The organism is Yoonia sp. 72 (assembly GCF_034652275.1).
In the GTDB taxonomy this organism is placed as follows: domain Bacteria; phylum Pseudomonadota; class Alphaproteobacteria; order Rhodobacterales; family Rhodobacteraceae; genus Yoonia.
Map to the genome: position 1 here is coordinate 55,417 of NZ_JAXIWG010000001.1, position 448,940 is coordinate 504,356.

A 448,940-nucleotide genomic window follows, 5' to 3' on the forward strand; every position below is an offset into this window, starting at 1 on the left:
AAGGTCGGCAGGCACATGTTCGGCCAGTTTGGGGTCATCCAGACCATTGATCTCGATACTGTCGGCGACCCTGTTGCGGTCGGCGCGGTCCATCAGTTCCAGCCTGTCACGCAGGATATCGTAACAGCCGATGAAATCGCGCCCGACCCCGATGGGCCATGACGCAGGTGTTACGTCGATCGCCAGATTTTCCTGAATTTCGTCAATGATGTCGAATGTGTCGCGGCTTTCGCGGTCCATCTTGTTGCAAAAGGTCAAGATCGGTAGGTCGCGCAAGCGGCAGACCTCGAACAGTTTGCGGGTCTGGCTTTCCACACCTTTGGCTCCGTCGATGACCATGATCGCGGCATCCACGGCGGTCAGCGTGCGATAGGTATCTTCCGAAAAGTCCGAGTGGCCGGGAGTGTCGACAAGGTTGAAACGATACTTGCCAAAATCGAACGACATGGCAGAGGCGGACACCGAAATCCCGCGATCCTTTTCCATCTGCATGAAATCGGACCGTGTACGCCGCGCCTCGCCCTTGGCGCGGACTTGCCCCGCCATCTGGATCGCGCCGCCGAACAGCAGGAACTTTTCGGTCAGCGTTGTCTTGCCCGCATCGGGGTGCGAGATGATCGCAAAGGTGCGACGGCGGGCGATTTCGGGCGGCAAGGCGGGGCGATTTGTCATGGCGACAGGCTTTAGGTGTTTCGCGCTGAAAGGGCAATGTGTCCGCCTGTCTTGACGCAAGATTCATACCTGTGTGCCACAAGGGTGCCGAAAGGCGGTGGCATGGTTTTCTGGGTTCGGTTGCTGGCGGTCATTGTAATGCTGTCAGGTTGCGGCGGGGGTGGCGGTGACAGCCCCGGCAGCGGGATCGACCCGCGCATCGCGCGGCTGGACATCTATGATGCGCAACGCATCAGGGTGCTGGGCGATCCGGGGGCCGGTGTGATGGGCATGGCACCCACGACCAGCAATTTGCCCGTGGATGGCAGCGCGCAATTCGCGGGTTTCGCCACGCTGCGTGTGGAAGGGGCGCAGCCTTTGGTGCTGTTCGGCGATGCGCGGCTTGATATCGATTTTGGCGCAAGTGCTGTCAGTGGTGCGATGACAGGTTTTTTCGGCACGGTGCCGGGCGCGGGTGTGCAGGACTTTGCGGGCGAGGTGACGGTCACGCAGGGGCATGTCGCGCGCGATCTGCGGCTGACCTATGGCGGCGCGCTGTCAGGCGGGGGCCAGCAACTGGCACTGTCGGGTAGCATGACAGGCGCATTTCTTGGCGATCCGGCCACTGCGCTGTCAGCGGCCGATCTTGATCCGGTTGTGGTGCTGAACGGTGTCTTGCGCAACGGGACGCTGGTTCTGGTGACGGAAATAGTGGCCCCGTGACGCAGACCCGCCGCATCGTAACGGATTGTTAACCAAGCTGCGCGACAAGACGGGATGATCCGAATCTTGCCTCTTGTCTGTTGTCTGGCTGCCTGCTCTGGCGGGGGTGCGGGCAATCCGGTGCCGGGCGATGCCTTTGCCACCTTGCAGGACGGCGTGACGGTGCATGGGATCACGCCTTTCGCAACCCTGCCCGAAACGGGAGATGTGGCCTATGAAGGCCGCGTGCGGCTGAACCTGCCATTGGGCGGGGCAACGCCTGCCGTCTTTGAAGGCGACCTGGACCTGCGCGTCAGCTTTGGGATCACGCCCGATCCGGTGACGGGCCGCATTGGCAATCTGCACGGGGCGGGCGGGGCTGTGACAGGCAGTTTGCAGATCGGGGAAGGTGTGCTTTATCCCGCAGCGCGGGAGCGGGATTACCAATTCACTGCCGGACTGTCCGGCACCCTGACGCAGAACGCGCTGCCCCATAGCATCACGGCCGAAATGTCCGGCGATTTCTATGGCCCCGCCGGTGCTGGCGTTGCAGGTGTGATCGCGCGGGGTGCGGTGCGGCAAGGCGACGAGATCGACATTTTCGACGGCAGCTTCGCCGCCGCACGCGCGCCCTCAGGACGTTGAGGCGCGCCGCAGCAGGGACGCCGCTGTCGCGGGGTCGATCAGGCTGTCGCGCACTTCGTAATCCATATGCGGGCGGTGGCGGTGCAGGGCGGCCCCTGCCGGCATGGCGTGCTGTGTCGTGGCATCGACCAGATGCGATTCCGCCGCGATCCCTTCGGCATAGATGATGTGGTGGTCGTCGAACACCAGCTGGAAATAATCCACATAGCCGCCGCGCCGCCGCAGAACAGTGGTGTCATCGACCAGCTGGCGTGCGCGGATCAGCACCTCGGCCTGACCCGTGCCCAACAGATCGCTGCGCTGATAGACAAAGATCCGGTGGTCAGGGCGCAGCACCAGATCGGCGTCGTTGTGCAGGGCGCCTTGCGTGATGACGACCGGTGCAAAGCGGCCCGTCGCGCGAATCGTGGCCTGTGCGACATGGCGCAAGGCCTGTTTGCCCGCATCCCGCGTCAGCACCAGATCACCGGGGGCCAGCGTTTCGACCGGCTGCATCCGGCCATCGCCCATCGTGATCCGCGTGCCGCGCGCAAACGACCCTGCTGCCGCTTCGGCAAAGCGGCGCGTCGCGGTTTCGCGCGCGATCCCGACAAGGCGGTACCGCCTGTCCGGTACGATATCGCCCAAGGCCATCAGGTAGATCGCAACGGCAAGACCGCCGCTTTCCTCGACCAGCACCAACGCCTCATGCGTGGTGCCGTCCGGGGCCATCAGCGTCAGGCAGCAATCCAGATGCACCGCGTTCTGCGCGCCGGTTCTGCGGCGCAGGCCCTTGTCCTCGGTCAGCAGGTCCAGCGGCACGGGCTGGCATTTGGGCGACAGTGCATAGGTATCATCCAGCACCAGTTCATCGGCAAAACCCAGCGGTTCGCCGATCAGGACGCCGTCGGTGACGGTCACATCCACGGCGCGGAAAACGTCGATCGTGATCTGGTTGCTGGCCATGCCCAAGATCTACACCGCAGGCCGCGCAGGGGTAAGATCAAATTGCCCGCAGTCATCGGGAATGCTAGGTCAGGGGCGCAAAATAGGGGAAAAGACAATGGATCTGGGAATTTCAGGGAAAACCGCGCTGGTCTGCGCATCGTCCAAAGGGCTGGGGCGCGGCTGTGCCGAGGCTTTGGCCGAGGCAGGCGTGAACCTCGTGCTGAACGCGCGCGGCGCTGATGCGCTGGAGGCGACCGCCGCCGAGATCCGCGCCCGTTTCGGCGTGCAGGTCACCACCGTCGCTGCCGATGTGGCAACCGAGGAAGGCCGCGCGCGGTTGCTGGCGGCTGCAGGCGATGTGGATATTCTGGTGAACAATGCAGGCGGGCCGCCGCCGGGCCTGTGGTCGGACTGGGAACGGGACGATTTTATCAAGGCGCTTGACGCCAATATGCTGGCCCCCATCGCGCTGATGAAGGCGCTGTTGCCCGGCATGATCGACCGTGGCTGGGGTAGGGTGGTCAATATCACCTCCGGCTCGGTCAAGGCCCCGATCCCGCAGCTTGGCCTGTCCAATGCCGCGCGCGCGGGGCTGACGGGCTATGTCGCGGGCACCTCGCGGCAGGTGGCGCAGCATGGCGTGACGATCAACAACCTGCTGCCCGGCATCCATGCGACCGACCGCGCGGTCAGCCTTGATCAAGGCGTCAGCAAGGCGCAGGGCATCGACATGGCCACCGCCAAGGCGCAGCGCGAGGCGACGATCCCCGCCCGCCGCTATGGGACGGCGGCCGAATTCGGCGCAACTTGTGCGTTTTTGTGCAGCCAGCATGCGGGGTTCATCGTGGGGCAGAACATCGTCCTTGATGGCGGCGCGATCAACGCGACGATCTGATGGCGGAACGGTTCAGCCTGAAAGATCACCTGTTCAACGCCGACACGGTCGCCCTGCTGGGCGGCCAGTTCGCGGCGGCGGGGGTGTTTCGGGCTGACCCTTTCGTGCGCGACGTCATGGCGCGGATGCCGCCCTTGGAGCTGATGGCGCGGATCCAGATGATCGCGGATGTGCTGGCCGACCATCTGCCGCGCGATTTTCCCGCCGCCGCCGATGCAATCAGCGCGGCCTTGCCGCCGCCGCTGGACCCGGGCCTGTCGGATGATGATTTCGGGCATTTCATCCATGCGCCCTTGGGCGTTTTCGTCGAAAACCACGGGTTGGAGGATCACCGCGACCGCAGCCTCGATCTGCTGGAAGAAATCACGCAGCGGTTTTCGATGGAGTTTTCGATCCGCGCCTTTCTGAACCGTTGGCCCGACGCCACGCTGGCGCGGATGCAGGACTGGGCGGGGCATGACCATTACCACGTCCGCCGTCTGGTCAGCGAAGGCACGCGGCCGCGTCTGCCGTGGGGGCGTGCCATCAAGCTTGATCCCGCGCAGACGCTGCCGCTGCTTGACCGTCTGCACGGCGACAGGGCGCGGTTCGTGACACGGTCAGTGGCCAACCACCTCAACGATCTGACGCGCAAAACACCCGATCTGGTGATCGCGCGGTTGCAAACGTGGCAGGACACAGGCGCGCAAGGAGAGGATGAACTGGCATGGATGCGCAAACATGCGCTGCGCACGCTGGTCAAGGCGGGGCATCGCGGTGCTATGCAGCATCTGGGCTATGGCGTGGATGTACCGGTCACAGTGTCGCAGTTTGCCATCACGCCAGTGGTCGCGCGAGGGCAGGCGGCCGAGATTGCCCTGACGCTGACCGTGCCGCAGGGTGCGCCTCTGGTCGTGGATTACATCATTGATTTCGTCAAGGCTGACGGGGCGACGGCGCCCAAGGTGTTCAAGCTCAAGACCCTTGCGGCGAAGGCGGACAAGCCCGTGACCTTGACAAAGCGGCATCTGTTCAAGGAGGGGGCGACGACCTTCACGCTTTATCCCGGGCTGCACCGCGTGCAGCTGCAGGTGAACGGGCAGATCGTGGGCGCACAGAACTTTACCCTGACCTGACTTGCCCTTGGCGGCAGGGGTTGTTACCTGCGCTATACCTAATTGTTTTAATCAGGGATTTTTTGCATGACCGTGCCCCGCCTTGCCGTGGACCATCTGGTCAAGACCTTTGCCGGACGGCGCGTCGTCGATGACGTCAGCCTGACGGTGATGCCGGGGCAGGTGACCTGCCTGCTGGGGCCGTCCGGCTGCGGTAAATCCACGACTTTGCGGATCATCGCGGGCGTCGATATGCAGGACAGCGGCACGATCCATGTGGATGGCCAGCTGATCTGCGACACGGTCAACCGCGTGCCCCCCGAAGGGCGGTCCATCGGGTTGATGTTTCAGGATTTTGCGCTGTTTCCGCATCTGACCGTGGCGCAGAACGTGGGTTTCGGTCTGCGCGGGCGGCAGGATCAGGGACGGGTCGAGGCTTTGCTGCAAAAGGTGGGCATGCTGCGCTATCTGCATGACTACCCGCACCAGTTGTCCGGCGGCGAACAGCAGCGTGTGGCGCTGGCGCGTGCGCTTGCGCCCAAGCCGCGTATCATGTTGATGGACGAGCCGTTTTCCGGCCTTGATGACCGCCTGCGCGACGATATCCGCGACGAGACGCTGGAGATTCTGAAAAGCGAAGGCACCGCCGTGCTGCTGGTCACGCATGAACCGAACGAGGCTTTGCGCATGGCTGACGAGATCGCGCTGATGCGCGATGGCCGGATCGTGCAGCGCGGGTCGCCCTATAACATCTACAACGCGCCCAAGGATTTGCAGGCGGCGGGTTTCTTCAGCGATATCAACGTGATCCGTGGCAAGGTGCAGGGTGCTTTGACCGATACGCCCTTTGGCCAGTTCCTTGCCCCCGGCGTGCCGGACGGGACCGAGGTCGATATCGTGATCCGCCCCCAGCATCTGAAGATCGACTTCGACCGCGCCGGTCGCGGCCCCAACCCGACGCCGCAAGACGGCACCCCCGCCCGCGGCGTGGTGCAGCGCGCGCGGTTCATCGGGGCATCGTCACTGGTGGAATTCCGCATGGATTTCGACGGGTCCATCCTGCGCGCAGCAGTGCCTTCGGTGTTCCTGCCCAAACCCGGCACGCCGCTTTGGATCATGATCCGGCGGGATCGGTGTTTTGTGTTTCCGCGGGGGTAGGGGTTGCACGAGCCTAATTGGTTGCTTTGAGCCCAAAATGATGGATGCTGTAGCACGCATTAAGGTCGGCTTGTCGGATAAACAAATTTCTTTTATACTTGCGTCTACGTTGATAGCTAAGGGCTAAAAATATTGCGGTATGAAGTGCTCCGATCAAACAAGGCGACTATGCTATCTGTCGCAGCATCCGTTTGCGGTATCGTAGCAGCTTTGTGGACGTTCGGCAGCAGTAGCACGGCGCAAGCTATCAATTTGAACGACATCCAAGGCGGAAATAACCAACTCGGAAACAACAACACACAGAACATAACTGTCTTGCCGCCGAACGAGAGCTCGAACATAAGATACAACGAACGCGGCGTAGAACTGGATGCTGAAGGAAAGCCGATTTGCGTCCAGTCAAGTCGAGAAGTTGTGCGGGAGACCAGCACAGGTGGAACACTTTTCCTCACTGATACGTTTTACCAATGTAAAACTTGGGCTGGTCCAACGGAATTTGAGCAGTTACCGGTAGACAATGTTTGGGGCGGAAGTTGGAACAATGACGACTAACTTACAAAACCGACTGCTTCGCGAGCTTTAAACCATACATCAGTGGTCGACTTTAAGGTTAGGACCATTTCCAGTCGTTGTGATGTGCGTTGCGAATGTTTCGAATGTCCCGCAAAGTTGCCGTGGGCAGTTAAAGCCCAGCCCCGTCACGTCACCCGCCCCGCACGCCCACCGCGCCGCTTGGCAACCAGCCCTTTGCGCGCGGGCAGCTCTGCCATCACCTGCGTGCGTGCTTCGGGGGTCATCCGCGACCATGCGCTGATCTCGTCTATCGTGCGCAGGCAGCCCGTGCACAGCCGCGTTTCGGGCTGGATCACGCAGATCTTGATGCAGGGGCTGTCGATTTCGGCCCGTTTCCAGATGTGGTCGGTCGGTTCGGGGATGGTCACGCGCGCGCCTCCAGATGTCGCAGCCGGTCCAGCATGCCTTGCAGAATATAGCTTGCCGCGACGTTGTCGATCCGCTCTGCGCGACGCTTTCGGGACATATCCGCCTCCAGCATGGCGCGTTCGGCGGCGACGGTGGACAGCCGCTCGTCCCAGAAGGTGATCGGCAGGGGCGTCAGTTTTTCAAGATTGCGGGCAAAGGCGCGGGTCGCCTGACAGCGCGGGCCTTCGGACCCGTCCATGTTGCGCGGCAGGCCCAGCACCAGCCCCGCGATCATGCGGTGGGTTGTGATCTCGAACAGGCGCGCGGCGTCGAGCGTAAATTTCTTGCGCTTGATCGTCTCGAGCGGGGTCGCCACGCTGCGCATCAGGTCCGACACCGCCACCCCGATGGTCACGGTGCCAAGGTCGAGCCCCGCAATCGCGCCATGCGGGGGCAGGGCCGCGGCGAAATCCTCGGGCGCGTCAACGATCATTCGATCACGCCCGCGTCGCGCGCAGCTTGCGTTAGAATCGCCATCGCATCGGCATTGGCACCGAACACATCCGCCGCCTCGACCCAGATCGCGCGGGCGTTGTCGGTATCGCCCAGCACGCCGTAGGCCGCGATCAGCCGCGCCCAGTCCGCCGCCGTGCCGCCGTCATTGGCCAGCCTGTCGGCCAGCCCTTCGACCATGCTGCCGATCATCGCCTGCCGGTCCTCAGGCGACATGTCCTGTGCCGCGGCGATATCCTCGGCGGACGGGCCGCGCACGGCAGGCAGGGTGTAATCGACACCGGCGCGGAAGGCCGCATCCTCGATCATCTGGCGGGCAGAGGCGACGTGGAAGGTCTGCGGATCACCGTTTTCGGCGATGTCCCGCCAGAGGCGATAGGCCAGATCGGGCCGGTCGGTCTGGTCATAAAGCAGCCCGAGGTAATAGCGCGCGGCGATGTTGTTTTCTTCCAGCGCCAGTATATCGCGGATCACCTGTTCGGCCTCGGGCGAGACCAGCCCGCCCGCTGCCACAACGCGCAAATCCAGCAGACGTGTCAGATCGGCGGCGCGCACATCATCGCCCATGATCGCGATCACGCGTTCCTGTGCCACGGCGGCCCCCGAATAATTGCGCAATTCGACTTCGTGAAACGCGAGCCGCGACCAGGCTTCCAGATCATCGGGGCGGGTGGGGGCGATTTCACGCAGCCGGTCGATGGCTGCGCGGTAATCCTCTGGGACCTCGACAGGCGGGGGCGGTGGGGCGACCTGTTCCAGAAACGCCTGCGCGGGACGGTTGGCGCGCATTTCCTCGGACGCCGCCAGACGCGCTTGCAGCGGCACATCGCCATAGCCGGGCGCGCCAAGCTGGCGGTAGGTCACAAAGGTCACTGCCGCGATCACGACGAGCACCGCCGCCGCCACCACGCCTTGCCGCTTGTCGCTGCGCAGCGTGCCCCTGTCCATCTGGTTGGCGGCCAGCAGGCGGCGGGCGATCTCGGTGCGCGAGCGTTCGGCCTCTGCGGGGTCAAGCAGGCCCCGTTCCAGATCGCGGTCGATCTCGGCCAGTTGCGCGCGGTAGATCGCGACATCGGGGTTGTCGTCCTGCACATCGGGGGTGCGCAGCAACGGCACCGCCATCAGGCCCGCCACGGCCAATGTCATCACGACGACCAAAATCCAGAATATCATATGCCCTCACGCGGTTGCTGGCCCCGACATAACCGCCACGGCCCATAGTGAAAAGGGCCTGCGACGCCGTGGCCGTTCACTGTCGCGCGGGCATGTCGTAAATCGCGGTCCAGACGCCGCTGGCAGTATCCTTTCGCAGGCGCGAAAGGTCCAGACAGGGGCAGATATCAGACAGGGAATCGCGCGCCGATGAAACGATATTCCGCCTTTGCCATCGCGAAAGAAGCGTTCCGCCAACATACCGGCTGGACCCGCGCCTGGGCCAATCCTGCGCCGCGCGCGAAATACGACGTGATCATCGTCGGCGCAGGCGGGCACGGGCTGGCCACGGCCTATTATCTGGGCAAGAATTTCGGGATCACCAATGTCGCGATCCTTGAAAAAGGCTGGCTCGGCGGCGGCAACACAGGCCGCAACACAACGATCATCCGCTCGAATTACCTGCAGGACCCCTCGGCCGCGATCTACGAGAAATCGCGCAGCTTGTATGAAACCATGTCGCAGGACCTGAACTATAACGTCATGTTCAGCCCGCGCGGCGTCATCATGCTGGCGCAAACGCAGCACGAAATCCGCGGCTACAAGCGCACGGCGCATGCCAATGCGCTGCAAGGCGTGAAAACCGAATGGATCGGCCCCGAGAAGGTCAAGGAACTCTGTCCCATCATCAACCTTGACGGGCCGCGCTATCCGGTGCTGGGCGGCTTGTGGCAGGCGCGCGGCGGCACGGCGCGGCATGATGCGGTGGCTTGGGGCTATGCGCGGGCCTGTTCGGATATGGGCATGCATGTGATCCAGCAATGCGAGGTCACAGCGATCCGCCGCGACGGCGGCCGCGTTGTCGGCGTCGATACCACCAAGGGGGCGATTGATTGCGACAAGCTGGGGCTGGTCGTGGCGGGCCATTCTGGCGTGCTGGCGCAGATGGCGGGGTTCCGCTTGCCGATTGAATCGGTGGCGTTGCAGGCGCTGGTGTCCGAACCGATCAAGCCTTGCATGGACGTGGTCGTCATGGCCAACACCGTGCATGGCTATATGTCGCAATCCGACAAGGGCGAAATGGTGATCGGCGGCGGCACTGACGGCTATAACAACTACACCCAGCGGGGCAGTTTCCACCATATCGAGGAAACCGTCCGCGCCCTGATCGAAACCTTCCCGATGGTCGCGCGGCTGAAGATGTTGCGCCAATGGGGCGGGATCGTGGATGTGACGGGCGACCGTTCGCCCATCCTGTCGAAAACGCCTGTCGATGGCGTGTTCGTCAACTGCGGCTGGGGCACCGGCGGGTTCAAGGCGATCCCGGGATCGGGCTGGGCCATGGCCGAGCTGATGGCCAATGGTGCGTCGCCGCTGACCGAGGAATTCAGCATGTTCCGTTTCCGCGAAGGCAAGTTCATCGACGAAAGCGTCGCGGCGGGGGTGGCGCATTGATGGGCGGTTTCACGGCAAACACGCGCAAGGTAGCGGCAAACCGCCGACCCTGCGCCCCTGATGCAACCAATCCTGCTGTTCCTGCGTTTTCCGGTCTGATGACATCGGAGACAAAGGAGTTCTCATCATGGCTACCCCTCCAAACGGACGTTCCGGCTCGCGCATGTGGATGGCCGTCGCGCTTGGCATTCTCGTGCTGGTCATTCTTCTGGCGCTCTTTTCGGGCGGCAGCACGACCGATCCTGCCACCAACACCGGCCTTGATCCTGCGATGGACAGCGGCACTGTCGTTGATCCTGTCACCGGCACGGGGACTGGCACAGGCATGGGCACCGGCACCGGCATGGACAACACAGTTGACCCTGCCGCACCGTCAGAGCCGGTTCTTGACCCTGCGATCACCGATCCGCAGCCGGTTCCGGCAGACCCGAACCAATAACCCCGTTTCCATTTTTACCGCTTCAGGCGGGCGCAGCGATGCGCCCGCCTTTTTGCCGTGCAGACCAGAGGTTGCCCCATGCTGACCCTTCAATGCCCCTATTGCGGCGTTCAGGCCGATGAAACCGATCTGCATGCAGGCGGGCAGGCGCATCTGAAACGCTTTGGCCCCGGATCATCCGACGACCAGTTCGAGGATTACATGTTCATGCGCGAAAACCCCAAGGGTGTGCATTTCGAACGCTGGCGGCATGCCTATGGCTGCGGCAAATGGTTTTTGGCTGCGCGCTGCACTGCGACGCTCGAGGTGTTCGGCACCTATCCGGCGCAAACAACAGAACCGCCGCCCGATCTGCGCGCCAAGATTTCCGCCAAACGCCCCGGCTGGACATGGGGAGATTTCGCATGAGCACGCGTCTGAGCGGCAAGGGTCGCCTGATCGACCGCACCAAGCCCGTCAGTTTTACCTTCAACGGCAAGCGCCTGCGCGGCTTTGCGGGGGATACGCTGGCCTCCGCGCTGTTGGCCAATGACCAGATGCTGGTGGGGCGGTCGTTCAAATACCACCGCCCGCGTGGTGTTGTGGCGGCAGGGGCAGAAGAGCCCAACGGTCTGGTCAATCTGGGCGAGGGGGCGGCGTTCGAGCCCAACCAGCGCATCACCACGACCGAACTGTTCGACGGGCTGACGGCGACGAGCCAGAACCATTGGCCAAGTTTGGAATTCGACGTGGGTGCGATCAACACGCATCTGTCGCGGTTCCTGCCTGCGGGCTTTTACTACAAGATGTTCATGTTCCCGCGCCCGTTCTGGAAACATGTCTACGAGCCGTTCATCCGGCAATCTGCCGGTCTTGGCCGCGCGCCCAAGGATCGCGACGAGGATACCTACGAGCATTTCAACTGCCACGTCGATGTGCTGGTCGTGGGGGGCGGTATCGCAGGGCTGGCCGCGGCGCTGGCGGCGGGACAGGCCGGCGCGCGGGTGCTGCTGATCGAACAGACTGCCGACTGGGGTGGACGCGCTGTCGTGGACGGGGCGCAGATCGACGGGATGGATGCAGCGAATTGGGTGAAGTCCACGCTGCAAGCGCTTGAAGAGATGCCGAATGTCACGGTCCGTGCGCGGTGTATGGGGGCAGGCGTTTACGACCACGGCTATACGCTGGCCTATGAACGGCTGACCGATCACGCGCCTGAACAGGACGGCCCGCGCCACCGTCTGTGGCGCATCCGCGCGGCGCGGATTGTCACCGCAACAGGCGCGATCGAGCGGCCTTTGTCCTTCGCGGGCAACGATCTGCCGGGCGTGCTGTTGGCGGGTGCGGTGCGCGATTATGCGGTGAATTTCGGCGTCTCCATCGGGGATCGCACCGTGGTTGTCACCAACAACGACGACGCCTATCGCACCGCCATCGCCTTGAAGGAGGCGGGGCTGGAGGTGCCGGTGATCGTCGATGCGCGCACGGCGCCCGAAGGGCCGCTGATCGACCAAGCCCGCGCTTTGGGCATCCGTGTGGCCGATGGCAAGGGCATCGCCAAGGTGAAAGGCGGCAAGCGTGTGACGGGCATCGCCCTATGTGCGCAGGCGGGCGAAGGCGCCGTGCTCGAGGAAATCGCCTGCGATTGCGTGGCGATGTCGGGCGGCTGGTCGCCGGTCGTGCATCTGTGGTCGCATTGCGGCGGCAAGCTGGTCTGGGACGATGCGCAAGCGATGTTCCGCCCTGACTCGACGCGCCCGCCGACGGGCGCTGACGGGCAGGGCTTCGTGATCGCGGCAGGGGTGGCAAATGGTCATCTGCGCAGTGCGGATGTGCTGGCTGACGGGATCGCGGCAGGCAAGGCCGCTGCGCATGACGCGGGGCATAAAAAGCGCATCACCGTCGCACCCGCCGCGACCGATGCTGACCAAGGGCCGCTGGCTCCCGTCTGGATGATGCCGCAAGGGGCCAGCTATGCGTTGCGGTCCAAGGCGTGGCTTGATTTCCAGAACGATGTGAAGGTCACCGATGTGCAACTGGCCGCACAGGAAGGGTTCGAGTCCGTCGAACATGCCAAACGCTACACCACGCTGGGCATGGCAACGGATCAGGGGAAGCTGAGCAATATCAACGGGCTGGCGGTGCTTTCGAATGCACTGAATACGGCTATCCCGCATGTCGGGACCACCACGTTCCGCCCGCCTTATACGCCGATCTCGATGGCGGCGATTGCGGGTGCGGCACGCGACGACGTGTTCCAGCCCTTGCGCAAGACTCCGATGTCGGACTGGCACAACACGAATGGCGCGGATAACGAACCCGTCGGCCAGTGGCGCAGGCCCTTTGCCTATGTCCGCAGCGGAGAGAGCGTGCATGACGCCGTGAACCGCGAAGTCACCAATGCCCGCACCAATATCGGGCTGCTTGATGCCTCGACCCTTGGCAAGCTAATCGTCAAAGGGCCGGATGCGGGTAAGTTTCTGGACATGCTATACACCAATATGATGTCCAATCTGGGTGTCGGCAAATGCCGTTATGGGCTGATGTGTTCGGAAAACGGGTTCCTGATGGATGACGGTGTCGTCGCGCGCCTGTCCGAGGATACCTGGCTGTGCCACACCACCACCGGCGGTGCGGACCGGATCCACGCCTGGATGGAGGATTGGCTGCAATGCGAATGGTGGGACTGGAAAGTCTATGTCGCCAATGTCACCGAGCAATGGGCGCAGGTCGCCGTGGTCGGGCCGAAGGCCAAGCTGCTTTTGGACAAACTCGGCGGGATGGATCTGTCCGCGCTGCCCTTCATGCAGTGGCAGGCGGGCCAGATCGGCGGATTCGATGCGCGAGTGTTCCGGATCAGTTTCTCAGGCGAGCTGTCCTATGAAATCGCCGTGCCTGCGGGGCAGGGTCGTGCCTTCTGGGATACGCTGATCGCGGCGGGTGAAGAGTTCGGGGTCATGCCTTACGGGACCGAGGCGCTGCATATCATGCGCGCCGAAAAGGGCTTCATCATGATCGGCGATGAAACCGACGGCACGGTCATTCCGCAGGATCTGAACCTGCACTGGGCCTTGTCCAAGAAGAAAGACGACTATCTGGGCAAGCGCGCCCATGCCCGCAGTTTCATGGACAACCCCGACCGCTGGCGGCTGGTGGGTCTGGAAACCCTGGACGGATCGGTCCTGCCCGACGGGGCCTATGCGATTGCCGACGGCACCAACGCCAACGGCCAGCGCAACACGCAAGGGCGCGTGACCTCGACCTATCATTCGCCGACGCTCGGGCGCGGGATCGCGATGGGGCTGGTGCATCGCGGGCCGGACCGGTTGGGCGAGGTGATCACCTTCAACACGGTTGAAGAGGGCAAGACGATCCTCGCCCGCATCGTTGATCCGGTGTTTTATGACAAGGAAGGGGCAAAGCAGAATGTCTGACGCCATCAGCGCCTTGCAAGGCCGCACAACACTCGGCGAAGTCACGATCCGCGAGGGTGGCCTGCGCGGCATGATCACCCTGCGTGGTGATCTGTCGGATGCCGCACTACGCGCAGTTTGCAAGAAGATCACGGGGCAAGCGTTTCCTGATAAAGGTAAAATTACCGTTGATAGAGAGGCGGGCATCGCATGGATGTCGCCCGATGAAGTGCTGGTCATGGTGCCTTATGCGCAGGTGACGGATGCGGTTGCGCAGATTGATGCGGCGCTGGCGGGGCAGCATTATCTGGCCGAAAACGTCTCGGACGCGCGCGCGCTGATCCATGTGGAAGGCGCTTTCGCGCGCGAGGTCATGGCCAAGCTGACCCCTGCCGATCTGCACCCCGAAAGCTTTGGCGCAGGCGATTTCCGCCGCAGCCATCTGGGGCAGGTTGCTGCCGCCTTCTGGATGGTGGAGGCGGATACATTTGCGGTCATCTGTTTCCGGTCCGTTGCGGATTATGTCCATGACCTGCTGGTGGCCTCGGCCAAGGCAGGCCCTGTGGGCATGTTCTGACCGCCAGATCCCGCGCGCTGCGCGGGCCTCCGGCGGGGATATTTGGGCTCGGAAGATGGGGGAAAAGGGTGTGCGCCCTTGACCTTTGTGCAGGTGGAGGCCACCTAAAGGGCAACGCAATGCTGAACAACACAGAGGACTGACCATGTCATTCACCCTTCCCGATCTGCCCTATGCCCATGATGCGCTGGCCGCAAAGGGGATGTCCGCCGAAACGCTGGAATTCCACCACGATATCCACCACAACGCCTATGTGACCAATGGCAACAAGGCGATTGAAGGCACCGAATGGGCCGGCAAATCGCTGGAAGAGATCATTGTCGGCACCTATGACAAGACCGCCGTCGCCCAGAACGGGATTTTCAACAACATCAGCCAGCTGTGGAACCACAACCAGTTCTGGGAAATGATGACGCCTGCTGACAGCAAGATGCCGTCGGAAGTGGAAAAGGCGCTGGTCGAGAGCTTTGGCTCGGTCGATGAATTCAAATCGCAGTTCAGCGCCGCTGGTGCAGGCCAGTTCGGGTCCGGCTGGGCGTGGCTGGTGAAAAAGGCCGACGGGTCGCTGGCGATCACCAAGACCGAAAACGGCGTGAACCCGTTGTGCTTTGGCCAGACAGCACTGTTGGGCTGCGACGTGTGGGAACATTCCTATTACATCGATTTCCGCAACAAGCGCCCTGCCTACCTGACCAACTTCCTCGACAATCTGGTCAACTGGGAAAACGTCGCCAGCCGGATGTAACCTCCCGCTATCGATGGACAATGCCAAAGGCCCGTGGGAGATGTCCTGCGGGTCTTTTCTTTTGGGGGTATGCGATGGGTCCGGAACTGGCGGCGATCAAGGCGGCGGCGCAAACCTTGCGCGATGTGGTGATTGAAACACCTGTCCTGCCGCTGGCATCGGCGCGCTGGGACGGGGTTTTGCCCGAGTGCGCAGGCGTGACGCTGAAACTGGAGCTGTTCCAGCAGGCCGGATCGTTCAAGGCGCGTGGGGCCTATCTGGGGATCGCTGGGCTGGATGCAGACCAGCGCGCGGCAGGGGTCGTGGCGGCCAGTGGCGGCAATCACGCACTGGCGGTGGCTTGGGCGGCGCAGGCGGCGGGGGTGGATGCGCTGATCTGCATGCCGCGCGCCACCGATCCCGCGCGGATCAAGGGCTGCGAGGCTTTGGGGGCGCAGGTGTCCTTGCACGACGATATGGCGGCGGCTTTTGCGGCGATGAATGCGGCAGCGGCACAGGGCCGCGCGCTGATGCATCCGTTCGAGGCCGCGCATATGGTGCTGGGGTCCGCCACCTGCGGGCTGGAATATGTGACACAGGCCCCTGATCTGGACACATTCGTCGTGCCGGTTGGCGGCGGCGGGCTGATTTCAGGCATGGCCTGTGCGATCAAACAGTTGCGCCCCGATGCGCAGGTGATCGGCGTCGAGCCATATGGAGCCGACAGCATGTTCCGTTCGTTGGAAGAGGGGGCGTCTGTGACGTTGGACAAGGTGGCGACGGTTGCCGACAGTCTGGGCGCACCGATGGCGCTGCCTTACACATTCGGGGTGACGCAGGCCTATGTTGACCGGATCGTGCGGATCGCGGATGCCGAGATGCTGCGCGCGATGGCGATTTACCAGTCCACCCTGCGGATCACGGCGGAACCGGCCTGTGCCGCGTCGCTGGCCGCGATCATAGGGCCGCTGCGCGATGATCTGGCGGGGCGGCGCGTGGGGATCATCGCCTGTGGATCGAATATCTCGCTTGACCGTTATGCCACGCTGATGGCGGCGCTATAGCGCGTCTTGCAAGGCTTTTTCCAGCGTGGCCACATCCGGCGCGCTGGTCACAAACGACAGGATGTCATCGCCCGCGAACCCTTGGGCTACGACATGCCGCATCAGCGCCAGAAGCGGGTCCCAGAAGCCCGCGACGTTCAGCAGGATGATCGGCTTTTGGTGCAGGCCCAACTGGCGCCACGTCAGTACCTCGAAGAATTCGTCAAGGCTGCCCGCGCCACCCGGCAGGACCACCACGGCATCGGCGTTCATGAACATGACTTTCTTGCGTTCATGCATCGTCTCGGTCACGACGAAACTGTCCAGATCGCGTTTGCCGACCTCCAGCGCCATCAGATGGGTGGGGATCACGCCGAAAGTGCGCCCGCCTGCCTGTTGCACGGCCTTGGCTGTCCGACCCATCAGGCCCACATCGCCTGCACCATAGACCAGCCGCCAGTTGTTGCGCGCCAGCATCTGCCCCGTCTGCGTCGCGGCTTGTGCATGGGCGGGGTTGGTCCCGTCGCGAGAGCCGCAATAAACACACACTGATCTTGGAAAATCGGACATCGCTACCCCTTTGATGCAGCTTGGCTTTGACCGCTTCTAGCGGGGTTGCTAGACTTGCTCAACGCTTTGGGCGGCTTTTCGCCACAAAGACCGGAACGGGATGACACGCGTGGACGAACGGAACACTTCGCAGGTGGGCGCTTGGGTGCTGGGCGCTTTGGCGGCTGTCGTGCTGGGGGTGGTGCTGGTGTATTTCATCCCCTCGCCAACCGTGCCCGAAGTCGAGGTCGCTGTTGCGCCAGCTGTGCCGCAAACACCTGCCCCTGTTGCGGCAGCGCCGGAACCGGCTTCCGCATCTGCACCCGCGCCCGAGGTGGCGGACCCTATCGCGCCGCGTTTCGATACGTTCCGGCTTGATCCGGACGGGTCGGTTATCGTGGCGGGACGTGCCGCACCGGGGCAGGTCGTCGATCTGATCCTTGCTGGCGAAGCCATTGCGCAGGTCACGGCGGATGAAACGGGCAGTTTCGTGATCCTGTCCCTTGTTGATCCCGACGAACAGCCGCGCCGCTTGTCCCTGCTGGCCGACCCCGACGGCGCGGCGCTCGCCTCGCTGACAAGCTTCATGGTCGCACCTGTTGCCCCGCCTGTGGCGGCTGTGGTTGCGCCCGGTGCGGAACTGGCCGAAGCACCGCCGCCTGTCGCCTCCGCCCCACCCGCTGCGCCACTTGTGCTGGAAAGCGACGCCGAAGGTGTCCGCGTCGCCCAAGGAAGCGTGACCTTGCCTGCCCCCAATGTCGCACTGGACGCGATCACCTATGACCCCGCGGGCGAGGTCCAGCTGGCGGGTCGCGCCATCGGCGCTGGCGAAGTGCAGGTCTATCTGGACAACCGGCCCGTCACGACCTCACCGGTGACGCCGGGCGGCGACTGGCGTATCGACCTGCCGGATGTGGACACAGGCGTCTATACCTTGCGGATCGACGAGGTGGACAGCGCGGGCGCAGTCGTCTCGCGGCTGGAAACACCGTTCAAACGCGAGGAACCTGCCAGCGTCGCTGCCGTCATGGCCGAAGACACCGCGCGCGACGGGTTCGAGGTGGCGGTGCGCACCGTGCAGCCCGGATCAACGCTTTGGGCCATTGCCGAGGAAACATTGGGAAGCGGCATTCTTTACGTGCAGGTGTTCGAGGCCAACAGCGACCTGATCCGCGACCCTGACCTGATCTATCCGGGCCAGATTTTCCGCATCCCCGAGATGTCGCAATAAATCCCTGCCTCTGGTCAACGGGCGGGCATCGGCCTAGTAACGGCTGATATTGCGGAGAACACCATGCGCCCGACCACCCATTCCGACGCCAATCTTGGCAATGCCCGCGTGCAGGGCTGGTCCGTCATCAAGCGTGTGATGCCCTATCTGTGGCCCCAAGGGCAGGGGTGGGTCAAACGCCGCGTCGTGGCGGCGATGCTGGTCCTGCTGCTGGCCAAGGTGATCGCGGTGGGCACGCCGATCCTGTACAAGCAGGCGGTCGATGCGCTGGCCCCCGATGGCGCGACGGCGGCCACCGTACTGGGGCTGGGGGCGGTGGGGCTGACGCTGGCCTACGGCTTTGCGCGGCTGATGAACGTCGGTTTCCAGCAGTTGCGCGACGTGATCTTCACCCGCGTGGGCCAGCGCGCGCTGCGGCAACTGGCGCTGGAAACCTTCACCCATATCCACCGCCTGTCGCTGCGCTATCACATTACGCGCAAGACGGGCGGGCTGTCCCGCGTGATCGAGCGCGGCGTCAAGGGCGTGGATTTCCTGCTGCGGTTCCTGCTGTTTTCCATGGGGCCTTTGGTGCTGGAACTCGCGATGATTTCCATCGTGCTGTTTTTCCTTTTCGACGTCTGGTATCTTGCCGTCGTTGTGGGGACCATCGCACTTTATGTCTGGTTCACCTTCACCGTCACCGAATGGCGCGTGAAAATCCGCAAGATCATGAACGATCAGGACACGGATGCGAACCAGAAGGCCATCGATTCCTTGCTGAACTTCGAGACGGTCAAGTATTTCGGCGCCGAAAAGTGGGAGGCCGACCGTTACGACCGTGCCATGGCGCAATACGAAGGGGCGGCGATCCGCACCAACTATTCGCTGGCGTTCCTGAATTTCGGACAGTCGGTGCTGATCACCGGCGGGCTGGTGATTGTGATGGTTATGGCGGCCATTGGTGTGGAGCGGGGAGATCTGACCGTGGGCGATTTCGTCATGGTCAACGCCTACATGATCCAGATTACCATGCCGCTGAACTTTCTGGGCACCGTCTATCGCGAAATCCGTCAGGCCCTGATCGACATGGGCGACATGTTCGACCTGCTGGGCCAACCGGCCGAGGTGAATGACGCGCCGGACGCCAAGCCGCTGGTCGTCACCGGCGGGCGCGTGACCTTGCGCGATGTGACCTTCGGCTATGACGCCGCGCGGGGGATATTAAAGGGGATCAATCTGGAGGCCGCCCCCGGCCAGACGGTCGCCATTGTCGGCTCGTCGGGGTCGGGCAAATCGACCATCGGGCGGCTGTTGTTCCGGTTCTATGACGTGACGGGCGGCGCGCTGCTGATCGACGGGCAGGATGTGCGTGACGTGACGCAGGACAGCCTGCACGCGCAGATCGGCGTGGTGCCGCAGGACACGGTGCTGTTCAACGACACGGTGCATTACAACATCGCCTATGGCCGCCCCGACGCGGGTGAGGACGACATCATCGCCGCCGCCAAAGCCGCCAAGATCCATGATTTCATCACCAGCCTGCCTGACGGGTATCAGACGACCGTGGGCGAGCGTGGGTTGAAACTGTCAGGCGGCGAAAAGCAGCGTGTGGGCATCGCGCGGACCTTGCTGAAGAACCCGCCGATCCTGCTGCTGGACGAGGCGACGAGTGCCCTTGATACCGAGACCGAGATGGAAATCCAGGCCGAGCTGAAGGCCATGGGCCAAGGCCGCACTGTCATTACCATCGCGCACCGGCTGTCCACGATTGCGGATGCCGACCTGATCGTCGTGCTGGAAAACGGCGTGATCGTCGAACAAGGCCGCCACGACGCGCTGCTGGCACAGGACGGACGCTACGCGCATCTGTGGAACAGGCAGGTAGAGGAAGAGGTGGTTTGAGGGGGGCTACAGCTTTGGAACTGAAACTATCCAGCCTCTTATAAATATATCACCATCTGCGTCGATCTCACAAACCGCGTCCAACCGGCCACCTGGTCCCATGTCCACATTTCGCTCGAACTCCGATATCTCATTATTGTCGGGCGCGGTGCAAACTGACCAAGTTTCTTTGTACCATTCCGGTACTCCGCTAGCTTGATAAGATATGTAGCGACGCGTTTCATCTCTGGCACCAATCCCGCGGACTACGCCGCGCAAGGCACCCTCTCCACGAAATGCAAGAAGAAAGTCGTCACCGTGAGTAGCTGGCGCATTTACGAAAGGGCTGCTCGAATAGTCGTAATAGACGTATCCAAGAACTGCGAGAACTGCCGCGCCAAGGACTCGCTTTTTCATAATGTCTCACGTTCTTGCGACTTATTCACGCGATTATCGTGGGTTTTGAGCGCTATATCAACCCGCTTACGCACTAACCCGAATAACGTAGCGCCATGAATACATGAAAAACTTTTCGTGCCCTCACTCCGCCGCCTGCAACGGCGGCCTCACCGCGACAGGTGCCAGCTCATCCTCGACCCAGATGAACTCCGGTGCCTTGATGCGGGCCGCCTGCCGTGACAGGGCCCAGTCGCGGGCCGCACGGCTGCTGCGGCCCATCGACAGTTTCGCAAGCAACTGCGCGGCCCATTGCACATAGGTCACGAACCAGACCCGTGCCGCCAGCATCGACGGCGTGAACACCAGCGTCAGCATCGTCGCGATGCCGAGGCCAAAGACCACGGCAGTCGCCAGTTGCTTCCACCAAAGTGCTGTCGGGCTGTCGATGGAATAACCGCCGTTCATGAAATCGAGCGACAGGCCGAACATCATCGGCGCAAGCCCCGCCATCGTCGTGATCGTGGTCAGCAGGACGGGGCGGATGCGGTCTTCGGCGGTGCGGGTGATCGCCTCGGTCTTGGGCATGTATTTGCTGTATTCCTGATAGGTGTCGATCAGGATGATGTTGTTGTTCACCACGATCCCCGCCAATGCGACGATCCCCGTGCCGGTCATGATGATCGAGAACGGCTGCCCCATGACCAGCATCCCCACCAGCGACCCTGCGGTGGACATGACTACGGCCAGCAGCACCAGCACCGAATTGTAGATGCTGTTGAACTGCGCGAGCAGGATGATGAACATCAGCCCCAGCGCACCGGCAAAGGCGGTCATCAGGAACGCACCGGATTCGGCCTGTTCTTCCTGATCGCCGGTCCATTCCCATGACACGCCAGCAGGCAGGGGGTTGTCGGCCAGCCAGTTGGTCAGCAGCGCGATCCGTTCATTGGGGTTGAGCGGGGTTTCCGTGATCGCACCGTCCGCCACCAGTTGTTCAAAGGCGGCAGTGGTTGTCCCGTCCAGCAGGCTCAGGTCTGTATAGCGGGCCGGACCTGTCACACCGCGATCAGTGATCCGCGCCACGGCCACAGGTGTACCATTCGCAACAAGACTGGTCAGCCCGCTGGTCACACCCGCCTTGACGTCGAAAAAGCGTTGCTGGTTGATCCGGTCGATTTGCGCCAGTTTCTGTACCGGCGTGCGGGTGATGAAGTTGGACAACGGCACCAGCCCGTCGTTCGTGCGCACCCGCAGGGTATCGAGCGTGGACAGCACGCGGTCCTCTTCGGGCAGGCGGACGCGGATTTCGATTTCTTCGTCGGATGAATCCACGCGCATCGTGTCAAGCAGGATGCCGCGCGTCACCAGTTGCACCATCGCACCGACGCTGGCCACATCGGCACCGAAACGGCCAGCGGTCGCGACATCGACGTCGATCTGCCAGTCGATGCCGGGTAGGGGGAGCGAATCCTCGATCGTGATAAGGCCGGGGGTCTGCTCGAACTGCGCGCGTGCAATATGGGTCGCGGCGACCAGATCATCCCGGTTGTCGCCTTTCAGCCGCAGATGCACGGGCTTGCCCGAAGCAGGGCCGCGCGCCTGAGCGAGAATCTCTGTCTGGATACCGGGTATTGTGTTCAGCTGTTCCTGCAACTGCGCCAGCACCAGATCGCCGTCGAGTTCGGCGATACCGGCGCGATCCTCCCACGGGATCGTTTCAAGCTGGACCTGCCCGATCGTGTCGCGCGGGGTGCTGGCGCCGCTTGCGTCCGTGTTCAGCCCGCCGTCACCGGCAAAGGAAAAGGCGGTGATCACACCGGGATGTGCAAGAACGATCTGCTCGGCCTGCCGGACCAGCGCGTCCTTTTCCTGCAAGGACAGGTTGCCGCGCGCGCGCACATAGACGATGGCCTGTTCGGGTTCGGATTCCACGAAGAATTCGACCCCGTTATTGTTGGCCCCGTAGTAACCGAAGATCGAAATCACGGTAAAGATCACCGCGCCGATGGTCACCAGCGGCATGACCGGATTGCCCACGATGAAATGCATGAACCGGCCGAAAAGCGTGCGCTGATAGCCCGCCCTGACCCGCTTGGCGCGCCGTTCGATCCGTGCTGCACCCAGCGTGATCGACAAAAGGACAGCCCCGCCCAGAAACAGGATGATGCCGGGCAGGGAGGCGACAAACCCCGTGGTCTGCACGGCATTGCCGGAGAGGTAGTTCGGGTTCAGCACCAGCATCGCGCCGGTAAAGACCACCATGATCGCAGGCACGACCAGCGCCGCGCAGACGACCCACGGCAGGCGCGCGCGGAGCGCGTCCGATGACTTGCCGAAAGCGCGGCTCATCCGGCCAGTCACGCCGCCCATGACGGGCAGGTAGATCAGCGCCACGACCAGCGAGGCGCAGAGCACGAAGATCAGCGTCACAGGCAGCATCCCCATGAACTGCCCCGGCACGCCCGGCCAGAACAGCATCGGCAGGAACGCACAAAGCGTCGTCGCGGTAGAGGAAATGATCGGCCAGAACATGCGTTTGGCGGCTTCGGTATAGGCCGTCATCGGGCCGGTGCCTTCTTGAATGCGCTTGTCGGCATATTCGACAACGACGATGGCCCCATCGACCAGCATCCCTACGGCAAGGATCAGGCCGAACATCACGATATTGGAAATCGTGATGTCCATGATGGCAAGCAGCGCAAAGCATAAGAGAAACGATGTCGGGATCGCGAAACCGACGAGCAGGGCGGATCGTGTACCAAGCGCCGCAAGCACCACGATCATCACCAGCGCGATGGCGGTCAGGACCGACCCTTCCAGCTGGCTGACCATGCTGGCCACATTACGCGACTGGTCGTTTGACGTGCCGACATTGATCGCCGCCTGCAATTCGGGTGACCAAGTGGCGCGTTCGGCCTCGACCGCATCGCGCACAAGGGCGGCGGTGTCGATCAGGTTGAACCCTTTGCGTTTGACCACCTGCAGAGCCACGGTATTGACCCCGTTGAAGCGCGCAGTGCCGACGCGATCCTCGAACGTCAGGCGGATCGTGGCCAGATCACCAAGGGTGACGACACTGTCGCCATTGGTCTTGACGGGCAAGTTGTAGACATCCTGCGGGCTGCTGAAGGACGACGGGATCTTGACCGCAAATGTGCCTTGCGGTGTGTCCACCTCGCCTGCCGCGATCAGCAGGTTGTTGTTGGTGACAACGCCGATCAACTCGCTTGCCGTGACGTTGTAGGTCTCGAGCCGCAGCGGATCGATCAGCACTTCGAGCATTTCGTCGCGCTGGCCTGCAAGTCCGGCCTCCAGCACGGCATCGATGCCTTCGATGCGGTCCTGCAGGCTTTTGGCGACGCGCAGCAGCGTGCGTTCAGGCACATCACCGGTCAGGTTGACGATGATGATGGGGAATTCGGAAAAGTTGATCTCGGTGATGGAATACTGGTCGGCACCTGACGGAAAACTGGCCTGCGCGTTGTTCATGGCAGAACGGATATCGGCGATGATCTTGGTTTTGTCCCAGCCGAATTCGAATTCCAGCGCCATGCCTGCGAACCCTTCGGCGGCGGTGGCGGTCATGGTTTTCAGACCGTCCAGATCGGACAGTTCGGTTTCCATCGGCCGGACCAGCAGCGTTTCGCTGTCGGCGGCGGAAATGCCGGGGAAGGGGACAGAGACGAAAATCGCGGGGATTTCGATGTCAGGTTCGCCTTCTTTGGGCAGGCTGACATAGGCCGCCCCCCCCGCGATCAACGACAGCGCGATGAAGGCCAGCACCATGCGGGCGCGCGAGGCCGCCCAATCGACGATTCCGGTCATGGGCGGGCCTCCTGATAGGTCGGCACGATCGGCACGCCATCGACCACGAATTCCTGCCCCACAGTGATGATGTCAACCGTGTCGGGAAGTCCCGCGACCCAGACCCCTTGCGCGGTATCGCGCAGCAGGGTGACGGGCATGAACTGCGCCGTCATGTCGGGGGCGACCGTGCGCACACCCAGCACACCTTCATCGTTCAGCGTCAGCGCGGATTGCGCGATCAGATGTGCGGATTGTCCGTCGGATGCGACGATGATTTCGGCGGTCAATCCGTCGCTGATGGCCAGATCAGGGTTTGGCACGGTGACTTCGACGCGGAAGGTGCGTGTCACCGGATCGGCGCTGCGCGACAAAAAGGTGACTTCGCCCGCCACCTCTTGCCAGCCGGACAAACGCCCGCCCGCCAGGGCCCCGACGGTGACACGGCCCACGTCTGCCTCGGGGACGAAACCGACCAGACGGATCGGGTCAAGCTGGATGATCGTGGCGCAGGGCGCGCCGGGCTGCATCAACGACCCGATTTCGGCGGTATCGGTTTCCAGCAACCCTTCAAACGGGGCGGTGATGACAAGGCGCGAGATTTCACGTTCGGCGCTGGCAACGGCGGCCTGCGCCGATTCGATGCCCGCTAGCGCCGATGACACCGCCGTGCGCGCGCGCTGGACCCCTGCACTGGCCGATTCCATCGCGGCCTGTGCGCTGACGACGCGGGTTTCGGATGCGAACCCGTCCTGCGACAGGGCGCGCGCGGCATTGAGGTTGATTTCCGCCTCGCGCACCCGCGCTTCGGCTTCGATCACGCCGGCCTCGGCCTCTGGCACGCGGCCTTGCGCCTCGGACAGGCGCGCGCGGGCTTCGGCCAGTGTCGCAGCCCGCGTGCCTGGGTCCAGCGTGCACAGCGTATCGCCTGCGTTCACAAAGCTGCCTTTGGGCAAGGGTTCGGAAATCACGAGGCCCGATGTTTCCGCCGCGACGGTGACTTCGCGCGCGGCAGCGGTCTGGCCGCGCAACAGCACAGCACTGTCGATGGACTGCGCCTCTGACCGGATTGCGACGACGCCGACACCTTGCAAGGCAGGGGCCGGACCATCCGTCACGGTGTCTGCGACAGTCGCGGGCGCATCGGGCGTGACCCCCGCAAAGGCCAACAGCCGATCACGTTCGAACACGATCGCGTAGAGAGAAACAGAGACGACCAAAGCCGCAAGCAGGGGAATCAATCGCATTTCCGGGCCTTTGTTCACGCAATCGCGGTTATCGCATCACGATTTGTTTAAGATACGCACCAAAAACGTGGCTGGATCATGTTTTAAACTAAACCATTCAGTTCAGATTAGGCCGCGGTTGACCTTTGGGCAAGCAGGATTTTGGCGGCCTGCCGCGGCAATCTGCGCTCTGCTCTTGTCCACTGGCCAGCCTTCACGATATGAACCCCGCAATGAACATGCCGCTTGCGGCGCGAAACGGGGGTCCGGGGTGAGCAATCCAGACAGCTTTATCGACGAAGTCACCGAGGAAATGCGCCGCGAAAAGCTGTTCGGCTACTTGCGCCGCTATGGCTGGATCGCGGTTGTGATCGTGCTGGGGATCGTCGGTGGCACTGCCTGGAACGAATACCGTCAGGCCCAGGACCGCGCGGCGGCAGAGGCCGCGGGCGATGCTTTGCTGGCCGCTTTGGCCGAGAATGACGAAAGCGCGCGTGCCGCGGCGATGGCGGGGGTTGATGCGACCGGCAATGCTGCCGTGATCACTGCTTTGCTGACGGCGTCGACACAGGAAGAGGCAGGCGACATCGACGCCGCCGCTGCCACGCTGGGTGCCGTGGCCACCGATAGCACAGCGCCCGCGATCTACCGCGATCTGGCGGCGATCAAATCGGCGATGCTGCCCGTGGGCGCCCCCGAGGCACGTCTTGCCGCGCTCGAGGCGCTGGCCCAGCCTGGCCAGCCGTTCCGGCTGCTAGCGCTGGAACAGATGGCCTATCTGACGCTGGAATCCGGTGATCAGCCCGGCGCGGTTGCGATCCTGCGCCGGATTGCCGAAGATGCCGCCGTGACCCGTGGCTTGTCGGAAAGGGTGCAGACCCTGCTGATCGCCTTGGGTGAAGATGCGACCGACGCCGAACAAACGCAGTAACCGGATTGGACCGACCATGACCTTGAGACCCTTCATCGGTGCCGCCCTTGTCCTGTCGGTTCTGGCGGCCTGTGGAGACGAGCAGATCATCCTGCCGGGCGAACGGTTCGACATCCGCGCCGAGGCGGTGAGCGTCAATCAGAGCCTGCCCATCGCTTTGCCGCAGGCGCAGGCCAATGCCGACTGGACCCACCGCACGGCGCGCCCCGCGCATCCGGCCCTTGGCGCGGCCTTGCAGCCTGCCTTTGTCGCAAATATAGGTGAAGGCGACAGCCGCCGCGCGCGCATTACCAGCGAACCTGTGGTCGCAGGCGGCGTGGTCTATACTGTCGATGCCCGCGCTACGGTATCGGCGACCTCGACCTCCGGCGCGCCGATCTGGTCGCGCAACCTGACACCCGAACGGTTCAACCCCGGTGCGGCCTCGGGTGGCGCGGTGTCGTTCGGCGGCGGTCGGGTCTATGTGACCACCGGCTTTGGCGAGATCACGGCGCTGAACGCCGCCACGGGCGAGGTGATCTGGGACAAGAACCTGAACGCCCCCGTCAATGCGCCCGCGACCTTCAGTGGCGATCTGGTCTATGTGGTGGCGCGCGACAGCACCGCCTGGGCGCTGGATGCCGCAACCGGCCTCACGCGCTGGCAGCAGATCGGCACACCGTCGCTGACTGCCTTTTCAGGCAGCGCGCCGGTGGCCGTCAGCGGTGAAACGGTGGTGATCCCGTTCCCGTCGGGTGAACTGCTGGCGACTTTCCCGCAAGGCGGCTTGACCCGCTGGAGCAATGTCGTCTCGGGCGACCGTCTGGGCCGGCCATCAAGCCTTGTCAGCGATATTGCCGGCGCGCCGGTGATCGACGCAGGCCGCGTCTATGCGGCAAGTTTCGGCGGACGCAGCGTCGCCTTTGATGTCCGTGACGGCAGCCGCATCTGGACCGCAGGCGAAGGTGCTGTCGGTACGCTCTGGCTGGCTGGCGGGTCGCTGTTCATGGTCAACGACATCAGTGAACTGGTCCGGCTGGACGCAGCGACAGGCGCGCCCGTCTGGCGCGTGGAACTGCCCGATTTCGAAGGCGAGAATACCCGCCGCCAGCGTAGTGTGATCGCGCATTTCGGCCCCGTTCTGGCCGGTGGGCGGTTGATCGTGGCCTCCTCTGACGGGTTGATCCGGCAGTTCGATCCGGCCTCTGGCGCGCTGATCGGCACGGTGGACTTGCCCGGTGGGGCGGCTTCTGCGCCGGTCGTGGCGGGCCAGACCCTTTACGTCATCAGCAAAACAGGGCAACTGCACGCTTTCCGTTAGGCCCTGAATGGTGTAGCGGACGCATCTAGCGCGTCAGGAGCCGAAGACATGACATTTACCCTTGCCATCGTGGGCCGTCCCAATGTGGGCAAATCCACCTTGTTCAACCGACTTGTCGGCAAGAAACTGGCGCTGGTCGATGACCAGCCCGGTGTGACCCGTGATTTGCGCGAAGGCGAAGGGCGGCTGGCCGACCTGCGGTTTACCGTGATCGACAGCGCCGGTCTGGAAGAGGCGACCGACGACAGCCTGCAAGGCCGGATGCGCCGCCTGACCGAACGCGCGGTGGAAATGGCCGATGTCTGCCTGTTCATGATCGATGCGCGGGCGGGGGTTCTGCCCGCCGATCAGGTCTTTGCCGATATCCTGCGCAAGAAGAACGCGAATGTCATTCTTGCTGCCAACAAGGGCGAAGGCCGCGCGGCTGACGCCACCATCCTCGAGGCTTACGCGCTGGGTCTGGGCGAGCCGATCCGCATTTCCGCCGAGCATGGCGAAGGTATGGGCGAGCTGATGGACGTGCTGCGCCCCATCGCCGAAGCTTTCGAGGAACGCGCTGCCCTTGATGCGCCCGAGACCGATGTGGACGTGGGCGAGGATGACGAAGATGCGCCGCGCGTGCCCACAATCGCCAAGCCCTTGCAGATCGCTGTTGTGGGCCGCCCCAATGCGGGCAAATCCACGCTGATCAACAAGATCATCGGCGAAGAACGCCTGCTGACCGGACCCGAGGCGGGGATCACCCGCGATGCCATTTCCGTCAAGCAGGTCTGGGACGGCGTGCCCATGCGGATATTCGATACCGCGGGGATGCGCCGCAAGGCAAAGATCCACGAGAAGCTTGAAAAACTATCCGTCTCGGACGGGCTGCGCGCCGTGAAATTCGCCGAGGTCGTGGTGGTGCTGCTCGACGTCGAAATCCCGTTCGAACAGCAGGACCTGCGCATCGCCGATCTGGCCGAGCGCGAAGGCCGCGCTGTCGTCATCGCCGTCAATAAATGGGACACCGAGGACGACAAGCAGGACAAGCTGCGCGAATTGCGCGAGAGTTTCGAACGCCTGCTGCCGCAGCTGCGCGGCGCGCCATTGGTCACTGTCTCGGCCAAGACGGGCAAGGGCCTCGATAAACTGCAACAGGCCATCATGCGCGCGCATGACGTCTGGAACCGGCGTGTAACGACCGCGCAATTGAACCGTTGGCTGACGGGGATGCTGGAACAGCACCCGCCGCCCGCACCCGGCGGCAAGCGGATCAAGATGCGCTATGCCACGCAGGTCAAGACGCGCCCGCCTGCCTTTGTTGTGATGACATCGCATCCAGACCTGATGCCCGAAAGCTATAAACGCTATCTCGTCAACGGGTTGCGGGCCGATTTTGACATGCCGGGTACACCGATCCGGCTTTACCTGCGCGATCAGGGCGACAAGAACCCCTACAAGGACAAGAAATCCTCGCAGCCGTCGCGCCTGTCAAAACACCTCAAGAAATAGGGCGGCCCGTGGTGGTGATGGTCAGGATCGTCATCACCGCGATGCCCGCACCTGCCAACAGGCTGACGCCCAACTGGTCGGTGCCGTTGGCGATGATGATCGCGAACAAGGCCCAGATCAACGTCAGGCCATAGCCCGGCGCGCCGCTGCGCAACTGGGTGAAGGCCGCAACGGCAAGGGCCGCGATGATGCCGACATAGGCCCAGCCCAGCGCACCCATCAGCACGCCATAGCCCGCCATCGTGCTGCCCAGCGACACAAATGCCGCCGCCGTCAACCAGCCTGCATAGATCGACACCGGCGCACGCAGCCAGTAACGGTCGGCCTTGGGGGCCACCAGCACGGCGGCGATTGCGGGAATGGCCATTGCGAAAATCAGCACCGTCGCCCAGATCGCGCTGGCGTTGGCGACTGCCAGCCACGGCGTGCCAAGCGCAAGGCTGATCAGCAATGGCAGTCGGACGCGGTTCCATGCCGTGGCTCCGGGGCGTTTCCACAGACCGTAGAGCGCCGAGACGACCAGCCAGCCATAGATCAGCCCCCAGATCGCAAAGGCATAGCCCGCAGGCTGGATCGGCGGGTCAATCTGCGGGATCGGGAGCTGATCCTCGCTGAACCCGCTGAACGGGCTGGTGAACAAAGGCGACGCGACGAAGGTCACGGTGAACAGGAGGGTCAGATAAGCGCGGATGTGTTTCATGGTGCCAGTCTAGCAGGTCGGGGTGGAATGGACAGCGCCTTGCGGGGCGCAGGGGCTTGCCGCGTTGCGATTTCCCGCGCAAGGTAAATCAACCGCAGGCGGAGCACCAGATGAAGCGGATCGCGATCTTTTGTGACGGAACGTGGAACCGGCATGATGCCGTCTATCCCACCAATGTTGTGCGGTTGGCACAGGCGGTCAAGCTCACAGCCGCCGACGGGATCAAGCAGCAGGTGTTCTATGTGCTGGGCGTCGGGGCGGGGCGCGGGTCGAACCGCTTTGTGCGCGCGCTGGACCGTGTGGCGGGTGGCGCGATGGGCTGGGGCCTGATCGAGAATATCGAGGATGCCTATCGCGCGCTGATCTTCTGCTATGAACCGGGCGACGAGATCCATATTTTCGGCTTTTCGCGCGGGGCCTATACCGCGCGGTCGCTGGCCGGATTGTTGCGGTCCTGCGGGATACCGCCGCGCGAAAACGTGGCGCGCATCGGCGAAGCGGTCGCGCGCTACCGGTCGCGCAAGCCCGATACCCACCCTGATGATCCAGAAAGTTTCCTGTTCCGGTCCGAATTCGCACCTTTCACGGCCACCAGTGACGCAGACTGGCAATGGCGGCTCAAGACCCGCCCGCAATTATGCGTCAAACTGGCGGTCAGCTATCTGGGGGTCTGGGATACGGTCGGTGCGCTGGGGGTGCCGGGCTATTGGACCGCCGCACCCTTGTTGAACAAACGCCATCAGTTCCATGATGCCGACCTGTCGCGCATGGTCGCCTCTGCCCGCCATGCGGTGGCGATTGACGAACGCCGCCGGACTTTTCCGCCCGCCATGTGGTCGGACAAACTCGATGCGATGAACCGCGACGCGTTGGGGCTTGGCGCTGATGATCCGCTTGATCCGGCGGGGCGGGACGACTGGCCTTACCGGCAGGAATGGTTTCCGGGCGATCATGGATCAGTCGGCGGTGGCGGCGACCGGCAGGGATTGTCGGCCATTGCCTGCGCCTGGATTGCGCAAGGGGCCGTGCGGGCGGGGCTTGATCTGGACGCCCGCAATCTCGACAGCCTGCGCACGGGCGAAAATATCCGCGAGGCGCTGGTGAACCAGTCGCAGATGGGGCTGTTGGCGCAATTAATGCGCAAACGCGCGCTGGACCGTGACGGGCCGGACAGGCTGGCCGATCTGAGCGACGCAGCGCGCGACCGGATTGCTTGTGATCCGACCTATCAGCCGCCGCCCTTGCGCAAAGTTTTGGATCAGGCACAGAGGGCCATCACCCGCCACACCTGGTGAACAAGCGCGGCGCAACGAAGGTCACGGTGAACAGCAAGGTCAGGTAGGCGCGGATGTGTTTCATTGCGGCAGTTTAGCAGGTCGGGATGGAATGGACAGTTGGCTTGACGCTTGGATCGTTGTGGCTTTGCACATTACCAACCAAGGTAAGACAACCAAATAAGGGCAACGATGGATGCGGCGGGTGATTACGCGACTTGCGCCAATTATCTTAAATTACGAGAAGATTTGAGGAATGCCAAAGCATCTCACATAAACCACTGATCAACCTCTAAAGCTATTATCGTTCGGGATCAACAACATGCATTCTAGTCCACAAAAGGATGAAAAGGCTACCAGATGGTAGTTTCTGCTTCCGCTGATGTCTGAAAAAATATGCTCACCGCAGGCGCGTGTCCACTTGGTCGCTAGATCTTGCGCGTAATGAGATGACAGATGTTAGATCAGAGGACAGGGCCATGTTCGTTTTTCGACCACGCAACGCAATAGCTGTGATGCTGGCTTTGGCTGGTTGTGGATCAGATTCTACGCCGCCTGCCACATATAATGATATTAGTCTTGAAGGCGATGCTTTGAGAGCAGAGTTTGCTGGCGCTCCGCTGACCAGCTTGGCAAACTTACCAGACACCGGATCCTTTAACTACAGCGGTGTTTTCCAAGTCAGTGAGATTGATATCGAGCCAGACGTTGAAGGTGAAGATCTTGCAGGGCAACTTCGGCTGACAGCCGACTTTGCGAGCAATTCAATTAGCGGTAACATTCTAAATGTCGTAAACAGCAGGAACGAGATCTACGAAGGCTCTGTCAGTATTACCGGGGACATCTTGAGAGAGGAATTCCCAAGGATCAGCTCTACTTCGGTCGGTATACTGATAAGGGATGGCGTAACCCTTGATGTGAGTGCTCTATTCGACGGACGTTTTGTAGGTGAAGCTTACGAAGGCATCACGGGAGATGCCGGCATCAGCATACGCGAAAATGGTTCTTTTCCACGAAATTTTGACGGCACTTTCGTTGTACAGCGTTGAGGCAGCATCCGTAAGATGGGTGCTAGCACCCATGCCTGTTAATCACCCCAGCACCCCCTCCGCCGTGATCCGTGTCTTGCCGCCCAGATAGGGGTGCAGTGCGGCGGGCAGATCGACCGATCCGTCCTCTTGCTGGCCGTTTTCCACCACCGCGATCAGGGTGCGGCCCACGGCCAACCCCGATCCGTTCAGCGTGTGGACGAATTCGGGCTTGCCGCCGCCTGCGGGGCGGAAACGCGCATTCATGCGCCGCGCCTGATAATCGCCGCAGACCGAGACAGAGCTGATCTCGCGGTAGGTGTTCTGGCCGGGCAGCCAGACCTCGATATCGTGGGTCTTGGTCGCTCCGGCCCCCATGTCGCCCGCGCAGAGCACGACGGTGCGGTAGGGCAGGCCCAGCCGTTCAAGCACGGTTTGCGCACAGCGCGTCATGCGGTCGTGTTCGGCGGCGCTCTGGTCAGGGGTCGTGATGCTGACCATCTCGACCTTTTCGAACTGGTGCTGGCGCAGCATCCCCGATGTGTCGCGGCCTGCCGATCCGGCCTCTGACCGGAAACACAGTGTATGGGCGACATGGCGGCGGGGCAGGGTGGATTCGTCCACCGTCTCGCCGTTGACGATATTGGTCAGCGTTACCTCGGCGGTGGGGATCAGCCACCAGCCGTTGGTGGTCTGATAGCTGTCCTCGCCGAATTTGGGCAGCTGGCCTGTCCCATACATCATGTCCTCGCGGACCATGACGGGGGTGATCGTCTCCAGCAGCCCATGTTCGTCGACATGCAGGTCCAGCATGAATTGCGCAAGCGCACGGTGCAGGCGGGCGACAGCGCCCGAGAGCAGCACAAAGCGGCTGCCGGACAGTTTGGCCGCAGTCTCGAAATCCATGCCCGTCTTGATGCCCGCGATCTCGTAGTGCTCGACGGGGGCAAAGCTGAAGTTGCGCGGCGCGCCATGGCGGTGAATTTCGACATTGTCGGCTTCGTCCTTGCCATCAGGGACGGATGGGTCGGGCAGGTTGGGCAGGGTGGCCAGCAGATCGGCCAGCGCCTGATCTTTCGCTTTCGCCTCGTCGTTCATGGCGGCGATGCGGGCCTTGCTGTCGGCGATCAGGCCACGCAGACGGTCGAACTCCGCGTCATCGCCGCGCGCCTTGGCCGCGCCTACGTCCTTGGAGGCCTTGTTCGCCTCGGCCTGTGCTGTCTCGGCGGCGAGGATCAGCTTGCGCCGCGCCTCGTCCAGCGCGAGGATATCCGCCGCGACAGGGGCCAGCCCGCGCCGGGACAAGGCCGCATCGAACGCATCGGGGGTGTCGCGGATGAGACGGATATCATGCATGGCTCTGGTCCTCGGGTTGGTCGCTGGGACGCTCTATGCCGCAGAATGTGGCCGGGGGAAAGTGGGCGGGTTATTCTGGGGAGAGGGTGGCAATGAAAAAGAGCCACAAGAAGGCCCGCCCTTTGCAGTCAATTGCGCGGTGGAACTGTTGCTGGGCGATAGACCCGGTGGCGGCTTGGAGCCCATCAGCGACATTCATGCAGGCCTCAGCATGGGAGGCCCTTTCGCAGATGCAGCATCGTGCCCGGCCCTTTGCTGACGGTCGGTGCCAGCGGTGCGCCATGCTGCATGACCAACGAAGCGGCCATTCGCATCAGGGTTCGTCACCAGCCTCACTGCAATCGCCGCGTGAAGGTAAAATAAAAGTTCCGTTCATGTCGAAATCTGCAAAACTCAATCGTCATTGGTATATCGAAACCTCAAACTGTGAAGGAGTAAGCATGGTTTTCGAAGTTACCCCCCTTTATGCGCTGCCGGTGGCGGCGATCTATTTGATCTTGTGGTTCCGGGTTTCCTCGGTGCGCTCGGAGACGAAAGTGTCCTTTGGCGACGGGGGCAACCCGGTTCTGTTGCAGCGCATCCGCCAGCACGGCAACTGTGCCGAATGGTCGGCTTTCGTGCTGATCCTGATGATGCTGGCAGAAGGTATGGGCACGCCCGCCATCTGGCTGCACATCTCGGGCGCTCTGCTGCTTGTGGGGCGGATCGCGCACCCCTTCGGTCTGGTTGACGGCAACGCGGGTCATCCGCTGCGCTATGTCGGCAACGGCACGAACCTGCTGGCCGCGATCAACGCGATGGTCTGCATCGGTATCCACATCCTCGGCCTGTGATGGCCCGAGCCCAGGGAACAAATCAATGAAATACATGATCTTGCTATATGCGGAACCTGACAGAAATCCTGCGCCCGGAACCGATGAATTCGACTCGATGATGGCCGATTTCTTTGACCTGGACGAGCAGATGAAGGACCGCGCGTCCGTGCTGGCCGGCGAAGCGCTTCTCGGCGCTGAGACCGCCACGACGGTGAAAAAGCGTGACGGGCACGTCGAAACGATGGACGGGCCATTTGCCGAGACCCGTGAACATCTGGGCGGCTTCTATCTGATCGAGGCCGCAACTATTGAAGACGCACATGCCTTTGCCGCAGCGGTGCCTGTGGCGCGCTATGGTCTGGTCGAAGTGCGTCCCGTCGAAGTCTTTGAATAGGATACACCCCATGCAATACATGCTTCTGATCTACAACGACCCCGCCCTGGAGCCGGCCTATGGCACGCCCGAGTTCAACGACATGATGGGCGGCTTCTTCGCTGCGAACGAACGGATGAAGGCTGATGGCGTCCTGCGCTCTGGCGAGGGTCTGCAGGGGGTGGAAACCGCGACTTCGCTGCGGATCAAGTCGGGCAAGGTGGAAACCATGGACGGCCCCTTTGCGGAAACGCGCGAACATCTGGGCGGTTACTACGTCATCGACGTGCCGGACCTTGACGCCGCCTTGACCTATGCGGCGCTCATCCCTTCGGTCCATTTCGGCACGATCGAGGTGCGGCCGCTCATGGACTACAACCCGGCCAGTTGATGCGATGACCGCCCCCGGACCCACCAGCGCCATCGCGGTTACCAGGGAACTGGACCGCGTGATGCGCGCCGACCGGGGGCGGCTCTTGTCCTTGCTGGCGGCGGGTCTGCGCGATCTGTCACTGGCCGAGGAGGTTCTGCAGGAGGCCGTTGTTTCGGCCCTTGCCCATTGGGGCCGTACGGGTCTGCCCAGATCGCCCGCAGGCTGGCTGTTGCAGGTGGCGCGGCGCAAGGCCATCGACCGGCTGCGCGGTGCGACAAGCGACAGCCGCAAGGCGCAGGCGCTGGCGGTGCTGGCCCGAGACGAGGCCGCGCCGGAACCTGAAACCATCCCCGACGAACGGCTGCGCCTGATCTTCGCGTGCTGCCACCCGGCGTTGGAGCCGAAATCGCGCGTCGCTTTGACGCTGCGAACGGTTTGCGGACTGACGACGCCCGAGATCGCCCGCGCTTTTCTGGACGCGGAAACGACGATGGGCCAGCGTATCAGCCGCGCCAAGGCCAAAATCGCTGCAGCCGGAATCCCGTTTGCAGTGCCCGAAACCGAACAATGGGCCGAGCGCCTTGAGACGGTGTTGACCACCATGTACCTAATCTTCACGACCGGTTATGTCGCAGGGCCCGGCGAGCCACGCGACCTGTGCCTTGAAGCCGAATACCTGATGCGCCTGTTGGACAGGTTGCGTCCCGAAGACGCGGAAATCGAAGGGGCGCTTGCGATGATGCTGCTGACCTCTGCCCGACGCGCCGCGCGGATCGGCACAGACGGGGCCAGCCTGCCGACCTGCGAACAGGACCGCCAGCTTTGGGATCAAACACGTATCGCCGAGGGGCGCGACATCCTTGCCCGTGCCGTTGCGCGCCGCCACCCCGGCCCGTTCCAGATCAAGGCCGCTATTGCCGATTGCCAGATGGCCGCCCCCGCCCCCGACTGGCCCCAGATCACGGCGCTCTACGGAGCACTGCTTCGGTATGAGCCAACCCCGGTGATCAAGCTCAATGCCGCAGTCGCGATCGCAGAAGCGGGGGATCCAGAGCAAGGGCTGACAATCGTTGAACGGCTGAGGGGGGCGCTTTCCGACTATCAGCCCTGGCATGCGGCCTATGCCGCACTCCTTGCAACGAATGGCCGACACGATGAGGCCATATGCGCCTACCGAGACGCGATCGCCCGCACGTCAACCGGTCCAGAGGCGCAATTCCTGGAGAAGCAACTCGTAAAACTCGTTGGCATAAAAGCCGGGCAATAGACTGCTCTGCCGCGAACGGGGTGCAACGTCTGCATCCCTGACGGAAGGGGTGATCCCGGGTGGTGGGGCGAACCGCCGCTCTCCGCCCTCCACGTCGGTCTTGCTGCAATAGCGAAGGGTTATGTGTGGAAGGCTCGAGCGGCAGAAAGGTCCGTAAAGCGGACATCCGACTTTGCGCGACATGCTCACTCAAAAGCAGAGTGCCAACAGACGCACAACATTTCCCGCAAAGCACTGGCCGCGAGAGGCGTATGGATTGCATCCTCGCGCCCCTTGCCCCATATGGCACTCAACACCGGACCTGTGTTGCAAATCACCCTTGCAGCTTTTAGGTTCTGGCGACCGTCGGGCAGCCTGGCCCGCACCAACACAAGGGATGGAAAATGAGAGCTGCCGATCTGATTATGTTGCTGTTGATCTTCGGAATCATGTATTTCCTGCTGATCCGGCCTCAGCAAAAGCGGCTCAAGGAACATACCGCGATGCTGGCGGCGCTGCGCCGGGGCGATCAGGTCGTCACGCAGGGCGGTGTCGTGGGCAAGATCGTCAAGGTCAAGGACGAGGTGGGCGAGATCGAGGTCGAGATCGCATCCGGTGTCATCGTCCGTGTCATGAAGCCGACCATCGTGTCGGTGCTCAACAAGACAGAGCCGACCAAAACCTAACGTCGCCGAAAAGGCCGGAACATGCTGTCCATCTCCTATCCCAAGCAGATCATGATCTGGCTGACCGTTGTGGTCGGCCTGATGCTTGCGCTGCCCAACGGGTTCTACAACCGCGTCGAGACATCGAACGACGCGCGCGCCTTGATCGACGCGGGCCAGACAAGTGCGGCACTGGAAGAGGACGCAGCCCTGTGGCCGTCGTTCCTGCCGTCCAATCTGGTCAATCTGGGGCTGGACTTGCGCGGCGGCGCGCATCTGCTGGTCGAGGTCGCAGTGCAGGATGTGCATGCGTCCTTCCTTGAAGGGTTCTGGCCGCAGGTGCGTGACGTGCTGGCGGCGGAACGCAATGTGGTCGGTTTTGTCACGCGCGAAGAGGGCCCTGCCAACGAATTGCGCGTGCGCATTTCTGAAGCTGCGGGCGCAAACCGCGCTTTTGAGCTTGCGCGCGGACTGGGCCGTCCGGTCACGTCTTTCACCGGCGCTGCGGCGTCCAATATCGACGTGCGTATCAACGGCACCTTGCTGACCATCACGATCAGCGAGGCGGAAATGTCCGCCATGAACGAACGCACGATGCTGCAGACGCTGGAAATCATCCGCCGCCGCATCGACGAGGTCGGCACCCGCGAACCCACCATCCAGCGGCAAGGGGCCGAACGCGTGCTGGTGCAGGTCCCCGGCGTAGGATCGGCGCAGGAGATCAAGGATCTGCTCGGCACGACCGCGCAGCTGACCTTCAACCCTGTGGTCGCGCGCACGACCAATGAAAACGAATCCCCCGGCACCGGCAATTTCCTTGTGCCTTCGGTGGATGAACCCGGGCTTTTCTATATCCTCGAACGCCGCCCTGTCGTGACGGGCGAGCAGTTGGAGAATGCGCAGCTCGATTTCGACCAGAACAACCGCCCTGCGGTGGGGTTTCGCTTCAACACGTCTGCGGCGCGGATTTTCGGCGATTACACTTTGGCCAATGTGGGATCGCCCTTTGCCATCGTGCTGGATAACGAAGTGATTTCCGCCCCCACGATCCAAAGCCATATTCCCGGCGGGTCGGGTATCATCACCGGCAATTTCACCGTGGAAGAGGCGACCAATCTGGCCGTCCTGCTGCGTGCGGGGGCCTTGCCTGCGGAACTGACTTTTCTTGAAGAACGCACCATCGGCCCCGAACTGGGACAGGATTCCATCGACGCTGGCCGTCTGGCCGCGATGGTTGGCGGTGTGCTTGTGATCCTGTTCATGGGGCTGAGCTATGGGTTGTTCGGCTGGTTCGCCAATATCGCGCTGGCGATCAACCTTGGCCTGATCTTTGGCGTGCTGTCGCTGGTTGGTGCCACACTGACATTGCCCGGCATCGCGGGGATCGTGCTGACCGTCGGCATGGCCGTGGACGCCAATGTGCTTGTGTTCGAGCGCATCCGCGAAGAGTTGAAAACCGCCAAAGGCCCCGCACGCGCCATCGAGCTTGGCTATGAACGCGCTTTGTCTGCGATCACCGACAGTAACTTTACCACCTTTATGGTGGCAACGATCCTGTTCACGCTGGGGTCCGGCCCTGTGCGCGGTTTTGCGATCACGTTGGGGCTGGGGATCATCACATCGGTCTTTACCGCAATTTTCGTCACCCGGTCGCTGATTTCCATCTGGTTCGCATACCGCCGACCCAAGACAATCGAGGTTTGACCCAATGCGTTTGCGGCTGGTTCCTGAACAGACGAATATCAACTTTTTCCGCTATGCCTGGGTGACGTTCGGGGCCTCTGCCCTCATGGTGGTCATGTCCGTGATCGTGTTCTTCGTCTACGGGCTGAACTTTGGCATCGACTTCCGCGGGGGCACGTCGATCCGCACCGAGTCGACGCAATCGGTCGATGTCGCGGCTTACCGCGAGGCGTTGACCCCGCTGGAATTGGGCGATGTCAGCATCACACAAGTATTCGACCCGACATTTGACGATGATCAGAATGTCGCGATGATCCGTATTCAGGCGCAGGACGGCGACGAGAGCATCTCGCCCCAGACGATTCTGCAAATTCAGGATGCCCTGCGCGGTGTCGCGCCTGATATCACCTTTCCATCTGTTGAAAGTGTCGGACCAAAAGTATCGGGCGAATTGATCCGCACGGCGGTTTTGGCCGTGTTGGGTGCGCTGACGGCCATCGTGATCTACATCTGGCTACGGTTCGAATGGCAATTTGCGGTGGGGGCTGTGGCCGCGCTGGTCCATGACGTGGTGCTGACCATCGGAATTTTCGCGTTGTTCCAGATCAGGTTCGATCTGGCGATTATCGCCGCGCTGCTGACCATTGTGGGCTATTCGATCAACGACACGGTGGTTGTGTTCGACCGCGCGCGCGAAAACCTGCGCAAATACAAGGCAAAGCCTTTGGTCGAGGTGCTGAACCTGTCGGCCAATGAAACCCTAAGCCGCACGATCATGACATCGGGCACCACGCTGATCGCGCTGATCGCCCTGCTGGTGCTGGGTGGCGATGTGATCCGCGGCTTTGTCTTTGCGATTGCCTGGGGCATCATTGTCGGGACCTATTCATCGCTCTATGTCGCCAAGAACATCGTGCTGATGCTGGGCGTCAAACGCGACTGGTCCAAGAAAGACCCCGCCGCGGGCACCAAATACGGCCATATCGACACCTGAGGTGGACAATAGATGCGCCTGAACGAGATCAGATATACCGATTCCGTCCCGATTGACGGCTATGGCCCCGGCTTTTTCCGCATCGGCGGCAAGGTGGTGCAGGGGCCGGTGCTGGTTTTCCCGACGGGTGTGGCACCTTGGGACGGGTTCAGTGATACGGGCGCGATCATCGACCGGATGGCCGATGTCGATGTGGTTTTTGTCGGCACGGGTGCCGAGATCGCGCATTTGCCCGCCGAATTCCGCACAACCTTGGAACAGGCAGGGATCGGCGTCGAAAGCATGGCATCGCCTGCCGCCTGCCGGACTTATAACGTGCTGCTCTCCGAAGGGCGCCGCGTTGCGGTTGCCCTGATCCCCGTCTGAATGTTGCATGTCGCCGACTTGGGCTGCGCGCGCGGCGGTGTCGCGGTCCTGAGCGGTGTCAGTTTCGATCTGGCTCCAGGGCAGGCGCTGGTCCTGCGCGGGCCCAATGGCATTGGCAAGACGACCTTGCTGCGCACGTTGGCGGGGTTGCAACCCGCGATCACTGGCGATGTCGCGATGCCGGAGGAGGCGGCGGCCTATGCCAGCCACGCCGACGGCATCAAGACCGCGCTGACCGTGACCGAAAACCTTGCTTTCTGGGCCGAGGTATATGGTCTGCCGCTGGACACGGGCGTCCTGGACCGCTTTGACCTTGCGCCGTTCCGCAACCGTCAGGGCGGCACGCTGTCGGCGGGTCAAAAGCGGCGGCTGGGGCTCGCGCGGCTCGCGGTGGTCGGGCGCAAGATTCTGTTTCTGGATGAACCGACGGTGTCGCTGGATACCGGATCGGTGGCGATGTTCGCCCGCTGGCTGCAGGACGACCATCTGGCGCAGGGCGGGATCGCGGTGATCGCGACGCATATCGACCTTGGCATCGACGCGCCCGTGCTGGACCTGACCCCGTTCAAACCCGTCCCCGGCACTGGCGGCGGCACGGACGAGGCGTTTTTATGATCGCGCTGCTCAAACGCGACCTGCGGCTGGCGCTGCGGGCGGGCGGCGGGTTCGGCCTTGGCCTTGCGTTTTTCCTGATCGTTGTGGTGCTGGTGCCTTTCGGCGTGGGGCCCGAGCGCGAGGTTTTGCGCCCCATTGCGCCCGGTATCCTGTGGATCGGGGCGCTGCTGGCGGCACTCCTGTCGCTGGACCGGATATTCGCGCTGGATTTCGAGGATGGATCGCTGGCGCTTCTGGCCACCTCGCCTTTGCCGCTGGAGGCAGCAGGGCTGGTCAAGGCCACCGCCCATTGGATCACGACCGGCCTGCCGCTGACGCTTGCCGCGCCGTTTTTCGGCTTTCTGTTGCTGATGCAACCCGAGGCTTATGGTTATCTGCTGGTGTCCTTGCTGATCGGTACGCCGGCCCTGTCGATGATCGGCACTTTTGGCGCGGCGCTGACGGTCGGTTTGCGCCGCGGCGGGCTGCTCTTGTCGCTGCTGGTGCTGCCGCTTTACGTGCCGACCCTGATCTTCGGGGCCGAGGCCGTGCGGCGCGGGGCGGCGGGATTGGACGCCAGCGGCGCGCTGATATTGCAAGCGGGCATCACAGCGGGTTGTTTCGCGATCCTGCCGTTTGCGACTGCGGCCGTGTTACGCATCAATCTGCGGTGATCGGGGATTGAGACAGATGTTTCAGAAGGATAGATAACCGCCATGTCGATGTGGGAATATGCCAATCCAAGGCTCTTCATGAGCTGGACAAGACCCGTGCTGCCTTGGACCTTTGGTCTGGCTGGGGTCTGTCTGGTCGTGGGTCTGGTTTGGGGGTTCTTTTTCACCCCCGACGATTTCCGGCAAGGATCGACGGTCAAAATCATCTATCTGCATGTGCCATCCGCGCTGATGGCGATCAACGCGTGGATCATGATGCTGGTGGCCAGCCTGATCTGGGTCGTGCGGCGGCATCACGTCAGCGCTCTTGCCGCGCGGGCTGCGGCCCCTGTGGGCGTGGTGATGACGCTGATCGCGCTTTGGACGGGGGCTGTCTGGGGGCAGCCGATGTGGGGGACATGGTGGGCGTGGGATCCGCGCCTGACGTCCTTTCTGATCCTGTTTTTGTTCTATCTGGGCTATATCGCGCTTTGGGAGGCGATCGAGGACCCAGACACCGCCGCCGACCTCACCTCGATTCTGTGCATCGTGGGGTCGATCTTTGCGATCCTGTCGCGCTATGCGGTGTTTTTCTGGAATCAGGGGCTGCATCAGGGGGCGTCACTGTCGCTCGATGCAGAAAAGAACGTGGCGGATGTGTTCTATTACCCGCTGCTGGTTTGCATCGCGGGGTTCGTGCTGTTGTTTTTCGCGCTCGTGCTGATGCGCACCCGCACCGAAATTCGCGCGCGCCGGATCAAGGCGCTGCAGGCAAGGGGGCAACATGCCTGATCTGGGAAGCTACGCAACCGAGGTGATGGCGGCCTATATCGGCAGCATCGTGCTGCTGGTGGCTATCGTGGGGCTTAGCTGGCGGCGCTATGCGCGCGTGCGCGCCGCCTTGGAAGAGGTCGAGAAGAATGGCTAAAGTATCGCCCCTGATGATCCTGCCGCCGGTGGTTTTTGCCGCCTTTGCGGGGTTGTTCCTTGCGGGCATCCTGCGCGACAACCCCGACGAATTGCCATCGACCTTCGTGGGTCGCCAAGCCCCGCCTGTGCCTGTAGAGGCGGTTGATGGCACCGTGCAGCTGACCGATGCCGACCTGCGCACCGGCGAGGTGACAATCGTCAATTTCTGGGCCAGCTGGTGCCCGCCCTGCCGTGCCGAACATCCCAATCTGCTGGCGCTGGAAGAACAGGGCTACCGCATTGCGGGCATCAATTTCCGCGACCAGCAACCGCAAGCCTCCAGCTATCTGGTGGATTACGACGACCCGTTCTTTGCCACTGGCTTTGACTTGCGGGGGCGGTCCGCGATTGACTGGGGCGTGACGGCACCGCCTGAAACCTTCATTGTAGATGGCGACGGGACGGTTCTGTTCCGGTTTATCGGCCCGCTGGTGGGGTCTGATTACGAACAAAGGTTCCTGCCGGAACTGGCGAAGGCCACAGGCGGGTAAGGGTTGCGGGATGAACGCTGCTGGCGCAAAGCCCACAGGCGTTCGGTTGACATTGGAGCGATAGATGCGGATCGGGATTGCGGGTTCGGGTATCGCGGGTCTGGCGGCGGCGGCGCTCTTGGGGCGCGCCGGATATGACGTCACACTGATTGACCAATTCGATGCGCCGCGCGCGGTCGGGTCTGGTCTGGTGATCCAGCCTGTGGGGCTTGGGGTGCTTGACCTGATCGCGGGTGGCGCGTCCCCCGCACGCCTGCTGGGCGCGCCCTTGACCCGCATGATCGGGCACGAGGTGTCAGGGCGCAAGGTTCTTGATGTGAGCTATGGTGCATCACCCGGTCTTGCGATCCATCGGGCGAGCCTGTTCGACGTGCTGTGGCAAGCCGCCATGGCCGAAAAGCCCAATGTCGTGTCCGCAGCACGGGTCACGGGCCGGCAGGGTCAGACCCTGACGACAACCGCAGGCGACATCGGTCCATTCGATCTGGTTGTCGATGCGCTTGGGGCGGGATCGGTATTGTCGCCGATGCAGGCGCGCGCTTTGCCCTATGGCGCGATCTGGGGCACTGTGGATTGGCCCGAAGAGACACCCCTGCCGCGCGATCAGCTGCGCCAGTGCTATCGGCGCGCGGACCGGATGGTCGGTGTGCTGCCCTTGGGGCGGATGCCGGACGGGACACGCAACAAGGCGGCGGTGTTCTGGTCACTGCCGCGCGACGCGCATGACCTGTGGCGCGAGGCAGGTTTGGATGCATGGCGCCACGAGGCGGTCGCCCTTTGGCCGGATGTGGCGCCTTTTGTCGCGCAGATCACGGACCCTGACCAGATGACGATGGCGCGCTACGCGCATGGCACGCTGCGGCGGCCCGCAGGCGCGGGGATCGTGCATCTGGGCGATGCCGCGCATCGTGCATCGCCGCAATTGGGGCAGGGCGCGAATATGGGTCTGCTTGATGCGGTGGCCCTGCTGCGCGCGCTGCAATGGGCCGACGGGCAGGACATCGGCACGGCTTATGCGGTGGCGAGGCGCTGGCATGTGCGCAGCTATCAGGCCCTGTCTGCGGCATTCACCCCGCAATACCAGTCCGATAGCCGCAGCCTGCCCGTGATCCGCGACAGGGTGCTGGCACCGCTGTCACAAATCTGGCCGGTCACGGCGATCCTGACGCGGTTGGTTCGTGGGGACCTTGTGCCACCGCTGGGGTCGCTGGACCGCAGGTAGGTGGGCATCAAAAAAAGCCCCGGTGTTTCCACCGGGGCTTTGTGTTTTACGCCGCTTTGGCGAGGTTGCGCAGCACGTAGTGCAGCACGCCGCCATGCTCGATGTATTCGATCTCGATCGCTGTATCGATCCGGCATTTCACGGTGATCTCTTTCACCGACCCGTCCGCCATAGTGATCTTGGCGGTCATGTCCTGCAAAGGTTTCACCGCATCCAGACCTTCGATGGTCACGGTTTCCTCGCCGGTCAGGCCCAGCGTCTTGCGGGTGTCGCCGCCGGTGAATTCGAACGGCACCACGCCCATCCCGACGAGGTTGGAGCGGTGGATACGTTCGAAATTCTCGGCGATGACCGCCTTGACACCCAAAAGTGCCGTGCCTTTCGCCGCCCAGTCACGGCTGGAGCCTGCGCCATATTGTTCACCCGCGAAGATGACCAATGGCGTGCCGTTCTCCTGATGCGCCATCGCCGCGTCAAAGATCGAGGTTTGCGCGCCATCGGGGCCTTTGGTGTAACCGCCTTCGACGCCGTCCAGCATCTCGTTCTTGATGCGGATATTGGCGAAGGTGCCGCGCATCATGACTTCGTGGTTGCCGCGGCGCGACCCGTAGGAGTTGAATTCGCGCACCGGCACCTGACGGTCGATCAGGTATTTGCCCGCGGGCGTTGTGTCCTTGAACGAACCGGCAGGGCTGATGTGGTCGGTCGTGACCATGTCGCCCAGAACCGCCAGAACCTTGGCGTTGACGACGTTCTGGATCGTGCCTGCGTCCTTGGACATGCCTTTGAAATAAGGCGGGTTCTGGACATAGGTGGACGATGCGGGCCAGTCGTAGGTCTCAGAATCGGTGGTTTCCACCGCCTGCCATTTCTCGTCGCCCTTGAACACATCGGCGTATTTCTTGATGAACGCCTCGCGTGTCACGGTGCGTTCGACCAGCGCGTTGATTTCCGCAGATGTTGGCCAGATGTCGCGCAGATAGACGTCGTTGCCGTCCTTGTCCTGCCCGATCACGTCGGTGGCGATATTGACGTTCATGTCACCGACCAGCGCATAGGCCACCACCAGAGGCGGCGAGGCGAGATAGTTCGCGCGGACGTCCGGCGAAATGCGGCCTTCGAAGTTGCGGTTACCCGACAGCACAGAGGTAGCGATCAGATCGTAATCGTTGATCGCCTTGCTGATCGCAGGGTCAAGCGGACCCGAGTTGCCGATACAGGTCGTGCAGCCATAGCCCACAAGGTTGAACCCGATAGCGTCCAGATCTTCCTGCAGACCCGCAGCCTCCAGATATTCGGACACGACCTGTGATCCGGGGGCGAGCGATGTTTTCACCCAAGGTTTGCGGTTCAGACCCAGTGCACGCGCTTTGCGTGCGACAAGGCCGGCGCCGATCATCACATAGGGGTTCGACGTGTTGGTGCAGGATGTGATCGAGGCGATCACGATGGACCCGTCGTGCAGCTGATAGCTGCCTTCGTCGGTTTTCACATAGCCGCGGCTGTGGAACCCTTCGTCGCCGGGGATTGTCGCAGGTTCGGGCTGGCCGCCTTCACCTTCCCAGCGCATTTCTTCCTTGACGGTGGCGTCAATGCCGCCGCGCACGCCTTTGACGTAATCGCCAAACGCCTTGCCTGCGATATCAAGGTTGATGTGGTCCTGCGGCCGTTTCGGGCCAGAGATCGCAGGGACAACCGTGCTCATGTCAAGCGACAGGGTTTCAGTATAGACAGGGGCGTAATCCGCGCCGCGCCAGAAACCGTTTTCCTTGGCATAGGCTTCGACCAGCGCGATGCGGTCCTCGTCACGGCCCGTGTTGCGCAGGTAGCGCAGGGTTTCGTTGTCGATCGGGAAGAAGCCGCAGGTCGCGCCATATTCGGGCGCCATGTTCGCGATGGTCGCACGGTCGGCCAAGGGCAGATTGTCCAGACCGGAGCCGTAGAATTCCACGAATTTGCCGACCACGCCCAGCTTGCGCAGCATTTCCACGACTTTCAGCACCAGATCGGTGCCGGTCGTGCCTTCGGTCATCTCGCCCGTCAGCTCGAAGCCCACGACTTCGGGGATCAGCATGGAAACGGGCTGGCCCAGCATCGCGGCCTCGGCCTCGATCCCGCCGACGCCCCAGCCGAGGACGGCCAGACCGTTCACCATCGTGGTGTGGCTGTCGGTGCCGACCAGCGTGTCAGGGTAGGCGACCAGTTCGCCGTTCTGGTCGGTATCGGTCCAGACGGTTTGCGCCAGATATTCAAGGTTCACCTGATGGCAGATACCGGTGCCCGGCGGGACAACGCGGAAGTTCTTAAACGCCTTCTGGCCCCATTTCAGGAACTGGTAGCGTTCCATGTTCCGTTCATATTCGCGGTCCACGTTCATCTGGAACGCACGGGGATTGCCGAATTCGTCGATCATCACCGAATGGTCGATGACCAGATCGACGGGGTTCAGCGGGTTGATCTGCTGGGCGTCGCCACCCAGCGCCTTGATCCCGTCGCGCATCGCGGCAAGGTCGACCACGGCGGGCACGCCGGTGAAATCCTGCATCAACACGCGGGCAGGGCGATAGGCGATCTCGCGGGGGTTCTTGCCACCCATCGTGGCCCAGTCCGAAAACGCCTTGATGTCATCGACGCTGACCGAAAAACCGCCATCCTCGAAACGCAGCAGGTTTTCCAGCACCACCTTGAGGGCGGCGGGCAGTTTGGAGAAATCGCCAAGACCGGCCGCTTCGGCTGCGGGGATCGAATAGTAGGCGACCGACTGGTCCCCGACTTTCAGCGTTTTGCGGGTTTTGGCGGTGTCTTTGCCGACGGTGACGGTCATGGCTATCCCTTTCATGGCTTATGCAAAGCAAGGCTATTGCCGCGCTTTTGCCCCATGCGCGAACGCCGATCAAGGGGGTCAGGCGAAAATTTGTATACCATTGCACACAATCGACAGAATTTTGCCGGAATCGCAGTGAAACATTGCGACCAAGACAGTCGCAATTGGTTGATTGGCATTTCGGCTCGATTTTGCCTAAACCGCTGGGACAGCCGTAGTCGGGATGGAACATGCGCCTTTTACTAGCAACGATCGGGTTGGTCGGTCTTTTTCACGCCGGACAAGTCGCGGCACAGGATAACACGGTCGTGGTCGAGCTTTACACCTCGCAGGGCTGTTCGTCTTGCCCGCCCGCCGATGATATCCTGCGCGAACTTGCGCTGCGCGATGACGTGATCGCGCTCGCGCTGCATGTCGATTACTGGGATTATCTGGGCTGGGTCGATATCTTTGGCAAGCCCGAACACACCGCCCGCCAGCAGGCCTATGCCCATGCGGCACAGGCGACGATGATTTACACGCCGCAGATGATTGTGGGCGGGGTCGATCATATCGTCGGATCACGTCCCATGCAGGTGATGGACGCGGTGCAGGCCCATGCCGGTCAGCCGAACCTGTTTGACGTGCGGTTGGCGCGCTCCGGTGACATGGTAACGGTCACGGCTGGCCCCGGCTTGCCGGGCGACTACGATGTGCAATTGGTGCGCTATGTCCCGCTCGAGACGGTCGAGATCAGAAAGGGCGAAAACGCGGGCAGCCAGATCGACTATGCCAATGTCGTGACATCATGGATCGTGTTGGGCCAATGGGATGGCACCGCACCGCTGGATATGAGCATGTCTGCCGAAGGCTCTGACCCTGTGGTCGCGATCATCCAGCAGGCCGGACATGGTGCAATCGTCGGATCGGCACGGCTGCGTTAGGTCTTTTTGCGCGGCTTCCAGCGGCGATGCACCCAGAACCATTGGGCAGGGTTGGCCGCGATCTGGCGTTCCAGCGATGCATTCAGTGCGAGCATCATCGCAACAGGGGCCGCGGGCGCGATGGGCGCGTCCAGCATGATCTGGAACGACAGCCCGTCGGGCTGGCGTATGCCGAAATAGGGAATGACCAACGCATCCGTCCGCAGGGCGATATCCGCAATCGACGTGGCCGTATGCGCGGGCTTGCCCAGAAACGGGAGCGCGGGGCCCTTGGCCGCAACATCGAACAGCAAGGTCCCCATGCCCCCGCCGCGCAGGTGCCGGACGAAACCCATCGTGCCTTGGCGGCCTTGTTCGAAAACCGGCCCACCCCAGGATGTCATCGTGCGCGCGTAATGGCTGTTGAAAAACGCGTTCTGCATCGGCCGGTACAAGCCACCGATCGTATAGCCAAGCCGCGTCAGCACCTGCCGTGGCGCTTCGTGATTGCCGAAATGGCCAGTGGCAAAGATCACCGGGCGCTTGTCGGCTGCGGCCTGTTGCAAAGCGGCAAAGCCCGGGCCTGTGGGCATGGTCCCCGCCAGATGGGCCGCGAAATCGTGCCACGAGTAATTCTCGATCAGGGTGCGGCCGAAATTGTCGCAACAGGCGTGGGCAAGGTCGCGGCGGCGGGCGGCGGGCATGTCGGGATAGATCAGGGCCAGATGCTGTTCTGCCCGTTTGCGATAGCCCGCAAGCGGAGCGATCCCACCCGCGATGGTCTGTCCCATCAACCGGACGCGGGTGGCATAGGGCAGCCGCTTGACGCCGCCGATCAGGCCGCGCAGCACAAAATCGGCGGCGCGGTCGCCGAAGCTGCCGTTGATCTTGGACTTGGCTGTCACGGGGCCGACGGCGCCGTGGCCAAGGCGGTCCCGATCATGCTGTCGCGGGTGACGAGCGACGCCAGCGCCTCGGCGGGCCAGCCTTCGGTTCCGGCGGGGCGTGCGGGGATGACGATATAGCGCATGTCGGCGGTGCTGTCGTGGACGCGGACCTGTACATCCTCAGGCAAGTGCAGGCCGAATTCGGACAGAACCTTGCGCGGTTCGCGCACGGTGCGCGACCGGTAGGCGCGGGACTTGTACCAGTCGGGCGGCAGGCCCAAGAGGTTGCGCGGATAGCATGAACACAGCGTGCAGACGATGACGTTATGCACCGCTGTCGTGTTCTCGACCGCGATCAGGCGCAAAGGGCCGATGTCAAAGCCCATCGCACGGCTGGCGGCGGCGGCATCTGCCAGCAAGGCTGCGCGAAAATCGGGGTCGGTCCAAGCGCGGGCAACAACGGCGGCCCCGTTGGCGGGGCTGCGCGCATCCATCGTGGCGATCTGGGCGCTGATGTCGGCAGCGGTGGTCACGCCTTTGGCGATCAGCAATTCGCGCACGGCGATTTCCATCTGCTGGGCATAGGTCAGCGGATGGTCGTCGTCGGGGCGGTGGGGGTGGTGGTCATGGGGCATGGGGCGCCTCTGCCGGTTCAAGCCAATGGGCATAGATTTCCGCGTCGATTGTGTCGCTGGCGCGTTCGGCGGCGCTGCCCCAGACCTCGGCCATGGTGAAACGGACGCGCAACAGCGGGATCATGCGGCCCTGATGGCGATAGGCAAGGTCTTCGGGGTTGGGAAAGGCGCCAAGGTCGCGTTCGACCCAGCCTGTCTTGCCGCGCAGATAGGCGGGGGTGCGCACATGGCCGGGGGGCATGTCGGCGCGCACGCGCAGATAGGTCCGGTCAGTCATGGCAGGCATCGCCATAGGTCGGTCCGCGGGCGGCGACCTCTGTCATCTTGCGGGCCAGTTCGTCGGTGGTATAGACACCGGCCTCGATCAGGTTCTGGTTGATCGCGGCGATCCAGCGTTCGTAATAACTCATCGTCTCGAACGCCTCGGCGCCCATATCCTCGAGCACGCGGCGCAGACCGTCGACCGTGAAATGCCCCTTGCTGCTGCCGATCACCATCAGCGCGTCCACACGTTTTTCCCACAGCGCGAAATCGTGCTGGTCATGGGGGACAGGTCCGGCGGGCAAGCCGCCCATGTCGTGCCAGCGGCGGCCGGAGGGGGTTGTTTGGTCTGTCATGCCCAAGGATTAAGCGGATCGCAGGGTGCTGTCCACGCGATAAAGCAATCCCGTCAGGGCAAGTGTCACCCTACACAGGCCGTCATTCCGTATCGTCGGGGTCGCGCAGCACGATCAGCCCGCCATCGGCTAGTTCGCGCACGGCTGTCGTGACGGCGGCCATCGCGGCTTCGGCGTCTGCTTTCTTGATTGGGCCCCGTTCGGCCGCGTCTTCGCGCATCTGGGCCGCCATGCGTTGCGAGACGCTGGCAAGGATGTATTCCGCCGATGCCACCAGTGCGGCATCGCCTGCCAGCCCTGCCGCGATGGCTGTTGTCAGTACAGGAGCATCCACCGACCGGATGCAGGCTGGAATGTCCGTTTCCTTGACGCGCGGGGCGATGTCCTTGAAGGTGAAGATCGCCTTGCGCACATCGCTTGCAAAGACGGGATCCTTGGCGCCCAATCCTTCAAGCATGTCTTCCCGCGTGTCGGTCGTGGCGGAATTGAGGATCGCACCAAGGCGCTGCACCGGTGCTTTTTCGAAGGCTGTGGCTGGCGGGCGCCCGTAATCCTGCGCCAGCGCCCGCCCGATGCGCCGCACGACGTCAGGCGTCACATCGGCCGTCAGCGACATGGCATAGGTGATCCGCCGCGCGCGGTCGCCGGGGGTTTTTGCCAGCACCTCTGCCGCTTTGGCCACGGGGAGTTTGGACAGGGTGACAGCGCAGATTTCAATGCTTTCCGATTGCATGATCCGTGCCAGAACCGGCACCGGCAGGTCCGCGACGACAGGCCAGTGGTCGCCGTTGCGCACGCTGGCCAGTTGCGATTGCAGACGGCTGGCCAGCGCGGGGCTGAGATGGTCTGCCAGCGCCGTGATCGCATTGTCGCGGCTGCCGGGGGCGGCCATGCCCATCGCGTCGAGTTCGGCTGCGAATTCTTCGGCCACGGCATCCATCGTGACCCGGTCGAGCCGGCGCAAGGTCGCGAGTTCGCCGGTCAGGATTTCCTGCAATGGTTCGGGTAAGTCCGCCAAGGGCATGCTGCCGCCATCGGCGATCAGCATCTGCACGACGATCGCCGCCTTGCGGCGGCGGGTCAGCGCGGCGGTGCTGTGGATGTCGGACATGAAGGTCATGCCCGCACTCTAGCGGTCAAGACGTAAATAAATTGCTTACCGGACCCGTCAGGCCCCCGGATGCGTGACCATGATCGACATTTTCTTGAGCTGGTCGACCGTCGCGGGTTCAAGTTGCGACACATCTGCTGTCAGATGATGCAGCGCACTGACATTTTCAGCCAGCTCCGCAATCTCGGCATCGGTGAATTCCGCCTTGCCGTTGGCGAATCCGCAGATGCTGCGGTCGTCTTCGGACACTTCAACGATCACGACACCATGCTTCAGCCCGTAGTCTGCGGCCTGTTGCATCACACCTGCCGGGTCATCAAGAGAGGACCAGCGCGCGCTGCCCTTATGTTCAAAGCCCCACGCGACCATCGGGTCCGTCATCAGCAGGCCATTGCGCGAATAATGGTCAAGCCAGGCTTTGGGGTAGGTCTGGAACATGAAACGCGGGGTCGTATATGCGATATTCAGGCCCAAGGCGTATCCATCGGGTGCCAGCCCATTGAAACGCTCCAGAATACTGGTAATCTGCATCTGTTTATAAGGCACTCGGTTACTCGCTTTATGGTTGCCATTCCAGAGGTTATCAACCTATCGTCCGCCGGAAACGGTTCCACCACTGTAGTGTAAACCAAGGCGCAGCAACAAGAGCTTTCTGGCCCGTGAGGCTCGTGAAGGGTAGTGAATGTCTGAACTAATCGGTCCGGAGGAGATCGGGCAGCTTGCGCCCTCGGGATATTACATCGCGTTGCGCATCGGGTTTGCTTTTCCGATGGAAGAAACCAACGAACTGCCCGTCGAATGGGTAAACCACTATACAAAACAACGGTTTATGTTGTATGATCCGGCCATCAGATGGGCCTATAGCAACGTCGGCAGCATCCGTTGGAGCGAGATCACGCTTGACGACCCCAAGCGTGTTTTTGTGCAGGCGCAGACCTTCGGGATGCGCTATGGCCTGACGGTTTCGGTGTTTGACAGCAGCAAGGACGTGCAGCGGTCGCTGGCGTCGTTCACGCGGCCAGACCGCGAATTCACCGCGATCGAGGCCAAACTGCTGCAGGTCTACCTTGCCCGGCGCCACAACGAGACCGCGCCGCCGACGAATCTGACCAAGGCCGAACTGGAGGCGTTGGGCATGGTCAAGGATGGCAAGCGGCTCAAGGAAATCGCTTATGAGTTGAGCGTGAGCGAAGGGGCCGTCAAGCAGCGGCTCAAAAATGCCAAGCTCAAGCTTGGGGCCAAGACCGGCACACAGGCAGCGGCGCTTGCCAGCCAGTACGGGTTGATCTGAACGGTTTCCGTTCTTTTTTAATTTAGTAATTACAATTAGATCTTAATTTTAGATGTCATCATGACATCTTTAACGGTCGTTGGCCTGCGATCGTTGTTTTACTTTAAGGGGAAGCACATGGAAAATATTACTTTCAATCTTTTGGATCTGCACCGCCACGGGACCGCTTTTTTCGAGTTTTTGGCGCTGCGCAAGCAGTTTTTCGTTGATCAGCTGGGGTGGGACATCCCGCATGACGACCAGGTCGAGATGGACCAATACGACAACCCCAACGCGTATTACTCGTTGGTGCTGCGGGACGGCAAGGTGATCGGCGGCATGCGCGCGATGGCGACGACGGCGCAGTGGGGCGGGCATACCTATATGCTGCGCGATGCTGTCGACGGCAAACTGATCGGCATTCCTGCCGATATCATCCCCCATGCCGAGGTCACGCCGAATGTCTGGGAAGCGACCCGTGTCGTGATTTCCGACGAGGTGACGACGCAAGCAGAGCGTGCGGAATGCCTGTCGCTGGTGCTGGACGGTGTTGTCATGCAAGCCCGCCAGCACGGTGCGACCGAGATCATCGCGCTGTGTCCGCCCGTTTTTGCGCGCACTCTGCGCCAGCTTGGTTTTCCAGCGCGGATCATTGGCGACTCTTACGTCAACCTGCACGATTCGCGGCGCTATGTGGCGATGAGCATGCCTGCGGTGATGCGCAAATCCGCACCGCAGCCGACAGTCGCGCCGGCTCCGCAGGCAGGTAACCTGATGCAGCGCGTCGCGGTGCACGGGCCCGCGACAGCCTGATCCCGACGGGTAGGCCGCGCGCTGACCTGATGCTTCCCGTGCCGCGTCAGCGCGTGCCGAACACACGTGCGAAGATCGTATCCACGTGTTTGAGGTGATAGCCGAGATCGAATTTCTCTTCGATCTCGGCGGGTGACAGGGCGGCCAGCACGTCGGCATCGGCCAGCAGTTCGGTCTTGAAATCGGCCCCCTGTTCCCAGACCCGCATCGCATTGCGCTGCACAAGGCGATAGGCATCTTCGCGGTTCACACCCGCCTGCGTCAGCGCCAGCAGGACCCGCTGCGACATGACCAGACCGCGGAACTTGTTCATGTTTGCCATCATATTGGCCGGATAGATCACCAGCTTTTCGATCACCCCCGCCAGACGGTGCAGCGCAAAATCGAGCGTGATCGTCGTATCCGGCCCGATGGCGCGTTCCACCGATGAATGGCTGATGTCGCGTTCATGCCAAAGCGCCACGTTCTCCATTGCGGGGATCACCGACATGCGCACCAGACGCGCAAGGCCGGTCAGGTTTTCGGTCAGCACGGGGTTGCGTTTATGCGGCATGGCGGAACTGCCTTTTTGACCGGCGGAAAAGAATTCCTCGGCCTCCAGCACTTCGGTGCGCTGCATGTGGCGGATCTCAATGGCGATGTTTTCGATGCTGGAGGCGATCACACCCAATGTCGCAAAGAACATCGCGTGCCGGTCGCGGGGGATGACCTGTGTGCTGATCGGTTCGGGTGTCAGGCCAAGCTGGGCGCAAACATGTTCCTCGACGCTCGGGTCGATATTGGCGAAAGTGCCGACTGCGCCGGAAATGGCACCCGTGGCGATTTCAGCGCGGGCATTGACCAGACGCGCGCGGTTGCGGTCCATTTCGGCATAAAAACGGGCAAAGGTCAGGCCCATCGTGGTGGGTTCGGCATGGATGCCGTGGCTGCGCCCTATGCGCACGGTATCCTTATGTTCCAGCGCGCGGGTTTTCAGCGCGGCCAGCACACGGTCCATGCCCGCGAGCAATAGGTCAGAGGCGCGGACCAGCTGGATGTTGAACGTCGTGTCCAGCACATCGGAACTGGTCATCCCCTGATGCACGAAACGCGCGGTGTCCTGCCCGATGATTTCCGCCAGATGCGTCAGAAAGGCGATGACGTCGTGTTTGGTCACGGCCTCGATCTCGTCGATGCGGGCGACGTCAAAGGCCACGTCCTTGGCCTTCCAGACAGCGGCGGCATTCTCGGCGGGGATCACGCCGATGGCGGCTTGGGCGTCGCAGGCGTGGGCCTCGATCTCGTACCAGATGCGGAACTTGGTGGCGGGGTCCCAGATGGCGGTCATTTCAGGGCGGGAATAACGTGGGATCATCGGGGCACCTTTTCGTTGGTCTGGGCAGCGGATTGCCTTTGCGTCATAAGAGGGACGGGGCCAAGCCTCAAGCCAAGAACGGGAAGAAGCGGTGCTGGGACGGGATGATTTTGCGGGGCGCTGGCAGGTGGTGCGGCGGATCGACGACCGGCATGGACGGATGCAGGGCGAGTTTACGGGTGTGGCTGAAATGCAGCCGGTGGGCGACGCAGGGCTGATCTATACCGAAAGCGGGCAGATGCGGATTGGGACGGCGCCGGTAATGCAGGCGGTGCGGCGGTATCTGTGGGATTTTGGTGAGGGGCTGGTCACCGTCCGGTTCGAGGACGGGCGCGATTTTCATACCTTCGTGCCTGCGGGTCAGGCAGCGGGGACGGATCACCCGTGCGGGGCGGATCATTACCGCGTGGTGTACGACTTTACCCGCTGGCCCCTTTGGCGCGCGACTTGGGATGTGACGGGGCCGCGCAAGGATTATACGTCCGTCACGGATTACTCGAGGGTGGTGCGCTGAAGCGCACCCTACAGGCTTTGCTTGCGCTGCGACGCGGCATCGGCAATAAAACACGCAGGTAATCACAAACAGGGGAGAGCGGCAGATGGCCCTCGCACTCAACAAATCCGTCATGACCGAGGTTTTCGGCCCAAGCGAAGGCACAGCCCTGCGCGTCAAGCAGGCGCTGATGGTCGTTCTTGGCATCGTGCTGCTGGCGGTCATGGCCAAGATCAAGGTGCCGGTCCCCGGCAGCCCCGTCGCAATCAGCATGGGCACCTTCGCGGTGCTGACGATCGGCGCGGCCTACGGTCCCCGTCTGGGTCTGGCGACGATCATGGGCTGGATGATCGTGGGGATGCTGGGCTTTGACGTGTTCCAAAGCTCGACGGCTGACCTGAACGGCATCAGCTATATGATGGGCAGCACTGGCGGCTATCTGGTCGGCTATGTGCTGGCGACGCTGGCACTGGGCTATGCGGCGCGCGCAGGCTGGGACCGGTCGGTCGTGCTGATGGCGCTGGCGATGTTCATTGGCAACGTGCTGATCTACGTGCCGGGCGTGGCATGGCTGGGTGTGCTGTACGGCTTTGACCAGCCGATCTTTGCATGGGGCCTGACACCGTTCCTGCTGGGCGACGCGCTGAAACTGGGTCTGGCCGCACTGCTGGTGCCGGGTCTGTGGAAGCTGATCGGCGATGCGCGCAAGTAAGCGCGGGGGATGCTGAGAGATGAGGGGCGCGGGCTGAAAGGTCCGCGCTTTTTTGTTGGGTGGTGTGACGCCATAGGGCGGCTGTGCGGGACTTTTCAGACCTTCGCTGCAAGTGCGTCAATGTCCGGTCTGACGAACCGTTAAACAAACGGTGGTTTTTGAGAGCGGGCAACCTGCTGTTTAGAGGCAAGGTAAGATCAGATCTTTACCGTCTGCATGATCCTCCGGAAACGGATCAATGTAATAGATCTGTTTTAGCCTGAACCCACCTAAAAGGTTTGGTTCAAGTTCTGCATAGTATTCATCTTTGCCAGATAGGTGTGCCGGTCGTGTGATGAAAAATGGCTGTTTGAGCAGTCTGCCTTCATTTACGGCATCGCCAAACGAGAGCCTATTTGGGTCGAAATTTGAGTCTGAACCGAATGCAACAAGCTGTAGCTTTACGCCGTTGGTAATGAAGGGCGATAAAAAAAGCTCGTAGAGCTGAGAACACTCGCTAAACGGGGTTTTCCTCGCGGATGCTTTGGCATCGTCTGCCAAGTGGCTGCAATAATTGTTCCACAATGTGTAATCGGCACAGTAACTTCGTATGAAGGCTTCTGGACTACTCTGGTCGGGGCCAGCAAAATCTGGTGGCCCAGATTTTCGGAAAAATGATTTCCAAAGTGACATGGCGGTCTCTCCCGTCCGTTACGCTACTCTGAGACAGTAGGGCGTTCAACAAACTCATTTTTGGTGCATAATTAAAACACCCCGATTGAAGCAACCACAAACCCCGTTCAACACCCAAGCAGGAATTGAAGGTTTTTGGATCGACCGCGATAGCGGACGTCCCTGCATCACGCAGCACCCGTCACTCTGGGCTCGAAGCGGACATACACTTTAAATCGCCTGATGCGTCGCGCGTGTTTTTAACCGCCCAGCCTCCCCAACAAAAAACCCCGCCTGATCTCTCAGACGGGGCTTCTTTGCAATCAGCCTACGATCAGCAGCTGTAGTACATTTTGAACTCGATCGGGTGCGGGGTGTGTTCGTAGGCGTAGACCTCTTCCCACTTCAGCGCCATGTAGCCTTCAAGCTGGGATTTGGTGAACACGTCACCGGCCAGCAGGAATTCGTGATCGGCTTCGAGCTCGGTCAGGGCTTCGCGCAGCGAGCCACAGACGGTCGGGATCGATGCCAGTTCTTCGGGCGGCAGATCGTAGAGATCCTTGTCCGAGGATGGACCCGGGTCGATCTTGTTCTTGATCCCGTCGATGCCGGCCATCAGCAGAGCAGCAAAGGCCAGATAGGGGTTGGCGGCCGGATCGGGGAAACGGGCCTCGACGCGCTTGGCTTTTGGCGATTCGGCCCATGGGATACGCACGCAGCCCGACCGGTTACGGGCGGAATAGGCGCGCAGCACGGGGGCCTCGAAGCCGGGGATCAGACGCTTGTAGCTGTTGGTCGTCGGGTTGGTGATCGCGTTCAGCGCCTTGGCGTGCTTCAGGATGCCGCCGATGAAGTACAGCGCTTCCTGAGACAGGTCGGCGTATTTGTCACCCGCGAACAGTGGCTTGCCGTCTTTCCAGATCGACATGTTCACGTGCATGCCGGTGCCGTTATCGCCTGCGATGGGCTTTGGCATGAATGTCGCCGATTTGCCGTAGGCTTGGGCCACGTTGTGGATGACGTATTTGTATTTCTGGATCTCGTCAGCCTGCTTGGTCAGCGTGCCGAAAATCAGGCCCAGCTCGTGCTGGCAAGACGCCACTTCGTGGTGGTGCTTGTCGACCTTCATGCCCATCCGCTTCATCGTGGACAGCATTTCGGAACGCATTTCCTGCGCGTCGTCGATCGGGTTCACAGGGAAATAGCCGCCCTTGATGCCGGGACGGTGGCCGGTGTTGCCCATTTCATATTCGGTATCGGTGTTCCATGCGCCATCGAGCGCGTCGACCTGATAGGACACCTTGTTCATCGTGACGCTGAAACGCACGTCGTCGAAAACGAAGAATTCGGCTTCCGGTCCGAAATAGGCGGTGTCGCCGACGCCGGAGGCTTTCAGATATTCCTCGGCCTTGACAGCAGTGCCGCGCGGGTCGCGGTCATAGGGTTCCATCGTGTCTGGCTCGACCACGTTGCAATGGATGCAGACAGTCTTTTCCGCATAGAACGGATCGACATAGGCGGAGGAGGCGTCGGGCATCAGTTTCATGTCGGACTGGTCGATGGATTTCCAACCGGCAATGGACGAGCCGTCGAACATGAAGCCTTCGTCAAGGAAGTCTTCGTCGACGAGATCGGCAACCACGGTGACGTGTTGCAGCTTGCCGCGCGGGTCGGTGAAGCGGATATCGACGTAATCGACCTCTTCATCCTTGATCAGTTTGAGAACAGCTTTCTTGTCCATTCTTGGGCACCTTTCTGTAGTATCTCTGGTTTTGCTTGGCGTACGCCCGACCGGGCGGCGGCAAGCGGTGTTAAAGGGCTTCGTCGCCGGATTCGCCAGTCCTGATGCGGATGGCCTGTTCGACGGAGGAAACAAAAATCTTGCCGTCGCCGATCTTGTCGGTCTTGGCGGCGGAAATGATCGCCTCGATCGCGCCATCGACCTGATCGTCGGGCAGCACAACCTCAATCTTCACTTTGGGCAGGAAGTCGACGACATATTCGGCGCCACGGTAAAGCTCGGTATGGCCTTTCTGGCGCCCGAAGCCTTTGACTTCGACCACAGACAGACCCTGCACGCCCATGTCCTGCAGCGCTTCTTTCACCTCGTCCAGCTTGAACGGCTTGATGATCGCCTCGATCTTTTTCATGGCACGCGACTCCTTGGATTTCAGTCACAGCGGTGAGACCATTTCTGTTGCACCGGGACAATTCGTGGCAAAGTGCAGACAGGGGCCGTTCGCCGGAAACAGCGGGTGATGATTAAAATTTGTGCAACTTGCCTGCTAGATGCGCTGAATAAAAACTTAAGGGATCGCGCCATGACCAATTTGCTGACAGCCGCCCAAATGGTCGCCATTGAAACCGCTGCGATCAGGGGCGGGGCTGCGACCGGGGCTGAACTGATGGAACGGGCCGGACAGGGTGTGCTGGAGGCTATCCTTGCAACCTGGCCGGACCTGGCCGGTGCCGGGGGCCAGCCCCCGGACCCCCGGGATATTTCTACTCCAACGATAAAGGCACGGGTCACCGTTTTATGTGGTCCGGGCAATAATGGCGGTGACGGGTATGTTGTGGCGCGCCTGCTGCACGTGGCGGGGTGGCAAGTGGATGTGCTGGCGCTGGCGGGGGCAGGCGCGCCTGATGCGCGTGCGAACGAGGCGTTGTGGCGCGCGCTGGGGCCCGTGCATTCGCTGACGGTCGATTCCTTGCGCGCGATGCGGGATGCAGATCTGCATGTCGATGCGCTGTTCGGGACGGGGCTGTCGCGGCCTTTGACAGGGGCTGCGGGTGATGTTGTTGCCAGTCTGGCAGCACTGGACCTGCCGCGTCTGGTGGCGGTCGATCTGCCGTCGGGCTTGCCTGCGGACAGCGGTCTGCCGCTGGGGCCTGTGCCGCGCGCGGCGCTGACAGTGACCTTCGATAGCCCCAAGCTGGGGCATTATCTGGCGCAGGGGCCGGAGTATTGCGGGCGGTTGGTTGTCGTCGATATCGGGATAGGGACATTTCGCGAGACCCTTGGGCAGGGTGCTGCGGTGACGCTGGTCGATGGCTTGTCGAAGGATGTGGTGGCGCGGTTGGGCAAGGGGCAAGGCCACAAATACAGCCATGGTCACGCGCTGGTGCTGGCGGGTGGCGCGGGTCAAGGCGGGGCGGGGCGGTTGGCCGCCCGCGCGGCACTGCGGATCGGGGCGGGGGCGGTGACGCTGGGCTGTCCTGCCGAAGCTGTGCCTGAGAATGCTGCTCAGTTGAATGCGGTCATGTTGCAGGCGGTGCCGGATGCGGCGGCACTTGCGACGCTGGTGGCGGAGCGGCGGATCGCAGCGCTGTGTCTGGGACCGGGGCTGGGGCTTGGGCCGCGCGAAGGGGGGCTTCTGGCTGCGGCCTTGGCTATCGAAGGACTGGCGCTGGTGCTGGATGCAGATGCCCTGACGCTGCTTGCGCGCGACGGTGATCTGTTCGCAGCCCTGCACGGCCGCTGCGTGCTGACACCACATGACGGTGAATTCGCGCGGCTCTTTCCTGATCTGACACAGATGGCGCGGGTCGATGCCGTGCGCGCTGCGGCCGCGCGGGCGGGCTGCACCGTCTTGCGCAAGGGGCCGGATACGGTGATCGCCGCACCTGACGGGCGCTGCTTTGTTCATGGCGCAGTCTACGACCGCCATGCGCCTTGGCTTGCGACGGCGGGGTCGGGGGATGTGCTGGCGGGGATCATCACCGGCCTTTTGGCGCGGGGTTTTGCCCCGCTGGAGGCTGCGACGACCGGAGCGTTCCTGCATACATCCTGCGCGCTGGCCTTTGGTCCGGGGCTGATCGCAGAGGACTTGCCCGAGATGCTGCCGCAGGTGCTTCGTGACCTCGGCGTCTGAGCCTTTGAGCCCCGTGGAACAAAGGCGATTTTTCCTCTCGCATCCCGCCGCGCGCTTTGCTAGACAGCGCCCAACATGGGGCAGGCCTGAAAACCTGCCCCTTTTGATCATGCGGGTGTGGCGAAATTGGTAGACGCACCAGATTTAGGTTCTGGCGCCGCAAGGCGTGGGGGTTCAAGTCCCTCCACCCGCACCAAAGTAGGTAAAAAAGGACAGCACATGCAGGTCACCGAGACCCTGAACGAAGGCCTCAAGCGCGGCTATGCCATCACCGTCACGGCGGCGGAACTGGACGCGAAGGTTGAAGAAAAGCTCAAAGAAGCCCAGCCAACCATCGAGATGAAAGGCTTTCGCAAGGGCAAGGTCCCGATGGCATTGTTGCGCAAGCAGTATGGCGACCGCCTGATGGGTGAAGCGATGCAGGACAGCATCGATTCTGCTGTGCGCGAGCATCTGGATGCGACAGGCGACCGCCCCGCAGGCCAGCCCGAGATGAAGATGTCGAACCCCGACTGGAAGCCCGGCGATGACGTGCAGGTCGATGTGTCCTATGAAAAGCTGCCCGAGATTCCGGCAGTGGATTTCGCCGCAATCACGCTGGAGCGGATGGTCGTGAAGGCCGATGACGCCGCTGTTCAGGAAGCGCTGGACAATCTGGCCGCATCGCCGCAGGCCGTGTCTTACGAGGCCAAGAAAACCCAAGCGAAAAAGGACGATCAGGTCGTTCTGGATTTCGTGGGCAAGGTCGATGGTGAAGCCTTTGAAGGCGGCACTGCCGAGGATTACCCGCTGGTGTTGGGGTCCAACTCGTTCATCCCCGGGTTCGAGGACGGTCTGCTGAAGGTCAAGGCCGGCGACGTCAAGGATGTCGAAGTCACCTTCCCCGAAGCCTATCAGGCCGAGCATCTGGCGGGCAAGAAAGCCGTGTTCACCTGCACGATCAAAGAAGTCCGTGCGCCCAAAGCGCCCGAGATCAACGACGATCTGGCCAAGAAATTCGGTGCCGAGGATCTGGCCTCGCTCAAGACCCAGATCGCCGACCGTCTGGAGGCCGAGTACAAAGGTGCGTCCCGTGCGCTGGCCAAGCGCGCGCTTCTGGATGCGCTGGACGGTGTCGTCAGCTTTGATCTGCCAAAAGCGCTGGTCGAGGCCGAGGCAGGCCAGATTGCACACCAGCTGTGGCACGAGGAAAACCCCGATGTCCACGGCCATGACCACCCCGAGATCACGCCAACGGACGAGCATAAATCGCTGGCAGAACGCCGCGTGAAGCTGGGCCTGTTGCTGGCTGATATCGGCCAGAAGGCCGAGGTGAAGGTCACCGATCAGGAAATGACACAGGCGATCATGAATCAGGCACGGCAGTATCCGGGGCAGGAACGCCAGTTCTTTGAATTCGTGCAGCAGAATGCGCAGTTCCGTCAGCAGTTGCAGGCGCCGATGTTCGAGGACAAAGTCGTCGACCATATCTTCGCCGCGGCTACCGTGACGGAAAAGGAAGTCAGCAAGGAAGAGCTGCAAAAAGCAGTCGAGAAGCTGGAAGAAGAATAATCTCCGCAGAATGCGGCGACGGAAAAGGGCACCTTCGGGTGCCCTTTTTTGTTTTGGAGGCACGTGCGTTTTGTTTGTCAGCGATGAAGGACGGAGTTGCCGTTCACTTCATCAAATGTAAAACGCGCTTCGCAACGCGTCTATCATGGTGCCTCAAGTTAATACGCACCTCACTAAAGAAGATTTGACTTAGTCATTCCCAAGACACTACTGCTCTAAAAATGTCGCAAGACTATCACAAGAGTATTCGTTACCTTGCTCGCAGTCTGTTTGCAATATTTCGACCGTCTTTTCTGGACAGAGCAATGCAAAATTTGTTCCCAGGCCATTCCACAATGAAACTGGTAATTGCCCAGCGTCAATCTCATAACCCGAAATCGTACCGGCAATGCAATCGGCCCCAACCGAAACATTGGAGTCATGGGAAAGCTGTTCCCAGCGTGGATCACCTTCTACGATCTCATCACCAAAGATACAATCTGGCCAAATTCCATCGTCAATTCGAAAGTCCGTCTGGTTGGCGGGCATGGTTCCCCGCACATAAAATTCATCTTCTTCTTGGGTCGAAAACGCCCGGTACATATCTGATATACTGTAGCCAAAGATACACTGTCTCATATTTGGCTTGGTATCTGCTGCCACTGCGTATGCATTTGCTGTATCAACGCCTTCAATACGCGCAATGGGCAGGGGATACGTGTTCCTCTCGAAAGAAATATAAATATAACCGAGTGCATTGGGCGCAGTCATAAGGTCCCACTCGTCGGGTGATATGAAGTTAATGTGTTTTGCTGATACGTAGGCTATCTGCCTCTGCTCTTCACCCCAAGTTTCATTGCTTGGACCGTAGAAAATATCTTTACCTGCATCTATTGGCCACCAAAGCAAATTTGAAGCGATCGCGGCCTCTAGTCGATCTAACAGCACACCACTAACATCACCTCCATCAATCTGACTGCAAAGTTCGGCAACTTCCAAATCCGTGGTCGTCATGTAGTCTTGTACTAGGAAAACTCGTGTACCGTCTTCCAAGAATGTCTGAATATAATCGCTCTCGGATGATGGACTTGTTCGCGCCAAATAGATGTCCCTGGGTGCAAGATTTGAAGCAATAGCAACCATACCGATCGGAGCTGAACACGAGAGTGAAGTTGCGACCTCTTCTACGGTCGGTGTCAGGAACTTGTTTTGAGCTAGTGCGCCAGAACCCATAGATATTGATGAAATGCTGATATAAAATAAAAATGTATTGTGGTGCATCTTTTTTCCTACCGAAGGTTGTCTTGAAATCCGATATTCGATTATTGGGTCAAGAATTTGGCGAAAAAATGCCATCAATCGCACCCAGCGACAAGGGTTCAATGTAGACCGAAATCATATGTCTTGCGGCAGCCGCTTAGATGCTTTGCAATAAAATGCAGCGTCACCTTGCATCGGGCGGTTGATGCTGAAGCCAAACCGTCTTTCGTTAAACAAAAAGGGCCGCTGGCATCCGCCGCGGCCCTTTTTCATTCCGTGATCGCCTGACTTATTCGCGGTCGTCTTCGCCGTCGGCAGCACCGCCGATGTCGTCGAAGAGTTCCTGGATTTCGAAGTCGGCTGCTGCCTCTTCTTCGGCGGCCAGTTCAGCGATGGATTTGCCGGCGGCCTGCAGTTCGGCCTCGTCCTTGGAGCGTGCCACGTTCAGCGTGATCGTGACCGTCACTTCGGGGTGCAGGACGACATCAACGTCATGCATGCCAAGGTCCTTGATCGCGCCTTTGAGCACGACCTGACGCTTGTCCACGCTGAAACCGTCGGCTGTGGCGGCTTCGGCGGCGTCGCGCGTCGTGACCGACCCGTAAAGCGCACCACCGTCAGAGGCGGAACGGATCACGATGAAGGTCTGACCATCGAGCTTTTCGCCCAAGGCTTCGGCTTCTTTTTTGGATTCGAGGTTGCGGGCTTCCATCTGGGCCTTTTCAGCCTCGAAACGGGCCATGTTGGCCGCGTTCACGCGCAGGGCTTTGCCCTGTGGCAGCAGATAGTTGCGGGCATAGCCGTCCTTGACGGACACGACTTCGCCCATTTGACCCAGCTTGGCCACGCGTTCGAGAAGAATGATATCCATGATATGTCCTTACTTTACAGCGTATGGCAGCAGGGCAAGGAACCGGGCACGCTTGATCGCACGGGCGAGCGCGCGCTGGTTCTTGGCACCGACGGCGGTGATGCGGGCGGGGACGATCTTGCCACGCTCAGAGATGTAGCGCTGCAGGGTGCGGGTGTCCTTGTAGTCGATCTTGGGCGCGTCATTGCCTTCGAACGGGTCGGACTTGCGGCGGCGGAAGAATGGTTTGGTTGCCATGATTGCTATCCTTTACTGATCAACGACGTTCGCGGCGTTCGCCGCCACGGTCACCGCGGTCAGGGCGGTCGCCCCGGTCGCCACGCTCTTCGCGCTTTTGCATCTGCACGGAGGGGCCATCTTCGTGGGCGTCGACCTTGATGGTCAGCACACGCATGACGTCTTCGTGCAGGCGCATCAGGCGTTCCATTTCCTGGATCGCAGGTGCGGGCGCATCGGTACGCAGCAGGGCATAGTGGCCCTTGCGGTTCTTGTTGATCTTGTAGGCCATCGTCTTGACGCCCCAATATTCGTTTTCCAAAAGCTTGCCGCCGTTGTCGGCAAGAATGGTCCCGAAATGTTCGATCAGGGCTTCGGCTTGCGTGTTGGACAAGTCCTGACGCGCAATCATCACATGCTCATACAGCGGCATGCATACTCCAGTTCTTTTCTCGGCGCATTTCAAAGGCGGGGCGGTGACCTTCTGCACCCCATCCACGAGAGTCTGCGCGGTTCATAATAATCGCAGAAGGATGCGGCCTTATACGCAGGCTGGCCCGCGATGCAAGCCTTGGCGGCTTGTTTTGCTGCGTTTTCGGCGCGATGTGCAGAATTTCGCGGACTGGCCTTGCTGTCGCCCAACTCTCGTCGTCTTTTGCCGCCACGACTGCAGCGCAAACAGGGACGACAACCGATGGCTGACCGCACGATCACCGGCTTTTTCAAGCCGAAACCCCCGTTAAGCGTCGAAGATGCCTATTGGGGCTATATCATCCGCAGCGACAAGGGAGAATCCCTTGGCTTTGTGATGCTGCAATCGGCCAGCTTTCTGCTGGGCGTTGGTTTGCTGATCGGGGCCGTCGGCATGATCGCGCTGTCGCCGCTGGTCTTTGGCGCGGAACTGACGCCGTTCCGGATGGCGGCGGCGGTCCTGTTCGGGGCAGGGGCTGCGTATCTGTTATGGTTCGCAAGCCGCGGCACGCAGACCGAGATCCAGATCGACACAAGCGCGCGTGAAATCCGCGAGGTCATCCGCAACCGCGCCGGTCGCCCAAGCACTGTCGGCACGCATGATTTTGACGCCATGACCGATGTGTTCGTGCAGGATGACGATGAAAGCGACGGTGCCATGCTGGTCGTGCAGGACGGTGACAGCGGTCTGTCGATCTGTGTCGCCAAGGCGCCGTTTGCCCGACTCACTGCACTCGAGGACCGCATCGCGCGGGATGTGCTGGGCGATCCGCAGGCGCGGCTGGGGTGATGGCGCACGTGGTCGAACAGGTCATGTTCGGATTTGCGGAATTGAGGGCAGGGCGACAAACCGGCTTATAGGGGGCATCTTGAACCATTGGAGTGTCCCATGAAAAACGTCCTTGCCACCGCAGCCTTTGCTGCGCTTCTTGCCGCCCCCGCCATCGCCGAAAACTATGTCCTCGATGCCAGCCACAGCCAGATCGTGTTCAGCTACGATCACCTCGGGTTCTCGACCACCTATGGCATGTTCTCTGGTTTTGAAGGCGAAGTCGTCTTTGATCAGGCCGACCCTGCCGCATCCTCGGTGAATGTGTCTTTCCCCGTGCGCACCATGCTGACCGGCTGGGAAGGCCGTTTCGAGCATTTCATGAGCGCCGATTTCTTTGACGCCGCCGATGACGAGATGGTCACCTTCACCTCGACCGCGATCGAAGTCACGGGCGAAAACACCGCCCTTATCACCGGCGATCTGACGCTGAACGGTGTGACGCAAAGCGTCGTTCTGGACACCACGCTGAACCAGGCGGGCATGCACCCGATGGAGAACAAGCCCTGGGCCGGTTTTGACGCGACCACCACGCTGCTGCGCTCGGACTTCAACGTCGGCGCCTTTGCACCATTCGTCAGCGACGAAGTGCAGGTGATGATCTCAATCGAGGCGATGCAGGCTGAATAAGCGCTGCCTGTTGCGATAGTCAAAGCCGCGCCGGAGCGATCCGGCGCGGCTTTTTGTTGGCGGGTGTCAGGGTGAACCCCGACCTCCAACATGGCTGTCAGAGCGTGCGGTACATGGTGATCCGGGGCAGGGGTTCAAAACCCATCCGCGCATAAAAGCGCGTCAGCGATTGATCCTGCTCGGCTTCCGGCGTGATCACGAGGATGACTCCCGCTGCGCCTTCAGCCGTTGCCCATCCGACAACAGCCCCGATTAGCTGTGCGGCGAGTCCCTGTCCACGGGCCTCCGGCACGACGTAGAGATCTTCAAGTTCCACCGTGCAGCCGAATTCCACACCATTGGTCAGGGACCCCGAAGCAAGGCCGATTGCCGTGCCGTTCCTTTCTGCAATAAACAGGCAGGCGCGGTCGGCGGCCAGCATACGTGCAAGGTTCGTGCGAACTGCCGCTGCCGGTGTGGTGATGCTGTCTTCGGCAAAGAAGGCCAAGAAAAGCGGCAGGAGATGATCGATATCATCAGGGAATGCACGTCTGACTGTCATGGCCTACGCTTCTCGTGGGTTTCGCGACCACAGTCTGACGCGGGACGCGTCGAAAGCAAGGGCGGCGGGGTGACCCCCGCCCTACCGTGTCGCGGTCACCGCCAGTGTGACATCCACCGCAAAGCCAAGGCTGCTTTCGTCGGCCATCGACGCGCCGACGCCGAAATCGCGGCGGTCCAGTGTCAGAGTGGCTGACATCCGGGCGGTATCGCCTTCGACTGTCAGATCGAAAGGGAAGCTGACCGGCACGGAGGCGCCTTTGATCGTCAGGGTGCCGTCGGCCGTGTAGCTGCCCGCGTTGGCGAGAATCACGCCCGTGAAGGTCGCGGTGGGGTGGGCTGTACTGTCAAAGAAATCGGCCCCCATCGCTTGCGATGTCACCGACCCCAACGTCAGCGAGGTGATGGAAATGGTCGTTGTGACCTCGCCCGCCTCGCCTGTCGCGGCGGGGTCGAAGCTGATCGCGGCGGTCCAGTCGGCGAAACTGCCAGTAACGGGGCTGCCTAATTGGGTGACGGTGATGCCGATCTGCCCTTCGGTGACGGTCCATTCGGAGGTGACTGCGGCCAGGGCCTCGGTCGGAACGGTTTCATGGTCACGGAACAGACCCGCCGCTGCGGCACCACCTGTGGCCAGTGCAAAGACGATCACGGCCCCCATCGGTGCGGCAAAGCTGCCTTTGTGTGCGGGTGTCGCGGGGGCGTCGGCCTTGCCGAACCACATCCGCCGCAGGGTGGCGTCCTTGTCGATGAAGTGGTGTTTCAGCGCGCCTGCGATATGCAGCAGGATCGAGGCGATCATGATCTTGCTGAACAGCCAGTGCAGCGCGGCGGCGGTTTCCGCCACGGGTTCGGACACCGGCACAAAAGGCAGGCTCTGCCCGATGGGCAGCCAGATTGGCGCAAAACCGCTGGTGGCGGCGTGATGCACCCAGCCTGTCAGCGGTACGGCGACAAGGCTGATGTAGAGCGTCCAGTGAACGATGGCGGCAACCGTCGACAGCGCCTTTTTATCGGCGTTGATGTCGCCGGGCTTGGGCTGTGTCACCGCCCAGAGGATTCGCGCCAGCGCCACGGCGAACACGATCACGCCCAGTGTTTTATGAACCGAGAAAAGCTGCGCCTTCAGCGCCAGTTCCGCATCGGTCGCATAGGGCAACTGGTTCGCGATCACTCCCAAAGGGGCGATCAGCAGGATCAGCAGGGCGGTCAGCCAGTGAAAGGTCTTGGTGACGGTGCCATAGCTTTGGGCGGTGTTGGATGCGGACATTGGAAACCCTTTCTGCAATGGATCGCAGATAGCACTGCCCTCGCAGCCCGCATAGTCGCTGCAGTGCAGAGACAATGTGCAAATCTGCGCGGTGCCCAGTTTGCTTGCCGTGTCCGGTTGCGCAGGGTAAACCCGCCAGAACCGACAATAGATAGGAGCAAGGCCAGATGCGGGCATTCGTTTTTCCCGGCCAAGGGGCGCAGACAATCGGGATGGGGCAGGCGCTGGCCGCCGCTTATCCCGCGGCAAAGGCCGTGTTCGACGAGGTCGATGACGCCTTGGGCGAAAAACTGTCCGCGCTGATCTGGGAGGGCGATATCGAGACGCTGACCCTGACGCAGAACGCGCAGCCTGCGCTGATGGCCACATCTCTTGCCGCGATCCGCGCGCTAGAGGCCGAAGGCGTGGATGTCACGGCGGCGAGTTTCGTGGCTGGTCACAGCCTTGGCGAGTATTCCGCACTCGCCGCCGCCCGCGCGCTGACCGTCGCTGATACCGCGCGGCTGTTGCGCATCCGTGGCCGCGCGATGCAAGAGGCCGTGCCGGTGGGTCTGGGGGCGATGGCGGCGCTCTTGGGGCTGGACTTTGACCAAGCCCGCGCCGTGGCCGAAGAGGCCTCCCAAGGCGAGGTCTGCGAGGCCGCGAACGATAATGATCCGGGGCAGGTGGTTGTGTCCGGCCATAAGGCTGCCGTGGAACGCGCGCTGGACATCGCCAAGGCCAAGGGCGCCAAACGCGCGATCCTGTTGCCGGTCAGCGCACCGTTTCATTGCAGCCTGATGGCCCCTGCGGCGGATGTGATGGCCGAAGCGCTGGATGGTGTGTCGATCACCGCGCCTGTCGTTGGGCTGGTCGCGAATGTGCTGGCCGATGTGGTCAGCGACCCTGCCGAGATTCGCAAACTGCTGGTGGCTCAGGTCACGGGATCGGTACGCTGGCGCGAAAGCGTGGCCTTCATGGCAGCGCAGGGTGTGACGGATGTTTACGAGATCGGGGCAGGCAAGGCCCTGTCCGGCATGGTCAAGCGTATCAACCGCGATCTGGCGGCCACGGCTGTCGGGTCGCCCGAAGATGTGGTGGCCATGGCTGCTGCGCTGCATGAATAAAGGAAAACAGATGTTTGATTTGAATGGAAAAAATGCGCTGATCACGGGTGCATCCGGTGGCATTGGCGGGGCCATCGCCAAGGCGCTTTACGAGGCAGGCGCGACTGTCGCTTTGTCCGGCACACGGGTGGAGCCGCTGCAGGCGCTCGCCGCCTCCTTGGGTGACCGCGCGCATGTGCTGCCTTGCAATCTGTCGGATGCCGACGCGGTCAACGCGCTGCCCAAACAGGCGGCCGAGCTGATGGGGTCCGTCGATATTTTGGTGAATAACGCGGGTATCACGCGCGATAACCTGTTTATGCGCATGTCGGACGAGGAATGGTCGTCGGTGCTGGAGGTGAACCTCACATCCACCATGCGCCTGTGCAAAGGTGTCATCCGTGGCATGATGAAGGCGCGCTGGGGGCGGATCGTGAATATCTCTTCCGTCGTGGGCGCGACCGGCAACCCGGGGCAGGCGAATTATGCAGCCTCCAAGGCAGGCATGGTCGGCATGTCGAAATCCATCGCCTACGAGGTCGCTAGCCGTGGCATCACCGTCAATTGCGTGGCACCGGGTTTCATCACCACGGCCATGACCGACAAGCTGACGGACGACCAGAAATCCGCGATCCTGACGCAAGTCCCCGCAGGGCGTATGGGCGAGGCCGAAGAGATTGCGGCGGCGGTTTTGTATCTGGCGAGCAATGAGGCCGCCTATGTCACAGGCAGCACCTTGCATGTGAATGGCGGGATGGCCATGCTGTAGAACGGGCTGGCGGGGAAACCGTTTGCCAAGGCGGAATTCTCTGCTATTAGCCTCGCAGCTTGAATATGCGGTGAACTCCCGCTTTGCTACATCCCGCAAGGGAATCTGAAAACGGGCGCTTGCCCAGAAAGACATGAGGAATTGACATGAGCGATGTCGCAGACCGCGTACGCAAGATCGTTGTAGAGCATCTTGGTGTTGAAGAAGACAAAGTGACGGAGACTGCGTCCTTCATCGATGATCTGGGTGCCGACAGCCTTGATACCGTCGAATTGGTCATGGCTTTCGAAGAGGAATTCGGGATCGAGATCCCCGATGATGCCGCCGAAACCATCCAGACTTTTGGCGACGCCGTGAAATTCATTTCCAGCGCGCAATAAGCTTCAACCCTGCGGGGTTGCTGGCGGCGTCCTTCGGGGCGCCGTTTTGCTTTCAGGCGCGGGTTTGCGCCACAGCGCTGAACCCCGCCCTTGCCCCTTGCGGGCGGGCTGGGCTATCAAGTCGAAAACACACCAAGAGGTGAGGGCATCAAATGCGTCGTGTCGTTGTAACTGGGCTGGGGCTGGTGACGCCGCTGGCCGACGGGGTCGAGAAAACTTGGGAACGCCTGCTGGCCGGGCAATCCGGCGCTGGCAAGATCACGGGGTTCGATCCCAGTCGCCTGACCACGCAATATGCCTGTGAAGTGCCTTTGGGCGATGGCACGGACGGCACCTTCAACGCCGATGCCTATATGGAGCCCAAGGAACAGCGCAAGGTCGATACCTTTATCCTTTTCGGCATGGCCGCCGCCCAGCAGGCGATCGAGGATTCGGGCTGGCAGCCGACCGAGCGTGCCGATCAGGAACGCACGGGCGTGATGATCGGGTCGGGGATCGGGGGGCTGAATTCCATCGCCGACACGGCCGTGATGATGGCCGAAAAGGGCCCACGCCGCGTGTCGCCGTTCTTTGTGCCCGGTGCGCTGATCAACCTGATCTCGGGGCAGGTGTCGATCCGCTACGGGTTCCGTGGCCCGAACCATGCGCCAGTGACCGCTTGTTCCACAGGGGCGCATGCGATTGGCGATGCGTCGCGGCTGATCATGTTCGGGGATGCCGATGTAATGATCGCAGGCGGGGCCGAGGCCGCGATCTGCGAACTGGGCATCGCCGGTTTTAACGCCTGCAAGGCGCTGTCGACCGCCCATAACGACGATCCGACCAAAGCCAGCCGTCCATGGGACCGCGACCGTGACGGGTTTGTCATGGGCGAGGGGGCGGGCATCGTCGTGCTGGAAGAATATGAACATGCCAAGGCGCGTGGTGCCAAGATTTATGCCGAGGTGCTGGGCTACGGTCTGTCGGGCGATGCCCACCACATCACCGCCCCGCCGCCCGACCATGAAGGCGCCGAACGCGCGATGCGTGGGGCCTGTCGCAACGCAGGCATCGACCCTGCGCAGATCGACTATGTCAACGCGCATGGCACATCGACCATGGCCGACACGATCGAACTGGGGGCAGTTGAACGCCTTGTCGGGCCAGAGGCTGCGGCGAAACTGACCATGTCCTCGACAAAATCGGCGACGGGGCACCTTTTGGGCGCTGCGGGCGCAATCGAGGCTGTGTTTTCCATCCTCGCGATCCGTGATCAGGTGGCACCACCGACGATCAATCTTGACAACCCCGATGTGGAAACCGTCGTGGACCTCTGCGCCAATGCCAAGCGCGAACGCCGGATCGACGTGGCCCTGTCCAACTCGTTCGGCTTCGGGGGCACCAATGCCAGCGTGATCTTCGGGAAAATCGCCTGATGTGGCGGCATATCGCGGCGAATTTCCTGACGTTCTTCACGGTGGCCCTGTTCCTGCTGGCGGGGGCCATCGGCTGGGGGACGAAACAATACCGTGACCCCGGCCCGCTCGCGCAGGCGATCTGCTTTCAGGTGCCAAGCGGCGCGTCGATGTCCTTGGTCACCGATGCGCTGGTCGCGCAGGGGGCTGTCAGCAACGGCACGATCCTGCGGATCGGTGCCGATTACAGCGACAAGTCGGGCCTGTTGAAGGCGGGCAGCTTTCTGGTGCCCGAAGCCGCGTCGATGGAACAGGTGATGGATATCATCACGCGCGGCGGCGCCAATACCTGCGGCACCGAAGTTATCTACCGGATCGGTGTGAACCAGGTGCAGGGCGTTGTGCGCGAACTTGACCCCGCTACCAACCGTTTCGAGGAACGCGCGAGTTTCGATCCGCTGACCGAGGAAGAACCCCCTGTGTATGCAGAGGTGCGCGCGCAAGCTGACACACGTTTCCGCGTTGTGCTGGCCGAAGGTGTCACCAGCTGGCAGGTGCTGAACGCGATGCGCGGGATCGGCTCGCTTGAGGCGGATGTGACCGAAACGCCGCCCGAAGGCTCGCTTGCGCCCGCAAGCTATGAATTCACCCCCGGCACGCCGGTGTCCGCGATCCTTGCGCAGATGACCGCGCGGCAGGACGCCATCATCGCCACTGCCTGGGCCAACCGGCAGGACGGCCTGCCCATCACCACCCCTGAAGAGATGCTGGTCCTTGCCAGCATCATCGAAAAGGAAACCAGCGAAGTCGACGAACGTCGGCAGGTCGCCAGCGTCTTTGTCAACCGGCTGAATCAGGGGATGCGGCTGCAAACCGATCCCACGGTGATTTATGGTGTCACCCGTGGCGAAGGCGTGCTGGGCCGCGGCATCCGGCAAAGCGAATTGCGCGACGACAATCCGTGGAACACCTATGTCATCACGGGTCTGCCGCCGACCCCCATCGCCAACCCCGGCCGCGCTAGCATCGAAGCAGCTGTGGATCCTGACGAGACCGCCTATATTTTCTTCGTGGCCAATGGCACCGGCGGGCATACGTTCACCACCAATCTGGACGATCACAACAGGGCTGTCGCGGTCTGGCGGCGGATCGAGGCCGAACGCGAAGCCAACCAATGATCCTCTGAATTGATGAACAAACGGACAAAGGGTCGCCCGCTGGTCGGGCGGCCCTTTGTTGTATTTGGGGCCGGTTTGGGGTAGTGTGGCATGGCTAGATGGTGTGACGTGGCGGTCACCCACTCGACCTGCGGAAGGCTCCCAACAGGTCACCCCATCATGACTGAACGACACGACACCGACACCACCCCGTTGGCTGCGGCGCAGGCGCGGGTGATCGAAATCAACACCTTGTTCGCCCGCATCCGCAAGTTGCTGGATTACAGCCTGCGGATCACCGACGATCTCAGCGTCGATACCCCCCGCGCAATCATCACCCGTATGGATCAACTGATCGCGGCGCATCTGAAGGTGCTGACCGCCGAGGAGGCTTTCAATGCTGCCCAAAACGCAAACCCCGGCGACATCGCCGACCTTGACAGCATCCGGGACGATCTTGGGCGCCGACTTGATCGCCTCCGCGCCAGCCTTGGCGCAAATGGCGTTTCTGAACAGCCTCAGTGAGGCGGAATTGCTGGCCTTGCCTTATCTCTTTTCGTTCTGGGCGATGCCGCATCAGTTGCCGCCGCCCGGCGACTGGCGGACATGGGTGATCCTTGGCGGGCGGGGTGCGGGCAAGACCCGCGCGGGTGCGGAATGGGTGCGCAGCATGGTGGCGGGGGCGGCGCGCCGGATCGCACTGATCGGGGAAACCTTTGATCAGGCGCGCGAGGTGATGGTGTTTGGCGACAGCGGCATCATGGCCGTCTGCCCGCCCGATGCGCGGCCCAAATGGATCGCAAGCCGGCATATGCTGGTCTGGCCCAACGGCGCGCAGGCGACGCTGTTTTCGGCCCACGAACCAGAAGCCTTGCGTGGCCCGCAGTTCGATGCCGCTTGGGTGGATGAACTGGCCAAATGGCGCAAGGCCGCAGCGACATGGGATATGCTGCAATTCGGGCTGCGGCTGGGGGATCAGCCGCGCGTCTGCGTGACGACGACACCGCGCCGGCAGGCGCTGTTGCGCAAATTGCTGGACCGGCCCAGCACGGTCGTCACGCACGCGCCCACCAGCGCCAATCGCGCGAACCTCGCCGACAGCTTTCTGGCGGAAATGGCGGCGGAATATGCCGGCACGGCGCTGGGGCGGCAGGAACTGGAAGGCGTGATGCTCGAGGATGTCGATGGCGCGCTGTGGCAGACAGGTACACTCGCTGCCTGTCAGGTGGCCACAGCGCCGCCACTGACGCGGATCGTCGTCGCGGTCGATCCGCCCACGACGGCGCATGCCGGATCGGACGCCTGCGGGATCATCGTCGCAGGCGTGGTGATGGAAGGCCCCGTGCAGGACTGGCGCGCCTATGTGCTGGAGGATGCAAGCCTGCAAGGCGCCAGCCCCGATAGTTGGGCGCGCGCAGCCATTGCCGCCGTCGCGCGCCACGGCGCCGACAGGCTGGTGGCCGAGGTGAACCAGGGCGGTGACATGGTCGCCGCCGTGATCCGCCAGATCGACCCCCTGGTCCCGTTCCGCGCGGTCCATGCCAGCCGTGGCAAGGTGGCTCGCGCCGAACCTGTCGCCGCACTTTATGAACAAGGCCGCGTACATCACCTGCGGGGCCTTGGCGATCTGGAAGACCAGATGTGCCAGATGACACATGCGGGCTATCAGGGCAAAGGGTCCCCCGACCGCGTCGATGCTTTGGTCTGGGCGATCCACGACCTGATGATCGGACCCGCGCAAAGCTGGCGCAATCCCCAGATCAGAGGGCTCTGACCGTCGCAGCCCTGCGGGCTGCTCGGGCGCGCCGCGCGGGAGTATTTTTGGAAAAAAGAAGATGCGGGACTTCCCGGCACCTTTCGCATCGTTCGAGCCCAAATATCCCCGCCGGAGGCCAAAAAGTTTTTAGGCACAGGACGTGCAACACCCACCGCGCGGCGCTGTAACCGCATCCTCAACCCCTTTGGCTACATTCCTCTCAACGCCGCAAGAGACCGCTTCGAGGAGAAGACATGTTTGATTTCCTGAACCGCAAGCCAGCCCCCGCGCCCGAAAGCAAAGCCTCGGCCACGGGGCGCGTCGTGGCACTTCAGGGGGCGGGCCGTGTCGCATGGTCACCGCGCGATGTGGTGTCGCTGACGCGGACGGGGTTTCTGGGCAATCCGGTGGGCTTTCGCGCCGTGCGCCTGATTTCCGAGGCCGCCGCCGCGATCCCGCTGGTCGTGCAGGATGACGCGCACCGCTATGACCGCCACCCCGTGCAGGCGCTGTTGGCGCGGCCCAATGCGGCGCAGGGGCGGGCGGAGCTGCTCGAGGCTTTGTTCGGGCAGGTGCTGTTGACCGGCAACGGCTATCTGGAGGCGGTGGCGGTCGATAGCTTGCCTGCCGAGATCCATGTGCTGCGGTCCGACCGCATGGCGGTGATCCCCGGCCCTGACGGCTGGCCTGCGGGTTATGAATACAATGTCGATGGCCGCAAGCACCGCTTTGCCGTCTGTGAAGATCAAAGCCCGATCTGCCATGTGAAAAGCTTTCATCCGCAGGACGACCATTACGGGTTTTCCGCGTTGCAAGCCTGTGCTGCCGCCATCGACGTGCATAACGCGGCCTCGCGCTGGTCCAAAGCGCTGCTCGACAATGCGGCACGGCCTTCGGGCGCGATTGTCTATCGCGGGGCGGACGGGCAATCCGCGTTAACCACCGACCAATATGACCGGCTGGTCAGCGAGATGGAAAGCCAGCATCAGGGTGCGCGCAATGCGGGCCGGCCGATGCTGCTGGAAGGCGGGCTCGACTGGAAACCGATGGGGTTTTCGCCTTCTGACATGGAGTTCCAGAAAACCAAGGAAGCCGCCGCGCGCGAGATCGCCATCGCCTTTGGCGTGCCGCCGATGCTGCTGGGTATCCCCGGTGATGCGACCTATGCCAATTACCAGGAGGCCAACCGCGCCTTTTACCGCCTGACCGTGTTGCCTTTGGCGACGCGTGTGGCTTCGGTGATCGCGGATTGGCTCTCGGATTTCTCAGGGCAGCGTATCGAAATCCGCCCTGATATCGACCAGATCGCCGCCCTGTCGCATGAACGCGACAGTCTCTGGGCGCGGGTGGGGGCGGCGACATTCCTGAGCGATGCGGAAAAGCGCAGCCTTTTGGGCCTGCCCGCACAGGAGGTCGGCCAGCATGGATGACAAGGTCATTGCCCTGCGTGGCCAGCCGCGCCCGCCGCCACCGCCGCCTGCGTCGGATTTCTGGTTCGCCCATGTCGATCTGCGGCTGGGCCGGATCGAATTCATCATCGCGCGGCTCGAATGGCAAATCTGGATCGTGGTCTGCGGCTGCGCGGGTCTGCTGGTCTTCGAGATCGTCAATGCACTCAGCGGAGGGACACCATGACCTTGGAACATAAATTCTGCACCGGACCCCAGGATGTGACCGTCACCGACGGGCAGGTCATCAGCGGCTATGCCTCTTTGTTCGGCAAATCCGATCAGGGCGGTGATATTGTCGATGCTGGTGCCTACCGGATCAGCCTGTCCAAGGGGCGGCGGATCAAGATGCTTTGGCAGCACGATCCGTCCCAGCCCATCGGCGTCTGGGACGAGGTCGTCGAGGATGCCCGCGGCCTGTGGGTCAAGGGCCGTCTTTTGACCGATATCGCCCGCGCACGGGAGGCGGCCAGCCTGATCGCGGCAGGTGCCATCGACGGGCTGTCCATCGGCTATCGCACGGTGCGCGCCCACAAGGACGATGCCGGCGCGCGCCGCCTGTCGGAACTGGACCTGTGGGAAGTGTCGCTGGTCACCTTTCCGATGCTGCCCGATGCGCGTGTCACCGCCAAGGCGGAGGCCCGCGACGCAGGCGATCTGCACCGCCTTGCGCGCGCGTTTCAAGAGGCGCGCTGCCTGCTGCACCCGCTTTCACCACGACCCTGAAGGACCACCCCATGACCAACCCCGTGCCCAAGGCCCGGATCGCAGATGATCTGTCCGCGCCTGACCTGACCGAAGCCATCGCCGGATTTCTGGCCGATTTCACCATTTTTACCAACGGCCTGCAGGCCAAACTTCAAAAACAGGATGACCGCATGAACAAGCTGGATCGCAAGACGATGATGACCGCCCGCAGCGCGCTGGCGACAGGTGCCGCACCCGAGGCGCCGCATCAGAAAGCCTTTGCCGCCTATCTGCGGTCGGGCGATGACGACGCCCTGCGCGGGCTGGAGTTGGAGGGCAAGGCGATGTCCTCGGCCATGGCCGCTGATGGTGGCTATCTGGTGGACCCGCAAACCGCCGATACGATCAAGGGGACCTTGTCCTCGACCGCGTCCTTGCGCGCGGTGGCCAGTGTCGTGACGGTGGATGCCACGTCTTACGATGTGCTGGTCGATCATACCGAAATGGGTGCTGGCTGGGCGACCGAGACCGGCAGCATGGCGGAAACCATCACGCCGCAGATCGACCGGATCAGCATTCCGCTGCACGAGTTGTCGGCCCTGCCCAAGGCGTCGCAGCGACTGCTCGATGACAGTGCCTTTGACATCGAAGGTTGGCTGGCAGGGCGCATTGCGGATAAATTCGCCCGTTCCGAGGCGGGGGCCTTCATCAACGGGGACGGTCTGGACAAGCCCAAGGGGATGCTGACCTATCCTCAGGTCGAAAATGAGCTGTGGGAATGGGGCAGCATCGGGTATGTGCCGACGGGCGTCGCAGGCGGTATCCAGTCGGGTGATCCGATCGTCGATCTGGTCTATGCGCTGGGGGCGGTTTACCGCGCCAACGGGACCTTTGTCATGAACTCCAAGACCGCAGGCACGATCCGCAAGCTGAAAGACAACGACGGCCGGTTCCTGTGGTCCGACGGTCTGGCCGCGGGCGAGCCTGCGCGGCTGATGGGCTATCCGGTGCTGGTGGCCGAGGACATGCCCGACATCGCGGCAGGGGCGACGGCCATCGCCTTCGGTGATTTCGGCGCGGGCTATACCGTGGCCGAACGCCCCGATCTGCGCGTGCTGCGCGATCCGTTCTCGGCCAAGCCGCATGTGCTGTTCTACGCCACCAAGCGCGTGGGGGGTGCGGTCAGCGATTTCGCCGCGATCAAGCTTCTGAAATTCGCGGTCAGCTGACCCTGACCCGATAGGGCGCGCGCGTCACGATGCGCGTTGCCCGGCCCCCGGATGCAGGCTTGCCTGCCATGTCTAGCAGCCCCCCTTCCGTCCGAGCATGGCAGGCGGGTCTGTGTCCGGGACAGCTGTGCCAAATGAATTTCGGAGCAAATCCATGATGTTAGTCGAAGAAAACCCGGTATCCGATGCGGTCCTGCCGGTGGCGCAGCTGAAAGAACATCTGCGCCTTGCCACGGGCTTTGCCGATGATGCCGATCAGGACGGGCTGTTGTTGCGCCACCTGCGCGCCGCCATGGCCGCGATCGAGGCGCGCACGGGCAAGATCCTGATCGAGCGTGATTTCACATGGACGCTGCACGCCTGGCGCGATCCTGTCCGGCAGGTGCTGCCCGTGGCGCCGGTCAATGCCATCGTGCATGTGACGCGCGTGGCGCAGGACGGCACCACGACTGTCACCGACCCCGCAGGATGGTATCTGGTGGCGGACGGGGCGCGGCCTGCGCTGGTGGCCAAGGGTGGCCTTTTGCCGGGCGTCCCGCCGCATGGGGCGCTGCGCATCGGGCTGATGGCGGGGTTCGGGCCGGAATGGTCAGACCTGCCGGCCGATCTGGCACAGGCGAGCCTGATGCTGGCTGCGCATCATTTCGATTGCCGCCATGACATGGGCGCGGCGCACAGCACGGTGCCTGCCGCGATCATGGCGCTGCTTGATCCGTACCGCGTGGTGCGGCTGGGGGCGCGCGCATGAGCATCCCCCAGATGACCCGCGCGCTGGTGCTGGAACACCGCGTGCAGACCCCCGATGGTGCAGGCGGGTTTACCAGCGACTGGCAGCCTTTGGGCCGAGTCTGGGCCGCGATCAAGCCCGGCACGGGGCGCGAGGCTGTGGCGCTTTCGGCAAGCCTGTCGCGCGTGCCTTACCAGATCATCCTGCGCGCCGCCCCCGTGGGTGCGCCGTCACGCCCGCAGCCGGGGCAAAGGTTCCGGCAGGGCGCGCGGCTTTTCGGGATCAGTGCCGTGACCGAAGCCGATGACAAGGGCCTTTACCTGACCTGCACCGCAACCGAGGAGGTGGCCACATGACCTATGCTGTCGCTGCCGCCCTGCAAACAGCGGTTTATACGCGGCTTACGGCCGACCCCGCGCTTGCCGCCCTTGTGGGGGCTGCGATCTATGACGCGGTGCCTGCGGGCACCCTGCCGCCGCTTTATGTCGTCATCGGCAACGAGGATGTGCGCGATGCCTCTGACAAGACCGGCAGTGGCGCCGATCACGCGCTGGCCATCAACGTGCTGAGCGAGGCGGCAGGTTTCGCCGGTGCCAAGGTCGCCGCTGGCGCTGTTTGCGATGCGCTTTTGGGTGCGCCGATGACGCTGGTGCGCGGCACGCTTGTCAGCCTCAATTTCACCAAGGCCAAGGCCCTGCGCACGACCACCGGCAACATGCGCCAGATCACGCTGATCTTTCGCGCCCGCGTGGCCGACGACGTTTAACCCCCGATAAAGGAGAGCCCCGATGGTGGCCCAGAACGGAAAAGACCTGCTTATCAAGATCGACATGACCGGCGACGGCCAGTTCGAAACGCTGGCAGGCCTGCGCGCGACGCGGATCAGCCTGAATGCCGAAACGGTGGATGTGACCAGCCTCGACAGCAGCGGCGGCTGGCGGCAGTTGCTGGGGGGGGCGGGGGTGAAAACCGCCGCGATTTCCGGCTCTGGCGTGTTCAAGGATGATGCGACGGACGAACGCGCGCGCCAGATCTTTTTCGGCGGGTTGATGCCCGATTTTCAGGTCATCATCCCCGGTTTCGGCACGCTGCAAGGCGCGTTCCAGATCACCGGCATCGACTATGCGGGCAGCCATAACGGGGAAGCGACCTACGAAGTCTCGCTCGCCTCTGCGGGGGCCTTGCAATTCGTGGCGCTGCTTTGATGGCCAATCCTTTCACGGGCGAGGTCGCGGTGACCATCGGTGACACCGTGATTGATGCCAAATTGACGCTGGGCGCGCTGGCGGAGCTGGAATCAAACCTGCAAACCGGATCGCTGGTCGATCTGGTGGCGCGGTTCGAGGGTGGCGTTTTTTCCAGCCGCGACGTGATGGCCGTGATCGTGGCAGGGCTGCGCGGCGGTGGCTGGCGCGGGCAGGCGGGGGATCTTTTGGCGGTGGATTTCCCCGGCGGGCCGCTGGGTGCTGCGAAACTGGCCGCGACCCTGCTTGCGCGGGCCTTCACGGTGCCGGAATGACGCCACTCGACTGGGCAGGGCTGATGCGTGCGGGGCTGTGTAGCTTGCGCCTGCCGCCCGCGACCTTCTGGGCGCTGACGCCTGCGGAACTGCAACTGATGCTGGGCGCGCAGGCGGGGCCTGCCCCCATGACGCGCGCGGGCCTTGATGCTTTGGCGCGCGCCTTTCCCGATGATCCGAAAGGGGATGATGATGAGCGATCTTGACCGGCTTGACGCCTTTGACAGCGATATTTCCGCGCTGGAACGCAGCCTTGGCGATGTGTCCGCCGTCACGGCCGCCTTTGATGCGCAGTTGCGCGGTACGCAGACAGCGCTGACCGATACGACCCGCGATCTGGGCAATCTCGAACGGGGGTTCTCGAACGGATTGCGCCGCGCGCTGGACGGGCTGGTGCTGGATGGCAAAAGCCTATCGGATGTGTTCGCCGGACTTGGGCGGTCGATGTCGGGCACGGTCTATAACGCCGCGCTGAAACCTGTGACCGACCATTTCGGCGGGCTGCTGGCGGGCGGGCTGAACAGTCTTGTGTCCGGCCTGATGCCCTTTGCGGATGGTGCGCCGTTCTCGCAAGGCCGCGTGATGCCCTTCGCCAAGGGCGGCGTTGTATCCAGCCCCACGGCGTTCCCGATGCGCGGCGGCACCGGATTGATGGGCGAGGCGGGGCCAGAGGCGATCATGCCGCTTGCACGCGGGGCGGACGGGCGGCTGGGTGTGCGCGGCGGTGGCGGGGCGGTGAATGTCACCATGCATATCACCACGCCCGATGTGCAGGGCTTCCAGCGCAGCCAGTCGCAGATCGCGCAGCAACTGGCGCGTGCGATGCAACGCGGCCAGCGCAACAGCTAAGGAATAAGCGATGTTTCACGAGATCAGATTTCCTGCCAACCTGTCGTTTGGCGCCACGGGCGGGCCGGAAAGGCGCACCGAGGTGGTCACACTCGCCAACGGATACGAGGAACGCAACACGCCCTGGGCCCATTCGCGCAGGCGCTACGACGCGGGGCTTGGGCTCAGCGCGCTGGACGATCTGGCAACACTCATCGCGTTTTTCGAGGCGCGTCAGGGCCAGTTGATCGGTTTCCGCTGGAAGGACTGGTCGGATTACAAATCCTGCCTGCCATCGCAGGATACCGCAGGGCCGGACCAGCTGATCGGCGTGGGTGACGAGGTGAGGCGCGATTTCCAGCTTTCAAAAACCTACCGGTCGGGCGAGACGGTCTATGTCCGCCCCATCACCAAACCCGTCGCAGGCTCGATCCGCGTCAGCCGTGGCGGTGATCCGATGGTCGCGGGGGTGGATTACACCGTGGATGCGGCCACAGGCGTCGTCAGCTTTGCCGACGCGCCCGACATCGGCGCGGAAATCAGGGCAGGGTTCGAATTCGACGTGCCGGTGCGTTTTGCCACGGACACGATCCGCACATCCATGTCGCGCTTTCAGGCGGGCGAGGCCCCCGACGTGCCGGTGATCGAGGTGCGGATATGACCGCCCTTGCCGCACATCTGGCGGGCGGAGCGACGCAAACCTGCCATTGCTGGGCCGTGACGCGCCGTGATGGCGTGACCTTGGGGTTCACCGACCACGATCTGCCGCTGGCCTTCGACGGGATCCATTTTGCGCCGGAATCGGGCCTTTCAGCGCGGGCCTTGTCCAGCACCACGGGGCTGTCGGTGAACAACACCGACGCGCTGGGCGCTTTGTCGTCAGATGCGATCACGGAAAGCGACATCACCGCTGGCCGCTATGACGGGGCCGAAGTGCGCATCTGGCTGGTGCGCTGGGACGCAGTGGCCGACCGCGCGCTGAAATTCGCAGGGACCTTGGGCGAGATCACCCGCGCCAAGGGTGGCTTTCAGGCCGAACTCCGCGGGCTGACCGAGATGCTGAACCAGCCGCAGGGGCGCAGTTATCTGACGCAATGTTCCGCCGTGCTGGGGGATGCGCGCTGCCGGTTCGCGCTGGATGATCCTGGTTACCAGTTCAGCGCGCAGCCCGTGGCAGTGCAGGATAACCGCGTTTTCTGGTTCGCGGGGCAGGCCACGTTCAACGATGGCTGGTTCGAGGCGGGGCAGTTGCTGGTCACAACGGGCCCTGCCGCTGGCCTGTCGGCGGTGGTGCAATCCGACCGGCTGATGGACGGGCTGCGCGAAATCACGCTGTGGGACCCGATCCGCGCGGGCGTGGGTGTGGCGGATGTGCTGACCCTGACCGCGGGCTGCGACAAGGCGGCTGTGACCTGCCGCGTGAAATTCGCCAATCTGCTAAACTTTCAGGGCTTTCCCGATATTCCGGGTGATGACTGGCTGGTCGCCGTGCCACGCAGCGACAGCAACCTGACCGGCCAGAGCAGGCGCAACCCATGACGCCGCCTGTCGTGGCCGCCGCGCGGGACTGGATCGGAACGCCCTACATGCATCAAGCCGCGACCAAAGGCGTCGGCTGCGATTGTCTGGGGCTGTTGCGCGGGCTTTGGCGCGAACTCCACGGGGCAGAGCCGGAACAGGTGCCAGCCTATACCCCCGACTGGTCTGAACCGCAGGGGCAGGAGCGGCTGTGGCAGGCGGCGCTGCGCCATATGCCGCCTGCGACGGGCGCGCTGGCCGCGGGCGATGTGCTGCTGTTTCGGATGCGTGCGGGCGGGGTGGCCAAACACCTCGGGCTAGTCTCGGCCACAGGCGACGCCCCCGCGTTCATCCACGCCTATAGCGGACACGGCGTTGTCGAAAGCCCGCTCAGCGCCCCTTGGGCGCGCCGGATCGCGGCGCGTTTTCATTTCACGCAAAGGATCATCTGATATGGCAACGATCGTTTTGTCAGCCGCAGGCATGGCGCTGGGCGGGTCCATCGGCGGCACCGTGATGGGGCTGTCGATGGCGGTCGCGGGCCGTGCTGCAGGGGCCATGATCGGCGCGCGGATCGACCAGCGCCTGATGGGGTCGGGCAGCGATGCAGTGGAAACGGGCCGGGTGGACCGGTTCCGCCTGACGGGGGCCGCCGAAGGCAGCGACATCGGGCAGGTTTATGGCCGCATGCGCGTCGGCGGCCAAGTCATCTGGGCCAGCCATTTCACCCAATCGAGCACGACGACCGGCGGTGGCAAAGGCGCGCCTGCCGCCCCAAAGACCACGACCTACAGCTACCGTGTCAGCTTTGCCGTGGCCTTGTGCGAGGGACCGATCAGCCGCGTGGGCCGGATCTGGGCGGATGGCGTGGAAATCGCGCCCGACGATCTGAACATGCGCGTCTATACCGGCAGCGCCGACCAGTTCCCCGACCCCAAGATGGTCGCCGTCGAAGGCGCAGGCAACGTCCCCGCCTATCGCGGCACCGCCTATGTGGTGATCGAGGATCTGGATCTGGGCACGTTCGGCAACCGCGTCCCGCAACTGACATTCGAGGTGATCCGTGCAAGGCTGGACGGCGGGCTTGGCGCAGCCGTGCAAGGCGTCGCCCTGATCCCCGGCACCGGCGAATACGGGTTGGCCACGCGGCCGGTGTACCTCTCGCCGCGCTATGGCGAACAGGTAGCGGTGAATATGAACGCACCCTCTGGCCAGACCGATTACAGCCATGCGATGGACGCGCTGGAAGGCGATCTGCCCGCCTGCAAATCGCTGGTGCTGGTGGTGTCGTGGTTTGGCGATGACCTGCGCTGTGGCAATTGCGCCGTGCTGCCAAAGGTCGAACAGACCGACGTCGACGCGCAGGCGATGCCGTGGCGCGTCTCGGGGCTTTCGCGCGCGACGGCGCAGCCTGTGGCCTTTGACGCAGGCGCGCCTGTCTATGGTGGCACGCCTGCGGATGCCGCTGTGGTCGAGGCGATCATCGACCAGCGCGCGCGCGGCATTGCCACGGTGTTTTATCCGTTCATCCTGATGGAACAGCTGGCGGGCAACACGCTGCCCGATCCGTGGACAGGCACCATTGGCCAGCCCGCCTTGCCATGGCGCGGGCGGATCACGGCGGCGGGGAACGGCACAGCGACAGCGGCGGCCGAGGTAGCGGCGTTCATGGGCACGGCCCAGCCTGCGCAGTTCAGCGTGCACGGCACACGGGTCGATTACACCGGCCCCGCGACGGGCGGGTATCGGCGGTTCATCCTGCACTATGCGCATCTGTGTGCTGCGGCGGGCGGCGTGGATGCCTTTTGCATCGGCTCTGAGATGCGCGGGCTGACGCAGGTGCGCGGGGCGGACGGCAGCTTTCCTGCCGTGGCAGCCTTGCGCGCGCTTGCCGCCGATGTGCGCGCGATCCTTGGGCCTGCGTGCAAGATCAGCTATGCCGCCGACTGGTCGGAATATCACGGGTATCAGCCCGCAGGGACGGGCGACAAGATTTTCCACCTCGACCCGCTTTGGGCCGACCAGAACATCGATTTCATCGGGATCGACAATTACATGCCGCTCGCCGATTGGCGTGATGGCGATACCCATGCCGATGCAGGCGCAGGCACGATCCATGATCTGGCCTATCTGCGCGGCAATATCGCAGGCGGCGAAGGCTATGACTGGTACTATCCCACGCCCGAAGCCCGCGATGCCCAACGCCGTGAACCGATTACCGATGGTCTGGGTGAATAGCCCCTAGATTTGTAGAGGCCTTGCTTGGTAATTTTGGAAGCAAGGAGGACGAGATGTCCGCAAACAAATTCACAGACGAGTTCAAGCGCGATGCAGTGGCCCAAGTCGAGGATCGGGGTTACCCGGTGCGCGAGGTGGCCGAGCGATTGGGCGTCAGCACGAAGTCGATCTATACTTGGCAGAAGCTGTTTTCGCGCCCAGCGAAGGTGATCAAAGAAGTGGATGCGCAGGCCGACGAGATCCGCAGGCTCAAGCGTGATCTTGCCAGAGTGACGGAGGAACGGGACATCTTAAAAAAGGCGACCGCATACTTCGCCAGGGAATCCCGGTGAGGTATGCGTTCATTGCGGAGAACCGGCTGATCTTTGCGGTCCGGGCGATGTGCCGGATGCTGCTTGTTCATCCCAGCGGCTTCTATGCGTGGCTGCGCGAACCCCTTTCCCAACGGGCGCTGGAGGATCAGCGTCAAACCGTGCTGCTGAAGCAGGCCTGGGATGACAGCGGCGAGGTGTATGGATACCGCAAGCTGCATGATGATCTGTGCGACCTCGGCGAAGACATCAGCCCCAACCGGGCGTGGCGGTTGGCCCGTCTGGCGGGCATAAGGGCCCAGATTGGTTACAAAAAGAAGCCGGGCTCTTACGGTGGCAGCCCTGCTGTCGTGGCGGCCAATACCCTAAACCGGGAGTTCGATGTCGATGCCCCTGACCAGTTCTGGGTCACGGACATTACCTATATTCGCACCCATGAGGGGTTCCTGTATCTGGCCGTCGTGATCGATTTGTTTTCCCGGCGGGTGATCGGTTGGTCGATGCAGGGCCGCACCTATGCCGACCTGCCGCTGCAAGCCCTGCTCATGGCCGTCTGGCGGCGCAAACCAAAGACCAAGGTCCACGTGCATTCTGACCAAGGTTCCCAGTTCACCAGCTATGAGTGGCAGGAGTTCCTCGAACAGCACAATCTGCTCCCCAGCATGAGCCGCCGTGGCAACTGCTGGGACAATGCTGTCGTCGAGAGCTTCTTCAACTTGCTGAAACGCGAACGCATCCGGCGCAGAAAGTATAAAACCCGCGAAGAAGCCCGCCGCGACGTGTTCGACTACATCGAGTTTTTCTACAACCCGCAGCGCAAACACGTTAGGAACGGAATGCTGTCACCGATCGCCTTCGAACAGCAGCAGAAACTGAAACTGCAAGGCGTCTAGCAAACTAGGGGCTATTCAGGGCGAGCCGTGGATCTGGCGCTACAAGGATATCGCCAACTGGTGGGGCCAGCCGCATCATGACCGCGTGGGCGGGGCGCGCGCGGCGCAGCCCACCGCTTGGGTGCCGCGCTCCAAACCCGTCTGGTTCACCGAATACGGCTGTGCCGCTATCGACAAGGGCGCGAACCAGCCCAACAAGTTCCTCGATGTGAAGTCATCGGAATCCGGCCTGCCGCATTATTCCAACGGCCAGCGCGATGACCTGATGCAGATGCAATACCTGCGCGCGATGACGCAGCATTATGCCGACCCTGCCAATAACCCCGTCTCGCCGATTTACGGTGGCCCGATGGTGGACACGGGCCGGATGCATGTCTGGGCATGGGATGCGCGGCCTTATCCGTTCTTTCCCGCCAATCGCGGCCTTTGGGCCGATGCGGGCAATTACGCGCGCGGGCATTGGCTGAACGGGCGGGCGACGAACCTGCCGCTGGCCTCTGTCGTCGCGGCGATCTGCGAGACGGCGGGGATTGTGGCTTATGACGTGTCGCAGCTTTTTGGGGTGGTGCGCGGCTATCTGCTGGACCGTGCGACCAGCGGGCGGGCGGCCTTGCAGCCTTTGATGCTGGCTTACGGGTTCGATGCGGTCGAGGAAGGTGGCGTACTGATCTTTCGCAACCGCAGGGCGCGGATCAGCGCGGATGTGGGCTTTGACGATCTCGCCCTTGATCCCGAACAGGATCAGGCCTGGGCGCTGACCCGCGCGCCCGCGTCAGAAACCGCGCAGCGCGTGCAGATCCTGCATCTGGATGCCGATGGCGATTATGAACCTGCCGCCGCCGATGCCGCCCATGCCGATACCACCAGCATCAGTGTGGCGCGGCACGAATTGCCACTCGCGCTGACCCGCGCCGAAGGGCGTGCCATCGCCGCCCGCTGGCTGCAAGAGGCGCGTGTGGCGCGCGACAGTATCCGTTTCGCGCTGCCGCCCTCGCGCGCGGTGGGGGCGGGCGCTGTGGTCGCCATCGCGCTGCCCGATCACGCGGGCGACTACCGCATCGACCGGATCGAGGATGCGGGCCTGCAACTGGTCGAGGCAACGCGCATCAGCGCCAGCACCTACCAGCCTGTCAGGTCCGAGGATCAGGCCGCCGTGCTGAAACCCTTTGCCGCCCCCGTGCCGGTGGAATTGCTGTTTCTGGACCTGCCGCTGTTGCGCGGCGACGAAATCCCCCATGCGCCGCATCTCGCCGTGGCGGGCGCACCTTGGCCGGGGTCGGTTGCCGTCTATGGGGCGCCGCAGGACAGTGATTATGCTTTGCAGGACATCATCCGCGACCCTGCGGGCATGGGCGAGACGCTGACGCCTTTGCCGCGCGGGCGGGCAGGGCTGTGGGACCGGCAGGCGGGGTTTGATCTACGGCTTATGCAAGGCGCGCTGGGCAGTGCCACGGCACAGGCGGTGCTGTCGGGGGCAAACTTGCTGGCTATCGGTGACGGGTCGCCTGACGCTTGGGAACTGCTGCAATTCCGCGAGTCTACGCCCTTGGGTACGGGTGCATTCCGGCTGCACGGGTTGCTGCGCGGGCAGGCGGGCAGTCGCGGGATTATGCCTGATCTCTGGCCTGTGGGATCACGCGTTGTCGTGCTCGACGCCCGTGTTGACCAGTTGGTGCTGCCATCCTCCGCACGCGGGCAGGACCGTCATTTCCGCTATGGTCCGGCCAAGCGGCCTTTGGGCGATCCCAGTTTCCGCTACACCGTCGCCGCGTTCCAGGGCAACGGGCTGCGGCCCTATCCGGTCGCACATCTGCGCGCGCGGCAGGCGGCGGACGGGCTGCATCTGGCGTGGATCCGCTGCAGCCGGATCGACGGCGATCTTTGGGCCGATGGCGAAGTGCCTTTGGGCGAAGCGACCGAAGGCTACCAGATCCGCGTGATCCGCGACGGGATCATCCGGCGCAGCGTGACGGTGAACGCACCAGTGTGGCACTATCCCGCCAGCCTGATCGCCGCCGATCACGGCGGCGCGGCTTATCGCATCGAGGTAGCGCAACTGTCTGACCGTTTCGGCCCCGGCCCCTTTACCGCGCGGATCGTGGCGTGAGGGGGCTGCAACTGGCCGATCTGGAACTTGCGACGCGGGCGCTTTTGCTGCTGCCCGCGTCCGACCGTGCGCCTGCGCTGGACCGGATGCTGCAGGCCGCAAGGCTGGGGGCTGCCCATCACGCCATTAACGGCACAGCACATCCCGCGCATGGCACCGGCACGCTCATGTCCGCACTCTCCCGCCTGCCCATCGCGCCGCGTCCGCCTGTGCTGACGCGCGATTACCTGCACTGTCTGGCCTTTGTCGCCATCACGATCCGTGATCTGACAGATGACACCTTTGATATTGGCGAGCGCACCCTATTTGCGTTACAAAGGACACCTTGAACAAAGGACCGATGCCATGCGCCAGCCGAAACCCGCCCTGACCGAACTTGATCCCGTCTGGCACCGCATCCGGCAAGAGGCCGAGGATGCCATCGTCTCTGAGCCGCTGATCGGCGGCATGGTCCATGCGGGCGTGCTGCATCACGCGACGTTTGAAGCGGCCCTTGGCTACCGGATTTCGCTGAAACTCGCCTCGACCGAGATGTCCGAACAGATCCTGCGCGAAACCGCCAATGCCGCCTATGCCGCCAATCCCGAACTGGCCGTGGCCGCGCGCGCCGATCTCGTTGCGATCTACGACCGCGATCCGGCCTGCCACCGGCTGATCCAGCCTTTGTTGTTCTTCAAAGGGTTTCAGGCGGTGCAGGCGTATCGGTTGGGCCATTACCTCTGGACCCAAGGGCGGCGCGACATGGCCTATTTCATCCAGATGCGGGTGAGCGAGGTCTTCGGCGTCGACATCCACCCCGCAGCGCGGATGGGCAAAGGCATCATGATCGACCACGCGCATTCGGTGGTGATCGGGGAAACCGCCGTTGTCGGCGACAATGTGTCGATGCTGCATTCGGTCACTTTGGGCGGCACCGGCAAGGAAGACGACGACCGCCACCCCAAGATCGGCAACGGCGTGCTGATCGGGGCTGGCGCGAAAGTGCTGGGCAATATCAAGATCGGCCATTGCAGCCGCATCGCCGCGGGGTCCGTGGTGCTCGACGATGTGCCCCCGATGAAGACCGTGGCCGGCGTGCCTGCGCGGATCGTGGGCGAGGCCGGATGCGCGCAGCCGTCAGTGACGATGGATCAGTTGTTTGATCACGAGGGGTGAGGGGTGAGTTAGACGGCGGCTATGCGGGACAAAGCTGTCGTTGCCTATATCCATCCTTGGAGCTAGATCCCCAGAATGACTGAGCCAGCGGAAAACAATAATGCCACTGACGACTTGCTGGAGCAATTCTTACACTTTGATGCTCTCGGGCTGAAAAAAGAATCTAAGCAAGCTGTCTTGGCGATTATTGACATCGTCCACAGCTTGGATGCCAAGGTGGCTTGGACACAGAACAATCTGGACCGATTGCAATGGAACCGCAGAAGTCGGATAAGGCATGAATTTTACGAAGCTATCATTTTTCTGGCCCTGAAAGCCGACTTTGATCGCGGCGACCCCGAAGCCAGCTATCTTCTTGGAAAGTATGCGCAAAATCTCTATTCATCGCCGTCTCTTCATGCGCAAATTGGCCAGCGATCAGCGATGGATTTCTTTCGGATAGCATTTCAATCTGCCCCAAGTTGTGTCCGGTATCGCCGCGCCTATCTCTGTTCGCTGTTGAATGGATTGCAATATGCCTTTCATGAGTGGCCTAGTGGAATTCTGATTGACCACACTAATTGGCATTCAGAATTACGGGAACTCAGAGAGCAGCTTTCTGTCGCGTCGTCACTCGATAGCGATGACGAATTTGCGGCCACGTTGGCTGAGTGGTTTGAAAATACTGAGCAATATGAAAGAAGGCTAGCTACGCAGCCGACTGTCCGCTAAGGGCTCAAACCGGACATTCCAGTGCAAAAAGCCCCACCATCCGGCGGGGCTTTTTTGTTTTGACCAGCCCTACGCCAGCATGGTCATCGGATTTTCCAGATTATCCTTGATCGCCTGCAGCAGGTTCGCGCCCAAGGCCCCGTCGATCACGCGGTGATCGACCGACAGGGTGACGCTCATGATCGTCGCGACTGTCAGTTCGCCATCCTTGCCCACGACGGGTTTTTTGACGCCCGCGCCGACCGCGAGAATTGCGGCATGGGGCGGGTTGATGATCGCGTCGAAATTGTCGATCCCGAACATGCCCAGATTGGAAATCGCGAAACTGCCGCCTTGGTATTCCTGCGGGGCGAGCTTGCGGTCGCGGGCGCGCGTGGCGAGGTCTTTCATCTCGGCCGACAGCGCAGACAGCGATTTCATCTCGGCATCGCGCAAGACGGGGGTGAACAGCCCGCCTTCGATGGCGACAGCAACAGCCACGTCGGATTTGCTGAACTTCAGCGTGCGGTCGCCCGCCCAGACGGCATTCGCATCGGGCACCTGTTGCAGCGCCAAGGCGCAGGCCTTGATGATGAAATCATTGACCGACAGCTTCACGCCGCGCCCTTCAAGCTGCGCGTTAAGCTGACCACGGAATTTCATCAGCGCGTCTAGGTTGATATCGCGGCGCAGATAGAAATGCGGGACCGATTGCTTGGCTTCGGTCAGGCGGGCGGCGATGGTCTTGCGCATCCCGTCGAGCTTGACCTCCTCGTAGGGGCGACCGTCGTACATCTTGATGACGGCATCCGTGCTGGGACCGCTGGCCATTGCTGGAACTGGTTTCGGAGCGTCGGCTTTGGGTGTCTCTGTCTTGGCGGGGGCGGGTTTGGCACCTGCCTTGGCGGCTTCGACATCGGCCTTGACGATCCGGCCATGCGGACCGGAGCCGGTCACACCCGACAGATCGAGACCCTTGTCCGCCGCGATCCGGCGGGCAAGAGGGGAGGCGAAGACGCGGTTGCCGTCTTTCACAGGGGCAGCGGGGGCGGGTGTTGCTGCCTGAGGCCCCGGCGCGGGGGCCGGGGCGTCGGCTTTCTTCGCCGACGCGTCCCGGGCCTGACCCGGGACCTCGCCGATATCATCGGCAGACTCGCCATCCTCCAGCAACACGGCGATCACGTCATTGACCTTCACGCCTTCGGTGCCTTCGGGGATCATGATCTTGCCCATGATCCCTTCGTCCACGGCCTCGAATTCCATCGTGGCCTTGTCGGTTTCGATTTCGGCCAGAATGTCACCCGACGACACTTTGTCGCCTTCCTTGACGTGCCATTTGGCCAGCGTGCCTTCCTCCATCGTGGGCGACAGGGCGGGCATCAGAATTTCTGTGGGCATCGCATTGTCTCCTTAGCGGTAGGTCACTTGTTTGCAGGCGGCGACGACTTCATCGGTCGTGACCAGCGCGTGTTTTTCGAGGTTCGCGGCATAGGGCATCGGCACGTCCTTGCCGGTGCAGTTGATCACCGGCGCATCCAGATAATCGAAGGCCTGCTGCATGATGACGCTGCTGATATACCCGCCGACGCTGCCCTGCGGCCAGCCTTCTTCGACAGTCACACAGCGGTTGGTCTTGCGCACGGAGGCGAGGATCGTTTCGGTATCCATCGGGCGCAGGGTGCGCAGGTTGATCACCTCGGCGCTGATGCCTTCTTCGGCCAGTTTCTCGGCCGCAGCCAGCGCATAGGTCATGCCGATGCCAAAGCTGACGATGGTCACATCATCACCGGCGCGTTCGATCTTGGCCTTGCCGAAGGGAATGGTGAAATCATCCATGACCGGCACGTCGAAGGACTTGCCATAGAGGATCTCGTTTTCCAGAAAGATCACCGGGTTGGGGTCGCGGATCGCGGTTTTCATGAGGCCCTTCGCATCAGCGGCGGAATAGGGCATCACGACCTTGAGGCCGGGGATCTGCATATACCAAGCCGCATAGTCCTGGCTGTGCTGCGCACCCACGCGGGCGGCGGCACCGTTGGGACCACGGAACACCATCGGCGCACCCATCTGGCCGCCCGACATGTAAAGCGTCTTGGCGGCAGAGTTGATGATATGGTCGATGGCCTGCATCGCGAAGTTGAAGGTCATGAATTCGACAATGGGCTTCAGCCCGCCAAAGGCCGCACCGGTCGCGATCCCTGCAAAACCATGTTCGGTGATCGGCGTGTCGATCACGCGTTTCGCGCCGAATTCATCCAGCAGACCTTGGCTAATCTTGTAGGCGCCCTGATATTCGGCGACTTCCTCGCCCATCAGGAACACGTCGGGGTCGCGGCGCATTTCCTCGGCCATGGCGTCGCGGAGTGCTTCGCGGACGGTGGTCGGTTTCACCGCGACATCATCGGCCCAATCGGGGCTGACATCGGCGACGGGGGCGGCGGGTTTTGCGACTGCGGGGGCTTTTGCGGGCGGTTCCTTGTCGGCGCGAGGCCCCGGCTCAGAGGCCGGGGCGTGATCTGCCGCGTCCCGGGCCTGACCCGGGACCTCATCCGCATTTTCACCTTCCTCGACCAGCACGGCAATAGCGGTATTCACCTTCACGCCTTCGGTGCCTTCGACGATCAGGATCTTGCCGATGATCCCTTCGTCCACGGCTTCGAATTCCATCGTGGCCTTGTCGGTTTCGATCTCGGCAAGGATGTCACCGGACGACACCTTATCGCCTTCCTTGACCAGCCACTTGGCCAGCGTGCCTTCTTCCATGGTGGGGGACAGGGCGGGCATCAGAATTTCGGTTGCCATGTCTCAAGCCTCCTGCGGGATTTCTGTGGCGTAGATATCGGTCCAAAGCTCGTCGAGATGCGGCTCGGGGCTTTCCTTGGAAAACTCGGCAGCCTCGTTCACGATGGCCTTGATTTCCTTGTCGATGGCCTTGAGGTCATCGTCGGTCGCGTGTTTGCCGGTCAGCAACATATCGCGGACCTGTTCGATCGGGTCGCGTTCGTCGCGCATTTTCTGCACCTCGTCGCGGGTGCGGTATTTGGCGGGGTCCGACATCGAATGGCCGCGATAGCGGTAGGTCTTGACCTCAAGAATATATGGTCCCTTGCCCGCGCGGCAGTGTGCGACGGCACGTTCGCCCGCTTCCTTGACGGCAAGCACGTTCATGCCGTCGACTTCCTCGCCCTTGATGCCGTAAGCGGCACCGCGTTCCCACAGGCTTGGCGATTTGGTCGACCGCACGACGGAGGTGCCCATCGCATAGCCGTTGTTTTCGATCACGAAGATCACGGGCAGATCCCACAGCTGCGCCATGTTGTAGGTCTCGTAAACCTGACCCTGGTTGGCCGCACCGTCACCGAAATAGGCGAAAGTCACGCGGTCGTTGCCGCGGTATTTGTCGGCAAAGGCCAGACCCGCGCCCAGCGGCACCTGCGCGCCGACGATACCGTGGCCGCCGTAGAAATGTTTCTCTTTCGAGAACATATGCATGGAGCCGCCCTTGCCCTTGGAAAAGCCGCCCTCGCGCCCTGTCAGTTCGGCCATGATCCCCTTGGGGTCCATGCCGCAGGCCAGCATGTGGCCGTGATCACGGTAGGAGGTGACGCGCTTGTCGCCTTCTTCAGCGGCGGCCTCCAGCCCGACGACAACCGCTTCCTGCCCGATGTAGAGGTGGCAGAAACCGCCGATCAGGCCCATGCCGTATAGCTGGCCCGCCTTTTCCTCGAACCGCCGGATCAGCAGCATTTCACGGTAATGTCCCAGCAATTCCTCTGCCGAGACGTTGGATTTCGCGGCGGCCTGTTTTGGCGGCATGAGCATTCCTCCAGCGTTTTGGTATATAGTTTAGTATTAAACTATCTTTTAGTGCATTTGGAACTGGATTGCCACCGACATTATGACGCCACGGCAGGATGGCAGGTTTGCGCGGGATGCAAGGCTGGCAGACAGGTCGCGCCCGACCTTTGGCGGTGATTGCGTCACCGCGCGGGGGATGGAATCAGCGGATCACGATCTCGTCGACGCGGATCATGCCCAGCACATCGCGGGCCTGTTCATCGAGCAGATCGAGATCAAGAAAACTGTCCGACAGCCGCGTGGTCAGGTTTTCCATCCGCGCGACCTCGGCTTGGAGTGCGGCCAACTCCACTCGCAGGGTGGCGGCTTCGGCACGCACCTCGACCCGTTTGAACAGACCGTTGTGCCCCTGCACGGCGGCAAAGGTGAAATACAATCCAAGGACGATCATCCCCAGAAAGTACAAGGTCGCCCCGATTGCGGGCCGGTTGCGTTTCAACATCTGCTGTCCTCTGGTGTCGCCTCTGGCGGGCGACTGCCAGTAAAATTGCATATTCGAATCGCAAATGGAATGCCCAAAATGCGTGGGCCCTAGTCGCGTCCGCGATAGATTTCGACCAGTTTGGCCAGCATCGCCAGCGCATCCGCGCGGTCGCGCTGGAAGGAATTGCGCCCGATGATCGACCCGTTGCCGCCACCGTCGCGGATCGCGCGGGCATCGTCATAAACGGCATCGGCCCCTTTGGCAGCACCGCCCGAAAACACCGTGATCCGGCGCCCGTTGAAAGCGGATTGCATGCAATGGCGCACGCGCGCGGCCTGTGTTGCGATGTCGATGCCCTTGTCCTGATAGACCTTTTTCGCCTCGGGCAGGGACAGATGGTCGGTGGACAGTTTGATCTTGATAATATGCGCCCCCAGCAGCGCCGCGATCTGGGCGGCATAGGCCGCGATGTCGATCGCGGTCTCTCCGTCCTTGTCCAGCGCCTCGCCGCGTGGATAGGACCAGATGACAGTGGCGATGCCTTTGGCCGCCGCCTCGCGCCGCATCTCGGCAATGTCACCGAACATATCAAGCGCCGCAGACGACCCCGGATAGATCGTGAACCCGATGGCCGAACAGCCAAGACGCAATGCGTCGTCAACCGATGCCGTGATCGCCTGCGTCTTGGGGGCGGCGTCGGGGATCAGCGAATTGGCGGAGTTCACTTTCAGGATTGTGGGAATCTGGCCAGCGAATGTATCCGCCCCCGCCTCGATCATTCCCAGAGGGGCGGCATAGGCGTTGAGCCCTGCATCAATCGCCAGCTGGTAATGGTAATGCGGGTCATAGGCGGCGGGGTTGGCGGCAAAAGTGCGTGCGGGGCCATGCTCGAACCCCTGATCGACGGGCAGAATAATCATTTTGCCGGTGCCGCCCAGTTTGCCGGTCATCAGCATACGGGCCAGATTAGCCTTTACGCCGGGCGTTTCGCCTTCGTAATGGCCAAGGATTTTCTGGACGGTGCGGGTGGTTTTCATAGTGGGCCCCTGTGCAAGCGGTGTTCTTACGCAGCGATAGAAGCGCCAGCGCCCGGTTGCAAATGTGTTAGCGCAACCGGGCGCAATGTTATCGCAAACGGCGGGTTCAGGGTTGCGTCAGATAGCGTTGCGGCAGGTCTGCCTCGAACCAGTCACCAATGGCCAGCTCTTCCATGCGGGTCGCCGTGGCCTGCCATGCGGCGGCGACATCAGCGCCGCGCGCAGCGAACCGGCCGTCGATCTCGGCGCGCAGCGACGCTGCCGCGACATCGCCTACGGCTTCGGCCAGCACTGCATAGTAATAGGCCCGCGCATAGGACCGCGCGGCCCCCTGGCCTGCGTGATGCGCCAGCGCCAGCGCCCGCAGATCGCGCGGATCATTCCCGCTGATCGCGGTGACGGGGGCAGGGGCCGAGACCAGATGTGCCTCTTGCGCTGTCAGAACCGCTTGTGTGGTCATCTGCGATTCCAGCCGGTCAAGCTGGCCTACGGCACCGACCGTGCCATGTTCGCTCGCCAGCAGCGCATAGCCATAGGCGGTGGCGATGTCGCGCGCCTCTGTCGCCTTGGACAGCAGCAGTGCGACCTCGCCTGCGACATCCGGATCGTCCAGCAATGGCGTCAGCAGGCCGGGCACAAGCACCGTGCTGCGGGGCACGCCGTCACCGTTGAGCAGCGCCGTGGCGATACGCAAGCGGTCTGCCTGCGACAGATCATCCAGTCGTTCAACCGCCGCCAGTTCTTCCAGCGTCAGGATGCGTGTGCGCGCCAGCGGCGTGCTGCGCGCCTGCAGTCCCATCGCCACGATCAGCGAGGGGATGCTGCCATACATCTGCGGTTCGACGACAACGCCACCGGCGGGCAGGTCGGCCTCGATCGTGATTTCACCCGGATCGGTGACGAAGGTTTCGACTTCGGCCATCAGATCGTCGATGAAATTCCGCTCGACCGCACCAAGGGGGCGAAATCCGCCTTCGGTCACTAATTGCGTCAGCGCCTCGGTGCCCAGTTCGCGCACGGCGACCGGATCGCGCAGGTTGGGTGGCAACACCTGCGACACGGCCGCCCAGCCGCCCGTATCCTTCAGCGTGGCCACCGCCCGCGACAGCCGGATCGCAGGGTCGCCGGGATAGCCGAATTCGCCCATGCGCGGCAGGATCGTCCCGCTGGCCGAGACATCGAGGATGCCAAAGCCGTTGACCGCGATGGTCGTGTCCAGCGCAGTTTCGCCGGTGGTATAGGCATAGGTCGCGCTGACCTTGAACTGGTCAAGCGGGACATCGCGATAGCCCGCCGTGCGCAGCGCCACCGCGATATCGCGTTCGAAACAGGCAAGGCTGGCACGCGCGCCGATCAGGTTCAGGGTCAGCGCAGCACTGGTCTGGAACGGGGCGATGAAATCGGAGGACAGGGTCGCGCGGTCGATGGTGACCTCGCACTGGCCCGCTTGATCGTAGGGCAGGACAGGGCGCGCCACGATCCCCGACATCGCGACAGTGCCGCGCATCGGATCAGCCGACAGATGGTCATATCGCAGCTCCATCCGCGTGCGCAGCGCGGAAATGCCGGTATTGGCCAGCGCCGTGGCAATCCGGTCAGGGCTGAAGAATTCGCCCAGCGTGATCTGGGGGTCCTGCGCGCTGGCCGACAGGGGCAACAGCACGGCAAGGGCGGTGGCGGGAAGACGGGTGAGGGTGGTCATGGCTCTCTCCTTGTTGATGGAAAGAGTATTTATGAACAATGTTCACAAAGCAAGCGCAAAATGCGCGCAGGGCAGGGATCACGCTGCTGTCTGTTGCTTGGCGATCTAGGACTGACCCGTTCCGACGACTGCGCAGAACGGATCAGGCGATTGCCGCAGAACAAGCGTATCACCCGTCGCGGGATAGCTGACCCCCAAGGTCGTCGCGACATGCCGCTTTACTTCGATGGGGTCGGGCCACGCCTCTGCGTGGGTTTCTGCGAAACTGGCCTGCGGGGTCAGGGTCAGCGTGTGGCGGTCTTCGATGCTGAAATAACCCATGGTGATCAGCATGATGAAGTCTGTGACATTGTCGGTGATCGTGAATGTCTCGCCTTCGGAACCGAGGAAAACGTAGGTGTCCCGCCCTACGTTTTTCCAGACTGCCAGATAACTGCCGTCGCCGCCGCAGCGCACCAAAGGCAGAATCGTTCTTTCCAGCCCTTCGGTGCCGAACCAGTGGCGCACCAGATCGGGTTCGATCACAAAGGCTAGATGCGACCACAGATCGTCCATGCTGGCGACGGGCATCGTCGGCATGAACAGCGCGTCGGTGCGTCTGTAGCGAAAGGTCTGGTTCTGGGCGGCAAGCCAGCCAATCAGGTCCCAGATCGCGCCGTCGAGGGCGAACCCGTCGGGCAGCGATGCCCGCAAGGCGGTCTCGAATCTGCGGTCGGGTTGCATGCTGCGTCCTTGTCGTGACTTACCCCAGTGCTGCGACCCCCGGCAGGGTCTTGCCTTCCATCCATTCCAGAAACGCCCCCCCCGCGCCCGAGATATAGGTGAAATCATCGGCAACGCCAGCTTGGTTCAACGCGGATACCGTGTCACCACCACCCGCGACGGAAATCAGCTTGCCTGCCTTTGATAACTCGGCGGCCTTGGCGGCGGCAGCGTTGGTGGCCGCATCGAAGGGGGCGATCTCGAAGGCACCCAGCGGGCCGTTCCAGACCAGCGTCTTGGCGCGCTCCAGCACCTCGGCGATATAGGCGACGGTCGCGGGGCCTGCATCAAGGATCATCGCATCATCGGGGCAGGCGTCGGGGGCGAGCGTCTCGCTTGCGGCACCCGCCTTGAATTCACGCGCCACGACGATGTCGCGCGGCAGGATGATCTCGCAGCCTGCGGCCTGCGCCTTGGCCAGAATTTCGCGCGCCGTATCGGCCAGATCATGTTCGCAGAGCGATTTGCCCACGTTGAACCCTTGCGCGGCCAAAAAGGTATTCGCCATGCCGCCGCCGATCACCAGATGATCGACCTTGCCCACCAGATTGCCCAGAAGGTCCAGCTTGGTCGATACTTTCGCCCCACCGACAACGGCCACGACAGGGCGGGCAGGATTGCCAAGGGCGGCGTCCAGTGCGCCCAGTTCTTCTTCCATCAACCGCCCCGCGCAGGCAGGCAGCAGGTGCGCGATGGCTTCGGTGCTGGCGTGCGCGCGGTGGGCGGCGGAAAAGGCGTCGTTGACATAGATGTCGCCAAGGCTGGCCAATCGGGCGGCAAAGGCCGCGTCATTGCTTTCCTCGCCCGGATGAAAGCGCAGGTTTTCCAAAAGCAGGACCTCTTCATCCTCCATCTCGTCCACGGCCTCGGCATAGTTGGAACTGACGAAAGTCACCGTCAGCCCCAGCACATCGGCCACCGTGCCTGCGATATGTTCCAGCGACATTTCGGGCACGACCTTGCCCTTGGGCCGGTCGAAATGCGCGAGCAGGATGACCTTGCCGCCTTTGGCGTGGATGTCATCGACGGTCGGGATGATCCGTTCGATCCGGCTGGTATCGGTCACGACACCATTATCCACCGGCACGTTGATATCCACGCGCACCAGCGCGCGCTTGCCTGCGAAATCCATGTCGTCGAGTGTCTTGTAAGCCATATCCGGTCTCCCTTTGCGGCTATGTGGCGCAAAAGGCAGGGTCCGGTCAATGGGCGGTCCGCGCGCGGCAGGGACACCGCGCGCGGACCGTTCACGCGGCGCGGTTGCGGGTGCCGGTCAAGGCAAAGTAAAGTCCGCCCGCCAGCAGCAGCAGATGGAACTGGTTGAACATCAACAGCTCCAGCGGCGGCGCCCAGTATGCGACATAGATCACGCCCGCGATGATCGCAGCCAGACCCGCGCCTGCGATACGCGTGATCAGATCACCTGTCGCACCGCGCAGAAATCCGCCCACAAGCAACAAGATGCCGACGCCCACTTCGCCGATCGCGGCCAGCGCCCAGAGCACGAAAGGCACGCCGAACCCTGCGGCCATATCCGCGCTCAGCGGGAATTTGTCATATCCTTGCTGCAACAACACCAGCGCCAGCGGCAGGCGCAGCAGCCAGTGCGCATAAGTCCCGCGCGGCAAGGCACGGGACGTGCGTTCGATCATGTCGGTCGTATAGGCCATCTCCATAGTCCTTTCCCAGTCGTTGTGATTGTTGGATTTACGGCAGATGGGACGGGCCGGATCAGGCCGAAAGACCGCGTGGACACCATGTCGCAGCGGGCGCGGGGGCTTTCCCTTGCAAGCGCTGCACAGTAGTGTGCGCCCGAATTGACCCAAAAGGAGCCCGCAATGGCCGAGATCAAAGACCCCGAGAACACCATCATCATGACCCTCAAGGGCGGTGACGTCATCATCCAGTTGCTGCCCGATGTGGCCCCCGGCCATTGCGCACGGATGAAGGAACTCGCCCGCGCCGGTGCCTATGACAATGTCGCCTTCCACCGCGTGATCGACGGGTTCATGGCGCAGACGGGCGATGTGGCCAATGGCAATATGGAAAAGGATTTCAACATCCGCCGCGCGGGCACAGGCGGGTCGGACCTCCCCGACCTCAAGGCTGAGTTCTCGCGCATCCCTCATGCCCGCGGGTCGATCGGTGCGGCGCGGTCTTCCAGCCCCGACAGCGCCAACAGCCAGTTCTTCATCAACTTCAAGGACAATGATTTCCTGAACGGCCAGTACACCGTTTACGGGCAGGTCATTTCCGGCATGGACCATGTCGATGCGATCACCCGTGGTGAACCCCCGATGAACCCCGACCGCATGATCAGCGTCAAGGTGGCCGCCGATGTATAAGCACCTTCTTGCACTGGCCTTGCTGGCCAGCCCCGCCTATAGCGCCGGACTGGAAATCGACATCGTTGGCGAAGCCAACGGCACCATCACCATCGACCTGTTCGAGGATGTGGCACCCTTGCACGTCGCGCAAATCACCGCGATTGCGGCCGAGGGCGCTTATGACAACGTGGTGTTCCACCGCGTGATCGACGGTTTCATGGCGCAGACGGGCGATGTGGAAAACGGCGTGATGGGCAGCGACTTGTCGCGCGCTGGGACGGGTGGGTCGTCCTTGGGCGACATTCCCGCCGAATTCTCGGACCTGCCGTTCGAGCGTGGCGTTGTCGGCATGGCCCGTTCGCAGAACCCCAATTCCGCGAACAGCCAGTTCTTCATCATGTTCGAACCGGGCTATTTCCTGAACGGCCAGTACACTGTGGTCGGACAGGTGACAGAAGGCATGGAGATCGTCGATGCGATCAAGCGCGGCACCGGCGCCAATGGCGCGGTGATCGGCCAGCCTGATATGATGGCCGCCGTGCGCGTCATCGACTGACATTCCTACAGCCCCCTCACCTTTGCGCGAGGGGGCTGTGCGGCTTCGCCGCGATCCGGCATCCTGACCCTGCCTTCAGGGAGGATGCGATGCGATTGACCCTCACTTTTGCGATGCTGGCCTTGCTGGCCACGCAGGCCACAGCGACCCCTGACCGCTGGCGCGGCGAATGGCCTGAGACCGATTTCACCACCACAGTGCTTGACGACTGGTCCGAGGTCATCTCGGGCGGTCCACCCAAGGACGGGATCCCCGCGCTGGATGATCCCACCTTCATCGCTGTCGCAGGCGAAAACCGGCTGGACCCGCGCGAACCCGTCATCACGCTGGAAATCGAAGGGCAGGTGCCGCGCGCCTATCCAATCCGGTATCTGACATGGCATGAGATCGTGAACGATGTTGTCGGTGACATGCACGTCGCGGTGACGTTCTGTCCTTTGTGCAATTCGGGCATCAGTTTCGACAGGCGGACGGACGCGGGCCTGCTCAGCTTTGGCGTGTCGGGCAAGCTGCGCCATTCCGACATGATCATGTATGACCGCGAAACCCAAAGCTGGTGGCAGCAGGCGACAGGTGACGCCATCGTCGGCACCCTGACCGGCACCGAACTGCAGACCCTGCCAAGCTGGATGGAAAGCTGGGACATGTTCCGCACCCGCAACCCCGAGGGGCTGGTGATGGATGAACCGGCGTTCAACCGCACCTATGGCGCCAACCCTTATGTGCGCTACGATTCGTCCCAGCGCCCGTTCCTGTTTTCGGGCGAGATGCCACCCCATGACATTCCCGCCCTTGCGCGTGTCGTCCGTGTGGGCGACCGCGCATGGCCGCTGTCGCGGTTGTCCGAACTGGGCGAGGTGACAGAGCAAGGCGTCACCCTGACTTGGGTCGCGGGGCAGGCCTCGGCGCTGGACACGGCGCAAATCGGGGCGGGGCGCGATGTGGGCAATGTGCGGGTGCGTGATGCGGCAGGGGCCGATATTGCCCACGACGTGATGTTCGCCTTCGCCTTTCATGCTTTCTGGCCCGAGGGCGACTGGATGCTCGGCAACTGATCCGGCCTTGACTTGATCCCATCGCCGCCCTTTGGTGCGGCGATGGAACGTAAATCCCAAGTTGATCTTTTCGGTGCCACCGCCCTGACGGGTTTTGCGCTGCTTCTGGCCTTCAATCAGGTGGTAATCAAGGTCACCAATGACGGGTTGCAACCTGTGTTTTTCGCGGGTTTGCGGTCTGCTGGCGCTGTTTTTTGTATCCTGCTTTGGCTTTACTGGCGCAAGATCCCTTTGCAGATCATGCCCGGCACTGCATGGTCGGGCATCATTGTGGGGCTGGTGTTCGCGGTCGAGTTCCTGTGCCTTTTCATCGCCCTCGACCTGACAGCCGTCAGCCGCGCCAGCGTGATCTTCTATTCCATGCCGGTCTGGTTGGCGCTGATCGCGCATGTTGTGCTGCCCGACGACAAGATCACCCCGCGCAAGGCGCTGGGGCTGGGTCTTGCCCTTGGCGGTGTGGCCTTGGCAATCCTGACGCGCGATGACGGGGCGGGCAGTCTCTGGGGTGATCTGGCGGCGCTGGGGGCCGCCATCGGCTGGGCGGTGACCGCGATGATGGCCAAGGCGTCCCCGCTGCGGCAGGTCAAACCCGAGCTGCAATTGCTGTGGCAGGTGGTTATCTCCGCACCGGTCCTGCTCATTGCGGCCTTGTTCTTTGGCCCGCTGGTGCGCGAGTTCGCCCCTATCCACGCGGCGGGTCTGGCGTTCCAGATCGTCGTCGTGGTCAGCGCGGGCTTTATCTTCTGGCTGTGGCTGTTGTCGGTCTATCCGGCGTCCAGCGTTGCTTCGTTCAGCTTTCTGTCGCCCGTGCTCAGCGTGGCGCTCGGCTGGTTGCTCTTGGGCGAAGAGATCGGGCCAAACCTGATAGGCGCACTGGTGCTTGTCGCCATCGGCATCCTGCTCATCAACCGCCCCGTCAGGTCCCGCAAAACGTCCGGGTCACGCGCTCCGATTGGATAGGGGGCTTGGCGTAAGCGGCTGTCGCAGCGGTCAAGGGCGCATAGGGCTGCGTGACAGCCCCCAGCAGCGCGTCAAACGGCGCGAAATCACCCGCGACACCGGCCCCGATCGCTTCCTCGACGCGGTGGTTGCGCGGAATGATCTGCGGATTGGCCTGCGCCATGATCGCGGCGGCATCGTCCGCCTGACGCGGCCGCCAGCGGGCCGCCCAAGCATCGAAGGCCTCGCGGTCCAGAAACTGGTCGCGCGCCTGACCTGTCGCCAGCGCGGTAAAGGTCGCGGTGAAATCCGCGCCATCCTTGGCCATCAGGTTCAGAAGGTCCGTGACCAGTGCCGCATCCTCGGGCGTGGGGTCGGCAATCCCTAGCTTGGCCGCAAAGACCTGCAACCACGCCTGCGCATAGATCGGGGCAAAGCCGTGCACGGCGGCGGTGAAATCCTGCACGGCCTTGTCACGGTCCGGCATCAGCGGGATGAGCGCGGTTGCAAATTGCGCCATGTTCCACGCCCCGATCTGCGGCTGGTTGCCATAGGCGTATCGCCCTTGGCTGTCGATCGCACTGAACACCGCGCCATGCTCGAAATCATCGACAAAGGCGCAGGGGCCATAATCGATCGTCTCGCCCGCGATGCTGACATTGTCGGTATTCATCACGCCATGGATGAACCCCAACCCCATCCAGCGCGCGATCAGCCGCGCGTACCGCGCGATCACGGCATCAAGCAGGGCTGCGTGCCCATCCGCCTGCGGGTAATGCCGCGCGATCACGTGATCCGTCAGCGCCTGCAACGCATCCAGATCCTTGCGCGCCGCGAAAAACTGGAAGGTGCCGACACGAATATGGCTTTGCGCCACGCGGGTGATGACAGCCCCCGGCAGGCGGGTTTCGCGGTACACATCCTCGCCCGTGGTCACGGCCGCCAGCGCGCGGGTGGTCGGCACGCCAAGGGCCGCCATCGCCTCTGACACCAGATATTCGCGCATCACGGGACCAAGCCATGCACGGCCATCGCCCGACCGCGAGTAGGGCGTCGGGCCGGCGCCTTTCAGCTGGATATCGCGGCGAATGCCGTCGCTGCCCACAACCTCGCCCAGCAGGATCGCGCGGCCATCGCCCAGTTGCGGGTTCCAGTGCCCGAACTGATGACCGGCATAGACGGTCGCAATCGGGCTTGCCCCTGCAGGGATATGGTTGCCCGCAAACACCTGTGCGGCATCCGGCGCATGCAGGTCGATCTCGAGCACCGCCGCCAGCGCGTCGTTGCGCGCAAAGATGGCGGGCGCCGCCACGGGCGTTGGCAGTTGCGGCGTGAACATCTGCGCGGGCAGGGCGGCATAGCTATTGTCAAAAGCGATCTTCATAGGCGGGCAAGTCTTTCGGCCAGCAGGGCATAGAACCCTTCTGCATCGATATCGCCGATGAACAGCGCATTCTTGGGACGGTCGGTGATGCCCCACCAATCGGCAACCGTCATACCAAGCGTAAGTTCCGATCCCGTCTCGATCTCGACATTGATAAGGCGGCCGGTAAAGAGGCTCGGGTCGATCAGATAGGCGACGGTGCAGGGATCATGCAAAGGCGCGCCTTCCGATCCGTATTTCTCCATATCGAAACGCTCGAAGAAATCGGTCCAGGCCGCGACCATATCGCCCACCTTGGTGCCCATCGCGCGGAAGGCGTCGATGCGGGCCTTGGTGGTCAGCGCCTTGTGGGTCACATCGAGCGGCATCACGACCAAAGGCACACCCGCGTCGAACACGATCTTGGCGGCTTCGGGATCGACGTAAATGTTGAATTCGGCGGCGGGGGTGATGTTGCCCACCTCGAAATAGGCGCCCCCCATCAGCACGATTTCCTGTACGCGGGCGATGATATCGGGCGCGCGCTGAAACGCTGTCGCGATATTGGTCAAGGGGCCGACAGGGATCAGCGTGACGGAGCCTGCAGGCTCAGCACGCAAGGTCTCGATGATGAAATCGACGGCATGCTGGTCCTGCAACGGCATGACAGGGTCCGCCATCTGCGGCCCGTCAAGACCGGTCTTGCCATGCACATGTTCGGCCGTCACCAGCGGGCGCGCCAAGGGGGCGTCACAGCCTGCAAAAACCTTCACATCCGGTCGCCCCGCCAGTTCGCAGACGATCCGTGCGTTTTTCTCGGTCAACGGCAAAGGCACGTTGCCCGCAACGGCGGTGATCCCCAGAACGTCGATCTCGGGCGAGGCGAGGGCGAGCAGAATGGCCACGGCATCGTCTTGTCCGGGGTCTGTATCGATGATGATCTTACGCGGTGTCATGGTCTGGTCCTTGATGCTATCCGCGCACATTGTCCCTTGCGTGCAGCGGGGGCAAGAGGCGGCGGTTTTGTGATCGATCCGCACTGGTATTCGGCGCGCAAACTCCCCAGATACATATCACCCTTACCAAGGCCGGAGACGACAATGACCACCAGCAAAACCCTGTTCACCCTTGTGACCCTTGTGGCCGCGCTGCCTGCGTTCGCGCAATCCTCGGCGATCGACGTCAATGGCGACGGGCGGTACAGCTTTCCCGAAGTGCAGGCCGCAGCCCCCGAAGTGTCCGAAGACGACTTTGCCGCCCTCGATACCAACGGCGACGGCTTGCTCGATGCCGAGGAAATCGCGGCGGGCGAAGCGGCTGGCATTCTGCCACGCTGAAGTCCGTCACATCCCCAAGGGGATGTTCGGTGCGCTCCGCGCGGGGAGTATTTTTGGAAAAAAGAAGTCGCAAGACGCGCTGATCCACAGCTTCTTTTTTCTATAAATACTCCCGCCGGAGGCCTCCGTCGCGCGGCGCGCGGCGGATCAGACAGCGCCCCGCGACAAGGCGGCAACACCGGTGCGGGCCACCTCTTGCAGGCCGAGCGGACGCATCAGATCAGCAAACGCGTCGATCTTCTCGGGTGTGCCGGTGATCTCGAACACGAATGATTCCAGCGTGCTGTCCACGACATTGGCGCGGAAGATATCGGCAAGGCGCAGGGCCTCGACGCGGTGTTCGCCTTTGCCGGCGACCTTGAACAGGCCCAGTTCACGTTCCACGCTTGGCCCTTCGACGGTCAGGTCGTTGACCTTGTGCACGTCGATGATGCGACCCAGCTGCGCCTTGATCTGGATGATGATCTGCGGCGTGCCGGTGGTGACGATGGTGATGCGCGACCGGTGGCCCTGATGGTCCACCTCGGCCACGGTCAGGCTTTCGATGTTATAGCCGCGCCCCGCAAAGAGCCCGATCACGCGCGCCAGCACGCCGGGTTCGTTTTCGACCAGCACAGCCAATGTGTGCCGTTCCACCGTATCGGAATAGCTGGGCCGCAGGTCATAGGCGGAATGGCTGGTCGAGCCTTTTTTGATTTTCAGCGGTGACATGATCTGTCCCTTATCCTTGAATTGAGAGGCTTACACCAGCACCGCGCCGCCGGCCTGAATGGCATCCTTGGTCGAGGCATCGCCCAAGAGCATTTCGTTATGCGGCTTGCCCGAGGGGATCATCGGGAAGCAGTTTTCATGCTTTTCCACCAGACAATCGAACAGCACCGGCCCTTTGTGGGTCAGCATTTCCATGATCGCATCGTCCAATGTGTCAGGGTCGCTGCACAGGATGCCCTTGGCGCCGAACGCCTCGGCCAGTTTCACGAAATCGGGCAGGCTCTCGGACCAGCTGGACGAATAGCGTTCGCCATGCAGCAATTCCTGCCACTGGCGCACCATGCCCAGCCGTTCGTTGTTGAGGATGAATTGCTTGACCGGCAGACGGTATTGCATCGCCGTACCCAGTTCCTGCATGTTCATCAGCCACGATGCCTCGCCCGCCACGTTGATGACCAGCGCATCGGGATGCGCCATCTGCACGCCGATTGAGGCGGGGAAACCGTAGCCCATCGTGCCAAGGCCACCCGATGTCATCCAGCGGTTGGGGTCCTCGAACCCCAGATATTGCGCGGCCCACATCTGGTGCTGGCCCACTTCGGTGCAGATATAGCGGTCGTGCTTCTTGGTCAGCGCCTCAAGCCGTTGCAGCGCATATTGTGGTTTGATGACTTTGCCTTGCTGTTTGAACTTCAGGCAATCGACAGCGCGCCATTCGTTGATCTGGCCCCACCATTTGGCCAGACCTTCGGTGTTGGTCTTGCGCCCGCGGGCTTTCCAGACGTTGAGCAAATCTTCCAGCACATGGGCGACATCGCCAAGGATCGGGAAATCGGCATGCACCACCTTGTTGATGGACGATGCGTCGATGTCGATATGCGCCTTGCGCGACCGCGGGCTGAAGGCGTCGATCCGGCCGGTGATCCGGTCGTCGAACCGCGCGCCGATGTTGATCATCAGGTCGCAATCATGCATCGCCATATTGGCCTCGTAGAGGCCATGCATCCCCAGCATCCCCAGCCAGTTGTCACCCGATGCCGGATATGCGCCGAGACCCATCAGGGTCGAGGTGATCGGGAAACCCGTTGCCGCCACCAGTTCGCGCAACAATTGCGACGCAGCAGGGCCGGAGTTGATAACGCCGCCGCCTGTGTAAAAGATCGGGCGCTTGGCGGTTTCCATCGCCTTGGCCAGTTCGGTGATCATCGCCAGATCGCCTTTGACCTGGGGATTGTAATGGGTTTCGACCTGCCGCGCCTCGGTATAGGTGCCGGTTGCGAATTGCACGTCCTTGGGGATGTCGATCAGCACCGGACCGGGGCGGCCCGACAGCGCGATATGGAACGCCTCGTGCAGGGTCGCGGACAGTTTCTCGGTGTCCTTGACCAGCCAGTTGTGTTTCGTGCAGGGGCGCGTGATGCCGACGGTATCAGCCTCCTGAAATGCATCCGACCCGATCATGAAGGTCGGCACTTGCCCCGTCAGCACGATGATCGGGATGCTGTCCATCAGCGCGTCGGTCAGGCCGGTGACGGCATTGGTCGCACCGGGACCCGAAGTCACCAGCGCCACACCCGGTTTGCCGGTGGATCGCGCATAGCCTTCGGCGGCATGGACGGCGGCCTGTTCATGGCGGACCAGCACATGCTTGATGTGATTCTGTTGGAACAATTCGTCATAGATCGGCAGGACGGCCCCACCGGGATAGCCAAAGACGACTTCCACACCCTGATCGATCAGGGCCTGGACCACCATTTTTGCGCCCGTCATGGTCTTGCTCATCTCACTCGCCTCATATCCGGTTGTTGCGTTCTCGGCATAAAAAAACCCCCGAGTGTGTCGGGGGCGCATGGGATCGTTATGGATTTACCGTCACCGGCCCATGCGCATGTATTCCACAATTAGTACGACGACGTTCATCGGGTTTCCTTTTGCTGTAACGGGTTCTAGTGCGCCAGCGCGGAGGGGTCAACCACCGCGCTGGAGAAAATTACGCCTGACTGCGCTTTTTCGCAACTTTCTTTCAGAGACCGGCAGTCAGTGCGATATACGCGACATAGGCCACCAACATGCCGCCACCAACCAGCCGGTTCATCCGCCCGACAAAATAGACAAGTGCCAGCAACAAGAGCGTGATTCCGATCACAACCGGTGTGTCGACGCTCAGGAACCGCGGATCGACCGGAATTGGCGTCACGACAGCCGTGATTCCGAGGATGGCGAGGATGTTGAAGATGTTGGACCCCACGATATTGCCCAATGCGATGTCACGTTCGCCCCGGATCGCGGCCATGACCGTGGTGGCCAGTTCCGGCAGCGATGTGCCGATGGCCACGATGCTCAGGCCGATCATCGCCTCGGATATCCCGAATTCGCGCGCGATGATGCTGGCGCTTTGCACAAGGTAATGTGCGCCTGCCAACACGGCGGCAAGACCCAGCAAGGTCAGGCCGATGTTCAGCCACAGGCTGGTGGGGGCGTCAATCTCCTCGACCTCGCCACGCGACCCCTTGAGGCTGATGTACAGATAAACCGCCAGCGCGCTGACCAGCACCAGCCCTTCGGTCAGGCTGACCTCGCCAGACCAGAAGGCATAGGGCAGGATCAGCACCGCGCCGGTCATCCACAGCAGGTCTTTGCGGACATCCTCGAATCTCAGCACCAGCGGACCGATGACCGCTGCAATGCCCAGCACCAGCAGGATGTTGGCGATATTCGATCCGATGACATTTCCGATGGCGATGCCGGGTTGCCCGCCAAGCGCGGCATTGAGAGAGACAAGCAATTCAGGCGTCGATGTGCCGAACCCCACGACGGTTGCACCCACGATCATCGGTGCGACACCAAAGCGCAATGCCAGCCCGCTTGCCCCTTTGACCAACCAGTCGCCACCCAGAAAAAGACCCAGAAGGCCGCCGATCAGAATAAGATAGGTAATCATGCTGTCTCCACCGCTTGCCGTGGGACATGGGGCAGCCGCGCGCCATGCGCAAGGGCGGGGAGGCGAAATTTCCGTCCGCCCCGCATGTTCTAAAATGCCCGCTTAGCTGTTGAAATCGCTTGCGGCGTGCCGTTCGGGCAGTTGTTCGTGCGCCTCGCCCCATGTGCGGTTGACCATCTGCCCGCGCGCATAGGCAGGCCGCGCAAAGATCGCATCCGCCCAACGGTTCACGTTTTTATAGGACGCCGCATCAAGGAATGTCGCGGCATCGCCGTAAGCGCCGCCCTTAACCAGACGCCCGTACCACGGCGCGATGGCCATATCCGCGATGGAATAGGCTTCCCCCGCGATATACGCGCGGTCGGCCAGCTGCCGATCAAGCACGTCAAGCTGGCGCTTGGTTTCCATCGCGAAACGGTTGATCGGATATTCGAATTTTTCCGGCGCATAGGCGTAAAAGTGTCCAAAGCCGCCACCAAGGTAGGGGGCCGATCCTTGCAGCCAGAACAGCCAGTTCAGCGTTTCGGTCCGGCCTGCGATGTCCTTTGGCAGAAAAGCGTCGAATTTTTCCGCCAGATACAGCAGGATCGCGCCGCTTTCGAATACGCGCAGGCCGGTGTCGCGGTCGAACAGGGCAGGGATCTTGGAATTGGGGTTCACGCCGACAAAGCCGCTGCCGAACTGGTCGCCTTTGTTGATGTCGATCAGCCAGGCGTCGTATTCGGCGCCCGCGTGGCCTGCGGCCAGCAATTCCTCGAACATCAGCGTGACCTTCACGCCGTTCGGTGTCGCCAGCGAATAAAGCTGGTGGGGATGCGCGCCTTGCGGCAGGTCCTTGTCATGGGTGGCACCTGCGATGGGCCGGTTGATGCTGGCGAACTGGCCACCGTTTTCGGCGTCCCATGTCCAGACCTTGGGCGGGGTATAGGGCTTTTGATCGGTCATCGCTTGCTCCTGCGGATTGGGTTTGCTGCCTTAAACCAGCCTTGCGCCATGGAAAACAAGCCCGCTTGCGGCACTAAACCGTGACCTGCTGAAACCATCCGGTGGCGGTGATTTTGGCTGACACGACCACAAAGGCGGTGCGTGCGCGTATCTGAACCTGCATTTGCACCGTTTTGGTCAACATTTCGCCTTTTTGTGCGGGATAGTCGTGCGAAAGGAAACCGACAACAGGAAGGAATGCCCATGTCCACATTTGCAGGCCACAGCCGGACGGACCGAACGACACGCATGAAATTCACGACAACCTCGGCCTTGGCCAGCGTTCTTGCGACCTCTGCTGGGTTGCTGATCGGCGGCAGCCAGAGCGTTGCGGCGCAGGAGCTTTGCACAAGCTATACGGTCGTGCGCGGCGATACGCTCAGCCAGATCGCCAGCACCGCAGGCGTGCAGGGCGGCTTTCAGGCGCTGTTCAACGCCAATACCAATATCCTGCGCTCGCCCAACCTGCTGGAAGTGGGGCAGGTGCTTGCCATTCCTTGCGCGGACGGATCATTGCCCGGTGCGACCGCTGTCGCCGCTGCACCCGCAGCGCCGGTTGAAGAACCCGTCGCCGTGGCCGAGCCCGAAGTGGTCGAGGCTGAACCCGCCCCCGCCGCCGCGCCAACCCGCGCCTTGCGCGTTGTGACCGCCAGTGGCTATGCGCCTTTCACCGACAAGGACCTGCCCGGTGGCGGGCTGTTCACCCAGCTTGTGCTGCGGGCGTTCGAACTGGGCAATCCCGATCAGGAGGTCAACTTTTTCTTCGTGAACGACTGGAACGCGCAGCTGGACAACCTGCTGCCGTCGGGGGCTGTCGATATGGCTTTCCCGTGGTTCAAACCCGATTGCGATGCGGTCGAGCTTTTGTCGGCACCCAACGCCTATCGCTGCACGGATTTCAACCATTCCGATCCGTTCTATGACGCGCTTGTGGGCTATTACACGCTGGCTGGCAGCCCGTATGAAGGAGCAACGGAATATTCCGACCTGCTGGGTGCGCGGCTCTGCCGTCCTGATGCATGGTTCACCTTCGACATGGAAGCCGAAGGGCTGGTTGCACCTGCCATTACGCTGACGCAGGTCACACAGCTTGAATGCTGGGACCTGCTGGATGCGGGCGAAGTCGATGTGGTCACCTATGACGCGCTGCCCGCCGAGGATGACGCGCGCACCAAAGGCATGACCGACCGTGTTGTCTCTCTTGACGCGCTGACGACGACGGCGACGCTGCATGTCTTCGTGGCCAAGGACAATGCCGAGGCGAACGCCGCCTTGCCCTTTATCAACGCGGGTCTGGAAGAACTGCGCCTGACGGGCGAATGGTTCACCATCGTGCGCGAAGGCATTCAGGCAACCATCGAAAACTGATCCCACCCTCCCGGGGATCACATCTCCGCCCCTTTCACGGGGGGCGGCTTTTTCATTTTCCGGTGCCCTGCAAGACGCCGTTTTCCAGCGCATAGCGCGTCAGCCCCGCGGTCGAGCTGATGCCAAGCTTGCGTTTGATGTTGTTGCGGTGGGTTTCCACCGTGCGCACCGAAATATCCAGCGCCAGCGCCACGTCCTTGTTCGATTTGCCTTGTGCCAAGGCCAGCAGGATCGTCTGTTCGCGCCCTGTCAGCGGTTCGCGCCCGTCGCGGGTGCGCGGCTCCAGCGAACCTTTGGCACCGGTGCACAGGTATTGATCGCCGCGCATGACCACGTCGATGGCGGTGCGGATTTCCTCGGTCGGCACGTCCTTGAGGATATAGCCCCGCGCCCCGTGGCTGAGCGCGGCACGGATATATTCGGGGCTGTCATGCATCGACAGGATCACGACCCGCGTCTGCGGACGCAGGTCAAGGATCATTTCGGCGGCATGCAATCCCGACAGGCCGGGCATATTCACATCGAGCAGGATCACATCGGGTTGCAGCCGCAGCACGCTGTCCACCGCTGCCTGTCCGTCGTTCAGCGTGGCAACGACACTGATGTCGGGATAGCTTTCAAGGATGGACTGGATGCCTTCGGCCACCATCGGATGGTCATCGACGATCACGACCTTGATCATGCCGGTTTTTCCTTTGTGTTTGCTCTGTCGGGGCTGAGCATATGGCTCAACGGGACGCGGGCTTCAATGGTTGTGCCCTTGCCGGGGGCGGACCGGACCGACAAGGCCCCGCCCAGCTGCTGGGCGCGTTCTTGCATATTGCGCAGCCCCAGCCCGGCACCGCTGCGCGCGGGTGGCGGCCAGACCATGCCGCGGCCGTTATCGGTGATGCGCAATTCCGCGCCTTGGCGCGTGCCGCGCAAAACGATCTCGACCTTGTCGGCCATGGCGTGCCGTTCGATATTGTTCAGCGCTTCCTGCGCGATCCGGTACAGCGCGATGCGTGCGTCGTCGTCCAGACGGTTGCGGAACACCACGGTCTCGAGCGTCACAGTTACCCCCGTGCGGGCGCTGAATTCATCCGTGAGCGAGCGCAGCGCCGCCCCCAGCCCCAGATCGTCAAGGATGCCGGGGCGCAGGTCGCGGCTGATCCGGCGTACCTCCTGAATGGCCGAGCCAAGCTGGTCGATCCCCTTGTTCAGGCTGTCGCCCGTATCCGGCCCCAGCTTGCGGCGCGTCAGTTCCAGCGCATAACGCACACCGACCAGCATCTGGCTGATCCCGTCGTGCAGTTCGCGCGCGACGCGCCCGCGTTCTTCTTCTTGCGTGTCGATAATCCGCTGGGTCAGTTGTTGCAGCCTGCCATCGGCCAGCCGCCTTTGGCGCACGGTCAGGAAAATCCCGCTCAGAAACACCCCCAGCACGGCCAGAATGGCGATGCCTGCGACATAAAAGGACGTGCGCCTGATCCGGCTTTCCACCTCGCCGCGGGCTGCAGCGGCGGTATCAAGAATGTCGTCGATGAACACGCCTGTGCCGATTGCCCACCGCCAGCTTTGATAGCCGCGCACATAGACTTCCATCCGTCCGTAAGCCCCCGTAGACGGCTTGGGCCAGTCAAAGCTGTGAAACCCGCCGCCGGACCGCGCAAGACGGATCAATTCATCGGTGATCGGCACGCCGTTCGGGTCGGTCATGCCGGCCCAGTTGCGGTTGATCAGAAAGGTCTGGCGCGGGGCGACCAGATTGTTGCCGTCATAGTCAAAGACGAAGAAATACCCTTCCTGCCCGTAAAGCATCGCGGCCAGCACGCGGCTGACGGCCAGTTTCGCCTCTTCGTCATCGGGAGCGGCACTGCCGGTCGTGCCCGACACCGCCGCCATCGCGATCGAGACGTAATTGGTCAATTCCTCGCGCTTGGTTGCAATCAGGCGCTGTTCAAGTGCGCGCAATTCGCTTTCTGCCAGCTGGTTGAACTGGGCCGAGACGACCAGCCAGATCAGGAACACTGCCACGACAAGGGGCAGGGTGGCCAGCAACAGCAGTTTTTGGCCATAGCTCAGCGGTCTGCCCGTGGGCCCTAGGGAAATCGGCGAGGTCATGGCCCAGCGTTACGGGCAAAGCCGCAGCGTGGCAAATGCGTTTCGTTGCGCAAAGGCGCGCAGGAAGAAATTACACGCCTACGTAGTTCTGCGGATAGTCGATTCTTTTCTTGCGCGATACCAATCATCTTGCCAAACATTGCCGTTATTCATGCGACGTGCATGACCAACAAAAACATCTGGGAGGAAATTCATGGACCGTCGGTCTTTTCTGAAGAATTCAGCGCTTGGTGGCTCTGCCGCTGCCGCAACAGCGCTTGCCGCACCTGCCTATGCGCAGGGCAACCGGACGCTGACCTTTGTCACGACATGGGGCCGCGGCCTTGCCGGTGTGCATGACAGCGCACAGTATTGCGCAGACATGATCACCGCGATGTCCGATGGTCAGCTGACTGTCGATCTCAAGGCTGCAGGCGAACTGGTCGGCGCGTTTGAAGTGTTCGACGCTGTCGCTGCCGGTCAGGCCGACATGTATCACGGCGTGGACTACTATTTCCTTGGCCAGCATCCTGCGTTCTCGTTCTTCTCGCAGATCCCCTTCGGCATGACCTTCATGGAATATGCCAACTGGATCGACCATGACGGCGGCCGCGAACTGGCGGACGAGCTTTATTCGATCTTTGGCCTCAAGTCCTTCTCGGCAGGCAACACCGGCCCACAGTCGGGCGGTTGGTTTGCCAAGGAAATGAACGGCCCCGAAGATTTCCAGGGTCTGCGCTTCCGTATGCCCGGTCAGGGTGGTCAGGTGCTGGGCAAGCTCGGCGCATCGGTGCAGAACCTTCCGGGTGCCGAAGTGTACCAGGCGCTGGCCTCGGGTGCGATCGACGGGACCGAATGGATCGGGCCATGGGCGGACGAGACTGCAGGCTTCCAGGAAATCACCAAGTTCTATTACACCGCCGGTTTCCACGAGCCTGGGCCGAACCTGAACCTGGTCATGAACCTCGACGTTTACGAAAGCCTGACACCGGCGCAGCAGTCGATCGTCGAAAACGCAAGCCGCGCCAGCAGCATCTGGACGATGTCGCTGTTCATGGCCCGCAACTCGGCCGCGCTGTCGCGTTTGCAGGCCGGTGGCGTGCAGGTTCTGGAATTCGCAGACAGCATCTGGGATGCGTTCAGCGCGGCCTCGGACGAAGTCGTTGCCGAAGGCATGAGCGATCCGATCTATGCGCGTTGCCACGAAAGCTACATGGCCTCGATGAGAAGCTCGGCCCAGTGGTCGAGCATTTCGGAAGGCGCGTACCTGGCACAGCGCAACCGCCTGAAAGGCTAAGGCCGATGCCGACACTGTCGGTATGAATCGGCGCAGGAAGGCCCGCGGGTGCTGCGGGCCTTCTTTGCATGGCGTCATGGACGAACGGGGATAGATCATGGGACTGGTGGACGCATGGGGCGGCAACGCCTTTGGCTGGGTCGCGGCGCATCTGATCGAAGCATTCTACAACATCGGTTTCGCGCTGCTGAACCCCGGCCTGTGGCTGGCGTGGGTGCCACATATCAACGGCCCGATGGAACCCGCCGCCAAAGAAGCGCTGGCGCGGTTCATTTATTACGGCGCCTCGGTCGAATTGTTCTTTGCCGTGCTGGTGATCTTTCTGGTGGTCACGATTGCGGGGATGATCTTCAACCGGTTCATGTGGGGCTGTGTGCGCACGCTCGAAGGGTTTGCCAACGGCGTTGGGCGTATCGCGGCCTGGGCGGGGCTGTTGATGGTCCTGCAACAGATAGTCATCATCTTCCTGCAAGGCATCTTTGCCGTTTCGAACATCAGCATAGGGTTTGGCGTCACTTTTGAACGCCCCGTGAGCTGGTGGTCGGACGAGCTGAAACTTTACAACGCCATCGTGATCACCATGTGCGCGACCTACACTTTCGTGCAGGGCGGCCATGTGCGGGTGGACCTTGTCTATTCGGCAATCAGCTATCGCGCCAAACGCGTCGTGGATATGTTCGGGTCGCTGTTTTTCATGGTGCCCGCATCCATCGTGATCTGGCTTTACGGCTGGTTTTTCATGTGGCGGCATCTGGTGCTGCCCAACGCCTCTGCCTCGGACACGCTCGACCGGTTGATGACACGTTCGCAGGCGTTCCAGTGGAACATCGAGACGATCAGCACATCCGCCAACGGGTTCGACGCCTATTTCCTGTTCAAGATCCTGCTTTTGGTCTTCACCTTCATGGTGCTGGTGCAGGCGGTCGCGTTCTTCTACCGGTCGTTCCTTGAATGGAAAGAAGGCGAAGCCAGCGAAGGCAAATACCTCGATAAAGACAAGCTGGGCGACGAGACCGCCGAACTTGTTGCCAAAATTCATTAACAGAACGGATTTATCATGCTTTTCGGCTTAGATGGCATCGAGATCGGCATCATCATCCTTTTCCTGACGCTGTTCGCGGGCATCCTGTCGGGCTTTCCTGTGGCTTTTGCGATCAGCGGTGCGGCGGTCATATCGTTCGCGATTATCGCCGCGCTCGACAGCTCGGGCCTGCTGATCCATGCCGCCGTTGACGTCAGGTCCGATGAATACCGCGCGCTGATCGCCGAAGGGGTCCGGCCTGACGCGATTTCCGTGTTCCGCTACCCCGATCTGCCCCGTTTTGAGGCGCCTTTGTTCCCGCAGGGCTGGGAAACCGCGCTCGACCGGAACATCGGCTTCATGGTCAACCGGATCAACGAAAAGGTGCTGGCGGGCAATTCCATCGAGATCCTGCTGGCCGTGCTGATGTTCGTCATGATGGGCATCGTGCTGGAACGCTCGCGCATTGCCGATGAACTGCTGACCACGATGGCACGGGTGTTCGGCCCGCTGCCGGGGGGCCTTGCCGTGTCCATCGTGATCGTGGGCGCGTTTCTGGCGGCCTCAACGGGCATCGTTGGGGCGACTGTCGTGACGATGGGTCTACTGGCGCTGCCGACCATGCTGAAAAACGGCTATTCGCCGCAACTGGCCACGGGGGTCATCGCGGCATCTGGTACTTTGGGGCAGATTATTCCGCCGTCCATCGTGATCGTGCTTTTGGGCACGCTGGCGGGTGATCTTTATGCCACGGCCCAAGAACAACGCGCCCAACTGGCTGGCTGCAACGATGCGCTGACCTTCCTCGGAGAACCCGCCGTCGTGTCGGTGGGCGCGCTGTTTCAGGCGGCCTTGTTGCCCGGCATCATGCTGGCCGTGCTTTACGCGCTTTATTCGTTTGTCTTTGCTGTCCTGAACCCGACCAAGGCGCCTGCGGTGACATTCACCGAAGGCACCGGCACCAAAACTGGCAGCCGCAATGACAAGCTGACATGGCTGCTGGCCGTGCCGGTGGGGATCATCGGGCTGGCGGTCGGCCTGAACACGGTCGGTGTCGTCGGTAGCCAGTCGGTGCTGGTGGGCAGCTTCACCGACGCCGGACAATCGGCATCACTGCGCACCCGCGTCAGCCCTGCTTGCGCGGAAAGCATGATCGCCCTGCATGGCCAGGAAGCGTGGGACACTGCCGTTGCACAACAGGCCGAAATCGACGCCTCGGGCGGTGTGGTGCAAGCGCGCCAGCTATCCCCCGAAGAACGCGCCGAACGTGTGGCGCAGCGTGTGGCCGAGGCTCCGCCCATCGGCACCGGCATTGCTGTGGCGGCTGTCATCCTCGGGCTGGTGCTGGCACTGGCGCGGGGCGTTGCGCCGCTGGCCAATCACCGGCCCTTGATGATCGGGGCGGCGGGCATCGGGCTTTTGCTGCTGGTTGATGTGCTGCTGATCTCACCGCTGACCAGTCCCGGTGTCACGACACTGCTGATCGCGATCCCGCTGTATATCGCCTATCGCGGCTTGCGGGTCGCGGCGGGCTATCTGGCGCAGAACGATATCCTGCGGGTGATCTTTCCGCCGCTGGTGCTCATCGTGGCGGTGCTGGGGTCGATCCTTGGCGGGATCACCAACCCGACACCCGCCGCCGCCCTGGGCGCGGGCGGCGCGATCCTGCTGGCGGCCTATCGCAAACGCAAGGATCAGGGCCTGTCAGGGCGCATCGTGCTGCTGACGGCGGGGGCGATCCTGTTGATGCTGATCGTGGGCTACAATTTCGACATGCGCATGGGCCGCGAGGTTGTCCCGCTCGAGGACCGGATCGCCTTCTTCGTGGCTTTCGGTGCCTTCCTTTATGCGATGTTCGGCCTGTTGTGGTCGTGCTGGGTGCTGCTGACGGGGGGCGTGCTGTCGCCGGTCGTGCGCGAAACCGCCAAGGTCACGGCGATGGTTTTCGCCATCCTGATCGGGTCGCAGTTGCTGAACCTCGTGCTGATCTCGTTCGGGGGTGAACATTACATCCAGCAATTCCTGCGGTCCTTCGACAACGAATGGCAGGTATTCCTGCTGGTGATGCTGGTGCTGTTCATCCTGGGCTTCGTGCTCGATTTCCTCGAGATCATCTACATCGTGATCCCGATTGTCGGGCCGGTCATCTATGGCGGCACGTTCGATCCGAAATGGGTGACGATCATGATCGCGGTGAACCTGCAGACCTCGTTCCTGACGCCGCCTTTCGGGTTTGCGCTGTTCTACCTGCGCGGCGTGGCGCCCAAGTCGATCACCACGGGGCAGATCTACAAAGGCGTGCTGCCCTTCATCGGCATCCAGATTGGCGCGCTTCTGATCCTTGCGTTCTTCCCGTGGGTGGTCACGATCCTGCCCAACCTCTTGGGCTGACACAAAAAGGGCGGTGCCTGCGCACCGCCCCTTTTGCGTTCAACTGCGCCCGTCGGGCAGGGTGATCCGTGCTACCTGTTCGGCGATGGGTTCGGTCGACAGCGGATGCACCGCCGTATCGAAACTGTCGGGCGAGGTCAGGCGCGACCAGACACCGTCGCGGAACACCTCCAGCCCTGCGAATTTCGCCTTGTAGCCCATCTTGGGGCTGCCGGGGACCCAATAGCCCAGATAGACGTAGGGCAGTTCCAGTTCCTGTGCGATGCGGATGTGGTCGAGGATGATATAGGTTCCCAGCGATAACCGCTCCAGCGCGGGGTCAAAGAAGGAATAGACCATCGACAGCCCGTCATCGAGAATATCGGTCAGGCAGACCGCCCGCAGCACGCCCTCGTCGGTATACTCGATCAGCCGCGACCGGATCGGCGTTTCCTCGACCATGGCGGCGAATTCGAACATGTCCATATCGGCCATCCCGCCGCTGGCGTGGCGGCTGTCCAGATAGTCGCGGAAAAGGTCGTACTGTTCTTCGGTCGCCCAGGGCGATGTCGCGCGGCGGTGCAGGTGGCGGGCACGTGTGGCCACACGCCGCTGGCTGCGCGAGGGCGTGAAGGCCGCGACATTGATCCGCGCCGACATGCAGGCCGAACATTCCGCGCAAGACGGGCGGTAAAGCACGTTTTGCGACCGGCGAAACCCTTGTTTCGACAGGGAATCGTTCAGCTTTGCCGCGTTATCCCCTTGCAGAGCTGTGAACAGCTTCCGCTCCATCCGGCCCGCAAGATACGGGCAGGGTTGCGGCGCCGTCACATAGAACTGCGGGGCGATGGGAAGAGTATGACGCATGAACGGACCCGTATGGTTTCGCGAAGCTTAACAACCCGCAACCCTTGCGCCAAGCCCTCTGTGACTGGCTGCGTTAATCCGCGCCGATACAGCAAAACGGCCCGCGCTGGCGGGCCGTTGCAAGCAGAAGGGCCGGTTCAGACCTGTGGTGCGTCAGGGGTCAGGTCGGTCTTGGCAGCGGCCTTGCTTTCGCGGTCGTTCATGAATGCGTCGAACTCTGCCTTGTCTTTGGCGTCGCGCAGACGCTTGAGGAAGGCTTCGAACTTGTGTTGTTCGTCTTCCAGACGGCGGATCGTTTCGTCGCGATAGGCGTCAAAGGCCGCATTGCCGCTCGATTTGGTCATCGGCATGGACCAGTCGGATTTTTTGCACGAGGTCCGCGCAAACATGCCCTTGCCCCAAAGCATATAGGCCAGAATGGCAAGGCCGATAGGCCAAAAGACGATAAAGCCCAGCACCATCGCGGCGATCCAGGCACCTTTGCCGCGTGCATCAAGCCACGCCTCGGTACGGGCAAAAAAACCGGGGCGGGTGTCGTAATTCAGGGCCGTGTTCGTGGTCATCATGCTCTCCTTCAAGGCAGCAGGGTTGATGTGAATGTGTTTCACATCACGGATATCGGAAGCACGCCCGCCTATTGCAAGAGGTGATGTAAAGGTTTTTTACATTACCGCAAATCAGGCAATGAAATCAGCGACCTGTGCGCCGGAAATCTGCAACAATTCCTGCGGGGCGATGGGGAAGATATGCCGAGGCGTGCCCGCGGCGGCCCAGATTTGCGCGAAATCCAAGAGGCGCGCATCGAAAAAGGCGCGCGGCGGCGACAGATTCCCGATCGGGGCGACGCCGCCGATGGCAAAGCCTGTCTGCGCGCGGATCAGGTCGGCATCGGCCTTGGCCAAAGGTTCGCCCGCGACATGGCTGGCCTTGTCTGCATCCACCTGATTGCCGCCCGCCGTGATGAAAAGGATCGCGCGGCCACTGTCCTGCCCTGCAAAGATTACCGATTTCGCGATCTGGTCGAGCGCACAGCCTGCCGCTTCGGCAGCCTGCTGTGCTGTGCGGGTCTGGTCGCCCATTTCCAGAGGGGTGATCCGCACCCCGTGATCTTCCAGCGCGCGGATGACGCGGGTCAGGCTTTTGCTCATGCGTGGCTCTCCTTTTGAGTGCAGATTAACGAGGCGTTGGCGATTGACCAGTCCCTTGCAACGACCCAATGTGCAGCCATGAGCATCGCCCGTCGCATCACCCGCTGCCCCCGCCCGTATGACGCTGCCCTTGGCGCGGATATCCTGACCCAATTGCCGGGCTTTGCGCCCGAAATTGGCGATTTGCTGGCGGGGACCGCCGGATGCAGCCCCTATCTGGCGGGGCTGATGACGCGCGAACGCGACTGGCTGCCTGATGCAGTAGAAGATCCCGAAGGGGCCGTGGACAGCCTGTTGACCGAGCTGGACACAGTCACGCTCGACGCGTTGCCTGTCCATCTGCGGCAGATGAAACGGCGCATCGCGTTGGTCGCGGCACTGGCCGATCTGGGCGGTGTCTGGCCGCTGGAAACCGTGACCGGCACGCTGACGCGCTTTGCCGATGCCGCTGTTGCGGCCTGCATCACGCGGCTGGTCGCGGCCGAGGTTGCGCGCGGCAAACTGCCCGCAGGCGCGCCGCAGGACGCCGCAGGCATGGTCGTGCTGGCTATGGGCAAGATGGGCGCGCATGAGCTCAACTATTCCTCCGACATCGACCTCATTTGCCTGTTCGACGACAGCCGCTTCGCCCCTGAGGATGTGTACGAGGCGCGCACGGCCTTCATCCGTGTCACGCGCCGGATGACCGCGATCCTGTCCGAGGCAAAAGACGGCGGCTATGTGTTCCGCACCGACCTGCGGCTGCGCCCCGATGCCTCGGTTATGCCGGTGTGTTTGTCGATGGAAGCGGCTGAACGCTATTACGAAAGCGTGGGGCGCACATGGGAACGCGCGGCCTATATCAAGGCGCGCGTCTGCGCGGGTGATGCAGCCGCCGGCGCACGGTTCCTGCAAACCCTGCGCCCCTTTGTCTGGCGCAAGCATCTGGATTTCGCGGCCATTCAAGACGCCCACGACATGCGCCTGAAAATCCGCGACCATAAGGGGCTGGGCGGGCCGGTCACGCTCGAAGGGCATGACATGAAACTGGGGCGCGGCGGTATCCGCGAGATCGAGTTTTTCACCCAGACCCGTCAGCTGATCGCAGGCGGGCGCGATCCGGCGCTGCGCCTGCGCGGCACGGGTGAAGGGCTGCATGCGCTGGCGGGGGCGGGCTGGATCGGGGCGGATGTGGCCGACACGCTGCTTGATCACTACCGCCACCACCGCGAGGTCGAACACCGCGTCCAGATGTTCGCCGATGCGCAGACCCATCACCTGCCGCAGGATCGGGCGGGCTTTGACCGGCTTGCCGCCTTCATGGGCCGCGATGTCGCGGAATTGCGCCAGGACCTGACCCGCCGTCTGGCCGAAGTGCATGACCTGACCGAAGGCTTCTTCGCCCCCGACGCCAAACCCAAACCCCAGATCACATGGGGGCAGGATGTTGTGGCGCGCTGGCAAGGTTATCCCGCGCTGCGGTCGGCCCGCGCGACCGAGATTTTCGACCGCCTGATCCCCCAGATCATGGCCAGCCTGCAAGAGGCCGCGCGCCCTGACGAAGCGCTCGCGCAATTCGACGGCTTTCTGGCGGGCCTGCCTGCGGGGGTGCAGCTGTTTTCGCTGTTCGAGGCCAATCCGCAACTGACCCAGCTGATCGTCGATATCGCGGCGACGGCCCCCGCGCTGGCGCAATATCTGTCGCGCAATGCGGCCGTGCTCGATGCGGTGATCGGGGGGGCGTTCTTTAATCCCTGGCCGGGGATGGCCGCGCTGCGCGACCAGTTGGGCGCGGTGCTTGCCACCCATCCCGATTACGAAAGCCAGCTGATCGCGGCGCGCACATGGGCGCGCGAATGGCATTTCCGGATCGGCGTGCATCACCTGCGCGGGCTGATCGACGCGGCCACAAGCGGTGCGCAATATGCCGATCTGGCCGAGGCGGTGATCGCAGCACTCTGGCCTGTGATTGTTGCGGAGTTTGCGCGCAAACACGGGGCACCCCCGGGGCGGGGCGGGGCCGTTGTCGCGATGGGCTCGCTGGGGGCGGCGCGGCTGAACGCGGGGTCCGACCTTGACCTGATCGTCATCTATGACCCCGACGGCGTTGATACTTCGGACGGGCCGCGTCCCTTGCCAACGCGAGCCTATTTCGCGCGGCTGACGCAGGCGCTGATCACGGCGCTTGCCGCCAATATGTCCGCAGGGCGGCTTTATGAGGTGGACATGCGCCTGCGCCCCTCGGGGCGGCAGGGGCCGGTCGCCACATCCTTGGACGCCTTCATGGATTACCAGAATACCGAGGCCTGGACCTGGGAACATCTGGCGCTGACCCGCGCGCGCCCGATCACCGGCGACGCAGGGCTGTGCGATGCTATCGAGGCGTTTCGCCGCGATCTTTTGGTGCGCAAGGGGCAGGGGGCCAGTGTGGTCGCCGATGTGGCCGATATGCGCGCGCGGCTGGCCGAGGCCAAGGGGCAAGGCGATGACTGGGATGCCAAGACAGGGCCGGGGCGGTTGCAGGATATCGAGCTTTGCGCGCAGACCGCAGGCCTGCTCGCAGGCAGCCCCGCGCGGGATGTGGATGCGCAACTGCACGCGGGGGTTGCGGCAGGCTGGCTGGACGATGCGGATGCGCGCGTCCTGTGCGATGCCGCGCGGCTGTTCTGGAAACTGCAGGCGGCGGTCAGGCTCTTGACAGGGGGGGTGCTTGACCCGGATGCTCTGGGCGAAGGGGCGCGCCGGATGATCCTGCGCGAAACCGAAACCCCGGGTCTGGACGCGCTATTGGCGCGGATGACGCAGTTGCACAAGGCCGCGGATGAGGTCATCAGCCGCCGATTGGGAGAGACCGGATGAAGGGTGATCTGCATGACACCAAGGCCTTGATCCGTGAAGCCTACCGGATCGACGGCATCACCGAGGCCGAATGCCGCACGATCTTTCTGGATTGGGTGCTGGGGCTGCCGGATGGTCAGGATGTCGGTGCTGCGGTGCAGGCTGTTATGGCACGCCATCATGACGCACCTGCGGGCCATCCGATGACGCGGGTCTTGCAGCAATCCTTGCAAGCCACGGCCGCGCCGCGGCGGCGCGGTGGTCGCGATGCGCGCTTGCGCGTAGCGGATTAACCAGATCATTTAGAAATCGGTCCAGTTGCCGGGCTCTGCATGGGCCGGTTTTTCGCGCTTTGATGTGCGAAAGGCCGGGTAGGCGACCGTGGCAGAGGTGCGCCCGATCGCGGCTTCGAGAGGTTTGATCGCTGTTTCCGACAGCACCGGCGCTTCGATCTGGCCCGTCGCGAAACGGCCGATCAGGTCGGTCAGGGTGGCGGCCGCCTGATCCAGCGTTGTTCCACGCGCCAGCGTGTCCTGCACCATGGCGGCGTTGCGTTGCGTCACCTGATCCAGCTGGTTCACGCCAAGGTTGATTTCGGACAGGGCGGTTGCCTGTTCCTGCGCGCTGGTGGCGATCCGCGCGGTCTTGCTGGCGATACCGCTGACCTGCGCGATGATATCCTCAAGCGCTGTGCCGGCCGTGCCAACCAGTGTCGATCCGCGTGCCACATGCTTGCCGCTGCTTTCGATCAGTCCGGTGATCTGCTTTGCGGCCTCTGCCGACCTTTGGGCCAGCGCGCGCACCTCTGCCGCGACCACGGCAAAGCCGCGTCCTTCGACGCCCGCGCGTGCTGCCTCCACGCCTGCATTCAACGCCAGCAGATTGGTCTGGAACGCGATGTCGTCGATCATGCCGATCACCTGCGAGATCTGGCGCGAAGAGGTGGCGATTTCGGCCATTGCGGCCACAGCTTGTGCGACAACCTCGCCGTTGCTGCGGGCCTGCGCGCGCGCGGCCTCTACGGTGGTGTCGACGGCGCGGGCATCATCGGCGGCAGAGCGCACGCTTGCGGTCAGTTGATCCAGTGCCGCGGCAGTTTGTTCCAGCGTCGCGGCCTGATTTTCGGTGCGTTGCGACAATTCGCCGGTGGCTGCCGTTGTCTGTCGTGCGGTCGCGGCGATCAGCGTGGCGGTGCCCGCGACCTGACCGATCACCGCGCGCAACGCTTCGGTCGCCATGTTGAAATTATGGCGCAGGTCTTCGTATTCGGGGGCAAAGACCTGATCCACATGCGCTGACAGATCGCCTGCGGCAAGCCGCGAAAGCTGTGCTTGCAAGGCATCGACAACCTCTTGTTGGGCCTGCTGCATGCGGCGGCGTTCGGCATCGGCATCGGTCCGCGCGATCTGCGCATCGCGGAACACGCCCAAGGCGCGCGCCAGCCTGCCCAGTTCATGGTGATATGCGTCGCCTGTGATGATCACAGTTGTGTCGCCCGCTGCGAGCCTGTCGGTGGTATCCGCCAGATCAGCGATGGCGCGGGTGATGGACCGCCCCACCAGGAACGCCGCCGCAACAGCGATGGACAGCGCAGCAAGCCCCACGACCAAGATGACAAGGCGCATGTTGTCCAGCACCGCCGTGCCGGCCGCACGGTTGGCGGCTTCGATGCCGGTGATCTGGCGGAACAAGGCGTCAAACCGGTCCAGAACCGTTTGGCCCAAAGGGATGAGCACGCTGTTTTCAAACCTGTTGGCAGCCGTGACACTTTCGGCATGGTGTGTGAACTCCGCAAGCAGGACCGGCACGGTTGCGGCGATTTCCCCGATCCGTTGCTGGATAAACGCGCCACCGCCCGCCTGTGTCAGCGCGGTCATTGCCGTGGCAAAACTGTCCAAAGCTGCGCGTGCTGCGACCGCGTCATCGGTGCTCCGGGTGGCGAAATAGGCCTCCATGCGGATTGTCGCAGCATCGAAAGCCTGCGCTGCTTCCTCCGCCGCAAGCACAAGCCGCGGAAGGCCCGATGTGCTGACGCTGTTGGTGGTCGTTCCAAGCGAAGTGCGCAGGCTGACCGCCTTGTCGAGCAGGTTGCGGCGTGTGGCATCCGCCGTCTTGCGCAGGTCCACGATCTGGCTGAAGGTCGCACGATAGTCCTGCGCCAGCACCAGCGCCGCGTCAATGTCTGCGCGAGCAGCACTGCCCGGCGCAAACGCCGCCTGCAAGGCGACATCACCCAGCACCGCGTCGATACTGGCGGTCACGGCCTGCGCCATGATGTCCGACGGATCGGTGCCATAGGCGCGGGCGGCCACGGTCGCGGCATGCATCTGCCGGATGACCTGGCCTGTCGCCGTGTTCTGGGCGGCCAAGCGCGCGTTGTCGGTCAAGCCGCCGCGCAACCGGTCCAGCGCCAGCATCGAAAAGACCGAAAGGCTGACAATCAGCAAGGTCAGGACCAGAAAGCTGCCGTTGATGCGCCGCGCGACTGACCATCGATCAAGCATGTATCGTCCCCGTTGCCGTTCAGCACGGACATAGAGGACAATTCCTAATGCATGGTGAAGCCGCGTCGCCTAGCTGCGTGAAAGTGCCGCCGCTTCAGCCGCGAGAGCCGTAATTGCGGCCCAGTCCCGCGCCTTGACCCGATCTGCAGGCGCGACCCAAGATCCGCCGACGCAAAGCGTGTTCGAAAGCGCCAGATAGGCGGGCGCGTTCTGCAACGTCACGCCGCCTGTCGGGCAGAATTTGACCTGCGGGATCGGCGCGCCGATCGCCTTGAGTGCAGCCGCCCCGCCATTGGCCTCGGCGGGAAAGAATTTCTGCACCGTGTAACCGCGTTCCAGCAGGCGCATCGCCTCGGATGCGGTGGCGGCACCGGGCAAAAGCGGCAAATCGTTGGCTTCGCAAGCGTCCAGCAGGCGGTCGGTTGCACCGGGGGCCACGCCAAAGGTGGCACCTGCAGCCTTGGCGTTTTCGACATCTTTCGGTGTCAGCAGTGTGCCAGCCCCCACATGTCCGCCTGCCACGGTGGCCATTTCGCGGATCACGTCAAGGGCGGCAGGCGTGCGCAGGGTCACTTCCAGCGCGGGCAGGCCGCCTGCGACGAGCGCGCGCGCAAGATCCGCGGCGGTGCTGGCATCCTCGATCACCAGAACGGGGATCACGGGGGCGAGAAGGCAGATTTTCATCGCGGCGGCGGAAGCATCCTGAGGGGTCATGTCCAGTCTTTCTGCAAGTATGGCCGGGAGAACTGCGCTGCCTCCGGCGGGAGTATTTTTGGAAAAAAGAAGTGGGGGGCGTCAGACGACGACGCCCGCCCCATCGGCGGAAGGTCCTACGCTGCGGCGGAAGATCTCGAACAATTCGCGCCCGACGCCGGTGCCGTTGCCGGTCAGATCGGCGGGTGCGGGGGTGCGGGTCGCAAGATCGACGCCCAGCACCTCTATCGTGCCTTGGGTGGCGTCCAGACGGATGACGTCGCCGTCGCGGATCAGGCTGATCGGGCCGCCGTCCGCCGCCTCGGGCGAGACATGGATGGCCGAAGGCACCTTGCCCGAGGCGCCCGACATGCGCCCGTCGGTGACCAGCGCGACCTTGAAGCCACGGTCCTGCAGCACTGCCAAGATCGGGGTCAGGCTGTGCAATTCGGGCATGCCGTTCGATTTCGGGCCCTGAAACCGCACGACGACCACGGTGTCGGCGGTGAATTCACCGGCCTTGAACGCATCCTTCACCGCCTCCTGCGTGTGGAAGATGCGGGCGGGGGCTTGGATGATGTGACGTTCCTCGGCGACCGCAGAGGTCTTGATCACGCCGCGCCCGAGGTTGCCGGTGAGCTGGATCAGCCCGCCCGATTTCTGGAACGGGTCGGAGGCCGGGCGCAGGATACGGTCGTTGGCGGATGTTTTCGGCCCGTCGGCATAGGTCACGCCATTGGCTGCCAGTTTGGGTTCGCGGGTGTAATGTTCCAGCCCCTTGCCCGCGATCGTCGTTGTGTCGTCGTGCAACAGGCCTGCATCCAGCAATTGCCCGATCATATAGGCAAGGCCACCCGCGGCATGGAAATGGTTCACGTCGGCCAGCCCGTTGGGATAGACCTTGGCCATCAGCGGGGTCACGGCCGAAATATCGCTGAAATCCTGCAGATCAAGGATCACGCCTGCGGCGCGCGCCATGGCGGGCAGGTGGATGACAAGGTTGGTGGACCCGCCTGTCGCCATCAGCCCCACGAGCCCGTTCACAAAGGCGCGTTCGTCCAGCACATCGCACACAGGGGTATAGGCATTGCTCAAGGCGCTGATCGCGAGCGCGCGTTCGGTTGCGGCGACGGTCAGCGCCTCGCGCAAAGGTGTGCCGGGGTTCACGAAAGACGCGCCCGGCATGTGCAGGCCCATGAATTCCATCAGCATCTGATTGGTATTGGCGGTACCGTAAAACGTGCAGGTGCCCGGCCCGTGATAGCTGGCCATTTCGGCCGCCATCAGCGCGTCGCGCCCGACCTCGCCGGCGGCGAATTGCTGGCGGACCTTGGCCTTTTCGTCGTTGGGCAGGCCCGAGACCATCGGCCCCGCAGGCACAAAGACGCCGGGGATATAGCCGAAAGTGGCGGCGGCGATCACCAGACCGGGGACGATCTTGTCGCATACCCCCAGATAGATCGCGGAATCGAACACGTTGTGCGACAGGCCCACACCTGCGGCCAGCGCAATCACGTCGCGCGAAAACAGCGACAGTTCCATGCCGGTCTGGCCTTGTGTCACACCGTCGCACATGGCGGGCACGCCACCTGCGACCTGTGCTGTGCCACCGGCCGCACGGGCGGCGGCGCGGATCTTGTCGGGATAGGTCTCGAACGGCTGATGCGCGGACAGCATGTCGTTATAGGCGGTAATGATCCCGATATTGCCTGTCGTCGTGGCGGTCAGTGCGTCCTTGTCGGCGCCCATCGCGGCATAGGCATGGGCCTGATTCCCGCAGGTCAGATGCGCGCGGCGCGGTCCTTCGGCTGCGGCACGCGCCATCGTGTCCATATAGCGGCGGCGCGGCCCTTCGGAGCGGGCGCGGATACGGTCGGTCACGGCGGCGATGGTCGGATGAAGCGGCATCTTGGTCCTCGACTTTTTCTGTTGTCGTGATGCTAGCAGAATGTGTTAGCGCTAACAAGTGTGGGAACGCCCAACCGGTTTCATCGACCCGCCTTAACTGCGCCACATCTGTGTGGTATCGCCTCTCTATATCTAGACGGCTGAGAGGGTGCTTCATGTTTCGCAGGATTTTTGGTTTGGTGGTGTTGTTGGGCGCTTTGGCAGCCTGTGCGCCCGGGGCAATGGTCATACAGGGCGATCCGCGTCCCGATCTGGTCCGCGATTACAAGCTTGTGGGACTGAATTTTGCGACCTTGCCGGATTTGCAAGTGTCCGAGGCAAACAGCTATTACCCGCAGGCCGATATCGTCTGGCGCGGTGATCCGGCGGGTGACCGGCTTGCACAGATCGAGGCGCTGTTCACCGAGGCGGCGCGCCGCAATATGGCCACCGACATGAAGAACGCTGACCGCCGCGTCGTACTCGACGTGACGCTTGTGCGGTTCCACGGGCTGTCAAACCGTACGCAGTTTTCGACAGGGGGCGTCTATAACGTCATCTTCGATCTGGCGGTGCGCGACGCGCAAACTGGTGCGGTGATCGAACCCACGCGCCGTGTCGTGGCCAACCTTGATGCCTGGGGTGGCAATGCCAATGCGCAGCTTGAAGCGCAGGGGATCACCCAGAAGATGCGGGTCACCGATTTCCTGACCTCCGTGCTGGCCGACCAATTGCGCTGACGCAGCGATCGGGGCTTTTCAGCGACAGCCCCGTTCGCTAGTGACAGCGGATGACACAGCAAGATGCATCCGACCGCGCCATCGTGCGCCTCATCCCCAAGGCCGAAGCGCGGGCGATCCGCCACGGCTTTCCTTGGGTTTACGCCAATGAACTGGTGACCGACCGGCGCACGCGCGGTCTGCCTGCGGGCAGCATCGCACTGCTGGAGGATGCCAACCGTGTCCCTATGGGCGTGGTCGCGGTCAACCCCGCGTCCAAGATCATCTGCCGGATGCTCGACCAGAACCCCGAGGCCGTGATCGACCAGACGTGGTTCGCGGCCAAGATCGCCCGCGCGCTGGCGCATCGCGCGCGGCTATATCCCGACCCGTTCTACCGGTTGATCCATGCCGAGGCTGACGGCCTGCCCGGCGTCATCATCGACCGGTTCGGCGATATCGCCGTGGTCCAGCCCAATGCGGCCTGGGCCGATGTGCTGATCGCGCCCTTGGTCGCCGCCTTGCAAGAGGTGACGGGCGTCACCACCGTTGTGATGAACGGCACGGGGCGGACCCGCGCGCTCGAAGGTCTGGAAGAGCGGATGGATGTGCTGGCAGGCCAAGCCCCGACAGCCGCCGTTCCGGTGCCGATGAACGGGGCCACCTACCTGGCCGATATCATGGGCGGGCAGAAAACCGGCCTGTTCTTTGACCAGCGGCCCAACCATGCTTTTGCCGCAGGTCTTTCGCAGGGCGCGCGCGTGCTGGATGTCTTCGCCCATGTCGGCGGCTTCGGGCTGGCGGCACTGGCGCAAGGTGCGGCATCGGTGCTGGCGGTGGATGGCTCTGCCCCCGCGCTGGAGCTGGCCGAACAGGGGGCCGCCGCCATGGGCGTGGCCGACCGTTTCACCACCCGTAAAGGCGATGCTTTCGACGTGCTGACAGCGCTGGCCGAGGAAGGCGCGCAATTCGATGTCGTCATCTGCGACCCGCCCGCCTTTGCGCCGGGCAAGGCCGCACTCGAGGCGGGGTTGCGCGCTTACGAACGCGTCGCACGGCTGGCCGCACCGCTGGTGGCACCCGACGGCTATCTGGGCCTGTGTTCCTGTTCGCATGCTGTGGATCTGACAAAATTCCGCAACGCATCCGCGCGTGGGATCGGGCGGGCAGGGCGGCGCGGGCAGATCATCCACACTGGATTTGCCGGACCCGACCATCCCTTGATGCCGCATCTGGCCGAAAGCGGCTATCTGAAGGCCGTGTTCTTCCGCCTATGAAGGTGCTGATCGACGCCTGCGTGCTTTATCCCACCGTGATGCGGGAAATGGTGCTGGGCGTTGCGGGGCAGGGGCTGTTCGCGCCGCGCTGGTCGCCGCGTGTGCTGGAAGAATGGGCGCGCGCGGCAGGCAAACTTGGCCCTGCCGAAGAGGTCTGGGCGCGGGGCGAGATCGCGGCCCTTGCCGCGACCTTCCCCGACGCGCTGATCCGCTATGACGCGGGCATCGAACGGCGGTTCTGGCTGCCTGATACCGGCGACATCCATGTGCTGGCGGCAGCTGTCGCAGGGTCCTGCGATGCGATCCTGACGATGAACGCCAAGGATTTCCCGCGCAACATTCTGGAAGAAGAAGGGCTGCAGCGCCTCGACCCTGACAATTTCCTGCTGGATTTGTGGCGCGATGCGCCGCAAGCTGTCGGCACCGTCGCGGGTGTCGTGCTGGCCGAAGCGCGGCGGTTGTCGGGGCAGGACTGGACCCTGCGCGCCTTGCTGAAAAAGGCGCGCCTGCCGCGATTGGGTAAGGCATTGACCGCGGATTGACCGATGATGATCACGCAGATCGCGGATTATTTCGACAAAGGCTGCGGGCGCTGCGCGCGGTTCGATACCGACGATTGCGCCGCACGGCTCTGGCAGCCGGGGCTGCGTGCCTTGCGCGATCTCTGCCTTGCAGCCGGGCTGCAAGAGGTCGTGAAATGGGGCCATCCCTGCTATATGCACAAAGGCCGCAACATCGCGATCATCGGGGCGACCCGCGCGGGGATCAGGCTGAGTTTCTTCAATGCAGCGCTGATGCGCGACCCTCATGGTGTGCTGGAACGGCAAGGGCCGAACACGCAACATGCCGATATGATTGCCCTGAATACCGCTGACGACGCAGCACGCCTTGCGCCTGTCATCACGGCCTATCTGGCCGAGGCGGCGGGCTATGCCGAGGCAGGGATCAAACCCGCCAAGAACACATCAACGCCCGATCTGCCCACCGCACTGGTGACAGCACTGGACGACGACCCCGCACTGGCCGAAGCTTTTGCCGCCCTCACGCCCGGGCGACAGAAAAGCTATGTGCTGATGGTGAACGGCGCCAAGGCGCAAGAAACGAAAATGTCACGCATCGCCAAGGCCCGTGATAAAATCCTGTCGGGCAAAGGCGCGCAGGAGCGTTAAAGCGCCCGCCACTTCGCTTCATTCGCCTCGATTGCGGCGATGCGCTGCGGGGTCTTGGGATGGCTCAGCATCCATGCGGGCGTTGCCGCGCCATGCGCGCCGGTCAGCGTTTCCAGCTTGGCAAACAGCGATTTCTGCGGCGCGGTGCCGATCCCCGCCTTGACCAGCAGCGCCGAGGCATAGGCATCCGCCTCGAATTCGTCATCACGCGACAGCCGTGCCGCGACAAGGCTGATAAGCGCCGTTGCGATCCACGGCCCGATGCCGGGCAGAAAGCGGTTGAAGATCATCGCCAGCGCCGTGCGCATCGCGTTCTGGCTCGAAAAATCGATCATCCGGCGGCGCGAATGCCCCAGCGCCACATGCCCCAACTCATGCGCGATCACGCTGGCCATCTCGTCGGCACTGACCTGCCCCGCGCGGTATTTGTTGAAAAACCCGCGCGTGATGAAGATGCGCCCGTCAGGGGCGGCCAGCCCGTTCACTTGCGGAATCTCGTAGATATGCACGCGGATGCGGTCGATCCCGACGGCGGTGGCCATCCGGTCCATCAGCACTTTCAGGATCGGGTCGGCCAGTTCGGTCGATTTCTCGTCCAGCTCGCGCGAGGTGCGCCAGACGGAGAAACGGAACATCGCATAGCCATAGACCAGCGCAAGAAAGATGGGCAGAAATTTCATCATGTCTCAGATATGGGGCGCCGGCCCGCCATTGCCAATGGCCCGCTTTGTCGCGCCCCCACTTCTTTTTTCCAAAAATACTCCCGCGCGGCGCGCCAAAAGTTTTTTACCGCACCAGCGCCTTCATACCTTGGTTGATTCCGTCAAGCGTCATCGGCACCATGCGGTCGGCACCAAAAATGTCGCGGATCATCCCGATAGATTGCGTATAGGGCCAATAGCGTTCCTCGACCGGATTGATCCAGAGCACATCGCGCCACTGGTCACGCGCGCGCGCCAGCCAGACGGCCCCCGCTTCGGCGTTCATATGCTCGTTTGCCCCGCCCGGATAGGCGATCTCGTAAGGCGACATGCTGGCATCACCCACGAAGATGCATTTATAATCAGGCCCGTAAGTATGCAGCACGTCCCATGTCGGCGTCTGCGCGTCCCAGCGGCGGCGGTTGTCTTTCCAGACACCTTCGTAAAGGCAGTTGTGGAAATAGAAATGCTGGAAATGCTTGAATTCCGATTTCGCGGCGCTGAACAATTCCTCGACCACCTTCACATGCGGGTCCATCGACCCGCCGATGTCGAGAAACAGCAGCACCTTGACCGCATTGCGTCGTTCGGGGCGCGTTTTCACGTCCAGATAGCCATGTTCCGCCGTTGCGCGGATCGTGCCGCCCAGATCCAGCTCTTCGGCGGCCCCATCGCGCGCCCAGCGGCGCAGGCGTTTGAGCGCAACCTTGATGTTGCGCGTTCCCAATGCGACGCTGTCGTCGAGATTGCGGAATTCGCGCTTGTCCCAGACCTTGACCGCGCGCTGGTGGCGGCTTTGATCCTGCCCGATGCGCACACCTTCGGGATTGTAGCCATAAGCGCCAAAAGGCGAGGTGCCTGCGGTGCCGATCCATTTGGACCCTCCCTGATGGCGGCCTTTCTGTTCGGCCAGCCGCTCTTTGAGCGTCTCCATCAGTTTGTCGAACCCGCCAAGGGCTGCGATCTCGGCTTTCTCGGCCTCGGTCAGGTGTTTCTCTGCCAGCTTTTCCAGCCAGCCAGCGGGCAGGTCGATGGCGTTCAGCACCGCCTCGGCAGGGATCGCCTCCAACCCTTCGAAACTCGCGGCAAAGGCGCGGTCAAACCGGTCCAGATGCCGTTCGTCCTTGACCATTACGGTGCGGGCCAGAAAATAGAACGCCTCGACGTCATAGGTCGCAAGGCCGGCCTTCATCCCTTCCAGGAACGACAGGAATTCGCGCAAGCTGACCGGCACCCCGGATTTGCGCAGATTGTCGAAGAAGGGCAGGAACATCGCGTCAGAGCATGCTGCGTTCAAGGAAGATCAGCACGAACAGACCGACCAGTCCGAAGGCAATGCCAAAACCCGCACCCCACTGGGCCATATCAAGGCCGCGGCCACCGTTCGCCTTGGCGCGCCATGCTCCGACAATGGCCCCGATCAGCAGCCCGGCAAGTGGATAGATCATCGTGATACCTTTCTAGCTTGGCGGGCGCGGCAGGCTGGCAATCTCGTTGAGCCGCGCGATCACCTCGTCCCGATTGCCGAACCCGTATAACCCCCATCCCAGACTGTCCAGCCGCAGCGCCATCGCGGCTTCGGACTGGCCTTGCAGGTCAAGCGCCTCGGCGCGGAACATCATCAGGATCGCCATGAGGGCTGCATTTTCATGCTGGCGGGCGACGTCGATGGCAGGGCCGGTCAGGTCAAGGATCGCCTCTGCATCGCGCGCGATCAAGGCAAAGGCCGCCTGTTGCGCCGCCACATGGGCCGCATGGATGCGCAGGTCGGGATCACCCGCATAGGCCCGCGCGGCCGTGTTGAACGCGGCCAGCGCAAGTGATGGATCAGCGCCGATCTGCAACCGCCCGAAGGCATATTGCGCAAAGCCCTGCCGCGGGCCGGTCCAGCCGCGCGCCTGCCCGATGGCGACAGCACGGGCGGCGGCCTCGCGGCGGACGGCGGGTGACGATCCCCCGCCAAGGGCCACCATGATCGCGCCACTCCAGTCGCGGGTCGTGGGCGATGTCAGCCGCCCCTCGCCGCGCGCGCCCTCCGGATTGAGCCGTGCAAGGATGCCGGGCACCAGCGCCATCACTTCGGGCGGGGACATGCCGCTGCGCAATTCAGGCGCATAGGTGACGCGCAGGATGAGCATGTCAAACCCGGTCAGCACGGCATGCATATTGTCGTCGTTGAACACCGAATCCGGCAGGTGATAAAGGTCGTTGAGCGGCCCGAGCGCCTGTGCCAGTTCCTCGTGCAGACAATCGCGCATTTCCTGCGGTGTGGCGTCGTCGGGCATGAACACCGCTGCCCTTTCGCGGACCTCCAGCGTGGTCCAGTCGATCAGCGGGCTTTGCCGGTTGCGGCGCAATTCGCTCCAGTCGCGCACGCGTGGCACCACGAAACAGGCAGCCCCTGGGGCGGTCTGCTGCAACTGCCGCGGCGAGACCAGCTCGATCCGGATCGCCGCATCCCCGCCTTGCGTGCGGCGGATGTCGATGCCGGCCTCACTGCGCAGCCGCGCCAGCAGACCGTCCAGATCAGCGACCAGCTGTGCGGGGGCAGCGCCGTTGATTGCGACGGTCACAGGCCCTTCAAAGCGGGTGAAACGTGGCAAGGCACGTCCGCTTTCAAGCTGAAAACTCAACTCGAAGAAATCGCGCGCGATCTCGGCATTGGGGCGGCGCGCGGGGGCAGGGTTGCTGGCCGCAAAGGCGCGCATGGCCGGAAACTCCAGCCGGACAGGCTCGGGCAGGTCCCGCATCGGGCCGGTCGGCGGTTGTGGTGCACAGGCCGCCAAGGCCACAAGGGCAAGCAGGATCAGGTATTTCATGAAAAATCCGGTGGTTGACGCACGCGCCACATTAAAGCGCGCGGGCAGGGCATGACCAGTCACGTCAGCGTGCGGGCGCATCACCTTTTGCCGCGCGCCATGAAGGCAAGCCTTTCGAACAGATGCACATCCTGTTCATTCTTGAGAAGCGCCCCATGCAGGCGCGGCAGCGCATCCGCCCCGTCGCGGCGCAGATCCTCGGGCGTCAGATCCTCGGCCAGAAGCAGTTTCAGCCAGTCCAGCACCTCGGAGGTCGAAGGTTTCTTTTTCAGCCCCGGCGTCTCGCGGATCTCGTAGAATTGCGTCAGCGCCGTGGTTAGCAAGGCTTCCTTGATGCCGGGGTGATGCACGGCCACGATCCGGCGCAACGTGTCGAGATCGGGAAACCGGATATAGTGGAAGAAACAGCGCCGCAAAAAGGCGTCTGGCAGTTCCTTTTCGTTGTTGGACGTGATGATGACGATGGGGCGGTGGACCGCGCGCACGGTCTCGCCCGTCTCGTAGACGTGGAATTCCATCCGGTCGAGTTCCTGCAACAGATCGTTGGGAAATTCGATATCGGCCTTGTCCACCTCGTCGATCAGCAGCACGACACGGCCGGGTGCCGCAAAGGCCTGCCACAGCTTGCCGCGCTTGATGTAATTGGCGACATCATTGACCCGTGCATCGCCCAGCTGGCTGTCGCGCAACCGGCTGACGGCGTCGTATTCATAAAGCCCCTGCTGCGCCTTGGTCGTCGATTTGATGTGCCATTCGATCATGGGCAGACCAAGGGCCGCACTGACCTGCCGCGCGAGTTCCGTCTTGCCGGTGCCGGGCTCGCCCTTGACCAGCAGCGGGCGTTCCAATGTCACGGCGGCATTGACCGCCATCTTCAGATCGTCGGTCGCGATATAGCTGTCGGTGCCTGTAAACTGCATGATTTTTGCCCTTTGATTGCCCGACAAGCTAGCAGGTCTGCCGCGATCATCAACACCCGGTGGTTCGCACATTTGGGGGGGTGACACGGCAGGGCCAAAGGGGTAAACGGCGCATGAATTGGGACCGCGACGGGATCGCCACCGACCGCATCACCCAATCGCCAGACAAGGGAAAAGCGATGAAAGCCGAAGTGTTTCTTTCGAACGATTATCGTCCGGCCGATGACGAACCTTTCATGAACGAGCGGCAGACCGAATACTTCCGCCGCAAACTGCTCGACTGGAAAGCGGAAATTCTCGAAGACAGCCGTGACACCGTGGCGGGCATGAAAGACCAGACCCGCAACATCCCCGATGTGGCCGACCGCGCGTCCGAAGAAACCGACCGTTCCATCGAATTGCGCACCCGCGACCGCCAGCGCAAGCTGGTCAGCAAGATCGACGCCGCCCTGCGCCGGATCGACGATGGCGAATACGGCTATTGCGAAATCACAGGCGAGCCGATCTCTCTGAAACGGCTGGATGCGCGCCCCATCGCGACGATGAGCCTCGAGGCGCAGGAACGCCACGAGCGGCGCGAAAAAGTCCACCGCGACGATTAAGGTGGGGGCGAACGCCGGGCGCACGATTGCCATCATCGGCGGCGGCATCGGCGGGCTGACCGCAGCGCTGGCCTTTGCGCGCCAAGGCGCGCAGGTCAGCGTCCACGAACAGGCCCCCGCGATCGCTGAGGTCGGCGCAGGCCTGCAAATCACGCCCAATGGTGCCCGCGCCCTCCACGCGCTCGGGCTTGCGGATGCGCTGGATCATGTGGGCCTGCGCGCCGATGCCGTCCAGCCGATGGATGCGCTGACAGCACGCCCCATCGCGCGGTTCGACCTGACCCGCCAGACCCCGCCTTATCGTTTCCTGCACCGCGCCGACCTGATCGGTCTGTTGGCGCAGGCCTGTGCGGATGCAGGCGTGCGGATCGTGCTGAATGCGCGGATCGCAGATGTCACAGCGGCGGGCATGCCAGACGCGGACCTGACGATTGGAGCAGATGGCCTGCATTCTGTGTTCCGCCCGTTGTTGAACCACACAGCCGCCCCGTTTTTCACCGGCCAGGTCGCATGGCGCGCGATCTTTCCCGCTCAGGCCGACCCCATCGCGCAAATCTGGATGGCCCCTGGCCGCCATATCGTGACCTATCCACTGCCCGGCAACCGTCTGAACATCGTCGCCGTGCAGGAACGCGGGACATGGGCCGCCGAAGGCTGGCACCACGCCGATGATCCCGCCAACCTGCGCGCGGCTTTCGCCGATTGCGCGCCTGCGCTGCGGGACCTGCTGGCACGGGTTGAGGCGACACATCTCTGGGGCCTGTTCCGGCATCCGGTGGCAGAGCATTGGCACAATGACCGGATCGCGCTTCTCGGTGATGCCGCTCATCCGACGCTCCCGTTTCTGGCGCAAGGCGCCAACCTCGCCATCGAGGATGCCTTTGTCCTCGCCCGCATCACCGATAAGCAGAGCGATCTGGCGAGCGCATCAAAGGCCTATCAAGCCGCCCGCCGCCCGCGTGTGACCCGCGCCATCGCCGCCGCCAATGCCAATGCGCGCAATTACCACTTGTCGGGGCTACAGCGGCGCGTCGCGCATCTGGGGTTGAAAACGCTCGGGAAAATCGCGCCGGACGCCTTCATCAACCGCCTTGGCTGGCTTTACAATTTCGACCCCGCATCTTCCGAGTAAAAATATCCTCGCCGAAGGCCACCAGCCCCGTCAGGGGCGCAGTTCAACCCAGACCGGCACGTGGTCCGACGGTTTGTCGCGCGCGCGCAGGTCCTTTTCGATCCACGCCCCCGCCAACAGGTCCGCGCATTGCGGGGTGAGCAGAAAGTGGTCGATGCGGATGCCGTTGTTTTTCTCCCACGCGCCCGCCTGATAATCCCAGAACGAATAATGTCCGGCCCCCGGTTCACGGGTGCGGAAGGCCTCAGTAAATCCAAGGTTCAGCACACGGCGATAGGCGGCACGGCTTTCAGGCCGGAACAAAGCATCATCGCGCCAGACCTCTGGCCTTGCGGCATCCACCTTTTGCGGGATGATGTTGTAATCGCCCGCCATCAGCGCGGGCATCTCGTCGGCCAGCAGGTCGCGCGCGCGCGCCAGCAAACGATCCATCCACGCCAGCTTATAGTCGAACTTCGGCCCCGGCGCGGGGTTGCCGTTGGGCAGATATAGCCCGCAAATGCGCACAGCTACATCGCCCAGCACTGTCGCCTCGATCCAGCGGGCCTGTTCGTCGGCATCGTCACCGGGCAGACCGCGGGTCACATCCTCCAGCGGCAATTTCGACAGGATCGCGACCCCGTTGAACCCCTTTTGCCCGTGGGTTTCGAGCGTATAACCGCGGTCCTCGATCATCTCACGGGGGAAGGCCTCATCCACCGATTTGATCTCTTGCAGGATCGCCACGTCAGGCGCGCTGTCGTCCAGCCAGTCGCAGAGCGTTTCGATCCGCGCCTTGACGCCGTTGATATTGAAAGTCGCGATTTTCATCACATCGAAAACGATGTGCCGCAGCCGCAGGACGAGGATGCATTGGGGTTCTGGATCACAAACCGCGCGCCGATCAGTTCCTCGGAGAAATCGATCACCGCATCGGTCAGGAAGGGCAGGGATATGGAATCGATCACCACCTTTTCGCCCTTGTCCGACAGGATCAGGTCGTCGTCCTTGGGCTCGTCAAGGTCGATCTCATATTGAAATCCCGAACAGCCGCCGCCTTCGACCGCGATGCGCAGCGCCTTGCCTTGCGCGGCAGCGCCGATTTCCGCCAGCCGTTCAAAAGCGCGCGGCGTGACTTTGGGAGGAAGCGTAAGCATTGCATCGCCTTTCGGATTGTTCATCTTTGACATATAGGCAAGTCAGGCAAACCCGACAACAGGCAAACAAATGACAGCGCCCTATGCGACCGATCCGGCCAATCCGCGCGGCAGGCTTTATGCGGAGGAAGAAAGTACCTTCCGCTCGCCCTTTCAGCGCGACCGCGACCGGATCATCCATGCTTCGGCCTTCCGGCGGCTCAAACACAAGACCCAAGTGTTCATCGAACATGAAGGCGACTATTTCCGCACCCGCCTGACCCATTCGATCGAAGTCGCGCAAGTCGCCCGCACCATCGCCGCCACCTTGGGCCTGAACGTGGAGCTGACCGAGGCGGTCGCCTTGGCGCATGACCTTGGCCACACACCCTTCGGCCATACAGGCGAAGAGGCGCTGGATGCGCTGATGCAGCCTTACGGCGGGTTCGACCATAATGCGCAGGCGCTGCGGATCGTCACCGATCTGGAACGGCATTACGCCGAATGGGACGGGCTGAACCTGACTTGGGAGACGCTCGAAGGCATCGCCAAACACAACGGGCCGGTGACGGGGGCCATTCCCTATGCGCTGGCCGCCTATAATGCGCGCCACGATCTGGAACTGCACACCCATGCCAGTGCAGAGGCGCAGGTTGCCGCACTCTCCGACGATATCGCCTATAATAACCATGACTTGCACGACGGACTTCGTGCAGAGCTGTTCAGCACCGACGACCTTGCCGCCCTGCCGATCCTGCGCGATTGCTTCGCGCGGGTCGATGCGAAATACCCCGGCCTCAACTACTACCGCCGCCGGCACGAGGCGTTACGCCGGTTCTTTGGCGTGCTGGTCGAGGATGTGATCGCCGTCAGCCGCCGCAATCTGGCCGATCTGAACCCCACGACGGTGCATGATATCCGCCACGCGGGGCGCATGGTGATCCAATTTTCGCCCGCACTGTGGACCGATCTGAAAGTGATCCGGCAATTCCTGTTCGAACGCATGTACCGCGCGCCTGCCGTGGTCGAAATGCGGGTGGTGGTCACCAAGATGGTGAACGAGCTGTTCCCCTTCTTCATGGACAACCCCGGCGAATTGCCCAAACAATGGCGCAAGGACGTGGCCGATGCCCCCGACCAGACCGCCTTGGCGCGGATCGTGGCGGATTACATCGCGGGTATGACCGACCGTTTCGCCATTCAGGAACACAAGCGCCTGATCGGCGGCGAAACCATCCCGCCCGGCGTGATCGACGGGAATTGACGCGGGCGGCGGGGGTGATACACCTGCCGGATCAAAAATGGACTGATAAAATGAACCTTTTCGCTGATGTGCGGGGCCGTGTACTGGCCTGTCTTGACCAGATGGTCGCCGATGGCGCCTTGCCACAGGGGCTGGCGATGGATGCCGTCGCGGTCGAACCTCCGCGTGATGCCGCACATGGCGATATGGCGACGAATGCCGCGATGGTGCTGGCCAAACCTGCAGGCCTGAACCCGCGCGCGATTGCGGACGCGCTGGCGCTGAAACTCGCCGCCGATCCGATCATCGCCAGCGCCGATGTCGCAGGCCCCGGATTTTTGAACATGCGTCTGGTGCCCGCCGCATGGCAGGGGATCGTCAAGGCGGCCTTGTCGGATGCCGCTTTCGGGCGGTCCAGCTTGGGGCAGGGCAAGCGGATGTTGGTCGAATATGTCTCCGCCAACCCCACAGGTCCGCTGCATGTCGGCCACACACGCGGTGCGGTGTTCGGTGACGCGCTGGCCAGCCTTTTGGCCTATGCGGGCTATGATGTGACCCGCGAATACTACATCAACGACGGTGGCGCGCAGGTCGATGTCCTCGCGCGGTCGGTTTACATGCGCTACCTCGAAGCGCATGACCTCAGCGTGGACTGGCCCGAAGGCACCTATCCCGGCGATTACCTGATCCCCGTGGGCGAGGCGCTGAAAGCCAAGGTCGGCGATGCCTTTATCGACAAGGGCGAACAGTTCTGGCTTGAAGAAGTGCGCACCTTTGCAACCGATGCGATGATGGAACTGATCCGCACCGATCTGGCGCAGCTCAACATCAGCATGGACAGTTTCTATTCCGAAAAGTCGTTGTATGGCAGTGGCTTGATCGAGAAAGCGATTGCAGAACTTGATGCCAAGGGCCTGATCTATCGCGGCACGCTGGAACCCCCCAAGGGCAAGACGCCCGAGGATTGGGAACCGCGCGAACAGACTTTGTTCAAATCAACCGCGCACGGCGATGACGTGGACCGGCCTGTGCAGAAATCGGACGGGTCGTGGACCTATTTTGCGCCGGATATCGCGTACCACTATGACAAGGTGCAGCGCGGCTATGACGCGCTGATCGACGTGTTCGGCGCCGATCATGGCGGCTATGTCAAACGGATGAAGGCGGCGGTCTCGGCCCTGTCGGACGGCAAGGTGCCGCTGGATATCAAGCTGACGCAGCTGGTGAAGCTCTATAAAAACGGCGAACCGTTCAAGATGTCGAAACGGGCAGGGACATTCATCACCCTGCGCGATGTGGTGGACGAGGTCGGGCCTGACGTGACCCGTTTCCACATGCTAACGCGCAAGAACGACGCGCCTCTGGATTTCGATTTCGGGAAGATGCTGGAACAATCCAAGGATAATCCTGTCTTCTACGTGCAATTTGCCCATGCGCGGGTTAATTCCGTGCTGCGCAAGGCCGTCGAGGCAGGAATCGTGGTGGATGACGCAACCCTTGCGGCGGCAAACCTGTCCGGCTTGACCCATGAGTCGGAACTTGCTGTCGCGCGCAAGGTTGCCGAATGGCCGCGTCAGGTTGAAATCGCCGCCAAGGCCGGCGAGCCACACAGGATCGCTTTCTATCTCTATGATCTGGCGTCGGATTTCCACTCTTTGTGGAACCGTGGCAATGACGATACATCCCTGCGGTTCCTGCAAGAGGGTGATTCTGATACAACACAAGCGAAAATTGCGCTGATCCGGGCCGTTGCGATTGTTATTTCGCACGGTTTGGGTATTCTTGGCGTCACACCGGCAGAGGAAATGCGCTAACGCACTCCGCTGGACAAGGCAGAGCAGACGACCCGACAAGCCGCAAACGGCGCGGGCAGTGAGGCAGTGATGGCGACATACGAGCAGGGGCTGGCCCCGCAATCGGGCAGTGGGCGCGGGCAGTCCTGGATGAATGTCATTGGCGCGCTGGTGTCTTTGTCGATGATTATCGGCATTGGCTATTGGGGCTACAAACTTATCATGCGCGATGTGTCTGGCATCCCTGTCGTGCGCGCTATGGAAGGCGATATGCGTGTGCTGCCCGCCGATCCGGGGGGTGACATCGCGCGCCATGTCGGATTGTCGGTGAATGACCTTGTCGCCAGAGGCGAGGCGGCAGGCCCAGAGGACCGGCTGGTGCTGGCGCCCCGCACCCCCGGCCTTGCCTCCGAGGATCTGGCAGCACCGCCCATGGCCGCGGTCGATGACGTGGGCGAGGAAACAATGCAGCCCGTGGCTCTGTTGCCCGACGCCGCCACAATCGAAGTGCCCGCCCAAAACATGGGCGCCACGGTTGAGGATGTTCTCGCCATGGTCGCCGAAATCACCGAGGCCGATCAGGCAAGCGAGGTCGCCGCGATGGACCGCGTGCCCGCTTCTGTGCCGGGTGTTGCCGTGTCGCTGCGCCCGATCGTGCGCCCCGCGTCCCTGCGCGCGACGCCTGCGCCTGCGCCTGCGCCTGCTGCACCTGCGACAGCCGCAGCCACTCCTGCGAATACCTCCGAGGTCGCCGTCACCACTGCCAGTTTCGCCACCGGCACCGACCTTGTGCAGTTGGGCGCGTTCTCCACGCCTGCCTTGGCGGCGGAAGAATGGGCGCGGCTTGAATCCCGCTTTGGCGCGCTGATGAACGGGCGCGAACGCGTCGTGCAGGTCAGCACCCAAACCAGCGGCACATGGTACCGTTTGCGCGCGAGCGGCTTTGCCGACCGCGACGATGCCCGCCGGTTCTGCGCCGCCTTGCAGGCCGAAGGCGCCGAATGCATCGCGGTTGTGGTCAATTAAGTGACGCAGACTGCGGCGATTTTTGGCCCAGCCGCGCTGGAGGTCACAGCTTGGGAACGCGGGTTTTTTCGTGACGCGGACCCTTGGGGTTTCATCCTGTTTGCCCGCAACATCGACACGCCAGACCAACTGCGCCGCCTGACGGGCGATCTGCGCGATGTGTTGGGCCGCGATGCGCCGATCCTGATCGACCAAGAGGGCGGGCGCGTCCAGAGGATGCGCAGTCCGCATTGGCGCGAATATCTGCCTGCGCTGGATCAGATGGCCCGCGCCGCTGACCCGCTGCGCGCACAATGGCTGCGGTACCGGCTGATCGCGCATGACCTGCTCAGCGTCGGGATCGACGTGAACTGCGCGCCTCTGGCCGATGTAGCCGAAGATGCGACCCATCCGTTCCTGCAAAACCGCCTCTACGGGCGCGATGTCCCCACGGTCGTCGCCGCCGCGCGCGCCTGTGCGGACGGTTTGCTGGCAGGCGGCGTTCTGCCCGTGCTCAAACACATCCCCGGTCACGGGCGCGCGCAGGCCGACAGCCATCTGGCCTTGCCGCGGGTGACCGCCAGCGTGGACGACCTGACCGCCCATGATTTTGCGCCTTTCACGGCCTTGCGCGATCTGCCCTTGGGCATGACCGCGCATATCGTCTTTGACGCGCTCGACCCTGACCGGCCTGCGACCACCTCGCCCGTGATGATGCAGGTGATCCGCGACCAGATCGGGTTTGACGGCCTCTTGATGACCGACGATCTGTCGATGCAGGCGCTCGCGGGCACCGTCACCGACCGCAGCCGCGCTGCCATCGCCGCTGGTTGCGACCTGATCTTGCATTGCAACGGCGACGCAGATGAAATGACCGAGGTCGCAAAGGCCGCCGGTGCCATGTCCGCCAAGGCGCACACCCGCGCCAATCGCGCCCTTGCCCTGCGCAAGACCCCCGAAAAGATTGACATCACCGCATTAGAGGCCGAATTTGAAGCGCTGATGGCGTGAGGTCCGATGCAACAGGGTGAGTTTCAGGAAGATACCGACCGTATTAGCGCCCGCGTTGCCGCCGAGGCGCTGATTGTCGATGTCGGCGCGTTCGAAGGGCCGCTCGATCTGCTGCTGACGCTGTCGCGGACCCAAAAGGTCGATCTGCGCAAGATTTCCATTCTGGCCCTCGCACAGCAATATCTGGCCTTCGTCGAACAGGCCAAGGCGCTGCGGCTGGAACTTGCCGCCGATTATCTGGTGATGGCCGCCTGGCTCGCCTTCCTCAAATCCCGCCTGCTGCTGCCGCCCGACCCGCGCGAGGCGGGACCATCGGGCGAGGAGCTCGCCGCACATCTGGCCTTCCAGCTGGAACGTCTGGCCGCCATGCGCGAAGCGGCCGCGCAACTGATGGCGCGCGACCAGCTGGGCCGCGATTTTTTCGCGCGCGGTATCACCGAGGATGTGCAGCGCGTGCGCCGCGTGCAATATACCGCGACCCTGCTTGATCTGATGCAGGGCTATGCCCGCATCCGCACGCGCGATGATTTCCGCCCCTTCGTGCTGGACCGGCAGCATGTGATGACAATGGAACAGGCGCTGGAACGGATGCGGCACCTCATTGGCTTTGCCGGTGACTGGACCGATATTTCCAGCTATCTGCCCGATGGCTGGGACGCCGACCCGCAACGCAGGCGGTCCACCACAGCGGCGACATTTGCCGCGTCACTGGAACTGGCCAAGGAAGGCAAGATCGAAATCCGCCAAAGCGACAGCTTTGCGCCGATCCAGATTCGCAAGAAAGAACCGCGCAATGGCTAAACCGCAAAACGACAGCCTGTTCGACGCGCCGCCCATGGGCGAACAGGAACGCATGGTCGAGGCGATCCTTTTCGCCACCGCCGACCCCGTCACCGTGCAGGACCTGATCGGGCGGATGCCGCATGGCTGCGACCCTGCCGAGGCGCTGGCCTATTTGCGCAAACGCTACGAAGGGCGTGGCGTGAACGTGGTGCGTATCGGTGATGCTTGGGCGATCCGCACGGCGCCGGACCTTGGCTTTCTGATGCAAAAGGAAATCGTCGAAACCCGCAAATTGTCGCGCGCGGCGATCGAGACGCTGGCCATCGTTGCCTATCACCAGCCTGTCACCCGCGCCGAAATCGAGGAAATCCGTGGCGTCAGCGTCAGCCGCGGCACCATCGACCAGCTGATCGAGATGGAATGGATCAGGTTCGGGCGGCGCAAGATGACACCGGGCCGGCCCGTGACCTTTGTGGTGACCCAAAGTTTCCTTGATCATTTCGGCTTGGAAAACGCCCGCGATCTGCCCGGGCTCAAGGAATTGCGCGCGGCAGGTCTGCTCGAAAACCGCCCGCCACCCGGCACCGTGCCACTGGGCGAGACCGAGGAAGACAGCGCCGATGCCGGCCAGTCCGAGCTCTTTGAAGATTGATCAGGCTGCCCTATATGCGGGCGCACGGCGTGTGAAAGGATGCGACAATGAACATGAACCGCGTGATCAACATGGTCGTCCGGCAGGTGATGAACCGCGGGATCGGTAAAGGCATGCAGATGCTGTCCAAAAGGGACGGCCAGACGGGCAAACAGGCCCCGGGTGCCGGTCAGTCCAAGCAGTTGCAGCAAGGCATGCGCCTGCTGCGCCGCTTCATGCGCTAGGCTTGAAATGCTTGGACAGCTTCAGCCCCTGTCCTTGATAATTCGACTTGATCGCCTGCCCGTACAAAGCCTCGGGCAGGGCGGACATATGCTCGTAAACCAGTCTGCCAACCACTTGCCCGTGTTCCAGCACAAACGGCGCCTCGTGGCAGCGCACCTCCAGCACTCCGCGTGATCCGGCCCCGCCCGCAGCGGCATAGCCGAAACCGGGGTCGAAAAAGCCCGCGTAATGCACGCGGAATTCGCCCACCATCGCCAGATAGGGTGCCATTTCGGCGGCCTGCATCGGCGGGATGACAATCGCCTCGCGGCTGACAAGGATATAGAACGCGCCAGGATCAAGGATGATCCAGCCGGTATCTGTATGCACCGGTTCCCAGAATTCGGCAGGATCGTAATGATTGAGCTTGGCCAGATCGATCACGCCGGTATGCGGCTTGGCGCGATAGCCGACCAGATTGCCTGCCTCGGGGCGCAGATCGACGGAAAAGCCCAAACCGTCCGAAATTACCGGATCGCCCGACACGATGGGCGTGGTGCCATGCAGCGCGCGCAGATCGTCATCGGACATGATGGTCTTGCCCTGGCGAAAGATGATCTGGTTCAGCATCTGGCCGGGCTGGGCCACGACCGAAAACGACCGCGGACAAATCTCGACATAAAGCGGCCCGTCATAGCCCGCGGGCACGCGGTCGAATTCGACGCCGTGATCGGTGATGATCCGCGTCAGAAGGTCCAACCGCCCGATGGACGACTTCGCCGAGGCAGCCCCCGTCATACCCTGCGGCAAGGACAGGCTTTCCATCAAGGGCACGACATAGACGCAGCCTTTTTCCAGCACGGCCCCGCCGGTCAGGTCGATGGCATGCATCTGGAAATCCGCCAGCCGTTCGGCCACCGTCCGCTGGCGGCCCGCCAGAAACGACGCGCGCACCCGGTAGGCTACAGCGCCGAGACGCAGATCAAGCGAGGCAGGCTGGATCTGGCCTGCATCAATGGGCGCATCAGCACGGATCGCGCCTGTGCCGATCATCGCACGGATCTGATGGTCTGCCAGAACGCCGTTTTGCATGAAATCGCCCCTTTGCAGATATCAAAACGCCCGCTGCGCGCAAACGCAAGCGGGCGATGATGATTGGTCGGGCTAGCAGGACTCGAACCTGCGACCTTCCGTCCCCCAGACGGACGCGCTACCAGGCTGCGCTATAGCCCGACTAGGCGTGTTCATACTGGAATCTGGGGCGGGAACAAGCCCGAAAAGCATCATCGTTGGAGGCTAAATATCCCCGCCGGAGGCCAGAAAACGTTTTGGGGCAACCGCCGTTCAGGCGTGGCGCATGCGGTCACGCACCGCTTCCAGACGGGCCAGCATCGGCGCGATGCGCGCCGCCTGTGCCTGCAAGGCCGCAGCCTGCACAGGTGCGCGGCCGATCAGGCGGGCCGGCACATCGGGCAGATCGCGGGGCGGTTCGGGAAAGACCGGATGGCGGCGCGGCGCGACAGGTGCGTCATCGAACGGCAGGGCCGTCTGCGCAGGGCGCGGCACAGGTGCGGGGTCTGCCGCTTGCGGCGCGGGGGCGGGCGAGGCCACAGGTGCAGGGGGTGCCGCTTGCGGCACGACCGGCGGTGCTGCGGTGATATCCTCGACGCTCTCCAGCGTCACACTTGGCCCCAAGGAGGCCACGTATTTGACGCCTTTTTCGCGCAGCAGTTTCTGGGTGCCTTTAATGGTCAGCCCGTCTTCGTGCAGCAATTGCTTGATGCCGCCCAGCAGGTCCATGTCGCTGGGGCGGTAATAGCGCCGCCCGCCCGCGCCTTTGACAGGGCGGATCTGGCTGAACTTGGTTTCCCAGAATCGCAGCACATGGGTCGGCGTATCAAGCCATTCCGCCACTTCGGAAATCGTGCGAAAGGCTTCGCGGGCTTTGGCCATGGCTTAGGACTTGTTTCCGGCCGCGACGCGATCCTTCATCAGATGCGATGGCCGGAAGGTCAGCACGCGGCGCGGATGGATCGGCACTTCCTCGCCGGTCTTTGGGTTACGACCGACACGGGCAGCCTTTTCGCGGACCGAAAATGTCCCGAAGGACGAAATCTTGACCGTATCCCCCGCCACCAACGAATCGGAGATATGCGTCAGCACGCTTTCCACCAGATCGGCGCTGTCGTTGCGCGACAGCCCCACTTCACTATGGACGGCATCCGCCAGGTCCATGCGTGTCAAAGTCTTGTCCGCCATAGATCACTTCCTCGCGATTTCGCCCCAACATTGGCGCGGGGCAATTTCAGAGTCAATAACAAGGACTTGGCAAAGCCACTTCAGTGCGCGGTTTCACCCTACCAACGCAGGACAACCGAGCCCCAGGCCAGACCGCCGCCGATGGCCTCGGTCACGACCAGATCGCCGCGCTTGATCTGGCCGTTGGCGACACCCACCGACAGCGCCAGCGGGATCGAGGCGGCCGATGTATTGCCATGGTCCTGCACAGTGACGACGACGCGGTCCATGCCCACGCCCAGTTTCTTGGCGGTGGCCTGAATGATGCGGATATTGGCCTGATGCGGCACGACCCAATCGACGTCATCGGCGCTCAGCCCGACCTTGTGCAGGGCGGCATCGGCAGTCTGGGCAAGCTTTTCGACAGCATGGCGGAACAGCTCGCGGCCTTCCATGCGCACGACGCCCGTTGTCTGGGTCGAAACGCCGCCGTCCACATAAAGCATGTCCTTGTAGCGCCCGTCCGAATTGAGATCGACCGACAGGATGCCACGGTCGTTTGTGCTACCATCGCCGTCCTCGGCCGACAGGATCAGCGCACCCGCGCCGTCACCGAACAAGACGCAGGTGGCCCTGTCGGTCCAGTCGAGGATCTTGCTGAAGGTTTCCGCACCGATCACCATGACAGTACTGGCCTGGCCCGATGTGATCAGCGCGTTGGCGGTTGACAGCGCATAGACAAAGCCTGCGCAAACCGCTTGGATATCAAAGGCATAGCCTCTGGTGTTGCCGATGGCATGCTGCACCATCGTCGCCGTCGAGGGAAAGGTCAGATCGGATGTCGATGTCGCCAGAACGATCGCGTCGATGTCATTGGCGTCGATCTTGGCCATGGCCAGCGCGGCTTTGGCGGCATGGATCGCAAGGTCGGATGTGGTCTGACCCTCTGCTGCGAAATGCCGCCGCTCGATACCGGAACGGGTCTTGATCCATTCGTCCGATGTGTCCAGCGTCTTTTCGAATTCGCTGTTGGGCACGACCCGTTCGGGAAGGTAATGCCCGATGCCCCTGACCACTGCGCGCCGTGTCATCGTGTTATTTGCCTGTGTTGTTGCTGCCCGCTTCGGCAGCACTTTCTTGGCTATGATCTTGGGCAAGTGCGGCGGCGGATGCAACCCGTGCCGCCAGCTTGTCGGAAAATCCGCTTTGCGCCAGCCGGTAGGCCAGATCGAGCGCGGCCGCCACACCTGTCGCATCAGCCGAGCCGTGGCTTTTGATCACCGTCTGGTTCAGGCCCAGAAACACGCCGCCATTCACGCGGCGCGGGTCTATCCGCTTGCGCAGGCGGCGCAAAGATCCACGCGCCAGCAGGGCACCCAGCATCGATAGCGGATTGCCCATCAGCGATCCGCGCAAAAGTTCGCTGATCAGCGTGGCTGTGCCTTCGCCGGTTTTCAGCGCGACATTGCCGGTGAATCCGTCGGTGACGATCACATCGACCTTGTTGGACGGCAGATCGCCACCTTCGACGAATCCGACGTAATCGAATTCACCTTTCTCGGCGGCGCGCGCGATCAGCTCATGCGCGACCTTGAGTTCGGCGCGACCCTTGTGTTCCTCGGTCCCGACATTGAGCAGTCCGACGCGCGGGCGTGCGATGTCCAGCCCGTTGCGCGCATAGGACGCGCCCATCAACGCATAGGTCAGAAGGTCGTCCTGATCGGCGCGGATATCGGCACCGGCATCCAGCATGACGTTGAACCCCGCCGGATTGCGTGACGGCCAGAGACAGGCGATGGCGGGGCGGTTCACGCCTTCGGCTTTGCGTAGGCGCAGCATCGACAGCGCCATCAGCCCGCCGGTATTGCCGCAGGACACGCAGACTGCGGCCTGACCGTCGCGCACCGCGTCGATGGCCGACCACATCGAGGTTTTCTTGCCATGCCGCAGCACATGGCTGGGCTTGTCCGACATCTTCACCACATCGGCGGCATCATGCACGGTCACGCGGTCGGTGATGTTGTGCGATGCGACCAGCGGGTCAAGCTCGGCCTTGGGACCATGCAGCAGGGCATGGGCACCGGGCGTGCCTTTCAGAAACGTCGCAAGGCCCGCAACCACGGTTGCAGGCCCTTTGTCGCCACCCATGGCATCAACAGAAAGCACATTGGCCGATGTCGAGACTGATCCCGTCTGGCGCTGTATCATGCTGTTGTGCCTGCGTTACAGCTTATGCTGCGTCTTCGTCCAGATCGACCTCGGTCGTGTTGGCGACGACTTCACGTGTCGCATAGTGGCCGCAGGACGGGCACACGTGGTGCGGACGCTTCATTTCTCCGCAGTTGTCGCATTCGTTGGGGTTTGCAGCGACAAGAGAGTCGTGCGCGCGCCGGTTGTTGCGGCGGGATTTGGAAACTTTATTCTGCTGGACGGCCATGACGGAACCCTATGATAAACGGGCACGCGGCCCTGATTTGTGCATCTGTCGGGGGTCCTACGCCAATCTGGCAGCCCTGTCGAGACGCTGTATGAAAGAGGCCGCGAACATACTGCGATTCCCGCGCGGCGCAACCCCTTTTCGGGGTGGTAGAAAAGCGGTCAATCGTCCTTGTTTTTCAGGCTGTCGCGCAAGGCGCCAAGCCCTGCAAAGGGACGTGCTTCTTCGTCCGTCAAAGGGGTGACACCTTTGCGGGTATAGACGGTTTGCCCCAGTTCGGCCCCTTGCGCGCGCGGATATAGCGGCAGCGCTAGCGCCAGTGCTTCGGTCAGCACGGCGTAAAGGTCGATGGCGTCGGGCAGGGGTTCGAGCGTGTCATCCTCGGGCATCTCGACCTCGGTGCCGGTCGTCTCGGGCAGGTCGGCCAGATACTGGCGCGTCACATCCTCGTCGATCCGCGTCGTGACGGGATCAAGCGTGACGACGCAATCCTGCACCACCGTCGCCCCCAGCTTTGCGGTCAACGCCCAGTCCTTGCGGCCTTGTGGGGTCAGTTCGCCTTCGAACCGGAGCTTCTTGATGCCCACGATTCCCAAGGTGTCCGCGATGGCCGCGCGGTCGCCCGCATCCGGCGTCAGCACAAAGGTCGTGCCGCGCGATGCGGCAAGGTCGGCCAAACGCAAGAGTGATTGTGGCATCTGGGGCAAGGCTGCTTCCATTCTTGAACAGGGGCGGGTGGTGATGTATCGGGGATAAAAGGCATCAGATGCCAAAGCAAGGGGCCTCACATGAACATGACCAAACTGCGCGCCAGCCTGCGGGCCTCGGGTTTTGTGGTGGCGGTCGTGGCGGTTGCGGCTTGCACGCCAATGACGCGTTTCCACGGCTTTGCGCCTGATGCGCGCGAACTGGCACAGGTGCAGGTCGGCCAATCGACGCGGGCCGATGTCGTGGCCCTGTTCGGCCCGCCCACTTCCGACGGCGGGGTGCGTAACGATACCATCTATTACGTCGCCAGCCAGTTCGACCGCATCGGCCCCTTTGCCCCGCGAGAGGTTGACCGCACCGTCATCGCCGTCAGCTTTGACGCCAGCGACCGCGTGCGCAACGTGACCCGCTATACGCTGGAGGACGGGCGCGTCGTGCAACTCGACCGTCGCGTCACCGACGACGGGATCGCGGATGTGGGCGTGCTGGAACAGCTCTTGGGCTCGTTCGGCCGGATCGATGCGGGCACCTTCCTTGGGGCGGACAACGGCGGCGGCGATCTTTAGCGCAGCGGCTGTTTTACAGGGCGTGTATCGCAAAAGTTGATTCGAGCGCATCCGCACTCTATCAAAAGCGGCAGCCCTTGCTGGAGTGTTGATGTGAGCCGCCTTTTTCTCATGACTTGCGCAGCAATGCTGTCGCTGTCGGCATCTGTCGTTATGGCGCAGACGCAGGCGACGGACGAGATCAACAGCTACCTTGTGCCTGTCACCATTCTGGACCACCCGCAGTGCAACGGCACGGGCCAGACCGCCTTTTCCCTTGCGATGCAGGCCGAGGATCTGCGGTTTCGAGTCAGCGCGGACACATGGACCTCAAGCATTGATATGGGCGGTGGCCATTGGGCTGAGAGTGACTCCGTTCACAGCTGCTTTATCTTTCAGGAACGTGGTGAGGGCCGCAGGCAAATCGAGGTGCCGTGTGATGCCCAAGTGGCGGCACTGCCGCGCATGTGTACCATCGAAGAGAGACGCGGCACCGATCGGGTTCAGGTTCAGATGCCCTGTCCGGCCGCAGCAGCGGAGGCGGCCGAGGTCGACACCCCAGAGGCCCAGATCCTGCGTCTTGACCTCTCGCTGCAAGTGAACCTGTGCCAGTCATTGATGCAATTGGACATCATCGACGGGCAGTGGACAGCAGACCTGACAGCAGGCGTAACAGTCACGCGCCAGCAAGGCGTTTTTAGCATGCTGGCGCCCTCCTTTCGATCCGTGTCGCGAAACGAACCGGACGCCACGATTTCCTTTACGACGGGGAATGGCCGGCGACATTGGCAGGGGGGCGAGCAACCATCCTATTTCCGAATTGAACTGACCAAGATACCGGTCAACCTGCCTGAGGGTGGAGCGCAAACCGCCCGACTTCAAACCGATGTCATCGTCTTTCCCACGCTTGAAGGAACGCCGATATGCAGGACGGGTGACTGTAATTTAGCCTATACGTGGAATATCTTCCGTGAGTAAACGAACGGCTTTGACCCATTCGGTCCCCCGCCTCACTCCTCCGGTTCAAACGTCAGCGCCACCCCGTTCATGCAATACCGCAGCCCCGTAGGTGCAGGCCCATCGGGAAACACATGCCCCAGATGCGCGTCGCAGCGGGCGCAATGTACCTCTGTCCGCGTCATAAAGAATCCGCGATCCACCGATTCCCCGACCTGTTCGGGCGAGAGCGGCTCATAGAACGACGGCCAGCCGGTGCCGCTTTCGAACTTGGCACGCTGGTCGAACAAGGGCGCGCCGCAGCACACGCACAGATATGTGCCGGGGTCTTTGGGGAAATTGTCATGGGTGCCCGCGCGTTCGGTGCCATGCTTGCGCGTGACCTTGAACGCCAGATCGGACAGCTGTTCGCGCCATTCGGCATCCGATTTGATGATTTTATCCATGTCATATTCCTTTTTCGTCTGTTGCGCATAAGGTAGGGCGCAAGCACCCTATCGCCAAGGCAGGCCATGACAATCGCATTCGAAATCGGCCGGTATCGCGCCCGTCTGGCGGCAACGCCCGACGATCTGGCCGCCTGCCAGCGCCTGCGGCATACCTGCTTTTTCGGCCAAGCCGGTCTGGACAGCGATGCCTTCGATGCGCGCTGCCAGCATCTGATGATCGAGGACGGGGCGGGCCGGCTGGTCGCTGCTGCACGCCTGTTACTGATCGCGCAAGGCGCGGAGCTTGCACAAAGCTATTCCGCGCAATTCTACGACCTTTCCGGCCTGACCGCCCAGCCCGGCCCCCTGATGGAGCTGGGGCGGTTCTGCATCGCCGCCGATGTGCTTGATGCCGATGTGGTGCGTGTGGCTTGGGGGGCGCTGGCGGGCATTGTAGACGCGGCGGGCGTGCAGACCCTGTTCGGCTGCACCAGTTTCACAGGCACCGATCCCGCGCGCTATGGGGCGGCCTTTGCGCGTCTGGCGGCCCAGCATCAGGGGCCTGCGCATCTGCGCCCCGGCATCAAGGCGCCCGACGTCGTGGCGCTGGACGGGCAGGGGCATGGCACAGCCCCTTTGCCGTCGCTTCTGCGGTCTTATCTGGCGATGGGTGGCTGGGTCGGCGATCATGCGGTGGTGGACCGGCAGATGAACACGCTGCATGTGTTTACCTGCCTTGATATCGCCGCCGTCCCACCCGCGCGCGCGCGCGCCTTGCGCGCCGTGATGGGCGCGCGCTGAAACCCCTTGCGCTGGCGCAAGCCACGCAATAGCAGGCGGACATGGCACGCGCACCCCTTCTCCAGATTTCCGACATCGCCCTGACTTTCGGCGGCGATCCTGTTTTTGCCGACCTGTCGCTGGTGATCCAGCCGGGCGACCGGGTGGCCCTCGTCGGGCGCAACGGATCGGGCAAATCCACCTTGATGAAGGTGATGGCGGGCCTTGTGCTGCCCGACAGCGGCACGCGCGTGGCCTCGCCAGGCGTGCAGGTCGGCTATATGGAGCAGGACCCCGAGATGAAGGGGTTCGCCACCTTGGGCGATTATGCCGCGAGCGGTCTGCCGCCCGAGGAATCCTACAAGGTCGACATGGTCGCCGAAGGGCTGAAATTCGATCCCGCCGGTGCTGTGTCCACCGCATCGGGCGGGGAACGCCGCCGCGCGGCGCTGGCCAAGCTGATGGCCGAAGCCCCCGAACTGATGCTGCTCGACGAGCCGACCAACCATCTGGATATCGAGGCCATCGCCTGGCTGGAAAACGAACTCAAACAGACCCGCGCCGCTTTCGTGCTGATCAGCCACGACCGCGCGTTCTTGCGCGCGCTGACCCGCGCGACGCTCTGGGTCGACCGCGGTGCCGTGCGCCGCGCCGAACAGGGATTCGACGCCTTCGAGGAATGGCGCGACAAGATCTGGGAAGAAGAAGACCAGCAGCGCCATAAACTCAACCGCAAGATCAAGGCCGAGGCCCGCTGGGCTGTCGAAGGCATCTCTGCCCGCCGCACCCGCAACCAAGGGCGTTTGCGGGCATTGCAGGACCTGCGCGCCGAAAAGGCCGGCCAGATCCGGCGTCAGGGCACGGCGGCAATGGCCTTTGACGGCGGGTCCACCTCGGGCAAAAAGGTCGTGGAATGCTTCGGGCTGACCAAATCCTTTGACGGCAAAAGCATCGTGCAGGGGCTGGACCTGACCGTGCAGCGCGGCGACCGGATCGCCTTTGTCGGGCCGAACGGCGTGGGCAAGACCACGCTGATCAAGATGCTGCTGGGTCAGGTCGAACCGGATGCAGGGCAGGTCAAACTCGGCACCAAGCTTGATATCGCGGTGTTCGACCAGACCCGCGCGGCGCTGAACCCCGATATGACACTGTGGGAAAACCTGGCGTCGGACCCCGAACTGGGGGTCAGCGGCAAATCCGACCAGATTATGGTGCGCGGCACGCCCAAACATGTGGTGGGATACCTCAAGGAATTTCTGTTCGACGAGGCGCAGGCGCGCGCCCCTGTCCGCTCGCTCTCGGGCGGTGAAAAGGCGCGGCTGTTGCTCGCACGGCTGATGGCGCGGGAAAGCAACCTGTTGGTGCTGGACGAACCAACCAACGATCTGGATATTGAAACGCTGGATCTGTTGCAGGACATCCTGGGCGATTACGACGGCACCGTGCTGCTGGTGAGCCACGACCGCGATTTCCTTGACCGCGTCGCCACAACGACCATCGCGATGGAAGGCAACGGGCAGGCCGTCGTCTATCCGGGTGGCTGGTCGGACTATCGCGACCAGCGCGGCGGCGATTTCACTGAATCAGCAACGGCGACCAAGCCACTGGCGAAAAAGGATAAACCCGCTGAGAAAAAACCCAGTGGCGGGCTGTCCTTTACGGAAAAGCACCGGCTTGACGCGCTACCAGGACTGATCGCGACCCTGACGGCGGAAATCGGCAAGCTGGAAGAACTGCTCGCCGATCCGGCGCTGTTCACCGAAAATCCCGTCAAATTCGCCAAAGCCACCGACGCGCTGATCGCCCGCCAGATGCAGCTGTCCGATGCCGAGGATGAATGGCTGGCGCTGGAAGAAAAAGCCGCCGGCTGATCACGGCATCCGCAACGCGCCGTCCAACCGGATCGTGGTGCCGTTGAGATAATCGCATTCCACGATGAACCGCGCGAGGGCCGCAAATTCCGCCGGATCACCAAGGCGCGCAGGATAGATCACATCGCGCGCCAGCCCCGCCATCACCTCCTCGCCCAGCGATTCGAGCATCGGCGTGCGGAAAATCCCCGGTGCGATGGCCATCACGCGGATGCCGTTGCGCCCCAGATCGCGCGCCATGGGCAAGGACAGACCGGCGATGCCCGCCTTGGACGCGGCATAGGCCGCCTGTCCCTTTTGCCCGTCAAACGCCGCGACAGAAGCGGTGTTGATGATCACGCCGCCTTGCGTCATGCGCGCGGCGGCTAGGCGCGCCACGTTGAACGTGCCGCAAAGATTGATGTCGATGGTGCGCGCAAAGCTGTCCTGCCGGTGTGGGCCATCGCGGCCCAGCGTCTTTTCCGCCGTGGCGATGCCTGCGCAATTGACTGCGACATTCAGGCCCGTGACCTGATCCAGACCCGCGGCAACGCTGGCCTCATCGGTCACGTCGACCTGCGCGAAGCCCGCGCCAATCTGTGCTGCAAAATCCGCACCCGCCGGATCGCGGTCGAATATGGTGACCTGCGCCCCCGCCGCGGCAAAGGCCCGCGCCGTCGCCGCACCCAGACCGGATGCGCCCCCCGTCACAATCGCCACCACTGTTGATATATCCATGCAGTCCTCCCGTTGCGGTCAGACTGCCCAAGCAATCAAAGAATGCCAACCCCATCGTTCGAGCCCAAATATCCTCGGGGGGGTCTGGGGGGCCGACAGCCCCCCAGCTTTCTTGACTCAGCCGTCGAAGTTCACTTCTTCCATGATCCGCACCGATGCGGGCCGGTTGTTGGCCAGTTCGTTCAGATCGACCGTATCAGGCGTGAAGGTCCCCCAGCTTGCGACCAGTTCGGACATCGCCGCGCCTTCCAGCACGGGGTATTCGTGGTTGGTTTCGGCATAGATCGCCTGTGCGGCCGGCGAGACGAGGAATTCCATCAACTGCACCGCTTCGTCACGGTTCGGCGCGGATTGCGTCATCGCGATGCCCGACACGTTCAGATGGGTGCCGCCATCCTCGAACGTCGGGAAGATGATACGCACGGCATTGGCCCATTCCTGCTGCTCGGGATCGGCCAGCATCGCGCCCATGTAATAGGTGTTGGTCAGCGAAATATCGCATTCCCCGGCCCAGATCGCACGCACCTGCGCGCGGTCATTGCCTTCGGGCTTGCGCGCAAGGTTTGCCCGCAGGCCAGCGGCCCAGTCGCGCGCCGCATCTTCGCCCTTGTGCGCGATCACGGCGGACAGCAGTGCGAGGCTGTAGTTGTTCAGACCCGAGCGCGAACAGATGCGTCCGGCCCATTTCTCGCTGGTCAGGTCTTCGTAGGTGGTGACTTCGCCATCGGCCACACGCTCGTTAGAGGCATAGATCACGCGGGCGCGGGTTGTCAGAGCGAACCAGAGATTCTCGTCGCTGCGCAACTCGGCAGGGATGGCCGCGTTCAGCACATCGCTTTCGACAGCCTGCACAACACCGGCATCCACGATCTGCTTGAGGTTCGCGATATCGACGGTCATCACCAGATCGGCGGGCGAACGTGCCCCTTCGGCGGTCAGGCGTTCGACCAGACCATCCTCGATGAAGGACAGGTTGACGGCGATGCCCGTCTCGGCAGTGAAGGCATCCATGACGGGCTGGATCAGGCCGGGTTCACGGGTGGTGTAGATATTGACATCGGCAATGGCAGGGCCGGCGATGGCGGCACAGGTGCTGGCCAAAAGGATGTTGCGCAGGTTCATGGGAAGGCTCCTTGGTTGAACTGGCGCCTTTAAGCCTGAGTCTTTTACTCGGGTCAATACCTGAATGTTTTAGTCGGGCTATTTTTGGCCTTTCTCCAGCGCCTTCTGCGCGTCCCACAGCGCGTCCATTTCTGCCAGATCACTGTCGGCAGGTGTCTTGCCCTGCGCCGCAAGTGTCGCCTCTATCCCCTTGAACCGACGTGTGAATTTTCCGTTTGTGCCGCGCAGTGCGGCCTCTGGATCAACGCCCAGATGTCGCGCCAGATTGGCCAGCACGAACAAGAGATCCCCCATCTCATCGGCAATCTCGGCCTGTGTCAGGCTGTCGCGGGCGGCGACCAGCTCGCCTGCCTCCTCGATGAGCTTGTCCAGAACATGCGACGTATCGGGCCAGTCGAACCCGACGCGGGCCGCGCGTTTTTGCAGTTTGACCGCGCGCATCAGCGCAGGCAGGCCAAGGGCCACACCGTCGAGCACACCGCCTTGTGCCTTGCCTGCGCGTTCGGCGGCCTTGATCTTTTCCCAGTCGGCCACTTGCTGGTCGGCGGTTTTGTCGCGGTTCTCGTCGCCAAAGACATGCGGATGCCGTGCCACCATCTTGTCGGCGATATTGCGGACCACGGACTCGAAGGTGAAATGCCCTGCCTCGGCTCCCATCTGCGCGTGATAGACGGTTTGCAGCAGCAGATCGCCCAGTTCACCCTCAAGCTCGGGCCAGTCGGCGCGGGCGATGGCATCGGCGACCTCATAGGCTTCCTCGATCGTATAGGGGGCGATGGTGCCGAAATCCTGCGCGATGTCCCAAGGGCAGCCCGTTTCGGGATCCCGCAGACGGCGCATGATTTCGAGCAGGCGTGGCATGCCGCCATCGGGGTCGTGGATCAGCGCATCGTCTGCCATTGCAGCCACCTTCATCTTGGGATCAACTGAGCCTATTGCGACAAAACAGAAAGTGCCAGTCATGCCCGTGATCAACCGTATTGCCGATTATGCCGAAGAGATGACGGGCTGGCGCAAACATCTGCACGCACATCCAGAATTGCGATTCGATTGCCACAAGACGGCAGCTTTTGTCGCCGAGAAACTGCGCGCCTTCGGTGTCGATGAAATCCACGAAGGGATCGCCACCAGCGGGATCGTCGCCATCATCAACGGGCAGGGCGCGGGCCGCACCATCGGGCTGCGCGCGGATATGGATGCGCTGCCGATGGAGGAGGTGACGGGGTTGGACTACGCCTCGACCGTGAAGGGCGCGATGCATGCCTGCGGCCATGACGGGCATACGACGATGCTGCTGGGGGCGGCGAAATATCTGGCCGAGACTCGCAATTTCACCGGACGCGTCGCGCTAATTTTCCAGCCTGCCGAGGAATCAGGCGGCGGGGCCGAGGTGATGGTGAACGAAGGCATCCTGGATATGTTCGACGTGGCAGAGGTTTACGCCCTGCACAATGCCCCCGGCACGGCTGTGGGGGCGTTCTATACCACCCCCGGCCCGATCATGGCGGCGGTGGATACGTTCCATATCCATGTGCAGGGGCGCGGAGGGCACGGGGCCATGCCGCATGAAACCGCCGATCCGGTGGTGGCTTGCGTCGGCATCGTCAGCGCGATCCAGACCATCGTCAGCCGCAACCATTTCACCTTTGACCAGCTGGTCGTGTCGGTCACGCAGATCCACACCGGCACGGTGGACAACGTCATCCCCGACACGGGCTATATCAACGGCACGGTGCGCACCTTCGATCCGGCGGTGCAGGCGATGGTGAAAACCCGTTTGGCCGAGATTGTGGCGGGACAGGCCGCGTCCTACGGCGTGACGGCGACGCTCGATTACGAGATCGGCTATCCCGCGACGGTCAACGATGCGGACAAGACCGCCTTTGCCGCCGCTGTCGCGCGCGAAGTGTCGGCCGATGTGGTCGATGATGCCGCCCCCGAGATGGGGGCCGAGGATTTTGCCTATATGCTGAACCAGCGCCCCGGAGCCTATCTGTTCGTCGGCAATGGCGACACGGCAGGGCTGCACCATCCGGCCTATGATTTCGACGATTCCCTGTCGCCTGTGGGTGCCTCGTTCTTTGCCCGCATCGTCGAGCGGGCCTTGCCGGTGGCGCCATAACTTTTGGGCCTCCGGCGGGAGTATTTTTGGAAAAAAGAAGGTGTGAAGAATGGCTTTGGAAGATGCGAGAGGGCAGGTCGATCTGGCCTTTACACGCGAAGATCGGCGCGGGCTGGCGTTCGAGAATGCCTTTGGCGGCGCGGTGTCGTTTTTGCGACGGGCCTATTCCAAGGATCTGACCGGCGTTGATCTGGCGGTGACGGGCATTCCGTTCGATCAGGCGGTGACACACCGCCCTGGTGCGCGGTTCGGGCCGCGCGCGATCCGCGAGGCATCGTGCCTGCAGCCCTATGACCCGCCCTACGGCTGGGACGGGTTCGATCCTTTGTCGGAATTCGCCATCGTGGATTATGGCGATATGCCGTTCGATTACGCCAATGTTGCCGGCGTGCCCGCGCTGGTCGAGGCGCATATCGCGCGCATTCTGGCAGCGGGGGCGGCGAGCGTCACGTTGGGGGGCGACCATTTCATCACCCTGCCGATCCTGCGCGCCTATGCGGCGAAATACGGACCCCTGTCGGTGATCCAGTTCGATGCGCATTCCGACCTGTGGGCTGACGATGATATGGCGCGGATCGATCACGGCACCTTCATGTACAAGGCGGTCAAGCTGGGGCTGGTGGACCCTGCGCGATCCGTGCAGATCGGCATCCGCACCGAATGTGACGACTATCTGGGGATGCGGTACATCGATGCGCGGTCCTGCCATGAACGAGGGGCTGCCGATGTCGTGGCCGAGGTGCGCGGGATCGTGGGCGATCATCCGACCTATGTGACGTTTGATATCGACGCGCTGGACCCTGCCTTTGCGCCCGGCACCGGCACGCCGGTCTGGGGGGGCCTTGCCAGCTGGCAGGCGGCGGCGATGCTGCGGGACCTCGCGGGCATCAATATGGTGGGCGGCGATATCGTCGAAGTCTCGCCCCCCTATGACACCACGGGGGCCACGGCTGTGGCAGGCGCGCATGTTGCGATGGAGCTTTGCTGTCTGGCGCTCTGGAACAAAAGGATAAAATGATGAAAAATCAACCGATCAGCGGCAATGATCTGGCGCGGTTTTCAGGGCCGCAGACCTTCATGCGCCTGCCGCAGGTAGAGAGTGCGGCGGGCCTTGATGTGGGGTTCATCGGCATCCCGATGGATATCGGGACAAGCTGGCGGTCGGGCACGCGGATGGGGCCGAAACAATTGCGCGAACAATCCGCGATGATCCGGCCTTACAATATCCAGACCGGGGCGGCGCCATTCGATGCGCTCCAATGCGCCGATCTGGGGGATGTGCCGATCAATACCTTCAGCCTGAGCGATACGATCCGTATTATTACAGAGACTTACGCCGCACATCTTGCGCATGACTTCATCCCGATGACCCTGGGTGGCGATCACACGCTGACTTTGCCTGTGTTGCGGGCTGTCGCGGCCAAGCATGGCCCTGTCGCACTGGTGCATGTCGATGCCCATGCCGATGTGAACGACGAGATGTTCGGCGAGCGTGAGACCCATGGCACGGTGTTCCGCCGCGCCTATGAGGAGGGGATCATCACCGCCGACAAGGTGTTCCAGATTGGCTTGCGTGGCACGGGTTACACGGCGGATGATTTCACCGAAGCCGCAGGCTGGGGGTTCAACCAGTATCTGGCCCCGCAGCTTTGGCACAAATCGCTGACGCCGCTGGCCGCCGAGATCAAGGCGCAGATCGGGGACCAGCCCTGCTATATCACCTATGATATCGACAGTCTGGATCCGGCCTATGCCCCCGGTACCGGCACGCCGGAAATCGGCGGGCTGACCACGCCGCAGGCGATGGAACTGATCCGGGGTCTGCGCGGGCTCAAGATCGTGGGCTGCGATCTGGTCGAGGTGTCGCCGCCTTATGATCCGTCGGGGAATACCGCGCTGACGGGTGCGAACCTGATGTTCGAGATGCTGTCTATCCTGCCGGGAGTGCCTTACCGATGATCGATATCATGATCCGGGTCATTGTTGTCGTTCTGGCGCTGATGGTGGGTGCGATGACTTATGTCCGCCTTGCGCCGACCGATGTCGCGCGCTGGCACCAGCTGGACCAGATCGCTACGCCGGGTGATCAACTGGCCCCCGGCGGGTTTACTGCCGCCCGTCAGATCACCGCCGACCCCGCGCAGGTGCTGACCGCACTGGACGCTATCGCGCTGGCCACCCCGCGCACGCGGGTCATTGCGGGCAGCGTGGAGGAGGGGATGGTGACCTATCAGACACGGTCGCTGCTGTGGGGCTTTCCCGACCATACGACCGTCGCGGTGCAGGGCGATCTGTTGGTGATCCATGGCCGTCTGACCTTTGGCGGATCGGACATGGGGGTCAACCGCGTCCGTGTGGTAGATTGGCTGGACCAGCTTGGCCCCTTGACCGCGGCACCCTGATCGGCCAATCGGGGCGCCATGATAGCCGCTGACAAAATCGAACAGATCATCGACCGTTTCCGCTTTCTGGAAGCCAAGATGTCGGATGCCGCCCATGGCGGCGATATCGCGGCCTTGGGGCGCGAATATGCCGAACTGCGCCCCGTGGTCGAGACGGTCACGGCCTACAAGGACCTTCTGGCCCAGATCAGCGACACACAGGCGCTGCTCAAAGACCCCGAAATGCGCGCGCTGGCCGAAGAAGAATTGCCAGAGCTCAAAGCGGCCCTTGCCGCCAGCGAGCGTGATGTGCAACTGGCGCTGCTGCCTAAAGATGCCGCTGATGCGCGGCCCGCTTTGCTGGAAATCCGCCCCGGAACAGGGGGCGATGAGGCATCGTTGTTCGCCGCCGATCTGTTGCGGATGTACCAGCGCTATGCCGAAAACATGGGCTGGCGGTTCGAGATCCTTGAACAAAGCCTGACCGAACTGGGCGGGATCAAGGAAGTTGTGGCGCGGGTTGCCGGCGAAGGCGTCTTCGCGCGGCTGAAATACGAAAGCGGCGTGCACCGCGTCCAGCGCGTGCCTGAAACCGAAAGCGGCGGGCGTATTCATACATCGGCGGCCACCGTCGCCGTGCTGCCCGAGGCGCAGGATGTCGATATCCAGATCAACCCGAATGATCTGCGCATCGACACGATGCGCGCCAGCGGATCGGGCGGCCAGCATGTCAACACCACCGATTCGGCGGTGCGCATCCTGCATATCCCGACGGGGATCATCGTCGTCAGCGCCGAGAAATCGCAGCACCGCAACCGCGAGATCGCGATGCAGGTGCTCAAAACGCGGCTCTTTGATCTGGAACGCCAGCGGATCGACGGCGAACGCTCTGCCGATCGCAAGGCGCAGGTGGGCTCGGGCGACCGGTCGGAACGCATCCGCACCTATAACTTCCCGCAAGGGCGGCTGACCGATCACCGGATCAACCTCACGCTTTATTCACTGGGGCAGGTGATGGCGGGCGATCTGGACGCGATCATCGACGCCCTGCAATCCGAAGCGCAGGCCGCCCTGCTGGCCGAGATGGGCGCGTGAGCGGCTTTTTCGCAGGCGGGCGGTTCTGGGACATGACGGCGGCGCAAGAGGCGGCGCTGGCCACGGCTGCCGCCACACTGAGCAACGTTGGTATCAGCGACGCTGTGAAAGAGGCGCGGATGCTCTGGGTCCATGCTGCGGCGGACGAGGGTGTCTTTGCCAGTTTGATCGCCCGCCGTGCCGCGCGCGCGCCGCTGTCGCATCTGCTGGGCTACCGCGATTTCTATGACCACCGGTTCATCGTGACGCCCGATGTGCTGGACCCGCGCCCTGACACCGAATCCGTCGTTGCGGCGGCGCTGGACCAGCCGTTCAGCCGCGTTCTGGACCTTGGGACAGGATCGGGCTGCATCCTGCTGTCGCTTCTTGCCGCACACGCGCAGGCGACGGGGCTGGGCGTCGATATCTCGGACGCGGCACTTGCCGTGGCGGCGCAGAACCGTACCACCCTTGGGCTTGACGACCGCGCCACGCTGGCACGGTCGGACTGGTTCGGCGCTGTCACCGGCACTTTCGACCTGATCGTTTCCAACCCGCCCTATATCGCGGCGGATGAAATGGCCGGCCTGCAACCCGAGGTGCGCCTGTTCGAGCCGCATCTGGCCCTGACCGACGACGCTGACGGGCTGTCCTGCTACCGCATCATCGCGGCGGGCGCGGCTGCGCATCTGGTGCCGGGCGGTCGGCTGATCGTGGAAATCGGGCCGACACAGGCAGCGGCGGTCAAGGCGCTTTTCGCAAGCGCAGGATTGACCGACCTGCGCGTCATCCCCGACCTTGACGGGCGCGACCGCGGGATCGCGGGGCGCTGGCCGGGTCCTGCGGCCTGATCGCGGCGGTTCCCCGCAAATCTGGCCGAGCTGGGCAATTTTGACTTGTCTTGGCCCGCCTGCCGTGCTTATTGCCATGTATCGGATGGGCAAGAGAACACGATCTCTCTCCGGTCAGTCGCCAAAACATTGCAAGGCCACCACATCAAAGACGCGCCGCTGCGCGATACAGCGCCAGCGCAAGGTCAGCCAAAGGCTCGAAAGCATATCAATGAGATCATCCAAGTCACGGTCGCGGAACAAGAACCGCACGCCACGTCCTTCGGGCGGAAACATCATCAACCGGGTTTTCGAAAGCTCGGGTCCTGATGGCAAAGTGCGCGGCACGCCGCAGCAGATCATCGAGAAATACAACCAGCTGCACCGCGACGCGCAATTGTCCAACGACCGGGTGAATGCCGAAAACTTCGCCCAGCACGCCGAACACTACACCCGCCTTCTGGCCGAGGCCCAACGCGAGGTTGACCAGCGCCGCGAGGAACTCGAAGCGCAGAACCGCGAACGGCAGGCCGAACGCGACAAGGAACGCAACGACCGCGTGCAGGCGCAGGAACAGGCCAGCACCGACCAGCCTGCCATCGACCGCCCCGACCCGCGCCCGAGCGATGACGACGGCGATCAAGGCACCGATTCCGGTCTGGTCGAAACGCCCGAGGAAAAGCCGCAACAGCGCGCACGCAAACCCCGCGCCCCGCGCAAACCGCGCCCCGACAACCGCGACAACAACGCGACACCCGAAGCGGCCGAATAAAGACCTAGCGCGCGGCTTTCAGGCTGCGCGCCAAGGCACAGAACGCTTCCAGCCCGACCTGTTCGGCGCGTTCGGTCGGCTTGATGCCGACCTCTTGCAAATGATCCTCGATGGCAGGGCTGACGGATTTCAAGGCGGACCGCAGCATCTTGCGCCGCTGGTTGAAGGCCGCGGCGACCACCATGTTCAGTACGGCAGGGTCAGCCGGATAGCGCGGCACGGGCAGGGCGGTCAGATGGACCACCGCCGAATGCACTTTGGGCGGCGGGCTGAACACCTCGGGCGGCAGGTTCATCACGATCTTCGCATCCGCGCGCCATTGCGCCAGCAGCGCGAGCCGCCCATAAGCCTTGCCGCCGGGCTGCGCCACGATCCTTTCGGCCACCTCGCGCTGGAACATCAAGGTCAGACTGTCCCAGAACGGCGGCCAGATCTGCGGCGTCAACCAGCGCACCAGCAGTTCGGTCCCGACATTATAGGGCAGGTTCGCCGCTACCTTGATCGGGGCTTGCAAATATTCCAGCGGATCAATCGCCAGCGCATCGCCTTCGATCACCTGCAAACGGCCCGGATAGGCGGCGGCGATTTCGGCCAAGGCCGGCAGGCAACGGGGGTCCTTTTCAATCGCCAGTACGCGGCGCGCGCCCGAGGCCAGCAACCCGCGCGTCAACCCGCCGGGGCCGGGGCCGATCTCCAACACATCCGCGCCGGAGAGGTCCCCCGCCAGCCGCGCAATGCGGGCTGTCAGGTTCAGATCCAGCAGGAAATTCTGCCCCAAAGACTTTTTCGCCGCCAGATCATGCCGCGCAATCACATCGCGCAGCGGCGGCAGATCATCAATCCCGTTCATGCCATCTTCCGAGCCCAAATATCCCCGCCGGAGGCATCAAAGTTTTTCGCCATGCGCGCAGCCTGCTGCAAGGCCGCGATCATCGACGCAGGGTCTGCGACATCGCGCCCTGCAATGTCGAAAGCCGTCCCATGATCGGGCGAGGTGCGGATGAAGGGCAGGCCCAATGTGATGTTCACGCCGCCCGCAAAATCAATCGTCTTGATCGGGATCAAGGCTTGGTCGTGATACATGCAGACCGCCACGTCGTATCGCGCGCGGGCGGCGGCATGAAACAGCGTATCGGCCGAATGCGGCCCCGAAATATCCAGCCCTTCAGCGCGCAAGGCGTCCAAGACGGGGGTGATCGTCGCGATCTCCTCGCAACCCATCTTGCCATCCTCGCCCGCATGCGGGTTCAGCCCTGCAACGGCGATGCGCGGCGCGCTAATCCCGAACTGACGGCGCAGGGCGGCATGGGTGATCAGGATCGTGTCGGTGAGGAGCGAGGCAGTCAGCGCTGCGGGAACATCCGCCAGCGGAATATGGATCGTCGTGGGCACAACGCGGAGCCCCTCGCAGGCCAGCATCATGACCACGCGGTCCACCCCTGCCAAGGCAGCAAGGTATTCGGTATGTCCCGGATAGGCGAAACCCGCACCTGCGATCAGCGCGGCCTTGTGGATGGGGGCGGTACACAGCGCGCTGGCCTGACCGGACCGGACAAGATCGACCCCCGTGGCAATCGCGTCGATCACCCCTTGCGCATGCGCGGGGTCAGGCTGCCCCGCGACAGCAGGGCCGCCGAAATCTCGCGCCAGCACGGTCAAGGCATCTGGCGTGATGCTGGTCAGGTCATTCACGATCTGTACGGGCGTGCCTGCGGGCAGATGCGCGGGATCGCCGATCCAGACCATCGGCAGATCATGGCGCAGCACAGCCCAAGCCTTGGCCGCGACTTCCGGCCCGATGCCCGCCGGTTCGCCGCAGCTGATGGCGACAGGTTTCATCGCGCGACGATCACCGCCTGCGCGCGCAGATCCTCGACCAGCGCATCGGCCAGTGTTGCAAGGCGCTGCCCGCGGATCTGGTTGCGCACGCTTTCAGGGTTGGCATCCACCGCACCCGCCGATTTCCGCTGGCACAACATCAGGAACACCAGTGTCTGGCCGTTGTCGCGTGTCAGGTTTGTGGACACTTCATTGGGATCAAGACGGGCAAGTTCCAGCGCGATATCTTCGGGGATCTGGCCGGGGGCCACGTCGCGGCGGTCCAGCACTTCGGCGGGCTGGTTGCGCGCGATGCCGTAAAGATCGTCACAGGTATCGACATTGTTGGCCACGTCGCGCGCTGTCCGCAGCGCTGCTTCGCTGCGGCCACCAGGGATATAATAGGCTGCGTAATCGATGCTGGCGGGCGGCGGCGCGGGGCGCACCGCTTCACGACGGCCGCGCATCTGGAACAGGGCGATGCCATTGGGAATCATGATCGGTTCGGTCACTTGCCCGTTTGCAAGATCAAGGATCACGCTTTGCAACTGCGGCGGATAATTCGAGATCGGCAACCAATCAAGCCGCCCGCCCTGTTCGCGCGATGGTAATGCCGAGACCTGCCGTGCCGCAGCCTCGAAATCTGCAAAGGACCGCATCTGCGAAATCTGGGTCGCTGCTTGCCCTGCGCGTTGCGCCATTTCCGGCGGGGCGGCGATGATGATCTCGTTCAGCAACACCTCGATCTCGCTGGTGGCGCGGCCTTGCTGGCCCAGCACGCGGTCGACATCGGCATCGGTCACGGTGACCTCGCGGTTGAAGCGCGCGCGCACATATTCGCGCCATGTGACGCCGATGCTGACGAAATCGCGCAAAGTGACGGCATCGACCCCGTTCTGCGCCAGCATGCGTTCAAACTGCGCAAGGGACATGTCGGCACGCCCTGCGAATTCCTCCAGCGCGGCGGCGATCGCCTCTTCGGGCACCGTCAGCCCGACGCGGTCGATTTCCTGCTGCTTCAGCCGGTCCTCGATCAGCGCGTCGCGGGCGGCCTGCCGGACATCACCGGGGGTGCGGAACACTTCAAGCAGGCGGGTGCGCTGGTTCAGTTCGTATTGGGTGATGACCCGTTCATTCACGGTGATCGCAGGCGCGAACTGGTTTTGCGCGTTCACCGCGTCTACCGGGCCAAAGGTCAGGGCCAGTGCCAGAAGGGCGGTCAGGGTCGAAAATGCACGCATGCGGTCCTCATTTTTTGTCACTGCCGGCATTGCGCGGCGGGGCCTCCACCGGAGCGGCCAGCAGAAAACCCTGCCAGCGTGCCGGTTAACCCGAAAGTGGTCGTCGGATCAACACTACTGGAAGACGTATAGCGGCGCGAGGCGGAAACCGCGATGGTCACACATTCGTTTTGCCACTGAAAACCCACCCCCGCCTGAACGGGCAAGTCGGCGGCGACGTTGTAGCGCGCATCCACCGACATCTCCAATGCCTCCGTCAGTTGGAAACCGGCATCGAGCGTCCATTCCGAGATCGTGTCGAACCGGTTTTCCGCCGGATCGCGCGCCTGCCAGATATAGGTGGCGCCGACATCGATCCAGTCATTGCGCCAGCGCACACGGCCGTCCGTGCGGGTGGTCTCGATGGCGTCATCGAAGAGCCCGCGCAATTCGATCAGAAAGCCGGCGGGCGTCGTATATTGCCCCGAAACCAGCCAGTCCGACCGCGTCCCGTCCAGTCCCGACGAGGGTGTCAGATCCGGTTGGGCGCGGTCACGAAACACCCGCCCGAAGGTCAGTGAGGATGCGTTGCCCGCCTGTCCCAGCCGTGTCCATGTCAGCCCCGCCGCGAGCTGGGTGCCAGTCTCTACGGCGTCCTGTCCGGCAAAACGGGTGCGGTCGAACAGGTTCGCGGGGTCGAATTCGCTGCGGGTGCTGTCCTCGTTCGGGGGCGTGCCGCCATAGGCCTCGGCCCAGCTAAGCGTGACGGTCGGTTCAATCAGGTGCCGGGCTGCCCCCGCGCTATGCTGCGCCAGCGGCCAGCGCAGTGTTGCCATCCCGCTGGGCACGACGCGCAGATCGGTGCCGGGAAAACTGCTGTCGTCGCGCACGCTGTAGATATCGCCGCGCAGGCCGGTCTGTGCGGTTGCCACAACCCCGCCCGGCAGGATCCAGTCGCGCCGCCAGTCCGCACGCGCACCCGCACGCGTCACATCGCGCCCTGCGAGGCCGTCTGTGTCGTCGGTGCGGTAGGCGGTGTCGATACTGGCGGCATAACCGAGTGTCCCGCCAAAGGACGGTTGCATGCGCGCCTCATAGCGCGCCTCACCGATGATGGGCGGCAATGAGGCATTGGTTTCTACATCCCGCAAGGTCTGAAAATAGGAAAAGCGCAATTCGTTGAGGGTGTTGTCGGTCACACGCACGATGCTCAGCCCGCTTTCCAGCCGGTCTTTGTCGTCATAATCGTAGTCCAGCAGATAGGCCTTGTCGGACACGGTTTCGATATTGAAAGCAAGGCGGAAATCAGCGGGCAATCTGAAATTGCCATTGGCGAACAGATAGGACCGCAGATCGTCCTGCAACGTGTCGTCGCTGACGGCACCCCGCACCGACACCGAACCGGTGACAAAGGCGCGGCGGAATTCCATCTCCAATGTCCGCGTCTGGGCAGAGACATAGGGCGTCAGGGTGACATCGGCGTGATCGCCCAATGTGATGAAATAGGGTAGCTTGATCCCTGTGCCCAACCGGCTGGTGTTGCGCTGACGCGGGATCAGAAAGCCTGTCGCGCGCTCCAGCGTCGGATCGGGCAGGCGCATCACAGGCAGCCAGAACAGCGGCAGGCCGCGCACAAGAAAGGTCGCATTCTCGAAGTAGAGCTGTTGTTCGAACGTGTCATGCACGACCCGTTCGGCGCGGATTTCCCATAGCGGCGCGCGGGTGCCGCAAACCCGACAGGATGATGCGGTGCTGCGGTAAAGCTGCAGATAGCGCCCGTCCTGCCGGTTGATCTGGTTGGCGGCCAGTTGCAGTTCCTGATCCAGCACCAGCCGCGCGCCCAAAAGAATGCCATTTTCGAGCCGGGGGTCCAGATCGCCGCTTTGAGCGGTCAGGACAGCGCCGGTCGCATCCTGCACCACGATAGGTCCGGTGATGATCAGCCGGTCGGCGGCGCGGTCATAGATGATCTGGTGGGCGCTCATGCGTGTGCCTTCGAAAAAGGCAACGACATTGCCGGTCGCAGTCAGCCTGTCATCGGCTGTCAGCGTCACGGTATCGGCCACCAGCGTGGCGACATTTTGCGCCTGCGCAAGCTGCGGCAGCAGCATCAGGATCAGGGCAAGCCAGCGCATCAGCCATCCTCGTTGTGCAAAAGGATACCCAGCGACAGCGCCATCGCCGCAAGCGGTGGCGCCCATGCGGCCAAGGCGGCGGGCAGTTGCCCGTTCTCGCCCAGAACTTGCGCGAAATTGCGGATGAAATAGATCACGAAGGCAAGGATGATCGCGGTCATCACCGCAAGTCCCGTGCGCCCGCCGCGCTGGTGGCGGATCGTGAAACTGGCCCCGATCAACACCATCGCCATCAGAAACACAGGCTGGGCGATTTCGCTGTGCAGCCAGACCAGATGCCGCTGCGCGGAAAACCCTGCCGCTTGCAGCCGGTCGATGAAGGCGGGCAATTGCCAGATCGGGATCGACGAGGGTGTGCCGAAACTGTCGCGGATCTGGTCCGGCGTCAGCGTAGACGGAATCCGCATAGCGGCCTGCCGGATCGCGCCTGCCTCGGGGGTGACAGCGTCGCCGAAGGTCCAGATCTTGGCGTTGGTCAGCACCCATGCCCCGTCCGTCAGCACCGCAGAGGCCGCGTTGACGCGCCGTGCAGGCCCTGCGTCTGGTGCGAAGGTCAGGAATGTCACATCCGTCAGGATGGTGCCGTCCAGATTGGCGCCCGCTGCGCGGATCACTGTCTGCCCGTCGCTCGCGCCTTGCCGCAGCCAAAGGCCTGACGACCCGATCGACAGAACTGACGCATTGCCGCGCAGGGCACCGCCGCGGGCCTCGTATTCCTTGGACGTGGCCGCCACGATCGGGTTCAGGATCGCGACCGCCAGAATGCCGATCAGCAGACCTACCGCCAGCGGGGCCAGCAGCGCGCGCAACGCCGACCGGCCCGCGGCACGGGTCACCACCAGCTCGGACGACCGCGCCAGCCCCAGAAACAGCGCGATAGCTGCAAGGATCATGATCAGCGGCAGGATCTCATAGATCGCGCGCGGGGTGTTCAGCAGCGTCAGTTCCAGAAGGTCGCGCAGCCCTGCCTCGGCGGTGGCATAGCGGCGTGACTGTTCGACCAGATCAAGAAAGACCATGATCAGCATGAAGACCGCCAGCACCCCCAGAAAGGTCAGCAGGAACCGGCGCGCGAAGTAGCGGTGCAGGATCATGCGGGCACCCCTGTCGCGGGGCGGCGCTTGAACAGATAGGGCCGGCCTGCCCAGAACAGCAGGAACCAGACGATCGCCATCCCGCCGATTCCCGGCAGGTAGGTCAGAAACCACAGCTGCGCATTGCTGCGTGCCGCATTAAGCCCGGCGGTTTCCAAAGCCTTGACGACGACAATCAGCCCGATCGCCGCCACGATCTGCCGCCAGACCCCGAACCGGCTGTGCCCGCCGACCATCAGCGTGGCAAAGCCAAGCAGTGCCGCGACCGTCCCCAGCAACGACTGGCTGAACCTGTCATGCCCGTCCGCGATCATCCGCGCCTCGGATGCATTGGTTTCGGCGGCCAGTTCCGGCGTGGGGTTCAAAAGTTCCCATGTGGACAGATGCGCCGTCCGGCGGCCGGGTGCGGTGGCGGGGGTCAGCAAGGCCCCGACGTTGTAGGAAAAATCCGCAAAGCGCGTCGTGAACAGCCGCTGGTCGGCCAGACGCAGGGTCTGCACCATGCCGTCGATCATCACCAGCTGGGTTTCATCGCCCTCGCGTACCAGAAAGGCGCGCGATGCGGTATAGGTCACATGGTCTGCGATGTCGCGGTTGTCCGACAGGAACACATCGTAGAGCTCGCCTTCCGCACTGATGTCGCGGATATAGAAGGTGACGCCTGCAATGGGCTCGGTAAAGGTGCCGGGGGTCAGCAGGCGCGCAGTCATGTTGCGCGCGATCTCGGCCTGACGCTGGGCCAGTTGCGCCGCACTGAGCGGCACCAGAAAATGCATCAGCAACGACATGAGCAAGGCCACGATCAGCCCGAAATAAAGCACCGGGCGGGCCATGCGGAACATTGAATAGCCGGTCGCCTGCACCACGACCAGTTCGCTGTCATTGGTCATCCGGTTGGTGACATAAATGGCCGCCGCAAAAGCCGCCAAAGGCAGCGCCAGCCGGATCACCGAAGGCAGCGTCAGCGCGGTGAATTCGAAAAACACGCCCGCCGACTGGCCATCGGCAATCAACTGGTCGAACAAAAGGACCGCGCGGTTGATCGAGTAGACCAGCACCAGCACCAGCCCGAAGAATCCGCAAAGCGTGATCAGCTGGGACAGCATATACCTGTCAAATCGTGCCAAACCCTGCATCCCTTTGCGCCAATCTTGCGGCAAACTAGCCTAAGCTGCGGCGGTGTTGAACAGCTAACTGGCCATTGCCGGACCCGCGGGCTAGGTATCGCTGATGACATCAGCCTGGACAGGAGACGCCATGCCCACCCCCGCAGAGATCCGCTTTGCCGACACCGACCTTGACCAGATCGCTGCTGCCACCGGCAAGATCGCCGTTTTCGTGGATATGGACGGGCGGATGGATGCCGCCGGACGCAAGGTGAACAGCCTTGCGCGCAAGGCGCTGGAGCGGTTCACAGCCTCTGATGCCTTTGAAAAGATGGCGGCCGGTGACGTGAAAACCATCGGCTATCCGGCGGGGTTGGCAGCAGATGCGGTCTGCGTGGTCAAGCTGGCGCGCCGTCCTTCGGTGGCCGAGGCGCGCAAGGCGGGCGCGCAACTGGCCAAGGCCCAGAACGGGCAGGACCTGACCGTATTGGCGGGCACGTCGCCACGCGCCGCCGATATCGCGCTTGGGCTGGCTTTGCGCGGCTATCACTTCGACACCCACAAGACCGGCGATAAACCCGCCCCCGGCAAGGTGTGTTTCATGGTGGCCGATCCCGAGGCCGTGGCCAAGGCCGCGGCCCCGATGGCCGCGGTGGCCGAAGGCGTTTTCTTTACCCGCGATCTGACCAATGAACCTGCCAACGTGCTGACGACCGATGACTTCGCCGCACGGCTGGCCGCGATGCAGGAACTGGGGCTCGATGTCGAGATCCTCGAGGAGCCGGATCTGGTCCGGCTCGGGATGCGCACGCTCTTGGCCGTGGGGCAGGGGTCGGACAGCCCGTCCAAGGTCGTGGTCATGTCGTGGAACGGCGGCAAGGCGGGGGATGCTCCCTTTGCGCTGGTGGGCAAGGGTGTGGTGTTCGACACCGGCGGGATCAGCATCAAACCCGCCGCCGGCATGGAAGAGATGACGATGGACATGGGCGGCGCAGGCGTTGTGGCTGGTGTCATGCGCACGCTGGCTTTGCGCAAGGCCCGCGCGAATGTCGTGGGCGTCGTGGGGCTGGTGGAAAACATGCCCTCGGGGTCGGCCACGCGGCCGGGCGATGTGGTGCGCTCGATGAAAGGCGACACGGTCGAGATCATCAACACCGATGCCGAAGGGCGCCTCGTGCTGGCTGATGTGCTTTGGTACACGCAGGACCGTTTCAAACCCTGCGGGATGATCGACCTTGCGACGCTGACGGGGGCGATCCTGGTCGCCTTGGGGCATGAAAACGCAGGGCTGTTTTCCAATAACGACGCGCTCTGTGGCCAGTTCCTGAAGGCGGCCGAGGCTGAAGGCGAAGGCGCGTGGCGGATGCCACTGGCCAAGCCCTATGACGCGCTGATCAAATCCCAGATCGCCGATATCAAGAACGTGGGCGGGCGCTATGCCGGGTCGATCACGGCGGCGCAATTCCTGCAACGCTTTGTCAAGGACGACGTGCCGTGGTGCCATCTGGACATCGCGGGTGTTGCGCATGTGAAATCCGAAACCGCCCTTGCGCCCGCGGGCGCCACAGGCTGGGGCGTCATGGCGCTGAACCGGTTGATCGCAGATAACTACGAGGGCTAGATGGGCGCGGTCTTTTTCTACGAATTGCAAGGCGCGCCCTTGGAAGCGACCCTGCCGATGCTGCTGGACAAGGCGCGCGGGCAGGGCTGGCGGGTGCTGGTGCGCAGCACCGACCCTGCGCTGCTGGCGCATCTGGACGCAGCGCTATGGCAGGGCCCCGTCGAAAGCTTTCTGCCGCACGGGATGGCGGGCGGGCCACATGATGCCGATCAGCCGATCCTCTTGGGCGATGTGCCTGCGGACGGCTTCGCCTGCGTGATGGCCGTGGGCGGGGCGGCAGTGACGGCGGATGAGGCTAACCGCCTTGCGCGCGCCTGCATCCTGTTTGACAGCGCCGAAAGCGCCAAAGCACAAGCACGCGTGCAGTGGAAGAGCCTGACAGATGCCGGTATCGCCGCGCAATATTGGGCGCAGGAGGACGGGCGCTGGGTCAAAAAGGCGGAACGTGACGCGCGCAGCGCAGGCTGAAAAGGGGCGCTGCCCCTCGCCCCTGACCGGGGCTCACCCCCCGGATCACGTCCGGTGCAGGCTCCGTACTTTTGGAAAAAAGAAGACGTGGCTTTACCACATCGTTCGAGCCCAAATATCCCCGCCGGAGGCCAGAAAGTCGCTAGAACGCAAAGCTCGAATCAAAATCTTCGGGCAGTTGTGGCGCAGGGGCGCAGGCGGCCAGCAGCAGGATAAGGGTCAGCGCGCGGATCATCTTGTCAGCACCATCGTATCGTTGGAAATCTCGATCCGGTCATAAAGGCCAAGGTAGGACATGCCAAGCAGGCTTTCCTCCATCTCGCCACCGTTGACGACGGCCTTTACCGGACCGTCGGTGATCCCGCCAAGGGTCATGCTGTCCAGCGTTACGGGGGCTGTGCGCACCATGCCGTTCGCCGTCGCGGCCATGCCAGAATAGGTCAATGTCGCGGGATCAATGCCCGCGCGCCGTGCATCCCTCTCGGACAGGACGACAAGGCTGGCGCCGGTATCGACGATGAACCGCACGGGTGTATCGTTGACCGCGATATCGACGAAATAATGCCCGCCCGCGCCACGCGGCAGGGTAATGCGGCCATCCGCCATCGCCGTCTGGCGCGGATTGACGGTCTGGGTGATGTCGCCCCACAGCCCGTAGGCCCCGATCACGCCCACAAAGATCAGCGCCCAGATCGCCGCTTGCTGCGCCATCTTGCCAAGGTTGTTGCGTCCCGCAACAATCATCGAGCCGCCGATGGCGGCCGCGAGCAAGACAAGGTAGGTCAGTTGCATGATCTGGTCAGTGGTCATGCCGCACCATATAGCGCTTATCCGCCGATTCCAAAGCCCCGCAACCCGTCGAGCACGAATTGCACCGCCAATGCGGCCAGCAACATGCCCAGCACGCGGGTCACGATGTTCAATCCGGTCTTGCCCAAGGCGCGTTCGATCGTGGGCGCGATGAGGAAGGACAGAAAGGTGATCAGCAGCACCGCCATCAGCACGCCTGCAATCGCGCCGAAATCGGCGGCGGATGTGGCATTGCCTGCCAGCAGGATGATCGTGGTGATGGCCCCCGGCCCCACGATCAGCGGCAAGGCCAGCGGAAAGACCGAAGGGTCGTCCTGATGTTCGGCCTGGCCTTCGGCGGCATTGTCCGCACGCCGTGCCTGCCGGCGCTGGAACAGCATGTCGAGGGCTGTCAGGAACAACAGGATCCCGCCCGCGATGCGAAACGCATCCATCGAGATGCCGATAAAGCCCAGCACCGCCTCGCCCACGAAGAGGAACAGGATCATCAGCACACCCGCGACGATGCAGGCGCGCACAGCGATGGCGCGGCGTTGCTCGGCGGTCATGCCTTGGGTCAGCGCGATGAACACCGGCACCAGACCGGGGGGGTCCAGAATGATGAACATCGTCGTGAAGGCGGCGATGATGGCGGGCAGTTCGGTCAAGCTTTTTCCGCCTTTTCGAGCTTTTCAAGCGCCGCCATCCACATCGCCTCGGCGCGGTTCAGCCCGTCCATGACTTCGGCGTATTTCTTGTTCCAGGTCGCAAGTTCACCGGCCTTGGTATCCTCATACAGTGTCGGATCGGCGAGTTTTTTGGCCAGCTTGTCGCGCATCTCGTTGATCTTGGACACACGTTCTTCGTTCTTGCGTACATCCGCACGCAGGGCCATGATTTGATCGCGCGTGGGTTTGGGCGCGGCTTTGGCCTTGGGCTTGTCCTTTTCGGCGGGCTTGTCAGGCGTCAGCAGCAGGCGGCGGTACGCCTCCAGATCGTCGTCATAGGAGGTGACATGGCCGTCTTTCACGAGCCAGAGCCGGTCGGCGACCATCGACAAAAGATGCATGTCGTGGCTGACGAGGATCACAGCACCGGAATAGGCGGTCAGCGCCTCGACCAGCGCCTCGCGGCTCTCGATATCAAGGTGGTTGGTCGGCTCATCAAGGATCAGCAGATGCGGGGCGGGCAGGGTGGCCAGCAGCAACGACAACCGCGCCTTTTGACCGCCCGACAGGCGGCCCACCTCGGTTTCGGCCTGATCGGCACCAAGTCCGAACCCTGCAAGCCGCGCACGCAGGCGGGCCTGCCCTTCGCTGGCGCGTTCGCGCATCAGGTGCTGCAGGGGCGTTTCATCGACGTAGAGTTCATCGACCTGATGCTGGGCGAAAAACCCGATGCGCAGCTTGTTCGAGGTTACCATCTTGCCGCGCGCGACATCCAGCCGCCCCGACAGCATCTTCGACAGCGTCGATTTACCTTCGCCGTTGCGGCCCAGCAAGGCGATCCGGTCGTCCTGATCGATGCGCAGGTTCAGGTCATGCAGCACGATTGTGTTGCCATAGCCCACGGCAGCGCCTTCGGTCGCGATGATGGGGGGCGACAGTTCTTCGGGCTCGGGAAAGGTAAACACGGTGCGCGCGGCATCTTCGGGCGCGCGGATGGTTTCCATCTTTTCCAGCATCTTGACGCGGGATTGTGCCTGTTTCGCCTTGGATGCCTTGGCCTTGAAGCGGTCGACAAAGGCCTGCAGATGCGCGCGCTTGGCGTCCTGTTTCTTGGCGGCCGAGGCCATCAGCGCACGTTTTTCGGCGCGCTGCTTGGCGAACATGTCATAGGTGCCGGTGTAATAGATCAGCCCCTTGTCTTCCAGATGCAGGATGCCGCCGACCGACCGGTTCAACAGTTCGCGGTCGTGGCTGACGATCAGCACGGTATGGGGGTATTTGACGAGATAAGCTTCGAGCCAGAGCGCGCCTTCAAGGTCGAGATAGTTTGTCGGTTCGTCCAGCAGCAACAGGTCAGGCTCAGAAAACAGCACGGCGGCAAGGGCCACCCGCATCCGCCAGCCGCCGGAAAAGGCCGAACAGGGCATCTGCTGTTCTTCATGCGTGAACCCCAGACCTTTCAGGATCGTCGCGGCACGGGCTTCGGCGGACCATGCGTCGATATCGGCCAAACGCGTCTGCACCTCGGCGATGCGGGCGGGGTCGGTGGCGGTTTCCGCCTCAGCCAAAAGCGCCTCGCGTTCCTGATCGGCGCGCAGCACGGTGTCGATCAAGGACACCTCGTTGCCCGGCACCTCTTGGGACACGCCGCCGATCTTCCAGCCTTTGGGAATGCTGACGCTGCCGGTGTCGAGCACCATTTCGCCGCGGATGATGCGGAACAAAGTGGTCTTGCCAGACCCGTTGCGGCCCACAAGGCCGACCTTGTGGCCGGTGGGAATTGTCACAGTCGCGTTTTCGACCAGCGTGCGGCCTTCGACGGAATAGGTCAGATCGGAGATTTTCAACATGAGGCTGCCTTGCCCGATCCCAAGGGCCGGGTCAATCGGGGGAAATGATCTATCGCTGCGGATGCAGCCCTTTTCATGCCAATGCGTGCATGCTAGGGGGCAGGCAGTTCAACCCAAACCATGAAAGACCCTGAAAAATGGCGATCCAGCGCACATTCTCGATTATCAAACCCGATGCGACCAAGCGCAACCTGACCGGCGCGATTGTCGCCAAGTTCGAAGAGGCTGGCCTGCGCGTTGTCGCGTCCAAGCGTATCCACCTGACGCTGGCACAGGCGCAGCAGTTCTATGGCGTGCACAAGGACCGTCCGTTCTTTGGCGAGCTGTGCGAATTCATGGTGTCCGAACCCATCGTCGTGCAGGTGCTGGAAGGCGAAGACGCCATCGCGAAAAACCGCGAAGTGATGGGTGCCACCAACCCCGCAGACGCCGCCCCCGGCACGATCCGCAAGGAATTCGCGCTGTCGATCGGCGAAAACTCGGTCCACGGGTCGGATGCGCCAGAAACAGCTGCCGAAGAAATCGCTTTCTTCTTCTCGGGTCTCGAACTCGTCGGGTAAGATGGATTGAGATCCAGCCTATGGGGCCGTCCGCATTACGCGGGCGGCCTTTTTCGTTCCAAATAGACATGATGCGCGCTGGCTGTCAGCGCAGATCAACGGACGGCGGGTTTGCTGGGCCCGCTACGTCACATAAGCCGCAAGGTCAGAAGCGGTATCCGACAACCAGTGCGCTGGTGTTGTATTCGATTGTCTCGCCCACGATCTCGACCGTGTCAAAGGCGGTCTGATACTTGAATTCGACAAAGCCTTGCCCCGTCCCGAGGCCAAAGCGCGTGCCAAGGCTGATTTGGCCACCTGCCGTGATCTCGTCCCCAGTGAATGCAGGCGCAAAGTCCGCGCCGTCGTATTCAACGCGTATCGCGCCAAGACCCGCCCCGACATACGCATCGCCTGTTGCAAAACGCGCAACAGGGTAGCGGCCCATAGCCATCAGAGACACGCTTTTCAGTCCGCTTTCGAAATCGGTATAGCGGCGATCGGTGACCATGAGGTCGAGCCCGAGCTCCACACCGCCGAACTGATCTGTATATGCGCCAAGGCCAAATGCAGAGCCATTGTCGAGCGGGTAATCCACGTCAGTATATTCGAGGCCGTCCGCGGTCAGGTCAATCGCAGCTCCTAGGTAGAACTCGTACGAAAAGCTCTGCGACCACGCAGCTTGCGTTGACAACGTCAAAAGACAGGCCGCCGAAAAAGCGAGATGTTTCATGTTTATTCTCTTCAAAAAAACTAACACGAACTATCTATAACACAAATGTGAACAGGCATGAACAGTGTTTTTTCCCGTCTCAGCGGCTATGCCTGACGCCGATCCGGTCGAGAAACTGCTCGAGTTCGACGAATGGTCCCGCGACAGACCGCGCTTTCAGCGCGTCGAACTGGGCGCGCAGGGCGTCCTTCTCGGCGCCCTTGCAATCGTTCCACGGCCTGCCTTGCAGCGCCATGTGCAGCACGTAATAGCCGATGAAATGCGGGCGTTCGCCATTGGCGAGCAAGCGCGCATAAGCCGCATCTGCGCCAAGCGCATAGAGCGCTTCGGCGTCCATGATCCCTGCCGCACGCAGCGAGGCCGCGACAGCGGGACCGATATTGCGGATGGTTTCAAGGGCGGCCATGATCAGACATTACCGCGCCTTGCGGTAAAATCCAGCCGGATCTCAGATGCTGGCGAAATCCGTAAAGACGGGTTTCTGAGGCGCCGCTGGCATTTGCGCGGTCATCTGTGACGGGGTCTGCGACGTCTGGCCCATCTGTGCGGGCTGCGGCGTCTGGGCGGGTTGGGAACTGGCCATCTTCATGGTCCTTATCTGCTGCTCAGACCTTCATTTACAGGCGGAATGGTGGTTTGCACCAGCCCGCCTGACCTTGCGTCACGAAGACGTGACAATTTTGTGACGTCAGGGCTTGCCGCGTTTGGGCGCGCCTGCACCGCCTTTACCTGCAGGTTTGCGCGGCTTGGCGGCACCACCCGGGGGTGTGAACCGCTTGGATGTGTCGGTCGCGGATGGGCGCGGCTTGTCACCGGGCTTGGCAAAGGACGGCTTGCCGGGGCGGGCGAAGCCTCCGGGTTTCTTGTCGTCCGACTTGCCTTTCCACGCGGGCTTGCCGTCAGGCTTGGCGTCGGATTTGCCTTTCCAGGCCGGTTTGTCGTCCGATTTCCCCTTGTAGGCGGGTTTGCCGTCCGTCTTTCCCTTATATGCGGGCTTGTCGTCCGACTTGGCCTTGTAGGGAGGCTTGCTGTCGGACTTGCCTTTCCACGCGGGTTTGTCGTCGGATTTGCCTTTGTAGGGCGGTTTGTCGGACTTGCCTTTGTAGGCAGGCTTGTCGGATTTGGGTTTGTAGGCAGGCTTGGTCCCGTAAGGCACCAGCGCATCACCGTGATCGCGGCGCTCTGGTTTCTGGCCGGGCTTGTGGCGCGGTTTGCGGGCCTGATCGTCGTCGGCTGCACCGGGGATCGGTTGGATGGGCGCGATATCGGCTTGTGCAGATGGCGGCGGCGCATCCTGATCACGCGGCGCGTGCCGTTTCGGTTTGGGCGTGTCGTAATCGCGCTTGGTCGCGCGGGGACCGCGTTCGCCGATCTGCGGCGCACCGTCCAAAGCCGACAGTTTCGCCTGATTTTCCAGCACCATATCGGGGCCGATGGCGGCAAGGAAACCGGCCACGGCAGGTTCGGAGATTTCGACGAAAGTTTCATTCGGCTGGATGCGGATTGCGCCGATTTCGGTCTTGGTGATGCCACCGGCCTTGCAGATCATCGGCAAAAGCCAGCGGGCCTCGGCCTTGCCTTCGCGGCCCACATCGACGCGGAACCAGCGGGACGGGCCAAAGGATTTGTGATCGCGCACGGGACGGTCCGCATCGCCTTTGCGGTCGGGGGCGGCGGGGCCGTCCTTGTAGTCGCTCAGTTCTTCGGGCGCGGATTGCTTGCCTGCGTAAAGCCGCAGATAGGCCGCGGCGATCTTTTCGGGCGCGTGCTGGGCAAGAAGGCGTGCCGCAAATTCCTGTTCACTCTCGGTAAAGCTTTCCGACCAGACCGGATCGGTCAGCAGGCGTTCTTCATCCTTGGCGGTGACTTCATCGGCGGTGGGCGGCAGCGCCCATGTCGCCTGCAGCTTGCCCCATGTCAGCAGGTTCTGCGCGCGGCGTTTCATTTTCGCAGGCACGATCATCGCGGAAATGCCCTTGCGGCCAGCGCGCCCTGTGCGGCCGGAACGATGCAGGAGGGTTTCGGCATTGGTCGGCAATTCGGCGTGGATCACCAGCTCAAGGTTCGGCAGGTCGATGCCGCGTGCGGCCACATCGGTCGCCACACAGACGCGTGCCCGCCCGTCGCGCATCGCTTGCAGGGCGTGGGTGCGTTCGGTCTGGCTCAACTCGCCCGACAAGGCGACGGTCGCGAAACCGCGGTTGGCCAGACGCGTGGTCAGGCGGGTCACCATCGCGCGGGTGTTGGCGAAAACGATCGCGTTGGGGGCGTCGTAGAACCGCAGCACGTTGATGATGGCCGCGTCGATATCGTGGTTCGCGACGGTCAGCGCACGGTATTCGATGTCGCTGTGCTGGCTTTCCTTGGAGGTGGAGGCCACGCGCACGGCGTCTTTTTGATAGGATTGCGCGAGTTTCGCGATGGCCGCAGGGACCGTGGCCGAGAACATCAGCGTGCGGCGGCTGGGTGGCGCCTGATCGAGGATGAATTCGAGGTCTTCGCGGAACCCCAGATCGAGCATCTCGTCGGCTTCATCAAGAATTACGGCCTTGATGTCGGACAGATCAATCGTGTTGCGCATGATGTGGTCGCGCAAACGGCCCGGCGTGGCGACGACGATCTGCGCGCCGCGTTCAAGGCTGCGCTTTTCGTCGCGGAAGTCCATGCCGCCGACGCAGGAGGCGAGTGTCGCGCCGGTCCCTGCATAAAGCCACTGCAATTCGCGTTTGACCTGCAACGCGAGTTCGCGCGTCGGTGCGATGACAAGCGCGAGGGGCCGGCCTGCAGAGCCGAACATCCCGTCTTCGGGCAGGATCGTCGGGCCGATGGCCAGGCCGAAGCCCACCGTCTTGCCCGATCCGGTCTGCGCCGAAACCAGCAGATCCTGCTCGGCCAAGGCTGCATCCGTCACGGCCACCTGCACGGGTGTGAGGTCGGTATAGCCTTGGGCGGACAGTGCGGCAGCAAGGGTCGGGATCATCGTCGTCATCAATCGGGTGCTTTCTCGGGCTTCTCTAAACCACGCGCCCTACGCCTGCTGGCCCTGTTTGTATAGAGGCAATGGCGATTTGTTGCGCGCAGCAGACCGGGGCCAGCCCGGGACCCCGGGATATTTCTACTCGAACGATGAAGGGCGGGCTGCGAACCACGCATCGATCCGGTGTCTGAGCGCCGACCAGAGAGCGGGCGCGCCACGCGCGACTTTTGCGCCGACGCGGGTTTCAAGCTGCGCGGCGGTGACGTTATAGGCAGGCCACGTGCCGCCGCCGGTTTCGAGATTGGCGATGACGGGCTGCACGCGGTCGATGGATTTGGCAAAGATCGCGTCGGGGGTCTCTGCCGCCTCAAATTCGTCCCAGAGCGCGCGGAAGGCCTGCGCCTGATCGGGCGGTAGCAGGCCAAAAAGGCGGGTGGCTGCGGCCTGTTCGATTTCGACTTGGGCCTTTGTGTTCTGCGCACCGTGGATGGGGGCATCGCCTGCGTCGATTTCTACCAGATCATGGATCAGCAGCATCCGTATCACGCGATCGATGTTGACGTCGTCTTGCGCCTGTTCACCCAGCACCAGCGCGTAAAGCGCGATATGCCAGCTGTGTTCGCCGCTGTTCTCGCGGCGCGACCCGTCGCAGAGCGTGGTCGCGCGCAGGATGGATTTCAGCTTGCACGCCTCTGTCAGAAAGGCGAGCTGCGCTGCGATCCGGTCAGTCATTCAGCGGGTGACGCGGCGGGGCGCATTGCCCGAGGCCGGATCAGCCGCAGGGGCCGGATCGGCCACGGGGGGCTGCATGACAGGATCGGCGGCGCTGATGTCCTCGACAGGTGCGGCGGAGGCGGTGGACGAGCTACCGCGCGCGGCACGTGCCGCCAGCAGGGCGCGCGCGCGCGCTTCGGCGCGCCGGACGCGCACGGCGGTTAGATATGTTTCCTGCAGGATCTGTGAGGAAGCCCCCAGAAGCTCGCCGATCTGGTCCACGATCGCGATATCACCTGTGGCGGCCTGATCGGCCAGCGCCAGATCGGCCAGTTCGTTGGCCACCTTGTCGACATAGGCGTCGGCCATATCCTACCTCGTGTTTTCAGTGAGCCGCCGGCGGACATAGGTTTTCACCGTGTCGATCATCGGGTCCATATGCGGATCTTCGAAGAAATGGCCCGCACCTGCGACTTCGTCATGGGTGATGGTGATGCCTTTTTGTTCGTGCAGCTTGTTGACAAGGTTGACCGTGTCCTGCGGTGGTGCCACGCGGTCGCTGCTGCCGTTGATCACAAGACCCGAGGCCGGGCAGGGCGCCAGAAAGCTGAAGTCGTACATATTGGCAGGCGGGCTGACCGAGATGAAACCCGTGATCTCGGGGCGCCGCATCAGCAGTTGCATGCCGATCCACGCGCCGAAGGAAAAGCCCGCGACCCAGCAATGTTTGGCGTTGTTATTCATCGACTGCAGGTAATCCAGCGCCGAGGCTGCATCGGACAATTCGCCCACGCCCTGGTCGTATTCGCCCTGGCTGCGCCCAACGCCGCGGAAATTGAACCGCAGCACGGTAAAGCCCAGATTGTAGAAGGCGTAATGCAGGTTATAGACCACGCGGTTATTCATCGTGCCGCCGAATTGCGGATGCGGATGCAGGACGATGGCGATGGGGGCGTCACGGTCCTTTTGCGGATGATAGCGCCCTTCGAGGCGCCCTTCGGGTCCGGGGAAAATGACTTCGGGCATGATGGTGTTCCGTCGCTGGTTGGGTGGCGACAGCAATCTTGACGAAAACTATCGGGCACCTTAGAAGGATTCTAAACTATGGGAATTCCCCAAGTCTGGCTCACGGTGAAGTAATGACGCAGCCGTGCGCCGTCAATGTATTTGCTGGATTGGACGGGGCGCGCCGCATGAAGTTAAGCACGAAGGGCCGTTACGCGATGGTGGCGCTGGCCGATCTTGCCCTGCAGCCGCCCGATGCGCTGGTCAATCTGACCGAGATTTCCAAGCGGCAGGATATCTCTTTGCCCTATCTGGAGCAGTTGTTTGTCAAGCTGCGCCGGTCCGGTCTGGTCGATTCCGTGCGGGGGCCGGGGGGTGGTTACCGGTTGTCGCGGCCTGCGTCCGAAATACGTGTTGTCGAGATTTTGGGGGCGGTGGATGAAACCGTCTCGGCCATGCACAAAGGTGCTGGAGCCTCTGGCGGGGCGTCGGGTAGCCGCGCGCAATCGCTGACCAACCGGCTTTGGGAGGGGTTGAGCGCGCATGTCTATGTGTTTTTGCATCAGGCGCGCCTGTCGGATGTGGTAAGCAATTCGCTCGCCCCATGCCCTGCCGTGCCTGCCTTGTTCGAGATCGTCGATGAGGATTGAGCGGCGCAGGGGGGCCAGCCCCCGCCCCGGATATGATCCGGGGCCCCCCCGGGATATTTGGGCTCGGAAGATGGGATGAGAGTCTATCTGGATCATAACGCCACAACGCCCCTGCGGGCCGAGGCGCGCGCCGCGATGATGGCCGCGATGGATGCCACCGGCAATCCGTCGAGCGTGCATGCCGAAGGCCGCGCCGCCAAGGCCGTGGTGGAGCGTGCGCGCGCCCAGATCGCCGAGGCCGTAGGGGCAGGCGAGGCCGATGTCGTCTTTACGTCCGGCGCGACAGAGGCCGCGGCCCTGGCGCTGGCGGGGCGCGGGTTGCAGGCGGGCATGATCGAACATGACGCGGTGCATGCCTGGGTCGATCCGGTGCTGCCCGTGGTGGCGGGCCGTGTGCAGGTGGATGATCCGGCGCGCAGCACGGTGCAGCTGGCCAATTCGGAGACGGGGATCGTGCAGGACCTGCCTGGGGGCCTCGCTGTCTCGGACATTACCCAAGGGTTCGGGCGGGTCCCGTTTTCCTATTCTTGGTCGGGTGTGGAGATGGTGTTCCTGTCGGCGCATAAATTGGGTGGACCCAAGGGGGTTGGTGCCTTGATTATACCGCGTGGCCATAACCTGACAGCCCAGATCAAAGGCGGCGGGCAAGAGATGGGCCGCCGGTCGGGAACCGAGAACGTGATCGGCATTGCGGGCATGGGTGCGGCTGCGGCTGCAGCACAGGCCGATCTGGCGGCGGGGCGCTGGGAACAAATCGCTCAGTTTAGAAATATTCTAGAAGAGGCCATTGAGGCTGCGGATAAGAGCACTATTTTTGTCGGGAAAGACTTGCCACGTCTTCCCAACACCAGCTGTTTCGTGACACGGGGGTGGAAAGGCGAAACGCAGGTCATGGCGATGGATTTGGCGGGTTTCGCCGTTTCGGCGGGATCGGCCTGTTCGTCGGGCAAGGTAAAACAAAGCCGCGTCTTGCGCGCGCTGGGTCTGGATGACGACGCCGCCGCCTCTGCGTTGCGGGTGTCATTGGGGCTGGAAACAACAGAAGATCAGGTTCTGCGCTTCGTGCAGGCCTGGACAGAAAAACGGGCGCGGTTGCGCGCGGCATGAGGGGAAGAACATGACAGCTCTGGACAAGATCGAAGTGAAAGAAGGCGTCGATCAGGAAACGGTCGATGCGGTCACAGCCCTGTCGGGGAACTACAAATACGGCTGGGAAACCGAGATCGAGATGGATTACGCCCCCAAAGGCGTGAACCCCGATATCGTGCGTCTGATCTCGTCCAAGAACGAAGAGCCCGAATGGATGACCGAATGGCGCCTGCAGGCTTTCACCCGCTGGGAAAAGATGACCGAGCCGAAATGGGCGATGGTGAATTATCCTGAAATCGATTTTCAGGATATCTATTACTATGCCCGCCCCAAAAGCATGGCGGTCAAGCCCAAGTCGCTGGACGATGTCGATCCCAAGCTGCTTGCGACCTACGCCAAGCTCGGGATTCCGCTGAAGGAACAGGCGATTTTGGCCGGTGTCGAGGGGGCCGAAAACATGCCCGCCGAAGGCCGCAAGGTCGCGGTGGATGCTGTGTTCGATTCTGTCTCTGTCGGCACCACCTTTCAGGCGGAATTGAAAAAGGCCGGCGTGATCTTTTGCTCGATTTCCGAGGCGATCCGCGACCATCCGGAACTGGTGAAGAAATACCTCGGCTCGGTCGTGCCGCAGTCGGACAATTACTATGCGACGCTGAATTCGGCCGTGTTTTCGGACGGGTCGTTCGTCTATATCCCGCCGGGCGTGCGCTGCCCGATGGAATTGTCGACCTATTTCCGGATCAATGCCGAAAACACCGGCCAGTTCGAGCGCACGCTGATCATCGCCGACAAGGGGTCCTATGTCTCCTATCTTGAAGGCTGTACCGCGCCCAAGCGTGACGTCGCGCAGCTTCATGCTGCCGTGGTCGAGATCATCGTCGAGGAAGATGCAGAGGTGAAGTATTCGACCGTGCAGAACTGGTATCCCGGTGACGAGAACGGCAAGGGCGGGATCTACAACTTTGTCACCAAACGCGCCGATTGCCGTGGCGACCGCGCCAAGGTGATGTGGACCCAAGTCGAAACCGGCTCTGCCGTGACGTGGAAATACCCCAGCTGCATCCTGCGCGGTGACGACAGCCAAGGCGAATTCTATTCCATCGCCATCGCCAACAACATGCAGCAGGCCGATACCGGCACCAAAATGGTCCATCTGGGCAAGAATACTAAAAGCCGGATCGTGTCCAAGGGGATCAGCGCGGGACGTGCGCAGAACACCTATCGTGGCCTTGTGTCGATGCACCCCAAGGCCAAGAACAGCCGCAATTATACGCAATGCGACAGCCTGTTGATCGGTGACAAATGCGGCGCGCATACGGTGCCTTACATCGAGGTGAAGAACAATTCATCGCGGGTCGAGCACGAGGCGACGACATCCAAGGTGGACGACGATCAGCTGTTCTATTGCCGCAGCCGTGGCATGGACGAGGAAGAGGCCGTCGCACTGGTCGTGAACGGGTTCTGCAAGGAAGTGTTGCAGGCGCTGCCGATGGAATTTGCGATGGAAGCGCAGGCGCTGGTCGCAATCTCGCTCGAAGGGTCGGTCGGGTGACAGCTATCGCTGCACATCCTGCCCTTACGGCAAGTGGCGGTGCGCCGCGCAATTGTCGCGCAAGCGTCATTGCGTCGCCCGCATTTTGCCGCAGTTGGCGTGCATTCAGGCCCCATTCGGCGGATGGGGTGCTTTGCGATGGGAACGGCGAAATACGACCAACGGGATTTCAACGCGCGGATCAAGCGGATCCGCAACCCGCGCAACGATTCCTATTACGACCCCGAATTGCGGATGCATATCCCCAAGCACATCTCTCGGGAGAAGATCCGCAAGGCGTCCAAAGCGGAAGAGCCGTCCTATCTGTCCGCCGTGCTGGTCTCGATGATCATCGGCGCCATGGCGCTGGCGATCGGCCAATGGGTGCGGGTGCAGTATTTCGGGCTGCTGGAAGCCAATGTAACGACCCTGACGCTGGATCTGACGGCCGCTTTGTGGGCGTTGCTGGTGCTGTCGGTGCTTTTGGGGCATCGCGGCTTCATGGCGCGGATGGCGCAGGCGGCGGGCATCTATCTCATGCTGATCGCGGGGCACAATCTGGTCTGGCGCTGGCCCGAACAGATGGCGTGGCTTTATTCGCCCGCCTATGTCGATCAGGTCATGGCGACCACGGTGTCGCAATCGGTCGTCATCAACGGGGCGCTTTTCGCGCTCTGACCCCTGTTTTTACGCAAGGATCACGCACCCTGTCCAAGGGTGCTTTTTGCGTTTCTTCCCCCCTATCGGACGGGCCAAGCGCCCGTTCTGCCGCATTTCAAGGAGAATAAGATGTTGGAAATCAAAGGCCTGCAAGTGAAACTTGAAGAAGAGGACAAGCAGATCCTCAAGGGCGTTGACCTGTCGATTGCTCCGGGGACCGTGCATGCGATCATGGGGCCGAACGGGTCGGGCAAATCGACCCTGTCCTATGTGCTGTCCGGCAAGGACGGCTATACCGTCACGGGCGGGTCGGCGATGCTTGAAGGTGTGGACCTGCTGGACATGGAACCCGAAGAACGCGCCGCCGCTGGCCTGTTTCTGGCGTTCCAGTATCCTGTCGAAATCCCCGGTGTCGGCAATATGACCTTTCTGCGCACCGCCGTGAACGCCCAGCGCAAAGCGCGTGGCGAAGAGGAACTGAGCGCTGGTGATTTCCTCAAGGAAGTCCGCGCCAAAGCGAAAGATTTGAAAATCGACGCCGAAATGCTCAAGCGCCCGGTCAATGTCGGTTTTTCGGGCGGCGAGAAAAAGCGCAACGAAATCCTGCAGATGGCGATGCTGGAACCCAAGATGTGCATTTTGGACGAGACCGATTCCGGTCTGGACGTCGATGCGATGAAACTGGTGGCTGACGGCGTGAACGCGCTGCGCTCTGAGGGGCGGTCGTTCCTTGTCATCACGCATTACCAGCGCCTGCTTGACCATATCAAGCCCGATATCGTGCACATCATGGCCGATGGCCGGATCATCCAGTCGGGCGGGCCTGAACTGGCACTTGAGGTGGAAAACAACGGGTATGCCGATATTTTGGCAGGGGTGGCCTGATGGCATTGGCGAAGCTGAAAGAGGACGCGACACTGGCGCGGCTGGCGGGGATTACCTTGCCGGACGGTGCCACATGGGCGACAGCAGCCCGCAGCGACGCGCTGGCGCGGCTGTCGGCGATGGGCCTGCCCACGCGGCGTGACGAATACTGGCGCTATACTGATCCCGCGTCGCTGATCGCGGCCGATGCGCCGCCTGCGGCCTTGTTCGACAACGGCGAAGGTCCGCTTTTCGCGGGCGTTGACCGGATCGCGCTGGTGTTCGTGGATGGCGTGTTTGACGCGGCAGCCTCCAGCGATCTGGCGGGAGAGGGGGTGGAGATCCACCGTCTGTCCGATGTCACGCAGCGCGATATCCACTGGGCCAAGGACCTTTACGGCACGCTGGAATCCCGCGGGCAGAACCCCGTGGAACGCCCCTTGGCGGCGCTGAACACGGCAATTGCCAGCGACGGGATCGTGATCCGCGCGACAGCACCGGTCAGCAAGCCCGTGCATCTGGTCTATCTGCACCAGTCCGAAACCTCGGACGCCACGCTGCACAACCTTGTCCGCGTCGAGGCAGGCGCAAGCCTGACGCTGCTGGAAACCGGTCCCGGTGCGGCGCGCCTGTCCACCTGTCTTGAGGTCGATATCGCCGATGGTGGCCAGTTCCACCATATCCGCGCCCAAGGCAACGACCACGAACGCCGTGCGGTGACGCATTGTTTTGCGCAACTGGCGGCGGAAGCCGTGTTCAAATCCTTCACGCTGACATTCAACGGTGTGCTGACGCGCAATGAATGTGTGATCGACATCCGTGGCGATGATGCGGTGGCGCATGTCGCGGGGGCCTGTGTGGGCGATGGCGATGATTTCCACCATGACGACACTGTGTTCGTGACCCATGACGCGCTGCGCAGTGAAAGCCGTCAGGTGTTCAAGAAAGTGCTGCGCAACGGGGCCGTCGGCGTGTTCCAGGGCAAGATCCTTGTCAAGCAAGGCGCGCAAAAGACCGATGGCTACCAGATCAGCCAGTCCTTGCTGCTGGACGACGACAGCCAGTTTCTGGCCAAGCCGGAACTCGAAATCTACGCAGACGACGTGGCCTGTTCGCACGGATCCACCACCGGGGCGATTGATGAGACTGCGCTGTTCTACCTGCGCTCTCGCGGGGTGCCGATGGAGGTCGCGCGCAATCTGCTGACCCTGTCCTTTTTGGCCGAAGCCCTGGCCGAAATCGAGGATCAGGCGCTGGCGGAAGAACTGCAAACCCGGCTGGAAGGCTGGCTGGCACGGCGGGCCTGATGCCAGTCACCAGCGATATCGTGCGGACATGGCGCGCGCCGCGTGCGGTGATGCGCAGCATTCTGGATCAGGGCAGGCGCGAGGATCGGGCGATCGCCTATCTGATGATCGCCTGTTTCCTGATCTTCGTGGCACAATGGCCGCGCCTGTCGCGCACGGCGGCGGGGTTCGACCTGCCACCGGGGGCAGAGGTGCCGGAACTTGACCGCCTGATGGCCTATGAATTTCTGGCCTGGCTGATGGTCTGGCCGCTCTTCTTGTATTTTCTGGGTGGTGCCACACATCTTGTGGCACGGGTTCTGGGCGGCAAAGGCACGATGTATGGGGCCCGCGTCGCCTTATTCTGGACGATGCTGGCAACCTCGCCCGCGATCCTGCTGCACGGCATGACGCGCGGGTTTATCGGGCCGGGGATCGAGACAAATATCGTCGGCGCATTCTGGGTGGTCGCTTTTGTGGTTATCTGGGTGCAATCAATGCGTGAAGCAGAAAGCAGACCATGAATATCACGATGCAATCTGCCACGCGCGCCCTATGGGGCGCGATCACCGACCCTGCGGCGGCCGCGCGCCAGGCGCTGGACTGGCGGATCGGGCTTGGCAATCTTTGGACAGCGCTTGCGCTGGTGGCGATCCTCAACGTGCTGATGCTGGCGCTGTTGCAGGCGGCGTCGCCGATGCCTGTGATGATGCAGGAAGGCATGGTTCTGACGCCGTTCAGCTATGCGATGATCATCACCGTTTTTCTGTTTTTGCTGGTCTATACGATCTATCACGTCGGCCGCATGATGGGCGGGCAGGGTACGGTCGAGGATAGCCTGACCGTCATCGTCCTGTTTCAGGCCATCAGCGTCGCGCTGGAGGCCGTGCAGGTTGTGCTTGTTGTGATCAGCCCGCAGATCGCGTCGATCTTTGGTCTGGTATCGCTGGCGATCCTGATCCGCTGCATGCTGAACTTCGTCAATGTGATGCATCGCTTTGAAAGTCTGGGCAAAGCCTTTGGCACCGTCCTGTTCGCCGTGATCGGGACCGCACTGATCGCGGGCATCGTTCTGACTGTGCTGGGCGTCGCCCCTACCGGAGGTCAAGTATGACCCTAGATATCGCGAAAGTCCGCGCCGATTTCCCGATCCTGTCGCGACAGGTCAACGGCAAGCCGCTGGTCTATCTGGACAACGGCGCATCCGCGCAGAAGCCACAGGTCGTGATCGACGCGGTCACGCAGGCCTACGCCCATGAATATGCGAACGTGCATCGGGGCCTGCATTACCTGTCCAACCTCGCGACCGAGAAATACGAGGCCGTGCGCGGCACCATCGCACGGTTCCTCAATGCCGCCTCCGAGGACGAGATCATCATGAACTCGGGCACCACCGAAGGCATCAATATGGTCGCCTATGGCTGGGCCATGCCACGGATGGAGGCAGGCGATGAAATCGTGCTGTCGATCATGGAACACCACGCCAATATTGTGCCGTGGCATTTCCTGCGCGAACGCCAGGGCGTCGTGATCCGCTGGGTCGATGTCGATAGCCGCGGCGATCTGGACCCGCAAAAGGTGATCGACGCGATCGGCCCCAAGACCAAGCTGGTCGCGATCACCCATATGTCCAACGTGCTGGGCACCGTCGTGGATATCGCCAAGATCACCGCAGGCGCCCATGCCAAAGGCGTGCCGGTGCTGGTCGACGGATCACAGGCCGCCGTGCATATGCCTGTCGATGTGCAGGCCCTGGGCTGCGATTTCTATGCGATCACGGGGCATAAACTTTACGGTCCCTCGGGGTCGGGCGCGATTTACGTCCGCAAGGAACGGATGGCCGAAATGCGCCCCTTCATGGGTGGCGGCGACATGATCCGCGAAGTCTCGCGCGATACGGTCACATGGAACGATCCCCCGATGATGTTCGAGGCGGGCACACCCGGTATCGTGCAGATGATCGGGCTGGGCGTGGCGCTCGATTACATGACCGGGCTTGGCATGGCCAATATAGCCGAGCACGAACGGCTTTTGCGCAACTATGCCCGCGAACGGCTGGACGGGCTGAACTGGGTGCAGGTGCAAGGCACGTCCGACACCAAAGGTGCTATCTTTTCCTTCACGCTGGAAGGGGCGGCGCATGCGCATGACATTTCCACCGTGCTGGACAAGAAAGGCGTGGCCGTGCGTGCGGGGTCGCATTGCGCCATGCCGCTGATGGACCATATCGGCGTGCCCGCGACCTGCCGCGCGTCATTCGGTGTCTATAACACGGTCGAAGAAGTCGATGTGCTGATCGACGCGCTGGAACTGTGCCACGATCTGTTCAGCTGAAGTTTTTGCATTGCGACCCCGCAGCGGGGTCGCTATAGAAATCGCAACGCACCCGTAGCTCAGCTGGATAGAGCGCTGCCCTCCGAAGGCAGAGGCCACAAGTTCGAATCTTGTCGGGTGCACCATACACCTAAACGCGTGTTTTTCCGTGAGTTTGCTGCGTGAGACCTGTGTCTTTGTGGCGCAAGGTTGCACGGGCACTGTCAGTTAAGCTGTTTCGCCAAGATGGATTGGCGCGCAGTGCGCGGGTAGGGTCAGTCGCGGATGGTCGATTTCGGTCCAAAACAGGCGTTTGGCAACACTGCATGGTGGCAAGCGCGATGGCCTTTGTCTTATGGCGTTCCGGCCGCTGGAAATGGGTCTCGGTGAAGGACCGTTGGTCCCTCACCGAGTCTTGTCTGCCCAAACATCAAACCGATTACTCGTACAAAGGGCAGGCAAGTGCGGGCGCCCCGCATGCGGGGTGAATGCGTCAGTCCACGCGGCTCCAGATCTGGCTCTGGCAGAACCCAAGAACGCAGCCCGAGACGGCCAGATTATTCCCCGAGAGCTCCATCTTGGACCGAAAGGTCCGGTCATTCCGCGGGTCCCAGATTTGTCCGTTGCCCCAGCTGGTCGGACCGGTGGGTGCCATATCGCGGATCATCCATCTGCCCAGATGCGGATAGGGTTGCTCGCGCCCTTGAAGGTCGCGCGCGCGCAGGATCGTGCCACACAGCGCCGCCCCGCAAGGCGCGACCTGCACTTCCAGATAGCCTTCTTGCGCTGCCTCTGTGCGCCAGAGGCCCGTGGCGTCCTGTGCCGTGGCAGCTATTGGCGCGACAACAGCCATGCCAATGGCCAACAGGCTGCAGCGTATCGCAGATAAACTCGTGCGTTTGGCCCGGCGCATGGATGTGGTTTTCATATAAAGGGCCTCCCGCTAAGGGCTTGGGCAAAGGTAAACAGCGTTAGCGCCGCAAAGCCGGCCGTACCCACCCAGACGGCAAGGCGTGCGAGGCGCGGTGGTCTTAGCGCCATTGCGGCAAGCCCGATCACTGGGATCACATGCAGCGCATGAGTGGCCAGAAAATGCGACACCCGCAGATCCCCGACCTCGCGCGACCATCCCATAAAGGGCACCGTCGCGCCTGTGACGGGGGTGCCGACATGATGGCCGGGCAAGGCAGACAGCGTTCCGGCCGCGATCAGTGTCAGCACAAAGGTTGCAATCAGTCCCAAGGCCAGCGACAGCCGAAACGGGGCGGGCAGGGCAGACCCGCGGTCGCGCCAGAAGGCCATGCCGAGCACGAGGCTGACCGCGGTCAATAGCACCGCAAAAGCCCCCATCGCGGCGTAGATGGCATAAAGCAGCGGCACAGGATTGTAGTGCGAGGCCGTGGCGAACATCGCCGCCCCGCTGATCCAAAGCATTTCGGCAATGGTCGCAACGACAACCGCCGTCAGGAACACCCGCATCTTTGTGCTGCGCATGACGCCCTCGGGCAGCCATGTGGCATAGACCGTGAGGGTGGCAAAATAGAGCGCCAGAGCGATCTGGAACTTGATCGGCTTCAGCCAGACATTCGCGCCGTTGAACAGTCGGTCGTCCAGCAGGAAGGCCGGGACTGTCAGCAAAAGCGACAGCACCATCGCCAACGCGAGCTGGCCCAGGATGGGATCAGCGCGCAGCGGGACGACATAGTAGGTTATGATATCGGCCGTCTCGCATTGCTCTTTTGCCACGTCGGTCATGGCGTTGCCTGCCGATTTTGTGCGGTGCCGCGCCTACGGATCAGGCGAAGCCCCATATAGGCCAGCAGGCCCGCCGGGCCGAGCAGGAAGGCAAAGGGCAGGATCGGGAGCACCATCCAATGCGCAATGCCTTGGCGCTGCGAATCCCGCACGATCCATGCGCCGATGAACAGGTCGAAGGCGAGGAAATGGATCCACCCCGCCAGCGCCACATCGACATCGGTGAAAAGAGCCTGCACATCGGCAAGTGTCCGGAACCCGCCGGGTGCGTCGGCGAAATGCACCAGCATCAGCACCGCATAGGCCAGCGAGAGGCCACCAGGCAGCACCCAGCCTGCCAGTTTATCGACGGCACGTGGCGCGAGGGGTGCTGCGGCAAGGCCGATCCACCCCAAAAGGGCGACTGGATTGGCAACAGAAAACAGCAGTTCAGCAGTCATGTATTGCCTCTTTACGCGGCCCCATCTTTCCAGTGGTTAGATTGGTGCTACCTTGCGATCTTTCCGCTGTCAAGTTATGCTTTTGACCTAGCCGGAGACGACACATGAACAGCGCAAGCCCCAAAAAGGGATATCACCACGGCGACCTGCGCCGCGCGATTATCGATGCCGCCGAGGCGGAACTGGCCGCGCGCGGGCTGGAGGGTTTCTCATTGCGGCGGGTATCGGCGCGTGTGGGCGTAAGCCATACCGCGCCCGCCCATCATTTCGGGGATGTCGCGGGCCTGATCGACGCCTTGGCCGAACGCGGGTTTCAACGGCTGCTGGAATGCATGATCGCCCGAGAGGGCATTGCCCCGCAAACACCCGCCGAGCAATTGATCGCCTCGGGGCTTGGCTATCTGGAATTCGCGCAGGCGCATCCGGCGTTGTTCCGGCTGATCTTTGGCTTGCCGAAAGGGCCTGACCCCGACAAGGATGTCATGGCTGCGGGAGAGGCCGCATTTATGCATCTTGCCCGCAATGTGGCAGCGCTGCATGGCGCAGAACCGCTGGCGCATCCGGGCGCGCGTGAAGAGGTTCTGGCCTGCTGGACCCGCGTGCATGGCTTTGCGGAATTGATGCTTGCAGGTCATATCTCTCTGCCGGATGACAATGATGTCCATGCGCGCGAGGCGCTGTTCCGGGCGGTGTTTGACGTGCAGTTCGACAAACCCGGTGCTTGACCCGCCTTGCTGTCCGCCCAATTGACGCGGCTTCAGCTTACCTGTCTGCCTGAACTGCGCGGAGTGTCTAGCCATTGCCATCGTTCGCTATGTGCGTGGCGACTGTCTGCGTCCGCCGGATCGTTCATCTGCTATGCTGCGCCACCGAGATCGTGGCGGTTCAATCATTGGGTCCTCGAGCGGCGTAAACTGGACATTTTTCAAATAATCACAACGTGATTGGGAAATCCAAAAAGATTTGCGGATCTACACAACACGGCCCCCAAAAGCCAATGTTAATGAACGCCACCCTACTGTTTCAAAACAGTTTTCCAGTTCCCATCGTCTGCTGCCACGGCGCACCAATCTTCCAACCGCAAAGTGGCCGGTTCAGACCGGCAGGCTGTTCAGGATCATGAACACCAGTGCCGACAGCAATGCCGCTGCAGGCACGGTCACGACCCATGCGGCGATGATCGTCATGAAATGCGACCGGCGCACCAGTTTGCGGCGGCGGCGCTCCTCGGGGGCGATGCGCAGTTCGGGTTCGCGCGTCAGGGTGCTGTTGCGCAGCCGCCGTTCGGCGTCCCATTCGCGGAAAAAGCCCACCCCGAACACGCCACCGACGGCGATATGCGTCGACGACACCGGCAGGCCCAGCCAGCTGGCCACGATGACGGTAAAGGCCGCCGACAGCGCCACGCAATAGGCACGCATCGGGTTCAGCTTGGTGATCTGCGATCCGACCATGCGGATCAGTTTCGGCCCGAACAGGAACAGCCCGAACGAAATGCCGAACGCCCCCACGACCATGACCCACAGCGGGATCGCGACCTGTGCGGTGACGGTGCCCGCCTCGGAGGCATGGACGATCGCGGCCAGTGGACCCACCGCATTGGCCACGTCATTGGCCCCATGCGCAAAGCTGAGCAAGGCTGCCGAAATCACCAAAGGTGTGCCAAACAGCACTTTGAGCGATTTGTTGCGGTTCTCCAGCCCTTGCGATTGCCGCCGGATCAGCGGGATTGCTGCGGCCCATGCCAGCACACCCAGCGCCAGCCCGACTGTGACCGCGGTGCCGATGTCGATCTTGACCACCTTGCTGAGGCCCTTCATCGCGAGATAAGTGGCAAAGGTGCCGACCATGATCCCCACAAGGATCGGCACCCAGCGGCGGGCGGCGGCGATCTTGTCGTCGCGGTAGATGATCCGTGACTTGATCAGCGCCAGAAACCCCGCAGCGATCACGCCACCCAGCACCGGAGAGATGACCCATGATGCGGCAATCGCGCTCATCGTGGGCCAGTTCACGGCCGTCAGGCCCGCCGCGGCGATGCCAGACCCCATGACACCGCCCACTACCGAATGGGTGGTCGATACCGGCGCACCGATCCAAGTCGCCAGATTGATCCAGAGCGCCGCCGAAATCAGCGCCGCCATCATGGCCCAGATGAACATCTGCGTATCGGCCACGGCGGCAGGGTCGATGATGCCGCTTGAAATCGTCGATACCACATCGCCGCCTGCCAGCAGGGCGCCCAAGGTCTCGAACACTGCGGCAATCGCGATCGCCCCGCCCAAGGTCAGCGCATTGGCCCCGACCGCAGGCCCCATATTGTTGGCCACATCATTTGCCCCGATGTTCAACGCCATATAGGCCCCGAACACGGTTGCCGCGATCACCACGAAATTGACCGGAAACCCGCCAAAGAACACCGCCGCGATCAGCCCTGTGACCACAATAAAGGCCAGCGCGATCCCCGGTGCCACCATCGGGCGGGCAACATATTGCGTCGCGGTTTCCAGATGCGAAAAGCGCTGCAAGTCACGGTCGAGCGTTTCGAGATGGCTGGCGTTGTTGTCGGAATTGGTCACGATGTCGCACCTTTGGTTGTTGGGTCGCGACATACGGAACAGTGCCCCGGGGGACAACCTGTTGCGTTACAAAACTGATACAAAAGTGTTACATATTACGCAGGATCTGCTGCAATTCGGGTTCCTGAACCATGTTGGCCGCCATTGCGGGGCTAACCCATTTGCGGCGACGTTCGGCAACCTCGGGGTAATCCTGTTCCAGCTTTCCGACCTCGACCGCGAAAACAAGCGTTTCGACAGCCACAGGCAATCCCGTTGACAGCTGTTTTTCGTAGCAATAGATGCCCACAGCCTCGCCTGTGACGCGGCCCGACCTGACGCCCGCTTCTTCCCATGCCTCTTGCAGTGCTGCACCCGGTGCATCCTTGCCGTCAATCGGCCAGCCTTTGGGGATGATCCAGCGGCCCGTGCCACGCGATGTGATCAACAGCACCTCTTTTTCGCCGCTATCCTGCCGGTAGCACAGCGCTGCCACCTGCAGCCGCCGGGGGCGACGGAAAAAGGGAAGGACCAGATCGGTCCATGTCTTGCGCATGCCTGTTGTCATTGTGTTGCCCGTTCTTTGCGGTGTCTTTTTGTTTATTCAACCGCTTATACACACAACTTGAGGTAAACGCAAAGTCTTGCGGATTTCCTAGGTTGACGCTGCCCGACCTGCACGGCGTTTTGATCGCAAACGCATCAGGCGCGCGTAACGCAGCATGCCCAGACCAAAGACCGCCACCCACAGCCAGACCGCCCCTTGCAGCGCCGCCGATAGGGGTGGGACCCATGCCATCAGCGCCACAGCCGCGATGACAAAGGCGATCCCTTTGGCCGGATGCATGGCGACGATATCGGCGACGACCCATGGGCTGCGCGGCCATCTGCGCGAGGGTGCCCGCAGTTTGACGCGCCATGGCCGCAGCCTGCGCCATGTGCTGCGCAGGCTTGCCGGGCGCGGTTTGGCGATCACGGTCCACGGCATTTGCAGGAACGGCACAACAGGCCGCGCCTGCCAAGCGGGGGCTGCATGCCAGAACGCGACCGTACCGATGCCATCCAGATCAAGCATAAAGCCCGCCGCCTGCGCGGGCTGGATATCCGGCACGGCACCGGGCCACGGGATGCCAGTGTGCCGCGACAGGACCAGCCGGTACATATCCAGCGCGCCGATGTGATCTTGGGGCTGCGCACCGGTGTCGAACAGCGGGCCGAGATAGACGCCTTCACGCACGAAATTGGGGTCGACGGGCAGCCAGCCTGTGCCATCCCACGCCTCGGCCCAGGCATGGGGCGACGTCATCCACGGCGCGGCAAGCAGCCCGAAGACAGGCCGCGCCGGAATGTCCGCCAAACGGCAAAGGGCCGTAAAGACAAAGGCATATTCTCCGCAATCGCCCCAGCCGCGGGCCAGTGACCGTGCCGCCCCGCGCCCGTCGCGCGGATATTGATAGCGCAATGCATCCGCCGTGGCCTTGGCCAGCGCGGCAATCCGGTCGCGGGGGTTGTCGATACCCGTGATGCAGCGCAAGGCAAGGTCGCGCAGCGCCTCATCTGCCACGATCATCGGCGCTGCCGCCAGATCGGCGGGGCCGGGGGGTGGCAATTGCAGATACTGGCCGTGGCGCAGTCTTTGCGTGGCGACCCGCACGGTGACAGTTGCGGTCTGCCCCTGTTCAAGCCGGACCAGCCGTCTGTGGCCGGAGGCATCAACGATGTCCAACCCGTCAGGGGCGGTGACCGCAAGGACATGCTGATAGCCGTCGCTGGATGGCAGCGGCAACAGCACCTCTAGCTCGGCATCATCGGCATAGCCCCAAGGGTCGAAATGCAGATCAATGGTGCAGGAAAAGTTGTCTTGCGGCACCTGCGCGCCCTTATTCCACTGTGACCCAGCGCAGCATAAAGAAATTGTCGGTGCGCTGGATCAGATCGATCCCGTCACGCGCGGCCCATGCCAGCGGTTCGGTATAAAGCGGGATATAGGCCATTTCGTCCTGCAGGATGCCAGCGATCTCGTCCAACATGGCCTGACGGGCGGTGGTGTCGATTTCCTGCTGCACCAGCGGCAGTAGTTCATCAATCCGCGCGTTGGAATAGCCGCCGAAATTCCATGTGCCCAGCTGTTCGGTCGGTGTGTGCGCAAGGAACCGGATCGGGTGTTCGGCATCGAACGTGCCCGGCGACCAGCCAAGGAAATACATATCGTAGGCGTCGCCGCGCAATTCGTCCCAATAGGTGCGCACGGGGATTGTTTCGAGTTCGGCGGTCAGGCCGACCTGACCCAGCATGCCGGTGATGGCCTGACAGATCGCCTCGTCGTTGATGTAGCGGTCGTTGGTGCATTTGAAGTTGAAGGTGAAGCCGTCGGGATAACCTGCCTCGGCCAACAGGCTGCGCGCGGCGTCAAGGTCAAGTGCCGGACGGTCGGCATGGGCGTCAGAATAGCCCGACAGGCCGGCAGGCTGCAATTGTGACGCGGGTTCGGCCATGCCCGACAACAGCACCTGATTAAGCGCCTCTACGTTGATTGCAGCGGCGGCGGCTTGCCGGACGCGGACGTCCTGAAACGGGTTGGGCAGGTCCGTGCCGCGCAGGGTGTCTTGATCATGCCCGAAACCCAGCATGATAACCCGCGCTTCCAGCCCTTCGAAGACCTGCACACCCTCTGTCTCGCGCAGGCGATCGACATCGCGGATCGGGACGGGGGCCAGCATATCCACATCGCCCGCGATCAAGGCGGCAAGACCGGTGGCCGCATTGTCGATCGGGTTGAAGATCGCTTCGGTGATGTTGTGTTCGGGGGTGTCCCACCAATTGGGGTTGGGTGCCAGCCTGATTTCGACACCCGGTTCGCGCGCCGTCAGGATGAAGGGTCCGGTGCCGTTGGTGTTGAGCGTGGAAAACGTCTCGGCGTCGCGGGCGGGTGTTTCGGCACCGTTCGCCTCGGCCCATGACCGGCTCATGATCAGCCAGTTGGCGATGCTGTCGGGAAAGATCGGGTTGGGGGCAGAGGTCACGATATCGACCGTGAAGTCATCGACCACGCGCACTTCGGACACGGGCGCGAACCATGACTTTACATCCGACTGTTCCGAAATGCCGCGTTCATAGGAAAACAGCACGTCATCTGCGGTGAACGGGCTGCCGTTGTGAAATGTCACCCCTTGGCGCAGCACAAAGCGCCAGCCGTTCTCATTGGTCAGCGGTGCCCAACTGGTGGCCAGCGATGGCTCCAACGACATATCCTTGTCGCGGCGCACCAGTCCTTCGTAGACGTTGTTGAGGAAAGACGTCACGGGCGCGAGGTTGGCAGCATGAGGGTCCATCGTTTGCGGATCGGTCGTGCCTGCCCAACGGAAAGTTTCCGCCTGCGCGGCCATGCCGGTCACAAGGACCGTCGTTGCCGCCAACAGACCGATCAGTGCGCGTGGTCGTGTCATGTCATCATCCTGCCTTTGATCCGGTTTCACCCGAACGTGGCACCCTCTTGCGCGGGGCACAAGGCAGCAGTGGTCAGGCGGGCCGCAAGATGCAGCGACTGACGCCTATTCCCATTCGATCGTGCCGGGGGGTTTGGAGGTGATGTCATAGGTCACGCGGTTGATCCCCGTCACCTCGTTGATGATCCGTGTGGCGGTTTCACCAAGGAAATCATGGGTGAACGGGTAATAATCCGCCGTCATGCCGTCCACGGATGTGACCGCACGCAAGGCACAGGCGAAATCATAGGTGCGCCCGTCGCCCATGACACCCACGGTGCGCACGGGCAGGATCGCGACAAAGGCTTGCCAGATCTCGTCATAAAGCCCGTGTTTGCGAATCTGGTCGATGAAAACGGCATCGGCCTTGCGCAGGATATCCAGCTTTTCGCGGGTAATCTCGCCGGGGCAGCGAATAGCCAGACCGGGGCCGGGGAAGGGGTGACGCCCGATGAAGCTCGGTGGCAGGCCAAGCTCGGCCCCCAATGCGCGGACTTCGTCCTTGAACAATTCGCGCAGGGGTTCGACCAGTTTCAGCCCCATCTTTTCGGGCAGGCCGCCGACATTGTGGTGGCTTTTGATCGTGACCGAGGGGCCGCCCGAAAACGACACCGATTCGATCACATCGGGGTAAAGCGTGCCTTGGGCAAGAAATTCCGCACCTTCGATGCCGTTCGCGTATTTCTGGAACACGTCGATGAACAGCCCACCGATGATCTTGCGCTTGGTTTCGGGATCAGAGACCCCTTCCAGCTTGCCAAGGAACAGTTCCTTTTCGTCGGCATGGATCAGCGGCATGTTGTAATGGTCGCGGAACATGGTCACGACCTCTTCGGCCTCGCCCTGCCGCAAAAGGCCGTGATCGACGAAAACGCAGGTCAGCTGGTCACCGATCGCCTCGTGGATCAGCACGGCGGCGACCGATGAATCGACGCCCCCCGACAGCCCGCAGATCACCTGCTTGTCGCCCACCTGTTCGCGGATCGCGGCGATGGCCTGTTCGCGGTAGGCGCTCATCGTCCAGTCACCGGAAAAACCTGCGATGCGCACGAAGTTTTCGTAAAGCCGCGCGCCGTTCGGGGTGTGGTGCACCTCGGGGTGGAACTGCACGGCATAGAAATGCCGGTTCACATCCGCCGTGATCGCAAAGGGCGCATTGGGCGATGTGCCATAAACCGCAAAACCCGGCGCGATGGCGGAGACATGGTCGCCATGGCTCATCCAGACCTGTTCGCGGTCGGTCAGGAACCAGCCTTCAAGCAGGTCGAGCTTTTCCACAGGGGTCACATAGGCGCGGCCGAATTCGGCGGTGCCGTGGCCGCGTTCCACCTTGCCGCCCAGCACATGCATCATCACTTGCTGGCCATAGCAGATGCCCAAGATCGGCACGCCGAGGTCAAAGACGGATTTGGGCGGCATTGGCGCGCCGTCGGCGAACACCGACGCAGGTCCGCCCGAAAAGATCACCGCTTTGGGCGCGAAATCGGCCAGAAAGTCGTCCGTCACCTTGTTGAACGGGTGAATCTCGCAATAGACATTCAGTTCGCGCAGACGCCGCGCGATCAACTGTGTCACCTGGCTGCCGAAATCAATGATCAGCAAGCGTTCATATGTGCTGTTTTCCATGCCGCAGTCGGTAAAGCCAGATGCGCCCCAACGCAAGAGGGCGGGCAATGTCGTTTTCGCGTCTGAAGGGGCGTAAACACGGCAAGATCCGTGCGGCGGTAACGCTAGAAAGACCGCGAACTTTGCCCAAAGAGGAATCGCCATGTCGGATGCATCAGTCATTTCACCCCGTCGCGCGCGCGGTGGCGGCGGGGCCGCACGGCGGGCCGAACGCACAGCGGTCAGCGTCGAAACCGCCCATTATATCGAACGCAATATCCCCAATTACGAGGTCCTGACCGAAGAGGCTCTGCAGGTGATCGAGGCGAATGCCGAAACCGTGCTGGCCGAGATCGGTGTGAACTTCGTCGATAACCCTGCCGCGCTGGAGCTCTGGCGGGGTGCAGGGGCCGAGATCGACGGCGAACGCGTGCGCATCCCGCGCGGTCTGGCGCGCAAGCTGTGTTCCACCGCGCCGTCCGAATATGTCCAGCACGCGCGCAACCCAGAGCGCAACGTGGTGGTTGGCGGCAAGAACCTTGTGCTGGCGCCTGTTTACGGCCCGCCCTTCGTGCGCGATGCCGAAGGCGGGCGGCGCTATGCGACCATGGCCGATTTCGAGAAATTCGTGAAACTGGGCTATATGTCCAAATGGCTGCACCATTCGGGTGGCACCGTCTGCGAGCCAACAGATGTGCCCGTGAACAAGCGGCATCTGGACATGCTGCTTGCGCATATGGTGCTGAGCGACAAACCCTTCATGGGATCGGTGACCGAACCCAGCCGCGCGCAGGACAGCATCGAGATGTGCGAGATCCTGTTCGGTGCGGATTTTGTGCGCGACAACACGGTGATGACCTCGCTCATCAACATCAACTCGCCGCTGACGTTTGATTCCGTGATGATGGGCGCGCTGGAGGTATTTGCAGCGCATAATCAGGCCAGCATCATCAGCCCCTTCATCGTGGGCGGCGCGATGGCGCCTGTGTCCGTCGCGGGTACGCTGACGCAAGTGCTGGCCGAGGTGATGGCGGGTGTCGCCTATTCCCAACTGGTGCGCGCAGGCTCTCCCGTCGTGTTCGGCACCTTCGTGGCGTCCATCGACATGAACTCTGGCGCGCCCACCTTCGGCACGCCAGAGGCCAGCCAGATCACCTATGGCGCGGGGCAGCTCGCGCGGCGGATGAACCTGCCGTACCGGTCGGCGGGGTCGTTCTGCGGCAGCAAGCTGCCCGATGCGCAGGCCGCGTACGAGACCGCCAACAGTCTGAACATGGGGCTGTTGTCAGGCGTCAATTTCATGCTGCACGCCTGTGGCTGGCTCGAAGGCGGGCTGGTCGCAAGTTTTGAAAAATTCGTGATGGACGCTGACCAATTGGGCACGCTGCACCATTTCGCGCGCGGCGTGGATATGTCCGAAAACGGGCAGGCCATGGATGCTTTGGCTGAGGTTGGCCCCGGCGGGCATTTTCTGGGCTGCGAACATACGCAATCCAACTTCAAGGCGGCGTTCTGGCGGTCGGACCTGTTCGACTACAAACCCTTCGAGACATGGGACGAAGAAGGCGCGCGCGATACCGTCGCGCTGGCCAGCGCACGGGTCAAGAAACTGATCGACACCTATCAGCAGCCCCCCCTCGACCCCGAGATCGAAGCGCGGCTGCGTGCCTATGTGGCTGCCAAAAAGGCATCGATGCCCGACGCTTTCGCCTAAACCGCGCGCGGCGCGGTTGCTGTCAGCATCCGCGCTTCGCCGGTGATTGCGATCAGCAATTCGACATGGCGGGCGGGCGAATAATCGCCCGCCTTTGCGATTCTGCGGGCATCGGTTGCCGCCTCCAGTTCCAGCAAGGCCATGACCGCCGCCGCCGGGCGCGGTAGCTTTTCGGTTTTCAGCAAGCGCGGCAAAACCACCTCGCGCCGATAATCATCGGCACCGAAACGGGCAGCGCGCGCCAGCAGCGCGGGGCGGCGGAGGTTCCGGATCAGGGTCATCACATCAAGCATCGGTCAGGCCTTTCAGGTTGGGTGTCCTGATCCGACCATTGCACAATCCTGACGGGTGTTGCCGTTTTGGCAAAAGTTAAGAACGCTGCCCTCAGAAATCTTTATCCTTTGGTAACAATAGTTGACGGGGCCAAAGCTTCGTTAACAATTAGGTAACCATACATTTTTAGGTTGAGTCCCTGACGGATGACATGACAGCGGACTTTGCCTGGACCGGGATGGTCACAGGAAAAGGAACAAGGAAAAATGACGGCACGACCGGGGCCACAACGGTCTGACACCTACCCCACATGGGTCCCCGACGCGGTCCGCAATTATCTGGTGCATACAGAGGCCGGTATGTCGATCCGTGCCTTGGCCCGCGCCCGCGATTGCCACCCGTCCACGGTCTTGCGGCAGGTCCGCAAGCTGGAAATCCGCCGCGACGATCTGCTGATCGACGGGGCCCTCAGATCACTGTCGGCGCAAGCCAGCGCCGAACCCGCCGACCAGCCAAAGGGAACAGCACCCATGACATTGGACAGCCGCCTGACAGAGACAGAACCGGGATTGCCTTTGACCCAACACCGCATCGACCAGGAAGCCCGCCGCATCCTGCGCCGCCTGTGCGAACCGGGGGCCGTGCTGGCCGCCGCGCGTGACATGACCACCGCCGTGGTGGTCCGGCAAAGCCAGACCGGCGACCAGATGCGCACGACCAGCGTGGACCGCGAAATCGCGCAGGCGATGGCGCTGAAGGACTGGATCGCCTGCACCGATCCTGACGCACGGATCGCGCGCTATTTTATTACCAACACCGGCCGCGCCGCGCTGCGCCGGTTGACGGCGCAGGACGAGAACCGCGCCGGAGGTTTTGCCGACAAACGCGGGTCCGCGCCCGATGATGCGGGTTGGGACATGGTCACGCTGGACGACGACCCGCGCGGGCAGATGCGCTATCACGTCACCGAAAGCCCGCTGGTGGGGTTGGCCCGGCGGCGCGACCGTGACGGGGCGCTGTTTCTCTCTCGCGATCTCGTCGCCACGGGCGAACGCCTGCGCGAGGATTTCGAACTGGCGTTGCTTGCCACTGGCGGTGCTGCGGGCTGGGATCAGGCCGCACTCGGGCAGGTGCCGCCCGCGCGCGCCGATGCTGCACCGGGGGCAAAGGCCGCGCATGACCGCGTGCGCGCCGCCCTTGCCGATCTGGGCCCCGGTCTGGGCGATGTGGTGCTGCGCTGCTGCTGCCTGCTTGAAGGGCTGGAACAGACCGAAAAGACGATGGGCTGGTCGGCACGGTCGGGCAAGATTGTGCTGCGCATCGCGCTTGACCGGCTCGCGCGGCATTATGCGCAGACCCAAGGGCGCTATGGCCCGATGATCGGCTGACCCCATGCGCAGGCTGCAGGTCCGCCATGCGGGCCGTGCTTGCCATTGGACAAATCACGCGGGCGACGCTAGCTGTAAGACATGTCAAATCGGAGCGAAGCCATGTCCCCACGCGATCTGAAAATTCCGGCACAGCGTCATCCGGAAAAACAGCGCCGCGCGGATGCGCCGCAACCCAAGAAACCGGACTGGATCAGGGTCAAGGCCCCGACCTCCGAAGGCTACAAGACCACCCGCGACATCATGCGTGAACACAAGCTGGTCACCGTTTGCGAAGAGGCGGGCTGCCCGAACGTTGGCGAATGCTGGTCACAGGGCCATGCCACGATGATGATTATGGGCGAGGTTTGCACCCGCGCCTGCACCTTCTGCAATATCGCGACCGGTAAACCGCCAGAGGGTTTGGACGTGTTCGAACCCGGCCGCGTGGCCGATGCGGTCAAGAAACTGGGGCTGAACCATGTCGTTGTCACCTCCGTCGACCGTGATGATATCGCCGATGGCGGGGCGGAACATTTCGCCCAGACGATCCGCGCGATCCGCCGCCAGTCGCCCGGCACCACGATCGAGATTCTGACCCCCGATTTCATCCGTTGCGATCCATCCGTTCTGGAAACTGTCGTCGCCGCGCGCCCCGACGTGTTCAACCACAACCTCGAAACGGTCCCCGGCCTCTACCCCGAGGTGCGCCCCGGCGCGCGCTATTTCCACAGCTTGCGCCTCTTGCAACGGGTCAAGGAACTGGACCCGTCGATGTTCACCAAATCGGGCATCATGGTGGGTCTGGGCGAAGACAAACAGGCCGTCATGCAAGTCATGGACGACATGCGCGCTGCCGACATCGATTTCCTGACCATCGGCCAGTATCTGCAACCGACCCCGAAACACCACCGCGTCGACCGTTTTGTGACACCCGAGGAATTCGCAGCTTACGAAAAAGCGGCTTACGGCAAAGGCTTCCTGATGGTCTCCGCCACGCCGCTGACGCGGTCGTCCTATCACGCAGGCGACGACTTCGCCCGCCTGCGGGACGCGCGCAACAAGAAGCTCGGCCGCGCCTGACTTCTTTTTTCTGAAAATACTCCGGGGTGCGGGGCAGCGCCCCGCGATCTCAAGGCAGCGCCTTGAGATAGGCCGCAATCGCCAGCCGGTCGTCGTCGGACAAGGCCGCCGTGCCGTGGATGACCTCGGCCATGCTGCCGCCTGCGCTGTCAAACTCCGGCGTGAACCCGCTTTGCAGATAGGCCGCGATATCCTGCGCCGACCAGTCGAGCGCGGTGGGCGTGATCCCCGGTATCCGCCCTTCGCCGCTGGGGTTGGGCGCGCCGGTCATCCAGGCGCTGCGGTCGAGCCCGCCCAAGGCGTCGCGCGGTGTGTGACATTCGGCGCAATGGCCCAAAGCCTCGACCAGCACGCGGCCGCGTTCCAGCTCGGGCGTTGGCGCATCAGCCACCCAGTCGTCGCGCAGGTAGAGCGCCTTCCACGCGCCAAGCCCCGCGCGGATGTTATAGGGAAAGCGCAGATCATGTGGCAGGCTGGGACTGTTCGAGGCGGGCAGGCTGCGCATATGCGCGATCAGATCGGCCACGTCTTGCAGATCGGCCTTGATGTAGCTGGTATAGGGAAAGGCCGGATAGTAATGCGCACCCTGCGGGGACACACCGCGCGTGATGGCACTGGCAAGCTCCAGATCGGTCCAGCCGCCTACGCCATGCACCGGATCGGATGAGATATTGGGCGCGTGGAAGGTGCCGAAATCGCTGGCAAAGGCGCGCCCGCCCGACAGCACCTCGCGCGGGCCGTCCGTGGCGGCGTGGCAATTTGCGCAGCCTGCGATGGCAAAGACGGTTTCACCGCGCGCGGCGTCAGGGGTGATGCCGTCCAGCGCGGTCGCGGGCAGCGGGGCAGGCCGTGTCGCGACCCAGCCTGCGCCAATCGCCAGCACAGCCAGCCCCGCGATCCACGGCCAGCGGGCCATCAGTTTGCGGGCGCGCGGTAATTCTGGTGGCAGGCGCCACAGGATTGCCCGACAGGGCCAAAAGCGCCTTTCAGCGCGTCGATCCCGTCACCGGCGACAAGGGCAAGTGCCGCCGTCGCATCGGCCATGCCTTGCTGGACCTGCGCATAGCCATCGGGGTCGGTCCAGATTTCCGCCCGCGCACGGCTGCCTTCCACGGTGCCACTGTCTGTGCCATCGACCCAAAAGGCCGCCTGATCAATCGCCGCCATCGCCGCCAGATTGCTCGCCGCCGCACTGGCAATGGCCGCGTCATAGGGGATGCGGTCCTGCGCCATCTGGCCCAGCGGGGTCAGGTAGAATCCGTAAAGCCCCATATGGGCCTGCCTTGCGGTCAGCGCCCGTTGCTGGTCCTCGCTCAGGTCCTGTGCGATGGCGGTGGACACGCTCAGCCCAAGGGCTGCTGTGACGATGATAGTCGTGATCTTCATGGGATGCCTTTCCGCTCCGCTGCAAGTTGACGCTAGGCTAACCCCGTGTTTGCGCAAACCATAAACACGAAACCGTCAGCGCATCCCGCGCAGGTCATTGGGCGTCAGCGCTGCGGGCCAGCCGAACATCCGCTCCAGCGCGAATACTAGAAGGCAGACCCCGATAATGGCCGCCACCAGCTTGATCCGCGCGGGCGAGGGCGGGTTCTGCACCCAGCGTTTCATCCGCAAGAGCCAGAGCGGGTTCATCAGGTGAACCGGACCTTGCCGATGAAGGGCAGGTTGCGGTTGCGCTGGCCATAGTCGATTCCGTAACCCACGACGAATTCGTCGGGGATCTCGAACCCGATCCAGTCGGCCTTGAAATCCACCTCGCGGCGGGCGGGTTTGTCCAGCAGGGCAATCGTGCGCAATTTCGCAGGTTTGCGTGACAGCAGGAACTTGGTGACATGCGCCAGTGTGTGACCGGTATCGACGATATCCTCCACCACCAGCACATCGCGCCCTTCGATCTGGCCGCGCAGGTCTTTCAGGATACGCACCTCGCGGCTGCTTTCGGTGCCGTCGCCGTAGGAAGATGCCTCAAGGAAATCGACCTCGACCGGCAGCTCCAGCTCGCGCACAAGATCGGCGATGAATACGAAAGACCCCCGTAACAGGCCCACGACGACCAGCTTGTCGGTGCCTGCAAATTCGGTCCCGATCTCGCGGGCAAGGCTTTCGATCCGCGCCGCGATGGATTTTGCGCTGATCATCTGGTCGATGACGTAAGGGGGGTGGTCGGCGGGCATTGGCGTCTCCGGTCTTTGCGCGTGTCGTTGTGCCGCAAAACACCGGCTGCGACAATCCATGCTGCGGCTTTCTGGACCAAAGACCTTGAAACGGGCGGCGTTTTGGCCGACATCGCCATCAGAAGGGTGAAAACCATGCCACAGCATTCCGAAACGCGCGTTCTGCCGTTTTCCGCCGACCAGATGTACGCTCTTGTGGGCGATGTCGCGCAGTATCCGAAGTTTCTGCCGTGGACGGCGGCGGCGCGGATCCGCAAGACGACCGATCACGGCGATCATATCGTGATGCTGGCCGACCTTGTGATCTCGTTCAAGGTGTTCCGCGAGACATTCGGGTCCAAGGTCACGCTCTGGCCTGACATCAAGCGCATCGACACCGCTTATCTGGACGGCCCGTTCAAACATATGGAAAGCCAGTGGAATTTCCGAGATGTGGAAGGCGGCTGCGAAGTGTCGTTCTTTGTGGATTTCGAATTCCGCAACCGTCTGTTGCAGGGCGCGGCGGGCATGTTCTTCAACGAAGCGATGCAGCGGATCGTGCGCGCCTTCGAGCGCCGCGCGCATGAACTTTACGGATCAAGAGCGGTGAGCAACAGCCCCAGCGCGTGATCCTTGGCGGCCTGGCGGACCTGCGCGCGGCCCAAGGCCCCGAATTCGACCGTCTGTGTTGTGCAGTGGTCCGGCGTGGCAAGGCCGAAACAGACGCGCCCTTCGGGTTTATGCTCTGACCCGCCGGGGCCTGCGATGCCGGTGATCGCAACCGCCAGCGTCGCTGACGAATGGGCCAGCGCGCCTTGCGCCATTTCCGCCGCCACCTCTTCGGACACCGCGCCATGGGCGTCGAGCGTGGCTTGCCGCACGCCCAGCATCTGCACTTTGGCGGCATTGGTATAGGTCACGAACCCCCGCTCGAATACCGCGGAACTGCCCGCCACATCGGTCAGCGCCGCGCTGACCAAGCCGCCGGTGCAGCTTTCGGCGGTGGCGATCAGGATGCCGCGCGCTTTTGCGGCCGTCAGGATCGCTGCTGCCGTCACAGCAGCACCAGATGGAACAGTGCGGCAAGCGCCACGACACCGATGGCCGCGAAAACCCCCGCGATCACATCATCCAGCATCACGCCTGTTGGGCCGTGCATCCGGTCGGCCCAGCCCACGGGGCCCCATTTGGTGATGTCAAAGAGCCGGAACAGAAGGAAGGCCGCGACCCAGCCAGGCCAGAGTGCCAGCAAGTCGGCATCGCGCATCGCGGCCCCGAACGCGACAGGCAACAGCGCGACCCACTGGCCCGCGACTTCGTCGATCACGATCTCGGACGGGTCGTGGTCGGCCTTGCCTGCGGTTTCCACGCCGGTCGCCCAGACGCCAAGCCCGTAGGCCAGCACGATCCCCGCGACCAGCGCCCAAGGACCGGCGAGTGTCACCAGCGCCCAAGCAGCGGGCAGGGCAGCCAGCGACCCCCATGTGCCGGGGGCCGGGCGCAGATGGCCCACATAAAAGAAGGTGGCGATCAGATGGGTCATGGTTTCACCAATGTTACGGTCGCAAGTGATGCGATGCCTTCCTCGCGGCCTGTGAACCCGAGCTTTTCGGATGTCGTGGCCTTCACGCTGATCCGGTCCGCGTCCAGCCCCATGATTTCGGCAAGCGCGGCTTTCATCGCCCCCTGATGCGGGCCGATCTTGGGATATTCGCACACCAGCGTGCAATCGACATTGCTGATCCGGTAGCCCGCGTCATGGGCAAGACCGACAGCATGGCGCAGGAAAATATGGCTTTCAGCGCCTTTCCACTGCGGGTCGGATGGCGGGAAATGCTGGCCGATATCGCCCTTGCCCAGCGCGCCATAGATCGCGTCGGTCACGGCATGCATGCCCACATCTGCGTCCGAATGCCCTTGCAAGGACCGCCCGTGCGGCACCTTGACCCCGCAAAGCCAGACATGATCGCCCGGCCCGAAGCGGTGCACGTCATAGCCGTTACCACATCTGATATCCATGTCCTGTCCCATCAGTTTTGCCGCGCGCGCGAAATCGCCCGGAGTCGTGATCTTGATATTGCTTTCATCGCCTTGGACGATTGTCACGTCCAGCCCTGCGGCGCGGGCAACGCCCACATCGTCGGTCGCGTCATCATCCTGCGCGAGATGTGCGGCCAGCAGCGGGGCAAGGTGGAACCCCTGCGGCGTCTGCGCGCGGTAAAGCCCGTCGCGCGGCTGCACCCCCGTCACCAGATCGCCCGCCCCGTGCCAGAGCGTATCTGTCACAGCCACGGCAGGGGCGGCCCCCTGATGCGTCTCAAGCGCTACCAGCACGCGGTCGATGATTTGCGCTGTGACAAGCGGGCGGGCGGCATCGTGGATCAGCACCCGCGTCGTCCCCTCCGGCACGGCGGCAAGGCCTGCCATCACGCTGGCCTTGCGCGTGGCCCCACCTGCGACGACGGTCGCTGCGGGCATATCCTGCCAGACATCGCTTGCCAGATCGTCGGGATGCAGCACCAGCACCAGATGCGCCACGCCGGGATGATCTGCGAAAGGCTGCATCGCATGGGCGGCAATGCTGCGCGCGCCAAGGCGTTGCCATTGCTTGGGAATATCCCCGCCTGCGCGGGTGCCGCGGCCTGCGGCGACGATGATGGCGGTGGTGGTCATGGCGGTCCTGTCTGGTTTGGCTTGGTGTAGGACGCTGCGCGCTGCGGTGCAATTCGTCTCTTTGGTGGGCGGTTTGATTAATTTTTGAGCATATGCTATTAATTGGGGATGTTCTGGCGCTTCCGGCGTTGTGGTGTCGTCTGATCCAGCTTATTTCAGCGGCAACGCACACCCTTTAGGCGCATGACATACCCTGTGGATTATACGCACGCCATCACGCTCGACCAGATCAGCTTGCAACCGCCTGTTGCCCTTGCGCCGCTGGCGGGGATCACCGACCTGCCGTTCCGCCAGCTTGTCGCGTCTTTCGGCGCAGGCTGGGTCGTGAGCGAAATGGTCGCCAGTCAGGAAATGGTGCAGGCCAAGCCCGGCGTGCGCGAACGCGCCGAGCTTGGCTATGACCAGCAAGGCACCGCCGTGCAGATCGCAGGCCGCGAGGCGCATTGGATGGCCGAGGCTGCCCGCATGATCGAGGCGAACGGTGCAGCAATGATCGATATCAACATGGGCTGCCCTGCAAAAAAGGTGACGAACGGTTACTCGGGCTCTGCCTTGTTGCGCGACCCCGACCACGCCTTGCGGCTGATCGAGGCGGTGGTGAATGCCGTCAAACTGCCCGTTACACTCAAAACGCGGCTGGGCTGGGACCATGATTGCCTGAATGCCGCCGATGTGGCGCGGCGTGCACAGGATGCTGGCATCCGGTTGGTCACAATTCACGGGCGCACGCGCTGCCAGTTCTACAAGGGGCATGCAGACTGGGCCGCGATCCGCGAGATCAAGGAGGCGGTCAGCATTCCCGTCATCGCCAACGGCGATATCACAGGGCCTGAGGCTGCAAAAAAGGCGCTGGCGCTGTCGGGGGCCGATGGCGTGATGATCGGGCGCGGCGCGCAGGGGCGGCCTTGGGTGCTGGCACAGGTCGCAGCACGGCTGCATGGCACCAAGATGCCCGTGATCCCGCAAGGGGCGGCGTTCATCGACATGGTGGCACAGCACTACTCCGCGATGCTGTCGTTCTACGGGCTGGATCTGGGGCGCCGTGTGGCGCGCAAACATCTGGGCTGGTATATGGATGATGCAGGCACGCCAGCGGCCCTGCGCAAGGCGATCCTGACGGAAACCGACGCCGATGTAGTGCTGCGTGATCTGCCCGATGCTTTGGCCATGCGGGTGGCGGCATGATTCAGGATACCGCCCTCTGGTCATCCTTGCCGGTGCCTGCGCTGCTGCTCGATGGCGAGGATGTTATCATCCTGAGCAATGCGGCGGCGGAAAGTTTCCTGAACCTGTCCACACGGTCGCTGGTCGGCCAACGGATCTGGGAAAAGGTGATGATCGACGCTCCGCTGGAGGGACCATTCGCCCGCGCGCGGCAGAACCGCACATCGCTGTTCGTCAACGACGTCGATGTCGGCAGCGGGGAAAACCCGCCGATGATGTGCAACCTGCAATTCGCGCCGCTGCAAGGGTCCGACGACGTGATGATCGTGATGATCAGTCCGCGCGAGATTGCCAGCCGCGTGACGCAGAACCATTCCTCTGCCAAGGCCGCGAAATCCGCGATCGGCATGGCCGAGATGCTGGCGCATGAGATCAAGAATCCGCTGGCGGGGATCACGGGGGCGGCACAGCTTTTGTCGATGGGGATCAGCGTCGAGGACCGCGAACTGACCGATCTGATCGTTGAGGAAAGCCGCCGGATCGTCAAGCTGCTCGAACAGGTGGAACAATTCGGCAATCTGCGCCCGCCCTTGCTCAAGCCTGTGAACATCCATGACATTCTGGACCGCGCGCGGCAGTCTGCATCCGTCGGGTTCGGCGCACATATGCTGTATATCGAGGATTACGATCCCTCCCTGCCGCGCACGATGGCCGATGCGGACCAGCTGTTGCAGGTGTTCCTGAACCTGCTGAAAAACGCAGCCGAGGCCAACAAGGACGGCGGCGCGATCCGGCTGCATACGTTCTATGACACATCCTTGCGGGTGCGCCGGCCTGACGGCACGCAATCGCGGCTGCCCTTGCAGATCGAGATCATCGACGATGGTCCCGGCCTGCCGCCCGGTATCGCGGCGGATGTGTTCGAACCCTTCGTGTCGGGCAAGGAAAACGGCACGGGCCTTGGCCTTGCACTGGTGTCGAAGCTGATCGGCGACGGTGGCGGCTGGATCACGGTGGATTCGGTGCCGGGGCGCACCTGTTTTCGCATTTCGTTGCCGCTCGCCCCCAAAGAGACTGAAACAGGAGAAGACTGATGGACGGGACAATTCTGGTTGCCGATGATGACCGCACGATCCGCACCGTTTTGACCCAGGCCCTGACGAGGGCAGGCTGCAAGGTGCATGCGACGTCATCGCTGGTCACGCTGATGCGCTGGGTGGACGAGGGCAAAGGCGATCTGGTGATTTCCGATGTCGTCATGCCCGACGGCAACGGATTGGAACAACTGCCCAAGATTGCAGCCCTGCGCCCGGGCCTGCCGGTGATCGTGATTTCAGCGCAGAACACGATTATGACCGCCATTCAGGCCGCCGAAGCCGACGCCTATGATTACCTGCCCAAGCCGTTCGATCTGCCCGACCTGATGAAACGCGCGGCCCGCGCGCTCGAAACCAAACGCCGTGCGGGGATATCGCGCGCGCCCGATCTGAACGCAACCGAACAGGGCGGCGATCTGCCGCTTGTGGGGCGCACGGGCGTGATGCAGGCGCTCTACCGGCTGGTCGCACGGGTGATGAACACGCAACTGCCCGTGCTGATTACCGGCGAAAGCGGCACCGGCAAATCGCTGATCGCGCGCGCCGTGCATGATTTTTCCGACCGGCGCAGCCTGCCGTTCATCGTCGTGGCTCCGGGCGATCTGGAAGGGATGGATGGCCCTTCGACCGTGTTGTCGCGCGCGCGCGGTGGCACAATCCTGTTCGACGAGGTCAGCGACTTGTCCGACGCCGATCAGGCCCGGATCGTGCGGATGCTCGACACTCTGGGCGAAAACGCACCGCGGATCATGGCCACATCGCAAAACGACCTGATGGCCCGTATGGAGGACGGCAGTTTTCGCGAGGACCTGTTTTACCGCCTTGGCGGCGTCACCGTCGCCGTGCCGTCCTTGCGCGAAAGGGTCGATGACATCCCGCTTTTGGCCGAGCATTTCCTTGCACGCGCCGAACGCGAAGGTGCGCCCGCGCGCCGGTTCGGGTCTGCCGCTTTGGATATGGTGCGCGCCTATAGCTGGCCGGGCAACGTGCGTCAGTTGGAAAACGCCGTCCGCCGACTGGTCTTTACCGCCGCCGAGGACGAGATTTCGCGCGCCGAGGTGGAAATGGTGCTGGGCAACCAGCCCGCGATCGAGCCGCTCCGGTCAGGCGGCGAGGGCGAGAAACTGTCGGCCAGCGTCGGCAAGCATTTGCGCCGCTATTTCGACCTGCATGGCGGAGTCTTGCCTCCGCCCGGTCTGTACAACCGCATCCTCAAAGAGGTCGAAGGCCCGCTGATCGAGATCGCGCTGGACGCGACAGGCGGGAATCAGGCCAAATGCGCCGATCTGTTGGGGATCAACCGCAATACTTTGCGCAAGAAGATCACTGATCTGGATATCCGCGTGACACGCCGCCGCAAATTGATGTAAAAGCGCAACAGAACCGTGGCCCGCTTGCGTCAGCAGTGCGGGAAAGCCACGGCAAAAGCGGTCATGCGGGGGCAACCCCGCCTCAATCACAAGGCGGCACGCGTGCAGCGTACCCTTATGAGCATGGATTTCACGCGGCTGGTGCGCTGGTTCCGGCAGCGTCATGTGCAGAATGCGCTGACGGTGTCGCTGGTGCTGTGCGCGCCGGTCCTTGCCGCGCTGACCTATTGGGTGGTCGGGCCGCTGGGGCAGGGCACGTCCTCGCGCGCGCTCCAGGTCATGCTGCTGATTGACCTTGTCTATATCCTGATCGTGATGGCGCTGGTGATGCGGCTGGTCGCCAAGATGATCGCGGCCCGGCGCGCGAAATCGGCTGGATCGCGGTTGCATTTGCGGCTGACCAGCGTGTTCGCTGTCTTTGCGCTGATCCCCACGGTGCTGGTCGCGGTGTTTTCGGTGCTGCTCTTGTCGGTGGCGCTCGACGGGTTGTTTTCGGAACCCGTGGGCAACGTGCTGCGCACCTCACTGACGACCGCGCAGGCCTATGAGGAAGAACATATCCAGGACCTGACCCGCGATGCACAGGGGCTGGCGGCCTATCTCAACCGAGAACGGCAGCGCGATCTGTTCATGGACGACGGCGATGTGCGCCGCGCCTTGGGCGAGGTGCAGGGCCAGATCGACCGGGGGCTGAGCGAGGCGTTTGTCATCGATAGCGCGGGCACTATCGCGGCACGTGCGGTCGGGTCTTATGAATTCGACTATGAACGCCCGAGCGCGGAAGACTTTGCCCGCGCGCGCGCCGAACGTCTGGTCATCTTCGAGGACCCTGAAAACAACGAATTTCGCGCATTGATCCCGCTGGAAACCTTTCCCGACCGGTTTCTTTATGTCACCCGTGACGTGGATGGCAACGTGCTGTCCTTGCTGGATGAAACCACCGAAACAGTGCAGCAATACGAACAGCTTGCCAGCGACCGCGGACGCATGCTGTTCCAGTTCGGGCTGTTGTATCTGGGCTTTGCGCTGATCCTGATCCTAGGGGCGATCTGGGGCGGGCTGTGGTTCGCCGAACGGCTGTCGCGCCCCGTAGGGCGGCTGGTATCGGCGTCGCAGCGCGTCGGGTCGGGCGATCTGGATGTGCGCGTGATTGAAGACGAAGGCGACGACGAGATCTCGCAACTGGGCCATTATTTCAACCAGATGACAGGCCAGCTGAAAGGCCAGCGCGAGGCGCTGCTGGACAGCAACCGCATATCCGAACGGCGCAGGCGGCTGTTCGACTCGGTGCTCAGTTCGGTGACCTCGGGTGTCGTCGGTTTGGATGCGGAAGGACGCGTCACCTTCGTGAACCCCTCGGCACGGCGGTTGTTGTCGGTCACAGATACCACCGCCGACAGTTCATTGTCGGTTGCGGTGCCGGAATTCGCGGCGCTGTTCGAACAGGTCCGCCAGTCGGGGCACGATTCCGTGCAGGACCAGATCAACCTCATCCGCAAAGGCCAGCAGGAAAGCCTGCTGGTGCGCATGTCGCCGCGTCGCACCGATGGTGGCGCATTGGAAGGTTACGTTGTGGCCTTTGACGATGTGACCGACCTTGTCAGCGCGCAACGTATGGCCGCATGGGGCGATGTCGCCCGCCGCATCGCGCACGAGATCAAGAACCCGCTAACCCCCATCCAGCTGAGCGCCGAGCGGATCAAGCGCAAGTTCCGCGCGCAGGTCGGTGACGACGCCGAGGCGCTGGATCAAATGACCGATGTTATTGTGCGCCAAACCAATGACTTGCGGCGCATTGTTGATGAATTCTCTAAATTCGCGCGGATGCCTGAACCGGTGCTGGTGCTCAACGATCTGACCAAGGTGGTGACCGACGCCATCACGCTGCAACGTGCGGGCCAGCCGCAGGTCAAGATCTCCAGCGATCTGCCAGGCGGTGCTGTGCTGGCCGATATGGATGCGACGATGATCTCGCAGGCCTTGCTAAACCTGATCAAGAATGCAGGCGAAGCCACAGAAACTTTTATCGAAAAGCGTGGGTCCGAAGGCTATGCGCCACAGATCAGGGTCGCCATGCAGCAAGAGGGCAACCGCGTTTGCATCACAATTTCCGACAACGGGATCGGGCTGCCCGAGGACCGCGCGCGTCTATTCGAACCCTATGTGACGACGCGCGACAAAGGCACGGGCCTTGGCCTGTCCATCGTCAAGAAGATCATCGAGGAACATGGCGGCACATTAACCCTGACCGATGCCGAGATCTTCGCGGGCAATAGCCACGCAGGGGCGGCCGCTGTGATCCATCTGCCTGCGGTGCAGGCACAGCACGAAAAAGCAAAAATACCAGCATGAGGACGATATGGGCGATATCCTGATCACAGACGACGAACGCGATATCCGGGAGCTGATTTCCGATATCCTGCGCGACGAAGGGTTCACCACACGGCTGGCGGGCACATCCGACGAATGCATGGCGCAGATCGCCACAGAGGTGCCAGCTCTGATGATCCTCGATATCTGGCTCAAAGACAGCAATATGGACGGGATCGACATTCTGAAATCGGTCAAACGTGACCATCCCGAAGTGCCGATTGTCATCATTTCCGGCCATGGCAATATCGAAATCGCGGTGGCAGCGATCAAGCAGGGTGCCTACGATTTCATCGAAAAACCGTTCAATATCGACCAGTTGATGGTCGTCATTCGCCGCGCGATGGAAACCTCGCGGCTGCGGCGTGAAAACAGTGAACTCAAACGCGGGGAAATCGCGCAGGCGGAAATGATCGGCGAAAGTGCTGCGTTCCGCATGCTGAAATCGCAGCTCGACAAGGTGACGAAATCGAACGGGCGTGTGATGCTGACGGGCCCCGCCGGATCGGGCAAGGAAATCGCCGCGCGCTATATCCATGCCAATTCGGCGCGGGCGAACGGACCTTTTGTGACGGTCAGTTCGGCCACCATCGCGCCCGACCGCATGGAAGAGGTGCTGTTCGGGCGCGAGGATTCAGGCCGCGGGGTTGAACCGGGCCTGCTGGAAGAGGCGAACGGCGGTGTGATCTATTTCGACGAAGTGGCCGATATGCCCTTGGGCACGCAGTCGAAAATCCTGCGGGTGCTGGTGGACCAGCGGTTCCAGCGCGTCGGCGGCAACGACAAGGTGCAGGTCGATTTGCGCGTCATCTCCAGCACCAACCGCGACCTGTCGGCGGCGATTGCTGCGGGCGTGTTCCGGCAGGAGCTATACCACCGCCTGAACGTGGTGCCCATCGCGGTCCCGTCGCTGGAAGAACGGCGCGAGGATATTCCAGTGTTGGCGGACCATTTCATCACGCTGTTCAACACCGCCCAAGGGCTGCCTTTGCGCAAGCTGGCTGATGATGCGCGCGCGCTGTTGCAGACGATGCATTGGCCGGGCAATGTGCGGCAGTTGAAGAACGTGATGGAACGTGTTCTGATCCTTGGCGAAAGCCGTGGTGACATATCCGCCCGCGAACTGCCTTCGACCGAAGACAACACCGACGACACAGGCCGGATCGTGCTGGCGGGCGGGCTTGCCACGCTGCCTTTGCGCGAGGCGCGCGAATTGTTCGAGCGCGAATACCTGCTGACGCAGATCAACCGTTTCGGCGGCAATATCAGCCGCACGGCGTCGTTTGTGGGGATGGAAAGGTCCGCACTGCACCGCAAGCTCAAGTCTTTGGGCGTGGTGACCACAACGAAATCGGGTGGGCGCGTCGCCTATATCGACGGTGACGTTGCATGAAAGTCATCATTTGCGGCGCGGGGCAGGTTGGCTGGCAGATCGCGCGCCATTTGTCGGGCGAAAAGAACGATGTCACCGTCGTGGACAACAACCCCGAACTGGTGCGCCGCGCGACCGACACGCTCGATGTGCAGGGGGTGACAGGCTATGCCAGCCACCCCGACGTGCTGGAACGGGCAGGGGCGCGGGATGCCGATATGGTCATCGCCGCCACCTATTCGGACGAGGTGAACATGGTCACCTGTCAGGTCGCCCATTCGGTGTTCGCCGTGCAGCGCAAGATCGCGCGCCTGCGGGCGCAGACCTATCTCGACCCCGCTTATGGCGATCTTTATCGCAAGGATCATCTGCCCATCGACGTGGTGATCTCGCCCGAACGCGAGGTGGCCGAGGCCGCGTTGCAGCGCCTTGCAGCCCCCGCTGCGTTCGATACCGAAAGTTTCCTTGACGGGCGCGCGCAGCTTCTGGGGATCACGATCGAGGATGATTGCCCTGTCATCAACACGCCCTTGCGGCAGTTGACGGACCTGTTTTCAACGCTGCGCGCCATTGTCGTCGGAATTAGGCGCGAAGGCACGCTGTTCGTGCCATCCGCCGAGGACCAGATTTTCGCGGGCGACGAGTGTTATCTGTTCACCCATACCGAGGATTTGAACCGCACGCTGGAAATCTTCGGCAAGACGCAGTCGAAACAGGAACGCATCGTCATCATCGGCGGCGGCAATGTGGGCCTTGGCGTTGCGCTGGCGCTGGAGGCGCGGACAGAACGTATTCGCGTGAAGGTCATCGAAAAGGACCGCGCCGCCGCCGAACGGGCCGCTGACACGCTCGACCGGACCATCGTGCTGCATGGCGACGGGCTGGACACCGCGCTGCTGGACGAGGCAGGCATCACCAATGCCGATGCGGTACTGGTGGTGACCGATGACGACAAGACGAACCTGCTCGCCTCGGTCCGCGCCAAGGAAATGGGCTGCGCGATGGCGATCTGTCTGGTCAACGACCCCACGCTTGTGCCGCTGATGGGCCCGCTTGATATCGACGCCTATATCAACCCGCGCGCCACCACGGTCAGTTCCATCCTGCGCCATATCCGGCACGGCCGCGTGCGCAACGTCTATTCCATCGGCGACGCCGAGGCCGAGGTGATCGAGGCGCAGGTGCTTAGCACATCGCCCATTGCAGGCCAGAAAATCAAGGATATCGACTTTCCCGAAGGCACGCTGATCGGCGGCATGATGAAGGAACGCAAGGTGATCCGCCCCACCGCCGAGACACGGATCGAGGAAGGCGACGTCATCGCCATCTTTGCCATGACCGCCGATGTCCCCGAGGTGGAACGGCTGTTGCAGGTCAGTATCGACTTTTTCTGATGCAGTGGATCATCCGCCTTCCGTTCTTTGTGGTGCTGATGGGCCTCGGCGCCATCGCCATGCTGCTGCCTGCCGCGCATGGCGCTGTGGTCAGGGATTTCACCACGATGCGGGTGTTTTTCTACGGGTTTATCCTGTTTTCGGTCCTGACGCTGCTGATCGGTCTGACGATGTCGGGCTATGCGCCCAAGAACGTCGCCCGCAGTCAATTGATCGGTCTTCTGGCCGCGTTCTCGGTGCTGCCGATCATGTTCGCGGTGCCGTTCTACGAGGCGGTGGGCAACACGACCTTTCTGGACGCCTGGTTCGAAATGGTGTCGAGCTTCACCACCACGGGGGCGACCATCTATGAAGGCGGCGATGATTTGACACCATCGCAGCATCTGTGGCGGTCCACCGTTGGCTGGCTCGGTGGCTTGCTGGTCTGGGTGACCGCCGTGTCGATTTTTGCGCCGATGAACCTTGGCGGGTTCGAGGTGCGCGCGACCGCCGCCGTCGGGCGCGGCACGACAGGGACGTTCACCCAGATCGGCGCCGTGGCCGACCCGTCGGAACGGCTGGTGCGCTATACGATGGCATTGACACCGGTCTATGCTGGGCTGACCACCTTGCTCTGGATCGGGCTGATGGTGCTGGGGGAACGTCCCTATATCGCGCTGGCGCATGCGATGGCGGTGCTGTCGACCTCGGGCATCACGCCGATTGGCGGGCTTTATTTCGCCGCGTCGGGGTTTCTGGGCGAATTGCTGATCTTTTGCTTTTTCGTCTTTGCCCTGTCGCGGCTGACCTTTTCGCGCGGGCTGTCGGGGGAACGCAACCAGGGTCTGTGGCGCGACCCTGAATTCATGACGGCACTGGTCCTGATCGGTCTTGCGACATCGGCACTGTTTCTGCGCCATTTTTTCGGGAACACTGACATTAATGCATCATTCAACCTGCCCGATATGTTCATCGCCTTTTGGGGCACGCTGTTCACGGTCACGTCTTTTCTGACCACGACGGGCTTTGACTCGCAGTTCTGGGGCGAGGCGACGGACTGGTCGCGCCTGTCCACGCCGGGGCTGTTCCTGATCGGGCTCGCGTTGATCGGGGGCGGGGTCGCGACAACCGCAGGCGGGGTCAAACTGTTGCGGATCTACGCCCTGTTCCGGCATCTGGAACGCGAACAGGAACGGCTGCTGTCGCCGTCATCGGTGGGCGGCGGCGGGCGCGATGCACGGCGCATCAGACGGCAGGGGGCCTATATTTCATGGGTTTTCTTCATGCTCTTCGCGCTCAGCATCGCAGCGGTGATGCTGGCCCTGTCGCTGACCGGCGTCCCGTTCGAGACTGCGATGGTGCTGACGGTTGCGTCCTTGTCGACGACCGGCCCTTTGGCCGTGGTCGCTGCCGAAAGCCCCATCTCCTATGCGGCCCTGCCAGAGGCCGCCAAGATGATCCTTGCCGCCGCCATGGTGCTGGGCCGGCTCGAGACGCTGGCGATCATCGCGCTCTTCAACCCCGAGATCTGGCAGCGCTAGGCTGCAAGCGGCTGATTTTTGGGGCTGGAAACTCTGTTGGCGGCACGACATACTGCGGTTGAAACGGGGGGGCCGGTCTGCGGCCACAAGAACAAAAAAAGGGTGTCGTTATGGCCGCCGATAAAGCAAATCTGCAGGATGCGTTTCTGAACCATGTCCGAAAGACCAAGGTTCCTGTCACGATCTTTCTGGTCAACGGTGTCAAATTGCAGGGGGTGATCACCTGGTTTGACAGCTTCTGCGTGTTGCTGCGCCGCGATGGTCAATCACAGCTTGTCTACAAAAGCGCGATTTCGACCATCATGCCGGCGCAGCCTATCAGTCTATATGAAGGCGAAGAATAGCTTTGCTAGAACACGACAAGCCCGTCACGCGGGCCTGGGTGCTGCACCCGGAACTGAAATCCGACCACAGCCGTCGTGCCCCCGCGCCCGCGCTGGCCGAGGCGGTGGCCTTGGCTGCCGCTTTGCCCGACCTTGACGTGGTCGGTGCCGATATCGTGCGTCTGCCCAAACTGCATGCGGGCAAGCTCTTTGGCAAAGGCAAGATCGAGGAACTGCGCGTGGCCTTCGCCGAGGCCAAGGTTGAGCTGGTGCTGGTCGATGGCCCCGTCACACCCGTGCAACAGCGCAACCTTGAAAAGGCATGGGGGGTCAAACTGCTGGACCGGACCGGCCTGATTTTGGAGATTTTCAGTGACCGCGCGCGCACCTCCGAAGGTGTGTTGCAGGTCGAAATGGCCGCCTTGTCCTATCAGCGCACGCGACTGGTCCGGGCCTGGACCCACCTTGAACGCCAGCGCGGCGGGCTTGGCTTTGTCGGCGGTCCGGGTGAAACCCAGATCGAGGCCGACCGCCGCGCCATCGACGACCAGTTGGTGCGCCTGCGCCGCCAGCTGGAAAAAGTGGGCAAAACCCGCGCGCTACATCGCGCGTCGCGCGCCAAGGTGCCGTTCCCGATTGTCGCGCTTGTCGGCTATACCAACGCGGGCAAATCCACGCTGTTCAACATGCTGACGGGCGCCGATGTGCTGGCCAAGGATATGCTCTTTGCCACGCTCGACCCCACGATGCGCAAGATCACACTGCCCACGGGTGACGAGATCATCATGTCCGACACGGTGGGTTTCATATCCGACCTGCCGACCGAACTGGTCGCGGCCTTCCGCGCCACATTGGAGGAAGTGCTGGACGCCGACCTGATCCTGCATATCCGTGACATCAGCCACAACCAGACCGAAGAACAGGCGCGCGATGTCATGGCGATCCTGCAGAAACTCGGTGTCGCCGAAAACGCGCCCCTGATCGAGGTGTGGAACAAGGTCGATCTGCTCGAAGGCGAAGCCTATGAAGGCCGCGTCAATCAGGCCGCGCGCACCGATGACCTTTTTGCCGTCTCCGCGCTCACCGGCGAAGGCATGGCTGCCTTGCTGGCCGCGATCCCCGAAAAACTGAAAGATCCGCGATCAGAAGCGGTCCTGACCCTGAGCTTCGCCGAAGGCCGCAAACGCGCCTGGTTGTTCGAGGCCGGCATCGTCACCGACGACCAGCAGACGGACGAGGGCTACCGCATGACAGTGCTGTGGACAGCCCTGCAGCAGGAACGGTTCAACCGCCTTTAACATCTTCCGAGCTCAAATATCCCCGCCGGAGGCATGAAAGTTCTATTCCGCGCTTTCCACCGGCACCAGCGTCGTCACACCCACCGCCGCCGCACGGGCCAGATCGGGGTCCAGCGACATCGGGATATACTCGCCGCGCCGCCACAATTCGCCCAAGTTGTCGTAATAGCGCGAAAACGGATGGCCGGATTGTCCGGTGGACGAGATGAATACCGAACTGTCGGGATCGGCGAAATCATAAACCCCGCGATACCCCGCGGCATGCACGTTCTGGAATGGTGCCGGACCCGTGCCGCGCGTACGCCCGCGCATCAGCGTGTTGTCGCCGCCGCTGGTGGATTGGCGGATATTGACGATCCAGCTCAGAATCGGGGTCGTGCCCAGAACTGGATGGTCATGCGTCGCCTCATGCGCGTCGCCCCAGCGCACGGCCTCGATCGCGGTGCCGTGGTTTTCAGTGATCCAGATCAGCGCCTCGTCCAGCGCCTGACGGGCAATATCCGAACAGGTCTCGACGGGGGCAGATTGGATCACGTCGCACCAGACGGAGGCACCGTCGATGTCGCGGAAAATCCGTTCCAGAAACACAGGGTCCAGATGGGTGAATTCGGCGGCGAGCGGCCCCAGTTCGTCGCGGATCACCCGCGCCTGAAAGGCCCGCGCCCAGGCGGCATAGATCAGCGGTTCGGGCAGATGTTCGTTCATCTCGCCGTTCCACGCGGCCAGCAGTTCCAGCGCGATCTGGCGGCGCCGTTCGGGCGTGCCGTCGGGGGCGGCATCGCCTGTAAACCACAGATCGGCCCCCATGAAGGTCAACAGTGTGCGGGCGGTGAAACTGACGGTATCCAGCTGCGCTTCGATGAAACTGTCGCGGGTATGCACCTCGCGCGCCTGCATCAACCGCCGCCAGCGGATCACGCGCTGGGTGTCGCCCCAGTCGAAGGAGACATGGCGCGGAAAGGGGCGGTCGATCATCTTGTTGTTGGTATTGCCGACGATCCCGCCTTCGGGGTTCACGAAACGGGGATTCTCGGCATAGGCAAACATGCCCTGCCAGCGGTTTTGCGGCAGATAGCCGAAACTGGGATAGCGGCCTTGGCTTTGGTGGTTCGCGTCGCGGATCGGCATCGCGCCGATGGTCTGCATCGCCACGCGGTTGCGGTCAGCCAGCGTGATGTTCTGCGCGGGTGCCACATGCAATTCACCGGCCTCGACGGCCTGATCCACGTTGCGCGCGCGCATCAGCGCCATGGCGGCCGACATCGACGTGTCCGACGGCGACAAGGCGGTCCAGCCAATGGCGGTGACATGGCCGGGGGGCGTGATCGTGCCCAGATCGAACTGATTGGGCGGCATCACCGGCCCGTTTTCGGTCCAGCGCAGGCGGATCGTGACGGCGGGCGCGTCCTTGACCGTGATGATACTGTCGCGGCTGCGAAAGCTCTGCCAGCCGTCAAGGCCACGGTATTCGTCGGGGTTGGCGGGGTTCACCTCTTCCAGAAACACGTCCTGATCGTCGACATTGGCCGTGGTCAGCCCCCAGCCCAGATTGACGCTGCGGCCTGTCAGGATTACGGGCACGCCGGGAATGGTGCCTCCGATCACGCCGCCGTCCTCTAGTTCGAGCCGCGCCAGAAACCAGATGCTGGGCGCGGTCAGCCCCAGATGCGGGTCATTGGCCAGCAGGGTCGATCCTGTCGCCGACCGCGTGGCATTGGCGGCCCATGCGTTCGACGCCCCCGCAAAGGCACGCGGCGGCACCGGCATCAACGGATCATAGGCCATGCGGGTGCTGGGCTGGTTCGGGGTGACACCCGGCACCAGTTCGGCGAATGACGGCAAGGCCGCGACGCCGCTGCTGGGATCATCGGGCAGGATATCGCGCAGCCGGTCCTGACTGACGACCAGCGACACGCGCGCGCGCAGCACCTCGTTTTCAAGGCTTGATGTCAGTTGCAGCGCCATCAGCTTCAGGATCGCGATGGAATCGGCGGGCTGCCAAGGGGCAACGGGATGGTTGAACAGCCACATTTCGGGCGCACCACGGCCCAAGGCGCCTTTGTTCACCTCTTCGAGCCATGTGTTCACGCCATCGGCGTAAGCCTCGAGTGCGGCCAGCGTTTGCGCGTCCTGTGCCGCGACCGAGGCTGTGGCGGCAGTGTAGAGGTCATAGCGCCGCAGCACCTCGTCAATGCCAAGGGTGCGGGTGCCATAAAGCTCTGACAGCCGCCCTTGCACGGTGCGGCGCAGCATCGTCATCTGCCACAGTCGGTCCTGCGCATGGGCATAGCCAAGGCCAAAGAACACATCCGCGTCCGTCGCGCCGAAGATATGCGGCACATTGGCGTTGTCGCGTACGATTTCCAAAGGCGCTGTGATGCCCGCGACCTCGGCGGTGGCGTTATAGTCGGGCAGGGACCTTGTGGCGAAATACCAGGCCAGCACACCGGCCGCGACCACCAGCACGATCAGCGCGGTGGTCAGTCGGACAGCCCAGCGAAACAGCTTGATCATGCTTTACCCCATTCAATTCCCCCGCCTTTCTATCAAGGCGGGGGCCAAGAACAAGTCAGCGTTCGGGGATCAACCCGCGCGGGCTGAACCGCAGCACGATCAGCATCAAAAGGCCCATGGTCAGCAGGCGCATATGGGCAGCGGCGTCGATCATGCGTGTCTGCAAGGCGCTGCCATCTTCCAGCCCGCTTGACAAAAGCTGCATCAGCGCAAGGCCCATCGGTTCCACCTGCACCCATAGCCACCAGATCAGGATACCGCCCAGAACGGCCCCGAAATTGTTGCCCGATCCGCCGACGATCACCATGACCCAGACAAGGAAGGTAAAGCGCAAGGGCTGATAACTGCCGGGCGTCAACTGGCCGTCGAGTGTCGTCATCATCGCGCCCGCGACACCGCAGATGGCCGAGCCGAGGATGAAGATCTGCAAATGCCGTGCCGTTACATCCTTACCCATCGCGCGGGCGGCGGTCTCGTTGTCGCGGATCGCGCGCATCATGCGGCCCCACGGGCTTTTCAGCGCCATTTGCGCCATCCAGAGCAGGATCAGCAGGACCACGACGAACAGGCCCGCATAGGCCAGTTTTGTATAGATCCCCGACGCTGTGACGGGGTTCATACCCAGACTCAGCGCGCGTTCGACAAAGGCAGGGTCTTGCTGCAACTCGATCTCGAAGGGCACAGGCCGTGGCAAGCCGATGACATTCTTGACGCCGCGCGACAGCCAGTCCTCGTTTTTCAGAACGGCGATGATGATTTCCGCAATGCCAAGCGTTGCAATCGCTAGATAGTCGGACCGCAGGCCGAGCGCCGTCTTGCCGATGATCCATGCCGCCCCCGCCGCCAGCAGACCACCCACAGGCCAAGACAGCAACACGGGCAGGTTAAGACCGCCGATATTGCCGCTGATGGACGGGTTGATCGCCTCTACGGCAGCAACACCCGAATCGAAAACAGCGCGGTAAACGAAGAAGCCTGCGATCAGGATCGCCAGCGTCGTCAGTGTGCGCAGGCGCCCCGCAGCCATCCGGCTTTGCGCAAGGATGGCACCGACCACGGTTGCCGCCCCAAGCAGAAGCCCGATCACGATATTCAGGCCGCCCGCGGCCCATGCCCCCGGTGTCGGCGGGGTGGAGATCAGCACGGCGGCCAGACCGCCGAGGGCCACAAACCCCATCACCCCGATGTTGAAGAGGCCGGCAAAGCCCCATTGCAGGTTGACGCCCAGCGCCATGATCGCGGAAATCAGCCCCATGTTCAGGATCAACAGGGCAGAGTTCCAGCCCTGCACGATCCCCGTTCCGATCATCAAAAGTGCGACGAAACCGAACAGCAGCGGGGTGCGGATAGCGGGGTTCATACGGATTTCCCTTTGAACAGGCCGGTCGGCTTGAACAGCAAGACCACGATCAGGATCGCAAAGCTGACGGCAAATTTATAGTCGGTCGACATAAGCTGGAGCAGACCCTCGGGGGCCATATCCTCGGGGACGAGGTAAGCCACAACGCGCCGCCATGCATAGGTCACGGTGACCTCGCTGAAGGCGATGACGAACCCGCCCGCGATGGCGCCCAAGGGGCTGCCAAGCCCGCCCACGATGGCCGCCGCAAAGATCGGCAACAGCAGCTGGAAATAGGTGAAGGCTTTGAAGGACTTATCAAGCCCGTAAAGCACACCCGCCGTGGTGGCGAGGGCTGCAACGATCATCCACGTCACCTTGACCACCCAGTCGGGGTTGATGCCCGACAGCAGTGCCAGATCTTCATTGTCGGAAAAGGCGCGCATGGATTTGCCAGTGCGGGTCTTGTTGAGGAACCAGAACAACAGGGCCATGGCGAACAGGGCCACGACAACGGTAATGACCTGTGTGGTGCGGATTGCGAGTCCCTCGGCCAAGCCTGTCGCGTCACGGAAACCGCGCGCGGTCACGACGAAGCGTTCGCCATCGGCGAAATTGACGTCACCCACACCGATGATGAAACGCACGATGCCGTTCATAATGAACATCACACCCATCGACACGATCACAAGAATCACAGGGGCCGCTTTCTTGGTGCGGTAGAATTTGTAGACTGCCCAGTCGGTGCCAAGCAGCAGCAGACAGGTGACCGCGATCCCGAGGGGCAGGGCGATCAGCGCGGTGGGCAGCGGGCCGAATGTGATACCAGCGGCGATCAGGGCATTGGTGCCGATGATCGTGATGGCGGTGCCAAAGGCCATGGTGTCGCCATGGGCAAAGTTCGAAAACCGCAAGATCCCGTAGATCAGCGTGACCCCCAGCGCGCCCAGCGCCAGTTGCGCGCCATAGGCAAGGCCCGGCACGATGACGAAATTGGCCAGCACGACGATGGCGTTGAGAAAATCCATATCCCTTATCCCCCCAAAAAGCTGCGGCGGACTTCGGGATCGGCCAGCAATTCCTTGCCCGTGCCGGTATGGGCGTTGCGGCCCTGCACCAGCACATAGGCTTTGTCTGCAATTTCAAGCGCTTGGCGCGCGTTCTGTTCGACCATCAGGATCGGGATACCGGTGCGGGCGACCTCGATGATGCGGTCGAACAATTCGTCCATCACGATCGGGCTGACGCCCGCGGTCGGTTCATCCAGCATCAGGACCTTGGGCTTGGTCATCAGTGCGCGGCCCACGGCGACCTGCTGGCGTTGACCGCCCGACAATTCGCCCGCGGCCTGATGGCGCTTTTCTTTCAGGATCGGGAACAGGTCGTAGACCTGCGCCATCGTATCGCTGAAATCGTCGCGGCGGATGAAGGCGCCCATCTCGAGGTTCTCTTCCACCGTCATCGAGGTGAAGATGTTGGAGGTCTGCGGCACAAAGCCCATGCCCTTGACCACGCGCTGTTGCGGGGTGAGGTGGGTGATATCCTCGCCGTCCAGCCGCACAGCACCGCTGTTCACGTTCAGCATGCCGAACACGGCTTTCATCGCGGTGGATTTGCCTGCGCCATTGGGGCCGACGATTACGGCGATTTCGCCTTTTTCGACCGCGATGGTGCAGCCGTGCAGAATATCGGGGCCCTTGCCATAACCGCCGGTCATGGAGTCGCCAATCAGGAAAGGTTCGCTCACGGGTTCACATACTCCGCAAGGAAGGGCGCGTAGCCGGTCAAGGTGTCACGCATCAGCGCCTGTTCGGCGGCGTCGGCGTGGTTTTGATAGATGTAGTAGAAGGTGCCGGCAGAGCCGATGACGGCCCCCAACAGAATGGTCAGCAGGAATTTCATCGCAATTCGTCCTTATGTCGCGAAATCAACTAAGCTTCGATTTCAATTGCGGCCAAAAAATCATCGTGAAGCGAGCGGTGCATGTCAGTGAACTGTGACCCGATGCTGAATGTGATCAATTGCATGGTCCTGTTCTTCGAGGTGTAGATCGCATTGGCGAAAACGACTGGCAGGCCGTTGATCGCAACATGATAGACGATCGTTTCAACCGGAATCTCGGAAACGCGCGATTCGAAAACGTCGATCACAACAACATCGCTGGGGCGAACGGCGGCGGCGGCGGCCGCGTTCTCGATCACGATGTCGCGCATGAAGTGCAGGGTCAACCCGTCGACAGTGCCCAGTTCCTCGACGATCATCTGGCCATAGTGCCGGTCGTCAAAGCGATAAGCGGCCGTGATTTCGGCGGTTTGCGGCGGGATATTCCGCCAGCCATCGGCAAGGCCGCAAAATTCCACACGCTGCACGATCAGATCGCAGCCCGTGTCATCCCTATCGGCAAAACGCCATGTTCCATCGTCCAAAAGGGTGACTGTCCGCCCGTCAACCATCGCCCGGCTGATGACGGTCTGCGATGATGCAAGGCTTGGCAAGATGGCCAGAATGACAACAGCAAACCACCGCATCAGCCGATCATCTCCTTGTTCTTCAATCCGGTGCCAAGATAGGCCTCGATCACCTGTTCATTGGCCTTGATTTCCGCCAGCGTGCCTTCGGCCAGCACATGCCCTTCGGCCATGCAGATGACCGGATCGCACAGGCGCCCGATGAAATCCATGTCATGTTCGATCACGACGAAAGTGTAATTGCGTTCCTTGTTTAGCCGGATGATCGCATCGCCGATTGTATTGAGCAGGGTGCGGTTCACACCGGCGCCGACCTCGTCCAGAAACACGATCTTGGCATCCACCATCATGGTGCGCCCCAGTTCAAGCAGCTTTTTCTGCCCGCCCGACAGGTTGCCCGCGCGTTCTTCTTTCAGATGTTCGATGGTCAGGAATTCGATAACCTCGTCGGCCTTGGCGCGCAGGGCGCGTTCCTCGTCCGCGATCCGCTTGCGACCGAACCATGCGTTCCAGAGCGTCTCGCCCGACTGGCCGGCAGGGACCATCATCAGGTTTTCGCGCACCGTCATGGACGAAAATTCATGCGCGATCTGAAAAGTGCGCAACAAGCCTTTGTGGAATAATTCGTGTGGCGGCAGCCCTGTGATGTCCTCGCCCATCATGGTCACGCGGCCCGACGTTGGTTTCAGAACGCCCGCTATGACATTGAAAAGCGTTGTCTTTCCCGCGCCATTTGGCCCGATCAGGCCGGTAATCGTGCCTTGTTCGATGCGCAAGGATGCCCCATCGACGGCGCGAAAACCACCAAAGGTTTTCACCAGATTTTCAACGACGATCATGTTCGCTCCCCGCGCGCGGGCGTTATCGCCCGTCTTGCTTTGAAAAACGGCGCGGGGGGTAACCCCGCGCCGTCAAGGTCATGGTCCGGTCAGATCAACGGAACCCGATGGTGGAATAAACGCCATCCGCGAATTCGATTTCCTGATAGTTGCCAGCAGATTCGCCGGGTCCGATCAGTTCGACGGCGGAGGCGCCTTCGTAGTTGATGTCCTGACCGTCTGCGATCAGTTGCAGCGCCTTGGCCAGTTCACCGGGATAGATCACTTCGCCGGGTTCGTTGGCGACGTCAAAAACATGGTCTTTGAAATCGGCCGAGTTTGCCGAACCGGCCTTGGCCATCGCCAGCATGATCAGCGCCGCTGCATCATAGGATTCAGGGGCGAATGCGCTGGTGCCGTCAAAACCGGCCGCTTCGGCCATCTCGACGAACAGGGCTGCACCCGGGCTGTCGGTGCCGGGGTAGGCGCCGAAGGTGCCGTTCAGCTCAGCCCCGAAACGGTCGTTCAGGACCGAACCGACCATGCCGTCTGGCAGGTAGAACGTATCGAACGCGCCGGTGTCGAGTGCGGCACGGATCACACCGGAACCGCCTTGGTCGACGTAACCGGCGACGACAAGCACTTCACCGCCAGCAGCGGCCAAAGCGCCGACTTCGGCAGAATAGTCAGCCTTGCCGTCTTCATGCGCGGCAGAAATGGTCACGGTGCCGCCAGCGGCCTCGAACTCCGCCTGGAACGCATCGGCCAGACCTTTGCCGTAGTCGTTGTTGGTATAGGTCACGGCCACGGTGTTGAAACCACGGTCCTGCAGGATGTTGGTGATGATCACACCCTGACGGGCATCGGATGGCGCTGTGCGGAAGAACAGGCCGTCATCTTCGGCGGTGGACAGGCCGGGCGATGTCGCGGATGGCGAAATCATCACGACGCCATTGGGGCGTGCGACGTTCTGCAGAATCGCGCCCGTCACACCGGAACAATCGGCACCCATGATCGCGTTGACACCGTCAGAGGTCACGACGCGTTCGGCAGCGGCGGTCGCTGCACCCGCATCGATACAGGTGCTGTCGGCACGCACAGAGGTCACAGTCGCGCCGTCCAGCAGCAGACCGGATTCAGTGACTTCGGCCATCGCAAGCTCGGCACCGGCAGCCATGGCAGGCGTGATCGATTCCAGCGGGCCGGTGAAGCCCAGAACAACACCGATCTTGACGTCCTGCGCGAATGCGCCGCCAGCGATCAATGTCATGGCGGTTGTCGCCATCATCAGTTTTTTCATTGTAGTCTCCCTTATCGGACTTTTTATCCTGCAGCGCAGATTAGCAGGCTGTTTCCAAAAGGAAAGCAGGAACGGAAAGGCGATTGGCCTTTAGACAGCGATCATCGGGGGCTTTTGGCCCGTCGTGCAATCGGAGCGCGAAAGGCGCTTGTCAATGGCTTGCAATGGTCATTGCGACCCTGTCCCAGCGGCTTTCGGCCAGATCATCGGCGCTGATCCAGAACTGGACGGCACCCGCGTCGCCCCACATCCATTGCAGCAACGCATCCGACTGCAACTCCAGCAGCAGGTGGTCATAAGCATGGTCGCGGGCGGCGCTCTGATAATCGCTGGCAGGTCCGAACATCTGGTGCCACCGGCCCCGTTGCGGCAGGCGGTGGCGCGCATCAAGGTCGGCCTTCACGGCAAAGGGCAGTAGGTCATAGACGGCAGGTTCCGCGCGGGCCAGTGTCATCAGCGTGGCGTTGCGCGCATCGCGCAGCCGGTTCATATGCCCGCGCGAATAGCGGTAGAACAGGGCGAAGCTGGGCACACGGTTTTGCGGGGTCTTGATCTGTGCGAACAAGGCTTCAAGCAGGGCGATGTCATCTTGCGCCATTGGCGTGAACGGATCGCGTCCCGCGACCCATTTTTCCGCCACTTGCACATAGTTGCGAAAGGCCGCTTCGTTTTCGGCCAGATAGGCGGCTTCGGCCATATATAGGTCGCCGTAATCGGCAACACGTTTGTTAGCATCCGCGATGGTGCGGGGAATTTCCTCTTGGGCTAGGACCAGCGAATTGACCACACGCTGCGCCGTGTCCCAAAGCCACGGCCGCGCGAGTTCCGGTGCCGCGCGCGCATAGCTGTCCACATCAAGCGCGCCGCCTTTGTCATCGGCAAAGGCCATTGCCATGGCAGCAGCGCTGTCGTCGCGATCGGGCGGCAGCGGGAAAAACGCCAGCGGCCAGCGCGCAAAGCTGCGCGGCGCGTCCGTCAACCTATGTCCGACAATGTGACTGCCCCAGTCGGGGCCTGCGAAAACCGGCGGTATGTCGGCGGGCAGGGGGGTGGCGCCTTGCCGGTGGGGTGCCACATACACGACCTTGTGGCTATAAACCGGGCCTTCAGCAGTGCCGATAAAAAAACAAAGGCTGCCCCTGCGGGGCAGTTGTGGTGGCAGATCGTGGTCGGGCAGGGCGGCAAGCGCGATCTGCGCGACATGATGCAGCGGCGCGCCCGTGGTGGACCGTGGCCACGGGGTATCGCCCAGATGCGGCAGCCCGCCCAGCCAGCTGGTGCCGTCGCGCGTGATATCGACATCGCGCCGCGCTTGCCGGACCAGTGCCACAGGCGGTGCCATGCGAAAGCTGTCCTTCTTGCGCCTGCGCGCGTCGATGACGGCCCCCAGCCTCGCCAGATCGGTCGGGCCAAGCAGCGGCAGCTTGGCCTTTGGCGCGATGGCGTTGATCCGCGCGGCAAACGCCTCGCCCGTGTCCAGATCATGCAGATCGGCGGCGGCCAGATAGACCTCGTCGGGCGCGGGGGGCAGGACAGGTTCGCGCGGAGGCGGTGGCGGCACGGGCAGGGGGCGTCTGCGGCTTGTCAGACAAGCCATGACCAGCAACGCGCCCACGACTGCCAGCGCGCCCAGCATGACGGCCATATTGCCGGTGAGATTGCCATAGACGGCGGCACCGATCCCCGCGATGGCGGCAAGGCCAAAGGCGATCTTTGCCGGCTTTCCCGTCATCCCGTCCGGTCAGACCGACAGGCGCGCGGCATGGCTGCCACGTTCGCGGTAAGGCGTGGTGTCGTAATGCGAGCGGTAGCATTTGGAAAAATGCGACGGTGACGCGAAACCGCAGGCCAATGCCACGTTGATGACTGTCATATCGGTCTGCATCAGCAAGTTGCGCGCTTTTTGCAGGCGCAGTTCCATATAATAGCGTTTCGGGCTGCGCGACAGATACCGGCGGAACAGCCGTTCCAGCTGCCGTGTGGACATGCCGACATCGCGCGCCAGAACGGCGGGGCTGATCGGTTCTTCGATATTGCCTTCCATCAGCTGGATCACGCGGGACAGTTTGGGATGCCGCACGCCGATGCGCGTGGGGATCGAGAGGCGCTGCGTGTCCTGATCGGTACGGATCGAGGAATAGATCAGGATATCCGCCACGGCATTTGCCAGTTCCTCGCCGTGATGATCCGCGATCAGTTTCAGCATCAGGTCGATCGAGGCCGTCCCGCCCGCCGTGGTGATCCGGTTGCCGTCCACCACGAACACCGATTTGGTCAGCGTGACCTCTTCGAATTCCTCGATGAAACTATCCTGATTTTCCCAGTGGATCGTCGCGCGTTTGCCGTCAAGCAGGCCCGCCTTGGCCATCGCATAGCCCGCCGTGCAAAGCCCTGCGACGGTGACACCGCGCCGTGCCTCGCGGCGCAGCCAGTTCAACACGCGCTTGGTTGTGGCCTTCTGCACGTCGATCCCGCCGCACAGCATGATCGTGTCGTCGCGGTCCAGTTCGATCAGATCCGATTCCAGCTTGAACGCGCAGCCGTTGGAACAGGTCGCTACATCGCCGCCATCACCGATGATGATCCAGTCATAGAGCTTTTTGCCCGCAGTCCGGTTCGCGATGCGCAGGCTTTCGACCGCGCAGGCAAAGCAGAGCATGGTGAATTGGTCCATCAAGACGAACACAAAGCGGCGCGGTTTGCCGACTGGTCCGACGTCGATGATCTGGGGGGCTTGGCTCATAAAGTCTTACTCTGGGTCATGTACGGGCGGACCTCACCAGTTTTCGCCACCCCCGACAAGGGGCAAACGTCAATTCGGCAAGGACGGCGCAGTTTCGGATTGGCCTTGCCTGCGGTGCAGGTTATACCGCCCAGCGTTACCGCAAAGGATGGAGCAAGACCATGACCGACTGGCAGAAAACGGACTGGCGCAAAAAGCCACGCATCCAGATGCCCGATTATACCGACGCCGCCGCGTTGTCGGCTGTCGAGGCGCGTCTTGCGAGCTATCCGCCGCTGGTTTTTGCAGGCGAAGCACGCAAGCTGAAAAAGCAGCTGGCGGCCGTCAGCCGTGGCGAGGCGTTTTTGCTGCAAGGCGGCGATTGCGCCGAAAGCTTTGCCGAATTTTCCGCCAACGGTATCCGTGACACGTTCAAGGTGCTGTTGCAGATGGCGATGGTGCTGACCTACGGCGCCAAAGTGCCTGTGGTGAAGGTTGGTCGTATGGCAGGCCAGATGGCCAAGCCACGGTCCGCCCCGACAGAGGTGGTGGGTGGCGTGGAACTGCCCAGCTACCGCGGCGATATCATCAACGGGTTCGATTTCACGCCAGAGGCGCGCAACCCCGACCCCGACCGCATGTTGCAGGCGTACCTTCAGGCGGCGGCGACGCTGAACCTGCTGCGCGCCTTCTCGACAGGCGGTTTCGCCAATGTCCACGAGGTCCACAAATGGACGCTTGGGTTCACCGATGCCAACGAGGTCAAGAAATACTCCGACATGGCCAGCCGGATCAGCGACACGCTGGATTTCATGGAAGCCGCCGGTCTGACCACGGAAACCAATCACGAATTGCAGACTGTGGATTTCTACACCAGCCACGAAGCCCTGCTGCTGGAATATGAAGAGGCGCTTTGCCGTCTGGATTCCACATCCGGCAAATGGCTTGCAGGGTCCGGCCATATGATCTGGATCGGCGACCGCACGCGTCAGCCTGACGGCGCGCATGTCGAATTCTGCAAGGGCGTGCTGAACCCGATCGGGTTGAAATGCGGCCCCAGCATGACATCGGGGCATCTCAAGGCGCTGATGGCCTCTCTCAATCCGCAGAACGAAGCGGGCCGTCTGACGCTGATCGCGCGGTTCGGGGCAGGGCAGGTGGCAGACCATCTGCCGCGCCTCATTCGTGCGGTCGAAGAAGAAGGCGCCAATGTCGTCTGGACCTGTGACGCGATGCACGGCAACACGATCAAATCCTCGACCGGCTACAAGACGCGGCCATTCGAGAGCGTGCTGCGCGAGGTCAAGGAATTCTTTGCCATCCACAACGCCGAAGGCACGATCCCCGGTGGTGTGCATTTCGAGATGACAGGTGCGGACGTGACCGAATGCACTGGCGGCGTGCGCGCCGTCACCGACGAGGATCTGTCGGACCGCTATCACACGGCCTGCGATCCGCGCCTGAACGCGTCACAGTCGCTGGAACTCGCGTTTCTGGTGGCCGAGGAACTGTCGGCCCGCCGTAACAAGCTGGCGCAAGCCAAGGCCAGCTGATCAGCCGTTATCGACGACCAATCGCAAGGCCGGGCGCTGCATGTCCGGCCTTTGCGGTTGTGGGGCGATAGGTTCGGGAAGCGGCGCAGGCGCAGGCTGGCTGCTGGCCAGCGTGATTGCAAGACTGTCGATGCGCACCGTCCGGTCAGGTACCAAATCGAACCTGCGCGCGCGGTTGGCAGGGCTGGCATCGCAGACCAGCGCACCCAGCACGCGGCTGACCTCGCCACGCTCGTCGCGCATGGGCAGCATCATGATGGTCGCAGGCAAGGCTGGTCGGAATATCTGGCCCGCCGACAGCAGGCTGGCCGCGACGATGGCAGGCTGGGTAAAGGCGGTTTCCACCAGATCGCGCATCCGGTCGCGGCTGTCAGGTGCAAACAGCACACTGACAGGCATGCCGCGCGCATCCATGCGCAGCAGGTCGTGGATACGCTGCCCCGCCACCCGCATCCGCGCGACACCGGGGGCCACGCGTTGCAGAATGAACGCATGGGGCAGCGCCGCGTCGATCATATGTGGCGCGATCTCGTTGCGGGCGGGGATATGGCGGGAATGGCGCAGCGATTGCCAGTACAGTTCCAGACTTTGCAGAATGGGGCAATCGGCCCCCGGCAGGCCGTGACGGCGCGCATCGGAACTGTCGTGAAAGATAGACATCGAAACCTCGACCTTGTTGACACCGCCCCGCATTTGGGACGAACACTTGTTACACAAGATCGACCCTAGCCCGATTTACCCATGGATTCACTTAACAAAGTGTTAACGGGTTAACGGCGCGCCAGAGCAGGGTTGCCCCGCGCCTTGTTTTTCCCGTAAGGGAGCGGGGCCAATAAGGGGGGCCGCGATGATCCGATCCATGACCGCTTTTGCCAGCCGTACAGGTGATCTGGGGCCTGTGTCATGGGTCTGGGACATGCGCGGCGTCAACGGGCGCGGGCTGGATCTGCGGTTGCGTCTGCCCGACGGGCTTGAAGGGTTGGAACAGGCGGTCAGGACGCAGGTCACGGCAGGTCTGGCACGCGGCAATATCAGTATCAGCCTGCGGCTGACCCGCGACGAGGCGGGCAGCGGCCTGCAGGTGAACGCGGCGCAACTGACGGCCGTACTGCAGGCGCTGGAAACCGTGCAGGACCGTGCCTTTGCCATGGGCGTGACGCTGGCACAGCCTACGGCGGCGGATGTGCTGGCGCAGCGCGGCGTGCTGGTCGGCGCAGGGGCTGACACCGATGTAGCGCCGCTGGTTGCAGCGCTGACACGCGATTTCAGCGCGCTTCTGGGCGATTTCCAGCAGATGCGCGACGCCGAAGGGGCGGCGCTGCAGCCTGTCATCACCGCACAACTGGCACGGATCGCCGAACTGACCGATCTGGCCGCAGCGGCGGCCGCAGACCGCGCGCCCCAGCAACGCGCCGCATTGGTCGCAGCCCTCGCCAAGGTGACCGACAGCGTGACCGAGGTCGATCCCGCCCGCATCGCGCAGGAACTGGCGCTGATCGCGGTCAAATCCGATATCACCGAAGAAATCGACCGTCTGCGGGCCCATGTCGCGGCGGCACAGACGCTGTTGGTGCAGGATGCGCCCGCTGGCCGCAGGCTCGATTTTCTGGCGCAGGAATTCAACCGCGAAGCCAATACCTTATGTTCCAAAGCCCAATCCAGCGCGCTGACGGCGATCGGCCTTGATCTTAAGGCGGTGATCGAACAGATGCGCGAACAGATCCAGAATGTGGAGTAAGCCATGCAACGGCGCGGCCTTTTGATCATCCTTTCCTCGCCCTCGGGCGCGGGCAAATCCACGCTGGCGGGGCGATTGCGCCAGTGGGACGACAGCCTGCGGTTTTCGGTATCCGCCACCACGCGCGCCCCGCGCGAAGGTGAGGCGGACGGGCGCGAATACTACTTCGTCACCAAGGAGGCGTTTCAGGCGCAGGTTGCGGCGGGTGACATGCTCGAACATGCGCTGGTCTTCGGCAATTACTACGGATCACCCAAAGCGCCCGTGCAGGCCGCCATCGAGGACGGGCGCGACGTGCTGTTCGATATCGACTGGCAGGGCGCGCAACAGATCAGCAATTCCAGCCTCAGCCCGCATGTCTTGTCGATCTTCATTCTGCCGCCGTCGATCCCTGAACTGCACCGCCGTCTGGTGACACGCGGGCAGGACGCGCCCGAGGTAATCGAAAAGCGGATGCAGAAAAGCTGGGACGAAATCAGCCATTGGGACGGCTATGATTACGTGCTGGTCAATGATGATATCGACGCGACCGAAGCCGCGCTGAAAACCATCATCAGTGCCGAACGCCTGCGCCGCAGCCAGCAACCGCAACTGGTGGACCATGTCCGCACCCTGCAAGCCCAATTCGGAGAACTGACATGAGCCTTTACGCGCTTGGCGATCTGGAACCCGTGGTCGCAGCGGATGCCTGGGTCGCACCCGGCTGTTACGTGATCGGACGGGTGGAACTGGCCGCGAAATCCTCTGTCTGGTTCGGCAGCACCCTGCGCGGCGATACCGAGACGATCCATGTGGGCGCGGGGACGAATATTCAGGAAAACTGCGTGCTGCATACCGACATGGGCTATCCTCTGGTGATAGGCGCAGGCTGCACAGTAGGGCATAAGGCGATGCTGCATGGCTGCACCATCGGGGCCAACAGCCTGATCGGGATGGGGGCCACCATTCTGAACGGGGCGGTCATAGGCGAAAACTGCCTGATCGGGGCCGGCGCGCTGGTGACCGAAGGCAAGGTGATCCCCGACGGATCGCTGGTCATGGGCGCGCCCGGCAAGGTTGTGCGCCAGCTTGACGCGGCAGGCATCGCTGCGCTGAAAGCCTCGGCGCTGCATTACCAGAAAAACGCGCTGCGGTTCCGGCAGAACCTGCGCGCAATCTAGCCGTCTGCGCGGGGCAGCACCAAGAGATCGAAATCAAGTCCGGGGGCCATGTCAAGAATATCATCCCGGATGATTTCGGCATCAGGCAAGTAGCTGGTCACAACGCGGAACATCCCCTTGAAGCGCGCGCAAGCCAGCCGCTCGGCCACGTCGCAGGCGTCAAATCCGTTGGATATCAACGGTGTCACGATCAACGCAGAATCATATTGCCGGATCTTCAGAGGATCGAGCTGCGCGATTTCCACGAATTCGGCACCGTTCGGAACCTCGCGCAAAAGGCCGCGCAACTGCCAGCGGCTGACATCTCCGACAACAAGGAGCTTGATGGTGCAATCGCGCCCCAACCTGAGACTTTTCATGATCGCCACCACATCGGGGACGCGCCCATGATACCCATGCCTTCCTCCACATTGCCGTGTGCCATCTTTAGCAGATGCAGCCATGACGTGTAGCACGGATCGCGCCTGCGACATTTGGTCTTGTCTGTGCGCAGGCAAGGTCGCACTACAGCGGGCAAGCCTTATGAAAGGGTCCACCTTGTCCGAAACCACATTGTCCCTGATCGCCGCCATCCCGATGCCTGTGCTGGTGATCGGCAAGGACGACCGTATCCGCGCGATCAATCCGCCGCTCGAGGCGATTCTGGGGCGTGACCTGATCGGCAAGCACCACATCACCGCGTTGCGTCAGCCCGGCGTGATCGACGCGATCGGGCGGGTGCGGGCGTCCGGACATGCGGCGGCCGTGCGGTTTGTCGCACGCGACCGCGATAAGGACACGCCTTACATGGCGCATGTTGCTGCGGCCGGAGAAGATATTGTGCTGTCCTTCGAGGACCAGAGCGCGGCCGAGGATGTGGGCAAGATGCGCCGTGATTTTGTGGCCAATGTCAGCCATGAATTGCGCACGCCGCTGACGGCCTTGCTGGGTTTCATCGAAACGCTAAGCGGGGCGGCACGCGATGACGCAACCGCGCGCGCACGGTTTCTTGGGATCATGGCGCATGAAGCCGAACGTATGACGCGGCTGGTTGACGATCTTTTGTCGCTCAGCCGCGTGGAAGAGGAAGAACGCGTCCGCCCGCGTGAATTGGTCGATCTGTGCGGTCTGCTGGCCTCGGTCATCAAGGGGTTGGAACCGCAGGCCGCCGCCGCTGCCGTGACGGTCCGTCTTGATCTTGCGCGCGATGCGATGCGCGTGCCGGGTGATGCGCGGCAGCTGACACAGGTTTTTGCCAACCTGATCGAAAACGGCATCAAATACGGGGCTTCCGGCAAGGAGGTCGTGGTTGCGCTGCATGAACCCGCCAATCACCTGCGGCTGCGCGGGCAGGGCGTACAGATCAGCGTTACCGACAAGGGCGACGGGATCGCGTCACACCATATCGCGCGGCTGACCGAACGGTTCTACCGCGTCGATACCCACCGCTCGCGCGAGGTTGGCGGCACCGGGCTTGGCCTTGCGATCGTCAAACATATCGTCAACCGCCACCGGGGACGGCTGCTGATCGAAAGCGAACTGGGGCAGGGCACGCGTGTGTCGGTCTTTTTGCCGGTGGAAGCTTTGTCATAAAACATTTACCTGTCTGATACAAAAGCATCCGCACTGCCGTGTTAACGGCGGCGTATTCCCGACAGGAGCCTGCGATGAACGACCATATCTCGTCCGCCTATGACCGCGACCTAGAAGCGATCACGACGCTGATCGTCAAGATGGGCGGGCTGGTCGAGGATGCGATCATGAATGCGGCGCGCTCGCTGGCGGACCGCGATGTCGAACTGGCCGAATCCGTACGCGCTGGCGACAAGGTGATCGACGCGCTGGAAGAACAGATCAACGAAGAGGCCGCGCGCACCATCGCCTTGCGCGCGCCTGTGTCCAAGGACCTGCGCGCGATCCTGACCGTGCTGCGGTTGGCGGCGTCGCTGGAACGGATCGGGGATTACGCCAAGAACATCGCCAAGCGCACCAGCGTGCTGGTCGAAATGCCACCCGTCAGCGGATCGGACGCAGCCTTGCGCCGCATGGCTCGAGAGGTCGAAGGGATGCTGAAAGACACGCTGGATGCCTATGTGCGCGGCGATGCGGACCTGGCCGAGGACGTGCGCCAGCGCGATCAGGAAGTGGACCAGATGTATAACGCGCTGTTCCGTGAATTCCTGACCTTCATGATGGAAGATCCGCGCAACATCACAGCCTGCATGCATTTGCATTTTATGGCCAAGAATATCGAACGCATGGGCGACCTGACCACCAACATGGCCGAGCAGGTGATCTATCTGGTCACAGGCGTCATGCCCGAAGAAGCGCGCCCCAAAGGCGACCGCACATCCTATGTGTCCGACACGCGATAGGGTGGCGGAACCGGCTGTCGGAACTGACAATCCAAAAGGCGCATAATCAGTATTATGTTAAAATCATGTATGGTGCGATAGCGGCTGCCCCACGCTAATCGTTTTTCTTATCAAGGGCTTCTATCGCGATATGATTGCCTTCGGCGGCCATGATCCGCCATACGTCCGCTGCCTTGCTGACGAATTCATGCACAGCAGTCACCGTATCCAGCCCGCGCGCATCGGTAACCCGGTAGCTGTTCAACACGATCAACCCGCCCGGTTTCAGCTTTGGGCCTAGCGCGTCAAGCAAGGCGATCGTTGGCCGCGTCTTGCGCGCGCCGCTGATGAAAACCAGATCGAGCGTCCCGTCATCAAGCAGACGGACAATCCATTGCGGCAAGGACCGGAAAATCCGCAACCGTCCGCTCTTGATCTCGGCGTGGTGGCGCAGGACGGTCGCCAGATACGCCGTATCCAGTGCCTTGCGGCCATCATCGGTTTCGGGCGCATCAACCGTCATTTCCGTGGCACGGATGCCCCAGGGCTCGATCACGAAAAGCGTTTCTATATCAGGACGTTGTAGAAAATCCTCGAGGATATCGCTGTCGGTTGCCCCGATCAGCAGCCATGATTTGCGGCTTTTTCCGGCGATCCCGTCTAGAAAACGTTTGCGGAGTTTCGACAGGCGCTCTGCACGGGCCGTGCGGTCAGGCCGTGGCGCATGGACCGCTGCGACCAGATCCTCCGGCAATGGCGGCAAGGCGGCATAGGACGGCTTTTGCTCATGATAGGCCGCGACGGTCTGGCTCGCGATCTCGCGGTCGCGGACTGTTTCCAGCGCATCCATATTGGCATACCACGGCAGCCGCCCTGCCCCCAGCCTGACACGCATGTCGTCGAGCCGCGCAAGCTGGCTTGCTTGCAAAAACGTTGCCGGATCAAAGTGATGCCGGTTGATCGTCATGCGCGGATCGCTGAGCGCCTCATCGGCAAGCATAGTGACTTTCGCGGTTGTATAGTCTGCATACTGTTGTTTGAATTCAATCGCTTGCGGCGTTTTAATCAACGCTTCTATCCGCGCGCGATGCAGGCCGACGGCGGCGTCATGCAGCTGTGCAAGGGTCGGATCGGCGCGCAGCCTGTCATATTGCGCCTGTCTGCGATCGCGCGTGCCAAGGATCGACAGGTCTCGTTCGACGTTCCAGCAATGCAGTTGCCAGTACCTTTGTCCGGTCTCCTCCATCTTGCCATGGAAAGATGTCGTGTTCACGTCACCGCGCATCCGTTTGACAAGATAGGATTCGATGCTGCGCACGGCATAATGGTTCATCCGTGCGATCGCCGTGCCAAAGCCGACGCCTGCATGGTTGAACATCCAGCCTTGATGGTCGAACCCCGGCATCGGCTGCCCGTCACCGTCTGTCCAGCGCACCCGTCCGGCAAAGCGCGGCCGCAACCGCTTGGGCCGGTGGGTCGAGATTTCGCGGTATTTGCCATTCATGCGAACCAGCGACTTGATCGCGCGCACCTGTGGCGGCCAGATCTGCCGTTCGGCGGCGGCCATGGTCATCTGGTCGGTGATGAAGCGATCCTCGAAGTCGACGACCCCGCTATGACCGAACAGACGCCAGACGAAGGCAAAGACGTCCGTTCTGGGCGCCACGGCGATCAGCGCATCCAGCGTCCGGTCGCCCACCTTGATGTCCAGAAACTCGTCCGCATCGCAGACGAGCACCCATTCGGCCTCTGCGAATTTGGGATGGGCCATGGCGTTTTCATAGGCGCTGGCCTGCGGGCCGAACGGCCAGGGCCCCGGATTGTCGATATGGGTCACGATCCCCATCTCTTGCAGGCGTTGCAGGATCAGGTCGGTGCCGTCCGAACAATCGTTGCTGTTGACGATGAAATGGTCGAACCCCAGCGCAAGATAATGCGCGATCCATTCAAGGATGAACGGCCCTTCGTCCTTCATGGTGGACACGATCAGACGCAAGCGGCACCCGTGGCTGGTGGTTTCATGATGACAGGATCACGCGGTTTGGTCTGTCGGATCAAGCACTTCGATCGCGATCTGTGCGCCGACGACAGCGCGGATGCGCAGGTCGCGCGGATGTGCGCCAAGAAATTCGTTGATCGCGCGGATCACCCCGTCGCCCCACCAGCCGCGCCGGTGATAGTCGTCAAAGGCCATGATGCCGCCGCGTTTCATCTTGGGGAAAAGTGCCGCAAGATCGGCGCTCACGCCTTCATATGAATGGTCGCCGTCCACATAGGCGAATGAAATCGACTGGTCCGCGAATTGCGCCAGCGCGGGCACCGAAAAGTCGCGGATCATTGCCACCTGCCCCGCGGCGATCTGGGCCTCGAACTGTTTGACCACGCCGTCAAAGATTTTGTCCATCTTGGTCTTGCCGGTGCGCCCGACAAAAGCCTCGGCGTGGCTGTCATCCTCGATATGTGCCCAGGGGTCGATCAGGACCAGCTTTTCGGGGGCGATCAATTCGATGATCGTCGCGGAAAACTCGCCCTGCCAGACACCGATTTCGACCGCGACACCGCCCTTGGGCAGCTTTTGCAGGAACTTGCGGCGGACCGTGTCCTTGGACATGCGGCGCGCCTTTTTGGGGGGCTCTTCAGCTGTGCCGCCGGGAAGAACGCCGATCACTTTACTGGCCATAACCGTTTATCCTGCAGAACATGTGTAAAAGTGCTGTCCATGGGTAGCACTTTTACACCGCCGGATGGAAGCCGCGATCATGCCCGCGCCTTGCGCCGCGCTTTCGGGATGGGCGCTTTTGTGGGGTCAATGCCAAGGCTGCGCAGGGTGCGGTCCATCAGGCTGTAGCGCTGGATACCGCGCCCGCTAACCCACCAGCGGATGCGCCGGCCCCACAGGTGAATGCCCAGCGTATCCTTTTTGATATAGGCCGCGCGAAAGTCGCGGACATGGATATCGCTGATCTGACCGGCTTGCCGGAACGGCAGCGGGTAAAACACCGAAGCTTGCGTCGCATGCGCGATCTCGCCGCTTTGTTCCATGAAATGCGTGAAAACACCCGGACCGTAAACGCTATGCGCCTGTTCGGAGGCGTGTTTTACTTCTCCTGCCGCCTTGAGGGCGAGCATCCTTTCGCGGTCTTCGGGCGACAGGTTCGGCGGGATCGGGTATTCGTCCTGCACATAGTCGAAATAGGCTTTCAGCCCCGGGCTGTCATGCGGCAGGCCGATGATCGCGTTGCACAGCTGCCGGCGCTTGAAATAGCCGAACACATGGTCGCCCGGCAGATCAAAGGGTTTCAGACACAAGACATCGGAATCGGCCCACATCAGGTCTGTCCGGTACAGCATATGCAGCCGGAAAATGTCGGATTGCACCACGGGCGTGCCGAATTGCTTGTTATAGATGATCTTGGCAGGATCATGGATTTCGCGGGCGTCGATGACCTCTATGTCCTGTGGGACATTCGCGATCTCGCCATAGTGGAACAGCGTGACCTTGTGGCCTTGGGCGACGAAGGACAACAGGCACATCTGTTCAAGAAAGCTTAGCGGTCCTTCGACCCAAAGCGTGCCGATGCCTTTAAGCGTCTGGGACATGATCGGTGTCGTCCTTTTGTACTGCCACACTTTCGCGCGATTCGCGGATGCGGCGGTCTTTCTTGACCACGCTCACAGGGTCCGATGCCGAAATCTTGCGGTAAAGATCGACGTAAGCTTCGTCCTGCATCAGTTCGGCCAGCTTTGCCTTGTGCCACCGGAACCCCTTGCGGTGCATCCGCGCCAGCACGGGATCGGCCTTGAACACATCCAGCAAGGCCTGCGTCAGGGCGGCGTAGCGGTGAATCGTCGTATCCTCGCAGCCGCCGCGGTTCCAGCGGTCCCAGTAACCGGTGTCGAGCACATGGCTCTGGTGGTTGGCCCGCCCGCGGTAGCGTTTGAGCAGATAGGCCTGCGCGGACCGCACGGCGTAATGGTTGATCTGCGCAAAATCCTGTCCAAACGGGGGCTGCGCGTGATTGCCTGCCTGCAGGTTGGACGCCTGCAATCCGCCCGGCAGCGCCCATGTCAGGGCTGTGGCGTGATCTTCGCGGACATGCGGGTTATGCATCCCGATGCGGTGATACACGTCCTTGTTGCGGAACAGCGATTTGACGAAACGGCGCCCCGCCCCGCCCTCCTCGAACGATGGTTCGGCATCGGTGAATTGCCGGGTGACAAGGCTGTCGCGCAGAATGACGCGTTTGTTGAACGAAAAAATCCGCCACGGCACCATGATGACATCCACATCATCGCCGCCGCTGGCCGCGATCAGCGCATCGACGGAATGGTCGCCGCAATGGATATTCAGGAATTCATCGGCATCGGTGACATAAAGCCAGTCCGCGTTGCGCACCACCTCCAGCCGTTGCGCGCGCCGGATGGCGGTACGATGCACGCCACCCGCGCCCTGACTGTTCGGGCGGAAGGTGATATAGCCCAATTCGTCCAGCCGTTGCAGGATCGGGTTTGTCGTATCGGTGCAGTCGTTCGTCAACACCACGATATGGTCAAAACCGATGACCAGATGATGCGCCACCCATTCGAGGATATAGGGCGCCTCGTTCTTCATCGTGGTGATGATGACTTTGGAATGCGTCACGGTTGACTGGTCTTTCCTTCACACGCCGTCGGCCTGCGCGGGTCTAGCTGATTGCCGGGCTGCGATCTAGTCCTGCATGACGCGACACACGCATGGGTTGCGTGACGCCGATTATTTGTGTTTTGTCGTAGGGTTGAATGGTGCTAGAGAACCCGAATGATACATGCAATCCTCATCCTGAACGGCCCGAACCTGAACCTGCTGGGCACCCGCCAGCCAGAGGTCTACGGCCCCGTCACCCTGCAAGACATCGAAGCCATGTGCGCCGCCAAGGCGCAAGCCTTGGGTGTGACGGTCGAATTCGTGCAATCCAACCATGAAGGTGTGCTGATCGACGCGCTGCATGCTGCACGCGGGGTGTATGACGGGATCATCCTGAACGCAGGCGCCTATACGCATACATCCGTCGCGCTGATGGATGCGGTCTCGTCGATCATGTTGCCCGTTGTCGAACTGCACCTGTCGAATATCCATGCGCGCGAGGCGTTCCGCCACAGATCCTACATCGCGCCGGTCGCGGTCGGGCAGATCTGCGGCTTTGGCGCGGCGGGCTATCCTCTCGCGATGGAGGCACTGGTTGGATACCTCGGGGCGCAAGAATGAAAGACATCGTCGCCCAGCTTGACCGGATGACGCATGCCGTCACAATCGAGGAATTGTGGGACCTGCATGTGCGCCAGATGGCTGTCTATGGGTTTGACCGGCTGATGTACGGCTTTACCCATTACCGGACCTCCCAGTCGCTTGGCGATCCGCAGGATTGGGTGTTGCTGTCCACGCAGACGCCCGACTATATGAAGGTCTTTTTCGATGAAGGCCTTTATTACCACGCCCCGATGATCAAATGGGCGATGGCCAATGACGGCGCCTGTAGCTGGCGCTGGATGATGGATATGCAGCGCAAAGATAACCTGACACCCAGCGAACAGCGGGTAATGGAGTTCAACCGCTCGATGCAGGTGACGGCAGGCTATACGATCAGCTTCCGCTCGATCTCGGTGCGGTCCAAGGGGGCGATCGCGCTGACGGCCGCGCCGGGCGTGACACAGGATCAGGTCGAACAGGTCTGGGCACAACATGGTGACGCCATCATCGTGATGAACAACGTGATGCATCTCAAGCTGCTGAGCCTGCCCTATTCGGGTGAACGACAGCTGACCAAGCGCCAGCGCGAGGTGCTGCAATGGGTCGGCGACGGCAAGACCACACAAGATATCGCTGTTTTGCTGGGGCTGACACCGGCCACAGTGGAAAAACACCTGCGCCTTGCGCGCGAGACGCTGGATGTCGCGACAACCACGCAGGCCGTGCTCAAGGCGGCATTCTACAACCAGATGTTTTTTGTCGACGGAAAAGCCTGAAACGCTTTCCGGAACATGCGGGCTGATCTGCAACAGGTCAGGTATACCAGACTTCACCGCAATGGTTTTGCGCGTTAACCGTCACTTGACCTAGGGGTAAACTCAACCCTTGGGGCATCGGCAGGGTTTTGCATTTTCAGAACCGACCTGCTTGGCTGGGCAACCGGCCATCGGTGGCGCGGCGGATTTGGCCGCCGTTGCCGCAACAGCGGATGGGGTTGGTTTCTTGTCCCGAAAAATTGGACCAATCCTGACCGTAGCGGCATCGTCTTGTCTTCCTGAGGCGATGCCGCGCTACAGCACCCCAAAACACAAACGGCCCGCAGCGATGCGGGCCGTTGTCGTTCAACTGCGAAGGTTTAGCCGTTGAGCTTGGCCACTTCGGCGGCGAAATCCTCTTTCTCGACTTCGATGCCTTCACCGACTTCAAGACGGACGTAACCGGTGATCGTGACACCAGCCTCTGCGGCAGCGGCAGCGACGGTCAGATCGGGGTTCACCACGAACTGCTGATTCAGCAAGGTGACTTCGGCCATGTATTTCTGCATGCGGCCGACGATCATCTTTTCGATCACCGCGTCGGGCTTGCCGGATTCGCGGGCGATGTCGATCTGGACCTGCTTTTCCTTCTCGACCATTGCGGGGTCAAGATCGGCCTCGGACAGGGCGGACGGGTTGGCAGCGGCGATATGCATCGCAACCTGCCGGCCAAAAGCTTCGTTGTCGCCGGTCATTGCGACCAGAACACCGATGTTGCCCATGCCGGGGGCGGCGGCGTTGTGGACATAGGTCACAACCTGATCGCCTGCCAGCGTCGCCATGCGGCGCACGGACATGTTTTCACCGATCACGGCGACAGCGTCGGTCACGGCCTGCTCGACCGTCTTGCCGCCCATGTCGGCGGCTTTCAGCGCGTCAACGTCACCGACGGTCAGCGCGACATTGGCGATGCCCTGCACCATCTTCTGGAAATCGCTGTTCTTGGCGACGAAATCTGTTTCGGAGTTCACCTCGACGGCGATGCCCTTGCCACCTTCGACAGCGACAGCCACCAGACCTTCGGCGGCGGTGCGGCCTGCCTTTTTGGCGGCTTTGGCCAGGCCCTTGGTGCGCAGCCAGTCAACGGCGGCTTCCATGTCGCCATTGGTTTCGGTCAGCGCCTTCTTGGCGTCCATCATGCCTGCGCCTGTGCTGTCGCGCAGGTCTTTCACCATTGCAGCGGTGATTGCCATGTTACTTCTCCTTTAAAGGGAATGGGTCGGGCGGGGCATAACGCCCCTGCCCTAAAGTTTTGTGACGCTGACGGATCAGGCGTTGGCGGCTTCGGCGGCGTCAGCCGCTTCTTGGGCCAGTGTTTCCTCGGCGTAGTTTTCCATCGCACCCATGTCGACACCGGCCGCACCCAATTGGGCGGTCATGCCGTCAAGGGCCGCACGCGCAGCCAGATCGGTGTAAAGCGCGATCGCACGGGCCGCGTCGTCGTTGCCGGGGATAACATAGTCGATACCGGCGGGCGAGCAGTTGGTGTCGACCACGGCCACAACGGGGATGCCCAGCTTGTTGGCTTCGGCGATGGCAAGGTCTTCCTTGTTGACGTCGATGACGAACAGCAGGTCAGGCACGCCGCCCATTTCGCGGATACCGCCCAGCGACGCCTGCAGTTTGGCCTGCTCGCGTTCCATGCCAAGGCGTTCTTTCTTGGTCAGACCGGCAAAGCCGTTGGCCGATGCTTCGTCGATCGCCTTGAGGCGGCTGATCGACTGCGACACGGTCTGCCAATTGGTCAGCGTGCCACCCAGCCAGCGGTGGTTCATGTAGAACTGCGCGGATTTTTCCGCCGCTTCCATGATCGGGGTCTGCGCCTGACGCTTGGTGCCGACGAACAGCACGCGGCCGCCCTTGGCGACGGTGTCACGGATGACCTGCAGCGCGCGGTCCAGCATGGGAACGGTCTGTGTCAGGTCCATGATATGGATGCCGTTGCGCGACCCGTAGATGTATTGACCCATCTTGGGGTTCCAGCGCGCGGTCTGGTGGCCAAAGTGAACGCCAGCTTCGAGCAGCTGACGCATGTTGAACTCTGGAAGAGCCATGGTCGTTTCCTTTTCCGGTTTCAGCCTCAGCAGGGGATCAGGCATCTGCCCAACCGGTGGATGGCTTGGGATTTCTCCCCAAGACACCCGCCCCCGCTTGCGGGATTAAGTGCCGCGGCTATAGCGGCACCCCCTGCCCTGTGCAAGAGCCTGAAACCGCTGCGGCCTGCGTTTTTCGGCGCAAGCAGATGTTTTTCACAAAAACACCCGCTCCACGACCCAGAACGCCCCCACCGCCGCAATCGCGCCAGAGGCGGGGATCGTCACGATCCGCCTGTAGGCGTCGATCCGGTCGCGCATCGCGATTGACAGCGCCGACAGCGCAAAGATCGCAGCCAGCGGCGCGGCAAAGACCCAGACGGGGTTTTCCAGCAGCTCGACTAGCATCGGCGGGTTCAGCGCAATCAGCGCCACAGCCGCCGCAAACAAGACGCCATAAAGCGCAAAGCCCTGTGCGATCTCATTGGCGCCGCGGTCGATGCGGATCGCCTGCCAGACGCACAGGAACATCACCGCGATCACCGCAAGCTGGCCTACCTCGACACCCACGTTGAACCCGATCAGGGCCGCCACGAATGTATCCTGCGGCAGCCCGAATTCTCCCAGCACCGAGGCAAAGCCAAGCCCGTGCAGCAACCCAAAGCCGAAGATCACATAGGGCCGCCAGCGGCTGACCTGCCGTGTAAAGATATTCTCTACCGCGACAAAGACGATGGAGGCCGCGATCAGCGGCTCGACGATTTCACCGGGGATGCTGACATAGCCAAGGGCCGCCAGCGCCAGCGTGATCGTATGCGCCAGCGTGAACAGCGAGACCTGCAAAATCAGCGGACCGGCGCGCGCAGCCAGAAAGAACAGACCCAGCACGAACAGGATATGATCAAGCCCTTTGGGAAGAATGTGGTCGAAACCCACGGGGATATAGTTGACGAATGTCTCCCACCCCGTCGCGCGGTCCCCGCCCGCCAAGGCGATGGGGCCGGATGTGGCGCCGTTGTCCAGATAGCCGTCATAGGGTTCGGGCACATCCATCTGGCGCAGCACGATGGCCCCCAGCGCAGGCGTCCAGCCGAAATCCACCGCTGTCGCCCCCTCGGGCAAAGGCGCGCTGAAGGTCAGTTCGGAGGTGCGCAAAAGTTCGGGGTTGCCGACAGGCGGCACCATGATGCTGTCCAGTTCCGGCGTCAGTGTTGCGTCATCCACGCGCAGCGTGATCGCAGCGGCCATCTGCGGCCAGAACGTGGTGAACTGCGCCGCCAGCGCGTCAGGGTCCAGCGCGCGCAGGCTGTCATAGGTCGCAGCCTCTGCCGACAGGTCGGTATCTGCGGTCTGCGACAGGTCCACACCTGCGACGAAGCTTTCCAGATTGGCGCGCAGGTCGAACATGATGCGGTCGCCGTCCACCCGCATATCCGCGATCGTGGGGATCACCTCGTGTGCACTCGCCGAGGTCAGGCCCAGAAACGTGACCAGCAGTGCGCTTGACAATGCCCGCAGGCGCGACACCCTAAGCAAACCGAACAGGGATATCATCATGCGCGCACTTTCTGTCATTTTCTGTCTGTGGGCAGCCCCGGCGGCGGCCCACGAATTCTGGATAGCACCTTTGGCCTATCAGGTGCCGTCAGACAGTAGGTTGCAGGCCAACCTTGTCAATGGAGAAGACTTTGCTGGCGTGACCGTCCCTTACCTGCCGCGTGGCATCGTGAACGCGGTCCAGTTCTCGGGCGATCTGTCCGCAGGGATCACCGGCAGGCCGGGCGATACGCCTGCCTTGCAGATGGACGCACTGGGGGACGGTCTGGCTGTACTGGCCTATCAATCGGCGCCCGCAAATCTGGATTATGCCGATTGGGATGCGTTCCAGTCCTTTGTGGACCACAAGGATCTTGGCGATGTCCGCGCCCTGCATGATGCGCGCGGCCTGCCGGATGCGGGTTTTACCGAAACATATGCACGCTATTCGAAATCATTGGTCAGTGTCGGGTCCGGCGCGGGCGCAGACCGGCGCGTGGGGCTGGAAACCGAACTCGTCGCGCTGGACAACCCCTATACCGTCGACCCCGCCGCAGACTTTGCCGTCCAGCTTTTCTATCGCAACGATCCGCGTGCCGATGCCCAGATCGAGGTTTTCGCCAAATCCCCCGACGGCACAGTCACGACGACCTATATCCGCACTGATACCGATGGAATCGCGCGGTTTGCGGTCCTGCCTGCGCATGAATACATGCTGGATGCCGTGCTGATCCGCGAACCGAGTCCGGCGCTGCAGGAAACGACAGGGGCCGTGTGGCAAACGCTTTGGGCCAATCTGACCTTTGCGGTGCCGCAGTAACGCTTGCCCTTTGCGCGCGGTCGCGGCACAAGCCGCGCATGACGCAGCAACCTGACATTCTATGTATCGGATCGGTCCTTTGGGACGTGATCGGGCGAGCGCCCAGCCATATGCGCGTAGGCTCTGATGTGCCGGGGCGGATCACCCGCCTGCCGGGCGGTGTGGCGATGAATATCGCGATGACCCTGCGCCGTTTCGGGATGGTGCCGGCCCTGCTGACCAATGTGGGCCGAGATGCCGAGGGCGACGAGCTGATCGCTGCAGCGACCGGCATGGGGCTGGTCTGTGACCATGTCTACCGGTCCGAGGACCTGCCCACCGATGTCTATATGGCCATCGAAGGCGCCAATGGCCTCATCGCCGCCATCGCCGATGCCCATTCGCTTGAGGCTGCGGGCGACAAAATCCTGCGCCCTTTGGCCAGCGGCGATCTGGGGTCGGTGGATGCGCCTTGGACGGGGCCTGTGGCGCTGGATGGCAATCTGACCGTGGACCTCTTGCGCGAAATCGCGACCTCGCCCTTGTTCCGCAACGCCGATCTGCGCGTCGCACCTGCATCCCCCGGCAAGGCGGAACGGCTGCTGGCGCTGCTGGGGCATCCCTCCGCCACGCTCTACGTCAATCTCGAAGAGGCCGGACTGCTTTGCCAGACGGTCTTTGACACCTCTGCCGAGGCCGCCGCAGGGCTGATCGCGCGCGGCGCGCGGCGTGTGCTGGTCACCGACGGCGGCAAATCTGCGTCCGAGGCGACAGGCAGCGATATCATCACCCGCGTCCCCCCCGCCGTCATGGTCACGCGCGTGACCGGCGCAGGCGACACCTTTATGGCCGCGCATATCGCGTCGGAAACGCAGGGCATGGCGCGCGATGCCGCCCTTGACCGCGCGTGTCAGGCCGCCGCCACCTATGTTTCAGGAGAGATCCCATGACCATCCCGCTTACCTATTCCGCCGAAGTGGCCGAGGCGCTCGCCAATGGCCGTGCCGTTGTCGCGCTGGAAAGCACGATCATCACCCACGGCATGCCTTTTCCGCAGAATGTCGAAACGGCTCGGCTGGTCGAACAGGATGTACGTGATGCAGGGGCCGTGCCTGCGACCATCGCCGTGATGAACGGGCGGCTCCATATCGGGCTGGAGGCGGCGGAACTCGACGCGCTGGGTCAGGCGCAGCATGTCGCCAAACTGTCGCGCGCGGACCTTGCGGCCTGTATCGCCACGGGCGGCACGGGGGCCACGACGGTTGCTGCGACCATGATCGCGGCGCATCTGGCGGGCATTCATGTATTCGCCACAGGTGGTATCGGCGGCGTGCATCGCGGGGCAGAGCTGAGTTTCGACATTTCTGCCGATCTGCAGGAACTGGCGCTGACACCGGTCACGGTGGTCGCGGCAGGTGCAAAGGCGATCCTTGATCTGCCCAAGACATTCGAAGTGCTGGAAACCTTGGGCGTGCCGGTCATCGTCTATGGGCAAGACAGCATTCCCGCTTTCTGGTCGGCCACATCCGACATGCCCGCCCCCTTGCGCATGGACGATGCCGCAAGCATTGCCGCCAGCCACAAGATGCGCGGCGCGATGGGGCTTGCGGGTGGGCAACTGGTCACCAACCCGATCCCTGTGGTCGATGAAATCGCCGCATCTATCCTTGCCCCGATCATCGCTGAAGCGCTCGCCGAGGCCGAGGCGCAAAAGATCAGCGCCAAGGCGGTCACGCCCTTCCTTCTCGACCGGATTTTCGCGCTGACCGATGGCCGGTCGCTGACCGCCAATATCGCGCTGGTGCGCAATAATGCGCGCCTTGCTGCCGAAATCGCGCGTGCGATGCTGAAATAAACCGTGGCAGGCCAGTGCAGTGGCTTGCCGCTGCGCGCGGCTGTCCTTAGGTATGTTGGCGTAACTTTAGCCGGATAAAGCCATGGCCGATCCCCTGCACATCGACCCCAAACGCCGCGCCTCGCGCGGGGTGATCGCGCGGCTGCGCAGCAACTTTCTGGCCGGGCTCATCATCATCGCACCGATTGGCCTGACACTGTGGCTGATCTGGACGGTTGTGGGCTGGGTCGACAGTTGGGTCTGGCCCTTTGTACCTGACTATTATCACCCCGAACCGCTGGTGAACCGCTTGCTTGGGCGTGAACCGGGGGACGAAATCACCGTCAACGTGCGCGGCGTCGGGGTCGTGATCTTCCTGATCTTCACGATCATCGTGGGCTGGCTGGGCAAGGGGCTGATCGGGCGGTCATTCCTTGGAATCGGGGAACGGTTCGTGGATCGGATGCCGGTCGTGCGGTCGGTCTACAACGCCGCCAAGCAGATCGCGGAAACCGTGTTTTCCCAGCGCGAGACGTCTTTCGACAAAGCTTGTCTGGTGGAATACCCGCGCAAAGGGATCTGGGCGATCGCTTTCATCTCGACCGATGCCAAAGGCGAGATCAACGCCAAGCTGGTGCATGGCGAGGTGATCGTCACCGTGTTCCTGCCCACGACGCCCAACCCGACATCGGGGTTCTTGTTGTTCCTGCCGCGGCGGGATGTCATCGAACTCGACATGAGCGTCGAGGATGCGGCCAAGCTCGTGATCTCGGCAGGGCTTGTCTATCCCAACAACAAACCCGTGGACCAAATGCCGGACGCCGCAGAGTGACCCCTTGCTGACCGCCGGTGTTACGGGGTTTGCCACGGGCTTTGCGCTGATTCTAGCAATCGGGGCGCAGAATGCCTTTGTGCTGCGTCAGGGCCTTGCGCGGCAGCATGTGTTCTGGCTTTGCCTGCTGTGTGCCACGTCCGATGCCGTGCTGATCACGGCAGGTGTGCTGGGTTTCGGCTATCTGGTGACACTTTACCCTGCCTTTCCGCAGATCATGGCCTGGGGTGGAGCGGCCTTCCTTGCGGTTTACGGTGCATTGCGGTTCTGGGCGGCCTATCGGGGCGATTACGCGATGCAGGTCGCAGGCACATCAAGCAGCCTGTGGCGGGTGCTGGCGACAGGCGCGGCCTTCACATGGCTGAACCCGCATGTCTATCTGGACACGCTGGGGCTGGTGGGTGCCGTCTCGACACAATTCACCGACGCCGCGCTGAAAACCGCCTTTGGCGCAGGGGCTGTGCTTGCGTCCTACACGTTCTTTTTCAGTCTCGGCTATGGCGCGCGGCTGCTGGCCCCCGTCATGCAATCGGCCCGCGCGTGGCGGCGGCTCGACCTTGGGATCGGGCTGGTGATGTGGGCGCTGGCGATCAAGCTGGTTACTTGAACATCGCCTCCAGATCGACAGTGCTTTTGACGTTCAGATCGGATTTGTGCGCCGCCAGAAACGCTGTTGCCGCCGCCTGCCCCGCCTCTTTCAGCCGCGCGATCACGATGGCCTGCGGGATCGTCTTGGTCGCCACGTTCAATTCGTTCATCAGCACGTCATCGGCGATCAGATGCACGATCACATCCTTCATCGTCCCGCGCTTCATCGCGCCGTCGGTCAGCAGCCGTTTGACAAAGGCAATAGCGCGCAATTCGCGCAAAAGCGACGAATTGAAGCTGATCTCGTTGATCCGGTTCTGGATCGCCTGCACATCGGTCGGCAGTTCGGCACGGTACAGCGGGTTGATGTTCACCACCAGAATATCATCCGGCAAGGTCTTGCGAAACAAAGGGAAAAGCGCAGGGTTCCCGCTATAGCCGCCGTCCCAGAACGCCTCTGACTTGCCTGTGCGGGGGTCGGTGAATTCGACCGCCTGAAACAGCGTCGGCAAACAGGCCGAGGCCATGATCACGTCGGAAGATATCTCGTCGCCGGTGAACACGCGGATCTTGCCACTGCGCACATTGGTCGCGCAGATATGCAATTCCGGCCCGCCCTTGGCGCAGACCGCGTCATATTGGAACCGCGACACGATGTCTTCCAGCGGGTTGCGGAACATCGGCCCGTAGACATAGGGCGACATCATCCGCGTCGTCATGTCCATCATCGCAAAACCGGGCGAATACTTCATCGCCTTCGCCAGAACCCCCGCCGAGGGTGCCAGCGACGACACCCAGTCCGCCAGCCAGTCATGGGTCACGCCCGCGACCTGCCCCCAAAGCCAGTCGAGGTTTTCGCGCGCGCCTGCGCGGCCGTCGCGCACCCAACCCGATTTCAGCGCCGCCGCGTTCAGCGCACCCGCCGAAGTGGCCGAGATCGCGGCGATTTCAATCTCTTCATCAGCCAGCAGCACATCCAGCACGCCCCAGGTAAAGGCGCCATGCGCACCGCCGCCCTGTAATGCAAGGTTGATCCGCTTCATTGCGCGGTCCACCCGCCATCGACGCTGATCGTCGTGCCGGTGATCTGCGCCGCTGCATCCGAACACAGGAACACGGCCGTGCCGCCCAGTTCCTCGACCGTGGCAAATTGCTTGGACGGCTGGCGTTCAAGCATGACCTTGGCGATCACCTCGTCGCGCGACATGCCGTATTCTTTCATCGTGTCGGGGATCTGGGCCTCGACCAATGGTGTCAGCACGTAGCCCGGGCAGATCGCATTGCAGGTGATCGGATCGCGCGCTGTTTCCAGCCCCACCGTCTTGGTCAGCCCGACGATCCCGTGCTTGGCTGCGACATATGCGGATTTATAGGGCGAGGCCGTCAACCCATGCGCCGAAGCCACGTTGATGATCCGGCCCCAGCCGCGTTCGCGCATCCCCGTCACGGCCGCAGCGGTGGTGTGGAACGCCGAGGACAGGTTGATCGCGATAATCGCGTCCCATTTCTTGGGGTCGAAATCCTGAATCGGCGACACATGCTGGATGCCCGCATTATTCACCAGAATATCGCAGCCACCTGCCGCCACGATCAGGCGGCGGCACTCGTCGCCTTTGGACATGTCGGCCTGGATATACCGTGCCTCGACCCCTGTCACAGCCGCGATTTCGGCGGCGCGGGCATGGTCCTCATCCGTGTCACTGAAGGAATTGAGAACGACATTCGCCCCCGCCTTGGCCAGTTCGCGCGCGATACCCAGCCCGATCCCCGATGTGGACCCCGTGATGACGGCGGTTTTTCCTTGCAGATGCATGTGGTGGTCTCCGGAAGTTGCGGTTGCGACTCACCTTACATGCTGCACCTGCAAAGGTCACTCACGGTCCCGTGAAGCCCATAAAAAAACGCCCGCACAAGGCGGGCGCTAAGTTATTGAGGCAGGTTTCATACAGGCAAGAAACCTATCGAGCAGTGATGCCTTTATAAGCAATTCCCCGCGCGGCTCCAAGCTAAAAGTTTGATAATGCTCAAAACCGTCTTTACGGTGATCGGGAGCAAATCACTTACCGACAGGGAACATCACAAAAATGGCATTTCATTTTGGCCGCTTGATCGCGGCATGTCGCACGGCCGCAGCGGTGATGGCGATTTCGGGCGCAGCCATCGCAGAACCCCAGCATGGCATAGCTATGTATGGCGACCCGGCACTTCCACCTGATTTTGTGTCCCTGCCTTATGTGAACCCCGACGCGCCCAAAGGCGGGCGCATCGTCACGTCAGAGGTCGGCGGCTTTGACAGCCTCAACCCGTTCATCCTCAAGGGCAGCGTGTCATGGCAGTTGCGCTATTTCGTCGGTGAAAGCCTGATGGCACGGTCGCTGGACGAACCTTTCACGCTTTACGGCCTGCTGGCCGAATCGGTCGAGACCGGCCCCGACCGCGAATGGGTCGAATTCACCCTGCGCCCCGAGGCCCGCTTTTCCGACGGCAGCCCTGTCACGGTCGAGGATGTGATCTGGTCATTCGAAACCCTGGGCACCATCGGCCATCCGCGCTATCTGGGCTTCTGGAGCCGGGTGGCCAGCATCGAACAGACCGGCGAGCGATCCGTGCGCCTGACGTTCAACGTGGCCGACCGTGAACTGGCGTTGCTCGCGGGGCTGCGTCCGATCCTGAAAAAGGCGCAGTGGGACGGCGTCGATTTCGCCGAGAGCACGCTTGGCGTGGTGCCGATCACTTCTGCCCCCTATGTGATCGACGATTTCGAGGCCGGGCGTTTCATCTCGCTGCGGCGCAACCCCGATTACTGGGGCGTGAATGTGCCGTTCCAGCGCGGCCAGCACAATTTCGACGAGGTGCGCATCGAATTCTTCGGCGATGAAACCGCCGCCTTTGAGGCTTTCAAGACGCTTGAAGTGACAACCAACCGCGAATTCAACGTCGCCCGCTGGGAAGGGCAATATGATTTTCCCGCCGTGCGCAATGGTGATGTCACCCTGTCGGTGCTGGGCCATGAGCGGCCCTCGGGCATGACGGGCTTCGTGATGAACACGCGTCGGGACCAGTTCGCCGACTGGCGGGTGCGCGAGGCGCTGATTCAGGCTTTCAACTTTGAATTCATCAATGACGCGATGACCGGCGGCGCGCAGCCGCGGATAACCTCCTACTGGTCAAACTCGCCGCTCGGCATGGACCATGGCCCCGCCACGGGGCGCGTGGCAGAGTTTCTGGAACCTTTCGCCGCTGACCTGACCCCCGGCACGCTGGAAGGCTACAGCCTGCCCGTGGGCGACGGCACCGAACGCAACCGCGCGGGCACGGCGGCTGCGCTCGACCTGATGGAACAGGCAGGCTGGACCGTGCAGGGCGGCGTTCTGCGCGACGCTGCCGGAAACCCCTTTACCTTCGAGATACTGCTTGAACAGGGCAGTTCGGAAAACCAGTCGATCATCGATATGTATGTCCAGTCGCTGGGGCGGATCGGGATCACCCCGCGCGTCTCTACCGCCGATGGCGCGCAATACAAGGAACGCGTCGATGCCTATGATTTCGACATGACCTATTACCGCGTCGGCCTGTCGCTGTCGCCCGGCAATGAACAGTTCAGCTATTTCGGTGCCGCCTCCGCCGACCAGCCCGGCGGGCGCAACGTGATGGGCGTTCAATCGCCTGCCGTGGATGCAATGATCAACCGCCTGCTGACCTCGGAAAACCAGGATGATTTCGTCGCCGCCGTCCACGCGCTCGACCGGATCCTGACCGCAGGGCGTTACGTGATCCCGATCTACCAGTGGAACATCAGCCGGATCGCCCATGCGAGCAATCTGCGGTTCCCCGAAGAAATGCCGATCTTCGGCGACTGGCCAGGCTGGCAGCCCGATGTCTGGTGGTACGAGGACTAAAGCACAAAGGCCCGGGTAACACCCCCGGGCCTTTTTCAACTTCTTTTTTCCCCAAATACTCCCCGCGCGGAGCGCATAAAAGTCAGCTCAGCGACGTCACCCACAGGATCGTCGCATCCTCGGGGCTGACCGACACGACATTATGGCCCATCGCGGCATCGTAATAGGCGCTGTCGCCACGCTTCAGCTCTATGGGCTCGTAGAATTCCGTGTAAAGCCGCACCTGCCCGGTCAGCACATAGAGAAACTCCTCGCCGTCATGGCGCACCCAGCCGTCGAATTCCTCCATCCGGCGGGCGCGCACGCGGGCGCGGTAAGGCAGCATCTTCTTGGTCGTCAGCGTCTCGGCCAGCAGTGCATGTTCATAGGTTGTGGTGATCTGCACTGCTTCGTCGCCGGCTTTTGTTACAGCCATCCGCCCGTTGACCTGCCCCTTGGCGGGCGGCGTGAACAGTTGCGGGACAGAGATATCCAGCCCCACGGCCAGCTTTTTCAGCGCGTCATAGGTGGGTGACATCTGCCCGTTCTCGATCTTGGACAGGGTCGAGCGTGCAAGCCCCGCCTGCCGTGCGGCCTGTTCCAGCGTCCAGTCGCGCGCCTTGCGCAATTCACGCACCCGCGCGCCAAGGTCCAGCGGTTGGGCGACGCTGGCAGCGCCGTTTTCATGCGCGATGCGGATCAGGTTTTTCGGGTCGATATCGGCCATAGCAATTCTTTACGCAGGCGCGGCTGATCTTGCAACTGACCAAGGGGGCCGATAGGCCTGTGGCATAATCTCATCCGACAGCCATCTGGGGGCCATCATGGTCAAACTTGACATTATTTCCGACCCGATCTGCCCCTGGTGCTATATAGGTAAGGCCAATCTGGATGCGGCCTTGCTGCAATTCCCCGACCATCCGTTCACGATCGAATGGCATCCGTTCCAGCTCAACCCAGACATGCCTGCAGGCGGCATGGACCGCAAAGCCTATCTGGAAACGAAATTCGGCGGCAAGGCCGCGGCGGCCAAAGCCTATGCGCCGGTGGTGGCCCATGCCGAAAGAGCCGGGCTGACGATCAATTTCGAGGCGATGCAGGTCACCCCGAACACCATCGACGCGCACCGCCTGATCCATTGGGCGGGGATTGAGGCGCGCCAGACCCTTGTGGTGGACCTGCTCTTCAAAGCCTATTTCGTCGAAGGCCGCGACATCGGCAGCCACGAGGTGCTGGCCGATATCGCCGATACGGCGGAAATGGACGCAGCCCTTGTGACGCGGCTTCTGGCCTCGGATGCCGATACCGCCGATATCCGCGCGCGCGATGCGCATAGCCGCGAAATGGGCATTTCCGCCGTGCCGACCTTTGTGGTCGCCAACCAGCATGCCGTGCCCGGCGCGCAGCCGCCCGACCTCTGGGTCAAGGTCATCACCGATATCATGGCCCAGATCGGCGACGAAGCATGATCGCCCCGACGCAGCGTCTGGGCCAGACCGAATTCGTGGCCCTGATGGCGATGGTCGTGGCGACGGTCGCTTTTTCCATCGACGCGATGCTGCCCGCCCTGCCCGAAATCGGCGCCTCGCTCAGCCCCGACAACCTCAACAATGCGCAGCTGATCATCACCAGTTTCGTGCTGGGCATGGGGATCGGGACGCTGTTCACCGGCCCGCTGTCGGATGCCTATGGCCGCAAGCCGGTGATGGTCGGCGGTGCTGTGATCTATGTCATCGCCTGCGCTCTGGCCTGGGCTGCGCAATCACTGGAACTGATGCTGGCCGCACGGGTGCTGATGGGGCTTGGGGCATCAGGGCCGCGCGTGGTCGCGATGGCGCTGGTGCGCGACATCTATCAAGGGCGCGACATGGCGCGGATCATGTCCTTTGTCATGGCGGTTTTCGCGCTGGTGCCCGCGCTGGCCCCTACGCTGGGGCATTTCATCATTCTTGGTTTCGGCTGGCGCGCGATCTTTGCGGCCTTCATACTGTTTTCGGTCACCACTCTGCTCTGGCTGCTGATCCGTCAGCCTGAAACGCTGATGCCGGAAAAGCGCCGCCCGCTCAGCCTCACGGCGCTGACCACCGCCACAGGCCAGATGTTCGCCCATCCCACGGCGCGTTTGTCGATTGCGGTGCAGACGCTGGTTTTCGGCATCCTGTTCATGGTGCTGTCCTCGACCCAGCAGGTGTTCGACGTGACCTTCGGGCAAGGCGCGCATTTCCACTACTGGTTCGGCGGCATCGCCATAGTCGCGGCCAGTGCCAGCCTGCTGAACGCGCGGCTGGTGATGAAACTGGGGATGCGCGCGATCATCAAGGCGATGCTGACCGTGCAGATCGGCCTGACCATTGTGATGATCGCGATCACAGCGATGGACGGCCCTTATTGGCTGGCTTTCGGGACCTATGTGGTCTGGGTCACCGGCAACTTCTTTCAGGCGGGGCTGACGATTGGCAACCTCAACGCGCTTGCGATGGAGGAGATGGGCCATATCGCGGGCCTTGCCGCTTCGATCATCGCCGCGATCAGCACTGTGGGCGCTGTCCTGATCGCCGCCCCCATCGCGCTGATGTTCGACGGCACCCCGATGCCGATGGCGATTGGTGCGCTGGTCGCGGCTGTCATCGCGCTGTGGCTGACAACCAAGATCAAGCGGCCGGGCGAAGCCTGAACCCATCTTCCGAGAATAAATATCCCCGTCGGAGACCGGAAAAAGCAGGGTTCTTACCCTGCTTTTTTCGTTTCTTCGGCCAATTTTCCCGCCAGATCCCGCGCGATGTTGAACGCACCCTGGATCTTGTCGCGTTCCTTGTCCCAATCCCGCAGCACGACGATCTTGTTGTCCTTGACCTTGGCCTGGCCGCGCTGGTCGTTGATGAAATCCACAAGCCCCGCAGGCGACGCGAATTTGTCGTTGTGGAACCGGATCGTTGCCCCCTTCGGCCCTGCATCCAGCTGGCTGATGCCCGCCTTCTTGCACATCGCCTTGATCCGCACGACCAGCAGCAGCGTGTTCACCTCGCGCGGCAGCGGGCCGAAACGGTCGATCAGTTCGGCGGCGAAGCCTTCCAGCTCCACCTTGGTCGTCAGGTTCGACAGGCGGCGGTACAGGCCCAGCCGCACATCCAGATCGGGGACATAGTCCTCGGGGATCAGCACCGGCACGCCCAGATTGATCTGTGGTGCCCATTGGCCGTCGTCGATGATGCCTTCGGCCGCGCCCGACCGGATCGCGGTGATCTGGTCCTCCAGCATCTGCTGATAAAGCTCGTAGCCCACTTCGCGCATCTGGCCGGATTGTTCCTCGCCCAAGAGGTTGCCCGCACCGCGAATGTCGAGGTCTTGGGACGCGAGCGTGAAGCCAGCGCCGAGTGAATCAATCGACCCAAGCACCCGCAGACGTTTCTGTGCGGTATCGGTCAGTTTCTGGCGCGGTTTGGTGGTCAGATAGGCATAGGCGCGGGTCTTGGACCGGCCCACCCTGCCCCTGATCTGGTAAAGCTGGCTCAGCCCGAACATATCCGCGCGCCAGACGATCATCGTGTTGGCTGTCGGAATATCCAGCCCCGATTCCACAATGGTCGTCGCCAGCAGCACATCATATTTGCCGTCGTAAAAGGCGTTCATCCGGTCATCAAGTTCACCCGCCGCCATCTGGCCCGTCGCGCTGATATAGGTGACTTCCGGCACTTCATCGCGCAGGAAGGCTTCCATTTCGTCCATATCGGTGATGCGCGGAACGACGATAAAGCTTTGCCCGCCGCGATAATGTTCGCGCAACAGCGCCTCGCGCACGGTAATCGTGTCGAATTCGCTGACATAGGTGCGGATCGCCAGACGGTCGATCGGCGGTGTGCCGATCACCGACAGATCGCGCACGCCTGACAGCGACAGTTGCAAGGTGCGCGGGATCGGCGTGGCGGTCAGGGTCAGCACATGCACATCGGTGCGCAATTGTTTCAGCCGTTCCTTGTGCTGCACGCCGAATTTCTGTTCTTCGTCGATGATGAGCAGGCCGAGGTTCTTGAAATTCACGCCCTTGGCCAGCAGCGCATGGGTGCCGACCACGATGTCAACACTACCCTTGTTGATCCCGTCACGGGTCAGTGCTGCGTCCTTGGTCGACACGAACCGCGACAAAGGCCGCACATTGACGGGAAAGCCGCGGAACCGTTCGGCAAAGCTCTGGTAATGCTGGCGTGCGAGCAAGGTCGTGGGCGCGATGATCGCCACCTGCACCCCCGCCATTGCCGCGACAAAGGCGGCGCGGATCGCGACCTCGGTCTTGCCAAAGCCCACATCGCCGCAGATCAGTCGGTCCATCGGTTGGCCGGATGCCAGATCGGTCAGCACATCGTCGATGGCGGACAACTGGTCATCGGTTTCGGCATAGGGAAAGCGGGCCAGAAACTGGTCCCACAACCCTGATTCCGGTTCCAGCACGGGGGCTTTGCGCAACGCGCGTTCGGCCGCCACACGGATCAGCCGTTCGGCGATCTGGCGGATGCGTTCCTTGAGCTTGGCTTTTTTCGCCTGCCACGCCCCGCCGCCCAGTTTGTCGAGCAATCCGGCCTCGTGCCCGTATTTGGACAGAAGTTCGATATTCTCGACCGGCAGGTAAAGCTTTGTTTCCTCTGCATATTCGATCAGCAGGCATTCATGCGCCGCACCCAAGGCGGTGACGACCTCCATGCCCATGAACCGCCCGACGCCGTGATCGACATGAACGACCAGATCACCCGGCGACAGGCTGTTGGCTTCGGACAGGAAGTTTTCGGCGCGCCGCTTGCGTTTGGTTTGGCGGATCAGCCGGTCGCCCAGCACATCCTGTTCGGAAATCACCGTCAGGCCGGGGGCTTCAAACCCCTGATCCAACGGCCAGACGGCCAGATAGACACCCGTTTTGCCCACGCGGGAGAAATCGGTGATGGCAATCGTCTCGCCCACACCTTCATCCTCGATCAAGCCTTCCAGCCGTTCGCGCGCGCCTTCCGAATAGGACGCGACGATGACAGGGCCAGCTTCACTGCGCGCCTTGATATGCGCGGCCAAGGCCCCGAAAAGGCTCAGGTTTTCCTGCTGGCGTTCCGGCGCGAAACTCCGCCCCATGCGCCCGCCTGCGTCGATCACACCGGGGCCGGTCGCCTGTTTGTGCGGCGAGAATTGCAGCACGCGGCGATCCGCCACTGCCCGCGCCCATGCAGCATCGTCGAGATACAACAGTTGCGGCGGGGCCGGTTTATAGACCGAATCCATCCGCCCCTTTTGTGTCAACGCATGCATCCGCGTGCCGTATTGGTCGGCGATGCTGTCCCAGCGTGCCACGCGCTGCGGGCCGATCTGGTCGTCAAGCGTGACCGTGGCCTTGGGCAGATAATCGAACAGGGTTTCCAGATCGTCTTGAAAGAACCCCAGCCAGTGTTCGACACCGGCATGTTTGCGGCCTGCACTGACGGCCTCGTAAAGCGGGTCGTCAGTGCCGGCAGCGCCAAACTCGATCCGGTAATTCTGGCGGAACCGCGTGATCGCGGCCTCGTCGAGGATCACCTCGGACACAGGCGCCAGTTCCACCTCGGTCAGTTTTTCGACGGTGCGCTGGGTCGCGGGATCGAACCGGCGCGCGGCATCCAGCACGTCGCCGAACAGATCCAGCCGCACAGGGCCGGATTGGCCCGGTGGAAAGATGTCGATGATCCCGCCGCGCACGGCGTAATCGCCCGGCTCCATCACATTGGGGCTTTGCGTGAAACCCATCCGCACCAGAAAGGCGCGCAAAGCGCCCTCGTCCAGCCGCTTGCCAACGGTCGCGGTAAACGCCGCCTCGCGCAATGTGCTGCGGGCTGGCACGCGCTGGGTGGCGGCTGACAGCGTCGTCAGCAGGATGAACTGGCCGGGCATGCCATGCACAAGGGCGGCCAGCGTCGCCATGCGCGCGGCGGAAATGTCGGTGTTGGGCGACACGCGGTCATAGGGCAGGCAATCCCACGCGGGAAAGACAGAGACCGGCACGGCAGGCGCAAAGAACGCAAGCGATGCCTGCAGTGCTGCGAGCCTTTTGTCATCGCGCGCGACATGCAAGACGGGCTGGCCCTTGGCCAATTCGGCCAAGATCAGCTTGGCGTCGAACCCTTCGGGGGCGCCCGCGACGGTGATATGGGTGCGATCAGACATTGCGCCGAGATATCCTGCGCCGGGGCCGTGTCAACCGCTCAAAACACGAAGCGCTGGCTAAGGGTGACGTACATCCCCAAAAGCGCCGTGCCGAAAATCGCGGCCATCGCGATGCATTGTATCCAGAACCGCAGGCGGAACAGCGCCTTGGCAAGATCTGCGCCAGCGGGTTGGTCAACCGCGAACCGCTTGCAGCTGCGCAAGGTCAATAGCCCCACAAACACCAGCGGGAACGCCAGACAGAACAGCCCCTGCGCCAGTTCCAGCCCGTAAACAAAGCCAAGCATACCAGCGACAGTGATAAAAAAGGCGGTCATCCCCGCCAGCACGACAGCAGGCGTGCCCGAAATCGTCATCAGCCTGCGCACGTTGATCGCCACCAGTGCCTCAAGATCGCGTGCCGCCTGCCCGTCGTGCCGGCGCGCGCGATAGATCATGTCGAACGGCACGCCGATCACCCAGTGGCTGACCGTAGCCCATGTCACCATGACGGCCAGCCAGTACCAGATGTTCGAGAAGGTCCTGAAATCGATCAGGAAGAAAATGGTATCGATCAGGTCCAAGGTCTGTTCCGCAAACTATGTGCTTCGCGACGATAGCGGGCCACAGGGGGATTGCCCAGACTTGTGATGGGGTAAAATCCATGCGACCAAAAGGCGACTTTGCAGCAAAGGCCCGCCCCATGACCCCGATCACCCCCGCATTTCCTGTCACGCGTCTGCGCCGGATGCGCCGGACCCCTGCCCTGCGCGCGCTTGCGCGGCAGAACACGCTGACGGTCGATGACCTGATCTGGCCGGTTTTCGTGATGGAAGGGCGTGACGCTGAAACGCCCGTCGCTTCGATGCCCGGTGTGATGCGCCGCACTGTCGACCGGATCGCCAAGGCAGCGGTCGAGGCGCAGAACCTTGGCATTCCTGCGATCTGCATCTTTCCCTACACAGGGATGGAGGCGCGGACCGAGGATTGCGCCATGGCGTGGGACCCGAACAATCTGACCAATCAGGCAATCCGCGCGATCAAGAACGCCGCCCCCGACATCGCGGTGATGACCGATATTGCGCTCGACCCTTACAACATCAACGGTCACGACGGTTTTGTCGAAAACGGCGAGATCGTGAACGACCGCACCGTTGAAGCCCTGGTGAAAATGGCGCTGGCACAGACAGAGTCAGGGGCAGATATCCTTGGCCCCTCCGACATGATGGATGGCCGGATCGGCGCGATCCGTGCCGCGCTGGAAGCTGACGGGCATTCCAATGTGACCATCCTGAGCTATGCCGCCAAATATGCCTCGGCCTTCTATGGCCCGTTCCGCGATGCGGTGGGCGCATCGGCTGCACTGACGGGCGACAAGAAAACCTATCAGATGGACCCCGGCAACAGTGACGAGGCGATCCGTCTGGTCGCCCGCGATCTGGCCGAAGGGGCCGATATGGTCATGGTCAAGCCCGGCATGCCTTATCTCGATATCTGCCGGCGGGTGAAGGACACGTTCGGCGTGCCGACCTATGCCTATCAGGTCAGCGGCGAATACGCGATGATGCAGGCGGCAATCCAGAACGGCTGGCTTGATGGAGAAAAGGTCATGATGGAAAGTCTTCTGGGTTTCAAACGCGCCGGTTGCGACGGTGTTCTAACCTATTTTGCGTTGGACGCCGCGCGCGTTTTGCAGGGCTGAGGTAACGGGTTGGTAAGACTTTGGCCTTATCACTAGAACGTGAAGTTTAAGGCCGAAGGTAGAATTGTGTTGTCGTTTCTCAAGAAAGTCCCGCCGCCGCCCGATCCGTTACTGACATTGATCGATCAGACGCAGGCGGTGATCCGCTTTACCGTCGATGGCACCATTGTTACGGCGAACGACAATTTTCTAAAGGCGGTAGAATACGATCTGTCCGAAATTGTCGGACGGCACCACCGCATGTTTGTCGAACCACGCTACGCAGAATCGCCGGAATACGGCGATTTCTGGAAAAGACTGGGCCAAGGACAGCCCTTTACGGATTGTTTTCCACGCCTCACGAAATCCGGGCGGACGATCTGGATTCAGGCCACCTATGGCGGGGTGCGCGATCTGGACGGTCGGATTGGCTCTGTGATCAAGATCGCCACCGATGTCACGCCACGCACGAATGCTTTCATCATGATTGGCAAGGGCCTTCAGGCATTGAGCAACGGTGATTTTTCTGGCCGCCTGCCGATGTTTGGCCTTTCCGATGTCGATCCGATCGGGACCGCATTTAATCGGGCGGCCAGTGACCTTTCCGATATGATGCAAAGCGTTTCGCGTATCGCAGGGCAGGTCCGCGCTGTAAGTGGCGATCTGGAAGGTGCCTCTGCGCAACTGTCTGCCCGCACAACCGCGCAGGCCGCAACGCTGGAACAAACCGCCGCTTCGCTGGAAGAATTGACCACAACAGTGCGGTTATCGACCGACAGCCTGCGGGATGCGGAAAACCTTGCCTCCGAAACCGTCAGCGGAGCCCGCAAAAGCGATGAGGTGGTGAAACGCGCTATTGATGCGATGGCAGAGATCGAAACCTCCTCTGGCGAAATATCCAAGATCATCGCTGTCATTAACGATATCGCCTTTCAGACCAATCTGTTGGCTTTGAATGCCGGAGTCGAAGCCGCGCGCGCGGGCGATGCAGGGCGCGGTTTCGCGGTCGTCGCGTCCGAGGTGCGGGGCCTCGCGCATCGCGCGCAATCCGCGGCAGGTGACATCAAAACCCTGATCAGCCGCAGCGCGGGGCATGTCTCGACGGGGGTCGGCCTTGTCAATGACACTGGCCGTGAACTCCGGACTATTGTCGAAAGTATCGGCAAGATCAGCGATGCCATGCGTACGATCGCAGAAAGCGCCCGCCAGCAATCGATCGCGCTTGATGAACTCAACAGCGGTGTCGGTCATCTGGATATCGTCACACAGCAGAACGCGGGCATGGTCGACCAGATGGCGCAGGTAAATGCAACGCTGACGACGAATGTGGCGGCGCTGATTGACCAGATGGCGCGCTTTGATGCGTCAGATCGCCAGCCTCTGCTCTTGCGGCGCGCAAGCTGAGCAGCCGGTCTGCCTGCGCAAAAATCCGCGCCCGCGCACCAAGCGCGTGACACTTTGGGCACAATCGCCTAATCTGAGTTGGTGAAGGGCGGTCAACGCCCCGTTTTGGCAAAGGGCAGATGGATATGAGCAGTTTTTCTCGGCGCGGTTTCACGCTCGGTCTGATGGCAACAGGCGGCCTTGCGGCGTGTAACAACGGGATCGGCACAGGTGGCGGCGCGATGATCGACGCGCGCGTCGATGCCACGCTGAACCAGATGTACAACGAATTCCCCGGCACGCGCGATCTTGCGTCGCGGGCATCGGGCATGCTGGTTATGCCGCTGATTACCAATGCGGGGCTGGGGCTTGGTGGGTCTTTCGGGCGCGGCGCGCTGCGGATCGGGCCATCGACGGTGGATTACTACTCGGCGACTTCGGGCAGTGCAGGCTTGCAGATCGGGGCGCAGCAATTCAGCTATGTGCTGTTTTTCATGACGCCGGACGCGCTGCTGGACTTCCGCCAATCGCCCGGTTGGGCGGCCAGTGCCAATATCGAATATGCCGTCAGCAACCAAAGCGACATGCTGCGCGCGGAAACCACGACGTCGCTGTCGCCGGTGATTGCCGTGGTCTTCGGGCAGACCGGCCTGCGGATCGGCGCGACACTGGAAGGCAGCAAATACACACGCATCATCCCGTAACGCCAGCGCGACACCGGATGTCGCAAACGGAACGCCGGACCTATCCGCCCCTGCCATAATGCGACAAACAGCAGGAGCAGCGCCCATGAAAACCACCACCCGTGCCGTCATCATCGGAGGCGGCGTCGTCGGCTGTTCGGTCCTGTATCACCTGACCAAACTGGGCTGGTCTGATGTGACGCTGCTGGAACGGTCCGAGCTGACATCGGGGTCCACATGGCACGCGGCGGGCGGGTTCCACACGCTGAACGGCGACACCAATATGGCCGCGCTGCAAGGCTATACCATCCGCCTTTACCGCGAGCTGGAGGCGATCACCGGCATGTCCTGCGGGCTGCACCATGTGGGTGGCGTGACGCTGGCGGACAATCAGGACCGGTTCGACATGCTGGTCGCGGAACGCGCCAAGCACCGTTATATGGGGCTGGAGACGGAAATCATCGGCCCTGCGGAAATCGCCAAGATCGCGCCGATCACAAACCTCGATGGCATCATCGGCGGGCTCTACGACCCGCTTGACGGGCATCTGGACCCGTCCGGCACCACACATGCCTATGCGCGTGCGGCCAAGATGGGCGGTGCGACCATTGAATTGCATTGCAAGGTGATCGAAACGAACCCCCGCGCGGACGGCACATGGGATGTGGTGACCGACAAAGGCACGATCCACGCCGAACATGTGGTCAATGCCGCGGGCCTCTGGGCGCGCGAGGTGGCGGCTATGGCGGGGTCCTATGTCCCGCTGCACCCGATGGAACACCAGTATATCGTCACCGACGACCTGCCCGAGATTTACGAGCGCGACAGCGAACACCCCCATGTCATGGACCCTGCCGGCGAAAGCTATCTGCGGCAGGAAGGGCGCGGGTTGTGCATCGGCTTCTATGAACAGCCCTGCAAACCCTGGGCGGTGGATGGCACGCCGTGGGATTTCGGGCACGAACTCTTGCCCGACAACCTCGACAAGATCGAGGATTCCATCGCCTTTGCCTACAAGCGTTTTCCTGTTCTGGAACGCGCAGGCGTCAAATCGGTGATCCACGGCCCGTTCACATTCGCGCCCGACGGCAACCCCTTGGTCGGTCCCGTGCCGGGGTTGCGCAATTACTGGTCGGCCTGCGGTGTCATGGCGGGATTCAGTCAGGGCGGCGGCGTGGGCCTGATGCTGGCGCAATGGATGACCACGGGCGAATGCGAACGCGATGTCAGCGCCTTGGATATCGCGCGCTATGGCCGCTGGATCACGCCCGGCTATACCCGCCCCAAGGTGATCGAGAACTACCAGAACCGGTTTTCCGTCAGCTACCCGAACGAGGAACTGCCCGCCGCCCGCCCCCATCGCACCACACCGATGTATGACATTTTCACCGATCTGGGCGCTGTCTGGGGCCATCAATTCGGGCTGGAGGTTGCCAATTACTTCGCCCAAGACGGCGACCCGACCTATGAAACCCCGACCTTCCGCCGATCCGACGCTTTTGCCGCGACCGCGCGCGAAGTGGCGGCCGTGCGCGGGGGTGTCGGCATCAACGAGGTGCAGAATTTCGGCAAGTTCAGCGTCACAGGCGCAGGCGCGCGCGCGTGGCTCGACCGGATCATGGCGGGCCGCATCCCGCAGCCCGGGCGCATGTCGCTGACGCCGATGCTGTCACCCAAAGGGCGGCTTTGGGGTGATTTCACCGTGTCGTGCCTTGCCGAGGATGATTTCCAGCTGACCGCGAGCTATGGCGCGCAGGAGATGCACCACCGCTGGTTCATGCAAAACGCAAGCCCCGAGGCGCGGGTCGAGAATATCTCGGACAAACGCACGGGATTCCAGATTGCAGGGCCAAAGGCGCGCGATGTGCTGGCCGCCTGCACCCGCGATGATGTGGCGGGAATCAAGTTCATGGACGTGCGCCGCATGACCGTTGGTCAGGTCGCCTGCATCGTGCAGCGCGTCAGCTACACCGGTGATCTGGGGTACGAGATTTACTGCGACCCGATGGACCAGCGGCAGCTCTGGTGGACGCTCTGGCAGGCGGGCCAGCCTTTCGCGATCGCGCCTTTCGGGATGCGGGCGATGATGTCGCTGCGGTTGGATCGGTTCTTTGGCTCTTGGGGGCGCGAGTTTTCGCCCGATTACACCGCCGCCGAGACGGGGATGGACCGGTTCATCAGCTTCAAGAAAAACACTGATTTCATCGGGCGCAGCTTGGCCGAGGCGGAACGCGCCACGCCGCCCGCGCGGATGCTGGCGACCTTTGAGGTCGATGCCGACGATGCCGATGTCGTGGCCTATGAGCCTGTGTTCATCGGAGGCGAGGTCAAAGGCTTTTGTACCTCGGGTGGCTATTCCCACCATGCGGGCAAATCCATCGCCTATGCGCTGATCCCGCGTGCAGATGCGACAGACGATATGCAGGTCGAGATCGAGATCATGGGCCAGCGCCGCCCGGCCCGCCGGATCACGACACCGCTGTTCGACCCTGACGGACAGGTCATGCGCGGATGATTCCGATCCTGATCCTTGCGGCGGGCGCATCCCGCCGGATGCAGGGGCAGGACAAGCTGTTGCAGGTGGTCGAAGGCATGCCGCTTTTGCGCAGGCAGGTGCTGATGGCGCAGGCGACGGGCCATCCGGTGTTCGTGGCCCTGCCCGCCGCCAACCATCCGCGCGCGGGCGTGATCCGCGATCTGGATGCGACGCTGCTGATCGTGCCGGATGCCGCGCAGGGCATGGGTATCACCATGCGGGATGCGGTGGCGCAATTGCCGCAATGCGATGCTTTCATGATCCTGCTCGGCGATCTGGTGGCGCTGACCACGGCCGATCTGCAGGTGGTGTTCGCCGCACGGCACCTGCACCCCGACGCCGCTATCTGGCGCGGCGCGACCGAGGACGGCAAACCGGGTCATCCAGTGATCTTTGGCGCGGGGCTGCGGGCGGACTTTGCGGATCTGGCGGGGGATGCGGGGGCGGAGTCAATCGTGCAGGCGCACAAGGCGGCAACCCGTCTGGTCCCCCTGCCCGACCAGCGTGCACGTTTCGATCTTGATACGCCCGAACAATGGGAAGCCTGGCGCCGGACCGCGCTTTAGCCTTTGCGCGTGATCAGCCCGGCTTCGTTTTGTTGCAGCGTCTTGCGCGCGGCACGGTAGCGCCGGACGCCTTCCTTGGTGGCCAGTTCTGGAAACAACAGGAACAATTCTTCGCGCTGGTCGGCGTCGATGCCTTGCAGCGTGTAATCGCCGGGCTGGAAACTTTCGGTCCATGCACCGTCCGACAGCACGATTTCATGGGTTTCGCACATGAAATGGATATAGGTCGCCTCGGGCTGGTCCGAGGTTTCGATGCCTTTCATATGGGTCAGATGCTTGGCCGCGATCAGCACCTCTGATTCGTCGAAATAGAGCTTGGCCATTTCCGACACCACCAGAACACGGTGATTGGGCGATACGATCATGTCGCGTTCCGGCTGGCCCTGCCCCAGCGCGCCTTGCCGGATCAGAACGGGGCGCATGCTGGCCGTGACCTGCAAGTCCTGCATCGTCATCGTTTTCTGGCCAGCCCATGTGATAAAACGGATGCCGTTGTCGCGCGTCAGCACGCGGTCGCCGATCTTAAGATCCTCGACCGGTTTTTCGCCCTTGGGCGTCGCGATCCGGGTGCCGGGGGTGAAACAGGGAATGACCTCTGCGATGCGGGCAAAGGTCATGCGCGTGCCGCAGGCATAGCTGACACGGCTGCGATCAAGGGCGTCGGGTTTAAAGTCGATCCCGCACACCTGCGGACCCGTCAGGTTCAACAGGTCGCAACGGCCATAGGAAAAGCCCTGGTCGGAGATGTCAGTTGGAAACCTAGCCACGAATTCGCGTTCTTTACCCTATGACGCGACAGGCGCCGGATGAGACAAAAACATACCGGACCTAACCGGCGGTTAACAAAGTCCGCTCTACATTCCCGAACTGGAACCTTTTTGCAAGATCGCAGCATGAAGACCTGACTTTAAGTAACTCCGATAGCCGCCGATCATGGCATCAACATGACCTGCTGCAATAGATTGGTGTTTCGGGAAGGTCCGCGTCGAAAAGACGCGATTGGTGCCGATGGAGGGACTCGAACCCACACGATGTTACCACCGGGGGATTTTGAATCCCCTGCGTCTACCATTCCGCCACATCGGCACTGGAACGGTTCCTAATCCGGCTGCATTGCGGCGTCAATCGGATTTGCAATCGCTTGACGGGGCAGCGTCGGCATGGCCTAAGCAGCCTGACCAACAAAGGCTTTACGATGCTGCGCGCACTTTACGACTGGACGATCGCTCTTGCGCAGACGCGCTATGCGCTCTGGGCGCTGGCGGCTGTGGCTTTTATCGAATCGTCCTTCTTTCCGATCCCGCCCGATGTGCTGATGATCCCGATGATCATCGCCCGCCCGTCGCGGGCCTTTCTGATCGCAGGTGTGGCGACGGTCGCATCGGTGCTGGGCGGTTTGTTCGGCTATTACATCGGGTTTGCCCTGTACGAGACCGTCGGCGTCCAGATCCTGCAATTCTACGGCAAAGAGGCGTATTTCACCGAATTTGCTGCAACCTATAACAGCTATGGCGCATGGGCCGTGCTGGTCGCGGGTGTAACGCCCTTTCCTTATAAGGTCATCACTATCGCATCGGGTGTCACGCAACTGTCGCTGCCCGTGTTTATCGCGGCCTCGATCGCGGCGCGCGCTTTGCGGTTCTTTCTGGTGGCGGCCTTGCTGTGGAAATTCGGCGCACCAATCCGTGATTTCATCGAACGTCGGCTGGGCTTGATGTTCATCCTGTTCTGCGTTTTGCTGATCGGCGGCTTTGCCGTATTGGGGGTCATGTGACACGCAATCTGATGGTTTTTCTGGCCGGAGCTGGGTCCTTTGCCCTTTTGGCGGGGGCCTATCTGTTTCAGGCCTTAGGCTATCCGCCTTGTGCAATGTGCCTCTGGCAGCGCTGGCCGCATTTCGCGGCGATTGCGCTTGCGGCACTGGCGCTGCGGTTCGGCGGACGTCCCTTGCCCGTGCTTGGCGCTGTGGCAGCAGGTACGACGGGGGCGATCGGCGTGTTTCACACCGGGGTCGAGCGTGACTGGTGGGAAGGCCCGTCATCCTGTTCGGGTGTCAGCAGTCTGGAAGGGTTGTCGGGCGCCGATCTTCTGTCGCTTGACGGGCCGCGTGTCGTCATGTGCGATCAGGTGACGTGGGAATTGCTGTCGCTGTCGATGGCAAGCTGGAATGCGGTTGCGTCCTTTGGTCTGATGGCGGTCTGGATCAGCGCCGTGATGATAGCAAAAGGCTCGTCTCGGACCGCGTGACCCCGTCCATCCGGCGGATCGCAAACAACGCCTGATCGAAATCCTCAAGGCTTTTGGTGCCGATCTCGGCGATCAGGTCCCATGTGCCGTTGGTGGAATGGACCACGATCACTTCTGGCATGGCGGTCAGGCGTTTCATCACCCGTTCCGCCGCGCGCCCCGCGATTTCCAGCATCATCAGCCCGCGCACCGCATCGGGGCGCACGTCCGACCGTGTCAGCACGGTAAAGCCCGCAATCTCGCCCCCCGCGATCAGCCGGTCAAGCCGCGTGCGCAGCGTCGTGCGCGTCACACCCACGATGGCCGCAAGGTCCGACAGCGACGCCCGCCCGTTCTGCCGCAGGGCGCGGATGATGGCGCTGTCCGTTTCGTCCATGATGACTGCCCAATCTGATCAATTCCTGCCCGTTTTGCACATTTTGCACGGTTCCGCCAAGCGGCGTTTTGGCTAATCTGCCGCAATGACACAGAAACATTGCATATTGATCGGGGCCCCCGTGGATTGTGGCAAACGCCGCCGGGGCTGTTTGATGGGGCCGGATGCGTATCGCACCGCTGGATTGGCCGAGGCAGTCACCGCCTTGGGCCATAGCGTGGAGGATTGGGGCAACCTGGCCCCCGCGCAGGTCGAAGTGGCCGAACCGCGCAACCCGCTGGTCTGGAAACTGGCCGAAAACGTGGGCTGGACCCAGACCTTGATGGAGGCCGCACAAAAAGCAGCACCACAGGGTTTCCCCATTTTCATGGGCGGCGATCATGCACTGGCCGCTGGCACGGTGGCAGGCATGGCGGCCCATGCACAGAGCGAGGGGCGCCCCTTCTTCGCGCTCTGGCTCGATGCGCATAGCGATATTCACACGCCCGACACCACCGACAGCGGGAATTTACACGGCACACCCGTAGGTTACGTCACAGGTCGGCGCGGTTTTGATGCCTTTCCGCCCCTGCCCGTGCGGGTCGAGCCTGCCAATATCTGCATGATCGGCCTGCGGTCGGTCGATACGGCGGAACATGAAATCCTTGCGCGGGGCGATGTCGAACTCGTGGATATGCGCCGCATCGACGAAGAAGGGATCAGCGCACCCTTACAGGCCTTCCTTGACCGTGTGGCCGCGGTGGACGGGATGCTGCATGTGTCGCTTGATGTCGATTTCCTTGATCCTTCCGTCGCGCCTGCCGTGGGCACCACCGTGCCGGGCGGAGCCACCGTGCGCGAAGGCCATCTGGTGATGGAAATGCTGTCCGATTCCGGCCTTGTCACCTCGCTTGATCTGGTCGAGCTGAACCCGTTTCTGGACGACCGCGGCAAGACCGCCAACCTGATGGTCGATCTGACCGCATCCTTGCTGGGCCGTCGCGTGTTCGACCGCCCCACCCGGAGTTACAAGTAATGCTCAAAGCATCCCCCCGCGCGTTGGTGCCTTTCGTTAGCGTCGACAACATGATGCGCCTTGTCCATCACATCGGGATCGAGACTTTCATCGCGGACCTTGCCCGCAATATCGAAGAAGATTTCGCCAAATGGGACCAGTTCGACAAAACCCCGCGCGTCGGGTCACATTCGGATGTCGGCGTGATCGAATTGATGCCGACCTCGGACGGGGTGCTTTACGGGTTCAAATACGTGAACGGCCACCCCAAGAACATGGGCGAAGGCTTGCAGACGGTCACGGCCTTTGGTGTGCTGTCGGATGTCTATTCGGGCTATCCGCGTCTGTTCACCGAAATGACGCTGCTGACCGCGCTGCGCACAGCGGCGATGACTGCGGTGGCGACCAAACATCTGGCAGCCCCCGGTGCGACCACGATGGCGATGATCGGCAATGGTGCGCAATCGGAATTCCAGTGCCTTGCCGTCAAGGCCGTCTGCGGAATTGATCATGTGCGGCTTTATGATCTGGACCCTGCCGCCACGGCCAAATGCGCGCGCAATCTGGAAGGATTGGGCCTGCAGGTGACACAATGCGCGACACCTGAAGAGGCTATTGAAGGCGCGCAGGTCATCACCACGGCGACAGCGGACAAGGATATGCAGACGATCCTGACCGACAACATGGTCGGCGCGGGCGTCCATATCAATGCCATCGGCGGCGACTGCCCCGGCAAGACCGAACTGCACCGCGATATCGTGGCGCGGTCCAGCATCTTTGTCGAATATCCGCCCCAGACCCGCATCGAAGGCGAAATCCAGCAGATGCCCGCCGACCATCCGGTGACAGAGCTTTGGCAGGTGATCACCGGCCAGACGCAGGGGCGCAAATCCGCGGCCGAAGTCACGCTCTTCGACGGCGTTGGCTTTGCCATCGAGGATTTCAGCGCGCTGCGCTATGTCCATGACCGAATCAAGGACACGCCCTATTACATTGACCTCGACCTGATCGCCGATCCCGACGATCCACGCGACCTGTTCGGGATGCTGAAACGGGCAGGATAGCCGCAGAAGCCCGGTTGCAATCGCTTGTGTATTTGGATTAGGTCCGCACGGTGATGTGACTACGAAAGCGGCTAAATCTTGCACCTTCTTTTGAAGCAGTTGAACCGCAAACGCCTCGCCAAGCGCACCATGACACGCAAATTGCGTCTGGTGCGGCTCGTTCATAGGGGATTTGTCGGGGCCGGGCTTGCGGTCCCCGATGTCAGGCTCGTCCCGACCAGCGACGTGCTAAGCGCGGCAGACCTGTTGATCCGCCGGGACGGTCGTGGATTTTCGGTGCTTTTCAGCGAGGAAACGCCTACGCATTTCCTGCCGCAATTATTCGACAAATGCGCTGCTTTCATACATTGGCTTTCCCATGCCAATCCCGCTGTGACCGAAATACTTGCTAATTGCACCGATGGCGAAGGCCCAAGCCATGCGCGCTATGCCTATTCGGTCAATCGCGCGGGTGTGACGGCCCTGCCCGATATGCATTTTCTGATTCATCGCGGCTATGCCGATATCGATGCTCATGCGCGGGCCAATCCGGTCTGCTGGGCTGACAGGCATGACAGGATCGTCTGGCGCGGGGCGTTGAACAATACCGGCCATTTCAACCTTGATCCGGCGTTCATGTCGCATGCGGGCGTGATGCAACGGCTGCGGATGGCGCAGCATTGCCGCGATACCCAGATCGATTTCCGCTTTGTTCAGATGCCGTCCAATGTCTACAACACCGTGCTGCAAAAGGCGGGATTGATCGGTGATTTCATCCCCGCGACCGACTGGGGCAGTGCCAAGTTCGCCGTCGATATCGACGGGTTCACCAATGCCTGGTCCAATTTCCTGCAGCGGCTGAAACTGGGCTGCTGCATTCTCAAGGTCGACAGCCAGTTCGGGTTCCGCCAGTGGTATTACGACCAGATCCGGCCTTGGGAACATTACGTGCCGATCAAGGCGGACCTGTCGGACCTGCACCAGCAGATCGACTGGGTGCGCAGCAACGATGCGCAAGCCTCTGAAATTGCAGCGAATGCGCAACGTTTTGCGCGTGGCCTGACCATGGACAGCGAAACACGGGTCGCGGCGCGGCTGATCAATCAAACCGAAGGTGTGGCATGACATTCTGGACCAACAAGACCGTGCTGGTTGCAGGCGGTGCGGGCTTTGTGGGCGTGCATCTGGTCACAGCGTTGGTCGCGGCGGGCGCTGCGGTGCATGTGGTCGACAACTTCAGCACCAGCACGCCAGCCCGGATCGAAGGCTTGCAGCGCGGCAGCAACCGCATGGTGACGCTCACCACCGCCAATGTCGCAGCCATGCCCGACCTGCCGGAGGCCGATGTGGTATTCAACCTCGCCAGCCCCGCCTCGCCCGTGCATTATCAGGCCGACCCGATCGGCACATGGCGCACGAATGTCATGGGCAGCTATCACCTGATGCAGCATGCCACCACCTGTGGCGCGATCATGGTGCAGGCCTCCACCAGCGAGGTTTACGGCGACCCCCTGTCCCATCCGCAACGCGAAACCGACTGGGGCAATGTCAATCCGGTGGGTATCCGGTCCTGCTATGACGAAGGCAAACGCGCGGCCGAGGCGTTGTTGATGGATGCCCACCGTCTGGGGCAGGTCGATGTGCGCATCGCGCGGATTTTCAACACCTATGGCCCCGGCATGACACCCGATGATGGCCGCGCCCTGCCGCAGTTCATTGCGCAGGCGCGCACGGGTGCAGCACTTACCGTGCATGGCGACGGGATGCAAACGCGCAGTTTCTGCTATGTCAGCGATCTGGTGCGCGGGCTGATGTTGCTGGCGTCAGAGCCGCAGGCAGCAGGCGAGGTCATCAACCTCGGCAATCCGCATGAAATCACAGTGCTGGAACTGGCGCAGACGATCATCGACAGCCTTGGCAGCGTCAGCACCGTCAGCTTTGCCCCGCGGCCGCAGGACGACCCGTCGCGCCGCTGCCCCGACATTGCCAAGGCACAGCATTTGCTGGGCTGGAGCCCGCAGGTGCCGCTGTCCGAAGGGCTTGCGATGGTGCTGGCTGCCGGCTGAAACCGGCCATCGGGGGGATTGTGCCATTGCACCCAAGATCGGGTGTCTGCTATAGTCGCGTGAACCAAATATAGCTGATAGCAGACAGGCGGCCTTTGTGAACGATACCCCAGAAACCCCTGAAAACGATGATGATTTGCCGGTAACACGGATGGCCCATGCAGGCCCCTCCGTCACCATCGAACACGAGCTGAAAACCAGCTATCTGGATTACGCGATGAGCGTGATCGTTTCGCGCGCGATCCCCGACCTGCGCGACGGTCTGAAACCTGTTCACCGCCGGATTTTGTACGGGATGTACGAGGCCGGAAACACCCACGACAAAAGCTATCGCAAATCCGCCCGCTCGGTCGGGGATGTGATGGGTAAATACCACCCCCATGGCGACAGTGCGATCTATGACGCGCTGGTGCGGATGGCGCAGGATTTTTCCATGTCGCTGCCTTTGCTGGATGGTCAGGGCAATTTCGGGTCCATGGACGGCGACCGCGCCGCGGCCATGCGCTATACCGAAGTGCGGATGGACAAGCCCGCCGCCTATATGCTGATGGATATCGACAAGGACACGGTCGATTTTCAGGACAACTATGACGGCAAGGACCGTGAACCGACTGTCCTGCCCGCGCGTTTCCCCAATATGCTGGTCAATGGCGCGGGCGGTATCGCCGTCGGCATGGCCACGAACATTCCGCCGCATAATCTGGGCGAGGTGATCGACGCGACGCTGGCCCTGATCGACAACCCCGACCTGACATCCGAAGAGATGATCGAATATATCCCGGCTCCCGATTTCCCGACAGGCGGGTTGATCCTTGGGCGGTCGGGCGCGCGCAAGGCGTACCTCGAAGGGCGCGGGTCGGTGATCGTGCGGGCGAAAACCGTGGTCGAAGAGATCAGGAAAGACCGCTATGCCATTGTCATCAATGAGATTCCCTATCAGGTGAACAAATCGGTGATGATCGACCGCATCGCCGAGGCTGCGCGCGACAAGCGCATCGAAGGCATCGCGCATGTGCAGGACGAATCCGACCGCAACGGCGTGCGTGTCGTGGTCGAACTCAAACGCGACGCCACGGCCGAGGTGGTGCTGAACCAGCTGTTCCGTTTCACCCCGATGCAAACCTATTTCGGCTGCAACATGCTGGCGCTGAACGGCGGCAAGCCCGAACAGCTGACGCTGCGCGCGTTCCTTGTCGCCTTCGTCGATTTCCGTGAAGAGGTGATCGCGCGGCGCACCGCGTTCGAATTGCGTAAAGCACGCGAACGGGCGCATATCCTGTGCGGTCTGGCTGTCGCAGTCACCAATATCGACGAGGTCGTCGCCACCATCCGCCAGTCCGCCGATGCCGCCGATGCGCGCCATACGCTGATGACGCGGCGCTGGCCTGCGGCGGCGATCCTTGAATATATCAAGCTGATCGACGATCCGACCCATACCGCCAATGACGACGGCACCTACAACCTGTCCGAGGCACAGGCCCGCGCGATCCTTGAATTGCGCCTGCAACGCCTGACCCAGATCGGCGTCAAGGAAGTGACGGACGAATTGCAGGACCTCGCGGGCAAGATCCGCGAATATCTGGAAATTCTGGGCAGCCGCGACCGCATTCTGCAAATCATCCGCGACGAGTTGACCGAGGTGCGCGATCTCTTCGCCGTGCCGCGCCGCACGCAGATTGTCGACTGGTCTGGTGATATGGACGACGAGGACCTGATCGAACAGGAAGACATGGTCGTGACCGTGACCTCGGGCGGCTATATCAAGCGCACGGCGCTGGCCGATTTCCGCGCGCAGCGGCGCGGCGGCAAGGGCCTGTCGTCGATGGCGACCAAGGAAGAGGATGTCGTCACCACCCTGTTTGTGGCCAATACCCATACGCAGCTGTTGTTCTTCACGACCGACGGCATGGCCTACAAGCTGAAAACATGGCGTCTGCCGCTGGGCAGCCGCACCGCCAAAGGCAAGGCCATCGTCAACATCCTGCCGATCCCGCAGGGCGTGTCGGTTGCCGCGATCATGCCCGTGGACCGGCCAGAGGCGGAATGGGACGATCTGCAGATTGTCTTTGCGACCTCTGCCGGTGATGTGCGCCGCAACGCTTTGTCGGATTTCACCAACGTCAAGTCGAATGGCAAGATCGCCATGAAACTGCCTGATGAACATACGCTTTTGGTGAATGCGCGCATCTGTTCGCCGGATGATGACGTGATGCTGGTCACCAATTCGGGCCGCGCGATCCGGTTCCCCACCACCGATGTGCGCGTGTTCAAAGGCCGTGACAGCACAGGCGTGCGCGGGATCAGGTTGCAGGGCGACGACAAGGTCGTGTCGATGAGCATCATCCGCCATTTCGAGGCCGAGGCCGAAGAACGCGCCGCCTATCTGAAAATGCGCCGTGCCATGGCAGGCTTGGCCGACGATGCGGAAGTGGAAGATGAAGAAGCCGCCCCCGGCCAGATCAGCCCTGAACGCTATGCCGAAATGTCCGCGGCGGAAAACCTGATCCTGACGATCACCGCCAAAGGGTCGGGCAAACTGTCCTCCAGCCACGATTATCCCGTGCGCGGGCGCGGCGGCATGGGTGTCGCCGCGATGGACAAGGCGATGCGCGGCGGTCCGCTTGTCACATCCTTCCCTGTAGACATGTCCGACCAGATCATGCTGGTTACCTCTACAGGGCAGTCGATCCGTGTGCCGGTCGAGGGGATTTCCTTCCGCTCGCGCAGCGCAGGCGGGGTCAAGGTCTTTGACACCGGCAAAGGCGAAACCGTGGTCAGCGTGGCCTGGATCGCCGATCAGGGTGACGCAGAAGGCGACGAGGCAGAAACATAATCGGCGACGGAAAACCGTCGCCACGAGCAGCAGAGGCGAAGGATATGATCAGGCAATTTTCCGTTGTGACAATAGGCATTGTGGTGGCGGCCAGCGGGGCCGCCGCACAGGGGTTCACGGGGGCCACCCTCGGGATCGATTACACCAAATCGCTCGACAGCTCCGATCTGGGCGGCGTGAATTACTACGGCCAGGCCGAGGTCGAGGCGATTGCGGGCATCAGCTTTGCGCTGGATGTCAGCGCCTATGATTTCGCCATCGCGGGATCGGATGCGCAGAACGTGACCGGCCATGCGATCTATGCGCTTGATCCGCAGATCACGCTGGGCGCCTATTTCGGGCGCGACTGGATCGATGACGACAGCATCGACACCTTTGGCGTCCAAGGCGCGTTCGATTACGGCATGGGCATCGCACAAGGCTATGTCGGGCTGGGCGATGGGGCTGTGGCGGATATCGTGGCCATCGGCGCCTCTGGCAATTACGACTTTGGTAGCGGCATCAGTGCAATTGCGGCCTTTGACCGCGTCGGTTTTGACGGTGGCGACGGCATGTCCTACGAGATTGGCGGCGAATACACGCTTGCAGGCGGGCCGGTGCTCAGCGGGGTTCTGGGGCGGTTTTCGGTGGATAACAACGGCGCGACAAGCGATGAAACCTACATCGGCATCAAGGCCCGGATCGATCTTGGCCAGCGTGGCGGCACAACTTTCGACCGGCGCAGCTTCTTTGAAGCCTACCGCACGGCGGGGGAATAGACGTTCCTAGTCCATGGCTTCGGCGGCTAAATCCGCCCCCTTGGTGTTGTGACAGGGTCCGCAGGCAACTGCGGGCCTTTTCTTTTGCCTGCCACGGGACTAAATCCAAGAAATGCAGAACACACTTCACATCATCGGCGGCGGTATGGCCGGATCAGAGGCCGCATGGCAGGCCGCAAATGCGGGCATCCGCGTGGTCATTCACGAAATGCGCCCCAAGGTCGGCACATTCGCGCATCGCACCGGCAATCTGGGGGAAATGGTTTGTTCCAATTCCTTCCGGTCCGACGATCACGAACAGAACGCTGTGGGCCTGTTGCATTGGGAAATGCGGCAGGCGGGCGGGTTGATTATGGACATGGCCGAAAAGCACCGCCTGCCTGCGGGTGGCGCGCTGGCCGTGGACCGCGACCCTTTCGCCGAAAGTGTGACAGCGGCGCTGAAGGCGCATCCCAATATCAGCGTCGACTATGACGAAATCACCGCCCTGCCCGAGGATGGCCATTGGATCATCGCGACAGGCCCGCTGACCTCTGGCGCGCTGGCCGAGGCGATCGCCGCCGAGACCGGGACCGAGGCGCTGGCGTTTTTCGATGCCATTGCGCCTATTGTTTACCACGAGACGGTCAATATGGACGTCGCATGGATGCAGTCGCGCTATGACAAGGGCGAGACGCTGGAGGAACAGACCGCCTATCTCAACTGCCCGATGACAAAGGCGCAATACGAGGATTTCATCGACGCGCTGCTGGCCGCCGAGAAAACCGAGTTCAAGGAAGGCGAAACCGCCGGTTATTTCGACGGCTGCCTGCCGATCGAGGTGATGGCCGAACGTGGCCGCGAAACGCTGCGTTTTGGCCCGATGAAACCCGTGGGCCTGACCAATGCGCATGATCCGGGCAACAAACCCTATGCCGTGGTGCAGCTGCGCCGCGACAATGCGCTGGGGACGCTTTACAACATCGTGGGCTTCCAGACCAAGATGAAATACGGCGCGCAAAAGGCTGTTTTTGCGATGATTCCGGGGTTGGAGAGCGCCGAATTCGCCCGCCTTGGCGGGATCCACCGCAACACATTCATCAACTCGCCCACCTTGCTGGACGATCAGATGCGCCTGCGTTCGCGCCCTCATATCCGCTTTGCAGGGCAGATCACGGGCGTCGAAGGCTATGTCGAAAGTGCCGCGATGGGCCTGCTGGCAGGGCGGATGGCGGCGGCGGAACTGCAAGGGCGCAGCCTTTCGCCGGTGCCGGATACCACCGCCATGGGCGCGCTTGTCACCCACATCACGGGTGGCGCGGATGCCAAGACATTCCAGCCGATGAACGTGAATTTCGGGCTGTTCCCGCCGCTTGACGGGGTCAAATCGGGCCGTCGCGGGCGCAAGGACCGCTACAAAGCCTATACCGACCGCGCCAAGGCGGATTGGCAAGGCTGGCTCGCCCCGCAGGCATTAGCTGCGGAATGATCACGCGCTTTGCGCCGTCTCCGACGGGGCCGCTGCATCTGGGGCATGCCTATTCCGCGATCCTTGCGCATGATATGGCGCGCGCGGCGGGTGAGCAATTCCTGCTCCGGATCGAAGATATCGACCAGACCCGCGCGCGCCCGCAATGGGAAGCGCAGATTTACGACGATCTGGCATGGCTCGGCCTGACATGGGACGGCGCTGTGCTGCGCCAATCGGACCGGATGGGCACCTATTACGGCGTAATCGACGATCTGTGGCGCAAGGGACATTTGTACATCTGCACCTGCACGCGGCGCGATATTCAGGCCGCGTTAAGCGCGCCGCAGGAAGGTGCCCCGCTCGGTCCCGACGGGTTGATCTATCCCGGCACCTGCAAAGGGCAGCGCGGCGATGCAGCACAGCCCCCGCGCGATGCGGTGCTGCGCTTTGATCTGGATACATTGCCACATGAAGTCTTCTCTTTTGAAAACAACGGGATGCAGGTTGATGTGACGCCTGATGACCTGCGCCGCGACGTGGGCGATTTCGTGATCGGGCGCAAGGACAGCGGCACGTCCTATCACCTCAGTGTGGTGATCGACGATGCGGAACAGGGTATCACAGACGTCGTGCGCGGCGAGGATCTGGCAGAGGCGACGCAAATCCATGTGGCCTTGCAACGTCTGCTGGGCCTGCCGACGCCGCGCTACCACCATCACAAACTGATCCGCGATGACGCGGGCAAACGCCTTGCCAAGCGCGACGACGCCAAAGCCATCGCCAAATTCCGCGCGGAAGGTGCCAGCCCCGAAGGTATCAGGCGGATGGTGGGGTTGACGCCATAGGCTGCATCAGTTCGACCTCGTCACCCGCGCGCACGGCGGTATAGAAACACGACCGCCGACCCGTGTGGCAGGCAGGTCCGGTCTGGTTGACCGTCACCAGCACGCAATCGCGGTCGCAATCGACGCGGAAATCGACCAGTTCCTGCACATGCCCGCTGGTGTCGCCCTTGACCCAGAACGCCTGCCGCGAACGTGACCAATAGGTGACGCGGCCCGTTTCCAGCGTGCGCGCCACCGCATCCGCGTTCATCCAGGCCATCATCAGCACCTCACCCGATGCGGCATCCTGGGCAATTGCAGGGATCAGCCCTGCGTCGTTATATGTCAGCGTGGATGGATCGAAAGTCATGGGGTTTCCCTTTGCAAGCGGCGTGCAGCGCCCTAACTAGACAGAACAGCACCGAAGGGCAAATGCGATGTCAGCCGAAACCGACATGATCAAGCTTTACTCCGCGCGCATCCTTGCGCTGGCGGCCGACATGCCGCGCAACACCCGCCTGCCCGCGCCCACGGCCACGGCGAAAAAGCGCGCGCCGCTGTGCGGGTCGAACGTGACGGTGGATATCGTGGTGCAGGACGGCGTGATCACTGATTACGGGCAGGATGTGAAAGCCTGCGCCCTCGGCCAAGCGGCGGCGGCCGTGGTTGGCGGCGCTATCGTCGGGCTGACCGAGGATCAGGTACAGGCGGGGCGCGATGCCTTGCTTGCGATGCTGAAATCGGACGGCCCCGTGCCTGCGGCCCCCTTTGACGGGCTGGCCGTGCTGGAACCCGCGCGCGATTACAAGAACCGCCATGCGTCTATCATGCTGGCGTTCGATGCGACGCTGGATGCGCTGCAAACCGCCAAAGCCCGCGCATAAAAAAACCGCCGCACATCCGGGACAGGATGGCGGCGGCGAGTTTTGCGGCGGTCTGGTCCTAAGGCATCAGCAAGAGGCAAATCCGTGATGTCAGGCGGGGTAAATTCATTGCAGTGTGGGACAGGCAATGGTGCGGACCAGACCGCCGCGCGGCAGGTCAGACAGGCCCGGGCAAGGCCAATCCGACAAACAACAAAACCATCAGGGCGACAATGCCCAAGGCATCCCCGATCAGCGTGTGACGCGAACGGATCAGAATGGTTGTAATTTCTTTCGCCATGTCAGTGTTCCCTTAATGTTCCGTTGCCACTTTGTTCTCATATTGATTCGTATCTGTAAAGAACTTTTTAAGAACATTTTGTATCAAGGGGTGTGGTTTCGGCCTAACCGACTGAAATCAAACGGATCGCGCGATCCTGTTCCAACAGCCACAGCAGGGTCCGGGCCGCCTGCCCGCGCGGTGTTTGCAGGTCGGGGTCATCATGCAGCAGCTTGCGCGCGTCCGATTGTGCCACGGCCATCAGCCCTGCCTGCCGTTCAAGATCGGCAATCCGGAACCGTGGCAGGCCCGATTGCGCGGTGCCGATCACATCGCCCGCGCCGCGCATCATCAGGTCCTCTTCAGAGATGCGGAACCCATCCTCGGTCTCGCGCAGGATTTCCAGCCGCTTGCGGCCGTTCTCGGTCAACGGTGGCTGATAGATCAACAGGCAGGTCGAGGCCGCCGCCCCGCGCCCCACGCGGCCGCGCAGCTGGTGCAATTGCGCCAGTCCGAAGCTTTCCGCGCCTTCGATCATCATGATGCTCGCATTTGGCACGTTTACGCCCACCTCGATCACGGTCGTGGCCACCAGCACGCGGGTTTCGCCGCTGACGAAGCGTGCCATGGCCGCATCCTTTTCGGCGACGGGCATCTGGCCATGCACCAACCCCACGACGCCGTCACCCAAGGCCGCGCGCAGGCGCTTGAACCGCTCCTCGGCGGCGGTCATCTCGATGACCTCGCTTTCCTCGACCAGCGGGCAGACCCAATAGGCCTGCCGCCCGTCCGCCACAGCGGCGCGCAGTTTGGCCACAACCTCGTCCATCCGCGCGGCGGACACGAGCGCTGTCTGCACCGGTTTGCGACCGGGCGGTTTTTCATCCAGCACCGACACATCCATATCGCCATATTGCGCGAGCGCGAGTGACCGCGGGATCGGCGTCGCCGTCATCACCAGCACATCGACGGCGCGGCCCTTGGCGCCCAGTTCCATGCGTTGCGCCACCCCGAAGCGGTGCTGTTCGTCGATCACCGCCAGCCGCAGGTCATGGAAATGCACGTCTTTCTGGAACACCGCATGGGTGCCGACAAGGATCTGGATCTCGCCCTGCGCAAGGGCGGCGAGTTTGGCGGCACGTTCGCTCCCCTTGTCGCGGCCTGTCAGCACGGCAAGCCGGACACCGGCGGCGGCGGCCAAAGGTTCCAGCCCCGCATAATGCTGCCGCGCGAGGATTTCGGTCGGGGCCATCATCACGCCCTGCCCGCCCGATTCCACGACCTGCAACAGCGCCATCATCGCAACCAGCGTCTTGCCGGACCCGACATCGCCCTGCAGCAGACGGTTCATCCGCAAAGGTGCGGCCAGATCGGCCCCGATTTCGGCAATGGCGCGGGTTTGCGCGCCGGTCGGGCTGTAAGGCAAGGCGCCCAGCACGCGGGTTTGCAGCCGTCCGTCGCCGGCCGATGCAGCGCCTTTGCCGCGCCGCGCGGTCGCGCGCGCCAAGGCCAGCGTGATCTGATGCGCCATCAATTCGTCATAGGCCAGCCGCGCGCGTGCGGGATGATGCGGCGAAAGATCGACCGGCGATAGCGGGTTATGCACCTGATGCAGCGCCTGCGCCCAATCGGGCCAGCCTTCGCGCGCTTTTTGGGCGGGGTCGATCCAGTCGGGCAAATCTGGCAGCAGGGCCAGTGCCGACCGTGTCGCTTTCCACATCGCCTTTTGCGTCAGGCCCGCGTGCAGCGGATAGACGGGTTCAAACGCGGGGATCGTATCAGCCTCGACCGGGGGCAGCACATGATCAGGATGCACGATCTGCGCGATCCCGTCGAAAAGTTCGAGCTTGCCCGACACAACCCGCCGCTGGCCCGTCGGCAGCAGTTTCTGCAGATAGTCGCCGCGCACATGGAAAAACACGAGCTGGAAGGACGTTTCCGCATCCTGCACCGTGACGCGGTAGGGTTTTCCCTTGGATTTGGGCGGCATATGCAGGCCGACTGTGACCTCGACCGTGACAACGCAAGGCGCGATCACCTCGCGGATGGAGGCACGGCGGCGGCGGTCCACGCCGGACATCGGCAAGGTCAGCAGCAGGTCAGCCGGTTTCGCGATGCCCGCGTCCGTCATGACCTGCGCGGTCTTGGCCCCCACCCCGTCCAGCCGCGTGAGCGTGCCGAACAGCGGGAAAAGCGCCTCTGGCCGGCCGGTCATGCGGGGCCGATCAGCGCAAGCCAGCCGTCCTCGTCCATGGTGCGGATGCCAAGCGCTTCGGCCTTGGCGGCCTTGGACCCGGCCCCCGGCCCCGCGACAAGGATGTCGGTCTTGGCGCTGACCGATCCCGCGACCTTGGCGCCAAGGGATTCCGCGCGCGCCTTGGCCTCTGCCCGTGTCATCTTTTCCAGCGTGCCGGTGAAAACAATGGTCAGGCCGGACACGGGGCTGTCGGTGGCGACCTTGGGCGCGTCCTGCACGTCAAGTTCGGCGACGAGCGCGGTGATGGACGCGGCCTCTGACGGGTTCTGCAGCGTCGTGATCAGCGACGTGGCCATCACGGCACCCACGCCATCAATGCTGGTCAGTTCGTCCCACGCGGGGCCCTGCCCGATTTCGGCCTCTTGCATGGCTGTCGCAAAGGCGGTCCATGACCCGTAATGACTGGCCAAAAGGGCGGCCGAGCTTTCGCCCACATGCCGGATCCCCAGCGCATAGATCAGCCGGTTGAGCGGGATCGCGCGTTTGTCGTCGATGGCGGCAAAGAGGTTGTCGGCGCTTTTGGCGCCCCAGCCTTCGCGGTTTTTCAGCTGTTGCAGCCCCTGCCCATAGCGCGCGCGCAGGGTGAAAATATCGACCGGCGTTGTGATCCAGCCATCGGCGTGGAACTGTTCGACCTGTTTGGCGCCCAGCCCTTCGATGTCAAAGGCCGCGCGTGATACGAAATGTTTCAGCCTTTCAACGGCTTGCGCGGGGCAGATCAAGCCGCCGGTGCAGCGGCGCACCGCATCGCCCGGTTCGCGGATCGCGGGTGATCCGCAGTCGGGGCAGATGTCGGGGAACTGAAAGGGGGTGGTATCTGCGGGCCTGCGCGCAAGGTCCACATCCTTGATCTTGGGGATAACGTCACCCGCGCGGTAGACCTGCACAAGGTCACCCACGCGGATGTCACGGCCATCGCGGATGGGTTGGCCATCGCCGCCGCGCCCTGCGATGTAATCTTCGTTATGCAACGTCGCGTTGGATACGACCACACCGCCGACCGTCACCGGCGCAAGCCGTGCCACGGGTGACAGCGCGCCTGTGCGCCCGACCTGAATGTCGATGGCATCCAGCGTGGTCCAGGCCAGTTCGGCAGGGAATTTGTGGGCGATTGCCCATCGTGGCGTTGTCGAGCGGAACCCCAGCCGCTGTTGCAGCGCCAGATCGTCGATTTTGTAGACGACGCCGTCGATATCATAGCCGAGGCTGGCGCGCTGTGCTTCTATTTTGGTGTAGATTGCAATCAGATCGGCGGGGGTGTCGCAGGTTGCGGTTAGCGGGTTGGTCACGAACCCCAATTCCGCCAGTCGCGCGATCGCCCCCGACTGGGTCGCGGCCAAAGGGGCCGAAAGTTCGCCCCAGGCATAGGCGAAGAAACGCAAAGGCCGCGCGGCGGTGATGCTGGCGTCAAGCTGGCGCAAGGAGCCTGCTGCGGCATTGCGCGGATTGGCGAAAGTTTTGCCACCCTTTTCGGCCTGCCGCGCATTGAGGGCCGCGAAATCATCATGGCTCATATAGACTTCGCCGCGCACTTCCAGCACGGCGGGGGCGCCTGTTAGCTGCTGGGGAATATCGGTGATGGTGCGCGCATTGGCGGTGACGTTTTCGCCCACCGCGCCGTCGCCGCGCGTTGCGGCCTGCACCAAGGCGCCATTCTCATAGCGCAGCGACAGTGACAGCCCGTCGATCTTGGGCTCGGCGGTGTAGCGCAAAGGCTGGTCCGCGGTCAGCCCCAAGTATTTGCGCACCCGTTCGTCGAAATCGGCGACATCGTCATCGCTGAACGCATTGCCCAGCGACAGCATCCGCACCGCATGCGGCACCTTGCCGAATCCATCCGCCACCGCCGCGCCGATCTGCTCGCTCGGGCTGTCGGCGCGTTTGAGGTCCGGAAAGCGATCCTCGATCGCAGCGTTGCGCTGTTTCAGCGCGTCATAGTCGGCATCGCTGATGTAAGGCGCATCATCGCGGTGATAGGCGGTATTGGCCTGCTGCAAAGCATCCGACAGCCGCGCGAGTTCCATAACCGCATCGGCCTGCGTCAAATCCGCAACCGCAATTGTTGCGGTGTCCTGATCCTGTCCTGTCCGGCTCACCGCCTGCCCCCACATGCCGCGCGTCATCAGTTGCGCGCCAGATAGTGTTACGCAGCCCGCCCGCCAAGGTCCAGCCGGCAAAGCCGCGCCCCGGCGGTGACGGTCAGGCGCCGACGGCAAGCTTGGTGGCGGCTTTCACCGGTTCGGGATCGCGCAGCACATACCCGCGCCCCCAGACGGTTTCGATGTTGTTTTCGCCATCGGCGGCCTCGGACAGTTTCTTGCGCAGCTTGCAGATGAACACGTCGATGATTTTCAGCTCGGGTTCGTCCATTCCGCCGTAAAGATGGTTGAGGAACATTTCTTTCGTCAGTGTCGTGCCTTTGCGCAGGGATAGAAGTTCCAGCATCTGGTATTCCTTGCCGGTCAGATGCACGGTGTTGCCTGCCACTTCGACAGTTTTGGCGTCAAGATTCACGGCAATCTGTCCGGTCCGGATGATCGACTGCGCATGGCCTTTGGACCGGCGGATGATCGCATGGATACGCGCGACCAGTTCTTCGCGGTGGAACGGTTTGGTCAGGTAATCATCCGCGCCAAAGCCAAAGCTTTTCAGCTTGCTTTCGGTGCCGTCATCCCCCGTCAGAATCAGGATCGGCGTGTCGATCCGGCTCAGCCGCAATTGGCGCAATACTTCATGCCCATTCATATCCGGCAGGTTCAGATCCAGAAGGATCAGATCGTAATCATAAAGCTTTGCCAGATCGATCCCTTCTTCGCCGAGGTCCGTGGTATAGACGTTCAAATTGGCATGGGTCAGCATCAGTTCGATGCTTTTGGCCGTTGTCGGGTCATCTTCGACAAGAAGGACGCGCATAGGGATTCTCCACTCTGACTGGTACGCCTCATCTTTTGCCGAAAAAGGTTAATCACACGTTACCGGCATAGAACAATTTAGGAATACGCGTTAAGGTTGTCTATACCTTTGCAAGGCTGTCGCCTTAAGTGCAGCCTCGCCATGGGTGACGACAGCGGTTTCCCATGCGGCGATTTCTTCCTCGGACAAAGTGTAGGTTTCCATCGCCTCCGCGCGCGAGATCAGCCCATAAGTGACCGCGCGTACGACAGCCGCCTTGCGCGATGCGACCCAGCGGCTGGTCGTCTTGTCGGGCAGGTCGGCCCGTGTCATGGTGGACCCGTCCGGCAAAGTGACGGCACGCGGACCTTCGATTTTTCGCAAATACATCAGGCACCCCTTTCCGGAAACTCCCGCAGGTGTTATGCGGCGCGGGACTTAACGAGAGGTGTAACCGCACCTTGAGAATGCATAGCATTTTCCTATATTTCGAACTGTTCCCGAAGCAACGGACCCCGCCATGCCCCTCGAAGCCCCGATCAATTCGCTTGGTTTTGCCAAGGCCCCCGCCGATACCCGCGTCGTTGTCGCGATGTCGGGCGGTGTGGATTCATCCGTTGTGGCGGCAAAACTGGCCGAAGAAGGCTATGATGTCGTGGGTGTGACCTTGCAGCTTTACGACCACGGCGCGGCGCTCGCCAAAAAGGGCGCCTGTTGCGCGGGCCGCGACATCCACGATGCGCGTCGTGTGGCCGAGGAGATGGGTTTTCCGCATTACGTGCTGGATTACGAAAACACCTTCCGCGAAGCGGTGATGGACGAATTCGCCGACAGCTATCTGGGCGGTGCGACCCCTGTGCCTTGCATTCGCTGCAACGAGCGTGTGAAATTCAAGGACCTGCTGCAGACCGCCCGCGATCTGGACGCCGATTGCATGGCGACCGGCCATTACATCCAGCGCAAGATGGGTGCGGCTGGCGCCGAACTGCATAGCGCGGCGGATGCGTCCAAGGATCAAAGCTATTTCCTGTTCTCGACCACGCAGGAACAGCTTGATTATCTACGCTTTCCGCTGGGCCATCACAAAAGCAAGGATGAAACCCGCGCTTTGGCTGCCAAATACGGGCTTAGCGTGGCGGACAAGCCCGACAGTCAGGACATCTGTTTTGTCCCCAACGGCGATTATGCCGCCGTGATCGAAAAACTGCGCCCCGGTGCCGCCGCCCCGGGCGAGATCGTCGATATCAACGGGAAGGTACTGGGCCAGCACAATGGCGTGATCCATTACACCGTTGGCCAGCGGCGCGGGCTTGGTATCGGCGGTCTGGCTGATCCGCTTTATGTTGTCCGGCTGGATGTGGACAAAAAGCAGGTGATCGTCGGGCCAAAGGACATGCTGGCCACCCGCCGCGTGCCTTTGCGCGAAATCAACTGGATCGGGGGCGGCCGACTGACCGATGTCGCTGAACGGCAGATCGCGGTGCGCGTCCGCTCGACCCGTCCGCCGACCGAGGCGATCCTGCGCCCGATCAACGACACCGAGGCCGAAGTCGAACTGCTGGTGGCCGAACAAGGCGTGTCACCCGGACAGGCTTGCGTGTTCTACGATACCGACAGCACGCGGGTTCTGGGCGGCGGCTGGATCTGGCGTGGACAGTAGCACTGCGCACTGCGGCACCTGAATCTTGTAAATGTTAACTAAAAGCGGGTTTGACTGGGGCGCCCGTTGACGCTAGGCCATGACGGGACCGATCCTGTTGTTCTCTGCGAGGGTGCCTCGATGCCTACCACGTTCAACGTCTTCAGTCTGGGTGTCTTGCCCGACATGGACACTCTGGAAGGCAACGCCGATGCCGAAAATGCCTCCGCTCTCGTAGGTTTGACCATCGGAAGCGCGGGTAATGCGCTGGCGGGCCGTATTCAGTCTTTCTCACCGGGATCCACAGGGTTCGGCGCAGGCACGCCCGATGCCTATAACCAGAACAACAATCCGCCAGAAACCTTTCGCATCGACGGCGGTCCTGACCAGACGTTCGATTCCGTCGCCGCCTTCACAGGACGATTGACCTATATCGACGGCAGCCAAAGCGGGATCATCACGCTCATCATCTTTCAGGATACGGCCGGCAACGCATATCTGGCGCCCAATGTGGCCGCAAATGGCAGCCAGACAGCACTGGAGTTCGCGGCGATCCGCTCGATCCAGATCCTGTCGGTCGCACAAAACACCAATATCTCCGGCCTTGCCGCCAACAGGCTGACGGGCAATTTTCTGACCTGTTATGTCGCAGGCACGCTGATCGCGACACCCTCCGGCGATGTGCCTATCGAAACGCTGGCCACAGGCGATCTGGTCACCACACAGGACAATGGCGCACAAGTCATCCGCTGGATCGGCAAAAGCACGGTCACCGCGCGGGGCAATATGGCACCGGTGCGGATCATGGCGGGGGCGCTTGGTCCGCAAAGCCCTGCGCGCGATCTGCTGGTATCGCGCCAGCACCGGATTATGCTGTCCTCGAAAATCTGCCAGCGGATGTTCGGGACCACCGAACTGCTGGTCCCCGCGATCAAGCTGACGGCCCTGCCCGGTATCTTCGTCGAAGAGACGGATTGCGAACTGACCTATTACCACCTGCTGACCGACGCGCATGAGATCATCTTTGCCGAAGGGCTGGCCAGTGAAACCATGCTGACCGGCCCGGGTGCGATGCAGGCACTGGGGCCAGATTATGTGGCCGAGATCGAAGCCATCTTTCCCGATGTGACCACATTGCCGCCATTGCCCGCGCGCCCCATCGCACAGGGCGGCAAACAGATCGAAAAGCTGATCGCGCGGCACCACAAGAACGGCGTGCCTCTTGCGGCGCGGGCGCTGGGCCACCCCTGACTTCTTTTTTCCAGAAATACTCCGGGGTAAGGGGCAGCGCCCCTTGGCGGCGCAGCCGCTAGCTCTTGCCGCGATAGGCTTTCAGCCCGCCCGCAATGAACTTGGCGTTCTTGTAGCCCATGTCGCGCAATGTGGCGGCGGATAGCGCGCCGCGGTTATAGGCGTTGCAATAGCACAGGATCGTGGTGTCCAGATCGCGGATCGCCTCTTCGATGTTCATTTCCAGCTTGCCGCGGCTGACATGGACCGACCCCGGGATGTGATCGGCCTCGTGTTCTTCCTTGTCGCGGATATCAAGGACCACGGCTCCTGCGGCGACCAGCGCATCGACATCTTCGGGGGCGACTTCATCGACCTTGGCGCGCGCCTGATCGGCAAGGGACTGGAATTTCTGGGTATAGGCCATAGCGGTCTTCTTTTCTGTTTGTGTGGCGGCCAAGCTAGGTGCAACCGGCTGTCCCGCACGGTGACATTATCACCATCCGCGCAAAAACTGCTGGCAGATCATCGTCGTCAGCATTACCCAAGGGCCATGATTTACACATCCGCTTCTGACTGGCGCAATGCTGCGCAAAAACGTGTCCTGTTCTTCGCGATGTCGGGGCTGGGCAAGACCTATCTGTCCAGCATGCTGCGCCAGACGGGCGACTGGTTCCACTATTCCATCGATTACCGGATCGGCACCCGCTACATGGGTGAATACATCGCCGACAATGCCAAGCGCGAGGCGATGAAAGTGCCGTTCCTGCGCGACCTTTTGCGCAGCGACAGCATCTATATCGGGTCCAACATTTCCTTCAACGACCTGCGGCCGATGTCGTCCTATCTGGGCAAACCCGGCGATCCGGCCAAGGGCGGGTTGCCATGGGACGAATACACCCGCCGTCAGGACCAGTTCCAAAAGGCCGAGGTCGCGGCGCTGCATGACACGGGCCATTTCATCACCCGCTCGCATGATCTCTACCAATATCCGCATTTCGTCTGCGATACCGGCGGGTCGATCTGCGAATGGGTCGATGTGACCAACCCGCAGGACCCGATCATGACCGATCTGGCCTCCAAGACGCTGATGGTCTGGATCGAAGGCACCGACGCGCACACCGCCGAACTGATCCGCCGGTTTGACCGCGAACCCAAGCCCATGTCCTACGATCCGGTGTTCCTGCTGGCGACGTGGACCGCCTATCTGGCGGAATTCAACGTGGCCCCCGACAACGTGGACCCCGACGATTTCATCCGCTGGGCCTTTGCCAAGGCGCTTGCCCACCGCCAGCCGCGTTACAAGGCGATGGCGGACCGCTGGGGGATCACCGTGGCGCAGGATGAGGTGGCTGAGGTGCGCGATGCGGACGGCTTTGTCGAGATGATCGCGCAGGCCCTTGAGAAGCGGGGCTGACGGGCCTATCTGCTGCTTTCGCTGAGGATACCATTCATGCCGATCAAATTGCCATCCGCCCTGCCCGCCTATGATGTCCTGTCCAAGGAAGGCGTCATGGTGCTGGACGAGGTCACCGCCGCGCGGCAGGACATCCGCCCCTTGCGGATCGCACTGCTGAACCTGATGCCCAAGAAGATCCAGACCGAAAACCAGTTCGCCCGCCTGATCGGGGCAACGCCCTTGCAGATCGAGTTTTCGCTGATCCGCATGAGCGAACACCAGACCCGCAACACCGCCGCCGAACATATGGAGGAGTTCTACAAACCCTTCTCTGACGTGCGGGACGAAAAATATGACGGGCTCATCATCACCGGCGCGCCGATCGAACATCTGCCGTTCCACGACGTCACCTATTGGGACGAGCTCACGCAGGTCTTCGACTGGACCCAGACCAATGTGCATTCCACCTTTGGCGTTTGCTGGGGCGGGATGGCGATGATCAACTATTTCCACGGGGTCGAAAAACACCTGCTGGATCAAAAGCTGTTCGGCTGCCTGCGGCATCAGAACAAAGCGCCCAACTCGCCCTATCTGCGCGGCTTTTCGGATGATTGCGTGATCCCCGTAAGCCGCTGGACCGAAATGCGGCAGGCTGAAATCGACGCCGTGCCGGGCCTGAAAACGCTGATCACAAGCGCAGAGGCAGGACCGGCCCTAGTCGAGGATGCAGGGCACCGCGCACTCTATATCTTCAACCATTTCGAATACGACACCGGCACGCTGAAACAGGAATACGACCGCGATATCGCCAATGGCACGCCGATCAACGTGCCAGCCAATTACTATCCTGATGACGATCCGTTGAAGACGCCACAAAACCGCTGGCGAAGCCACGCGCACCTTCTATATGGCAACTGGATCAACGAGATCTATCAAACCACTTACTTCGATCTGGATAAAATTGGCACTTAAAGCTCTCTCTCTCACGGCGCTGGCGCTGGGCATCGGCGCGTTACTGACCGCTTGCACCGCCCATACCCGCGCCGAACGGTTCGAGGCGGCGTTCCCCCCCGTTGGCGATTTCGTCGAGGTGACCGGCGGGCGCGTGCATTATGTGCAGGCAGGGCAAGGCCCCGATGTGATCTTGCTGCATGGCGCGGGCGGCAATCTGCGTGACTACACCTTTTCGCTGATGGACCAGTTGTCCGACCGCTACCGTGTCACCGCCTTTGACCGCCCCGGCATGGGCTATACCGACCGTGTCCCCGGCATTGCCACCGGCCCCTTTGCCACCGAAGGCGACAGCCCTGCCGCACAGGTCGCCATGCTGCGCGAAGCTGCTGCCGCGCTTGATATCCGCGATCCGGTTGTTGTCGGGCACAGCTTTGGCGGGATTGTCGCCATGGCATGGGCCACAACCGGCCTGACGCAGGATGATCCCACCAATGCTGCCGCTGTTGTCTCTTTTGCTGGTGTGTCGATGCCTTGGCCGGGCGGTCTTGGCGCATATTACACCGTAAACGGCAGTGCGCTTGGCGGTGGTGTCGTGATCCCGCTGATCAGCGCCTTTGTCCCCAAAAGCACGGTGGACAATGTCGTCGCCGTCACCTTTGAACCCCAGTCGCCCCCCGAAGGCTATATCGACCATCTGGGCGGCGAACTCGCGCTGCGTGAACGCACGTTCCGCGCCAATGCGCGTCAGGTGAACACGCTGCGCCCCTTCGTCGTTGAAATGACAGCGCTTTATCCGCAACTGACCATCCCGATCGAGATCATCCACGGCACCGCCGACAACACGGTCCCGATCCATGTGCATGCCGAAGAGCTGATCAAGATCGCCCCCACCGCCAATCTTGTCCGGCTTGATGGCGTCGGCCACCAGCCGCATCATTCGCGCGAGCCGGAGGCAATCGCTGCTATCGACCGCGCGGCCTCCCGCGCCGGATTGCGCTAGGCGCGCTGCATGCCCATACTGGCGCGAAACAGCGCAAAGAGGGTTTCATGGAATTGCCATTCGACGGTGCGATCAGCCGCTATTTCAACAATGACGCCCCGCAGGACATCCGCGACCTGATCAAGGACAGCAAGAAGGACGACATCCTCAACCCCAGCTTTCCCTATGACAGCGAATGGGACAAGGACGGTTACGAGGATGCCATCGCCAAGTTGCAGGTCGAACTGGTACGCATGCAGGCATGGGTGCGCGACACCGGCCAGCGGATCGTCGTGGTCTTCGAAGGGCGCGATGCGGCGGGCAAGGGCGGCACGATCAAGCGGTTCCGCGAAAACCTCAACCCGCGCGGCGCCAAGCTGGTGGCCTTGCCCAAACCCAGCGATACCGAGGCCGCGCAATGGTATTTCCAGCGCTACATCGCACATCTGCCCGCCAAAGGGGAAATGACGATCTTCGACCGCAGCTGGTACAATCGCGGTGTCGTCGAACATGTTTTCGGGTTTTGTACGCCGGAACAGCGCGCCTGCTGGTTTGCGCAAGTCCCCGAATTCGAAGATATGCTGGCCAATGAAGGCATCACCATGTTCAAGATCTGGCTCAATGTCGGACGTGCGACACAGTTGCAACGCTTTCTGGACCGCGAAAAAGACCCGCTCAAGCAATGGAAACTCAGCAGGATCGACGTAGAGGGGCTGGCGCTCTGGGATGCCTATACCGATGCGATCCGCGAAACCTTGGACCGGACCCATTTGCCTTATGCGCCATGGACGGTCGTGCGGTCCGACGACAAGAAACGCGCGCGGGTGCACGTGATCCGCTCCGTCCTGCAAGCGCTTGATTACAATCGCAAAGACCCCGATGCTTTGGGTGCTGTCGATCCGCTGATCGCGGGTGGTCCCGACATCTGGCATGAGTAAACGGGGCTACCACCACGGCAACCTGCGCGCCGAACTGATCGACGGCTGCCTGCGGCTGATCGAAATGCGCGGACCCACGGGTTTCACCCTGTCCGAGGCTGCGCGCGAGGCGGGCGTCACCCCCGCCGCCGTCTATCGCCATTTCGCAGGCCGCGAGGATCTGATCGCCGCCGCCGCACAGGAAGGTTACGCCATTTTCGCGGACCTGATGGAACATGCCTTTGCAGAAGGCAAACCCACCGCCCTGTCCGCTTTCGAGGCGACGGGCCGCGCCTATCTGGCCTTTGCGCGCCGCTATCCGGGGCATTACATCGCGATGTTCGAATCGGGCGTGTCGATCAATCACAGCGCCGATCTGCACGCAGTGGCGACCCGTGCCATGGGTGTGCTGGAAAAAGCCGCCGCCGCCCTCAGCCAGCATATTCCGGCCGAAAAACGCCCGCCGCCGCAGATGTTCAGCGCCCATATCTGGGCGATGTCGCATGGCGTGGTCGAACTTTTCGCACGCGGCAATCCGGGCCGGACCAGCCCCTTTCCCCCCGATGACCTGCTCGAAACCGGCATCGGCATCTATCTGCGCGGGCTTGGCCTGCTGGACCCCGACACATAGGACACCCCCATGGACGGCACATTCGCAGTCATCTTTTTCATTGTCGGACTGACCGACACCTATCTGAACAGCTGCGCGACCGGTTGCTATAGCCTGCAGGACGCACCAGCGCGTGCGGCGGTGCAGATCAGCGATGTGGTGTTTCAGGAAGAGAGTATCACCGAAGAAATCTACGTGACCTACGACCTACCCCGCCGCTATGGCGTGTTCCAGCCGGTCGTGGGCGCGAGCGCCACCGGCGACGGCAGTCTCTGGGTTGGTGCAGGTGCCAAATGGACGACGCAAGACGTGATCGACGGGCCGTTCTTTGTCGAAGCCTCGTTCATGCCAGGGTTTTACGCCGAAGGCGACGGGCCTGACCTAGGCCTGCCGCTTGAATTCCGCGGCGCGCTCGGGGTGGGCTATATGTTCGACAATGGCGCAACACTGACAGTGCTGGCGGACCACAGGTCGAACGGCGATCTGGGCGACATCAATCCGGGGTTGGAAACCGTGGGTCTGCGGTTCGCCATGGTGCTCGACTGACCCCAACGTTCGAGCCCAAATATCCCCCGCGGAGCGCTCCGGCGCAGCCGGAGAGGTAAGGCTACCTTACGCCAGAATGACCAGCGATCGTTCGTCCCAGACCACTTTGGTATGTGTGCCGACTTCCAGCACCGGCCGCCCGATCAGGTTTTTCATCGCGATATTCAGCGGCTGGTCCACGCCCGCGATGCGCACATCGTAATAGGTCATGTCGCCGTAATACACGACCTCGTCGACCACACCGTCGATCAGCTTGCGGTCGGTCGTTTCGCCGTCGAACAGGATGGCGAGCGTTTCGGGCCGCACACCCGCCACGGCAGCGCCCTTGTGCAGCGCCATTGGTGCCTGTTCGGCATTGACGGATACACGACCGAGGCCTGCGACATCGACGACGACCGTCTCGCCGATCTCCTGCACATCGGCCGCCAAAAAGTTCATCTTGCCGATGAATTCGGCCACACGGCGCGAATTGGGGCGACGGTAGAGCGTTTCAGGATCAGCCAATTGCCCGATCTCGCCTTCGAACATGACGGCGATCCGGTCGGACATGACCAGCGCCTCTTCCTGATCATGGGTGACGAGGATGAAGGTGATGCCGACATGGCGTTGCAGGCGGATCAGTTCGACCTGCATCTGTTCGCGCATCTTTTTGTCCAACGCGGACAACGGTTCATCCAGCAACAAAACCTTGGGCTTCAGGATCAGCGCGCGTGCCAAGGCGACCCGCTGCCGCTGGCCCCCCGACAAGGCATGCGACGCGCGTTTGCCATAGCCGGCAAGACCGACCATGGTCAGCGCTTCCTCGACCATCTTGGCCTTGTCGTCCTTGGACAGGTCCGACCGTTTGCGCAGACCAAAGGCCACGTTTTCCGCGACGCTCAGATGCGGAAAGATCGCATAGGACTGGAACACCATGTTCGTGGGGCGCAGGTTGGCGGACACGCCGCGCATATCCTTGCCGCCGATCATCACCACACCGTCGGACACATCCTCCAGCCCCGCGATGGTGCGCAGCAATGTGGTCTTACCACAGCCCGACGGCCCCAGAAGCGAGAAAAACTCGCCCGCATTGATCGTCAGGTCGATCCCGCGCAGCGCGTGGTAATCGCCATAGTATTTATTGACGCCCTTGAGCGTGATCAAAGCTGTCAAAGAAAGCCCCCTTTGTCTTTCACGCCCGCACGGGCCATGCCGCGGCGGCGCAAAAGCTCTGCAATAGTCAACAGGATGATCGACAGCGCGACCAGGATCGTCCCCAGCGCCATGACGACCGGCAGGCTCGCGGGGAACCGCATCAGGCCCCAGATATAGACCGGCATCGTCGGGCTGGTGCCGGACAGGAAGAACGCGATGATGAATTCATCAAGGCTGATGGTGAAGGCGATCAGCATGCTCGAAATGATCCCCGGCATCACCAAGGGCAGCGTCACCAGCCGGAACGCCGAAAACCGGCTTTCGCCAAGGTCCATCGCGGCCTCTTCAAGGCTGGGGTCAAGGTTTTGGAAGGCCCCGTTCAGAATGGCGATGCAAAATGGCGTGCAGATCAGCACATGGGCTGCGATTATCGTCCAGTTGGACAGGCCCATGTCGAAAAGCTGCACCACGACAACCAGCAACGACACCGCGACAATGATCTCTGGCAAGACCAGCGGCAACATGATGAAGCCCATGATCCCCGCTTTGAGCGGAAAGCGGTACATGGCCCCTGCACGAGCGGCGCAGATGCCCAAAAGCGTGGACAGGATCGCCGTCATCACCGCTATGAACAGCGAATTCCTGACCGCCGTGTGCAGCGAGCTGTTGGTCATCAATTCGCCAAACCAGTCGGTCGTGAACCCCGACAGCGGAAAGGCGATGATCGTGGCGTCGTTGAACGCGAAGATCGGCAACAGCAGAATCGGCGCATACAAAAAGATCAGATAGGCGATGGCATAGACACGCAGGCTCATGACCGTCCCCGCAGCCAGCGCCGGTTGAGCAGCACGAACACAAGGCTGATTGCCGTCACCGACAGCATCGCCACGACAGCCAGCGCCGCACCCAAGGGCGCGTTGTTCAGCGCCAGAAACTGCGTCTGGATCATGTTCGCGATCAGCTTTCCGCCTGCCCCGCCCATCAGTTCCGGCGTCACATAATCCCCGATGGTCGGGATGAACACGATCAGCACCGCCGCAACCACACCCGGCATCGCCAAGGGCAGCGTCACGCGGAAGAAGGTCATCACCTTGTTTTCCCCCAGATCGCGCGATGCTTCCAGCAAGGACCGGTCGATCTTTTCCAGTGCCACGAAAATCGGCAGGATGGCAAAAGGCGCAAAAGCATGGGCCAGCGTGATTATCACCGCATTGACGTTATACAGGATAAAGGTCAGCGGCTCGTCGATCAGGCCGATGTTCAACAAACCGGTGTTGATCACACCGTTGTAGCCAAGGATCACTTTCCACAGGAAAACGCGGATCAGATAAGAGGTCCAGAAGGGAATCGTGATCAGGAACAGCCACAGCGACTTGCGGTCGGGGCGCACGTGGAAAGACACGAAATAGGCAATCGGAAAGGCCAGAAGCACCGTCACCAGTGTCACCACCGCCGAGACGTAAAGCGAACGCTGCAACAGCGCGCCAAAGATCGGTTCGTTGATGATGCGTTGGTAGTTGTTCAAGGTGAATGTCGTGTCGACATCCATGAAATTCTGCGTCCAGAAGCTGAACAGGATGATCGCCCCCAAGGGGAAGGCCATCAGCAGCAGCGCATAGAAAAACGGCGGGCTGATCAATATCAGCCCACGCCCGCCCTCAGAAGATGTCAGTTTCTTGAACATGCGCCCGATCTTCATTGTCACGTCGGAAAGATCAATACGAAAGTCGCGTCATCACCCCGATTTGCGTCATATTTTCCGCCATTTGCCACATTTTCAGCCGGTGGCGCGCCCCTGCGGAAAAACGAAAAAAGGCCCGCAGGATGCAGGCCTTTTTCCACGATATCGGGCAGCTTAACGCTTGGAGAACTGGAAGCTCTTGCGCGCTTTCGCCTTGCCGTATTTCTTGCGTTCCACAACGCGGCTGTCGCGGGTCAGGAAGCCGGCGGCTTTCAGCGCGGGGCGCAGGGATGGATCATAAAGCTGCAGTGCCTTGGACACGCCGTGCTTGACCGCACCGGCCTGACCGGAAAGACCGCCGCCCTTGACGGTGGCAACCACGTCGAACTGACCGGCGACGCCGGCGATCGAGAATGGCTGCGCCAGAATCATCTGGAGCACGGGGCGCGCGAAATAAGTCTTCATTTCCTTGCCGTTGACGGTGACCTTGCCGGAACCGGGGCGGATCCAGACGCGGGCGACCGCATCCTTGCGCTTGCCGGTGGCATAGGACCGACCCAGCGCATCGCGCACGGGTTCACGGGGGGCGGCGACGGGGGTTGGTGCCGCAGTTGCGACGCCTTCCGCGACCTGACCCAGCTCTTCGAGCGAATTGACTTGATCGGCCATTATGCGGTCCTCGTGTTCTTCGGGTTCATGGATTTGACATCCAGAACTTCGGGCTTTTGGGCTTCCATGCCATGTTCCGCGCCTGCGAAGATGCGCAGGTGGGTCATTTGCTGGCGGGACAGCTTGCCACCGGGCAGCATGCGCTGGACGGCTTTCTCGATGACGCGCTCGGGGTGCTTGCCTTCGAGGATCTCGGCCTTGGTCTTGGACTTGATCCCGCCGGGGTGGCCGGTGTGCCAGTAATAACGCTCGTCGCGCTTGTTACCGGTCATCTGGATTTTCTCGGCGTTGATCACGATCACGTTGTCGCCCATATCCATGTGCGGTGTGAAGGATGGCTTGTGCTTGCCGCGCAAGCGCATGGCGATGATCGAGGCAAGACGGCCCAGAACAACGCCTTCAGCGTCGATCAGGATCCATTTCTTGTCGATATCCGCCGGGGTAGCGGTAAAGGTTTTCATATCTCACCAGAAGGTTTGTGGTGGCGCAACGCCACGGTCATTCGGATAGGTGGCTTATAAGCGCCATAAAATGCACGTCAAGCGGGGTTGTTCCAAATTAAACATTCAAAAACAATAACTTGCAAATTAGGTATTATTATACCCCACAAATCTACACCGAAATCCGCTGTGGCGGATGGGCCAAAAGATCACGCAGCACATGCATCGCGTCCACAAAGGTCTGATGCGGCACCAGTCCGTTCACCGCAATGCGCACCGCATGGACGCTGCGCCCGTCGCGCAGGGCAAAATCATCGGCGGATTTGATGAGCACGCCTGCGGCATCGGCCGCTTGCAGAAATTCCCCGCTGCGCCAGCCCAAAGGCAGTTCCAGCCAGAGAAACGGCACGTCCTCGGACCAGTTGAGCTTGTACATGCCCAGCACATTGACGGCGGCCCTGATATCTTGTGCGATCCGGTCCCTCACCCCGTCCAGCACAGCGTCGATCCCGGGTTGGGCAAGGATATGGGCATAAAGATCGGTCATCAACCGCGTCACCCCAAAAGAACTGAAGGTCGCGGTACGCACCAGCGCCGATGTCCACCCCTGCGGGGCCAGCGCAAACCCGATCCGCAACGCCGCCGAGATGGACTTCGCCGGCGAAACCACATGCCAGCCCAGATCGGGCAGCAAGGCGCGATAGCTAGGCCCGATATGTGCCGAGCGCATTAGCCGGTAACAATCGTCATCCAGCACATGCACGCCATACCGCTGAGCGATCTGCGCGATCTGGGTCCGGCGTGCGGGGGTCGTGTGCCGCACCGTCGGGTTGCAGACCTCGGACGAGGTGCAAAAGACCTGCACGCTCTGCGACTTGATCAAAGCCTCAAAGGCCGCAGGGTCAGGCCCCTCCGCATCCCAAGGCACGCCCACCACATCGGCACGGCACATCGCAGCGGCATAGCGAAAGCCACCGTAGCTCAGCGCATCAACCGCCACGACAGGGCGCGCGCCATGCAGGATGGTCTGCAGGATCATCACGACAGCGCTTTGCCCGCCGTGGGCCGTGACGATATCGTCCACCGTAAAGGCGCCGATCCGCTCGACGCCCAGATAAGCTGCCACGGCCCTGCGCGCGGCCAGATCGGTCTGCCTGTCGGGATAACGCAGCAGATGTTCGGTCGGCATGCTGTCGGCAAGATAGTGCATCGCCTCGCGGATCATCTGCCCCTGCCCCATATCCGGCATCTTGGGGCTCAGCAGATGCGCCACATCGGCGGCATGTGACATGCGGTCATCGGCCGCCAGAATCGCAGGGCTGGCAGGGCGCAGGCTGCGCTGTGCGCTCGCCACAAAAGTGCCGCGCCCGACGACCGCGATCAGGCGGCCTTCTTCGGTCAGCAGCTGATAGGCACGCGCGACGGTCCCGGGTGTCACGCCGATCTGATAGGCCAGATCACGCACGGGGGGCAGTTTGGCCTCCGGTGCCAATTGTCCCGATAGGATTGCTTCACGGACCGCCTGTGCCAGCGCTTTGAATTTCGATTTCCCTGCGAGGCCAAGCGGTGATTTGAAAATTGTATCCGATACAATCATTTCATGGACCTTTCGTTGGCGCGTATTGTATCGTTTCCTTGTAACGTACAGCTATATTGTGTCAATACAATATGAAAGGATTGTCCCATGTCATACACGATCCAGCCAATGCAAATCGCGGTGCTGACCAGCCAGTCCCATGTGCCGGTCATGGCCGGACTGGCCTTGCGTTTCGCGGTGATCGTGACCACATGGGACCTGCGCCGGAGGACGCGTGTACATTTGCGCGACCTGCCGCCGCATCTTCTGCGCGATATTGGCCTGGACCACCCCGCGGCGATGGCCGAAGTGTCCAAGCCTTTCTGGCGGGCCTGACACCCCCGCCTCTTCCTGACTGGGCCGGGGGTTCCCGGCCCATTTTTCATGTAGGCGGGATCGCATAGGTCAGGCTGGCGCGCGCCACGGGGGCCGCCTGCCCCGCGCTAAAGATCAACGCATCCGTCACGGCGAGCGCACGGCCCAGTTTCAGCAACCGCGCCTCGCAGACCAGCATCTGGCCCGCGGCGGGCTTGCGCATGAAGTCGATGCTGCAATTGGTGGTGACCGCCAGCGCCTTGGGCCCGATATTGGCAAGGATGATCAGATAGGCGGTCACATCCGCCAGCGCGAACATCGCAGGGCCAGAAACCGTGCCGCCCGGGCGCAGGTGACGGTCCGCGACAGGCATCTGCACCGTGATCCGGTCCGCTGACAGGTCGGAAATGATGAAATCGCCCTGCACCTGCGGAAAGGCTGTTTCCAGAAACCCGTGCAGATCGGCGGCATCCATTTTTAGCGTCATCACTTCCCCTCGCACCCATGCTCGCCTAGCATGAAGCCACACATGACAAAGGACAAGCCGATGGACATCCTGCTGCGCCAAGACCGCGACCATATCGCCCATCTGACGCTGAACGCACCCGACAGGCTCAACGCGCTCTCTGACGCGATGCTGGCGGCGCTGCATGGCACGCTGGACCAGATCGCCGATGACACCGAGGTCCGCGCGGTCGTCATCGCGGGCCATGGCAAGGCCTTTTGCGCAGGCCACGATCTGCGCGAGATGCAGGCAGGGCGGCAGGCCGCCGATGGCGGGGCCGCCTATTTCGCCGATCTCTTCGCGCGCTGTGCGGCTGTGATGCAGCGGATTCAGTCGATGCCGCAGCCTGTCATCGCGCAGGTCCATGGTATTGCCACCGCCGCCGGCTGCCAGCTTGTCGCGACCTGTGACCTCGCCGTTGCGGCGGATGACACGCGCTTTGGCGTTAATGGCGTCAATATCGGGCTGTTCTGTTCCACCCCGATGGTCGCGCTCACCCGCAACATCCCCCGCAAAGCCGCGTTCGAAATGCTGTCGACAGGCCGCTTCATCCATGCAGATGAGGCCACCCGCCTTGGTCTCATCAACCGTGCGGTGCCTTTGGCAAAACTCGCTGACGAAACCCGCGCCCTTGCGCAATCCATCGCTGCCAAACTGCCCGTCGCGGTCAAGATCGGCAAATCCGCCTTCTACGATCAGGCGCAACTGACCACGGCCGAGGCCTACGCCTATACCAGCGCCGTGATGGTGGAGAACATGATGGTCCGTGACACCGACGAAGGCATCACGGCCTTCCTCGAAAAGCGCGCGCCCGACTGGTCATCTTCAGAGTAAAAATATCCCCGCCGGAGGCATAAAAGTTCTAGAGCCCGTATATCCCCGAAAACTTTGCCTCCAGATAGTCGAGCAACGGCCCCTCATGTGGCGCAAATCCGGCGGCATGGGTGATCGTCTCGACTGGTGTGCGCAGGCCGCCGAACTGTTGCAGATTGCTGCGCAGCCAGCCTGTCGCGCGTGACGTATCCCCGCGCGCCAGATCATCGTCCAGATCGGGCACCGCCGCGCGCAGGGCCTGATGCAGGCAGCCCGCATAGACATTGCCCAAGGTGTAGGTCGGGAAATAGCCGAACAGCCCTTCGGACCAATGCACATCCTGCAAGACGCCGTTGGACGGCCGGTCCACTGCGAAACCGAAATCGGCGGCAAAGCGGTCGTTCCACGCGCATTCCAGATCGTTCACCGCCAGATCACCTGACACCAGCGCGCGTTCCAGATCGAAACGCAGCAGCACATGCAGGTTATACTGCAATTCATCGGCTTCGGTGCGGATGAAGCCATCGCTGACGCGGTTGACGCAGGCGTAGAACGCATCCTCATCCGCGATGCCGAAATCCCCGAACGCATCCCGCATCTGCCCGTAAAGCCAGCCGGTGAAGGCGCGACTGCGGCCAAGCTGGTTTTCGTAAATCCGGCTCTGGCTTTCATGCACGCCCATCGATACGCCCGCCCCCAGCGGTGTCAGCAGATGCGCACGGTCGATCCCCTGTTCATAGGCGGCATGGCCGACCTCGTGGATCGTGGAATAGAAACAGTTGAACGGATCGGCGGGGTTGGTGCGCGTCGTGATCCGCACATCAAGGCCGGAACCCGACGAGAACGGATGCACCGCCTTGTCGATCCGGCCCGTGTCCAGATCATAGCCGAAGGCCAGCGCAAGCTTGGTCGACAGCGCAAGCTGCGCTGTCTCGTCGAACAAGCCGCTCAGCGCGGGCGGCTTGGGCTGGTCCAGCACGGCGGCGCGCAGGTCCACCAAGCGCGGGCGCAATGCGGCGAACATCGCACTCAGGCTCGCCCCCGTTGCGCCGGGTTCGTAGTCATCGAGCAGCGCATCATACGGGTCGGCATTGCCCGCGATGGCGGCAGCCTCTTCACGGCGCAAATCAAGCACCTGTTGCAACACAGGCAAAAACGCCGCGACATCCTCTTCCGCGCGGGCCTTGGCCCAGATGCGATGCGCGCGCGACGTGGTCTGCGCCAGCGCGGTGGCCAGCCGTGCCGGCACCTTGGTCGCGCGGTCGAAACTGCGCCGGATATGGCGCAGGTTGGCGGCAGCGACATCGTCCGCCGCCTCGGCCTTTTCCAGCCAGTCACCCACACGCGGGTCCGTGCGGCGGGCGTGCAGGATGCTGGCCATCGCGCCATGTTCCTCGGCGCGCTGCGGGCCCGCGCCATCGGGCATCATGGTTTCCTGATCCCATCCCAAACGGCCCGCGACCTGCGCCAGCGCCTCGGTGTCACGCTGGAAGGCCATCAATTCGGAATAGGCGGTCATCATGCAGTCCTCACGGATTGGGCTTTGGGATAGCGCGCCATGAACCGCGCGCGCAGGATCGTGGCCCAGAGGATCACGGCCAGAAATTGATGTGTGATCGCCAGATGCACGGGGGCCGAATAAATCACCGTCACGATCCCCAGCACGACCTGCAGCGCCATCACCGCCATCATCATGTTGAAGGACGCCCGGATATAGCGGTTGGCCGATTTGCGCGCGATCCACCAGATCACCAGTGCCCCCGCAAACAGGATATAGCCCGCCATCCGGTGCATGAACTGCACCAGCCCCGCATCCTCGAAGAAATTGCGCCAGACAGGGTCAAGGCTGAAAGGGTCCGGCGGAAAGAATCCGCCCGCCATCAGCGGCCAGTCCGGAAAGGCGCGGCCCGCGTCGATGCCAGCGACCAGCGCGCCCAGCAGAATCTGCACGAAGGCCAGCCCCACCAGCACGCCGCCCCATTTCGCCAGCCGCGCATCGCCCGACCGGCGCGCCTGTAACAGGTCAGCTGACGGGCGGCCCAGCAGATAGACATACCATGCGATGAAGCCGAAGATCACAAAAGCCAGCCCCAGATGCGTGGCAAGGCGGTAGGACGCAACGCTCAACATGCCTTCCTGCAGGCCGGATGCGACCATCCACCAGCCGATCGCCCCCTGCAAACCACCCAAGGCGCCAAGGAACAACAGCCGCCCCGTCCAGCCCGCGGGGATCTGGCGGCGCAGCAGGAAATAAAGGAACCCCAAAGCCCAGACGAGACCGATGAACCGGCCCAATTGCCGGTGGCCCCATTCCCAGTAATAAATGACCTTGAATTCATCCATGCTCATACCGCGATTCATCAGCTGGTACTGCGGGATCTGGCGGTATTTGTCGAATTCGGCCTCCCAGGCTTCGGCCGACAGCGGCGGCAAGGCCCCTGTCACCGGCGCCCATTCGGTGATCGACAGGCCACTGTCCGTCAGTCGCGTCAACCCGCCCACCGCAATCATGATGACGACCAGCGCGAACAGCGACATGAGCCACGCTCTGATCGCCAGCCGTGCACCTTGGCCCGCACGGGCGATGCCACCCGGTGTTGCGGTCTGTTTGGGGCTGTCGCCGACCTCTTCGAAAATGCTGCGCTTGGTTGCCATGGCCGTCTCCGTCTTGTTGCGGCGGAACCTAGGTCCGGCACGCCGCAAGCGCAAGCGTCAGGGTGCCACAGGGCGTCAGCCGCGGTCTTTCCAGCGCACCATCTGGCGCAGGATTCCGTGCAGCATCTGGACATCCGCACGCGTCAGCGGCATCCGCGACCACAGGTTGCGCAGGTTCATCTGCATATTCGCGGCCTTGTGGTCGGGGAAAAAGAACCCTGCCTCGTCGAGGCGGTCCTGATAATGATCAGCCAGTTTCTCGATCTCGATCTGGGTCGCCCAATCGCCCGGTGCATCATGGCGCAAAGGCACAACCTCGGTTGCAACCCGCCGCCATTCATAGCCGAGCAACAAGACGCATTGCGCAAGGTTCAGCGACGGAAAGTCCGGGTTCACCGGCACGGATATAATGGCATTGGCGCGCGCGATATCGTCGTTTTCCATGCCCGCGCGTTCGGGGCCGAACATGACGGCCACCTTGCCGCCTGCAGCGATGCGCGCATGGGCGTCCTGCATCGCGGCCTCGGGCGACATGACCGGCTTGGTCAATCCGCGCGGACGGGCGGTTGTCGCATAGACGAAATCGCAATCGGCAATCGCGGCGGCCGTATCATCGAACAGTTGCGCCTCATCGAGCAAACGGCCCGCCCCGCTTGCCATGGCGACAGCGCGCTGGTTGGGCCAGCCGTCGCGCGGGGCGATCACGCGCATCCGGTCCAGCCCGAAATTCCACATGCCGCGCGCGGCGGCCCCGATGTTTTCGCCCATCTGCGGACGGATCAGGACAAAAGCGGGCTGCGGGGTCGTCACGGGCATCAGGGCTCCTTGGATGAAACTGCGCCCTGTTACGCCGCCCCCCGCGCCAAGGCAAGCAAGGCATGGCCAAAGCGTGCGATCCCCGCTAGATACGGGCGAACCTTTCCCAGACCGGACCAACCCAGATGTCGGACGCCGCAGACACCCCGCAAATCTACCTGATCACGCCCACGGATTTCGATGTGATGACCTTTCCCGACCGGCTCGCCGCTTGTCTGGACAGCACCGAAATCGGCTGCGTCCGGCTGGCGCTCGCGACCAAAGACGACAGCAAGATCGCGCGCGCAGCCGATGCATTGCGCGCCGTGACCCATGCCCGCGACGTCGCACTGGTGATCGAAAGCCATGTGCTGATGGTCAACAGGCTGGGGCTGGACGGTGTGCACCTGCTCGATGCCGCGCGGTCGGTGAAAAAGATCCGCAAGGATCTGGGCGATGACGCCATCGTCGGCGCATTCTGCGGCAATTCGCGCCATGACGGCATGACCGCGGGCGAGCTTGGCGCCGATTACATCAGCTTTGGCCCTGTCGGCGCCTCCGGCTTGGGCGATGGACGCACCGCCGATCTAGACCTTTTCGCCTGGTGGTCGGACATGATCGAGGTGCCGGTTGTCGCCGAAGGCGCGCTCAACGCCAACCTGATCCGGCAACTCACGCCACATACCGATTTCTTCGGCATCGGCGATGAAATCTGGCGCGAAGACGACGCAACAGCAGCACTCGGCGCTCTGCTCAAGGCGATGCACCCTTAGACTTCTTTTTTCCAAAAATACGTTGCCTGTCCCGGATTTGATCCGGGAGGGTGAGGCGCGCAGCGACGAGGGGCAGCGCCCCTAGCCTGCCAACCCCGCGCGCACACGCTCCTCCAAGGCACGCGCCAGTGCCTTGCGATCAGCAAAGTCGCGGACCTGCACGGACGGGTGATAGATCACGGTTACGCCGCCTTGACGCTTTGCGGCCAGAGTGCTCAGCAGATGCGGGCCAAAGCCCATATTGCCCCACCAGCCGTAGAACCGGGCATCCGCCCCCGCGGGGGCGCGATAGCACAGGGTGACAGGCTGCACCTGCAGGTCCGCGCGCAAGGCCGGGTCCAGAAACGCCGCAAACAGCGTCGGTTTGAACGGCAGCACCTGCAATCCGTCGGTCGAGGTGCCTTCGGGGAAGAACAGCAGTTTATGCCCCGCCTGCAACCTATCGCGGAAGGTGTCGATCTGGCTTAGCGTGTCGCGGCGGTCGCGGCGGATGAACACAGTGCCGGTCGCGCGCGCCAGCCAGCCGATCCCGGGCCAGCCTGCCACCTCGGATTTCGACACGAAATAGATCCGCTTGCGCGCGTTCAGCGCAAAGATATCCAGCCAGCTTGCGTGATTGGCGACCACCGCACCCGGGCCGCGCATGGGCGTGCCGCTTGTCTGATAACCCATGCCCAGCAGCATGAAGGCCGACCGACAAACGGCTTGGGTGACAAACGGTGTCACAGGACGGCGCAGCCCGCAGAGGGGGCGCTCGATCAGGCGGATCAGCAACAAAAGCAGCAGCCCGCCAAAGACCACAAAGGCCAAAGGCACACCGCGGCGCAATACGCGCAACCAGTCGCGCCATGCCAGCGGCGGATGCCCTGGCGGAGGGGTGCCGTACCATGTGTCAGCCATGCGCAAGCGGGCGTGAATAGATCTGTTTCTGCCGCAGACTGACGCAGGATGTGGGCAGGATCAGGCAGACATCGGTGGTATTGAACGCCTCGTCCACATAGACGCCCTGCCCGACGACGCCGCCGATCCGCAGATAGGCCTTGATCAGCGCGGGCGTGTCGCGCATCGCGGCGACGCGGTCGATCCGGTCTAGCGGCAGTGGCGCGAACGCCCGCGCGCCCAGACCTGTCGCCTGCACCTGAAAGGGTGGCGGTGCGGCGTGGCGGTGGAACAAAAGGCTCAGCGGTGCAGCCAGACGCTCAAGGTCAGTACCGTGAAACGAGGCGACCCCGAACAGCACGTCGATGCCTTGTGCCTGCACGTGATCGGCCAGCGCCTGCCACAGATGCATCATGGCGATCCCGCCGCGATAGTCGCGGTGCAGGCAGGACCGGCCCAGTTCCAGCAGCTTGAGCCCAGACCGTGTCAGCGGTGCAAGGTCGAATTCGGTCGCGCAATAGAACTGGCCCGCCGCCTGCGCTGCTTCTGCATCCAGCAGGCGGTAAACGCCCACGACCTGATCCGCGTCCGGCCTTGCCAGATCGCGCAGGATCAAATGCGTGGCATGGGGATCGAATGCATCCTTTTCCAGTCGGGCGGTATGGTCCACCAGCGGGCCATCGCCGCCCAGTTCGGCCACGAACACCTCATACCGCAGGCGTTGCGCCGCCCGCAGATCGGCTGCACCCTGCGCGATCGCAACCGAAAACTGCGGCGAAGGCCGCAATGTCATTGGCAAGGTTTGAGAATTTGTACGGATGTTTGTCATTAAGGATTGGTTAACTTTTTCTTCGCCATAGTCAGACGGGTCCGCAAAGCAAATGGTTGACACAAAATCAAAAACAACTACTCAAGGTTGTGGACTGTTCGTGGTTACGATTTCCAAGACAATGTGGTTTCCATCAATGACGATCTTGCCCGCCTCTCTGAAATTCACGGTGATCCGGCCCCCGATATTGGACTGCACCTGCCCCACGCCCCAGTCGGGCTGGTGGGGATGCCGGACCAGCATACCGGGTTCGAGAATGGCGTTCATCCCTGACATTCCTGTTTTTCCTTACTGGAGCCTACGCCATGCAGCCTGATCTTGCCACACTCGTCGGCTCGCGGATTTGTCACGACCTTATCAGCCCAATCGGTGCCATCGGCAATGGGCTCGAATTGCTGTCGCTGACGGACGGTGATCAGGGGGCCGAAATGGACCTGATTTCGGACTCTGTCCAGAACGCCAATGCGCGCATCCGGTTTTACCGCATCGCTTACGGCGCGGCCAGTGCCGACCAGATGCTGAGCAGCGCCGAGGTCCTGTCGTTCATCTCGGTGCTGGCGCGTGGCGGGCGGTTTACCTATTTCTGGCAGGTGGCCGAGGATCGCCCCCGCCGCGAGGTACGTTGTGCGCTCTTGTTGCTGCAATGTTTCGAGGCGGCGATGCCTGTGGGTGGCGATATCCATGTGCAGTTCATCGACGACCGCTGGGTGCTGAGCGCGGAAAGCCTGCGTTTCAGGATCGACAACTGTCTTTGGGACCGGCTGGCCAATGGCGATACGGCCTTTCCCTATTCGGCCGCACAAGTCCAGTTCGCGCTTTTGCCGGGCCTGCTGGCCGAGGCGGGCCGGAGCCTGAAGATCAAGATGAGCAGCGACCGGATCGTCGCGCAATACTGAACGGCGGCAAGGGGCGCTGCCCCTCGTCGCTACGCGCCTCACCCCGGAGTATTTGTGGAAAAAAGAAGTCGGGGCCGTTCAGGCGCGCACGGCGCCATTACCGCTGACAAGATATTTGAAGCTGGTCAGCTGTTCGGCACCGACTGGCCCGCGCGCATGCATCTTGCCGGTGGCGATTCCGATTTCGGCACCCATGCCGAATTCGCCGCCATCGGCGAACTGGGTCGAGGCATTGTGCATCAGGATCGCGCTGTCGAGTTGGGCAAAGAAATGGGCGGCGGCCTGCGCGTCTTCGGTGATGATCGCGTCGGTGTGGTTGGACCCGAACTGGCGGATATGGGCGATGGCTTCGTCCACGCCGTCAACCAGTTTGGCCGCGCAGATCATGTCGAGAAATTCGTGGCCGAAATCATCCGGTTGCGCCTTGGTGGTGCCGGGTATCTTTGCCAGGTCGCCAGCGGCGCGCACCTCGACCCCGGCTTTCAGCAGCGCATCAATCAGCAAGGGCCCGTGCTGGGTATAGAACCGCCAATCGATCAGCAGGCATTCCATGGCACCGCAGATACCTGTGCGGCGGGTTTTGGCGTTCAGCACGATCTCCAGCGCCATGGCGGGATCGGCGGTGGCGCCGACGTAGATGTGGCAGATGCCTTCGAGATGGGCAAAGACCGGCACCCGCGCCTCGCGCTGGACAAGCCCGACAAGCCCTTTGCCGCCGCGCGGCACGATCACGTCGATATGGTCGGTGGCGGTCAGCATCGCGGACACGGCGGCACGGTCGCGGGTGGGCACAAGCTGGATCGCACTGGCGGGCAGGCCCGCCTGTTGCAGCCCGGTTTGCAGGCATTTGTGGATCGCGGTGGAGGAATGGAAACTTTCCGACCCGCCCCGCAGGATCACCGCATTGCCCGATTGCAGGCAAAGCGCGCCGGCATCCGCCGTCACGTTCGGGCGGCTTTCATAGATCACGCCGACCACGCCCAAAGGCGTGCGCACGCGGCGGATATGCAGGCCTGTGGGCATGTCCCATTCGGCGATCACCTCTCCGACGGGATCATGCTGGGCCGCGACATTGCGCAGCCCTTCGGCCATCGCACGGATGCGCGGTTCGGTCAGGATCAGGCGGTCCATCATCGCAGGGCTGAGGCCCTTTTGCTCGCCGTAAACCTGATCTTCGGCATTGGCGTCGAGGATTTCCATGATGTTGTCGCAGATCGCATCCGCCGCCCCGATCAGCGCGGCATATTTGCGTTCCGATCCGGTGGTGGCCAGAACGGTGGCGGCAGCGCGCGCATCGGCGCCGATTTTTGCCATCAGGGTTTGGATCTCTGTCATGTTCTGTCCTTACAGCACCATATCGTCGCGATGCACCAAGGCGGCGCGGCCTTCGTAACCCAGTATCGCTGCAATTTCGGTCGAGCGGCGGCCCATGATCTGGCGCGCTTCGGCGCTGGTATAGCGGGTCAGGCCCTGCCCCAGATGCACGCCCGCTGCATCGGCGATGGTGATGACCTCGCCGCGCCCGAAACTGCCGATGATCCCCGTCACGCCCGCAGGCAGCAGGCTCTTGCCTGACACCAGCGCCTTGCCCGCACCGTCATCCACCGTCACCGTGCCGCGTGGTTTCATCGCGGCGATCCAGCGTTTGCGCGCGGCTTGCGGGTCGACCTGCGCGGTGAACCAAGTGCTGCGCGCGCCGTCGGCCAGCGCCTTGAGCGGGTGCAGGTCTGTGCCAAGGGCGATGGCCATGGCACAGCCGCCTTCGGTCGCGATTTTTGCGGCCATGATTTTGGTAATCATCCCGCCTTTGGACAGGGCAGATCCGACATCGCCGGCCATGCCTTCGATCTCGGTCGTGATTTTATCAACAATGGCAAGGTGTTGCGCGGCGCTGTCGATCTTGGGGTTGCCGGTGTAAAGCCCGTCCACATCCGACAACAGCACCAGCTGATCCGCCCCGATGGTCACAGCGACCTGCGCGGCAAGCCGGTCATTGTCGCCATAGCGGATCTCATCGGTGGCGATGGTGTCGTTTTCGTTGACGATGGGCACGACGCCGAAGCCGAGCATGGTTTCCATCGTGGCTCGACTGTTGAGATACCGTCGTCTATCTTGAGAATCCTCAAGCGTGACAAGGACTTGGCCCGCGATGATGCCATGCGGGGCGAGCACCTGTTCATAGGCCCGCGCCAGCCGGATCTGGCCCACGGCGGCGGCGGCCTGTGACTGTTCCAGCGCCAGTGCAGCCTGCGGCAGACCCAGAACACCGCGCCCCAAGGCGATGGAACCGGAGGAGACAAGGATCACATCTGCCCCGCGCGCCTTGATCTGCGCCACATCGGCGGCGAGCGATGTCAGCCAGTCCTGCCGCAAGGCCCCTGTCGCGGCATCGACCAGCAAGGCCGAGCCGATCTTGACGACCAGCCGTTTTGCGTCGCTTAAGGTTGCCATTCGGGGTCATCCGTGGCGGCGTCTGCGGTGCGGTGGCGCAGGCGGTTGTCGTCGATCTCTGCGCGCAACGCGCGCAGCACGTCGGTGATCCCTTCGCGGCTGACGCCGGACATCAGCATCACGGGGCCGACGGCGACCTCGGCCAACTCATCGCGCAGAAATGCACGTTCTTCCTCGTCCAGCGCGTCGATCTTGTTCAGCACGGTGATGCGCGGCTTGTCGGCCAAATCACCGCCGTATTGTTCCAGTTCGTGAATGATCGTCACCAGATCACCCGCCGGATCGCCGGATGTCCCGTCGATCAGATGCAACAGCACCGCACAGCGTTCGACATGGCCAAGGAACATATCGCCCAGACCGCGCCCTTCGCTGGCGCCCGCGATCAGGCCGGGGATGTCGGCGACCACGAATTCCACATCATCCACGCCGACGACGCCGAGGTTGGGGACCAAAGTGGTAAACGGATAATCCGCGACCTTGGGGCGCGCGTTGGAGGTTGCCGCCAGAAAGGTGGATTTGCCCGCATTGGGCATGCCCAAAAGGCCCACATCCGCGATCAGTTTCAACCGCAGCCAGATCGTGCGCTCGATCGCCTCTTGCCCCGGATTGGCGCGGCGGGGGGCCTGATTGGTGGCTGTCTTGAAATGCAGGTTGCCCCAGCCGCCATTGCCGCCCTTGGCGATGATGACGCGCTGGCCGACCTCGGTCAGGTCGGCGATGACGGTTTCCTCGTCCTCGTCGATGATCTCGGTGCCGACGGGAACGCGCAGGACCTTGTCCTCGCCATCCTTGCCGGTGCGCTGGCTGCCCATGCCGTGCTGGCCGCTGCCCGCGAAAAAGTGCTGCTGATAGCGGAAATCGATCAGCGTGTTCAGCCCGTCGACAGCCTCGACGATCACATCGCCGCCATCACCGCCGTCGCCGCCGTCAGGCCCGCCATATTCGATGAACTTTTCGCGGCGGAAGGAAATACAGCCCGCACCACCGGCACCGGACCGGATATAGACCTTGGCAAGATCGAGAAACTTCATAGGTTCGGGCTTTCTGGGCTGTTCAGCGCAGGCGATAGTCTATTGTGCCGCGCTTCTCAAGCCATGCCAATCGGAACGGGCCAGACGATAGTAATGGCACAGAACAGGCAGCCGCCGCGCGACGCTGTGTTCATAGCGGGTCTGGACATGCGCAAACCCGCATTTTTGCAGGACCCGGGCCGATGCGGCGTTGTCTTGCCAGATTGACGCGACAAGATGTGGCCAGTCATAGGTAGCAAAGGCATGGGTGATCGCATCTGCGCAGGCGCGGGTCATGACGCCTTTGCCCTGCGCCTGTGGCGACAGTTTGTAGCCAAGGATTCCCTTTGTGACGGCAACTGACCCGATCATCCAGTCGTCCTGACAGATCGCCCAGACAAACCCTTCGCCGCCATAGGCCTGACAGCGCGCGCGCGTGAAGGCAGGCTGGGGCGGCCAAGGGTAACTCCCCAGTTGGCGCACAACCGACCAGTCGCTGACGATTGTATGCATCGCGTCGAAATCACCGGCTTGCGGGGGGCGGTAGGTCAGATCAGCCATTGGTTTGGTTCCAGGTTGCCCAGGTCAGCTCCATCCTTTGCAGCGCAACGGGCGCGTCAGCGTTTACCGGCATGATTGTTTCGATATGGGTGTCGGTAAAGCCCAACTTCGTGAGGATCGCGCGCGATGCGGCATTCCCTGCAAAATACCCAGATAGGACGGGCGCGGTTTGATCGGTGAAATACCACGTCAGCACCGCGCGCGCTGCCTCGGTCATCACCCCCTGCCGGTGATACGCCTGAGCCAGCCAATAGCCCAGATCTGGTTTGACCGAAATCAGACCGATCAGCCCGGCCCCCTGATCGATCGCCCAATGGGCATCGTCAGGACTATGTTGCACCATCTCGATGAAGCTATCCGCATCCGCGAGCGTATAGGGAAACGGCACCTGTGACAGCCAGCGTGTCACATCCCAGTTGCGCAGTGTATCCGTGATCGCGGTACTGTCCGACGCAGCCAGAGGGCGCAGCGTCAGCCGCGCCGTCTGCAAAATCGGAACAGTCACTGCCCTGTTTTCAGCGTATAGGTCCAGGTCGGCACGGTCGCCCCGCGCGAGACGGAAAACGCCTCTGCGTCGCCCAGATAGTCAAAGCCGCAATTGGTCAGCACGCGGGCGGAACCGGGGTTGTCCTGAAACACCTCGGCGAAAATGCGTTCGGACTGATGCGGGTTCGCGGCGATCAGGGCGCGCACGGCCTCGGAGGCATAGCCCGTGTTCCAGAAGGCCGGTGCGATCCAGTAGAAAATTTCCGATTGCGCGCGGTCCATGCGTTCAAGGCTGATCAGCCCCAATGCTTCGGCATGGCCATTGGCGGACCCGTCGATGATCCAGACATCCTCGGTCCGGTCGGGGCGCAGGGCGCGTTCGATCATGGCCTCGACCGTGCCGGGGGGCAAGGGATGGGGCACAGACCGTGTGCCGCGCGCGACGCGGTCGTCGCTGGCATACATGGCAATCAGCCCTGCATCCGATTTGCGGCACGGGCGCAGGATGAAACGATCCGACGGGATCGTCTGCTGCACGGCGATTTCCTCGTGGATCATGTTTTCCCTCCTCGAAAACAAGCCAGTTTGGCGCTGTCTAGACCGACATGGTGGCGATTTTGTGAATAAAAAAGGGGACCGGTGAAAACCGATCCCCTCAAATGTTCGTGCTTGAGATTTTCGGCTTACTCTGCGGCCTCCGCCACAGGGAGAACCGAAATAAAGGTGCGGCCTTTCAGGCCCTTGTGAAACTTCACGGCACCTTCGGCTGTTGCAAAGATCGTGTGATCCTTGCCCATGCCGACGCCCATGCCTGGCCACATCTTTGTGCCGCGCTGGCGCATGATGATGTTGCCGGGGATGACGGCTTCGCCGCCGAATTTCTTCACACCAAGACGACGACCCGCAGAGTCGCGTCCGTTACGGGATGAACCGCCTGCTTTTTTATGTGCCATCTCGTCTCTCCTTAAGCTTTGGACAGCTCGGCTGCTTGCGCAACCCAGCCTTCACGTTCGATGCGGCCTTTGAACGACAGCTTTTCGTTGAACGCAGCGATATCCTCTTCGGACCAGGCTGCGATCTGCGCAAATGTCGTCACGCCAGCGGCATGCAATTTCTTTTCCAGTGCAGGGCCGACGCCCGACAGCAGTTTCAGGTCGTCGCCACCGGCAGGAGCTGCGGCGGCTTTGGGCGCTGCGGCTTTCTTGGGCTTAGCGATGCCTTTGGGATTCACGCGGGGCGTGATTTCCATCTTGATGCCGGCACCGGACACTGCGGCCATCACGCCGGATTTGTCGGCACCTGTTTCCAGAATGTCGGCGATCCGCACCAGCGTCAGTTGCTGACGGTGGCCTTTCTTGCGCTGGCTGCCGTGCTTACGGCGGCGTTTGACGTAGTTGATGGTCTTTTCGCCCTTGATCTGGTCGATCACCTCGGCCTGCACGCCTGCGCCCGCAACCAAAGGAGCACCAACAGTCGAGCCGACCATCAGAATCTCGTTGAACTGGATCTTGTCGCCGGCTTTTGCTGCCAACTTTTCGACGCGCAGAACGTCGCCAGAAGCGACCTTGTACTGCTTGCCGCCGGTTTTGAGAACCGCAAACATATGTTATTCCTTCATTTTCCGCGTCATTGAGGCCCCGGAATGGTCCGGCGTTTGGTGCCTGTGGACTGCGCGCCCGTAGGCGTCATTTCGCACAAATCCCGACAAAACCCTTGTCGAGATGGCGGCTTATCAGTCCAATGCCCCTGTAAGTCAAGCCAAAAGAAGGTGAAAAACCCCCATGCGCCCTGCCCTGATCCTGCCGCTGATCCTTGCCGCCTGCACCACGGACCCCAGCAATCCCGGTATGCCGGTGTTCACTCCGCTGACCGCCATGACCGACCCCGGCTATGCGCAAAAGCGCGGGCAGGTCGAGATTATCGTCAAGACCAATTATGACGCCATCCGCCGCGACATCGACGCAGGCGGCGGGCCTGTGCTGGTGGCGGCGATGGATGCGGCGGGTGTGCCGATGCAGGACAGGCCCACCCGCGTGATCCAGTTGCAGTCCGACATGGGGCTTTACGATGTGAACCCCGGCGCGCTGGTCACGGCGCTGATGGTCTTCGGCGGCTAGAAGCTGCCGACCGTGCTGTCGCGGAAGGCCACCAGATCCCAGAACGCCTTGGACCGCGCGATATCATTGGCCAGATCAGTCGGCACGCCGCGCGCGATCATCCGGTTGTAAAGGTCTTGCGGAAAGCCGGGTGATACGGATGGCACGCTGACCATCGGGTTGATGTCGGTGGGGCGCGCTGCAGCATCGGCGGGACACCCGCGGGTCGGATCGCCATTGGCGCTGCGGCCATCGGCGCGCAGTTTTTGCACGGCCGCGAAATAGATTGCGCATTCGTTGAACACCAGCCGTTCCTGACGCGGATCGCCTGTCGGCAATGCGGGGTCGACCGAAACCAGAGGCGCCTGTGCGCCACATCCGGCCAGAAGTCCAAGAACGAGTGCGGCAGTCAGTTTCAGTTGCAAAGTCCTGTTCCCTCTTTTTGATCAGGGCGCACCATACCGCGTTTCGCCCGCTTGCCAAGTCCGGTTACAGGTCCTGACTGATGATGAAGCCGGAAGCCGCCGTTCCCAGATCGCGCGACACGCGCATGAACATCTCGTCAAACGCAGTGAACAGTGCCGCCGTCAGGGCGCGCCCGTCCGGCGTCTGGCTGAATGTGGTCAGCTCCACCAGTTCGGCATCGCTCAATGGGGCATAGGCCAGCAGCAGAAAGGCATAGAGCCATTCGGTCGTGCTTGCGCGGATTTCCTCCTCTTGTGCCCAGACATCGGCAAGCAGATCGTTGGCAGTCACACCCGGCAAGGTGGCACCCCCCGCGACAAGCGCGTCGATGAAAGCATAGTTGGAATTGAGCCCGCCGACGACATTGGCCTCGATCAGATCGTTGGCGGCGATGAAATCGGTGATCAGGTCAAAGCGCGGCGTTTCGGCCAGCGCTTCTTCGGCGGCAAAAGCCTTGGCTGCGGCGTCCAGCGTGGGGTCCAGCATCGCCTCGCGCGCGCCCACCTCCAGCGTGACAATCCGCTGGCCAAGGTCAGAGCGGTAGAATTCGAGCATCGGCGTCACGTCCTGCCCGTCAAGGGCTGCGACAAAAGCCGCGCGCATCTCGGCCACCATCGCGTCGGTGTCATAGATGCGCGCCACGTGATCGGCCCACCGCGGTGTCATGCCGGACGGGAACATGTCACGCGCGATCGTCTCGCCGTAATCCATCCCCTCCTCGCCCATCACGACAACGATTTCCGGCAGACCCACTGCATCGAACAGGGCATCGGCATCCCCGGCCTGGGCAAAGGCCGCCCCCGCGAAGGTCAGCGAGGTGGCTAGCGACAAAAACAGGCGGCGCAACATGGTCGGTCCTTTCGGTCTTGGGCGAACTCAGGACCGACAAACACGATTTTTGCGGCAATGCCCATGCAATTCTAAGTGAGAGCGTTTTGCCCCTTGCGCTGCGCCGCGCGGCACATTATTCCGCCACCACCGCGGAGAGGTGCCGGAGTGGTCGAACGGGGCGGTCTCGAAAACCGTTGTGGGTGCAAGCCCACCCAGGGTTCGAATCCCTGTCTCTCCGCCATTTGTCCTGCAAGGACACAAATCCACTCCCATTAGCTGAACAAGCGCAGTCTCACTGTGCTTTTTGGCTGCATTGAAACACAGACAGATTACCGCAACCGGTATTCGGGATCAGTGTCGCGGCCTCCAGATCAACGGTTTTTTTTTACTTGCGCCTAGGTTGTTTTCGCCGCATAAAACCGATTCAAATTTTGGATTAACACACGCAAGCTATTGAATTATATATATAAAATGTTTTTTTGCTCTTGCAACCTTGGCGTATCACTGACAACTTGAGGCAGTTTTATCGTGACTCTTAAAAGTCAGTCTGTCTGGAAGGAACATCAATGAACGCGTTGAAGATTGCATTTGCTTTGGTTTCAGTTGCTGCGTTGGCCGCGTGCGGCGGCGGTGGCGGTGGGATCGGCGGCGGCGGACCTGTATTGCTGCAACCGGCGCCAGCAGGGTCGTTCAATGCTTTCGTAAATGATGAGACGCTTTTCTTGAACGAGTACTACTCGAATACTTTGCAGCCTATCCGCACGCAGGCGATGCCAACAGGCGGGACAGCAGTTTATACCGGCACGGCCGCCTTTGGTAACGGTCGCTCGACGTCATCGACAAACGGCGTGATCAGCCGCAGCTTGCCAGACATGACGGGCGCAACGACGTTGAACGCGAACTTCGGAACGGCACGCTTGAACGGAACCATTACGAACTTCCGCAGCGCTGACAATACGGCTCTGCCAGGTACGATAACATTGGGCAATGCAACCATTAATGGCAATCGGATCGTCCAATCGAGCAGCGTCACCGGAACGGTTCCACTGCCCGGCGGTCAGGGCAACATTACCTTCGGCCAGTTCAACGGCGGGTTTGTCGGCCAGAATGCCGCCGGATTTGACGGGACTTTGGTTGTATTTGCAAACAGGTCTAGCGGTGGGCAAACTTTGAACGCCGTGATCACCGCAGATCAGTAAAACGTTCTCGAGGGCACTTTCGTTCGTGTGACACAGCGTTCGGGAACGATCGCTGCACCTTTCTGGTTGATCGGAAATAGACCGCCGGACATTCGGTCCGGCGGCTGCCTTTTCCGACCATCGGAGACGATCATGAAACATACCCTACTGACCATGACCCTTGCGGCCCAGCTTGCGGGCGGTGCTGCACTCGCCCAGACGCAGGGCGATACCGACGACGTCAACGCCAACCAAAGCCAGACCAATGCGCCCGATCTGCAGCCCGTCGCCTATGGCGGTGACTGGCCGCAGACGCTTGTTATGGCGATGTTCACCCAAGACAGGCTGACTGTGCGCCCTGCCGAGGAACTGGCAATGCAATGGCGCACGCTTGCGCCCGCCGATCAGGACATCATCCGCCGTGATTGCGCCGATGTGAGCCAGCTGACCGAAGCGGAAATGTTGTCCGATGACCCCGGCGAGATGTCGGACGGCGTCGATGACCGCGCGGTCGCAGGGGCTGATGACACGGCTAGTCGCATGGGCACGGGTGCAAATACCGTCGGCACGCTGGACGGCGAAGCTCCGGCCGATGTCGTCACGGGGTCGCCTGTGGACGGCACCACCGGCCAGACTGGTGAAACGGGCACCACCGGCGATACGTCGGTCACTCCGTTTACCGGCGATACTGCCCCTCAGGACGACGGGCCAGCGATGGACAGCACCGGCACGATGATGTCCGAGGACGATTCCCTGAACGACATCGAGATTTCGATCGCGCAGATGCAGACGATCTGCACGGCGTTGCAGGAACAGTGACCCGGCCGGCTGCGGGCTCCGGCCCGCGGCCTCACTGCTCCTTTTGAAGATAGCCCCAGACCGTCAGCACAAGCACGGCCCCGATGGCAGCACCGATGATGCCCGCGCCCTGCCCCGCGCCATAAAGGCCCAGCGTCTGGCCGATGAAGGACGCCACAAACGCCCCTGCAATCCCCAGCGCTGTGGTCCGCAGAAACCCTGACGGATGGTGATCGCCCGGTGTTACGGCCCGCGCGATCAGTCCAGCGACAAAGCCGATGATGATGATCCAGAGAATGCCCATGGTTCTTCCTGTCATTTTTCATGTCGCAGATCCAACGCACAAGGGCAGGACACGTTCCCGCCAAGCCACCGGGGGAGCCACTGTCGGTGCCACGCGCAGCCCTGCCGCAAACCCGCTATACATCGGCGTGGCATCGGCCACTATGGGATCAACCAGCCAGGAGCCAGTTCATGTCTACCGATCCCCTGTTGCAGCCCTACCAGCTCAAACATCTGACCTTGCGCAACCGGATCATGACCACCAGCCATGAACCGGCCTATCCCGAGGACGGGATGCCCAAGGCGCGCTACGCCGCCTATCACGCCGAACGGGCCAAGGCGGGGGTCGCGTTGACCATGACCGCAGGCTCTGCCGCCGTGTCGCGCGACAGCCCGCCGGTGTTCAACAATATCCTAGCCTACAAGGACGAGGTTGTGCCGTGGATCCGGCAATTGACCGATGCCTGCCACGACCACGGCTGCGCGGTGATGATCCAGCTCACGCATCTGGGGCGGCGCACGGGCTGGGCCAAAGGCGACTGGCTGCCCTCTGTCTCCTCCTCGCGCCACCGTGAACCGGCGCATCGCGCTTTCCCGAAACTGGCCGAAGATTGGGATATCGCGCGGATCATCTCCGATTTCGCCGATGCGGCTGAACGGATGCAAGCGGGCGGCATGGACGGGATCGAATTGCAGGTTTACGGCCATCTGCTCGACCAGTTCTGGTCGCCGCTGACCAATGATCTGGACGGGCCTTATGGGGGGCAAAGCCTTGATAGCCGGATGCAACTGCTGCTGGATGTGCTGACAGCCTGCCGCAAACGGGTGGGCGACGGTTTCATCATCGGTCTGCGCTATACGGCGGACGAGGCTGCCGCAGGTGGCATCACCCCCGAGGAAGGCATCACCATTTCCAAGCGGCTGGCAGATACCGGCATGGTCGATTTCCTCAACGTTATCAAGGGCCGCATCCATACCGACCCTGCAATGACCGACGTGATCCCAGTGCAGGGCATGAAAAGCGCGCCGCATCTGGATTTCGCAGGTGCCGTGAAGCAGGCGACCGGATTGCCCACCTTCCACGCCGCGCGCATCCCAGATGTGGCCACGGCGCGGCATGCGATACAGGCCGGATTGCTCGACATGGTCGGCATGACGCGGGCGCATATGGCGGACCCCCATATCGTGCGCAAGATTATCGAGGGGCGCGAGGATGATATCCGCCCTTGCGTCGGCGCCACCTATTGCCTTGACCGGATCTATCAGGCGGGCGAGGCGCTGTGCATCCACAATGCCGCGACGGGCCGCGAGCTGACGATGCCGCATGACATCGCCCCTGCCCCTGCGGCGCGCAAGGTCGTCATCATCGGCGCAGGTCCTGCGGGGCTGGAGGCCGCGCGCGTCGCCGCAGCACGCGGGCATGATGTCACCGTGTTCGAGGCGCAACCTGACCCCGGTGGGCAGATCAGGCTGACCGCACAGAACCCGCGCAGGCGCGAGATGATCGGCATTATCGACTGGCGCATGGCGCAATGCGCGGCCCGCGACGTGACGTTCCATTTCAACACATGGGCCGAGGCGGATGACGTGACCGCCCTTGCCCCCGATGTGGTGATCGTGGCGACCGGCGGTCTGCCCAATACGCAGCTGTTCGAGCAGAAGAAGGACAACCCGCTCGTCGTCAGCGCGTGGGATATCATCTCGGGCGATGTGAAACCGGGGCAGGATGTGCTGATCTATGACGAAAGCGGCGATCACCCCGGCCTGATGGCGGCAGAGGTCGCGGCAAATGCGGGGGCGAGCGTCGAGGTGATGACACCCGACCGCACCTTCGCGCCCGAGGTGATGGGGATGAACCTTGTCCCCTATATGCGCGCGTTACAGGACAAGGATGTGACCTTCACCGTCACCCGCCGCCTGCTGGACGTCACCCGCGACGGCAACCGCTTGCGCGCTGTGATCGGGACGGATTACAGCGGGTTCACCAAGGAAAAGACCTATGACCAGATCATCGTGAATTACGGGACACTGCCTTTGGATGATCTCTACTTCGATCTCAAACCTTTGTCGCGCAATCTGGGCGAAGTCGATCAGGAGGCGTTGATCGGGGGCCGCGCGCAAGCGGTGGCAACCAATCCCGAGGGGGCGTTCCAGCTGTTCCGCATCGGGGACGCCGTCAGTGCGCGCAATACGCATGCGGCGATCTATGATGCGCTGCGGTTGGTAAAAGATTTGTAAGGCGGGCATGAGCCCGCCCTACGATCAGACTTTGTAGGATGGCAGATGCTGGAAGGCCTCTTTCAAGGCATCGCCCCAACCGCTTGAAATTGCTTGATAAACAGAATCGTCCTCATCAATGCGGATGGTCCGGCCTTCGGCGAAGCTGTCTTTGTCGTAGATTTGCAGATCAAACGGCAGACCCACCGAGAGGTTCGATTTGACGGTCGAGTCAAAAGATACCAGCAGCAGCTTGACCGCATCCTCGAAACTCATCTCGGGGTCATAGGCGCGCACGAGGATCGGCTTGCCGTATTTCGTCTCGCCGATCTGGAAGAAAGGCGTATCGGGCGTGATTTCGATGAAATTGCCCTGCGGATAGATCAGGAAAATCGTGGGCTGGCCGCCCTTGATCTGACCACCCAGAATGCAAGAGGCCGCGAATTGCTCGGCCGATTGGCCGCTGAGGCTGCTTTCGGCGATGACCTCTTTCAAGGTGGCGCCGACCAGTCGGGCGATCTGGAACATGGTGGGTTCACGCAGGATGCTGGGGTTGCGGTCCTCGGTCGTGACGGACCTTTCGCGCAACAGGCTGATCATCGCCTGCGTGGTGGCCAGATTGCCCGCGGTCATGATGGTGATCATCCGCTCGCCGGGCACATGCCAGTGAAACATTTTCTTGCTGGTCGAGAAATTGTCGACACCGGCATTGGTGCGGGTGTCCGACATGAACACCAGCCCGCGATCAAGCTGCAATCCTATGCAATAGGTCATCGGGGGGCGTCCTTAATGGGGTATGCTCACAGCACTACTGCTGAACTTGTAAAGATACAATCAACGTCTCGTTTGACGGGCCTTTGCGCATGCCTTTGACCGGCGCGGCAGAGCCTGCATCCTGCCCGATGGCGACGCGCACGTATTTTTCATCGGGTGCGACACCGTTGGAGATATCGAACCCGACCCAGCCCAGCCCGTCGATATGCGCCTCGGCCCAGGCATGGGCGGCGTCCTGATCGACGATCTCGTTGATCATCAGATATCCGCTGACATAGCGCGCCGGCACGCCACGCGTGCGCAGCGCCGAGATGAAAATCTGCGCATGGTCCTGACAGACGCCCGCGCCAATCTTGATCGCCTGTTCGGCGGTCGTGTCTGCACCCGTGACACCCGTGCGATACGGCAGCGCGTCGCGGATCGCATTGGACAGATCGTGCAGCGAGGTCAGCGGGTCTTTCATCTTGCCCAGAGTTCGCGCGAAATCGCGTACACCTGCCCCCGGTGCAGTCAGATGCGTCGCCTGCGCAAAATGCCACAAAGGTGCGCGGCCATAAACCGGACCCAGCACGCCTGCCTTGTCATGAGTCGTCACCTGCCCGCGCGCCGTGATCTCGACCGCCTCGACACCCGGGGTCACGCTGACCAGATCGGTATGGTTGCCGTAATGATCCAGATAGCTGGCCTCGATCTGGCCGCCGCTGATGTCGATCTGCCAATTGTCCACATCCTGCATCGGGTTCGACAAAGGCCGCAGCCGTAGCTTTTGCAGCGCGAAATCCACAGGCATGTCATAGGCATAGCTGGTGGTGTGGTTGATCGTCAGTTGCATCAGTTGTTGAACCTGTAGTCGGTCTCGATCTGCATACCGATCGCCGCATTCTCGCGCAGGATAGAGCCCACGAATTCGTGCAGCCCTTCATCAAAGATCGACCCGATGTCGCGGTCTTTCAAGCGGGCGTTCATACGGTCGGCCAATTCATGCGACAGCTTGGCCTCGCCATAGTCCTTGGCCAGATGACCTAGGTTCTTGACCAGTTGCCCCGCACAATGGCTGAGCGAACGTGGCATCCGGTCGTCAAGGATCAGGAAATCGGCAATCGCAGGCGCGGTGAAATCATCCTCGACCGCCCAGCGGAACGACCGATGCGCCGACACCGACCGCAGGATTGTTTCCCATTGCACGTTATCCATCCGGCTGCCGACAAAGGATGGCGACGGCAGCAGCGCATAGTATTTTACGTCGATGATCCGCGCCGTGCTGTCGATCCGTTCGACAAAGGTGCCCAGACGGCAGAAATCGAAAATGTCGTTGCGCAGCATCGTGCCGACCAACGCTCCGCGCACCAGCGCCGATTGTTGCCGGATTGTGGCCAATACGGCGGGCAATTCGGTTTCGGGAATCGGTTTTTTCAGTGTATCCGTCAGGACCATCCATGTTTCATTGACCGCCGCCCAAACCTCGGTTGTCAGGGCTGTGCGCACCAGACGCGCATTGTCGCGCGCGGATTTGGTGACCGACAGCACCGAGCTGGGGTTTTCGGGATCGCGCAGCAGGAAATTGACGACATTCCCGCTGGAATATTTGTCATGCCGCGCCTCGAAGGCCTGTTGTGCTGCGGATGTGATGATGACGGATTTCCATTCGGATTCCGCGTCGTTTGATCGCGTCAGCGCGATGCGAAATCCCGCCTCGATCAGTCGCGCGGTGTTTTCCGCCCGTTCCAGAAACCGGAACATCCAGTAAAGACCGCCTGCCGTTTTTCCCAACATGTCAGTCTTCCAATATCCATGTGTCTTTCGTGCCGCCGCCTTGGCTGGAATTCACCACCAGCGACCCTGCCTTGAGCGCCACCCGCGTCAGCCCGCCCGGCGTGATGTTCACCCCCGAAGGCGAGACCAGCGCAAAAGGCCGCAAATCCACATGGCGCGGGGCAAGACCTTTCTTGGTAAAGATCGGCACGGTGGACAGCGACAGCGTGGGCTGCGCGATGTAGTTGCCGGGGTTCGCTTTCAGCTTGGCCGCGAAGGCCGCGATTTCCTTTTTGCTGGCAGCAGGACCCACCAGCATCCCGTAACCGCCCGACCCGTGCACCTCTTTTACCACCAGATCGGCGAGGTTCTCCAACACGTATTTCAGCGCATCCGGTTCGGAACAGCGGTGCGTTTCGACATTCTTCAGGATCGCCCGTTCGCCCGTATAGAATTCAACGATATCAGGCATATAGCTATAGATCGCCTTGTCATCGGCTACACCTGTGCCCGGCGCATTGGCGATGGTGATATTGCCCGCGCGGTAGACATCCATGATCCCCGGCACACCCAGCATGGATGAGGGGTTGAAGGTCATCGGATCAAGGAAATCATCATCCACACGGCGATAAAGCACGTCGATCCGCCGATAGCCGCGCGTTGTGCGCATCGCGATATGCCCGTCGATCACCCGCAGATCGTGCCCTTCGACCAGTTCCACACCCATCTGGTCCGCCAGAAAGCTGTGCTCGAAATAGGCCGAATTGTGGATGCCGGGCGTCAGGACCGCCACGCAAGGCCGCCCGTCGCAAGTCGATGGCGCCGATGCTTCCAGCGACCGGCGCAGGGATTTGGGGTAATCGCTGACCGGCTTGACCTTGATCTTGCTGAACAGCTCGGGGAACATCTGCAGCATGGTTTCGCGGTTTTCCAGCATATAGCTGACACCGGATGGCGTGCGGGCGTTGTCTTCGAGCACATAAAAATCGTTCTCGCCAGTGCGCACGATGTCGGTGCCGACGATATGGGTGTAAACGCCGCCCGGCGGGTTGAAATCCATCATCTGCGGCAGAAAGGCCGCGTTCTTGGCGATCAACTCGATGGGGACGATTCCCGCCTTGAGGATCTCCTGCCGGTTATAGATGTCATAAAGAAAGGCATTGATCGCGCGCACGCGCTGTTCGATCCCGCGCGACAGGCGCGCCCATTCATTGCTCGACACGATCCGCGGGACCAGATCGAAGGGGATCAATCGTTCCTCGGCATCCGACTGGCCGTAGACGTTGAAGGTGATACCGGTGCGGCGGAAAAACGCTTCTGCCTCAGCGGCCTTTTTGGCCAATCGTCCGCGGTCCTGCGCGCTGAACCACGCGTCGTAGCCGGTATAAGGGGGGCGAGCACCCGTGGCGCCCAGCATTTCATCGAAATGTTCAAATTCGTTATTCATAAGATCAGCCTACAACGATCTGTTAAGACTGCAATGGTTTGACCGCACGATTATTATGCGCATCAAAGCATCTGCATACTTTTTAGGCAGATGGCTTTAGCGGCTGATGACCAGCTCTGCTTTCAGGCCGCCAAGGGTCGCGCTTTTACCCAGCCGCAGGGCACCGCCATGGCTGCGCGCCACATCGGACACAATGGCAAGGCCCAGCCCCACACCGCTGCCTTTGTCCTGATTGCGCGCCGGATCAAGCCGGACGAACGGATTGACGGCATCTTCGTGCAGTTCTGGTGGAATGCCCGGCCCGTCATCCTCGACCCAGAAACGCACGGCGCGGTCAGTGACACTGACCCCCACCAAGGCCCGCGTGCCATAGCGCAAGGCATTGCTGACCAGATTGTCGAGCGCCCGCCTGATCGCCAAAGGGCGCAGGTTCACGCGGATTTCAGGGCCTTCGATCGCCGCCAACGCCACGGCATCGCCCATCCGCGCCGCATCATGCAGCACATCGCGCACGATACCCGCTGGCACCACGCTTTCGAGATTGTCCCCCGCATCGTCGCGCGCGAAATCAAGGAAGGCATCGAGCAGCTTTTGCATGTCATCCACATCGCGCAAAAGATCGGCAGCCTCGGCCTCGTCCAGCATCGACAGGCCAAGGCGCAGCCGCGTGAGCGGCGTGCGCAGGTCGTGACTGACACCCGACAGCATCATCGTGCGGCTTTGGGTCTGGCGTTCCAGCCGGTTGCGCATGTCGAGAAACGCCATACCCGCCGCGCGCACCTCGACCGCACCGGTGGGCGTGAACGGCGTGATCCGGCCTTTGCCGTAATCGGCCGCCGCCTGCGCCATGCGCTTGATCGGGCGCAGCTGGTTGCGCAAAAAGATATAGGCGACGACCGTCATCAGCGCGCCCATCACAACCATGATGACCAGCAACTGATGCGGGTTCGATGCGGACATCCGCCTGCGCGACAAATCAAGTGCCAAGAGACCGTGGCGCGTCTCGACCCAGATCGCGACACGCCCGCGATCTTCCAGCGACACGACCTGCAGATCGTCGATGCCGTTGCGTAATGTGTCGATCACGGTCGCCCCCGTCAGATCGACGAACGGATTTATATCGGTGTCGGGCCGCGCGGGCGCTGGCAGGGCCGTGCGGATCTGCAAGGCCTCGCCCAAGGGGGCAAGGGCGGTGCGCGCCGCCTCTGCGGTCTCTGCGTCATTGGCGGTATCGATCAGGAATTGCAGATCAATGTTCACCGCGCTTGTCATCAGCCGCGTCACACCGTCAAAATGACGCTGAATGAACACCACGGATACAAGCAATTGCAAAAACACGACCGGAAACACAAGGATCAGCGCAGCACGGGCGTAAATCCCGCGCGGCATTGCATTCTTGATCCAGCGAAATGTCATGGCGCGACGCTAACGGGCATTGGCCCCGCCGGAAAGTGCCGATGATCGGTGATGCTGCGGAATTTGCGCCGCATCCGGGTCAGGTTCTGGCCCTGCGCGATGATCTGGCGCTGGTGCTGGCCCCCAACCCGTCGCCGATGACCGGACCGGGCACGAATACCTATCTGTTGGGGCGCGACCGCCTGATCGTGATCGACCCCGGCCCTGCGGTTCCTTCGCATCTGGATGCGGTGCTCGACGCCATCGGCGGGCGCAGCGTTGATCTTATCCTTGTCACGCACAGCCATCTGGATCATTCAGCGCTTGCCCCTGCCCTTGCTGCGGCAACCGGTGCATCTGTCTGCGCCTTCGGCGGTCCCACGGCAGGCCGCAGCGCTGCAATGACAGCGCTTGCCGCGCGCGGGTTGACGGGCGGCGGCGAAGGGATCGACCGCGATTTCGCGCCTGACAGATTGCTGGCCGATGCCGATGTGCTGCAAGGCGACTGGGGACAGGTCACCGCGATCCATACGCCGGGCCATATCGGGAACCATCTGTGTTTTCTGTGGGGTGATGCGCTGTTTTCAGGCGATCACGTCATGGGCTGGGCCAGCTCGCTCGTCTCGCCGCCTGATGGTGATCTGACCGATTTCATGGCCTCCTGCCGCAGGCTGCAACAGCTGCCCGCCGCCTGCTTCTATCCCGGCCACGGCGCGCCTGTTCCAGGCCCGCAAGAGCGGCTGGCATGGCTGATCGCCCACCGTTTGCAGCGTGAGGCGCAGATCATCGACGCCCTGTCGACAGGTCCCGCCACGCCGCAGGACATCACCGCGCGGGTCTATGCCGACCTTTCGCCGATTCTGCTGATGGCGGCTGAACGCAACGTGCTGGCGCATCTGATCGACCTGCATGGCAAAGGGACCGTAATTGCCATGCCAGACGCTGATGAAAAGGCCGTTTTCCAACTGGCCAGGACGGGTTTGCCACCAGTGACAGGAATTTGAAAAACCCGCCAAATCGCTCTGGACGGGGCGGAATCACATTGCTATACGACCCCCATGTTCCGACGTAGCTCAGCGGTAGAGCAGTTGACTGTTAATCAATTGGTCGTAGGTTCGATCCCTACCGTCGGAGCCAAATATCCCGATATTTGAACAGAAAAACCGCCCCTCGGGGCGGTTTTTTGTTGTTTTGACCCGATGAAAAAGGGCGCGGAAATCCGCGCCCTCCTCTATTCTCAGTCAGCCCGTCCCTGCACCAGCGGCGTCTTGCTGCCCGGTGCGATTGTGCGGTTGATCACAATCAGGCCGACCGCGATGCCGAGCCCTAGAAGGTCCGTCACCAACCCGCCCGAGATCATGAACAGGGCAGCGATCAAAAGACCAACCCGAGTCAGCGGCCCTGCCGGTTTGCCCCAAAGCCATGCCTGCACAGAGGCTGCAAGGAAAAACACTCCGATCAGCGCCGTCGTCAGCGCCTGCGCGATTTCCAGCCAGGGTGCGTCCATGAGCAAGGCGCTGTTGTAGAAGAACATGAACGGCACGATGAAAGCGGCCAGACCGATCTTGAACGAGGCAAAGGACGTGGCCATAGGGTCCGCGCCGGAAATGCCCGCGGCGGCGTAACTCGCCAGTGCCACGGGTGGCGTGATGGCCGAGACGACGGCGAAGTAAAACACAAAGAAATGCGCCGTCAGCGGGTCGATGCCAAGCCGGATCAAGCCCGGTGCCACGACCGAGGCCGCAACCGCATAGGCCGCTGTCGTCGGCATCCCCATCCCCAACAGGATCGCGATCACCATAGCGAAGAACATCGCAAGCAACTGGCTGACACCCGCCAGCCCCAACAGCAGGTTCGAGAACCGCGCACCCACACCTGTCAGCGAAATCACCCCCACGATAATGCCGGCACAGGCGCAGACTGCGATGATCTGGATCGACATGCTGCCCGCAATCTGGAACGCATAGGCGATGGACCGTGGCCCCATCCGGTAAGGCGTCAACCAACTGACGACCGCCGCCGCGGCCGTGGCATAGGTGCCCGCGCGGATGACCGAATAGCCTGCGAACAAGGCAGCGATCAGGATGATGATCGGCAGGAACAGGAACACCTGTTTCATCATCGCCTTGACCTTGGGCAATTCCTCGGGACGCATGCCCACCATGCCGATCCGCGCCGCCGACAGATCGACCATGAAATAGACCGAGGCGAAATACAGGATCGACGGGATGATCGCGGCGATGGCGATTTCCTGATAGGGAATGCCCGTGATCTCGGCCATGATAAAGGCCCCTGCCCCCATGATCGGCGGCATGATCTGCCCGCCCGTCGAAGCCGCAGCCTCGATCGCGCCGGAGGTCTTTTTATCATACCCGACCTTGTGCATCAGCGGGATCGTCAGGCTGCCGGTGGCCACCACGTTGCCCGCGGACGTGCCGTTGATCATACCCATCAGACCCGAGGCAAAGATGGCAACCTTGGCAGGCCCGCCGCGCTGGCGGCCTGTCAGCGCGAAGGCAAAGTTGATGAAGTATTCCCCCACTTTTGACGCCTGCAAGAAGGCCGCAAAAATGATGAACAGAATGATATAGGTGGACGATACCGCCGTCGTCTGCCCGAGGATTCCGACGTCGGTGTAAACTTGGCTAAAGAACCGCTGCAGCGCAATCTGCGGCGAATTCAGCACGCCCGGCGCCAAATGGCCCAGCCAGACATAGACGAGGAAAATCCCCGCGATGATCGGCAGGGCCAACCCCGTCACACGCCGCGTCAATTCAAGGATCAGCGCAGTGCCCGCTATGCCCGCAAGAGAAATGCCCAAAGGCGCAAAGGACGTGCCCGTCGTCGCGCGGATCGGCGTGTTGTAAATGGTCACGAAATAGCTTGCCACCGCCAGAGCCGCGACGACCAGCACCAGATCGGCGGGGTTGACACGGTCACGCGGACGGCGATGCACCCAAGACAGCACGATTGCGCCAAAAGTCGCAACCAGCAACGGAATGCCAAACAACCAGCGTTCATTGTACTGGATCGTCGCGTCCATCCCGTTCCACAACGTGCCCGAAGCGATCAGGCTCTGGAACCAAAAGGTGACGCCCAACGAAAACAGCGCCGGAACCATCAGCGCATAGGCCAGCACGCTCAACAGCCGGTCACGGCCGGTATCGGCCCTTTCGGCAAAGGAGGTGCCCGAAAACATCAAGAACCCAAGCGCTGTCGCACCCGCGATATGCACCGTGCGATAGGTCCATGATTCCATCGGCAGGCGCGGCAGGAACGGCAGGTTGACCACCCCGCCCGTCATGTTGCGGATCGACAGACCGTTCAGCGCGGCGATATGGAAAAACGCATAGATCGCAAGCGCACCTGCGACTGTCCAATAAAACCAGCCGGTATAAAGACGGCGATTGAATTCAATGACTTCCTCGTCCGCGCCTTCGGCGACCAAGGGGCCGGTGTCATCGTCCTTCAAGCTGTCTGATGTGATTTCGGCCTTGGCCATAATGCGTGTCTCCCTGACGCAGAGGGGGGCGAGCCCCGGATCGAAGGGTCCTGCAACCCTGTTCGTCGGAAAAGGGCCGGTGCTTTGCGCGCCGGCCCTTCGATCTTTATCCCTTGATCATGTCCGCAGGGATGTCCGCGCCGTTCTCCATGAACCAGCGGGCGGCACCCGGGTGCCATGGAATCACGGTGTTCTTATCCCAGTTTTCGAACACGGTGGTTTCGGCAGACGAGTGGATCTGCATCATCCGCTCGTTGTCTTCCATAATCACACGCGTCGCCTCGTAGACGAAGCTTTCGGGCAGGTCACAGTTCACGATCGCGAAGTTCCACATCGACACCGCACGCGCGGGTTCGGTCAGGCTGGCGTAGGTGCCAGCAGGGATCTCGAAATTCGCCACAGGGAACAGCTCGGTCATAAGCGCCTGTTCTTCTTCGGTGAATTCGATGATGTTGACGGCGTTCGAGGCTTCAAGCTCCGCCACCTGCGGAATCGGCACACCGGCGGCAAAGCCGATCACGTCGATCAGGCCGTCCTGCATCTGGCCACCCAGATCGTTCCAGCCACCGTTGCGGCGCTCGAACTCGACGCCAAGCGCAGTCAGCATTTCAGGGAAATACACGTCCGCCGTGGCACCTGCGGGGCCAAAGCCCACGCGCGACCCTGCGGGAATCTCGCTTAGCGATGTGATGCCCGAACTGGCCAGCGCGACTGCGTGGAACGGTGTTTCATACATCGGGAAATGCGCGCAGACATTGGTCATTTGCAGGCCGGGTGCCAGCGGGCTTTCACCGGCGATGCTGACTTGCGCAGGGCCCATGGTGGTCATGCCCATCGCGGCCTCGCCCGTGTGGACCAGCGCCATGTTCTGCATCGGACCGCCGGTGACTTCGGCGCCGCCGGTGACGCCCAGCTCTTCGGAAATCAGGTTCGCGTAGCCCGAGCCATATACGAAGAACGTGCCGCCCTGCGACGCCGTACCCACAGTAAAGCTGGTGGGCCAGCCGGTGCGGTCAACCTCTTGTGCAAGTGCTGGCAATGCAGCGACAAGTGCGATGGCAGATGTGCCAAGAATAGATTTGATCATCGAATTCCTCCCAGATGAAGAGACCATGTCGCGATCTACCAAACAACGGCAGCGACTGACATCTCGTCGGGTGAAAATAGCGAGTGGGACTGCCCTGTCAAACGGTTAAGCGCAAATGGCGACGCCTAATCGCCCCGCACGCGGACAGGTTGTACCCCAGACGATCCGAAAGCGTGGCCAATTATTGGGGTCCCTTGCGGATGCGACTGCGACGCCGATGACCAACTCTGTGGCAATGACTGCTTAAAGAACCGCAGTCAGGAAAAGATCGTCGCAGACCTGTAGCGGATAGCGCGCGCGCCCGTTTCGCCCCTGCACGACGTCCAGACGCGTGCGGCTGGTTTCTTCGGGGCCGTTCCCGCTTCAGTTTAAAGCTGCGCGCTGCATACGGGCTGGGACGATCCGGATCGGCGGCACCCGGACCCATGCAGGATGCACCACGCAATTTGCGGCAAAGCCGCAGAACATGCGAAAACGGCCATATTCGCCAGGTGCTTCGCGCCTTCGTCGCGATCGTGGCACGCAAGAACACGCTGTTATGGGTCGATTTCGACCAAGTGCCGGCTTCACCGGACGAAGCCGCCATCACCGTCACCATCCACATAGCCGCAGACGTGCAAGTTGGCCTCAGCACAACCAGAAACAGGAGGCTGGCAACGACAAATATCGTGCTTCTGCCAGCCAGTCTGAAGGCCTCTCCGCTACCTGCCAGCCGTCTGTCAAAAGTCCTGCCAGCCGTCGGAAGATGTCGCCGCGGATCGGCCGTAGGTCCCCGTCATCGCCACAGGCGTTGTCGGGATCGGTGCTGGCGGTGGTTTTTTTTGCTGGCTGCGCGGCGATTGGAAGACCATTACATTTTCGGCGCTGCGTCGTGACGCGCCCGTCTGCACGACATCGGTCTGGTCAAGATGGAACCGCGCAACAAGGTCACTCAGGTTGCCTGCCTCTGCATTCAAGGCATGGCTGCTGGCCGTCGCCTGGTCGACCATCGCTGCGTTTTGTTGCGTGACCTTGTCTAGCTGGGTAACGCCGATATTGATTTCGGCCAGACCTGTCGACTGTTCCGCAGCACCTGCTGCAATTTCAGAGATCAAACCAGAAATATGGCTGATGTGCTTGGCGATGCGCATCAGTACCTCGCCCGCCTCGCCGACCAGGCTGACACCGCTCGCGACCTGATCGGAGCTGCCTGCGATCAACGTCTTGATCTGCTTGGCCGCCTCCGATGACCTTTGCGCCAGAGCGCGCACTTCAGAAGCGACAACGGCAAAACCGCGCCCCGCATCGCCGGCACGGGCAGCCTCTACCCCAGCATTCAACGCCAGCAGGTTGGTCTGGAACGCGATATCGTCAATGACCCCGACAATCTGGGTGATCTCGTCAGAGGATTTTTCAATCGCTGTCATCGCGGCTACCGCCTTTTGGACGACTGGTTCGCTCGCATTGGCGTCATTTCGGGCATCTGCGACGATCGTCTCGACCTCGCGGGCGCCATCGGCGGCAGACCGCACGCTGGCGGTCAGCTCGTCAAGCGCAGCGGCGGTCTGTTCCAGCGTCGCGGCCTGATTCTCTGTCCGGCGCGAAAGATCATCGGATGCACTGCTCATTTCTAGGGCGCGATCGCGAATGCCCGCCGCGCTGGTGACAACCGACCCGACTGTCGCGCTCAGATGAGAAACCGTCCGGTTATAATCGATCCGAAGTTGTTCATAGCTTTCGTCAAAAGGTGTATGGATCACGGCCGTCAGGTCGCCCTCGGCCAGTGCCACCATGCCTTTGCTGAGCGCTTCGACAACCCGCGCTTGTTCGGCCTGCACCTTCTTGCGGGCGTCCTCGGCGGCATCAAAACCTTTCAGCTTGTCGCGGAAATCAACCAGCGCTTTGGCCAACACGCCAAGTTCATCGCCCCGATCGGTATCCGCGACCATGAAGTCATAGTCGCGCTGCGCGACTTTGCCCATGCCATCGCCTAGCCGCTCAAGCGGACGGATGACAGAACGCGCCGTCAGATACCCTAGCAAGGCGGCAAGGCCCATGACCAAGGCTGTGGTCCCAATCATCTTGTTACGCATCGCTGTCACGGGAACCAGCACCTCTGCCATGTCCATCTCGCCGATCACGCGCCATCTGGCGCCGAACACTTCGATTTGCGAAACTTCGGCCAGTACGGACTGTCCGTTTATGCCGGTGACATCTGTGAAAAACGACCTTGCGCCTGCAAGACCGGACGTGACCTGCTGCAAAGTGCTGACGTTCTGCAACGCCAGATGCCCGCCCGCAAAGCGCGATGCACTGCGCGTCATGCCGTCCGGACCGGCGATGTACATTTCGCCTGTTTCACCCAACCCGACCGGACGGTTGACGATCGCTTCAAGCGGTGCCGTTTCCAGTTGCACAGCGTAAACGCCGACAACCGCGCCTTCGCCATTGCTGACCTGTGTTGCCAGAAATGCGGCTGCCGCGCTGCCGCTGGGCGCGTATCGTTCGAAATCAGCAAAATAGACCGCTTCGGCCACCCCGTCCCGCGCGGCGATGAAGGCTTGGCCAAGCCCGCTGTCCTGCAAGGAACCCGACAGGACATTGGCTGCAAAATCGACTTCTTTTGCATAGGAATAGACGACGTCGCCTGCGGTATTGAGCAGGAACACGTCACGGTAATCCGAGTCATTTACCAAATTGCGAAAGAACGGATGGAACGCCCCATGCTGGAAATTGTAGGGAATCGCCTCGGGCGCCTGATCGAGCAGGCCTTTTTGGCCGACAGGATTGGGATTGTTGGTGATATAGGCCGCCTGAAGGTCGGTGCTGTCATCCAACAGCGCGAACGACGACGATAACGCCTGCGTTGCATTGATGACACTGGGCATCCGAGCATAGGCCAGGACGTTATTCTCCACCTCTGCGACCCAATTCTCAAGCGCAATGCCGCGTTCTTCGGCAAGCACGTCAAAATGGTGCTGCGCCTCTTTCACCATACTGTCGCGAAAATCGAGATAACTGAGACCGGCAACCGTGACGGCTGCAGCAAGACTGATCCCGCCGATGATCACAGGCAGTTTGCGGGACAGGGGGACAGAACTGAGACTGGGCATAAAAACCTCTTGCACCGGGTAGTCGGATCAGACGTCTTGTCGCACGCAGCCATTAAGAACGGCTTAAGCGCCCCTTACTTTTTCGCGCCCTCCGCCTGCGCCAGCCCCAAAATCCTGCGCGCTGTTCCGGCATCCGCGACCGGACGTTCATGCCGGTCGCAAATCTCCACCACCCGGCGCACCAGTGCCGCGTTCGACGGCGCAAGCCTGTCGCGGTCAAGGCGCACGTTATCCTCGAGCCCCGTGCGCGCATGGCCACCCGCCGCAACCGCCCATTCGTTCAGCACGATCTGGTTGGGCCCGATCCCTGCCGCACACCACGGCGCGCCCGGAAACAGGCGGTTCACGGTCTGCACGTAATAGTCGAACACATGCTTGTCCGCGGGCATGGCGTTTTTCACACCCATCACGAATTGCACGTAAGGTACGTCCTTGATCTGGCCTTTGGCATGCATGTCGGCGGCCTTGAGGATATGCGACAGATCGAAGGCCTCGACCTCGGGCTTGACCCCGTAGGTCAGCATTTCGGCGGCCAGCCAGTCCACCAGATCGGGCGGGTTTTCATAGACGCGGGTTGGAAAGTTGTTTGACCCCACCGACAGCGACGCCATATCGGGGCGCAGCGGCAACATACCGCCGCGCGCGTGCCCTGCCCCCGACCTGCCACCGGTCGAGAACTGGATGATCATGCCGGGGCAATGTCTGCGCAGCCCCTCTAGCAAGGCAGCAAACTTTTCGGGGTCACTGGATGGCGTTTCATCATCATTGCGCACATGAGCATGGACAATGCTCGCCCCGGCCTCGAAGGCTTCCTGCGTGCTATCGATCTGTTCGGTCACGCTGATCGGCACGGCGGGATTGTTGGCCTTGGTCGGCAGCGATCCGGTGATCGCGACGCAGATGATACAGGGATTGCTCATCGCGCAGGCGCCAGCACGAAATCGTGGATCACCTCGAAGAATGGGCCGCTCTGCCCTTCGGCGGCGATCCTGTCGGGGGCGGTGATGTGGCGGAACTTGGCCATCAGGCTTTCCTTGACGCCGAACACGGCATCCGAATGGATGTAATCATCGTCGGGATCAAAGATATGGGTTACGAGTGTTTCGAACCTTTCGGCCTCCAGAATGTAATGCAGATGCGCGGGCCGGTACGGGTGCCGCCCCAGCCCTGCAAGCAACTGCCCGACAGGGCCGTCATCGGGGATCGGGTAGAATTTCGGCTTCGCCCCCCAGAACCAGTATTCCCCGTCAGCCCCCGTGCGGAACACGCCGCGCAGGTTGAAATCGGGCTGGGTGCCTTTTTGCTGCACGTCATAGAAGCCGTCGTCATTGGTCTGCCAGACATCGATCTTGGCCCCTGCAATCGGGTTGCCGTCGGTGTCGAGGATGCGGCCTTTGACCAGCATCGGCTCGCCTTTGCCATCCAGACAGATATTCGCGCCCATCGGTTTTTCGGGTGCATCGGCCACATGGAACGGCCCCAGCACCGTGCTTTCGGACGCGCCCGAGGGTTTGCGGTTGTTGATCGCATCGACCAGCATCGACACGCCCAGCACATCCGACAGCAGGATGAATTCCTGCCGCCAGTCGTCGGATTTGTGCCCCGTCTGGGTCAGGAACAGGATCGCCTGCATCCATTCGTCCTGCGTGGGTTCGATTTCCTTCACAGCGGCGTGCAGGTGGCGGGTGATGACCTCCATCACCTTGGCCAGACGCGCGTTCTTGGCGTTCGCGTTGCGGCTGACGACGACATCGGCGGAGTTGCTTTCGGTGAAATAGCCTTGTTCGGTCATGCGGCACCTTTGATGCTGGCGGCCTCGGCCGGTTGCAGGATCGCCGTCATCACGCGGCGCAGTTCAGCGGCGGGGTTCGACACCATTTCATCCACGCGCCATGCGACGTGGTGGTCGGGGCGCACCAGCACGCAGCCGCTGTCGCGGATATCGCGCACGCGCGCCCAGTCGCCGGTATGGTCCTGAATGGCGCGGCGGGGGCCGATTTCATGGACCTTGATGATCAGACCCAGTTCATCCCCCACAGTGGCGGCGGCGTCATTCCACGCCTCGCCGCCGATACCCGTCAGCAGGGAGAATGTGCCGTGGCCGGTCAGGTCGAGCGTCGAGAGTTTCTCGCCGGTGGGCGTGAACACCCAGGCATGCGGCAAGCGCGCACCGGGCCAAGTGGTTGGGTGGTAGTGCAATTCCTCGTCCATCGCGAAGGGGGGTTCAAGCTGCCCATCGGTGACCACGGCGTCGGACCGGTAGCGCTGGTTCATCTCGACCCCATGGCAGTCGAATTCGTATTTCTTGAAAGCAATCGCATCGCGCAAAGCCGCGCGCTGTTTTTCCGCCGCAGGGCCGCTGGTCGTGCGGGCATCCATGTTTTTCTGCATCTTCACCGGATCGACCGATCCTGTCAGCCCAAGTGCGTCAAAAATCGGGCCGAATTCGCCGATGGACTGGTTGGCACGGGTGACAATCTGTTTGGCCACCGGCGCGCGTTCGGCTGTGTAGCTGTCCAAGAGCGCCTGCCCCGCCTGCCCTTTGATCACAGCCGCCAGTTTCCAGCACAGGTTGAACGCATCCTGAATGGACGTATTCGACCCAAGCCCGTTGGACGGCGGATGCCGGTGTGCGGCATCGCCCATGATGAACACGCGGCCCTTTTGCATCTGCGTCGCATAGGCGTTGTTCACGGTCCATGTGTTGGCGCTGATGAGTTCGATCTCGAGCTTGGGATCACCGACCAACTGCCGTGCGACCTCGGTCGCATAATCCGGCGTGACATCGGGCGCAGGCCCGTTGATGTCATAGCCCCAAACGATCAGCCATTCGTTCCACGGCCGGATCATCCGCACCAGCCCCATGCCGATCCCGCCGACATTGGCACCGGGCTGCATGACCCAGTAAAGGACCGACGGACGGTGGGCGACGTATTTGGACAAATCGGCACGGAACAGAATGTTCATCGACCCGCCCACGCCCATCTTGCCTTCGATGGGCAGGTTTTCATTCTCGGCCACCAGCGAATTGCCGCCATCGGCCCCGATCATGTATTTCGCGCGGATCGTCAGATCCTTGCCCGTCAGCCGGTCGCGCACGGTGGCGGTCACACCGTCCGCATCCTGCGCATGGGACAGGTATTCCGTGCTCATCCGGCCCTGCGTGCCGCGTTTGGCGGCCGTGGTGAACAGGATCGGTTCCATGAAGGTCTGCGGCAGGTCGTTCATGAAGGTGGGCGATGACAACAGATGCTCGGCCTTGGACATCGGGTGCGTGCCCCAGCTGCGCATGCGGCCGATTTCCTCGCCCGCAAGGCTTTCGCAGAACACGTTTTCGCCCATCAGCTCTTGTTCGGTCGCGTGCATATAGGCCTCGGCCTCTACGTCACGCCCGAGATCGCGTAAAACCTCCATCGTGCGCTGGTTAGTGATATGGGCGCGTGGCGTATTGGCCAGCCAGCTATAGCGGTTGATCGCGATATTGCGGATGCCATAGGTCGACAACAGCGCGGCAGAGGCGGACCCGGCAGGCCCGGTGCCAATGATCAGAACGTCGGTTTCCATGTCAGCCATGTCAGTCTCCTGTTGTGGGGGGTGGGATGCGCCGCAGACGGCGCCGGATGGGGAAAAGCTGCACACCCGTGCGGGCCGAGATCAGGCCCCAGATGCCGCGCGGGGCGAACAGCATAATCACGATGCCTAGCGCGCCCAGCACGATCAGATAGGAGCTGCCGTAATCGGCCAGCAGCGATTGCAGCAAGAAGAACACGATCACCCCGATGATCGGCCCTTCGATGGTGCCGATGCCGCCGATCACGACGATAAAGATCACAAAGGCCGTCCAGTCGGTCACGCTGAAGGCGGCATCAGGGCTGACGCGCCCTTTCTGGAGATAGATCAAGCCACCCGCGATGCCGGTGCCAAAGGCCGCGACGATGAAGACCAGCCATTTCATGCGCAGGGCATCGACGCCGACGGCCTTGGCGGCCTCAATATTGTCGCGTACGGCGGCGAGAGCGAGGCCGCGTTTGGTGCGCAGAAGCCAGTAAATCCCGCCGATTGTGGCGACGGCCAAGGCCAGCGCCAGCCAATAGTTCACGATATCGCGCGCGGCGGCGGTGCGCACGTCGAGCAGGTTGGCCACAGCCTCCACCCCCCAGAAATCCCGCGCCTCTGGTGGCAAGGACGTGCCCGACCCGCCGCCCAGCGTTTTCCACTGCGCGACGAGCAGCCGCACGACCTCGGCCACGACCCAGGTGCCGATGGCGAAATAGGCCCCCGCAAGGCGGAAGGCGAAGAACGCCGTCGGCACCGCGATGATTGCCGCGACCACGCCACAGATCAGCAGCGCAGCAATCGGGTCCATCCCCCACAGGATGCCTGCGCCGAATAGTGTATAAGCCCCGATGCCGACAAAAGCATGCTGCCCTACGCTGACCAGACCGCCATAGCCTGCCAGCAGGTTCCAGAACTGCGCCAGCGTCAGCATCGTCAGGATAAAGAACAGATCCTGTATCATGCTGCGGCTGGCGAACAGTGGCGCGGCGATCAGGATGGCCAGCAGGACCAGCGCGGCAATGCCTGCGATGCGTGACGCTTTGGTGCGGGTTTCGACAAGATACATGGCGGCCCCCTCAATCATAGGCGCGCGGGAACAGGCCCCGCGGCTTGATCAGCAGAACCACCAGAAAGGCCACATGCCCCGCGAGGATCTGCCATTCGGGATTGATCGCCGCCCCGACTGTCTGCGCCACGCCGATGATGATCCCGCCTGCCAGCGTGCCCCAAAGCGATCCAAGGCCGCCGATGATCACAGCCTCGAAAGCATAGATCAGCCGCGCTGGCCCGATGGTCGGATCGAAATTGGCGCGCATCCCCAGATAAAGCGCGGCAATCGTCACGACGATCATCGCGATCCCCGTGGCGGTCGCAAAAACCGAGGCAGGCTTGATCCCCATTAGGCTCGCCGTGACGGGATCGTCCGATGTGGCGCGGAAGGCGCGGCCAAGGGCGGTGCGGTAAAACAACTGGTTCAGCCCGACGATCACCGCAATGGCGGACAGAAAGGTCAGCACCGGCATGACGCCCAAAGTCACCGGTCCCACGGCGAAGGATGCCGTTTCCAGCGCCCCTGCCCCGATCCGCTGGCTGTCGGCCGTGAACCCTTCCAGCAGCGCGTTCTGCAGCACGATGGACAGGCCGAACGTGACCAGCAAAGGCGGCAGGATATCCTCGCCCAGCACGCGGTTCAGCACCACGCGCTGCAACAGCCAGCCAAAGCCGAACATCAGCGGCATGGCGATGGCGGCGGCCAGAAACGGGTTGATGCCAAGAAACGACACCACCACCAGAATGACATAGGCGGCCATCACGATCAGGTCGCCGTGTGCGAGGTTCACCAGCCGCATGATCCCGAACACAAGGCTGAGGCCCGCCGCGAACAGCGCATAAAGCCCGCCCAGCAGGATGCCCTGCACGATTGTATCAACCCACATCATGCGCTCACCCCGAAATAGGCATCGTGGATCGCCTCGCGGCTCAATTCACTCGGCAGGCCGGACAGGGTGACGCGCCCTTCCATCATGCAATAGACACGGTCCGCAACCTTCAGCGCCTGCCCGATATCCTGTTCCACGACGATCACGGCAGCGCCACTTTCGCGGATCTGCGGCAAGGCGGCATAGATGTCGCGGATGACTACGGGAGCAAGGCCAAGGCTGATCTCGTCACAGAGCAGCACCCGCGGATTGGACATCAGCGCCCGCCCGATGGCGACCATCTGTTGCTGGCCGCCCGACAGGGATGTGGCAGGCTGGCGGCGTTTCTCGCGCAGAATCGGGAACAGGGCGTAGATTTTATCGAGCGTCCAATGCCCTTTGACCTTGCGGGCGTGGGCGCCGATCAGCAGGTTTTCCTCAACCGACAACGACGGAAACAGCCGCCGCCCTTCGGGTACCATCGCCACCCCTTGCATCAGCATTTCATCCGCTCGCGCGGCCCCCACAGGCGCACCGTCAAGCGTAATCATCTCGGGCGCATTGCGCAGCACGCCCGCGATGGACCGCATCAGCGTGGTCTTGCCCGCGCCATTCGCACCGATGATGGCAATCGCCTCGCCTGCATCCAGATGCAGATCGACGCCATAAAGCGCTTGAAAATCGCCGTACCGCGCGGTCAGGCCGGTGACATGCAACAGGTTCATATGTCGATCCCCAGATAGATTTCGCGCACTTCGCGGCTGGCCATGATCGCGGCAGGCTCGCCCAGCCCGATCACGCGGCCGAAATCGAGCACCAGCAGGCGTTCGACCACGGAATTGAGCGCGTGCAGCACGTGTTCGATCCAGATGATCGTGGTGCCTTCGGCGTGGATGGCGCGGATCGTGCGGATCAGCGCCTGACATTCGCCTTCGGTCAGGCCACCGGCGATTTCATCGAGCAGCAGCAATTTCGGCCGTGTCGCCATCGCGCGGGCGAGTTCGAGGCGTTTTCGCTGCAACAGGCTGAGGCCCCCCGCCGGATCATTGGCGCGGTCGATCAGTTCGGTCCGCTCAAGGATTACGGCGCAGGTCTCGGCCACGTCCTTTTCGCGGCGGGCCTGTCCGTGGGCGGCAGCGACGACAAGGTTTTCGAACACGGTGAGATTGGAAAACGGCTGCGGGATCTGGAACGACCGGCCGACCCCCGCCAGACAGCGCTGCATCGGCGAGACGCGGGTCACGTCCTGTCCGTCAAAAATGACCGTGCCACGGTCGGCGGCAATATTGCCGGTGATGAGGTTGAAGAGCGTCGATTTCCCCGCCCCGTTCGGTCCGATGATGCCAAGCGCCTGCCCCTGCGGCACCTCAAAGCTGACGTCGTCGGTCACTTTCAAAGCGCCGAAGGATTTGGAGACATTCTGCAAGGACAGGATGGGCATGGCGTTTCCGTTTGGGTTGAGGGTGGTCAGGCCCCGGATCAAGTCCGGGGCGCTGGCACAACACGCCCCGGGCTTGACCCGGGGCCTCTAGCGAGGCTTAGGCCAAAGCCTCCATCGTCCCGCCCGTGGGGATCTCCGGCGCGGTCGTGTTATCCACGACGACCAGATCGAACGTCCCGTCCTCCTTGCGCCGCCACTGCCCACCGACCAGCGGGGTCTTGCAGACATTCTGCGCGGCAAAGGGCGGCACGCCAGCGCCGTCCCATGCGATGCGGCCAACCATCGTATCCAGCTGCGTCGCGCGGATCGTCTCGACCACGTCATCGGGGTCGGTCGGATCGTTCGCACGCTTGATGACATCGGCAGCCATCTCAAACAGCGAATGTACGAACCCGATAGGCTGGGTCCATGGGCGGCCTGTCTCGGCGGTGAAACTCTCGGCCAGTTCCGCGCAGCTTTCGCCAGTCAGCGACGATGCGAACGGGTGGCTTGCCGACCACCAGACCTCGGACGACAGGTTGTGCCCTGCCTCTCCCAATGTTTCCACCGACTGCGGGAACAGGATCGCCTTGGCGACCGTGATCGCCTTTGGCCGGAAGCCTTGCTGAAGCGACTGGTTCCGGAAGGTCGTGAAATCGGGCGGGATCACCACGCCTGTCACGATCTCTGCATTGGCGGCGCGGAAGGCGTTGATCTGCGCGCTGAAATCATCGGTCAGGTTCTGGTAACGGCCCGGGTCATTGGTGCTGTAACCCGCCTCTGCGAAACCGGGCGCGACACCGACATTCGGATCGCCCCAGGCGTTGCCGTCGGCATCGTTCGGAAACAGCCCGCCGACCTGTTTATTGGTGTCCAGCTGGTTCCACATATTGGTGAAAACGGCGATCACATCCTCCAGCCCCCAGAAGTAGTGATAGGCATAGTTGAACGGCTGCCAGCTTGTCGGATCGCCGGGGTTGCCCTGCTGGCCGATGAAAAACGGCTGCCATGGTGCTTTGGTCGAAATCACCGGCACGCCTTCGGATTCGCAGACCGTCGCCACGGGGTTCGTGGTTTCCGGCGTCGAGGCGACGAGCATGAAATCCACCTCGTCGCTGATGATGAGTTCCTGCGCCACTGTTGCAGCACGGTTCGGGTTGGACTGGCTATCCTTGACGATCACCTGCACGTCGATGCCCTGTTCGGCCATCACGCGGTTGAACATTGCCAGCGTGAAACTGTCCGCCTCGGCAAAGCCTGCCAGCGGGCCGGTCTGCGGGCTAACATAGCCGATGCGGACGCCGCGCCCTTGGGCGATGGCAGGCATGGCAAGCCCCGATGCGGACAAGGCAAAGCCGCTGGCCAAGCCGGTTTTCAGTAATTTGCGTCGCGTAATCATCTTAAATCCTCCCAGTTCAAGTTTACGGTTTTCAGGTGACAGGCCGCGTCCCTCGCCACGCGTCTGTCAGGATGGTTTTGACGTCATCGCGCGTGAAGGCGCGCGGATTGGCATAGGGCGCGCGCGTCGCAATCTCGGCGGCGCGGTCCAGATCGACCTCTTGCAGCCCAAGATCGGACAGGCGCAGCGGCGCGCCCAGACCCGATGCGAAATCCCACAGCCCGCCGCCGACTTGTCCTCCCAGCAGATCGGCGACGGGTGCGAGTTTGCCCGGCACCGCGACGGCGTTAAAACCGGCGGTATGCGGCAGCATGATCGCATGGGTTTCGGCATGGGGCAGCCCGAAGGACCCGCCCAGCACATGGCAAAGCTTGTGATGCAGCGCCATCGCCACAGACCCCAACACAGTGGAACACAGCCATGCGCCATACAGCACTTCGGCGCGGGCATCGCTGTCGACGGGTTCGGCGATGACGGCGGGCAAACCCTGTTTGAACGCGCGGATCGCGTCCAGCGCCATCATGTCGGTGATCGGGTTGGCATCGGCGGCATAAAGCCCCTCGATCGCATGAGCGATGGCGTTCAGCGCCGATGTGACGGTCATCGAAATGGGCAGGCCGAGCGTCAGATCGACGTCATAGATCACCAGTTCCGGCCGGATCGTGGGATCACGGCGGGTGGTCTTTTCGCCCTTGTCGGTCTCGCCCAGAATATCGGTCATTTCGGACCCGGCATAGGTCGTGGGGATCACCACCTGATCGGCCCCCGTGCGCAGGGCAATCGCCTTGCCCAAGCCCGTCGTGGACCCGCCGCCGATGGCCACGACACAATCCGCCCCGCTCGTCCGATAGGCGGCTATGGCACGGTCGGTCACATCGACGGGCGTGTGCATCGTGGCGTTGGTGAACAGGCCCGCCGCCATGTCGCCCAGCCGGTCCGCAACAGCCTGCGCCTGATCCGCCTGCTGCGGCGTGGACAGCACCAGCGCCTTGCCGCGCCCCAGCGATTGCACGGCATCGCCAACCTGCGCCAGCGTGCCATGCCCAAAGATCACCTTTGTCGTGATCCCCGGAAAGACAAAGGCGCGCGAGCCGCTCATGCCGCGTCGCCCCAGACCGGCGTGCCTTGGGCCAGCGCGCGCAGCATGTCCGACAGCACGGCGATTTCGGTATCCGTCACCTCATGCGGGCGACCGGGGAACATATCGGTGCGCAGACGTGCGCCGGCACGGGTCAGGTCGGCCAGCATCCGGTAATGCGCATCGACAGGAATCCACGGATCGGCGTCGCCACAACTGGCATAAACCGTCAATCCGGCAAGCTGCTTCATCGGCAGCTTGTCTGTTTCAGCACCTATCCGGCAGGCAGTGAAAAGACAGACCGCATCGGCGATCTTCGGCTGGCACATCAGCGTTTCCAACGACAGGCAAGCCCCCTGCGAAAATCCGCAAAGAAGCACAGGCACATCCGGTGCAGCACTGCGTTCGGCATTAATGACCTCTGTCACCTCGCGCACGCCGCCATGCATCGCGATCAGTGTCTCGTCGGTCAAAGGGTCGATGGCGCGCGCGGCGTACCAGCCGTGACCTTCCGATTTCGGCAGGACGTAGCGCACACCCGGTACCGCGACGCGGGCGACGATGCTGTCCAGCATATCCGCCTGCGTCTGGCCGCGCCCGTGCACGACGATGCAGATCACCTGTGCGGCGCCCTGATCGGCCCCGTGGAAAACCGGATCGGTCATCATTCAACCTCAGAAATTCGCAGGCTCGAGCCCGGCTTCCATTTCGGCCTGCCGGTCGGCGAACCACGGCGGGAAGACCAGCGTCTGTCCGATGGCATCGGCGGGTTCGTCCTTGGCCCAGCCCCCCGGCACGGTCCATGCGAGTTCAAACAGCGCACCACCGGGGCTGCGCACATAGCAGGACTTGAAATACATCCGGTCCTTTTGCTCTGAAATATCGGTGAACCCCAGACCCTCGATATGGGCGCGCAGCGCCATCTGGTTGTCCTCGTCGCCGGTGTTCAGCGCCAGATGATGGATCGTGCCGCCCGCCAGCGTCCAAGTGCCTTGGGCCACGTCGGGTTCGTGCAGCACCTCGACGATGGATTTCGCGCCGTCATTGGTGGGGACTGCAAAAACAAGACCCTCATGCGTGTCCGCGATTTTCTCCATCGGCAGGGCAATGGTCAGGAAATCGTCCATCGCGGTGCGGTCCATGACGGAAATCGCGCCGCCATAGATGCCCTTGATCCCGTGTTCGGCACTGATGCCGCGGTCGGGGTTGGCAATCGGTGTGCGGTTGTCGCTGGGGTTTTCGACCAGTTCATGCGGGATGCCGCAGGGATGTTCGAACACCACGCGATCCGCGCCGAAACGCGCGGTCTTGCGCGCGGGCACGCCCATTTCGTTCAGCCGGTTGACCCAGAATTCGCTGGCCCCCACGGGGATTGCCTGCATCACAACCTTGGACTGGTTCGACCCACGCCGCCCGAAAATGCCGGGCTTGGCAAAGGGGAATGTCGTGATGATGGTCGAGGCATCGCCGTTCTTGGCCCCGTAATAGAGGTGATAGACCGGCAGCACGCCGTCGAACAGCACCGTGCGCTTGACCGAATAAAGGCCCAGCGTCTTGGTATAGAAATCGTAATCTTCCTGCACGCCATGCGTGCTGAGCGTCAGGTGATGATAACCGCTGATGCGTGACATGATGTCTCCTCCCTTGGTGTCGAATGCGATGGTGCAGCCTTGGGTTATGGCCAGCCTCCTCGCTGGTCATGGGCCTTTTGCACCGGCTTGATTGCACGCTAGGACCGTGCAACATGTAATAGTATTAAATCTGAGGGCTTCAGCATGACGAATTGCTATGAAGATTGATGAGAAACACCTCGCCCAACTTGCGGCCGTTGTCGAAGCGGGCGGTGTCACCGAAGGCGCGCATCTGCTGGGCATGACGCAACCGGCCGTGTCGCGCACCCTGTCGGCGCTGGAAAAGCGGTTGGGCGAAAAGCTGTTCATGCCGGGCCGCAGGCCGCTGGTGCCTACGATCATCGGGCGGCAACTGGCGGCGCATGGCAAAGTCATTCTGGACGCGGGGCGCAAAGCGTCGGACTCGGTGCGCAGTTTTCAGGCAGGGTCGGCGGGAACCGTGCGGATCGGCGGTGTGCCGTTTTTTATGGATGCGCTGATTTCGCAGATGCTGGGGCAGTTTCAGGTGCAGCAGCCCGATATCTCGATCGACCAGTCCTATGGCAACCTGCCCGAATTGCAGGCGGGGCTGCGGTCGGGCCAGCTCGACATGGCGATCTGTCCGCTGGGCGTGGTCGAACCGGGGTCGGAGCTGGCCTTTACCGAGATCCTGCCGGGGCGCAACGTGATCGCCGCCCGCGCGCGGCATCCGCTGTTCAAGAAGAAATCCATCACCTCGCACGATCTGCTGCGCTATCCGTGGATCGCCCCCCTGCCCGGATCACCGCTGCTGGCAGACCTGCATGCGATCCTGTTGTCTATCGGGGTCAGCGAATTCAACGTGCGCTATACCGGCGGGTCGCTTTTGAGCGTGCTGAACTACCTGCATGAGACCGACGCGCTGACCGTTTTGCCGCAAAGCGTGCTGTTCGCCTTCCGGCAGGACGGGCGGTTCAAGACGCTGCCGATCAAGATACCACAGCCGCAACGCTCGCTTGGGATCCTGACGCTCAAAGAGGCACCAAAGCTGCCCGCCAGCGACAAGCTGACGAAATTCATCATCACGCGCTTCAACGAATTGCGCGGCATCATCCTGCGCCACGAGAACGCGGTGATCTGGGGGACGTGACTGCGGGAGGCTTGCAAAACCGGCGCAGGCTGTCACAAGGGGCGCGCGCATCCGGCGCAGGTTTTCCCGTACAGGTTCCCCGATGAGCACAACCTTGCAAGCGGCGCTGTGGATGGTGGGCGCGATTGTCGCCTTTACCACCATGGCGATCGGCGGGCGCAGCGTGAGTGCCGAGCTCGATACGTTCGAGCTGATGCTTTACCGCAGTGTGATCGGCTTTGGCATCGTGATCGCCATCGCGTGGTACACAGGCGCCATAGGCCAGATTCGCGCGCGCAAGCTGCGGCTGCATCTGGTGCGCAATGTATTCCATTTCACCGGGCAGAACCTGTGGTTCTATGCCATCACCGTGATCCCGCTGGCGCAGGTCTTTGCGCTGGAATTCACCACGCCCATATGGGTTTTGCTTTTGTCGCCGCTGATCTTGCAGGAACGGCTGACGGGAATGGGTATGCTGGCGGCCCTGATCGGTTTCGTGGGTATCCTGATCGTGGCGCGACCGGATCCCGGCAATATCAGTCCGGGGCTGCTGGCGGCCGCGGGCTGCGCTGTCTTCTTTGCGCTCAATGCGATCCTGACACGCAAGCTGACGCGGACCGAAGGGATCACCTCGATCCTGTTTTTCCTGACCGCCACACAAGCAGTATTCGGGCTGATCTGTGCAGGCTATGACGGGGACATCGCGCTGCCTTCGGGCGCGATTCTGCCTTGGGTCGTGGTGATCAGCATTGCGGGACTGGTCGCGCATTTTTGCCTGACCAAAGCGCTGAGCATCGCGCCGGCCAGCACGGTCATGCCGCTGGACTTTGCGCGCCTGCCCGCCATCGCGGTTGTCGGCATGCTGCTTTATGACGAGCCTTTGGAATTGCTGGTCTTTGTCGGTGCCGCGCTGATTTTTCTGGGCAATTACATCAACATCCGGCATGCGGGTCGCGCAGCGATTAACTGAACCGGATGGTTCAATTATTGCGCTGCACTGCGGCGTGACATAATTATGTTACGCTACGACAAAGCCGCGACATGACGCCGCGTCAAGAATTGACGCAGCGATTAGGCACTCCGTAGGGTCTGTTGCATAGAATTTGTTCATGATGGGGATGAGGACATGAAACAGACACTTACCGTCGGCGCGGCATTGCTGATGACGACGTCCATGGCGCAGGCAGGGGGGATTGAACGCTCTGTGCCATCCATGGCCCTGTTGTTCGAGGAAGGAAACTACCTTGAACTGTCGTTCGGCTATGTCACGCCAGAGGTCAGCGGGACACAGGCAATTCCGTTTCTCACTGCGCCGCTTGGGGCAGAGTCGGGAAACATCGCCGACCCTTACAGCATTCTGAGCTTTGGTTATAAAAACCAGATCAACGACAAGATCGCGATTGCGCTGATTATCGACCAACCCATCGGTGCCGGTGTCGAATATGCGTCTGATACAGATTATGCATATGGAGGCGGCATTACACCTTTCGGGTCAACAGCGACCATCGACAGCGTCGGGTTTACAGCCTTGCTTGCTTACTCCCTGCCCAACAACATCACCGTCTACGGTGGTCCGCGCGCTGTGCGCACCTCGGGTGAGGTGGCATTGTTCAACGGCTATACCATGGACTCCTCGCGCGAGACGGACTTTGGCTATGTCGTCGGAGCCGGCTGGGAACGGCCTGACATTGCCGCGCGCGTCTCGCTGACCTATCACAGCGCCATCACGCATGATTTCCGTGCGGATGAAGTCGTGCCCGCCCCCGGGCCGGGTCCAATATCAACGGACTTCTCGACCACCGTTCCGCAGTCACTGACACTCGAAGGTCAGACAGGCATCGCGGCAAACACGCTGTTGTTCGGCTCGATCCGCTGGGTCGAGTGGAGCGAGTTCGATATTTCTCCGGTCGGCTATGGTCTTGCGACAGGCGGCGGCTCGCTGGTGAGCTATGACGATGACGTCGTGACCTACAACCTTGGTGTCGGACGGCGCTTCAGCGACGAATGGTCCGGCGCAATCACCGCAGGCTATGAGGCCAGCCAAGGCGGTTTCTCGGGGAACCTTGGGCCGACGGACGGCAGCACCTCGCTGGGCGTCGCGGCGACCTATACGATGGGGGATATCCGCATCACAGGCGGTGCGCGCTATATCTGGATCGGCGATGCTGAAACAGAAGCACCGGGCGCGCCAGGGGTTACCCTCGGTCAGTTCCAAGAAAACTCGGCCGTCGCGCTGGGGCTTCGGGTCGCTTACAACTTCTAAGGTCCGTATTCTATAAACCAAAGCCCCGCCCTCACCGGCGGGGCTTTTTCATTCTGCGCATGATCCGGCTTGCGCTGGCGGTGCGGGCAGGATCAAACCTGCGCCATGATCCTCACACAAAAAGCCATGTCCGGCCGCGCCTGGGCGGAAATACTGATCCTGTCGCTGATCTGGGGCGCATCGTTCCTGTCGGTGCATGTCGCACTGGAGGAAATCGGCCCGCTGACCTCGGTCGCGCACCGGACATTCTGGGCGATGCTGATTCTGTGGGGCTATGTCGCGATCCGTCGCCTGCCCCTGCCACGCAGCCCTGCGGTCTGGTTGGCGTTTCTGGTCATGGGACTGCTGAACAACGTCATCCCGTTCAGCCTGATGGCCTGGGGGCAGCTGCACATCGAGACCGGCCTGACCGCGATCATGAACGCCTCGACCGCGATTTTCGGCGCGATCACGGCGGCGGTGTTTCTGGCCGATGAACGGCTGACCCTGCGCAAGGCGGTGGGTGTGGGCCTTGGCTTTCTGGGCGTGGCCACGGCCATCGGGTTGCAGGCGCTGACCCAGTTTGACCTGCGGTCCTTGGGCCAGCTGGCGGTACTGGGCGGTGCGATCAGCTATGCCTTTGCAGGTGTCTGGGCGCGCAAGCACCTATCCGGCCTGACGCCACAAGTCGCCGCTGCGGGGATGCTGACAGGGTCGAGCCTGATCGCCCTGCCCTTGGCGTGGTCCATCGAAGGCCCGATCAATCTGGCCTTGCAGCCGCAGACCTGGGCCGCCATCGGATACTATGCCGTGATGGCAACGGCGCTGGCCTATCTGCTCTATTACCGCGTGCTGGCTATGGCGGGCAGCGGCAATCTGATGCTGGTCACGCTGCTGGTCGCCCCCGTCGCGATCATCTTGGGCGCGGTCGTGCTGGGCGAGGCGCTGCCTTTGCGCGCCTATGCCGGTTTTGCGCTACTCGCCACCGGTCTGGTCATCCACGATGGCCGCGTTGTCAAGGCGATCCAACACCGCGCGCGCCGCGCGTAGCCCCGGTGCCTCGCCCCCGCGCCCGAGCCTATCCATCGTCAGATCCATCGCTGCCTGCTGCGCTGTCGGGTTGGCCAGCACGGCCAAGACCGCATCGGCGATGGGTTCCGGCTGGCAGGCCTTGCCGATGAACTCCGGCACCGTGCGGGTGTCGCTGACCAGATTGACCAGCGTGACAGTATCGACCAGCAGCATGCGCGAAATGATGATCCGGCTGAGCCACGCCATGTCATAGGCGATCACCATCGGCGTCCCGTTCGCAGCCAGTTCCAGCGACACCGTGCCAGAGGCTGCGAGTGCTACATCCGCGCGGCGGAACCATGCGGGTTTGTCAGGGCTGGCAGGCGGCAGCACGGTGACCGGCACGGACCAATCCGCCACCTGCGCCTGCACCAGATCATGCACATTGGCCGTGGTGGGAATGACAAACCGCGCATCCGGCACCTGTACCGCGATCCGTGCCACGGCCTGCCCGAACCGGGGGGCAAGGCGGCTCACCTCGCTTTTGCGGCTGCCGGGCAAGACCAGCACGACGGTGCCAACGCCCAAGGCGGCGGCCTCTTCGGCGCTGGCAATCGGATCGGTCACCACCGGATGGCCGACGAAATCGCAGGCCATACCGGCGGCCTGCATCAAGGGCGGCTCGAACGGGAACAGCGCCAGCACGTGGTCGATATGATGCGCCATATGCGCGGCACGCTTGGGCCGCCATGCCCAGACGGTCGGGGCCACGTAATGCACGGTGCGGATCGTGCTGCGCGCCTTGACCAGTTTGGACACACGAAGGCAGAAATCGGGGCTGTCGATGGTGATCAGCACATCGGGCTGGGTCTGTACGACCGCCTCGGCCATCTGCGCGATGCGCCGCTTCAAAGCGCGGTATTTGGGCAGGATTTCGGCCAGCCCCATGACGCTGAGTTCATCCATGGGAAAGCGGCTCACCAGCCCTTCGGCCTGCATCAGCGGCCCGCCGACCCCGTCAAAGGTCACACCGGGGCGGAGCGTTTTCAGCCCCGCCATCAGCGCAGCACCCAGCTTGTCGCCCGACGCTTCGCCCGCGATCAGGAACACTCTCATGCGCCACCTTTTGGGCGGACCCAGAAACAGGCACCTGCCCGTTCCAGCGTGGCGATGATCTGCGGCGCGTCCAGCACGATGACGCCGCCCGCCTCGACCACGATGGCTGAGAGCCCAGCAGCGACCGCGCCGCGCGCCGTCTCTGGCCCGATCACCGGCAGGTCGGCGCGCCGGTCCTGCGCGGGCTTCGGGGCTTTGAACAGCACCGCACCGCGTGCATCGACGGGCGCGCCGTCCGGCCCGCTCAGCCATTCGGCGGCGGTGCCGAGCAGGTCGCCCATCAGATCGACACCGCCCCAAAGCGGGTCACCCGAAGGGGCAAACCGCGCGATCATTGCATCCGTGCCAGCCTGATCCTCGCGCGCGATCACGCGGCCTTGGCGCACAAGGCAGGCTTGCCCCGTGTCTGCAGCCCCCATCGCCGCGATGGTCTGTTCGCCCAGCACAGCATCAAGCCGCAGTTGCGGCGACAGGCGGCCAGCAAGGACGCCAGCGGCAGGCAACAGATCAGGCGCTAGCTCATGCGCGGCGACCACCTCAAAGCCTGCATTTTCAAAGATCGCGATCACGCCGCGCAACGTGCCGTCGTCGCCTTTGGCCATCGCGGCTTGCAGGCCTGCGACCAGTGGCAAAGTCGCGGCATCGATCTGTGCGGGGTCAATCACCGGTCGTTTGACAGCACCCGCCATGCAGACCCGCGTGACACCGCGCGCTTTCAGATGCGCCAGAAACGTGCCCAGCTGTTCGATGCGAAAGGTGATGTCGGGCGTGATCTGGGGCGCAAAGCCGTGCAACGCGCAGACAATCGGGCGCGCCGCGAGCCGCGCCAACAGCGCGGGCGGCAGATCACCCGTGCCTGCGATCAGCGCCAGCATCAGCCGGGCGTCAGGAAATTACGGTCGGACGGGCCTAGGATAAAGCGGACCATGTCCTGCACATAAGGACTGTCGCTTTCGGTGCCAAGCTTGCGGGCACGATCCTGAAAATTGCCTTCGCCGTCTTTCAGCATCTGGAACGCCGCGCGCAGCGCGGTGATATCGGTGCGGTCCACGCCTTTGCGTTTCAGACCGACAAGGTTCAGCCCGTCGAGCACCCCGCGCGGTCCCTGCACCAGCCCGTGCGGGACGACATCCGCCGTCACCATCGTGACCGCGCCGATGATCGCGCCCTGCCCGATGCGCACCCATTGATGCACACCGCACAAGCCGCCGATGATGACGTCATCCTCAATCACGCAATGGCCCGCCACGGCGGAATTGTTGACGATGATGACACGGTCACCGATCTGCGCGTCATGCGCGATATGGCAGCCCGCCATGAACAGCCCGTCATCGCCCACACGTGTGATCCCGCCGCCTTGGGCGGTGCCCGTGTTGATCGTCACATGCTCGCGGATGCGGTTGCGCGCGCCGATGCGCAATTGCGTCTTTTCGCCCGCGAATTTCAAATCCTGCGGGATTTCCCCGATCACGGCAAAGGGAAAGATCGTCGTGCCCGCGCCTATATGGGTATCGCCATCCACCACCACATGGCTTTTCAGCGTCACACCATCGCCCAAGACCACATCAGGCCCGATCACACAGAACGGACCCACCGTGCAATCAGCAGCAATGCGCGCGCCTTGCGCGATCACCGCACTGGGGTGGATGCCCGCCATCAGCCTTGCAGGTCCATCATCGCGGTGAATTCCGCCTCGGCGGCCAGTTCGCCATCGACCGTCGCCACACCCTTGAAGCGCCAGACCTTGCCGCCGGGTTTGCCGCGTGTGGTTTCGACGCGCATTTCCAGCACGTCACCCGGAACCACCTTGCGGCGGAATTTGCATCCGTCGATGGCCATGAAATAGACCAGCAGGTCACCGTTGATCAGCCCCAGCGACGCGCCGACCATCACCGCACTTGTCTGCGCCATCGCCTCGACGATGGTAACGCCGGGCATGATCGGGTTGCCGGGGAAATGGCCTTGGAAATAGGGTTCGTTCATCGTCACGTTCTTGATGCCCACAGCCGAGGACGTGCCGTCGATGCTGTGGACCTTGTCGACCAGCAGGAACGGATACCGGTGCGGCAGGATTTTCTGGATCAGCTGGATATCGGCGGTTGTGACGGGCTCGGACATATGTGGTTCCTTGTCTTGACGGGTCCCGTAAGGGATTGGCCTTGCCTAGCAAGCCGCGGCGGGCACGGCAAGCGTGGCTAGCGGGTCCCGTCGCCCAGTCTCTCGTCAATGCGGGCAATCGCGTCATCGGTAATATTGGCCGTGCGTACCGACAAAACGACGTTGCGCTGTTCCAGCACCATCGCCGCCCCGCGTTCCAACATCAGGGTGCCTACGATTTCCTGCACGCGTTCCTCGAATGCAGCGCGCGCTTGCGCGGCTTCGGCGGCCAGTTCGCCGTTCTTGGCGTCACGGGCGCGGCGCACTTCTTGCACCTTGGCGTCAAAGGCCGCTGCCTCCGCGCGGAAGGCAGCTGGGTCCATCGTGGCGCGGCGCTGGGTCAGACTGCGTTCTTCTTCGGTCAACGCAGCGACGATGGCGTCATTTTCAGCTTGCAGTTCGGCCGTGCGGCCAGCCAGATCCGACGTGATCCGGCGGCCGTATTGCGTCTCGAAAAACAGCCTGTCGCTGTCGATAATCAGAACCTGCGGCCCCGATTGCTGCGCGGCTGCCGGCAAGGCCAGAAGCAACCAGACAGCAATCGCGCGCCACAAGATCATCAGAAATTGGTCGAGATCGTGACGTCGAAGGCCCGCGTGCGGTCGCGGTCCTGCACGTCAAGTGGTTCGGTAAAGTTGAACCGCAACGGACCGATAGGGGTGGTCCAGAAGATCGATGCACCGACCACGGACCGGGCGGTGAAATCGTCATAATCCACCTGCCCCGCATAGCCCGAATCCCAGACAGACCCGTAATCGTAGAACACACCACCCGACAGACCGTATTCGCTGGGCAGGCCCAGCGGGAATTCCGCCTCGAGCCGCGCCACGGCAAACGCGTTGCCACCGATGGCATCGTCAAAGGGTTCCAGCGACCGTGGTCCGATCCCGCCGGCCTCGAAGCCGCGCATCAGGCGGCTGCCAAGGAAAAAGCGGTCGGTCACGCGGCTCTGGCCTTCTTGATAGTCCAGATAGCCGCCTTCAACGGTTGCACGCAGAGTGACTTCTTCGTTCAGCACCTTCGTTTCGGCACCGGCAAAAGCCGTCGTTTTGATGAACTGCGCATCACCGAAACCGAATTCCTGCCCAAAACGCAGGATATAGCCGGTGTTCGGGTCAATTCCCGCGCGGCGCGAATCCCAGCTGTAGGAATAGCCCAGCGAATTGGTCGTCACCGCGCCAATGTCTTCTTCCTGTTGCAGGATCGGGCTGGCATCGTCAGACACATTCGTCAGGTCGGCATAGTTGAATGCATAAAACACTGTCAGGCGCCCGTTGTCGCTGACCGGAAAGGCAAGCGACGGGCTGAACCGGAAGGTCTGCGTGTCGTAGCGGGCGTTTTCGTTGTCGGTCTGCCCGTAAGACAGTTCGATCCCGCCGCGCAGGTCACGGCCCAGAAGCTGCGGTTCAGCAAACCGGAAGCTGAGGCGCTGGTTCGTCTCGGCGGTCGAGATATCGAAATCGAGCCGCTGCCCGCGTCCCTGAAAGTTACTTTGCCCGTAGGAAGCGACCAGCCCAAGCCCCGTGTCGGTGTTGAAGTTCGCGCCGAAGCTCAGCGTGCCGGTCGGACCTTCGGTGACATCGACATCAACGATCACCTGATTGGCGGAAGACCCCTGCCGTGTTTCGACATTGGCGTTCTGGAAGAAACCCAAACCACGGATGCGACGCGCGGAATCGCGGATCTCGCGCGGGTTGAACGGGTCACCCTCGACCACACGGACCTGATTGCGGATCACACGGTCAAGTGTCGTGCTGTTGCCCTGAATGTCGATCCGTTCGACGAAAACGCGCGGTCCCTCGGTCAGCACATATTCCAGATCCAGCGTCAGCGTGCGGTCATTGCGGGTGATCCGCGGTTCGACCTGCACGAAATTGACATTGCGCTGCACGGCCAGACGTTCCAGCCGCGTGATATCGGTTTCGATTGGCACGGGCGAATAGACCGACCCCGGGCGCGTGCGGATTGCGTCTTGAAACGGGGTCGGATCAACGCCGGGGATGGCGCTGCTGACAGTAACAGTGCCAAAGTTGAAACGCTGGCCTTCACGCAGATTGAACGTCACCAGATAGGCATCGCGTTCGGGCGTCAGCGCCACATCGACGTTAAGCACTTCGAAATCGGCATAGCCGCGCGAGCGGTAGAAGTCGGTCAGCAACACACGGTCCTGCGCGATACGGTCCGGAGAAAAAGTATCCCGTGTCACCAGCGCACGCAGCAATCCGGCCTGTTTGGTGTCCAGCACGCGGCGCAAACGCCCTTCGGAATAGGTGCGGTTGCCAAGGAAGGAAATACGCTCGATCTCGGTCACACCGGATTCGGTGACTTCAAACACCAGATCGACGCGGTTGTCGGCCAGCCGGATGATGCGCGGCGTCACGACGGCGTTGATGCGGCCCTGACTGGCATAGACCTGCGTGATCGCATTGGTGTCGGCTTCGGCCTGCACGGGGTTGAACACGCGGCGCGGTTCGCTTTGCAGCAAGGGCAGAAGCTGCGCATCGCGGATGCGGCTGTTGCCTTCGATGCTGATGCGGTTGATCGTGGGGAATTCCACAACGCGGATCAGTAAGGTGCCGCCCTGCGGGACCACATCGACGGTTTCAAACAGGCCGGATTCCCGGATGCGTTGGGCTGCATCGTTCAGTTCGGCCGCTGACAAGGACGCGCCCGCGCTGATGCCCGCGAATGTCAGGATCGTGCCGTCGGCCACGCGCTGGTTGCCTTCGATCGCTACGCTGTTGAAGGCAAAGCCCTGCGCCCCTGCGGCACCGGCGGTCATAACCGCCAGACCCGTCACCGTTGCGACCACCTTTGCCGTCGCCACGCCCTGCGCCCAAGCGCGCCCACCAAATCCCTGCATTTCGTCCGCCTGTTCTGACATCCCGGTTGCAAACGGAGTAGCCGCAATAAAAGCCGATGTCAAAACGACAAAGCCCAGCAAAGCGCCGCTTTGCCGGTCGGCGTCACAGGCTCAGGGGCAAAAGATCGTGTCGTTGAGGATGGTGAACGACAGCATGGTCAGGATCAGCGCCAGACCGATGAACATGAACACCTGTACCGCGCGCTCGCTTGGCTTGCGGCGGGTCACACCTTCATAGGCGTAGAACATCAGATGACCGCCATCCAGAACGGGGATCGGAAAGAGATTGATCAGCCCCACCGCCGCCGACAACGCCCCGATGAACCAGATAAAACTTTGCGTGCCTTGGCGTGCCATCGACCCGCTGGTTTCGGCAATGCCCACAGGACCCGAGAGGTTACAGGTGGAAATCTGCCCGATGATGATGTGCCGCAACGCGGAAAGCGAGGTTGTGGCGGTATTCCACAAACCTTCGACACCTAGGCGGCCAGCCTCGAGAATACCCACGGCCTCGGTCTGGGGGCTGAAAACGATATCGCCCGAAATCCCGATCCGGTACGTCTGCGCAAACCCGCCTTGGGGTTGCGGCTCGTCGGTGATGCGCGGCGCAAGCGTCACGTTCAGGTCCCGCCCCTGTCGCCAGACGGTCAGGTCAAGTGGCGCACCTTCGGCGGCGATGACCTTTTCCTGCAACTGGCGGAATGCGAAAATCGGGTCGCCATCGACCGTACGGATCACATCGCCGATCCGCAGCCCCGCATCATCGGCAGCAGACCGTGGCGCCAACGCGATCACAACGGGCGGCATCAGATAAGGTCCTTCCACGTCGCGCGTTTGCCCGTCGCGCATGATCTGGTAGGTCAGACGGTCCTGTAGCGGGACAAGATCCAGCAAAGACACCTCACGCGTGGGGTCAATGAAGGCGATCCCCTCGACGGCCAGCAGCACGTCGCCCTCGCGCAGATCAGACGGGGTTTCGGCAGGCAAGGCGCGGATGGCACCGATCGTGAAGGGTTCGGCCACGCGCCCCTGATACATGATTGAGCCGGTGAAGATCGCGATGGCGAGGATGAAGTTGAACACAGGCCCCGCCGCCACCGTCAGCGTACGCGCCCAAAGCGGCGCACCCGTCATCGTACGGCGCGCGTCGCTATCAGCGACAGTGCCGTCAGAGCCTACGCTCGCGGCATTGGCGTCACCCAGAAACTTGACATAGCCGCCCAAAGGCAAGGCCGCGACCTGCCAGACCGTGCCTCGCGCGTCCTTGCGGCTGTAGATCACGGGGCCAAAACCAAGCGAGAACACCTCTGCATGGATCCCACACCAGCGCCCGACGATGTAATGGCCGTATTCATGGATCGCCACGATGACCGACAAGGCCACGACGAAGGCCACGATCATGAAGGCAAAATTGCCGAAAACCGGCACGAATTGCATCAGGTCCAAAACGTCATCCCATCTGTCTTGCGATTTCGCCCGCGTAAATACGGGCCAGCCTGTCGGCCTCCAGCACGTCATCTAGGGTCACATCGCGGATTTGCAGCCCGCCGCCCGATGACATTTTGTCCAGCGTCGCGGATACGACCCCCGACATCTGTAGAAAACCGATCTCGCCCGCGATGAACGCATCAAGCGCGCGCTCCTTGGATGCATTGAAAACCGCCCCCGCCAGACCGCCTGTTTCCATCACGTGCCGCGCCAGCGCCAGTGCGGGATAGCGGTCCTCGTCGGGGGCCTCAAAAGTCAGCGATCCGATTTTCGCAAGATCAAGCCGTTCGACAGGCAGGTGCCGCCGGTCTGGCCAATGCAGCGCATAGCCGATGGCATGGCGCATATCGGGCGGGCCGACATGCGCCATCAGCGCGCCATCGTTGAAGCCAACCAGCGCATGTATCAAGCTTTCACGGTGCACCAGCACTTCGATCACGCTGGAAGGTACACCAAAGAATTCTTTGGTTTCAATCAGCTCCATCGCCTTATTAAACATCGACGCGGAATCGATCGTGATCCGCTGGCCCATGTCCCAGTTGGGATGGCTTGATGCTTCGGCCAATGTGGCCTGCGCCAGCCTATCCTTGGGCCAGTCGCGAAACGCGCCCCCGCTTGCGGTGATGATGACGCGTTCGACCGCTTTCATATCCTCGCCCACCAGCGCCTGAAAAACGGCGGAATGTTCGCTGTCCACAGGTAGGATCGTGGCGCCCGCCGCCTGTGCCCGCGCCATCAGCAAAGGCCCCGCTGTGACAAGCGATTCCTTGTTGGCCAGCGCCAGCGTCGTGCCATGATCCAGTGCCGTCATTCCTGGAACCAACCCCGCCGACCCGATGATCGCGGACAGCGCCCAATCGACTGGGCGCGCGGCCGCGTCCTTGATCGCAGTCTCGCCTGCGGCGGCGGCGATCCCCGTGCCGGCCAGCGCATCTTTCAAAGCGGCATAGCAGCTGTCATGACAGGTCACCGCAATCTCGGCACGTAAAGCAATGGCATCCTTGGCTAATTGTGCAATGTTGTTACCACCTGTCAGCGCCACGACCTGATAGGCATCAAGGTCGCGCGCAATCAGGTCAACCGCGCTTTGCCCGACCGATCCGGTGGCACCGAACAGCGTGATCCGCCTCAAAACGCAACCCCGGGGATGTCGAACACGTCAGCGACCAGCAACATGAACAAGGCCCCGCCAAGAAGGGCGTCGAACCGGTCGAACAATCCGCCATGCCCGGGAATCAGCGTCGAGCTATCCTTGACCCCCATCCGCCGTTTCAGCGCACTTTCGGCGATATCACCCATCTGTCCGGCAAAACTGAGCGCCATAGAAATCGGCACGATCACCAGCCCGACATTGGTGAACAGCATAAAAACCCCGCCCACCAGCGCCGCACCAATCCAGCCTGCAACCGTGCCGGACCATGTTTTCTTGGGGCTGTAGCGCGGCCAGAATTTCGGCCCGCCAAAGGCTTTGCCAGCAAAATAGCCGAAGATATCGGTCACGATCACCACCGACATCAGCCAGAGCAGCCATGTGAAGCCGAAATCATTGCGGAAATGCACAAGCCCCCAGCCTGCGACCTGAATCCCCAGCGCGAAGACAAAGAACGTCTTGATCTCGGTGCGCAGTTGCGTGGCACCCAACACAGGGGCGACAAGGAACAGCAGCATCCCCCATTGGCTGTCGTAAGCCAATTGTCCCGACATGACGGATGCAACAAGGGCGGCCAGCAGCATCCCCTTGGTCGGCTCGTTGGGGCGGATCATCATCCAGAGTTCCCAGACCATCACCGCGCTGACAAAGACGACCAGCATCTGGAACCAGACGCCGCCCAAGATCACACCGACTGCCCCAATCACCGTCATCGCGACGCTTGACGCGATGCGGATGCTCAGATCGTCCCATTTGGCGGGGTTTGGCGGCAGGCCGGTCATGCTCAGGCCAGCACGGCGCCAAAGCGGCGTTCGCGCTGCCCGTATTTGGCCAGCACACGCCCGAATTCAGCAGCGGTGAAATCAGGCCAGAGCGTGTCGACGAATTCATATTCCGCATAGGCCGACTGCCAGAGCAAGAAATTGGAAATCCGCGCCTCGCCGCTGGTGCGGATCACAAGGTCGGGGTCGGGCAGAACATGGGTGTCAAGAAAGCGCGCCAGTGTTTCGGCATCGACATCCTTGTGGGTCAGGCGGCCCATCTCGATCTCGTAGGCAAGGCGCTTGGCGGCGCGTGTCACCTCGTCCCGGCCGCCATAGTTCAGCGCGATGGTCAGGTGGATCAGATCATTGCCTGCGGTCAGCAATTCAAGTTCGTCCATCAAACTGACCAGCTTTTCATCCAGCCGGATGCGGTCACCGATGAACCGGACGCGCACGCCGTTGTCCAAGAGCGCCTGCGCCTCGCGCTGGATATATTTGCGAAACATCAGCATCAGGCCCGCAACCTCGGTCTGGGTGCGTTTCCAATTCTCTGTCGAAAAGGCGAACAGGGTCAGGTATTTGACGCCATGTTCGGGGCAGGCTTGCAGCACCTCGCGCACGCGGCGCGCACCGGCGTGGTGGCCGAACAGGCGCGGCCGCCCGCGTTGCTGCGCCCAACGGCCATTGCCATCCATGATGATCGCCACATGGGCGGGGCCGTTGCCGGTCGTCGTGTCAAGCTCTTGGCGCATCACGGCCCCTTTCGGCAGGTGTCAGACCTGCATGATTTCCGCTTGTTTCGTCTCGAGCGTCTCGTCGACCAGCTTGATATGCGTGTCGGTCAGTTCCTGCACGGTGGATTCCCAGAATTTCTGGTCATCCTCGGACAGACCGTCGGCCTTGGCTTTCTTGATCTGGTCCATCCCGTCGCGGCGCAGGTTGCGGATCGAGACGCGGGCCTGTTCGGCATAGTTGCCCGCGACCTTGGTCAGTTCGCGGCGACGTTCTTCGTTCAATTCGGGAATCGGCAGCATGATGATCGTGCCATTGAGTTGAGGATTGATCCCCAACCCACTGTCGCGGATTGCTTTCTCCACCTTACCTACCAACGCCTTGTCCCAGACGTTGATTGTCACCATCCGCGGTTCGGGCACGTTCACCGTGCCGACCTGGTTGATTGGCGTGGGCGATCCGTAGGCATCGACCATGATCGGCTCCAGCATCGACCCGGACGCGCGGCCTGTGCGCAGGGACGCCAGTTCGACGCGCAGATTGGCGATGGCCCCGTCCATGCGGCGGGCCAGATCGTCGGTATCGAGTTCAAAATCGTCAGCCATTTTCCTGCTCTTCCTTCGTCACGCGCGGCGTTGATGTCCTCTAAGGCAAAGCCGCCCTATTGTATAGACCGAGGGTTAATCCCGCACGGTGGTATAGGTGCCCTCGCCTGCCAGAATACCTTTGAACCCGCCCGGTTCATCCAGCGAGAACACGATGATCGGCAGGTTGTTGTCACGCGCCAGCGCGATGGCGCTCGCATCCATGACGCCCAGATGCTTTTGCAGCACCTCGTCGTAGCTAACGACATCGTAGCGTACGGCATCGGCGTGTTTGACGGGGTCCTTGTCATAGACGCCGTCAACCTTGGTGCCTTTAAAGATCGCCTCGCAGTTCATTTCATTGGCGCGCAGCGTCGCCGCCGTGTCGGTCGTGAAATAGGGGTTGCCGGTGCCTGCGGCGAAGATACAGACGCGCTTTTTCTCCAAGTGCCGCACGGCGCGGCGGCGGATATAGGGCTCGGCCACCTCGTTCATGGTGATGGCGGAAATCACGCGGGTATGGATGCCCAGTTCTTCCAGCGCGGATTGCATCGCAAGTGCGTTCATCACGGTCGCGATCATCCCCATATAATCGGCGGTCGTGCGTTCCATGCCCTGTGCGCTGCCTTGCAGCCCGCGAAAGATATTCCCGCCGCCGATGACCATGCAGATCTCGACACCAAGGTCATGGACAGATTTCACCTCGCGCGCGATGCGCTGCACGGTGGGCGGATGCAGGCCGAAGGCCGTGTCGCCCATCAGCGCCTCGCCCGAGATTTTCAGCATGACGCGTTTATAGGTGGTTTTTGCTTTTTCGGTCATGGAATTCCCCTGTCGCGCCGGTTTGGCGCAAAATGTCGCAAAACGGGTCGAGGTTCAATGGCGCTTGTCGGGTCTCGGCGGTATGGATGGCGCATGTTGACCATCGCCCCCGATATGCCCGTGCTGATCGCCGGGCCCACCGCGTCCGGCAAATCCGCGCTGGCGCTGGAGATTGCGCAGCGCCAAGGCGGGATCATCGTGAATGCCGATGCCTTGCAGGTGTTCGCAGGCTGGCAGGTGCTGACCGCGCGGCCATCTGACAGTGATCTGGCCCGTGCGCCGCATACGCTTTATGGGCATGTGCCTTTTGATGCGGCCTATTCTGTGGGGCACTGGCTGCGCGATCTGGCGCCTTTGCTGCAAGGACCCGCGCGCCCGATCATCGTGGGCGGGACGGGGTTGAATTTTCACGCGCTGACCTGCGGTCTGGCCGAAATCCCCGCAACACCCGACGCAATCCGCGCCGAGGCGGACCGCATCGCCCTGCCCAATCTGATCGCTGGGCTGGATGCCGCGACCCGTGATCGGATCGACCTGCACAACCGGATGCGGGTGCAGCGCGCATGGGAGGTGCGGCGCGCCACAGGCCGCAGTCTGGCCGATTGGCAGGATGCGACGCCTGCGCCGCTTTTGCCGCTGGACCGGACGGTGGCGATCACGCTGGATGCGCCCAAAGACTGGCTCGACGACCGGATCGCGCGGCGGTTCGATATGATGCTGGACTCAGGCGCGCTGGACGAGGCGCAGGCGATGCTGCCGCATTGGAACCCCGCGCATCAATCGGCCAAGGCCATCGGCGCACCCGAACTGATCGCGCATCTACAAGGGCAGATGACCCTACCGCAAGCGCGCGAGGCCGCGATCATCGCCTCGCGGCAGTATGCCAAGCGCCAGCGCACGTGGTTTCGCGCGCGCCACAAGGCATGGCACCCGTTGCGCGCCGACAATCCTGATATTTCTGCAACACTCCTCCTGCGGTAATATTAACGGATTGATCGGTGGCGGGATTGGCGACAGAATCAGGCAAAACAAAACCTTGAGGCAAGGTTCATGAGCTTGATGCAGCACGTCCCGTCAGCGCTTGCGCTGGCGCCATTGTCCCATGCCGGCCCCGCGATGCGCTGGCGCACCGAAGCAATGCGCAGCCACGCGACCGCGCGGCTGATCCTGATCACCAAAGGTCAGGGCCGCGTGACCGTGGCGGGCCTGACCAACGGCTATGGCCCCAACAACCTGATCTATCTGCCGCCACAGACGATGTATGGCATCGAGGTCGGAGCCAGCGTGCATGGCCAGATCCTGACCATCCCCGACGCCGCCGACTGGCCCGCCCTGCCCGTGCATCTGCGGCTGATGGATGTCTGGCTGCAAAAGGAAGCAGCGCAGTATTTCGACCAGATCGAACGCGAACTGCAACCGTCAGGAAACCCAAAGGCCGCCGACCTATGGCTCGGGCTGCTTGCGATCTTCATGGACCGGCAGGCACGCGCGCAGGTCGCGACCCCCAACGACAGCCGCCGCGACAGTGCAGCGGCCAAGCTGGTCGCGCGCTATACCAAACTGATTGCACGCGATTTCCGGCTTGATCGCGGTGTCGGCAGCTATGCCGCAGAACTGGGTGTCACGCCTACGCATCTGGCGCGTTGTTGCCAGCAGGTCGCAGGGCGTTCTGCGCTGGCGCTACTGCATGACCGCATCCATTACGAGGCTTGCGTGCTGCTGCGCGACACAGCGACCCCGATCAACCAGATCGCGGACATGCTGGGCTTTCATTCGGCCGCCTATTTCACCCGCAGCTTTCAGGACAAATCCGGCCAGACGCCGTCGGATTTCCGGCGTGCCAACGCACGCAGTTTCGCGCGCTAAGTTTCTGCTCTTGCTGGGACAAAAGAGGCGTATGTCGCTTTTGTGACTTGGTAAGGTCGCTTTTTGGCAATTTAGCTGCAACGCCGCTGTTGACGCACGGGCTGAAATACGGCGCTATGGGGCCAACCCGTTCATTGGGGTTGCGCGTGACGGCATAAACCACGTCAGCGCCAATAATATTACGATCGCCTTTACAGGGAGAGACCCATGACCAAGCACGATCAAGCGATGCATCCCATCGCCTTGCAATATGCCCGCGACGAAAAGGCAGGCAAGCTCAGCCGCCGCGAATTCATGGCGCGCACAACCGCGCTGGGGATCAGCGTGCCTGCTGCTTACGGCCTTTTGGGGCTGGCCGTACCCACCGCTGCCAACGCGCAGGTCCAGCAAGGCGGCACGGTCCGCATGCAGATGGAAGTCCGCGCCGTCAAGGAACCGCGCGCCTTTGACTGGCCGCAGATCACCTATGTGACCGCAGGCTGGCTCGAATATCTCGTGGAATACAACAACGATGGCACGTTTCAGCCCATGCTGCTGGAAAGCTGGGAGGTCAACGACAACGCCACCGTCTATGTGCTGAAGGTCCGTCAGGGTGTCACATGGAACGACGGCACGCCGTTCACCGCAGAGGATGTGGCGCGCAATATCACCGGCTGGTGCGACACCACCGTCGAGGGCAATTCTATGGCCGCGCGTTTCTCCGCGATCATCAATTCCGAGACCGGTCAGGCCCTGGACGGCGCGATCGAGGTCATCGACGAACACACCGTGCAACTGAACCTGCCCGCCCCCGATATCACGCTGATCGCGGGCATGTCGGATTATCCAGCCGCCATCACCCCTGCGGATTTCAACGCCGATACGATGCTGGAAAACCCCGTGGGCACAGGGCCTTACCTGCCCGAAACCGTCGAAGTTGGTATCCGTGCCACGCTGGTGCGCAATGAAAACCACGACTGGTGGGGCTATGCCGCAGGCAAGGGCGCTTATCTCGACCGGATTGAATATATCGACTATGGCACGGACCCGTCGGCTTGGGTGGCTGCCGCTGCGGCTGATGAAGTCGATATCATTTATGAAACCGTGGGCGATTTCGTCGATATCTTCAACAGCCTCGGGTTCGAGGAATCCTCGGTCGCGTCGTCGTCGACCATCTGCATCCGGCCCAACCAGCGCGCAGAAATCGACGGTGTGCGCCCCTATGCCGACAAGCGCGTGCGCCAGGCCATCGCGATGGCCGTCGACAATGCCGTCTGTCTGGAACTGGGGTACGCCGGTCGCGGCGAAGTGGCCCGCAACCAGCACGTAGGCCCCATGCACCCGGCATGGGCCGATGTGCCCGCGATGCCGCATGATCCCGCCCGCGCGCTGGAACTGCTGCAAGAGGCCGGCATGGCCGATTTCGAGATGGACCTGATTTCCATCGACGACGACTGGCGCAAGAACACGACCGACGCTGTCGCGGCCCAGCTGCGCGACGCGGGCTTCAACGTGAAGCGCACGATCATTCCGGGGGCGACCTTCTGGAATGACTGGACGGAATATCCGTTCTCCTCGACCGACTGGAACCACCGTCCCATCGACACGCAGACGCTGGGGCTGGCCTACCGGTCGGGCGAGGCATGGAACGAAAGCGGCTTTTCCAACGCCGAATTCGATGCCCTGCTGGCCGAGGCGAATGCGATCCCCGATGCTGACAACCGCCGCGCCGTGATGCAGCGGTTGCAGGAAATCATGACCGACGAAGGTGTGACCCTGCAGCCCTATTGGCGCACGATCTACCGGCATGCCAAGCCCGGTTTCGTGGGCTGGGACATGAACATCGCCTACCTGCCGCATATCTACAAGATCGGCATCGCGGCGTGATCTGACGAATAGGCCGCCCTGACAAGGGCGGCCTTTTTCGCACCGCGCAGCTTTGATCACAGCAAGCGACAGGGGCCTTTATGGGACTATTCATCTTGCGGCGCATCGGGATCATGATCCTGACGGCGCTTTGCCTGACCTTTATCGTCTTCTGGCTGACAAACCTTTTCCCAAATCTGGAAAAGCTGGCCAAGACCCAAGGCAATTTCCGCATGTCCGACGAGGCGGTGCTGACCTATCTGGGCAATAACGGCTATCTGCAACCCTTGCCGGTCAAATACGGCCAATGGCTGGGTGTGCTGCCGGGCTATGTGATCGAAGGCACCGACGGGCAGATGCGTGCGCGCTGCGCCACGGGCGGGCAGGACATTGCCGAGGCAACGACGTTTTGCGGCATCCTGCAAGGCAACTGGGGCTATTCGACCGTGTTCCGTGACGACGCGGGCAGCATCATTGCAACCCGTCTGGGTCTGACCGGCAAGCTGATGTTCTGGGTCATGCTGCTGATGGTGCCGGGTGCTTTGATCATCGGCGTGCTGGCGGGCATGAACGAAGGCTCGCGCACCGACCGCAGCCTATCCACCGTGTCGATCCTGTCAACCGCGACGCCGGAATATGTGTCGGGCGTTGTGTTCATCTCGGTCTTCGCGACCGCGACCTTCGGGATGCAATGGTTCAAAGGCACGGCCACGGCCGCGATGGATGATGCCAATTTCGAGAATTTCTTTCTACCGGTCCTGACGATCGCCCTTTACGGCATGGGCTATATCGCGCGGATGACGCGGGCCAGCATGACCGAGGTGATGACTGCGCAATACATCCGCACCGCCCGCCTGAAAGGTGTCGCATTCTCTCAGATCGTGCTGCGCCATGCGCTGCGCAATGCGCTGATCGCGCCTTTCACCGTCATAATGCTGCAATTCCCGTTCCTGCTGAACGGCGTCGTGATCGTCGAGACCCTGTTCAACTACAAGGGTTTCGGCTGGACGCTGGTGCAGGCGGCCAGCAACAACGACATCGAACTGCTGCTCGGTGTTTCCATCGTTTCCGTTTTCGTGGTGCTGACCACACAGCTGATTTCCGACATCGGCTATGTGTTTCTGAACCCGCGCATCCGCATCGCATAAAGGAGGACCCTATGGAGCCTTTGACATGGACAGGCAGTCTGGGGGTGTTTCTGAACCCTGCCCTTGCGATCAGCACAGCGCTTTTTGCGGTCGTTTTTGTGGTGCAATCGGTGTTGCGGCTGTTCACGGCACCCGTCACCTTGCAGGCCAATCCCGACGGCACGTTGCAGGCGCGCGGCGGATTGCTGGGGACTTTGGAAACAGCAACAGGCTATCTGTTCTGGGCGGTCGTCGCGGTGCTGCTGGCCTATCTCGTCGTGCCTTTGGTCATGCCCTACGGCAGTGCGGGGATCTTGGGCGAGATCACGCGCCGCCTGCTGCCGGTCTGGATCGCGCTGGTTGTGACCTTCGCGCTGTCGATCCGGTTCAAGCGGCAGCTGGGGCTATACGGCAAGCTCTTCGACAGCACCGTGGGCATGATCGGTTTCGCGCTGGTGATGTTCTGGGTCTATGTCGCGGCTTTCGTGGGCCTGTTCGACATGATCGTCACGCATGATTACCTGCGGCAGGTGTCGGGGCTGAAAAATGCCCTGCCCGGCGTCGTGGCCCCCGAAGGCACCCAAGGGGCGATCCCACATTACCTGCTGGGCGGCGACAACCTTGCGCGTGATATCTTTAGTCGCGTCATGGTGGGGTCGGTCTTTGTCATCGCGATTGCGCCGCTCGCCACGATCTTTGCCTTCATGGTCGGCATCACCTTGGGCCTGCCGGCGGGATACTATGGTGGCAAGCTGGATACAGCCTTGTCCTTTGCGGCAAACCTGATCCTCGCCTTTCCGGTGATCCTGCTGTTCTACCTGCTGGTCACACCGGAAATCGTGCAGACCGGCATCCCGTCTTATATGGCGGCGTTTCTGTTTGCCTTTCCGCTGATCTTTATCGGCGTGCTGATCAACACCCGCTATTACACGCAACCGGCCAAGCGCACCGCGATCATGGTGCCGGTGCTGGGTATCCTCGGCTGGCTTTACCTGTCGGCCATCAACGCGCGCGGCACGGTGATCGACTTTCTGCCCGCATGGATGGACCTGTTCGATATCTCGGTGCTGGTGGTTTTCGTGTCTGTCGTGTTTGTGAACGCGCCCACGGTGTTCCGCATCGTGCGGGGCCTGACGCTGGACTTGCGCACGCGCGATTATGTCGCCGCCGCCCAGACCCGCGGCGAGAGGGCTTGGTACATCATGCTCTGGGAAATCCTGCCCAATGCGCGCGGGCCGCTGATCGTCGATTTCTGCCTGCGCATCGGGTATACGACGATCCTGCTTGGGACGCTCGGGTTCTTCGGTCTGGGTCTGTCGTCCGAAAGCCCCGACTGGGGCACGACGATCAACGAAGGGCGCAAGCTGCTCTTGATCTTCATCCACCCCGCCCTGCCGCCCGCCATCGCGCTGCTGAGTCTCGTGCTGGGGCTGAACCTGCTTGCTGACGGATTGCGCGAAGAAAGCCTGAAGGATTGATGCCGGTGGATGATACATCCAGTCTGCCGGAGCCGTCCTATCGCGGCAAACCCGCTTCGGTGCGCACGCTCGAAAAGTTTGGCCGCGAGCAATTGTCGGCGCATTTCTTTATGCGCGACTTTCTCTACAGCGAGATTGCGTCGGTCCACGGGTTGCAGAACATCCCCGACGATCCGGTGCTTGCCGTGCAAAGCGGACGCAGGCTGGCGCAGGACCTGCTGGAACCGCTGGTCGCCACCTTTGGGCCCATCGTGGTGCGCTCCGCCTACCGCGCGCCCGCGGTGAATGAATACGGGCAAAGGGTATATAAAAGCTGTTCCTCGAACGAGGCCAATCGTGCCGCCCATATCTGGGACCAACGCGACGCGGCAGGGAATATGGGGGCTTCCGCCTCTGTCGTGATCCCGTGGTTCGCGCGCCGCTATGCCGAGGGGCGTGACTGGCGCGATCTGGCGTGGTGGCTCTACGACCACCTCGATTTTCATGAAATCCAGTTCTTTCCCAAACGGGCGGCGTTCAACCTTGGCTGGCGCGAAAAACCCGAACGCCGCATCGGCAGCTTTGCCGCACCGCGTGGCAACCTGACGGCACCAAACGGACCGCCCCCCGTGCCGCCAGAGGCTCGCCGCGCGGCCTATGCCGATTTTCCGCCGTTTCAGGGGATCGCATACCCCACATGAAGGACCCCGCCATGACGGACCAACCCATCCTTGAAATCGACAAGCTGTCGATCTCGTTCTTCACCCGACTGCGCGAGATTCCGGCCGTCATGGATTTCTCGGCCACCATCATGCCGGGTGAAGCTCTGGGGCTTGTGGGTGAATCCGGTTGTGGGAAATCTACCGTGGCCTTGGGGGTGATGCAGGATCTCGGGGCCAACGGGCGCATTGTCGGCGGGTCGATCAAGTTCAAGGGCGAGGAGATGAACACCATGTCCCCCGCCCGCCTGCGCGAGATCCGCGGCAGCAAGATCGCGATGATCTATCAGGAACCGATGGCGTCATTGAACCCCGCCATGAAGATCGGCAAGCAGCTCATGGAAGTGCCGCTGATCCACGAAAAAGTCAGCGAGAAAGAAGCCTATGCCCGCGCGCTGGAGGTTGTGACTGACGTCAAACTGCCCGATCCCAAACGCATCCTGAACAGCTATCCCCATCAACTCTCTGGCGGCCAGCAGCAGCGCATCGTGATCGCCATGGCGCTGATGTCGAAACCCTCGCTGCTGATCCTTGATGAACCGACAACCGCGCTAGATGTGACGGTCGAGGCGGCGGTGGTGCAGCTGGTCAAGGATCTGGGCCGCAAATACGGCACCTCGATGCTGTTCATCAGCCACAACCTTGGACTTGTGCTGGAAACCTGCGACCGCATCTGCGTGATGTATTCGGGCGAGGCGGTCGAGCGTGGCAGCATCGCCGATGTCTTCGACGACATGCAGCACCCCTATACGCAGGCCCTGTTCCGGTCGATCCCGCTGCCCGGTGCCGACAAGAACGACCGCCCGCTGGTCGCGATCCCCGGCAATTTCCCGCTGCCGCATGAACGCCCCCAGGGGTGCAATTTCGGCCCGCGTTGCGATTATTTCCAAGCCGGGCGCTGCGATCAGGGGGTGATCCCGATGGCTCAGGTCGCAGGCAACGACCGTCATCAGACGCGCTGCATCCGCAATACCGAAATCGACTGGTACGCGCCTGTCACCGCCGCTGCGACCAAGGTCAAACACGCCCCCGGTCAGGTCGTGCTGAAGATGGAGAACCTTAAGAAATATTACGAGGTTGCGGCCAATGCCCTGTTTGGCGGCGGCGACCGCAAGGTTGTCAAGGCCAACGAGACCCTCAGCTTCGAGGCGCGCGAGGGCGAGACGCTGGCCATCGTGGGCGAATCCGGTTGCGGCAAATCTACCTTTGCCAAGGTGCTGATGGGGCTGGAAACCGCGACGGACGGGCAGATCCTGCTCGACAATCAATCCATCGGCGATGTGCCGATTGAAAAACGCAGCACCAAGAATGTCGCCGACATCCAGATGGTGTTCCAGAACCCCTTTGACACGCTGAACCCGTCGATGAGTGTGGGCCGCCAGATCATCCGTGCGCTGGAAATCTTCGGGATCGGCAAAACCGACGCGGAACGCCGCGCGCGGATGCTGGAGCTGCTCGATCTGGTAAAACTGCCGCGCGCCTTTGCCGACCGGATGCCGCGCCAGTTGTCGGGCGGGCAGAAACAGCGCGTCGGCATCGCGCGCGCCTTTGCGGGCGATGCGCGGATCGTGGTGGCGGATGAGCCGGTCTCGGCGCTGGATGTGTCGGTGCAGGCGGCGGTGACGGATCTCTTGATGGATATCCAGCGCGAACATAACACGACGCTCTTGTTCATCAGCCACGACCTGTCCATCGTGCGCTATCTCGCAGACCGTGTGATGGTGATGTATCTGGGGCATGTGGTGGAACTGGGCACCACCGATCAGGTGTTTTCGCCCCCCTATCACCCCTATACCGAGGCGCTTTTGTCCGCTGTTCCCATCGCCGACACGCGGGTGACCAAAAAGCACATCGTGCTCGAAGGCGAGATTCCGTCGGCGATGAACCCGCCGCCGGGCTGTCCGTTCCAGACGCGCTGCGGCTGGAAAGCGCAGGTCCCGAATGGCTTGTGCGAAAAAGAGGTGCCGCCGGTGCGCGCGCTCGCCCCTGGTCACCAGATCAAATGCCATCTCGACGATGCGACACTGGCGGGCATGGAGCCTGTCATCCAGATCGCGGCGGAATGACCTACTGGCCCCAGACTGCCACAACATAGCCTTGGGTTTCAGGATAGGGCGGGATGCCGCTGTGGCGTGTCACGGCACCAGGACCTGCGTTATAAGCCGCCAGCGCCAGCGGCCATGTGCCGAACGTGTCGAACTGCATCCGCAGATAACGCGCGCCACCGTCCAGATTGGCCTGCGGGTCGCGCGGATCGACGCCGAGATCACGCGCGGTTTCGGGCATTAGCTGCGCCAGCCCGATCGCCCCCTTGTGGGATACGGCCTGCGGGTTCCAGCCGCTTTCCTGCTGCACAAGGCGCAGAAACAGATCCTCCGGCACGCCGTGGCGCAGGGCGGCGGACCGCGCCAGATCCAGATAAGGCCCGCTGTAGCGCCCCTGATAGGCGGCCATCGCGGGCGGCACGGTCACGCTGGGCGGTTGCAGGCTGATCGAGCGGGAATACTGTTCGGCCGCGCGTCCATCGAGCACCTTGAGCTGATTCTGGAACATCGTCGCGCGGTCCTGCGCCGCAAGCGTCGTCCCCAAGACGCAAACCAGCGCGCCTGCACAAAATTTCGACTGTCGCATCTACGCGTCCTGCGTTCTGATCGCCATATCCTATCTCAAACGCGCGTACCGACCAAGCCCCGACGCAGATCAGGGGATAGCAAGCAACCGTTAACCTTGTTGTGGCATCCGGTGTCTGTCACAAAAGCGCCAACAGAATCGAAGGAGGCACGACATGGCCGGATCAGTGAACAAAGTCATTCTTATCGGTAATCTTGGCGCCGACCCGGAAATCCGCAGCTTTCAGAACGGCGGCAAGGTGGCAAACCTGCGCATCGCCACGTCCGAGACGTGGAAAGACAAGAACACCGGCGAACGCCGCGAAAAAACCGAATGGCACACGGTCGCGATCTTTCAGGAAGGTCTGGTCCGCGTGGCCGAGCAATATCTGAAAAAAGGCTCCAAGGTATATATCGAGGGCAAGCTGCAGACCCGTAAATGGCAGGACCAGTCCGGTGCCGACCGCTATTCGACAGAAGTCGTGTTGCAGGGGCTGGGCGGCACGCTGACCATGCTTGACGGGCGCAGCGACGGCGGCGGCAACAGCGGCGGCGGCGATTACGGGTCTGGCAACGGCGGCGGAGGCAGTGGGCGCGGCAGCTACAACGATGGCGGCTATGGTGGCCCGTCGGGCGGTGGCAGCGACATGGACGACGAAATCCCGTTCTGATCCGGCATGCAGACCACGCCCGAACTCCAGATCCTGATCCTGAATGCAACGATCCTCGGGATCGCCTATTACGGGATCTATCCGACCCTGCGTGAAAAAACCGCAAACCGCATCGTTACGGTCGACTTTGTGCTAAGCGTGCTGGCGCTTTGCGTCGCGGGGGCGTGGTTCTGGGGAACGGGTGTGTCTTTCAACATGCTGCTTTTCCACGGCAACTGGGCCTTGTTCACCATCATCACGATGATGCTGATGGAAATCCCGCTGTTCATCCATTTCGCCCGCAGATACGGGATCAAGCTGACCTTTGACGACGACGAGGATGACAGGGTCTAGCGGTCCGCCAGCGCATCCATGAGCAGCGCGCGCACCGCGTCGCGCGGCACGTCCGAGGTGATTAAAGCCTCTCCGATCCCGCGCGCAAGGATGAAGCGCAGCTTGCCGTCCTGCACCTTCTTGTCCTGCGCCATCAGATCCAGCAGCGCATCAGCATCAGGCAGATCGCCTGCGATATCCGCGATATCGACCATCATCCCCATGTCGCGCAGATGCGCGCGCACGCGGCTGGGATCTTCCTGACTGCACAGGCCCAGACGCGCGGATAATTCAAACGCCAGCGCGCAGCCGATGGCCACACCTTCGCCGTGCAACAGCCGGTCGGAATAGCCTGTCGCCTGTTCCAGCGCATGACAGAACGTATGGCCAAGGTTCAGCAGCGCACGCTCGCCCTGTTCGGTTTCGTCGCGCTGAACGATCCCCGCTTTCATCTCGCAAGACCGCGTGACAGCGCGCACGCGGGCCTCCATATCGCCCGCCGCCATGCCGCGAGCGGATTTTTCGAGCCAGTCAAAGAAAGCCGCATCGCCCAAAAGCCCGTATTTGACGACCTCGCCATAGCCCGCCAGAAAATCGCGGCGCGGCAGCGTGCCCAAAAGCGCGGTATCGGCCAGCACCAGCGCGGGCTGGTGAAATGCACCGACAAGGTTCTTGCCGTGCGGTGAATTGATACCCGTCTTGCCGCCCACCGAACTGTCGACCTGTGCCAAAAGGCTGGTCGGCATCTGCACAAAGCGCACCCCGCGACGCAGGATCGCGGCGGCAAACCCCACCAGATCGCCGATCACCCCGCCGCCAAAGGCGATGACGCAATCCTTGCGTTCGACCTTCTGTGCCAGCAGCCATTCGACCACACGTTCCAACTGCGCCCAGCTTTTCGTGGCCTCTCCCGCAGGCAGGGCCAATGCGTCCGAGGTCAGCCCCGCCGCCGCAAGTGCGGCCTGCAAGGCAGGCAAATGCAAGGCTGCGACGTTTTCATCGGTGACGATGCAGACATGCCGCCGCCCGCCCAATGCCGCCAAATGCGCGCCCGCCTCCGCGATCAGGCCGGGGCCGATATGGATGTCATAGGCCCGGCCGGGCAGATCGACATGGACTTTGGCGGTCATTTAAAGGGTCTCCAGATAATCGGGGCGCGTCGCTAGCAGGCGCAGCGCATCTTGCGTCGTCTCTTCGATCGAGGCGTGAAAGGCGATGGGCAGCCGCAGACCCGCCTGCGCATAAACCTCGCGCCGCTGGTCCAGCAAGGCGGCGAGCGTCCCCTTGGGGTCAGGCGTGCGCAACAAGGGGCGCGTATCTTTGTGGCGGACCCGTTCCCATAGTGTTTCCAGATCGGCATCAAGCCAGATGGCGATAGCGTCCCGCGCGATCGTCTCGCGGTTTTCGGGGGCCAGAAACGCACCGCCCCCCGTCGAGATGATCCCCGGTGGCCCACCCAGCAGGCGGCGCAGCACCTCGGTTTCGCGGCGGCGAAAGAAAGCCTCGCCATCGCGGGCAAAGATTTCTGCGATGCTCAGGGCTGCGGCCTCTTCGATGGCGGCGTCGCTGTCGACGAAAGGCACATCCAGCATCGCGGCCAGCGCCCGGCCGATCGCGGTCTTGCCCGACCCCATCATGCCAACCAGCACCACCGAGCGTTTGAGCCGATATGCTGCCCCGCCTGCCATGCCTTTCCTTTCGTTCCGTTTCGGCCAGCTGACGCCGACCTGAAATATTTGTGAATGAATGGCGTGATATTGCCTGAAAGACCATATATAAACGGCGCTGAAAGTGGCGCGCAGATCACTTATCATCGACGGCAGAGCGGGGCAGGCAATGTGGCGGTTCATTAAATTACTGATCTTTTTGATCATTCTTCTGGCGATTGGCCTTGTCGGCTATGCCTATATCGGTCCCATCCTGTTCCCGTCGGATTTCGCCGCCCCCGCACAGGAGGTGACGCGCCCTGTCACGCTTGAGGCAAACTAGCACGATCACAGCGTTTTTGATGCTGGTCGCGGGCCCTGTCATAGCGCAGGACCCACTGTCCTCTATTGACTGGCTGTCACAGGAGGCGACCACCGCCACCCTTCCCGACGAACCGCCCGTCACCGACAGCGCACTTGCGCCCGAAATCAATGTCACGCCGCTGGGCGGGCTGTCCAAGGACCCGATCGGGCTTTTGCCATCGGATGTCACCGGATTGCCGCGCAACATCTGGTCGTCCAGTGATGAACAGGCCTTGGTCGAATTGATCAGGTCAGACCGGCACGAATCGTTACCGACCATCGTGGAATTCGTGAAGGTCCTGATGCAGGCCCGCGCCGATCCACCGCTGGGGGCAGGACCAGACGGCGCAGTGTTTCTGGCGCGTGTCGACAAGTTGGTCGACCTTGGCGCGGTGGAACAGGCCAAGGCGCTGATCGAGCTTGCCACGCCCGATACCCCTGCCGTGTTCCAACGCTGGTTCGATCTGTCGCTTCTGACCGGCACCGAAGACGCCGCCTGCGCGGTGATGAACGATACCCCCGCGCTGGCCCCGACCTATGCCGCACGGATTTTCTGCTTGGCGCGCGGCGGCCAATGGCCTGTTGCGGTGCTGTCGCTGAATACGCACCGCGTGTTGGGCGACATTACCCTGTCCGAAGCCGATATGCTGGCGCGTTTCCTTGACCCCGAACTTTTCGAAGGCGAAGCACCGCTGCCTGCGCCCAGCGATGTTACCCCGCTGACATTCCGGCTGTTCGAAGCCTTTGGCGAACCGCTGGTCACCTCGGGGCTGCCGCTGGCCTTTGCCCATGCCGATCTGCGCGGCAACAACGCGTGGAAAGCCCAGCTCGAGGCTGCCGAACGGCTGGCGCGTCGCGGCGCTGTGCCCGAAAACGTGCTGCAAAACTTCTATACCGCGCGCAGACCCGCCGCATCGGGCGGCATCTGGGACCGCGCGGCAGCAGTGATCCGCCTCGATTCAGCGATCACCGCCAGCGACGCCGAAGGCGTGGAACGCCATTTGCCCGCCGCGTGGGATGCGATGAAACAGGCCCGCACCGAAGTGCCTTTCGCCAAGCTATACAGCAGCGCCCTGCAAGAGATGGACCTGCGCGGCGAGGCCGATGAAATCGCAAACCGCGTGGGCCTGCTGTCCGAGGACTACCGCGCTGTCGCCGAACGGCTGGCGGCGGCCGGTGACCCTTTCGATCCGTTCCTGATCGCCATCGCATTGGGTCGCCCGCAGGATGTGCCGATGACCTCGCCCCGTGCGCTGGCTATTCAGGCAGCCTTTGACGGCGCCCCCGCCCCTGTCGAATTGCAGGACCTTGTCGCCAACGGCAAAACCGGAGAGGCGATGCTGCGTGCGATCAGCCTTTTCAACGAAGGCTACGCAGGCGAGGCTCGGTCATTGACCGATGCGCTGGCGCTGTTTTTGTTACTGGAACTTGACGATGTGGCGCGGCGCGCGTCGCTCGAATTGATGATCCTGGACCGCGCGACGTGACCCAAGGCCCTGCCAGCATGGCGCGCTGGGTGCAGACCTTTCTGCAAGCACAGGCCGCCGAACGGGATGCCGCGACCAATACGCAACTGGCCTATGCACGCGACCTGCAAGGGTTCGCCGGATGGCTGGGCGACAAGGGGCTGCAATTCGGCACGGTGTCGCAAGACCAGATCGAAAGCTACCTGATCGATTGCGAGGCCGAAGGACTGGCCAAAGCCACCCGCGCACGGCGGCTGTCAGCGATCAAGCAACTGTTCCGCTTTGCCTTTGACGAAGGCTGGCGCGCTGACAATCCCGCCATGCAGATCACCGGTCCAGGCCGCGCGCAACGCCTGCCCAAAACGCTGGACCTGTCCGAGGTGGACCGCCTGCTTGACGCCGCGCGCACCAGCCCCCGCGACGGGCTGCGCAATGCCTGCCTGATGGAACTGCTTTATGCGACAGGCATGCGTGTGACCGAACTGGTCAGCCTGCCCGTGGCCGCCGCGCGCGGCGATCCAAGGATGCTTCTGGTGCGCGGCAAAGGCGGCAAGGAACGGCTGGTGCCTCTGTCACCGCCCGCCCGTACCGCCATGGCCGCATGGCTGGCCGCGCGTGATCAGGCCGAGGAGGCCGCGCGCAAGGCAGGTAAGCCAGCATCGAAATACCTCTTTCCCTCGCATGGCAAAGCGGGCCATCTGACGCGGCACGCCTTTTTCGGGCTCATCAAAGGCTTTGCCGCAACCGCCGGACTGCACCCCGACAGGGTCACACCGCATGTACTGCGCCATGCGTTTGCAACCCATCTGCTGGCGGGCGGGGCCGACCTGCGCTCAATCCAGACCATGCTGGGCCATGCCGATATCGCCACGACCGAGATCTATACCCATGTGCTGGACCAGCGGCTGAGTGATCTTGTCCTGCAACACCATCCGCTGGCAAAGACCGCGAAGCCTTGAAGCGGACGCCTGCGCAAGCAATATAGACACGAACCATCTGAAAGCGTGAAATGGAAACCTCGACACTTGATGCGGCATTCTGGGCCACGGCAGCGGCCATTGTCGTCCTGCTTTTCATGTCTGCCTTCTTTTCCGGCTCTGAAACCGCACTGACCGCCGCATCGCGCGGCAAGCTGCGCTCTGCCGCCGACAAAGGGTCCAAAGGGGCCGAACAGGCGTTGAAGGTGACCGAGGACAACGAACGCCTGATCGGGTCAGTGCTGCTGGGCAACAACGTCGTCAACATTCTGGCCACCTCGCTTGCCACCGCGATCCTGACCAAGGTCTTCGGCCAGAACGGTGTCGCCGCCGCCACGCTGATCATGACGCTGCTGGTGCTGATCTTTGCCGAAGTGCTGCCAAAGACCTTCGCGATCACAAACCCCGAAAAGGTGGCCTCGGCCGTGGCGCGACCTATCGGGGTGATCGTCCTGGTGTTTTCACCGATTGTCTCTGCAGTGCGGTTTCTGGTGCGCGGCGTGCTTTATCTTTTCGGCGTGCGCACCGATCCCGACAGCAACATCCTTGCCGTGCGCGAGGAAATCGCGGGGGCCCTGCAACTGGGCCATGCCGAAGGCTGGGTCGAAAAGGAAGACCGCGACCGGATTCTGGGCGCGCTCGACCTGAACGAACGCACCGTGGAAGAGGTGATGCTGCACCGTTCGGGCATCGAAATGGTCGATGCCGCCCTGCCCGCGCAGGATATTCTGGCGCAGATCTTGCAAAGCCAGCACACCCGCCTGCCGCTCTACCGCGACAATCCCGAAAACATCGTCGGCGTGATCCACGCCAAGGATCTTTTGCGCGCGATGCACAAACTTCTCAGCGGCGGCACGGTGGACGGACAGGGGCTTGCGGCTTTCGATGTGATGAAGGTCGCGATGCCGCCCTATTTCGTCCCCGAAACCACAACCTTGGGCGACCAGATGCGCAATTTCCTCAAGCGCAAGACGCATTTTGCGCTGGTGGTTGATGAATACGGCGGGCTTGAAGGCTTGATCACGCTCGAGGATATCCTCGAGGAAATCGTGGGCGAGATCGCGGATGAATTCGACGAACCCGAACCCGACCAGATCGCCGCGACCGCCGATGGGGCCTATATCGTCGATGGCGGCATCACGATCCGCGACCTCAACCGCGCCCATGACTGGCAATTGCCCGACGACGAGGCCAATACCGTCGCGGGTCTGGTGATCCACGAGGCGCAGATGATCCCCGTGGTCGGGCAGGTGTTTTCTTTCCACGGCTTCCGCTTCGAGGTGCTCTCGAAAGAAGAAAACCGCATCGCCACCTTGAAGATTCGCAAGCTCTAGAAAAGCCTGCCACTTCTTTTTTGCCAAAAATACTCACCTTTTCCCGGACGCAGTCCGGGAGGGGGTCCCGGATCAAGTCCGGGACGGGGCAGCGCCCCTTAGCGCCCTTTGAACAATCCCCCAAGGATGCCGCGCACGATGCGGCGGCCGGTTGTCCCTTTCAATTCCTTGACCACCACATCGGCCAGCGCGCCACCAAAGGACGCATCGCCACCACGCGATGCGCGCGGCTTGGCTTTCGTGGCGGGGGTGTAGCGGCGACCGGCCGAAAACTCCGGTGTGTCCGTCTCAACCACTTCGGCGGCACGAGCGGCCTCGATAGCACGACGCGCCAGCATTTCATGCGCGCTGTCACGGTCCACCGTCACATCGTATTTGCCCGCCATCGGTGATGCGGCCATGATCCCCGCACGGGTCACCGCGTCGATCGGGCCCAGATGCGACGCAGGCGGGCGGATCAACGTGCGTTGCACCAGTTCGGGGATGCCCTTGGCGTCCAGAAACGACGTCACCGCCTCACCGGTGCCGACCTGCTGGATCGCTTCGGCCGTATCAAAGGCGGGATTGTCGCGATAGGTTTCAGCGGCGGATTTCAGTTCCTTGCGGTCCTTGGCCGTAAAGGCCCGCAACGCATGCTGCACGCGGTTGCCAAGCTGGCCCAGCACGGTGTCGGGAATATCGGCGGGGTTTTGCGTGACGAAATAGACCCCGACCCCCTTGGACCGGATCAGGCGCGCGACCTGTTCGACCTTTTCCACCAGCGCGCGGGGGGCACCGTTGAACAACAGATGCGCCTCGTCGAAAAAGAATACGAGCTTGGGTTTGTCGGGGTTGCCGACCTCGGGCAGTTCCTCGAAAAGTTCCGACAGCAGCCACAAAAGAAACGTCGCATAAAGCCGCGGCGATCCCATCAGACGGTCGGCGGCAAGGATGTTGATCTCGCCGCGCCCGTCGCGCAGGCGCATCATATCCGCAAGATCCAGTGCCGGTTCCCCGAACAAGGCCGCGCCACCCTGATTTTCCAGCACCAACAGCTGCCGCTGGATCGCGCCAATCGAGGCGGTGGTCACATTACCATAGCGCAGCGACAGATCACGCGCGTTCTGCCCCGCAAACAGCAGCAGCGCTTGGAGGTCTTTCATGTCAAGCAGCGGCAGGCCTTCTTCGTCGGCGACGCGGAAGACGACGTTCAAAACACCTTCCTGCACGTCCGACAAATCCATCAGCCGCGCCAGCAGCAAAGGGCCCATTTCGGCAACTGTCGCGCGGATCGGATGCCCCTGCTCGCCAAAAATGTCCCAGAAGGTCACGGGGAACGCGCCATATTGCAGGTCGAGCCCGATGGTCGCCGCGCGTTTGGTAAAGGGTTCGTGCAATTTGCCATCCACCGATCCGGCTTGTGCCAGCCCTGACAGATCGCCTTTCACATCAGACAGAAACACAGGCACACCGGCAGCCGAAAATCCCTCGGCCATGATCTGCAAGGTCACGGTCTTGCCAGTGCCCGTCGCGCCCGCAACAAGTCCGTGCCGGTTGGCCTTGTCCAGCCGCAGCACCTGCGGCGCGCCATAGCCGTCACCACCGCCGCCGATAAAAATATGCTCCACCCGATGTACCCCTTCTGGACCTGACTATTCGCAAAATACATTCTTAAGGTTTCTCTGCCAGATTAAAACGGCAAGGTGCGTCATGGTCGCCTTGCTCTTCTCCCTGTTGGACTGGCCGCGCCTTCGGGTGCGGCTTTTTTTCAGCCAAATCCCCCTGCAAAAGCGTCGGATTAGCTGTTGACGACGACATGACCATTTCGTAGCGTATGCCCAATTAGTCGGCCAAGTCCGACAGGGAGAAAAAATAAAGGGTCCGGCGACGGGCCCTTTTTTCGTGTCAGGCATGGAATTTCCCCTTGGCAAAAGACCGCCAAGGCCCCGCTTTTTGTCCCTGACACTGCCTTGTCGCCATGGTAGATCGGCGAGCAAACAGAACAGGATCTTTCCCAATGCGCACGACCATGACCGCACTTACACTCGCGGGCCTTCTGACCCTTGGCACGCAGGCCATCGGGCAGGACGACACAGCCCCGCAAGCGCCCGCAACCGCCGACGCGCTTGATCTGGGCGAGCCTATCGGGCCGCGCGCAGGCGAGATCTATGTCGCCGACAACCACGGCGACTGGGAAGTCCGCTGCATCCGCGCGCCTGAAGGGCAGGACGACCGCTGCAATCTTTACCAGTTGCTGACGAATGCCGATGATGACCCTGTGGCGGAATTCAACTTGTTCCGTCTGCCCGAAGGCGGGCAAGCGGTCGCCGGCGCCAATGTCGTGGTGCCGCTTGAAACCTTGCTGACCCAGCAACTGACGCTGTCGGTCGATAGCGGCGAGGCCCGGCGTTATCCGTTCAGTTTCTGCAATGCTGCGGGTTGCGTCGCTCGGATCGGCCTGACCCAAGCCGAAGTCGACGCGTTCAAAAGCGGTGCGACCGCGACACTGCGGCTTGTGCCTGCCGCGGCACCTGACGAAGAATTCCTGCTGACCATGTCGCTGGCGGGCTTTACCGCCGGTTTCAACAATCTGACACCAGTCCCTTAAGCGAAGCGGCGCAGCGCGATCACCGCGTTGAGCCCGCCGAAGGCGAAAGCATTGGACAGCGCGACGTCGATATTGGCGTCGCGCGCCACGTTCGGGACCACGTCCAGCGCACATTCGGGGTCAGGTTCCTCATAGCCGATGGTGGGGGCAATCACCCCGTCGCGCAGCGCCATGATGCAAGCCAAGAGTTCGACCGCACCTGTCCCGCCGATCAGATGCCCGTGCATGGATTTGGTGGACGATATCATCAGCTTGTCGGCATGTGCGCCAAAGACGTCCGCGACCGCGGCACATTCAGTCTTGTCATTGGCCGCCGTGCCGGTGCCATGCGCGTTGATATAACCCACCGAATCCAGCGGCACGCCCGCATCCCTGACAGCCCCCGCAATGGCGCGCGCCGCCCCCTGTTTGCTGGGCATCACGATGTCGGAGGCATCCGAGGTCATCGCGAAACCGATCACCTCGCACAGGATATCCGCACCGCGTGCGCGGGCGTGGTCGTAATCCTCGAACACGAAAACACCCGCGCCCTCGCCCTGCACCATGCCGTTGCGGGTCGCCGAAAACGGACGGCACGCGTCCTTGGACATCACGCGCAGCCCTTCCCAGGCCTTAATCCCGCCGAAACACAGCATCGCCTCTGACCCGCCGGTGATCATGACCTTGGTCATGCCGCAGCGGATCATGTTGAACGCCTGCCCCATCGCATGGTTGGACGAGGCGCAGGCGGTGGCCACGGTGAATGTCGGCCCGCGCAGGTTCCATTCCATCGACACATGGCTGGCCGCGGCATTGTTCATCAGTTTGGGCACGATGAACGGATGTACGCGGTTCTTGCCCTCTTCATAGACGGCACGATAGTTTTCGTCCTGTGTGTTCAGCCCGCCACCCGAGGTGCCAAAGATCACGCCCGACTGGTCCGCAAGGCTGCCGGTGAAGGTCAGGCCCGACTGCCCGATCGCCTGACGCGCCGCCAGCAGTGTGAACTGCGTGAACCGATCGTAAAGCGAGATTTGCTGACGGTTGAAATGGTCCGTTTCGGCATAGCCCTTGATCTGGCCACCGATCTGGATGGCCAGCCTATCCACATCTGGAATATCCAGCGGGCCGATCCCGCAGCGCCCTTCGCGCATGGCGGCTAAGGTCGCAGGCACATCCGCGCCAATCGGGTTGATCGTCCCTGCCCCGGTAATGACGACACGCGCCATCAGCCTGCCTGTTCTGCTTGCAGCTGCTTGACCGCCGCGATGATCGCGCCCACCGACGAGATGTCAAAGGCGCTGGCGGTCGGGTCATTGGCGTTGAACGGCACCGAGATGTCGAAGGCTTCCTCGATTGCAAAGATACATTCCACCAACCCCAAAGAGTCGATCCCCAGATCTGCAAGCGATGCGTCCAGCGTGATGTCGCCAGGTTCCAGCATGGCCTGTTCGGCGATAATGGCGATGATCCGGTCATCGGTGGTCATGGGGTAGCTCCGTTCCTTTTGCGCTGCTCATTTAGGCATTGTCGCCGCGCATTGAAACATCTTATTGACGTGCGGCAAGATCGCGCAGCAGGCGTGGCAGCCGGCGCAAGGCTTTGTAGCTTTCGATATGCAGCTGCATTTTCGTGGCCGGATAGCCCATCATCACGCGGCCTGCGGGCACATGCGACAGCACGACCGACCCGCCGCCCAGCACCACATCATCCCCGATCTTGAGGTTGTCTGCGATCCCCGCCTTGCCACCGACAACAACGCGGTCGCCGATCACCGTGGACCCCGCGACACCCGCCTGCGCGCAGAGCAGACAATGCGCGCCCACGATCACGTTATGGCCGATCTGTACAAGATTATCGACCTTGGTGCCTTGCCCCACACGGGTCGCGCGGATCGTGCCTGCGTCCACGGTAGAGCCTGCGCCGATTTCCACATCATCCCCGATCACCACACCGCCCAGCGAATGGATGCGGTGCCATGTCGGGTCCTCGGGGGCGGTCATCGGTGCCTCGCCCAGCGTTTCGCGCGCGATCTCTACGTTTGATGGCGCGGCAGTGACAAAGGAAAACCCGTCGCCGCCGATGACAACATTGGGTTGCAGGATCACCCTGTCCCCCAAGCGCACACCCGCCTGCAACCGCACGCCTGCGTGAATTCGGCAACCAGAGCCGATCACGACACCGGGCGCGATACTGACCTGATCGGCGATCCATGTGCCCGCCCCGATCACCGCGCCGGCGCCCACGACGCAGAACGCGCCGATGCTGGCATCAGCCGCAACCATCGCTGTGGGATCGACCAGCGCCTGCGGGCTGATGCCGGTCTGCGCGGGCGTCTGATCCAGCATTTGTGTCAGCCGTGCCATGGCCAGCCGTGCCCGCGGCGCGATGATCGCCGCCTGCAAACCAAGCGCCTGCCAGTCGGCCTCGGGCCAGATAACTGCCGCACGCGCCGATCCTTGTTGCAGGGCCGGACCATAGGCCGGTGTCATAGCCAGTGCGAGATCATCGCGCCCTGCCGTGCCCGGTTCCGCAGCCCGCAGCACGATCAAATCAAGATCGCCATGCGCCTCTGCCCCGAGTGCGGCTGCTATCGCACGAATGGTATGTGTCATCGCCACCTCGTCTGCGGCACGTCTGCCGCGCTGATCCTGCCTTGAAGGCGGTTAACCAAAAGCCCGCAACCGCGCAAGCGGCCCCAAATGACGACAAAAATGCCACTTGCGCAAATTTTCGCCGATTTGCTTTTCGTTCATGGAACCCCGTTAAACAAGACTTGGTCCTCGAATCAAAATGTGCCATACCTTCCGCACATCTTGGGGGCATGATGTCAGTTCGTAGCAAAACGGACATATAAATATAAGCGACGGGACAGGCGCGTATAATGAATGAATCAAAGACCTCGGGGCTGACCCGACGCGGACTGCTGACAGCCTTGGCAGCAACTGCTGTGACAGCCGCCCCCACGTTCTCAAACGCTCAGGGTTTTTTGCGCGGCGCCGGCGACATCCGCAGGATCGCGATGTACAACGGGCGCACCGGCGAAACCCTTGACACCATCTACTGGATCGAAGGCGAATATATCGCCGAGGCCGTGCGCGAAATAAACGTTCACATGCGCGACTGGCGCACCGGTGAAGCGGTCCAGATGGACCTGCGCACAATCGATATCATGTCGGGCGCACTGCGCCTGATGGAAACCAACGAACCCTACCTTTTGCTGTCCGGCTACCGGTCGCCATCGACCAACGCGATGTTGGGTGCACGTTCGTCAGGTGTGGCACGCGAATCCCTGCACATGCGCGGTCAGGCTGCCGATCTGCGGCTGCGCAGCCGGACCACCGCCCAGATGGCTAGCGCCGCGGCGGCGTTCAACGCTGGCGGCGTCGGGCGGTATGGCGGTTCGAATTTCGTTCACATGGATTGCGGACCCGTCCGGACCTGGCGCGGCTGATATCCCCCAGCGATCATGCGACATAAAGGCCACCCCCGCGGGTGGCCTATTTTGTTGCACCTGCGGCAAAACCTGCCGGATTTAGTCGGATTTTTGTCCGAAAAGTCTTGTTTTCTCGGCACCTGTCTTTATGTCCGACACAATCGTTCAATTCCTCGATGACCGGGCATATTACGTGGCAAGTTCTTCTTCTTCGCATGGTTGGGTAACACCTGCCGGTATCATTCCTGTCATCATTGCAGGTGCATTGTTCCTCTGGTTGCTGCAGGCCCTGCCTGCCATCGGGAACGGCGAAACCCTGCGCTTTGTCTGGTCCTGGGTGCCCAGTCTTGGCGTGAATGTCAGCTTTGTGATCGACGGGCTGAGCCTGATGTTCGGGCTGTTGATCACGGGCATCGGCGCGCTTGTGATGCTGTATTCCGCCAAATACCTTGCCGGACACAAGCAACAGGCACGGTTTTCGCTGATGCTGACCAGTTTCATGCTGGCGATGCTGGGTGTGGTGATGGCCGACAACCTGCTTGCGCTCTTCGTGTTCTGGGAATTGACCACGATCACGTCCTATCTGCTGATCGGGTTCAACCATGACAGCGCGAAATCGCGCCGGTCTGCCTTGCAGGCGCTGCTGGTCACAGGGATCGGCGGGCTGGCGCTTCTGGCCGCCGCGATCCTGATCGGCAATGTGGCGGGCACGTTCGAATTGTCGGAAATCCGCGCGATGGACAATGTGCTGGTGCAAAGCGCGCTTTACCTGCCGATCCTGATCCTTGTGCTGCTGGCGGCATTCACGAAATCCGCCCAGATGCCGTTCCATTTCTGGCTGCCCAATGCGATGGCCGCCCCCACACCAGTCAGCGCCTATCTGCATTCGGCGACAATGGTGAAAGCGGGTATCTATCTGATGGCGCGCACCCATTCATCGCTGAGCGGGACCGATATCTGGCTCTGGACGCTGACGATCGCGGGGGCCGCGACGATGGTCTTCGCTTCGGTCATCGCGCTGCGGCAGACCGACCTGAAACAGGCGCTGGCCTATACAACATTGATGGCGCTTGGTGCGCTGACGCTGCTGTTGGCCAATGACGGTGGCTATGCGATCACGGCGGCGGTCACCTTCCTGATGGTGCATTCCTTCTACAAAGCGGCGCTATTTCTTGTTGTCGGCATTCTCGATCACCAGACCGGCACGCGCGAGACGACCAAATTGTTCGGCCTTGGCCGCGCGATGCCGTTGACCGCAGCCGCCGCCGCACTGGCTGGTCTGTCGATGGCGGGCATTCCGCCCTTCCTTGGCTTCATGGCCAAGGAGCTGTCCTATGCAGGCTCGCTCGAGGTGGGGTCTTCGCCCGTGCTGGTGGCGGGCGCGTTTCTGGCGGCCAGCGCGCTGATGTTCGCCATCGCAGGGATCGTGGGTTTCCGGCCGTTTTTCAGCAAAGCCGGCACTCCCATGCAGGGGATCAAGGAAGCGAAATGGCCGATGTTGCTGGGGCCTGTGATATTGGCCTTGCTGGGAACGTTCTTCGGGCTGTTTCCCGCCGTTCTTGCCGCATATCTGGTCAACCCGACCGTCGCGGCCATTCTGGGCGTCACCGGCGAGGCGAAGACCCTGCAGCTTTGGGCGGGGTTCAACCTGCCGCTGGTCCTGAGCCTTTTGACATTCGTCATCGGCTATCTAATCTACGCCTTCGCCACCCCGCTGCGTGCCTTTCTGGTCCGGCTGGGCGACCGTAGCCCAAGCTTTGACCGCGGTTGGGATAAACTGCTGGCGGGCGTGCTGTCCGGTGCAAAATGGCAGACCCGCGTGATCCAGACCGGACAGTTGCGGTTCTATATCATGGTGACTTTCATCACGACGCTGGTGGCGCTTGCCGGGACCATGGTAATGCGCCCGTCTGTGATACTGCCCGTGGACCTGAGCTCGATCGGCGTGACCGACTGGCTGGTGTTCGGCCTTGTGCTTTTGGGCACGGTGCTGACCATCGTCACCCAGTCGCGGATCACGGCGATTGTGGGGCTTGGCACCGTGGGCATCGGGATCGCGCTGATCTTCGTTCTGTATTCCGCGCCCGATGTCGCCATCACGCAATTGCTGGTCGAAACGCTGGTGGTCGTGCTGTTCGCAACAGCGGCGCTGCGCCTGCCCGCATTGGGGGCCGAACCGCTGAAAACCCGCTGGTTTGACGCTGTGGTCGCAGGTGGCATGGGCGTGACGGTGACGCTGATCCTGCTGATGGTCACGACCGGCCCGATTGACCGCAGCCTGACTGATTTCTTCGAGGCTTCGAGCTATCCCGACGCCTTTGGCCAGAACATCGTGAACGTGATCCTTGTCGACTTCCGCGCGCTGGACACCTTCGGCGAGATCGCGGTCGTTCTGGTCGCGGCTATCGGCATCTTTGCCCTGCTGCGCAGCAAACCCGGAAAGGACGAGGCATGAAATCCATCATTCTGATCGCCGGTTCGCGGCTGCTGGTCGCCCTGTTCACGGTTTTCGCGGTCTATATGCTGCTGCGCGGCCATAACCAGCCGGGCGGCGGGTTTATCGGCGGGCTTTTGGCGGCTGTCGGCTTTGTCATCTATGCCATCGCCTGCGGCACCGAGGGCGCGCGTCAGGCGCTGCGGTTCCGCCCCACCGATATCGCAGCGGTCGGCCTTGGCATGGCCCTGTTTGCAGGCGTTATGGCGGCTTTCTTTTCGGATGCCTTCTTTACCGGGCAGTGGCTGTTCATCAACGCCACGCCCGAGGACAAGGGCATCCCGCTGTCGTCGGTGCTGATCTTTGACGTGGGTGTGTTCCTTGTCGTGTTCGGCTCTGTGCTGGCGATCGTTTTCGCGCTGGAGGAAGAAGTCTGATGGAACCGCTACTTTCGATCCTGATCGGTATTCTGGTCGCGGGGTCCGTCTATCTGATGCTGGCGCGCAACCTGATGCGGTTCCTGTTCGGGCTGATCTTGTTGTCGAACGCGGCCAACCTGTCCATTTTCGTGTCGGGCCGGATGACGCCGGGTGCGCCACCGCTTGTGCCCGACGGGATGGATGTCCCCCCCGAGGTCGTCGCCAACGCGCTGCCGCAGGCGCTGGTCCTGACGGCAATTGTGATCGGCTTTGGCCTGTTTGCCTTCGCATTGATTTTGGCTGTGCGCGCTTACCGCAGCCTTGGCACTTTGAATACCGACGAAATGCGCGTCGCTGAACCGAAAGAACAGGGATGAGCTGGTATCTCTCGCTTCCTTTGATCCTGCCTTTTACGACAGCGATCATCTGTTATTTGCTGCGTGACCGGCCTGTCGGCGCTTGGATATCCGTCATCGGGTCCGCCCTTGGGCTGGTGGCCGCGATCACGCTGATGGCGCTGGTGCTGGAAAATGGCGTTGTCGCTGGCCAGATGGGCACCTGGCCCGCCCCCTTCGGGATCACGCTGGTTGCGGATCTGTTGTCGGCGGTCATGGTGCTGATCACTGCGATCACGGCACTGGCTGTCGCGATCTATGCGCTCAGCGATGTCGATGCGCGCCACGGGCAGCTGGGCTATCACGCCCTATTTCAGGTGCTGATCGCGGGTGTGACTGGTGCCTTCCTGACGGGTGACTTGTTCAACCTTTATGTCTGGTTCGAGGTGATGCTGATCGCGTCCTTTGGCCTGCTGATCCTGAACGGCGGCAAGGAACAGATCGATGGTGGCGTGAAATATGTCGCCCTTAACCTTGTCTCTACGATCCTGTTCCTGACCGGCATCGGCCTGCTCTACGGGCAGACCGGCACGCTGAACTTTGCCGATCTCGCGCTCAAGGTGGACGATGTCGAAAACAAAGCCTTGCTGACTGTCATCGCGATGATGTTCATGGTGGCTTTCAGCGTCAAGGCGGCGGCCTTCCCGCTGTTCTTCTGGCTGCCTGCCGCCTATCACACGCCGAGCTTTTCGGTCTCGGCCGTGTTTGCGGGGCTTTTGACCAAGGTCGGGGTCTATGCGCTGATGCGGACCTTCACCTTGGTATTCGACCACGACGTGGGCTACACGCACACGATCCTGCTGTGGGTCGCCTGTTTCACCATGGTGACAGGCGTTCTGGGGGCGGCCGCGCAATCGGATTTCCGCAAGATCCTGTCGTTCCACATCATCAGCCAGATCGGTTACATGATCCTTGGCCTTGCGATTTACACGCCTTTGGCGATCGTGGGTGCGGTGTTCTATCTGGTCCACCACATCATCGTGAAAGCCAACCTGTTCCTGATCGCAGGCATCAGCGAACGGCTGACAGGCGGGTCCGATGTGTTCAAGATCGGCGGGCTGTACCGCGCAAGCCCGTTTCTGGCGGTGCTGTTCCTGATCCCCGCCTTTTCGCTCGCGGGCTTCCCGCCGCTGTCGGGGTTCTGGGCGAAATATATCATCGTCAAGGCATCGCTGGACGAAGGGCTGTGGGTTGTGGCCTTCATCTCTTTGGCTGTTGGTCTGATGACGATCTATTCAATGACCAAGATCTGGGCCGAGGCGTTCTGGAAAGACCACCCCAAAGGGTTCGAGCCGACCCTGTCCACCCTGCCCGGCCGCAGGGCCCTGCTGGTGCCGGTTGTCGGTCTGGCGCTTCTGACCATGGTGATCGGCCTGATGCCAGAACCTTTCGTGATTTTTGCGGAACGGTCAGCCGAACAATTGCTGGACCCCACGGAATACATCACCGCCGTGCTGGGGGCAGATGCCGTGCCAGCGGCTGAAATCACGGAGGTTGCACCATGAACATGTTCATCCTCAACATCGCCTTGGCGGTGATATGGGCGGCGCTTTGGGGCAGCCCGACGCTGTTGATGCTGGGGTCCGGCTATGTGCTGGGCTTTCTGACCCTGTGGTTCGCTGCGCCTGTTTTCGGGTTGCAGGACAGCTATTTCCTGCGGTCCTGGCGCATTGTGCGGCTGATCCTGTTCTTTCTTTACGAACTGGTCATGTCGAGTATCCGCGTCGCCTGGGACGTTATGACACCCAACGACAACAGCACGCCCGCGATTCTGGACATGCCGCTGGATGTGACATCCGATTTCGAGATCCTGCTGGTCACGAACCTGATCTCGCTGACGCCCGGCACGCTCAGCCTTGACGTTTCTGACGACCGCAAGACGCTGACGTTTCACGCGATGTATGCCGACGATCCGCAGGCCGTCATCGACGACCTGAAAAACGGTATGGAACGGCTGGTAAGAGAGGTATTTGAATGATGACGCCCGAAACATTTCTGGATGGCGCAATCTTGGTATCCTTTGTGCTGATCGCTCTGTCGCTGGCCATCGCCTTTTTGCGGCTGACGCTTGGGCCGACGCTGGCCGACCGAGTTGTGGCGCTCGACATGATGACGACGCTGATCATCGCGGTCTGCGGGGCTGTCGCAGTGCAGACCGCCGTCACCGCGTTTCTTGATGTAGCCATCGTGCTGGCGCTGGTCGGTTTTCTGGCCACTGTTGCATTGGCGCGCTATGCGGAACGGCGTGACCCCCTGGACGAGGCACATGCAGATGATTGAGATCGTAATCGGTGTCCTGCTGCTGATCGGCAGCTTCTTTGCGCTGGTGGCGGCGATCGGTATCTTCCGTCTGCCCGATGTCCTGATGCGGATGCATGCCTCGACCAAGGCGGGTACCTTGGGCAGTAGTCTGATCCTGATCGGGGCGGCAGTCTATTTCGCCGAAGGCGTGACCACCACCCGCGTGGTCGCCACGATCGTGTTTCTGATGCTAACAGCGCCGATCGCCGCACATATGCTGGGACGGGCGGCGGCACGGAACTACAAAAAAGGTACAAAAACCACCGACTAAAGCGTCGGCCAAGTGCGGGTGTTCCGGTCAAGGCGCCATAAACGACGCGCAGGCCTGGTCGCGCTTTGGCAGACTGCTAGATTAATAAGATAGGGTGGCGGACAGACAGGGATTCGAACCCTGGAGACGGTCTCCCGCCTACACACTTTCCAGGCGTGCGCCTTCGACCACTCGGCCACCTGTCCGTAGACGGGGGTTTAGCCGCAACTCGGCAGCCTTTGCAAGACCTTCCGCACGATTTGTTATGCCTGTTTGCCCCCGCCCCCGTCGCCGGATATATTGACCTGACCCAAGCGGAGCCAAATTGACCTGATGCTGCATGATCCCCCCGAAGCGACCCCGAAGGAAAAGCGGTCCGAGACCGCCCGGCTGCAAACCGGCGCCTTGCTGATCATTGCCTTTGCGGTGGTGCTGTTCCTGCTTGTGCAGGCGCGATTCATCCTGATTTCACTCGCCACTGCCATCATCCTGTTCAGCTTGACCAGCGATGTGATCAATTTCATTGCCCGTCAGCGGATCGGGCCGTTGCGCATCCCCAACGCCATCGCCAGCATCGCGGCAATGGTGCTGATTGCAACGGCGCTGTTGTTGCTGACATCGGTGCTGCTGGCGCAGATCAACACGGTGCTGGTGACAACACTGTCCTATACCGAACGCGCCCCATCGGCGATCGCGTCGATGTTCAGTTGGCTGGGCGACGACAGCGAGGCGGCGATTTTCAACGCGGTGCGGTCCGTCGACGCCTCCAGCTATCTGCGGGGTGCCGCCAGTCAGGCCAGCGGGATCACGCAGGCGACGGTATTGGTCATCCTGTTCGTGGGTTTCCTGTTCGCCGAAAGGGTCTGGTTCGATACCAAGCTTGAAAGCTTCATCGGCGACAAGGCGCAGGCGCGGCGCGTGCGCAAGATCATCCGTTCGATCATCCACCGCGTGAACTATTACCTGCTGGTCAAAACCGTGATCAGCGTGATCACCGGCGCGATGATCTATGTGCTGGCGCGGGCTTTCGGGCTGGAACTGGCAGTGTCGCTGGGAATCATCACCTTCGTGCTGAATTTCATTCCCAATATCGGGTCGATCCTTGCGACCGGGCTGATCGCCTTGGTGACCCATGTGCAGCTGGGTGATCCGAACACGACCGCTGCGGTGTTCATCATCGCGACCTGCATCCAGTTTCTGAACGGCAATGTCATCGATCCCATGCTGATGGGCCGCGCGCTGCGGCTGTCGTCCTTCGGGATCATCCTGTCGCTGGCGTTCTGGGGGGCTGTCTGGGGTGTGCCGGGCATGTTCTTGTCGGTGCCGATCATGGTGATGCTGCTGGTCGTGTGCAGCCATGTGCCTCACCTGCGCCCCTTTGCGATCCTGTTGTCGCGCGAGGGTTTGCCCGATACCGAACAGATGCTGGACGAAACGGCCCGTCGCGACGTGTTCCAGAAACCGCCGAAACCCTAGCGGCGGCGCAGCACCAGAAAGACAATCCCGCCGATCACCTCGGCGGCAGCGGCGATAAGGATTGCGGGTCCCGCCTGTCCGGTGCTGAATTCGTAAACACCCGTGGCGGCAATTCCGAACCAGATGACCGCAAGACCATAACAAAACCCGTCCCGCGCGGTCCCGACCGGCAGATCGCGCATCAGCCACAGCATGACCGCAAGGCCCGCAAAAAGCGGGGCCGCGCGGCGCGCCAGAAACACCGCCCCGTCGCTGGGCGGCACCCCATAGGTGGTGACGTAGCTGCGCCCCGCAACCAGCAGGATCACGAAAAGCGCAAGAAAGATCACAGCAGTCACGCTGGCGGCGATGCGGAACATGGGGCGTTTCTTTCTAGGGTGTGGTTTTGCCGGACACAGGCTGGCTTGCGTAATAGATCACGTCTTCGGTGTAGTATTGATAGCTGTCTGCATTATCTATCGCACGCATCGGGTCGCTCTCGGCCATGCGGGCGCAGACGCGGCGGGTATAGCAATGGTCATCGGTGCGCCCGCCGGTGCGGAAATGCGACAATTCGTGGATGAACGTCCCCTCGCGCGTGCCGTTGTTGCTGGCGGTCGTGTAGGGCTGCAAGGCCGTCAGCGGCGGCATGGTGAAAAACGACGGGCACAGGTAAATGTGGTAAGGTTCGTGTGGATAGACCCAGGCATATTCCCGGTTCCGGCAACCGTCGTCACGGTTGCTGTCGCATTGTACGCTGACACCGCCTGAACGGATCGCACGCACCACGCCCTTGAGATTGGCACGCACCACTTCGGCGTTGCGGTCCGAATAGGTCCCAAACCAGCGCGCATATTCAGGCGTGTCACCGACGGCTGTTGCGGCCTTGATGGTCAGTGATTTGGCGCGGTCCAGCGCCTCGCGCACGATCTGTTCATGTGCGGGACTGCATTGCAGCACGGTCTGCGCCAGCGCGGATTGCGCGGACAACAGGAAAACAAGAAAGACGATCACACGCATAGCTAGTCCAGATGCAGATAGACGCGCCGGTTCTGGCGGCCCTTCTTTTCGATCTTGCCGATTCGCACCGGCCCGATTTCCGAAGTATTGCGCACATGGGTGCCACCGCAAGGTTGCAGATCGGCGGTTTCTGCGCCGATCCCGATCCGCACCAGCCTGATCCGGCCTGACCCGCGCGGGGGCTGCACCGACATCGTTTTCACCAGATCGGGCTGCGCATCAAGGTCTGCGTCGGTGATCCATTCTTCGGTCACGGCCATGTTGCAGGCAATCAGTCGGTTCAGGGCCTCCTCCAGCGCCTCCTTGTCTTCGGGGGCCTCGGGCATGTCGAAATCAAGCCGGCCCTTGTCGGTCGCGATGGCACCGCCGGACACCGGCAGCGGAATGACGACAGATAACAAATGCAACGCCGTATGCACCCGCATATGCCGATAGCGCCGGTCCCAGTTGAGCTTTTGCAACACGATCTGCCCCACGGCGGGCAAAGGCACAGGTTCGGCAGGCAACAGGATGATACTGCCCCCCTCGCCCTTTACAGTGGTTGCGATGTCAAGCGCAGCCCCCGGCCAGGATAGCGTGCCGCTGTCACCCGGTTGGCCGCCCGAGGTCGGGTAGAACAGCGAAGCATCCAGCACGATCCCCCCTTCGGAGGTGATGTCGAGCACGCGGGCCTCGGCCTCGCGCGCATAGGCATCGTCACGAAACAGCGGTTTTGTCATGCAGGATCGCCTTTCAGGGTTTCGGGATTGCGCAGCCACAAGTCCTGCTGCGGGAAGGGGATCTCGATCCCTTCGGCGGCAAATCTGCGGGCGATTTCATGGTTCATCTCGGATCTGGTGCTGAGCACGAAATTCACGTCGCGCAGGATCGCGCGTATCTCGAAATCCAGCGAACTTGCGCCGAAACCGATGAACAGCACCGACGGCGGCGGCGTGATGATGACCATCGGATGCGCCTCGGCTATTTCACGCAGGATTTGCGCGACTTTGGCCGTATCGGTGCCATAAGCCACGCCCACAGGCACGATCACGCGGCCCACCAGATTGCCACGCGTCCAGTTGGTGACCTGCCCGCTGACGAGATCGGCGTTGGGCACGATGACATCGGTGCGGTCAAAGGTCTCGATCCGGGTGGAGCGCACCGAGATCGACCGGACATAGCCCATCTGGCCGCCAACCTCGATCCAGTCGCCTTCGCTGATCGGGCGTTCGATCAGCAGGATGATGCCTGACACAAAGTTCGACACGATGTTCTGCAAGCCAAAGCCGATACCGACCGACAGCGCACCGGCAACAATGGCAAGGCTGGACAGGTCAATCCCCGCTAGCGTGATGGCCACCAAAGCCGCAAGCAGGATTCCGACATAACCGAACCCGACGGCAATGGCGTTCTGTCCGCCCGGATCAAGCCGTGTGCGCGGCAGAACAGTGCGGCGCAGCGTGGCCTGCACGAACCGTGTCAGCACATAGCCCAGCGAAAAGATGATCGCGAACATCAGAAAATCGGTCGGCGATATCCGCGTCTCGCCGATGGCAAAGCCCTCGCGGAACCTGCTCCATATCTCGAAAATATCGTCCGTGCGCGCGCCCCAGATCACCGCGAGGACCGGCAGGCTGCCCAGATAGACAGCCAGACTGGCCAGAACAGGCAGCAGAGCAATCAGGCCCTTGGCTTCTTCGGTCGTCTTGTGGCGCATGCTGATGTCATGGACGATCCGCTGCAACACAAGGATCGCACCCAGCAAGGCAAGCGACAGAATGGAGGACGTCAGGATACCCTGCCCCGCCGCAGTATACCCCAGCGCGGCAAGACCCGGACCAGCGACCGCCACGATGGTGCAGAACCGCCCGACATGCATCCGTATCCGGCCTTGCGACACCGATGCCGTATCAGAGGCGATGGGTGGCGTCTTGATCAAGCGGCCAATCTGCCAGAACAGCACACCGGCCACAACGATGACCGGCAAGGCCATCGTCGCCGCGACACCCCGTGCCAGATCGATGGACCCCGCCGCCGCCTCGAACAGCGTACCGAAGGCCAGAACCCAGGCCAAGGCCAGCGTCATCCGCCGCGCGCTGGCGCGGGTGTCCTGACCATATCCAAGGTGATCGGGCAACGTGCCGTCGCTGAATACCTGCCGCCCAAGCCACCAGCCCAGCACCACGGTCATCCCAGCAGCAGGAATAGCAGCGATCACCGCCTGACCGCGCAAACCGAAGACGGCGAGCGTTTCCAGCCCGCTCGACAGGGCCACCAGCCCGACGAAAGACACGAGGATCTGCATCAGTGACAGCAAAAACAGCAAGATCGGCAGCAGGAACGTCTCACGGTTCGAGAGTTTCAGACGTAACTGCACCAGCCACCAGCGCGTGTAGCCAACCAGCAGCACGGCAAGCCCGATAAACAGGGCCGCACGCGGCAGGTTCGCCAACAGCCGCCCGTTGCCGGACTGGACTTGCACGCCCGCAAAAGTCTCGGCCCCCAAGGTGCTGAAAACCTGCCATGTCGCACTTGCCGCCGCAGGCCAGAGCGCCGGATCAAGCGGCGACGGACCACGCTGGAACAACTGGGCTGTCTGCTGTTGCAGAATTTTCATATCGAGTTCGCTGATCAGCCCGTTGGCGCGGGCGAACGCCTCTTGCGCCAGCACGCGGGGGGCCAACAAGGCGTCTCGCTGTGCCTGCAGCGCAGCGCGGCGGCTCGCGATCTGCGCCGATTCCTCGCCGCTGTCCGGCACAGCGCCCAATGCTGCCAGCTGCGCGTTCACCGTCGCCAGCCGGTTCGCATTGACATTGGTCTGCGACAGGAAATGGTCGCGCCACCCCGCCAGTTCCGCGCGCAGACGCATGATCGCAAATTGCGAGGATGTGTCGCGCATCACCAGCATTTCGGCGCGTGCGGCCAGCGCGTCCCATACGGCCACGTCTTGATAGGGTCCGCCCGGCAACGGCGCTGCGTCCTGCGCAACCACGGCCGTGGGCCACAGCAACAAGCAGACAAGCAGGCGGAAGACCAGCGAACGGATCGTCATTCGGGCGCGAGCACCGACGGCACATCGGCTTTTTCCTCAAGCCAAGCCGGGACCGGAAGACCCTTTTCGCGCATGAAGGCGGGGTTGTAGATCTTGGATTGATAGCGGCTGCCCACATCGCAGAGAATCGTCACGATCACATGGCCCGGCCCCATGTCACGCGCCATGCGGACAGCCCCCGCCATGTTGATCGCGGTGGACCCGCCCATGCAAAGCCCTTCGTGCTGCATCAGGTCATAGATCAGCGGCAAGGCTTCGGCATCGGATATCTGATAGGCGTAATCGGGTGTGAGCCCTTCGAGGTTGCCCGTGATCCGCCCCTGCCCGATCCCTTCGGAGACAGACCCCCCTTCGGCTTTCAACTCGCCATGTTCGTAGAAATTATAAAGCGCCGATCCTTCGGGGTCCGCCAGCCCGATCTTGACGCCCTTTGGCTGGAGCGCCTGCGCGACACCGGCCAGCGTGCCGCCGGAGCCTACGGCGCAGATGAACCCGTCCACCTTGCCATCTGTTTGCGCCCAGATTTCGGGGGCGGTGGTTTCGACATGCGCCTGCCGGTTGGCGGTATTGTCGAACTGGTTGGCCCAGATCACGCCGTTGGGTTCCGTCTCGCGCAGTGCATCGGCCAGCCGTTCGGAATAGCGGACGTAGTTGTTGGGGTTGCGGTAGGGGGCGGCGGGCACCTCGACCAGCTTGGCGCCCGCGAGGCGCAGCATGTCTTTCTTTTCCTGACTTTGCGTTTCGGGAATGACGATCACTGTCTTGAACCCCATCGAGGACCCCAAGAGTGCCAGCCCGATGCCGGTATTGCCTGCCGTACCTTCCACAATGGTGCCACCGGGGCGCAGGTCGCCCCGCGCGATGGCGTCCTTGATCATGTAAAGGGCGGCGCGATCCTTGACCGACTGGCCGGGGTTCAGAAACTCGGCCTTGCCCAGAATGGTGCAGCCTGTCGCTTCGGACGCAGCGCGCAGCTTGATCAGGGGGGTATTGCCGATCGTATCGGCGAAATCGTTGCGGAACTGCATCATCAGGGCCTTTCATTTCATCCCTGATGTGTAGAACCGCGCCTGTCCGACATCAACCCATGGCGCGCAGGCGGTCGCGGTGTCTTGCCAGCCAGTAAAGCAGATGCAGCAAGGGTCCGGTCGTGACTTCGCCGCTGTCGGCAAGCGCCAAGGCGGCGTCAAAATCCATCGGATGCAGGCGGATATCCTCGGCCTCGGCATCCAGTCCGCCGGTATAGGGCGTGTCCGCCGCGATATCGCAGAGCCCGACATAGGAATAGAAATAATCCGACGTGGCCCCGGGCGACGGGTAATAAGACCCTGCCGGAACAAGGCTGCGGATGCTGATGCCTGCTTCTTCCACGGCCTCGCGGATGGCCGCGTCTTGCGGGTTTTCGCGCGCATCCACGATCCCTGCCACCGGTTCCAGCGTCCAGGGGTTCGCATCACCGCGCACCATCGGGCCCACACGCACCTGTTCGACCAGCACGATACGGTCGCGGACCGGATCATAGGGCAACAGCAAGGCTGCATCGACGCCCACGAACACCTCGCGCCGCAGAACGGGCGAGCGTGTGCCGTCAAACCGCGCGTGGCTGACATCGAAGCCCTGAAACCGGAAAAACGCGCCGGCTGCTGGCGTCACCGGTGTGATGGCGGCATCATCGGGGGCGGGCCTGCGCCGGATCGTGGCCGGAGCCGGTCTTGCGCGATGGCGCGCCCAAGCGCGGGTTTGCGCCATCGGCCACATTTGCCGCAATGTGGCCGCGTCGGGCAATGGATCGTATGACAGCAGCTCTTCGGCGGCAAGGATTGCGGGGGCCAAATGCGTGGCTTCCCATGTCGCAAGTGACCAGTCGCCATCGCCGGGACGCTGCCCGGTCTCCGGCAGATAGGCCTGCGCATGGCGCGCCTGCCCGTCGACCATCACCGTCACATCCTGCAAGACATAGCCAAAGGCCGCTTCATAGGCGTTAAGACGCCGCATCGCGTGTTCGGTCAGGTCCGGCCAGATCAGGCCTGCCACCTGCCCGCCCGCCACAGGCGCGATGAAAGGCACGACGTCACCCTCCAGCGGAAAAACGCGATGATCAGGCAAAACCGCCGCGATCGGCTTGCCCGCTCGCTCGCCCGCCACGGCCGACATAAGGCCCTGCGACATCAGGGTGCCATAAACGAAAAGATCGGTCACTTAAGGGTATTTCTGCGCGAAGTATTCTGCCACCCAAGCGCAAATCACGGCCCCGACCAGAACGCTTGAAATCAGCGTCACGTCGATGAAACGACTGCTTTCGGAGACCATCAATTCAAAGATATCGACGATTGCCTCCATCGGGCCATCATAGCGCCTGCGGAACGCATTGGCCATCATCAGCGAAAAGCCCATGATGAACAAGGTGATGAAAGAAAAGGCAAAACCTGCCGACAGACCGTGCCCTACAGCCTGCACATACCCCTCGCCCGTGCGGCGACCGACGTAGATCCAGCCAAGCAGGATACCTGTGATTACACAGCCTGTGAGGAACGAGCGCGGCGCGCGCCCTTCGTCAAAGAACGGCGTGCCGACCCCCGCAAGATACCAGCCCCAGAGCCCGAACACGACCGCAGCGGCCATGCGCCCGGCGGTGGGCATTGAAAGACGATTGGATGTCGCCATGTCAAATCCTTGTCCCTGCGTGGCCCGGTCAGGACGCGCGGGTCACCGTAATCTGTGTTACGTCGCAGTTTCCGCTATGAAAAGTCCCCGCGCAAGAGGTCAGATAAAAGTTCCACATCCGCCGGAACCTGTCATCGAACCCCAAAGCCGCCACCTGATCCCAGCGGTCATTGAACGTGTCATGCCAACGGCGCAGGGTCTGGCTGTAGCTTTCGCCGAACTCGATTGATTGAGCGACTTTTAATCCAGCCTTTTCAATCTCTTGGCGCAGAACGACGGGGCTAGGCAACATGCCGCCCGGAAAGATGTATTTCTGGATGAAATCGACGCCGCGCTTGTAGACATGCCAGCGGCGGTGCTCGACCGTGATGATCTGCAGCGTGGCATTCTTGCCGGGCTTGAGCCGTTCGCGCAGGGTTTGGAAATAGACGGGCCAGTATTTCTCGCCCACGGCCTCGAACATCTCGATGCTGGCGATGCCGTCGTAGATGCCTTTTTCGTCGCGATAGTCTTGCAGCTTGATCGTGACCTTGTCGGACAGACCCGCCTTTTGCATCCGCGCCACGGCGTAATCGTGCTGGGCCTTGCTGATTGTCAGGCCGGTCACCTGCAACCCGCGTTCGGCGGCGGCATATTCAGCGAAACCGCCCCAGCCGCAGCCGATTTCCAGCACATGATCGCCGGGCGCGACACCCATCTGGTCGACCATGCTTTTGTATTTCTCGATCTGGCCCGCTTCCATGCTTTCCTGACCGGTGACGAATTTGGCCGAAGAATAGGTCATCGTGTCGTCCAGCCAAAGACCATAGAATTCATTGCCCAGATCGTAATGATAGCTGATGTTCTTGCGCGCCTGCTTTTTGGAATTGTTCTGCAACCAGAACCGCATACGTTCATAGAATCGCACCAGAAACTGCCCCGGAAAGCCGTCGTAGATATGTTCCATATCGTCATGCATCAGGTCCATGAAGGCCATGAGGTCGGGTGTGGACCACCAGCCATCCATATAGGATTCGCAAAAGCCCAGATCGCCTTCACGCACGGTGCGGGCGAAAACATCCGGATTGTGAACATGCACCTCGGCGACATAGCCGGGTTCGGCCCCTTCGGCGCGGAAATGGCGGCCATCGGGCAGGATGATATCGATACGGCCGCGTTTCATCGTCTTGAGAGCGTCAAAGACATTGCTGAAATACCGCGGCAGTCCGGTCTGCCCATTCGTGGTCGTCAGGATCATTGATGTTCCGTTCGTCTGTGTTGATGCATCTGCAATAGGCAGTTAATTAACCTTTGCGCCAGCGAAGTCACGGCAATCCTTGCTAAAAAGTTTCGCGACGCGTCAGAATCCGCGGTTGCCGTAAGCGTCAAGTGCGCGCGTCCGCCCTTCTTCGGGGGTGACGACCGGATCGGGATAGGCGGCATCGGGGCGCAGATTCCAGCTTTGCGGGATCATCGCGAAATAGGCCAGCGCGTCGTCAGTTGGGTTGCGCTGCCCTTCCGCGATCCAGCGTTTGACATAGGCGCGGTCCTTGTCGAATTTGTCGAGCTGCGTCACGGGGTTGAACACGCGGAAATAGGGCGTAGCATCAGGCCCCGACCCTGCCGACCATTGCCAGCCCATCGCATTGCTGGCGGGGTCCCAGTCGATCAGGTGGTCGGCGAACCAGTCCAGCCCGATTTTCCAATGCGTCATCAGGTGCTTGGTCAGATAGGATGCGACGATCATACGCCCGCGGTTGTGCATGGTCCCCGTCACATACATCTCGCGCATGGCGGCATCGACAAAGGGGATGCCGGTGCGGCCTTGTTGCCACGCCGCAACCTCTGGCGTGACGTCGGTGTTCCAAGGGAAGGCGTCCCAATCCTCTTTCCAGTTGCCCGTCAGGATGCGCGGCGTGTGATGCGCCAGATGATAGGCGAATTCGCGCCAGACCAGTTCTTTCAGGAACACCTCGGCATCACCTTTGCCGTCCTGCAAGGCGCGTTTGCCCGCATGCCAGCAGAGGCGCGGGCTGATCTCGCCGAAGGTCAGGTTTTCGGACAGGTTCGACGTGCCTTTGATCCCCGGCAGGTCGCGGCCTTTGACGTAATCGGCTACGCGGTCGGCGATGAAAGCGTCGAGCCTGTCGCGTGCCGCCTCCTCGCCCACGGTGCAATGGCTGGCCAGAATGTCAGCGGCGCAGTGCATCGGTTTGCGCAACTGCCAGTCGGCCAGATCGTCCCTGGCAGGCCATTTCTCTGGCGCGGTGAACTTGGCAGGGCGCGGCAAAGGTTCAGCCACGTCATTGCCGCGTACGGCGTTCCACATCGGGGTGTAGACCTTGTAGAACCCGCCCGTTTTGGTTGCGACCGTCCAAGGCTCAAACAGCAGATGGCCTGCAAAACTGCGCGCTTCGATCCCGTCCTCTTTCAGCGCGGATTTCACGCCCGCGTCACGGTCATTCGCCGCCGCATGGTAGAGCCGCGACCAATAGACCGCCCCTGCCCCCGTTTCCCGGATCAGATCGCGCAGCACGTCAAGCGCCGGACCCTCGCGCAGGATGAGCCTGCTGCCCTGCGCCGCCAGCGCCTTGCCGAACTGCGCCAGGGCGAGATCGAGCCGCAGTTTCTGCGCACCGCCCAAGGCTGCCACCTGATCATCGTGGATATATACGGGGATCACCGGCCGCCCGCTGTCGCAGGCGGCAGTCAGGGCGGGATGGTCGGCAAGGCGCAGGTCGCGGCGGAACCAGACGATAACGGGTGTTTGTGTCATAGCACCTGATCTAGCGCCGCCATCAACTGGTCAACCTCTGCGGGGCTCGTATAGTGGGTGAAACTGACCCGCAGCACGCCTTTGTCCAGATCGACGCCCATGGCCTGCAAAGGGCGTTGGGCGTAGAAATCGCCGCCCTCGGCCATGATCCCGAAGGGCACCAGCCGTGCGGCGACCTCTGCGGCGCTCCCTTGCAAGGCCATCGCCACGGTCGGCGCGCGGGTTACAGGGTCGGACGGGCCGATCAGACGGACCGAATTTTTCGCGCTGACATAATCCAGCAGCGGCGTCAGCAGCGCCACTTCCTGCGCGCGCATCAGGTCATGCGACAGCCTCGCGGCATCCGCGCCAGTCCCGCCGCCGTGGTGCAACGACATAGCGTCGAAGTAATCGGCCATACCCGCACTTGCCGCGATCTGCGCATGGTCGGGGCCTGCGGGGGTGAAGCGTTTGTAAAGCGTATCGCCGTTGAAATGGTGCCCTTGATTGGGCAGTTCGAACCCGAAATCCTCGCGGATCACCATGATACCTTGATGCGGACCGTAGGTCTTATAGGCGCTGAACAGATAGACATCGCACCCCAGCGCGCCCACATCGGCAAAGCCATGCGGCGCATAGCTGACACCATCGACACAGACCCGCGCGCCTGCGGATTTGGCGATCCGCGTGATGGCGGCCACATCGTTAATGGCCCCTATCACATTGGAACAATGCGGAAAACAGACCAAGGCTGTATCATCACCCAAAAGCTGCGCCAGATCATCGGGGTTCAGCACTCCGGTGTCAGGGTCAAGCTGCCATTCGACCACACGCACGCCATCCTCGGCCAGCCTGCGCCACGGGCCGGAATTTGCCTCGTGGTCCTGATCGGTGACGATGATCTTCTGGCCGGGCTTGATCCAGCGCCGCACGGCCTGCGCCAGCACATAGGTGTTCTGGGTTGTTGACGGACCAAAGGACAATTCGTTCCGCGCCACACCCAGCATGGCGGCCAGCCGCGTGCGGGCCTCGTCCATTTCCTCACCGCCAAGGCGCGATGCCTCATAAGCGGAATAGGGCTGCACCTTGCGCTGCGTGTAAAATCGATGCAGGCGGTCAATCACCTGCTGGCAGGCATAAGACCCGCCCGCATTGCCGAAAAACGCCTGTCCTTGCAGGGAAGGTTCCAAAAACGCGGGAAATTGCGCCCGCACCCATTCAAGATCAAGCATTCACATCCACCACAACACGCCCCTTCACTTTGCCCGCCAGAATGTCCGCGCCCAGTTGCGGCAGATCAGACAACGTCGCAGGCTGGATCATCGCGTCGAGCTTGTCCATCGGCAGGTCCTTCGCGATCCGCGCCCAGGCCCGCACACGGTTGTCGTAAGGCTGCATCACGGAATCGATTCCCAGCAGGTTCACCCCGCGCAGCAGGAACGGAATCACCGTCGCAGGCAGGTTTGCGCCCCCGGCCAGCCCCACGGCGGCGACCGATGCGCCATATTCCATCTGCCCCAGCACACGCGCGAGCATCGCACCGCCCACAGCATCGACGCAGCCGCCCCATGTTTCGCCTTCCAGCGGGCGCTTGACGGTCTCGGCCAGGTCCTCGCGCACGACGATCCGGGTGGCGCCCAAGGATGTCAGGTAATCCGCCGTCTCTGGCCGTCCGGTGACCGCCGCGACCTTATAGCCCAGATGCGCGAGGATCGCCGTGGCGACCGAGCCGACCCCGCCCGCAGCCCCCGTCACCAGCACGGGACCGGCCTTGATGCCGTGATCTTCCAACGCCATGACAGCCAACATCGCCGTGAAACCCGCTGTGCCCACGGCCATCGCCTGCCGCGTTGTCAATCCATCCGGCAAAGGCACCAGCCAGTCGGCTTTGACACGAGCCTTTTGGGAATAGCCGCCCCAATGCGCCTCGCCCACGCGCCAGCCGGTCAGCACGACCTTGTCGCCCGGCTGATAGCGCGGGTCATCCGACGCCTCGACCGTGCCTGCAAAATCAATACCGGGGATATGCGGATAGTTGCGCACCAGCCCGCCCCCCGGCCCGATGCAGAGCCCGTCCTTGTAGTTCACGGTGGAATATTCGACGGCGACCGTCACCTCGGCGGCAGGGAGCCGCTCGAGCGTGATCTCCTGCACGGCGGCGTGGGTATGGCCAGCCTCGTCCTTGTCCACGATCAGGGCTTTGAACATTGGTCTTCTCCTTTGTAAGTCGGGTCAGAACGTATCGGGCATGAAGGGGATATCGGTATCCTGCGGCTTCAGCCCCATCTGGGTCAGCATCGCATGGACCTGTCCCCGATGATGGGTCTGGTGGTTGAACAGTTGCATCACGCAGATCGCGCGCGGTTTGGTGATCTGGCGCTGCATCACGCCGGAATACCATGTGAGGTCGCCGACAAGGTCGATCGCGCGGACATCCTTGGCCCAGAGGCTGATGCGCCCATCCATGCGGAACCTGTCGGCGGACCATGCAGCGGCGGTGGGTGTCATCGTCAGGTGGTCCTTGGGCGAAACGTCGGTGCCGGGACCACCGTCGAGCCTGCTGATCCATACGATATCGGCCCAGAGCAGATGGTTCAGCGTCCCGAGGATCGACCCGAAGAACGCGCCGCGATCCTTGGTCAGTTCCGCCGTGGGGACATTTTTGAGCAGATCGCGCAGGCCCGCGTTCTGCCATGCGTTATAGCGCGCCATGATCTGGCAATATTCGGGCGAGACGATCATTGCGGACCGTGCCAATCGATCTGGCAGATCTCTGCGCTGCGCCCGTCGAAATCCCACACGCGGCCAAAAGCGCGCACGCGGCCTTTGTTGGCGGTGGCGACGGTAATGTCGGGGCCCATCCAGTAGCCGGTATTGCTGACCACGATATCGGTGTCGGGGTCTTTGCCCACCACGGGGACCACCTCGCCCTGAATAGCCTTGCCGACCATCAGGCGGCGGGCCTTGCCTTCGGTTTCAAAGACGACAGGCGCGCGTTCGGCGCCCAGAAATTCGCTCACCAGCACCTTAAACAGGCCCGTCGTGCCGCGCGCCTTGCCGGTGAAGATATTGAGCAGCCCGTCATAGGCGGCCTCGGACGCGCGGTCGTCGATATAGGCGGCGGCTTTCCAGTTGCCGCGCGCCATCAGGCCGGGGATTTCCAGCACCAGCCCGACATTCAGCCCGCCAAGGTCCTCGTCACCATAATGCCCGCTGTCGATGCGGATGCCCGCCCATGCCTGACAATATCCTTCGGTCGGCGCGTGCTTGCCCAAGGAGACAACGCAAGGGCAGAACACCGTGCAATTGCAGTTGAGGATCAATTCTCCCCTGATCGCCCAGGGCACGGTGCCAACGACTGCATTCTGATCCAAAGCCATGATGTCTCCCATTTTAAACCAAGCGCAGCACGACGGCGAAGGCCCCCGCGATCAGGATGATGCCCAAGGGACGCGTGACATAGCGCCCGACGATGTCCATCTTTTCACCCACCATGATCAGCGTGGCGATCCCCATGAAGGCAAGGTTCATCACCCCGCCCACGAAGGCAAGCAGCATCAGCGCCCAACAGCAGCCAAGGCAGACCGCGCCAAGGCGCAGCCCATTGCGGAACGGCCCTTCGTCCCAATGCTGCATGAAAAATGTCAGCGGCTGGCGGCATTTGGCAAGGCAGGCCTCTTTTGCGGGCGAAAACTGGTAAAGCCCCGCGCCCAACAGCAACCCCGCCGTCAACCAGACCGACAGGCTGTCGCCGATCGCGCTGATCAGCCCGTAGCGGTAAAGCGCCAGTTGCAGTGCTGCGGCGGATAGCGAAAACAGGGTCCAGACAGTGGCGTAACCTGCGACCAGCGGTAAAAACGGCACCCCCGTCTGGCGGCCAAGATCGTCATGGGTCGCAAAGGCGGGCAAGGCGGTGGGCAGCATCATCGCCGCCGCCATCAATGCCCACATCAGCACGGCACGCCCGTAGCCCGCCCCGTCAAGCGTGACGGTGCAAAGCGCCTCCCAGAAATCGGCTCCATAGATGCGCGACGCCGCGCGCAAATCGGCAGGCACCGCGAGCAGAAACAACGCCAACCATGCCACCACAATCAGGCCAAACAGCGCCAGCCAATGCGCTGCCCCCATCCCCCTGATCCGATCCGATAACATTTTAGGCATCCTCCGCTTGGGCCGAAGCCTGTCAGACATTTGCAGGCCCGGCAATGCGGAAATCCCCTTGCAGAGGGCCATCCGCGACCCTAGGTTTCATGCGATGTCCATCGGGAGAACCACAATGAAAACAACCACACTTTTGGGTGCCGCCTCTGTCATGGCGCTGGCGACAACCGCATTTGCACAGGATGCTGAATTGCTCGTCTTCGACTATTCCGGCTTCGAGATGCCTGAATACCATCAGGATTACATCGAAAAGCACGGCACGAGCCCGACGTTCAGCTTTTTCGGCGATGAAGACGAGGCCTTCCAGAAGCTGCGCTCGGGTTTCCGTGCGGATGTGTCGCATGTCTGCGCGCCGTCCGTCACGCGCTGGACCGAAAGCGGTATTCTGGAACCATGGGATACGACCCGCATCACCGCCTATGACGATCTGAACGCCAGCCTGACCGGCCAAGAGATCGGCGCAGGCCAGACCTATTTCATCCCGACCGATTTCGGCTCGACCGCGATCGCCTATAACCCCGACCAGGTCCCCGCCGAAGACGTGGCCAGCCTGCAGGTGTTCACCAACCCCGCCTATGCCGGCCGCATGACGCTGCCCGACAACGTCGATGACGCCTTTGCGCTGGCCTATCTGGCGACCGGCGTCACCAACTGGCAAGAGGTGACGGATGAGCAGTTCGAGGCCGCCGCAAACTGGCTGCGCGAGGTGCATCCAAACCTGCGCACCTATTGGACCGATCCGGCCGAACTGGCGCAGCTTTTGTCCTCGGGCGAAATTCTGGTCAGCTGGGCCTGGAACGAAACCTATCCCGCGATGGTCGAGGAAGGCCGTCCTATCGCGTTCCAGCGTGAAGCGGCAGAAGGATCGTCGCTGTGGCTGTGCGGCTATGTGAAACTGGCCGATGGTCAAGGCAACACCGACAAGGCCTATGATTACGTCAACGCCTTCCTGTCGGAATCCTCGGTCGTGCCATTGCTGGAGGCTGGCTATGGCTCTGCCAACGCCGCAGCGCTGAACGCGCTTGTGACCGAAGAGGATCTGGTTGCTTCGGGTCTGGAAGAGATCGACGTGCCGATCCTTGCGCAATTGCCGATGAGCAACGCAGACCGCGAGCGGATGTCCGAAACCTTCGAGATGATCAAAGCCGGATTCTGATCCGACCGATATGCACGATAAGGGCGGTGCCAATGGCGCCGCCCTTTTTCTTTGGCGCCATGCTGCGGCAAAAAAGTGACTGGACCTTCGCGCGAAAGGTCTTACACACCGTAGATTATGCAGCAGGTCCGCATCAGCCCAAAAGCCATTCATCCCCGCCTGATCTGGCGCGTGGTTCTGGCGTCCGTGTTGTCGGTGGCCCTTGTGCTGGTAGGCTTCGGCCATCGCCCCGCACAGGCCGAACCGCAGGCTGTTGCCTATCTGTTGGCGGGTGGCGATTGGGCCGATCTTTGCGCCGATGGGCAGGCACCTCATCCGGCTGCCGATACATGCGCGGCCTGTATCCTTGCCAAGGGCATGGCTCTGTCCGCCCCTCTTGCTGCGCCCCGTGCGCTGGTGGCCGAACAGCGCATGGTCTGGACCGTGCGCGCCGCCGGACGCCATGACCTGACCATCGCTGCGACCTATCCGGCCCGCGCGCCCCCGTTTGATGATCGTCCGACCTATTCTTGAAACGATCATCGGCGCGGCCTGCCCGCGCAAAACGGAAAGACATCAATATGAAAACGACTTCTCTGGCCGCCTTGGCTTTGCTTGCCTTCGCCACAACCGCTGCGGCCGAAAGTGCGATCAGCGTCGCGGACGCCCGCGCGTTTGAAACCGCCCCGACGGCAATGGCTGGCGGCGGTTTCCTGACCATCACAAACACCGGCACCAGCGCCGATACGCTGATCGCCGTGCTGGCCGATTTTCCGCGCGTTGAGCTGCACACCACCGAATTCGAGGGTGACATCGCCCGCATGGTCCATGTCGATACGATCCCCGTGCCTGCGGGCGAAACCGTCACGCTGGAACCGGGCGGGCTTCATGTGATGTTTATGGGCCTGCAGGGCAATCCGCTGATTGCGGGTGAAACCATCGCCGCCACGCTGGTCTTTGAAGAGGCGGGCGAAGTGCCTGTCACCTTCGACATCGTCAAACGCGACATGGCAGGCCACGGCCACAGCCACAACCACTGATCCTGTCACGGCGCTGCCCCGTCAGTGCGCGGGCGGCGCCAACACCGAAAGGAAACCACATGAAATCTGTCATCATCGGTTCAAGCGCTATGGCCGTCGCCGTCGGTCTGGGGGTCTACACCTGGCAGACCACCAACGCAGCAACAGACCCTTGCGGGAACACCACCGTCGCGGGTGCGACCATCGGCGGGCCTTTCGAGCTGGTCTCGGAAACCGGCGAAACCGTCACCGACCGCGATGTCATCACCAAGCCGACGCTGGTCTATTTCGGCTATACGTTCTGCCCCGATGTCTGCCCGCTGGACACGATGCGCAACGCCATTGCGGCCGATATCCTTGCCGAACAGGGTGTCGATATCGGCACGGTGTTCATCTCGGTCGATCCGGAACGTGACACGCCGCAGGTCTTGGCTGACTTCACCGACAATTTCCACGCCGATATGATCGGGCTGACCGGCAGCCCCGAACAGGTGCGCGCGGCGTCACAGGCCTACAAGACCTATTACCGCGCGGTCGAGGGTGACCCCGAATTCTATCTGGTCGACCATTCGACCCAGACCTATCTGATGTTCCCTGAGACCGGCTTTGCCACCTTCTTCCGGCGTGACACACCTGCCGAACAGGTTGCCGAAATCACTGCTTGTTTCGCAGGCCAGCTGACCTGATTTTTCAGCCTTATTGATCTGGCGCAATAAAACGCGCCGGATCATCTGCAAAATGGCCGTATGGATCATATTGCAAATCTGCGCCGCATGGGCCTGTTCGATGCGCGCGTGCCCCGCTACACCAGCTATCCGCCCGCCACCGCGTTCAACGTGAGCGTGGGGAGCGACTTCCAGCGCGACAGCCTTGCCGCACTTGACCCCGCCGTGCCGGTGTCGGTCTATCTGCATATCCCGTTTTGCGAACGGCTCTGCTGGTTCTGCGCCTGTGCCACGCAAGGCACGACCACGCTGAAACCGGTCGAGAATTATGTCCGCGTCGTCCGCAAGGAACTGGCGCTGCTGGCGCGCGCCCTGCCCGCCGGTATCCGTATGGGACAGATGCATTGGGGCGGCGGCACGCCGACGATCCTGCCGCCGGACATGATCCGCGATCTGGCACAGGCGGTGATGGATGTGATCCCGCCCACTGATGATTTCAGCTTTTCGGTCGAGATTGACCCGACCTTGGTCGATGATGCCAAGATCGCAATGCTGGCCGAGATGGGCATGACCCGCGCCAGTATCGGGATTCAGGATTTTAGCCCCGATGTGCAGGCGGCCATCGGGCGCGAACAAAGCTTTGCGGTAACCAAAGCCTGTGTGGACAGCCTGCGCGCGGCGGGGATCACCTCGCTCAACGCCGATCTGGTTTACGGGCTGCCGCACCAGACGCCTGCCAAGCTCGCCAACACCATCGCGAAAGTGCGCGCACTCGACCCCGACCGGATCGCGCTGTTCGGTTATGCGCATGTACCGAATTTCTCCAAACGCCAGAAACTGATCCCCGATGCGGCCCTGCCCAAGGAAGAAGACCGCTATGCGCTGGCCCAACAGGCGGCAAAAGCCTTTGAAGGGTCGGGCTATCTGCCCATCGGGATCGACCATTTCGGCAAACCCGCCGATAGCCTGACACAAGCCATGCAGCAGGGCCGCCTGCGGCGCAATTTCCAAGGCTATACCGACGACACCTGCCCTACGCTGATCGGGATCGGCGCTTCGTCGATTTCGCAATATGACGGCGGCTATGTCCAGAACGCCGCCGCCACCGCCGCTTATATCGCGCGGATCGAGGCGGGCGATCTGGCAGGGCATCGCGGCTATGCGATGGGGCCGCGGGACAGGCTGCGCGCGCAGGCGATCACCATGCTGATGTGCGATTTCGAGATTGATCTGGCCGTGCTGGACCAGCACCCCGAAGCGGCGGTTCTGACCCCCGTGCATCGCGCGGTGCTGGACCAGTTCGCGGGTATGGTGGTGCAGGAGGGCGACCGCATCCGCATTCTGCCGCAAGGCCGCCCGCTGACCCGGATCATCGCCAATGCCTATGACGGGTTCAACGCCATGGAAGCGCGCTATTCCCAAGCCTCTTGATCTGGCGGACAGTTGCGCCAGCTTAAAGGCTGAACAAGGGAACAGGCCATGGACATCATCAATATCATCTTTGCGCTGGCCAGTATCGGGCTGGGTGTCTTTGGCTGGCTTGCCCCGCGCTATACGCTGGAAACGCTGGATTTGCAGGCAGGACCTACGGGGATGGGCCCGTCGGAAATCCGCGCCTCTGCGGGGGCCTTGTTCGTGGGTATGGGTGTGGGCGCGCTGATCCTCGGCGGGCCTGTCGCCTATGCGATGCTGGGCTTTTGCTGGCTGGGGGCTGCCGTGGGGCGGGCGACCTCGCTGGCGCTCGACGGCACATCGCGCAAGAAATGGACCTTCTTCGGGGTCGAGGCTGTGGTGGGTCTGGGCGCGCTGGCGCTGAACCTGCCCCTTGCAATGTGACCGCAGACCACCTAATTCTGGAATGTCCTTCGGGACTATGGACATAAACGCGCTCGTAATACGCGGATCGGACCCGGGGGCGGTACCCGGCGTCTCCACCAAAAACTGCTCATTTGGCAGCCATGGGGACGAAACAGGATCGACGAACGTCTAAAGGGGTTTGCTTTGTCTCGGTGAGTTACCACCGTTATCGGTACAAAAAAGCTAGTTGCAAATGACAACAAAGCACCAATGGCGATGGCTGCGTAAGCAGTCGGAACTATTGAAACCTTAAGTCCTATGGTTTTGCGACCATAGGCGGGGTCCGCAGGTACCTGGCAACAGAAACCTGCACCTTCCCCCTTTCCAAATCCGAAAATCCGGCGCTAACCTGATCCATCATCACCTGTTGGAGCGTGCCATGTCCCGTTATCTTGCCACTGCCGCCGCCCTGTTCATCGCGGCCCTGCCTGCCGTTGCGCAGGAAGAAGACGACTATGCCAAGCTGGGCCCCGATGCCCTGATCTTCACCGCCGACACGACCTATCTGCGCAACGCCCCTGCCCCCGATTACTGGGCGTTTTCGGCTTTCGTCAAACCGCAATTCAGCACATCCGCCTGTTCCATCGCGACCGTGACGGCGGCGATCAACGGGCTGATGGGCCAGCCTGAATGGGCGTCACAAACAATCATGACGCAAGAGGAACTGCTGGACCTGACCGGTAACGCCGAATGGGCCGCGGTGTCCGCCGAAGGCGGCGACGGCGTCACGTTCCAGCAACTCGTGGATTTTACCGGCGAGGCGCTGACGGCTGTCGATCTGCCGTCCAATATCACCTATTACCAGCCCGCAGCGGTCGATGCGGATACCAAGGTGCAGATCATCGACATGCTGGCCACCAACGAAGCCAGCGCCGATGACGCCATCATGGTCTATTTCAACCAAGGCGTTGTGACCGGCGATTGGGACGGTCCGCATATCGCGCTGATCGGGGCCTATGACGCGGCCAACGAACGCGTCCTGATCCTTGAAGTCGATCAACACTGGTATGTGCCCTATTGGACATCCGTCGATGTGCTGCTGGACGCGATGGTCAAACCCACATCCGCCGAACATGGCGTCTTGGAGGGCGAGACTGGCGGTTTCGTGATGATCGCCACGGCAGGCTGAGGCTTGCCAAACAGGATCGGGGCAAGGATGCTGCCTTATGCGTTGTCTTGCCCCGCTATTGTTCGCCCTGTCGCTTGGCCCCGCTGCAGCCTGTGAAACGGCATTGTTGCTAACCATAGATGTGTCCAACAGCGTCGATACCGCCGAATATCGCCTGCAGACCGACGGGTTGGCCGATGCTTTGCGTGATCCCGCAATCGTGGACATCATGGTGCGCGATCAAGTCGCTGTCGGCGTTGTGCAATGGTCCGGCGTGGCTGAACAGGTCGTTTCGATCCCGTGGGAACGGATTACCAACGCCGGACAGGTGGAAATCCTGTCGCAACGGGCGCGCAGCATGGACCGTGCCTTTGTGCTGTCAGGGACCGCCACCGCCGAGGCGCTTTTGTTTTCGCTTGCGCAATTCGACGCTGTAGCCGACTGCAAACGCAAGGTGATCGACATTTCCACCGACGGCACCGCCAATGCGGGCAGCGATGTGCGTCTTGTACGGGCGCGCGCCGAACGGGCGGGTGTCACGATCAACGGAATCGGGATCGAAAGCATGGGGCGAACCATTACAAACTTTTTACAAACCTCGGTCATCACGCGGGACGGGTTTGTGATGACGGCCCGCATGCATCAGGATTATCCGGCAGCGATCAGGGCCAAGATCCTGCGCGAAATCTCCAGAGTGATCGGCTAGGACTTGGACCATTGAAAGAACTCTTCGCGGTCTTTGGCCGGATCGGGCTGTTGTCCTTTGGCGGGCCTGCGGCGCAAATCGCGCTGATGCATCAGGAACTGGTGGACAAGCGCGGCTGGCTGACCGAGGCGCAATTCCTGCGCGCGCTGTCGTTCTGCATGTTGCTGCCGGGGCCAGAGGCGATGCAGCTTGCCACCTATGCCGGATGGAAGCGCGGCGGCGTGGTCGGCGGGCTGATCGGCGGCGGCTTGTTCGTGCTGCCCGGTGCCATCGTGATCGCGGCCTTGGCGCTGCTTTACGGGGCCTATGGCACCCTGCCCGTCGTGCAGGCGCTGTTTGTGGGCGTGAAGGCGACGGTCATCGTCATCGTCATTGCGGCGCTGATCAAGATCGCGGGCCGCGCGCTGGTATCCCGCGCGCATGTGCTGATCGCGGTTGCGGCCTTTGTTGCGCTGTTCTTTTTCGCCATCCCGTTTCCGGTCGCCGTCCTCGTCGCGGGGATCGCGGGCGCGTTGATGCAGCATGACAGGACTACAACCGCCGCACCACCGGGCGGCGGATTACGACAGGCGGCAAAAGTGCTGCTGATCGGGGGCATTCTGTGGGCCGCACCTGTCGTGGTCGTGGCCTTGTCGGGCAGCACGTTCCTGCTGGATATCGCCGCCTTCTTTTCACTAATGGCGGTGGTCACATTCGGCGGGGCCTATGCGGTCTTGGCCTATATGACCCAAGAGGTCGTCTTTTCCTACGGCTGGTTGACGACACCGCAAATGATGGATGCGCTGGGCCTGGCCGAGACAACACCCGGCCCGCTGATCCTTGTCACGCAATTCGTGGCCATGGTGGCAGGTCTGGCCCAAGGTGGCACCGCCTTGGCGCTGGCGGCGGGGGCGCTGACGCTGTGGGTGACATTCGTGCCCTGTTTCATCTGGATTTTCGCAGGCGCGCCGCTGATCGACTGGCTCGACAGCCGCCCGCGCCTGCGTGCCGCGCTTGCAGGGATCACGGCGGCGGTCGTCGGGGTCATCGCAAACCTGTCACTCTGGTTCGCGCTACATGTTGTCTTCGCCACCGTCACCCGCTTTGAAGCCGGTCCAATCAGCGTGATCGTCCCTGATCCGGCAACAGTTCAGCCCTTGGCCATCGCGCTGACCTTGCTGGCGGGCGTTCTTTTACTGCGTCTCAAATGGTCACTTTTGACGGTTCTGCCGCTGACAGCGCTTGTTTCACTGGGCGCGGCCTTTGCCTTGGGGACGGTCTGACTGCCTCTTTTCTTGCCCGTAGAATCCCCTATGCTGGCCCCGAACGACAGGAGAAGCGCTGTGCCCGATACCATCGATTATGGAAACCTGATGCACCGCGCGATGCGTGGCCTGATCCAGCAAGTTCTGGAACGTGTCGCCAAGACCGGCCTGCCCGGGAACCACCATTTCTTTGTCACTTTCGACACGATGCACCCCGATGTGGAAATCGCCGACTGGTTGTCGGACAGGTATCCCGGCGAGATGACCGTGGTGATCCAACACTGGTTCGCCAATCTGGAGGTCACGGATGAAGGGTTCACCATCACGCTCAATTTCGGCGACAACCCCGAAACGCTTTATATCCCCTATGACGCGATCAAGACCTTCGTCGATCCCTCCGTCGAATTCGGCCTGCGGTTCGAGACGCAGGAGGAACCAGAAGTCGCCGAAGCGCCGATGCACGAGATGGCCGAACCCGACGACACCAAGCCCGGCGCACGCAAAGAGGCCGAGGTCGTCAGCCTCGACAAGTTCCGCAAATAGCATGGCTTGCGCAGGGCGCGTCCCCTGCTAAAACCCTTTGGACCGTTGAACCAAAGGATCCTGCCATGACCGCGACCCGCATTGAAACCGACAGCTTTGGCCCGTTGGACGTCCCCGCCGACCGCTATTGGGGTGCGCAGACGCAACGCTCGATCCTGAACTTTCCGATTGGTTGGGAAAAGCAGCCTGTCGCCATCGTGCGCGGCCTTGGCGTGATCAAACAGGCCTGTGCTATCGCCAACAAGGACCGCGGCAAACTGGACGCCAAACTGGCCGATGCGATCATCGCGGCGGCGGCAGAGGTTGTGGCAGGCAAACTCGATGATCATTTTCCGCTCGTCGTCTGGCAGACAGGGTCCGGCACCCAATCGAACATGAACGCCAACGAGGTGATCAGCAACCGTGCCATCGAAATGCTGGGTGGCGTGATCGGGTCCAAGGACCCTATCCACCCCAATGACCATGTGAACATGGGCCAGTCGTCCAACGACACCTTCCCGACGGCCATGCATATCGCCATTGCCACCACCGCACATGACGTGCTGCTCCCTGGCCTTGCGAAACTGCATGCGGCGCTGGAGCAAAAACAGCGCGAATTCAACGACATCATCAAGATCGGCCGCACCCATACGATGGATGCGACACCGCTGACCTTGGGGCAGGAATTCTCGGGCTACACCCATCAGGTCGCCATGGGCATCCGCCGGATCAAGGCCGCCCTGCCCGCGATCTATGAACTGGCGCAAGGCGGCACCGCCGTCGGCACGGGCCTCAACAGCCCCGTGGGCTGGGGCGAAACCGTCGCGGCGCATATGGCCGAAATCACCGGCCTGCCCTTTGTGACCGCCCCCAACAAGTTCGAGGCCCTCGCCGCACATGACGCGCTGGTGGAAATGTCAGGCGCGCTGAAAACCGTGGCCGCGAGCCTTTACAAGATCGCCTGCGATATCCGCATGCTGGGGTCAGGCCCGCGCTGCGGCCTTGGCGAATTGATGCTGCCCGAAAACGAGCCTGGATCGTCGATCATGCCCGGCAAGGTCAACCCCACGCAGGTTGAGGCGATCACGCAGGTCTGCGCCCATGTCATGGGCAATGACGCCGCTGTCGGGTTTGCAGGGTCGCAGGGGCATTTTGAACTGAACGTGATGAAGCCGATGATGGCCTACAACGTGCTGCAATCCATGCAGCTTTTGGGCGACAGCGCGGGTGCCTTCACCGACAATTGCGTCGTGGGTATTCAGGCCGACCGCACGCGGATCGAAAAACTGATGCGGGAATCGCTCATGCTGGTCACAGCCCTTGCCCCCACGATCGGCTATGACAACGCGACAACCGTCGCCAAGACCGCGCACAAGAACGGCACGACCCTGAAGGAAGAGGCGATCAAGCTCGGGTTCGTGGACGAGGCGACATTCGACCGCGTCGTGCGCCCCGAAGACATGATCGGGCCCAAGTGAAGCCGGTCAACCTCAACCAGGCGCGCAAGGAACGCGACCGCGCGGCGGCCAAGGCCAAGGCGGATGAAAACGCCATCCGCTTTGGCCGCACCAAGGCCGAACGGGTGCTGGATGCCGCGCGGGCGGCACAGGCCAACGACCGCCTGTCGCAGCTGAAATTCGAGGATGACTAGGTGGACCACCGCCGCCCCGCGAAACGGTCACTGACCCTGCGGGGGCATCGCACCAGCGTCACGCTGGAAGATATCTTCTGGAAGGCGTTTTGCGATATCGCACGCCGCGATGCCAAGACAATCAATGGCTTGGCTGCAGAGATTGACGCTGATCGGGGGGATATCGGGCTGGCGTCAGCGATCAGGATCTACGTTCTGGAACGCAGCATGAGGCGCGATCAGTCCTTGGAATAAAGCGCGCCGCGCAGGTTGGACAGACGCGCGACATCCTGCTTTTCGGTCTCGTTCAGTTTGGCGGGCTTGACGGCCTGAACAGGCGCGGCACCCGGCTTGGTCTTGAACAGCTTGGCAACTTCATGCGGGCCAAGCGGCTTTTGGGCGACCGTCGGCTTGTCCGCTTCTTTCTTGCGCCCCAACAGGCGGGCAAGGCCACCTTTGGAAGATCCTGGCAGTGCGATTGTCATGTCATCCTCCTTTACCTTGGTAAGAACGCGGTCTTGCTATCGTGTTTGTGGCATAAACATGGCCAGAGTTCAATCACATCTGCGGCACCAAATCTGATGGGATTTAGGCGTAAGATATTGATTTTAAATACTACTCACCCCTAGAGTGAGTTCTGCGTTAACTAAAATAAGGCAAAATACCGCTCTGCCGTTTCCATTCATGCACTAAAACCGTGCAATCCGTTGATCAACAACCCGTTTGTAAACGATCTATGGCGACCTGCGGGTGATTCGCAGGGAGATTCCATCTCGTGCCCTGACCGTGAGATGCGCCGCAGGGACCGGCACCTGCCCATCGACCGCCGCGAAATGGAACCGGCCCACCAGTTGCGCCAGCAGCACCACACCTTCGATCATGGCGAAACCAGCCCCGCTGCACACACGCGGACCGGCTGAAAATGGCAGATATCCGTCACGCTGTGCGGTCTTGGTTGCGGGGTGCTGCCAACGCGCGGGATCAAATGCGTCGGGCGCGTCCCAGATGCGTTCGTGCCGGTGCAAATGCCACGGCGACAGCACGATCTGCGCGCCCGCAGGCACGGCGCGCGACCGGAACACCGTGGCTTTGCTGGCCTGTCGCACCATCATCGGAACCGGCGGATAAAGGCGCAGCGTTTCGCGGAATACATCGCGGGTGACGCTCATCTTGGCCAGATCGCCGAACTGTCCGTCAAACTGCGCGGCCTCTGCCGCAACCTTGTCCTGCCAGTCAGGATGCGTGGCCAGCAGATACAGCGCCCAAGCCAGCGCCGAGGCACTGGTTTCATGCCCCGCCAGAAAGAAGATCGCGACCTGATCGACCATCTCGGATTTGGAAAAGGTCTTGCCGGTTGCGGGGTCTGGTGTCGTCATGATCTTGGTGGCCAGATCATCGGGCGCAGTGCCCGCCCTGATCTGGTCCAGTCGTGCTTGCGTCAGATCCGCGATAAGACGCCGGATGGCCCGTGCCTCGGCCCGCACACCGCGGCGGAAGAACCTTGGCATCCATCGTGGGCCAGGCAGAAAGGCCGCAAGGTTCAGGATCGGTTGCGCCTGCTGATAGGTCTGAAAGCGCCGGTAAACCTCGCCCGCTGTCGCATCCTCGATCGGCAAGGAAAACAGCGTGCGAAAGATCACATCCGCCGCGACATGGCTGGCGGCGGCGTCAATGGCGCGGGGTGTGTCATCGGCCATATCCGCGAAGCGCGCACAGCCCGCCTGCCCTGCCGCCACGATGCCCGGAAAGGTATCGCGCAGCCGCCCGCCCTCGAACGCGGGGTCGATGATGCGGCGCTGCGCCTTCCATTCCGCGCCATTGGTCAAAAACACGCTGTTGCCCAGCAAGGGGCGCAGGCCCGCGCCGATCCGGTCGGACTTGGGATAGGCGTCGGGATTGTCACGCAGCACCTCGCGCAGCAAGGCGGGGTCGTTGATCAGGAAGGACCGGAAAAACGGCGTGTGGAATTCGGCCATCCACGCGCGGTAGAGCCGTGCTGGCTGCGCCGAGAGAATATCTCGCCGGAACAACCGCATATACCGCCACAGCGACACTTTGTCGGGACGCACGGCAGGCTTGGGCGGCAAGGTCATGGCAGCGCGAGTGAGGTATATTTCGACGCGGGCACATCGATACGGGATTTCGACGGCGCGCGGTCGCGATACCGGTCAGCCAGTGTCAGCGGACCTGCTGTAATCTGGAAATAATCGTAATCCTTGGGCTGGTCAAAGGCGCACAGATACTGGAAATGCAACCTAAAGAACCGCCAGCGCAATGCCTTCCAACGCGCGGCGGACAAGCTTTGCGTGAACGCGGCCGAAATCACCAGAGGCCAGCGTTTGCCGGGCGGCGTGACACCCGTAACCGCGACCGGATCACACAGCGCGAAACAACACCCGTCACCGGGGGCGGTCACATCGACCCAGGTCAGCGCGTCCTGCGTGGCCAGATAGGCGAGGTCCGCACGCAGTTTCTTGGCGCGCGGCAGGAAGGACACCATCGGCACGACATGGCCCAGCGTCAGCAAGGCGAGCTTTGGCCCACTCGCAGGGACATGGCCCGCACGGATCAGATCCGCCACCACGCTGATCGCGAGATGCGCGCCCGAGGAATGGCCGACCACCAGCACCTCATCCACGGGGTCCTGCAAGGCGCGCGCGATCTGGTCGGTGAACTGGTTCAGACGCGCCTCCAGCGCGGGCGGGGTGGCCCCCTCATGCTGCGCGCTGAAAGCGTAGTCATGCATCAGGTAATGCGCAAACAGCCGTTTGTCCTGCGTCTTGAACCAGCGCAGCAGACCAACGGTGACGCCACCGAGGATACCCAGCTTGATCAGCCAAGCGAGCCAGCCAACACCCGCCGCAATTAACCCGCCGCCAAGACCCACCGCAACGACAGCGGCATTCAGCCCCATCTGCACCAGCCCGCCCAGCCACCAGCCCAGCCCGATTGCCAGCAGCAATTGCCCCAGCAACATCCCCACCGGATAAAGTGCCGCGATGATCGGCCCCTTGCGCAGCCACATCAGCCGCCGCAGTGTGCCGCTGCTGATATAGATCCAGGCGGTCTGCACCAGTTGCAGATAGGTCGCGGCCACCGATTGCGCCATGCTGGCGCGCACGATATCCGCCCAGACCAGCACGTCGATACGCGCCTGCGCCACCTGTCCCGCGATCCGGGACTGCACGGTCCAGTGAAAGCTGTCCTCGGGCGCGCCACCCTGCACGGCGATGTCATAGCCGCTGATCGCCGCCTGCGCTGCACTTTCGCTGCGGTAAAGTTCGCGGTAGCGGCGAGGGTGGATCGGGTCGTAGCCCGGAATGTGGAACACCCGGCGTAGGCTGACGGGTCTTATGTCGCTGCTCATCGCCCTGCCCCGGTTATTGCAGCGTCAGTCTAGCCCACGGTCGCGAGGAATGGAAAGCGCTCGAGCAACCAAAAGCTGAAGGCGGCGAACTGTCCGGTGATCATCATCAGACCCACGGTCCACAGGAGCAGGCCCGATGTCGCCTCAATCTGGCGCATATGGCGCTTCATCCATCCCATAACGCCCTTGAGGCGCGGGAAAAACGCCGCGACCAGCAGGAAAGGAATGCCCAGACCCACCGCATAGGCCGCCAGCAGGACCGTGCCGCGCCCGACATCGGCCTCGGATGCGGCAAGGCTGAGGATCGCGCCCAGCACCGGCCCAAGGCAGGGGGTCCAGCCAAAGGCAAAGGCAAGCCCCAGAAGATAGGCGCCAAAGGCCGATCCGCCCTTGTCGCCCGCATCGATCCGCGCCTCGCGGTCCAGAAATCCGATGCGGAACACGCCGACGAAATGCGCGCCCAGCACCATCACGACCAGCCCCGCGACAATAACGAAATATTCCTGCACCCCGATCAGCATCCGCCCCATCGTGGAAAAGGCGATGCCCAGAAGCAGGAATACGGTCGAGAGGCCCAGCACGAAGAACAGCGCTGCGATGAACACCCGCCTGCGGGCGGTCGCAGCCTTTTCCATCTCGCTGACGGACACCCCGCCCATATAGGCAAGGTAGGGCGGCACCACCGGCAGCACGCAGGGGCTGAGGAATGACAAAACGCCAGCCGCCAAGGCGACGATCATTGCGGGCAACAGGCCTGCGTCGAATATCAATCCGGTTTCCAACATTGGCCTGTTCCTAGCCGAGCAGACGAGCCGCGTCACGCCCCCCTGCGTCACATCTTGGTGGACAAAGTGAAACATCCCCCCCAGATTGCCGCCATGACCCATGACGCCGATCTTGATGCCCGCGGACTGCTGTGCCCCTTGCCTGTGCTGAAGGCCCGCAAACGCCTTCGCGCGCTCACCTCGGGTCAGGTGTTGCGGATGGTGGCGGATGATCCGGCGGCCATCATCGATGTGCCGCATTTTTGTGCCGAGGCGGGGCATGCGATGCTGGACTGTCAGGATACAGACGGCGCGCAGGTCTATCTGATCCGCAAGGGGTGAGGGCGGCAGGGGCGCTGCCCCTCGCCCCGGACAGGGTCCGGGTCTCACCCCGGAGTATTTTTGGAAAAAAGAAGTCGAGGGCGAAATAGGAAACGCCGCCCCGGTGTCAGGGCGGCGTTTGAGACGTTGCAGCGTGGAAGCGTTACTTCCCCAGCGACCACCAGCCTTTGCGGCGCGGCTTTTCGGCGGCGGGGGCTGCAGCTGGTTCCGGCTGCGGTGCAGGCGCAGGTTCCGGCATGGCTTCGGGCTGGGTCTCGGCCACAGGTTCCGCTGCCGGTTCCGGAGCGGCTTCGGCCACAGGCTCCGCTGTCTCTGCCGCGACAGGCTCGGCCGGTTTCGGCTTGGCACGGCTGCGGCGCTTGGGCTTGGCAGGCGCGTCCTCGGCTTCGGCCACCGCTGCGGGTTCTGCAGCAGTCTCTTCCGCGACAGCAGGTTTCTTGCGGCTGCGGGTCCGTTTTTTGGGCGCGGCCTCCTCTGGGGCGACCTCTTCGGCCGCAGGCGCATCTTCTGTCGCTGGCGTGTCAGTCACGGCTGCGCCCTCGGTCGCCTGTTCGGGTGCGGCCTCAGGGGATTTGCGGGTCCGCGTGCGGCGGCGCTTGGGCTTGTCCTCGGACGCAGTTTCCGGCGCTGTCTCGGACGCGGCAGAGGCGTCAGCCTCGGCCTCGTCGCCATTTTCGGACGTCTCGGCACCCTCGGCCTGTTGGGCCTCGCCCGCGCCACCCCGCCGCCGCCGACGACGACGCCGCTTGCGCTTGGGCCTGTCCTCACCATCGGCATCGCCGACTTCGGCAGCCGCTTTTGGTGCGGCGGGTGCAACGACGGCCTCTTCTTCCTCGTCATCGGGGGTTTCGACGATCAGGTCGTCATCCTCGTCCTCTTCCATCAGGATCGCGCTGGCGACGATGGGGGCGGCTTCGGGGACGATCCGTGTCGCGGTCTTGAACTTTTCCACCACGAAATCGGGCGAGATCAGCGTCGGGTCACATTCGACCCGCACCGACATGCCATAGCGCGCCTCGATCTCGGCGATGTTCTCGCGTTTGCCGTTCATCAGGAAATTGGCAATTGCGATAGGGGCGCGGACCAGCACCTCTTTGGAACGGGCGCGCACGCCTTCTTCCTCGAGCTGGCGCAGGATCGACAGGGCGACGTTGTCGTCCGAGCGCAAAAGGCCCGTTCCGTGGCAATGCGGGCACATCTGGGTTGTGGCTTCCAGCATGCCGGGGCGCAGGCGCTGGCGCGACATTTCCATCAGGCCGAAACCGGAAATCCGGCCTACCTGAATCCGCGCGCGGTCGGTTTTCAGCTTGTCCTTGAAGCGTTTTTCGACGGCGGCATTGTTCTTGCGTTCGTCCATGTCGATGAAATCGATCACGATCAGACCGGCAAGGTCGCGCAGGCGCAGCTGGCGCGCCACCTCGTCGGCGGCCTCCAGATTGGTTTTCAGCGCGGTCTGTTCGATCGAGCCTTCTTTCGTCGCGCGGCCCGAGTTCACGTCGATGGCGACCAGCGCCTCGGTGATCCCGATCACGATATAGCCACCCGAAGGCAGTTGCACCGTGGGGTTGAACATGCCCGCCAGATAGGTTTCGACCTGATAGCGCGCATAGATCGGCATCGGTTCGGCGTAGAATTTCACGTTTTTCGCATGCGACGGCATGATCATCCGCATGAATTCCTTGGCGGAACGATAGCCCGCCTCGCCTGCGACGATGACCTCGTCGATATCCTTGGAATAAAGGTCGCGGATCGAGCGTTTGATCAGGTCGCCTTCTTCGTAGATTTTCGCGGGCGCGATGGATTTCAGCGTCAGCTCGCGGATCTGTTCCCACATCCGTTGCAGATATTCGTAGTCGCGCTTGATTTCCGCCTTGGTGCGCTGCGATCCGGCGGTGCGGATAATCAGGCCCGCGCCATCGGGCACGGTCATTTCGCTGGCGATTTCCTTGAGCTTCTTGCGGTCCACGGCATTTGTGATCTTGCGGGAAATCCCGCCACCGCGTGCGGTATTCGGCATCAGCACGCAATAGCGGCCTGCCAGCGACAGATAGGTCGTCAGTGCCGCACCCTTGTTGCCGCGTTCTTCCTTGACCACTTGAATCAGCAGGATCTGGCGAACCTTGATGACCTCTTGGATCTTGTAGCGGCGGGGGCGCGGTTTGCGCACGGGGCGCATGTCGTCGATGTCATCGGCTTCGGCCACGCTTTCGATGGCGTCATCGGATGCCGCGTCTTCGATCTCTTCATCAGAAGCGGGGGTTTCGACCGGCGTTTCGCCGACGAGTTCCATCGGCGAGCTACCTTCGAGGTCGTCGTCAAGACCGATCGTCTCGAGCCCTGCCGGATCATCGCCCGATGTCACAACCGCATCGGCGCTGTCGACCGAGGCCGCGCGCGTTTTGCTACGCGTGCGGCGGCGAGGTTGTTTCGGCGCGTCCTCTTCGTCTTCCTCGGCCTTGAGGCTTTCGGCATAGGCGCGTTCTTCGGCCATCAGCGCTTCGCGGTCGGCGACGGGGATCTGGTAGTAATCGGGGTGAATTTCCGCAAAGGCAAGAAAGCCATGACGGTTTCCGCCGTAATCGACGAAAGCGGCCTGCAGCGATGGTTCGACCCGAGTTACCTTGGCAAGGTAGATGTTGCCAGCCAGCTGGCGTTTGAATTGGCTTTCAAAATCAAATTCTTCGACCTTGTTGCCGTCCACCACCACGACGCGGGTTTCCTCCGCGTGGGTGGCATCGATAAGCATTTTCTTTGGCATTTTGTCCATTCGCACATGGCGCGGCCAGCCCCCCCGGGGGTGCGGCCGTCCGCGTGATGTGTCTGATTAGGGCGTGCGTCGCGCGGGCAGATGCCGGGCCCCTCGGGGCCGTCATGGTCTTGCCTGTATGTTGCGCGCGTTGCATCGCGGTTCTTCTCCGACCCCGGACAGCGTCCGAGGCCCGTTCAAGGCCCGGTCGGCGCTGGAGGGCGCGCGGCCAAGGGCGTTTTTCTGACCCCATGGGATCAAATCAGCCGCCACAAAGAGGGTCATAAACCAGCTTCGGGCAGAGAATCTCGATCGGACAACACCGTGCAACCAACGCACGAGCATCCGTAATTCATACATAGGGGAACCTGCGGGCCGATTACAACGATATTTTGCGCGCGCGCCCTAAGGCGCCATATCTGCCAGCTGCGCGTCCAGGGCTTGGGGGTCGCAATCCCGCGCGGCCTGACAGATCGTGCGCACCAGGTCTGCCAGCACGTCATCGGTCCCGCGTACCGGATAATAGACGGTGTTATTGGGGTTATAGGGAAAAGACGGCACATCGGTGTCATAGCGGTGCGCCTGCCACAGACGGTCGTCCTTCAGTGAGACGGACTGTCCTTGCGCCGCAAACAGGATGAACCTTGTCACCTGCCCGCTGGTGTAGGTCTGGCCCGCGTGATCCGGATCGTCCCATTCGCGCACGGACAGCAGCACAAGGTCGGGGGCCGTCACGGTTGCATCGAAATCCGCAAGCCAGTTGCCACTGGCGTCGATATCGACACGGTAGGTGTAATCCGCATCCGCCTGCCAGAACGGCGCGACGATCGTGCCATTGTCGTCGCGCCAGGCGAAATCAGCCCATCCCAGTTCACGGACAGCGCCCGATGCCGTCAAGGCGCGCACAAAGGGAAAGGTGGCAATGCCCATCGGGTCCTCTTCCACCACGACCAGACTAAAGCTGTCGGCAGAGGGTAAAGGACCGGTTCTGTCATTGGTGAAGACTGCGGCGGCCTCGGCCAGCGCTGCCTGTCGCGCCTGCCACCAAGGGACCGTCGCGACAAACAGCAGGGCGATGGCACCGCCCCCGCCGATGATCCAGCGCCGCCGCATCAAAAGCCAAAAGATGACAAGGCCAGCCGCAAGATACAGCACCAGGATGCCATAGGTCACGGCACCCAGCACCAAAGCCAGGCCAAGGCTGGTGCTTTCACCCATCAGGACAGGTAATCGGACCGTTGCAGGCTGTATTTCGCCATCTTTTCGTTCAACGTCCGGCGCGGCAGGCACAATTCGTCCATCACCGCGACGATCGACCCGCGATGCCGCCGCATGGTGTTGTCGATCAGCATCCGCTCGAACGCCTCGACAAATTCCTTGAGCGGTTTGCCTTCGGTTGTCATCGCGGATTTGGAATCCTCGGTTTCGGTCATCAAAAGCGAGGCGATGGACCCGCTGCCGCGCCGGTTTTGCAGCACGGCGCGTTCGGCCACGTTGATCAGCTGGCGCACATTGCCGGGCCATGGGGCCTGCAACAGCTGGGCGGCTTCCTGCGCGCTGACCTGCGGGGCGTCGCAGCCGTATTCATCGGCGAATTGTTCGCTGAGCCGTGTGAACAGCGTCAGGATATCCTCGCCGCGCTGGCGCAGCGGCGGCACGGTGATCCGCAAGGCCGCAAGGCGGTAGAACAGATCGGGGCGCAGCACGCTTTCGCAGGTCTTGTCCTGTTCTTGCAGGTTGCAGATCGCGACGATGCGGGTTTCCGCAGGCGTGCCCTGATCGTTGATTGCGGTCAAAAGCCGCGCTTGCAAGGCATGGCTGAGTGCTTCGATATCTTCGAGCACCAGCGTGCCGCCGCGCGCTTCTTCGATGGCGGGGATCGGTTCGTCGTCATGCGCGGGGCCGAAGATGATGCGCGTTAGCGTGTCTTCGTCATAGGCCGAACAGCTGAGCAGCACGAATTTGCGGTTGGCCCGCGCGCCCACGGCATGCAGCGCATGCGCGACCAGCGTCTTGCCGGTGCCGGTTTCGCCTTCGATCAGGACATGGCCATCGGCCTGCCCCAGATCGAGGATATCCTCTTTCAGCCGTTCCATGCTGGGCGACTGGCCGATGAGTTTTTTCATCAGCGAGGTGCCGTCCGACAATTCCTTACGCAGCGCGCGGTTATCCAGCGTCAGGCGGCGCGCAGTCGTGGCCTTCTTGGCCAGTTCGGTCATCCGGTCGGGGTTGAACGGCTTTTCCAGAAAATCGAAGGCCCCGATCCGCATCGCCTCGACCGCCATCGGCACATCGCCGTGGCCCGTGATCATGATCACGGGCAAGGTGCTGTCCACGCCCTTGAGCTTTTTGAGAAACTGCATCCCGTCCATGCCGGGCATCTTGATGTCGCTGACCACGATGCCGGGATAGTCGCTGCCCAGCCCTTTAAGCGCCTCTTCGGCGCTGGCAAAGGTTTCGGTGTCAAAGCCTGACAGGGCCAGCCACTGGCTGATCGACTGGCGCATGTCCTTTTCGTCGTCGACGATTGCGATCTTCATGACTTTGCTCATCTTGTCTTCCTATTCTGCCGCTGCCTGGCCCTGAATATAGGCCGGCAACTGGACTTCAAATATCGCGCCACCATCCGCCGCGTTACGGGCGGTGAGCCTGCCGCCTAGGTCGTTCACGATCCCCGAGGAGATAGCAAGCCCCAGCCCCACCCCGTCGCCGGGCTGTTTGGTGGTGTAGAACGGTTCAAACAATTCATCGAGATTTTCGATCCCTTCGCCATTGTCATGGATCTGCAGGCTGACGGTATCACCCGCCGCCAGAAGGATCTCGATCGTGGGGTTGGCGGATGTCTTGGTCGCATCCAGCGCATTGCGCAACAGGTTGATGATGACCTGTTCCAGCCGCAACCTGTCGCCCATGATCATTACCGGATCGGTGGGCAGCGTGCGGATGATATTGACCGACCGCGTTTTCAGTTGCGGTTCCATCATCGCCAGCGCGGATGACACGGCAGCGCGTGTGTCCACAGGCTCGAACGCGTCGGACCCTTTGCGCGCATAGGATTTCAACTGCCGCGTGATCGCGCCCATCCGTTCCAGCAAATCATCAATGCGCTGGAAGGATGACAAAGCTTCTTCGGGGCGCTGGCGCTGCAACAGCAGGCGCGCACCCGCCAGATAGGTTTTCATCGCGGCGAGGGGCTGGTTCAATTCATGGCTGACCGCCGCCGACATCTCGCCCAGTGCGGCAAGTTTCGAGGATTGCGCGATGGTCTGTTCGGCGACCTGAAGCGTCTTTTCGACCTTTTCGCGTTCGGCGATTTCCCGCTGCAAACGGCGGTTCAATGCGCGCAGTTCCGCCGATTCGCGCTGGAACAGGACCAACCGCGATGCTGTCTGGCGCGACATGACCCAGAAACTGACCGCCAGAATGATCGCGAAACCCATCACTTGCAAAGCAAGGATACCGTTCACCTTTTCACGCACCGAATCGTAGGTGGTGAAATTGACAATCCGCCATCCCTGATGGGGCACGCGCGCCTCGCGGCGCAGCACGGCCTCGCCGCGCAGATACGCCTCTGCGGGGGACATGGCCCAGCTTTGCGTCGCACGCAGCGCCCGTTCGATGGCAGAAGATGCAGGTTGGCGCGCCAATGCATCGCGTTCCTGCAGGCCGCGCCAAAGAGGCTCTGTCGACATGATGATGGTGCCGTCCGCATCGGTGACGAAAACGGCATCCGTCACCCCCGCCCAGCCCCGTTCCATCCGGCCCACATCGACCTGCACCATGATCGTGCCAAGCACCTGCCCGTTGGATTCGATCATCCGCGAATAGATAAAGGCATAGGCGCCGGTATCCATCCTGTAGGTCGAATAGACCGTACGGTTGCTGCGCAAGGCGTTGACGAAATACGGACGCTCGCTGTGATTGACGCCCAGTTCGTTGCGGTTGGTCGCTGCGACCGCGCGGCCATTGCTGTCGAGCAAGGTCAGGGATGCCGCCCCGATTTCATCGACAAAAGACAAAAGCCGCGCCGTTGAGCGCGAATAATCACTGCTGTTCAGCGCGCTGATCAGTTCGGGATCACGCGCCAGAAGCTGCGGGACGACCGAATTGCGCTGCAGTTCGCTCATCAGATTGGCACTGTAAAGGGCAAGGCGCAGCTCAGAGCGGTTGCTGATCGTCTCGGTATAGCGCTGCGTCATCAATTCGTTGGTGACATACATCACACTGGCCGCAAACACCGTGAACAAGCCAAGTGCGACCCGCAGATACCAGCGGCGCACAGCGCGTTTCGACCCTTGTGGCACAGTATCAACCATCGCCAGACTTTACGGCCAGCGGGCCTGCGCGGCAACTCTCAAAGGTCAGGTCGCGACGACCTGCCCGATCAGTTCGCGGAAAAGCGCCTGTCCGTCGGTGCCGCCATGTCCCGCATCCACCGCCCGTTCGGGGTGCGGCATCATGCCCAGCACACGCCGGTTGTCAGAAACAAGGCCCGCAATACCCGCCACCGACCCGTTCAAAGGCTGCGCATAGCGGAACGCGATCCGGTCCTCGCCCTGCAACCGCGCAAGCTGGTCGGGATCCACGGTGTAATTGCCGTCGTGATGCGCCACAGGCAGCCGGATCGCCTGCCCAGCTTGGTAACCTGTGGTGAACGCGGTATCCACAGTTTCCACAACCAGATCAACGGTCTTGCAGATGAACTTGAGGTTCGCATTGCGCATCAAGGCGCCCGGCAAGAGGCGGGTTTCGGTCAGCACCTGAAACCCGTTGCATACGCCCAGCACATAGCCGCCACGGTCTGCATGGGCGACGACCGCGCGACAGATCGGCGATTGCGCGGCAATGGCGCCGCAGCGCAGGTAATCGCCAAAGGAAAACCCGCCCGGAATGGCGACCAGATCGACAGCGTCGGGCAGGCTCGCGTCCTTGTGCCAGACCATGGTCACATCGGCACCAGCCGCACGCAGGGCGACAGCCATGTCGCGGTCACAGTTGGAACCGGGGAAGACGACGACGGCAGCGCGCATCTTAAAGCACCTCGATCCGGTAGCTTTCGATCACAGTATTGGCGAGCAGCTTGTCGCACATCTGCGCGATGGTCGCCTCATCCGTGCCGTCGGCCAGATCAAGCTCGATCAGCTTGCCCTGCCGCACGCCCTGCACCCCGTCAAAGCCAAGGCTTGCCAACGCGTGGCGCACGGCCTCGCCCTGTGGGTCCAGAACGCCGGTCTTTAGCATCACATAAACACGCGCCTTCATGGCCTCGCCTCGCTTTAGTTGATCAATGTGGGTTTGGGGCGGTGCGTGACATTGGACGGCATCACGCCCAGACGGCGGGCGACCTCTGTATAGGCATCGGTCAGATTGCCCAGATCGCGGCGGAAAACGTCCTTGTCTAGCTTCTGGCCCGTCTCAATATCCCACAAGCGGCAACTGTCGGGGCTGATCTCGTCGGCCAGCAGCAGACGGGGGAATTCGTTGTCCCAGACGCGGCCGACCTCGATCTTGAAATCGACCAGCTTGATGCCGACGCCGTACATGACACCGGACATCCAGTCGTTCACCCGCAGCGCAAGGCTGACGATATCGTCCATGTCCTGCTGGCTGGCCCAGCCAAAGGCGATGATATATTCCTCGGGCACCAGCGGATCACCCAGCGCGTCATCCTTGTAGGAAAATTCCACGATCGGGCGTGGCAGTTGCATGCCTTCCTCGATCCCCATGCGTTTGGCCATCGAGCCGGCGGCCACGTTGCGCACGATGATTTCAAGCGGAATGATCTCGACCTGCCGGATCAGCTGTTCGCGCATGTTCAGGCGGCGGATGAAATGCGTCGGGATTCCGATCTGGCCGAGGCCGGTCATGAAAAACTCGCTCAGGCGGTTGTTCAGCACGCCCTTGCCCTCGATCACCGCGCGCTTTTCGGCGTTGAAGGCGGTGGCGTCATCCTTGAAATACTGTACCAGCGTTCCCGGTTCAGGGCCTTCATACAGGATCTTCGCCTTGCCTTCATAAATCTTTTTGCGGCGCGCCATGCTGACCCCTTACCACTTGTGCGCCCGTGCGCGGCGCTGTCATCCTCGCCTCTTAGTGCAAGCACCCCTTGCGGGCAAGCACCTGTGCGGGCATATCTGACGCAACCGTTCCACCAAAGCCGAGGTATGTGCCATGTCCACCTTTGATGACCGCAAACAGGCCTTCGAGGCCAAATTCGCCCATGACGCCGAAATGCAGTTCAAGGCCGAAGCGCGGCGCAACAAGCTGCTCGGGCTTTGGGCCGCCGACCTCATGGGCAAATCCGGCGACGAGGCTGCGGCCTATGCCGTCGAGGTCGTGAAATCCGATTTCGAGGAAGCCGGGGACGAGGATGTGTTCCGCAAGGTATCGGGCGATCTGGGCGCGCGCGCTGATGAGGCCACGATCCGCGCCAAGATGGTTTCGCTGATGGCCGAGGCCAAGGCGCAACTGATGACTGAAATCTGATCTTTACCCTTGCCTGAAAAGACCCTGCCATGACCAACGCCCTGTCCAAGCTGCTTGAAACCCGCGACTGGCTGATGGCCGACGGGGCGACGGGCACCAATCTGTTCAACATGGGGCTGATGTCGGGCGACGCGCCCGAGATGTGGAACCTTGAAGAACCCGCCAAGATCCGCACGCTCTATAAGGGGGCCGCAGATGCAGGCAGCGACATTTTCCTGACCAACAGTTTCGGCGGCAATGCCTCGCGGCTCAAACTGCATGGCGCGGAAAATCAGGTCCATGAACTCAACAAGGTCGCAGCCGCCATTGGCCGCGAGATCGCGGATGCTTCCGGCCGGACCATCGTGGTTGCCGGGTCTGTCGGTCCCACCGGCGAGATCATGACGCCGATGGGCACGCTGACCCACGAACGCGCAGTGGAAATGTTCCACGAACAGGCCGAAGGGCTGAAGGCAGGCGGCGCGGATGTGCTCTGGGTCGAAACCATCTCTGCCGCCGAAGAATTCGCCGCTGCCGCCGAAGCCTTTGCGCTGGCAGGCATGCCGTGGTGCGGCACGATGAGTTTTGATACCGCGGGACGCACGATGATGGGCTTGACCTCTGCTGATATGGTCAAAAAGGTCGGCAAGCTCACGCATCAGCCGCTGGCGTTCGGCGCCAACTGCGGCACTGGTGCCTCGGATCTTCTGCGCACCGTTCTGGGCTTTGCTGCCGCTGGCCCCACCCTGCCCCTGATCGCCAAGGGCAATGCGGGCATCCCGAAATACCACGACGGGCATATCCATTACGACGGCACGCCCGAACTGATGGCCGATTACGCGGTGCTGGCGCGCGACAGCGGGGCCACGATTATCGGCGGCTGCTGCGGCACCACGCCCGACCACTTGCGCGCGATGCGTGAAGCCTTGGAGACCCGGCCAAAAGGCACGTCGCCCACGTTAGACGCGATCACCGCAGCCCTTGGTGGCTTCTCCTCGGCCTCGGACGGCACCGATGGTGCAGGGCCAGAGGCCGCCCCCCGCCGTGGCCGCCGCGCCAAACGCGACTGATCCTGTCGGGCAGTGCCCGCCCCGGGCCTGACCCGGGGCCTCGCCCAATCTTAAAACAACGTCAGCTGATCGCCCTTCTGCGGCGGTCTGGCGAACAGGTCCGTGCGCAACGGCGGCAGCGTCCGGTCCAGCCCCAGCCGTGCCGCGGCCAGCTTGAACCGCTCCTGCGTGATCTTGGCCCAGACACCCTGCCCCGTCATCCGCTTGCCGAACTCGGGATCGTAATCGCGCCCGCCGTGCAAGGCGCGCACCCGCCCCATCACCCGCGCGGCACGGTCGGGAAAATGCGCCTCCAGCCAGTCCTGAAACAGCCCCGCCACCTCGCGCGGCAGGCGCAGCATGATGCAGGATGCGGCGACAGCCCCCGCGCCCTGCGCCGCCTCCAAAATCGCCTCCAGCTCGTGATCCGTCAGCGCAGGCACCAAGGGCGAGGCCATCACGCGCACCGGAATCCCCGCATCGGTCAGCGTACGGATCACCCGCAGCCGTGCGGCTGGCAGCGGCACACGCGGTTCCATCGCGCGGGAAATCGCAGGGTCCAGCGTGGTGACAGACACACCCACGCGCACCAGCCCCTTGGCCGCCATGTCGCCCAGAATATCGCAATCGCGCGCGATCAGCGTGCCTTTGGTCACGATGGCAACGGGATGGTTGAAATCGCGCAGCACCTCCAGCACCGCGCGCATGATTCGCCGTTCCTTTTCAATCGGTTGGTAAGGGTCGGTATTGGTGCCGATGGCGATGATCGCAGGCACATAGCGCGGGTTTGACAGCTCCTTGCGCAACTGCTCTGCCGCATTGGGGCGCGCGATCAGCTTGGTTTCAAAGTCCAGCCCCGGTGAGAGGCCCAGAAACGCATGGCTCGGCCGTGCGAAACAATAGATGCAGCCATGTTCGCAACCGCGATAGGGGTTGATCGAACGGTCGAACGACAGGTCGGGCGAGGTGTTGCGCGTGATGACCTTGCCGATCATTTCCTCGCTGACCGTGGTGCGCAGGACGGGCAGATCGTCGTCCTGATACCAGCCGTCATCCACCGCCTCGGCCGACAATCGGTCGAACCGGACAGCCGGATTGCCAAGGGCGGCGCGCCCCTTGGCGCGGTGGGAACGGAGGGTCAGATCATCGGTCATGCCGCATTCTGGAACAAATGCAGAACACTGGCAAGCCCGCGTCGGTCCCGCGACGGTGAATGTCGCAATTCATCGGGTGGACGGCCGCAATTAGGCGCACTACAGGGACAACGACTTTCATGAGGGTTCCCATGTCCGACCAAGACGACGAAATCATCCTTTCCGAACTGAGCGACGAAGATCTTGTCGCGCAGATGTACGACGACCTTTACGACGGCATGAAGGAAGAGATCGAGGAAGGCGTCAACATCCTGATCGAACGCGGCTGGACCCCTTACCGCGTCCTGACAGAGGCGCTTGTCGGCGGCATGACCATCGTGGGCCACGATTTCCGCGACGGGATTCTTTTCGTCCCAGAGGTGCTGCTGGCCGCCAATGCGATGAAAGGCGGCATGTTCATCCTCAAGCCGCTGTTGATCGCGACAGGCGCACCGCGCGTCGGCAAGATGGTGATCGGTACCGTCAAAGGCGACATCCACGACATTGGCAAGAACCTTGTCGGCATGATGATGGAAGGCGCGGGATTCGAGGTCATCGACCTTGGCATCAACAATTCCGTCGAATCCTACATGGGCGCGCTTGAGGCTGAACAGCCTGATATCCTTGGCATGTCCGCCCTGCTGACGACCACGATGCCTTACATGAAGGTCGTGATCGACACGCTGGTCGAAAAGGGCGTGCGCGACGATTATATCGTGCTGGTGGGCGGTGCCCCCCTGAACGAAGAATTCGGCCGCGCCATCGGGGCCGACGCCTATTGCCGCGATGCCGCCGTTGCGGTGGAAACCGCCAAAACACTGGTTGCGCGCAAGCATAATCAGGGTGCGGTCCACGCCTGACCCTTTAACGGGGCGGCATCGGGTCTTACCTATGGATCATAGGAGAACGCCGATGCCGATTGAAAAACTTGCCATCCTTCTGGTCGCTGTGATCGCGGCCTCTGGTGTGACCATCGCACTCGGGGCCTGGGCCGCGGGTGCCGCGGGCCTCACGCCGATGCTCGGCCTTGCGGCCATCAGTATCGTGGTGCTTCTGGCCAGCATCCTGCTGCGCCGCCGCCGCCGTGATCAGTGACGCAACCCTCAGCCATGACGGCCTGCCCCCTGCCGGACAGGGCCAGATCCTGCTGATCGCCTGCGGGGCTTTGGCGCGCGAGATTCTTGCGCTCAAGGCTGCAAACAACTGGTCGCATCTGGATCTGCACTGCCTGCCCGCGATCCTGCACAACCACCCCGACCGCATCATCCCCGCCCTGCGGGACGCTGCCGCCAAACATGGTGCGAATTACCACGACATCTTTGTCGTCTACGCCGATTGCGGCACGGGCGGGCTGTTGCAGGCAGCTTGCGACGACATGGGCCTGCGGATGGTTGCGGGGCCGCATTGCTATGCCTTTTTCGAAGGGGTCGATGCCTTTGCCGCCCGCGACGAGATCACGGCCTTCTACCTGACCGACTTTCTGGTCCGCCAGTTTGACGCCTTTGTCTGGGAACCGCTTGGCCTGCACAAACACCCCGCCCTGCGGGACATGTATTTCGGCAATTACGAAAAACTGGTCTATCAGGCGCAGACGGATGATGCGGCCCTGACCTCCAAGGCACAGGACTGCGCCGCGCGTCTGGGTCTGGCGTTCGAGCGGCGCTATACCGGCTACGGCGATCTGGCCACAGCCCTTGGCGCTATTACAGCGCCGCCGCCGCTGTCTGCCTGATCCGTTCCACCATGGCGCGCAAACCGTTGGACCGTTGCGCCGACAGATGATCGTTCAGCCCCAAGCGGCCAAGGGCGGCTGGCGCGTCGATCTTGACCACCTCGGCCACCGGCTGGTCATCGTAAAGAGTACGCAAGACCGCAATCAGCCCACGCACAATCATCGCGTCGCTTTCGCCGCGAAAGGTGAACACACCGTCCTTGATCTGGGGGACCAGCCAGACCTGACTGGCGCAACCGTCGACCTTGGTCGCAGGCACGCGCAAAGCCTCTTCCAGCGGGTCCATCGCCTTGCCCATGTCGATCACATGGCGATAGCGGTCTTCCCAATCGTCAAGGAATTCGAACGTCTCGACAAGCTCTTCAAAGGCGGGGTTGGTCATATCTGCTTTCCTCGGGTCATGCCTGATCTAGTCTAAAGCGGGACAGTGACCACCTTTTGCCCTTTGACAGCCAGCCCCACCTTGCCCTCGCAAAGCTGCAAGGCCGCATTGCCAAAAACTTCGTTGCGCCAGCCTTTCAGCGCCGGCACATCGCGTTCGCCTGCCGCCAAAGCATCCAGATCACTTGACGAGGCGATGAGCTTGGGCGCGACACCCGCATCATCCGTCACGGCCTTGAGCAGGACACGCAGCATATCGGCCAGCGCGGGATTGACCTGCAACTTGGCGCGGCTGAGATCGGGCTGCGGCAGATCGCCGGGTTTGGTCTCCAACCCTGCCTTGATACTGGCAAGGATGCCTTCGGCAATCTCGCCCTTGCGGGCTTCACGCAGCAGAAGACGGGACCGGCCAAGATCCTGTTCATTCACGGGCTTGGTCGAGGCAAGTTCAACCAGTGCATCATCTTTATAGACACGGCTGCGCGGAATGTCGCGTTCCTGCGCATAGATTTCGCGGAACCGCGCCAGTTCGCGCACGATAGCCAGAAAGCGGCCTGACTGGGTGCGCGTCTTGACCCGCATCCATGCCTCGTCGGGGTTGGACTGATAGGTCGCAGGGTCGTTGAGCACCGCCATTTCCTCGGCCACCCATTTCGCGCGGCCCGTCTTGGCCAGACGCGCGGACAAGTACTCATAAACATCGCGCAGGTGGGTGACATCAGCCAGCGCATATTCCGCCTGCGCGTCGGTCAACGGACGGCGCGACCAGTCAGTGAAACGGGACGATTTGTCCACCTCCGCCTTGGCGATCTTGCGCACCAATGTCTCGTATCCCGCCTGTTCGCCGAACCCGCAAACCATCGCGGCGACCTGTGTGTCGAACAAAGGCGCGGGTATCAGGCCCGCATCGACATGGAAAATCTCCAGGTCCTGACGGGCGGCATGGAATACCTTGACCACTGCGGGATCACGGAACAAGTCGTAAAGCGGATCAAGCGCGATCCCCTCGGCCAACGGATCGACCAGCACCGCATCCTCGCCCGCCACATCGCGGTAGGCCATCTGCACAAGGCAAAGCTTGGAAAAATAGGTGCGTTCGCGCAGGAACTCGGTGTCGACGGTCACGTAGGGGCGTTTGGCAGCCTCTCGGCAAAAGGCGGCCAGTGCGTCGGTGGTGGTGATGATCTTCATGCCAATTCCGTCATTTGTATCCCAGCGTGATAGGGCATCGGGCCGGCAATGAAAAGATCAGCCTTCCAGCATGACAGGGACAGTCGCGCCTGCCGCAAAACGGCGCAGGACCGCCGGATAAAGCGCATGTTCCAGCGGCAGCAGGCGCGCGGCCAGCGTCTCGGGCGTGTCACCCGGCAAAACGCGCATCCGCGCCTGCCCCAGCACCGGCCCGTCATCGAGCGCGGCCGTCACCTGATGCACGGTACAGCCGTGGTGGGTGTCGCCTGCCTCCAGCGCGCGGGCATGGGTGTGCAACCCGCGATATTTCGGCAAAAGCGATGGGTGGATATTCAGGATGCGCCCTTCCCACTGCCGGATGAATTCTGCCCCCAGAATACGCATGAAACCGGCAAGGCAGATGATATCGGGCTCAACCTCCAGCAAGGCCGCGTGTAAGGCCACCTCGAATGCGGCGCGGTCCTTGGCATAGGCTTTGTGATCGACAACAGCGGTCGGCACGCCAAGGTCGCGGGCCTTCGCCAGCCCGCCCGCTGCCGGATCATTGGACAGCACCAGCACAGGCCGCGCGGGATGGTCGCCGGTCATGGATTTGACCAGCGCGACCATATTGGACCCGCCGCCAGAAATCAGGATCGCAACCCTTTTGGTCACACAAGCGCGCCTGTATAGCGGATGCCCGCGCCCTCGGTGAGGGTGCCGATGCGGTGGACCGTCTCGCCTGCCTCTGTCAGCAGCGCGCTCAATGCCTCGGCGCGGGCGGCATCGACGACCAGCACCATGCCGATTCCGGCGTTGAAGGTCTTGAGCAGTTCGGCCTGCGCCATGCCACCGGTCTGCACCAGCCATGCAAACACAGGCGGCAAGGCCCACGACCCCAGATCGATATCCGCGCCCAGATCGTCAGGCAGCACACGCGGCAGGTTTTCGGTCAGCCCGCCACCGGTGATATGGGCCAGCGCATGCACGCCCCCTGCCCGCACGGCGGCCAGCGCGGGCTGCACATAAAGGCGGGTGGGCGTCAAAAGCGCCTCACCCAAAGACCCTTCCGCAAATGGTGCGGCATCGTCCCAGCCCAGCCCCGACACATCCACAATCCGGCGCACCAGCGAATAGCCGTTGGAATGCACACCATCGGAGGCAAGCCCCAGCAGCACATCGCCCGCCACCACGTCGCGCGGCAGGTCAGCGCCGCGTTCCATCGCGCCCACAGCAAAGCCAGCCAGATCGAAATCGCCCTTGTGATACATGCCCGGCATTTCCGCCGTCTCGCCGCCGATCAGCGCGCAGCCCGAGGCTTCGCACCCCGCCGCAATCCCGTTTATGATCCGCGTCGCCTGATCCAGTTCCAGCTTGCCGGTGGCGAAATAGTCCAGAAAAAAGAGCGGCTCCGCCCCTTGACAGACCAGATCGTTGACACACATCGCCACCAGATCGATCCCGATCGTATCGACATGGCCCGTGTCAATCGCGATCCGCAGTTTGGTCCCCACACCATCGGTCGCGGCGACAAGAATCGGGTCCACGTAACCCGCATCCTTGAGATCGAAAAGCGCGCCGAACCCGCCCAGCCCCGCCATCACGCCGGACCGTGCCGTGCGCTTGGCCGCAGGCTTGATCCGTTCCACCAGCGTATTGCCCGCGTCGATATCGACCCCCGCATCCGCGTAAGTCAGGCCATTCTTCGTCATCTGGGGCACCCCGCTGTCTGGTTGACCTGCGGTTAGCGCAAGCCCGCCGCCCGCGCAACGCCCTCCTGTGCATCGTTCGAGCATAAATATCCCCGCCGGAGGCCAAAAGTTCTTTTCGACGCCCCCACATGCGAAACGCTTGACCATCGGCACAGCGCCAATTACCCACCGTTCAGGGGGCCTGTAGCTCAATTGGTCAGAGCAGAGCGCTCATAACGCTTTGGTTGCGGGTTCAAGTCCTGCCGGGCCTACCATGCGTCACCGGCACAGGCCGCGTGACAGCACCCCTCGCAGCAAGGCCCGGTGTCAGAGGACGCAGGCCCCGCGAAAACGGAACCGTTCATTGTTTGCGGCGTTGGTCTTCCAACATCGCAAAGAACGGAGCGTGACAATGACCAACCCGCAAGACCCCAATGCACCCGCCACCGATCAGGAACGACGCGCCTTGGACGCCGAGGAAATGGAGATGGCCAACCAGTCCCGCAACCCGGCACTGGCCACCTTGCCCGACAACGCCTTGTCAGACCTGATCCAGCGTCTGCGCGCGCGGCGCAACCGCGCACGCGACATCGCCGACAGGCAGGGCCGCGAAGCGCGTGCAAAAGCTGCCCCCGCAGGCGCCACGCCCGCCAGTCGTAATGACGGCACGCTCAGCAAGCATGACTACCTCAATGCCGCCCTTGACCGCGTGACGGCAGAGCGTGAGGCACGACAGGCAAAATCCGGATCTGCCGAGGCAGCCGACCAGCCCGCACCGACGCAGCACGACCTGTCCCAGAAGGCGCTGGCCACCAAGACAGAAAACGCCGCATCCCAAAACGAGATGATGGAGGGCGGCAGCGCGTTGCACCCGCACGACCCCGACGCCAGCAGCGGCAAGGGCGATATGGCGGACAAGGCGCGCAAGACGGCGCCTTCGGGTGCGCTCGACCATGCGGGTGAATTGCCCTCGCGCGAACGGTCGCGCACGCGCTACTGATTGCGCCGCAGCATCGGCAACCACCGACAGACGCGCCGCCCTGCGCGTCTGTTTTGCGCTGCAACCTCGCCTCTTTTTCAGTATACAAATGCATACAGCCCTTCCCGTAGGGCCGGTTTTGCGCTATGAGCGGCGCAGAATCCACGCCAAAGAGGTATAGAATGTCCAAGATCAAGGTAGAGAACCCGGTCGTCGAGCTTGACGGCGATGAAATGACCCGGATCATCTGGGATTTCATCAAGAAAAAACTGATCCTGCCCTATCTGGACGTGGATCTGAAATACTACGATCTGGGCATGGAAGTCCGCGACGAAACCAATGACCAGATCACCGTGGACGCCGCCGAAGCGATCAAGAAATACGGTGTCGGCGTCAAATGCGCGACCATCACCCCTGATGAACAGCGCGTCGAGGAATTCGGCCTCAAACAGATGTGGCGCAGCCCCAACGGGACGATCCGCAACATCTTGGGCGGCGTGGTGTTCCGCGCGCCGATCATCTGCAAAAACGTGCCCCGCCTTGTGCCCGGCTGGACCGACCCGATCGTCATCGGCCGTCACGCCTTTGGCGACCAGTACAAAGCCACCGATTTCCTGATGCCCGGCAAAGGCCAGCTGACGATGAAGTTTGTGGGCGACGACGGCACAGTCATTGAAAAAGTCGTCTATGACAGCCCCGGTGCCGGTGTGGCGATGGGTATGTACAACCTTGACGAAAGCATCATCGACTTTGCCCGCGCATCGTTGAACTATGGCCTGAACCTGGGCTGGCCGGTCTATCTGTCCACCAAGAACACGATCCTGAAAGCCTATGACGGCCGCTTCAAGGATCTGTTCCAGAAGGTGTTCGAGGAAGAATTCGAGGACAAGTTCAAAGCTGCGGGCATCACCTACGAACACCGCCTGATCGACGATATGGTCGCCGCCGCGATGAAATGGTCCGGCAAATTCGTCTGGGCCTGTAAAAACTACGACGGCGACGTGCAGTCCGATACTGTCGCACAGGGCTTTGGCTCGCTCGGCCTCATGACCTCCGCGCTGATGACCCCCGATGGCAAGATCGTCGAGGCCGAAGCCGCCCACGGCACGGTCACCCGCCATTACCGTCAGCATCAAGCAGGCAAGGCGACATCGACCAACTCCATCGCGTCGATCTTTGCCTGGACCGGCGGGTTGAAGCACCGCGCGAAACTCGATGGCAACACACAGTTGATGAACTTTGCCACGACGCTGGAAAAGGTCACTGTGGATACAGTCGAAAGCGGCTTCATGACCAAGGATCTTGCCCTGCTGGTCGGCCCCGACCAGAAATGGCTGACGACCGAAGGGTTCCTCGAGAAAGTCGACGAGAACCTCAACGCCGCGATGTAATGCAAAGGGGGGCCGGTTGGCCCCCCTTTTTTTCATGAAGCGCTTGCTGCGCCGTCGCTTCTTCAGTAACGGCCACCCATGACCGAGACGATCAGCCCCCCCGCCCCGCATACCCACCTCGAAGATGCACAAGCCTTTGCGTTGGGCACGGCCATGTGCGCGCTGGGCGTCACTATGCTGACCCATCTGGGGCTGGTGACGGGGCAGACGGCGGGGCTGGCGGTGCTGTTGTCCTACGCGACGGGCGTGTCGTTCGGGATCGTGTTCTTTGCCGTCAACCTGCCGTTCTACTGGCTGGCCTGGGTCAAAATGGGCCCGCGGTTCACGATCAAGAGCTTTGTCTGCGTTGCCCTCGTCTCGGTCCTGTCGGAGCTCTTCCCGCGCTGGATCACCTTTGCCCAGCTCGACCCGGTGCTGGGCGCGATGCTGATCGGGGCCGTCATCGGGCTTGGGCTGATCGTCCTGTTCCGCCACGGCGCGAGCCTTGGCGGCATTGGCGTGCTGGTGCTGTGGTTGCAGGAAAAAACAGGCTTCCGGGCTGGCTATACGCAGTTGATCTTTGATCTGTGCCTCTTCGCCGCCGCCTTCGCCGTGATCGCGCCACGGCTGGTGCTGTTCTCGCTGGCGGGGGCAGTGGTCGCGAACCTGATCATCGCGACGAACCATCGGCCGGACCGCTATACCGGGCGCTAGGGCACAAGGATGAAAAAAGGGCGGCCGAAGCCGCCCCTTTTGACGCAACGCTGTATCGCGCCTAGTCGGTTTGGCGAGTGGCGGTATAGCCCGCAGCGCCGATAATTCTGTCGCCAGCGATCGTCTCGTCGATCACGGCAAGACCGCTGATTTCAGACCCGTCAGGCCCGAAGAAAGTGCCACCGATTTGGGTCGCCGACGGTGCGCAAACAATGAGATCAGGGCAGTTGGTCAACGTCGTCGTTGTGGTAAATCCATTTCCAACGATATTCGTTTCGAGAATGTCGAATTCGAATGTCCCATCGCCGCCATTCACGCTGGCATCGCCAAGGATGCGGCTGTCACCGAAACGCGCCGTAAAGCGCACTGATCCGGTGATGCTGCTGGCCTCACCATCCGAGAAAGTCTCTCCAGCCAATTCGCCAGCGTAGTTCACACTGCCATCCGTCGGCAGATTTGCCGGATTCGTTTCAAAGCCGAACGTATACAACCCGAACGGACCCTCATCGTCGCCACCAATGATTGAGATCAGGTTGGTCGATGAAAACACACTGCCGGTGTTCGGGCGAAGCTCATAGTTCGTGCCATCACCACCCGTGGCTACCAGAGGGAAGAACGAACCCGGTGTCGCTGTGAATTCAAGCGTTTCGCCGTTGATTTCAAGGTTGAATGATCCGTCAGCACCGCCATCGGGGTTTTCCCCGCGGTCGATGCTGTAATTTGCATTGGACAGATTGATGACGATTTCATCGCTGGTCCCGTCGGTTGACCGCGTGACCAAGAGAACCTAACCTGCATCGTCAAAGCCTTCTCCAGGCGCCGGAGCGCCGTTGACGAGGGCGATTTCATTCGCAAATGGCTGACCGTTGGAGGACTCGGTTTCGCTCTCCGTGCCAAAACTCAGTTGCACAACTGTATCGCCACCGGGGGTCGAAGAGCCGGAAGAACAGCCAGCCACAACAGCGGCGGCCAACATGAAAGACGGGAAAATATAGAATCTGGGCATCAGTTCTCCTAAAAGGTTAATAAAGTGTTAATAGGCTAGGCGGTATTCCGCGAGATAACCAAGACAATTACCGCGACATACCGACACATGCAAAAAGAGCGATTTAATAGCTCTCGAATCCGACGGTGGAGACATCATTTCGGCGCATGATTGCAGATGACAGCGCGTAATTTGCGCGCTACACGCGGAGCATGCCCGTTCACTATTTCCTCCTGATTTTCGCAATCATCGCCGAGACCATCGGCACCACGGCGCTGCAGGCCAGCCAGCAGTTCACGCGGCTCTGGCCGTCGGTGATCGTCGTCGTCGCCTATGGCGTGTTGTTCTATCTGCTGGCGCTGACGCTGCGGTTCATGCCGGTGGGTGTCGTCTATGCGATGTGGTCGGGGCTGGGGATCGTGATGATCGCAGTGATCGGCTATCTGGTGTTCGGCCAAAGGCTCGATCTGCCGGCCGTTATCGGGATCGGGATGATCCTATGCGGCATCCTTGTGATCCATCTTTTCTCGCAGACTTCGTCGCACTGACGCAGTGCTGCGATTAAGGGGTGGCTTTTGCTGCGATTGCACGGTATCGCGCAGCTAAATTTCCCATAAGGCTGACCCATGGATATCCGCAATATCGCGATCATCGCGCACGTTGACCACGGCAAGACAACGCTTGTCGACGAACTTTTGAAACAATCCGGCGTCTATCGCGAGAACGAGGCGACGACCGAACGCGCGATGGACAGCAACGACATCGAACGCGAACGCGGCATCACCATTCTGGCAAAATGCACATCTGTCGAATGGAAAGGCACGCGGATCAACATCGTCGATACCCCCGGCCACGCCGATTTCGGCGGTGAAGTCGAACGCATCCTGTCGATGGTTGACGGTGTCGTCCTGCTGGTCGATGCCGCCGAAGGGCCGATGCCTCAGACGAAATTCGTCACCTCCAAGGCGCTGGCGCTTGGGCTGCGCCCCATCGTTGTCGTCAACAAGGTGGACAAGGCCGACGGCGAACCCGATCAGGCCGTCGATGACGTGTTCGACCTGTTTGCAGCACTAGAAGCCACCGATGAACAGCTTGATTTCCCAGTGATGTACGCTTCCGGTCGTGCAGGCTGGTGTGACGAGCAGCTTGACGGCCCGCGCAAGGACCTGTCCGCGCTGTTCGACAAAGTGCTCCAGCACGTCCCGATGCCTGCCCAGATCAGCCGCCGCGACGAGCCTTTCCAGATGCTGGCCACCACCCTGTCGGCCGATCCGTTCATCGGGCGCATTCTGACAGGCCGCGTCGAGGCGGGCACATTGCGCGCGGGCGAAACCGTCAAGGCGCTGTCGCGCAATGGCGACAAGCTGGAACAGTTCCGCGTGTCCAAGATCCTCGCCTTCCGCGGGTTGAGCCAGCAGCCTATCGATGTGGCCGAGGCGGGTGATATCGTTACGCTAGCCGGCATGACCAAGGCGACCGTCGCAGATACGATCTGCGACATGTCGATCGACGTGCCGATTCCCGCGCAGCCCATCGATCCGCCGACCATCACCGTGACTTTTGGCATCAACGACAGCCCGCTTGCAGGGCGCGATGGCAAAAAAGTGCAAAGTCGCGTCATCCGCGAACGTCTGATGCGCGAAGCCGAAGTCAATGTCGCGATCAAGGTTGCCGATACCGCCATGGGCGATGCGTTCGAAGTGTCTGGCCGTGGCGAATTGCAAATGGGCGTGCTGATCGAGAACATGCGCCGCGAAGGGTTCGAGCTTTCGATTTCCCGCCCGCAGGTGATTTTCAAGGATATCGACGGCGTCCGCCACGAACCGATCGAGGAAGCCACGATTGACGTGGATGACGAATACACGGGTGCGGTCGTCGAAAAGCTGACCGGCCCCCGCAAGGGCGAATTGGTCGAGATGAAACCCGCCGGTGCCGGCAAGACCCGCATCATCGCGCATGTGCCGTCACGCGGACTGATCGGCTATCACGGCGAATTCCTGACCGATACGCGCGGCTCGGGCATCCTCAACCGGCTGTTCCACGGCTGGGCGCCCTTCAAAGGCAAGATCGAAGGCCGCCGTCAGGGGGTTCTGATCTCGATGGAGAACGGCACCTCGGTGTCCTATGCGCTGTGGAAACTGGAAGACCGCGGCAAGTTCTTTATCGGCGCGCAGGAAGCTGTCTATACCGGCATGATTATCGGCGAACACAACCGCGACAACGACCTGGAAGTGAACCCGCTGAAAGGCAAGCAACTGACCAACGTCCGCGCCTCGGGCACGGACGAGGCGGTGCGCCTGACAACGCCTGTCACCATGTCGCTGGAACAGGCGATTGCCTATATCGACGACGATGAATTGGTCGAGGTCACGCCCAATGCGATCCGGCTGCGCAAGCGGTTTCTTGATCCGCATGAGCGCAAGAAAAACGCCCGCAGCGCGTGATGCTGTTTCGCGCTGGTCTGACCAGCGCGACGCCTCCGGCGGGGATATTTTTTCTCGGAAGATGGAAAGAAGCCGGGGCAATCAGCGCCCCGGCTTTTTCATGTCAGGCGATTTCTTCGACGATGCAAAGCTCGCGCTGGCTGGCCCCTTTGGCATAGCTCAGCGCCTCTTGATACGCGGCCGAATGATAGCAGTCATGCGCGGCCTGCAGGCTGGGAAAGCGGGCCACGACGTTGCGGGGCCGGTCTGGCCCTTCCAGCTGTTCATAGGCGCCACCGCGGGCGAGGAAGACCCCGCCATGATCCGCAATGGCCACCGTGGCACGCTTGGCATATTCGCCGTAAGCTGCGTCATCGGTGACTTTGACATGAGCGATCCAGAGTGCGGTCATTACAGGTTCTCCAACAGTGATTTTGCAGCAGCGATAGCAGCATCTGCGTTTTCGGCCGAGGCACCACCGCCTTGCGCCATATCGGGACGGCCACCGCCGCCCTTGCCGCCCAGTTCCGGTGTGACTGCCCGCAAGATATCGACAGCCGAGACGCGCGCGGTCAGGTCCGCCGTGACGCCCACGGCAACAGCCGCCTTGTCGCCGGTGTCGGCGATCAGCAGCACGATGCCGCTGCCCAGATCGGCCTTGATCTGGTCGATGAGCGACGGCAGGTCCTTGCCGGTGACACCTGACAAGACCTGCGCGTGAAACGCGATACCGTTGATCTGCGTGGCCGGTGAAGCCCCCTGCGCGCCGCCGCCCATGGCGAGCTCGCGGCGCAATTGCGCGACCTCGTTGGCGAGCGCGCGGCGTTCGTCCATCAGCGCCTTGACGCGGTCCGCGACCTCCGTTGTTGGAGCTTTCAGCGCGGCGGCGACATCTGCCAGCCGTTGATCCTGCGCGCGCAGGTAATCAAGGGCTGCCTGCCCTGTCAGCGCCTCGATCCGGCGGACACCAGCGCTTGAGGCGGCATCGCCCAAAGCGACAAATACGCCGATTTCCCCCAACTGGCGCACATGCGTGCCACCGCAGAGTTCCAGCGAATAGGTATTGCCCGCCGCCCCCTTTCCGGACCCGTCCTTGCGGCCCATGGACACAACGCGCACCTCGTCGCCGTATTTTTCACCGAACAGCGCCTGCGCGCCAAGCGCGCGGGCATCGTCGGGCGCCATAATACGGGTTTCGACGCGGGTGTTTTGCCGGATCAATGTGTTCACATCGCGTTCGATCTGCGCGAGTTCATCCGCGCTGAGGGCCTTGGTATGGCTGAAATCGAACCGCAACCGGTCGGGCGCGTTCAGCGACCCGCGCTGCGCGATATGATCGCCCAGCCGTTCGCGCAAAGCCTCGTTCAGCAGGTGGGTTGCGGAATGGTTCGCCTGAATGGCCGCGCGACGGCCTGCATCCACGCGCAGGGCCGCGCCCTGCCCCACAGCAATCGTGCCGCTGGTCACAGTGGCGAAATGGATGAAGACACCGGCAACCTTTTTGGTGTCGGTGATCTGCGCCATGCCAGTTTCGGTCTGCAGAATGCCCGCATCGCCGACCTGCCCGCCGGATTCGGCATAGAACGAGGTCTGGTTCAGCACGATCTGCACCGCGCCACCCGCTTGCTGGACCATCGCGCCATCGGCGACCAGTGCCTTGATCTGGCCTTCGACATCAAGGCTGTCATAGCCCAGAAAATCGGTCGGGCCTGCCACATCGGCGACATCGAACCAGATCGCGCTATCCGCAGCCTCGCCCGTGCCCGACCATGCGGCGCGGGCTTTGGCCTTTTGCGCGGCCATGGCGGCGTCGAACCCGTCGGTGTCAACGCTGCGGCCTTTTTCGCGCAAGGCATCCTGCGTCAGGTCCAGCGGAAAGCCGTAGGTGTCATAAAGCTTGAACGCGGCTTCACCCGGCAGGGCGGCATCATCGGGCAAGCCTGCCAGTTCGTCATCCAGCAGTTTCAAACCGCGATCCAGCGTCTGTTTGAACCGGATTTCCTCGTTCATCAGCGTTTCTTCGATCAGGCGCTGGCCTTGGCCGAGTTCCGGATAGGCCGCACCCATCTGCTGCACCAAGGCAGGCACCAGACGGTGCATCACAGGGTCCTTGGCCCCCAGAAGATGCGCATGGCGCATGGCGCGGCGCATGATCCGGCGCAGCACATAGCCGCGCCCTTCGTTCGATGGCAGCACACCTTCGGCGATCAGGAACGAGGTGGACCGCAGATGGTCCGCGATCACGCGGTGATGTGTGTTGCCGGGGCCGTCGGGGTCGCTCGATGTTGCATGGGCCGACGCCTCGATCAGCGCGCGCATCACGTCCGTGTCGTAGTTGTCATGCTTGCCCTGCAACAGCGCGCCGATCCGTTCCAGGCCCATGCCGGTGTCAATCGACTGCATGTCGAGCGGGCGCATCGACCCGTCCTCGAACTGCTCGTTCTGCATGAAAACGACGTTCCAGATCTCGATGAACCGGTCGCCATCTTCCTCGGCCGATCCGGGAGGGCCGCCCCAGATATGATCGCCGTGGTCATAGAAAATCTCGGTGCACGGGCCGCAGGGGCCCGTCGGCCCCATGCGCCAGAAATTGTCGTCAGTCGGGATGCGGATGATCCGGTCCTCGGGCACGCCGATCTTTTTCCACAGCTCAAACGCCTCGTCATCGGTGTGATAAACGGTGGTCAGCAGGCGCGATTTGTCGATACCGAAGTCGCGGGTCAGCAATTCCCATGCAAAAGGGATCGCATCGGATTTGAAGTAATCGCCAAAGCTGAAATTGCCCAGCATCTCGAAAAAGGTGTGGTGGCGCGCAGTATAGCCCACATTATCCAGATCGTTGTGCTTGCCGCCAGCGCGCACGCATTTCTGGCTGGAGGTCGCGCGCTGGTAGTCGCGCGTTTCAACGCCTGTGAACAGGTTCTTGAACTGCACCATGCCGGAATTGGTAAACATCAGCGTGGGGTCGTTGCGCGGCACAAGCGGGCTTGACGGGACGATCCGATGCCCCTGTTTTTCAAAATAATTCAGAAAGGTCGAACGGATATCAGCAAGGCTGGTCATGGCGCGCTTTCACGGAAAATGTCTGGTCAGCGGCAGAAATAGCGGTGCCGCAGGCCAGTGTCCACCGATAGACCGCATGAGGGCGTCATGGTCGCGCGTGTTTTTCGCAAAGGCGGGCGCGCAGCGGAAACCGCGCGCCCCCAAATCCTTACATCTCGACGATATCGTCGTCGGCGGGGCCGTCGCTGTCGCTCATCGCGAAGTCGAGACCGTGGGCCGCGCGGATCTTGTCCTCAATCTCGTTGGCGATCTTGGGGTTTTCCTTAAGGAACAGTTTGGAGTTTTCACGCCCCTGCCCGATCCGTTCATCGCCATAGCTGAACCAAGCACCCGACTTTTCGACCACGCCAGCCTTGACGCCCAGATCCAGCAATTCGCCGGTCTTGGAAATGCCTTCGCCATACATGATGTCGAATTCAACCTGTTTGAACGGCGGCGCGACCTTGTTCTTGACCACTTTGACGCGCGTGGCATTACCCACCACCTCGTCACGGTCCTTGATCGCACCGATACGGCGGATATCGAGCCGGACAGAAGCGTAGAATTTCAGCGCATTGCCACCTGTCGTCGTCTCGGGGCTGCCGAACATCACGCCGATCTTCATGCGGATCTGGTTGATGAAAATCACCATACAGCCGGAACGGTTGATCGACCCCGTCAGCTTGCGCATGGCCTGGCTCATCAGGCGAGCATGCACGCCGACCGAACTGTCACCCATATCGCCTTCAAGCTCGGATTTGGGTGTCAGTGCTGCGACAGAATCAACCACCACCAGCGACACGGCGCCTGACCGCACGAGCGTATCGACGATTTCCAGCGCCTGCTCGCCCGTGTCAGGCTGCGAGATCAGCAATTCATCTAGGTTCACGCCAAGTTTCTTGGCATATTGCGGGTCCAGCGCATGTTCGGCGTCCACAAAAGCGCAAATCCCGCCCTTTTTCTGCTCTTCCGCGATGGAATGCAGCGTCAGCGTCGTCTTGCCCGAGGATTCAGGGCCGTAGATTTCAATCACACGGCCTTTGGGCAGACCGCCGATCCCCAGCGCGATATCCAGCCCCAGCGATCCGGTCGAGGTCGCCTCGATCTCGGGCATCTGGTTTTGACCGCCCAGTTTCATGATCGAGCCTTTGCCGAACTGGCGTTCGATCTGGGCCAAGGCACTTTCCAGCGCCTTTTCCTTGTCTGCGGTTTTCTTGTCCATCATTTTCAAAAGATCTGCCGTTGCCATCTACCCTGTCCTTATTCCACGCACCCCGCCGGGGGGCAATCACTGCTTTGTTCGCCCTATGTTCCGTATTACATGGGATCAAAACGTGAACATTGCAACTTAAATTTCCTGTCCCACTATCCTTTGCAATTGGTTAAGGAAGGATTGAGGCGCCAAAGATCGCACAATCGTACAAGGAATAGGTGTAAATGCTTGTTTTCTGGAAAGAAAACCTTGTTCTGCTGGCGGTACCGAAAACCGGCTCGACCGCGCTCGAGGGTGCACTCGCCCCGCATGCCGCGATGGT

The 448,940-nt window shown here is 62.1% G+C and carries 460 protein-coding genes, 8 tRNA genes, 1 other RNA gene and 2 pseudogenes (2 of these 471 only partly in view); 237 read left to right on the forward strand and 234 right to left on the reverse strand.

Annotation, left to right across the window (positions count from 1 at the left end):
* A protein-coding gene (locus tag VCK47_RS00305; RefSeq protein ID WP_322892088.1) for a peptide chain release factor 3 crosses the window boundary here: on the reverse strand, positions 1-672 show its start. 924 nt of this gene lie to the left of the window's left edge; only the first 672 of its 1,596 coding nucleotides appear in the window; its start codon is at positions 670-672; the stop codon falls past the left edge of the window.
* Positions 673-774: 102 nt separating this feature from the next.
* Here VCK47_RS00305 and VCK47_RS00310 point away from each other — a divergent pair, with 102 nt between their 5' ends.
* On the forward strand, positions 775-1,374 hold the full coding sequence (locus tag VCK47_RS00310; RefSeq protein WP_322892089.1) for a hypothetical protein: 600 nt from the start codon (positions 775-777) through the stop codon (positions 1,372-1,374).
* 54 nt (positions 1,375-1,428) lie between these two features.
* Positions 1,429-1,998: a hypothetical protein gene (locus tag VCK47_RS00315; RefSeq protein WP_322892090.1), complete on the forward strand. Its 570-nt coding sequence runs from the start codon at positions 1,429-1,431 to the stop codon at positions 1,996-1,998.
* Here VCK47_RS00315 and VCK47_RS00320 read toward each other — a convergent pair.
* On the reverse strand, positions 1,987-2,943 hold the full coding sequence (locus tag VCK47_RS00320; RefSeq protein WP_322892091.1) for a Hint domain-containing protein: 957 nt from the start codon (positions 2,941-2,943) through the stop codon (positions 1,987-1,989). The genes VCK47_RS00315 and VCK47_RS00320 overlap by 12 nt on opposite strands.
* Before the next feature lie 97 nt (positions 2,944-3,040).
* Between VCK47_RS00320 and VCK47_RS00325 the strand changes: the two genes are divergently transcribed.
* The 3 genes from VCK47_RS00325 to VCK47_RS00335 all read left to right on the forward strand — a co-directional run bounded on the left by VCK47_RS00325 (position 3,041) and on the right by VCK47_RS00335 (position 6,072).
* Complete coding sequence (locus VCK47_RS00325) at positions 3,041-3,820, forward strand: SDR family oxidoreductase (protein WP_322892092.1); 780 nt, start codon at positions 3,041-3,043, stop codon at positions 3,818-3,820.
* Complete coding sequence (locus VCK47_RS00330) at positions 3,820-4,935, forward strand: hypothetical protein (RefSeq protein WP_322892093.1); 1,116 nt, start codon at positions 3,820-3,822, stop codon at positions 4,933-4,935. Before VCK47_RS00325 ends, VCK47_RS00330 begins: the two co-directional genes overlap by 1 nt.
* A gap of 66 nt (positions 4,936-5,001) precedes the next feature.
* A complete protein-coding gene (locus tag VCK47_RS00335) occupies positions 5,002-6,072 on the forward strand; it encodes an ABC transporter ATP-binding protein (RefSeq protein ID WP_322892094.1) in 1,071 nt (356 codons plus the stop codon).
* A 698-nt stretch (positions 6,073-6,770) separates the two neighbouring features.
* On the opposite strand, the gene VCK47_RS00340 is transcribed toward VCK47_RS00335, so the two are convergent.
* From VCK47_RS00340 to ccmI, 3 genes are read right to left on the reverse strand one after another with little or no spacing between them, the layout of a single operon-like run.
* Positions 6,771-7,013 (reverse strand): DUF1289 domain-containing protein, encoded by a 243-nt coding sequence (locus VCK47_RS00340; protein WP_322892095.1) that lies wholly within the window; start codon positions 7,011-7,013, stop codon positions 6,771-6,773.
* A complete protein-coding gene (ruvX, locus tag VCK47_RS00345) occupies positions 7,010-7,486 on the reverse strand; it encodes a Holliday junction resolvase RuvX (protein WP_322892096.1) in 477 nt (158 codons plus the stop codon). The genes VCK47_RS00340 and ruvX overlap by 4 nt, the downstream gene beginning before the upstream one ends.
* Positions 7,483-8,679 carry a c-type cytochrome biogenesis protein CcmI gene (gene ccmI, locus VCK47_RS00350; protein ID WP_322892097.1) on the reverse strand — a complete coding sequence of 399 codons (1,197 nt, stop codon included), beginning with the start codon at positions 8,677-8,679 and terminating at the stop codon, positions 7,483-7,485. The genes ruvX and ccmI overlap by 4 nt, the downstream gene beginning before the upstream one ends.
* Before the next feature lie 189 nt (positions 8,680-8,868).
* Here ccmI and VCK47_RS00355 point away from each other — a divergent pair, with 189 nt between their 5' ends.
* The 7 genes from VCK47_RS00355 to VCK47_RS00385 all read left to right on the forward strand — a co-directional run bounded on the left by VCK47_RS00355 (position 8,869) and on the right by VCK47_RS00385 (position 16,309).
* The gene (locus tag VCK47_RS00355; RefSeq protein ID WP_322892098.1) at positions 8,869-10,113 is read left to right on the forward strand and encodes a sarcosine oxidase subunit beta family protein; all 1,245 of its coding nucleotides are present in this window, start codon (positions 8,869-8,871) and stop codon (positions 10,111-10,113) included.
* A gap of 127 nt (positions 10,114-10,240) precedes the next feature.
* Positions 10,241-10,552, forward strand: coding sequence for a hypothetical protein (locus VCK47_RS00360; RefSeq protein WP_322892099.1), 312 nt, complete (start codon positions 10,241-10,243; stop codon positions 10,550-10,552).
* Between the two features lie 78 nt (positions 10,553-10,630).
* On the forward strand, positions 10,631-10,960 hold the full coding sequence (locus VCK47_RS00365; RefSeq protein ID WP_322892100.1) for a sarcosine oxidase subunit delta: 330 nt from the start codon (positions 10,631-10,633) through the stop codon (positions 10,958-10,960).
* Positions 10,957-13,965, forward strand: a complete 3,009-nt coding sequence (locus tag VCK47_RS00370) for a sarcosine oxidase subunit alpha family protein (protein WP_322892101.1) — start codon at positions 10,957-10,959, stop codon at positions 13,963-13,965. Before VCK47_RS00365 ends, VCK47_RS00370 begins: the two co-directional genes overlap by 4 nt.
* Positions 13,958-14,521, forward strand: coding sequence for a sarcosine oxidase subunit gamma (locus VCK47_RS00375; protein WP_322892102.1), 564 nt, complete (start codon positions 13,958-13,960; stop codon positions 14,519-14,521). Before VCK47_RS00370 ends, VCK47_RS00375 begins: the two co-directional genes overlap by 8 nt.
* A 145-nt stretch (positions 14,522-14,666) precedes the next feature.
* Positions 14,667-15,266: a superoxide dismutase gene (locus VCK47_RS00380; protein WP_019956826.1), complete on the forward strand. Its 600-nt coding sequence runs from the start codon at positions 14,667-14,669 to the stop codon at positions 15,264-15,266.
* A 74-nt stretch (positions 15,267-15,340) separates the two neighbouring features.
* A complete protein-coding gene (locus VCK47_RS00385) occupies positions 15,341-16,309 on the forward strand; it encodes a threonine ammonia-lyase (RefSeq protein WP_322892103.1) in 969 nt (322 codons plus the stop codon).
* Here the strand turns inward: VCK47_RS00385 and VCK47_RS00390 are convergent.
* Positions 16,304-16,858, reverse strand: a complete 555-nt coding sequence (locus tag VCK47_RS00390; protein WP_322892104.1) for a TIGR00730 family Rossman fold protein — start codon at positions 16,856-16,858, stop codon at positions 16,304-16,306. The genes VCK47_RS00385 and VCK47_RS00390 overlap by 6 nt on opposite strands.
* A gap of 100 nt (positions 16,859-16,958) precedes the next feature.
* Between VCK47_RS00390 and VCK47_RS00395 the strand changes: the two genes are divergently transcribed.
* The gene (locus VCK47_RS00395; RefSeq protein WP_322892105.1) at positions 16,959-18,068 is read left to right on the forward strand and encodes a LysM peptidoglycan-binding domain-containing protein; all 1,110 of its coding nucleotides are present in this window, start codon (positions 16,959-16,961) and stop codon (positions 18,066-18,068) included.
* A gap of 63 nt (positions 18,069-18,131) precedes the next feature.
* Entirely contained in the window at positions 18,132-19,952 is a 1,821-nt protein-coding gene (locus VCK47_RS00400; RefSeq protein WP_322892106.1) for an ABC transporter ATP-binding protein/permease, read from the forward strand.
* 519 nt (positions 19,953-20,471) lie between these two features.
* Here VCK47_RS00400 and VCK47_RS00405 read toward each other — a convergent pair.
* Both VCK47_RS00405 and VCK47_RS00410 read right to left on the reverse strand, forming a co-directional pair.
* Positions 20,472-24,155, reverse strand: coding sequence for an efflux RND transporter permease subunit (locus VCK47_RS00405; RefSeq protein ID WP_322892107.1), 3,684 nt, complete (start codon positions 24,153-24,155; stop codon positions 20,472-20,474).
* Positions 24,152-25,381 carry an efflux RND transporter periplasmic adaptor subunit gene (locus tag VCK47_RS00410; RefSeq protein WP_322892108.1) on the reverse strand — a complete coding sequence of 410 codons (1,230 nt, stop codon included), beginning with the start codon at positions 25,379-25,381 and terminating at the stop codon, positions 24,152-24,154. The genes VCK47_RS00405 and VCK47_RS00410 overlap by 4 nt, the downstream gene beginning before the upstream one ends.
* A gap of 250 nt (positions 25,382-25,631) precedes the next feature.
* Between VCK47_RS00410 and VCK47_RS00415 the strand changes: the two genes are divergently transcribed.
* From VCK47_RS00415 to der, 3 genes are read left to right on the forward strand one after another with little or no spacing between them, the layout of a single operon-like run.
* A complete protein-coding gene (locus VCK47_RS00415; protein ID WP_322892109.1) occupies positions 25,632-26,291 on the forward strand; it encodes a tetratricopeptide repeat protein in 660 nt (219 codons plus the stop codon).
* A gap of 16 nt (positions 26,292-26,307) precedes the next feature.
* Positions 26,308-27,591, forward strand: a complete 1,284-nt coding sequence (locus VCK47_RS00420; protein ID WP_322892110.1) for a PQQ-binding-like beta-propeller repeat protein — start codon at positions 26,308-26,310, stop codon at positions 27,589-27,591.
* Positions 27,592-27,639: 48 nt separating this feature from the next.
* On the forward strand, positions 27,640-29,082 hold the full coding sequence (der, locus tag VCK47_RS00425; RefSeq protein ID WP_322892111.1) for a ribosome biogenesis GTPase Der: 1,443 nt from the start codon (positions 27,640-27,642) through the stop codon (positions 29,080-29,082).
* Here the strand turns inward: der and VCK47_RS00430 are convergent.
* Positions 29,072-29,782: a hypothetical protein gene (locus tag VCK47_RS00430; RefSeq protein WP_322892112.1), complete on the reverse strand. Its 711-nt coding sequence runs from the start codon at positions 29,780-29,782 to the stop codon at positions 29,072-29,074. The genes der and VCK47_RS00430 overlap by 11 nt on opposite strands.
* Before the next feature lie 110 nt (positions 29,783-29,892).
* Here VCK47_RS00430 and VCK47_RS00435 point away from each other — a divergent pair, with 110 nt between their 5' ends.
* The gene (locus tag VCK47_RS00435) at positions 29,893-31,077 is read left to right on the forward strand and encodes a DUF2235 domain-containing protein (protein ID WP_322892113.1); all 1,185 of its coding nucleotides are present in this window, start codon (positions 29,893-29,895) and stop codon (positions 31,075-31,077) included.
* A 458-nt stretch (positions 31,078-31,535) separates the two neighbouring features.
* The gene (locus VCK47_RS00440; RefSeq protein ID WP_322892114.1) at positions 31,536-32,105 is read left to right on the forward strand and encodes a hypothetical protein; all 570 of its coding nucleotides are present in this window, start codon (positions 31,536-31,538) and stop codon (positions 32,103-32,105) included.
* A 42-nt stretch (positions 32,106-32,147) separates the two neighbouring features.
* Here the strand turns inward: VCK47_RS00440 and serS are convergent, their stop codons facing one another.
* The gene (gene serS, locus VCK47_RS00445; protein WP_322892115.1) at positions 32,148-33,440 is read right to left on the reverse strand and encodes a serine--tRNA ligase; all 1,293 of its coding nucleotides are present in this window, start codon (positions 33,438-33,440) and stop codon (positions 32,148-32,150) included.
* A 281-nt stretch (positions 33,441-33,721) separates the two neighbouring features.
* On the opposite strand from serS, the gene VCK47_RS00450 reads away from it, so the two are divergent.
* The 14 genes from VCK47_RS00450 (at position 33,722) to VCK47_RS00515 (ending at position 43,884) form a co-directional block, all read left to right on the forward strand.
* Positions 33,722-34,273 (forward strand): MAPEG family protein, encoded by a 552-nt coding sequence (locus tag VCK47_RS00450; protein ID WP_322892116.1) that lies wholly within the window; start codon positions 33,722-33,724, stop codon positions 34,271-34,273.
* Between the two features lie 25 nt (positions 34,274-34,298).
* Positions 34,299-34,649: a YciI family protein gene (locus tag VCK47_RS00455; RefSeq protein WP_322892117.1), complete on the forward strand. Its 351-nt coding sequence runs from the start codon at positions 34,299-34,301 to the stop codon at positions 34,647-34,649.
* Between the two features lie 10 nt (positions 34,650-34,659).
* Positions 34,660-35,019 carry a YciI family protein gene (locus VCK47_RS00460; RefSeq protein WP_322892118.1) on the forward strand — a complete coding sequence of 120 codons (360 nt, stop codon included), beginning with the start codon at positions 34,660-34,662 and terminating at the stop codon, positions 35,017-35,019.
* A 61-nt stretch (positions 35,020-35,080) separates the two neighbouring features.
* On the forward strand, positions 35,081-36,268 hold the full coding sequence (locus tag VCK47_RS00465) for an RNA polymerase sigma factor (protein WP_322892119.1): 1,188 nt from the start codon (positions 35,081-35,083) through the stop codon (positions 36,266-36,268).
* A 383-nt stretch (positions 36,269-36,651) separates the two neighbouring features.
* Positions 36,652-36,933 carry a preprotein translocase subunit YajC gene (gene yajC / locus VCK47_RS00470; RefSeq protein ID WP_322892120.1) on the forward strand — a complete coding sequence of 94 codons (282 nt, stop codon included), beginning with the start codon at positions 36,652-36,654 and terminating at the stop codon, positions 36,931-36,933.
* A gap of 21 nt (positions 36,934-36,954) precedes the next feature.
* Positions 36,955-38,616 (forward strand): protein translocase subunit SecD, encoded by a 1,662-nt coding sequence (secD, locus tag VCK47_RS00475; RefSeq protein ID WP_322892121.1) that lies wholly within the window; start codon positions 36,955-36,957, stop codon positions 38,614-38,616.
* A 4-nt stretch (positions 38,617-38,620) separates the two neighbouring features.
* On the forward strand, positions 38,621-39,589 hold the full coding sequence (gene secF / locus VCK47_RS00480) for a protein translocase subunit SecF (protein WP_322892122.1): 969 nt from the start codon (positions 38,621-38,623) through the stop codon (positions 39,587-39,589).
* Between the two features lie 12 nt (positions 39,590-39,601).
* The gene (locus VCK47_RS00485) at positions 39,602-39,955 is read left to right on the forward strand and encodes an Mth938-like domain-containing protein (protein ID WP_322892123.1); all 354 of its coding nucleotides are present in this window, start codon (positions 39,602-39,604) and stop codon (positions 39,953-39,955) included.
* Positions 39,956-40,570, forward strand: a complete 615-nt coding sequence (gene ccmA / locus VCK47_RS00490; protein ID WP_322892124.1) for a heme ABC exporter ATP-binding protein CcmA — start codon at positions 39,956-39,958, stop codon at positions 40,568-40,570.
* Positions 40,567-41,223, forward strand: coding sequence for a heme exporter protein CcmB (gene ccmB / locus VCK47_RS00495; protein WP_322892125.1), 657 nt, complete (start codon positions 40,567-40,569; stop codon positions 41,221-41,223). The genes ccmA and ccmB overlap by 4 nt, the downstream gene beginning before the upstream one ends.
* Positions 41,224-41,265: 42 nt before the next feature.
* Positions 41,266-41,994 carry a heme ABC transporter permease gene (locus VCK47_RS00500; RefSeq protein ID WP_322892126.1) on the forward strand — a complete coding sequence of 243 codons (729 nt, stop codon included), beginning with the start codon at positions 41,266-41,268 and terminating at the stop codon, positions 41,992-41,994.
* Positions 41,987-42,130 (forward strand): heme exporter protein CcmD, encoded by a 144-nt coding sequence (gene ccmD / locus VCK47_RS00505; protein WP_322892127.1) that lies wholly within the window; start codon positions 41,987-41,989, stop codon positions 42,128-42,130. The genes VCK47_RS00500 and ccmD overlap by 8 nt, the downstream gene beginning before the upstream one ends.
* Complete coding sequence (locus tag VCK47_RS00510; protein ID WP_322892128.1) at positions 42,123-42,662, forward strand: DsbE family thiol:disulfide interchange protein; 540 nt, start codon at positions 42,123-42,125, stop codon at positions 42,660-42,662. The genes ccmD and VCK47_RS00510 overlap by 8 nt, the downstream gene beginning before the upstream one ends.
* Positions 42,663-42,726: 64 nt before the next feature.
* Positions 42,727-43,884 carry an NAD(P)/FAD-dependent oxidoreductase gene (locus tag VCK47_RS00515; protein ID WP_322892129.1) on the forward strand — a complete coding sequence of 386 codons (1,158 nt, stop codon included), beginning with the start codon at positions 42,727-42,729 and terminating at the stop codon, positions 43,882-43,884.
* 46 nt (positions 43,885-43,930) lie between these two features.
* Here VCK47_RS00515 and acnA read toward each other — a convergent pair whose 3' ends face one another.
* On the reverse strand, positions 43,931-46,708 hold the full coding sequence (gene acnA, locus VCK47_RS00520; protein ID WP_322892130.1) for an aconitate hydratase AcnA: 2,778 nt from the start codon (positions 46,706-46,708) through the stop codon (positions 43,931-43,933).
* 230 nt (positions 46,709-46,938) lie between these two features.
* Between acnA and VCK47_RS00525 the strand changes: the two genes are divergently transcribed.
* Positions 46,939-47,631, forward strand: coding sequence for a DUF1223 domain-containing protein (locus tag VCK47_RS00525; RefSeq protein WP_322892131.1), 693 nt, complete (start codon positions 46,939-46,941; stop codon positions 47,629-47,631).
* Here the strand turns inward: VCK47_RS00525 and VCK47_RS00530 are convergent.
* From VCK47_RS00530 to VCK47_RS00555, 6 genes are all read right to left on the reverse strand, one after another.
* Positions 47,628-48,515, reverse strand: coding sequence for a lysophospholipid acyltransferase family protein (locus VCK47_RS00530; protein WP_322892132.1), 888 nt, complete (start codon positions 48,513-48,515; stop codon positions 47,628-47,630). The genes VCK47_RS00525 and VCK47_RS00530 overlap by 4 nt on opposite strands.
* Positions 48,512-49,132, reverse strand: coding sequence for a nitrile hydratase subunit alpha (nthA, locus tag VCK47_RS00535; protein WP_322892133.1), 621 nt, complete (start codon positions 49,130-49,132; stop codon positions 48,512-48,514). The genes VCK47_RS00530 and nthA overlap by 4 nt, the downstream gene beginning before the upstream one ends.
* Positions 49,122-49,424, reverse strand: coding sequence for an SH3-like domain-containing protein (locus VCK47_RS00540; protein ID WP_322892134.1), 303 nt, complete (start codon positions 49,422-49,424; stop codon positions 49,122-49,124). The genes nthA and VCK47_RS00540 overlap by 11 nt, the downstream gene beginning before the upstream one ends.
* Positions 49,402-49,749 (reverse strand): ScnB-like protein, encoded by a 348-nt coding sequence (locus VCK47_RS00545; protein WP_322892135.1) that lies wholly within the window; start codon positions 49,747-49,749, stop codon positions 49,402-49,404. The genes VCK47_RS00540 and VCK47_RS00545 overlap by 23 nt, the downstream gene beginning before the upstream one ends.
* Positions 49,750-49,831: 82 nt before the next feature.
* Entirely contained in the window at positions 49,832-50,869 is a 1,038-nt protein-coding gene (locus tag VCK47_RS00550) for a FliG C-terminal domain-containing protein (RefSeq protein ID WP_322892136.1), read from the reverse strand.
* A gap of 48 nt (positions 50,870-50,917) precedes the next feature.
* The gene (locus tag VCK47_RS00555; RefSeq protein WP_322892137.1) at positions 50,918-51,406 is read right to left on the reverse strand and encodes an autoinducer binding domain-containing protein; all 489 of its coding nucleotides are present in this window, start codon (positions 51,404-51,406) and stop codon (positions 50,918-50,920) included.
* A gap of 136 nt (positions 51,407-51,542) precedes the next feature.
* On the opposite strand from VCK47_RS00555, the gene VCK47_RS00560 reads away from it, so the two are divergent.
* Positions 51,543-52,151 carry a helix-turn-helix transcriptional regulator gene (locus VCK47_RS00560; protein WP_322892138.1) on the forward strand — a complete coding sequence of 203 codons (609 nt, stop codon included), beginning with the start codon at positions 51,543-51,545 and terminating at the stop codon, positions 52,149-52,151.
* Positions 52,152-52,268: 117 nt separating this feature from the next.
* A complete protein-coding gene (locus VCK47_RS00565; RefSeq protein ID WP_322892139.1) occupies positions 52,269-52,943 on the forward strand; it encodes an acyl-homoserine-lactone synthase in 675 nt (224 codons plus the stop codon).
* Between the two features lie 46 nt (positions 52,944-52,989).
* Here VCK47_RS00565 and purB read toward each other — a convergent pair whose 3' ends face one another.
* Positions 52,990-54,297: an adenylosuccinate lyase gene (purB, locus tag VCK47_RS00570; protein WP_322892140.1), complete on the reverse strand. Its 1,308-nt coding sequence runs from the start codon at positions 54,295-54,297 to the stop codon at positions 52,990-52,992.
* A 91-nt stretch (positions 54,298-54,388) separates the two neighbouring features.
* On the opposite strand from purB, the gene VCK47_RS00575 reads away from it, so the two are divergent.
* Together VCK47_RS00575 and VCK47_RS00580 are read left to right on the forward strand one after the other, a co-directional pair.
* Positions 54,389-54,811, forward strand: coding sequence for a DUF6314 family protein (locus tag VCK47_RS00575; RefSeq protein ID WP_322892141.1), 423 nt, complete (start codon positions 54,389-54,391; stop codon positions 54,809-54,811).
* An 85-nt stretch (positions 54,812-54,896) separates the two neighbouring features.
* On the forward strand, positions 54,897-55,502 hold the full coding sequence (locus VCK47_RS00580) for a biotin transporter BioY (protein WP_322892142.1): 606 nt from the start codon (positions 54,897-54,899) through the stop codon (positions 55,500-55,502).
* A 180-nt stretch (positions 55,503-55,682) separates the two neighbouring features.
* Here VCK47_RS00580 and VCK47_RS00585 read toward each other — a convergent pair whose 3' ends face one another.
* The 3 genes from VCK47_RS00585 to VCK47_RS00595 all read right to left on the reverse strand — a co-directional run bounded on the left by VCK47_RS00585 (position 55,683) and on the right by VCK47_RS00595 (position 58,303).
* The gene (locus tag VCK47_RS00585; protein WP_322891696.1) at positions 55,683-56,174 is read right to left on the reverse strand and encodes a hypothetical protein; all 492 of its coding nucleotides are present in this window, start codon (positions 56,172-56,174) and stop codon (positions 55,683-55,685) included.
* A gap of 313 nt (positions 56,175-56,487) precedes the next feature.
* Complete coding sequence (glnA, locus tag VCK47_RS00590) at positions 56,488-57,894, reverse strand: type I glutamate--ammonia ligase (RefSeq protein WP_322891695.1); 1,407 nt, start codon at positions 57,892-57,894, stop codon at positions 56,488-56,490.
* 70 nt (positions 57,895-57,964) lie between these two features.
* Positions 57,965-58,303, reverse strand: a complete 339-nt coding sequence (locus VCK47_RS00595) for a P-II family nitrogen regulator (RefSeq protein ID WP_007205114.1) — start codon at positions 58,301-58,303, stop codon at positions 57,965-57,967.
* Positions 58,304-58,474: 171 nt separating this feature from the next.
* On the opposite strand from VCK47_RS00595, the gene VCK47_RS00600 reads away from it, so the two are divergent.
* The 3 genes from VCK47_RS00600 (at position 58,475) to tig (ending at position 61,576) form a co-directional block, all read left to right on the forward strand.
* The gene (locus VCK47_RS00600; RefSeq protein ID WP_322891694.1) at positions 58,475-60,025 is read left to right on the forward strand and encodes an NAD(P)H-hydrate dehydratase; all 1,551 of its coding nucleotides are present in this window, start codon (positions 58,475-58,477) and stop codon (positions 60,023-60,025) included.
* 111 nt (positions 60,026-60,136) lie between these two features.
* Positions 60,137-60,221 (forward strand) — tRNA-Leu (locus VCK47_RS00605).
* Positions 60,222-60,244: 23 nt separating this feature from the next.
* Positions 60,245-61,576 carry a trigger factor gene (tig, locus tag VCK47_RS00610; RefSeq protein WP_322891693.1) on the forward strand — a complete coding sequence of 444 codons (1,332 nt, stop codon included), beginning with the start codon at positions 60,245-60,247 and terminating at the stop codon, positions 61,574-61,576.
* Between the two features lie 207 nt (positions 61,577-61,783).
* Here tig and VCK47_RS00615 read toward each other — a convergent pair whose 3' ends face one another.
* From VCK47_RS00615 to rpsF, 4 genes are all read right to left on the reverse strand, one after another.
* The gene (locus tag VCK47_RS00615; protein WP_322891692.1) at positions 61,784-62,911 is read right to left on the reverse strand and encodes a hypothetical protein; all 1,128 of its coding nucleotides are present in this window, start codon (positions 62,909-62,911) and stop codon (positions 61,784-61,786) included.
* A gap of 193 nt (positions 62,912-63,104) precedes the next feature.
* Entirely contained in the window at positions 63,105-63,686 is a 582-nt protein-coding gene (gene rplI / locus VCK47_RS00620; protein ID WP_322891691.1) for a 50S ribosomal protein L9, read from the reverse strand.
* Positions 63,687-63,695: 9 nt separating this feature from the next.
* Positions 63,696-63,923 carry a 30S ribosomal protein S18 gene (gene rpsR / locus VCK47_RS00625; protein ID WP_087207502.1) on the reverse strand — a complete coding sequence of 76 codons (228 nt, stop codon included), beginning with the start codon at positions 63,921-63,923 and terminating at the stop codon, positions 63,696-63,698.
* Positions 63,924-63,942: 19 nt separating this feature from the next.
* On the reverse strand, positions 63,943-64,335 hold the full coding sequence (gene rpsF / locus VCK47_RS00630; RefSeq protein ID WP_322891690.1) for a 30S ribosomal protein S6: 393 nt from the start codon (positions 64,333-64,335) through the stop codon (positions 63,943-63,945).
* 261 nt (positions 64,336-64,596) lie between these two features.
* Between rpsF and VCK47_RS00635 the strand changes: the two genes are divergently transcribed.
* Both VCK47_RS00635 and VCK47_RS00640 read left to right on the forward strand, forming a co-directional pair.
* Entirely contained in the window at positions 64,597-65,163 is a 567-nt protein-coding gene (locus VCK47_RS00635) for a hypothetical protein (protein ID WP_322891689.1), read from the forward strand.
* A gap of 99 nt (positions 65,164-65,262) precedes the next feature.
* Positions 65,263-65,832 (forward strand): YceI family protein, encoded by a 570-nt coding sequence (locus VCK47_RS00640; RefSeq protein WP_322891688.1) that lies wholly within the window; start codon positions 65,263-65,265, stop codon positions 65,830-65,832.
* A gap of 97 nt (positions 65,833-65,929) precedes the next feature.
* Here the strand turns inward: VCK47_RS00640 and VCK47_RS00645 are convergent, their stop codons facing one another.
* Positions 65,930-66,373, reverse strand: coding sequence for a GNAT family N-acetyltransferase (locus VCK47_RS00645; RefSeq protein ID WP_322891687.1), 444 nt, complete (start codon positions 66,371-66,373; stop codon positions 65,930-65,932).
* Positions 66,374-66,454: 81 nt separating this feature from the next.
* Positions 66,455-67,642, reverse strand: a complete 1,188-nt coding sequence (locus VCK47_RS00650) for a cytochrome b/b6 domain-containing protein (protein ID WP_322891686.1) — start codon at positions 67,640-67,642, stop codon at positions 66,455-66,457.
* A gap of 167 nt (positions 67,643-67,809) precedes the next feature.
* Between VCK47_RS00650 and fabD the strand changes: the two genes are divergently transcribed.
* From fabD to VCK47_RS00785, 27 genes and pseudogenes are all read left to right on the forward strand, one after another.
* Positions 67,810-68,748, forward strand: a complete 939-nt coding sequence (fabD, locus tag VCK47_RS00655; protein WP_322891685.1) for an ACP S-malonyltransferase — start codon at positions 67,810-67,812, stop codon at positions 68,746-68,748.
* A 10-nt stretch (positions 68,749-68,758) separates the two neighbouring features.
* A complete protein-coding gene (gene fabG / locus VCK47_RS00660; RefSeq protein WP_322891684.1) occupies positions 68,759-69,496 on the forward strand; it encodes a 3-oxoacyl-ACP reductase FabG in 738 nt (245 codons plus the stop codon).
* 146 nt (positions 69,497-69,642) lie between these two features.
* On the forward strand, positions 69,643-69,876 hold the full coding sequence (locus VCK47_RS00665) for an acyl carrier protein (RefSeq protein WP_007205102.1): 234 nt from the start codon (positions 69,643-69,645) through the stop codon (positions 69,874-69,876).
* 152 nt (positions 69,877-70,028) lie between these two features.
* Positions 70,029-71,291: a beta-ketoacyl-ACP synthase II gene (gene fabF / locus VCK47_RS00670; RefSeq protein WP_322891683.1), complete on the forward strand. Its 1,263-nt coding sequence runs from the start codon at positions 70,029-70,031 to the stop codon at positions 71,289-71,291.
* The gene (gene mltG, locus VCK47_RS00675) at positions 71,291-72,448 is read left to right on the forward strand and encodes an endolytic transglycosylase MltG (RefSeq protein WP_322891682.1); all 1,158 of its coding nucleotides are present in this window, start codon (positions 71,291-71,293) and stop codon (positions 72,446-72,448) included. The genes fabF and mltG overlap by 1 nt, the downstream gene beginning before the upstream one ends.
* Positions 72,449-72,607: 159 nt before the next feature.
* The gene (locus tag VCK47_RS00680) at positions 72,608-72,952 is read left to right on the forward strand and encodes a hypothetical protein (protein WP_322891681.1); all 345 of its coding nucleotides are present in this window, start codon (positions 72,608-72,610) and stop codon (positions 72,950-72,952) included.
* Entirely contained in the window at positions 72,927-74,201 is a 1,275-nt protein-coding gene (locus VCK47_RS00685; protein ID WP_322891706.1) for a DNA-packaging protein, read from the forward strand. The genes VCK47_RS00680 and VCK47_RS00685 overlap by 26 nt, the downstream gene beginning before the upstream one ends.
* Before the next feature lie 236 nt (positions 74,202-74,437).
* Positions 74,438-75,613: a phage portal protein gene (locus VCK47_RS00690; RefSeq protein WP_322891680.1), complete on the forward strand. Its 1,176-nt coding sequence runs from the start codon at positions 74,438-74,440 to the stop codon at positions 75,611-75,613.
* A complete protein-coding gene (locus VCK47_RS00695; RefSeq protein ID WP_322891679.1) occupies positions 75,606-75,818 on the forward strand; it encodes a hypothetical protein in 213 nt (70 codons plus the stop codon). The genes VCK47_RS00690 and VCK47_RS00695 overlap by 8 nt, the downstream gene beginning before the upstream one ends.
* The gene (locus tag VCK47_RS00700) at positions 75,815-76,357 is read left to right on the forward strand and encodes an HK97 family phage prohead protease (protein WP_322891678.1); all 543 of its coding nucleotides are present in this window, start codon (positions 75,815-75,817) and stop codon (positions 76,355-76,357) included. The genes VCK47_RS00695 and VCK47_RS00700 overlap by 4 nt, the downstream gene beginning before the upstream one ends.
* Positions 76,358-76,368: 11 nt before the next feature.
* Complete coding sequence (locus VCK47_RS00705) at positions 76,369-77,547, forward strand: phage major capsid protein (RefSeq protein ID WP_322891677.1); 1,179 nt, start codon at positions 76,369-76,371, stop codon at positions 77,545-77,547.
* Between the two features lie 154 nt (positions 77,548-77,701).
* Entirely contained in the window at positions 77,702-78,295 is a 594-nt protein-coding gene (locus VCK47_RS00710) for a head-tail connector protein (protein WP_322891676.1), read from the forward strand.
* Complete coding sequence (locus VCK47_RS00715) at positions 78,292-78,630, forward strand: phage head closure protein (RefSeq protein ID WP_322891675.1); 339 nt, start codon at positions 78,292-78,294, stop codon at positions 78,628-78,630. Before VCK47_RS00710 ends, VCK47_RS00715 begins: the two co-directional genes overlap by 4 nt.
* Complete coding sequence (locus VCK47_RS00720; protein WP_322891674.1) at positions 78,627-79,040, forward strand: DUF3168 domain-containing protein; 414 nt, start codon at positions 78,627-78,629, stop codon at positions 79,038-79,040. Before VCK47_RS00715 ends, VCK47_RS00720 begins: the two co-directional genes overlap by 4 nt.
* Positions 79,041-79,062: 22 nt before the next feature.
* Positions 79,063-79,479 carry a phage major tail protein, TP901-1 family gene (locus tag VCK47_RS00725; protein ID WP_322891673.1) on the forward strand — a complete coding sequence of 139 codons (417 nt, stop codon included), beginning with the start codon at positions 79,063-79,065 and terminating at the stop codon, positions 79,477-79,479.
* Positions 79,479-79,793, forward strand: coding sequence for a gene transfer agent family protein (locus VCK47_RS00730; RefSeq protein WP_322891672.1), 315 nt, complete (start codon positions 79,479-79,481; stop codon positions 79,791-79,793). The genes VCK47_RS00725 and VCK47_RS00730 overlap by 1 nt, the downstream gene beginning before the upstream one ends.
* Complete coding sequence (locus tag VCK47_RS00735; RefSeq protein WP_322891671.1) at positions 79,790-79,999, forward strand: rcc01693 family protein; 210 nt, start codon at positions 79,790-79,792, stop codon at positions 79,997-79,999. Before VCK47_RS00730 ends, VCK47_RS00735 begins: the two co-directional genes overlap by 4 nt.
* Positions 79,986-80,642 (forward strand): phage tail tape measure protein, encoded by a 657-nt coding sequence (locus VCK47_RS00740; protein WP_322891670.1) that lies wholly within the window; start codon positions 79,986-79,988, stop codon positions 80,640-80,642. Before VCK47_RS00735 ends, VCK47_RS00740 begins: the two co-directional genes overlap by 14 nt.
* Before the next feature lie 10 nt (positions 80,643-80,652).
* Positions 80,653-81,282 carry a DUF2460 domain-containing protein gene (locus VCK47_RS00745; RefSeq protein WP_322891669.1) on the forward strand — a complete coding sequence of 210 codons (630 nt, stop codon included), beginning with the start codon at positions 80,653-80,655 and terminating at the stop codon, positions 81,280-81,282.
* A complete protein-coding gene (locus VCK47_RS00750) occupies positions 81,279-82,160 on the forward strand; it encodes a DUF2163 domain-containing protein (RefSeq protein WP_322891668.1) in 882 nt (293 codons plus the stop codon). Before VCK47_RS00745 ends, VCK47_RS00750 begins: the two co-directional genes overlap by 4 nt.
* Positions 82,157-82,591 (forward strand): peptidase, encoded by a 435-nt coding sequence (locus VCK47_RS00755; protein WP_322891667.1) that lies wholly within the window; start codon positions 82,157-82,159, stop codon positions 82,589-82,591. Before VCK47_RS00750 ends, VCK47_RS00755 begins: the two co-directional genes overlap by 4 nt.
* A gap of 1 nt (position 82,592) precedes the next feature.
* A pseudogene (locus VCK47_RS00760) lies at positions 82,593-84,371 on the forward strand (baseplate multidomain protein megatron); the annotation flags it as partial.
* Between the two features lie 59 nt (positions 84,372-84,430).
* Positions 84,431-85,581, forward strand: a protein-coding gene (locus VCK47_RS00765) for an IS3 family transposase (RefSeq protein ID WP_416236632.1) whose coding sequence is annotated in 2 segments (ribosomal slippage) — positions 84,431-84,680 and positions 84,680-85,581 — 1,152 coding nt in all. Because the reading frame shifts where the segments join, the coding sequence is not laid out codon by codon here.
* A gap of 19 nt (positions 85,582-85,600) precedes the next feature.
* Positions 85,601-87,688 (forward strand): annotated as a pseudogene (locus tag VCK47_RS00770) (baseplate multidomain protein megatron); the annotation flags it as partial.
* On the forward strand, positions 87,685-88,017 hold the full coding sequence (locus VCK47_RS00775; RefSeq protein ID WP_322888828.1) for a hypothetical protein: 333 nt from the start codon (positions 87,685-87,687) through the stop codon (positions 88,015-88,017). The pseudogene VCK47_RS00770 and the gene VCK47_RS00775, both read left to right, overlap by 4 nt.
* A gap of 16 nt (positions 88,018-88,033) precedes the next feature.
* Positions 88,034-88,843 carry a serine O-acetyltransferase gene (gene cysE / locus VCK47_RS00780; RefSeq protein ID WP_322888829.1) on the forward strand — a complete coding sequence of 270 codons (810 nt, stop codon included), beginning with the start codon at positions 88,034-88,036 and terminating at the stop codon, positions 88,841-88,843.
* Between the two features lie 75 nt (positions 88,844-88,918).
* The gene (locus tag VCK47_RS00785; protein WP_322888830.1) at positions 88,919-89,554 is read left to right on the forward strand and encodes a hypothetical protein; all 636 of its coding nucleotides are present in this window, start codon (positions 88,919-88,921) and stop codon (positions 89,552-89,554) included.
* A gap of 69 nt (positions 89,555-89,623) precedes the next feature.
* Here the strand turns inward: VCK47_RS00785 and VCK47_RS00790 are convergent, their stop codons facing one another.
* The 9 genes from VCK47_RS00790 to VCK47_RS00830 form a co-directional block, all read right to left on the reverse strand.
* Positions 89,624-90,931, reverse strand: a complete 1,308-nt coding sequence (locus tag VCK47_RS00790) for a pyruvate dehydrogenase complex dihydrolipoamide acetyltransferase (RefSeq protein ID WP_322888831.1) — start codon at positions 90,929-90,931, stop codon at positions 89,624-89,626.
* 12 nt (positions 90,932-90,943) lie between these two features.
* Entirely contained in the window at positions 90,944-92,335 is a 1,392-nt protein-coding gene (locus VCK47_RS00795; RefSeq protein ID WP_322888832.1) for a pyruvate dehydrogenase complex E1 component subunit beta, read from the reverse strand.
* A gap of 3 nt (positions 92,336-92,338) precedes the next feature.
* On the reverse strand, positions 92,339-93,349 hold the full coding sequence (gene pdhA / locus VCK47_RS00800) for a pyruvate dehydrogenase (acetyl-transferring) E1 component subunit alpha (protein ID WP_322888833.1): 1,011 nt from the start codon (positions 93,347-93,349) through the stop codon (positions 92,339-92,341).
* 184 nt (positions 93,350-93,533) lie between these two features.
* On the reverse strand, positions 93,534-93,833 hold the full coding sequence (locus VCK47_RS00805; RefSeq protein ID WP_322888834.1) for an FtsB family cell division protein: 300 nt from the start codon (positions 93,831-93,833) through the stop codon (positions 93,534-93,536).
* Between the two features lie 89 nt (positions 93,834-93,922).
* Positions 93,923-94,852, reverse strand: coding sequence for a class I fructose-bisphosphate aldolase (locus VCK47_RS00810; RefSeq protein ID WP_322888835.1), 930 nt, complete (start codon positions 94,850-94,852; stop codon positions 93,923-93,925).
* A 106-nt stretch (positions 94,853-94,958) separates the two neighbouring features.
* Positions 94,959-96,554, reverse strand: coding sequence for a hypothetical protein (locus tag VCK47_RS00815; protein WP_322888836.1), 1,596 nt, complete (start codon positions 96,552-96,554; stop codon positions 94,959-94,961).
* Between the two features lie 105 nt (positions 96,555-96,659).
* Positions 96,660-97,277 carry a hypothetical protein gene (locus VCK47_RS00820; RefSeq protein WP_322888837.1) on the reverse strand — a complete coding sequence of 206 codons (618 nt, stop codon included), beginning with the start codon at positions 97,275-97,277 and terminating at the stop codon, positions 96,660-96,662.
* A 19-nt stretch (positions 97,278-97,296) separates the two neighbouring features.
* Positions 97,297-98,472: a phosphoglycerate kinase gene (locus tag VCK47_RS00825; RefSeq protein ID WP_322888838.1), complete on the reverse strand. Its 1,176-nt coding sequence runs from the start codon at positions 98,470-98,472 to the stop codon at positions 97,297-97,299.
* Positions 98,473-98,563: 91 nt separating this feature from the next.
* On the reverse strand, positions 98,564-98,986 hold the full coding sequence (locus tag VCK47_RS00830; RefSeq protein ID WP_322888839.1) for a hypothetical protein: 423 nt from the start codon (positions 98,984-98,986) through the stop codon (positions 98,564-98,566).
* 168 nt (positions 98,987-99,154) lie between these two features.
* Here VCK47_RS00830 and VCK47_RS00835 point away from each other — a divergent pair, with 168 nt between their 5' ends.
* From VCK47_RS00835 to VCK47_RS00850, 4 genes are all read left to right on the forward strand, one after another.
* Entirely contained in the window at positions 99,155-99,661 is a 507-nt protein-coding gene (locus tag VCK47_RS00835; protein ID WP_322888840.1) for a peptidylprolyl isomerase, read from the forward strand.
* On the forward strand, positions 99,654-100,199 hold the full coding sequence (locus VCK47_RS00840; protein ID WP_322888841.1) for a peptidylprolyl isomerase: 546 nt from the start codon (positions 99,654-99,656) through the stop codon (positions 100,197-100,199). Before VCK47_RS00835 ends, VCK47_RS00840 begins: the two co-directional genes overlap by 8 nt.
* Positions 100,200-100,288: 89 nt before the next feature.
* Positions 100,289-101,254 carry a DUF3179 domain-containing protein gene (locus VCK47_RS00845; protein WP_322888842.1) on the forward strand — a complete coding sequence of 322 codons (966 nt, stop codon included), beginning with the start codon at positions 100,289-100,291 and terminating at the stop codon, positions 101,252-101,254.
* A 42-nt stretch (positions 101,255-101,296) separates the two neighbouring features.
* Complete coding sequence (locus VCK47_RS00850) at positions 101,297-102,214, forward strand: DMT family transporter (protein ID WP_322890000.1); 918 nt, start codon at positions 101,297-101,299, stop codon at positions 102,212-102,214.
* On the opposite strand, the gene VCK47_RS00855 is transcribed toward VCK47_RS00850, so the two are convergent.
* On the reverse strand, positions 102,171-103,577 hold the full coding sequence (locus tag VCK47_RS00855; RefSeq protein WP_322888843.1) for a protein adenylyltransferase SelO: 1,407 nt from the start codon (positions 103,575-103,577) through the stop codon (positions 102,171-102,173). The genes VCK47_RS00850 and VCK47_RS00855 overlap by 44 nt on opposite strands.
* Positions 103,574-104,512, reverse strand: coding sequence for a nucleoside hydrolase (locus VCK47_RS00860; RefSeq protein WP_322888844.1), 939 nt, complete (start codon positions 104,510-104,512; stop codon positions 103,574-103,576). Before VCK47_RS00860 ends, VCK47_RS00855 begins: the two co-directional genes overlap by 4 nt.
* Before the next feature lie 144 nt (positions 104,513-104,656).
* On the opposite strand from VCK47_RS00860, the gene VCK47_RS00865 reads away from it, so the two are divergent.
* Positions 104,657-104,893 carry a hypothetical protein gene (locus VCK47_RS00865; RefSeq protein ID WP_322888845.1) on the forward strand — a complete coding sequence of 79 codons (237 nt, stop codon included), beginning with the start codon at positions 104,657-104,659 and terminating at the stop codon, positions 104,891-104,893.
* 147 nt (positions 104,894-105,040) lie between these two features.
* Here VCK47_RS00865 and ilvN read toward each other — a convergent pair whose 3' ends face one another.
* The 4 genes from ilvN to yghU all read right to left on the reverse strand — a co-directional run bounded on the left by ilvN (position 105,041) and on the right by yghU (position 109,490).
* On the reverse strand, positions 105,041-105,604 hold the full coding sequence (ilvN, locus tag VCK47_RS00870) for an acetolactate synthase small subunit (RefSeq protein WP_007205069.1): 564 nt from the start codon (positions 105,602-105,604) through the stop codon (positions 105,041-105,043).
* Positions 105,605-105,634: 30 nt separating this feature from the next.
* A complete protein-coding gene (locus VCK47_RS00875) occupies positions 105,635-107,386 on the reverse strand; it encodes an acetolactate synthase 3 large subunit (RefSeq protein ID WP_322888846.1) in 1,752 nt (583 codons plus the stop codon).
* Between the two features lie 241 nt (positions 107,387-107,627).
* Positions 107,628-108,545, reverse strand: coding sequence for a calcium/sodium antiporter (locus VCK47_RS00880; RefSeq protein ID WP_322888847.1), 918 nt, complete (start codon positions 108,543-108,545; stop codon positions 107,628-107,630).
* Between the two features lie 102 nt (positions 108,546-108,647).
* Positions 108,648-109,490 (reverse strand): glutathione-dependent disulfide-bond oxidoreductase, encoded by an 843-nt coding sequence (gene yghU / locus VCK47_RS00885; protein WP_322888848.1) that lies wholly within the window; start codon positions 109,488-109,490, stop codon positions 108,648-108,650.
* Positions 109,491-109,733: 243 nt separating this feature from the next.
* Between yghU and VCK47_RS00890 the strand changes: the two genes are divergently transcribed.
* Entirely contained in the window at positions 109,734-110,897 is a 1,164-nt protein-coding gene (locus tag VCK47_RS00890; protein WP_322888849.1) for a LysM peptidoglycan-binding domain-containing protein, read from the forward strand.
* 52 nt (positions 110,898-110,949) lie between these two features.
* On the opposite strand, the gene VCK47_RS00895 is transcribed toward VCK47_RS00890, so the two are convergent.
* Both VCK47_RS00895 and VCK47_RS00900 read right to left on the reverse strand, forming a co-directional pair.
* Positions 110,950-111,579, reverse strand: coding sequence for a response regulator transcription factor (locus tag VCK47_RS00895; protein ID WP_322888850.1), 630 nt, complete (start codon positions 111,577-111,579; stop codon positions 110,950-110,952).
* Positions 111,576-113,000: a cache domain-containing protein gene (locus VCK47_RS00900; RefSeq protein WP_322888851.1), complete on the reverse strand. Its 1,425-nt coding sequence runs from the start codon at positions 112,998-113,000 to the stop codon at positions 111,576-111,578. The genes VCK47_RS00895 and VCK47_RS00900 overlap by 4 nt, the downstream gene beginning before the upstream one ends.
* Before the next feature lie 193 nt (positions 113,001-113,193).
* Between VCK47_RS00900 and VCK47_RS00905 the strand changes: the two genes are divergently transcribed.
* The 3 genes from VCK47_RS00905 to VCK47_RS00915 all read left to right on the forward strand — a co-directional run bounded on the left by VCK47_RS00905 (position 113,194) and on the right by VCK47_RS00915 (position 117,688).
* Complete coding sequence (locus tag VCK47_RS00905) at positions 113,194-114,276, forward strand: TRAP transporter substrate-binding protein (RefSeq protein ID WP_322888852.1); 1,083 nt, start codon at positions 113,194-113,196, stop codon at positions 114,274-114,276.
* 97 nt (positions 114,277-114,373) lie between these two features.
* On the forward strand, positions 114,374-115,318 hold the full coding sequence (locus VCK47_RS00910; RefSeq protein ID WP_322888853.1) for a C4-dicarboxylate ABC transporter permease: 945 nt from the start codon (positions 114,374-114,376) through the stop codon (positions 115,316-115,318).
* Between the two features lie 15 nt (positions 115,319-115,333).
* Positions 115,334-117,688 (forward strand): TRAP transporter large permease, encoded by a 2,355-nt coding sequence (locus VCK47_RS00915; RefSeq protein WP_322888854.1) that lies wholly within the window; start codon positions 115,334-115,336, stop codon positions 117,686-117,688.
* A 39-nt stretch (positions 117,689-117,727) separates the two neighbouring features.
* Here VCK47_RS00915 and VCK47_RS00920 read toward each other — a convergent pair whose 3' ends face one another.
* From VCK47_RS00920 to VCK47_RS00930, 3 genes are all read right to left on the reverse strand, one after another.
* Entirely contained in the window at positions 117,728-118,534 is an 807-nt protein-coding gene (locus VCK47_RS00920; RefSeq protein WP_322888855.1) for an arginyltransferase, read from the reverse strand.
* Between the two features lie 137 nt (positions 118,535-118,671).
* Positions 118,672-119,100, reverse strand: a complete 429-nt coding sequence (locus VCK47_RS00925) for a DUF2852 domain-containing protein (RefSeq protein WP_322888856.1) — start codon at positions 119,098-119,100, stop codon at positions 118,672-118,674.
* A gap of 111 nt (positions 119,101-119,211) precedes the next feature.
* Positions 119,212-119,682: a YbaK/EbsC family protein gene (locus VCK47_RS00930; RefSeq protein WP_322888857.1), complete on the reverse strand. Its 471-nt coding sequence runs from the start codon at positions 119,680-119,682 to the stop codon at positions 119,212-119,214.
* 78 nt (positions 119,683-119,760) lie between these two features.
* Here VCK47_RS00930 and VCK47_RS00935 point away from each other — a divergent pair, with 78 nt between their 5' ends.
* The gene (locus VCK47_RS00935; RefSeq protein ID WP_322888858.1) at positions 119,761-122,520 is read left to right on the forward strand and encodes a glutamine-synthetase adenylyltransferase; all 2,760 of its coding nucleotides are present in this window, start codon (positions 119,761-119,763) and stop codon (positions 122,518-122,520) included.
* Positions 122,517-122,792: a hypothetical protein gene (locus VCK47_RS00940; protein WP_322888859.1), complete on the forward strand. Its 276-nt coding sequence runs from the start codon at positions 122,517-122,519 to the stop codon at positions 122,790-122,792. The genes VCK47_RS00935 and VCK47_RS00940 overlap by 4 nt, the downstream gene beginning before the upstream one ends.
* 9 nt (positions 122,793-122,801) lie before the next feature.
* On the opposite strand, the gene VCK47_RS00945 is transcribed toward VCK47_RS00940, so the two are convergent.
* The 3 genes from VCK47_RS00945 to edd form a co-directional block, all read right to left on the reverse strand.
* Positions 122,802-125,003, reverse strand: a complete 2,202-nt coding sequence (locus tag VCK47_RS00945; RefSeq protein ID WP_322888860.1) for a methyl-accepting chemotaxis protein — start codon at positions 125,001-125,003, stop codon at positions 122,802-122,804.
* A gap of 69 nt (positions 125,004-125,072) precedes the next feature.
* Positions 125,073-125,717 (reverse strand): bifunctional 4-hydroxy-2-oxoglutarate aldolase/2-dehydro-3-deoxy-phosphogluconate aldolase, encoded by a 645-nt coding sequence (gene eda, locus VCK47_RS00950; protein WP_322888861.1) that lies wholly within the window; start codon positions 125,715-125,717, stop codon positions 125,073-125,075.
* Positions 125,718-125,798: 81 nt separating this feature from the next.
* The gene (gene edd, locus VCK47_RS00955; RefSeq protein ID WP_322888862.1) at positions 125,799-127,604 is read right to left on the reverse strand and encodes a phosphogluconate dehydratase; all 1,806 of its coding nucleotides are present in this window, start codon (positions 127,602-127,604) and stop codon (positions 125,799-125,801) included.
* A gap of 155 nt (positions 127,605-127,759) precedes the next feature.
* Here edd and VCK47_RS00960 point away from each other — a divergent pair, with 155 nt between their 5' ends.
* Genes VCK47_RS00960 through VCK47_RS00975 form a run of 4 tightly spaced genes read left to right on the forward strand, consistent with a single transcriptional unit; the run spans position 127,760 to position 130,748 of the window.
* Positions 127,760-128,323 (forward strand): DUF6778 family protein, encoded by a 564-nt coding sequence (locus VCK47_RS00960; protein WP_322888863.1) that lies wholly within the window; start codon positions 127,760-127,762, stop codon positions 128,321-128,323.
* Between the two features lie 50 nt (positions 128,324-128,373).
* On the forward strand, positions 128,374-129,579 hold the full coding sequence (locus tag VCK47_RS00965) for an RSP_2647 family RNA methyltransferase (RefSeq protein ID WP_322888864.1): 1,206 nt from the start codon (positions 128,374-128,376) through the stop codon (positions 129,577-129,579).
* Positions 129,576-130,121, forward strand: coding sequence for an RSP_2648 family PIN domain-containing protein (locus VCK47_RS00970; protein WP_322888865.1), 546 nt, complete (start codon positions 129,576-129,578; stop codon positions 130,119-130,121). The genes VCK47_RS00965 and VCK47_RS00970 overlap by 4 nt, the downstream gene beginning before the upstream one ends.
* Before the next feature lie 3 nt (positions 130,122-130,124).
* Complete coding sequence (locus tag VCK47_RS00975) at positions 130,125-130,748, forward strand: YdeI/OmpD-associated family protein (protein ID WP_322888866.1); 624 nt, start codon at positions 130,125-130,127, stop codon at positions 130,746-130,748.
* Here VCK47_RS00975 and VCK47_RS00980 read toward each other — a convergent pair.
* The 5 genes from VCK47_RS00980 to VCK47_RS01000 form a co-directional block, all read right to left on the reverse strand.
* Positions 130,745-131,431, reverse strand: coding sequence for a M48 family metallopeptidase (locus tag VCK47_RS00980; protein ID WP_322888867.1), 687 nt, complete (start codon positions 131,429-131,431; stop codon positions 130,745-130,747). The two genes, VCK47_RS00975 and VCK47_RS00980, sit on opposite strands and share 4 nt — an antisense overlap.
* Positions 131,432-131,534: 103 nt before the next feature.
* Positions 131,535-132,722 (reverse strand): VWA domain-containing protein, encoded by a 1,188-nt coding sequence (locus tag VCK47_RS00985; RefSeq protein ID WP_322888868.1) that lies wholly within the window; start codon positions 132,720-132,722, stop codon positions 131,535-131,537.
* A gap of 4 nt (positions 132,723-132,726) precedes the next feature.
* Complete coding sequence (locus VCK47_RS00990; protein WP_322888869.1) at positions 132,727-132,897, reverse strand: hypothetical protein; 171 nt, start codon at positions 132,895-132,897, stop codon at positions 132,727-132,729.
* A gap of 12 nt (positions 132,898-132,909) precedes the next feature.
* Entirely contained in the window at positions 132,910-134,268 is a 1,359-nt protein-coding gene (locus VCK47_RS00995; protein WP_322888870.1) for a DUF2927 domain-containing protein, read from the reverse strand.
* A gap of 80 nt (positions 134,269-134,348) precedes the next feature.
* Complete coding sequence (locus tag VCK47_RS01000) at positions 134,349-135,188, reverse strand: MoxR family ATPase (RefSeq protein ID WP_322888871.1); 840 nt, start codon at positions 135,186-135,188, stop codon at positions 134,349-134,351.
* A gap of 179 nt (positions 135,189-135,367) precedes the next feature.
* Between VCK47_RS01000 and dksA the strand changes: the two genes are divergently transcribed.
* Together dksA and VCK47_RS01010 are read left to right on the forward strand one after the other, a co-directional pair.
* Positions 135,368-135,790 carry an RNA polymerase-binding protein DksA gene (gene dksA / locus VCK47_RS01005; protein ID WP_019953791.1) on the forward strand — a complete coding sequence of 141 codons (423 nt, stop codon included), beginning with the start codon at positions 135,368-135,370 and terminating at the stop codon, positions 135,788-135,790.
* 1 nt (position 135,791) lies between these two features.
* On the forward strand, positions 135,792-136,922 hold the full coding sequence (locus tag VCK47_RS01010) for an FAD-dependent monooxygenase (RefSeq protein ID WP_322888872.1): 1,131 nt from the start codon (positions 135,792-135,794) through the stop codon (positions 136,920-136,922).
* A 30-nt stretch (positions 136,923-136,952) separates the two neighbouring features.
* Here the strand turns inward: VCK47_RS01010 and xth are convergent, their stop codons facing one another.
* Together xth and VCK47_RS01020 are read right to left on the reverse strand one after the other, a co-directional pair.
* The gene (gene xth / locus VCK47_RS01015) at positions 136,953-137,732 is read right to left on the reverse strand and encodes an exodeoxyribonuclease III (protein ID WP_322888873.1); all 780 of its coding nucleotides are present in this window, start codon (positions 137,730-137,732) and stop codon (positions 136,953-136,955) included.
* Positions 137,732-138,058, reverse strand: a complete 327-nt coding sequence (locus VCK47_RS01020) for an iron-sulfur cluster assembly accessory protein (protein ID WP_322888874.1) — start codon at positions 138,056-138,058, stop codon at positions 137,732-137,734. The genes xth and VCK47_RS01020 overlap by 1 nt, the downstream gene beginning before the upstream one ends.
* A gap of 70 nt (positions 138,059-138,128) precedes the next feature.
* Between VCK47_RS01020 and VCK47_RS01025 the strand changes: the two genes are divergently transcribed.
* The 7 genes from VCK47_RS01025 to VCK47_RS01055 all read left to right on the forward strand — a co-directional run bounded on the left by VCK47_RS01025 (position 138,129) and on the right by VCK47_RS01055 (position 144,748).
* Positions 138,129-139,301, forward strand: a complete 1,173-nt coding sequence (locus VCK47_RS01025; protein WP_322888875.1) for a deoxyguanosinetriphosphate triphosphohydrolase — start codon at positions 138,129-138,131, stop codon at positions 139,299-139,301.
* 50 nt (positions 139,302-139,351) lie between these two features.
* Positions 139,352-141,094 (forward strand): arginine--tRNA ligase, encoded by a 1,743-nt coding sequence (argS, locus tag VCK47_RS01030; protein WP_322888876.1) that lies wholly within the window; start codon positions 139,352-139,354, stop codon positions 141,092-141,094.
* A gap of 69 nt (positions 141,095-141,163) precedes the next feature.
* The gene (locus VCK47_RS01035) at positions 141,164-142,099 is read left to right on the forward strand and encodes an SPOR domain-containing protein (protein ID WP_322888877.1); all 936 of its coding nucleotides are present in this window, start codon (positions 141,164-141,166) and stop codon (positions 142,097-142,099) included.
* Positions 142,100-143,089, forward strand: a complete 990-nt coding sequence (nagZ, locus tag VCK47_RS01040) for a beta-N-acetylhexosaminidase (protein ID WP_322888878.1) — start codon at positions 142,100-142,102, stop codon at positions 143,087-143,089.
* Between the two features lie 6 nt (positions 143,090-143,095).
* On the forward strand, positions 143,096-143,890 hold the full coding sequence (locus VCK47_RS01045; RefSeq protein ID WP_322888879.1) for a ScpA family protein: 795 nt from the start codon (positions 143,096-143,098) through the stop codon (positions 143,888-143,890).
* Complete coding sequence (gene scpB, locus VCK47_RS01050; RefSeq protein WP_322888880.1) at positions 143,883-144,524, forward strand: SMC-Scp complex subunit ScpB; 642 nt, start codon at positions 143,883-143,885, stop codon at positions 144,522-144,524. Before VCK47_RS01045 ends, scpB begins: the two co-directional genes overlap by 8 nt.
* Before the next feature lie 47 nt (positions 144,525-144,571).
* Positions 144,572-144,748, forward strand: coding sequence for a hypothetical protein (locus tag VCK47_RS01055; RefSeq protein ID WP_322888881.1), 177 nt, complete (start codon positions 144,572-144,574; stop codon positions 144,746-144,748).
* Here VCK47_RS01055 and VCK47_RS01060 read toward each other — a convergent pair.
* The 8 genes from VCK47_RS01060 to VCK47_RS01095 all read right to left on the reverse strand — a co-directional run bounded on the left by VCK47_RS01060 (position 144,738) and on the right by VCK47_RS01095 (position 150,101).
* A complete protein-coding gene (locus VCK47_RS01060) occupies positions 144,738-145,820 on the reverse strand; it encodes a 2'-deoxycytidine 5'-triphosphate deaminase (protein ID WP_322888882.1) in 1,083 nt (360 codons plus the stop codon). The genes VCK47_RS01055 and VCK47_RS01060 overlap by 11 nt on opposite strands.
* A gap of 64 nt (positions 145,821-145,884) precedes the next feature.
* Positions 145,885-145,961, reverse strand: a tRNA-Pro gene (locus VCK47_RS01065).
* Between the two features lie 111 nt (positions 145,962-146,072).
* On the reverse strand, positions 146,073-146,681 hold the full coding sequence (locus tag VCK47_RS01070) for a MerR family transcriptional regulator (protein ID WP_322888883.1): 609 nt from the start codon (positions 146,679-146,681) through the stop codon (positions 146,073-146,075).
* A gap of 3 nt (positions 146,682-146,684) precedes the next feature.
* Entirely contained in the window at positions 146,685-146,987 is a 303-nt protein-coding gene (ihfA, locus tag VCK47_RS01075) for an integration host factor subunit alpha (protein ID WP_322888884.1), read from the reverse strand.
* Positions 146,988-147,085: 98 nt separating this feature from the next.
* A complete protein-coding gene (locus tag VCK47_RS01080; protein ID WP_322888885.1) occupies positions 147,086-148,057 on the reverse strand; it encodes a beta-ketoacyl-ACP synthase III in 972 nt (323 codons plus the stop codon).
* A 4-nt stretch (positions 148,058-148,061) separates the two neighbouring features.
* Positions 148,062-149,174: a phosphate acyltransferase PlsX gene (plsX, locus tag VCK47_RS01085; protein WP_322888886.1), complete on the reverse strand. Its 1,113-nt coding sequence runs from the start codon at positions 149,172-149,174 to the stop codon at positions 148,062-148,064.
* A gap of 22 nt (positions 149,175-149,196) precedes the next feature.
* The gene (rpmF, locus tag VCK47_RS01090; RefSeq protein ID WP_019953775.1) at positions 149,197-149,403 is read right to left on the reverse strand and encodes a 50S ribosomal protein L32; all 207 of its coding nucleotides are present in this window, start codon (positions 149,401-149,403) and stop codon (positions 149,197-149,199) included.
* Between the two features lie 161 nt (positions 149,404-149,564).
* Positions 149,565-150,101: a DUF177 domain-containing protein gene (locus VCK47_RS01095; protein ID WP_322890001.1), complete on the reverse strand. Its 537-nt coding sequence runs from the start codon at positions 150,099-150,101 to the stop codon at positions 149,565-149,567.
* A 90-nt stretch (positions 150,102-150,191) separates the two neighbouring features.
* Here VCK47_RS01095 and VCK47_RS01100 point away from each other — a divergent pair, with 90 nt between their 5' ends.
* Positions 150,192-150,677 carry an outer membrane protein assembly factor BamE gene (locus VCK47_RS01100; protein ID WP_322888887.1) on the forward strand — a complete coding sequence of 162 codons (486 nt, stop codon included), beginning with the start codon at positions 150,192-150,194 and terminating at the stop codon, positions 150,675-150,677.
* Between the two features lie 93 nt (positions 150,678-150,770).
* Positions 150,771-151,634 (forward strand): hypothetical protein, encoded by an 864-nt coding sequence (locus VCK47_RS01105; RefSeq protein WP_322888888.1) that lies wholly within the window; start codon positions 150,771-150,773, stop codon positions 151,632-151,634.
* A 32-nt stretch (positions 151,635-151,666) separates the two neighbouring features.
* Here the strand turns inward: VCK47_RS01105 and msrB are convergent, their stop codons facing one another.
* Positions 151,667-152,059, reverse strand: a complete 393-nt coding sequence (gene msrB, locus VCK47_RS01110) for a peptide-methionine (R)-S-oxide reductase MsrB (protein WP_322888889.1) — start codon at positions 152,057-152,059, stop codon at positions 151,667-151,669.
* 66 nt (positions 152,060-152,125) lie between these two features.
* Here msrB and VCK47_RS01115 point away from each other — a divergent pair, with 66 nt between their 5' ends.
* On the forward strand, positions 152,126-152,842 hold the full coding sequence (locus VCK47_RS01115; protein WP_322888890.1) for a GNAT family N-acetyltransferase: 717 nt from the start codon (positions 152,126-152,128) through the stop codon (positions 152,840-152,842).
* 41 nt (positions 152,843-152,883) lie between these two features.
* Complete coding sequence (locus tag VCK47_RS01120) at positions 152,884-154,692, forward strand: ABC-F family ATP-binding cassette domain-containing protein (protein WP_322888891.1); 1,809 nt, start codon at positions 152,884-152,886, stop codon at positions 154,690-154,692.
* Here VCK47_RS01120 and VCK47_RS01125 read toward each other — a convergent pair whose 3' ends face one another.
* From VCK47_RS01125 to mazG, 3 genes are all read right to left on the reverse strand, one after another.
* Complete coding sequence (locus VCK47_RS01125) at positions 154,693-155,409, reverse strand: SDR family NAD(P)-dependent oxidoreductase (RefSeq protein ID WP_322888892.1); 717 nt, start codon at positions 155,407-155,409, stop codon at positions 154,693-154,695.
* Between the two features lie 117 nt (positions 155,410-155,526).
* Positions 155,527-156,531: a Fe(3+) ABC transporter substrate-binding protein gene (locus tag VCK47_RS01130; RefSeq protein ID WP_322888893.1), complete on the reverse strand. Its 1,005-nt coding sequence runs from the start codon at positions 156,529-156,531 to the stop codon at positions 155,527-155,529.
* A 78-nt stretch (positions 156,532-156,609) separates the two neighbouring features.
* Positions 156,610-157,431 (reverse strand): nucleoside triphosphate pyrophosphohydrolase, encoded by an 822-nt coding sequence (gene mazG / locus VCK47_RS01135; protein WP_322888894.1) that lies wholly within the window; start codon positions 157,429-157,431, stop codon positions 156,610-156,612.
* Between the two features lie 61 nt (positions 157,432-157,492).
* Between mazG and VCK47_RS01140 the strand changes: the two genes are divergently transcribed.
* From VCK47_RS01140 to VCK47_RS01170, 7 genes are all read left to right on the forward strand, one after another.
* Entirely contained in the window at positions 157,493-158,653 is a 1,161-nt protein-coding gene (locus VCK47_RS01140; protein WP_322888895.1) for a M20 aminoacylase family protein, read from the forward strand.
* Positions 158,654-158,702: 49 nt separating this feature from the next.
* Positions 158,703-159,671 (forward strand): agmatinase, encoded by a 969-nt coding sequence (speB, locus tag VCK47_RS01145; RefSeq protein ID WP_322888896.1) that lies wholly within the window; start codon positions 158,703-158,705, stop codon positions 159,669-159,671.
* Positions 159,671-160,612 carry an agmatinase gene (gene speB, locus VCK47_RS01150; RefSeq protein ID WP_322888897.1) on the forward strand — a complete coding sequence of 314 codons (942 nt, stop codon included), beginning with the start codon at positions 159,671-159,673 and terminating at the stop codon, positions 160,610-160,612. The genes speB (VCK47_RS01145) and speB (VCK47_RS01150) overlap by 1 nt, the downstream gene beginning before the upstream one ends.
* 8 nt (positions 160,613-160,620) lie before the next feature.
* Complete coding sequence (locus VCK47_RS01155; protein WP_322888898.1) at positions 160,621-161,055, forward strand: DUF1499 domain-containing protein; 435 nt, start codon at positions 160,621-160,623, stop codon at positions 161,053-161,055.
* Between the two features lie 18 nt (positions 161,056-161,073).
* The gene (gene prfA / locus VCK47_RS01160) at positions 161,074-162,129 is read left to right on the forward strand and encodes a peptide chain release factor 1 (protein WP_322888899.1); all 1,056 of its coding nucleotides are present in this window, start codon (positions 161,074-161,076) and stop codon (positions 162,127-162,129) included.
* Positions 162,126-162,959, forward strand: a complete 834-nt coding sequence (prmC, locus tag VCK47_RS01165; protein ID WP_322888900.1) for a peptide chain release factor N(5)-glutamine methyltransferase — start codon at positions 162,126-162,128, stop codon at positions 162,957-162,959. The genes prfA and prmC overlap by 4 nt, the downstream gene beginning before the upstream one ends.
* 211 nt (positions 162,960-163,170) lie before the next feature.
* Entirely contained in the window at positions 163,171-163,710 is a 540-nt protein-coding gene (locus tag VCK47_RS01170) for a DUF4167 domain-containing protein (protein ID WP_322888901.1), read from the forward strand.
* Positions 163,711-163,714: 4 nt separating this feature from the next.
* On the opposite strand, the gene rsmA is transcribed toward VCK47_RS01170, so the two are convergent.
* From rsmA to lptF, 6 genes are read right to left on the reverse strand one after another with little or no spacing between them, the layout of a single operon-like run.
* Positions 163,715-164,560, reverse strand: coding sequence for a 16S rRNA (adenine(1518)-N(6)/adenine(1519)-N(6))-dimethyltransferase RsmA (rsmA, locus tag VCK47_RS01175; protein ID WP_322888902.1), 846 nt, complete (start codon positions 164,558-164,560; stop codon positions 163,715-163,717).
* On the reverse strand, positions 164,557-165,549 hold the full coding sequence (gene pdxA / locus VCK47_RS01180; protein ID WP_322888903.1) for a 4-hydroxythreonine-4-phosphate dehydrogenase PdxA: 993 nt from the start codon (positions 165,547-165,549) through the stop codon (positions 164,557-164,559). The genes rsmA and pdxA overlap by 4 nt, the downstream gene beginning before the upstream one ends.
* Positions 165,546-166,769, reverse strand: coding sequence for a peptidylprolyl isomerase (locus VCK47_RS01185; protein ID WP_322888904.1), 1,224 nt, complete (start codon positions 166,767-166,769; stop codon positions 165,546-165,548). The genes pdxA and VCK47_RS01185 overlap by 4 nt, the downstream gene beginning before the upstream one ends.
* A gap of 17 nt (positions 166,770-166,786) precedes the next feature.
* On the reverse strand, positions 166,787-168,883 hold the full coding sequence (locus VCK47_RS01190) for an LPS-assembly protein LptD (protein WP_322888905.1): 2,097 nt from the start codon (positions 168,881-168,883) through the stop codon (positions 166,787-166,789).
* Positions 168,883-169,977 (reverse strand): LPS export ABC transporter permease LptG, encoded by a 1,095-nt coding sequence (gene lptG, locus VCK47_RS01195; protein WP_322888906.1) that lies wholly within the window; start codon positions 169,975-169,977, stop codon positions 168,883-168,885. Before lptG ends, VCK47_RS01190 begins: the two co-directional genes overlap by 1 nt.
* Positions 169,974-171,083, reverse strand: a complete 1,110-nt coding sequence (gene lptF, locus VCK47_RS01200) for an LPS export ABC transporter permease LptF (RefSeq protein WP_322890002.1) — start codon at positions 171,081-171,083, stop codon at positions 169,974-169,976. Before lptF ends, lptG begins: the two co-directional genes overlap by 4 nt.
* A gap of 151 nt (positions 171,084-171,234) precedes the next feature.
* Here lptF and VCK47_RS01205 point away from each other — a divergent pair, with 151 nt between their 5' ends.
* Positions 171,235-172,704, forward strand: coding sequence for a leucyl aminopeptidase (locus tag VCK47_RS01205; RefSeq protein WP_322888907.1), 1,470 nt, complete (start codon positions 171,235-171,237; stop codon positions 172,702-172,704).
* Positions 172,705-173,172 (forward strand): DNA polymerase III subunit chi, encoded by a 468-nt coding sequence (locus tag VCK47_RS01210; RefSeq protein ID WP_322888908.1) that lies wholly within the window; start codon positions 172,705-172,707, stop codon positions 173,170-173,172.
* 142 nt (positions 173,173-173,314) lie between these two features.
* On the opposite strand, the gene VCK47_RS01215 is transcribed toward VCK47_RS01210, so the two are convergent.
* The 4 genes from VCK47_RS01215 to VCK47_RS01230 are packed head-to-tail and all read right to left on the reverse strand — an operon-like array spanning position 173,315 to position 176,479.
* Positions 173,315-173,407 (reverse strand): DNA polymerase III subunit chi, encoded by a 93-nt coding sequence (locus tag VCK47_RS01215; RefSeq protein ID WP_322888909.1) that lies wholly within the window; start codon positions 173,405-173,407, stop codon positions 173,315-173,317.
* Positions 173,404-173,982 carry a retropepsin-like aspartic protease family protein gene (locus tag VCK47_RS01220; RefSeq protein WP_322888910.1) on the reverse strand — a complete coding sequence of 193 codons (579 nt, stop codon included), beginning with the start codon at positions 173,980-173,982 and terminating at the stop codon, positions 173,404-173,406. The genes VCK47_RS01215 and VCK47_RS01220 overlap by 4 nt, the downstream gene beginning before the upstream one ends.
* Positions 173,983-173,999: 17 nt before the next feature.
* A complete protein-coding gene (locus VCK47_RS01225; protein ID WP_322888911.1) occupies positions 174,000-174,629 on the reverse strand; it encodes a MarC family protein in 630 nt (209 codons plus the stop codon).
* Positions 174,626-176,479 carry an ABC-F family ATP-binding cassette domain-containing protein gene (locus tag VCK47_RS01230; protein WP_322888912.1) on the reverse strand — a complete coding sequence of 618 codons (1,854 nt, stop codon included), beginning with the start codon at positions 176,477-176,479 and terminating at the stop codon, positions 174,626-174,628. The genes VCK47_RS01225 and VCK47_RS01230 overlap by 4 nt, the downstream gene beginning before the upstream one ends.
* A gap of 137 nt (positions 176,480-176,616) precedes the next feature.
* Between VCK47_RS01230 and ndk the strand changes: the two genes are divergently transcribed.
* On the forward strand, positions 176,617-177,039 hold the full coding sequence (gene ndk, locus VCK47_RS01235; protein ID WP_322888913.1) for a nucleoside-diphosphate kinase: 423 nt from the start codon (positions 176,617-176,619) through the stop codon (positions 177,037-177,039).
* 145 nt (positions 177,040-177,184) lie between these two features.
* Here the strand turns inward: ndk and VCK47_RS01240 are convergent, their stop codons facing one another.
* From VCK47_RS01240 to VCK47_RS01270, 7 genes are all read right to left on the reverse strand, one after another.
* Positions 177,185-177,751, reverse strand: a complete 567-nt coding sequence (locus VCK47_RS01240; RefSeq protein ID WP_322888914.1) for an outer membrane beta-barrel protein — start codon at positions 177,749-177,751, stop codon at positions 177,185-177,187.
* A 79-nt stretch (positions 177,752-177,830) separates the two neighbouring features.
* On the reverse strand, positions 177,831-178,157 hold the full coding sequence (locus VCK47_RS01245; protein ID WP_322888915.1) for a TfoX/Sxy family DNA transformation protein: 327 nt from the start codon (positions 178,155-178,157) through the stop codon (positions 177,831-177,833).
* Positions 178,158-178,199: 42 nt separating this feature from the next.
* Positions 178,200-178,334 carry a hypothetical protein gene (locus VCK47_RS01250; RefSeq protein ID WP_322888916.1) on the reverse strand — a complete coding sequence of 45 codons (135 nt, stop codon included), beginning with the start codon at positions 178,332-178,334 and terminating at the stop codon, positions 178,200-178,202.
* 105 nt (positions 178,335-178,439) lie between these two features.
* Positions 178,440-180,740, reverse strand: a complete 2,301-nt coding sequence (locus tag VCK47_RS01255; RefSeq protein ID WP_416236633.1) for a DEAD/DEAH box helicase — start codon at positions 180,738-180,740, stop codon at positions 178,440-178,442.
* A 126-nt stretch (positions 180,741-180,866) separates the two neighbouring features.
* Positions 180,867-181,460: an HD domain-containing protein gene (locus VCK47_RS01260; protein WP_322888917.1), complete on the reverse strand. Its 594-nt coding sequence runs from the start codon at positions 181,458-181,460 to the stop codon at positions 180,867-180,869.
* Positions 181,461-181,811 (reverse strand): hypothetical protein, encoded by a 351-nt coding sequence (locus VCK47_RS01265; protein ID WP_322888918.1) that lies wholly within the window; start codon positions 181,809-181,811, stop codon positions 181,461-181,463. It abuts the gene before it with no gap.
* A 3-nt stretch (positions 181,812-181,814) separates the two neighbouring features.
* Positions 181,815-182,468 (reverse strand): alpha/beta hydrolase, encoded by a 654-nt coding sequence (locus tag VCK47_RS01270; RefSeq protein ID WP_322888919.1) that lies wholly within the window; start codon positions 182,466-182,468, stop codon positions 181,815-181,817.
* A gap of 167 nt (positions 182,469-182,635) precedes the next feature.
* Between VCK47_RS01270 and VCK47_RS01275 the strand changes: the two genes are divergently transcribed.
* From VCK47_RS01275 to VCK47_RS01320, 10 genes are all read left to right on the forward strand, one after another.
* Positions 182,636-183,097, forward strand: coding sequence for an Rrf2 family transcriptional regulator (locus tag VCK47_RS01275; protein ID WP_322888920.1), 462 nt, complete (start codon positions 182,636-182,638; stop codon positions 183,095-183,097).
* A 75-nt stretch (positions 183,098-183,172) separates the two neighbouring features.
* Positions 183,173-184,204 carry a cysteine desulfurase family protein gene (locus tag VCK47_RS01280; protein ID WP_322888921.1) on the forward strand — a complete coding sequence of 344 codons (1,032 nt, stop codon included), beginning with the start codon at positions 183,173-183,175 and terminating at the stop codon, positions 184,202-184,204.
* 10 nt (positions 184,205-184,214) lie between these two features.
* Positions 184,215-185,738, forward strand: coding sequence for a Fe-S cluster assembly protein SufB (sufB, locus tag VCK47_RS01285; protein ID WP_322888922.1), 1,524 nt, complete (start codon positions 184,215-184,217; stop codon positions 185,736-185,738).
* 138 nt (positions 185,739-185,876) lie between these two features.
* Entirely contained in the window at positions 185,877-186,395 is a 519-nt protein-coding gene (locus VCK47_RS01290; protein ID WP_322888923.1) for a hypothetical protein, read from the forward strand.
* Between the two features lie 111 nt (positions 186,396-186,506).
* The gene (gene sufC / locus VCK47_RS01295) at positions 186,507-187,262 is read left to right on the forward strand and encodes a Fe-S cluster assembly ATPase SufC (RefSeq protein ID WP_322888924.1); all 756 of its coding nucleotides are present in this window, start codon (positions 186,507-186,509) and stop codon (positions 187,260-187,262) included.
* Positions 187,262-188,548 (forward strand): SufB/SufD family protein, encoded by a 1,287-nt coding sequence (locus VCK47_RS01300; RefSeq protein WP_322888925.1) that lies wholly within the window; start codon positions 187,262-187,264, stop codon positions 188,546-188,548. The genes sufC and VCK47_RS01300 overlap by 1 nt, the downstream gene beginning before the upstream one ends.
* Entirely contained in the window at positions 188,548-189,051 is a 504-nt protein-coding gene (locus tag VCK47_RS01305) for a hypothetical protein (protein WP_322888926.1), read from the forward strand. The genes VCK47_RS01300 and VCK47_RS01305 overlap by 1 nt, the downstream gene beginning before the upstream one ends.
* Entirely contained in the window at positions 189,048-189,641 is a 594-nt protein-coding gene (locus VCK47_RS01310) for a Yip1 family protein (protein ID WP_322888927.1), read from the forward strand. The genes VCK47_RS01305 and VCK47_RS01310 overlap by 4 nt, the downstream gene beginning before the upstream one ends.
* Entirely contained in the window at positions 189,638-190,861 is a 1,224-nt protein-coding gene (locus VCK47_RS01315; RefSeq protein WP_322888928.1) for a cysteine desulfurase, read from the forward strand. The genes VCK47_RS01310 and VCK47_RS01315 overlap by 4 nt, the downstream gene beginning before the upstream one ends.
* Positions 190,862-190,909: 48 nt before the next feature.
* A tRNA-Arg gene (locus VCK47_RS01320) sits at positions 190,910-190,986 on the forward strand.
* A 347-nt stretch (positions 190,987-191,333) separates the two neighbouring features.
* Here VCK47_RS01320 and VCK47_RS01325 read toward each other — a convergent pair.
* The 3 genes from VCK47_RS01325 to VCK47_RS01335 form a co-directional block, all read right to left on the reverse strand.
* Positions 191,334-191,693: a DUF2147 domain-containing protein gene (locus VCK47_RS01325; RefSeq protein ID WP_322888929.1), complete on the reverse strand. Its 360-nt coding sequence runs from the start codon at positions 191,691-191,693 to the stop codon at positions 191,334-191,336.
* A gap of 71 nt (positions 191,694-191,764) precedes the next feature.
* Complete coding sequence (locus tag VCK47_RS01330) at positions 191,765-192,595, reverse strand: hypothetical protein (protein WP_322888930.1); 831 nt, start codon at positions 192,593-192,595, stop codon at positions 191,765-191,767.
* Entirely contained in the window at positions 192,592-193,035 is a 444-nt protein-coding gene (locus VCK47_RS01335; protein WP_322888931.1) for an ABA4-like family protein, read from the reverse strand. The genes VCK47_RS01330 and VCK47_RS01335 overlap by 4 nt, the downstream gene beginning before the upstream one ends.
* A 104-nt stretch (positions 193,036-193,139) precedes the next feature.
* Here VCK47_RS01335 and VCK47_RS01340 point away from each other — a divergent pair, with 104 nt between their 5' ends.
* Positions 193,140-193,760 carry a TetR/AcrR family transcriptional regulator gene (locus tag VCK47_RS01340; RefSeq protein WP_322888932.1) on the forward strand — a complete coding sequence of 207 codons (621 nt, stop codon included), beginning with the start codon at positions 193,140-193,142 and terminating at the stop codon, positions 193,758-193,760.
* 369 nt (positions 193,761-194,129) lie between these two features.
* On the opposite strand, the gene VCK47_RS01345 is transcribed toward VCK47_RS01340, so the two are convergent.
* From VCK47_RS01345 to guaA, 5 genes are all read right to left on the reverse strand, one after another.
* Positions 194,130-195,647 (reverse strand): inorganic phosphate transporter, encoded by a 1,518-nt coding sequence (locus tag VCK47_RS01345; RefSeq protein WP_322888933.1) that lies wholly within the window; start codon positions 195,645-195,647, stop codon positions 194,130-194,132.
* Positions 195,648-195,702: 55 nt separating this feature from the next.
* Entirely contained in the window at positions 195,703-196,161 is a 459-nt protein-coding gene (locus VCK47_RS01350) for an NUDIX hydrolase (protein WP_322888934.1), read from the reverse strand.
* 87 nt (positions 196,162-196,248) lie between these two features.
* Entirely contained in the window at positions 196,249-197,463 is a 1,215-nt protein-coding gene (locus VCK47_RS01355) for a transglutaminase-like domain-containing protein (protein ID WP_322888935.1), read from the reverse strand.
* A 10-nt stretch (positions 197,464-197,473) separates the two neighbouring features.
* Complete coding sequence (locus VCK47_RS01360; RefSeq protein ID WP_322888936.1) at positions 197,474-199,039, reverse strand: ABC transporter substrate-binding protein; 1,566 nt, start codon at positions 199,037-199,039, stop codon at positions 197,474-197,476.
* Between the two features lie 105 nt (positions 199,040-199,144).
* A complete protein-coding gene (gene guaA / locus VCK47_RS01365) occupies positions 199,145-200,704 on the reverse strand; it encodes a glutamine-hydrolyzing GMP synthase (protein WP_322888937.1) in 1,560 nt (519 codons plus the stop codon).
* 142 nt (positions 200,705-200,846) lie between these two features.
* On the opposite strand from guaA, the gene VCK47_RS01370 reads away from it, so the two are divergent.
* Positions 200,847-202,397: a trimethylamine methyltransferase family protein gene (locus VCK47_RS01370; protein WP_322888938.1), complete on the forward strand. Its 1,551-nt coding sequence runs from the start codon at positions 200,847-200,849 to the stop codon at positions 202,395-202,397.
* On the opposite strand, the gene VCK47_RS01375 is transcribed toward VCK47_RS01370, so the two are convergent.
* Complete coding sequence (locus VCK47_RS01375) at positions 202,394-202,690, reverse strand: DUF6477 family protein (protein WP_322888939.1); 297 nt, start codon at positions 202,688-202,690, stop codon at positions 202,394-202,396. The genes VCK47_RS01370 and VCK47_RS01375 overlap by 4 nt on opposite strands.
* 246 nt (positions 202,691-202,936) lie before the next feature.
* Between VCK47_RS01375 and VCK47_RS01380 the strand changes: the two genes are divergently transcribed.
* Complete coding sequence (locus VCK47_RS01380; protein ID WP_322888940.1) at positions 202,937-204,058, forward strand: DUF6456 domain-containing protein; 1,122 nt, start codon at positions 202,937-202,939, stop codon at positions 204,056-204,058.
* Positions 204,059-204,160: 102 nt separating this feature from the next.
* Positions 204,161-205,120, forward strand: coding sequence for a lipoyl synthase (gene lipA / locus VCK47_RS01385; RefSeq protein ID WP_322888941.1), 960 nt, complete (start codon positions 204,161-204,163; stop codon positions 205,118-205,120).
* A 49-nt stretch (positions 205,121-205,169) separates the two neighbouring features.
* Here lipA and VCK47_RS01390 read toward each other — a convergent pair whose 3' ends face one another.
* The 4 genes from VCK47_RS01390 to hpt all read right to left on the reverse strand — a co-directional run bounded on the left by VCK47_RS01390 (position 205,170) and on the right by hpt (position 207,297).
* The gene (locus VCK47_RS01390) at positions 205,170-206,036 is read right to left on the reverse strand and encodes a c-type cytochrome (RefSeq protein WP_322888942.1); all 867 of its coding nucleotides are present in this window, start codon (positions 206,034-206,036) and stop codon (positions 205,170-205,172) included.
* Positions 206,036-206,506: a cytochrome c gene (locus VCK47_RS01395; RefSeq protein WP_322888943.1), complete on the reverse strand. Its 471-nt coding sequence runs from the start codon at positions 206,504-206,506 to the stop codon at positions 206,036-206,038. The genes VCK47_RS01390 and VCK47_RS01395 overlap by 1 nt, the downstream gene beginning before the upstream one ends.
* A 75-nt stretch (positions 206,507-206,581) precedes the next feature.
* Positions 206,582-206,755, reverse strand: coding sequence for a hypothetical protein (locus VCK47_RS01400; protein ID WP_322888944.1), 174 nt, complete (start codon positions 206,753-206,755; stop codon positions 206,582-206,584).
* Positions 206,755-207,297, reverse strand: coding sequence for a hypoxanthine phosphoribosyltransferase (hpt, locus tag VCK47_RS01405; protein ID WP_322888945.1), 543 nt, complete (start codon positions 207,295-207,297; stop codon positions 206,755-206,757). The genes VCK47_RS01400 and hpt overlap by 1 nt, the downstream gene beginning before the upstream one ends.
* A gap of 135 nt (positions 207,298-207,432) precedes the next feature.
* Here hpt and VCK47_RS01410 point away from each other — a divergent pair, with 135 nt between their 5' ends.
* Positions 207,433-207,906: a type II toxin-antitoxin system RatA family toxin gene (locus VCK47_RS01410; RefSeq protein ID WP_322888946.1), complete on the forward strand. Its 474-nt coding sequence runs from the start codon at positions 207,433-207,435 to the stop codon at positions 207,904-207,906.
* Here VCK47_RS01410 and VCK47_RS01415 read toward each other — a convergent pair.
* The 3 genes from VCK47_RS01415 to VCK47_RS01425 are packed head-to-tail and all read right to left on the reverse strand — an operon-like array spanning position 207,867 to position 209,949.
* Complete coding sequence (locus VCK47_RS01415; protein ID WP_322888947.1) at positions 207,867-208,334, reverse strand: CinA family protein; 468 nt, start codon at positions 208,332-208,334, stop codon at positions 207,867-207,869. The two genes, VCK47_RS01410 and VCK47_RS01415, sit on opposite strands and share 40 nt — an antisense overlap.
* On the reverse strand, positions 208,331-208,819 hold the full coding sequence (locus tag VCK47_RS01420; protein WP_322888948.1) for a phosphatidylglycerophosphatase A: 489 nt from the start codon (positions 208,817-208,819) through the stop codon (positions 208,331-208,333). The genes VCK47_RS01415 and VCK47_RS01420 overlap by 4 nt, the downstream gene beginning before the upstream one ends.
* Positions 208,816-209,949, reverse strand: a complete 1,134-nt coding sequence (locus VCK47_RS01425) for a bifunctional 2-C-methyl-D-erythritol 4-phosphate cytidylyltransferase/2-C-methyl-D-erythritol 2,4-cyclodiphosphate synthase (protein ID WP_322888949.1) — start codon at positions 209,947-209,949, stop codon at positions 208,816-208,818. The genes VCK47_RS01420 and VCK47_RS01425 overlap by 4 nt, the downstream gene beginning before the upstream one ends.
* 183 nt (positions 209,950-210,132) lie before the next feature.
* On the opposite strand from VCK47_RS01425, the gene dusB reads away from it, so the two are divergent.
* From dusB to hflX, 9 genes are all read left to right on the forward strand, one after another.
* Positions 210,133-211,134, forward strand: a complete 1,002-nt coding sequence (dusB, locus tag VCK47_RS01430) for a tRNA dihydrouridine synthase DusB (RefSeq protein WP_322888950.1) — start codon at positions 210,133-210,135, stop codon at positions 211,132-211,134.
* Positions 211,131-212,207, forward strand: coding sequence for a two-component system sensor histidine kinase NtrB (locus VCK47_RS01435; RefSeq protein WP_322888951.1), 1,077 nt, complete (start codon positions 211,131-211,133; stop codon positions 212,205-212,207). The genes dusB and VCK47_RS01435 overlap by 4 nt, the downstream gene beginning before the upstream one ends.
* On the forward strand, positions 212,207-213,580 hold the full coding sequence (locus VCK47_RS01440) for a response regulator (protein WP_322888952.1): 1,374 nt from the start codon (positions 212,207-212,209) through the stop codon (positions 213,578-213,580). Before VCK47_RS01435 ends, VCK47_RS01440 begins: the two co-directional genes overlap by 1 nt.
* 123 nt (positions 213,581-213,703) lie before the next feature.
* Positions 213,704-215,932 carry a PAS domain-containing sensor histidine kinase gene (locus tag VCK47_RS01445; protein ID WP_322890004.1) on the forward strand — a complete coding sequence of 743 codons (2,229 nt, stop codon included), beginning with the start codon at positions 213,704-213,706 and terminating at the stop codon, positions 215,930-215,932.
* Positions 215,933-215,939: 7 nt separating this feature from the next.
* On the forward strand, positions 215,940-217,343 hold the full coding sequence (locus VCK47_RS01450) for a sigma-54 dependent transcriptional regulator (protein ID WP_322888953.1): 1,404 nt from the start codon (positions 215,940-215,942) through the stop codon (positions 217,341-217,343).
* Complete coding sequence (gene trkA / locus VCK47_RS01455; RefSeq protein ID WP_322888954.1) at positions 217,340-218,716, forward strand: Trk system potassium transporter TrkA; 1,377 nt, start codon at positions 217,340-217,342, stop codon at positions 218,714-218,716. The genes VCK47_RS01450 and trkA overlap by 4 nt, the downstream gene beginning before the upstream one ends.
* Complete coding sequence (locus VCK47_RS01460) at positions 218,716-220,236, forward strand: TrkH family potassium uptake protein (protein ID WP_322888955.1); 1,521 nt, start codon at positions 218,716-218,718, stop codon at positions 220,234-220,236. The genes trkA and VCK47_RS01460 overlap by 1 nt, the downstream gene beginning before the upstream one ends.
* Before the next feature lie 110 nt (positions 220,237-220,346).
* The gene (gene hfq / locus VCK47_RS01465) at positions 220,347-220,580 is read left to right on the forward strand and encodes an RNA chaperone Hfq (protein ID WP_007204924.1); all 234 of its coding nucleotides are present in this window, start codon (positions 220,347-220,349) and stop codon (positions 220,578-220,580) included.
* A 2-nt stretch (positions 220,581-220,582) separates the two neighbouring features.
* On the forward strand, positions 220,583-221,857 hold the full coding sequence (gene hflX, locus VCK47_RS01470; RefSeq protein WP_322888956.1) for a GTPase HflX: 1,275 nt from the start codon (positions 220,583-220,585) through the stop codon (positions 221,855-221,857).
* A 42-nt stretch (positions 221,858-221,899) separates the two neighbouring features.
* On the opposite strand, the gene VCK47_RS01475 is transcribed toward hflX, so the two are convergent.
* The 10 genes from VCK47_RS01475 to VCK47_RS01520 all read right to left on the reverse strand — a co-directional run bounded on the left by VCK47_RS01475 (position 221,900) and on the right by VCK47_RS01520 (position 233,039).
* Positions 221,900-224,371 (reverse strand): penicillin acylase family protein, encoded by a 2,472-nt coding sequence (locus VCK47_RS01475; RefSeq protein ID WP_322888957.1) that lies wholly within the window; start codon positions 224,369-224,371, stop codon positions 221,900-221,902.
* Positions 224,372-224,426: 55 nt separating this feature from the next.
* Positions 224,427-225,731 carry a branched-chain amino acid ABC transporter permease gene (locus VCK47_RS01480; RefSeq protein WP_322888958.1) on the reverse strand — a complete coding sequence of 435 codons (1,305 nt, stop codon included), beginning with the start codon at positions 225,729-225,731 and terminating at the stop codon, positions 224,427-224,429.
* Complete coding sequence (locus VCK47_RS01485) at positions 225,728-226,738, reverse strand: branched-chain amino acid ABC transporter permease (RefSeq protein ID WP_322888959.1); 1,011 nt, start codon at positions 226,736-226,738, stop codon at positions 225,728-225,730. Before VCK47_RS01485 ends, VCK47_RS01480 begins: the two co-directional genes overlap by 4 nt.
* Positions 226,739-226,743: 5 nt before the next feature.
* The gene (locus tag VCK47_RS01490; RefSeq protein WP_322888960.1) at positions 226,744-227,457 is read right to left on the reverse strand and encodes an ABC transporter ATP-binding protein; all 714 of its coding nucleotides are present in this window, start codon (positions 227,455-227,457) and stop codon (positions 226,744-226,746) included.
* On the reverse strand, positions 227,454-227,612 hold the full coding sequence (locus VCK47_RS01495; RefSeq protein WP_322888961.1) for a hypothetical protein: 159 nt from the start codon (positions 227,610-227,612) through the stop codon (positions 227,454-227,456). The genes VCK47_RS01490 and VCK47_RS01495 overlap by 4 nt, the downstream gene beginning before the upstream one ends.
* Before the next feature lie 29 nt (positions 227,613-227,641).
* Entirely contained in the window at positions 227,642-228,238 is a 597-nt protein-coding gene (locus VCK47_RS01500; RefSeq protein ID WP_322888962.1) for a hypothetical protein, read from the reverse strand.
* Complete coding sequence (locus tag VCK47_RS01505; RefSeq protein ID WP_322888963.1) at positions 228,238-229,017, reverse strand: ABC transporter ATP-binding protein; 780 nt, start codon at positions 229,015-229,017, stop codon at positions 228,238-228,240. Before VCK47_RS01505 ends, VCK47_RS01500 begins: the two co-directional genes overlap by 1 nt.
* A 94-nt stretch (positions 229,018-229,111) precedes the next feature.
* The gene (locus VCK47_RS01510; protein ID WP_322888964.1) at positions 229,112-230,296 is read right to left on the reverse strand and encodes an ABC transporter substrate-binding protein; all 1,185 of its coding nucleotides are present in this window, start codon (positions 230,294-230,296) and stop codon (positions 229,112-229,114) included.
* A 151-nt stretch (positions 230,297-230,447) separates the two neighbouring features.
* Positions 230,448-232,028 carry a DUF1963 domain-containing protein gene (locus VCK47_RS01515; RefSeq protein ID WP_322888965.1) on the reverse strand — a complete coding sequence of 527 codons (1,581 nt, stop codon included), beginning with the start codon at positions 232,026-232,028 and terminating at the stop codon, positions 230,448-230,450.
* Positions 232,029-232,037: 9 nt separating this feature from the next.
* On the reverse strand, positions 232,038-233,039 hold the full coding sequence (locus VCK47_RS01520) for a GlxA family transcriptional regulator (protein ID WP_322888966.1): 1,002 nt from the start codon (positions 233,037-233,039) through the stop codon (positions 232,038-232,040).
* Between the two features lie 161 nt (positions 233,040-233,200).
* Between VCK47_RS01520 and VCK47_RS01525 the strand changes: the two genes are divergently transcribed.
* Positions 233,201-234,571 (forward strand): class II 3-deoxy-7-phosphoheptulonate synthase, encoded by a 1,371-nt coding sequence (locus tag VCK47_RS01525; protein ID WP_322888967.1) that lies wholly within the window; start codon positions 233,201-233,203, stop codon positions 234,569-234,571.
* Here the strand turns inward: VCK47_RS01525 and VCK47_RS01530 are convergent, their stop codons facing one another.
* Positions 234,572-235,231 (reverse strand): PAS domain-containing protein, encoded by a 660-nt coding sequence (locus VCK47_RS01530; protein WP_322888968.1) that lies wholly within the window; start codon positions 235,229-235,231, stop codon positions 234,572-234,574.
* A 187-nt stretch (positions 235,232-235,418) separates the two neighbouring features.
* Between VCK47_RS01530 and VCK47_RS01535 the strand changes: the two genes are divergently transcribed.
* The 3 genes from VCK47_RS01535 to VCK47_RS01545 are packed head-to-tail and all read left to right on the forward strand — an operon-like array spanning position 235,419 to position 237,469.
* Complete coding sequence (locus VCK47_RS01535) at positions 235,419-236,309, forward strand: YicC/YloC family endoribonuclease (protein WP_322888969.1); 891 nt, start codon at positions 235,419-235,421, stop codon at positions 236,307-236,309.
* A 3-nt stretch (positions 236,310-236,312) separates the two neighbouring features.
* On the forward strand, positions 236,313-236,951 hold the full coding sequence (gmk, locus tag VCK47_RS01540) for a guanylate kinase (RefSeq protein WP_322888970.1): 639 nt from the start codon (positions 236,313-236,315) through the stop codon (positions 236,949-236,951).
* Positions 236,948-237,469: a gamma carbonic anhydrase family protein gene (locus VCK47_RS01545; protein ID WP_322888971.1), complete on the forward strand. Its 522-nt coding sequence runs from the start codon at positions 236,948-236,950 to the stop codon at positions 237,467-237,469. The genes gmk and VCK47_RS01545 overlap by 4 nt, the downstream gene beginning before the upstream one ends.
* On the opposite strand, the gene VCK47_RS01550 is transcribed toward VCK47_RS01545, so the two are convergent.
* The gene (locus tag VCK47_RS01550; protein WP_322888972.1) at positions 237,466-237,828 is read right to left on the reverse strand and encodes a hypothetical protein; all 363 of its coding nucleotides are present in this window, start codon (positions 237,826-237,828) and stop codon (positions 237,466-237,468) included. The genes VCK47_RS01545 and VCK47_RS01550 overlap by 4 nt on opposite strands.
* Before the next feature lie 163 nt (positions 237,829-237,991).
* Between VCK47_RS01550 and VCK47_RS01555 the strand changes: the two genes are divergently transcribed.
* Together VCK47_RS01555 and phoU are read left to right on the forward strand one after the other, a co-directional pair.
* The gene (locus VCK47_RS01555; RefSeq protein ID WP_322888973.1) at positions 237,992-239,041 is read left to right on the forward strand and encodes an ATP-binding protein; all 1,050 of its coding nucleotides are present in this window, start codon (positions 237,992-237,994) and stop codon (positions 239,039-239,041) included.
* A 74-nt stretch (positions 239,042-239,115) separates the two neighbouring features.
* Complete coding sequence (gene phoU / locus VCK47_RS01560; protein WP_322888974.1) at positions 239,116-239,823, forward strand: phosphate signaling complex protein PhoU; 708 nt, start codon at positions 239,116-239,118, stop codon at positions 239,821-239,823.
* 94 nt (positions 239,824-239,917) lie between these two features.
* Here the strand turns inward: phoU and VCK47_RS01565 are convergent, their stop codons facing one another.
* The 4 genes from VCK47_RS01565 to VCK47_RS01580 all read right to left on the reverse strand — a co-directional run bounded on the left by VCK47_RS01565 (position 239,918) and on the right by VCK47_RS01580 (position 244,444).
* Positions 239,918-241,798 carry a glycosyltransferase family 2 protein gene (locus tag VCK47_RS01565; RefSeq protein ID WP_322888975.1) on the reverse strand — a complete coding sequence of 627 codons (1,881 nt, stop codon included), beginning with the start codon at positions 241,796-241,798 and terminating at the stop codon, positions 239,918-239,920.
* A gap of 36 nt (positions 241,799-241,834) precedes the next feature.
* On the reverse strand, positions 241,835-242,482 hold the full coding sequence (locus tag VCK47_RS01570; RefSeq protein WP_322888976.1) for a class I SAM-dependent methyltransferase: 648 nt from the start codon (positions 242,480-242,482) through the stop codon (positions 241,835-241,837).
* Between the two features lie 77 nt (positions 242,483-242,559).
* Entirely contained in the window at positions 242,560-243,402 is an 843-nt protein-coding gene (locus tag VCK47_RS01575; protein WP_322888977.1) for a hypothetical protein, read from the reverse strand.
* The gene (locus VCK47_RS01580; RefSeq protein WP_322888978.1) at positions 243,386-244,444 is read right to left on the reverse strand and encodes a glycosyltransferase family 2 protein; all 1,059 of its coding nucleotides are present in this window, start codon (positions 244,442-244,444) and stop codon (positions 243,386-243,388) included. The genes VCK47_RS01575 and VCK47_RS01580 overlap by 17 nt, the downstream gene beginning before the upstream one ends.
* 156 nt (positions 244,445-244,600) lie before the next feature.
* On the opposite strand from VCK47_RS01580, the gene aroQ reads away from it, so the two are divergent.
* Both aroQ and VCK47_RS01590 read left to right on the forward strand, forming a co-directional pair.
* Positions 244,601-245,047, forward strand: a complete 447-nt coding sequence (gene aroQ, locus VCK47_RS01585) for a type II 3-dehydroquinate dehydratase (RefSeq protein WP_322888979.1) — start codon at positions 244,601-244,603, stop codon at positions 245,045-245,047.
* Entirely contained in the window at positions 245,044-245,805 is a 762-nt protein-coding gene (locus VCK47_RS01590) for a helix-turn-helix transcriptional regulator (RefSeq protein WP_322888980.1), read from the forward strand. Before aroQ ends, VCK47_RS01590 begins: the two co-directional genes overlap by 4 nt.
* Before the next feature lie 359 nt (positions 245,806-246,164).
* Here the strand turns inward: VCK47_RS01590 and tsf are convergent, their stop codons facing one another.
* The 3 genes from tsf to VCK47_RS01605 all read right to left on the reverse strand — a co-directional run bounded on the left by tsf (position 246,165) and on the right by VCK47_RS01605 (position 249,434).
* Entirely contained in the window at positions 246,165-247,037 is an 873-nt protein-coding gene (tsf, locus tag VCK47_RS01595; protein ID WP_322888981.1) for a translation elongation factor Ts, read from the reverse strand.
* A 75-nt stretch (positions 247,038-247,112) separates the two neighbouring features.
* Positions 247,113-247,898, reverse strand: coding sequence for a 30S ribosomal protein S2 (gene rpsB / locus VCK47_RS01600; RefSeq protein ID WP_322888982.1), 786 nt, complete (start codon positions 247,896-247,898; stop codon positions 247,113-247,115).
* A 195-nt stretch (positions 247,899-248,093) separates the two neighbouring features.
* Positions 248,094-249,434: a HupE/UreJ family protein gene (locus tag VCK47_RS01605; protein ID WP_322888983.1), complete on the reverse strand. Its 1,341-nt coding sequence runs from the start codon at positions 249,432-249,434 to the stop codon at positions 248,094-248,096.
* Here VCK47_RS01605 and VCK47_RS01610 point away from each other — a divergent pair.
* From VCK47_RS01610 to VCK47_RS01630, 5 genes are all read left to right on the forward strand, one after another.
* On the forward strand, positions 249,433-250,233 hold the full coding sequence (locus VCK47_RS01610) for a DUF4198 domain-containing protein (RefSeq protein WP_322888984.1): 801 nt from the start codon (positions 249,433-249,435) through the stop codon (positions 250,231-250,233). The two genes, VCK47_RS01605 and VCK47_RS01610, sit on opposite strands and share 2 nt — an antisense overlap.
* A 38-nt stretch (positions 250,234-250,271) precedes the next feature.
* A complete protein-coding gene (locus VCK47_RS01615; RefSeq protein WP_322888985.1) occupies positions 250,272-251,162 on the forward strand; it encodes a PfkB family carbohydrate kinase in 891 nt (296 codons plus the stop codon).
* On the forward strand, positions 251,159-252,067 hold the full coding sequence (locus VCK47_RS01620) for a pseudouridine-5'-phosphate glycosidase (RefSeq protein ID WP_322888986.1): 909 nt from the start codon (positions 251,159-251,161) through the stop codon (positions 252,065-252,067). Before VCK47_RS01615 ends, VCK47_RS01620 begins: the two co-directional genes overlap by 4 nt.
* An 82-nt stretch (positions 252,068-252,149) precedes the next feature.
* The gene (locus VCK47_RS01625; RefSeq protein WP_322888987.1) at positions 252,150-252,878 is read left to right on the forward strand and encodes a DUF502 domain-containing protein; all 729 of its coding nucleotides are present in this window, start codon (positions 252,150-252,152) and stop codon (positions 252,876-252,878) included.
* 4 nt (positions 252,879-252,882) lie between these two features.
* The gene (locus tag VCK47_RS01630) at positions 252,883-253,485 is read left to right on the forward strand and encodes a LysE/ArgO family amino acid transporter (protein WP_322888988.1); all 603 of its coding nucleotides are present in this window, start codon (positions 252,883-252,885) and stop codon (positions 253,483-253,485) included.
* Here VCK47_RS01630 and VCK47_RS01635 read toward each other — a convergent pair.
* Both VCK47_RS01635 and VCK47_RS01640 read right to left on the reverse strand, forming a co-directional pair.
* The gene (locus VCK47_RS01635; protein ID WP_322888989.1) at positions 253,478-254,509 is read right to left on the reverse strand and encodes a patatin-like phospholipase family protein; all 1,032 of its coding nucleotides are present in this window, start codon (positions 254,507-254,509) and stop codon (positions 253,478-253,480) included. The genes VCK47_RS01630 and VCK47_RS01635 overlap by 8 nt on opposite strands.
* Complete coding sequence (locus VCK47_RS01640) at positions 254,506-255,279, reverse strand: 3-hydroxybutyrate dehydrogenase (protein ID WP_322888990.1); 774 nt, start codon at positions 255,277-255,279, stop codon at positions 254,506-254,508. The genes VCK47_RS01635 and VCK47_RS01640 overlap by 4 nt, the downstream gene beginning before the upstream one ends.
* A gap of 271 nt (positions 255,280-255,550) precedes the next feature.
* On the opposite strand from VCK47_RS01640, the gene VCK47_RS01645 reads away from it, so the two are divergent.
* Positions 255,551-257,365, forward strand: coding sequence for an extracellular solute-binding protein (locus VCK47_RS01645; protein WP_322888991.1), 1,815 nt, complete (start codon positions 255,551-255,553; stop codon positions 257,363-257,365).
* Between the two features lie 82 nt (positions 257,366-257,447).
* Here the strand turns inward: VCK47_RS01645 and VCK47_RS01650 are convergent, their stop codons facing one another.
* The gene (locus tag VCK47_RS01650; RefSeq protein ID WP_322888992.1) at positions 257,448-258,071 is read right to left on the reverse strand and encodes an XRE family transcriptional regulator; all 624 of its coding nucleotides are present in this window, start codon (positions 258,069-258,071) and stop codon (positions 257,448-257,450) included.
* Between the two features lie 97 nt (positions 258,072-258,168).
* Here VCK47_RS01650 and VCK47_RS01655 point away from each other — a divergent pair, with 97 nt between their 5' ends.
* Together VCK47_RS01655 and VCK47_RS01660 are read left to right on the forward strand one after the other, a co-directional pair.
* Positions 258,169-258,813 (forward strand): DsbA family oxidoreductase, encoded by a 645-nt coding sequence (locus VCK47_RS01655; RefSeq protein ID WP_322888993.1) that lies wholly within the window; start codon positions 258,169-258,171, stop codon positions 258,811-258,813.
* The gene (locus tag VCK47_RS01660) at positions 258,810-260,018 is read left to right on the forward strand and encodes a multidrug effflux MFS transporter (RefSeq protein WP_322888994.1); all 1,209 of its coding nucleotides are present in this window, start codon (positions 258,810-258,812) and stop codon (positions 260,016-260,018) included. The genes VCK47_RS01655 and VCK47_RS01660 overlap by 4 nt, the downstream gene beginning before the upstream one ends.
* A 53-nt stretch (positions 260,019-260,071) precedes the next feature.
* Here the strand turns inward: VCK47_RS01660 and mfd are convergent, their stop codons facing one another.
* Both mfd and VCK47_RS01670 read right to left on the reverse strand, forming a co-directional pair.
* Positions 260,072-263,518 carry a transcription-repair coupling factor gene (gene mfd / locus VCK47_RS01665; protein ID WP_322888995.1) on the reverse strand — a complete coding sequence of 1,149 codons (3,447 nt, stop codon included), beginning with the start codon at positions 263,516-263,518 and terminating at the stop codon, positions 260,072-260,074.
* 38 nt (positions 263,519-263,556) lie between these two features.
* Positions 263,557-264,081 (reverse strand): hypothetical protein, encoded by a 525-nt coding sequence (locus VCK47_RS01670; RefSeq protein WP_322888996.1) that lies wholly within the window; start codon positions 264,079-264,081, stop codon positions 263,557-263,559.
* A 119-nt stretch (positions 264,082-264,200) separates the two neighbouring features.
* Between VCK47_RS01670 and hemB the strand changes: the two genes are divergently transcribed.
* The 5 genes from hemB (at position 264,201) to VCK47_RS01695 (ending at position 270,346) form a co-directional block, all read left to right on the forward strand.
* Positions 264,201-265,199 carry a porphobilinogen synthase gene (gene hemB / locus VCK47_RS01675; RefSeq protein ID WP_322888997.1) on the forward strand — a complete coding sequence of 333 codons (999 nt, stop codon included), beginning with the start codon at positions 264,201-264,203 and terminating at the stop codon, positions 265,197-265,199.
* Between the two features lie 66 nt (positions 265,200-265,265).
* On the forward strand, positions 265,266-266,582 hold the full coding sequence (locus VCK47_RS01680; protein WP_322888998.1) for a methyl-accepting chemotaxis protein: 1,317 nt from the start codon (positions 265,266-265,268) through the stop codon (positions 266,580-266,582).
* A 125-nt stretch (positions 266,583-266,707) separates the two neighbouring features.
* Positions 266,708-267,265, forward strand: a complete 558-nt coding sequence (locus VCK47_RS01685; protein ID WP_322888999.1) for a YSC84-related protein — start codon at positions 266,708-266,710, stop codon at positions 267,263-267,265.
* A gap of 85 nt (positions 267,266-267,350) precedes the next feature.
* Complete coding sequence (locus VCK47_RS01690) at positions 267,351-269,759, forward strand: FAD-dependent oxidoreductase (protein WP_322889000.1); 2,409 nt, start codon at positions 267,351-267,353, stop codon at positions 269,757-269,759.
* Complete coding sequence (locus VCK47_RS01695; RefSeq protein WP_322889001.1) at positions 269,756-270,346, forward strand: nucleotidyltransferase family protein; 591 nt, start codon at positions 269,756-269,758, stop codon at positions 270,344-270,346. The genes VCK47_RS01690 and VCK47_RS01695 overlap by 4 nt, the downstream gene beginning before the upstream one ends.
* On the opposite strand, the gene VCK47_RS01700 is transcribed toward VCK47_RS01695, so the two are convergent.
* Together VCK47_RS01700 and VCK47_RS01705 are read right to left on the reverse strand one after the other, a co-directional pair.
* Positions 270,343-271,113 (reverse strand): Hint domain-containing protein, encoded by a 771-nt coding sequence (locus tag VCK47_RS01700; RefSeq protein ID WP_322889002.1) that lies wholly within the window; start codon positions 271,111-271,113, stop codon positions 270,343-270,345. The two genes, VCK47_RS01695 and VCK47_RS01700, sit on opposite strands and share 4 nt — an antisense overlap.
* Positions 271,114-271,346: 233 nt before the next feature.
* Positions 271,347-271,432, reverse strand: a tRNA-Leu gene (locus tag VCK47_RS01705).
* A gap of 109 nt (positions 271,433-271,541) precedes the next feature.
* On the opposite strand from VCK47_RS01705, the gene VCK47_RS01710 reads away from it, so the two are divergent.
* Both VCK47_RS01710 and VCK47_RS01715 read left to right on the forward strand, forming a co-directional pair.
* Positions 271,542-272,120, forward strand: coding sequence for a YqaA family protein (locus VCK47_RS01710; RefSeq protein ID WP_322889003.1), 579 nt, complete (start codon positions 271,542-271,544; stop codon positions 272,118-272,120).
* Positions 272,117-272,593 carry a disulfide bond formation protein B gene (locus VCK47_RS01715; RefSeq protein WP_322889004.1) on the forward strand — a complete coding sequence of 159 codons (477 nt, stop codon included), beginning with the start codon at positions 272,117-272,119 and terminating at the stop codon, positions 272,591-272,593. Before VCK47_RS01710 ends, VCK47_RS01715 begins: the two co-directional genes overlap by 4 nt.
* Here the strand turns inward: VCK47_RS01715 and VCK47_RS01720 are convergent.
* Positions 272,550-272,969 (reverse strand): Lrp/AsnC family transcriptional regulator, encoded by a 420-nt coding sequence (locus tag VCK47_RS01720; RefSeq protein WP_322889005.1) that lies wholly within the window; start codon positions 272,967-272,969, stop codon positions 272,550-272,552. The genes VCK47_RS01715 and VCK47_RS01720 overlap by 44 nt on opposite strands.
* 85 nt (positions 272,970-273,054) lie before the next feature.
* On the opposite strand from VCK47_RS01720, the gene rocF reads away from it, so the two are divergent.
* The 8 genes from rocF (at position 273,055) to gluQRS (ending at position 282,958) form a co-directional block, all read left to right on the forward strand.
* Positions 273,055-273,984 (forward strand): arginase, encoded by a 930-nt coding sequence (gene rocF, locus VCK47_RS01725; RefSeq protein ID WP_322889006.1) that lies wholly within the window; start codon positions 273,055-273,057, stop codon positions 273,982-273,984.
* Entirely contained in the window at positions 273,984-275,027 is a 1,044-nt protein-coding gene (locus VCK47_RS01730) for an ornithine cyclodeaminase (RefSeq protein WP_322889007.1), read from the forward strand. The genes rocF and VCK47_RS01730 overlap by 1 nt, the downstream gene beginning before the upstream one ends.
* A gap of 129 nt (positions 275,028-275,156) precedes the next feature.
* Positions 275,157-276,131, forward strand: a complete 975-nt coding sequence (locus VCK47_RS01735) for a glycosyl transferase family 90 (protein ID WP_322889008.1) — start codon at positions 275,157-275,159, stop codon at positions 276,129-276,131.
* On the forward strand, positions 276,128-277,072 hold the full coding sequence (locus tag VCK47_RS01740) for an NAD-dependent epimerase/dehydratase family protein (protein ID WP_322889009.1): 945 nt from the start codon (positions 276,128-276,130) through the stop codon (positions 277,070-277,072). Before VCK47_RS01735 ends, VCK47_RS01740 begins: the two co-directional genes overlap by 4 nt.
* Positions 277,073-277,169: 97 nt before the next feature.
* Entirely contained in the window at positions 277,170-279,905 is a 2,736-nt protein-coding gene (gene gyrA, locus VCK47_RS01745; protein WP_322889010.1) for a DNA gyrase subunit A, read from the forward strand.
* A gap of 44 nt (positions 279,906-279,949) precedes the next feature.
* The gene (locus VCK47_RS01750; RefSeq protein ID WP_322889011.1) at positions 279,950-280,663 is read left to right on the forward strand and encodes a hypothetical protein; all 714 of its coding nucleotides are present in this window, start codon (positions 279,950-279,952) and stop codon (positions 280,661-280,663) included.
* A 112-nt stretch (positions 280,664-280,775) separates the two neighbouring features.
* Positions 280,776-282,131, forward strand: a complete 1,356-nt coding sequence (trmFO, locus tag VCK47_RS01755) for a methylenetetrahydrofolate--tRNA-(uracil(54)-C(5))-methyltransferase (FADH(2)-oxidizing) TrmFO (RefSeq protein WP_322889012.1) — start codon at positions 280,776-280,778, stop codon at positions 282,129-282,131.
* Positions 282,128-282,958, forward strand: a complete 831-nt coding sequence (gluQRS, locus tag VCK47_RS01760) for a tRNA glutamyl-Q(34) synthetase GluQRS (protein ID WP_322889013.1) — start codon at positions 282,128-282,130, stop codon at positions 282,956-282,958. Before trmFO ends, gluQRS begins: the two co-directional genes overlap by 4 nt.
* Here gluQRS and hisI read toward each other — a convergent pair.
* Positions 282,930-283,307, reverse strand: a complete 378-nt coding sequence (hisI, locus tag VCK47_RS01765; protein WP_322889014.1) for a phosphoribosyl-AMP cyclohydrolase — start codon at positions 283,305-283,307, stop codon at positions 282,930-282,932. The genes gluQRS and hisI overlap by 29 nt on opposite strands.
* 67 nt (positions 283,308-283,374) lie before the next feature.
* Here hisI and VCK47_RS01770 point away from each other — a divergent pair, with 67 nt between their 5' ends.
* Positions 283,375-283,821: an iron-sulfur cluster assembly scaffold protein gene (locus VCK47_RS01770; protein ID WP_019953651.1), complete on the forward strand. Its 447-nt coding sequence runs from the start codon at positions 283,375-283,377 to the stop codon at positions 283,819-283,821.
* Positions 283,822-283,978: 157 nt separating this feature from the next.
* Here the strand turns inward: VCK47_RS01770 and VCK47_RS01775 are convergent, their stop codons facing one another.
* The 5 genes from VCK47_RS01775 to VCK47_RS01795 all read right to left on the reverse strand — a co-directional run bounded on the left by VCK47_RS01775 (position 283,979) and on the right by VCK47_RS01795 (position 289,619).
* Positions 283,979-284,101, reverse strand: coding sequence for a hypothetical protein (locus VCK47_RS01775; protein ID WP_019953650.1), 123 nt, complete (start codon positions 284,099-284,101; stop codon positions 283,979-283,981).
* 103 nt (positions 284,102-284,204) lie between these two features.
* Positions 284,205-286,295: an ATP-dependent DNA helicase RecG gene (recG, locus tag VCK47_RS01780; protein WP_322889015.1), complete on the reverse strand. Its 2,091-nt coding sequence runs from the start codon at positions 286,293-286,295 to the stop codon at positions 284,205-284,207.
* Positions 286,292-288,460 carry an NAD-dependent DNA ligase LigA gene (gene ligA, locus VCK47_RS01785; RefSeq protein ID WP_416236634.1) on the reverse strand — a complete coding sequence of 723 codons (2,169 nt, stop codon included), beginning with the start codon at positions 288,458-288,460 and terminating at the stop codon, positions 286,292-286,294. Before ligA ends, recG begins: the two co-directional genes overlap by 4 nt.
* A 76-nt stretch (positions 288,461-288,536) precedes the next feature.
* Positions 288,537-289,250 (reverse strand): response regulator transcription factor CtrA, encoded by a 714-nt coding sequence (gene ctrA / locus VCK47_RS01790; RefSeq protein WP_322889016.1) that lies wholly within the window; start codon positions 289,248-289,250, stop codon positions 288,537-288,539.
* A gap of 90 nt (positions 289,251-289,340) precedes the next feature.
* Positions 289,341-289,619, reverse strand: a complete 279-nt coding sequence (locus VCK47_RS01795; protein WP_322889017.1) for a DUF1153 domain-containing protein — start codon at positions 289,617-289,619, stop codon at positions 289,341-289,343.
* 130 nt (positions 289,620-289,749) lie between these two features.
* On the opposite strand from VCK47_RS01795, the gene mnmA reads away from it, so the two are divergent.
* Both mnmA and VCK47_RS01805 read left to right on the forward strand, forming a co-directional pair.
* Positions 289,750-290,889, forward strand: coding sequence for a tRNA 2-thiouridine(34) synthase MnmA (gene mnmA / locus VCK47_RS01800; protein ID WP_322889018.1), 1,140 nt, complete (start codon positions 289,750-289,752; stop codon positions 290,887-290,889).
* A gap of 120 nt (positions 290,890-291,009) precedes the next feature.
* Complete coding sequence (locus tag VCK47_RS01805) at positions 291,010-292,119, forward strand: Hint domain-containing protein (RefSeq protein ID WP_322889019.1); 1,110 nt, start codon at positions 291,010-291,012, stop codon at positions 292,117-292,119.
* 58 nt (positions 292,120-292,177) lie between these two features.
* Here VCK47_RS01805 and VCK47_RS01810 read toward each other — a convergent pair whose 3' ends face one another.
* Positions 292,178-292,525 (reverse strand): rhodanese-like domain-containing protein, encoded by a 348-nt coding sequence (locus VCK47_RS01810; RefSeq protein WP_322889020.1) that lies wholly within the window; start codon positions 292,523-292,525, stop codon positions 292,178-292,180.
* A gap of 126 nt (positions 292,526-292,651) precedes the next feature.
* Here VCK47_RS01810 and VCK47_RS01815 point away from each other — a divergent pair, with 126 nt between their 5' ends.
* From VCK47_RS01815 to VCK47_RS01840, 6 genes are read left to right on the forward strand one after another with little or no spacing between them, the layout of a single operon-like run.
* A complete protein-coding gene (locus VCK47_RS01815; protein WP_322889021.1) occupies positions 292,652-293,515 on the forward strand; it encodes an ATPase in 864 nt (287 codons plus the stop codon).
* Between the two features lie 36 nt (positions 293,516-293,551).
* A complete protein-coding gene (gene metA, locus VCK47_RS01820) occupies positions 293,552-294,469 on the forward strand; it encodes a homoserine O-acetyltransferase MetA (RefSeq protein WP_322889022.1) in 918 nt (305 codons plus the stop codon).
* On the forward strand, positions 294,459-295,451 hold the full coding sequence (locus VCK47_RS01825; RefSeq protein ID WP_322889023.1) for an alpha/beta hydrolase: 993 nt from the start codon (positions 294,459-294,461) through the stop codon (positions 295,449-295,451). Before metA ends, VCK47_RS01825 begins: the two co-directional genes overlap by 11 nt.
* 47 nt (positions 295,452-295,498) lie before the next feature.
* A complete protein-coding gene (ppk2, locus tag VCK47_RS01830; protein WP_322889024.1) occupies positions 295,499-296,368 on the forward strand; it encodes a polyphosphate kinase 2 in 870 nt (289 codons plus the stop codon).
* Complete coding sequence (locus tag VCK47_RS01835; protein ID WP_322889025.1) at positions 296,361-296,978, forward strand: TetR/AcrR family transcriptional regulator; 618 nt, start codon at positions 296,361-296,363, stop codon at positions 296,976-296,978. The genes ppk2 and VCK47_RS01835 overlap by 8 nt, the downstream gene beginning before the upstream one ends.
* 9 nt (positions 296,979-296,987) lie before the next feature.
* Positions 296,988-297,503: an acyloxyacyl hydrolase gene (locus tag VCK47_RS01840; RefSeq protein WP_322889026.1), complete on the forward strand. Its 516-nt coding sequence runs from the start codon at positions 296,988-296,990 to the stop codon at positions 297,501-297,503.
* Between the two features lie 66 nt (positions 297,504-297,569).
* On the opposite strand, the gene VCK47_RS01845 is transcribed toward VCK47_RS01840, so the two are convergent.
* The 6 genes from VCK47_RS01845 to VCK47_RS01870 form a co-directional block, all read right to left on the reverse strand.
* Complete coding sequence (locus VCK47_RS01845; RefSeq protein ID WP_322889027.1) at positions 297,570-298,655, reverse strand: ABC transporter ATP-binding protein; 1,086 nt, start codon at positions 298,653-298,655, stop codon at positions 297,570-297,572.
* Entirely contained in the window at positions 298,652-299,452 is an 801-nt protein-coding gene (locus VCK47_RS01850; RefSeq protein ID WP_322889028.1) for an ABC transporter permease, read from the reverse strand. The genes VCK47_RS01845 and VCK47_RS01850 overlap by 4 nt, the downstream gene beginning before the upstream one ends.
* On the reverse strand, positions 299,449-300,321 hold the full coding sequence (locus tag VCK47_RS01855; RefSeq protein ID WP_322889029.1) for an ABC transporter permease: 873 nt from the start codon (positions 300,319-300,321) through the stop codon (positions 299,449-299,451). Before VCK47_RS01855 ends, VCK47_RS01850 begins: the two co-directional genes overlap by 4 nt.
* A gap of 171 nt (positions 300,322-300,492) precedes the next feature.
* Positions 300,493-300,987, reverse strand: coding sequence for a 30S ribosomal protein S9 (gene rpsI, locus VCK47_RS01860; protein WP_322889030.1), 495 nt, complete (start codon positions 300,985-300,987; stop codon positions 300,493-300,495).
* Entirely contained in the window at positions 300,987-301,448 is a 462-nt protein-coding gene (gene rplM, locus VCK47_RS01865) for a 50S ribosomal protein L13 (protein WP_007204844.1), read from the reverse strand. The genes rpsI and rplM overlap by 1 nt, the downstream gene beginning before the upstream one ends.
* A gap of 151 nt (positions 301,449-301,599) precedes the next feature.
* Positions 301,600-303,024 (reverse strand): PLP-dependent aminotransferase family protein, encoded by a 1,425-nt coding sequence (locus VCK47_RS01870; protein WP_322889031.1) that lies wholly within the window; start codon positions 303,022-303,024, stop codon positions 301,600-301,602.
* Between the two features lie 87 nt (positions 303,025-303,111).
* Between VCK47_RS01870 and VCK47_RS01875 the strand changes: the two genes are divergently transcribed.
* Complete coding sequence (locus VCK47_RS01875; protein ID WP_322889032.1) at positions 303,112-303,339, forward strand: DUF1127 domain-containing protein; 228 nt, start codon at positions 303,112-303,114, stop codon at positions 303,337-303,339.
* A 46-nt stretch (positions 303,340-303,385) separates the two neighbouring features.
* On the opposite strand, the gene VCK47_RS01880 is transcribed toward VCK47_RS01875, so the two are convergent.
* Positions 303,386-303,805: a PaaI family thioesterase gene (locus tag VCK47_RS01880; protein WP_322889033.1), complete on the reverse strand. Its 420-nt coding sequence runs from the start codon at positions 303,803-303,805 to the stop codon at positions 303,386-303,388.
* A 42-nt stretch (positions 303,806-303,847) separates the two neighbouring features.
* On the opposite strand from VCK47_RS01880, the gene VCK47_RS01885 reads away from it, so the two are divergent.
* Positions 303,848-304,657, forward strand: coding sequence for an enoyl-CoA hydratase (locus VCK47_RS01885; protein WP_322889034.1), 810 nt, complete (start codon positions 303,848-303,850; stop codon positions 304,655-304,657).
* Positions 304,658-304,685: 28 nt separating this feature from the next.
* Here VCK47_RS01885 and VCK47_RS01890 read toward each other — a convergent pair whose 3' ends face one another.
* The 3 genes from VCK47_RS01890 to VCK47_RS01900 form a co-directional block, all read right to left on the reverse strand.
* Positions 304,686-306,155, reverse strand: a complete 1,470-nt coding sequence (locus VCK47_RS01890; RefSeq protein ID WP_322889035.1) for a carboxypeptidase M32 — start codon at positions 306,153-306,155, stop codon at positions 304,686-304,688.
* Positions 306,155-307,291 (reverse strand): heme A synthase, encoded by a 1,137-nt coding sequence (gene ctaA, locus VCK47_RS01895; RefSeq protein WP_322889036.1) that lies wholly within the window; start codon positions 307,289-307,291, stop codon positions 306,155-306,157. The genes VCK47_RS01890 and ctaA overlap by 1 nt, the downstream gene beginning before the upstream one ends.
* 75 nt (positions 307,292-307,366) lie before the next feature.
* A complete protein-coding gene (locus VCK47_RS01900; RefSeq protein ID WP_322889037.1) occupies positions 307,367-308,107 on the reverse strand; it encodes an RNA methyltransferase in 741 nt (246 codons plus the stop codon).
* Positions 308,108-308,232: 125 nt separating this feature from the next.
* On the opposite strand from VCK47_RS01900, the gene VCK47_RS01905 reads away from it, so the two are divergent.
* Entirely contained in the window at positions 308,233-308,859 is a 627-nt protein-coding gene (locus VCK47_RS01905) for a thiamine phosphate synthase (RefSeq protein WP_322889038.1), read from the forward strand.
* Positions 308,860-308,940: 81 nt separating this feature from the next.
* On the opposite strand, the gene VCK47_RS01910 is transcribed toward VCK47_RS01905, so the two are convergent.
* The 3 genes from VCK47_RS01910 to VCK47_RS01920 all read right to left on the reverse strand — a co-directional run bounded on the left by VCK47_RS01910 (position 308,941) and on the right by VCK47_RS01920 (position 310,843).
* The gene (locus VCK47_RS01910) at positions 308,941-309,759 is read right to left on the reverse strand and encodes a lysophospholipid acyltransferase family protein (protein WP_322889039.1); all 819 of its coding nucleotides are present in this window, start codon (positions 309,757-309,759) and stop codon (positions 308,941-308,943) included.
* A complete protein-coding gene (locus VCK47_RS01915; RefSeq protein WP_322889040.1) occupies positions 309,752-310,531 on the reverse strand; it encodes a GNAT family N-acetyltransferase in 780 nt (259 codons plus the stop codon). The genes VCK47_RS01910 and VCK47_RS01915 overlap by 8 nt, the downstream gene beginning before the upstream one ends.
* Positions 310,532-310,648: 117 nt before the next feature.
* Positions 310,649-310,843, reverse strand: coding sequence for a DUF3553 domain-containing protein (locus tag VCK47_RS01920; RefSeq protein ID WP_322889041.1), 195 nt, complete (start codon positions 310,841-310,843; stop codon positions 310,649-310,651).
* Positions 310,844-310,872: 29 nt separating this feature from the next.
* On the opposite strand from VCK47_RS01920, the gene VCK47_RS01925 reads away from it, so the two are divergent.
* Positions 310,873-311,463: a histidine phosphotransferase family protein gene (locus tag VCK47_RS01925; RefSeq protein ID WP_322889042.1), complete on the forward strand. Its 591-nt coding sequence runs from the start codon at positions 310,873-310,875 to the stop codon at positions 311,461-311,463.
* 78 nt (positions 311,464-311,541) lie between these two features.
* On the opposite strand, the gene VCK47_RS01930 is transcribed toward VCK47_RS01925, so the two are convergent.
* The 8 genes from VCK47_RS01930 to VCK47_RS01965 form a co-directional block, all read right to left on the reverse strand.
* Entirely contained in the window at positions 311,542-312,798 is a 1,257-nt protein-coding gene (locus VCK47_RS01930; protein WP_322889043.1) for a glutamate-5-semialdehyde dehydrogenase, read from the reverse strand.
* Between the two features lie 9 nt (positions 312,799-312,807).
* Positions 312,808-313,914, reverse strand: coding sequence for a glutamate 5-kinase (proB, locus tag VCK47_RS01935; protein WP_322889044.1), 1,107 nt, complete (start codon positions 313,912-313,914; stop codon positions 312,808-312,810).
* Positions 313,902-314,945, reverse strand: a complete 1,044-nt coding sequence (gene obgE / locus VCK47_RS01940; protein WP_322889045.1) for a GTPase ObgE — start codon at positions 314,943-314,945, stop codon at positions 313,902-313,904. Before obgE ends, proB begins: the two co-directional genes overlap by 13 nt.
* Before the next feature lie 39 nt (positions 314,946-314,984).
* Positions 314,985-315,485 (reverse strand): GNAT family N-acetyltransferase, encoded by a 501-nt coding sequence (locus VCK47_RS01945; RefSeq protein WP_322889046.1) that lies wholly within the window; start codon positions 315,483-315,485, stop codon positions 314,985-314,987.
* Entirely contained in the window at positions 315,478-315,990 is a 513-nt protein-coding gene (locus VCK47_RS01950) for a GNAT family N-acetyltransferase (RefSeq protein WP_322889047.1), read from the reverse strand. The genes VCK47_RS01945 and VCK47_RS01950 overlap by 8 nt, the downstream gene beginning before the upstream one ends.
* A complete protein-coding gene (locus VCK47_RS01955) occupies positions 315,987-316,529 on the reverse strand; it encodes a GNAT family N-acetyltransferase (RefSeq protein ID WP_322889048.1) in 543 nt (180 codons plus the stop codon). Before VCK47_RS01955 ends, VCK47_RS01950 begins: the two co-directional genes overlap by 4 nt.
* A 125-nt stretch (positions 316,530-316,654) precedes the next feature.
* Positions 316,655-316,924, reverse strand: a complete 270-nt coding sequence (gene rpmA, locus VCK47_RS01960) for a 50S ribosomal protein L27 (protein ID WP_026352164.1) — start codon at positions 316,922-316,924, stop codon at positions 316,655-316,657.
* A gap of 11 nt (positions 316,925-316,935) precedes the next feature.
* Positions 316,936-317,574, reverse strand: a complete 639-nt coding sequence (locus tag VCK47_RS01965) for a 50S ribosomal protein L21 (RefSeq protein ID WP_322889049.1) — start codon at positions 317,572-317,574, stop codon at positions 316,936-316,938.
* A gap of 178 nt (positions 317,575-317,752) precedes the next feature.
* Here VCK47_RS01965 and VCK47_RS01970 point away from each other — a divergent pair, with 178 nt between their 5' ends.
* Positions 317,753-318,088: a hypothetical protein gene (locus VCK47_RS01970; RefSeq protein ID WP_322889050.1), complete on the forward strand. Its 336-nt coding sequence runs from the start codon at positions 317,753-317,755 to the stop codon at positions 318,086-318,088.
* Here VCK47_RS01970 and VCK47_RS01975 read toward each other — a convergent pair.
* Both VCK47_RS01975 and VCK47_RS01980 read right to left on the reverse strand, forming a co-directional pair.
* Entirely contained in the window at positions 318,085-318,492 is a 408-nt protein-coding gene (locus tag VCK47_RS01975) for a hypothetical protein (RefSeq protein ID WP_322889051.1), read from the reverse strand. The genes VCK47_RS01970 and VCK47_RS01975 overlap by 4 nt on opposite strands.
* A 64-nt stretch (positions 318,493-318,556) precedes the next feature.
* On the reverse strand, positions 318,557-319,381 hold the full coding sequence (locus tag VCK47_RS01980; protein ID WP_322889052.1) for a DUF2059 domain-containing protein: 825 nt from the start codon (positions 319,379-319,381) through the stop codon (positions 318,557-318,559).
* 133 nt (positions 319,382-319,514) lie between these two features.
* Here VCK47_RS01980 and VCK47_RS01985 point away from each other — a divergent pair.
* From VCK47_RS01985 to VCK47_RS01995, 3 genes are all read left to right on the forward strand, one after another.
* Positions 319,515-319,604, forward strand: a tRNA-Ser gene (locus VCK47_RS01985).
* A gap of 325 nt (positions 319,605-319,929) precedes the next feature.
* The gene (locus tag VCK47_RS01990) at positions 319,930-320,562 is read left to right on the forward strand and encodes a transferrin-binding protein-like solute binding protein (protein WP_322889053.1); all 633 of its coding nucleotides are present in this window, start codon (positions 319,930-319,932) and stop codon (positions 320,560-320,562) included.
* Positions 320,563-320,694: 132 nt separating this feature from the next.
* Positions 320,695-321,360: a hypothetical protein gene (locus VCK47_RS01995; RefSeq protein WP_322889054.1), complete on the forward strand. Its 666-nt coding sequence runs from the start codon at positions 320,695-320,697 to the stop codon at positions 321,358-321,360.
* Between the two features lie 31 nt (positions 321,361-321,391).
* On the opposite strand, the gene VCK47_RS02000 is transcribed toward VCK47_RS01995, so the two are convergent.
* Positions 321,392-321,643 (reverse strand): GlsB/YeaQ/YmgE family stress response membrane protein, encoded by a 252-nt coding sequence (locus VCK47_RS02000; RefSeq protein ID WP_322889055.1) that lies wholly within the window; start codon positions 321,641-321,643, stop codon positions 321,392-321,394.
* A gap of 170 nt (positions 321,644-321,813) precedes the next feature.
* Here VCK47_RS02000 and VCK47_RS02005 point away from each other — a divergent pair, with 170 nt between their 5' ends.
* Positions 321,814-323,859 carry an NADH:flavin oxidoreductase gene (locus tag VCK47_RS02005; RefSeq protein WP_322889056.1) on the forward strand — a complete coding sequence of 682 codons (2,046 nt, stop codon included), beginning with the start codon at positions 321,814-321,816 and terminating at the stop codon, positions 323,857-323,859.
* 24 nt (positions 323,860-323,883) lie between these two features.
* Here the strand turns inward: VCK47_RS02005 and VCK47_RS02010 are convergent, their stop codons facing one another.
* From VCK47_RS02010 to VCK47_RS02030, 5 genes are all read right to left on the reverse strand, one after another.
* Positions 323,884-324,612, reverse strand: a complete 729-nt coding sequence (locus VCK47_RS02010; RefSeq protein WP_322889057.1) for a peptidase — start codon at positions 324,610-324,612, stop codon at positions 323,884-323,886.
* Positions 324,613-324,646: 34 nt separating this feature from the next.
* Positions 324,647-325,444 (reverse strand): transglutaminase family protein, encoded by a 798-nt coding sequence (locus VCK47_RS02015; RefSeq protein WP_322889058.1) that lies wholly within the window; start codon positions 325,442-325,444, stop codon positions 324,647-324,649.
* Positions 325,444-326,385, reverse strand: a complete 942-nt coding sequence (locus VCK47_RS02020; protein WP_322889059.1) for an alpha-E domain-containing protein — start codon at positions 326,383-326,385, stop codon at positions 325,444-325,446. The genes VCK47_RS02015 and VCK47_RS02020 overlap by 1 nt, the downstream gene beginning before the upstream one ends.
* A gap of 1 nt (position 326,386) precedes the next feature.
* Complete coding sequence (locus VCK47_RS02025) at positions 326,387-327,811, reverse strand: circularly permuted type 2 ATP-grasp protein (protein WP_322889060.1); 1,425 nt, start codon at positions 327,809-327,811, stop codon at positions 326,387-326,389.
* A 96-nt stretch (positions 327,812-327,907) separates the two neighbouring features.
* A complete protein-coding gene (locus VCK47_RS02030; protein ID WP_322889061.1) occupies positions 327,908-329,227 on the reverse strand; it encodes an ATP-binding protein in 1,320 nt (439 codons plus the stop codon).
* A gap of 41 nt (positions 329,228-329,268) precedes the next feature.
* Here VCK47_RS02030 and VCK47_RS02035 point away from each other — a divergent pair, with 41 nt between their 5' ends.
* The gene (locus VCK47_RS02035; RefSeq protein WP_322889062.1) at positions 329,269-330,210 is read left to right on the forward strand and encodes an MBL fold metallo-hydrolase; all 942 of its coding nucleotides are present in this window, start codon (positions 329,269-329,271) and stop codon (positions 330,208-330,210) included.
* 58 nt (positions 330,211-330,268) lie between these two features.
* Positions 330,269-330,343, forward strand: a tRNA-Asn gene (locus tag VCK47_RS02040).
* A 100-nt stretch (positions 330,344-330,443) separates the two neighbouring features.
* Here the strand turns inward: VCK47_RS02040 and VCK47_RS02045 are convergent.
* The 14 genes from VCK47_RS02045 to VCK47_RS02110 form a co-directional block, all read right to left on the reverse strand.
* The gene (locus VCK47_RS02045; protein WP_322889063.1) at positions 330,444-332,708 is read right to left on the reverse strand and encodes a TRAP transporter fused permease subunit; all 2,265 of its coding nucleotides are present in this window, start codon (positions 332,706-332,708) and stop codon (positions 330,444-330,446) included.
* A 106-nt stretch (positions 332,709-332,814) separates the two neighbouring features.
* Complete coding sequence (locus tag VCK47_RS02050; protein WP_322889064.1) at positions 332,815-333,795, reverse strand: TAXI family TRAP transporter solute-binding subunit; 981 nt, start codon at positions 333,793-333,795, stop codon at positions 332,815-332,817.
* Positions 333,796-334,514: 719 nt separating this feature from the next.
* Entirely contained in the window at positions 334,515-336,887 is a 2,373-nt protein-coding gene (locus VCK47_RS02055) for a methyl-accepting chemotaxis protein (RefSeq protein WP_322889065.1), read from the reverse strand.
* Positions 336,888-336,961: 74 nt separating this feature from the next.
* Entirely contained in the window at positions 336,962-337,807 is an 846-nt protein-coding gene (locus tag VCK47_RS02060) for a 3-keto-5-aminohexanoate cleavage protein (protein WP_322889066.1), read from the reverse strand.
* On the reverse strand, positions 337,804-338,679 hold the full coding sequence (locus VCK47_RS02065; RefSeq protein WP_322889067.1) for an intradiol ring-cleavage dioxygenase: 876 nt from the start codon (positions 338,677-338,679) through the stop codon (positions 337,804-337,806). Before VCK47_RS02065 ends, VCK47_RS02060 begins: the two co-directional genes overlap by 4 nt.
* Positions 338,676-340,460: an FAD-dependent monooxygenase gene (locus tag VCK47_RS02070; RefSeq protein ID WP_322889068.1), complete on the reverse strand. Its 1,785-nt coding sequence runs from the start codon at positions 340,458-340,460 to the stop codon at positions 338,676-338,678. The genes VCK47_RS02065 and VCK47_RS02070 overlap by 4 nt, the downstream gene beginning before the upstream one ends.
* A 1-nt stretch (position 340,461) precedes the next feature.
* Positions 340,462-341,511 (reverse strand): branched-chain amino acid ABC transporter permease, encoded by a 1,050-nt coding sequence (locus VCK47_RS02075; RefSeq protein ID WP_322889069.1) that lies wholly within the window; start codon positions 341,509-341,511, stop codon positions 340,462-340,464.
* A 10-nt stretch (positions 341,512-341,521) separates the two neighbouring features.
* Entirely contained in the window at positions 341,522-342,382 is an 861-nt protein-coding gene (locus tag VCK47_RS02080) for a branched-chain amino acid ABC transporter permease (protein ID WP_322889070.1), read from the reverse strand.
* A complete protein-coding gene (locus tag VCK47_RS02085; protein WP_322889071.1) occupies positions 342,382-343,089 on the reverse strand; it encodes an ABC transporter ATP-binding protein in 708 nt (235 codons plus the stop codon). The genes VCK47_RS02080 and VCK47_RS02085 overlap by 1 nt, the downstream gene beginning before the upstream one ends.
* Positions 343,086-343,805, reverse strand: coding sequence for an ABC transporter ATP-binding protein (locus tag VCK47_RS02090; protein WP_322889072.1), 720 nt, complete (start codon positions 343,803-343,805; stop codon positions 343,086-343,088). The genes VCK47_RS02085 and VCK47_RS02090 overlap by 4 nt, the downstream gene beginning before the upstream one ends.
* Before the next feature lie 97 nt (positions 343,806-343,902).
* Positions 343,903-345,183 carry an ABC transporter substrate-binding protein gene (locus tag VCK47_RS02095; RefSeq protein WP_322889073.1) on the reverse strand — a complete coding sequence of 427 codons (1,281 nt, stop codon included), beginning with the start codon at positions 345,181-345,183 and terminating at the stop codon, positions 343,903-343,905.
* Between the two features lie 31 nt (positions 345,184-345,214).
* A complete protein-coding gene (locus tag VCK47_RS02100; protein WP_322889074.1) occupies positions 345,215-346,282 on the reverse strand; it encodes a maleylacetate reductase in 1,068 nt (355 codons plus the stop codon).
* Positions 346,279-346,926, reverse strand: coding sequence for an alpha/beta hydrolase (locus VCK47_RS02105; protein ID WP_322889075.1), 648 nt, complete (start codon positions 346,924-346,926; stop codon positions 346,279-346,281). Before VCK47_RS02105 ends, VCK47_RS02100 begins: the two co-directional genes overlap by 4 nt.
* A 9-nt stretch (positions 346,927-346,935) precedes the next feature.
* A complete protein-coding gene (locus VCK47_RS02110; RefSeq protein ID WP_322889076.1) occupies positions 346,936-347,892 on the reverse strand; it encodes a glyoxalase in 957 nt (318 codons plus the stop codon).
* Positions 347,893-348,049: 157 nt separating this feature from the next.
* Between VCK47_RS02110 and VCK47_RS02115 the strand changes: the two genes are divergently transcribed.
* The 4 genes from VCK47_RS02115 (at position 348,050) to VCK47_RS02130 (ending at position 352,271) form a co-directional block, all read left to right on the forward strand.
* Positions 348,050-349,000: a LysR family transcriptional regulator gene (locus tag VCK47_RS02115; RefSeq protein WP_322889077.1), complete on the forward strand. Its 951-nt coding sequence runs from the start codon at positions 348,050-348,052 to the stop codon at positions 348,998-349,000.
* A gap of 82 nt (positions 349,001-349,082) precedes the next feature.
* Positions 349,083-349,949, forward strand: coding sequence for a DMT family transporter (locus VCK47_RS02120; RefSeq protein WP_322889078.1), 867 nt, complete (start codon positions 349,083-349,085; stop codon positions 349,947-349,949).
* A 156-nt stretch (positions 349,950-350,105) separates the two neighbouring features.
* Positions 350,106-351,242, forward strand: coding sequence for an OmpP1/FadL family transporter (locus VCK47_RS02125; protein ID WP_322889079.1), 1,137 nt, complete (start codon positions 350,106-350,108; stop codon positions 351,240-351,242).
* Between the two features lie 105 nt (positions 351,243-351,347).
* Entirely contained in the window at positions 351,348-352,271 is a 924-nt protein-coding gene (locus tag VCK47_RS02130; protein WP_416236635.1) for a DMT family transporter, read from the forward strand.
* Here VCK47_RS02130 and lpxB read toward each other — a convergent pair.
* The 12 genes from lpxB to pyrH form a co-directional block, all read right to left on the reverse strand.
* Positions 352,197-353,348, reverse strand: a complete 1,152-nt coding sequence (gene lpxB / locus VCK47_RS02135; protein WP_322889080.1) for a lipid-A-disaccharide synthase — start codon at positions 353,346-353,348, stop codon at positions 352,197-352,199. The genes VCK47_RS02130 and lpxB overlap by 75 nt on opposite strands.
* The gene (locus VCK47_RS02140; protein WP_322889081.1) at positions 353,345-354,223 is read right to left on the reverse strand and encodes an LpxI family protein; all 879 of its coding nucleotides are present in this window, start codon (positions 354,221-354,223) and stop codon (positions 353,345-353,347) included. Before VCK47_RS02140 ends, lpxB begins: the two co-directional genes overlap by 4 nt.
* Entirely contained in the window at positions 354,223-355,005 is a 783-nt protein-coding gene (gene lpxA / locus VCK47_RS02145) for an acyl-ACP--UDP-N-acetylglucosamine O-acyltransferase (RefSeq protein WP_322889082.1), read from the reverse strand. The genes VCK47_RS02140 and lpxA overlap by 1 nt, the downstream gene beginning before the upstream one ends.
* The gene (fabZ, locus tag VCK47_RS02150; RefSeq protein WP_322889083.1) at positions 355,005-355,466 is read right to left on the reverse strand and encodes a 3-hydroxyacyl-ACP dehydratase FabZ; all 462 of its coding nucleotides are present in this window, start codon (positions 355,464-355,466) and stop codon (positions 355,005-355,007) included. Before fabZ ends, lpxA begins: the two co-directional genes overlap by 1 nt.
* A 77-nt stretch (positions 355,467-355,543) precedes the next feature.
* Complete coding sequence (locus VCK47_RS02155; RefSeq protein ID WP_322889084.1) at positions 355,544-356,065, reverse strand: OmpH family outer membrane protein; 522 nt, start codon at positions 356,063-356,065, stop codon at positions 355,544-355,546.
* On the reverse strand, positions 356,065-358,389 hold the full coding sequence (bamA, locus tag VCK47_RS02160) for an outer membrane protein assembly factor BamA (RefSeq protein ID WP_416236636.1): 2,325 nt from the start codon (positions 358,387-358,389) through the stop codon (positions 356,065-356,067). The genes VCK47_RS02155 and bamA overlap by 1 nt, the downstream gene beginning before the upstream one ends.
* A gap of 90 nt (positions 358,390-358,479) precedes the next feature.
* Positions 358,480-359,814: an RIP metalloprotease RseP gene (gene rseP / locus VCK47_RS02165; protein ID WP_322889086.1), complete on the reverse strand. Its 1,335-nt coding sequence runs from the start codon at positions 359,812-359,814 to the stop codon at positions 358,480-358,482.
* Between the two features lie 4 nt (positions 359,815-359,818).
* Complete coding sequence (dxr, locus tag VCK47_RS02170) at positions 359,819-360,988, reverse strand: 1-deoxy-D-xylulose-5-phosphate reductoisomerase (protein ID WP_322889087.1); 1,170 nt, start codon at positions 360,986-360,988, stop codon at positions 359,819-359,821.
* Positions 360,985-361,788 (reverse strand): phosphatidate cytidylyltransferase, encoded by an 804-nt coding sequence (locus tag VCK47_RS02175; RefSeq protein ID WP_322889088.1) that lies wholly within the window; start codon positions 361,786-361,788, stop codon positions 360,985-360,987. Before VCK47_RS02175 ends, dxr begins: the two co-directional genes overlap by 4 nt.
* A gap of 2 nt (positions 361,789-361,790) precedes the next feature.
* The gene (gene uppS / locus VCK47_RS02180; RefSeq protein ID WP_322889089.1) at positions 361,791-362,522 is read right to left on the reverse strand and encodes a polyprenyl diphosphate synthase; all 732 of its coding nucleotides are present in this window, start codon (positions 362,520-362,522) and stop codon (positions 361,791-361,793) included.
* 21 nt (positions 362,523-362,543) lie between these two features.
* A complete protein-coding gene (gene frr / locus VCK47_RS02185; protein WP_322889090.1) occupies positions 362,544-363,107 on the reverse strand; it encodes a ribosome recycling factor in 564 nt (187 codons plus the stop codon).
* Positions 363,108-363,182: 75 nt separating this feature from the next.
* Complete coding sequence (pyrH, locus tag VCK47_RS02190) at positions 363,183-363,908, reverse strand: UMP kinase (protein WP_322889091.1); 726 nt, start codon at positions 363,906-363,908, stop codon at positions 363,183-363,185.
* Positions 363,909-363,965: 57 nt separating this feature from the next.
* Here pyrH and miaA point away from each other — a divergent pair, with 57 nt between their 5' ends.
* The 7 genes from miaA (at position 363,966) to VCK47_RS02225 (ending at position 372,988) form a co-directional block, all read left to right on the forward strand.
* Positions 363,966-364,889: a tRNA (adenosine(37)-N6)-dimethylallyltransferase MiaA gene (gene miaA, locus VCK47_RS02195; protein WP_322889092.1), complete on the forward strand. Its 924-nt coding sequence runs from the start codon at positions 363,966-363,968 to the stop codon at positions 364,887-364,889.
* Between the two features lie 69 nt (positions 364,890-364,958).
* Positions 364,959-365,774 carry an AraC family transcriptional regulator gene (locus VCK47_RS02200; RefSeq protein ID WP_322889093.1) on the forward strand — a complete coding sequence of 272 codons (816 nt, stop codon included), beginning with the start codon at positions 364,959-364,961 and terminating at the stop codon, positions 365,772-365,774.
* Positions 365,775-365,981: 207 nt separating this feature from the next.
* Positions 365,982-367,640 carry an ABC transporter substrate-binding protein gene (locus VCK47_RS02205; RefSeq protein WP_322889094.1) on the forward strand — a complete coding sequence of 553 codons (1,659 nt, stop codon included), beginning with the start codon at positions 365,982-365,984 and terminating at the stop codon, positions 367,638-367,640.
* Between the two features lie 80 nt (positions 367,641-367,720).
* Positions 367,721-368,767 carry an ABC transporter permease gene (locus VCK47_RS02210; RefSeq protein WP_322889095.1) on the forward strand — a complete coding sequence of 349 codons (1,047 nt, stop codon included), beginning with the start codon at positions 367,721-367,723 and terminating at the stop codon, positions 368,765-368,767.
* An 11-nt stretch (positions 368,768-368,778) separates the two neighbouring features.
* On the forward strand, positions 368,779-370,224 hold the full coding sequence (locus VCK47_RS02215) for an ABC transporter permease (protein ID WP_322889096.1): 1,446 nt from the start codon (positions 368,779-368,781) through the stop codon (positions 370,222-370,224).
* 59 nt (positions 370,225-370,283) lie between these two features.
* Positions 370,284-370,904, forward strand: a complete 621-nt coding sequence (locus tag VCK47_RS02220; RefSeq protein ID WP_416236659.1) for a hypothetical protein — start codon at positions 370,284-370,286, stop codon at positions 370,902-370,904.
* A gap of 11 nt (positions 370,905-370,915) precedes the next feature.
* Entirely contained in the window at positions 370,916-372,988 is a 2,073-nt protein-coding gene (locus VCK47_RS02225) for an ABC transporter ATP-binding protein (protein ID WP_322889098.1), read from the forward strand.
* A gap of 1 nt (position 372,989) precedes the next feature.
* Here VCK47_RS02225 and VCK47_RS02230 read toward each other — a convergent pair whose 3' ends face one another.
* Complete coding sequence (locus tag VCK47_RS02230) at positions 372,990-373,553, reverse strand: lytic transglycosylase domain-containing protein (RefSeq protein WP_322889099.1); 564 nt, start codon at positions 373,551-373,553, stop codon at positions 372,990-372,992.
* A gap of 154 nt (positions 373,554-373,707) precedes the next feature.
* Here VCK47_RS02230 and VCK47_RS02235 point away from each other — a divergent pair, with 154 nt between their 5' ends.
* Positions 373,708-374,202: a single-stranded DNA-binding protein gene (locus tag VCK47_RS02235; RefSeq protein WP_322889100.1), complete on the forward strand. Its 495-nt coding sequence runs from the start codon at positions 373,708-373,710 to the stop codon at positions 374,200-374,202.
* Between the two features lie 6 nt (positions 374,203-374,208).
* Positions 374,209-374,535 carry a hypothetical protein gene (locus VCK47_RS02240; protein ID WP_322889101.1) on the forward strand — a complete coding sequence of 109 codons (327 nt, stop codon included), beginning with the start codon at positions 374,209-374,211 and terminating at the stop codon, positions 374,533-374,535.
* Here VCK47_RS02240 and aroB read toward each other — a convergent pair.
* Both aroB and VCK47_RS02250 read right to left on the reverse strand, forming a co-directional pair.
* Entirely contained in the window at positions 374,532-375,644 is a 1,113-nt protein-coding gene (gene aroB / locus VCK47_RS02245) for a 3-dehydroquinate synthase (protein WP_322892266.1), read from the reverse strand. The genes VCK47_RS02240 and aroB overlap by 4 nt on opposite strands.
* A complete protein-coding gene (locus VCK47_RS02250; RefSeq protein ID WP_322889102.1) occupies positions 375,645-376,202 on the reverse strand; it encodes a shikimate kinase in 558 nt (185 codons plus the stop codon). It lies immediately after the preceding gene.
* Between the two features lie 148 nt (positions 376,203-376,350).
* On the opposite strand from VCK47_RS02250, the gene VCK47_RS02255 reads away from it, so the two are divergent.
* The 4 genes from VCK47_RS02255 to VCK47_RS02270 are packed head-to-tail and all read left to right on the forward strand — an operon-like array spanning position 376,351 to position 380,300.
* On the forward strand, positions 376,351-376,503 hold the full coding sequence (locus VCK47_RS02255; protein WP_322889103.1) for a hypothetical protein: 153 nt from the start codon (positions 376,351-376,353) through the stop codon (positions 376,501-376,503).
* 19 nt (positions 376,504-376,522) lie between these two features.
* Complete coding sequence (locus VCK47_RS02260; protein ID WP_322889104.1) at positions 376,523-378,010, forward strand: hypothetical protein; 1,488 nt, start codon at positions 376,523-376,525, stop codon at positions 378,008-378,010.
* Positions 378,011-378,027: 17 nt separating this feature from the next.
* Positions 378,028-378,948 carry a site-specific tyrosine recombinase XerD gene (locus VCK47_RS02265; protein WP_322890007.1) on the forward strand — a complete coding sequence of 307 codons (921 nt, stop codon included), beginning with the start codon at positions 378,028-378,030 and terminating at the stop codon, positions 378,946-378,948.
* A 50-nt stretch (positions 378,949-378,998) separates the two neighbouring features.
* Positions 378,999-380,300, forward strand: a complete 1,302-nt coding sequence (locus VCK47_RS02270; protein ID WP_322889105.1) for an HlyC/CorC family transporter — start codon at positions 378,999-379,001, stop codon at positions 380,298-380,300.
* A gap of 98 nt (positions 380,301-380,398) precedes the next feature.
* Here the strand turns inward: VCK47_RS02270 and VCK47_RS02275 are convergent, their stop codons facing one another.
* A complete protein-coding gene (locus VCK47_RS02275) occupies positions 380,399-381,907 on the reverse strand; it encodes a helicase HerA-like domain-containing protein (RefSeq protein WP_322889106.1) in 1,509 nt (502 codons plus the stop codon).
* Between the two features lie 389 nt (positions 381,908-382,296).
* On the opposite strand from VCK47_RS02275, the gene VCK47_RS02280 reads away from it, so the two are divergent.
* Complete coding sequence (locus VCK47_RS02280; protein WP_322889107.1) at positions 382,297-382,887, forward strand: invasion associated locus B family protein; 591 nt, start codon at positions 382,297-382,299, stop codon at positions 382,885-382,887.
* Here the strand turns inward: VCK47_RS02280 and VCK47_RS02285 are convergent.
* The 3 genes from VCK47_RS02285 to VCK47_RS02295 form a co-directional block, all read right to left on the reverse strand.
* Positions 382,884-384,095 carry a beta-ketoacyl-[acyl-carrier-protein] synthase family protein gene (locus VCK47_RS02285; protein WP_322889108.1) on the reverse strand — a complete coding sequence of 404 codons (1,212 nt, stop codon included), beginning with the start codon at positions 384,093-384,095 and terminating at the stop codon, positions 382,884-382,886. The two genes, VCK47_RS02280 and VCK47_RS02285, sit on opposite strands and share 4 nt — an antisense overlap.
* The gene (locus VCK47_RS02290; protein ID WP_322889109.1) at positions 384,095-384,355 is read right to left on the reverse strand and encodes an acyl carrier protein; all 261 of its coding nucleotides are present in this window, start codon (positions 384,353-384,355) and stop codon (positions 384,095-384,097) included. Before VCK47_RS02290 ends, VCK47_RS02285 begins: the two co-directional genes overlap by 1 nt.
* Before the next feature lie 61 nt (positions 384,356-384,416).
* Positions 384,417-385,481: a UDP-3-O-(3-hydroxymyristoyl)glucosamine N-acyltransferase gene (locus VCK47_RS02295; protein ID WP_322889110.1), complete on the reverse strand. Its 1,065-nt coding sequence runs from the start codon at positions 385,479-385,481 to the stop codon at positions 384,417-384,419.
* A gap of 269 nt (positions 385,482-385,750) precedes the next feature.
* Between VCK47_RS02295 and VCK47_RS02300 the strand changes: the two genes are divergently transcribed.
* The 8 genes from VCK47_RS02300 (at position 385,751) to mnhG (ending at position 392,122) form a co-directional block, all read left to right on the forward strand.
* Positions 385,751-386,320 (forward strand): YcbK family protein, encoded by a 570-nt coding sequence (locus VCK47_RS02300; RefSeq protein ID WP_322889111.1) that lies wholly within the window; start codon positions 385,751-385,753, stop codon positions 386,318-386,320.
* Positions 386,321-386,495: 175 nt separating this feature from the next.
* The gene (locus VCK47_RS02305) at positions 386,496-388,757 is read left to right on the forward strand and encodes a putative monovalent cation/H+ antiporter subunit A (RefSeq protein ID WP_322889112.1); all 2,262 of its coding nucleotides are present in this window, start codon (positions 386,496-386,498) and stop codon (positions 388,755-388,757) included.
* Entirely contained in the window at positions 388,754-389,173 is a 420-nt protein-coding gene (locus VCK47_RS02310; RefSeq protein WP_322889113.1) for an MnhB domain-containing protein, read from the forward strand. The genes VCK47_RS02305 and VCK47_RS02310 overlap by 4 nt, the downstream gene beginning before the upstream one ends.
* Positions 389,173-389,532, forward strand: a complete 360-nt coding sequence (locus VCK47_RS02315) for a Na+/H+ antiporter subunit C (protein ID WP_322889114.1) — start codon at positions 389,173-389,175, stop codon at positions 389,530-389,532. Before VCK47_RS02310 ends, VCK47_RS02315 begins: the two co-directional genes overlap by 1 nt.
* Complete coding sequence (locus VCK47_RS02320; RefSeq protein ID WP_322889115.1) at positions 389,529-391,055, forward strand: Na+/H+ antiporter subunit D; 1,527 nt, start codon at positions 389,529-389,531, stop codon at positions 391,053-391,055. The genes VCK47_RS02315 and VCK47_RS02320 overlap by 4 nt, the downstream gene beginning before the upstream one ends.
* Positions 391,052-391,528 (forward strand): Na+/H+ antiporter subunit E, encoded by a 477-nt coding sequence (locus VCK47_RS02325; protein WP_322889116.1) that lies wholly within the window; start codon positions 391,052-391,054, stop codon positions 391,526-391,528. The genes VCK47_RS02320 and VCK47_RS02325 overlap by 4 nt, the downstream gene beginning before the upstream one ends.
* Positions 391,525-391,830: a cation:proton antiporter gene (locus tag VCK47_RS02330; RefSeq protein WP_322889117.1), complete on the forward strand. Its 306-nt coding sequence runs from the start codon at positions 391,525-391,527 to the stop codon at positions 391,828-391,830. The genes VCK47_RS02325 and VCK47_RS02330 overlap by 4 nt, the downstream gene beginning before the upstream one ends.
* A complete protein-coding gene (mnhG, locus tag VCK47_RS02335; RefSeq protein WP_322889118.1) occupies positions 391,823-392,122 on the forward strand; it encodes a monovalent cation/H(+) antiporter subunit G in 300 nt (99 codons plus the stop codon). Before VCK47_RS02330 ends, mnhG begins: the two co-directional genes overlap by 8 nt.
* 95 nt (positions 392,123-392,217) lie before the next feature.
* Here the strand turns inward: mnhG and VCK47_RS02340 are convergent.
* Positions 392,218-392,307 (reverse strand) — tRNA-Ser (locus tag VCK47_RS02340).
* Positions 392,308-392,434: 127 nt separating this feature from the next.
* On the opposite strand from VCK47_RS02340, the gene VCK47_RS02345 reads away from it, so the two are divergent.
* Positions 392,435-393,577, forward strand: a complete 1,143-nt coding sequence (locus VCK47_RS02345) for an AI-2E family transporter (RefSeq protein WP_322889119.1) — start codon at positions 392,435-392,437, stop codon at positions 393,575-393,577.
* Here VCK47_RS02345 and VCK47_RS02350 read toward each other — a convergent pair.
* From VCK47_RS02350 to VCK47_RS02415, 14 genes are all read right to left on the reverse strand, one after another.
* Positions 393,574-393,936: a hypothetical protein gene (locus VCK47_RS02350; RefSeq protein WP_322889120.1), complete on the reverse strand. Its 363-nt coding sequence runs from the start codon at positions 393,934-393,936 to the stop codon at positions 393,574-393,576. The two genes, VCK47_RS02345 and VCK47_RS02350, sit on opposite strands and share 4 nt — an antisense overlap.
* Before the next feature lie 13 nt (positions 393,937-393,949).
* Positions 393,950-394,576, reverse strand: coding sequence for a M35 family metallo-endopeptidase (locus tag VCK47_RS02355; protein WP_322889121.1), 627 nt, complete (start codon positions 394,574-394,576; stop codon positions 393,950-393,952).
* A gap of 2 nt (positions 394,577-394,578) precedes the next feature.
* The gene (locus VCK47_RS02360; protein ID WP_322889122.1) at positions 394,579-395,295 is read right to left on the reverse strand and encodes an alanyl-tRNA editing protein; all 717 of its coding nucleotides are present in this window, start codon (positions 395,293-395,295) and stop codon (positions 394,579-394,581) included.
* Entirely contained in the window at positions 395,292-397,607 is a 2,316-nt protein-coding gene (locus tag VCK47_RS02365) for a DUF3772 domain-containing protein (RefSeq protein ID WP_322889123.1), read from the reverse strand. Before VCK47_RS02365 ends, VCK47_RS02360 begins: the two co-directional genes overlap by 4 nt.
* The gene (locus VCK47_RS02370) at positions 397,604-398,638 is read right to left on the reverse strand and encodes a cysteine synthase A (protein ID WP_416236637.1); all 1,035 of its coding nucleotides are present in this window, start codon (positions 398,636-398,638) and stop codon (positions 397,604-397,606) included. The genes VCK47_RS02365 and VCK47_RS02370 overlap by 4 nt, the downstream gene beginning before the upstream one ends.
* Positions 398,639-398,687: 49 nt before the next feature.
* Entirely contained in the window at positions 398,688-399,806 is a 1,119-nt protein-coding gene (locus VCK47_RS02375; protein WP_322889124.1) for a gamma-glutamylcyclotransferase, read from the reverse strand.
* Positions 399,807-400,271 carry a TrgA family protein gene (locus tag VCK47_RS02380; protein ID WP_322889125.1) on the reverse strand — a complete coding sequence of 155 codons (465 nt, stop codon included), beginning with the start codon at positions 400,269-400,271 and terminating at the stop codon, positions 399,807-399,809.
* Between the two features lie 28 nt (positions 400,272-400,299).
* Positions 400,300-401,508, reverse strand: coding sequence for a cyclopropane-fatty-acyl-phospholipid synthase family protein (locus VCK47_RS02385; RefSeq protein ID WP_322889126.1), 1,209 nt, complete (start codon positions 401,506-401,508; stop codon positions 400,300-400,302).
* Positions 401,509-401,610: 102 nt separating this feature from the next.
* Positions 401,611-403,026, reverse strand: coding sequence for a deoxyribodipyrimidine photo-lyase (locus VCK47_RS02390; protein ID WP_322889127.1), 1,416 nt, complete (start codon positions 403,024-403,026; stop codon positions 401,611-401,613).
* Positions 403,023-404,237 carry an aminotransferase class V-fold PLP-dependent enzyme gene (locus tag VCK47_RS02395; RefSeq protein ID WP_322889128.1) on the reverse strand — a complete coding sequence of 405 codons (1,215 nt, stop codon included), beginning with the start codon at positions 404,235-404,237 and terminating at the stop codon, positions 403,023-403,025. Before VCK47_RS02395 ends, VCK47_RS02390 begins: the two co-directional genes overlap by 4 nt.
* Positions 404,230-405,213: an acryloyl-CoA reductase gene (acuI, locus tag VCK47_RS02400; protein WP_322889129.1), complete on the reverse strand. Its 984-nt coding sequence runs from the start codon at positions 405,211-405,213 to the stop codon at positions 404,230-404,232. Before acuI ends, VCK47_RS02395 begins: the two co-directional genes overlap by 8 nt.
* Before the next feature lie 24 nt (positions 405,214-405,237).
* Positions 405,238-405,747, reverse strand: a complete 510-nt coding sequence (locus tag VCK47_RS02405) for a DinB family protein (protein ID WP_322890009.1) — start codon at positions 405,745-405,747, stop codon at positions 405,238-405,240.
* Positions 405,744-406,385: a DUF1326 domain-containing protein gene (locus VCK47_RS02410; RefSeq protein ID WP_322889130.1), complete on the reverse strand. Its 642-nt coding sequence runs from the start codon at positions 406,383-406,385 to the stop codon at positions 405,744-405,746. The genes VCK47_RS02405 and VCK47_RS02410 overlap by 4 nt, the downstream gene beginning before the upstream one ends.
* A gap of 13 nt (positions 406,386-406,398) precedes the next feature.
* Positions 406,399-407,133 (reverse strand): DUF2182 domain-containing protein, encoded by a 735-nt coding sequence (locus tag VCK47_RS02415; protein WP_322890010.1) that lies wholly within the window; start codon positions 407,131-407,133, stop codon positions 406,399-406,401.
* A gap of 148 nt (positions 407,134-407,281) precedes the next feature.
* Between VCK47_RS02415 and VCK47_RS02420 the strand changes: the two genes are divergently transcribed.
* The 14 genes from VCK47_RS02420 to VCK47_RS02485 all read left to right on the forward strand — a co-directional run bounded on the left by VCK47_RS02420 (position 407,282) and on the right by VCK47_RS02485 (position 417,307).
* Entirely contained in the window at positions 407,282-408,322 is a 1,041-nt protein-coding gene (locus VCK47_RS02420; protein ID WP_322889131.1) for an ABC transporter substrate-binding protein, read from the forward strand.
* Positions 408,323-408,439: 117 nt separating this feature from the next.
* Positions 408,440-408,835 (forward strand): hypothetical protein, encoded by a 396-nt coding sequence (locus VCK47_RS02425; RefSeq protein ID WP_322889132.1) that lies wholly within the window; start codon positions 408,440-408,442, stop codon positions 408,833-408,835.
* Between the two features lie 47 nt (positions 408,836-408,882).
* Positions 408,883-409,341 (forward strand): copper chaperone PCu(A)C, encoded by a 459-nt coding sequence (locus VCK47_RS02430; protein WP_322889133.1) that lies wholly within the window; start codon positions 408,883-408,885, stop codon positions 409,339-409,341.
* A gap of 59 nt (positions 409,342-409,400) precedes the next feature.
* Entirely contained in the window at positions 409,401-410,006 is a 606-nt protein-coding gene (locus VCK47_RS02435) for an SCO family protein (protein ID WP_322889134.1), read from the forward strand.
* Between the two features lie 60 nt (positions 410,007-410,066).
* Positions 410,067-411,416: an oxygen-independent coproporphyrinogen III oxidase gene (hemN, locus tag VCK47_RS02440; RefSeq protein WP_322889135.1), complete on the forward strand. Its 1,350-nt coding sequence runs from the start codon at positions 410,067-410,069 to the stop codon at positions 411,414-411,416.
* Between the two features lie 48 nt (positions 411,417-411,464).
* Complete coding sequence (locus VCK47_RS02445) at positions 411,465-411,821, forward strand: DUF4345 family protein (RefSeq protein ID WP_322889136.1); 357 nt, start codon at positions 411,465-411,467, stop codon at positions 411,819-411,821.
* Positions 411,807-412,156, forward strand: a transfer-messenger RNA (tmRNA) gene (ssrA, locus tag VCK47_RS02450). Before VCK47_RS02445 ends, ssrA begins: the two co-directional genes overlap by 15 nt.
* 65 nt (positions 412,157-412,221) lie before the next feature.
* Positions 412,222-412,971, forward strand: coding sequence for a phytochelatin synthase family protein (locus tag VCK47_RS02455; protein WP_322889137.1), 750 nt, complete (start codon positions 412,222-412,224; stop codon positions 412,969-412,971).
* A gap of 37 nt (positions 412,972-413,008) precedes the next feature.
* Positions 413,009-413,656, forward strand: coding sequence for a DUF1194 domain-containing protein (locus VCK47_RS02460; RefSeq protein WP_322889138.1), 648 nt, complete (start codon positions 413,009-413,011; stop codon positions 413,654-413,656).
* A gap of 11 nt (positions 413,657-413,667) precedes the next feature.
* Positions 413,668-414,918: a chromate efflux transporter gene (chrA, locus tag VCK47_RS02465; RefSeq protein WP_322889139.1), complete on the forward strand. Its 1,251-nt coding sequence runs from the start codon at positions 413,668-413,670 to the stop codon at positions 414,916-414,918.
* 60 nt (positions 414,919-414,978) lie between these two features.
* A complete protein-coding gene (locus VCK47_RS02470) occupies positions 414,979-415,443 on the forward strand; it encodes an SspB family protein (RefSeq protein WP_322889140.1) in 465 nt (154 codons plus the stop codon).
* 65 nt (positions 415,444-415,508) lie between these two features.
* A complete protein-coding gene (gene fumC / locus VCK47_RS02475; RefSeq protein WP_322889141.1) occupies positions 415,509-416,900 on the forward strand; it encodes a class II fumarate hydratase in 1,392 nt (463 codons plus the stop codon).
* Entirely contained in the window at positions 416,897-417,073 is a 177-nt protein-coding gene (locus VCK47_RS02480) for a DUF4169 family protein (protein WP_322889142.1), read from the forward strand. The genes fumC and VCK47_RS02480 overlap by 4 nt, the downstream gene beginning before the upstream one ends.
* Positions 417,074-417,307, forward strand: coding sequence for a ribbon-helix-helix domain-containing protein (locus VCK47_RS02485; RefSeq protein WP_322889143.1), 234 nt, complete (start codon positions 417,074-417,076; stop codon positions 417,305-417,307).
* Here the strand turns inward: VCK47_RS02485 and VCK47_RS02490 are convergent.
* The 4 genes from VCK47_RS02490 to VCK47_RS02505 form a co-directional block, all read right to left on the reverse strand.
* Positions 417,292-417,537, reverse strand: coding sequence for a hypothetical protein (locus tag VCK47_RS02490; protein WP_322889144.1), 246 nt, complete (start codon positions 417,535-417,537; stop codon positions 417,292-417,294). The two genes, VCK47_RS02485 and VCK47_RS02490, sit on opposite strands and share 16 nt — an antisense overlap.
* 249 nt (positions 417,538-417,786) lie before the next feature.
* A complete protein-coding gene (locus tag VCK47_RS02495) occupies positions 417,787-419,145 on the reverse strand; it encodes a cytochrome P450 (RefSeq protein ID WP_322889145.1) in 1,359 nt (452 codons plus the stop codon).
* Positions 419,142-420,419: a hypothetical protein gene (locus VCK47_RS02500; protein ID WP_322889146.1), complete on the reverse strand. Its 1,278-nt coding sequence runs from the start codon at positions 420,417-420,419 to the stop codon at positions 419,142-419,144. The genes VCK47_RS02495 and VCK47_RS02500 overlap by 4 nt, the downstream gene beginning before the upstream one ends.
* 29 nt (positions 420,420-420,448) lie before the next feature.
* A complete protein-coding gene (locus VCK47_RS02505; RefSeq protein WP_322889147.1) occupies positions 420,449-421,204 on the reverse strand; it encodes a cytochrome c biogenesis CcdA family protein in 756 nt (251 codons plus the stop codon).
* Between the two features lie 93 nt (positions 421,205-421,297).
* On the opposite strand from VCK47_RS02505, the gene VCK47_RS02510 reads away from it, so the two are divergent.
* The gene (locus VCK47_RS02510; RefSeq protein ID WP_322890011.1) at positions 421,298-421,525 is read left to right on the forward strand and encodes a sulfurtransferase TusA family protein; all 228 of its coding nucleotides are present in this window, start codon (positions 421,298-421,300) and stop codon (positions 421,523-421,525) included.
* Positions 421,526-421,667: 142 nt separating this feature from the next.
* On the opposite strand, the gene VCK47_RS02515 is transcribed toward VCK47_RS02510, so the two are convergent.
* The 7 genes from VCK47_RS02515 to purC form a co-directional block, all read right to left on the reverse strand.
* The gene (locus VCK47_RS02515) at positions 421,668-424,283 is read right to left on the reverse strand and encodes an Rne/Rng family ribonuclease (RefSeq protein WP_416236638.1); all 2,616 of its coding nucleotides are present in this window, start codon (positions 424,281-424,283) and stop codon (positions 421,668-421,670) included.
* Between the two features lie 393 nt (positions 424,284-424,676).
* Positions 424,677-425,489: a hypothetical protein gene (locus tag VCK47_RS02520; protein WP_322889149.1), complete on the reverse strand. Its 813-nt coding sequence runs from the start codon at positions 425,487-425,489 to the stop codon at positions 424,677-424,679.
* Positions 425,489-426,823: a sigma-54 dependent transcriptional regulator gene (locus VCK47_RS02525; protein ID WP_322889150.1), complete on the reverse strand. Its 1,335-nt coding sequence runs from the start codon at positions 426,821-426,823 to the stop codon at positions 425,489-425,491. The genes VCK47_RS02520 and VCK47_RS02525 overlap by 1 nt, the downstream gene beginning before the upstream one ends.
* 9 nt (positions 426,824-426,832) lie before the next feature.
* Positions 426,833-428,587, reverse strand: coding sequence for a sensor histidine kinase (locus tag VCK47_RS02530; protein ID WP_322889151.1), 1,755 nt, complete (start codon positions 428,585-428,587; stop codon positions 426,833-426,835).
* A gap of 45 nt (positions 428,588-428,632) precedes the next feature.
* Positions 428,633-429,301 carry a phosphoribosylformylglycinamidine synthase subunit PurQ gene (gene purQ, locus VCK47_RS02535; protein ID WP_322889152.1) on the reverse strand — a complete coding sequence of 223 codons (669 nt, stop codon included), beginning with the start codon at positions 429,299-429,301 and terminating at the stop codon, positions 428,633-428,635.
* Between the two features lies 1 nt (position 429,302).
* Complete coding sequence (gene purS, locus VCK47_RS02540) at positions 429,303-429,533, reverse strand: phosphoribosylformylglycinamidine synthase subunit PurS (protein WP_322889153.1); 231 nt, start codon at positions 429,531-429,533, stop codon at positions 429,303-429,305.
* Positions 429,534-429,547: 14 nt separating this feature from the next.
* On the reverse strand, positions 429,548-430,309 hold the full coding sequence (gene purC, locus VCK47_RS02545; RefSeq protein ID WP_322889154.1) for a phosphoribosylaminoimidazolesuccinocarboxamide synthase: 762 nt from the start codon (positions 430,307-430,309) through the stop codon (positions 429,548-429,550).
* A 133-nt stretch (positions 430,310-430,442) separates the two neighbouring features.
* Here purC and VCK47_RS02550 point away from each other — a divergent pair, with 133 nt between their 5' ends.
* Together VCK47_RS02550 and bmt are read left to right on the forward strand one after the other, a co-directional pair.
* Positions 430,443-430,757, forward strand: a complete 315-nt coding sequence (locus VCK47_RS02550; protein WP_322889155.1) for a DUF1476 domain-containing protein — start codon at positions 430,443-430,445, stop codon at positions 430,755-430,757.
* Between the two features lie 29 nt (positions 430,758-430,786).
* Positions 430,787-431,806 (forward strand): betaine--homocysteine S-methyltransferase, encoded by a 1,020-nt coding sequence (bmt, locus tag VCK47_RS02555; RefSeq protein ID WP_322889156.1) that lies wholly within the window; start codon positions 430,787-430,789, stop codon positions 431,804-431,806.
* A gap of 50 nt (positions 431,807-431,856) precedes the next feature.
* Here bmt and VCK47_RS02560 read toward each other — a convergent pair whose 3' ends face one another.
* Positions 431,857-432,939, reverse strand: coding sequence for a PA0069 family radical SAM protein (locus VCK47_RS02560; RefSeq protein WP_322889157.1), 1,083 nt, complete (start codon positions 432,937-432,939; stop codon positions 431,857-431,859).
* Between the two features lie 131 nt (positions 432,940-433,070).
* On the opposite strand from VCK47_RS02560, the gene VCK47_RS02565 reads away from it, so the two are divergent.
* The 3 genes from VCK47_RS02565 to VCK47_RS02575 are packed head-to-tail and all read left to right on the forward strand — an operon-like array spanning position 433,071 to position 434,650.
* A complete protein-coding gene (locus VCK47_RS02565; RefSeq protein WP_322889158.1) occupies positions 433,071-433,778 on the forward strand; it encodes a B12-binding domain-containing protein in 708 nt (235 codons plus the stop codon).
* Between the two features lie 52 nt (positions 433,779-433,830).
* Positions 433,831-434,013: a hypothetical protein gene (locus VCK47_RS02570; RefSeq protein WP_322889159.1), complete on the forward strand. Its 183-nt coding sequence runs from the start codon at positions 433,831-433,833 to the stop codon at positions 434,011-434,013.
* Positions 434,003-434,650, forward strand: coding sequence for a DUF1638 domain-containing protein (locus tag VCK47_RS02575; protein WP_322889160.1), 648 nt, complete (start codon positions 434,003-434,005; stop codon positions 434,648-434,650). The genes VCK47_RS02570 and VCK47_RS02575 overlap by 11 nt, the downstream gene beginning before the upstream one ends.
* Here VCK47_RS02575 and VCK47_RS02580 read toward each other — a convergent pair.
* Genes VCK47_RS02580 through purM form a run of 4 tightly spaced genes read right to left on the reverse strand, consistent with a single transcriptional unit; the run spans position 434,622 to position 437,913 of the window.
* Positions 434,622-435,032 carry a SufE family protein gene (locus tag VCK47_RS02580; RefSeq protein WP_019955127.1) on the reverse strand — a complete coding sequence of 137 codons (411 nt, stop codon included), beginning with the start codon at positions 435,030-435,032 and terminating at the stop codon, positions 434,622-434,624. The genes VCK47_RS02575 and VCK47_RS02580 overlap by 29 nt on opposite strands.
* Positions 435,033-435,064: 32 nt before the next feature.
* Entirely contained in the window at positions 435,065-436,222 is a 1,158-nt protein-coding gene (rnd, locus tag VCK47_RS02585) for a ribonuclease D (protein WP_322889161.1), read from the reverse strand.
* A gap of 57 nt (positions 436,223-436,279) precedes the next feature.
* On the reverse strand, positions 436,280-436,876 hold the full coding sequence (gene purN, locus VCK47_RS02590; RefSeq protein WP_322889162.1) for a phosphoribosylglycinamide formyltransferase: 597 nt from the start codon (positions 436,874-436,876) through the stop codon (positions 436,280-436,282).
* Complete coding sequence (gene purM / locus VCK47_RS02595; protein ID WP_322889163.1) at positions 436,873-437,913, reverse strand: phosphoribosylformylglycinamidine cyclo-ligase; 1,041 nt, start codon at positions 437,911-437,913, stop codon at positions 436,873-436,875. The genes purN and purM overlap by 4 nt, the downstream gene beginning before the upstream one ends.
* A 177-nt stretch (positions 437,914-438,090) precedes the next feature.
* Here purM and VCK47_RS02600 point away from each other — a divergent pair.
* The 4 genes from VCK47_RS02600 to VCK47_RS02615 all read left to right on the forward strand — a co-directional run bounded on the left by VCK47_RS02600 (position 438,091) and on the right by VCK47_RS02615 (position 440,955).
* Positions 438,091-438,167: transfer RNA gene (locus VCK47_RS02600), tRNA-Ile, on the forward strand.
* A gap of 137 nt (positions 438,168-438,304) precedes the next feature.
* Positions 438,305-438,892, forward strand: a complete 588-nt coding sequence (locus VCK47_RS02605; RefSeq protein ID WP_322889164.1) for a hypothetical protein — start codon at positions 438,305-438,307, stop codon at positions 438,890-438,892.
* 161 nt (positions 438,893-439,053) lie between these two features.
* Complete coding sequence (locus tag VCK47_RS02610; protein WP_322889165.1) at positions 439,054-440,262, forward strand: NADP-dependent isocitrate dehydrogenase; 1,209 nt, start codon at positions 439,054-439,056, stop codon at positions 440,260-440,262.
* A 78-nt stretch (positions 440,263-440,340) separates the two neighbouring features.
* Positions 440,341-440,955 carry a YitT family protein gene (locus VCK47_RS02615; protein WP_322889166.1) on the forward strand — a complete coding sequence of 205 codons (615 nt, stop codon included), beginning with the start codon at positions 440,341-440,343 and terminating at the stop codon, positions 440,953-440,955.
* Between the two features lie 61 nt (positions 440,956-441,016).
* On the opposite strand, the gene VCK47_RS02620 is transcribed toward VCK47_RS02615, so the two are convergent.
* Both VCK47_RS02620 and VCK47_RS02625 read right to left on the reverse strand, forming a co-directional pair.
* Positions 441,017-441,736, reverse strand: a complete 720-nt coding sequence (locus VCK47_RS02620; RefSeq protein WP_322889167.1) for a transferrin-binding protein-like solute binding protein — start codon at positions 441,734-441,736, stop codon at positions 441,017-441,019.
* A gap of 6 nt (positions 441,737-441,742) precedes the next feature.
* The gene (locus VCK47_RS02625) at positions 441,743-441,961 is read right to left on the reverse strand and encodes a hypothetical protein (protein ID WP_322889168.1); all 219 of its coding nucleotides are present in this window, start codon (positions 441,959-441,961) and stop codon (positions 441,743-441,745) included.
* Between the two features lie 191 nt (positions 441,962-442,152).
* Here VCK47_RS02625 and VCK47_RS02630 point away from each other — a divergent pair, with 191 nt between their 5' ends.
* The gene (locus VCK47_RS02630; RefSeq protein WP_322889169.1) at positions 442,153-442,488 is read left to right on the forward strand and encodes an SMR family transporter; all 336 of its coding nucleotides are present in this window, start codon (positions 442,153-442,155) and stop codon (positions 442,486-442,488) included.
* Positions 442,489-442,566: 78 nt separating this feature from the next.
* Positions 442,567-444,384, forward strand: a complete 1,818-nt coding sequence (gene typA / locus VCK47_RS02635; protein WP_322889170.1) for a translational GTPase TypA — start codon at positions 442,567-442,569, stop codon at positions 444,382-444,384.
* A 103-nt stretch (positions 444,385-444,487) separates the two neighbouring features.
* Here typA and VCK47_RS02640 read toward each other — a convergent pair whose 3' ends face one another.
* From VCK47_RS02640 to recA, 3 genes are all read right to left on the reverse strand, one after another.
* The gene (locus tag VCK47_RS02640) at positions 444,488-444,775 is read right to left on the reverse strand and encodes a DUF1330 domain-containing protein (RefSeq protein ID WP_322889171.1); all 288 of its coding nucleotides are present in this window, start codon (positions 444,773-444,775) and stop codon (positions 444,488-444,490) included.
* The gene (gene alaS / locus VCK47_RS02645; protein ID WP_322889172.1) at positions 444,775-447,426 is read right to left on the reverse strand and encodes an alanine--tRNA ligase; all 2,652 of its coding nucleotides are present in this window, start codon (positions 447,424-447,426) and stop codon (positions 444,775-444,777) included. Before alaS ends, VCK47_RS02640 begins: the two co-directional genes overlap by 1 nt.
* A 148-nt stretch (positions 447,427-447,574) precedes the next feature.
* Positions 447,575-448,654: a recombinase RecA gene (recA, locus tag VCK47_RS02650; RefSeq protein ID WP_322889173.1), complete on the reverse strand. Its 1,080-nt coding sequence runs from the start codon at positions 448,652-448,654 to the stop codon at positions 447,575-447,577.
* A gap of 188 nt (positions 448,655-448,842) precedes the next feature.
* Here recA and VCK47_RS02655 point away from each other — a divergent pair, with 188 nt between their 5' ends.
* Positions 448,843-448,940: the 5' portion of a gamma-glutamyl kinase gene (locus tag VCK47_RS02655; RefSeq protein ID WP_322889174.1), read on the forward strand. Its footprint extends 499 nt past the window's final position; the window shows 98 of its 597 coding nt (coding positions 1-98); the start codon lies at positions 448,843-448,845; its stop codon lies off the right edge, out of view.

Bases quoted from the DNA above. Each gene is read 5' to 3' on its own strand.
- VCK47_RS01890 (WP_322889035.1), bottom strand. From the start codon at position 306,155: ATGACCGCCTATTCCGAATTGATGGCCTTCCAGCGTGACACCGAGGCG.
- VCK47_RS00410 (WP_322892108.1), bottom strand. From the start codon at position 25,381: ATGCGATTGATTCCCCTGCTTGCGGCTTTGGTCGTCTCTGTTTCTCTC.
- VCK47_RS00945 (WP_322888860.1), bottom strand. From the start codon at position 125,003: ATGCTTGATCGATGGTCAGTCGCGCGGCGCATCAACGGCAGCTTTCTG.
- VCK47_RS00755 (WP_322891667.1), top strand. From the start codon at position 82,157: ATGACGCCGCCTGTCGTGGCCGCCGCGCGGGACTGGATCGGAACGCCC.
- VCK47_RS01610 (WP_322888984.1), top strand. From the start codon at position 249,433: ATGCGCGCACTTTCTGTCATTTTCTGTCTGTGGGCAGCCCCGGCGGCG.
- pdxA (WP_322888903.1), bottom strand. From the start codon at position 165,549: ATGAAACCTGTCGCCATCAGCTGCGGCGAACCGGCGGGCATCGGGCCG.
- VCK47_RS02390 (WP_322889127.1), bottom strand. From the start codon at position 403,026: ATGACACAAACACCCGTTATCGTCTGGTTCCGCCGCGACCTGCGCCTT.
- VCK47_RS01270 (WP_322888919.1), bottom strand. From the start codon at position 182,468: ATGCCCGAAGTCATTTTCCCCGGACCCGAAGGGCGCCTCGAAGGGCGC.
- VCK47_RS02000 (WP_322889055.1), bottom strand. From the start codon at position 321,643: ATGGGCATTCTCTGGATCATCATCATCGGCTTTGTCGCTGGACTGATC.
- VCK47_RS01590 (WP_322888980.1), top strand. From the start codon at position 245,044: ATGAAAGACATCGTCGCCCAGCTTGACCGGATGACGCATGCCGTCACA.
- VCK47_RS02325 (WP_322889116.1), top strand. From the start codon at position 391,052: ATGAACATGTTCATCCTCAACATCGCCTTGGCGGTGATATGGGCGGCG.
- ihfA (WP_322888884.1), bottom strand. From the start codon at position 146,987: ATGGCGGACAAGACTTTGACACGCATGGACCTGGCGGATGCCGTCCAT.
- VCK47_RS01655 (WP_322888993.1), top strand. From the start codon at position 258,169: ATGGTCAAACTTGACATTATTTCCGACCCGATCTGCCCCTGGTGCTAT.
- ctaA (WP_322889036.1), bottom strand. From the start codon at position 307,291: ATGGCAACCAAGCGCAGCATTTTCGAAGAGGTCGGCGACAGCCCCAAA.
- VCK47_RS00385 (WP_322892103.1), top strand. From the start codon at position 15,341: ATGGGTCCGGAACTGGCGGCGATCAAGGCGGCGGCGCAAACCTTGCGC.
- VCK47_RS02295 (WP_322889110.1), bottom strand. From the start codon at position 385,481: ATGACACATACCATTCGTGCGATAGCAGCCGCACTCGGGGCAGAGGCG.
- VCK47_RS01310 (WP_322888927.1), top strand. From the start codon at position 189,048: ATGAATATCACGATGCAATCTGCCACGCGCGCCCTATGGGGCGCGATC.
- bamA (WP_416236636.1), bottom strand. From the start codon at position 358,389: ATGTCAGAACAGGCGGACGAAATGCAGGGATTTGGTGGGCGCGCTTGG.
- VCK47_RS01520 (WP_322888966.1), bottom strand. From the start codon at position 233,039: ATGAGCCAAGCCCCCCAGATCATCGACGTCGGACCAGTCGGCAAACCG.
- VCK47_RS01710 (WP_322889003.1), top strand. From the start codon at position 271,542: ATGCTGCGCGCACTTTACGACTGGACGATCGCTCTTGCGCAGACGCGC.
- VCK47_RS00595 (WP_007205114.1), bottom strand. From the start codon at position 58,303: ATGAAAAAGATCGAGGCGATCATCAAGCCGTTCAAGCTGGACGAGGTG.
- VCK47_RS01045 (WP_322888879.1), top strand. From the start codon at position 143,096: ATGCAACAGGGTGAGTTTCAGGAAGATACCGACCGTATTAGCGCCCGC.
- VCK47_RS01885 (WP_322889034.1), top strand. From the start codon at position 303,848: ATGACAAAGGACAAGCCGATGGACATCCTGCTGCGCCAAGACCGCGAC.
- recA (WP_322889173.1), bottom strand. From the start codon at position 448,654: ATGGCAACGGCAGATCTTTTGAAAATGATGGACAAGAAAACCGCAGAC.
- VCK47_RS01615 (WP_322888985.1), top strand. From the start codon at position 250,272: ATGACGCAGCAACCTGACATTCTATGTATCGGATCGGTCCTTTGGGAC.
- cysE (WP_322888829.1), top strand. From the start codon at position 88,034: ATGCGCCAGCCGAAACCCGCCCTGACCGAACTTGATCCCGTCTGGCAC.
- der (WP_322892111.1), top strand. From the start codon at position 27,640: ATGACATTTACCCTTGCCATCGTGGGCCGTCCCAATGTGGGCAAATCC.
- secF (WP_322892122.1), top strand. From the start codon at position 38,621: ATGCGTTTGCGGCTGGTTCCTGAACAGACGAATATCAACTTTTTCCGC.
- speB (WP_322888896.1), top strand. From the start codon at position 158,703: ATGGCTTTGGAAGATGCGAGAGGGCAGGTCGATCTGGCCTTTACACGC.
- hemN (WP_322889135.1), top strand. From the start codon at position 410,067: ATGGATCATATTGCAAATCTGCGCCGCATGGGCCTGTTCGATGCGCGC.
- lptG (WP_322888906.1), bottom strand. From the start codon at position 169,977: ATGATCCTGCACCGCTACTTCGCGCGCCGGTTCCTGCTGACCTTTCTG.
- VCK47_RS00355 (WP_322892098.1), top strand. From the start codon at position 8,869: ATGAAACGATATTCCGCCTTTGCCATCGCGAAAGAAGCGTTCCGCCAA.
- VCK47_RS02495 (WP_322889145.1), bottom strand. From the start codon at position 419,145: ATGACCTTGCCGCCCAAGCCTGCCGTGCGTCCCGACAAAGTGTCGCTG.
- mnhG (WP_322889118.1), top strand. From the start codon at position 391,823: ATGATTGAGATCGTAATCGGTGTCCTGCTGCTGATCGGCAGCTTCTTT.
- VCK47_RS01570 (WP_322888976.1), bottom strand. From the start codon at position 242,482: ATGGCCAGTAAAGTGATCGGCGTTCTTCCCGGCGGCACAGCTGAAGAG.
- VCK47_RS00830 (WP_322888839.1), bottom strand. From the start codon at position 98,986: ATGGCCTATACGACCGACATGATCGAACGCACGTCCCGTGCCTTGCCG.
- uppS (WP_322889089.1), bottom strand. From the start codon at position 362,522: ATGCGCCAAGAGCTTGACACGACGACCGGCAACGGCCCCGCCCATGTG.
- VCK47_RS02410 (WP_322889130.1), bottom strand. From the start codon at position 406,385: ATGGCTTTGGATCAGAATGCAGTCGTTGGCACCGTGCCCTGGGCGATC.
- VCK47_RS00975 (WP_322888866.1), top strand. From the start codon at position 130,125: ATGATGATCACGCAGATCGCGGATTATTTCGACAAAGGCTGCGGGCGC.
- VCK47_RS01315 (WP_322888928.1), top strand. From the start codon at position 189,638: ATGACCCTAGATATCGCGAAAGTCCGCGCCGATTTCCCGATCCTGTCG.
- yghU (WP_322888848.1), bottom strand. From the start codon at position 109,490: ATGACCGATCAAAAGCCCTATACCCCGCCCAAGGTCTGGACATGGGAC.
- VCK47_RS01205 (WP_322888907.1), top strand. From the start codon at position 171,235: ATGCCCACCCCCGCAGAGATCCGCTTTGCCGACACCGACCTTGACCAG.
- VCK47_RS01390 (WP_322888942.1), bottom strand. From the start codon at position 206,036: ATGGCCCGCTGGCCGTGGATCGCGGGGCTGGCTGTGCTGGCGATTGGC.
- VCK47_RS01410 (WP_322888946.1), top strand. From the start codon at position 207,433: ATGCCACAGCATTCCGAAACGCGCGTTCTGCCGTTTTCCGCCGACCAG.
- sufC (WP_322888924.1), top strand. From the start codon at position 186,507: ATGTTGGAAATCAAAGGCCTGCAAGTGAAACTTGAAGAAGAGGACAAG.
- VCK47_RS02265 (WP_322890007.1), top strand. From the start codon at position 378,028: ATGGCGCGCTGGGTGCAGACCTTTCTGCAAGCACAGGCCGCCGAACGG.
- VCK47_RS01055 (WP_322888881.1), top strand. From the start codon at position 144,572: ATGAACATGAACCGCGTGATCAACATGGTCGTCCGGCAGGTGATGAAC.
- VCK47_RS01360 (WP_322888936.1), bottom strand. From the start codon at position 199,039: ATGACACGACCACGCGCACTGATCGGTCTGTTGGCGGCAACGACGGTC.
- VCK47_RS00455 (WP_322892117.1), top strand. From the start codon at position 34,299: ATGAAATACATGATCTTGCTATATGCGGAACCTGACAGAAATCCTGCG.
- VCK47_RS01460 (WP_322888955.1), top strand. From the start codon at position 218,716: ATGCAGTGGATCATCCGCCTTCCGTTCTTTGTGGTGCTGATGGGCCTC.
- VCK47_RS01605 (WP_322888983.1), bottom strand. From the start codon at position 249,434: ATGATGATATCCCTGTTCGGTTTGCTTAGGGTGTCGCGCCTGCGGGCA.
- VCK47_RS00560 (WP_322892138.1), top strand. From the start codon at position 51,543: ATGTCTGAACTAATCGGTCCGGAGGAGATCGGGCAGCTTGCGCCCTCG.
- hpt (WP_322888945.1), bottom strand. From the start codon at position 207,297: ATGCCCGCCGACCACCCCCCTTACGTCATCGACCAGATGATCAGCGCA.
- VCK47_RS00925 (WP_322888856.1), bottom strand. From the start codon at position 119,100: ATGATGACCACGAACACGGCCCTGAATTACGACACCCGCCCCGGTTTT.
- VCK47_RS01620 (WP_322888986.1), top strand. From the start codon at position 251,159: ATGACCATCCCGCTTACCTATTCCGCCGAAGTGGCCGAGGCGCTCGCC.
- VCK47_RS00395 (WP_322892105.1), top strand. From the start codon at position 16,959: ATGACACGCGTGGACGAACGGAACACTTCGCAGGTGGGCGCTTGGGTG.
- guaA (WP_322888937.1), bottom strand. From the start codon at position 200,704: ATGGAAAACAGCACATATGAACGCTTGCTGATCATTGATTTCGGCAGC.
- VCK47_RS01275 (WP_322888920.1), top strand. From the start codon at position 182,636: ATGAAGTTAAGCACGAAGGGCCGTTACGCGATGGTGGCGCTGGCCGAT.
- VCK47_RS02490 (WP_322889144.1), bottom strand. From the start codon at position 417,537: ATGACAATCGCACTGCCAGGATCTTCCAAAGGTGGCCTTGCCCGCCTG.
- VCK47_RS02025 (WP_322889060.1), bottom strand. From the start codon at position 327,811: ATGAATAACGAATTTGAACATTTCGATGAAATGCTGGGCGCCACGGGT.
- VCK47_RS02015 (WP_322889058.1), bottom strand. From the start codon at position 325,444: ATGCAACTGACGATCAACCACACCACCAGCTATGCCTATGACATGCCT.
- VCK47_RS02580 (WP_019955127.1), bottom strand. From the start codon at position 435,032: ATGACCAACCCCGCCTTTGAAGAGCTTGTCGAGACGTTCGAATTCCTT.
- VCK47_RS00635 (WP_322891689.1), top strand. From the start codon at position 64,597: ATGGCTGACCGCACGATCACCGGCTTTTTCAAGCCGAAACCCCCGTTA.
- VCK47_RS00750 (WP_322891668.1), top strand. From the start codon at position 81,279: ATGACCGCCCTTGCCGCACATCTGGCGGGCGGAGCGACGCAAACCTGC.
- VCK47_RS00865 (WP_322888845.1), top strand. From the start codon at position 104,657: ATGACCACCAGCAAAACCCTGTTCACCCTTGTGACCCTTGTGGCCGCG.
- VCK47_RS01955 (WP_322889048.1), bottom strand. From the start codon at position 316,529: ATGATCCACGAGGAAATCGCCGTGCAGCAGACGATCCCGTCGGATCGT.
- VCK47_RS00810 (WP_322888835.1), bottom strand. From the start codon at position 94,852: ATGAAAACCACCCGCACCGTCCAGAAAATCCTTGGCCATTACGAAGGC.
- VCK47_RS02075 (WP_322889069.1), bottom strand. From the start codon at position 341,511: ATGTATCTTGTCGAAACCCGCACCAAAGCGTCACGCATCGCAGGCATT.
- bmt (WP_322889156.1), top strand. From the start codon at position 430,787: ATGACCAACGCCCTGTCCAAGCTGCTTGAAACCCGCGACTGGCTGATG.
- rsmA (WP_322888902.1), bottom strand. From the start codon at position 164,560: ATGAACGGGATTGATGATCTGCCGCCGCTGCGCGATGTGATTGCGCGG.
- VCK47_RS02500 (WP_322889146.1), bottom strand. From the start codon at position 420,419: ATGAGCAGCGACATAAGACCCGTCAGCCTACGCCGGGTGTTCCACATT.
- VCK47_RS01645 (WP_322888991.1), top strand. From the start codon at position 255,551: ATGGCATTTCATTTTGGCCGCTTGATCGCGGCATGTCGCACGGCCGCA.
- VCK47_RS01550 (WP_322888972.1), bottom strand. From the start codon at position 237,828: ATGAAAAGTCTCAGGTTGGGGCGCGATTGCACCATCAAGCTCCTTGTT.
- VCK47_RS01900 (WP_322889037.1), bottom strand. From the start codon at position 308,107: ATGCCCGTGACGACCCCGCAGCCCGCTTTTGTCCTGATCCGTCCGCAG.
- VCK47_RS00680 (WP_322891681.1), top strand. From the start codon at position 72,608: ATGACTGAACGACACGACACCGACACCACCCCGTTGGCTGCGGCGCAG.
- VCK47_RS00845 (WP_322888842.1), top strand. From the start codon at position 100,289: ATGCGATTGACCCTCACTTTTGCGATGCTGGCCTTGCTGGCCACGCAG.
- VCK47_RS00720 (WP_322891674.1), top strand. From the start codon at position 78,627: ATGACCTATGCTGTCGCTGCCGCCCTGCAAACAGCGGTTTATACGCGG.
- VCK47_RS00600 (WP_322891694.1), top strand. From the start codon at position 58,475: ATGACCAATTTGCTGACAGCCGCCCAAATGGTCGCCATTGAAACCGCT.
- VCK47_RS00980 (WP_322888867.1), bottom strand. From the start codon at position 131,431: ATGATGAAATTTCTGCCCATCTTTCTTGCGCTGGTCTATGGCTATGCG.
- VCK47_RS01025 (WP_322888875.1), top strand. From the start codon at position 138,129: ATGACAGCGCCCTATGCGACCGATCCGGCCAATCCGCGCGGCAGGCTT.
- VCK47_RS00420 (WP_322892110.1), top strand. From the start codon at position 26,308: ATGACCTTGAGACCCTTCATCGGTGCCGCCCTTGTCCTGTCGGTTCTG.
- VCK47_RS00515 (WP_322892129.1), top strand. From the start codon at position 42,727: ATGCGGATCGGGATTGCGGGTTCGGGTATCGCGGGTCTGGCGGCGGCG.
- VCK47_RS00550 (WP_322892136.1), bottom strand. From the start codon at position 50,869: ATGACCTTCATGTCCGACATCCACAGCACCGCCGCGCTGACCCGCCGC.
- VCK47_RS02455 (WP_322889137.1), top strand. From the start codon at position 412,222: ATGTCCCGTTATCTTGCCACTGCCGCCGCCCTGTTCATCGCGGCCCTG.
- VCK47_RS02515 (WP_416236638.1), bottom strand. From the start codon at position 424,283: ATGCCAAAGAAAATGCTTATCGATGCCACCCACGCGGAGGAAACCCGC.
- metA (WP_322889022.1), top strand. From the start codon at position 293,552: ATGCCGATCAAATTGCCATCCGCCCTGCCCGCCTATGATGTCCTGTCC.
- VCK47_RS02205 (WP_322889094.1), top strand. From the start codon at position 365,982: ATGACCAAGCACGATCAAGCGATGCATCCCATCGCCTTGCAATATGCC.
- VCK47_RS02115 (WP_322889077.1), top strand. From the start codon at position 348,050: ATGAAGATTGATGAGAAACACCTCGCCCAACTTGCGGCCGTTGTCGAA.
- VCK47_RS02395 (WP_322889128.1), bottom strand. From the start codon at position 404,237: ATGCTTGATCTTGAATGGGTGCGGGCGCAATTTCCCGCGTTTTTGGAA.
- purM (WP_322889163.1), bottom strand. From the start codon at position 437,913: ATGACGAAGAATGGCCTGACTTACGCGGATGCGGGGGTCGATATCGAC.
- VCK47_RS01435 (WP_322888951.1), top strand. From the start codon at position 211,131: ATGATTCAGGATACCGCCCTCTGGTCATCCTTGCCGGTGCCTGCGCTG.
- VCK47_RS01515 (WP_322888965.1), bottom strand. From the start codon at position 232,028: ATGACGGGAAAGCCGGCAAAGATCGCCTTTGGCCTTGCCGCCATCGCG.
- VCK47_RS02435 (WP_322889134.1), top strand. From the start codon at position 409,401: ATGAAATCTGTCATCATCGGTTCAAGCGCTATGGCCGTCGCCGTCGGT.
- msrB (WP_322888889.1), bottom strand. From the start codon at position 152,059: ATGGATAAAATCATCAAATCGGATGCCGAATGGCGCGAACAGCTGTCC.
- VCK47_RS02405 (WP_322890009.1), bottom strand. From the start codon at position 405,747: ATGATCGTCTCGCCCGAATATTGCCAGATCATGGCGCGCTATAACGCA.
- VCK47_RS02290 (WP_322889109.1), bottom strand. From the start codon at position 384,355: ATGACCACCGATGACCGGATCATCGCCATTATCGCCGAACAGGCCATG.
- rplI (WP_322891691.1), bottom strand. From the start codon at position 63,686: ATGGATATCATTCTTCTCGAACGCGTGGCCAAGCTGGGTCAAATGGGC.
- VCK47_RS02505 (WP_322889147.1), bottom strand. From the start codon at position 421,204: ATGTTGGAAACCGGATTGATATTCGACGCAGGCCTGTTGCCCGCAATG.
- fabF (WP_322891683.1), top strand. From the start codon at position 70,029: ATGCGTCGTGTCGTTGTAACTGGGCTGGGGCTGGTGACGCCGCTGGCC.
- VCK47_RS00890 (WP_322888849.1), top strand. From the start codon at position 109,734: ATGTCCACATTTGCAGGCCACAGCCGGACGGACCGAACGACACGCATG.
- ctrA (WP_322889016.1), bottom strand. From the start codon at position 289,250: ATGCGCGTCCTTCTTGTCGAAGATGACCCGACAACGGCCAAAAGCATC.
- VCK47_RS02200 (WP_322889093.1), top strand. From the start codon at position 364,959: ATGAGCTTGATGCAGCACGTCCCGTCAGCGCTTGCGCTGGCGCCATTG.
- VCK47_RS02045 (WP_322889063.1), bottom strand. From the start codon at position 332,708: ATGGCCAAGGCCGAAATCACATCAGACAGCTTGAAGGACGATGACACC.
- VCK47_RS00615 (WP_322891692.1), bottom strand. From the start codon at position 62,911: ATGGCATTTTTTCGCCAAATTCTTGACCCAATAATCGAATATCGGATT.
- typA (WP_322889170.1), top strand. From the start codon at position 442,567: ATGGATATCCGCAATATCGCGATCATCGCGCACGTTGACCACGGCAAG.
- xth (WP_322888873.1), bottom strand. From the start codon at position 137,732: ATGAAAATCGCGACTTTCAATATCAACGGCGTCAAGGCGCGGATCGAA.
- VCK47_RS00900 (WP_322888851.1), bottom strand. From the start codon at position 113,000: ATGACCTCGCCGATTTCCCTAGGGCCCACGGGCAGACCGCTGAGCTAT.
- VCK47_RS01990 (WP_322889053.1), top strand. From the start codon at position 319,930: ATGAACGCGTTGAAGATTGCATTTGCTTTGGTTTCAGTTGCTGCGTTG.
- frr (WP_322889090.1), bottom strand. From the start codon at position 363,107: ATGGCTGACGATTTTGAACTCGATACCGACGATCTGGCCCGCCGCATG.
- VCK47_RS02380 (WP_322889125.1), bottom strand. From the start codon at position 400,271: ATGGCGACATCCAATCGTCTTTCAATGCCCACCGCCGGGCGCATGGCC.
- VCK47_RS02315 (WP_322889114.1), top strand. From the start codon at position 389,173: ATGGAACCGCTACTTTCGATCCTGATCGGTATTCTGGTCGCGGGGTCC.
- VCK47_RS02210 (WP_322889095.1), top strand. From the start codon at position 367,721: ATGGGACTATTCATCTTGCGGCGCATCGGGATCATGATCCTGACGGCG.
- VCK47_RS01185 (WP_322888904.1), bottom strand. From the start codon at position 166,769: ATGCGTGCATTTTCGACCCTGACCGCCCTTCTGGCACTGGCCCTGACC.
- VCK47_RS01735 (WP_322889008.1), top strand. From the start codon at position 275,157: ATGACACGCAAATTGCGTCTGGTGCGGCTCGTTCATAGGGGATTTGTC.
- VCK47_RS02550 (WP_322889155.1), top strand. From the start codon at position 430,443: ATGTCCACCTTTGATGACCGCAAACAGGCCTTCGAGGCCAAATTCGCC.
- VCK47_RS01115 (WP_322888890.1), top strand. From the start codon at position 152,126: ATGACAATCGCATTCGAAATCGGCCGGTATCGCGCCCGTCTGGCGGCA.
- VCK47_RS02310 (WP_322889113.1), top strand. From the start codon at position 388,754: ATGAAATCCATCATTCTGATCGCCGGTTCGCGGCTGCTGGTCGCCCTG.
- VCK47_RS02085 (WP_322889071.1), bottom strand. From the start codon at position 343,089: ATGAACCTGTTGCATGTCACCGGCCTGACCGCGCGGTACGGCGATTTT.
- VCK47_RS02030 (WP_322889061.1), bottom strand. From the start codon at position 329,227: ATGACATTTCGCTGGATCAAGAATGCAATGCCGCGCGGGATTTACGCC.
- VCK47_RS02330 (WP_322889117.1), top strand. From the start codon at position 391,525: ATGATGACGCCCGAAACATTTCTGGATGGCGCAATCTTGGTATCCTTT.
- VCK47_RS01485 (WP_322888959.1), bottom strand. From the start codon at position 226,738: ATGGATTTTCTCAACGCCATCGTCGTGCTGGCCAATTTCGTCATCGTG.
- VCK47_RS01640 (WP_322888990.1), bottom strand. From the start codon at position 255,279: ATGCATCTGCAAGGAAAAACCGCCGTCATCACGGGGTCCACATCGGGG.
- hemB (WP_322888997.1), top strand. From the start codon at position 264,201: ATGACCCCGATCACCCCCGCATTTCCTGTCACGCGTCTGCGCCGGATG.
- obgE (WP_322889045.1), bottom strand. From the start codon at position 314,945: ATGAAGTTTCTCGATCTTGCCAAGGTCTATATCCGGTCCGGTGCCGGT.
- VCK47_RS00715 (WP_322891675.1), top strand. From the start codon at position 78,292: ATGAGCATCCCCCAGATGACCCGCGCGCTGGTGCTGGAACACCGCGTG.
- rplM (WP_007204844.1), bottom strand. From the start codon at position 301,448: ATGAAAACCTTTACCGCTACCCCGGCGGATATCGACAAGAAATGGATC.
- VCK47_RS02530 (WP_322889151.1), bottom strand. From the start codon at position 428,587: ATGGTTGATACTGTGCCACAAGGGTCGAAACGCGCTGTGCGCCGCTGG.
- VCK47_RS01695 (WP_322889001.1), top strand. From the start codon at position 269,756: ATGATTCCGATCCTGATCCTTGCGGCGGGCGCATCCCGCCGGATGCAG.
- fabG (WP_322891684.1), top strand. From the start codon at position 68,759: ATGTTTGATTTGAATGGAAAAAATGCGCTGATCACGGGTGCATCCGGT.
- purS (WP_322889153.1), bottom strand. From the start codon at position 429,533: ATGAAGGCGCGTGTTTATGTGATGCTAAAGACCGGCGTTCTGGACCCA.
- scpB (WP_322888880.1), top strand. From the start codon at position 143,883: ATGGCTAAACCGCAAAACGACAGCCTGTTCGACGCGCCGCCCATGGGC.
- VCK47_RS01740 (WP_322889009.1), top strand. From the start codon at position 276,128: ATGACATTCTGGACCAACAAGACCGTGCTGGTTGCAGGCGGTGCGGGC.
- VCK47_RS00905 (WP_322888852.1), top strand. From the start codon at position 113,194: ATGGACCGTCGGTCTTTTCTGAAGAATTCAGCGCTTGGTGGCTCTGCC.
- VCK47_RS00740 (WP_322891670.1), top strand. From the start codon at position 79,986: ATGAGCGATCTTGACCGGCTTGACGCCTTTGACAGCGATATTTCCGCG.
- VCK47_RS00370 (WP_322892101.1), top strand. From the start codon at position 10,957: ATGAGCACGCGTCTGAGCGGCAAGGGTCGCCTGATCGACCGCACCAAG.
- VCK47_RS00820 (WP_322888837.1), bottom strand. From the start codon at position 97,277: ATGCAACCCGACCGCAGATTCGAGACCGCCTTGCGGGCATCGCTGCCC.
- VCK47_RS02125 (WP_322889079.1), top strand. From the start codon at position 350,106: ATGAAACAGACACTTACCGTCGGCGCGGCATTGCTGATGACGACGTCC.
- VCK47_RS02560 (WP_322889157.1), bottom strand. From the start codon at position 432,939: ATGACCGATGATCTGACCCTCCGTTCCCACCGCGCCAAGGGGCGCGCC.
- VCK47_RS02425 (WP_322889132.1), top strand. From the start codon at position 408,440: ATGCAGCAGGTCCGCATCAGCCCAAAAGCCATTCATCCCCGCCTGATC.
- pdhA (WP_322888833.1), bottom strand. From the start codon at position 93,349: ATGCCGCCAAAACAGGCCGCCGCGAAATCCAACGTCTCGGCAGAGGAA.
- mfd (WP_322888995.1), bottom strand. From the start codon at position 263,518: ATGTCTGATCGCACCCATATCACCGTCGCGGGCGCCCCCGAAGGGTTC.
- acuI (WP_322889129.1), bottom strand. From the start codon at position 405,213: ATGTTCAAAGCCCTGATCGTGGACAAGGACGAGGCTGGCCATACCCAC.
- VCK47_RS02320 (WP_322889115.1), top strand. From the start codon at position 389,529: ATGAGCTGGTATCTCTCGCTTCCTTTGATCCTGCCTTTTACGACAGCG.
- dksA (WP_019953791.1), top strand. From the start codon at position 135,368: ATGAAAGCCGAAGTGTTTCTTTCGAACGATTATCGTCCGGCCGATGAC.
- VCK47_RS02365 (WP_322889123.1), bottom strand. From the start codon at position 397,607: ATGACGATCCGTTCGCTGGTCTTCCGCCTGCTTGTCTGCTTGTTGCTG.
- VCK47_RS01495 (WP_322888961.1), bottom strand. From the start codon at position 227,612: ATGAAATTCCTGCTGACCATTCTGTTGGGGGCCGTCATCGGCTCTGCC.
- VCK47_RS00970 (WP_322888865.1), top strand. From the start codon at position 129,576: ATGAAGGTGCTGATCGACGCCTGCGTGCTTTATCCCACCGTGATGCGG.
- VCK47_RS00935 (WP_322888858.1), top strand. From the start codon at position 119,761: ATGAGCATCGCCCGTCGCATCACCCGCTGCCCCCGCCCGTATGACGCT.
- VCK47_RS00310 (WP_322892089.1), top strand. From the start codon at position 775: ATGGTTTTCTGGGTTCGGTTGCTGGCGGTCATTGTAATGCTGTCAGGT.
- VCK47_RS01850 (WP_322889028.1), bottom strand. From the start codon at position 299,452: ATGAGCCTGCGTGTCTATGCCATCGCCTATCTGATCTTTTTGTATGCG.
- VCK47_RS01120 (WP_322888891.1), top strand. From the start codon at position 152,884: ATGGCACGCGCACCCCTTCTCCAGATTTCCGACATCGCCCTGACTTTC.
- VCK47_RS00735 (WP_322891671.1), top strand. From the start codon at position 79,790: ATGACGCCACTCGACTGGGCAGGGCTGATGCGTGCGGGGCTGTGTAGC.
- VCK47_RS02430 (WP_322889133.1), top strand. From the start codon at position 408,883: ATGAAAACGACTTCTCTGGCCGCCTTGGCTTTGCTTGCCTTCGCCACA.
- VCK47_RS01350 (WP_322888934.1), bottom strand. From the start codon at position 196,161: ATGACAACAGGCATGCGCAAGACATGGACCGATCTGGTCCTTCCCTTT.
- VCK47_RS01255 (WP_416236633.1), bottom strand. From the start codon at position 180,740: ATGACGACGATGATCCCGACCCTTGCTGCCGCACTGTCCGCCCAAGGC.
- rocF (WP_322889006.1), top strand. From the start codon at position 273,055: ATGACACAGAAACATTGCATATTGATCGGGGCCCCCGTGGATTGTGGC.
- VCK47_RS01300 (WP_322888925.1), top strand. From the start codon at position 187,262: ATGGCATTGGCGAAGCTGAAAGAGGACGCGACACTGGCGCGGCTGGCG.
- VCK47_RS01920 (WP_322889041.1), bottom strand. From the start codon at position 310,843: ATGTCAGGGATGAACGCCATTCTCGAACCCGGTATGCTGGTCCGGCAT.
- lptF (WP_322890002.1), bottom strand. From the start codon at position 171,083: ATGCTGTCCCAGCTGATCACGCTTTGCGGATTCTTCGGGCTGGTGCTG.
- rpsR (WP_087207502.1), bottom strand. From the start codon at position 63,923: ATGGCAACCAAACCATTCTTCCGCCGCCGCAAGTCCGACCCGTTCGAA.
- trmFO (WP_322889012.1), top strand. From the start codon at position 280,776: ATGCAGAACACACTTCACATCATCGGCGGCGGTATGGCCGGATCAGAG.
- VCK47_RS01915 (WP_322889040.1), bottom strand. From the start codon at position 310,531: ATGACATTGCGGCCTTCGCCGCAGTTTTCGGTTGCGATCGCGCAGGGT.
- VCK47_RS01575 (WP_322888977.1), bottom strand. From the start codon at position 243,402: ATGTCCCAGACGCTTAAAGGCATCGGCACGCTTTGGGTCGAAGGACCG.
- VCK47_RS02415 (WP_322890010.1), bottom strand. From the start codon at position 407,133: ATGGGGGCAGCGCATTGGCTGGCGCTGTTTGGCCTGATTGTGGTGGCA.
- VCK47_RS02280 (WP_322889107.1), top strand. From the start codon at position 382,297: ATGCGCACGACCATGACCGCACTTACACTCGCGGGCCTTCTGACCCTT.
- VCK47_RS01095 (WP_322890001.1), bottom strand. From the start codon at position 150,101: ATGCCACAATCACTCTTGCGTTTGGCCGACCTTGCCGCATCGCGCGGC.
- ppk2 (WP_322889024.1), top strand. From the start codon at position 295,499: ATGGAATTGCCATTCGACGGTGCGATCAGCCGCTATTTCAACAATGAC.
- VCK47_RS00895 (WP_322888850.1), bottom strand. From the start codon at position 111,579: ATGATCAAGGTCGTGATCGTCGATGACCATCCGATGGTGGCCGAAGGC.
- VCK47_RS01250 (WP_322888916.1), bottom strand. From the start codon at position 178,334: ATGGCCAGTTCCCAACCCGCCCAGACGCCGCAGCCCGCACAGATGGGC.
- eda (WP_322888861.1), bottom strand. From the start codon at position 125,717: ATGACCCCTCAGGATGCTTCCGCCGCCGCGATGAAAATCTGCCTTCTC.
- VCK47_RS01140 (WP_322888895.1), top strand. From the start codon at position 157,493: ATGCCCGTGATCAACCGTATTGCCGATTATGCCGAAGAGATGACGGGC.
- VCK47_RS01880 (WP_322889033.1), bottom strand. From the start codon at position 303,805: ATGACGCTAAAAATGGATGCCGCCGATCTGCACGGGTTTCTGGAAACA.
- VCK47_RS00930 (WP_322888857.1), bottom strand. From the start codon at position 119,682: ATGAGCAAAAGCCTGACCCGCGTCATCCGCGCGCTGGAAGATCACGGG.
- VCK47_RS01340 (WP_322888932.1), top strand. From the start codon at position 193,140: ATGAACAGCGCAAGCCCCAAAAAGGGATATCACCACGGCGACCTGCGC.
- VCK47_RS02445 (WP_322889136.1), top strand. From the start codon at position 411,465: ATGGACATCATCAATATCATCTTTGCGCTGGCCAGTATCGGGCTGGGT.
- rnd (WP_322889161.1), bottom strand. From the start codon at position 436,222: ATGAAGATCATCACCACCACCGACGCACTGGCCGCCTTTTGCCGAGAG.
- VCK47_RS01555 (WP_322888973.1), top strand. From the start codon at position 237,992: ATGAAAGGGTCCACCTTGTCCGAAACCACATTGTCCCTGATCGCCGCC.
- mnmA (WP_322889018.1), top strand. From the start codon at position 289,750: ATGCCCCTCGAAGCCCCGATCAATTCGCTTGGTTTTGCCAAGGCCCCC.
- VCK47_RS02385 (WP_322889126.1), bottom strand. From the start codon at position 401,508: ATGATCCTGACGACCACGAATGGGCAGACCGGACTGCCGCGGTATTTC.
- VCK47_RS00460 (WP_322892118.1), top strand. From the start codon at position 34,660: ATGCAATACATGCTTCTGATCTACAACGACCCCGCCCTGGAGCCGGCC.
- nthA (WP_322892133.1), bottom strand. From the start codon at position 49,132: ATGCCCCATGACCACCACCCCCACCGCCCCGACGACGACCATCCGCTG.
- rpsI (WP_322889030.1), bottom strand. From the start codon at position 300,987: ATGGCCGATCAAGTCAATTCGCTCGAAGAGCTGGGTCAGGTCGCGGAA.
- fumC (WP_322889141.1), top strand. From the start codon at position 415,509: ATGACCGCGACCCGCATTGAAACCGACAGCTTTGGCCCGTTGGACGTC.
- VCK47_RS02270 (WP_322889105.1), top strand. From the start codon at position 378,999: ATGGAAACCTCGACACTTGATGCGGCATTCTGGGCCACGGCAGCGGCC.
- VCK47_RS02300 (WP_322889111.1), top strand. From the start codon at position 385,751: ATGAATGAATCAAAGACCTCGGGGCTGACCCGACGCGGACTGCTGACA.
- VCK47_RS01370 (WP_322888938.1), top strand. From the start codon at position 200,847: ATGTCGGATGCATCAGTCATTTCACCCCGTCGCGCGCGCGGTGGCGGC.
- VCK47_RS02625 (WP_322889168.1), bottom strand. From the start codon at position 441,961: ATGCCCAGATTCTATATTTTCCCGTCTTTCATGTTGGCCGCCGCTGTT.
- VCK47_RS01855 (WP_322889029.1), bottom strand. From the start codon at position 300,321: ATGTTCAAGAAACTGACATCTTCTGAGGGCGGGCGTGGGCTGATATTG.
- VCK47_RS01910 (WP_322889039.1), bottom strand. From the start codon at position 309,759: ATGGCTGACACATGGTACGGCACCCCTCCGCCAGGGCATCCGCCGCTG.
- VCK47_RS01650 (WP_322888992.1), bottom strand. From the start codon at position 258,071: ATGGCCGATATCGACCCGAAAAACCTGATCCGCATCGCGCATGAAAAC.
- purQ (WP_322889152.1), bottom strand. From the start codon at position 429,301: ATGCGCGCTGCCGTCGTCGTCTTCCCCGGTTCCAACTGTGACCGCGAC.
- sufB (WP_322888922.1), top strand. From the start codon at position 184,215: ATGACAGCTCTGGACAAGATCGAAGTGAAAGAAGGCGTCGATCAGGAA.
- VCK47_RS01685 (WP_322888999.1), top strand. From the start codon at position 266,708: ATGAGCAGTTTTTCTCGGCGCGGTTTCACGCTCGGTCTGATGGCAACA.
- ligA (WP_416236634.1), bottom strand. From the start codon at position 288,460: ATGACGCGCGGCATGTGGGGGCAGGCGGTGAGCCGGACAGGACAGGAT.
- VCK47_RS01440 (WP_322888952.1), top strand. From the start codon at position 212,207: ATGGACGGGACAATTCTGGTTGCCGATGATGACCGCACGATCCGCACC.
- VCK47_RS01305 (WP_322888926.1), top strand. From the start codon at position 188,548: ATGCCAGTCACCAGCGATATCGTGCGGACATGGCGCGCGCCGCGTGCG.
- VCK47_RS01720 (WP_322889005.1), bottom strand. From the start codon at position 272,969: ATGGACGAAACGGACAGCGCCATCATCCGCGCCCTGCGGCAGAACGGG.
- recG (WP_322889015.1), bottom strand. From the start codon at position 286,295: ATGACCGGCCGGCCAGAGGCGCTTTTCCCGCTGTTCGGCACGCTCACG.
- VCK47_RS00705 (WP_322891677.1), top strand. From the start codon at position 76,369: ATGACCAACCCCGTGCCCAAGGCCCGGATCGCAGATGATCTGTCCGCG.
- VCK47_RS00435 (WP_322892113.1), top strand. From the start codon at position 29,893: ATGAAGCGGATCGCGATCTTTTGTGACGGAACGTGGAACCGGCATGAT.
- VCK47_RS01690 (WP_322889000.1), top strand. From the start codon at position 267,351: ATGAAAACCACCACCCGTGCCGTCATCATCGGAGGCGGCGTCGTCGGC.
- VCK47_RS01840 (WP_322889026.1), top strand. From the start codon at position 296,988: ATGGACGGCACATTCGCAGTCATCTTTTTCATTGTCGGACTGACCGAC.
- VCK47_RS00790 (WP_322888831.1), bottom strand. From the start codon at position 90,931: ATGCCCACAGAAATTCTGATGCCCGCCCTGTCGCCCACGATGGAGGAA.
- VCK47_RS01380 (WP_322888940.1), top strand. From the start codon at position 202,937: ATGACGGCACGACCGGGGCCACAACGGTCTGACACCTACCCCACATGG.
- VCK47_RS00360 (WP_322892099.1), top strand. From the start codon at position 10,241: ATGGCTACCCCTCCAAACGGACGTTCCGGCTCGCGCATGTGGATGGCC.
- VCK47_RS00690 (WP_322891680.1), top strand. From the start codon at position 74,438: ATGTTTGATTTCCTGAACCGCAAGCCAGCCCCCGCGCCCGAAAGCAAA.
- VCK47_RS01505 (WP_322888963.1), bottom strand. From the start codon at position 229,017: ATGATCGTCGTTGAAAATCTGGTGAAAACCTTTGGTGGTTTTCGCGCC.
- VCK47_RS00440 (WP_322892114.1), top strand. From the start codon at position 31,536: ATGTTCGTTTTTCGACCACGCAACGCAATAGCTGTGATGCTGGCTTTG.
- VCK47_RS00485 (WP_322892123.1), top strand. From the start codon at position 39,602: ATGCGCCTGAACGAGATCAGATATACCGATTCCGTCCCGATTGACGGC.
- VCK47_RS02345 (WP_322889119.1), top strand. From the start codon at position 392,435: ATGCTGCATGATCCCCCCGAAGCGACCCCGAAGGAAAAGCGGTCCGAG.
- purB (WP_322892140.1), bottom strand. From the start codon at position 54,297: ATGATCCCACGTTATTCCCGCCCTGAAATGACCGCCATCTGGGACCCC.
- VCK47_RS00650 (WP_322891686.1), bottom strand. From the start codon at position 67,642: ATGTCCGCATCCAACACCGCCCAAAGCTATGGCACCGTCACCAAGACC.
- VCK47_RS01170 (WP_322888901.1), top strand. From the start codon at position 163,171: ATGAGATCATCCAAGTCACGGTCGCGGAACAAGAACCGCACGCCACGT.
- mazG (WP_322888894.1), bottom strand. From the start codon at position 157,431: ATGGCAGACGATGCGCTGATCCACGACCCCGATGGCGGCATGCCACGC.
- dusB (WP_322888950.1), top strand. From the start codon at position 210,133: ATGACATACCCTGTGGATTATACGCACGCCATCACGCTCGACCAGATC.
- VCK47_RS00695 (WP_322891679.1), top strand. From the start codon at position 75,606: ATGGATGACAAGGTCATTGCCCTGCGTGGCCAGCCGCGCCCGCCGCCA.
- VCK47_RS01445 (WP_322890004.1), top strand. From the start codon at position 213,704: ATGGATTTCACGCGGCTGGTGCGCTGGTTCCGGCAGCGTCATGTGCAG.
- VCK47_RS01125 (WP_322888892.1), bottom strand. From the start codon at position 155,409: ATGGATATATCAACAGTGGTGGCGATTGTGACGGGGGGCGCATCCGGT.
- VCK47_RS01525 (WP_322888967.1), top strand. From the start codon at position 233,201: ATGACCGACTGGCAGAAAACGGACTGGCGCAAAAAGCCACGCATCCAG.
- VCK47_RS02230 (WP_322889099.1), bottom strand. From the start codon at position 373,553: ATGCGACAGTCGAAATTTTGTGCAGGCGCGCTGGTTTGCGTCTTGGGG.
- VCK47_RS00365 (WP_322892100.1), top strand. From the start codon at position 10,631: ATGCTGACCCTTCAATGCCCCTATTGCGGCGTTCAGGCCGATGAAACC.
- VCK47_RS02570 (WP_322889159.1), top strand. From the start codon at position 433,831: ATGCCGATTGAAAAACTTGCCATCCTTCTGGTCGCTGTGATCGCGGCC.
- purC (WP_322889154.1), bottom strand. From the start codon at position 430,309: ATGGCGCGCCGCAAAAAGATTTATGAAGGCAAGGCGAAGATCCTGTAT.
- proB (WP_322889044.1), bottom strand. From the start codon at position 313,914: ATGGCAACCTTAAGCGACGCAAAACGGCTGGTCGTCAAGATCGGCTCG.
- VCK47_RS01395 (WP_322888943.1), bottom strand. From the start codon at position 206,506: ATGAAGATCACGACTATCATCGTCACAGCAGCCCTTGGGCTGAGCGTG.
- VCK47_RS00540 (WP_322892134.1), bottom strand. From the start codon at position 49,424: ATGGCGATGCCTGCCATGACTGACCGGACCTATCTGCGCGTGCGCGCC.
- VCK47_RS00640 (WP_322891688.1), top strand. From the start codon at position 65,263: ATGAAAAACGTCCTTGCCACCGCAGCCTTTGCTGCGCTTCTTGCCGCC.
- VCK47_RS01060 (WP_322888882.1), bottom strand. From the start codon at position 145,820: ATGCAAAACGGCGTTCTGGCAGACCATCAGATCCGTGCGATGATCGGC.
- VCK47_RS01080 (WP_322888885.1), bottom strand. From the start codon at position 148,057: ATGACACGGCGCGCAGTGGTCAGGGGCATCGGGCATTACCTTCCCGAA.
- VCK47_RS01510 (WP_322888964.1), bottom strand. From the start codon at position 230,296: ATGAAAAAACTGATGATGGCGACAACCGCCATGACATTGATCGCTGGC.
- VCK47_RS02360 (WP_322889122.1), bottom strand. From the start codon at position 395,295: ATGACAAAACCGCTGTTTCGTGACGATGCCTATGCGCGCGAGGCCGAG.
- VCK47_RS00645 (WP_322891687.1), bottom strand. From the start codon at position 66,373: ATGACAGTCAGACGTGCATTCCCTGATGATATCGATCATCTCCTGCCG.
- VCK47_RS00995 (WP_322888870.1), bottom strand. From the start codon at position 134,268: ATGAAATACCTGATCCTGCTTGCCCTTGTGGCCTTGGCGGCCTGTGCA.
- VCK47_RS01970 (WP_322889050.1), top strand. From the start codon at position 317,753: ATGCGCCCTGCCCTGATCCTGCCGCTGATCCTTGCCGCCTGCACCACG.
- VCK47_RS00990 (WP_322888869.1), bottom strand. From the start codon at position 132,897: ATGATCTATCCACTTGCCGGGCTGCTGATCGGGGCCATTGTCGGAGCA.
- prfA (WP_322888899.1), top strand. From the start codon at position 161,074: ATGATAGCCGCTGACAAAATCGAACAGATCATCGACCGTTTCCGCTTT.
- fabD (WP_322891685.1), top strand. From the start codon at position 67,810: ATGCGGGCATTCGTTTTTCCCGGCCAAGGGGCGCAGACAATCGGGATG.
- VCK47_RS01995 (WP_322889054.1), top strand. From the start codon at position 320,695: ATGAAACATACCCTACTGACCATGACCCTTGCGGCCCAGCTTGCGGGC.
- VCK47_RS02110 (WP_322889076.1), bottom strand. From the start codon at position 347,892: ATGTCACGCATCAGCGGTTATCATCACCTGACGCTCAGCACGCATGGC.
- VCK47_RS02250 (WP_322889102.1), bottom strand. From the start codon at position 376,202: ATGGCAGGCGGGGCAGCATATCGGCTCAAACGCTCGGTGGTGCTGGTT.
- ruvX (WP_322892096.1), bottom strand. From the start codon at position 7,486: ATGATCGTTGACGCGCCCGAGGATTTCGCCGCGGCCCTGCCCCCGCAT.
- VCK47_RS02010 (WP_322889057.1), bottom strand. From the start codon at position 324,612: ATGACCTATTGCATAGGATTGCAGCTTGATCGCGGGCTGGTGTTCATG.
- speB (WP_322888897.1), top strand. From the start codon at position 159,671: ATGAAAAATCAACCGATCAGCGGCAATGATCTGGCGCGGTTTTCAGGG.
- VCK47_RS00805 (WP_322888834.1), bottom strand. From the start codon at position 93,833: ATGTTGAAACGCAACCGGCCCGCAATCGGGGCGACCTTGTACTTTCTG.
- VCK47_RS00585 (WP_322891696.1), bottom strand. From the start codon at position 56,174: ATGTCACTTTGGAAATCATTTTTCCGAAAATCTGGGCCACCAGATTTT.
- VCK47_RS00725 (WP_322891673.1), top strand. From the start codon at position 79,063: ATGGTGGCCCAGAACGGAAAAGACCTGCTTATCAAGATCGACATGACC.
- VCK47_RS01220 (WP_322888910.1), bottom strand. From the start codon at position 173,982: ATGACCACTGACCAGATCATGCAACTGACCTACCTTGTCTTGCTCGCG.
- VCK47_RS01335 (WP_322888931.1), bottom strand. From the start codon at position 193,035: ATGACTGCTGAACTGCTGTTTTCTGTTGCCAATCCAGTCGCCCTTTTG.
- VCK47_RS00500 (WP_322892126.1), top strand. From the start codon at position 41,266: ATGTCGATGTGGGAATATGCCAATCCAAGGCTCTTCATGAGCTGGACA.
- VCK47_RS02460 (WP_322889138.1), top strand. From the start codon at position 413,009: ATGCGTTGTCTTGCCCCGCTATTGTTCGCCCTGTCGCTTGGCCCCGCT.
- VCK47_RS00965 (WP_322888864.1), top strand. From the start codon at position 128,374: ATGACACAGCAAGATGCATCCGACCGCGCCATCGTGCGCCTCATCCCC.
- VCK47_RS02260 (WP_322889104.1), top strand. From the start codon at position 376,523: ATGCTGGTCGCGGGCCCTGTCATAGCGCAGGACCCACTGTCCTCTATT.
- VCK47_RS01805 (WP_322889019.1), top strand. From the start codon at position 291,010: ATGCCTACCACGTTCAACGTCTTCAGTCTGGGTGTCTTGCCCGACATG.
- VCK47_RS01930 (WP_322889043.1), bottom strand. From the start codon at position 312,798: ATGACAGAGATCCAAACCCTGATGGCAAAAATCGGCGCCGATGCGCGC.
- VCK47_RS02630 (WP_322889169.1), top strand. From the start codon at position 442,153: ATGCCCGTTCACTATTTCCTCCTGATTTTCGCAATCATCGCCGAGACC.
- VCK47_RS02080 (WP_322889070.1), bottom strand. From the start codon at position 342,382: ATGTGGGTTGATACAATCGTGCAGGGCATCCTGCTGGGCGGGCTTTAT.
- lpxA (WP_322889082.1), bottom strand. From the start codon at position 355,005: ATGGCGGGCATCCACCCCAGTGCGGTGATCGCGCAAGGCGCGCGCATT.
- VCK47_RS00315 (WP_322892090.1), top strand. From the start codon at position 1,429: ATGATCCGAATCTTGCCTCTTGTCTGTTGTCTGGCTGCCTGCTCTGGC.
- VCK47_RS01230 (WP_322888912.1), bottom strand. From the start codon at position 176,479: ATGTTGAAAATCTCCGATCTGACCTATTCCGTCGAAGGCCGCACGCTG.
- VCK47_RS01530 (WP_322888968.1), bottom strand. From the start codon at position 235,231: ATGTCTATCTTTCACGACAGTTCCGATGCGCGCCGTCACGGCCTGCCG.
- VCK47_RS01130 (WP_322888893.1), bottom strand. From the start codon at position 156,531: ATGAACCTGCGCAACATCCTTTTGGCCAGCACCTGTGCCGCCATCGCC.
- VCK47_RS01000 (WP_322888871.1), bottom strand. From the start codon at position 135,188: ATGCAGTTTACAGGCACCGACAGCTATATCGCGACCGACGATCTGAAG.
- VCK47_RS00875 (WP_322888846.1), bottom strand. From the start codon at position 107,386: ATGAGCAAGACCATGACGGGCGCAAAAATGGTGGTCCAGGCCCTGATC.
- VCK47_RS01035 (WP_322888877.1), top strand. From the start codon at position 141,164: ATGGCGACATACGAGCAGGGGCTGGCCCCGCAATCGGGCAGTGGGCGC.
- VCK47_RS02120 (WP_322889078.1), top strand. From the start codon at position 349,083: ATGAGCACAACCTTGCAAGCGGCGCTGTGGATGGTGGGCGCGATTGTC.
- gmk (WP_322888970.1), top strand. From the start codon at position 236,313: ATGCAACGGCGCGGCCTTTTGATCATCCTTTCCTCGCCCTCGGGCGCG.
- VCK47_RS01835 (WP_322889025.1), top strand. From the start codon at position 296,361: ATGAGTAAACGGGGCTACCACCACGGCAACCTGCGCGCCGAACTGATC.
- VCK47_RS01980 (WP_322889052.1), bottom strand. From the start codon at position 319,381: ATGTTGCGCCGCCTGTTTTTGTCGCTAGCCACCTCGCTGACCTTCGCG.
- gluQRS (WP_322889013.1), top strand. From the start codon at position 282,128: ATGATCACGCGCTTTGCGCCGTCTCCGACGGGGCCGCTGCATCTGGGG.
- VCK47_RS02520 (WP_322889149.1), bottom strand. From the start codon at position 425,489: ATGGGTGAAAGCACCAGCCTTGGCCTGGCTTTGGTGCTGGGTGCCGTG.
- VCK47_RS02240 (WP_322889101.1), top strand. From the start codon at position 374,209: ATGCAGACCACGCCCGAACTCCAGATCCTGATCCTGAATGCAACGATC.
- VCK47_RS01875 (WP_322889032.1), top strand. From the start codon at position 303,112: ATGTCATACACGATCCAGCCAATGCAAATCGCGGTGCTGACCAGCCAG.
- VCK47_RS01925 (WP_322889042.1), top strand. From the start codon at position 310,873: ATGCAGCCTGATCTTGCCACACTCGTCGGCTCGCGGATTTGTCACGAC.
- VCK47_RS00985 (WP_322888868.1), bottom strand. From the start codon at position 132,722: ATGTTCCTGCCCTTCTTCGACAATCTGCGCAAATCCGGGGTGCCGGTC.
- VCK47_RS00565 (WP_322892139.1), top strand. From the start codon at position 52,269: ATGGAAAATATTACTTTCAATCTTTTGGATCTGCACCGCCACGGGACC.
- mltG (WP_322891682.1), top strand. From the start codon at position 71,291: ATGTGGCGGCATATCGCGGCGAATTTCCTGACGTTCTTCACGGTGGCC.
- VCK47_RS02605 (WP_322889164.1), top strand. From the start codon at position 438,305: ATGACCAACCCGCAAGACCCCAATGCACCCGCCACCGATCAGGAACGA.
- VCK47_RS00700 (WP_322891678.1), top strand. From the start codon at position 75,815: ATGACCTTGGAACATAAATTCTGCACCGGACCCCAGGATGTGACCGTC.
- VCK47_RS00400 (WP_322892106.1), top strand. From the start codon at position 18,132: ATGCGCCCGACCACCCATTCCGACGCCAATCTTGGCAATGCCCGCGTG.
- VCK47_RS01635 (WP_322888989.1), bottom strand. From the start codon at position 254,509: ATGAAGCGGATCAACCTTGCATTACAGGGCGGCGGTGCGCATGGCGCC.
- VCK47_RS01245 (WP_322888915.1), bottom strand. From the start codon at position 178,157: ATGGCCGCCCTTGAAACCATCCGCAATATCGGTCCCGCTGTCGCGGCC.
- VCK47_RS02055 (WP_322889065.1), bottom strand. From the start codon at position 336,887: ATGCCCAGTCTCAGTTCTGTCCCCCTGTCCCGCAAACTGCCTGTGATC.
- VCK47_RS00840 (WP_322888841.1), top strand. From the start codon at position 99,654: ATGTATAAGCACCTTCTTGCACTGGCCTTGCTGGCCAGCCCCGCCTAT.
- edd (WP_322888862.1), bottom strand. From the start codon at position 127,604: ATGCCGCTTCATCCGACCATCGCCGCCGTGACCGACCGTATCCGCGCC.
- argS (WP_322888876.1), top strand. From the start codon at position 139,352: ATGAACCTTTTCGCTGATGTGCGGGGCCGTGTACTGGCCTGTCTTGAC.
- VCK47_RS01480 (WP_322888958.1), bottom strand. From the start codon at position 225,731: ATGAACCCCGCTATCCGCACCCCGCTGCTGTTCGGTTTCGTCGCACTT.
- VCK47_RS00580 (WP_322892142.1), top strand. From the start codon at position 54,897: ATGGCCCTCGCACTCAACAAATCCGTCATGACCGAGGTTTTCGGCCCA.
- VCK47_RS00785 (WP_322888830.1), top strand. From the start codon at position 88,919: ATGACTGAGCCAGCGGAAAACAATAATGCCACTGACGACTTGCTGGAG.
- VCK47_RS02050 (WP_322889064.1), bottom strand. From the start codon at position 333,795: ATGATCAAATCTATTCTTGGCACATCTGCCATCGCACTTGTCGCTGCA.
- VCK47_RS00860 (WP_322888844.1), bottom strand. From the start codon at position 104,512: ATGACACCGCGTAAGATCATCATCGATACAGACCCCGGACAAGACGAT.
- VCK47_RS00330 (WP_322892093.1), top strand. From the start codon at position 3,820: ATGGCGGAACGGTTCAGCCTGAAAGATCACCTGTTCAACGCCGACACG.
- VCK47_RS02130 (WP_416236635.1), top strand. From the start codon at position 351,348: ATGATCCTCACACAAAAAGCCATGTCCGGCCGCGCCTGGGCGGAAATA.
- VCK47_RS01345 (WP_322888933.1), bottom strand. From the start codon at position 195,647: ATGTCGCGACCCAACAACCAAAGGTGCGACATCGTGACCAATTCCGAC.
- tig (WP_322891693.1), top strand. From the start codon at position 60,245: ATGCAGGTCACCGAGACCCTGAACGAAGGCCTCAAGCGCGGCTATGCC.
- VCK47_RS00835 (WP_322888840.1), top strand. From the start codon at position 99,155: ATGGCCGAGATCAAAGACCCCGAGAACACCATCATCATGACCCTCAAG.
- hisI (WP_322889014.1), bottom strand. From the start codon at position 283,307: ATGACTTTCGATCCATCCACGCTGACATATAACGACGCAGGGCTGATC.
- lpxB (WP_322889080.1), bottom strand. From the start codon at position 353,348: ATGAGAGTGTTCCTGATCGCGGGCGAAGCGTCGGGCGACAAGCTGGGT.
- VCK47_RS00940 (WP_322888859.1), top strand. From the start codon at position 122,517: ATGAAGGGTGATCTGCATGACACCAAGGCCTTGATCCGTGAAGCCTAC.
- VCK47_RS02020 (WP_322889059.1), bottom strand. From the start codon at position 326,385: ATGTTGGGAAAAACGGCAGGCGGTCTTTACTGGATGTTCCGGTTTCTG.
- VCK47_RS00825 (WP_322888838.1), bottom strand. From the start codon at position 98,472: ATGGCTTACAAGACACTCGACGACATGGATTTCGCAGGCAAGCGCGCG.
- VCK47_RS01020 (WP_322888874.1), bottom strand. From the start codon at position 138,058: ATGCTTACGCTTCCTCCCAAAGTCACGCCGCGCGCTTTTGAACGGCTG.
- VCK47_RS00745 (WP_322891669.1), top strand. From the start codon at position 80,653: ATGTTTCACGAGATCAGATTTCCTGCCAACCTGTCGTTTGGCGCCACG.
- VCK47_RS00325 (WP_322892092.1), top strand. From the start codon at position 3,041: ATGGATCTGGGAATTTCAGGGAAAACCGCGCTGGTCTGCGCATCGTCC.
- ndk (WP_322888913.1), top strand. From the start codon at position 176,617: ATGGCGATCCAGCGCACATTCTCGATTATCAAACCCGATGCGACCAAG.
- VCK47_RS02215 (WP_322889096.1), top strand. From the start codon at position 368,779: ATGGAGCCTTTGACATGGACAGGCAGTCTGGGGGTGTTTCTGAACCCT.
- VCK47_RS02070 (WP_322889068.1), bottom strand. From the start codon at position 340,460: ATGGCTGACATGGAAACCGACGTTCTGATCATTGGCACCGGGCCTGCC.
- VCK47_RS00430 (WP_322892112.1), bottom strand. From the start codon at position 29,782: ATGAAACACATCCGCGCTTATCTGACCCTCCTGTTCACCGTGACCTTC.
- VCK47_RS01325 (WP_322888929.1), bottom strand. From the start codon at position 191,693: ATGGCTGTTGTCGCGCCAATAGCTGCCACGGCACAGGACGCCACGGGC.
- ccmB (WP_322892125.1), top strand. From the start codon at position 40,567: ATGATCGCGCTGCTCAAACGCGACCTGCGGCTGGCGCTGCGGGCGGGC.
- VCK47_RS02100 (WP_322889074.1), bottom strand. From the start codon at position 346,282: ATGAGCGGCTCGCGCGCCTTTGTCTTTCCGGGGATCACGACAAAGGTG.
- VCK47_RS02140 (WP_322889081.1), bottom strand. From the start codon at position 354,223: ATGCTGGCGCTGATCGCAGGCACGGGTGATCTGCCGCCCGCGCTGTTG.
- VCK47_RS02640 (WP_322889171.1), bottom strand. From the start codon at position 444,775: ATGACCGCACTCTGGATCGCTCATGTCAAAGTCACCGATGACGCAGCT.
- VCK47_RS00510 (WP_322892128.1), top strand. From the start codon at position 42,123: ATGGCTAAAGTATCGCCCCTGATGATCCTGCCGCCGGTGGTTTTTGCC.
- VCK47_RS01100 (WP_322888887.1), top strand. From the start codon at position 150,192: ATGAACATGACCAAACTGCGCGCCAGCCTGCGGGCCTCGGGTTTTGTG.
- VCK47_RS01375 (WP_322888939.1), bottom strand. From the start codon at position 202,690: ATGCTTGATGTGATGACCCTGATCCGGAACCTCCGCCGCCCCGCGCTG.
- VCK47_RS02285 (WP_322889108.1), bottom strand. From the start codon at position 384,095: ATGGCGCGTGTCGTCATTACCGGGGCAGGGACGATCAACCCGATTGGC.
- VCK47_RS01945 (WP_322889046.1), bottom strand. From the start codon at position 315,485: ATGGCTGATCTGACCTACCGCCCCCCGCAAGCCGGTGATTTCGACGCG.
- acnA (WP_322892130.1), bottom strand. From the start codon at position 46,708: ATGACCGTCACCGTCGGCAAAGACACCGCCAAAACCCGCAAAACGCTG.
- VCK47_RS01625 (WP_322888987.1), top strand. From the start codon at position 252,150: ATGGCCGATCCCCTGCACATCGACCCCAAACGCCGCGCCTCGCGCGGG.
- VCK47_RS02355 (WP_322889121.1), bottom strand. From the start codon at position 394,576: ATGCGTGTGATCGTCTTTCTTGTTTTCCTGTTGTCCGCGCAATCCGCG.
- aroQ (WP_322888979.1), top strand. From the start codon at position 244,601: ATGATACATGCAATCCTCATCCTGAACGGCCCGAACCTGAACCTGCTG.
- VCK47_RS01730 (WP_322889007.1), top strand. From the start codon at position 273,984: ATGCTCAAAGCATCCCCCCGCGCGTTGGTGCCTTTCGTTAGCGTCGAC.
- VCK47_RS02255 (WP_322889103.1), top strand. From the start codon at position 376,351: ATGTGGCGGTTCATTAAATTACTGATCTTTTTGATCATTCTTCTGGCG.
- lipA (WP_322888941.1), top strand. From the start codon at position 204,161: ATGTCCCCACGCGATCTGAAAATTCCGGCACAGCGTCATCCGGAAAAA.
- VCK47_RS00880 (WP_322888847.1), bottom strand. From the start codon at position 108,545: ATGATTACCTATCTTATTCTGATCGGCGGCCTTCTGGGTCTTTTTCTG.
- VCK47_RS01545 (WP_322888971.1), top strand. From the start codon at position 236,948: ATGAGCCTTTACGCGCTTGGCGATCTGGAACCCGTGGTCGCAGCGGAT.
- VCK47_RS02175 (WP_322889088.1), bottom strand. From the start codon at position 361,788: ATGACCGGCCTGCCGCCAAACCCCGCCAAATGGGACGATCTGAGCATC.
- VCK47_RS02370 (WP_416236637.1), bottom strand. From the start codon at position 398,638: ATGATGCAGTTCCGCAACGATTTCGCCGATACGATCGGCAATACCCCC.
- VCK47_RS01425 (WP_322888949.1), bottom strand. From the start codon at position 209,949: ATGACCACCACCGCCATCATCGTCGCCGCAGGCCGCGGCACCCGCGCA.
- VCK47_RS00450 (WP_322892116.1), top strand. From the start codon at position 33,722: ATGCTGCATGACCAACGAAGCGGCCATTCGCATCAGGGTTCGTCACCA.
- yajC (WP_322892120.1), top strand. From the start codon at position 36,652: ATGAGAGCTGCCGATCTGATTATGTTGCTGTTGATCTTCGGAATCATG.
- VCK47_RS01450 (WP_322888953.1), top strand. From the start codon at position 215,940: ATGGGCGATATCCTGATCACAGACGACGAACGCGATATCCGGGAGCTG.
- VCK47_RS01815 (WP_322889021.1), top strand. From the start codon at position 292,652: ATGATTTACACATCCGCTTCTGACTGGCGCAATGCTGCGCAAAAACGT.
- VCK47_RS01215 (WP_322888909.1), bottom strand. From the start codon at position 173,407: ATGATCCGCGCGCTGACCCTTATCCTGCTGCTGGCCGCCTGCGCCCCT.
- ilvN (WP_007205069.1), bottom strand. From the start codon at position 105,604: ATGTCACCGCTGAAAATCAAAAAAGGCTCGACCAGCCATTCCGCCTAT.
- VCK47_RS01770 (WP_019953651.1), top strand. From the start codon at position 283,375: ATGTCAGCCGAAACCGACATGATCAAGCTTTACTCCGCGCGCATCCTT.
- VCK47_RS00525 (WP_322892131.1), top strand. From the start codon at position 46,939: ATGCGCCTTTTACTAGCAACGATCGGGTTGGTCGGTCTTTTTCACGCC.
- VCK47_RS02225 (WP_322889098.1), top strand. From the start codon at position 370,916: ATGACGGACCAACCCATCCTTGAAATCGACAAGCTGTCGATCTCGTTC.
- VCK47_RS00960 (WP_322888863.1), top strand. From the start codon at position 127,760: ATGTTTCGCAGGATTTTTGGTTTGGTGGTGTTGTTGGGCGCTTTGGCA.
- VCK47_RS01965 (WP_322889049.1), bottom strand. From the start codon at position 317,574: ATGTTTGCGGTTCTCAAAACCGGCGGCAAGCAGTACAAGGTCGCTTCT.
- rpmA (WP_026352164.1), bottom strand. From the start codon at position 316,924: ATGGCACATAAAAAAGCAGGCGGTTCATCCCGTAACGGACGCGACTCT.
- ccmD (WP_322892127.1), top strand. From the start codon at position 41,987: ATGCCTGATCTGGGAAGCTACGCAACCGAGGTGATGGCGGCCTATATC.
- VCK47_RS01155 (WP_322888898.1), top strand. From the start codon at position 160,621: ATGATCCGGGTCATTGTTGTCGTTCTGGCGCTGATGGTGGGTGCGATG.
- rpsB (WP_322888982.1), bottom strand. From the start codon at position 247,898: ATGGCTCTTCCAGAGTTCAACATGCGTCAGCTGCTCGAAGCTGGCGTT.
- VCK47_RS00850 (WP_322890000.1), top strand. From the start codon at position 101,297: ATGGAACGTAAATCCCAAGTTGATCTTTTCGGTGCCACCGCCCTGACG.
- VCK47_RS01775 (WP_019953650.1), bottom strand. From the start codon at position 284,101: ATGGCGAAAGAAATTACAACCATTCTGATCCGTTCGCGTCACACGCTG.
- VCK47_RS02065 (WP_322889067.1), bottom strand. From the start codon at position 338,679: ATGACCGAACAAGGCTATTTCACCGAAAGCAACTCCGCCGATGTCGTC.
- VCK47_RS01795 (WP_322889017.1), bottom strand. From the start codon at position 289,619: ATGTATTTGCGAAAAATCGAAGGTCCGCGTGCCGTCACTTTGCCGGAC.
- VCK47_RS02060 (WP_322889066.1), bottom strand. From the start codon at position 337,807: ATGAGCAATCCCTGTATCATCTGCGTCGCGATCACCGGATCGCTGCCG.
- serS (WP_322892115.1), bottom strand. From the start codon at position 33,440: ATGCATGATATCCGTCTCATCCGCGACACCCCCGATGCGTTCGATGCG.
- VCK47_RS00380 (WP_019956826.1), top strand. From the start codon at position 14,667: ATGTCATTCACCCTTCCCGATCTGCCCTATGCCCATGATGCGCTGGCC.
- VCK47_RS01870 (WP_322889031.1), bottom strand. From the start codon at position 303,024: ATGATTGTATCGGATACAATTTTCAAATCACCGCTTGGCCTCGCAGGG.
- VCK47_RS01500 (WP_322888962.1), bottom strand. From the start codon at position 228,238: ATGCGGTGGTTTGCTGTTGTCATTCTGGCCATCTTGCCAAGCCTTGCA.
- VCK47_RS00545 (WP_322892135.1), bottom strand. From the start codon at position 49,749: ATGACAGACCAAACAACCCCCTCCGGCCGCCGCTGGCACGACATGGGC.
- VCK47_RS01290 (WP_322888923.1), top strand. From the start codon at position 185,877: ATGGGAACGGCGAAATACGACCAACGGGATTTCAACGCGCGGATCAAG.
- VCK47_RS02105 (WP_322889075.1), bottom strand. From the start codon at position 346,926: ATGACCGATCCGGTTTTCCACGGGGCCGATCAGGGCGCCGCACAGGTG.
- VCK47_RS00815 (WP_322888836.1), bottom strand. From the start codon at position 96,554: ATGACCACCCTCACCCGTCTTCCCGCCACCGCCCTTGCCGTGCTGTTG.
- VCK47_RS02090 (WP_322889072.1), bottom strand. From the start codon at position 343,805: ATGCCCATCCTGTCCTTGCAGAATGTCTCCAAATCCTTCGGCGCTTTG.
- VCK47_RS00375 (WP_322892102.1), top strand. From the start codon at position 13,958: ATGTCTGACGCCATCAGCGCCTTGCAAGGCCGCACAACACTCGGCGAA.
- VCK47_RS00665 (WP_007205102.1), top strand. From the start codon at position 69,643: ATGAGCGATGTCGCAGACCGCGTACGCAAGATCGTTGTAGAGCATCTT.
- VCK47_RS00465 (WP_322892119.1), top strand. From the start codon at position 35,081: ATGCGCGCCGACCGGGGGCGGCTCTTGTCCTTGCTGGCGGCGGGTCTG.
- VCK47_RS01400 (WP_322888944.1), bottom strand. From the start codon at position 206,755: ATGAACCCGCTCTGGCTCTTGCGGATGAAACGCTGGGTGCAGAACCCG.
- plsX (WP_322888886.1), bottom strand. From the start codon at position 149,174: ATGATACAGCGCCAGACGGGATCAGTCTCGACATCGGCCAATGTGCTT.
- VCK47_RS01190 (WP_322888905.1), bottom strand. From the start codon at position 168,883: ATGCGCTGGCTTGCCCTGATCCTGATGCTGCTGCCGCAGCTTGCGCAG.
- VCK47_RS00910 (WP_322888853.1), top strand. From the start codon at position 114,374: ATGGGACTGGTGGACGCATGGGGCGGCAACGCCTTTGGCTGGGTCGCG.
- VCK47_RS00390 (WP_322892104.1), bottom strand. From the start codon at position 16,858: ATGTCCGATTTTCCAAGATCAGTGTGTGTTTATTGCGGCTCTCGCGAC.
- VCK47_RS00405 (WP_322892107.1), bottom strand. From the start codon at position 24,155: ATGACCGGAATCGTCGATTGGGCGGCCTCGCGCGCCCGCATGGTGCTG.
- VCK47_RS01240 (WP_322888914.1), bottom strand. From the start codon at position 177,751: ATGAAACATCTCGCTTTTTCGGCGGCCTGTCTTTTGACGTTGTCAACG.
- VCK47_RS02565 (WP_322889158.1), top strand. From the start codon at position 433,071: ATGTCCGACCAAGACGACGAAATCATCCTTTCCGAACTGAGCGACGAA.
- aroB (WP_322892266.1), bottom strand. From the start codon at position 375,644: ATGACCGCCAAAGTCCATGTCGATCTGCCCGGCCGGGCCTATGACATC.
- fabZ (WP_322889083.1), bottom strand. From the start codon at position 355,466: ATGTCCGAGCCCGTCACAACCGCCGATATCCAGCTGATCCAGAAAATC.
- VCK47_RS01475 (WP_322888957.1), bottom strand. From the start codon at position 224,371: ATGATCAAGCTGTTTCGCTGGGCTGTCCGACTGACCACCGCGCTGATC.
- VCK47_RS02095 (WP_322889073.1), bottom strand. From the start codon at position 345,183: ATGATTACGCGACGCAAATTACTGAAAACCGGCTTGGCCAGCGGCTTT.
- VCK47_RS01420 (WP_322888948.1), bottom strand. From the start codon at position 208,819: ATGACCCATCTGATCGCCACCTTCTTTTATGTGGGCCATCTGCGCCCG.
- glnA (WP_322891695.1), bottom strand. From the start codon at position 57,894: ATGGACAAGAAAGCTGTTCTCAAACTGATCAAGGATGAAGAGGTCGAT.
- VCK47_RS01280 (WP_322888921.1), top strand. From the start codon at position 183,173: ATGAGAGTCTATCTGGATCATAACGCCACAACGCCCCTGCGGGCCGAG.
- VCK47_RS00915 (WP_322888854.1), top strand. From the start codon at position 115,334: ATGCTTTTCGGCTTAGATGGCATCGAGATCGGCATCATCATCCTTTTC.
- VCK47_RS01750 (WP_322889011.1), top strand. From the start codon at position 279,950: ATGATCAGGCAATTTTCCGTTGTGACAATAGGCATTGTGGTGGCGGCC.
- secD (WP_322892121.1), top strand. From the start codon at position 36,955: ATGCTGTCCATCTCCTATCCCAAGCAGATCATGATCTGGCTGACCGTT.
- VCK47_RS02615 (WP_322889166.1), top strand. From the start codon at position 440,341: ATGACCGAGACGATCAGCCCCCCCGCCCCGCATACCCACCTCGAAGAT.
- VCK47_RS00920 (WP_322888855.1), bottom strand. From the start codon at position 118,534: ATGCGTCATACTCTTCCCATCGCCCCGCAGTTCTATGTGACGGCGCCG.
- VCK47_RS00710 (WP_322891676.1), top strand. From the start codon at position 77,702: ATGATGTTAGTCGAAGAAAACCCGGTATCCGATGCGGTCCTGCCGGTG.
- phoU (WP_322888974.1), top strand. From the start codon at position 239,116: ATGAACGACCATATCTCGTCCGCCTATGACCGCGACCTAGAAGCGATC.
- VCK47_RS01260 (WP_322888917.1), bottom strand. From the start codon at position 181,460: ATGACTGACCGGATCGCAGCGCAGCTCGCCTTTCTGACAGAGGCGTGC.
- miaA (WP_322889092.1), top strand. From the start codon at position 363,966: ATGGCGCTTGTCGGGTCTCGGCGGTATGGATGGCGCATGTTGACCATC.
- VCK47_RS00855 (WP_322888843.1), bottom strand. From the start codon at position 103,577: ATGAAGATCGCTTTTGACAATAGCTATGCCGCCCTGCCCGCGCAGATG.
- ccmA (WP_322892124.1), top strand. From the start codon at position 39,956: ATGTTGCATGTCGCCGACTTGGGCTGCGCGCGCGGCGGTGTCGCGGTC.
- VCK47_RS02610 (WP_322889165.1), top strand. From the start codon at position 439,054: ATGTCCAAGATCAAGGTAGAGAACCCGGTCGTCGAGCTTGACGGCGAT.
- VCK47_RS01660 (WP_322888994.1), top strand. From the start codon at position 258,810: ATGATCGCCCCGACGCAGCGTCTGGGCCAGACCGAATTCGTGGCCCTG.
- VCK47_RS02005 (WP_322889056.1), top strand. From the start codon at position 321,814: ATGTCTACCGATCCCCTGTTGCAGCCCTACCAGCTCAAACATCTGACC.
- alaS (WP_322889172.1), bottom strand. From the start codon at position 447,426: ATGACCAGCCTTGCTGATATCCGTTCGACCTTTCTGAATTATTTTGAA.
- tsf (WP_322888981.1), bottom strand. From the start codon at position 247,037: ATGGCAATCACCGCTGCAATGGTGAAAGACCTGCGCGACAGCACAGGC.
- VCK47_RS01905 (WP_322889038.1), top strand. From the start codon at position 308,233: ATGTCGGACGCCGCAGACACCCCGCAAATCTACCTGATCACGCCCACG.
- VCK47_RS01810 (WP_322889020.1), bottom strand. From the start codon at position 292,525: ATGGCCTATACCCAGAAATTCCAGTCCCTTGCCGATCAGGCGCGCGCC.
- VCK47_RS01265 (WP_322888918.1), bottom strand. From the start codon at position 181,811: ATGGCCGACGCCTATGTCGACAAGGTGGCCAACGAACTGGCCGATCTG.
- ccmI (WP_322892097.1), bottom strand. From the start codon at position 8,679: ATGATATTCTGGATTTTGGTCGTCGTGATGACATTGGCCGTGGCGGGC.
- VCK47_RS01070 (WP_322888883.1), bottom strand. From the start codon at position 146,681: ATGGCCAAAGCCCGCGAAGCCTTTCGCACGATTTCCGAAGTGGCGGAA.
- rpmF (WP_019953775.1), bottom strand. From the start codon at position 149,403: ATGGCCGTCCAGCAGAATAAAGTTTCCAAATCCCGCCGCAACAACCGG.
- VCK47_RS02420 (WP_322889131.1), top strand. From the start codon at position 407,282: ATGAAAACAACCACACTTTTGGGTGCCGCCTCTGTCATGGCGCTGGCG.
- VCK47_RS00685 (WP_322891706.1), top strand. From the start codon at position 72,927: ATGGCGTTTCTGAACAGCCTCAGTGAGGCGGAATTGCTGGCCTTGCCT.
- VCK47_RS00730 (WP_322891672.1), top strand. From the start codon at position 79,479: ATGGCCAATCCTTTCACGGGCGAGGTCGCGGTGACCATCGGTGACACC.
- VCK47_RS02035 (WP_322889062.1), top strand. From the start codon at position 329,269: ATGATCGGTGATGCTGCGGAATTTGCGCCGCATCCGGGTCAGGTTCTG.
- VCK47_RS02235 (WP_322889100.1), top strand. From the start codon at position 373,708: ATGGCCGGATCAGTGAACAAAGTCATTCTTATCGGTAATCTTGGCGCC.
- VCK47_RS01330 (WP_322888930.1), bottom strand. From the start codon at position 192,595: ATGACCGACGTGGCAAAAGAGCAATGCGAGACGGCCGATATCATAACC.
- trkA (WP_322888954.1), top strand. From the start codon at position 217,340: ATGAAAGTCATCATTTGCGGCGCGGGGCAGGTTGGCTGGCAGATCGCG.
- VCK47_RS02525 (WP_322889150.1), bottom strand. From the start codon at position 426,823: ATGAGCAAAGTCATGAAGATCGCAATCGTCGACGACGAAAAGGACATG.
- rpsF (WP_322891690.1), bottom strand. From the start codon at position 64,335: ATGCCGCTGTATGAGCATGTGATGATTGCGCGTCAGGACTTGTCCAAC.
- VCK47_RS02350 (WP_322889120.1), bottom strand. From the start codon at position 393,936: ATGTTCCGCATCGCCGCCAGCGTGACTGCTGTGATCTTTCTTGCGCTT.
- VCK47_RS00335 (WP_322892094.1), top strand. From the start codon at position 5,002: ATGACCGTGCCCCGCCTTGCCGTGGACCATCTGGTCAAGACCTTTGCC.
- VCK47_RS02510 (WP_322890011.1), top strand. From the start codon at position 421,298: ATGACCCATGACGCCGATCTTGATGCCCGCGGACTGCTGTGCCCCTTG.
- VCK47_RS01210 (WP_322888908.1), top strand. From the start codon at position 172,705: ATGGGCGCGGTCTTTTTCTACGAATTGCAAGGCGCGCCCTTGGAAGCG.
- VCK47_RS00795 (WP_322888832.1), bottom strand. From the start codon at position 92,335: ATGGCAACCGAAATTCTGATGCCCGCCCTGTCCCCCACCATGGAAGAA.
- pyrH (WP_322889091.1), bottom strand. From the start codon at position 363,908: ATGACCGAAAAAGCAAAAACCACCTATAAACGCGTCATGCTGAAAATC.
- VCK47_RS01535 (WP_322888969.1), top strand. From the start codon at position 235,419: ATGATCCGATCCATGACCGCTTTTGCCAGCCGTACAGGTGATCTGGGG.
- VCK47_RS02155 (WP_322889084.1), bottom strand. From the start codon at position 356,065: ATGATCTTGTGGCGCGCGATTGCTGTCTGGTTGCTTCTGGCCTTGCCG.
- hfq (WP_007204924.1), top strand. From the start codon at position 220,347: ATGGCCGCCGATAAAGCAAATCTGCAGGATGCGTTTCTGAACCATGTC.
- VCK47_RS00320 (WP_322892091.1), bottom strand. From the start codon at position 2,943: ATGGCCAGCAACCAGATCACGATCGACGTTTTCCGCGCCGTGGATGTG.